This window comes from Arthrobacter woluwensis, assembly GCF_030816155.1.
GTDB lineage: Bacteria > Actinomycetota > Actinomycetes > Actinomycetales > Micrococcaceae > Arthrobacter_E > Arthrobacter_E woluwensis_A.
Window position 1 is genome coordinate 114560 of sequence record NZ_JAUSXR010000001.1, and the last position, 455767, is coordinate 570326.

Consider the following 455767-nt stretch of genomic DNA (forward strand, 5'->3'; position numbering starts at 1 on the left):
AGGAGTGGCTGGAGGAGAACACGGCGCTGACCTCACGCAGCTACCCCGGGCTCGGCCACTACATGGCGGTGCAGGAGATGGTCGACGTGAACGCGTTCCTCAAGTACTACGTGCTCAACGCGACGGCGGCCGCGGAAACCGCTTCCTGATCGTCTGGCCCGCTCCCCGCCGGCCCCTCGCGGACTAGCGCCCAGCCCGGGCCCCGATCTCGTTCCTCGACCGGGGCCCCTCGCGGACTAGCGCCCAGTCCGCTCTCCAATTTCGCAAGCTCAATTGGGGCCCCTCGCGGACTAGGCTTAGGGCCATGGCCAAGCGCAAGAAGAACCCCGCCCTGGGAATTGCTCAGAACGCAGCACAGAATGCCATGTTCGATGAACAGGGCAAGCCCCGTTCCGGAGTCCACAACATGCTGCTGAAGGCGGTGGATGTGCAGCGTCCGCTCGTCGTCGGGCACATCTCGCGTCTGCGCCGTAAGCACCCGAACGCCTCGCTGGCGGAACTCGTGGTGCGCCTGGAGCGTCAGTACCTGGCCACCGTCACGACCACCGGTGCGGGCGCCGGCGCCACCGCGGTGATCCCCGGCGTCGGCACCGGGACCGCCCTGGCCGTGTCCGGCGTCGCGACCGCGGCGTTCCTCGAGGCCACCGCGCTCTTCGCCTCCAGCGTCGCCGAGCTCCACGGTGTCCGGGTGACCGACCCCGAAAAGGCCCGCACCATGGTCATGGCGATCATGCTCGGTGAAGAGGGCACCTCGCTGCTGAGCGCGTTCACCGGCCAGACCATGGGCCGCGGCAAGGGAGCGAGCCAAGTCTGGGGCAGTGTCCTCACGAAGAAGACCTCGGCCGCCACCTTCGAACCCGTGAAGGCCGCCATTCAGAAGGCGTTCCTGAAGTCCCTGGTCAAGAAGCAGGGCGGCGCGTTCTTCGGACGGCTCCTGCCGTTCGGTGTGGGCGCCGTCATGGGCGGGGGCGGCAACCTGCTCATGGGCCGGGCGGTCATCGCGAACACCCGCGAAGCCTTCGGGGCGCTCCCACTCGTGGCCCCCTTCGGCGAGCAGACCGCTCTTCCGGCCGACGACGGCGCCGCGCAGCTCTCTTCCAACGCGCAGCTCCCGCAGCACGCGCCCTTGGAGCTGGACCCGTCAAGCGCCGATCGGCAGCTCCCCGGCGCCTCCGATGTGGACGCCGCCGGAACGGACGTCACTGGACGGCAAGGCCCGAGCGCGGCACCCGGTACCGAATCGCGCTGACCCGCGCAGCGGCGACCCGGACTGCGTGAGGGCTTTCAGCCCAGCAGCAGCGTGGCGACCGTGAAGATGAGCAGCCCGGCCAGCGACCCGACCACGGTGCCGTTGATTCGGATGAACTGCAGGTCCCGGCCCACCTGGAGCTCGATCTTCTGCGAGGTCTCCTCGGCGTCCCAGCGTTCCACGGTGTCGGTGATGAGCCCGGTGATCTGGTCGCGGTAGTTGGACACCACGTAGGCCGCGATGTCGGCCACCCACGTGTTGACCTTGGCTGCCAGCTCGGGGTCGTCCACCAGGCGACGGCCGAAGTCCCGGATCGCGCCCACGAAGCGCTGGTACAGCTCGCTCTGGGGATCGTCCACGGCTTCCAGGAGCGCCTTCTTGATGGTCTCCCAGGTGCGGCCGGCGATGTCGCGGACCTGCGGATCGCCCAGGATCTGCGCCTTGATCCCCTCGGCCCGTTCGATCATCGCCGGGTCGTGCTGGAGGTCCTGGGCCAGTTCCTTGAGGTAGGTGTCGATGGCCTGGCGGACCTGGTGATCCGGGTCCGCCTGGATGCCCTTCACGAACTTCGCCAGCTCGATGTACACCTTGTCCCCGACCAGCGAGTCCACGAACCCGGGCACCCAGAGCGGGGAACGGTCGCTGACCAGGCGGTTCACCGTCTCGTGGTTCCGGCCGACCCAGTCCGCGGCCCGGTCGATCAGCAGGTCCACGAGGTGCCGGTGGTGCCCCTCATCGAACACCCGCTCGGCGAGCTTGCCGACCGGCGGACCCCACGGCGGATCGACGACGTGCTTGCGGACCATCGATTCGACCACGGCCTGGACATCGTCATCCCGCAGGACGGTGAAGAGACCACGGATGGCGGCCGCACCTTCCTTCGCGATGCGGTCGGCGCCGGTCAGGCCGGTGGCGGGTGCGCCGTCGTCGTGCGTGCCGGAGAGCCAGCGGCCCAGCGCGCGGGCCAGATCCGTGGCCGCGAGCTTGGTGCGGATGACGTCCTCGGAGAGGAAGTTGGAGCCCACGAAGTCCCCCAGGGAGGCGCCGATCTGGTCCTTCTTCCGCGGGATGATCGCGGTATGGGGGATCTTGAGGCCCATCGGATGACGGAAGAGCGCGGTGACGGCGAACCAGTCGGCGAGGGCGCCCACCATGCCGCCTTCGGCCGCGGCCCGGACATACGCCAGCCACGGATACTGATGCTGGAGCGCGAAGGAGACCCCGAACACCACGGCCAGGGCGATGAGCAGTGCCAGGGCGATGCCCTTCATCCGGGCCAGCGCGGCGGCCTTGGCGGCGTCACCCGGTGAGGGCAGCATGCCGCTGTCCTGGGAAATTGGCGCAGTGTTCACGTCCATGCCTCCACCCTATGCCCCTGCCCTGACACGAATGTGGGTAGCTTTATCCCATGACTCAGAACAGCCGTCCTCTCGTCTACGCTCACCGGGGCGCCAGCGAGCTCTTCGCCGAGCACACCCGCGCCGCCTACCTGCAGGCGATCGCGGACGGGGCGGACGGCGTCGAGTGCGATGTTCACCTGACCGAGGATGGCCACGTGGTGCTGCTGCACGACGACGACCTCGACCGCACTTCGAACGGCACCGGACCGGTGGCCGAGAAGGCCCTCGAAGAGCTGCGCGAACTGGACTTCCACTCGTGGAAGGGCGTCGTGCTCCCGCAGGCGTTCGGCTCTCCGAGCGAGCAGTTCCTCACCCTCGGGGAGCTCTTGGACATCCTGGCGGGCGCCGGCCGCGAGATCGGGCTGGCGATCGAGTTCAAGCACCCCTCGCCGTTCGGGTTCCGGCTGGAGGAGAAGACGCTGGAGCTGCTGTCGGGGCGGGGGTGGGAGGCGTCGTCGGGGATGCTCGGGAACATCCGGGTCTCCTTCATGAGCTTCGACCCGCAGGCCACGGACCAGCTCCTGGAAACCGTCCCCGCGGAGGCCGTGTGCCAGCTCGTGGACGATGTGGACACCGAGGAGGTCAAGGAAGATCTCCAACTGGGCGGCCTGGCGGCGAGTGCGGTCGCGCTCGTGCTCCGCGCCGCGGTCCAGCGGGCCGAGGGGATGCTGGATGACGGCATCGCCGGGATCGCGGGCCCCGGCATCGACTACCTGAAGGCGCATGCCGACCAGGCGCGGCAATGGCTGGCGGACGGTCGCCGCTTCCGCGTCTGGACGGTGGACGACGACGCCGACGTGGACTACTGCGTGACCTTCGGCATCCAGGAGATCACCACCAACCGCCCGGCCGAGGTGCTGCAGCGGATCTCCGTGGCACTGGGTGAGGTCCCGGCGGTCTAGGGGTCCCACACCCTTCGAGTGAGAGCTGTCAGCCCTCCTGTGAGGGATGTTACAGTTCCTCCAGACCCGCTCTGAGCGGGTCTCTCACTCGCACCTATTCGTGAATACTTTTGGGGGATCCATGGCTCGTGCCATATCCAGGGCGCGAACGCGCCTGGCAGTCCTCGTGCTGCTCATCTCCGGTCTGGCCTTCGCCGGTCTCGCGCCGGCGCAGGCGGCCGGGACCGCCGCTATTTCCGGCACCGTGGTGGGGCCTGCGGGCGTGGACGTCTCGCAGACCACGGTGACGCTGCAGTACGGTTCCGGCGTGCCCACCGTTTCGACCACGGTCAGCGCCGGCGGCGAGTTCAGCTTCACGGGGCTGACCGCGGGTCAGTACAAGCTCCAGTTCGAGAACCCCGGCGCCGTCGCCGTCTGGAACGGTGGTGCTCCGAGCGAAGCCGCAGCACCATGGATCACGCTCGCCGACGGGCAGACCGCCACTCAGGATGCGGCACTCGTGCAGCCCGGTGGCTCCATCGCCGGCACCGTGACCATGCCCGCGGGCACCTCACCGCAAAATGTGAATGTCGAGGCATACTCCGAAGCCTGGGGCGAAGCGGTCGTGGCCTCCGTGGCCCCCGACGCCGACGGTAAGTACACCCTGAGCGGTCTGCTCCCAGGGACGTACAAGGTGAAGTTCACGTTCATCTCTTACCCGGACTCTCCCGTGTGGAACGGTGACGCGGCGACCCGCGCTGAGGCGCCCGGCATCGTGGTGACCAATGGGGACACCGTGACAGGCCAGGACGCGTCCTTCGTGAAGACCGGCAGCATCTCGGGCACGGCGAAGACACCGGAAGGCGCGGCGATCACTAACCGCCGCGTGATCCTGGAGACCGCATCAGGCAGCGTCGTCGACAACGTCGCCCTCGATGCGCAGGGCCGGTACAGCTTCACCGGACTGGACGCCGGCCAGTACAAGGTCGCGCTCGCGTCATCGCTGCCCGGCGGGCCCAGCCTCTGGTACGCGGACGGGGCCGACGAAGCCTCGGCCACGGTGATCACGGTCGCCAGGAACACCGCCGTCACGGGTGTTGATTTCACCGCGCCCATGGAGAGCAACGGCATCGTGATCGGCCGGGTCTCGGGATACACGGGTGGCTCGCCGCTGGCGGTCGCTCTCTATCGGGCCGACGATCCGCACCCCCGCTCCGGGCCTCCGCTGGCCATCGGCTCGGTGAGGCCGGACGGCCGCTATGTGATCTTCGGCCTGCCGACGGGCAAGGTCAAGGCCGTGCTCATGGGAGAGATCGGCGGCTACGCCAACCAGTGGTACGGCGGCGGGACGCTGGGCACCTCGCAGGACATCGCGGTGGTCGACGGCCAGACCACCCGCGGGATCGACTTCACCGCCGTGCCGGAGGTGGTCATCACGGGAACCGCGAAGAAGCCTTTCGACGCTTCGCGAACCTACGTCCAGGTCCTGGATCTGAACGGGGATTACGTCGGGGACGCTTTCACGAACGACGACGGCACCTACTCCGTGCACGGTCTTCCCGCGGGGTCCTACAAGGTCGAGTTCGAGGAGTTCTCCGCCAGGGGGACCATCGCCTGGTACGGCGGCAAGACCTTCGAAACCGCCGCGGTGGTCACCGTCGTGGCCGGTCAGACTGTCACCGGCATCGACAGCGACGTGATCATCGCCGGAGCCAAGCCCACCCCGAAGCCGACCACCGTCAAGCCCAGGCCGGCAGTGCCCGCCGCGGTGGCACAGCCGGTGAGCTCGACGTCGGGCGGCGAGCTGGCGGCGACGGGCACCCCGGCCGCCCTGCAGCCGCTCGGCCTTGCCGGTGGCGCGCTCGCAGGGATCGGTCTGCTCCTGGTTCTGGGAGCGCGGGTTCGTAACCGTCACTGACCAGAGCTGACGTCAGGCCCGGGGACTTCGGTCCCCGGGCCTTCCGCTTCGGCATCGACAGCAGAGCGGCCTCGACAGCAGAGAAGGAACAGGAATGATGCAGGACGAGATCTCGACCGACCCGAATGCTCCACGGCAGGGTGCTGCCCTCGTGGGTCCCCAGGACCTGGTGGCCGCGGCCCGGCGGATGGCGGACGGTGCGGCCGGAGGAGGACGGGGCGGACGCCTCCTGCGGGCCATCTACTATCCGTTGTTGTGGATGTCGCTGCGCGTCGGGCCGGCTCCAGTCTGGATCGATGCGAACCGCCAGCTGGTGGTCGGCCTGCAGAACGAAGCCGAGTATCGCGCCAACATCGCCAGGACCCGTTCAGTCGGCCTGCTGGTGACTTTCGCGGTCATCATCCCACTGGTCATCGGAGAGAACACTGTGCTGGCCATCGATCCGGTGGGAGGAAGTGTGATCGTCTTCGTGGTCCTGTCCGTGCTCATCGGCTTCATGATCTTCCTCCTCGTCCGGCAGACGGCGATTCGAGCGTCAACCCGTGCCATGCGAGCCGTGAAAAAGCTGAAGCCCTTCTTCGTCGTGAGCTGCGTGTCGCTCAGTCCCGACGTGACCCGGGACGAGGCGGTGCGGTTCCTTCATGAGGTCATCTCCGCCAGGACCGTGGGCGGGGAGTATCTCCGCATCTACGCGTTCGGTGAGGAACAGGCGTCCTTCTTCGAGAGCCTCGGTTTCCAGCGCCTGGAAGGAACCTGGGCGCTGATCGGCCAGGCGCCGTCGGTGAGGGAGTGACCCGGCGGCTCACCCCAGCGGCAGCTGCAGGCTCGGCACCGGGGTCTGGGGCGGGAGTTCGCGGGTCGCCGCGGCGGGGCGCAGCGAGTCCTCGATGAGGGCGACCGGGCGGCGCCAAGCGCTCGTGCCACGTTCGATGGTGTCCACGGAGCCGATCAGCATGGCGACGATCCGGATGACATCCTCCTGCGACACATCGCCGCGGATCGTGCCCTGCCGCTGAGCCCGGCCCAGGAGCATCCCGAGTGCCTCGATGATGTTGCCGCTGATGGTCGTCAGCACACCGCGGCGGCCCACGAGCGCATCCAGCAGCATTGACTCTTCGGCCGCCACCTGGACGATCGACTCGATGACCCGCATGAGGGCGTCCCCGGCATCCGGCTCCACCAGGGCCTGCACCACCACGGGGTCCACATGCTCCCGCAGCTGTCGCGAGATGACAGCGAGGACCAGGGCTTCCTTGTCGGCGAAATTCCGGAACAGCGTCGCCGGACCCACCTTGGCGGTCTCCGCGATGAACTGCAGAGGAACCTCCGGACCACGCTCATGGAAACACTCGCGGGCGGCCGCAATGATCTTTTCAACGTTCCGCGCCGCGTCTGCACGCAGCGGTCGGCCCCCCTGACGGTATTCCATCTGATCAGCATAGCCAGCCGTGGCACACTAGGGGCGGAAGCGGTCCAAGGTACCGCTTTCATGACATGACCCCGACGAAAGGCAGCCCCATGATCGTCGCATTCTCCGTCGCACCCTCCGGCGCTCCCGCGGGATCCGAAGCCCCGAGCGACGCCTCCGTCCATGACGCGGTGGCCGCCGCGGTCAAGGTCGTCCGCGAATCCGGTCTCCCGAATCACACGAGTTCCATGTTCACCGAGATCGAGGGCGAATGGGACGAGGTCATGGACGTGGTCAAGCGTGCGACCTTCGCCGTGGCCGAGTACGGTTCGCGCGTCTCGCTGGTACTCAAGGCCGACATCCGTCCGGGGTACACGGGCGAGCTGAGCGGCAAAGTGGAACGGCTGGAAAAGGCTCTCGACGACCTCTCGTGAACCTCCTCACGCCCTCTACCGGCGGGCCCGGCCGCGCGCCTAGCATGGCCTCATGAGCGCATTCGAACACAGATCCCAGCCGGAATGGGTCGCCATGGAGGAATGGATCGCCAATACGGTCGTCCACCCGGATCCGGCCCTTGACCAGGCCATCCGCACCGCCCAGGCCGCAGGGATGCCGCCCATCGAGGTCGCCCCGAACTCCGGCAAGCTCCTGGAGCTCCTGGTTCGCATCCGTGGAGCCCGGCGGGTTCTCGAGATCGGCACACTGGCCGGATTCAGCACGCTCTTCATGGCCCGCGCGCTCCCGGAGGACGGGCGGCTGGTGACCATCGAGTTCAGCGCCGAGCACGCCGCCGTCGCGCGTAAGAATCTCGACGACGCCGGCGTCGGCGCCCGCGTCGACGTCAGGGTGGGCGCCGCACTGGACGTCCTGCCCACCCTGGAGGGCGGGGAACCGTTCGATCTGGTGTTCATCGACGCGGACAAGCAGAACAACTCGAACTACCTCGACTGGGCGGCGCGACTGGGCCGCCCCGGCACCGTGGTGGTCCTCGACAACACCGTCTGGGAGGGCGCGCCGCTGCACCCCGAGATGGATCCCGTGAACGCCCCGGCGATCAGGGCTTCGCTCGAGCTGCTCGGCGAGGATCCGCGCTTCGACGCCACGGTCCTCCAGACGGTCGGGTCCAAGGGCTGGGACGGCTTCGCCTTGGCCGTGCTGCGCTGAGTCCCGGCCGTCTCCGCGTCCCGGCGCCTAGTACGCTGGACGCTATGAAACAGGGGCAGAAGGCGCAGCCGACGGGGCCCGTGGAGGGCGTCTTTCCTGTGGATCAGGGCGAGGCGGAGCTGATCCGGGATCTCGACCTCGCGAACGGCTGGCTCCTGCGGCTCAACGGCGTCCAGAGTTCCCACATCGACCTCGACGACCCGGGCCACCTGAGCTTCGAGTACATGCGGTGGATCGCGGCGCTGGTCGAGGACCGCTGGGCACCCGGGACGAGTGATCGTGTCCGCCTGCTGCACCTCGGCGGGGCCGCCTGCTCGCTCGCCCGCTACTTCCATCATGTCTTCCCGGAGTCCCGTCAGGTGGTGGTGGAGCTCGACGCCGCGCTCGCCACCGCGGTGCGCGACTGGTTCGACCTCCCCAGGGCGCCGTTCCTCCGCATCCGGGTGGGCGAGGCCCGCGCCGTGACGGAGACGCTCAGCCCCGCCAGCCGCGACGTGGTGATCCGCGACGTGTTCGCACAGGGTGTCACACCGTCCTCGCTGACCAGCCGTGAGTTCACCGAGCACGCCGCCCGGGTCCTCGGGCCGGACGGTGTGTATCTGGTGAATTGCGGCTCCGCCCCGGACCTGAAATCGGCGCGCGAAGAGGCCGCGACCATCGCCTCTGTCTTCCCGCACGTGGCGATCGTCGCGGACGCCCCCATGCTCAAGGGCCGGCGGTTCGGCAATGTGATCATCGCGGGAAGCTTCACGGCCTTCCCCGGCTCGGCGTCCATGGTCCGGACCCTGCTGGGTGGTGGCGTTCCCGCTCAGTACCTGGACGACGCGCGGGTGCGCGAGTTCGCACGCGACGCTGCCGTCCGGCACGACGCGCCGTCGTCGTAGTCCGGCTTCCGGGCGACGGCCACCGGGTAGCGGTTCAGAGGGCGGGGGAGCCGGCGCCCTCGCCGGTCCAGACGCCGAACCACTGCTCGGCGCCGTACTCCTCGAACACCTCGACTTCGCGGAAGCCGAGCCTCTTCGCCAGCCGCAGCGAGGGCCCGTTCGCCGTCTGTGTGGGCAGGACGACCGGTTCGCCCGGGAACGCCGCCGCGAACCAGCCGAGTGCGGCCGCGCAGGCCTCGGTGGCGTAGCCCCGGCCCCAGGCGGCGGGCAGGAACAGGTACCCGAGCTGGGCTTCGTTCCCTGCCGGGCGCACGTGGCCGGGATGCTCGGCGTCCCGCCGGTCGAAGGTCACCATTCCGAGGAACTCGCTCTCCCGTTCGACGACGAAGAAACCCTCGCGCTGCCCGGGGACCTCCGACACGGACGCCTCGAGCTCCTCCCGGGGCCTCGCCCCACCCGTGTACGTGCCGACCTCGGGCGACGCGAACAGGTCGATGAGGCCCGCGCGGTCCCGTGCTTCCGAGACGCGTAGCGTCAGGCGGTCGGTGGTGATCGGTGGCGGTGGCCAGGGGGCCGGTCCCAGAGGCTGCATGGGTTCATCGTAGGGCGGGGTGGACCGGGGCTGTCGAGACCCTGTCCTGTCCTGCCTGCCTGGCGTGGTGCGGTCTGGCGCGGTCCAGCTCAGTCCCGGGAGGAGCGGACGGCGTCGTGGATCGCGGGGACTTCCGTGAGACCGTCCTCGGCCAGGAAGTGCCCGGCGCCGTCGACCACCCGTGTCTCGGTGCCGAGGAGGGCGGCCAGCCGGTCCGTGTGCGTTGTCGGCACGAACTCGTCGCGGTCCGAGCGGAGCACCACGAGGTGGTCGACATGATCCGCGAGCCCGTCCACCGCCAGCCCGTCCACTGGGGTGCCGTCGGCGATGAAGCCGTCGAGTCCCGGAAGTGCTGGCAGGGGGTCGAGGAATCCGGCCACCAGGACGAGCGTGCCCAGCCGCCACGGACCCGCGAGCGAGCCCAGAGCGCGCAGCACCGTGAGGCAGCCCAGACTGTGCGCCACGACGATCGTTCCGGCGTCGGGCGTTCCGAGTGCCGTCCGCACGGCGTCGTCCCACACCACGGGATCCGGGTCCAGCGGGTCGGGGAGCGTCGGCACCGTGACCAGAACGCCGTCGTCCTCCAGCCGCCGCGCCAGCCAGCCGAACCAGTGATCCTCGGGGGTGGCGCCGTACCCGTGGAAGATCAGAGCCCTTCGGCCCGTTGTCGTAGATGCCATGACAGGGACGCTAAACCTTCACGCCCGCGTGAAGGTCAAAACGGAAGGGGATCCGGATGCGGATCGGCGAACTGGCGGCGGCCAGCGGAGTGAGCGCGCGGGCGCTGAGGCACTACGAGGAGCAGGGTGTCCTGACTCCCGGCCGCACCCGCGCCGGCTATCGTGATTACGCGGCGCCCGACGTCGTGCGGGTCCAGCAGATCAGGGCGATGATCGCGGCCGGCGTGGGCACCGCGACCATCCGCCGCTACCTGGACTGTCTGCGCGACGGCGGGGACGGCGTCGCGCTGGAGCTGTGCCCGGATCTACGGGCGGAACTCGACGGCCTCGCCGAGCGGCTGACCGCTCAGGAGCGGGAGATCCAGGGGAAGCGGCAGCGGCTGAACGGGCTGCTCGCGGGCGGGTGAATCGCCCTACCGAGTGTGACGATTCATGAACCTGAGGGTTCTCATATCGACTTCTTTTTCAACCGGGCTTCTTATTCGTTCATGACGTGAAACATCACTTTCAGAGATCTCTGAGGCCCTGCTTAGGCTGTGCGGGTATTCGTTCACAGGGACATCACCATTCCGCCTGTGGACTCCTCCTGCCCCCAGAAGGGTCTCAGAATGACGCTCATCAAGAAGCCGGTCGCAGCTATCGCGGGACTGCTCGCAGGTGCTCTTTTCCTCGGCGCCTGCGCCCCGGCCGTCGAGTCTGACCCGGGCACGGAGAAGGCGGACCTGAGCAAGCTGAAGGACGAGTTCTACAAGGCTTCCGACCCGGGGGAAGAGCCCGGCCGCCGCCACACAGCGCAAGGATTCGTTCGTCACCACCATCAGCAAGCCGGGTGGCGTGTTCCTCCCCGGCTTCTATGACAACGGCTGGGACGGGAACGCGGTGCAGCCGATCTTCGCCTCGCTCGTGGTCTTCAACGCCGCGGGCGAACCGGTGCCGGATCTGGCCGAGAAATGGGATGTGTCCTCCGACAATCTCACGTACACCTTCCACCTCCGCAAGGATCTGACCTTCAGCGACGGCTCGCCCCTCACCGCGGATGACGTCGCCTTCACGCTGACCCTGCTCAACGACCCGGCCTACGCCGGGGGCGTGGACTTCTCCGACATCGTCATCGCAGGCACCAAGGAATTCCGCAAGGGTTCCGCAAGCTCGCTGTCCGGCATCACGGTGGTGGACCCCTCGACGATCCGCATCGTCACCCAGAAGCCGAACCCCCTAGCCCTGCGCACTCTCGGCGGGCCCGTGATCTCGAAGGCCTACTACGGCAAGGGGTACGTCAAGGGGAAGCTCGACTACCTCAAGAGCCTGTACGGCAAGCCCCTCGGCGCCGGCCCCTACGCGCTGGAGCAGTACGTGGAGGGCCAGGAGATCCGTTACCGGGCCAATGAGCACTACTACAGCGGCAAGCCGTCCATCGCGCGGCTGATCTTCAAGGTGGTCTCCAGCGACTCCGCTCTGCAGAACTTCCAGAACGGGGACATCGACCACGGCGGCTTCGGCAGCGACCCGGCGAACCTCAAGGAACTCCAAGGGCTCGGCTTCGCCGACATCCGTGCCCGGGTCATCTCCGACTACGGGGCCATCTGGGTCAACAACAAGAAGCCGGCGCTCGCCGACACCAAGGTCCGTCAGGCGCTGTACTACGGCCTGGACCGCCAGCAGATCGTGGACGCCAAGTTCAAGGGTCTGGGACAGGTGGCGGACGTCTTCGCCGCCCCGACCCAGTGGTCCTACACGAACGACGGCGTGACCTCCTATGGCTTCGACGCGAAGAAGGCGGGGCAGCTGCTCGACGAGGCCGGCTGGAAAGCCCAGGCCGGCGGCACGCGCGAGAAGGACGGGAAGAAGCTCACCCTGTCCTACATCACCACCAAGCAGGACGATCCGGTGATCCCGATCGCGAAGAAGGACTACAAGGACCTCGGAATCGATTTCGTGCCGGAGGTACTCGACTCGAACACGGCCTTCGACCGCCTCAACAACGGGGACTACGACCTCGCAGGCTTCCGCAGCAACGGTCTGAGCGACCCCAACGACGCCGTGTCCGAATTCGGCACCACCGATCCCGCGATCAATGTCACCGGCTATTCGAACCCGCAGGTGACCGCCTTGATCAAGAAGGGCATCTCGACCTTCGACCGGGCGGCGCGGCAGAAGATCTACACGGAGCTCTACCAGAAGCTCAGCCAGGACCCGCCGATCATCCTGCTCGACTACCGGAAGTCCCTGTCGGCCTGGAACGCCCGCATCCAGAATGGCGAGCTGTACACGACCGGCAGCGATGACGCGGCCCTCGCGCTGGCGAAGCTGAAGATCGCGGGCTAGCCGCCCGGCGTCGTCCGTCACCCGATACGAACGGTTCCCATGACCCGCTACGTCCTCAAGAGGCTGGGACTGATGGCACTGCTGCTCGTCGGTGTCTCCGTCCTGGTGTTCTTCCTCTTCGCCCTCATGCCGGGCGACTATTTCAGCTCCAACCGCCAGCTCACGCCGCAGCGCAAGGCGGAGCTCCGGGCCCTGAACGGCCTGGATCAGCCCGTGCTCGTGCGGTACTTCATCTGGCTCGGCAACATGCTGCGCGGCCAGTTCGGGTACTCCCTGGTCTACAACCGGCCGGTGACGGAACTCCTCGGACCGCTGATCGGCAACTCCTTCCTCATCGCGTTCGCAGGGTTTCTGCTGACCTGGGCGATCGCGCTGGTGTGTGGCGTGCTCTCCGCGACCCGGCAGTACTCCTGGTTCGATCGGCTCGTCACCGCCGGGCTGTTCGCTTCCCTGTCGGTGCCGTCGTTCTTCATCGGCCTGCTGGCGATCAAGGTCTTCGCGGTCGATCTCCGGTGGCTGCCGACGGGTGGCATGCTCGACACCGCGAGTTCCTCCGACGGCTTCGCGCAGGTCCTGGAGATCGCCCGGCACATGGTGCTTCCGGTGGGCATCCTCACCTTCCTCGGCGCCGGCGCGCTCACCCGTTACTTCCGGAGCGGGATGCTGGAGGCGCTGCACGCGGACTTCATCCGCACGGCCCGGGCGAAGGGGCTGCGGGAGCGCACCGTGGTGTTCTCCCATGCACTGCGAAATGCCCTGCTGCCCGCGATCACACTCCTGGCTTTCGAGCTTCCGGCCCTGTTCTCCGGGGCCATCATCACCGAACAGATCTTCAATTGGCCGGGGGTGGGACGGATCCAGCTCGAGTCGGTGCAGACGCGCGACTACGCGGTGCTCATGACCGTCACCATGCTCCTGGCGTTCCTCACGATCCTGGGCAGCTTCCTGGCCGACGTGCTCTACGCCGTCGCGGATCCCCGGGTGCGGCTTCTCGGGTCGAGGAGGGCGGCATGAGCCACGTCGACACAGCGTCAACGGCCAGAGACACAGCGCCCTCGAGGAGGAGCGCCGTGCCGTCGAGCAGGATCGCCGGGGAGCTCCGCCGCCTGCTGCGGATTCCGGCCGCGAGCATCAGTATCGGCCTGCTCGTCTTCATGCTCCTTTTCAGCTTCCTCGGACCCCTGCTCACCGGCTACACCGGGGAGGAGATCAACCTGCGCATCGCCGAGCACGGCCCGGCGTCGAATCACTGGCTGGGCACGGACGAGTACGGGCGGGACGTCCTGACCCGTCTCATGTTCGCGGGGCGGATCTCGCTCACGATCGGGGTCGCGTCGATGCTGCTGTCCCTGCTCCTCGGCGCCGTGCTCGGCCTCATGGCGGGGTACTACGGCGGGATCGTCGACACCCTCATCATGCGGTTCGCGGACCTCCTCATGTCCATCCCGGGCCTGCCGCTGCTCATCGTGATGGCGGCCGTGCTCTCGGAGCTGAAGGTCGCGCCCGAGTCGCGGATCTACATCGTGATGATCCTGCTCAGCGTGATCGGCTGGCCGTCGCTGGCCCGCCTGATCCGTGGTCAGGTGCTGTCCCTGCGCGAGGCCCCGTACATGCGGGCGGCGGAGGTGCTGGGCCTGAGCGCTGCTTCGCGCCAGTTCCGTCACCTCCTTCCGAACGTGATGCCGCTGCTCATCGTCGTGGCCACCTTGAGCACGGCGTCGGGGATCCTCAGCGAGTCCGCGCTGAGCTTCCTGGGGCTCGGCGTCGTCCCGCCCAATGCCTCCTGGGGGAACATGATCAACGCCGCCAACAACCTGATCGACTTCCAGCAGCACTGGTGGCTGTGGGTGCCGCCCGGCGTCGCGCTCCTGATCACGGTGGCGGCGATCAACGTCCTCGGCGACCGCCTGCGGGACGTCCTCGATCCCAGGATGGGGAGGTGACCGCCGTGGCGACCGAGCCTCTGGTCCAGGTGAAAGATCTCAGCGTTCGCTTCCCGGCTGAAGGCGGTGGGCACCGTGTGGTGGTGGACCGCGTCGGCTTCGAGATCAGCCCGGGAGAGGTGCTCGGCATCGTGGGGGAGTCCGGTTCCGGCAAGAGCCTGACCGCGCTTTCGCTGCTGAAGCTCGTGGACGAGCCGGGGGAGATCTCCGGCGGGCAGGTGCTGTTCGACGGCGCAGACATCCTCACGCTGCGGCGCACCGCCTTGCAGCGTGTCCGGGGAGGCGAGGTCGGGATGATCTTCCAGGAGCCGGCGCGCTCCCTCAACCCGGTCTTCACGATCGGCCGGCAGCTGAGCGAGACGATCCGGGCTCACGAGTCGGTCTCGCGGGCAGAGGCCCGCGACCGCTCGGTGGAATGGCTCCGCCGGGTGGGCCTTCCCGCTGCTGAGCGGATCATGAGCTCCTATCCCCACGAGCTGTCTGGCGGGATGCAGCAACGGGTGATGATCGCCGTTGCTCTCTGCTGCGGACCGCGGCTGCTCATCGCGGATGAGCCGACGACGGCGCTGGACGTCACCGTGCAGGCCCAGATCCTCGACTTGCTGCTGGAGCTTCGCGACGAGACGGGAATGGCCATGCTGTTCATCACGCACGATCTGGGCGTCATCGCCGAGGTCGCCGATTCGGTGCTCGTCATGTACGGCGGACGGACCGTGGAACGAGGGGACGTGTTCAGCATCTTCGAACGGCCCGAACACCCTTATACGGAGGCGCTGCTCAGCGCCCGTCCGCTGCTGGGACAGCGGCTGGATCGCCTGCCCACGATTCCGGAGGACGTGCGCAGGCTGGCCGCGCTCGGTCACGAGGCCGCGGAGGTGCACGCATGACGGGCGGTCCCGCGGCGGCGCTTGTCGAAGCGCGCGACCTCGTGAAGGAGTTCCGCGCGCGAGGCGGCGGCCGACGTGCTCCCCGGGAGGCCGTGCGTGCCGTGGACGGCGTGAGTCTGAGCATCCGTGAGGGGGAGATGTTCGGACTGGTCGGCGAGTCGGGAAGCGGCAAGACGACTCTGGGCCAGGCCATCCTGCGGATGCACCAGCCGGATGCCGGATCCGTGCGTTTCCGCGGACAGGAGATCCTGGACTTGCCGCGCTCTGAACTCCGTGGACTCCGACGGCGGATGCAGTACGTGTTTCAGGACCCCTTCGGGGCGCTGAACCCGCGGCTGCGCATCGTCACGGCTATCGGCGAGCCGATGCGAACCCATGGCCTGGCGTCCCGCGACGATGAACGGCAGCGGGTCATCGAGGTGCTGGAACAGTGCGGGATGGGCGCGGACGCCTTGGACCGCTACCCGCACGAATTCTCCGGCGGGCAGCGCCAGCGGATCGTCATTGCGAGGGCGATGGCCCTGCAACCGGAGTTCGTCGTGGCGGACGAGCCGGTCTCAGCCCTCGACGTCTCCGTGCAAGGGCAGATCGTGAACCTCCTCTGCGATCTGCGCGAGGAACGGCGGACCTCATTCCTGTTCATCTCGCACGATCTGAGCGTGGTGGAACACATGTGCACCTCCGTGGCGATCATGTATCGCGGGGCCATCGTGGAGCAGGGGAGCCGTGAGCAGATCTTCGACGACCCGCGTCACCCGTACACGCGGGAACTGCTGGACGCGGTCCCGATCCTGAGTCCGCGGGATCGCGGGCAGCGGCGTCGGCGCGGAAGTGATCGTTCCTGGGATGCTCCAGGGGAACCGCGCCCTGAACTGCGGGATGTCGGAGGTGGCCACCTGGTGGCGCTGCCTGGGGAGTGAGAGGGTTCTCGACAGGGACATCGTCTGGGACGCCGGTTCGGGATGACGGCCGGAGGGGTGGTGGCGGAGCCGCCGTTCTGCGGGGCGTTGACCTTGACACGGTGTGATGCATTCTGATGGGGGCTGACATGTTGAGTATCGGAGAGATCGCGCACAGCACCGGGGTTTCGCGGCGCATGCTGCGGCACTGGGAGAACGAGGGGCTGCTGGCCCCGGCCGTCGTCGACCCGGCGACGGGCTACCGGCGTTACCAGGACAGCCAGTTGGGCCGGGTGAGAGCCATAGCCGAACTGCGTACGCTCGGGTTCGGTCTCGCGGAGATCGGGCAGCTGCTCGATCCGCGGCTCGGACGGACCACGCTGGAATCACTGCTGACCCATCAAGAGGACGCCCTCCAGCAGCAGATCACCGAAGCCTCGGCACGTCTGGTTCACGTCCGGCGCCGGCTGGACATCATCCGGAGCGAATCACAGGAGATCGCCATGAATCTGACCCTCACCGCGCTGCCCGCAGTGGAATTCTGGGGCCTGAGCACCACCGTCCTCGACGAAACGGAGATCGGCCACGCGGTGCATGACCTGCGACGGCGACTGCCGTGGGCTGGTGACGAGCTGGTTCTGCTGTACGACGGAACGAGCGATGACCGGATCACCGTGTCGGCCGGGACGATCGTCCGTCCCGAGTCTGAAGTGGCCGGGAAGATCGTCGCACAGGAAGCCGCGGCCGGAGTGAGCGTCGATTTCGACGTCCTACCGGAGAACATCGCCGATGCCTGGGTCCTCATCGAAACCGAGCTGGATAAGCGGCGCTTGGCCAGTTTCGGGGTGTACCGGCAGATCCACGGTTCGAACGGAGGAGTCACACTGCAGGCGCCCATCCGAGAGCGCCACTGAAGGGTCTCCGGCAGGCCGGGTCACCCGTGGGCGTCGTCGATCACCCGGTCGATCCACCGGTGACGTGGGAGGTTCTTGATGGCGCCCCGCGGGAACCAGCCGAGTTCCAGCAGTTCCTCCAAGGCGGGCTTCGGCTCGTCCAGCAGCTCGCAATCGTAGGCCGTGGTCACGTATCCGACGCGATCGCCGTTGGGGTAGGTGGTCATCAGGTGTGGTCCTCCATAAGCGCCGACGATTCCGCGGATGCGGATGCGCGCCCCGGTCTCTTCGGACACTTCGCGGGCCAGCGCCTCCGCGGGTTCTTCGGCGGGCTCGACCCCGCCACCGATGAGGCTCCACAGACCCGAGTGGCGGTGCCGGGCGAGCAGGAACCGATCACCATGCCTGATGACGGCCGTGACCCCCGGCAGAAGGAGGAGATCGTTCCCGATTCGTGAGCGTATCGAGGCAACGTAGTCGGACATCGGCATTTTCAGAGTCTACGGACGGGACGCGGTGAGGTTCGACGCGTGTCGCACTCGGCGTCGCTCGTCATCGCGCGGATCCGGTCAGATGGAGGCTCTCGAAACGTCTTCATGCCGGGCCTGGCGCAGGGGTGAGAAGGCGACGATCAGCGCGGCGATCAGGAATACGAGCGCCGCCAATCCGAGACTGACCTGGTACCCCAGCCAGGTCGCCAGTCCACCTGCTGCCAGCGCCCCACAGAAGAAGACGATCCGGTTCGTGGTGCGGATGGTCGCGTTCATGCGTCCCTGAATCCCGTCGGGCGCAGCCGCCTGACGATAGGAGATCTCGTTGGCGTCTTCGATTCCCATCGAAAGACCGTAAAGGAACTGAGCGCCCGCCAAGAGAGCGATCGGCCCGGCAGGGCCGCCGGCCGGGTTGAGCGGTGCGAGCGCCAGGACGGCCCAGGGCACGACGACGAGACAGCGGCCGAAGAGGATGGCTCGCCCTGCGCCGATCCTGGCGCCGATCGACGGGGAGAGCAGCGCTCCGAGGAAGCCGCCCACCCCGCCGAACGCCAGAGCGACCCCCAGCGCCCATGCGGGCATCGCGAGCTCGCGCAGCACGAACACCGCGAAAACCGTGACGACGATGCTGTTCCCGAGGAACCAGGTGTGCACCGAGAGAGCGAGCGGTCGCAGGGTCCTGTGGCCGTACGTGAAACGCATGCCTTCTGCGATGTCGTGGCCGATGTGCCGGCCTTGCGGACGCGGCGGAGGCGCCGTCTCTGCGACTCTGATCTGCGACTGCAGCACGGCGGAGACCGCATGCATCACTGCTTCGAAGGCGAACAGAGCCGGTGCCCCGAGCAGAGTGAAGAGTGCGCCACCGAGGGCCGGCCCGGCAGTGCCCGCGACGGTCTCGCTCTGCCCGAGGCGTGCGTTCGCCGACACCAGCATGGAGCGCGGGACCAGGTGCGGCAAAAACGGCTGCTCCGCGGACTGGGCGAACAGCGTCAAGATGCCCAGCGCGAGGACCACTGCTGCGAGGGTCCAGAAGCTGAGTGCGTTGCACAGGATCAGAACGGGAATGGCTGCGAGAACGATCGCCCGGCCGACGCTGGTCAGGACCAACGTGCGCTGGCGATTCCAGCGGTCCATCAGGGCGCCGATGATCAATCCGAGGAACAGGTACGGGACGACACTGAGCGCGCTCAGGATCCCGATCTGGAACGGTGTCGCGGCGATGACCGTGACGATCAGTATCTGGAAAGCGACGCCGGCGATCGTGCTCCCGACGGCACGGATGGTCGTAGCACTCCAGAACAGCCGGAACGCCCGGAAACTGAGCGCCTCGGGCGGACGTCCGGCGTCGACAGCATCAGTGCGACCGCCGCGATCGTTCATGCAGTCAGCTTACAAAGCGCTGGTTCGCCGAGTCCGGCCGCTTCTGATTGAACCACTCAATCCTCGTCGTGGGCGGCGAGGAATTCCCTGACCTGGAGGTGAGGAGCCGGGTCGCCGATCCAATACGCATGACGGGCGCCCGGAACCAAGAGGGTTGTGGCGTGCGGGATGTGACGGCCCAGGATTTCAGCGTTTTCCGGGTCCGCGAGTCGGTCGTCGGTGCCGTGAACGATCAGCGTGGGCGTCCTGATGCTCTCCAGCCTCGGGCCGTCCCGGCGGTCGGAGGCCGCCCCGTGAATGCGCGCCGCTTCCGGGGAAGCGGGAGCGGGAAGCACGCTGAACACCTTGTCCGGGTTCTTGGCGATCCAGGCATCAGGATAGAAAAGGGCAGCGAGTGCTTGCGGGTCTCCGGACGCCAGAGCACTCAGGGCTCCAGCAGGCCGGGGTAGTCCGCGCTCGTCACCGACCGACGTTCCGCCCAGCACCAGGGCCACTACACGCTCCGCATTCTCGGCCCCCAGCCACTGCGCGATTCGGCCTCCCATGGAATGGCCGTAAACGTGGACTCTGTCGAACCCTGCCGCATCCAGGATCGTCACGATGTCCGCTGCGAAATCTCTGGCTGACCACCCAGGGGTGAACGATGACGTGCTGAGGCCCGTTCCCCGATGGTCGAAGAGGATGGTCGTCCTGTCCTGGAAGTCCTCACGAGCGGAGTCCCACCCGTGATGATCGAGGGCTCTGCCTTGGATCAGCAGGAGGGGAAGCCCGACGTGCGACGCTCCTCGACGCACCTCGAACCAGAGCCGCCCGCCGTCGTATGTCTCCACGAAAGTCATGAACCGAAAGTACTTCCGGGTTCCGACAATAAAGAGGTAAAGGGGCTCGGTCTCGGCCACGAGGGCAAGAACGGGAGATCACCGCAAGTCAGGAACGGCCGTTCGGCGGTCTTCTGGTTCGCAGCGTCATGAAGACGTCGACCTCGTCCTCGTGGTCCGCAACAAACCCGACCCGCTCATAGAGACGGCGAGCCGCGCTTCCTTGCAGCACGTTGAGGCGGGTGACTCCGTGGTGCGGCTCATTCAGCACCGACTGGAGGACGGACGATCCGATTCCCCGTCCCTGCACGTCCGGTGACAAGTAGAAGTGCTCGATCCAGCGGACGTTCCCGTCGGGGCGGGCCGTGATCGACCCCACCTCGGCTCCATCCGAGATGACGATCCTGGACCACTCGGGCACGAAGGCCTTGCGCATTCGTTCGCGCACCAGCACATCGTCATACCGGCCGAGGCGCTCGAGGTCGGCCCGAAGGACGACGGCTCGGAGCTCCACCAACCAGTCGATGTCACCGGGCACGCTGGGACGCAGGGTAAAAGCCATGCCGATGACAGTATCAAGGGCTGCCTGTGGAGTCCCGCCCCGCCTTACACCACGTCGCGTAATCGACTCTTTACACGAACGTGATCTCCAGGAATCCAAGCGTCGCCCCATGAGCCCTACGCTCACTTCAGCGGGTGCGGCACATCACGGCTGGTGTGCCGCATTTCATCGTTCTTCCTCCGCCGGCTGGTGGGAGGAAGAGCCGATGGTCAGGCTCGACGGCGGCCACGCACCTCATCCGCGGAGGCGCCTGCGCGCCTGCGGCCAGGTCCCCACGGGTTGTGGCTGGTGAGGCGACGTATTCGTTATCAAACCCTGACGCCAAAGTGTGGCCTATGTCACATTGCCGGGAGTACGCTCTTGGAAGTGCTCGTGGCAACACCGTCACGGACACATGAATCAGACCCTGATTTGGCGCGGAGGCCACTTATGTACAGGAAGAAAGCCCTCTCAGTCATGGCTACGGCGGTGGCACTCGGCATGGTGATGTCCGGCTGCGCCAACCAGAGCGGCTCGGGCTCCACGGCCACCTCGGGTGGCGATGGAGGCAAGGTGAACATCCCCGCGATCTCCAAGGTGGATGTCCCCTCGGCCGCGGTGCTCCCTGCCGGGGACGGCAAGGCCAAGTGCCCTGACTCCACCACGATCGCCTACGCCGGCGCCGAAACCGGTCCCAATGCCCAATTGGGCATCAACATCTTCAACGGCATCCAGCTGGCCGTCAATCAGCACAACGCCGCCAACCCTGGTTGTAAGGTCCAGTTCAAGAAGTTCGACACGGAAGGCGATCCCAACAAGGCCACCGGTCCTGTCACGCAGATCGTCTCGGAAGCGGACATCATCGGCGTCGTCGGCCTGCCGTTCTCCGGAGAGTCCAAGGCCACGGGCAACATCTTCGAACAGAAGGGCCTGGTGCACATCACGCCTTCCGCCACCAACCCGAATCTGACCAAGAACGGCTGGACCACCTTCTACCGCGCTCTCGGCAATGACGCCGTCCAGGGCCCGGCCGCGGCCAAGTTCCTCACGGACAAGCTGATGGCCAAGAAGGTCTACGTCGTGCAGGACGACTCGGACTACGGCATCGGTCTGGGCACCCAGACCTCTCAGGCCCTCGGTTCCGCCATGGTCGGTTCCGACAAGGTCATCACCGGCCAGAAGGACTTCTCCGCGGTGATCTCCAAGATCATGAACTCCAAGGCTGACACGGTCTACTACGCCGGGTACTACGCCGAAGCCGCACCCTTCGACCAGCAGCTGGTGGCCAAGGGCTTCACCGGTTCCTTCGTGGGCCCGGACGGTGTGAAGGACGGCCAGTTCATCAAGCAGGCCGGCGATGCTTCCACCAACTCCTTCTTCACCTGCCCGTGCATCCCGGGTGAGCTGATCCCGTCCTTCGAGTCCGAGTACAAGAAGCTGACCAACGCCGAACCGGGCACCTACTCGATCGAAGGTTACGACGCCGCCACCGTGCTGCTGTCCGGCATCGATCACGGTAAGCAGACCCGGGCGGACCTTCTCGCGTGGGTCAAGGCCTACGACGCCGATGGCCTCTCCAAGCACTACAAGTGGGATTCCACCGGCGAACTGGCGACTCCTGATGTTTACGGCTACAAGGTCGAAAACGGCAAGATCGCCCCGATCGGCGTGATCGGCAAGTAAGGTCGGCAGTTTCAACAGAATGCTGGGGGTATGCGACATCTGTACCCCCAGCATTTCTCTTGATCACCTCAGGAAGCTCCTATGATCAGTGAAGCAATCCCCAGCCTCATCCACGCCGTGCCACTGGCAGTGCCCACGGACGACACCTGGATCACCTTCGACGTCGACTCCCTGGCCCAGAACTTCTGGAGCTCCACGTTCGACGGCCTCACCTTCGGCGCCATCTACGCTCTTGTAGCCCTGGGCTACACCCTCGTGTATGGCGTCCTCAACCTCATCAACTTCGCCCACTCTGAAGTGTTCATCGTCGGCTGTTACGGCGTGTTCTTCACCCTCAGCGCGCTGAACTTCGGCCCGTCCGCACCTCATCTGCCGTTCTGGGCCATCGTGGGCAATCTGATCCTGGGCGCTCGTGGTGGCCATCATCGCCTCGGCCCTCACCGCCGTCGTCGTGGAGCGCGTGGCATACAAACCGCTGCGCAAGCGCAAAGCCCCCCGGCTGGCGTTCCTCATCACCGCGATCGGTGTCTCCTTCGCCATCCAGTACCTCATCTACTGGTGGCGCGGACCCAGCCCGGAAGCGGCGCTGACCATGTTCCGGCCGCTCCCCATCTTCGAGGTGTTCGGCACCATCATCGATTCCCAGCAGCTGGTGATCATCATCGCCGCCGTCATCCTGATGGTGGCCACGGACCAGTTCATCCGGAAGTCCAAGACGGGCCGCGGCATCCGCGCCGTGGCGCAGGATCCGGACACCGCGACACTCATGGGTGTCAACAAGGAGAAGATCATCCTCACCACCTTCGCGATCGGCGGTGTCCTGGCCGGAGCGGCAGCCCTGTTCTACGTCATGAAGATCCCGTCCGGCGTGCAGTACAACGGCGGGTTCATCCTCGGCGTCAAGGCCTTCGCCGCGGCGGTCCTGGGCGGTATCGGCAATGTGCGCGGCGCCCTGCTGGGCGGCCTGCTGATCGGCCTGATCGGCAACTACGGGCAGGTGCTGCTGGGCAGTTCGCAGTGGACGGACGTCGTGGCGTTCGTGGTCCTGGTCCTCGTCCTCGTGGTCCGTCCCGAAGGCATCCTCGGAAGCTCGCTTGGAAAGAGTAAGGCATGAGCACCACAGACGGCCCGACCCTCATCCCCGACTCCGCCGCAGATCAGGCGATCGCCGACCGCGAAGCCAAGGGGCGCCGTCGTCAAGGCTGGTTCCCCGGCCTCGGCGACAAATGGAACGCCCTGCCGCGTCACATCCAGTGGCTCTGGCTCATGGTGATCGTGGTCATCGCGTACCTGCTGCCCATCCTGAACCCTCCGTTCATCACCACGGAACCCGGCAACAACTGGCAGATCGCCCTGGCGCAGATGGCGGTCTACGCGCTGGTAGCGGTCGGCCTGAACGTGGTGGTCGGTTATGCCGGCCTCCTGGACCTCGGCTACGTGGCGTTCTTCGCCGTCGGCTCCTACACGGCGGCCATGTTCACCAGCCCGGATTCGCCCTACCTCCACATCCCGTACCTGTGGACCCTTCCGCTGGCCATGGCGATCACCATGTTCTTCGGGGTGCTGCTGGGCGTTCCGACGCTGCGTCTGCGCGGTGACTACCTGGCGATCGTCACGCTCGGCTTCGGTGAGATCGTGCGCATTCTGGCCACCATCATCCCGGCCATGAAAGGCCAGGTCGGTTTCCAGAACGTGGGCCATCCTCCGGGGACGGACTCCGACGGCCAGCCGATCTTCCTGAACTCGAACGGCACCCCCTGGTACTGGCTCACACTGACGGTCATCATCATCGTGCTGCTCCTGGCCGGCAACCTGGAGCGCAGTCGCGTGGGCCGCGCCTGGATCGCCATCCGCGAGGACGAGGACGCCGCGGAGATCATGGGCGTCCCCACCTTCAAGTACAAGGTGTGGGCGTTCGCCATCGGCGCGTCCGTGGGCGGTCTGTCCGGCGCCCTGTTCGCAGGGCAGGTGGGCTTCGTGAACAACCAGAAGTTCGACATCGCCACCTCCATCCTGTTCCTGGCCGCCGTGGTGCTGGGCGGCACGGGTAACAAGGTCGGCGCCATCCTGGGCGGCGCCCTGGTGGCGTACATCCCGCTGCGGTTCACCGCGGTCGCGGAGTTCAAGTACCTGATCTTCGGTGTGGCACTCGTGCTCATCATGATCTTCCGTTCCGGCGGGCTGCTTCCGGCACGTCAGCGTCTGCTGGCCTACGGGCGGCTGGCGTACAACAAGCTGAAGGAACCTCAGACGGGCCGACGCGCCCAGGTGATCACCGACGGCGGGAAGGCGGGCGGACATGAGTGAAGCAGTCGAACCGGAAATCGACGTCGAAGCGCTGAAAGAGCAGGGCGTGGACCTTAAAGTGGCCGAGAAGGTCGCTCCGGAACGGGACATTTCGGTCAATGTGGGCGAACCCCTGGTCCAGGTGAAGAACCTGACCATGAAGTTCGGCGGTCTCACGGCCCTGGACGACGTCACGTTCGACATCAACCGCGGCGAGATCCTCGGTCTGATCGGTCCCAACGGCGCGGGGAAGACCACCTGCTTCAACGCGATGACAGGCGTCTACAAGCCGACGTCGGGGACGGTCACCCTGGAAGGCAAGCCTCTCAACGGGCTGCCTCAGCACAAGATCACCCGGCGCGGCCTGGCCCGCACCTTCCAGAACATCCGCCTTTTCGGCGAGATGACCGCCCTGGAGAACGTGGTGGTGGGACTGGACGCCCGTCACAAGACGAGCGTGGGCGGCGCCCTGCTCCGCCTTCCCACCCATGTCCGGGAGGAGAAGTCCGCCATCGAACGCGGCATGGCCCTCCTGGAATTCGTCGGCATCGCGGATCATGCGCAGTTCCTGTCCCGGCATCTGCCGTACGGCTACCAGCGAAGGCTCGAAATCGCCCGCGCTCTGGCCACGGACCCCAAGGTCCTGTGCCTGGACGAGCCGGCCGCCGGCTTCAACCCGGCGGAGAAGGAAGAGCTCATGGCGCTCATCCGGACCATCCGCGACGACGGCTACACGGTCCTGCTGATCGAGCACGACATGAAGCTGGTCATGGGGGTGACGGACCGCATCGTCGTGCTGGAATTCGGCAAGAAGATCGCCGACGCCGCGCCCAAGGAGATCCGCGAAGACCCGAAAGTCATATCCGCCTACCTCGGGGAGCCTGAAGATGAGCTTGCTTGAGCTGAAGAACGTGTCCGTGCACTACGGGCGCATCCAGGCCATTCACAACATGTCCTTCACCGTGGACGAAGGGGAGATCGTCTCCCTGATCGGCGCCAACGGCGCCGGGAAGACCACCACGATGCGGACCGTGTCCGGCCTGCTGAATCCGTCCGCCGGGAGCATCAGCTTCATGGGTCAGGACATCACGTCCATGAAGGCCCACCTCCGGGTGGTCAAGGGCATCTCCCAGGCGCCGGAAGGCCGCGGCATCTTCCCCGGCATGACGGTCATGGAGAACCTGGGTATGGGCTCGTACGGCCGCAAGGACACCTCCGGGATCGCCAAGGACCTCGAGCGGGTCTTCGACCTCTTCCCGAGACTGAAGGAGCGGTCCAAGCAGTTCGGCGGCACCATGAGCGGCGGCGAGCAGCAGATGCTGGCCATCGGCCGGGCGCTCATGTCCAACCCGAAGCTGCTGCTGCTGGACGAGCCGTCCATGGGTCTGGCCCCGCAGTTCATCCGCCAGATCTTCAAGATCGTCACGGAGATCAACAACCAGGGCACCACGGTGCTGCTCGTGGAGCAGAACGCCAATCAGGCCCTGGCCCGCTCGCACCGTGCGTTCGTCCTGGAGACCGGGTCAATCACCCACCAGGGGACCGGCAAGGAACTGATGGCCAACCCGGCGATCAAGGAGGCGTACCTCGGCGTCGCCTGAGGTGTTCCTGAACTGACTCCTACGCGGAGGCCCCCGGGACCGCAACGGTTCCGGGGGCCTCTGTGTATCAGGGGCGACGACGACGGCGAGCCGGTGCGCGCCCCGCCGTCGTCAGCGCTGCTCCAGGATCCTCTTGAGGGTGGCGAGATCCTTCGTCGTCGCGGCCTTCATCGCGAGGCTCATGAACGGCGTGAGAATCGCGCCGAACCCGGACGGAGCGCCCGTGTTCCGCAGCGTCATCACGGTCCCGTCACCCTCGGCCGACCACGCGTAGGCGGTGTGCATCGGGAACGGGCCGTCGGAGGTCCGCATGACGAGCCGCCGTCCGGGTTCGTACTCGGTGATCTCGTAGGTGTAGCTGAGCCGCCGCCCGAGGAAGTGGGCCACGAAGTCCATCTGAGCGCCGACGCCGAGCGGCGTCTCCGGGGTATGGAGCGTGACGGACTTGATGTTTGCATACCACTCCGGCGCGTTCAGCGGGTCGGCGGCGTACTCGGCGACGACGGCGACGGGGCGGTTGATCACTGTTCTGACGGTGATGTCGACGTTCATGGGTCCTCACAGGTGGTGTGCAGTGATCGGGCTGGACTTCGGAACCTGGCGGGGAGTCCGCCGAGGTTATGGGCGGTCGGCCTTCTCGGCTTCCTTGGCCGCCACGATACGGCGCAGGCCGGAGCTGGAGAAGCGGTGGTCGCGGCTGTTGAAGTACAACTCGATCCCACTCTCTTCGCAGTACTCGCGTCCGGTGAAATCCTTCTCCATGTACTCATCGCCCACGATCCGGACGTCGAGCTTGAAGGACCGCAGAATGTCCTCCAGGTCCTGTTCCGTGGAGTACGGCACGATCTCGTCGACGTACTGGCAGCCGCGGAGCTGGATGTAGCGTTCCACGACCGTCTGAGTGGGCGCGTTCTTCTCCGGGCGGTCCAGCGTGGGATCCATCTGCAGCCCGCAGATCAGGTAATCGCACTGGCGCTTCGCCTCGGCGAGCATCATGATGTGCCCGGCGTGGAGCAGATCGAAGGTGGAGAAGGTGATACCGACCCGGGGTCCGGGGTTGTAGTCCTGGGTGCGGCCTTCGGCGGTGTTCGTCATGGGCTGTCCTCTCAGTACGGGTGAAGGAGGGCCGCCGATGGTGGGGCGGCCCTCCTCTCACGCTACCGCGCTGATGCGGGGTGGCGGACCACCCTTGTCAGCCCGCGCTCCGTCTTCAGCCCGCGCTCACCGTCGGTCCGTCATCGGATGGCGGTGGCGTTCGGCGGTGAGCCGACACCGCCGACCAGGTTGAGCGGTTTGATGACGCACAAGGCGTCCCATCGGCCCGTCGCCTGGGAGTCGGCGAGGAGGTCTTCGAGATTCCAGAGTTCACCCAGGGGGATGCCGAGTTTGGCGATGAGCTCCTGATGCATCATCCCGGCGTCCTCGGGCGCCGTGTCGAAGTAGTCGCTGTCGAGGGCGACGGGAAGCACTTCGACGGCGAAGGTGTCCGTGGCGAAGACGGAGACCCTGTGGTCCCAGATCCACTGTGCGAGGGAGCGTTTCTGCCGGAACCCGGTCGCCCGCCGCCCCGATCGCACCTCGTCGCGGACCGCGAGCGGCGCTTCGCGGAACCACCGGGCCCATCCGGTGTGGACGAGGACGATGTCACCCGGCTGGACGCGCACCTGCTGACGGGCGCAAGCCTGGTCCAGCAGTTCGGCGTCCAGCGCGGGTCCTTCGCGGTGGTCCAGCGGACGGTCCTGTGCGGCGAGCAGCCCGGCGATGTCGAGCAGGACCGCGCGGCCGACGATGGGTTTCTCGGCCCACAGCTGCACGCCGAGTTCCGGGGTTCCGGGCCGGATCGCGTCGTCGGGCACGCCGTCGTAGAACCCGTATCCGGAAGCCCGGCGGTGACGCAGCCCGTCGAGCTGGGAGCTGGCCTGAGGGAAGAACTCGTGCAGCATGTCGTCGCGCGCCTCCGCATGAGCGGCGGTGATCTCGTGCAGAGGCGCCCGCCTGGCCCGCGACATGGGCGGGTCGAACGCGTCCAGCGGGTAGTCGAGGTTGAACACGGCCCCTCGGGTCACGGTCGCCGCCGCGGCGGCCACCTCCGAGGGGCCCGCGAAGTTCGCGGCGCCCCGCCCGGGGTCGTGGGTGAACACACCCCACGAAGACCCCGGCGGTGTCCTGCCCAGAAGCTCCGCGTACGGGGGTACCGGGCCGGGACCCGGATCAGTGGCCATCGGAGGGCTCGCCGTCGTGGAAGTAGGTCAGGACGAAGGCGAGCAGGCCGGCCGCCGAAGAGAGCCCGAAGGCGTAGGGGCCGATCGTCTCGGCCAGGTCCATCGCGGCCATGCCCTGGCCGAGCGCGACCAGCACGCTCTGACCGAACACGATGACCGCGCCGCCGAGGAGGAACAGCACGGTGGCTGCGGCGAAAAGGTGTGAGCAGACGGCCTCAACGCCGCTGCGCTTCTTGTGAGCATGACCGGTCATGGGCACGTTCCCTTCTGACGGCGACCGCCGAGTGTGGCGTCGCAGGCGTGGATGTTCATGGTTAGACGGGAAGGATCTGGAGTGCGATCAGGGCGCCGACTCCCAGCAGCGGAATGCAGTAGTACTTCAGCAGCGGGATGAACGTCTTCCCCGGATTCACCTCCGCGATGCCGGAGGCGACATAGATCGGGGCTCCCGACGGCGGGGAGGCGCCTTCGGTGGAGGCGAAGATCAGGGCGGCCGCGGCGGCGACGGGGACCGGGACGCCGACACTGGCCATGGTCATCACCGCGACCGGGCCGATCGCGGCCATGGTCGCGCTCGCGGTGAGGGGGACGGCGATCAGGATGATGATCGCGCCGATGGCGAACACCATGATCCACTTCGGCACGTCCAGGTGGGACAGCAGTGACTCGAGCTCGCCGGCGAGTCCGATCTTGCCGAGGAGGTTCGACGCGGCGAACGCGGCGAAGATCGTGATCCCGATGACGCCGAACGGACGGGCTGCGCCCTGCACGAGCGTCCACCACCCGGAGGGCGACTTCGGCAGCGACGACCGGCCCAGGATCAGGATCACGATGAGCATCAGCACCGGGATCCAGGTGAGCAGGCTCAGCACGTCGCTCATCTGGTACGGAACCGGATCGAGCACGGTGCCGTCGCCGAGCTTCCGGCCCGGCTGCTCATGGGCGCTCAGTCCCGTGGTGCCGGACAGCCAGGTGGCGAGCGGTCCGAACGACAGGGCCAGCGGGACGAAGATCGGCACCAGCAGGAAGGACGTGGTCCAGCCTCGGGCGAGACTCGTGCGCACCGGCAGCCGGTCGGAGGCGGGGACAGCGGGAATGCCGTACTTGCGGACGATCCAGAAGGCGACCACCAGGCGGTAGGCAAGCGCCCAGAGCCCGGCGAAGAACAGCGGCATGACGATCTCGTGCGACTGCATCGCGCCCTGCGCGACGAGACCGCCGACGAGGATGAACATGGTGCCCGAGAACGGGAAGCTGACGCCGAAGCCTGCGAGCCCCGAGGCCACGGTCGCCGCGATCTCGGGTTTGACGCCGGACTTCTTCATCCACGGGATGGTGATCGACCCGACCGCCGCCGTGATCGCCGCCCCGATATGGGCGATGGCGCCGAAGACCGCGCCTGCCACGGTCGTGGTGTAGAGGTGGCCGCCGCGGAACCGCCCCAGGAGGGAGTTGAGGAGGTCGACGAGCTTCATCAGCACCGGGGTGCGCTCGAGGATGTAGGAGACGAACACGAACGCGAGGGCCGCGAACATGATCTCTTCGGTGAGCGCATCCGTCACGGACGTCCAGATCATGGTCGGGACGGAGGCCTTCTTGCTGGGCCCGGCCACGAACGCGACCGCGCAGACGGCGACGAACCCGAGCGCCATCGCCTCTCCGATGTTGCGCTTCAGCACGGCATTCCAGACGAGGATGACGACGATGAAGACGACCAGCGCGATGATGGCGATCATGCGATGCTCCCCTCGAGGAGCGCCCGACGGCGGTTCGCTTCGTCCTCCTGGATGGCCAGCGCCCGCGGCAGGGTCTGCCGGGCTTCCGCGGCAGGCACCACGATCACGCCGTCGTCGTCCGCCACGATGAGGTCGCCAGGGGCGACCACGACTCCGCCGATGGCGACGGGCACGTCGATCTGTCCAGGGCCGTTCTTGTAGGGGCCTGCGGGGTTGACCGCCCGTGCCCACGCCGGGAAGCCCATTTCCTCGAGATCCCGCACATCGCGCAGGGCGCCGTCGGCGACGATCCCGACGGCGCCGCGCTTGCGCGCCTTCTCGGCCATCAGTTCACCGAGCAGCGCCCGGTCGGTGTGACCCTGACCGTTGACGGTGAGGAAGTCGCCCGGCTGGACCTTCTCCAGTGCGGCATGCAGGAGCTTGTTGTCTCCCGGCGGCACCCACACGGTGCGTGCCCAGCCCACGGCCTTCGCTCCGGTCCACAGTGCCCGGATTCCGGCGTCGGTCATGCCCATGCGATCCCGTGCGTCGCCGATGTTCGCCACCGGGATGTGCGCGTACGCCTCCGCGAGCTCCGCCCGGTCCGCGGCCGTCCCGACCGCTGCGAGGAGGTGCGATGCCGCTGCCGCGTGGGACATCACGGACCGCACGCCCAGTTCGTCCAGCATGGCCGCGGCTTCCTCGGCCTCGTGCCCGCGGCGTTCGGCGTGCTTGAGCGTTCCCGCGTAGAGGCGCTCGACCCCCGCCGCACCGCCGGCATGCTCCGCCACCAGCTGCTCCAGTGCCCAGTCGCGGGCGCCCATGGCCTCGCCGGCGTCGAGCGTCTCGACGATCAGGGCGCCGAGCCCCTTCATGAACGAGCTGCGCAGGAGCTTCCGGCGCGCGGCATCCCCCGGGAGTCCGCCGATGTCCTCCACCGGAGCTCCCAGAGCGGCGAACACCTCCGCCGCGGGGGCCGACGCCGCGCCGCTGATCACGACCGGTGTGGCCGCGCCGTGCTCAGGAACCGATCCGGTCACCGCGACGTCGGCGTAGCGCGCTTCGCCGACGACGGCGGCGACAGTGGTCTTGATCTCCGGAGCGGCGGAGTTCATGTCGATGAACAGTGTCCTCTCTCCGAGATACCCGGCCACCGACGTCGCCGCCGGCACGGCCGCGCGGCCGCCCACCAAGCACAGCACGACCTCCGCGTTCTCCACCACCTCCTGGGCGGTCGTCTTGCGCTCCACCCCTTCCGGAGTGGTGACCGGGGCGGGGTCGAAACCCGCCACCGTCCAGCCGAGCCCGAGCAGGCCTTTCGCATACAGGGTCCCGGCTTCGCCGAGACCGATCATTGCTACATGCACCTTTGCATCCATTCTATGAGAGAACATCTCACTGTATGGTAAGTGTGGGTTTTGCCCTCCGCAAGGGTTTTCTGCCGGAAGCGCGGAACGGGACGGTTCGTGACAGGGCTGTCCCGAGCTGTGAAACGGCGCGTGTGGGGCGGATAAGCTGGTGCCGACGAGCCGCACACTCGCGCAGCGGTCACGCGTGAAGCGTCACCGGGCCCGGTGTGGTCATTCGTCGTGGTCCGGAGGTTCCGGATGCGTGCAACGAAGAGGATGAGATGGTGGCTGCGAACTCCCCGATGCGCTCGCTGGAACGGGCTATCGACGTGCTTGAGGTGCTCGACAGTGCCGCAGGTTCCCTCCGGCTCAATGAAGTGGCCCGTCGCGCGGATCTCCCGGTCGCCACCACTCAGAGGATCCTCGCGGTCCTGGAGTCGCGTGACCGGGTGGAGCGTGACGGTTACGGATACCGGCCGGGCATCGCGCTCACCTTCGGAGCGCACGCCTTCTCCACCACGAACCCCCTCATCAGAGCCGCGCGCCCGGTGCTGATCGAACTCGCCAACCTCACCGGCCTCGCGGCGACCCTGTACCGCGAGCACCATGGGCAGCGGGTCGCCTTGTCCCGTGCGGGAGTCTCCAGCCACTTCGGTTACGAACTGGTCGTCGGATCGCGCCTGCCGCTCACGAGCGGAGGCGGCAAGGCCCTCCTGGCGCAGCTCGACGACGCGCAGATCGAGCACGTGCTGGCGACCTCGGGGGACTCCATCGCTGATCCCGACGCGCTCCGCGAGGACCTCGCCCGGATCCGGGAGCGCGGCTATTCGATCTCCCGCGAAGAGCGCGAACCCGGAGTCGCGAGCGTCGCTGCCGCGGTTCCTCGGGAGTCCGGCATCCTCGCCGCCGTGCAGGTCACCGGCACGGTGGACGATTTCCCTGACGAGCACACGGCCGAGATGGGCCGGAAAGTCCGTCAGGCCGCCAACGCGATCGGCAACGGGCTTCTCATCTGAGTGTCCGTCGCCGAATCAGACGCCCCCGAGTGTCGAGACATTGGGCTCGTGAAGGGTGAGTTACTAACTCCGAATTCCTCCGGTAAAAGAAGGGGGCGGAGTGCGAGCGATCCTGAGATTTGCGTAGGCGGCGTTCTGGCTGTATCCGGGGTCTGCGGGGCCCGCATAAATTCCATGATTGAAGGTGGGACCCGGTGGCTTGCCTGGTCTCGAGACGTTGTAGCCCACGGGTCCGGCGTTCTTTGCGATTTGGGTGCCGTCCCGCCAGAGGTCGAGAGATCCGCCGCCCGTGGTGGAGAACCGGGTGCGTAGAACAATGAATGTCCATGTACCTGGCGCATAGGGAACTGGGTCGGTGATGACCCCTGTCTGGATGTCGTCATCGGAGAGAATCGGGATTGGGCCGGAGCCGTCGACGAGTTGTGCGGTAATCGACCGGTAGGTGATGCTGAGCCGCGGGCTCTTGACGAACCCCAAGCTCACCACGGGATAGAGACCTGTCGCACGATGTGCGTCACGCGCTTCAGGGGTCAGGTAGCGCTGGACGTTTCCCCCAGGATGCCACTGCCCGAAGATTTCCCAGAAGTCGGCGGTGCCGCCCGAATCTAGTCTGAGCCAGTATGACACCCAATAGTCGATGTCGTACTGGGTGTAGGAGTTTGGATAGAAGGGGTCCCCGTCGAGGTATCCCTCGCTCCGGATCTTTTCAGCACCGGGAGACGCGGGAGCGCGTGTGACGGAAAAAGAATGGGTGGTGCTGCGATTCCAGGCCACACGCAGCGGCTTGGGATCGTCGCTCTGCTCCACTCGAACGGTGAGCGGCCGGTAGTCGCCACGGCGGACCGCGCCGGTACTGGTGGTCCATCCATCTGCTTGACCACCATAGATGTGCAATGCGCCGATCGAGGCGTGTCCGGCTACCGCGCCGAATGGGACCGCCCCGCCGACGAGGGAATGTCCCGGAGGATCGAGTTTCGGCGGGCAGATGTCCTCGGCGATGTCGTTCTTTTCCCGATCGGTGAGAGGCGCCGCGCAGGCGACGATCGCCGTGACGATCTTCCAGCCGGCAGGGACCATGGAGGTGGAGTCGTCGAGCGGGATGGTCGCTCTTCCCCCTGCCGCCACGACGTCGTACCACTTCGCAAAATACTGCCCGACGACGAAGACGCAGTAGGCGCCGTCGGCAGGTACGCTGATCCGAACTTGCGCCACCCCGGTCGCGTTGAACAAGTCGGTGATGTCGTCGTTTCCGCCGGCATCTTCGATTTGTGGATAGTTGAGCTCCACATCAACCGCGCAATTGCGTGCGCCGGCAAGGAAATTGACTCCGAGGCCCGCTGTGAGAGTAGTGCCGCTCGGAAGATCTGTCCACGTAGTGGAGGTCGAATACTTATTGAGGTCCATTCCGTTGATGACTGGTGCTCGTGGGATGAGAACATCCGTGCCGCCCGGCACCTTGCGGGTGACATCAAAGGAGATATGCCGAAGGAAGGCAGCGGACGACACGGAACGCAGAATGATCTGAACCTTGACCGCGACCCCACCGCGGCTATTCGCTGGAAGCGTGGGCTTTGCGTCTCGAAAGCACATGAGCGATACGCCGGCCCCGGAGGTGAGGGTCGAACTCGGTGACGTCACACGAAGTTTGATGCGGCCAGGGGACGCCGACAGGACCTCGACGGAAAACCCATTGCCATTGCGGATCCACCAACCGTTCGGCAACTTGCCGCTCCCCGCAGTCCCATCCTGTTTCTGGACGATTCCCACGGCGGCGCCGTCGTAGCGCGGGTTGGGGTAGAAGTTCGTGCTGGCCCGTTGATGCAGCAGTCCCATCGGGTTGCCATTCAGAAACCGGGCCGCAATCGGTGAGCCAGACCTGTCGAGGGCGTCGACGGATGACACGAAGGGTATGGCGGGATGCGAGACCCACCCGCTGGAAGCAACTGCACCAGCGGAACGCAACTTAGCGATTGTTGCAGACTGTAATCCTGTTTCCTTCAAAACGGATTGCCCCGCTGCGGATGCAGAAGTCGCTGAGAAACCGGTAACCGCCGCACCAAAACCAACTCCTGTGGCGCGGAGCAAACCGCGCCTCGATATCACAGGAGCTGACGCAGATACCTCAGAAGGATTTAGCGACATGAATACATCATAATGCGCAGGATGTGTTCCGGAAGATGCTTGTTTAACCGAAGGAATTGTGCTAATTCGGACTTCTCTTTCCTTTCTCTGTGCGTAGATGAAGGAAAGGCCCTGTCGATCATGCGGCCCTTCGAAGCAAGTGGAGTCGCCACTGTCCAGGACCTTGTGTGCCGCCCCCCGGCGTCACATCCCGCCCGGCCGAGCGCCGTCGCGCGTCGCCTGTCACAATGGTGTGAGCCTTCGCCCCCTCCTTCACGTCCGGGGCGGCGGCCACGCAGAAAGGACTGCTCCGTGGGTGCACCCAAACCCAAAGTCCCCGCGGCGGACAACACGCTGCGCATCCTCAGGCTCCTCAGCTCGCGGCGCGGTCCGCAGCCGGCCAGCGCCATCGCCACGGCCCTCGACCTGCCCCGCTCCACCGTCTACCAGCTGCTCGCGGTGCTGGAGGAGCATGGCCTGGTCATGCACCTCAAAGAGGAGAAGCGGTACGGCCTGGGGCTGGGCGCCTTCGAACTCAGCAGTGCGTACAGCCGCCAGGAGCCGATCTCACGTCTGGGCCGACCGTTGCTCGCGGGCCTCGTCGACGCTCTGGGGGAGAGCGCGCACCTCGCCGTGCTGCACGGGCGCGACGTCCTCTACATCGTGGAGGAGCGCGCCAAGGGGCGTCCGTCCCTGGTGACCGACGTCGGCGTCCGCCTGCCGTCGCACCTCACCGCCAGCGGGCGCGCGATCCTCGCCGCGCTGCCGAAGCCGCAGGTCAGGGCGCTGTACCCGAACGCGGCCGCCTTCGTCTCCCGGCACGAGACCACGAGCCCGATCTCCGGCTACTCGGCGCTGTCCCGGCACTTGGACGACGTCCGCACGCGCGGTTTCGCCACCGAACATGGCGAGGTGACTCCGGGCTTCGGGTCCGTCGCGGCCGCCGTGACGGACCACCTCGGCTGGCCGACGGCGGCCATCGCCGTGACGTTCATCGAGGACCGGGTGCCGGCGGAGGAATGGCCCGCGCTTGCGGCCCGCATCCAGAAGGTCGCGAATGAACTGACCACCCGCCTCTACGGCCGCGCGAAGGCCTGACGGGCGAGTTGCCTCAGTTGGTGGCCGTCGAGGCTCGTGCCACGAGCCGGCTCGGGACCTCGACGTGCTCCGTCTCCGGTGACCCGCCCTCGATCAGTGCCCGCAGCGTCCTGCCGGCCGCGGCACCGAGCTCGCCGGACGGCAGGCTGACGCTCGTCAGCGGCGGGCTCGTGTGCCGCGAGTACGGCAGATCGTCGAAGCCGGCGACGGCGAGCCGCCCCGGCACCGCGACGCCGGCCTCGGCGGCGGCCCCTAGAACTCCGTAGGCGTGCGTGTCCGTGCACCCGACCACGGCGGTCACCCCGGCGGCGTCCCACTCGGGCCACGCCTCCGTGAAGGCCTCCGCGGCGGCGTCGATGTCGGTCAGGGAGGCGGCGCCGTCGAGCACCTCGAGCCCCAGCTCCGCGGCGGTGTCCCGGAACGCGTCGCGGCGCACGCGGAACGTGGCGGCGTCGATGGTGCTGTCCAGATAGCCCACCCGCCGATGCCCCTGGTCGGCCAGGTGACGCGCCAATTGTGCGGCGCCATCGGCCACGGCGAGGTTGACGCTCGGCAGGCCGCCGCGGAGCCCGGGGGCGTCCAGCAGCACGGCACGGGTGCCGGACGGCAGCGCCTCGACGAGTTCGGCGTTCGGCGCGTCGATGAGGAACCCGGCCGGCCGCAGGGACAGGAGTTTCCGGATGCTGGCGGCGTCGATCTGGCGCCCCGGCCCGCCGACCGAGAGCAGCAGCTCGTAGCGGTCACCGAGCGCCGCGCGGGCCTCCGAGATGAGTTCGGCGTAGAACGGGTTGGCGATGTCCGTCGCCACGAGGACCACCACGGGGCTGAACCCCTTGGAAAGCGTGCTGCCCGCGGTGTCCACCACATAGCCGAGGCGCTCGACGGCGGCCTGCACCTTCTCGCGATTGGCGGCGGAGATGCGGCCCTGGGCCTTGCCGCTGACCACGAGTGACACCGTCGCCGTGGAGACCCCGGCTTCGCGGGCGACCATGGCGGCCGTGACCCGGCCGCCGCCCGCGGCAGGGACTTCCGTGACCCCGGCGGCACCAGCACGGAGGCCGGGCAGGGGGTTCGCGGCGTCGTCGTCCATGCGGTCCATCTTAGGCGAGGCGCTGCCGTCCGGCCCGCACGGGATCAAGCGCTTGACGTTAAGCGTTTGACGGCGCTCCGTGAACGGTGTCACACTCCTTGGTGTACCTTCGCCGCCGCCCCTGGCGGCCCGCCCCCGACGACGTGGAGCAACCATGCCTCTTGTCACCGCAGACAACAGCCCCCGCAAGATCATCCTGGACTGCGACCCGGGCCATGACGACGCCGTCGCCATGCTCCTGGCGCACGGCAATCCGGACATCGACCTCCTGGCGGTGACCACCGTGGTGGGCAACCAGACGCTGGAGAAGGTCACCCGCAACGCCCTGTCCGTCGCGTCGATCGCCGGCATCACGGGCGTCCCGTTCGCCGCCGGCTGTGCCCGCCCGCTGGTCCGCACCATCGAGACCGCGCCGGACATCCACGGGGAGAGCGGCCTGGACGGCCCGGCCCTGCCGGAGCCCGCCTTCGGCCTGGACGAGCGCCACGCGGTGGACCTCATCATCGACACGATCATGGCCCACGAGCCCGGCGCCGTGACCCTGGTGCCGACGGCCGGTCTGACCAACATCGCGCTGGCGGCCCGCAAAGAACCCCGGATCGTGGAGCGCGTCCGCGAGGTCGTCCTCATGGGCGGCGGCTACCACGTGGGCAACTGGAGCGCCGTGGCCGAGTTCAACATCAAGATCGACCCGGAAGCCGCCCACATCGTCTTCAACGAGTCCTGGCCCGTCGTCATGGTCGGCCTCGACCTGACCCACCAGGCCCTGGCCACCCCGGACGTCGTCGAGCGCATCGCCGCGATCGGCACCAAGCCCGCACAGTTCGTCGTCGAGCTCATGGACTTCTTCGCCGCCACCTACAAGGACGCGCAGGGCTTCGACTTCCCGCCCGTCCACGACCCGTGCGCCGTGGCCTATGTCATCGACCCGACCGTCATGACGACGCAGCGCGTCCCCGTGGACATCGAACTCAACGGCACGCTGACCCTAGGCATGACCGTCGCCGATTTCCGCGCCCCCGCGCCGAAGGACTGCACCACGTCCGTGGCCGTGGACCTGGACCGGGAGAAGTTCTGGAACCTCGTCATCGACGCCATTCAGGCGATCGGTGAGCCCGAGCAGGCAGGAGCCGCGGCATGACCACCACCACCGCCACCAAGTCCGGGCCCGGCGTCGGCGTCCTGACCGCCGCGCTGCTGACCGCCTGCATCGCCTTCCAGCTCAACGCCTCCATGCTCAGCCCCGCGCTGGTGTCCATGGAACACGAGCTGCACACGGACCAGGCCACCATCGGCCTCAGCCAGACCTGGTTCTTCACCGCCGCGGCGCTGTTCTCCCTGTTCCTGCCGCGCCTCAGTGACATCGTGGGCCGCAAGCGCGTCCTGGTGGGCATGATGGCGCTCATGGCGATCGGTTCGGTTATCGCCGCCGTCGCCCCGGACGTCAGCTGGGTCTTCGTGGGCCGCATCATCCAGGGCGTCTCCGGCCCCACGGTGCCCCTCTGCCTGCTCATGCTGCGCTCCGCCGTCGACGACCCGCGCCGCTACGGCTCCCTCATGGGTCTCATCACGGCGGTCAATGGCGGCGTGGCCGGCGTCGACTCCTTCGTGGGAGGCTTCTTCACCGAGCACTACGGCTTCCGCAGCCTCTTCTGGATCATGACCGCGCTGGCCGTCGTCGCGGCCGTGCTCGTCCTCGTCCTGGCCCCCGAGTCCAAGCCTCAGGAGGGCACCCGGATGGACTGGGCGGGCGTGTTCTTCATCGTCGTGGCGGTCGGCGCCGTGCTGACGGCGCTCAACAGCGCCGCCGGACTGGTCTCCGCGTTCGACGCCGGCACCCTCACCTTCTCGATCGTCCTCGCCTTGGTGGGCGTGGCCGCGTTCATCGGCTTCTGGACGGTGGAGAAGCGCAGCGCCCAGCCGATGGTGGAGATCGCCCACCTGCGGCAGCGCTCCATGTGGGCCCTGCTGCTCACCACCACCCTGACCATGACCGGTATCTTCGCCGTCATCAACGGCATCGTCCCGGCATTCGTGCAGGCCGCGTCCCCGGGCTTCGCCGTCGGCCCGACCGAGATGTCCCTCATGATCCTCACCCCGTACGCCCTGCTCGGCTGGCTGGTCGGACCCTTCAGCGGCCGTCTCGCCCCGGTGATCGGCTACCGCCGCACGCTGCACCTGGGCATGGGCGGCAGCCTCGTGGCTCTGGCCGTCATCGCGTTCTTCGGACTCGGCAGCCTGCCGGTCATGATCATCGCGACCGCGCTGCTCGGCATCGCCTACGCTGGCACCGTGAACATCATGCTCAACGGCCTCGGAGTCGTGCTCTCCCCGCAGAGCAACCCCGGCTTCCTGCCCGGCATGAACGCCGGAGCCTTCAACCTCGGCGCCGGTCTGAGCTTCCTGGTCCTGCCCGCCGTGCTTCAGGCGACGCAGTCCCTGGCCGACCCGAAGCTGTCCTATCTCACGGTGGTGCTCACGGGCCTGGTCATCACGGTGGCCGCGTTCGCCGTCTCCTTCCTCATCCCCCGTCCCGCAGAAGCAGAGGTGCAGCAGTGAGTCATGTGGTCGTGGTCGGGTCCCTCAACGCGGACCTCACCCTGTACGCCGAGCGGATGCCGCTGCCGGGGGAGACCGTGCTTGGCACGGACTTCGTCATCCAGCCGGGCGGCAAGAGCGCCAATCAGGCCGTCGCCGCGGCACGCCTCGGGGCCGACGTCCGGCTCATCGGGGCCGTGGGCGACGACGCGAACGGCGCCATGCTCCTCGACTCCGCCCGGAACTCCGGAGTGGATGTCGCGGCGGTGCGCCGGATCGTCGGCGTGCCGACCGGCGTCGCGGGGATCACCGTCGACGCGCAGGGCGAGAACAGCATCGTCATCGTGGCCGGTGCCAACGGCGAGCTGTCGCCGCAGGACGTCGAACAGGCCTCCTCGGTGTTCGACGGCGCCGCGGCCGTGTGCCTGTGCCTCGAGGTCTCGCAGGAGACCGTCCTCGCGGCGGCCCGGGCGGGCCGTGCGGCCGGCGCCTCGGTCATCCTGAATCTGTCCCCGTTCGCCTCGATCCCCGCGGACCTCGTGGCCGCCACGGACATCCTCCTCGTCAACGCCCACGAGGCGGGCCAGCTCCTGGGACGTGAGGCTCCCGCAGCCGAAGGGGAGGACTGGGCCGCCGTGGCCGCGGCCTTCGCCGACGCCGGGTTCCGCCGGGTCCTGGTGACGCTGGGCGCGCAGGGTGTCGTGGTGCTGGACGGCGCGGGTTCCGGGGATGGAGTCGCAGGTCAGGGAGTCGCCATCGAGCGGATCGCCGCCACGCGCATCGAGCCCGTGGACACCACCGGTTCGGGCGACGCGTTCACCGGAGGACTCGCCACGCGGCTCGCGGCAGGGGACTCCCTCGTGGAGGCGGCCCGCTACGCTTCGGTGGCCGCGGCTCACGCCGCCACCGGCCGCGGCGCGCAGGCCTCTTACGGCACGGACGCCGACGTCGTCGCGCTCCGGGACCGCTGAACCGCACCGGCTCCTGACCAGCACCTGCTTCTGAACAGCGTCGGCTTTCTGAACAGCACCGAAAGGCTCCTCATGGACACGATCCCCGTCTACCTCGACTGCGACACCGGCATCGACGACGCCCTGGCGATCGCGCATCTGCTCGCCTCGCCGCGGGCGGAGCTGCTGGGCGTCGGGACGGTGAGCGGCAACAGCGACGCCGCGCAGTGCGCCCGGAACACGCTGGATCTGCTTGCGCTGGCGGGTCGTCCGGACATCCCGGTCGCCGTCGGCTGTCACGATTTTCAGACGGTCGCCTACGGCGGGGGATCGCCGCACGTCCACGGTGACAACGGCCTCGGCGGGGTCGTGCTGCCGCGTGCGGAGCGTGAGCCGGAGGCGGAATCCGCGGCGGAGATGCTGATCCGGCTGGCGCGGGAGCAGGAAGGGAAGCTGCACGTCATCGCCGTCGCGCCCCTGACGAACCTCGCGGAGGCGCTCCGCCGGGAGCCGCGTCTGCCGGAGCTGGTGGCGCACGTGACCATCATGGGCGGTGCGGCGCTGGCGCCCGGGAACATCACCGCGGCGGCCGAAGCGAACATCTTCCACGATCCCGAGGCGGCCGCGGAGGTCCTCGCGGCACCGTGGCCCGTGACGCTGGTGCCGCTCGACGTGACGATGACCGAGGTCATGGAGGAGGAGCACCGGCGCCGGCTGCTCGACTCCGGCAAGGCCGTTCCCGAAGCCCTGGCCCGCATGCTCGAGCACTACTTCGAGTTCTACCGCGGGATCTTCGGACGCCCCTCGTCCGCCATGCACGACCCCCTCGCCGCGGCCATCGCCCTGGGCGAGGTGGCGGTGACGCTCGGGCCGGTGGTGCGGGTCGCCGTCGAGACCGGCCAGGGCCCCGCACGCGGCGCCACCGTCTGTGACCTGCGCGGACGCTACCGGGGCGTCGGCGACCAGGACGGCGCCACGTGCCGCGTGGTGCTCGAGGCGGAGCCGGGCTTCCCGGACGCTCTGGTCGACGGGATCCTGCGGGCGTTCTGAGGTTCTGCTTTCCCCGGCTTGACGGTCATTCCCCGGCGCTGCGGCGCCGGGGAATGACCGTTTAACGGGGGATCGCCCGGCTGGTGCCGCATGTCCGGAATCCCGGACAAGACCCCCGGAAAGCCTCTCGTGACAAGGCGCGGAGTGCGGTGTCATTGAAGGGAAGCACAGCACCGCATCCGGAACGGCAACGACGCCCCCGGCGAGGTGCCCCGAACCACTGGCCACACAAGGAGTCACCATGGCACCCGCCGATTTCACCACCGGAACCCGCCCGGTCAAGGCGCCTCGCGGCACCGAGATCTCCGCCAAGAGCTGGCAGACCGAAGCGCCCCTGCGCATGCTCATGAACAACCTGGACCCGGAGGTCGCCGAGCACCCCGAGGACCTCGTGGTCTACGGCGGCACCGGCCGCGCCGCCCGTTCCTGGAAGGCGTTCGACGCCATCACGGAGACCCTCAAGGACATGGAGGAGGACGAGACCCTCCTGGTCCAGTCCGGCAAGCCGGTAGGCGTCTTCCGCACCAACAAGTGGGCCCCGCGCGTGCTCATCGCCAACTCCAACCTCGTGGGCGACTGGGCCACCTGGCCCGAGTTCCGCCGCCTCGAGGCCGAGGGCCTCATGATGTACGGCCAGATGACCGCCGGTTCCTGGATCTACATCGGCACCCAGGGCATCCTCCAGGGCACCTACGAGACCTTCGCCGCCCTCGGCAACAAGCTCATCGCCGCAGGCCGCGCCGACGGCGGCAAGGGCGAGGGCCGCGAGCACGAGGGTCCGCTGGCCGGCACCTTCACCCTGACCGGCGGCTGCGGCGGCATGGGTGGCGCTCAGCCGCTCGCCGTGACGCTGAACGACGGTGCCTGCCTGATCGTCGACGTCGACGAGTCCCGCCTGCGTCGCCGCGTCGGCAAGCGCTACCTCGACGAGGTGGAGACCGATCTGGACACCGCCATCGCCAAGGTCCTCAAGGCCAAGGAGGAGCGCCGCGGCTGGTCCGTGGGTTACGTGGGCAACGCCGCCGAGGTGTTCCCGGAGATCCTGCGCCGTCACCAGGCCGGCGAGTTCGTCGTCGACGTCGTGACCGACCAGACCTCCGCGCACGACCCGCTGTCCTACCTGCCCGAGGGCATCACCGTGGACGAGTGGAAGCGCGAGGCCGAGGGCGACCCCGAGGGCTTCACCAAGAAGGCCCAGGTCTCCATGGCCCGCCACGTCCAGGCCATGGTCGAGTTCCAGGACGCCGGCGCCGAGGTCTTCGACTACGGCAACTCCATCCGTGACGAGGCCCGCAAGGGCGGCTACGAGCGCGCCTTCGAGTTCCCCGGCTTTGTCCCGGCGTACATCCGCCCGCTCTTCTGCGAAGGCCTCGGCCCGTTCCGCTGGGTGGCCCTCTCCGGCGACCCCGAGGACATCCGCGTCACCGATGAGGCCATCAAGGAGCTGTTCCCGGACAACAAGCACCTCCACAAGTGGATCGACGCCGCCCAGGAGCGTGTGGAGTTCGAAGGCCTCCCGGCCCGCATCTGCTGGCTCGGTTACGGCGAGCGTCACCAGGCCGGCCTGCTCTTCAACAAGCTGGTCGCCGAGGGCAAGGTCAAGGCCCCGATCGTCATCGGCCGCGACCACCTCGACTCCGGCTCCGTGGCCTCCCCGTACCGCGAGACCGAAGCCATGAAGGACGGCTCCGACGCGATCGCCGACTGGCCGCTCCTGAACGCCCTGACTGCCGCCTCTTCCGGCGCCACCTGGGTCTCCATCCACCACGGTGGTGGCGTGGGCATCGGCCGCTCCATCCACACGGGCCAGGTCTCCGTGGCCGACGGCACCGAACTGGCCGCCGCCAAGCTGACCGCCCTCCTCACCAACGACCCGGGCATGGGCGTCATCCGCCACGTCGACGCCGGCTACGAGCGCGCCATCGAGGTCGCCGCCGAGCGCGGCGTCCGGATCCCGATGAGCACCCAGGCCTGATTACCTATCGACTGCTCCATAGGATGCCGTTTCCTGGCCGGAATCCCGGATTCCGGCATCCTATGGAGCAGTCGATCCAGACTTTTGAAGAGAGACCTCCCATGACCCTCACCACTTCCGAGACCACCGTCGTCCTCAACTCCAGCGGCGTGACCGCCGAGGACGTGCTCGCCGTCGCGCGTCACGGCGCCCAGATCACCATTTCGCAGGAGGCCCTGGACAGCGTCGCCAAGGTCCGCGCCCACATCGACGAGCTTGCCGTCAGCGAGACCCCCGCCTACGGCATCTCCACCGGCTTCGGCGCCCTGGCCAACCGCCACATCCCGAACGAGCTGCGCACCCAGCTGCAGAAGTCGCTCATCCGCAGCCACGCCGCGGGCATGGGCCCGGCCGTCGAGCGCGAAGTCGTCCGCGCCATCATGTTCCTGCGCGCCAAGACCATGGCGTCCGGCCGCACCGGCGTCCGCGCCGAGGTCCTCGAGACCTTCGTGAAGGTCCTCAACGCCGGCATCACCCCGCTCGTGCGTGAGTTCGGCTCGCTCGGCTGCTCCGGCGACCTCGCCCCGCTCTCGCACTGCGCCCTCGTGGTCATGGGTGAAGGCGAGGCCTTCGGTCCCGACGGCGAGCTCTACGGCGTCGCCGGCCGCCCGACCGTCGCGGAGCTGCTCGCGGAGCACGGCATCGAGCCGGTCACGCTTGCCGAGAAGGAGGGCCTGGCCCTCGTCAACGGCACCGAGGGCATGCTCGGCATGCTGCTCATGGCCATCGCCGATCTGCGCACCTTGATGACGACGGCGGACATCACCGCGGCGCTCAGCGTCGAAGCCCTGCTCGGCACGGACCAGGTGTTCCTGCCGGAGCTGCACGCCGCCCTGCGTCCGCACCCGGGCCAGGCCGCCAGTGCCGACAACATGCTGCGGGTCCTCTCCGATTCGCCGATCGTCGCCTCCCACAAGGTGGGCGATTCCCGCGTGCAGGACGCCTACTCGCTGCGCTGCGCCCCGCAGGTGGCCGGCGCCGTCCGCGACACCGTGACCCACGCCGAGCTCGTCGCCACCCGTGAGCTGGCCGCCGCCATCGACAACCCGGTCGTCCTGCCCGACGGCCGCGTCTCCTCCAACGGCAACTTCCACGGTGCCCCGGTGGCGTACGTGCTGGACTTCCTGTCCATCGCCGTGGCGGACCTGTCCTCCATCGCCGAGCGCCGCACCGACCGCATGCTGGACCCGGCCCGCTCCCACGGCCTGCCCGCCTTCCTCGCCGGCGACCCCGGGGTGGACTCCGGCCTCATGATCGCGCAGTACACCCAGGCCGGCCTGGTCTCGGACAACAAGCGTCTGGCCGTCCCCGCCTCGGTGGACTCCATCCCGAGCTCCGCCATGCAGGAGGACCACGTGTCCATGGGCTGGCACGCCGCCCGCAAGCTGCGCAAGGCCATCGAGAACCTCCGCCGCGTCCTGGCGATCGAACTGGTGACCAGCTGCCGTGCCCTCGACATCCGCACCCAGCTCTCCGACGGCGAGCTGACCCCCGGCCCGGCCGGCGCCGCCGTGCTCGAGGTGCTGCGCGCCGTCGTCGAGGGTCCGGGCACCGACCGCTTCCTCTCGCCGGAGCTGGAGGCCGCCGACAAGCTCGTGGGCGCCGGCGCCGTGCGCGACGCCGCCGAGAAGGCCGTGGGCCCGCTCGCCTGATCCTGGGTCACCCGCTTCGCTTGCTGAGACAGTGGGTTTCCGTCGAAACAGTGTGTTGTGCGCACTGTTTCGACGGAAACCCACTGTTTCGGCGTTTAACGGGCCTTCGGGTGGATCGCGCGGACCCTCGGAACCCCTGGTTGTGGAAAATATATAGACTGGTCTATTATTTTCGTATGCCATCCAAAGGAACCCTCACCAAGGCCCGGCTCGCGGAGTCGATGCTCGAACTCATCCAGACCAGCGGCTACAGCGGCACGGGCCTGAACGCCGTCGCCGAACATGCCGCGGCGCCCAAGGGCTCGGTCTACTTCCACTTCCCCGACGGCAAGGAAGGCCTCGGTATCGCGGCGATCGAACTCGCCACGACGCAGTTCGGAACGCTCATCGCCGAAGCCGCCGCGACCGCGGGTGGCCCCGCCGACGCCGCACGGACCGCGATCGAGGCTCTCGCCGCCATCGTCGGCGAGAGCGACTTCCGGCTGGGGTGCCCCGTCTCCGTGGTGACTCTCGAAATGGGGGCGGACAGTGAACGCCTCCGCGAAGCCTGCGCCACTGCCTTCGAGTCGTGGATCGCCCCGACGGCCGCCCTGCTCGAATCCGGAGGCCTCGACGCCGAGGGGGCCCGCGCGCTCGCGACCGTCATCGTCTCGACCACGGAGGGCGCGGTGATCGTCTCCCGCGCGACCCGGAGCGTTCAGCCCCTCCTCACGGCCGCCGACATCGTGGCCGAGCTCATCAACCAGCGTCTCCAGGCCGCAGGGGGTGCACGATGACCTCGCATGGAGCATCCCGCCAGGCCCTCGTCTTCGGCGCCTCGGGTCTGATCGGCCGCCACCTGGTCCTCACCCTCGCGCGGGCCGGCGCCAACGTCACGGCGGCGGTCCGGAGTGAGGCGTCGGCGGAACGGGTCCAGCGATGGCTCACGGACCACGGCCTGACGCAGCATGTCAGCACCGTGATCGCCGACTTCGACGCCCCGGGCATCATCGCCGGCGGCGCTGCCGCGTTGCCCCACATCACCGAGATCCACAACTGCGCCGGGACCTTCCGCTTCGGCATGTCCGCCGAGGAGGCCCGCAGCGCGAACGTCGGCATCGTCGAGAAGCTCATCGACTTCGCCGCCGGCTTCCCCAAGCTGCAGCGGCTGCTGCACATCTCCGGATACCGCGTCGGGGGCCAGGACCCGGCAGAAGTTCCGTGGTCCGAGGAACGACGTGCGGAGGTGTACCGGGAGCTCGGTGGCTACGAGGCCTCTAAGGTGGAATCCGACGCCATCTTCCAGGCCCTGGCCGCGGAGCGGGGCGTCCCGTGGACGATCATGAACCCGGCCACCGTCATCGGCGACAGCGTCACCGGTGAATCGGACCAGGTCATCGGCCTCGCCAGGAACATCGAACAGCTCTGGGACCGCACCGCGGCGGCGCTCCCCGCCGGGAACACCACCTTCCTGCCCGTCCTGACGGTCGACTACATGGCGGCGTTCATGGCTGCGGCCGCCGTCGACCCTCATGCCGTGAACAAGGCCTTCTGGGTGCTCGACGACGCGACGCCGCCGCTCGCGGAGATGCTCACCCACGTGGGCCGTCACCTCGGTGGGAAGGTTCCTCGGCTGAGGATCCCGGTCAGCGTCATCAAGAAGCTCCCGCAGAGCCTCAGCAAAGTGGACCCGGAAACCCGCGGCTTCCTCTCGGACGACCGCTATCCGACCGAGTCCGCCGTCGAACTCGCCGCACGGAACGGCCTCCGCACCCCCGACGTGTTCCGGTCGCTCGACCTCTGGGCCGACCACCTGGCAGCGCATCGCTTCGGCGCCGCCATGGCGCCCGACCGGCGCTTCGTGGACGTCGCCGGCGTTCGCACCTTCGAGCTCGGCGACCGCGAGGCCTCCCGCGTGATCCTGCCCGGCCTGCCGGTCAACGCCGACACCTGGGCCGGAGTCGCCGCGGGCATCGGCGCCCGGGCCGTGGACTTGCCCGGCCTCGGCCTCAGTGGCGGGACCGGCGCCCAGGACTGGGACGAGTGGCTGCCGGCCCTGCTCCGCGGCGACGACGTCGACCTCGTCGGCCACTCGATCGGCGCGGGCGCCGCCGTGCTCGCCGCAGCGCGGTTCCCCGAGCGGGTCCGGTCCCTCACACTGGTCGCGCCGTTCTTCCTCCAGGCCCCGGGTAGCTTGTCGGCCGTCCTGAAACCGTTCGTCAGCGCGTACCTGCGGCGGACCGACGCGGTGAAGCTGTCCCGCCGCCTGACCGGGTCGGATGCGAGTGCCGTGGCTCTGGAATCCAGTGTCAGCGACCTCAAGAGGGGCGCGGCTCCCCGCGTGGCCTCGCAGCTCGCCCTCGCCGGATCGAAGCGCTGGCGGGCCGAACTCCGGGACGCGCTGGGACGGTACACGGGTCCGGTCCGCATCATCACGGGCAGCGAAGATCCGCTCGCTCCCGAGGCGCTGGAGGAACTCGAGGCGCGGGGCACCGTCGAGCTGATCACGATCCCGGGCGCGGGCCACCACCCGCAGCTGACCCACCCTGATGCCCTGACCGGGCTGGTGCGGGGCGCGGTGGCCCAGGGCACAGTGACCCAGGGCTCGCGGTCCTGACGACCCGGCAAGCCACCTCCTCTCATCGACTGCTCCATACGATGCCTGAAACGCCCGGAATAGGCCCGAAACGGCATCGTATGGAGCAGTCGATGGAGTTTTAAGGGCGAGAGGTGTTGTCAGGGCTGGTCGAGCGGCCGTCATCCCGGGCCCGGTGCAACCGTGGTTTTCCGCCGAGACCGTGCACTGAACACACGGTTTCAGCGGGAACCCACTGTTTCGGCGCGGGGCGGGTCCGGCGGCCTACAGTTGCCCCATGGGATTTCCTGCGTTGTCGCTGGTGGTGCTCGTGGCCCTGCTCGGCCCGCTCCTCGCGCTGCCCCGGAAATGGCATCTGCCGCTCGTGCTCGGGGAACTCGTGGCCGGCCTGGTGATTGGGCGGACCGGGTTCGGGCTGGTCGACGCCTCGGACGAGACCTTCACGTTCCTCGCGGATCTGGGATTCGCGCTCATCATGTTCGTGGCCGGCACGCACGTCCCCGTGCGGGACGCCCGCATCCGCAGCGCCTTGGGCCGGGGTGCGGTCCGTTTCGGCGTGACCGCGGGGGTGTCGGTGCTCCTCGGGCTCGGCATCGCCGCGCTCTTCGGACTGGCCCACGCCCCGCTCTACGCCGTGCTGCTGGCCTCGAGTTCGGCGGCGCTCGTCCTGCCGATCGTGGACGGCCTGCGGCTCGGCGGTCCTCAGGTGCTCCAGACCATCGCGGCCGTCGCCCTCGCGGACACGGCCGCCATCGTGGCGCTGCCGCTGGCCATCGACCCGGCTCACGCGCCCCGCGCAGCCCTGGGCGCGCTCGCCGTGGGGGTGTGCGCCGTCGTGCTCTTCTTCGTCCTGCGGCAGGGGGAACGGAGCGGGATCCGGCGCCGCATCCACACGGTGTCCGAGGACCGGCTGTTCGCGGTGGAGCTGAGGGTGCAGCTGGCGGTGCTCTTCGCCCTCGCCGCGCTCGCCACGCTGACGCACGTCTCGATCATGCTCGCCGGGTTCAGTTTCGGCCTGGTGGTGTCCGCGGTGGGGGAGCCCCGGCGGCTGGCGCGGCAGCTCTTCGCGATCACCGAGGGATTCCTGGGGCCGCTGTTCTTCGTATGGCTCGGGGCGTCGCTCAACATGCGGGAGCTGGCGGTGAACCCGGCCATGATCGGGCTGGGCGTCGCGCTCGGGCTGGGAGCGGTCGTGAGCCACGCGGTCGGACGGTTCCTCGGTGCGCCGCTGCCGCTCGCGGTCCTGGCCTGCGCTCAGCTCGGGGTTCCTGTGGCCGCCGCGACCATCGGCACGCAGAACCATCTGCTCGCGCCCGGAGAGGCGAGCGCTCTGATTCTCGGGGCGCTCCTGACGATCGCCGCCACCACGGTGTCCGGGGCGTTCGCGGCGAGGACTTTCACCGTGGCCGAGGACGACGCGAGCCGCCCCGCCACCACCTCGCCGTCGTCGCCGCCGGCGGGTGACGTCAGCCCTTGAGCGCGGCGCCCAGGATCGTGTCGAGGAGCCGCGCGGCGACCTTCGCGGTGCGGCCGTCGATGTCGAAGCCGGGGTTCAGCTCGGCGACGTCCACGTGCAAGAGCTTCCCGCTGGCCGCGATCTGACGGCAGACGGCGTTGATGATCTCCAGCGGCACCCCGTAGGCGGCGGGGGCGCTGACTCCGGGCGCGACGGCGGCGGGCAGCACGTCCAGGTCGATCGTCAGATAGACGACGTCCAGGCCGTCCACGAAGTCGCGGACGAAAGCCTCCGCCGCCTCGCGTGAGCAGTCCTCGTCGAGCAGGTACGTCACGCCGAGGCTGTCGGCTTCGTCGAAGAGCACGCGGGTGTTGTTCGGCCGGCTGATGCCCAGCACGGCGTAGTGCAGTTCCCGGCCCAGCGCCTTCTCCTCGTGGGCCATCTGCAGGAACGGGGTGCCGGAACTGGGGTTCTCCTCATCCCGGAGGTCGAAGTGCGCGTCCAGGTTCAGCACACCCCAGCGCGCACCCCCGGCGACCTTCGCGCTTCCGGCGACGCCCCGGTAGCTGGCGTATGCGATCTCATGTCCGCCGCCGAGGCCGACCGTCAGCGCGCCGTCGTCGATCAGCTGCGCGACCGCGGCGCCGAACCGCGCCTGGCCGTCCTCCAGCCGGTCGCCCTCCACGCGCACGTCACCGGCGTCGGCGAGCACGCGCCCGTCGTGCACGGCGAGCGGGCCGAGTGCGGCGCGGATCGCGGCGGGCCCCGCGGCGGCTCCGATGCGGCCCTTATTGCGGGCCACTCCGGCATCACTCGCGAACCCGACGACGACGGCGGGCCGCCCGAGGCCCTCGGCCTCACCCCTGCCGGCGCCCGCGTCAGCCGTGGCGGGCAGGGCCTGAACGCGCTGCCAATGGCGGGCGTGCTCAGGGCCGTCGCCATCGTGGCGACCGGTCCAGGGCTGAGGCGGGACGTCGACGGAGGGTGCGCGCAGGGTCATGGTTCCATTCCACCTGTTTCTGCATCGGAAGCCGAGAGGGTCCCGGCGGAGCGTGTCCGGGGTCCCGGACAGGGGGCGTCCTCAGCGGTGCCGCGCCCGCAGCAGGGCGATCAGCTCGTTGAGGCCGAGCCCGGACTTCCGGCCGGCCTGGAGAAACGCATCTGCGGCGCGGTTCAGGCCGTCGTCGACGACCCGGTCCCGCGGCGCGACCCGGGTGCCCTGGCCGCGCATCGTGACGATCATGCCCGCGGCCTCAAGGGCGGCGTAACTGCGGGCGACGGTGCCGGGGGAGAGGGCCAGATCGGAGGCGAGCTGCCGGATCGGAGGCAGGCGCTCGCCGACGGGCAGTGCCCCGAGCATGATCTGGGCCGCGATCTGCTCCCGGACCTGCTCGAAGACGGGGACGGGACTCGTGACGTCGATGGTGATGAGCATCTAAGCCGCCTGAAGCGCGGGTTGGGGCAGGATGGCGGAACGGACCCTGACGGTCTGGTGGGCCACGCGGACCGCAGCGACCGTCCAGAGAATGACCGCTGCACCTTGAAGAGCCATGCCGAACGCACCTGCCGGCGCCCCGAATGCGGTGCCCCCGTCGGCTCCGATGGTCTGGAACAGTGGTCCGAGCATCCAGAGCAGGACGCCGATCTCGGAGAGAAGACCTGCCTCGAGGACCCGCAGGACGAGTTCACCGAGCCGACCACGCCAGACGATGTCCTGCGTCGGGTCGGTGAAGAGTACTGGAAGCAGGTTGACCCGGCGCGCAGCGAGCCAGGAACTGAGATAGAGGAGCGGGAGCAACCCGATCAAGCTGAAGGTGAACAGCCAGCCTGGATAGGGCTGAACGATCACCGGCCCCTGGCTCGACACGTACGTGTAGGCCGTGAAGAGGCCATCCTCGGCAGCGGATGAACCTTGTCCGAGGATGATGGAGCCGACGATGATCACCGTGCCCAGGAGCACGAGCCGGATGAAGCGATCCGGTGTGAGCGCTGCGACCGGAGGCCGGGGCGTGAGGCTGGCCGAACGGACCGCGGGCATCGCGCCTTTATCGCGAGACCGCACGCCCAGGTCCATCAGCATCAGGATCGCTGCCAGCCCCGGCGCGCAGGCGACGGGGAGGCCGTGCCAGGTGGGCATGGTCGTCGTGAAGATCCAGGCCATCGCAGTCATCATGCTGAGATCGCCCGCCGCGGCGAGTGCCATGGAACGAAAGTGTGAACGCGGATGCGGCCGCTTTTCCACCCAATACGCGAACTGCGTCAGTGCTGCCCCGGCGAGTAAGAACACCCAGTACATGACATCCCCCTTGTATCCGCAGACTGGTACAAAGCCATTCTGCTTGTACCAGTCGAGAGATACAAGTGGCGGGCCGACCCCGGCCTCTTCCTTGCGTGCTCACGTGTTGCGTGCTCAGTAGTTGCGGGTTCCGGGCCCGAACACCCGCAACAACTGAGCACGCAACTCAGGCGGACGGCCTCAGCGCTCCGCGACGAACCTCCGGCTCACTGCGATGTCCTGGTCGCCCAGCCCGGATTCCACGATCTCGTCGAAGGCTGCCCGCAGGGTCGGCAGGAGGACCGGGCGGGTCCCGGTCGCGTCGGCGATCTCGGCGGCGGAGGCGAGGTCCTTCACCATGTACTTCGCGACGCCGGACGGGGAGTCGTCGCCGGTGACGAGTTTCTCGCGGCGCGAGTCGAGCAGCCGGGACCCCGCGTACCCTCCGGCGAGCAGCCCCCACATCTTGTCGAGGTCGATGCCCGAGCGGTCCGCCAGGACCGTCGCCTCGCCGAGCGCGAGGATCGTCGCGGAGACGACCATCTGATTGCACGCCTTGGCGACCTGTCCCGCGCCGAGCGGCCCCAGGTGCACCGGGTTGCCGCAGGGGGCCAGCAGCTCCGTCGCCAGGGACGCGTCGTCGTCGGCGCCGCCGAGCATGATCGAGAGCGTGGCGGCCTTCGCGCCGTCCTCGCCGCCGGAGACGGGGCAGTCGACGACGCGGACGCGCCCCTCGGTCTCCGCGCTCAGTCGCTCGGCCAGGGCCCGGACGCCGGTCGCGGAGCTGGTGGAGCCGATCAGGAGCAGCAATCCACTGTCCCGGACGCCGGCCAGGAGTCCGTCCTCTCCGGACAGGACCTCCTCCAGCTGGGGGAGATCTGGGAGCATGACCAGGAGGGCGTCGACCGACGCGGCGAGTTCGCGCGGTGTCTCCGCCCAGCTGGCGCCGGCCTTCACGAGGTCCGGCTGAGGGCGGCGGGCGGTGATCGTCAGGCTTCCATGGCTGTCGAGCAGGTGCCGGGCCATGGGCGCCCCCATGGCGCCGAGCCCGATGATGCCGAGTGTCGTGTGGGTCATGAGGCCAGCTTAAGGCAAATCCAATATTTCGAACAGTGTTCAACTGGTTGAATTCGCGTTACCCTTGGAGAAGTTGTGTGCCCCGTCACGGGGCGACGTCCGGACTGCCGCAAAGAAGGGGACACCATGTCTGAGAAAGCCCGCGCCGTCGTCGCGGTCCCGCTCTCCGAGGAGCACTGCCAGCTGATCGAGCGTCTGGAGCCGCGCCTCGACGTGATCCGGCAGCACGAGCTGTACCACCCCATGCGCGGCGCGGCCGACTGGTCCGGCGACCCCGACCACGTCCGCTCCGACGAGGAACAGCGCGCCTTCGAGCAGCTGGTCGACTCCGCCGAGTTCCTCTTCGGCATCCCCGACGTCGACGCCGCGGCTCTGACGCGCACCGTCGCCGCCAACCCGGCGCTCCGCTGGGTGCACACCACGGCGGCCGGCGGCGGCAGCCAGGTCAAGGCGGCCGACCTCCCCTCCGAGGCGCTCGAGCGGATCACCTTCACGACGTCGGCCGGCGTCCATGGCGGCCCGCTCGCCGAATTCGCGGTGTTCGGCGTCCTCGCGGGCGCCAAGTCGCTGCCCCGCCTCCAGGCACAGCAGCGCGACCGCGAGTGGAGCGACCGCTGGGAGATGAAGCAGCTCGACGAGATGACCGTGCTCGTGGTCGGGCTCGGTGGGATCGGCGCCGAGTGCGCACGCCGCTTCAAAGCCCTGGGCGCGACCGTCTGGGGGACCACCCGCAGCGGCGAGCCCGTCGAAGGTGTGGACCGTCTCATCCCGGTCGAGGAGCTGGCGCAGGCCGCGGCCGAGGCGGACGCCCTGGTCGTCACCCTCCCGGGCACCGAGCAGACGCATCACCTGGTGGGCCACGAGGTCCTGGGGAACATCAAGCCGGGCGCGATCGTCAGCAACGTCGGCCGCGGCACGGTCATCGACGAGGAGGCCCTGCTGGCCGCCCTCGACAGCGGCCGCGTGTCCTTCGCCGCCCTGGATGTCTTCGAAGTGGAGCCCCTGCCGGCCGATTCTCCGCTGTGGGATCGCGACGATGTGCTCGTCAGCCCCCACACCGCGGCGCTGAACTCCAAGGAGGAGGAGCGGATCGCGCGCCTCTTCGCCGAGAACGCCACGCGGCTGCTGGACGGGCGGCCATTGCGTAATGTGGTCAACACCGTGGAGTTCTACTGAGGGTTCCCGCGGCTTCAGCCCCCGACCATCGCGTCCTGACCACCTCTTTAAGGGAGACCTCCATGGCCGAGCCCGCCGCCGTCGACGTTCCGGACCGCGTGACGCGCGATCCTGCGCCGGCCGTCACCCGCAGCCTGAAGATCCTGGGCGTGCTCGCCGAGGCCGACGGTCCGCAGACGCTGACGGAGATCGCGACGGCGCTCGGGCTGGCCAAGTCCTCCACCATGAACCTGTGCCTCGCGCTGGAGGACGGCGGCATGATCCAGCGGGTTCCCGCGGGGTACCAGCTGGGCCGGCGCAATGCGGAGCTGGGCGGGGCCTTCGCTGCGCAGTTCAACCAGATCCGTGAGTTCTACGCGGTCTGTGAGGCCTCCCCGGTGCTGCGTCACGAGGTGGTGCAGGTGGCGATGCTGGACGACCACGACGCCCTCTATCTCGCCCGGCATGAGGGGTCACGGACGGTTCGCTTCGGCACGCCGCTGGGCTCCCGGATCCATGCGGCGTTCAGCGCCACAGGCAATGCCCTGCTGATGGTCATGGAGGACTCGCGGGTGGAGGAGATCATGTCCGATCAGGTCCCGTTCCCGCGAGCCTCCGAGAACAGCGTCCGGGAGATGCCGGAGCTCCTGGAGAAGCTCGCCGCCGCGCGGGCCCGGGGGTACGCCCTGGATCCGGGTGAGGGCATGCAGGGCCTGTATGGCGTCGCAGTGCCACTCGAGGGCTGGGCCCCGGGTGATCCGCCTCTGGCCCTCGGTGTGGCGATCCAGGAGGCCCGGGCGACGCCGGAGCACATCGAACGCGTCGCGGACGCCCTCCGGGACGCCGCCCGACGGCTGACCAACCCCCTGGGCGCCTCGGCCCGGAAGTAGGCTGCGCCGCCGCCCGCGGGTTGCTGCCACCCGCGGGTCGCTCGCCGGGCCCCGCGCCTGCGCACTCCCGCGTCTCTGCGGCCTCCGCGTTTTTGGGGCGTCGGTGTTTTCGCGGCCTCCGTGCCGTTATGGCTCCCGCTGGCCGCTGACCACGCTGTCGAAGGGCCGATCTCGCTACCCGGTGTCGCGAGTTCGGCCGTTTCGTAGCGAGTTCGGCGCATCCGCCGGCGCATCCCCGCATCGACCGGCGCGACGACGGCGGCGCCCCCAGCGCCGTGCCCCTCGCCGCGCTGCCGCTCGCCGTCGTCGTGCTCACCGGCGCTTCGCCGCCGAGCCACGCCACCATCCCCTTTTCGAACGCCCCTGTGGCATCCACCACACAATTTCTGTTCAAAGTATTGAACCGGGTTCAAAGGGTTGGTAATCTCGATCACAGGCCGCAGCGCATCGACGCGCCGGCAACCACGTTTCAGCCAATCAAAGGAGATGGCAGTGACCACTCAGGACTCGGTCCAGCATCCGGGGTCTTCGGACCCGGACTACGCCAAGAACCTCCAGCGCGCCACCCTGGCCTCCAGCGTCGGAAGCGCCCTCGAATATTTCGATTTCGCCCTGTACGGCCTGTCCACGGCCCTGATCTTCAACCTGCTGTTCTTCCCGCAGGGTGATCCGGCCATGGCGACCGTCGCGGCGTTCGCCACCTACGGCGTCGGCTTCCTGGCGCGGCCGTTCGGCGGCCTGTTCTTCGGCCGCCTCGGCGACCGGCTCGGCCGCAAGTGGGTCCTGGTGGTGACGATCCTGCTCATGGGCGGCGCCTCCACGGCCATCGGATTCCTCCCCACCTATGACGCCATCGGCATCTGGGCCCCGATCCTCCTGGTGACGCTCCGCCTGCTCCAGGGCTTCGGCGCCGGCGCCGAGCAGGCCGGGTCCACCGTCCTGATGGCCGAGTACGCCCCGGTCAAGCGCCGCGGCTTCTTCTCCGCCCTGCCGTTCATCGGCATCCAGGCGGGCACCCTGCTCGCCGGTCTGGTCTTCAGCGCCATCTCGCTGCTGCCCAAGGATCAGCTCATGACCTGGGGCTGGCGTGTGCCGTTCCTGATGTCGTTCCTGCTGATCATCGTGGCCATCCTCATCCGCACCAAGCTCCGCGAGACCCCCACCTTCGTCGTGCTGGAGAAGCACGAGCAAGTCCAGGACAAGCCCGTCAAGGAGATCTTCACCAAGGGCCTGCCCGGCGTGATCGTGGGCATCGGCCTGCGCATGGCCGAGAACGGCGGCTCCTACATGTTCCAGACGCTGGCTCTGAGCTTCTTCGTCTCCGTGGTCGGCAAGAACGCGGACAAGGGCTTGCTGGCCTGGGGCGTCACCCTCGGTTCGCTCATCGGCGTGTTCTCCGTGCCGTTCGCAGGCGCCCTCTCGGACCGCTTCGGACGCCGCACCGTCTACCGCTTCGGCGCCGTCTTCATGCTGCTGTACTCGTTCCCGGCCTGGTGGCTGCTGTCCCTCGGCAACCACGCGCTGGCGATCGCCGTCGTCGCCGTCGGCATCGGCGTGGCCGTGAACACCATGCTCGGCCCGCAGTGCGCCATGCTCCCCGAGCTCTTCGGCAACAAGCACCGCTACCTGGGCGTGGCTATGGCCCGCGAGATCTCCGCAGTGCTGGCCGGCGGCCTGGCCGGTGTGCTGGGCGCCTACATCATCGCCGTGAGCAACGGCAACTGGCTCCTGCTGGCCGTGTACATGGCGACCCTTGCCCTCATCACCACCTGCTCGACGTTCCTGGTCCCGGAGACGCTGCGCCGTGACCTCCTCCGCACCGACGACGCCGTCAAGGTCTCCCGCACCGAGGCCGGCGACGGTGTGGAAGCCACCACCCAGCGCCTGGTAAGGGTTGAAGCATGAGCACTCCCACAGGAATCTCCGCTTTCAGCCTTGAGGGCAGGACCGCCCTCGTGACCGGATCCAGCCAGGGCATCGGCCGCACCCTTGCGGAAGGGCTCGCCGCGGCGGGGGCCACCGTGGTCGTCCACGGACGTGACGCGGCGAAGGCCGCCCGAGCCGCGCAGGAGATCGCCGCGGCCACCGGCGCCACGACGCGCAGCGTGACCTTCGACGTGACCGATGCCGCCGCCGTCGACGCCGGCATCGCCGAACTGGAGGCGGATCTCGGCACGCCGGACATCCTCGTGAACAACGCGGGTATCCAGCGCCGGTCCCCGATCGGCGAGTTCAGCGACGAGGACTGGGACGCCCTGCTGGCGACCAACCTCTCCAGCGCCTTCTACCTGTCCCGGCGCGTCAGCCGCGGCATGGTGGAGCGGGGGAGCGGCAAGCTCATCCAGATCGGCAGCGTGCAGAGCCAGCTGGCCCGGCCCGGCATCGCGCCCTACTCGGCCACCAAGGGCGCGATCGTGATGCTGACCAAGGGTCTCTGCGCGGACCTGGCGCCGCTCGGCATCCAGGCCAACGCGATCGCCCCCGGCTACTTCGCCACCGAACTCACGCAGGCCCTCGTGGATGACGAGAAGTTCTCCTCCTGGGTCCGCGGCCGCACCCCCGCGGGCCGCTGGGGCGACACGAAGGACCTCGTGGGCGCGCTCGTCTTCCTGGCAAGCTCCGCCAGCGACTTCGTCAACGGCCAGACGCTGTTCGTCGACGGCGGCATGACGGCGGTCGTCTGATGCGGCTCGCCCGCCTGGCCACCGCGTCTTCGCCGCACGACGCCGCGTCTTCGCCGCACGACGGCGCGGCCCGCTGGGTCCGTGCCGAGGGCGCCGCCTGGGTGCCGGTCGAGGACCCTTTCCTCGCCTTCGCGCGCGGCGAGGATCCCGCGTACCTTCCCGGTGGGACGGTGACCGGGGATCTCCTGCCCCCGTGCGAACCGCTCCTGGTGATCGGCATCGCCCAGAACGGCCCGGAGCACCACAGTCCGGTGCAGGCCTGGCTCAAGAGCCCCCGGACCGTCGTGGCGAGCGGCACCCCGGTGGCACTGCGCCGCGACGCCGGGGTTCCCGCGATCGAGGGCGAGATCGCCGTCGTCATCGGCAAGGACACCGACGGTCTGACGGCGGAGAACGCCCACGAGTACGTGCTCGGTGTGACGGCCGTGAACGATGTGTCGAGCCCGGACCGCGCCGTCCTGGATCCCCGGAACTTCGAGGGCAAGGGCGGCGCGGGATACACCCCGCTGGGTCCGTGGATCGACACCGACGCCGGGATCGATGAGGTGCCGATGACGGTCCGGATCGACGGGGTCGAGCGCGTGTCCACGGGAACGTGGGACCTGCCCGCCTCGATCCGGGAGTGCCTGGTCTATGTGACCCACTGGCTGCGGCTTGGCCCGGGCGACGTGATCATGACGGGCGCCCCGCGTTCCAACTTCAGTGTGGAGCCGGGGGCGTTCGTGGAGATCGAGGTGGCGGGCATGGTCCTGGCCACCCAGACCGGCTGAGTCACTGCCGGCTGAGTCCTTCCGGCGGAGTCACTTCCGCGGACATCCGGCCGAGTTCGTGGGTTTCGGGTGAGTTCGTGGATTTTGCCCGCGAACTCACCCGAAACCCACGAACTCAGCGGACCCCGGACGGCGCCAGAGCACGGGGACGGAGAACATTGCGACCATGAGGAAAGAACATGACTGAGAACCTGGGAGTGGTGGCCCACGCCGCCGAGGACCTGCGCATCGAGGCGCTGCCGGAACCCGTCCCTGCGGCGGACGAGGCCGTGGTCGAGATCGCCTTCGGCGGGGTCTGCGGATCCGATCTGCACTATTGGAAGCACGGTGCTGCCGGTGCGTCGATCCTGCGCGAACCCATGATCCTGGGCCATGAGGTGTCCGGGACCGTGGTGCAGACCGCGGCGGACGGTTCGGGCCCGGCGGTGGGAACCCGCGTGGCCGCTCACCCGCTGACCCCGCTCGGCGACGGCGTCACCCCGTACCCGGAGGACCGCCCGAACCTCGCCCCCGCCTCCACCTACCTCGGCTCGGCCATGCATCTCCCGCACACGCAGGGCGCCTTCGCCCGTCGCGTCGCCCTGCCGGCCCGCATGCTGCACACCGTCCCGGATGGCCTCTCGCTCGAGGTGGCGGCCCTGGCCGAACCGGCGGCCGTCGCCTGGCACGGCCTGGAGCGGGCCGGCGACGTCCGTGGCAAGCGGGTGGCCGTGATCGGAGCAGGGCCCATCGGGCAGCTCGTGATCGCCGCCGCGTTCCACCATGGCGCCTCCGAGGTCATCGCGACAGACCTGTTCGACGTCCCGCGGGCCATCGCGGAACAGCACGGGGCACGGACCCTGGACGCGCGTGACGCCGACGCCATCGCCCAGCTGCACGCCGACGTCGTGATCGAGTCCAGCGGCACGGTGCCCGGCCTCTCCGCGGCGATCTCCGCGGCCGTGCGGGGCGGGACCGTCGTGATGCTCGGCCTGCAGCGCGCGGGGAACATCGAGGTGCCCATGGCGACGGCGATCACGCGGGAACTCACGTTGACCGGTTCGTTCCGCTTCGCCGGCGAGTTCGACGCGGTCCTGGAGGCACTCGGAGACGGCAGCCTCCGCACGGACGGGATCGTGACCCACGTGGTTCCGGCGGCCGACGCGCTGGAGGGCTTCGCCACGGCGGCGGACGCCTCGGTCTCGTCCAAGGTGCTGCTCGCCTTCTGACCCCCCGAACCGCCAGTAGGTGCCCGTATCCGACGTGGATACGGGCACCTACTGGCGGTTCGCGAGCGGCCGAGAGCCGCGCCGAGATCAGCGGTGCGGGCGGTGCGGAATGTAGCGGGGGATGTAGCGGGCGAGGACTCCGGCGCCCACGAGCGCGAGGACGCCGATCACGCCACTCGCCAGGGATAGCGAGATCGTGGCGAGCGCCGCGATCAGCAGGGGCGACGCCGCCTGGCCGGCGTCGCTGGAGAACCGCCAGGCGCCCAGGAACGCGGCCGGATTGTCCTTCGGCGCGAGGTCCGCGCCCAGCGTCATGACGATCCCGCTGCCCATCCCGTTCGCGACGCCCAGCACGAAGGTGACCGCGGTGAACCAGGCTTCGCGGCCGGGGACGTCGTGGAGGAAGGCCAGCGCGAGGAAGCCGATCCCCAGCCCGACCATGCACGGCATGACGCTCCACAGCCTGCCGCGCCGGTCCATGAGCTGCCCGCTCGTGTAGAACAGGGCGAACTCCAGGCCGCCTGCGAGGCCGATCACCAGCGCCGTGTGGGCCTCGCTCATGCCGATGCTGAGCGCCCACAGGGGCAGGAGAGTGATCCGCGCGGCGCGGGTCGCGCCCACGAGCGCCACGCCGGAGCCCATCCGGACCAGGATGGCCCGGTTGGCATGGATCGTGCGGAAGAGCCCCGGACGTGGCGCCGCTTCGGCGACGGACGGCGGCGGGCCGACCTGCTTCTCCGGGTCCGGCAGCACCAGCAGCGCGACGACGGCGGACGCGCACCCGATCGCGAAGATCCAAAACGCAGCCTGCGGGGTGCCGGTGCCCGCGATGACGGCCGCGGCGATCAGCGGGCCGATGAACCACCCGGCCCGGAAGATGCCGCCGAGTGCGGAGAGGGCTCTGGCCCGGTACCGCAGCGGGACACGGGTCGTCATGAACGCGTGACGGGCCAGGGCGAACACCGACGTGGCGAGTCCGATCAGCAGCACGCCGATCATGAGCGTCCACGGCGCCGTCGCCAGCAGACTGAGGGCGATGCCGGTCAGGGCGAGCCCTGCCGCGCCGATCATCGAGGTCCGTTCCCCGAAACGCGCCACGAACCAGCCCGCCGGGATGTCCCCGAGGAGTTCGCCGACCACCACCATCGCGGCGATCACGCCGGCGAACGGAAGGGAGGCACCCAGCGCATGCGCCATGACGGGGATCATGGGCAGCACGGCGCCCTCACCTGTGGAGAACAGGATCGTGGGCAGGTAGACGGAGAGGGCGACGGACCGGAAGTTGAAGGGCTGTTCGGCAACTGTCATGGCTTTTCCACCCTACGCCCGCTGCGAGCCGCACTCTGTCGCGGGACCTCCCGACGCCGCGGGCCCCCACGCCCCGCCGTGAACCACCGCCTCAACGCCGCGAGCCGCCAGCAAGTGCCCGAATCCGTGGCGGATAGGGCCACCTACTGGCGGCTCGCGTGGGGGAGTACGCTCGGGGCTTACTTGACCCCGAGGACCTGCTCGATCACGCCGATGCCGAAGAACAGCACGAAGGCGGCGGCGACCACCCAGAGGAGCGGGTGGACCTCCTTGGCGCGGCCCTGTGCGGAACGCAGCACCACGTAGGCGATGAAGCCGGCGCCCAGGCCGTTCGCGATCGAGTACGTGAAGGGCATGAGGGTGAACGTCAGGAAGGCCGGGATCGCGATGCCCCAGTCGCTCCAGTCGATCCGGGACACCTGGGAGACCATCATGAAGCCGACCACCACGAGCGCGGGGGCCACGGCCTCGAACGGCACCAGGTTGATCAGCGGCGTCAGGAACATCGAGGCCAGCAGCAGCAGGCCGGTGACGATCGAGGCGAAGCCGGTCCGGGCGCCCTCGGCGATGCCGGCGCCGGACTCCACGAAGATCTGGTTCGAGGACACCGAGGAACCGCCACCGGCGATGGCGCCGAAGGCATCCACGATCAGGACGCGGTCCACGTTGGGGATCTCGCCGTTCTCATCGACGTTCCCGGCCTCGTTCGCCAGGCCGACCATGGTGCCCATGGCGTCGAAGAAGATGGACAGGAGGATCACGAAGGCCATCAGCAGCGCGGCGATGGCGCCCATGTGCTGGAAGGCGCCGACGGGGTTGGCCTTGCCGATCAGGGAGAGGTCCGGCAGACCCCACTCGGTGAAGTGCGGGGCCACGAGGGACCAGCCGGCAGGGTTGTGGTTCTTGCCATCGGAGCTCGGCCCGATGTGCAGGGTGTACTCAAGGATCACGGACAGCACGGTGGAGGCGATGATACCGATCAGGATCGCACCCTTGACCTTGCGGACCAGCAGCACGACGGTCAGCAGCAGACCGAAGACGAACACCAGGGTGGGCCAGCCGAGCAGCTTGCCGTCGAAGCCCAGGCCCACCGGCACGGTGGTCCCGGCGACGTCGGGGATACGGCGGACGAACCCGGCGTTGACCAGGCCGATCAGGGCGATGAAGAGGCCGATGCCCACCACGATCGCCGTCTTGAGCCCCTCCGGGACGGCCTTGAACACGGCGGTCCGGAAGCCGGTGAGCACCAGCACCATCATGGTCAGACCGGAGAGCAGCACCAGACCCATGACGTCGGGCCAGGCCAGGCCCGGGGTGGTGGCGATGGTGACCGCCACGAAGGCGTTCACGCCCAGGCCGGTGGCGAGGGCGAAGGGGTGCTTGGCCCAGGCGCCCATGAGGATCGTCAGGACACCGGCTACGAAGGCCGTGACGGCGGCGACGCTGGTGAAGCCCAGGATGTCGCCGTTGGCGTCCTTGCCGGACAGGATGAGGGGGTTGAGGACCACGATGTAACTCATGGCGAAGAAGGTGGCGAAGCCGCCGCGGATCTCGCGGGAGTAGCTGGAGCCACGCTCGGAGATCTTGAAGTAGCGGTCCAGTGCGGAACCGGCTTTGAACATGGGGATGCCTTCCAGGGAATTTGCTGGGGATTTCCGAGAAAATCATATTCCCCTCAGGGCAACACTTGAAAAGCGGCATAGGGTGGTGTAGGAATCTACGGCTCTTCGGCCGCCCGGACCGCACCCCTTCAGGAGACTCTTCATGCCCAGCCAGCCCCAGTTCACGACGGCGACGGCCACCCTGGCGCAGGCACCCTCACCGGCCGCCCGGGGAGGGGTGGTGCGGAGGGCCGGGCTCGCCGTCGTCGCACTGCTCGGGGCGGTGCTGCTGACGCTGGGGTTCGCCGCGCCCGCCTCGGCTCACGACGTCCTGGAAGGGACCACGCCGAAGAACGGGCAGAAGGTGGGCGCTGCGCCGGACAAGGTGACGCTGACGTTCTCGAACAACCCCATCGCGATCGGTTCCGAGATCGTCGTGAAAGACGCCTCCGGGGCCAACTGGGCCGAGGGTGGTGTGGACATCCTGGACAACGTCGTCACTCAGAAGCTCAAGCCGGGTGCTCCGGCCGGGACCTACACCGTGCAGTGGCGCGTGGTCTCCTCGGACTCGCACCCCATTGAGAACACCTTCTCCTACGTCGTGACCACCGGTTCCGCGGCGACCGCCCCGGGCGCCTCCACGGCCGAGCCGCTCCAGACCAAGACCGAGGCTCCTCAGCAGCAGGCCGACGCCGAGCCGTTCCCGGTCATGATCGTGGTGTTCGGCGTCGTGGCCGTCATTCTGCTGGTGATCGTCGGCGTGCTGGCTCGCCGCAAGCTCGGTCGAGGCTCCGAAGAGTCCTGACGGCCCTGCCCTCATGAGGGGCGGCACCCGTCACAGTGCCGGGGGATGCTACTGCTGCTGCTCCGGTCGCGGCGTGGCCTCGGGAGCCTGTTGCTCTGGGCCCTGCTGCTCTGAGCCCTGTTGCGCGGGGCCCTGCTGCTCTGAGCCCTGTTGCGCGGGGCCCTGCTGGGTCGGCGCCGCCGGCTGGCTCTGGTCCGATTGCGGGGGCTGGCCGGGCTGCTCACTCGGAGCGGACGGACGCGGCGCGTCCGGGGCGGCCTGCTGGGCTCCGGAGGGCTGCTGCCAGCCCTGACCTGCCTGCTGGGTCCATTCCTGACCCGGTTGCTGCCCATACTGCTGCTGCCCGTACTGCCCCTGCTGTCCATACTGCCCCGCCTGGGGGTACGCCTGCGGCTGGGCCTGCTGCGGGTAGGCGTCTTGCGGGTAACCCTGCTGCGGGTAGCCCGCCTGCGGGTAAGCATTCTGCGGGTAACCGGTCTGCGGATACTCCTGCTGCCACTGCTGCGGGTAGGCGGTCGGCTGCCCCTGCTGAGGCTGCTGCGCATAGCCGTTCCACTGAGGAGCCTGGGTCCACTGCTGCTGGGCGTACTCCTGCGGAGGAAGCTGGTCCGCGGGCGGCTTCGGCTCGAAGGCCCGGAGCACCAGGGGGATGACCAGACCCACGATGGCGATCAGCGAGGTCGCCCCCGCCGTGCGCCACCACCAGGACGGCCAGTCCATCGCCGGGAAGGCCGCCGGGAGGACGAGTTCCACCACGGTCAGCCACGCGAACACGAGAGTGGCCATCGACGAGATCCGCACGCCGGTCTTGCTCGCACCCGTGATGAACCGAGGGACGTAGAGCTGAGTGAGCAGCAAGGCCACCCGCACGAGCAGGATCATGGAGACGAACCGGGCGATCTGACCCGTCCACACGGTGGCGCTGGCGGTGTCCGCCGGCTGAAGCCAGCCATTCCAGATCTTGAGGAGGCCGATCGCCAGGAGCACCACGTTGAGAATGGTCGAGACGGCCAGGTACCAACGATTGCGGCCTTCGGGCATGCTGCCGTCCAGCACCACCGCGCCGGCGAACAGCCCGACCAGAAGGAGGGTGAGCCAGGCACGCCCGGCGACATTGGCCTGGTCGCCCAGGATGATGAAGATCCCGCCCAGCACGGCCGCGGCCACGAGCATGGTGATCGAGAGGCCGAGTGCGATCGTGGCGGTGCGTGAGCGTTGGCGTGCCGGAGGGGCGGGGTGTGTCATGAGCGTCTCCTGGTGCTAGTCCCCGTCAGCTTATCTAAAGACGATGGCCTTTCGATAGTGGATCCGCACTATGTGTACAGGAACCTGAGAGCCCTGTGGACAGCCGCGGTTCAGGCGGGCAGGCGCTGAGCCCCGACGGCGATCGCGTTGCCGACCAGACGGGCCTGATGGAGCACTTCCCGGTGTCCTGCAGACACCTGCTGACCCACTCCCACCAGGTAGATGCCCACGTGGCGGAGGGCCGTCGCCATGTTGTCGCTCGTCTCCTGCCCGACGGCCTTGAGGAACTGCCGCACACGACGCCGCCCGGAGACCCCCGTGATCACGACCGAATCGCAGATGATCAGGCCGCCCGGGGTCGGAAGTGCCCAGCGGCGGGAAGCCGCTTCGCCCGGCACGGCGGACGACCGGGGCGCCCCATGCGCCGGAGCCGCCGGGTTCAGGGCATCGGCCACCACACCGCGTCGGACGTCCAGCTGATGGCACTTGGCGTAGCCGTGGAGCTGACGCAGGATGTCCCGGCGCTCGCGGTGGGAGGCCGGATCGCCGATGGCGACCCGTTCGAGTTCCTCCGTGGTGGCGTGCCGCAGGGATCCTGCCGCGACGGGGTCCCCCTGATGCAGGCCATCGATCACCACGACCGCCATGCCCTTGCGGTGCAGCTGCGTCGCGACCGCCAGTCCGCCCATCCCGGTGCCGACCACCACCACGTCGGTGACGGTGATGACGCCTTCCGGAGGCCCGCCGGACACTCTGCTGGCACTGCGTGGCATTCGATCCTCCTTCGGTGCGGCATGGGTGCCCGGCGTGACGCACGGGCGGGGGAGTCCCGGTCAGGCCGGAACGGTCAACGCGCAGAAAAGACCCAGGGAATCTTCACGATTCACCATGGGTCCCCTCCCACTGTGCAACTGAGAATACTCCGCTCGGGGTCACCTGAACAGGGTGCCGGAAGGCTGATGTGAAGCATTTCGTGAACGGTACCGGATGACCCGTTTCGGTCCGCGCGGGCGGTCCGCTCCGGCGCCTCGGCTGCGACCCGTGGAACCGCGGTTCAGCGGGCCACCGCGAGCCCTCCGTGGGCGCCCGGCCCGGCCCGTGGACGAGCGCCGGAATGCCCTCCGGCGTCGGCGTTTCTTGAAACGACCAGCACAAACGGCAATAGTGGGACATAAGCCAGCGTGGGTGGTAGGAGAGCTGCAGGGACCGTCTCCGCAGGCCGCCCACAGCGATGAGGAGGCGAGAGTCGTGAGCACGGATACGCCGGAGACAGCACCGCAGGGAATCCACGGCGGGGTGATCGTGGGAGTGGACGGGTCCGAACACGGACAGTGCGCTCTGAGCTGGGCCGCCCGCGAGGCGGAACGGCGCCGGACCACCCTCCATCTGATCACCGCCTATTCAGTGCCCATCTACGCGGCTTCGGGCCTGGACGGCGGGTACGCCGCCGTCGACGACTCCGTCATCCGGCAGGGTGCGGAGAGCGTTCTGAAGGATGCGCTGGAGCGCATCAAGGACTTCGACATCGACGTCGACGCGTCGGTCGAGAACGGCGACGCCTCGGGCGTCCTGCTGGAACTCGGGCGCGAGGCGGATCTGCTCGTGGTCGGCAGCCGGGGCCGGGGAGGGTTCGTCGGACGCCTGCTCGGCTCGGTGAGTTCCGCCCTGCCCGCCCACGCGAGCTGCCCCACGGTCGTGGTGCCCATGATCTGCGCCGGCCGTTTCGGCCAGGACGTGACGGACAAGCATCTGAAGGCCGAGCTCGCCAAGAATCCTCTGGAACCCGTGAAGCCCCGCGTCGTGGTCGGCGCGGACGGTTCCGACCAGGCCCGGGTCGCCGTGCTGGAGGCCGCGGCACAGGCCCAGCGGCTCGGCGTCGAACTGCAGATCCTCTGCGCCGTGCCGCAGTACAGCGGAAGCCTGGCCTGGGTCCCCGCGGCGATGGACCGTGAGGCGATCTTCGCGGACATCCAGGTACAGCTCGACGCCGGCGTGCTCTGGCTCAAGAGCCACTTCCCGGAACTCGAGATCACCACCCGCCTGGTGGACGGCTCACCCGTGGAGGTCCTCGTGGACGCCAGTCGGGATTCCGAGCTCGTGGTGGTGGGCACGCGCGGCCGTGGCGGATTCGCCGGCATGCTGCTGGGCTCGACATCGGATGGCGTCCTGCACCATGCGCAGGGACCGGTCATGGTGGTGCCGGACCGGGATGATCCGCGGCTCGCCGATCGCGCCAGCTTCGGTCCGGTGCTGGGCGGCTGACGGCTCGCGGACTTCGAGAACCGCCGGCATGACGAAGGCCCGGCCTTTCCGTGGAGTTCCACGGAAAGGCCGGGCCTTCGTCATCGCCGCTGAGAGCGGACGCTGGTCAGATCGCGCCGGAGCCGATCACCAGTACCGGGCCGCGGTCGGCCAGAGCTGCATGCCGATCATCCAGTCGATGCGCGACACGGTGATGCCGGAACCCGGGTTCAGGGCGTTGACCACCTGGCCGCCGCCGATGTAGATCCCTACGTGGTAGAACGATCCGCCGTCACCCCAGAAGATGAGGTCGCCGGGCTGCCACTGACCCATGGGGATGTACCGCGGAGCGGAGAAGTACTGATCGGTGGCCGTACGCGGCATGTACACGCCCGCGGCGGCGAAGGCCGCACTCGACAGGCCGGAGCAGTCGTAGCCCACCGGGCCGTTGCCGCCCCAGACGTACGGGCCGCCCACCTTGGACATCGCGAAATTGATGGCCGTCTGGGCCGCGCTGCCACCGGGCGACGGCGGTGGCGGCGTGACGACGGGAGGCTTCGGAGCCGGCGGCTGAGGCGCAGGGGGCTGGGGTGCGGGTGGCTGCGGCGCAGGCGGCTGGACCACCGGCGGACGGGGAGCCGGCGGCTGCGGTGCGGGTGGCTGGGGTGCCGGTGGCTGGACCACGGGAGGCTGCACGACCGGCGGCTGGGGCTGCGACGGCCGGCCGCCGGAATTTCCGCCGGAATTCCCACCAGAGTTACCAGCAGAGTTACCGCCCTGGGCCGGCTGCTGCGGCGTCGGGAGCGGCTGCTGCGCCGCGCGGTCCTGGAGAGCCTTCAGCGCGGCCGCGGCACGCTGCTGCTCCAGCCCCTGGACGCGCTGCGTCTCGAGGGCCACCGTGGTGTTGCGGAGTGACGCGAGCTGGGCGATGACCTTCTCGCGGTCCTTGGACGCGCTCTGGAGAGCCTGGGTGGCGGAGGTCTGAGCCGACTCCGCGGCGGCGCGGGCCTGGTCGGCGTCGCGCGCGGCGTCGTCGGCGGCCTTCTGCGCGGCAGCCGCATCGGCGGACAGGGCGGAGTTCGCCTGACCGGAAGAGATGGCGCGGTTGAACGTCTCGCTCTGCTTCTGGCTGATGGCGTCGAGTGTGGTGGCGCGGCCGAGGAGATCGCCGTCGTCGCCGTTCAGCACGCCTTCCACGGCCGGGTTCACGCCGCCGGTCTTGTAGATGGAACTGGCGAGGGCACCGAGATCCTTGCGGCTCTTGGTCGCCTGGTCCTGGGCCGCTGCGGCCTTGGCCTTGGCGGTTGCGGCGGCGTCCTGCTTGGCCTTGAGGGTCAGCAGAGCGTTGGTGTACGAGTCGTTGGCCCGCATGCTGGCGGTGATGGCGCTGGACTGGCGGTCCGCGAGGGTGCCGATGAGGCCTTCGAGCCGGGCCTGGGTCGCCTTCGCGCTGCTCTCGTTCTTCTTCGCCGCGGCGATCTCCGATTCGCTCGGAATGGAGTCGGACTGGTCGGCCGGGATGGTGACCGGCGACGCCGGGAGGGGCGCGGCCACGGCGCCCGGGATGCCGCCGGAGCCGAGCAGAACGCTCGCACTCAGGGCGGAGGAGTAAAGGATCGCTGCGTACTTCCCACGCTTCGCCACTGCCATGTACACCTGCCTCGATATCGCTGGGAGAACACCCAGCCCTACCGAGAGTACGGCCTCAAAAGTAACATTGGCAACATTGGTCCCACCATCAACATAAACAACATCAGTGTCATTTCACCGCTGGTCACACGGCGTGTCGCGTGAAATCCCGGCGCTGCCGCCACTCCGGCCGACGCTGTTCCAGGGCCCGCGGCCTCAGGCGTGCTGATGGGCCTCGTGAGCCTGGTGGGACGCGGGTTCCAGCTGGAAGGTGCAGTGCTCGGTGTCGAAGTGCGAGCCGAGGCAGCGCTGCATGCGGTCCAGGATGCGGTCGGCCGATTCGGGGCTGAGGGCCTGGTCCTCCACCACCACGTGGGCGGAGAACACCGGGACGCCGGACGTGATGGTCCAGATGTGGATGTCATGGACGGACTGCACGCCGTCCACGGCGAGGATGTGCTCGCGGATCATGCCGACGTCCACACCCTTCGGTGTGGCCTCCAGCAGCACGTCCACCACATCCTTGAGCAGGCTCCAGGCTCTCGGCAGGATCATCGCGGCGATCAGGATCGACGCGATGGGGTCCGCCGCGGTGAATCCTGTGAACATGATGACGAGTGCCGCGGCGATGACGGCCAGGGAGCCGAGCAGATCGCCCAGCACCTCCAGATACGCGCCCCGGAGGTTCAGGCTCTCCTCCTGCCCGCCGCGCAGGATCAGCAGCGAGACGCCGTTGGCCACCGCGCCGATGATCGCGGCGATCAGCATGGTGTCCGTCCGGATCTCCGGTGTCTCACCGAAGCGGCGGAAGGCTTCGAGGGCGATGATGACCGCGATCACGATCAGAATCAGGGCATTGGCCAGAGCGGCCAGGATCTCGGCACGCTGATAGCCGTACGTCCGCTGATCCGTGGCCGGGCGGGTGGCGATCCAGGAGGCTAGCAGGGCGATGAACACCCCGGCCGCGTCCGAGAGCATGTGACCGGCGTCGGCCAGCAGAGCCAGCGAGCCGGAGAGGGCCGCGCCGGCCACCTGGATGACGACGACGCTGAGCGTGATGCAGAGGACGATGACGAGGCGCTTCCGGTGCTTGCCGGTGCCGGTCATTCCCTGAGTGTGATCGTGGTTGTGGCCCATGCTTTTCAGGCTAGCTTCGGAGGGGCCGGAATGCATGTCCGGAATGCGACTCATTCGCAGTGCTGGCGCGGATTTCGGGGGGTCCGGGAGGGCTCTGAAGGGTGCTTGCGGAGGGCTCGCGCAGGGCCTCCGGGCCAGGTGCCCGACGCCGGCCGGATCAGCCCCAGCCGAGCTCGTGAAGGCGGGCGTCATCCACGCCAAAATGGTGGGCGATCTCGTGGATGACCGTCACCTGGATCTCGAACAGGACCTCGGAACGGCTGGCACAGATCTCGAGGATGGGCCGGCGGTAGAGCGAGATGCGGTCGGGGAGGGACCCTGCGGCCCAGCCCTCGCCGCGCTCCGTCAGGGGAGTGCCTTCGTAGAGGCCGAGCAGAGGCTCGCCGGTGGCCGGATCCACGCCGTCGTCCTCGATGAAGAGCATGACGTTGTCCATGTGGCGGGAGATCTCGGGAGGGAGGTCTTCGAGAGCCTGCAGCGCGAGGGCCTGGAACTCGTCCAGGCTGAGGGTTGCGGCCTCCGTGCGCTCGAGGTGTTCGAAGCCGGGCTCGCCACGCAGCGTGCACCGGGGCCCGGGCGGCCAGATGCGGATGGGCAGGCCGCGGGGGAGTGGTCGCGAGGAGTCCGGTTCCGGTCTGCTGTCCATGCCTTCCACGGTAGCCGTCCGCGCCGGGTCCGGGGCGCGGGCCCGCATTTTGGAATTTCCCGGACCATGCTCTAAAGTTTTACTGGTCCACTTCGCGAGGAACGCGGCAGCAGCCGGGAACCGAGCAGGTGTGTCAAGGCCCCCATCGTCTAGCGGCCTAGGACACCGCCCTTTCACGGCGGCGGCACGGGTTCGAATCCCGTTGGGGGTACGCATGAGATGCGATTTGAAAGCGGATCGAAAGATCTGCTAAGATGAAATCTTGTGAGCCGGGAGCGATTCCGGTGAAAACAACGGTAGAAGTACCACCAAGGCCCTGTAGCGCAGTTGGTTAGCGCGCCGCCCTGTCACGGCGGAGGTCGCGGGTTCAAGTCCCGTCAGGGTCGCTTTGATGGCTGGAATTATCCGGCGATCATGGTGACAAGTCACCGAGGCTCTGTAGCTCAGTTGGTAGAGCGTTCGACTGAAAATCGAAAGGTCACCGGATCGACGCCGGTCGGAGCCACTGAAACCCTCGCCTAGCTTCTACATGGTGAGGGTTTCTTCAATTTAACGGCGGTTTCCCTGAGACCGCTTCACGAACCGCCTTCCGGGGCGGTTTCTTTGTTTAACCGCCGGTTGACCCGGGGCCGCCGTGCGCCCGTGACATGACGCGCCGCGGCTAGAGTCGTGCTGACCGCAAGAACAGTTCCAAGCAGCCCTGGGGGACCGCTGATGACCGCGCCCGTGCCGCCCGCCGTCCGGTGGGGCCGTGCCTACTTCGCCGTGCAGTCCGCGGCCGGCCTGCTCTGGTGGGTTCTCGTCCCCTTGTCCCCGCTGGTCCGGCACATCACTCTGGGCTCACTGGACCCGGCGCTCGTGGCGATCTTCGACCTTCCGCTCTTCGTGGCCGCCGCCGGGCTGGCCGCGGCGGGATCGCGAGTGGCGGCCCTGGTGAACACCGTCTGGACGCTTCTGGTGACGGTGCTGATGGCGCTGTATGCCACGCTCACCACCGAAGCCGGGTGGGGCGTGGTCGCGATGGGCGCCGCGGCGCTCGGTTCGCTGCTAGCGCTGAGCCTGGTGTGGCTGGGCAGAATTCCTTTCGAGTGGGTCACCCGTGGACCGCTCGCCTTCCGGACGGCGGATCGGCGGCGCGCGACGGCGGGACACGTGGGCTGGACGTTCACGCAGCTCGTCGTGGTCTGGGGCCTCTTCCTCGGGGTCCTCCCGCTGATCATCCGGGCTCTGGAGGAGCGCTGGAAGGTGGGCCTGGCGCTGCCGGAGGGGGCCGCCGTCGTCGGCTGGACGGTCTTCGGCCTGGCCAGCCTGCTGGGGATCTGCTCGGCGGTCGTCATGTCTTCACGGGGCCGTGGGACGCCGCTGCCGTCGGCGATGCCCAACGAACTGGTGATCGCCGGGCCGTACCGCTGGGTCCGCAATCCCATGGCGGTGGCGGGCGTGGTTCAGGCGGCGTCGGTGGGGCTGATCCTCGGGTCCTGGCTCGTGGTGGTGTACGCCGTGGGCGGGGCGCTGCTCTGGAACGTCGGCATCCGGCCGCTGGAGGAGCAAGACCTCGAGTCCCGGTTCGGCGAACCGTACCGCCGTTACCGCGAGACGGTGCGCTGCTGGATCCCCCGGTGGCCGGTGGCGTCGCGCTGAAGAGTCACAGAAGCGCAGACTTCAGCGGTCGAGGAGTGACATATACTCCGTGAATTACGGCACACTAATTTGACGTAAAGGCAAGCCTAAGTAAGGCTTGGCTTGCCTAACGTTAATCGCTGTCGTTGGGCGTCCCCGATCCCCGACGGAAAGTAGTGTCCTGTGACATCGTCCCGAGTCGAACTCTCCCCAGGCCAGGACTTCGGTTCCGGCGTCGAACTCGCGCTGGCGGCGAGCAATCAGCTCCTCAACGCCAGGAACTCCCCGAATTACGTGGCGCAAGTCCTCCAGGGCGTTAACGCCGTGGCCACCAAGATCCAGCGCACCTCGCAGCCGTTCACCGGCGTCACGCCCGCAGGCCTGGAGCGCCAGGTCGCCGCCGTCGAACTCGATCAGCCGCTCCCTGATCTGACCGCGGCGCTCGAGGAACTCGACGAGCTCTATCTGAAGGACGCCGTCTACTTCCACGATTCCCGGTACGCCGCGCACCTCAACTGCCCGGTCGTGATCCCGGCGCTGGTCGGCGAGGCGATCCTCTCCGCCGTGAACTCCTCCCTGGACACCTGGGATCAGAGCGCGGGCGCGACGCTCATCGAGCGGCGACTGATCGACTGGACCGCGGAACGGATCGGCCTCGGCCGGGACGCCGACGGCGTGTTCACCTCCGGCGGCAGCCAGTCCAACTTCCAGGCCCTGCTCATGGCCCGCAACCACGCCGTCGCGCGCCTCCGCGCCGAGTCCGCCGAGCACCGCGAGATGCGGCTGCCGCTGCTCCTGGACCGCTTGCGGATCTTCACCTCCGCGGACAGCCACTTCAGCATCCAGAAGTCGGCCGCCATGCTGGGCCTCGGCTTCGACGCCGTGATCCCGGTTCCCACGACGCCGGACCACCGCCTGGACCCGGCCGCTCTCGGCGCCGCCCTCGCCGAGTCCCGGGAGGCCGGTCTGATCTCGATGGCCGTGGTGGCGACGGCCGGCACCACCGACTTCGGCGCGGTGGACCCGCTGCACGAGGTCTCCGCGCTGGCGAAGGCGTATGACGCCTGGATGCACGTCGACGCCGCGTACGGTGGCGGGCTGCTCGTCTCGCCGCGCCACGGCGGGCTGCTGAACGGCATCCACCTGGCGGACTCCGTGACGGTCGACTTCCACAAGACCTTCTTCCAGCCCGTCAGCTCCAGCGCCGTCCTGGTCCGGGACCGCGCGATGCTCCGTCACGTGACCTACTACGCGGACTACCTCAACCCGGAGAGCGCCGCCAAGGCCCAGATCCCCAATCAGGTGGACAAGAGCATCCAGACCACCCGCCGCTTCGACGCCCTCAAGCTGTGGCTCACGCTCCGCACCATGGGCGCGGATGCCATCGGGGCGCTCTTCGACGAAGCCATCGACCTCACCGCCCGCGTGGGGACCCTCCTCGATGAGGACCTCGACTTCGAACTCGCGGCCGCGCCGCAGCTCAGCACCCTGGTATTCCGTTACCGTCCCCAGGTGGGCGGCGCTCCCCTGAGTGAGGACCTCGCGGACCGCCTCAACCCCGCCATCCGCGCCGCCGTGTTCGCCTCAGGTGAGGCCGTGGTGGCCGGGACGACCGTACACGGGCGTCACCACCTCAAATTCACGCTCCTGAACGCCGAGACGCGCCTCAGTGACATCCAGGACATCATCGAACTCCTGCGCCGCACTGGCGCGGACCTCCTCGCCGCCCGGATCGCCCCGCGCGACGCCGCCTCTCCTTTCACCTCTTCAGACCAGAAGGACCTCTCCGCATGACCATCACCGAGAACACCGCAGACGGCCGCATCCACGACATGGTGGGCATCGGCCTCGGCCCGTTCAACCTGGGACTCGCCGCGCTGAGCGAGCCGCTGGACGGCCTGGACCACCTTTTCCTGGAACGCCGGGAGAGCTTCGACTGGCACCCCGGGATGATGCTCGAACCGGCCCACCTCCAGGTGCCGTTCATGGCGGACCTCGTCACGCTCGCCGACCCGACCTCGCCCTACTCCTTCCTGAACTTCCTCAAGCAGACCGGCCGCCTCTACCGCTTCTACATCCGGGAGAACTTCTACCCGTTGCGCGCCGAGTTCAACCAGTACTGCCAGTGGGTGGCCGGGCAGCTCGACTCCATCCGTTTCAGCACGGATGTGCTGAATACCAGCTACGACGACGGCGTCTACACCCTCACCGTTCAGGGTCCCCAGGGCACGGAGCAGGTCCGGACGCGGCGCCTCGTGCTGGGCACCGGCACCACCCCGGGCGTCCCGGAAGCAGGCCGCGGGGTGCTCGACGCCGGCGGCCCGGCCCTGCACAACGCGGAGTACCTCCAGCGGAAGGAGGAGCTCCAGGCGCGGCGGAGCATCACCGTCGTCGGGAGCGGACAGAGCGCCGCCGAGGTGTATCTGGACCTTCTACAGGAGATCGACGTGCATGATTACCAGCTCAGCTGGGTGACGCGCAGCGGCCGCTTCTTCCCGCTCGAATACACCAAACTGACCCTGGAGATGACGTCCCCCGAGTACGTCGACTACTTCCACGGACTGCCCGCGGAGCAGCGCGACCACCTGATCGCGCACCAGAAGAACCTCTACAAGGGCATCGACTCGGAGCTCATCAACGAGATCTACGACCTGCTCTATGCGAAGAGCCTGAACGGCATGGTGGACACCCGGCTCTTCACCCACTCCGAGCTGCTGGACGCTGCGTGGGACGCGGACGCCGGCACCCACACGCTCACCTTCCGCCACGCCGAACAGGGCGGGGAGTTCACGCTCGAGTCCGAGGCCGTGGTCTTCGCGACGGGGTACTCCTACCAGGAACCGGCGTTCCTGACGGGCATCGCGGACCGGATCCGGCGCGACGAGCTCGGACGCTTCGACGTGGACCGGCAGTACGGCATCGGCGTCGAGCCGGGGGAGATCTTCGTCCAGAACGCCGAGCTGCACACCCACGGCTTCGTCACCCCGGACCTCGGCATGGCCGCGTACCGCAACTCGTGCATCCTGCGGGAGATCCTCGGCACTGAGGTGTACCCGGTGGAGCGGAGCATCGCCTTCCAGCACTTCGGCGTCCCGGCGGCGGAGCGTGTGGAAGCGGCGGAGCGCGCGGAGTCTGCGGAAGCCAGCGAGCCCACCGAGTCCCTGGCGGTGACGGCATGAACCACGCCTTCCGCCCCGTCGACCCCGCCGCCGACGCGGAGCTGCTGCATGGCTGGGTCACGCAGCCCTACGCCCGGTTCTGGGGGATGCTCGCGGCGTCCGTCGAGGACGTGCGGGAGGAGTACGACGGCCTGGCCGCGACCGGTCATCACGAGGCGTTCCTGGGTCTCCGGGACGGCGTTCCGGAATTCCTGGTCGAGCGGTACCGGCCGGCCGAATCGCCGCTCAACGCGGTCTACCAGGTGCAGCCCGGCGACGTCGGCATGCACCTGCTCGTGGCGCCGCCGTCGTCGTCCGGAACCATCCCCGGCTTCACCCTCGATGTGATGCAGTCCGTCATGGCCTGGCTGTTCGAACACACGGGGGCCGAGCGCGTCGTCGTCGAACCCGATGTGCGCAACCACAAGATCCACGTCCTCAACGAACGGGTCGGCTTCCACGCGCATTCCGTCGTGACGCTGCCCCCGGTCGATCCCGCCGAAAGCACCAAGGAGGCCCTGCTGAGCTTCTGCACGCGGGACGACTTCCTCGCCACCCTCACCCCGCTCGCCACCCCCGCCACCGAAGGAGCCTCCGCATGACCTCCACCGCCCTTGTTCAGGAAAGCAGCGCTCAGGAAAGCCACGCTCAGGAAAGCAGCGCTCAGGAAAGCCGCGAGCCCGCCGCTCCGGGCCAGGAAGCCGGTGGAGTGGCCCACCTGGAACCGGCTCGGTGGGCGGTGGCCAACCGCCACCTGGTCCGGAAGGCACTCGCCGAGTTCTCGCACGAGCGGCTCTTCGTCCCCGAGCGCACCGGTCACGGCACGGACGGCCGCGGCGCCTACCGCCTCCTGAGCGACGACGGCGGCACCGAGTACCGCTTCGAGGCCACCCTCCGCGGGCTGGACCACTGGAGCATCCCGGCCGCGTCGATCTTCCGCCACCGCGCGGGCCAGGACGAGGAACTCCCGCTCGACGCGCTGGACTTCATCGCGGAGTTCCAGACCAGCCTGACGATCCGGCTGGAACAACTGCCGGTCTATCTGGAGGAGATCAGCAGCACCCTGTCCGGCCATGCTTACAAGCAGGGCCACGGCGTCCCGTCCGGTCTGCTGGCGCGAGGGGTGACGGGCGGCTCCGACGTCGCTCAGGACTTCCAGGCCATCGAACGGGGCATGACGGAGGGGCACCCGTGCTTCGTGGCCAACAACGGCCGGCTCGGCTTCGGAATCTCGGATTATCACGCGTTCGCCCCGGAGACCGGAGCCCCGGTGCGGCTGCGCTGGATCGCCGTGCACCGCAGCCGCGCCGTGTTCAGCGCGGAGGAGGGCCTGGACTACCGCCGGCACCTGACCGACGAACTCGGGTACGACGCCGTGGCGTTCTTCGACGCGGAGCTGTCCGCCGCGGGACTGGATCCGGAGGACTACTTCTACATGCCGGTGCATCCGTGGCAGTGGGAGCACAAGATCACGGTGACGTTCGCCGCCGAGATCGCTCAGCAGCGGATTGTGCTGCTGGGCACGGGCACCGACTCGTACCAGGCACAGCAGTCCATCCGTACCTTCTTCAACGTCTCCGCCCCAGGGAAGAGCTACGTGAAGACGGCGATGTCCGTGGTGAACATGGGCTTCATGCGCGGGCTTTCCCCGCAGTACATGAAGGCCACGCCGGCCATCAACGACTGGCTGGAGGAACTGATCGGCCAGGACGCCGAACTCCAGCGCCACGGCCTGGCCCTGATCAAGGAGAAGGCAGCGCTCGGCTATCACAACCACTACTACGAGGCGGCGTCCGCGAAGGGCTCTCCATACCGAAAGATGCTGTCCGCGCTCTGGAGGGAGAGCCCGATCCATCTCCTGCAGGACGGCCAGCAGCTGGCGACCATGGCGTCGCTGCTGCACGTGGACCAGGAGGGCAAGCCGTTCGTCTCGGCACTCATCGAGCGCTCGGGGCTGGCTCCGGAGGTCTGGCTGCGCCGGTACTTCGACGCCTATCTGGTGCCGCTGGCGCACTGCCTCTTCGCCTACGAGCTGGCCTTCATGCCGCACGGCGAGAACGTGATCCTCGTGCTGGAGGACGGTGTGCCCGTCCGAGCGATCATGAAGGACATCGCCGAGGAGATCGTTCTGATGGGCGACCGGGTGGAGGTCCCCGAGGACGTGGCCCGCATCAAGGCGCCCATCCCCGAGGACGAGAAGGCCGCGGCGATCTTCACCGACGTCTTTGACTGCATCTTCCGGTTCCTGGCCGCACAGCTCGCGGAGGACGGAGTGCTGGAGGAGGAGGCCTTCTGGCGGACCGCGGCCGAGGCCCTGCACGAGTACCAGGCCCGGCATCCGGAGCTGGCGGAGCAGTTCGCGGCGCACGACTTGTTCGTGGAGGAGTTCGAACTCTCCTGCCTGAACCGCCTCCAGCTGCGGAACAACCAGCACATGCTGGACCTGGACGACCCGTCCGGTGGCCTGCAGAAGGCCGGGATGCTCAGGAATCCGCTCGCGGCGTTCCGGGACCGCTGACGCCTGGTGGTTGCCGTTCCGCCGCGGGGCGGCAACCCCGCAGGCCCGCCAGGGGATTCCGAGGGTTACCCTGGGGTCATGACGGCACGAGCGGACGCTTACACGGCCCTGGTCACGGGCGCCTCGGCGGGGCTGGGCGCGGAATTCGCGCGTCAGCTCGCCGAGGAGGGCCACCACCTCATCCTCGTGGCGCGCGACGCCGGACGGCTCGCCACGGCGGCCGGCCGCCTCGAGCGGGACTACGGCGTGACCGTGGAGGTGCTGCCCGCGGACCTGACCGACGACGCCGGGGTGGCCGCCGTCGTCGCGCGTCTGCGGGACGCTTCCCGGCCGGTCGATGTGCTCGTGAACAACGCGGGCATCGGACTCCAGAAGCCCTTCGATGAGAACCCGGTCGAGGACGAGCTGAACCACCTGCGGCTCCATGTGCAGACCACGCTGGAGCTCTGTCACGCGGCGCTGCAGGAGATGCTGCCACGCGGCACGGGCCGGATCATCAATGTGGCCAGCGTCGCGGCCTTCGCGACCCGTGGCACGTACGGGGCGGCCAAGGCCTGGGAACTGAGCTTCAGCCGCTGGGCGAACGTGAACTACGGACCGGCCGGAGTGAAGGTCACCGCGCTGTGTCCGGGCTTCACGCATACCGAGTTCCATCAGCGCATGGGCATCGACAAGGCGGCCATGCCCCGCTGGATGTGGCTCGACGCCCGACGGGTGGTGCGGGACGGCCTGGCCGGCAACGCCCGCGGCAAGGCCGTGTCGATTCCGAGTCTCCGGTACAAGGCCGTGGTGGCCGCGACGAGGCTCCTGCCCGCCCGCTTCGCGCGAGGTCCGGCACGGAGGCCGCTGGACCAGCCCTGAAAACACCCTCCAGCCCTTAAAGCACCATCGACTGCTCCATACGATGCCGTTCCGACGCCCATCCGGGCATTTCAGGCATCGTATGGAGCAGTCGATGAGGGGGTGGGCTACTTTCCGGCGCCGGCCAGCGGACGGTCCTCGAAGGGGAGGGAGTCCAGATCCAGCAGCGGGTTCTCCTCCTGGGTGGCCACGAGCTCGCGGGCCTCCTCTTCGGTGGCCACGCTCGGCATGGAGCCGGGCAGGGGGCGACGTGCCGATTCCGGCAGGAAGTAGATCGCGATGCCGCCGATCACCGAGGTGATCATCAGGTAGTACGCGGGCATCATGTCGTTGCCCGTGGCCTCGATCAGAGCCGCCACGATGAACGGCGTGGTGCCGCCGAAGATCGCCATGGAGAAGTTGTAGGCGATGCCCATGCCGCCGTAGCGGCTCGACGTCGGGAATAGGGCCGGGAGCGCCGACGCCAGGTTCGCCACGTAGAACGTCACGGGGAACGCGACCAGCGCGAGGCCCAGCATGGTGGACCAGATCTCACCGACGCCGATCAGCATGAAGGCGGGGATCGAGAGCACGATGGTGCTGCCCGCGCCGACCCACAGGACCGGACGGCGGCCCACCCGGTCGGACAGGCGGCCGGTCAGCGGGATGCAGGCGGCCATGATCACCAGGACCGGGATGGTCAGCAACGTGCCGTGGATGGGGTCGTAGCCCATGGGGCCCGTCAAGTAGGTCGGCATGTAGGACGTCAGGGCGTAGCCGACGGTGTTGGCCGCGGCGGCGAGGATCATCGCGAGGATGATCTGACGCCAGTAGGTCTTCACCAGCGTGATGGGACCGGTGTTCGTGGACGGGTCCTTCTCCGTGGCGCTGCTGACCTTGGCCTCCTGCGCGTCCAGGGTGGCCTGGAACTGAGGGGATTCCTCGATCTTGGACCGGAAATAGATGGCGATAAGACCGAGCGGTCCGGCCAGCAGGAACGGGATACGCCAGCCCCACTCCTCCATCGCCGATTGGCCGAGGGTGAGCTGGAGGACCGAGACCAGGGCGGCGCCGATGGCGAAGCCCAGGTAGGAGCCCATGTCCAGGAAGCTGGCGAAGTAGCCGCGCTTCTTGTCCGGGGCGTACTCGGAGACGAAGGTGGTGGCGCCGGCGTACTCGCCACCAGTGGAGAAGCCCTGGACTAGCTTCAGAACGACCAGCAGGACCGCGGCCCAGATGCCGATCTGGGCGTACGTGGGCAACAGGCCGACGGCGAAGGTGCTGGCGGCCATGATCATCAGAGTTGCGGCCAGGACGCGTTGGCGGCCGACCTTGTCACCGAGCCAGCCACAGACGATCCCGCCCAGCGGACGGGCGATGAAGGTGGCGGCGAAGGTGCCCAGAAGGAAAAGGGTCTGGACCGACGGGTCCGCTTCCGGGAGGAACGCGGGACCCATGGTGGTCACGAGATAGCCGAACACGCCGACGTCGTACCATTCCATGGTGTTGCCGACGATCGTGCCGCCGATGGCCTTCTTCAGCATCGGTTTGTTGACGACGTTGACGTCGGAGACCTTCAGCCGGTAGCTGGGAAGACGGAACTTGCGGGCGGGCCCCCCAGGGCGCCTCGGTGCGGCAGCGGGGACGACGGTGTCGGTGCCGCCGGCAAAGGCCGAGCGGGCGCCGTGGGCGTCCTCGATGGGTCGGTCACCAGGGGCCGTCACGGTCTTCTGTGAGTCTGGGTCTGTGGGCATTTGGGCTTCTCCTTGAGGGAGGTCATTTGCTTGCGACTTGCACTTCTGTGCGGGGTCCAGCCCCGCGATGACGTTCAAGTTTAGTCCCGTTGACGCAATTTGATGGAATCGGGGGCGCTCAAGACGCCTTCTGTGATGCGGTATGACTGCTGTGAAGACCCCGGGATTCCGCGGTTTTTCCACGCTCCTGAAGAAATCCTGGGAGCCTCGTCACACCGTGCCGGAAACACCGGTTCCGGGGCCGCTCCGGCAGGGCGGGCTCCCCACGTCCGCTAGTACGCGTACTAGCGCCTAGTACGCTCCCCGAACTCGCTTCGCTCGTCCGGGGCCCCTCGCGTACTAGGCTTGGGGCCAAGGGAAAGGGAGCACAGTGGACTCTGAATTCGAGCAGCACACAGCAGGCGGACGGACCGTGATCTCTGATTCAGCGGTGGCCAAGGTCGCCGGCCTCGCGGCACGCGCCGTCGCGGGTGTCCATGCCCTCGGCACCGGAAGCACGCCCCGCGCGCTGGGCGCCATCCGTGACGCCGTCGGCAATCCGGATCACGTCCCCGGCGTGCGCGCCGAAGTCGGTGAGACCCAGGTGGCGGTGGATCTCACCCTGGTGGCCGAGTTCGGCTACCGCTTCCACGACATCGCCAACGCCGTCCGCGCCGCCGTCTACCAGGCGGTGGAGGACCTCGTGGGCATGGACGTGATCGAAGTGAACATCGAGATCAACGATGTCCAGCTGCCCGGCACCAAGCAGGAGAACCGCACCGCCCGTGGCTCAGCCGCCCCGACCCCGCAGGAGCTCGAGCAGGGGACCGGGCCGGACGCCGTCGTCGTCGAAGGAAAGCGAGTCCCATGAACCACACCCTGAGCGGTATCGCCATCGGAGCCTTCCTGGCCTTCATGTCCTTCCAGTTCGGCTGGTGGGGCTTCCTGGTCTCCCTCATCTTCATGGCCGTCGGCGCCATCCTGGGCCGCGCGGCCGAAGGCCGGATCGACCTCCGCCGGGTTCTGGACGCCCTGACGGGACGGCGCTCCTCCTCATGACCGACGCCGCCGTGGCACCGGCAGGGACCCCCGCACCGCAGGAGCGCGTCCTGGCCGGTCACAACCGATTCAGCACGCAGGCGCTCACCAGCCTGGCGAAAGCGGCCTGTGCCGAAGCCCTGGACGTCCCGGCGCAGGACGTGCGCGTCGAATGGCGCGACGACGACGGTCTCCTCGCCTTGAGCGTGGTGAGCCCCGTGAGCATCCCCGCGCTGGGTGACGTGGTCCGGGATGCCTCGGTGCTGGCCGGCGGCAGTGTCTGGGACCGCGCCGTCAACGCCAAATCGGCCATCCGGGCACGGGTGATGCAATTGAGCGGCTCCGAGCTGAGCCGCGTGGACGTCCGGATCTCCGGCGTGGTGCTCCGCACCGCGGGAAGGGTCAGGTGAGCGAGCGTGTCCACTGAACCGCTGTCCGCCGAAGAGGAGCGTCGCTTCCTCGACGAGGTCACCCGCCGTGAGCTCACGCCGTCGCGGTCCGTCGCGGCACTCCTGGCCGGAATCCTGGTCATCCTGCTGTGCGTCTACCTCATGCTGGAATCCGTGCTGGCGCTGTTCCGCCTGCCGGGGTGGCTGATCGACCCGGACCTCGCCCTCGACTGGATCGCGACCTTGCCGGCCGGCGGGCCCGCCCCGGTCCTCGCCCTCGGCGGCGCCGTGCTGGCAATGATCGGACTGTTCTTCCTGCTCGTGGCCGTGTTCCCGGGCCGCCGGGCCCGGCACAGCATGCCCCATCCCGCCCTGGCGGTGGTGGTGGACGACGAAGTGGTGGCGTCCGCCCTGGCGCGGCGTGCCCGGCTCGCGGCGAATGTCTCCTCGGCCCAGGTCATGGTCACGGTGGCGCAGTCCCAGGTGGTCGTGAATGTCCGCCCCACCTCGGGACTGCGGGTGACGCCGGAGGCCGTGGAACGGGCGGTCACAGACGAACTCGGAAACATGGGCCTGGAACCGCGGCCCGGTGTCACGGTCAACATCGCGAGCACGGGAGTGGTGGGCGCATGAACGGCACACCGAGAAGGATCAACCGTTTCTTCACCGGGCTGGTGGGACTGCTGGTGCTGGCCGCCGGAGTCTTCCTGATGGTGGTCTCTGCCGTCCCCGCGGTGGCACAGGCGTGGCACGCCGCGGCGAAGCAGTGGGTCGAGTGGTTCCACCGGGGCTATGAATCGACCCCGCTGCTGGCCAGCAGCTGGATCTATCTGGTGGCGGTCGCCGTGCTGCTGGTGGTCGCACTTCTCGCGGTCCGCTGGATCTCGGTCCAGGGCCAGGGCCGGGTCAGTCTCCTGGTGGACCGCGCCGACGATTCCCCGACGCCGGGCGATGTCACCATCAGCGGCAATGTCGCCGAGCAGATGCTCCGCGCCGCGCTCGCGGGCCGCAGCGACCTGCTGGGCCTGTCGGTCGGAACGTATCAGTACCGCGGCGTCACTGGGCTCCGCGTCCGGCTCTACCCGCGCAAGGGCGCCTCGCCGCAGAAGCTGGTCCGGGAGGTCGGCGTGCTCCTGCAGGGCCTCGATGCGGCGATCGGCCAGCACACCCCGGTGCTGCTCCATCTGGGAACCGGTACCCGGGCGTTGTTCACTCGCGAGGAACGGGTGCTCTGAGGTCTCAGCCGCCTGGACTTTTCGGGTGCGGCAGTGTGTCTCAGGAAGACGTCGCCCCCGCCGGTGACCACGTCCGATGCCGTATCGGCCTTGCTCCGGGGCGGTCCGCCGTCTAGCTTGAAGGTGGAGTCAGCCTGACACCGGGCAAGCAGCACACCAGCGCTTGCACACCCACCGAGCATGCAGGAGTCATCATGAGTGAGAACATTCCGGGCGCCGAGGAAGTCAACAACGCGGCGGACAACGCAGGCGAAGCAGTGAAGAACGCGGCCGACACTGCCGCCGAGAACGCACCCGAGGGCACCCGCGAATTCGTGGACGGCGCCGTCGAGAACGTCAAGAACTTCACCGAGGATGCCGTGGGGAACGTCAAGGAGTTCGCCGGGGACGCCACCGAGAACGTGAAGGAGTTCGCGGGCGACGCCGTCGAAAACGTGAAGGAGTTCGCGGGCGACGCCGCCGAGAACGTCAAGGAGTTCGCCGGGGACGCGGTGGAGAACGCCAAGGGTCTCGGCGCCAAGATCGCCGGCTTCTTCAAGGGCGACAAGTAAGAGTCACTGACTGAAGCAACACACCGCGAAGGGCGGGCCCGGAGTGATCCGGCGCCCGCCCTTCGTCATGTGCCCCGCCGTCGTGCGCTGCGGGTGAGCCGCCGTCAGCTCTTGTTCGGCACCAGGTAAACGGTGGTGTCCGACGGCACCTTGTCCTCGACCGGGCCGCTGGCGAGGGCCAGAGAGAAACCGGCGGGCAGCGCGACGGGGGAGTCGCCCATGTTGGTCAGCACCAGCACGCCCTTGTTCAGGAACGCCACGACGCCGTTCGCCGGGTCGTGCAGGGCGGACCAGACGTGGGATCCTCGGCCGAGTTCATGCCGGCGGCGGAAGGCCAGCGCCGCGCGGTAGAGCTCGAGCGTGGAACCGTCGACGCCGTGCTGGACATCCGCGGCGTGCTGCGCGAAGGACTCGGGCTGGGGGAGCCAGGGCTTGGCGCCGTCCTGCGGACCGTTCAGGCTGAAGCCGTACCCGGGGGCGTCAGCGGTCCACGGGAGGGGGACACGGCAGCCGTCACGGCCTCGCTCCTCACCATGGGTACGGAAGAAGGACGGGTCCTGACGTGCCTCGGCCGGGAGCGTGGTGTGCTCCGGAAGACCCAGCTCCTCACCCTGGTAGAGGTAGGCGGAACCCGGCAGGGCCAGTTCCACGAGGGTGGCGGCGCGGGCCCGCGCCAGGCCGAGTGCGGCGTCGGGCTGCTCATCTTCGGCCGCGATGCCTTTGGGGAACGTGGTGGGATCACTCAGACCGAAACGGCTGGGGTGCCGCACGGTGTCGTGGTTGCTCAGCACCCAGGTGACGGGCGCACCGACGGCGGCCACGGCCTCGATCGAGGCGTCGATCGAGGTGGCCAGGCGTTCGGCGTCCCAGCCGGCCAGGAGGAAGTCGAAGTTGAAGGCCTGCTGCATCTCATCGGGCCGGACATAGCGGGCCAGCCGCTCGGCGGGCTCCACCCAGGCCTCGGCCACGAGCATCCGGTCGCCGGGGTATTCAGCGAGGAGCCGGTGCCAGTCGCGGTAGATCTCGTGCACGCCGTCCTGGTCGAAGAAGGGAGCCTTGGAGAGGTCCTGGCCGCTGCCGGTGCCCTTCTCCTGGGTGGCTTCGCCTTCGCTGATGGACCCTTCCACCATGGCGGCGGCGCCTTCCCAGTCCGGGAGTCCCTTGGCCTTGATCATGCCGTGGGCCACGTCCACCCGGAAGCCGTCCACGCCCTTGTCCAGCCAGAAACGGAGGACGGAACGCATCTCCTCCCGCACCTCTTCGTTATCCCAATTGAGATCCGGCTGCTTGGTGTCGAAGAGGTGGAGGTACCACTCGCCGGGGGTTCCATCCGCGTTCGTGGTCCGGGTCCAGGCCGGTCCGCCGAAAATGGAATTCCAGTTGTTGGGCGCGATCTCACCGTTCTCGCCCTTGCCCGGACGGAACATGTAGCGGGCGCGTTCGGGGGAGCCGGGGCCCGCGGCGAGGGCCTCCTGGAACCAGACGTGCTCGTCCGAGGTGTGGTTGGGCACGAGGTCCACGATCACCTTCAGGCCCAGCTCATGGGCCTTTTCGAGCATGGCGTCGAAGTCCTCGTTGCTGCCGAAGAGCGGGTCGACCACGCGGTAATCGGCCACGTCATAGCCCGCGTCCGCCTGGGGCGACTTGTAGAAGGGGCTCAGCCAGACGGCGTCGACCCCCAGCTTGGCCAGGTAGGGAAGCTGCTGCGAGACTCCCGGGATGTCTCCCATGCCGTCGCCATTCCCGTCAGCGAACGAGCGCGGATAGACCTGGTATACCACTGCGTCGGACCACCAGGTGCCGTGGCGTGCCTCGTGGGATTCGGGTGCGGTCTGCGGCACGGGAGAACCTTCCTAACGATTCTATGTAAACGCTTGCATCGGACGATGGAAGCTTACTAATGTGATCTACGCAACATCAACCCGACTGGGAAGACGTGCTTCGCTCACTGAGGAGTCATCTGCAATGAAACCACGTAAATTCCTTGTGCCGGCCGCAGCGGTCGCTGTTCTGGCTGTAACCCTCACCGCCTGTGGCGGCGGGAGTGGGTCTGGCAACGGAGGAGGCGGCAGCGACGCCGCATCACAGGGCCTCGACGGACGCGGCCCCATCACCTTCGTGACCGGCAAGGACAACTCGAACGTCTGGCGTCCCACGATCGACCGCTGGAACTCCGCGCACCCGGACCAGAAGGTCACGCTCAAGGAACAGACCGACAACGCTGACCAGCAGCACGACGACCTGGTCCAGCACTTCCAGGCCAACGACGCCAACTACGACGTCGTGACCGTGGACGTCGTCTGGTCCGCGGAATTCGCTGCCAAGGGCTGGCTCCAGCCGCTCAAGGACAAGATGGCGGTGGACACCGCCAAGCTGCTGCCTGCCACGGTCAAGGCCGCCACCTACAACGGCACCCTCTACGCCGTGCCGAACTCCTCGGACGGCGGCCTCCTGTACTACCGCAAGGACCTGGTCCCCACGCCTCCGAAGACGTGGGACGAGATGATGTCCATGTGCTCGATCGCCAAGCAGCACAACATGAGCTGCTACGCAGGCCAGTACCAGAAGTACGAAGGCCTGACGGTGAACGCGGCCGAGGCCATCAACACCTTCGGCGGCAAGATCGTCGATGACCAGGGCAAGGCCACCGTGAACTCGCCGGAGGCCAAGGCCGGTCTCTCCAAGCTCGTGGACGCCTACAAGAGCGGCAACATCCCGAAGGAAGGCATCACCTACCAGGAGGAACAGGGCCGCCAGGCGTTCGAGGACGGCAAGCTCCTCTTCCTGCGCAACTGGCCGTACGTCTACAACCTCGCCAAGAGCGACGGCGCCTCCAAGGTGAAGGACACCTTCGGCGTCGCGCCGCTCCCGGGCAAGGACGGCCCCGGCGCCTCCTCGCTGGGTGGCCACAGCGCGGCCATCAGCGTGTACTCCAAGAACAAGGCCACCGCGCATGACTTCGCGACCTTCCTGATCCAGGACGAGCAGCAGAAGTTCTTCGCCACCCAGGGCTCCCTGGCTCCGGTGAGCTCCGAGCTGTACAAGGACTCGGCCATCGTGGCCAAGCTCCCGTACATGCCGACGCTGCTGACCTCGATCCAGAACGCGGTCCCGCGTCCGGTGACCCCCTTCTACCCGGCAGTCACCAAGGCGGTTCAGGACAACTCCTACGCCGCCCTGAAGGGTGAGAAGACCGTCGACCAGGCACTGAGCGACATGCAAGCCGCCATCGACGCGGCCAGCGCGTCCAAGTAGCCGACCAGGTGGGGGCCCGTCCACGGGCGGGCCCCCACCATCGCCCCGTGCGCGGGGCCATCGACCAGGGGAACACCACAGAGGAGTCACCATGTCCACAGATGCCCCCTCGCAGACGCGGGGCACCACCACCGGCGGCGGCGCGGGGAAAGGGTCCAAAGGCGGACCCGGCCTGGCCGGCGCGGAAAGCGCCGACCGGCGCGAAGTGACGCAGGGCCGCTGGGCCTACACGCTGCTCACGCCCACCTTGATCCTGCTGGCCGTGGTGATCGTCTACCCGATCATCAACGCCATCATCATGTCCTTCCAGAAGGACGCCGGGCTCGACCCGGCCACCGGCTTCTTCGTCCAGGGCGGCTTCGCCGGAGCCGACAACTACGTCCACTGGCTCCTGCAGCAGTGCAACGGCCAGGCCTGCCCTCCCGGCACCCTCGGTTCCCAGTTCTGGAACGCGATGGGCACCACCTTCTTCTTCACCATCATCACGGTGATCCTGGAGACCATCCTCGGTTTCTGGATGGCCATCATCATGGCGCGCGCCTTCAAGGGCCGCAGCCTCATCCGCGCCGCCGTCCTCGTCCCGTGGGCCATCCCCACCGCCGTCACGGCCAAGCTGTTCTTCTTCATGTTCGCCTTCGACGGCATCATCAATCAGCTCTTCGGCACGCAGATCCTCTGGACCGGTTCCGAGGGGCCCGCCCGCTGGGCCATCATCATCTCGGACGTCTGGAAGACCACCCCGTTCATGGCGCTGCTGATCCTGGCCGGTCTCCAGCTCATCCCGGACGAGGTCTACGAGGCCGCGAAGGTGGACGGCGCCAGTGCCTGGCAGCGCTTCACCCAGATCACCCTTCCCCTGGTCCGGCCGGCCCTGATGGTCGCCATCCTGTTCCGCACCCTCGACGTGCTGCGCATGTACGACCTGCCCGCCATCATGACGGGCGGCGCCAACAACACCACCACGCTCTCCATCCTGGTGGTGCAGCAGGTCCGGCAGGGCCTCAACGGGGCGTCCGCGCTGTCCACCATCACCTTCCTGGTGATCTTCCTGGTGGCATTCATCTTTGTCCGCTTCCTCGGCGCCAACGCCGTGGAGACCGCCGCACCGAAGAAGAAGTGACATGAGCAACGCAGTCAGCACCGCCTCCGCAACCACGCGCCGTCGTGCCTTCAGCTGGGCGCCGGCCCGCACCTACGTCCAGGCCGCCGTCATCCTCGTCTGGTGTCTCGCGCCCTTCTACTGGATGATCGTCACGGCGTTCCGCGATGTGGGCTTCACCTTCGACCCCACGCCGTTCTTCACCCACGTCACCTTCGACAACTTCCGGACCGTGTTCGACGAGAGCCTGGGCAACCACTTCGCCCAGAACCTCCTGAACAGCCTGATCGTCGCGGGCATCACCACCGTGATCTCCCTGGTGGTCGGCGTGTTCGCGGCCTACGCCCTGGCCCGCCTAAAGTTCCGCTTCAAGGAACTGGTCCTCGGTTTCATCCTGGGCGCGTCGATGTTCCCCGCCGTCGCCCTGATCACCCCGCTGTTCCAGTTCTTCACCGGGATCGGCTGGATGGGCACCTACCAGGCGCTGATCATCCCGAGCATCTCCTTCTCCCTGCCGCTCGCGGTCTACACCCTCACGTCCTTCTTCCGTGAGATGCCGTGGGAGCTGGAGGAGGCGGCGCGGATCGACGGCTGCACGCAGGGCCAGGCCTTCCGGAAGGTCATCCTTCCACTGGCCGCGCCCGCGACGTTCACCACCGCGATCCTGACCTTCATCGGCGCCTGGAACGAGTTCCTGATCGCCAGCCAGCTCTCGGTGGACGCCACCAAGACCGTCACCGTGGCCATCGCCTCCTTCGCCGGCGCCCAGCCGCACCAGGAGCCGTACACGGCCGTCATGGCCGCCGGCACGGTGGTCACCATCCCGCTGGTCATCCTCGTGCTGGTGTTCCAGCGCAAGATCGTCGCCGGTCTGACCGCGGGCGCGGTCAAGTGAGCAAGCAGCAGTCCTCCGCGGACGACGACGGCCGCCGGGCCACCGTCGCCCGCGGACGGATCGTGGGTGGCTGGGAAGGTCCGGTGCAGGAGGAGCCGGAGCGGAAGCCCAGCCGTCGCCTCCTCCGAAGCGCCGAGGATCTGGACATCGTCCTGGGGATGGTGGGGTTCTGGACCCTGGTCCTGTTCGGCACCACGGTGTGGATGGAGCTCACGGGACAGCCGGCCCTCGGCTGGGCCCTGGGGCTGCTCGCGGCCGTGCTCGCCGTCTGGGGATTGATCAGGCTCCGCAGGCGTCTGCCGTCCCGGGCCATGGGCCGTCGCAACTGAGCGTCAGGCGTCATCGACTGTGACGTGACATGGCACGCGTGGTTCAATTCATGATCCGGAGAACCTGAGGAGTGTGACTGGCATGGCTGCGCGTGCCGCCCGTGGTGGGCATCATGGCGTGAGCATCGAGGACGTGGCCGCCGCGGCCGGTGTCTCGACGGCGACCGTCTCCCGGGCCGTCCGAGGGCTCCCGCGCGTGTCCGAACAGACCCGTCGGCGCATCCTGGACGTCGCCTCCGAGCTCGGGTACGTCGCGTCGTCCGCGGCCTCCGGCCTGGCGACGGGCCGCACCCGCACCATCGGCGTTCTCGCGCCGTACGTGGACCGCTGGTTCTTCTACAAGGCGCTGGAAGGCGTGGAGCGCGAACTCCACGAACAGGGCTACAACCTGTCCCTGTTCAGCCTCGACAGCCGCTCCGGGGAACGGCAGCGGACCTTCAGCAAGACCATGGTCGCCAAGCACATCGACGCCCTCCTGGTGCTCTGCATGGCCCTGTCCATGGACGAGATCCAGGAACTCCGCCGGCTCGACATCCCGCTGGTCGCGGTGGGCGGGCCGGTGGAGGGCTGTTCCAGCATCGGCATCAACGATGTGGACGCGGCGGCCCTCGCCACCCGCCATCTGCTGGACCTGGGACACCGCGACATCGGGGTCCTGCACGGCCAGGATGATGACGAGGACCTCAATTTCCAGGTCCCCGAACTCCGCGTGAACGGGTTCCACGAGGAACTCGCCCGTGCCGGGGTCGAGTACCACCCGGAGTGGGAGGTGCGGGGGAACTTCACCCTCGCGAGCGGGGCCGAGGCGTTCGAGGAGCTCTGGAACCGGCCCGGCCCCAAGCCCACCGCGCTCATGTGCGCCTCCGACGAGATGGCGATGGGCGTGATCCTGCAGGCGCAGCGGCGGGGACTGCGGGTGCCGGAGGACCTCTCGGTGATCGGGATCGACGACCACGAGTTCTCGCCGGTCATGGGGCTCAGCACGGTGGCTCAGGACCCGGTGGCGCAGGCCCGGCTCGGGACGCGCATGCTGCTCGACGAGCTGGCCGGCAAGGCGGGGTCCGTCCACGATGTGCACGCGGACTTCGAACTGAAGAGCCGGACGTCCACCGCGCCGCTGTCCTAGCTGCCGTCCGGGCCCCGGCGTGGTCCTGGCTCAGCTGGCGCGGCTCGGCTCGGCTCGCGCGGGCCTATCTCAGCTTGCGCGGCCCAGGTGCCGCAAGGGCACCCAGCGCGTGATGAGGCGCTGATACGCGGCCGCAGCGCCCGTCATATCGCCTTCCGCGAGGCATTCGATGCCCATGCGGACGTCGCTGGGGGAATCGTCCGGGTACACCCGGTCCGCCAGGGCGCCGTAGTCCAGTTCCAGGACACTGCTGGTGTGGAAGCGCTCCAGCCAGGCGACCACCCGGGTCATCTCGTCCAGGAAATCCAGCTCCGGGGCGCCGAGGGAAAGGGCGGCCACGAGGGTGCGGGAACGCGAGATCGCCTCCGTCACCGGGGTGTAGAGGCGCAGGGTGGCGATGCTGCCGTCCCGGTTGTTGAGCATCTCCTGGCGGTCCGACTCGTGGAAGAAGATGAACCACGCGAACGGAACACCCCAGGTGGCGGTGCGGGTGAACAGCAGATCCGAATCGATCAGACCGGAATCCACCAAGGTCTTGAGCCGTTCTTGATGCCGTTCGGTGGCGTCCACGGGGACGATCCGCTCCAGGCTCTCCGAGCTCGAACCGTCCGCCAGCTCCTCCGCGGCCAGCGCGGAACGGAGCACCGTCTGGTTCGGGCAGTACAGCAGAGCTCCCCGCTCGCTGGGATCGGCGAGGGCGCGCGACAGCTCGGCGCGGCTGCCCGGGTACGGGTCGTTGGGCTTCCGCAGGAGGCGGTGAAGGGTGCTGCGCAGCTCGCGGCGCTCGACGTCGTCGCGCATCTGCCGCAGCTCCGAGGCACTGAGGATGGCGCGCTCGGTCAGATCGCCGTACTGCGCGACGATGGCCCGCCGCTGCGGGGCGCCGAAGGCGTCGAGCGGCTGGTAGACGCGCAGGGCGGAGATGTAGGGGAACCCCATGGGGGAGTCGTAGAAGGTCATCGGCTTCCCGGCCGCGCGCTGGGCATGGCTCAGTCCGCGAGTTCGACGATCACGGGGGCATGGTCGCTGGCGCCCTTGCCCTTGCGCTCCTCACGGTCGATCACGGCGCCGGTCACGCGGGAGGCCAGGGCCGGGGACGCCATGACGAAGTCGATGCGCATGCCCTCCTTCTTCGGGAAGCGGAGCTGCTTGTAATCCCAGTAGGTGTAGACGCCGGGGCCCGGGTTGAGTGGGCGCACGACGTCCGTGAAGGATGCCTCCTCGAAGGCGTGGAAGGCGGCGCGCTCCGGAGCGGAGACGTGCGTGAGGCCTTCCTCGATGAAGAAGTCGATGTCCCACACGTCGTCATCCTGGGGCGCGATGTTCCAGTCGCCCATGAGCGCGATCTGGGCGGCGGGGTCGGTGTCCAGCCAGGCCTCGGCGTTCGCCTTCAGGGTGTCCAGCCACTCGAGTTTGTACGGCATGTGCTCGTCATCCAGAGCGCGGCCATTGGGCACGTACAGGCTCCACACGCGGACGCCGTTGCAGGTGGCGCCGATGGCACGGGCCTCCTGCTCCGGGTTCACGCCGCCCTTGCCGAACGTCGGCTGGCCGGGGAACGTGCGCTCCACGTCCTCCAGACCCACGCGGGAGGCGATGGCCACCCCGTTCCACTGGCTGAACCCGAAATGCGCCACTTCATAGTCCATGCGCTCGAAGAGCTCCCAGGGGAAGTTCTCGTCCTTGCACTTGGTCTCCTGGATGGCTAGGACATCACAGTCACTGCGTTCCAGCCAGGCCTCCACACGGTCGGCGCGGGCACGGAGGGAATTGACGTTCCAGGTGGCGATCTTCACGCTCCCAAGCTATCAAAGCGGACTGACAGTTTGGTGACCCGCGGCGTCACCATCGGAATACGATCCGGCGACGCGGGGTTGCCCATCATCGTGAGCCAACTTTTCACTGAAGCAGTCCTGTCCGCCCCGTCCGGCCAGCTCACGCTGCGCAACCGGACCTTCCTCGCCCCCATGTGCATGTACTCCGTGGAGGCGCGCGACGGCGTGCCGACCGCCTGGCATCAGGCGCACCTGGGCGCCCGCGCCGCCGGCGGTTTCGGCATGGTGATCACCGAGGCCACCGCCGTGGTGCCGGAGGGACGGATCTCCCCGGAAGACCTCGGCCTGTGGAACGACGAGCAGGTGGAGGCCTTCAAGCCGATCACCGCGTTCATCAAGAGCCAGGGCGCCGCGGCCGGCGTGCAGCTGGCGCACGCCGGCGGCAAGGCCTCCACGTACGGCTGGCTGCCGCGCTGGGTGGACCAGGGCCTGACCGGGTCGGTCCCGGTGGACGACGGCGGCTGGGTCACGGTCGCGCCGTCCGTCACCTCGATCCACGGCCTGGCCGAGTCGCACGAGCTGACCGTCGACGAGATCCAGGAGTCCGTCGCGTCCTGGGCCGCGGCCGCCCGTCGCGCCGATGAGGCCGGCTTCGACTTCATCCAGATCCACGCCGCCCACGGCTACCTGGTGCACCAGTTCCTGTCCCCGCTGAGCAACACGCGCACGGACTCCTACGGCGGCTCGTACGAGGGCCGGACCCGGTACCTGCGGGAGGTCGTGGCCGCGGTGCGTGAGGTCTGGCCGGCCGACAAGCCGCTGGGTGTGCGCTTCTCCGGTTCCGACTGGGTCGAAGGCGGCTGGACCATCGAGGAGACCGCCCGTCTCGCGGTGGAGCTGCGCGCCGAAGGTGTGACGGTGTTCGACCTGTCCAGCGGCGGCATCGGCGCGTACCACGGCCCTACCGGCCCCGGGTATCAGATCGCGCTCGCGGCCGAGGTGAAGAAGGCCCTGGCAGCGGATGCCGAGGAGCGTGGCGTGGCGAACGACGCCTTCGTCAGCGCCGTCGGCATGATCAACGAAGCCCAGCAGGCCGAGCAGGTCCTGGTGAATGGCCAGGCGGACGGCGTCTCAATCGCCCGCGCCGCCCTCAAGGAGCCGAACTGGCCCGCGCTCGCCGCCCGGTCGCTCGGCGAACCCCTGGACAAGACCCCGTTCGCACCGCAGTACTGGCGCGCTCACTGGTGAGGTGAGTCCCGCAGGGCGCACCCGCTGAAACAGTGGATTCCCGTCGAAACAGTGTGTTCAACACGCGGTTTCGACGGGAATCCACTGTTTCGGGGTGGGACGGGGAACGAGAGTGCGGACGTTCAGCCCTGAGGGACCGTGACCTGCGCCGGCGCTGCTTCCCGCGCGTCCCGGACCTGCTGGCCCGACACCAGGCCCGGCAGGCCACGGCCCTTCGCGCTGAACACCAGGGTTCCGAGGGACACGAGGACGAACAGGGAGCCCACCCAGCCGAGTCCCTCCGGAAGGAAGCCGAGCAGCGCGTAGCCGCCGATGCCCCCGAGCAGACGCAGCACCCGCGCGAGCGGGCGGGGGAGGGTGCCGCCGTCGTACTGGAGCTGGACCGCGTGATCGCCGACGGTGCGGCCGCTCACCAGCGTGACCACCAGCCACAGCAGGAAGGCGACGCCGGTCCCGACCAGCGCGGAGTAGTCGTCCCGGTTGAGGGCCTCGCGGTCGTTGAGGACGTACAGCAGGAATGCGCGGATGCCCACCGTGATGGCGACGCTGAGCAGGGTGAACGCGAGCCAGTCGCACAGCATGCCGAGGAAGCGGCGCGGTTTGGTCACAGGGCGCGCGACGGCGGCGGCCGGGGCCACGTGGCGGCGTCGCCCGAAGAACGGGAGGGCGAGGAGCGAGCCGAGCAGAGCGCCGAGAGTGTTCGCCATCAGGTCGTCGACGTCGAACACCCGGTAGGCGCACGGGTAGATGCCCCAGACGCCGGTCAGCTGCGTGAACTCCACGAAAGCGGACACGGCCAGCCCGGTGACGGTGGAGATCAGGAAACCCCGGGAACCGAGCGCCCGGACGAAGAAGCCGAGCGGGGCGAAGAGCAGGACGTTGAACGCGACCTGGAGGACCGCGGTGTCGGTGAGGGCGGCCCGGGGGCCGGCGCCCGAGCGGGCCAGGGATTCCCGGATGTCCGCGATGAAGTGGAACGGTTCGAGATTGACGCCTGCGCACCGCACCGTCTCCGGATCCGGCAGGGGCAGCAGGGTGTACGTCCAGATCGCCCAGAAGTACACGACGGCCGCTGCCCAGAGCAGCCCCCGGCCGAAGGTCAGACTGCCGCGCCGCCGGTAGCTGACCGCCACGAACGGCACGAACAGCAGCACCCCGGTCACCAGTCCGAGCCCGATGGCGACGATCCCCGACATGAGTTGCTGATCTCCCATGCCCCCGAGTATGTCATCGGCCGCGCGGCTCATCGGGGCCAGGGGCCGGGGACGTGGCAAGGCTCACGCGCCGAGCCGCTCAGCGGTCCGCTCAGTCCACCCAGTCGTCCGGCCCGAAGTCCTTGTCGACCCCTCCGCCGGACTCAAGCACCTTTTCGATGACCTCGCGCACGACGTCGAGTGCCTCCCGCAGCGCGCCGGGATCGCTCAGCGTCTCGGCCCACTTCCGGTCGAAGGTGGCAGACGCCGTGCGCACCACTTTCCGGGCCGCCTCCGCCGGGTCAGGGGAGGCGAGGAGCGGCACCGCCCTCGGTGTCGCCGGTTCGAACGGCGTGGAGGGGGCGTCCCGCACGTGAACCGCCTGATCCGTCACGAGGAACCCGACGCTTTCCTGCCGCCGGGCGAACAGGTTCTTGGCGTGGAGCCCCGCGAACAGCAGGGGAGTCTCGCCCAGCAGCACCGCATCGCCGCCCAGGTCCTCGACGGCCGCCGCGAACACGTCGTCCTGATCGTCCAGAGGATGACCGGCCAGCCCGGCGGCGAACAGCAGGAACCGCACGGGCCCTTGCCTGCGGGAGACGAGCTCTGCGATCTCCGCCGCCGGCACCGTCATCGCATCCCCTCACGCCGGAGCGCCTTCGCGATGGCGGCGGCCCGGGAGTCCACCCCGAGCTTCGCGTAGATGTGCGCCAGGTGGGTCTTGACGGTCGCCTCGGAGATGAAGAGCTTCCGCCCGAGTTCCTTGTTGGAGAGGCCCTGGGTGAGCAGCGTCAGCAGTTCGGCTTCCCGGGGTGTCAGCGCCTCGTCGGGGTTGCGCATCTGCTGGAAAAGCCGGCTCGCGACGGGTGCGCTCATGTGGCTCTGCCCTCGTGACGCACCCCGCACCGCCGCGAAGATCTCGTCCGGGGCGGCGTCTTTGAGGAGATACCCCATGGCTCCGGCGTCGACGGCACGCACGATGTCCGCGTCCGAATCGTAGGTGGTGAACACGAGGACGGCCTGTGCAGGTCGTTCGGCGCGGAGCCTCCGGATCGCCTCGATGCCGTCGATGCCCGCGCCCATCGCCAGGTCCATGAGCACCACGTCCGGCGCATGCTCCAGCGCCGCCGCCACACCACCCTCGCCCGAGGAGGCCTCGGCCACCACCCCGATGTCCGGCTGGGTGCTGAGCAGCGCTCGCAGGCCGCTCCGCACCACCAGATGGTCATCCACCAGGAGCACCGTGATCATGCCGTTCCTCCTTCCACTGCGCTGTTTTCCACTGCGCTGTCTTCCAGCACGCCGGAATGCCCGGCCGGGATCTCCACCCCGATCACGGTTCCCTCGCCCGGAGTGGACTCCACCGCGAAGGTGCCGCCGAGCTGCTCGACCCGCTGTCGCATGGCGCGCAGTCCGTACCCTCCGCCAGGCCCCGGCTCTGCGGCGGCCGTGGGCCGGAAGCCCACGCCGTCGTCGTACACATCCAGCGTGACGGACCCCGGCAGAAAGCCGAGGGTGACGCTCGCCGCCTGGGCGGAGGCATGCCGCTCGACGTTGGCCGCGGCACTCTGGGCGATCCGCACGACGGCGTGCCGCACCTCGGGCGGCAGGGCCCGCGGGGTGCCGGTCACGCTGATCCGCATCGCCGGAACATGACGCCGGACCGCGGCGGCCAGGGCTTCTTCGAGCGGCAGATCGGGTTCCGGGGCGGTGGCGAGATTGTGGACCAGCCCCCGCGTCTCCGCAAGGTTCACCCGGAGCTGCTCGGTGGCCTGGCGAACCTCGGGGCTCAGTCCTTCCGTGCGGTCCGCCGCCTCCAGGAGCAGCACGGTGCTGGCGAGGCCCTGCGTCACGGTGTCGTGGATTTCGCGGGCCACGCGCTCCCGCTCCGCGAGCGTCCCGGCGGCCCGTTCCGCGGCCGCCGTCTGGGCCTGCGCGGTGCGCAGTTCCGCATTGAGCTGGGCCTGGCGGGACAAGGCGTCCTCCAGACGGTCGTACACGAGAGTCAGGACGAGTGCCGCGGCCGCCGGGCCCAGGAGGGCCGCCACATCCGTGTACCCACTGAGTTTGAACAGACCCACGGACGTGCTCAGCGCTGTCAGTCCGGTCGCCAGCGCGGCGGCCTTTCCGGACACCGCGGACCGGCCGACGAAGAACACCGCGAACGCACACCAGGCGAAGCTCGGCGCGAGAATGACGAGCGCCGCCCAGACCGCCACGAGGATCCACAGGACCACGGGGCGGGCGGGTCCGCGCAGCCGGACCGCCGCCGCGTACAGCACGCAGAGCGCGGCAGCCAGGACCAGGACGAGGAGGTTCTCCTCCGGTCCATGCCGCAGGACGAATCGGATGAGTGAGGCGGTCAGGAGCACCGCGAAGCCACAGTGCACCGCCACGCCGAGATAGCGCTCGCGGCCTGCCGGGGGTGCGGTGATCATGGGGCCACTCTACGAGACGGCGCCGACAGGATAAGCGCGTCTCATCCTTTTGGCTGAGACGGCCACCCGAAGGCATGAGGAACCCCTGCCGGAACTGCCGATGTGCCCGGAACCGCGTCTCGGAAGGATGGATGTCAGGAGTTCACGGACCCGTCAGGAAGGCCGGTGAGACCCGGTACGCCGGGGTCCGTGGACTCGCACAGTGACCACCGATTCCGATCCATGCACGATCCATTCCCGAAGGGCAGGCACATCATGGCCATCAGCAAGAGCAACATCAAGGTCCTCTCCGCAGCGGCTGCGGCACTCCTCCTGACCGGCGGCGTCACCGCGGCCGCCAATGCCGGGCAGGCGTCCCAGCCTGCAGCCGTGCCTGCCGCGGAGACCGCCAAGCGCCTTCCCACGGCGGGCATCCCGGCCGGCGAGGGCACCACGGTCTCGCAGAACCGGATCTCCGCGACCGCCTCCGCCAAGGCCGTCCAGGCCGCCCTGGCCAAGTGCGTGGGGGACAAGCTCCCGTTCGTCTCCGTCACGGTCGTGGACCGGTTCGGCACCGTCCAGGCGGTCCTCCGTGGCGACAACGCCGCCCAGCACACCCTCGAGGCGTCGAAGCAGAAGGCCTACACCGCGGCGGCCTTCGGCGCCCCCACGAGCGAGCTGGCCGGGCGCATCAGCGGCAACGGCAAGCCCTCCATCGCCGATCTGCCCGGCACCCTGTTCCTCGCCGGTGGCGTCCCGCTCAAGGTCAACGGCGTGTCCGTGGCGGGGATCGGCGTCGGCGGCGCACCCGACGGCGCCCTCGACGAGGCCTGCGCCACGGCCGGCGCCGAGGCGATCCTGGGCCGCTAGGAGGCATGATGGAGGCCATGCCGACGCGTGGCGCAGTGCTGAAGGGGAGCCTGGCGGTCGTTGCCGTCGGGCTCCTCGCCGCCTGCGCACCCGGTTCCGCTGAGCCGAGTTCAGCGCAGCCGTCCGACGACGGCGCCGCGCCCTCCGCGCGCACCTCGCCGCCGGCGTCGTCCCCGGCGCAGGAAGGGTCACCCGCCGCGGACAGCGGCAGCACGCCGTCGCCCACGGGAGTGGACGCCCGGGGCCGAGCCGCCGCCCGAGCCCGCCTGACCGAGGCACAACGGGCCCGGCTGGATCAGGACCTCATCCGCGCCGCGAAGCGGAACGACCCCACCGAGGTGAAGCGCCTCATCGAGCAGGGCGGCGACGTCAACGCCAAGGATTCGATCCAGGATTCCGCCTTCCTCTATGCCGGCGCCGAAGGGTTCAACGACGTCCTGCGGCTCACCCTGGCAGCGGGCGCGGACGTGCGGAGCGTCAACCGGTTCGGCGGGACCGCGCTCATCCCGGCCTGCGAACACGGACACGTCGAGACGATCCGGATCCTGATCGCGGCCGGGGTCCCGGTGAATCACGTGAACCGTCTCGGCTGGACCGGGATGCAGGAGGCGATCCTCCTGAACACCGGTGGACCCCGCCAGCAGGAGGCGGTCCGGTTGCTCCTGGCCGCAGGCGCGGACCCCGGCATCCGAGACCCGCAGGGCCGCACGGCCCTCGACAACGCCCGGCGGATGGGCTTCACGGAGATCGTGCGGATCCTCGAATCGCATCGCCCCTGACTGCACCCCTGGAACCACCCCTGATCGACTGCTCCCCCTGATCGACTGCTCCATACGATGTCGAAATCCCCGGAAATCCGCGGGAAATGGCATCGTATGGAGCAGTCGATCAGAGGGCCGGACCTACTCCTTCCGCGTCGACGCGCGGGGGCGGAGCCTGGCCCGCGTGAGGCGGGGACCCACGGTCTCGCCGGTCTTGAGCAGTTCCTGCAGCATGTCCAGCAGCAGGTCCGCGGTGCCGGCGGGGTTGAGTTCGAAGGCCGTGATGGCGGGTCGGCTCGACCGGGCGTGCTCGGAATCCGACGCCGCGGCGATCATCACCTGACCCGGCACGGTCAGCCCGGCCGCCAGGATCTCCTGCTGCACGCCCGCCGCGTGCCGCCCGGTCATGCAGAACACCGCTTCGGGCACGCCGTCCGCGAGGATGCGCAGCCCGGCGTCTCGGCCGCCGTCGAGCCCGGAGCGCTCCGACTGTTCGTAGACCCGCGGCGTGACCCCGTGGCGCTCACACCACGACAGGTACTCCTGGAGGAAGTCCGCGTTCCAGGCGTTCCGGTCCGTTCCGGAGACCAGCACCACCTCGCGGGCCCCGGCCGCTTCGAAATGTGCCAGGATCTGCCGGGCCGCGAGGGGGTCGTCCTCGGAGGACCAGCGCGTGAAGTCGGGCTTGTCCAGGAGCTTGCCGTAACAGACGTAGGGGATGCCGCGCCGGTCCAGGAGTTCGATGACCGGGTCCTGGGCGTTGGGGCTCATGATGACGTACCCGTCCATCGAGAACGCCAGCGGCGGCACCGGACTGCGGGTCAGATCCGGCACGAGCGTGAGACTGAGCCCGCGGGCAAGCGCCCGAGAGGACAGGATCCCCGCGAAACGCTCGAACACGTCGACGCCGGCCGGGGTGTAATCGCCCAGGGCGTCCAGGGAGCGCATCACCAGGCCGATCGCGCCGATGCTGCCCTGGCGCATGCCGCGGGCGAAGGCGTCCGCCTGGTAACCGAGTTCGTCCGCGGCGGCCTTCACCCGGGCCCGGGTCTCCTCGCTGATGGTCCCCTTGCCGTTCAGGGAATGGGAGACGGCGGTGATGGACACCCCCGCGCGGCGCGCCACGTCCCGGATCGTCACTCCTTTGCCACGTGCCACGGACCCTCCTGAAATCGTCGTACCCACATTTCACCAGGGGCGGGACCGCCTGCACGCGCCTCCGGGTGGCCATGTGGAAAATCATCATTGCATAAAACGTTTTACTTCCCTAATGTGATCTGCACCTCAGAAATCGTCCCCCCGAAGGAACCTCTCATGAAGCTCTTCACCGCCACCTCCACCACGCAGGACCCGGCTGCCCGCGGCCGTGATCTCGGGCTGGAATTCGGCGACCGTTTCGAGCACGTGGCCGGGCTGTATCTCGAGCACTTCGCGGCGCTGACGATCCCTGCGGAGACCGTCCGGCGTATCGCCGAGGCGAGCCACGCGGCACTGGCCGACTGGGCGCCCGGCCTGGCTGCGGAGACGGAGGCCATCGCCTCGGCCGCCGGCCTCGAGCTCTGGCAGCTCGCCGCCGTCGGCGCCCGCACCGAGATCCTCGCGGCCGAGCCGCCGCGCGGTGAGGGTGAATGCTCCACCGCGGTCCTCACCGGTGAGGACCGCGCCCCGGAGACCCTGCAGACCTGGGACTGGCATGAATTCCTGGTGCCGGACGGGCTGCTGCTGGACCTGACCACCCCGGCCGGTCGCCGGGTCAAGCTGTTCACTGAATTCGGCACCGCCGCGAAGATCGGGGTCAACGACGCCGGGCTCGGCCTGCACTTCAACATCCTGTCCCACCGCAGCGACTCCGATCAGGGCGGCGTTCCGGTCCACGCGATCGCCCGCCGCATCCTGGAGGAGGCCACGACCGTCGAGGAGGCGCAGGCCATCGCGGCGAGCGCCACGGTCAGCGCCTCCACCGTCTTCACGGTCTTCGACTTCCACGACGGCGGCTCCCGCGCCGTGAGCCTGGAACTCGCCCCGGCCGGCCTCGGCGTCGTCCGGCCCGGTAAGGACGGCTGGCTCTTCCACACCAACCACTTCCTCGATCCGGACCTCTTCCAGGGCGACACCATGCCCGCTGACTCCTCCACCGCCGAGCGCTATCAGCACCTCGACGCCGTCCGCGGAACCCTCACGGGCCTGGCGCCCGTCGAACGCGCCCGCGCAGCCTGCGGAGGCGAAGGGTCCGCCGCCCCCATCTGCATGTCCCCGGACACGACCAAGCCCGTCATCGATCAGTGGGGCACCCTGCTGACGATCGGCGTCGACGTCGAGCACTTCGCTCTCGACTACTTCGCCGGCCGCCCGGACGAAGCCGCCGTTCACGGCCTTGCGCGCTTCTGACTCCCCTTCCTCCCCGCTTCATCTCCTCAAGGAACCACTCTCATGTCCCACACCCAGTCCCCCGCCGGCCGCCGCCCCGGCGCCGCAGGATGCCCCGACGCTGGGCACCCAGGCCACCACCGCGCTGCGGACCTTCTTCATCTCCGGCTTCGGCACGGCACTGGAGTTCTACGACTTCATCGTCTACGGCCTGGCCGCCGCCCTCGTGTTCCCCACGCTCTTCTTCCCGGCCGCGGACCGGCTGACGGGGACGCTGGTGGCCTTCGCCGCTTTCGGCGCCGGGTTCATCGTGCGGCCCCTGGGTGGCATCGTGGTGGGTCACTTCGGTGACCGCATCGGCCGCAAGTCCATGCTCATCATGACCCTCCTCCTCATGGGCGGCAGCACCTTCCTCATCGGGTGTCTCCCGACCTATCAGAACGTCGGCCTGCTGGCTCCCGTGCTGCTGGTGATCCTGCGACTCGTGCAGGGGTTCGCGGCCGGTGGTGAATGGGGTGGCGCGTCGCTCTTCGGCATCGAGAACTCACCCGAGAACCGCCGCGGCCTCTGGGGCAGCTTCACGAGCACCGGCATCGGCATCGGCAGCCTCTTCGGCACGGGCGTGTTCACGGTGATGACGCTCCTGCCGGAGTCCGAGCTCACCGCCTGGGCCTGGCGTGTGCCGTTCTGGCTGGGTGGTCTCCTGGTCCTCGTGGGCCTGATCGCCCGCACCCGCATGCCGCACGAGACGGTGAACAAGGAGAGCGCCCCGCGAGTGCCCCTCCTGGCGGCCATCCGGAAGCACCCGAAGCAGATGCTCCTGGCCATCGGCGTCGCGTTCGGCTACAACACCATCGCCTACATCGGCTCCCTGTTCACGGTCACCTACACCGAGGAACGCGGTTACACGGACACCCAGTCGCTGCTCTTCCAGGTGGCCGGCTCGTTCGCCTTCATGCTCGCCGCCCCGTTCATGGGTCTCCTCTCGGACAGGATCGGACGCAAGAAGGTGATCGCCGGCGGCGCCGTGATCTACGCGGTGTTCTTCTTCCTCTTATTCGGCATGGTGGACAGCCGGGTCGCATTCCTCGCGACCGTGGCCTTCATCCTCGTGAACATCTTCATGGCCATGCCGCAGGGCTGCATCCCGGCCTTCCTGGGTGAGCAGTTCTCCAAGGAGAGCCGTTACTCGTCCATCTCCGCGACGTACCAGACCGGAGCCGCGCTGGGAGGCGGCACGGCGGCGAGCATCGCCACGGCCCTGTTCATCGCGTTCAACCGCGGCTCTCTCGGCATCGCGCTGTACTCCGGCGCCGCGTGCCTGGTCCTCGCGCTGTGTGTGCTCGGCCTCCGCGAGACGTACAAGGTCCGCACCAAGGATCTCGGCGAGACGCCGGAGGACGTCCTCGCCTGAGGCCTCGGCGCCCGGGTACGGGCCGCGATCCGCGCCCGGCGCAGCCTCCTCCTCCGTCCACCGATGGAGGAGGAGGCTTTTCCACATCGGGAGCCGTTGCAGATGAAACTGGTCCGCCTTTCGGGCAAGCTAGACCCATGGAGCCTTCCAGTACCAGCGCACCGTCCACCCTCTCAGCCTCCGCCCCCACGGCCGGGCAGCCTGACGCGGAGGTGAGGTCAGCGGAGGTCGAGTTCGACCAGCGTGGCCACGCCGGAGTGGTCATCCTCAACAGGCCGCGTGCGGTCAATGCGCTGAACCAGGGGATGGTGGAGGCGGTGGACGCACAGTTGCGGGCCTGGGCGGTCGATCCGACGATCGAACACGTCATCATCACCGGGGCGGGGGAGCGCGGACTGTGCGCCGGCGGCGACGTCGTGGCGATGTACAGGGACATCGTGGCCGGGGAGCGGGCCTCCCATGACTTCTTCCGAGCCGAGTTCCGGATGAACTCGCTCCTCTTCGGCTATCCCAAGCCCGTGATCGCCGTGCAGGACGGCCTGGTCCTGGGTGGGGGTGTGGGCATCTCCGCCCATGCTTCGCACCGGGTGGTCACCGAGAACACCCGGATGGGCATGCCGGAGGTCACCATCGGCTATGTCCCCGACGTCGGCGGGACCTGGCTGCTGGGCCATGCAGGCACCGCCGGGGTCCACGTTGCGATGACGGGTGACCATGTGGGTGCCGGGGACGCGATCCACTTGGGTCTCTCGGATGCCTTCGTGCCGGCCGCGAATCTCCCCGAGTTCCTCGTCTTCCTGGAAACCGACACGGCCGACGACGCCGTGGCCCGCTTCTCCGGCATGGCGCCGGAGGCGGTGCTCGCCGCAGCCGGGGACGCGGATGGCGCGGCCCCCTGGATCGAGGACTGCTACGCGGGAGCCTTGTCCGGAGACGCGTCCGCGGCCGTCATCCTGAGCCGCCTCGAAACCCATCCGGACCCGCAGGCCCAGGCGGCCGCCGCGACCCTCAGGACCAAGAGCCCGCGTTCCGTGGCCGTGGCGCTCGAATCCGTGCGCCGGCACTGTTCCGGAACGCTCGAGGAGGCTTTGCGGGACGAGTTCCGCGTCGCGGTCCGGTGCCTCGCCTCCCCGGACATGCGGGAGGGCATCCGCGCCCAGGTGATCGACAAGGACCGCACCCCGCGCTGGGAGCACCCCGGGCTGACCGAAGTCAGCCCCGAACTCGTCGCCTCGTACTTCGCCCCGTTCGAACCCGGCGAGACGGACGGCGGCGATCTGAAACTCTGATCCTGGAGGCCCTGCCTCCAGCGCCCGACACCGCAGCACTTAGCCCGCATTCCCCATTCCACAGACGTCGATTGCGAAGGAGCAAGCACCCGTGCAGAACATCCTGGTAGAGCGCCGTGGGCGCGTCACGATCGTGACCCTCAACCGGCCGGAGGCGCTCAACGCGCTGAACCTGGCGACCATGACCGAAGTGGTGGACGCCATCCGGGCTGCGGACGTGGATTCCGGCACGGGCGCCGTGGTCCTCACGGGGTCGGCCAAGGCGTTCGCCGCCGGTGCGGACATCAAGGAGATGGCCTCCAAGGATCATCTCGAGATGTACCGGGCCGATTGGTTCCGCGGCTGGGAGGAGCTCTCCCGGGTCCGGATCCCCGTGATCGCGGCGGTCTCCGGATACGCGCTGGGCGGCGGCTGCGAACTGGCCATGATGTGCGATCTGCTGATCGCCGCTGAGAACGCGAAGTTCGGTCAGCCGGAGATCAACCTCGGCGTCATCCCCGGCATGGGCGGCTCGCAGCGGCTCACACGGGCCGTGGGGAAGGCGAAAGCGATGGACCTGGTCCTCACCGGCCGGATGATGGACGCCTCGGAGGCGGAACGGTCCGGGCTGGTCTCCCGCGTGGTGCCCACGGAATCCCTCCTCGAGGAGGCGCTCGCGGTCGCGGAGACGATCGCCGGGAAGTCCAAGCCGGTGGCGATGATGGCCAAGGAGGCCGTCAACGCCGCGTTCGAAACCGGTCTCGCTCAGGGCGTGGTGTTCGAGCGCAGGCTGTTCCACTCCCTGTTCGGCACACCGGACCAGGTGGAAGGCATGGCGGCGTTCCAGGAGAAGCGTCCGGCCGAGTTCAACCGGGACTGACGGCGAGGTGCTGAGGTGTTGCGTGTTCAGTAGTCGCGGGTGTTCGGTGCCACGACCCGCAACTACTGAGCACACAAGCCGGTGGAGGCAGCGCCGCTGACCGTCCGGACAGCCCTCAGGCCTGGGTCAAGAGCCCAGCCCGGAGGTGCGGGTTCAACCCTGGGTCGGGTGGTCAGCCCTGGGCCGCGATGACGGCCTCGCCGTTCGCCCAGGTGGCGACGAGCCGGGATCCACCCTGACCAGGAGCCACTCCCGGAGCGGACCCCACACCCGGAACGGACGGCCTGCGGGCCACGAGGAACCGTTCGCCGTCCGTGCCCACCGCGTCGAAGCCGTCCTCGTCCCCGGCGTCCGCCGGCGTCACGTCCGCCGGAGTTCCGCCGGCCGCGGCGCCGGCCGCGGCGTCGGCCACGACGACCCTGACCCGGACGTCCGGTTCGGGCCGCTGGACGACGGTTCCGGCGTCGTCGTGGAGCTCAAGGAGCGCCTGTTCCTGCTCACCGCGGAGTGCTCGGCGCAGCACCTCCTGGCTCACGGGATCGCCGAGGCCGTCGTACACCCAGCGGGTGCCGAGGACGGAGTGTTCCATGGTGCCGATCAGCCGGTCGTCGGCGCCATTCAGGGGCGCTCCGCGATACGTGAGCACCACGTGGAGGACGTCCGAGCCGCGGCGGAGCAGGAATCCTTCGATCCCGACCTCGCCTGCGGGGTCGTCGAAGCGGTAGCTGCCGATCCGCTCGAGTTCGCCGCCGTTGCCGGACCAGGGCTGACGGTCGAGCCAGGGCGCGAGCAGTTCGAGCTTCGAGGGCTTCAGCGTCGCCCGGTGGATGACGGCCACGAGGTCAGCCCTGCTTCCACCACTCGTCGTGGATCGTGACCGGGGTGGTGCGCTTGTGGCGCGTCCTGAGGTACTTCTCCTCGATCGTCGACGCCACGCCCTCGGGCACTTCGCGGCCCTCCAGGTAGTCGTCGATGTCGTCGTAGCTGATGCCTAGTTCGTCCTCGTCGGTGCGGCCCGGCCTTGCCGTCCAGAAGGTCAGCGGTCGGGACCTTCTCCCACACCTGGCGGGGCGCGCCGAGGTGCTCCAGCAGCTGACGGTTCTGGCGCTTGTTCAGACCGAAGAGCGGCAGCACGTCGGCCCCGCCGTCGCCGAACTTGGTGAAGAACCCGGTCACCGATTCGGCGCCGTGGTCCGTTCCGACCACGAGGTAGTTGTGTTCGCCGGCCAGCGCGTACTGCGCCACCATGCGGATGCGGGCCTTCACGTTGCCCTTGTTGAAATCGGAGATCTCGGAGCCCGTGGTCTTCAGGAACTCCTCCTCGACGCCGTCCACACCTGGGCCCACGTTGAAGGTCCATTCCGTGTGAGGGCTGATGAAGGCGAGCGCCGCCTGGGCGTCGTCCTCATCGTGCTGGACGCGGTACGGCAGGCGGACCGCGACGAAGGCGGCGTCCACCCCTTCGAAGGAGAGTTTCTCGACGGCGAGCTGGCAGAGCTTCCCGGCGAGCGACGAGTCGACACCGCCGGAGATGCCGAGCACGAAGCCGTTGGTACGGGTCGCCCGCAGATAGGACGCCAAGAAGTCCACCCGTGCCGCGACCTCCGCCGCGGGGTCGATCTCGGGCTTGACGCCCAATTCTTCGATGATCTGGGCCTGAAGTGCGCGCATACGCCCAGGGTACTCGCACCACGTTTCGCGAGGGTTACACCGCTTCCGTGCGCGTGCCGTGCAGCCGCGGGCTGACCAGGGATGAGCCGAGTGCGCTGAGCCGGGCGCGCCGGGACAAGCTGAACCGGGACGGGCTGCACCGAACGGACTGAGGGGAGACCTCGAACCCTCCCGGGGGCAGAATGGTACGGTCGGCACCCGCCGTCGTTCCCCGGGTCCATCCCGTCCGGGAGCATCGCGCTGCAGAACCGGAGTCCCTCGGCATGAAGACCGGCCCCGCCGCCCAGCGGCTCATTCTCTGGATCACCATCCTGGCGTCCTTCGTCTCGTTCCTGGACGGCAGTGTCATCAACGTCGCGCTGCCGGCCATCGACCGTGAGTTCGGCGGAGGACTGGCGACGCAGCAGTGGGTCGTGGACGCGTACCTCATCACGCTGGGCGCCCTCATCCTGCTGGCGGGTTCGCTCTCGGACGTGCTCGGCAGGATCCTCATCCTGCGGACCGGACTGATCGGCTTCGGAGTGACCTCGCTCGTGTGCGCCTTCGCCCCGACGGCGGAGGTCCTGATCGTGGGCCGCGGCTTCCAGGGCGCGGCCGCGGCGCTCCTGGTGCCCAGTTCGCTGGCGCTCATCACCGCCAACTTCAGCGGACCTGAACGGGCGAAGGCCATCGGTCACTGGACCGCGGGCACGACGGTGGCCTTCATCGCGGGGCCGATCCTGGGCGGCGTCCTGGTGGACACGGTCGGCTGGCGCTCCGTGTTCTGGATCAACGTCCTGCCCATCGCCGTGACGCTCTACCTGCTGGCCGTGCTCGGGATGAAGGACACCCGCGCGCAGGGTGTCCGGATCGACTATGCAGGGGCCGTCCTCTGCGTGCTCGGCCTCGGCGGCCCGGTGTACGCCCTGATCGAGCAGGGGAACCTGGGCTGGGGGAGTCCCGGCATCTGGATCCCGTTCGTCGTGGGCGTGCTGTGCCTGGCGGGTTTCCTCTGGCGTCAGGCGACGGCGAAGCAGCCCCTCATGCCGCTGAGCCTGTTCACGGTGCGCAACTTCGGCGTCGGAAACATCGCCACCACCTTCATCTACGCGGCGCTCTCGATCGGCGGCCTGATCGTGGTGCTCTTCCTGCAGCAGGTGGCGGGATTCCCGGCCACCTTCGCCGCCCTGGCCACGCTGCCCATCAGCATCCTGAACATCGCGCTCTCCAGCTGGTTCGGATCCCTCGCGGGACGTTACGGACCGCGGTGGTTCATGGCCCTGGGCCCGATCCTGGGTGGCGCGGGGTATCTGCTCATGGTCACGACCCGCATGCCGGTGGACTACTGGACCCAGCTGCTGCCGGGCATCCTGCTGTTCGGCTTCGGCCTCTCCGTGACGGTGGCCCCGCTGACGGCGGCGATCCTCGGCTCGGTGTCGGAGGAGCAATCGGGCATCGGCTCAGCGGTGAACAACGCCGTCGCACGGGTGGCCGGTCTGGTGGGCGTTGCCGTGCTCGGTCTCATCGTGGGGCCGACGCTGGACCTCGACGGCTTCCACCGGGTCCTCCTCGTCACGGCGCTTCTGCTGGTGGTGGGCGGTCTGGTCTCCGCGGTGGGCATCCGCAATCCCACCCGTCCAGGAGCCGGCTGACGGCGCGGCCGCCGCCAGTCGATAAACTTCTCGTATGACTGCCCTCGACGCCGCCGCTGCCCGCGCCCGCCTGCTCGACCTCATCAAGGAACTCGCCGTGGTCCACGGCAAGGTGACCCTCTCCAGTGGCAAGGAGGCCGACTACTACGTCGACCTGCGCCGCATCACCCTGCACCACGAGGCCTCCCGCCTGGTGGGCCAGGTCATGCTCCAGCTGCTGGACGACGCCGGCATCGAGTTCGAGACCGCGGGCGGCCTGACCATGGGCGCCGACCCCGTGGGCACCGCGCTCATGCACGCCGCCGGCGACGCGGGCCGCTCCATCGACGCCTTCGTGGTCCGCAAGGCCCAGAAGTCCTACGGCATGGGCCGCCAGGTGGAAGGCCCGGGCGTCGACGGCCGCGATGTCGTGGTCCTCGAGGACACCTCCACCACCGGCGGCTCCGCGCTGACCGCCATCGAGGGCGTCCGCAACGCGGGCGGCAACGTCAAGGCCGTGGCCGTGATCGTGGACCGCAACACCGGCGCCAAGGAAAAGATCGAAGCCGAGGCGGGCGTCCCCTACCTGTTCGCCTTCTCCAAGGATGAACTCGGACTCGACTGATCTCCCGCCTCCTGTGCCCGGGCCTGACGGTCCGGGCACAGGGCGCGACGACGACGGCGCGGCCCGCCGTCGCGATCTCGCGTCCCTGCTGCGCACCGCCGGCCGCATGCGCCGGTTCTCGCGGCGGAGTTTCCTCTGGCTGGGCGGCGCCTCCGCGTTCCTCGCCGCGGATCTCGCCTACACGAGAGCCATCGCCGAGCAGCGACGGCAGACCACCATCCTCACCCTCGGTGACGACGCGCCCGGGGACGCCCCTCCCGACGCGGGCTGGTACCTCCTCCCCGGTTTCAAGACCAGCTGGGACGAGGCCCTGTTCATCCTGACGACCCTCAAACCGGCGATCGGCCGCTGGGGGCGGATGGCGGCGGTCGGCTATTCGAATCTCGGCCTGTCCGTCCATGACGTGGTGGACGCCATCGCCGCGTCGACGCGGGTCCGGGGGATCCGCCACGTGTTCCTCTACGGGCACAGTTTCGGCGGGATGCTCGCGGTGCAGACGGCGGTGCTCCTGTGGGAGCGGCATCAGATCCAGGTGCGGTTCATCCTGCTCGACTCGAGCCCCGCGAGCCGTTATGACGTGCTGGACCAGGACTCGTTCGGCGGCGTGGTCTACAGCTACGAACAGGGCGTGCCGATCCCCACGATCGTCCGCGGCGGGTACGAGCTGGGGGAGCGGATCGTCAACAAACACGAGCGGACCTGGCGGCAGATCCTGGAACAGACGGCCGAGCAGCTGAGCCCGCTGGCGCCGTCGTCGTTCCTCATCCAGAGCGAGGCGGCCTACGTGTATGACTTCGACGTGCGCTCGCTGGCCGAGCGGCTGTCCTACACGAGCCTGGTGTTCATCGGGAATCCCGGGGACGGCACGGTGGACTACTACACGGCCCGGCAGGGCTGGCGGAACGCGTTCCCGTCCCAGCTGCTCAGTTCCGACATCGAGACCCGGGGTGCGGTCCCGGCCCATGCGAGCCCACAGTGGAGCCCGCAGGTGTACCACCCGATCCTCGAGCAGATCATGAATCGCTACTTCCCGCTGTGACCGCAGGCGGGCGCACTGTGACGGGCACACTGTCGCGTTCGGCCCCGACTACCCGCCGGAGCGGGCGCACCGGTAACTTTGGTACATGGCAAACAACCTTGATGATTCCGGGGTGGACGTCCTCCCCGAGCCCGAACGCGAAGTCCTCACCTGGGACACCTTCGGCGACGCGTCGCGTGAGCTGGCCCAGACCGTGGTGGACAGCGGGTTCCAGCCGGACGTGGTGGTGGCGATCGCCCGCGGCGGCCTGCTCCTGGCCGGGTCCATCGCCTACGCCCTCGGGGCCAAGGCCTGTGGCGCCCTGAACGTGGAGTTCTACACCGGGATCGGCACCGTGCTGCCGGAGCCCGTGGTGCTGCCGCCCATGCTGGACGAGGGCGCGCTGAGCGGCAAGAAGGTGCTCCTGGTGGACGACGTCTCCGACTCCGGCCGCACCCTGGCCAAGGTGGTCGACCTGATCGGTGACTGGGGCGCCGAGGTCAAGACCGTCTGCCTCTACACCAAGCCCCGCACTATCCTGGCGCCGGACTTCGAGTGGCGCCGCACGGACAAGTGGATCACCTTCCCGTGGTCCTCCCTGCCCCCGGTCGAGCCGACGGTCTGACCGCTGGGTTCAAGCCTCTGAGCACCGGGCCTCTGAGCACTGGGCCTCTGAGCACTGGGCCTCAGAGCACGACGGCGGGCCGGCCTCCGGTCCGCCGTCGCGCTCTCACGAGCGCATCTCTCATGAGCACATCCCTGACGAACTCATCCCTGAGGAGGGCGGTATGAGCATTTCCGGGCAGCCCCTGCCGAACGGCGTGATCCCGTACGTCGAGTACCACCAGGGGGAGCGGCGCCTGCTGACCCTTCAGGTGACCACTCAGAACGTGATGGCCTCGGGCCGGTTCCGGCCGGTGGTGAGCATCGACGGGCGCAGTTACGTGGTGTTCTGGGGGTACATGACCTTCGAGATCCCGGCGGACCGGTCCTGCCACGTCAGCGTATATGTCCAGGCCGACTACATGACGCAGACGGCCTCCCTGCTGCTGCCCCCGGGGCGGGACGTCACACTCGCCTATGCGACCGACTTCGCCACGGGCCTGGGCAGGCTGGGGCCCGCGGCCTGAGCCGTCCCGGACAGCCCGGCGCGAGTCGGCCCGGCCGGCTCAGATCCCGCACGGCCCAGATCCGGCCCGGCTCAGATCTGGTCGACAAGCGCCGCGACGCTCGTGAGGACCTGGTTGGGCCGGAACGGGTAGGAGCTGATCTCGTCGCTCCGGGTGATGCCGGAGAGCACGAGCACCGTGTGCAGGCCGGCCTCCATGCCCGCCACGATGTCGGTGTCCATGCGGTCGCCGATCATGGCCGTGGTCTCGGAGTGGGCGTCGATGCGGTTCATGGCCGAGCGGAACATCATCGGATTGGGCTTGCCCACGATGTACGGTTCGCGGCCCGTGGCTTTGGTGATGAGCGCGGCGATGGCGCCCGTGGCCGGCATGGGGCCTTCCTTCGAGGGGCCGGTGGCGTCCGGGTTGGTCGCGATGAACCGCGCGCCCGCCAGGATGAGGCGGATGGCCATGGTGATCGCTTCGAAGGAGTAGGTCCGGGTCTCGCCGAGCACCACGAAGTCCGGGTCCTGATCGGTGAGGATGAAGCCTGCCTCGTGGAGCGCCGTCGTCAGTCCGGCCTCACCGATCGTGTAGGCGCGGTTGCCGCTGTCCGAGCTGTGCACCTGCTCCTTCAGGAACTGGGCGGTGGCCAGCGCGGAGGTCCAGATGTTCTCCTCGGGCACCTCCAGGCCGGAGGACGCCAGGCGGGCGGCCAGGTCACGCGGCGTGAAGATGGAGTTGTTGGTCAGGACGAGGAAGCGCTTGGAGGTGTCCACCCAGCGCTGGATCAGTTCCGCGGCTCCGGGGATGGCGTGATTCTCGTGAACCAGCACGCCGTCCATGTCGGTGAGCCAGCATTCGATCTCCTGACCGCTCCGGTGATTGCGCAAGGGACTGCGTTCGGCGTCGCTCATGATTCCTCCTCAGATGGGCCTGTCTCCACTCTACGTTCCGCCCCCGGTCTGAACAGAACGTGAAATCCGCGTCATGACTGGCGCGACAGCCCGGAATGTGGCGAAATTGGATAGAGTTCCCCAGTGAATCCAACGTCTTGATTTAATAGGTCTCATCACTCCTCCTCCTGAAAAGACTTCCCATGGACCCGAATAACGAATCTGAACAGCCGCCCACCGGCAGCACCCGCCCCCTGGACCCCCGGGATGTCCCCGGCCGGCCCGGCCAGAATCCGCAGCAGTACCCCGGCGGCCAGTACCCGGGTGCCCAGAACCAGGGTGCCCAGAACCAGGGCAACCCGTATCCCGGCCAGCAGAACCCGTACCCGGGAGGCGGACAGCAGCAGAACCCGTACCCGGGAGCCTCCTATCCCGGTCAAGGCCAGCAGCAGCCCTACCCCCAGCAGCCGGGCCAGCAGCAGCCGGGCCAGCAGCAGTCCTTCCAGGTGCACATCCCCGAAGAGGAGGACCACACGGTCCTTCGCAACGGGCTGCCGCCGGTGCCGCCGCCCCCGGCGTCCGGCAACCGCAAGACCCTGGCGATCGTGCTCGGCAGCATCGCCGCGGCACTCGTCGTGGTGCTCGTGGTCGTGTTCGCCTGGCTCGTGCCGGCGCTGTCCGGCAACAAGGAGCCGCGCGCCGTCGACACCGCCTCCCAGCAGAGCACCCCGGAATCCACCCCCGAGGAGACCCCGTCGGAGCAGCCCTCCGAGGAGCCGTCTCCCGAGGACACGGCCGCCCCGGTGGTCACCCCGCCGGCCGGCGCCATCCCGCTCCCGGAGGAGTGGAAGGTCTACAAGAGCCCGGACAACGCTCCGGTGGACGGCGACACGAAGTTCAGCCGTTTCGTCACGGGTGAGTCGAGCTTCGCCCGCCTGAAGGAATGGTCCACGGACGTCAGCCTCGGCATCACCAAGGATCCGGAGAGCGGCCAGGAGATGCAGCGGGCCGCCGCGGGCACCAACCAGCTCGACTCGGACGGGCTGTCAGTCGCGTTCTCCTTCTTCGCGGAATCCGAATCGCAGAAGTACGGCTCCGATCCAGCCAAGATCAAGGGCCTCATCAAGCAGCTGGAGACCAAGCTCGCCGGGATGTCGCAGGATCAGCTGGCCTCCGTGGTGGTCGGCCACAAGTGCGCCTCGGACTTCCGCACCACCAAGCCGGAGATCCGGTCCTTCCTCCGCGGCCTGGCCGTGGTGGTCGGCTTCGAGTGCAAGACCTCCGGCGGCGACGCGATCCAGGGCGTCAACCTCTTCACCATCACCCCCTGGGGCACGCCGCAGCTGCTCGGGGTGAGCGGTCACCAGAGCTACTGGGATCAGCACCCGGGTCTCATGGCGGAGCTGGCCAACTCCTTCCGCATCAACAAGTGGCGGATGCCCTGATCGGCCCACCCGTCACGGCCGGTCCCGTCTGAGACCGGCACTCCGCGCAGAGCCCGGGCCGTCGGTCCGGGCTCTGCGCGTCCCACTACAGTTGAAGAGTGACTGAACAGACCTCCGGCGACCACGGCCTGCCCGCCTCCCCTCAGGACACGGACGACGACGCCGGGGCGCGCGCCGTAGTCGGGCCGGATGCCGAGGGTGCGCCGGAGGCCGTCGCGGCGCCGGAAGTGGGCGTCGGGCCGTGGGAGGGGCCTTGGCCGGAGGGGGACCACTGGGACCTTGAACTCCTGGAGCACGGGGACCGGCGCAATGTGCTGGATCAGTACCGGTACTGGAAGCACGACGCGATCGTGGCCGAGCTCGACACCCGGCGGCATGACTTCCACGTGGCGATCGAGAACTGGCAGCACGATCTGAACATCGGGACCGTGGTCCGCACCGCCAACGCCTTCCTGGCCAAGGAGGTCCACATCATCGGGCGCCGCCGCTGGAACCGCCGCGGGGCGATGGTGACCGACAAGTACCAGCACATCCGGCACCACCCCACGGTCGACGATTTCGTGGCCTGGGCTCAGGGCGAAGGACTCACGATCCTCGGGGTGGACATCTTCCCGGATTCCGTGCCGCTGGAGACCTACGAGCTGCCGAAGAACTGCGTCCTGGTGTTCGGCCAGGAGGGTCCGGGCCTCTCCGAGGAGGTCCACCGGGCGGCGGAGGCCACGCTGTCGATCGAGCAGTTCGGCTCCACCCGGTCCATGAACGCCGCCTCGGCCGCGGCGATCGCCATGCACGCGTGGGTGCGCCGCCATGTGTTCGGGCAGCACGTGTCCTGACCCGGCCCCCGGGCCCGGGCAGTGCCTCGCGTCATGATCCGGGCCACATTCCATGCCCGCGTGCTTGCTGGCTAGGATGGGTTCAGTCACGCGGAAATAGCGCGAATCGGTCGGCACCATCCCTGCTGTCCGGCCCATCCCGTTGCATCACCAGGAGTCAGCATGCCTATCGCAACCCCGGAAATCTACGCCGACATGATCGACCGTGCCAAGGCAGGCGGCTTCGCCTACCCGGCCGTGAACGTCACCTCCTCGCAGACCCTCAACGCGGCCCTCCGTGGTTTCGCCGAGGCCGGCTCTGACGGCATCATCCAGGTCTCCACCGGTGGCGCGGCCTACTGGTCCGGCGCCTCCGTCAAGGACATGGTGGCCGGTTCCCTCGCCTTCGCGGCCTTCGCCCGCGAAGTGGCCAAGAACTACGACATCAACATCGCCCTGCACACGGATCACTGCCCCAAGGACAAGCTGGACGGTTTCGTCCTGCCGCTGCTCGCAGCCTCGGAGGCCGAGGTCAAGGCCGGCCGCGACCCGCTCTTCAACTCCCACATGTGGGACGGCTCCCACGAGGAGCTCGGCGAGAACCTGCGCATCGCCCGTGAGCTCCTGGACCGCACCGCGGCCGCCAAGATGATCCTCGAGGTCGAGATCGGCACCGTCGGCGGCGAAGAGGACGGTGTGGAGAACGAGATCAACGAGAAGCTCTACACCACCACCGAGGACGCCCTGGCGACCATCGAGGCCCTGGGCTCCGGCGAGAACGGCCGCTACATCACGGCCCTCACCTTCGGCAATGTGCACGGCGTGTACAAGCCGGGCGGCGTGAAGCTGCGTCCCGAGCTGCTGAAGAAGATCCAGGAAGAGGTCGGCGCCAAGATCGGCAAGGCCAGCCCGTTCGACCTGGTCTTCCACGGCGGCTCCGGCTCCTCCGAGCAGGAGATAGCGGACGCCGTCTCCTACGGTGTCATCAAGATGAACGTGGACACGGACACCCAGTACGCCTTCACCCGTCCGGTGGCCGGCCACATGTTCAGCAACTACGACGGTGTGCTGAAGGTCGACGGCGAGATCGGCAACAAGAAGGCCTACGACCCGCGCGTCTGGGGCGCCTCCGCCGAGGCCGGCATGGCGGCCCGCATCGTCGAAGCCGCTCAGCAGCTCGGTTCCGCCGGCAAGAGCGGCAAGTAAGCATGTCCGACGAATTCCGTTCGAACCTCCTGGGGCCCGAGCCCACGAAGCTGCCGGCCGAGACCGAGGTGTACCAGCACCTCGCCCTCGGCGCGCACCCTCAGGAGCTCGTGGCGAAGTACCCGGCGTCGTCCCTGCTCTGGGCCCTCGCGGCCGAGCAGGCCTGGACTGAAGGCCGGACCGTCGAGTCCTACGCGTTCGCCCGCGTGGGATACCACCGCGGTCTGGACGCCCTGCGCCGCAACGGCTGGCGCGGCGCCGGTCCCATCCCGTGGGAGCACGAGCCGAACCAGGGCTTCCTCCGGGCGCTCTACGCCCTGGGACGCGCCTCCGCAGCGATCGGTGAGCCCGACGAGCCGGAGCGGATCTCGACGTTCCTGAACGACTCGGACCCCACGGCGAAGGCGGCCATCGAGGCCCTCTGAGCTTCGGTTGGGCTGTACGACGACGGCGGGCGCCTTTCGCACGAAAGGCGCCCGCCGTCGTCGTACCCGCCCTCAGCCCTCCTGCTGAGTCCGCTCAGGCCTTCCGCAGCTCGCGTCGCAGGATCTTCCCGGACGCCGACTTCGGGATCGCGTCCAGGAACTCGACCTGCCGGACCTTCTTGTGCGGCGCGACGTGGGCCGCCACGAACTCCATGACCGCGGCGGCGTCGAGTTCCGAACCGGGCTGCCGCACGACGAACGCCTTGGGCACCTCCTGGTGGTCCTCGTCGAAGGCGCCGACCACCGCGACGTCGGCGACCTCCGGGTGCGTGAGCAGCAGGGCCTCCAGCTCGGCCGGCGGGATCTGATAGCCCTTGTACTTGATGAGCTCCTTGAGCCGGTCGACGATGCTGACCACGCCGGTGGAGGAGACCGTGGCGATGTCCCCGGTGTGCAGGAAGCCGTCGGAGTCGAGGGTCTCCGCCGTCGCTTCAGGGAGGTTCAGGTACCCGACCATGACGTTGGGCCCGCGGCAGAGCAGATGACCCGGTTCGCTCACGCCCTCGGCCGGCGGGTCGATGTCCTCCCCGGTGGCCAGGTCCACGATCCGGATGTCCATGTTCGGCACCGTGTAGCCGCAGCTGCCCAGCGGCACGCCTTCCGCCGAGCGGGGGATCAGGTGGGAGACGGGGCTCATTTCGCTCATGCCGTAGCCCTGCAGCATCGTGCAGCCGAGGCGTTCCGCGACGGCATGGCCCAGTTCCTCATCCAGCGGCGCGGCCCCGGACAGGGCGGTGTGGACGCTGGAGAGGTCGTAGTCCGCCACGAGGGGGTGCTTCGCCAGGGCCACGGCCACGGGAGGGGCGATGAAGAGGTACGTCACGCGGTGCTCCTGGATGATGCGCAGGAACTCCGTGAGGTCGAACTTGGGCATTGTGACGAGCTGCGCCCGTTCGGCGAGGGCCAGGTTCAGCAACACGGTCATCCCGTAGATGTGGAAGAACGGGAGCAGCGCCAGCAGCACGTCGTCGCGGTCGACCTCCAGCAGCGCCCGGCTCTGCTGGACGTTGGCCACCAGGTTGCGGTGCGTGAGCATGACGCCCTTGGGCTTGCCGCTCGTGCCGGAGGAGAAGGGCAGTGCCGCGATGTGGGTGGCGGGGTCGAGGTGCACCTCGGGTGCCGGGTGGCCGGCGGTCAGCACGTCCTTGAGCGACGGGTGTCCCGGAGCACCGTCGAGGACCACGAGGCGTTCCGCGGGGATGCCCTGATGGGCCGCGGCGGCTTCGGCGCGCTCCAGGAACGGCGAGATCGTGAAGAGCCAGCCGGCCCCGGCGTCCTCGAGCTGATGACCCACTTCGTCGGCCGTGTAGAGCGCATTGATGGTGGTGGCGGCGGCGCCGGCGCGGAGGATCCCGTGGAACACGGCGGCGAAGGCCGGGATGTTGGGGGAGAAGAGCCCCACCACATCTCCCGGCCGCACGCCATGGGCGGCCAGATAGCCCGCGACCGCGTCGATCTGTGCCACGAGCGTCCCGTAGTCGGTCTCGGCGCCGGTGGTCCCGTCGACCAGGGCGATCCGCGCCCGGTCCTTGTCATCCAGTGAGCCGAAAAGGTAGTCATAAACGCTCACATCGGGGATGTCGACGTCGGGGAACGGGCTGCTGAACACGGTGCCTCCTGCGTGCCGGTACCAGGCGCCGTCAGGGCCGCGGTGCCTTGGTTACCGGTCAGTATGGGTGATCGCAGCGGAAATGGCGAGAGGTCCAGACCGGCCCGGGCGTGCGACTTGACAGATGTCAGATCGCAATCTGCTACCCGTTGACACGGTGTGCCCCCGATGGTCCACTGAAAAGAGCACTGCATGGCAGCAGTAGGGGGCCGGGTGCTTTTCATCACTCAACTGCTATGACAAGGCATCACCATGGAGAATCAGTCCACCACTCGTCCATTCCGTTCCCGGAAGGCCCGCGCCATCCTGGCCGGAGGTCTCGTTCTGGGAGTAGGCGCGGTCTTCACGCTCGCCGCCTGGACCGACAATGAATGGGTCTTCGGCCAGAACGACGCAGGCACCGGCGGCCCGGGGACCAAGACGTACCACATGGAGCAGAACACCTGGACCGGGACCGCGGGCGCCGCGGCCTGGAGCGACCAGGGCGCCAAGAACGGCGGGGCTCTGACGTTCGCCGTCAACGCGGACAAGCCTCGTCCCGGGCAGTACGGTCTACGCGCCGATGCAGCTTCGCGCGGCAGTGGGCTCCGAAGCGCTGACCGCCACCCTCGCCGAGGGTGTGCAGGCCACTCCCGTGGTGGACCCCACGAACAACTCGGCGCTCTACGCTGCTCTGACCTACTCGGCCAAGTCCGGCGTCACCAAGGCCCAGTGCAACGCCGCCGGCTTCAGCGGCAACGGCGCGGTCCTGGTCGCCGCCGGTCAGCCACTGACCGCCACTTCGGCCACCCCGATCAGCCTGCCGGCCGGCCCGGATGCCGTCACGGCCGGCACCGGAGTGGACGTCTGCCTGGCGATCACGCTGCCGACCACCGCGGATCCGACGCTCCAGGGCAAGAAGACCACCCCGCTCTGGCGCTTCACCAGCACCGTCGGTTCCTGATCGGTGCTGACGCGCAGCATCAGGACGGTCCGCGAAGTTCTTCTGAGCGTCGCGGCCGTCCTGGGCCTGTTGTGTCTGCTGTCCGTCCTGGCGGCCCTGCTGTGCGGTGCGGGATTCGTGGTGTTCCGGACCGGTTCCATGGAACCGGAGTACCCGGTGGGCGCCCTGTCCCTCACGGTCCGGGTTCCCGCTGACCAACTCAAGCCCGGGGAGGTGGCCTCCGTGACGCGTCAGGGCACGAAGACCCTGGTCACGCACCGCGTGGTCTCCGTGACGCCCGAGCCCGGCGCGGGGAAGGGCGCGGCGACCCTGGTGCTCAAGGGAGATGCCAACGGCTCTCAGGACCCGTTGCCGTACCAGGTGATGTCTGCGCAGCGCGTGGTCTTCACGGTCCCTGTCCTGGGATCCTGGGTCATGGCCACCCGTGGCCCGTGGTTCCTGGGCGCCGCCACGCTGGTGATCGCCGCCTTGGTGACCTGGGCCTTCTGGCCGCACCGGGAGCCGCGGCACCGCGGAGGGCAGCAGGCGGGTCCTCAGGAGTCGTCATGAGACGGGCCGGCCGCCGCGCCGCACTGCTCCTCGCGCGTCTCCTGCTCGCGACCCTGGCCCTGGCCTCCGGGGGCGCGGCGGCGAGCGGCGCGGACCAGGGACCGGTCTTCACGCCGGTCCCGGAGACGGGCGCGCAGGGGCATCTCCAGCTCGCGTCCTCGCCGTATCCGTTGCTCTTCCCTTCGTTGCGTCCGGGCCAGCAGTACAGCTGGCAGCTACGGCTACGAGTGGCCGACGGCGACCCTGCGGGAACCGCTCTGCGGCTCAGTGCCACGGGTGCGCTCGCGGCCACCGGGGGATATCTGGTCACGGTGCGCGAGTGCTCGGAGCCCTGGAACGGGGCGAGCGGCGTGGGCGCCGAACTCCGCTGCCCGGCGCCTCCCGTGCTCCGCGTCGACCGCCAGGCGCTGAAGACGGTGGACCCGCAGACCAGCGTGACCCTGGCTGGTCTGCCCCGCGGGCAGGATTCGTACCTGGCGGTCACCTTGGAGGCGCCGCACGGGACTCCGGCGGCTCCGCCGGGCAGCCTGCGGCTCGGTCTCGGGGTCACCGCGCAGTCGGCGGACGACGCCGGGCCCACCTCGCCGACGGACGGTCACCTGGGCGAGACGGGCTTCGAGGGGAGCCGCTTCGCGCTGCTGGGCGGCGGGGCGCTGCTGGCGGGCGCCGCCCTGTGGGCGGCGTTCCGGCGGGTTCCGGCCGCGGTGAGCAGGGGAGAAGGACACGACAAGGAGAAGGACGGAGGAGCATCGTGAGGAGGAAGGGCGGGATCGCCGCAGCGCTGGCCGCGTGCGCCGTCGTCGTCTCCGCCGTGCCCGCCTCCGCCGCGTGGAGTGACCATGAGTGGACCGCGGGCGCCGGGATCGGGACGTACACGGTGCCGCCGGCCACTCTCACCAAGGCGTGCGCCTACAACGCAGGGATCGCGGGGCTCGGCGCCAAGGTCATCATCTACTGGAAGCCGCCGGCCGGGTTCACCCTGACCGATGCGACCGTTTATGCCTCGCAGAGTGGTCTCGGGTCGGCGCTGGCTCCGCTGACGGGGTTTCTCCATGACGTCGAACACCACCGGCACCACTGCGGAATACACCACCAGCGTCCCGGTGAACCTCCTCGGCGGTCTCCTGGGCCTGGGCACCGATCTGGAGCTGGCGATCGTCATCAACAGCGGCACCTGGCCTTCCGTGCCGGTCAAGGTCCGCGCCAATCCGGGCCTCGTGGGAGGCCTGGGCGGGTCCTGCACGAACATCGGCTGACCGTCGTGAAGCGGCCCGATGCGGGCTGTCGGCCCCGGTCGACTAAGCTGGGTAGGTCAACGCCCCTGCCGAATCCTCGGGGAGGATCTAATGCCAGCAATCGTGATCGTCGGAGCCCAGTGGGGCGATGAAGGCAAGGGAAAGGCCACCGACCTCCTGGGCGGGCGCGTGGATTACGTGGTCAAGCCCAACGGCGGCAACAACGCCGGCCACACGGTCGTGGTGAACGGTGAGAAGTACGAGCTCAAGCTCCTTCCCGCCGGCATTCTCAGCCCCAACGCCATCCCGGTGATCGGCAACGGCTGCGTGGTGAACCTCGAGGCCCTCTTCCAGGAGATCGACGGCCTGGAAGCCCGCGGCGCGGACACCTCCCGCCTCCGCGTCTCCGCCAACGCCCACCTCGTGGCCCCCTACCACCAGGTGCTGGACAAGGTCACCGAACGCTTCCTCGGCAAGCGCGCCATCGGCACCACGGGCCGCGGCATCGGCCCCGCCTACATGGACAAGGTGGCCCGTCTCGGCCTCCGTGTCCAGGACGTCTTCGACGAATCGATCCTCCGCCAGAAGGTGGAAGGCTCCCTGCACCAGAAGAACCAGCTCCTGGTGAAGGTCTACAACCGCCGCGCCGTGGAAGTGGAGGAGATCGTGCAGTACTTCCTCTCCTTCGCCGAGCGCCTGCGCCCCCTGATGATCGACTCGACCTATGAGCTGAACAAGGCCCTGGATGAGGGCAAGGTGGTCCTCATGGAGGGCGGCCAGGCCACCTTCCTGGACGTGGACCACGGCACCTACCCGTTCGTGACCTCGTCCAACCCCACCGCGGGCGGCGCGTCCGTCGGCTCCGGCATCGGGCCCACGCGCATCTCCCGGTCGATCGGCATCATCAAGGCGTACACCACGCGTGTGGGCGCCGGCCCGTTCCCCACCGAGCTGTTCGACGACATGGGTCTCTACCTGCAGAAGACCGGCGGCGAATTCGGCGTGAACACCGGCCGTCCGCGTCGCTGTGGCTGGTACGACGCCGTGCTGGCCCGTCATGCCTCCCGCGTCAACGGCTTCACGGACTACTTCCTCACCAAGCTGGACGTCCTCACGGGCATCGAGCAGATCCCGGTCTGCGTGGCTTACGACGTCGACGGTGTCCGTCACGACGAGATGCCGATGACCCAGACGGATTTCCACCACGCGAAGCCCATCTTCGAGTACTTCCCCGGCTGGACCGAGGACATCAGCGGCGCCAAGACCCTGGACGACCTCCCGGAGAACGCCCGCAACTACGTCCTCGCGCTGGAGCGCCTCTCCGGCACCCGTTTCTCCGCCATCGGCGTGGGCCCGGATCGCGAGCAGACCATCGTCGTCCACGACCTGATCGAGGACTGACCTCCTCAGCACCCTTGGAGGGGTGCGCTTTCCCCCGCGGCTTAGACACGCCTCTGCGCTCGTTCCTCGCTGCGAGGCGCGATGCGCCGCTTCCGGGAAAGTGCACCCCTCCAGCCGTCTGCCGAGCCGGCTTCGCGCAAAGGTCTTAGGCTAGGGGCATGGCACACGTCAACGATCCCGCCGTCATCGAGAAGCTCATCACCACGAAGGGCCGCTGGGCCGTGGTCGGGCTGAGCACCAACGAATGGCGCGCCGCCTATGACGTCTCCCTCACCGTCCGCGACCGCATGGGGATGGAGATCATCCCCATCAACCCCAAGGGCGAGGACGTCCACGGCGAGAAGGGTTACACGCTGCTCTCCGAAGTGCCGGGCCAGGTGGACGTGGTGGAATGCTTTGTGAACTCCGAACGCGTCGGCGCGGTCGTCGATCAGGCCATCGAGACCGGTGCCAAGGCGGTCTGGATGCAGCTCGGCGTCGTGGACGAGGCCGCCGCCGAACGCGCGGAGGCCGCCGGGCTGGACGTCATCATGAACGAGTGCCCGGACCGGGTGCTGCACCGCTGGGCCCAGGAGGGCCGGCGTCTGGACACGGACGGCGCCGCGACGGCCTGAGCGCCCCGCACACGCACGCACGACGACGGCGGGCGGCCCCGGCGTCGTCGCACACGGTTGAGAGCCGCACACGGCGGCCTGGCGAGGAGGAGCGGACATGGACGCCCGTGAGCTGCGCGAATTCTGCCTGGGGTTCCCGGGCGCGGTGGAGGACTTCCCGTTCGACCCGGACACGTCGGTCTTCAAGGTCGCGTCCGAGGTGGAGGGCGCCCGGCATCCGGCGAAGATGTTCGCCTTGACGCGGCTGCGCGCCGTCCCGCTCTCCGTGAGCCTGAAGTGTGATCCCGTGCTGGCCCTGCAGTTGCGGGCGGGCTATCCCCAGATCACCGGGGCCTGGCACTTGAACAAGAAGCACTGGAACGGCGTGCTCCTGGACGGGCTGCCGGATGAGCTGCTGCGGAACATGATCGAGGATTCGTATGACCTCGTCGTGTCCGGGCTGAGCCGTCGCCAGCAGGAACAGCTGAGCTGGAAGGGCCTGGTCGAGCGCGGTTGACCGGGCGCTCTTGCGGGCTTTCCGGCCGGGGCGACGGGCCAGACGGTCGGGCAGGGTGGCGGGGCCGGACCGGGCAACAGGGACGCCCTGGGCCGGACCCCACCACTTCTCCCAGGACCAGGTCCCGGGCACCGGGTGACCGCCTCCTAAAACAGTCGCCCTGTCACCCGCGGAGGGAATCCCCCGATTCCCGTCCGCAGGCGCGCAGCACGCGCTCCGGGGGGCTACCCCTGAGACCGCCGTGCCGCGTACTGTGCAGGTTAGCGCCGAGTGGAGAGCCCACCCCCAAGTAGTGACTACTCGATTCTCGACGGCGTCACGGGCCGTACCCGGTCCGTGACCGGCCGCCGATCCGGGCCGGATCGTGGTCCGGGGCGGGGGAATGGGGAGCTGATCTGCGGCGATCCTCGTGAGGGCGCCCAGCCGAGTGGGGCTCCGAAACCTCGCGGACCCCTGGCGGTTATGAAATCGCAATGAAAGAAGTTGATCAAAACTCCCGGGAAATATTGCGTTTCGCTCAAAGATGGTGTTGCATATCACACAGACGCGGGTCTGCTTGGATCCAGGTCACGCTGGTCGAAGTCGCAGATGACCCGCCCAGTTCCTTTGAGTCATCGGAAGGTAACGATATGAAAATGCAGAATCAGCCGTTCGCGCGGCGTGGATTCCTCCGGGGGGCGCTCGCCACGGCCGCGGTCATCCCCATGGGTGGCGCATTGGCTTCCTGCGCATCCGGCGGCGACAGCGCCGCTCCGGCCGCCACGGGCAACGTCTCTGCAACGAACCCCTTCGGCCTGGCGGACAAGGCCACGGTCGACGCGGTGATCTTCAAGGGTGGCTACGGTGTGGACTACGTGGAGTTCGCCGCCAAGACCGCTGAGAAGAAGTTCTCCGGCAGCACCTTCAGGGTCTCGGCCTCCTCCGCGATCTCCGCGGAACTGCAGCCGCGTTTCGCCGGTGGCAACCCGCCGGACCTGATCGACAACTCGGGTGCACAGTCCATCGGCATCTCCACCATCCTGGACCAGCTCGAGGACCTCAAGTCCGTCGTGGACGCCAACAACTACGAGGGCACCAAGATCTCCGACACCCTGTACGAAGGCGTGCTCGCTCCGGGCACCTTCGGTGACAAGGTCGCGGCGATCAACTACGTCCTCACCGTCTACGGTCTCTGGTACTCCGCTTCCCTCTTCAAGGAGAACGGCTGGACTGTTCCGAAGACCTGGGACGAGGCGTTCGAACTCGGCGAGAAGGCCAAGGCCAAGGGCAAGTTCCTGTTCCTGTGGGGCAAGGAAGCCGCCACGTACTACCAGGAACTCGCCTTCGCCTCCGCGATCAAGGAAGGCGGCCAGGACGTCCGCCTGAATATCGAGAACCTGAAGCCGGGCGCCTGGAAGCAGGACGCCATCATGAAGGTGTTCAAGGCTCTCGAGAAGCACGTCAAGGCCGGGCACTTCAAGCCGGGCGGCTCGGGCACGCAGTTCACCGCGGCGCAGGCCCAGTGGTCGAACTCGCAGGAAGCGCTGCTGTACCCGTCCGGTTCCTGGATCGAAAACGAAATGAAGGACCAGACCAAGGCGGACTTCCAGATGACCGGCACCCCGGTGCCCACGGTCACCTCCGGGTCCAAGCTCCCGTTCGAGGCGCTGCACTCCGGCGCCGGTGAGCCCTTCATCGTCCCGTCCCAGGCCAAGAGCGTCGCCGGCGGCAAGGAACTGCTGCGGGCCATGCTCTCCAAGGAGGCCGCCACCAACTTCGCCAAGACGAAGCTCTCGCCCACCGTCGTCAAGGGCACCGTTCCCGCGGACGGCTTCGGTTCCACGGCACTGGTCTCCCAGACGAAGATGCTCGACGCCGCCGGTAAGAACGTCTTCAACTGGCAGGTCTTCGACCTGTACGGCACCAACAAGGACCAGCTGGTCGTGTGGAACGCCTTCCTCGATGGCAAGAGCTCCGCTGACGAGCTGGCCGACGCACTGCAGAAGATCTCGGACAAGGTCGCTGCCGATACCTCCATCAAGAAGGTTGAAATCAAGTGACCCTGCCTGTTCCGGGCACCACCACGGGCGGCGGCCTCCAGGCCGCCGCCCCGCGGCGGCGGAAGGCGCTCACCTGGGACAAGGTCAGCTTCATGCTGGTGTTCCTGGGCGTGCCCCTCGTGATCTACATCCTCTTCGTGGTGTGGCCCTTCATTCAAGCGTTCTACTACAGCCTGACGGACTGGACGGGGTTCTCCCCGAAGGCCAACTTCGTCGGCCTCGCGAACTACGTCAAGATCTTCCAGGACGATCTGTTCCTGAAGGCACTGGGTAACAACATCCTGCTGCTGATCGTGGTCCCTCTCGTGACGATCGTCCTCTCGCTGGCACTCGCCGTCGTCGTGACCGTCGGTGGCAGCAGCAAGGGCCAGGTCAAGGGCCTGAAGGGGTCCAGCTTCTACCGCGTGGTCTCCTTCTTCCCGTACACCATCCCCGCGATCGCCATCGGCATCATGTGGGGGCAGATCTATGACCCGAGCGGTGGCCTGCTGAACGGCCTGCTCCGCGCCATGGGGCTGCAGAACTTCAAAGACTTCGCCTGGCTGGGCAACTCGGACACCGCGATGTTCGCGTCCATGTTCGTGATCATCTGGGGCTTCGTCGGCTTCTACATGGTCCTGTTCATCGCCGGCATCAAGGGCATCCCCGCCGAACTGTTCGAGGCGGCGCGCATCGATGGCGCTGGGCGCTTCCGCACCGCGGTGAGCCTGACCATCCCGATGATCCGGGACAACGTCCAGACCGCGTACGTCTACCTGGGCATCCTCGCCCTCGACGCCTTCGTCTACATGGCTGCCCTTTTCCCGAACGCCGGTGGACCGGAGAACACCACGCTGGTCATGTCCCAGCAGCTGTTCTTCACCGCGTTCCAGCGTGGCCAGTTCGGCACCGCGACCGCCATGGGTGTGGTCATGGCCGTGGCGACGCTCATCTTCTCAGGACTCGTTTTCCTGGTGAACCGGCTCACCGGTGGTAAGGATCAGGAACTCGTATGAGCATTCTCAACAAGACGAGGGCTCCCGAAGGTCATGTGGAGCGCAGGGCCGAGTCGACGGTGAGCGACCGTGTGGTGGCCGGAAGCAGCCATGTGGTGCTGATCCTGTGGTCCGCCATCGTGGTCCTGCCCCTGCTCTGGACCTTCATGTCCTCCTTCAAATCCTCGGCGGAGATCTTCGCCTCTCCGTTCGCCCTGCCGAGCGTGTGGCACTTCGACAACTACACCCGGGCGTGGACCGAGGCGGGCATCGGCCAGGCCTTCGGCAACTCGCTGATCCTGGTGGGCGCGTCCCTGGTCCTCGTGATGCTGCTGGGCGCCATGTCGGCCTACGTCCTGGCCCGCTTCAGGTTCTGGGGCAACCGCTTCATCTACATCCTGCTGCTGGCAGGCAACACCTTCCCGGTCTTCCTGGCCATGGTGCCCCTGTTCAAGATGCTCGAGAACATGCACCTGCTGAACACCCTGTTCGGCCTGATCCTCACGTACGTGGGCTTCGCCCTGGCCTTCACCGTGTTCTTCCTGCACAGCTTCTTCAAGAACCTGCCGGGTGAGATCGCGGAAGCCGCCGCGATCGACGGTGCGGGCGAGTGGCGGACCTTCTTCCAGATCATGCTTCCGATGGCCAAGCCGGGCCTCGCGTCCGTGGCGATCTTCAACTTCCTGGGTCTGTGGAACCAGTTCCTCATCCCGGTGACGATCAACGCCGCCGGTCCGAAGGTGCTCTCGCAGTCCCTGGCGGCCTTCGCGCAGCAGATGGGATACGCCGTCGACTTCGGCGCACTGTTCGCCGCGGTCACCATCACGGTGATCCCGGTCCTGGTGGTCTACATCATCTTCCAGCGTCAGCTGCAGGGCTCGGTGTCGCAGGGCACGTCCCGCTAGACATCGAGCCCTGGCCCTGCACGACGGCCGGACTCTCCAAAGCCCCGAATCAAGGCCCCCGAACCGCACGACGGTCCGGGGGCCTTGCCGTACCCCCCACCCCACCCGTACCCCGCCTCGCCCCTCTCCTCCTTCCATCGACTGCTCCATAGGATGTCGTTTTCGAGGGAAATCGGGGCGGAATGACCTCCTATGGAGCAGTCGATAGGGGCTGTGGATAACCGGACGCATCATCAGCGGATTCGGTGTTTGATGTGGTTCATGACGATCAAGAGACCGCTGCCCGGGGCGGAGCTGACAGGTCCTTTTGGAACGCGGTCCGCCGCGAGTTCGGGCTACTCGACCCGGGTGCTCCGTCGTCTGGAAGCGCAGCGTCTCGGCAAGGGGGTCTGGTCGTGGTCCTTGGCGGAGGTCAATGGTGTTCCAGAAGGCCTGAGCGGCGCCGCCCTCGCGCAGTGGATCGCTCCGTTCCTCGAGACCAACCGCGGCGTGGCGGCCTCGCTCTGGACAGCTGCCAGGATCTGGGAACTGCCCGTGTGGGACCGGGGCGATCGACGGATCCACGTCCTCCGGCCCGACACCGCCGCCGACCTCGCACGGCCTTTCGTCGAAGCCCATCGGGCCAGGCTCCTTCCGGGGGAGGTGTGCTGGTTCGAGGGCGTTCCGGTCACCACCCCGGCCCGGACGTGGCTCGATCTCGCCGCCGTCGTGACGCTGGAGGACCTCGTGGTGGCGGGGGATGCCTGCATCCGGATCCCGCGGCCGGACTTCGAACCCCGGACCGAGCCGCACGCCACGCTCGAGCAGCTCAGCGGCGTCGTGCGGGGCCATCGGGGCAAGCGGGGGATCAGCTCCGCGCGGGCAGCCCTTGATCTGCTCAGGATGGGGGCTGACTCGCCCCAGGAGACGCTGCTGCGGTTGGCGTTCGAGCGGGCCGGGTTCCCGGAGCCGTCGGTGAATCCTCGGGTCACGGTGCCCGGGTCCGGGGACGAGTTCCAGCCGGATCTGGCCTTCACTGAGTACCGGGTCGGAGTGGAATACGACGGCGAGCACCACAGCGCGGTCGCGCAGGTGGGGCGGGACATCCGGAGAGCGGAGAAGTACGCGCGGACGGGATGGCTGGAAGTGAGGCTCTCGAAAGAGCACACGCTGGACGACCATCGGCTCGCGATCCGGAAGGTCCGTGACGCCCTGGTATCCCGTGGCTGGCGAAAGGCCGCTTAAACAACCATCGACTGCTCCATAGGATGCCGGAATCCGCCGGAAAGGGCGGAAAACGACATCCTATGGAGCAGTCGATGAGGGGAAGGGTCAGCCGAAGTACTTCGGCAGGGTCCCCTCGTGGGCTTCGCGGAGGGCGCCGAGCGGGAGGGAATCCACGCCGTTGATCTCCAGAGCGCCGGAGGCGGAGTCCACCACACCGATGCGGGCGTGGGCGAATCCGCGGGCCGTGCACATGTCGTTGAAGCGGACTTCCTCGCTCCGCGGCACGGACACGATGGCCCGGGCCTGGGACTCGGAGAACAGCAGCGTGAACAGGTCCACGCCATCGCGTTCCGCGACCTCATCGAGGCCGATCCGGGCGCCGACGTTGTAGCGCAGTGCCGACTCCACGAGAGCCGCGGCCAGGCCGCCCTCGGAGAGGTCGTGCGCGGCGTCGACCATGCCGTCACGGGAGGCGTTGATCAGGATCTCACCCAGCGTGCGCTCGGCGGCGAGGTCCACGCGAGGCGGCAGGCCGCCCAGGTGACCGCGCAGCTTCGACCACTCGGAGCCGTCCAGTTCGGCCGCCGTCGTGCCCAGGAGGTAGATGGCCTGGCCATCCTCACGCCAGCCGGACGGGGTGCGGCGCGCGACGTCGTCGAGCTTGCCGAGCACCGCGACCACGGGGGAGGGGTGGATCGGCGTGGTGCCGGTCTGGTTGTACAGGGAGACGTTGCCGCCCGTGACCGGGACACCCAGCTCCATGCAGGCGTCCGAGAGGCCCCGGATGGACTCGGCGAGCTGCCACATGACGTCCGGGTCCTCGGGGGAGCCGAAGTTCAGGCAGTCGGAGACCGCCATCGGCACGGCGCCGCCGGTGGCCACGTTGCGGTAGGCCTCGGCCAGCGCCAGCTGCGCGCCCTGGTACGGATCCAGGTAGGTGTAGCGGCCGTTGGCGTCGGTGGAGAGCGCCACGCCCAGACCGGTCTCCTCGTCCACGCGGACCACGCCGGCGTCGTCCGGGAAGGCCAGGGCGGTGTTGCCGCCCACGTAGCGGTCGTACTGCTTGGTGATCCAGGACTTGTCGCACATGTTCGGCGACGCGACCAGCTCGGTCACGGCGGCGGCGAGTTCGCCGGAGGTGGCGGGGCGGCCGGCGTCCTGCACCGAACCGGTGAAGGTGTCCGCCTGCAGGGCGTCCTGCCAGGACGGGCGGGCGTAGGGGCGGTCGTAGACGGGACCGTCGTGCGCGACCGTCTTCGGGTCCACGTCCACGATCACTTCGCCGTCCCAGGTGATGATGAGGCGGCCGGTGTCGGTGACCTCACCGAGCCAGGAGTACTCCACGGCCCACTTGTCCATGACGGCCTCGAACGCCTCGACGTTCTCCGGCGTCACGACGGCCATCATGCGCTCCTGGGACTCGGACATGAGGATCTCGCCCGGGGTCAGGGTGGGGTCGCGCAGCAGGACGCTGGTCAGCTCGACCTGCATGCCGCCGTCTCCATTGGAGGCCAGCTCCGAGGTGGCGCAGGAGATGCCCGCCGCGCCCAGGTCCTGGATGCCCTCCACGAGGGAGTGCTTGAACAGCTCGAGGCAGCACTCGATGAGCACCTTCTCGGCAAAGGGGTCACCCACCTGGACGGCGGGGCGCTTCGAGGGTTTGGTGTCGTCGAAGGACTCGGAGGCCAGCACGGAGGCGCCGCCGATGCCGTCGCCACCGGTGCGGGCGCCGAACAGCACGACCTTGTTGCCCTTGCCGGACGCGTTCGCCAGGCGGATGTCCTCGTGGCGCATGACGCCCACGGCGAGGGCGTTCACGAGCGGGTTGCCCTGGTAGACGGCGTCGAAGACCATCTCGCCGCCGATGTTCGGCAGGCCGAGCGAGTTGCCGTAACCGCCGATGCCGGCCACGGCGCCGTGCATGACGCGTGCGGTGTCCGGGTGGTCGATCTCGCCGAAGCGGAGCGGATCCATGACGGCGACGGGACGGGCGCCCATTGAGATGATGTCACGCACGATGCCGCCGATGCCGGTCGCGGCGCCCTGGTACGGCTCCACGAACGACGGCGAGTTGTGGGACTCGATCTTGAAGGTCACGGCCCAGCCGTCACCCAGGTTGGTGACGCCGGCGTTCTCGCCGATGCCCACCAGCATGTCCTTCTTCATCTCCTCCGTGACCTTCTGGCCGAACTGGCGCAGGTGGTTCTTGGAGGACTTGTAGGAGCAGTGCTCGCTCCACATGACGGAGTACATGGCCAGCTCGGCGCCGGTGGGGCGGCGGCCCAGGAGCTTGACGATCTCTTCGAACTCGTTCTGCTTCAGGCCCAGCTCGGCCCACGGCAGTTCGACCTCGGGGGTGCCCGCCGCGTTGGCGACGGTGTCGATGTTGAACTTGGCGGTGGTTTCCTGGGTCATCACTTTCCTCCCACGATCTGGGTCAGCACGGAGGTGAAGAAGCCGAGGCCGTCCACCGAGTGGCCGCCGTCCTGCTCCGGGCCGAAACCGGCCTCCACGGCGTGCTCCGGGTGCGGCATGAGGCCCACCACGTTGCCGGCGGCGTTGGAGATGCCGGCGATGTCACGGCGCGAGCCGTTCGGGTTGAAGCCGACGTAGCGGAACACCACGCGGCCCTCCGCCTCGAGCGCGTCGAGCGTCTTCTCGTCGGCGATGTACTGGCCGTCCTGGTTCTTCAGCGGGACCGTGATCTCCTGGCCCTGCGTGTAATCCGCGGTCCAGGCGGTGTTCGCGTTCTCCACGCGGAGCACCTGGTCACGGCAGATGAACTTCAGGTGGTCGTTCTTGATCATGGAGCCCGGCAGCAGGTGGGACTCGGTCAGGATCTGGAAGCCGTTGCAGATGCCGAGGACCGGCAGCTTGGCGTCCGAGTTCGCGGCGTCCACGATCTTGCCCATGAGGGGCGCGAAGCGGGCGATGGCGCCGGCGCGCAGGTAGTCGCCGTAGGAGAAGCCGCCGGGGATGACCACGGCGTCCACGTCCGCGAGCTCGGTGTCCGCGTGCCAGAGCGAAACGGCCTCGGCGCCGGCGAGGCGGACGGCACGGGCGGCGTCGCGGTCATCCAGCGTTCCGGGGAAGGTCACGACGCCGATCCGGGCGCCGGCGAGAGGGGCGATGGCCGCGGCCGCGGCCTCGCCGATCAGGGGGATCTCGGTCATGGTCAGGCCTCGACAACCTGGATGTTGACCACGTCTTCGATCACGGGGTTGGAGAGCAGGGTCTCGGCCGCGTCACGGGCCTTGGCCAGGATCTCGTCCGTCACCTCACCCTCGACTTCGAGCTCAAAGCGCTTCCCCTGGCGGACCGACACGAAATCGGTGAAGCCGAGGCGGGGCAGCGCGCCCACGATGGCCTTGCCCTGCGGGTCAAGGATTTCGGGCTTGGGCATGACGTCGACGACGATCCGGGGCATCCGGCAACTCCTGTGTGCGTGCGTGCGTTGAACCTGGGCCGGGTGTCGCCCCAGGCCAGGGCCGTCACGGAAGTGTTGCCGTCTCACGCGCTTCCCGTTTCCACGCAGGGACTCCCGGAAGGAGTGGAGGGGCGGGGAAAACGGTGGCAGCGACGCTCCGCGAGCTTGCACCTCCCATTCTACCGGGTGCGCCCGGGCCTCCGCGCCGTGTTTAGGCTATGTGGATGAACGCCCGGAAGAGCCCCGCACCTGGTCCCTGCCCCTGCCTGAGCGGGGAGTCCTACGGCGCCTGCTGCGGGCGCTTCCATGCGGGTGAGGGCCGGCCCGCCACGGCCGAGGCACTCATGCGGAGCCGGTACAGCGCCTTCGCCGTGCTGGACGAGGACTACCTGCTCGCCACCTGGCATCCGGACACCCGTCCGCGGGACCTGGAGCTGGACGAGGACATCCGCTGGCTCAGGCTCGACATCACCGCCACCACGGCGGGAGGCCCCTTCGACACCGAAGGGACCGTCACCTTCCGTGCGCACTACCGCGCCCCGGCCGACGACGGCGGTGCGGGGGCGCCGTCGTCGCGCACCGTGCGGGGAGTGCAGGAAGAGGTCAGCCGCTTCGTGCGGGAGGGCGGGCGCTGGTACTACGTCGACGCAGCTGGATGAGGGTTGACGCTGCCGAATGAGCGCGCTCTGAGGCTGACCTGGGCGTATTAGCGAAAACACACATACGCATTTCCGCCGGGTCAAACCGCTGCGGACGGTCGTACCGTTGAAGAAGCGGGGACCCCCGCCGCGAGAAACCAGCAGGAGGAATGATGAGCACTCACGTCACCGAAGTGTCCGCTTGCAGTGTGGATGCCTGTTCGTTCAACCACGACGGTTGCACGGCGTACGGCATCACGATCGGCGGCAGCGACCACCACGCCCAGTGCGCCACCTTCATCGACACGAGTTCCCTCGGCGGCCTGCCCAAGGTGCTGGCCCACGTCGGCGCCTGCCAGCGCAGCGAGTGCCGGCACAACGACCACCTCATGTGCGGCGCTCATGATGTGAAGATCGGCCCCGGCGCCGAGCGTGCGGACTGCCTCACGTATGACCCGGCCGGCTGACAGCGCAGCCGATAACGCAACTGATAACAAACTGTGAAATAACCCTGTCACAACTGGGTGCTGCTCCATTAGGGTAAGAGTCAACCTGAGTGTGAGCCGCGTAACAACGCGGCCGATCGGGCATGACCCCTCCGGTCAAGGGACTGGAGGACCTTCGTGAAAGGTTCACGCACCCATGAGAAGAACAGGGAAGGGCCTCCTGCGCGGCAGGGCGCTCACCAAGGCCCTCGCGGCCGGCGTCAGTATCCCCGTGCTCCTGAGCACGGCCGTCATGACGCCCGCCCAGGCCGCACCCACCGTGGTGCCCGGGCAGAGCAGCATCCAGCAGTTCCAGGCAGGACGCTACATCGTGGTCCTCGCCGAGAAGCCCGCCGCGAGCTACGACGGCGGGACCCCGGGTCTCGCTGCCACCAAGCCGGAGGCGGGCCGGAAGCTCGACGCCGGAAACCAGAACGTCCAGCGGTACCGCCAGCACCTCCAGTCGGTCCAGAAGCAGGTGGCCGGTCAGGAGGGCGTGGCCATCAAGCGCAGCTTCTCCACGGCCCTGAACGCGTTCTCCGCCCAGCTCAGCGCCGAGCAGGCGAGCAAGCTCGCGAAGGACCCCAAGGTCCTGGCCGTGGCCCCGGACCGCCAGTACGCTCCGGACTACTCCAGCACGGACTACCTCAAGCTCCCCGGCAAGACCGGCCTCTGGCAGCAGCAGCTCGGCGGCGTGAACAATGCCGGCAAGGGCGTGGTGGTCGGCGTGATCGACTCGGGCTACACCCCGTCGAGCCCGTTCTTCGCCGGTGACGAGGTTAAGCCCCTTCAGGGCGCCCCGAAGGTCGGTGTCCCGTACCGCAATGAGGACGGCAAGATCGCCATGCTCAAGTCGGACGGCGACACCTTCGTGGGTGACTGCCAGGCAGGCGATGGCTTCGAAGGGTCCGAGTGCAACTCCAAGGTGCTCTCCGCCCGGTACTTCGCCGATGACTTCCTGAACACCGTCCCGCCGGAGCACCGCGCGCCGGAGGAGCTGATCTCCCCGGTCGACGTCGGAAGCCACGGCACGCACACCGCGAGCACCGCGGCCGGCAACGCCAACGTCCGCGCCAATCTGGGCGACCGGGACATGGGCATCACGAGCGGCGTCGCCCCGGCGGCCAAGCTCTCCATCTACAAGGTCTGCTGGGAGGACGACGACCCGGACACCGGCGGCTGCTACTCCTCCGCTTCGGTGGCGGCCATCGACCAGGCGATCCTGGACGGCGTGGACGTCCTGAACTACTCCATCTCCGGCAGTGCCACGAGCACCACCGACCCGGTCTCCCTGGCCTTCCTCTCGGCCGTCTCGGCGGGCATCTTCGTCTCGGTCTCGGCCGGCAACAGCGGTCCGACCGCGAGCACCGTCAACCACGGCGCTCCGTGGCTGACCACCGTGGCCGCCAGCTCGTTCACGAGCGAACTGCAGGGCACGGTCGAGTTCGAGGACGGCAGCAAGTTCCGCGGCGCCAGCCTCATGGCCACCGAGGTCCCGTACAGCAACCTGGTCCTTTCCGGGAACGCCGCGTCCGGCACCGGCAACGCGAACCTCTGCGCACCCGACAGCCTCGACCCTGCCAAGGTGAGCGGCAAGATCGTGGTGTGTGACCGTGGCGTGGTGGATCGCGTCGCCAAGAGCGCCGAGGTCAAGCGTGCCGGCGGCGTCGGCATGGTCCTGGTGAACCTGAGCGCCTCCAGCGAGGACGTGGACATGCACGCCGTGCCCACCGTCCACGTCAACCCTCCGGCGACCCAGCAGATCAAGGACAAGGTCACCGCGAACCCGGCCATCAAGGCCCGCCTGGTCAACCATGACACCACCGGCCTCCCGGTGGAGCCCCAGCCTCAGGTCGCAGGGTTCTCCTCCCGCGGTCCTCTGCTGGCCTCCGGTTCCGATCTGCTGAAGCCGGATGTCGCCGCCCCCGGCGTCGCCGTCCTCGCCGGTGTCTCCCCGATCGCGGAGCACGGCGCGCTGTTCGGCATGATGTCCGGCACCTCCATGGCCTCTCCGCACATCGCGGGCTTCGGCGCCCTGGCTCTCTCCAAGAACCCGAAGTGGTCGCCCGCCACCATCAAGTCGGCGCTCATGACCACCGCGACGGATCTGAAGAAGGCCGACGGCAGCAAGGACACGGATCTCTTCGCCACGGGCGCGGGTCAGGTGAACCCCGGTGGGTTCCTGAACCCGGGCCTCGTGTACGACGCCGGTCAGGACGACTACCTGCGCTACATCCAGGGCCTGGGCTTCGATCTGGGCATCCCGGGTCTCGGCGCCACCAAGACCCGTGACATGAACGTCCCGTCCTTCGCCCTCGGCAACCTGACGGGCCGCATCGAGGTCACCCGCACGCTCACCGCGCTGACCCCCGGCCTGTACCGCGCCGTGGTCAACGTCCCGGGCGTGAACGTCAAGGTCACCCCGTCGGTGCTGAACTTCAACGCCGCCGGGCAGAAGAAGACCTTCAAGGTCAGCTTCGAGAACGCTGGGGCCCCGCTGGGCCAGTTCGCCATGGGTCAGCTGAGCTGGCAGGGTCTGGGCAAGAGCGTCACCTCGCCGATCGCGGTCCGTCCGCAGTCGGCCGTGGCGGCCACCAACCTGTCTTTCACCACCGCCAAGGGCACGGACAAGGCCACCTTCCCGGTGACCTCCGGCAGTGACCGTCCCACCAAGCTGACGCTGGACGGCCTCTCCAAGGCGGACGCCACGCAGATCCAGCTGGTGCCCGGCCCGGCAGGCGACACGGCGGACGCCTCCAACGCGTCCAAGACCGTGACGGTTCCGGCCGGCACGCCGTTCGCCCGCTTCGCGGTGGTGTCCTCGCAGGACAACGCCGACTTCGACCTCGTGGTCCTGGGCCCGAACGGCAAGGTCTACACGGCGGCCACGGCTTCCGCGAGCGAGTCGGTCTCCCTGAGCAACCCCGCGCCGGGCCAGTACACGCTGCTGGCCAACCTCTACGCGAGCCCGGGCAACCAGTCCGTCAAGGCGAGCCTGGAGGCCTCGGTGCTCGGAGCCTCTGTGGGCAACGCCACGGTGACGCCGAACCCGCTCGTGCTGAAGAACGGCAAGACGGCGGACGTCACGCTCGCCTGGAAGGGCCTGACCCCGGGCTCCTACATCGGGCGCGTCAGCTACGCCGGGTCCTCGGTGCAGACGTTCGTCAACGTCGTGGTGACCGGCGCCGGAACCTCGGTGGCGGCCCCCGCTGCGGAGAGCCCGGATGCCGGAGTTCGCGCCAAGGCGGAGCAGGAACTGCAGAAGCGTCCCGACCTGAATCAGGAGGACGCTCCGGCGGCCGGTTGATCCGGAACGCTGAGTGACCCGGAAGGGCCGGTGGGACCTGATCCCGCCGGCCCTTCCGGCGTTTCCAGAGGGACTGGCGCGCGAGTCACAGGGACCGTCGCGATGAGCAGGGTCCCCGCCGTCAGGTTCCCGCTGTCAGAGTTCCTTGAAGTAGACGGCGACGGGGATCGCGGTGCAGCCCAGTTCCTCGTACAGCGCGCGGGCCGGTGCGTGGAATCCGTCTCCGCCCGTGGAGATCTCCACGATCCGGGCTCCCGACCGCCGCATCCGATCCAGTGCCTGCTCGCACAGATCTCGCGCGATCCCCCGTCCGCGGTGTTCGGCGTCGACGGCCAGGAGGGTGATCTCGCCGTGGCCGCGCACGGGGTCCGTGTGCCAGGCGATGTATCCGAGCGGGATGCCGTCTTCTTCGGCCACGAGAAAACCCTCGCCCGGTGCCGGGTCGAGGAGGGACTGGAGCTCTTGCCGGTAGTCGCTCCGCCAGGAACCGTGCTGCACGGCGTAGACGGTTTCGCCCAGGAGCGGGCGGAAGGATTGCTCATAAAACGGTTCGAAGACCCTCAGGGTGAGGTCGACCAGGGGACTGAGATCACGAGGGGTGGAGTTGCGGAAATGCACGGGAGGCCTTTCGCCGAGGCCCGGAGGCCGGTGAACACAGGACGCGAACGAACCCCGGGACCGGACGGCGGCGACCGGGGTTCAGACCTCGCGGTTCCTTCCCGCTGCGAAGCACTCCATGGCTCGAATCCTACGCTCCCTGGCGCCGCTCAGACCTCGGAGCCGCCCAGCAGCGGCGCCAGCGCATCCCAGCGGGGCGGTCTCCCGGGAATCGGAGCGGCTGAACCGGCGGTCCACCGATCGGCCATCCAGCATGCCCGTGACGTGCGCTCGCTGTTCCCCGCCGAAGACCGGCCGGGCCTCGGAGACGGCCGCCCCCCTGCGCGGCAGGGCGGGCAGGAGCAGCCGCGCGCCGTGCCGCACGACGGCGTCGTACGCGGCGGCCGGATCCGGCACCGTCGAGGCGGGGCCGGGGCCTTCCGGCCCGCCGACCAGACGGAAGGTCACCTCGGGCGCTCCGGGGGCGGGTGTGAGAGAGACGGTCAGGTCCATGGAGGTCATCGCGTCTCCTGAGGGGTGGGTGGGACGGTGCGGTCCAGCAGTTCCAGGAAGCGGGCGCGCAACTCCTGCGTCTCCTCGGCGAAGCCCCGTTGCCGGGCGACGTACTCGGCTTTGCCGTCGGGGGTTTCGATCCGGATGGGGTCGTAGCCCCAGGCGGCGAGGTCATACGGGGAGGCCTGCATGTCCATGGCGCGGATCCGGTAGGAGAGTTCGAAGCAGTCCATGAGGAACTCGCTCGGCAGCAGGGGCGCGAGTTTGTACGCCCACTTGTAGACGTCCATATTGGCGTGCAGGCAGCCGGGCTGTTCCAGATCGCGCTGGGTCTCCCGGGTGGGCTGGAGTTCGTTCAGAGGGGTGGCATCCGGGGTGTAGAAGCGGAAGGCGTCGAAGTGGCTGCACCGGATGCGATGGCCTTCGACCACCTGATCCGTCGCCTCGCCGCCAAGCCGGAGCGCGAGGTACTCGTGGCGCAGTTCGAACTTCTCTTGCCGGTACACCATGGCCCATTCGTGGAGTCCGAAACAGCCGAATTGCGCCGGACGGGCCAGCGTGCCACCCAGGATGATGCGGGCGAAGTCGACGGCCTCACGCCGGTCCGCCAGGAATCCCTCGACGTCCACGGTGACCGCGGTAGTGTCGGGCGCCAGGCCAAGGGCGACGAGCTCTTCAGAGGTCAGGGCCCGGTAGTGCTTCCAGGCCTGGCGCTCACGGGCTTCCGGGCCGAGCAGGATCGTCCCGGCGCCAGGATGCCAACGGCGCAGCTGCCCCGGCTTATGGGTGTAGTAGGTGAAGAGGAAGTCCTCCACGGGGTGCTTGCGGCCGGTGTGGCGCCGTTCCAGGAAGGGGACCGCGTATCGGTCCACGCGGGCGGCATGAGCCTCGGCGCGGGGGAGCCACTCGTCCTCGGTCAGGACGTGATCGGTGGCAGGGGTGGTGGCGGACACGCCTCCATTATCCCGCGTCGCCGCGCGGGGTGCGGGACAGGGAACGGTCCGTCGTTGTTGGGGCGCCGTGAACCTCAGACGTTCGCCCCGGCTTCGCCCAGCAGGGGCCCGAGGGCGGTCCACTGACTGATCTTGCAACCGTCGGTCCTGGTCAGGGAGAGGTCAACGGTCTTGCCGCGGATGGTGCCCTTGATGGTGGCCGTCGCGGGACCGCCGTACTGCTCGGTGCAGGCCTGGGCCGTGTTCTTCGCCGTGGGGAACAGATATGCCGGATGGGCTTCGACCAGGGCGCACGCTTCGTCCGCGATCGGGACCGTGGCCTCCGGCTTCGCGGTCTTGCCCGTGCACAGCAGTCTGGTCTCGGTGGGCTTGGCTCCGGGCTTGGCCAGGACCGTGATGGTCAGATCGGCCGTGGCGGAGGCGTCGGGTGCCGGGTGGTCGTTGGTGGCCGGAGGTGTGGTGGGAAGCTTGCTCGGCGACGGACTCGACGAGGCGCTCGCGGATCCGGTGGCGCCCGGCGTCGTGGTGTCCGGGGAGGGCGTGGCGGACGGAGTGCACGCGGACAGTGCGATCAGGGAGGCGACGGCGGTCAGGCCCAGCAGTCCGGTCCGCAGGCCGGGAAGAGTCCTGAACGGGATGTGCTGGGCCATGGCGTCTCCTTGCTCCGGATCGATGATCCCAGTGTAGGCGCGCACGGCCCGGCGGGTCAGTCCTCCGCGGTGGCCGCTTCGATGAGGTTGTGCATGGCCTTGTTCAGGACCATGACCTCCTCGCGGCTGAGCTTGAGCCGGCGCATCATGGCGGGTGGGACCGCGCGGGCCTTCTCCTTGAGGGCCAGGCCCTCAGTGGTCAGTTCGACGTCGAGCGCGCGGGCATCCTGGGCGTTCGGCGTGCGCCGGACGTAACCCATGTCCTCCAGCCGCCGCAGCAGAGGTGAGATGGTGGCGGGCTCGTGCAGCAGCTGGGCGCTGACCTCTTTGACGCTCAGGGGATTGTGGTCCCAGAGGGCCAGCATCACCAGGTACTGAGGGTGGGTCAGGCCGAGCGGTTCCAGCACGGGGCGGTACGCCTGGACGACCGTCCGAGAGGCGACCGTGAGTGCGAAACACAGCTGGTTCTCGAGCGAGAGATCTGTGTCTGCATTGGAATCCACGGGTCCATCCTATCGTCCGAGCTGTCAAGACCCTGTCGAGAGAGCCAAGAAGCGAGATTAGTTAGTGTACTAAATAATTTGCTATGCTGAGGGGGTCGAGGATGCCCTGCACCGAGGGAGAGAGATGAGCGACCAGACCTTCACCCAGCGCTTCATGCGGGCCACCGGGAAATTCCGGGCGGTCTTCGGACCGGCGAACCGCAGTGCGCTGGATCATGAGATGACCGAGGAGAACAAGGTCCTCCTCGCTCAGCGCCAGGCTGAGACGCTGCAGTGGGAGACGATGACCCGGCCCGACGGCAGCACGTACGTCGTCTCGCGGAATCCGGACGACCACTCGCTCCGCTGAGCCTCCGGGCTTCCAGGATTTCCTGATCGACCGGCTCTTTTCCCCCGCCGCGGACTTAAACTCGTCTTAAGCGCTCCGGGTGGAGAGGCCGCCCGGCGTGAGCAGGGAGGTGGCACGCATGACCACGATGACCGACAAATTCATGCACCTGACCGAGAACGCCGCGAAGCTCTTCGGACCGGCGGCGCGCGGTGACGCGACGGCCCCGGTGGTCCACCGGCACGACGACCTCGAGAAGGCCTCGGAAGAGGACCTCAGCCACTTCGAGATCGAGACCGACTCGCAGGGCCACCATTACGCCACGCGCACGGCGGGCCCGCAGGAGCCCCACCGCTGAGGTGAGGCGGCAGGCACTTAAACAACACGACGACGGCGGTTCCCCGCCGTCGTCGTCTGCGTTGTGAGGCCGGTGCCTCCGCCGTCAGCGGCCGGTGCCGCCGTACACGGTGGCGGTGGCGTCGCCGTCCAGTTCGAACGCCTTGTGGATCGCGCGCACGGCGTCATCCAGCAGGTCCGCGCGGGTGACCACGGAGATGCGGATCTCCGAGGTGGAGATCATGTCGATGTTGATCCCGGCGTCGGAGAGGGCCTTGAAGAACGTGGCCGAGACGCCCGGGTGGGAGCGCATGCCGGCGCCGATGAGCGACAGCTTGCCGATCTCGGCGTTGTAGTCGATGCTCTCGAAACCGATCTCCGGCTGGGCCGCGCGGAGGGCCTCGAGCGCGTCGGCGCCCTCGACGATCGGCAGGGTGAAGGAGATGTCCGTGTGGCCGGTGCCCTTGGTGGACACGTTCTGCACGATCATGTCGATGTTCGAGTGCGCCTTGGCGATGACCTGGAAGATCGCGGCGGCCTTGCCGGGGATGTCCGGGACGCCCACCACGGTGACCTTGGCTTCGGAACGGTCGTGTGCGACGCCGGAGATGATTGGCTGCTCCAAGGCAACTCCCTCTTTGATGGTGATCTTGTCATCGGGGCTGGGCAGGACCCAGGTGCCCTCGTGCTGGCTGAAGGATGAGCGGACGTGCAGCGGCACGCCGAAGCGCCGGGCGTACTCGACGCAGCGCAGGTGGAGGATCTTCGCGCCGGATGCGGCGAGCTCCAGCATCTCCTCGCTCGAGATCGTGGCGATCTTCTGGGCGGAGCCGACCACGCGGGGGTCCGCCGTGAAAACGCCGTCCACATCTGTGTAGATCTCGCAGACGTCGGCGTCCAGGGCTGCGGCGAGGGCGACGGCCGTGGTGTCCGAGCCGCCGCGGCCGAGCGTCGTGACTTCCTTGGTGTCCTGGCTCATGCCCTGGAACCCGGCGACGATCGCGATGTGGCCCTTGTCCAGGGCGGTGCGGACCCGGTGCGGGTCGACGTCGATGATGCGGGCCTTGCCGTGGATCGCGTCCGTCAGCATGCCGGCCTGGGAGCCGGTGAAGGACTGCGCGACGGCGCCCTGCTTGTTGATGGCCATGGAGAGCAGGGCCATGGAGATGCGTTCGCCGGCGGAGAGGAGCATGTCCATCTCGCGGGCCGGGGCGCCGTCCGTGACCTGCGCGGCGAGATCCAGCAGCTCATCCGTGGTGTCACCCATGGCGGAGACCACCACGACGACGTCGTTGCCTGCGTTCCGGGCGGCCGCCACACGAGCGGCCACGCGCTTGATGCCGTCCGCGTCGGCCACGGAGGAACCACCGAACTTCTGGACGATGAGCTGCTTGGCTTTGCCGGTGGCGGGCGTGGCGGCCCCGGGCTCGGTGGTCAGTTCCGCTGCGGGCAGCTCACTGGTGGGCAGACTCATGCATGGACCCTTACTGGTCGGGCGCCGGGCGGCGCCAGGTTCTGGGGGTGGCGGACCTCTGCGTCCGTGACGTGCGGCCCGGGCAGGGCACAGGCCGCGTGCAGCCATTTTATCGCCGTCGTCTCGCAGTGCGGAAAATGTGACTCACATGCTGGACCGCTGCGACGCCGGGTCCGGGCGGTCGAGGCGGAAGCGGATGGACGGCAGGCCCTTGCCGCTCTGGTCCTGCTCGGCGGTGAACCAGAGGTCCGGGGTGAACCCGAGACCTCGCAACAGTGCCTGCGATGCGACGTTCGGTTCGAAGACGCCGGCGAACGCGGTCCGGATGTCCCGCTGGGTGAAGAGCCACTCGACGAGGGCCCGGGCGGCCTCGCTGCCGTACCCTCGCCGGTGGAACGCCGGATCGAGCACGTACCCGAACGCCGCCTGACCGGGTTCGAGGGGCCCGGGTTCCGGAGGATTCCTGGTGGTCCACGTGCTGGCCTCCCCGATCACCTGACCGGAATCCTGCAACTGGATGGCCCAGGCGTGCCTGAAGACGGTGGCGGTGGACGAGGCCGCACGCGCCTGATCGGAGGCGATCCGCTCGCGCACCTGTGTGGGGTCCAGCGCCTCGTGCGACAGGTACCGTGTGGTCTCCTCGCTGCCGCGGATTCTGTCCAGGGCCGGAGCATCGGTGAGCTCGGTGGGGCGGAGCACGAGCCGGTCGGTGGTGATGGGCGTGATCGGTGGCGGGAGCTGGACGCTTGGAGCGGACCCGGAGATGACCATGAGGCCAATCTAGTACGGACGTCGGCCGACCCTCCGCCGAGGAGCCCGGCCGAGCCGTGGTGGACTCAGCGCGGTGGACTCAGCGCGGTGGACTCAGCGCGGTGGGCTCAGACCGCGAGGCGTCCGGCGAAGGCCCGTCCGAGGGTGGCTTCGTCCGCGTACTCCAGGTCGCCGCCGACCGGGAGGCCCGAGGCCAGCCGGCTGACGTTGACGCCGATGGGCTTCAGGGTGCGGATGAGGTAGGTGGCCGTGGCCTCACCCTCCACATTGGGGTCCGTGGCGATGATGATCTCCTGGACCGTGTCGTCGGAGAGGCGGGTGAGGAGTTCCCGGACGCGCAGCTTCTCCGGTCCGATGCCGTCGATCGGGCTGATCGCGCCGCCGAGCACGTGGTACCGGCCGCGGAAACTCCGGGTCCGCTCCACGGCCATGACGTCCTTGGACTCCTCCACGACGCAGATGATGCTCGCGTCCCGGCGCGGGTCACGGCAGATGCTGCACGTGTCCTGCTCGGAGACGTTGCCGCAGATCGTGCAGAACTTCACCCGCGTCTTCACCGCGGTGATCGCCTCGGACAGCTTGCGCATGTCCTCCGCGTCCGCCTCGAGGATGTGGAAGGCAAGCCGCTGCGCGGACTTGGGGCCGATCCCCGGCAGGCGTCCGAGCTCGTCGATCAGCTCTTGAACAGCGCCCTCGTACACGGCGTCCTCTTTTCCTACAGGTCAATTCTTGCTACGGGTCAGCTCTTGCTACGGGTCGGTTCTTGTGACGGTCCAGCCCTGGCTGCGGGCCGGTCGTTCGTGCGGTTCAGCGTGTGCGACGGCGCCTTCCCGGCGCTCAGCGCCGGATGATCGGGGTGCCGTCCAGGGTGGTCTCCTCGATAAGGGTCCCGTCCAGCAGACGTTCCACGGCCGCACGCCCGAAGGTGCTTGATTCTTCGATGGTCTCATCATCGGCGCTGATTTCGTCCACCGCATACCCCGCCACGCTGCCGTCCGGGTTCAGCTCCTGCGGAGGGGCGGCCCGACGGGCCTCCTCGCGGGCACGCTGCGCCTGCGGGCTGTTGGAGAGCCGCTGGTAGAGACTCTGGCTGCCGTCGCGAGAATCGTTCCCGGCGCCCGGCTCACCGGGGGCGGACGCTTCCGTGGGGCGCGACGCCGGGGCGACGGCGGGGGCGGACGCCGCGGTTGCTGGGCCGGCGGCGTCCATCCGCTCAGGAGTGGTCACCGGTTCGGCGGGGAGACCCCACGGGTCACCGGCGGGAGCCTCAGCGGCTGCCGGAGCCGGGCCGGAGCCGGACAGGTCCTCGTCGGCAAGGTCCTCGTCCTCGAACTCGGGTTCCTGGAATCCTTGGCCGGGGATGGCCGTGGACGCGGCGGAACCGCCGTTGCCGGTGCTCACATTGCTCTCGGTCCCGACCGTCCAGCGGCCGGGGGAGACCTCACGGGCCCGCGACCACGGGTCGTCCTGGAGCACGGCCGAAGGGCCTCCGGATGCGGCCGGCTCAGCCGTGGGTGCAGCTGCGGCGGTTGCGGCCGCCGTCGCTGGCCGCGCCGCCTGACGTGCTGCGGGGGTCGCCGGCGTGGCGGGAGCCGACGGGCGACCCCAGTCGGAGGGACCGTCGTCGTACGGCGGTTCGTCATCCAGCGGCGGCTCGTCCTCGTCGCGCGGCTGATCCAGCGGGTGGAAATCCCCGGAGGGAACGGTCCGCTGAGGCGCTGTCCTGCCGGAGCCGCTAGCCGGGGGGATGTTCTCCTGGCTAGCCGGTGCTTTTGGGCTGTCGCCCCAGCCCGGGGGTTCCTCCGCCGTGGCGGGACCGGCTGCGGGCGACGGCATCGAGGGCTCTTCGGGTGCACTCGGCCGGCTCGTCTGGAACGACGGCGGGGGTGCGGCCGCGTCTCCGGCGACGGCCTCGACGCGGCAGTCCAGGCCCAGGACCTCCTTGACCGCGGTCTGAAGGTGCGTCTTGTGGTCACCGCGGCCGAACGCCCCGGCCAGGCCAGGGGTGGAGAACGACAGGATCACCGCGTCGCCGTCCAGACGGGCCACGGTGGCATTGGGGGCCACGAGCGCCCAGGTGCTGCGCTTGATCTTGCCCAGACGGTCCAGGATCTGCGGCCAGGCGCGGCGCAGCGCCTCGACGTCCCCACCGCCTTGAGGCGCGGGCGCGGCCTGCTGCTGGGGCGCCGGGGGAGGGGTCTGAGCGGGCGCGGACGGCGCTGCAGTGGACTGGGCTGCTGCGACCGACGACGGCGCGGCCTCGCGGGCGCGGGACACCGGTTCCGCAGGGGGAGCCGCAGCCGGGGTCGGCGCGGGAGCGGCGTCGGCAGGGCGTTCACGGGCCGGCGGTGTGGACGCCTGCTGAACCGGGAGGTCCGGGGCGTTCGTGGTCTCCGCAGCACTCGCGGGTTCGACCACGGGGGCGGCAGCAGGGGCAGCTGCGGGCCGCTGGGAGGCCGGTGCGGCGTCGTCGTTCCGGGGGACCGCCGGCGCGCTGGCCGGAGTCGGCGCCGGGGCGGAAACTTGAGCGGGGGCCGGTGCTGGGGTTTGAGTCTGCGCCGGAGCCCCGCCCAGGGCGAGACGGCGTTCCAGGGCATCCAGTCGGGCCGCAGCGCCGCGCTCGGTGCTGTCCGATGCCGGGAGCATCAGACGGGCGCAGAGCAGTTCGAGGTGCAGACGCGGCGAGGTGGCGCCGGTCATCTCGGAGAGCGCGGCGTTCGTGACGTCCGCCGACCGGGACAGTTCCGCGGGGCCGAGCGTGACGGCCTGCTGCCGCATCCGGGCGATCTGGTCCTGGGGCATGCCGCGCAGGATCGTGGCGGCGCTGTCCGGCATGGCCTGCACGATGATCAGATCCCGGAAACGCTCCAGGAGATCCTCGACGAAACGGCGCGGATCGTGACCGGTCTGCAGGACCCGGTCCACGGCGCGGAACACCGTGGCGGAGTCATGGGCGGCGACCGCGTCCACCACGTCATCCAGGAGCGAGGCGTGCGTGTAGCCCAGGAGGGAGACGGCCAGTTCGTAGTCGAGGCCCTGCGGACCGGCGCCGGCCATGAGCTGATCCAGCACGGAGAGCGAGTCACGCACGGAACCGCCGCCCGCGCGGATGACGAGCGACAGCACGCCCGGCGCCACCGGGACGTTCTCCTGCTCGCAGAGCTGCTCCAGGTACGCCAGGAGCGGCTCCGGGGGGACCAGGCGGAAGGGGTAATGATGGGTCCGTGAGCGGATGGTGCCGATCACCTTGTCCGGCTCCGTGGTGGCGAAGATGAACTTGATGTGCTCCGGCGGCTCCTCCACGATCTTCAGCAGGGCGTTGAAGCCCGCCGACGTGACCATGTGGGCCTCATCGATGATGAAGATCTTGTAGCGGTCCCGGGCGGGAGCGAAGGTGGCGCGTTCGCGCAGATCACGTGCGTCGTCGACGCCGCCGTGGCTGGCCGCGTCGATCTCGATGACGTCCAGCGAACCGGCTCCGCCACGGGCGAGCTCCACGCAGCTGGGGCAGACGCCGCACGGGGTGTCGGTGGGGCCCTGCTCGCAGTTCAGGCAACGGGCCAGGATGCGGGCCGAGGTGGTCTTGCCGCAGCCGCGCGGGCCGGAGAAGAGGTAGGCGTGATTGACGCGGTTCTTCTTCAGGGCTGTCATCAGGGGGACCGTGACATGCTCCTGGCCGATCACGTCCGCGAAGGTGTCGGGGCGGTATCTGCGGTAGAGAGCGCTGGCTTGGGTCACAGGGAAACCCTATCAATCGAGGCTGACAGGAGAAGCCGTCGTTCCGCGGCTCCGGACGGGCCGGGCCGTTAACGTAGAAGACCCCTCGCGCACCCGCCAGAGCCCACTTACCCTTGCTACCTTCCGGTCCTGGGGGAGTTCGGCAGGATGACGCCACGCGAGGAGTCGCACACCAGCTTAGCGGCCCGGACGCGGACGGGGAAATCGGGGCGGACTGAGGGGCCGGGCAGGCCTTGATTTGGTGGTCCCGGCGGAGGTCCGCTAAGCTGATACCTGCCCTTAGGGCAATGGAGAATTCGCCTAGCGGCCTATGGCGCACGCCTGGAACGCGTGTTGGGTTAACGCCCTCGGGGGTTCAAATCCCCCATTCTCCGCCAAGACGGCCCCGGAAACTCAGCTGAGTTTCCGGGGCCGTTGACATTAACGATGAAATTGTTGACACGAATGCTCTCGGGGATTTTCCGACGGGGGGTTCAAATCCCCCCGCCGTCTCCCGCAGCACCCCGGGAGACGGAGTCCTTCACCTCACCCGAAGGTGAAGGAGTAGAGCTGGACGCCCGGCGTCGGCCGCAGTTCCAGGGTCCCGGAGCCGGAGGTGCCGCTCTGATGGACCACGTAGGACTTCGGCGGGCCGGAGATCTGGAGGGTCTTCTCGCCGTCGGGACCCTTGACGATGACGGAGCCGGTGCCGCCCAGCACCGCCTGGACCTGTCCGGCGTGGAAGGTCAGCCGCACCCCGGATCCCGGGGCGGGCGCATTCCGCGGGACCGAGATCCGCTGGGATTCGAGGGTCCAGGAACCCGAGAGCGCGAAACTGTCCGGAGCCTGCGACGCCGGGTAGGCGAAGAGGGATGTCCCGGAGCGGTAGGTGGCCGCGCCCGAGTAGTTGACCTGCTTGGACACTCCCAGGAACGTCTCGCGGGTGGTGTTCTGCGGCAGGGCCCCGTCCTGTCCCGCCGGCCCCGTCTCCACGGCGGCCGGCAGGTCCTTGCCCGGCTGGGCGGAACTCAGGAGGGAACGGATGAGCTTCTCGGTCAGCGCATAGCCGCCTTCGCCCTGCTGGATGTGCCGCACGTTGCCCTGGGCGTCGATGAGGTACTGCGCCGGCCAGAAGCGGTTCCGGTAGGCGGTCCAGGTGGCGTAGGAGTTGTCGAGGGCCACCGGGTACTGGATGCCGTGATCCTTGATGCCGGCGCTGACGTTGCGGGTCTCACGTTCGAACGCGTACTCCGGCGTGTGGACGCCGATCACCTGGAGTCCGGCGTCACGATATGCCTTGTCCAGGGCCGTGATGTGGGGCAGGGAGCGCTGGCAGTTGATGCAGGAGTAGGCCCAGAAGTCCAGGAGGACCACCTTCCCCTTGAGCTGACGGAGCGTCAACGGATCCGAGCCGAGCCAGGCGTTGATGCCGCGGAGCTCGGGTGCGGGCCCGCAGTCCTGCAGCTCGGTGGAGCCCTGGGTGCATTTGGAGAGGTCCTTGTTCTCGTCCGTGGCCACGCCGCCCAGGTCCAGAGGACTGCCTTGCGAGGGCGTCAGCTTCTCCTGGAAGGACGCGGTGTAATCCGGGATGAGCCGCTGCACGGCGGCGGGAAGGTCGAAGGCCAGGCCGGCCGCGAGGGCGATCATGAGCACGCCGGCCAGGATGCGGATGCCCTTCTGACGGCGACGGAACGCCTTGAGCCGTTCGGCCAGGCCGCGCCCCGCGAGCGCGAAGAACAGCAGGGGGATCGCGACGCCGACGGCGAACGACAGCGTGAGCGTCAGGGTCCCGGCGCCGATCCGGCCGGTGGCGCCGGAGACGGTGATGGCGGCCAGGACCGGACCGGCGCACGGGACGAAGACGGCCCCGAGCGCGAGGCCCAGGCTGAAGCCGCCCCGTTTCCGGGCGTCCACCTGGCGGCGGGGGATCCAGGAGAAGGGCCGTTCGAGCCACTCCTCGAGGCGCGGAATGAGCATGCCGAGCCCCACCGCCGCCAGCACGGCGATCCCGGCCCAGCGGAAGATATCCTGCGGCAGCCCCAGGAGGCTGAGCAGCAGCGAACCGAGCAGCGTGAAGACACTGAAACTGATCACCAGTCCCGCGATCACCTGATAGGGCCGCCACCGGGAGACGGCCCGGGCGGGCGCGTCGTCTTCACCGGGAGCGGCGCCGGGATCGCGCCGTGCGCTGTCCAGACCTCCCGAGAAGAAGATGACCGGTAAGACGGGCAGGATGCAGGGCGATATTCCGGTCACCAGACCGCCCAGGAAGCCGATGATGATGTTCGTGTCCATGCCGGGTATTCGGTGCGCCGTGCCCCGGCGGATTGGACGGGCGGATCGGACCCATGGATTGACCGGCGGCCCGGACCGCGGGCCGGGAGCCGCCGTCGTCGTGCTCTGGTCGTGTGCGGAGGGGAGCGGCGCAGCCCGACGCCGGGACGGCCACCTCGCAGCGCTCGCTGCACCCCCGGAGAGCAGGAAATGCGCCACCGGAAAGTTTCCTCACATTCCTCCAATCCGTCGGCGGACCCCGCTCCGAAGTACTGGCACCAACAGGTCAGCCCAGCTTCTGGATGCGGACCGCACACCTTTGAAGAGGAGCATCATCATGAAGAAGATCCAGCGTCTGTCCGTCCTGGCCGGTCTCGCAGCCGTCGTGCCCCTCGGGCTCGCGGCGTGCAGCGGCGGGATGAGCGGCGGCGCCGCCACCTCGTCCGCGCCGTCCCCGGCGATGTCGTCCAGCAGCGCAGCCGCCAGCCCCAGCATGGATCCGGCCGCCAACCTGGTGGGCCCCGGCTGCCAGGCATACGCGTCCGCCAATCCGAGCGGCCCCGGATCCGTCCAGGGCATGTCCACCGACCCGGTGGCCGTGGCGGCCTCCCACAACCCGCTGCTGAAGACCCTGGTCCAGGCCGTCTCCGGCAAGCTGAACCCGCAGGTGAACCTGGTCGACACGCTGAACGGCAGCCAGTTCACGGTGTTCGCGCCGGTGGACAGCGCCTTCGCGAAGATCGACGCGGCCACCATCGACAGCCTCAAGAAGGATGCCCCGGCGCTCAAGAAGATCCTGACCTACCACGTGGTGCCGGGCCAGATCGAGCCGGCGTCGATCGTCGGCACGCATGACACGGTCGAGGGCCAGAAGGTCACCGTCTCCGGTTCCGGCGACAACCTGAAGGTCAACGGCGCCAACGTGATCTGCGGTGGCGTCCGGACCGCCAACGCGACCGTCTACCTGGTGGACTCGGTCCTCCTGCCCCCGGCCAAGTAGCCCGGACGGAGCAGGACCCCAGGTGAGACCCGGGTGGCGGGCCGTCAGGCCCGCCACCTTTCCACTTCCGGACAACAGGTGGCGGTTGGACATGAGCGGCTATGAGACAGTGATGTACATGCATCCCCCTGGTTCGGGACCTCCCCCCTCCGCCTCCGCCGACATCGACGAGTTGATGGACCGGGTGGCGCAGGGCGACCAGGGCGCGTTCGGCAGTCTCTACGACGCCCTCGCCCCACAGGTCCACGGTCTGGTGCTCCGGGTTCTGAGGGATCCGGCGCAGAGCGAGGAAGTCACCCAGGAGGTGTTCCTGAAGGTCTGGCAGCAGGCCAAACGCTTCGACGCCGACCGCGGACGGGCCCGTGCTTGGATCACCGTGATGGCCCACCGCCGGGCGGTCGACCGGGTGCGGGCCGCGCAGGCCTCCCAGGAACGGGATCTGCGGGAAGGCATCAAGGAGTTCCGCGAGAGCTACGACGACGTCGAGCACCGCGTGCAGGTGGCCCTGGAGAGCGAACGGGTCCACAAAGCGATGGAGTCGCTGACCGAAGTCCAGCGGCAGGCCATCAAACTCGCCTACTACGGCGGGTACAGCTACGGAGAAGTGGCCCAGGCGCTCGACCTGCCCCTGGGCACCGTGAAAACCAGAATTCGTGACGGCATGATCCGTCTGAGAGACACGTTAGGAGTTGGCCATGGATGATCAATTGCATCTGCTGACCGGCGCCTACGCGCTCAACGCCTTGGACGAGGACGAACGCCGCCACTTCGAGACGTCGCTCACCCCGGGCCACCCGGTCACGGAGGAAGCACGCGAACTGAGTCAGGTAGCCGCGCTGCTGGCCGCCGGGACGACGCCGGTGGCGCCGCCCGCGGACCTGAAGGCACGGCTCATGGCCCAGATCGCCGTCACGCCTCAGGTCGAGGCGGTCGCCGGGCCGGAGGCGCAGCAGGTTCCGGGGCCGCAGGCGCAGCAGACACCTGTGCCGACGACGTCGGCCGACGTGACTCCCGCGCAGGGCTCCGATTCCGCCCAGGTCACCCGGGCTGAGCCGGCCACCGCCGATGTCGTGCCGCTCCCGGTCCGCCGGGCGCCGTCGTCGACGCGCTGGCTGGCCGCGGTCGCGACCGTGCTCGCCGTGGCCGCCGCGGGGACGGCCGGCTGGGCGTTCCAGGCGCAGTCGCAGCGGGACGAGGCGCAGCGGCGGCTGGCCGCGGCGCAGGACTCCCCGGCCGAGGCGATGAACAGGATCATCGCCGCCCCGGACGCCAAGGTGAAGCAGTTCTCGGTCCCCGGCGGCGCGACCATGCTGGTCATGCACTCGGAGAAGGAGGGCCGCGGCGGCGTCATGACGCTCGGGATGTCGGCTCCGCCGCAGGGCAAGAGCTACGAGCTCTGGCTCATCGACCAGGCGGGTGCGGCGAAGCCGGCCGGTCTGCTGGAAAGCGGCGGTGGCGCATCCACCTGGAATGAGCTGCCCGGCGGGATCGGCTCGGCCTCCTTCCTGGGGGTCACGGTCGAACCGGAAGGCGGCTCGGCGCAGCCGACCACCAAACCGATCCTCGTGGAATCCATCACCTGAAGTCCGGAGGGAACACCTGAGAAAAGCCCGGGAGAAATTCTCCCGGGCTTTTCCAATCCGCCGGGCCATCCGCTCCGAATCCATGATGCGGGAAGTCCGCACCGGGGGCTGAAGTCACCGGACGGCGCATCGGGCGCCGTGGAACACGAGGTGAGGAGCACGAAATGTCCAGCAATGTCATCCAGGGCAAGAGCCCGGTACGTCTGACCGCGACCCTGGTGGGAGCAGTCTTCCTGCTCGTCGGAATCCTGGGGTTCGTCCCCGGCATCACGTCGGGGGACATGGAAGCTGCGGGCCACCATTCGCACGCCATGCTCCTCGGGATCTTCCAGGTCTCCGTCCTGCACAACGTGGTCCATCTCCTGTTCGGCGTGGCCGGCCTGATCCTCGGGCGCAGCGCGGCCGGGGCCCGTAACTTCCTGGTCTGGGGCGGCGTGATCTACCTGGTGCTGTTCGTGTACGGACTGTTCTTCGGCGAGGAGTCGGCGGGCAACTTCGTGCCCGTGAACATGGCGGACAACATCCTCCACTTCGCGCTCGGCGCAGCGATGCTCGCCCTGGGCCTGATCCTGGGACGCACTCCGGCCCTGCGGAGGGCATGACGTTTTCTGACGGCCGCAAACGCTCGTGGGGCGCCCCGGAATCAGGGGCGCCCCGCCGCGTCGTCCGAGGCCGTTTCGGGCGGCAGGCGGCGTTTCCGCGCGCGGTTCTGAAACGGGGCGCGGGAACCCCTTGAATTCGCGACGGCGGCGGGCGCACACTGAGAAGTGATTGCCCGGTCGGGCGGTCTTCACAGACGACAACAGGGGATGTTCAGCGCTGTGCAGGTCTTGGGGATGGAAGCACTGTGAGGGGCCACCACGTGCCGCGTCATCGCGGCCGCGGGCCAATAGGAACATCGATGAGGGCGAGCCTGGTGATGGCCAGTGCCGTCCTCGTGTCGCTGGCGCTGGGGACGCCTCCCGTCGTGGCGCAGTTCACCGCGGTGGGGACGCCGCAGGCGCCGCCCGTGGCCACCGACCATGTCAGGGTCCCCACGCTCGGAGCGGCGGTCACCGCGGAAGCCGAAGCCTTCATCGCCTTTGAAGCCACCACCCTGCAGAGCCGTCCCAAGGGGGCGCGGGAACGCCTCAATGTGGCGGAGGCCGGACGCCACCGTCCTGCGGCAGGCCATCTGTCCTCGCCGCTGGAGGTCCTGATCCCGACCTCACCGTTCGGCCCGCGGATCAACCCGCTCACGGGTGAGGTGGGCGAGATCCACTGGGGACAGGATTACGGCGCAGCGTGCGGCACCCTGGTCTACGCCGCCGACGCCGGCCGCGTGCGCAACGTCGGCTGGTCGCCGTATGGCGGGGGGAACAGGATCGAGATCGATCACGGCAACGGCCTGGTCACCACCTACAACCACCTCTCCGGCATCGCCGTGAACAAGGGCGAGAGCATCGAGGTGGGGCAGGTGATCGCGAAGGTGGGCACCACGGGCTCGTCCACGGGCTGCCATCTGCACTTCGAGACCATCAAGAACGGCAAGTACGTCAACCCGCTGCAATGGGTGCTCGACCCCATCAAGCAGGTGGACCGCCTGGACCGCATCGCGTTCACGGACTACTCGAGGTCCGGCGCCAAGTCGGCCTGGACCCTGCCCGGCGGATCCTCCGGAACGGAGGGGATCATCACGCCCGAAGCGGAGAAGGACGGCGGCAAGATCCCTCCGGGCACCAAGGTCCCACCGGCTCGCCCGGAACCCACGCATCCCGAACACCCGACGCCGCAACCCTCGACGCCCGGCCCCACGCCGCCGTCGACGCCGGGCCCGACCGGCACCCCGACACCCTCCCCGACGCCCACGGAACCCTCCCCGACCGGGCCGACGAGCCCGACGCCCACGCCGAGCAGCACGGAAACTCAGGGCCCCACGGCGCCGCCGAGTTCCGGAGCCCCGGCGGGGAGTGGTTCCCCGTCCACGCCCCAGGGCGAGGGAAGCCCGGGCACAGGAAGCCAAGAGACCGGCACGCCGGGACCGACGTCCCTCCTGAGCCCGTCCCTGCTGCCCAGCGTGCTGCGGTCGCTCATCACCCCTTGATCCGGGCCGCTCGCCAGAACTGACCGCGCCAGAACCGTGTGCAACAGAGATGTCAAGGTTGGCGTGGCCCATGTCACTGGGAGAGAATCAGTGACAACGGCCTTCAGGGGAGGGCCGCGCTAGGGGGAACCACACGTGATGACTGAGTTCTGGGCATTCGGCACCGTCGCCGGACAGCCCGGCCGTGCCCGGAAGCGGCTGCTGTGAGCGGCCGCCGCGTCGCGCCGCCGTCGGCCCGGACGGCTCGCGCCAGGACCCGGAGCCGGGGCGCCCGCCGCGCCGACACCGGTGCTCTCGCCGCGTGGGGCGTCGCCACGCCGCGCCATCGGCCGGCGGTGTCACTGGCCACGCTGAGCGCTGTGCTGCTCGTCTCGACCGCTCTGGTGTCCGGCGGAACGTCTCAGCCCGAACTGGCCGCGGAGCACGCCGCCGCGCCGCACGCTCAGGCGAAGGGCTCGACGTCGGGGACCTCCGGCGTCGTCCTGTCACGTCCGGCCGACCACAAGGGCGGTTCCAGAACGGCGGTCGGGAACGGATCCGCGAAGCAGTCCGGCGAGGTGACCGCCCCTCCGGCGAACGGTTCCGGAGCCACCAGCCGCGCAGGGGCCACCGATGAGCAGGCTCACCTCACGTCGCAGTCCTCTGACGGAAACGCGTCGGGCACGGGCACCGTTGCTCCGCAGCCCGGTCCCACGGTGCCGGCACCGGACGCCGGCGGCGGTGCGCCCGGCGACGGCGATGCGGAGCCACCCGCTCCCGGCACGCCGGCAGAGCCCGAGCCGTCCGCTCCGGCGAACCCCTCGGCGCCGCCCGTGGTTCCTCCGGTCGTCCAGCCGCCGGTCACCCAGCCTCCGGCCCCGAAGCCGCCCGCGCCGCAGCCCGGCACTCCGCAGCCTGGAACCCCGCAGCCCGGAACCCCGGCCCCGCAGCCGCCGCAGAATTCCGGGTGCACCATCACCATCCTCGGCATCAGGATCTGCCTGCCGCTCCTCGGCGGCTGACGGCTGCCCGCGCGCATCGCCGGTGCTCATCCCCGGCGTCCGCCGGAGGCTCCCGACCGGCGTAGGCTCGTCAGGTGACCTCTCTTTATGACATCCCTCTGACCATGAACGACGGCACCGGATCCAGCTTCGGACGGTTCCGGGGCAACGCGGTCCTGGTGGTCAACGTGGCGTCCAAATGCGGCTTCACCTCGCAGTACGACGGCCTTCAGCGGCTGTATGAGCGCTTTCAGGACCAGGGTCTGGAGATCCTCGGGGTGCCGTGCAACCAGTTCGCCGGGCAGGAGCCGGGCGACGACGCCGAGATCGCCGAGTTCTGCCGGCTCAACTTCGGGGTGACCTTCCCCCTCACGGCCAAGGCGAAGGTGCGCGGCAAGGACCAGCACCCCCTGTACCACGAGCTGACCCGCTTCAAGCACCCTCTGCTGCCGGGCCTCATCAAGTGGAACTTCGAGAAGTTCCTGATCAGCCGCGACGGCGAGGTGCTGGAACGCTTCGGGTCACGGACCGAGCCGGACGACGCCGAACTGCTCGCCGCCATTGAAGCAGCCCTCGCGGCGCCGGAAGGCGGCTCCGCTCAGCCCGCCGCAAGCTGAGCGAGCGGGCTGCCCCTACCGAGCGGGCTGAGCTGATGGGCTGAGCGGAGCGACTGACAGCAGCCAGGTCCGCTCAGCCGTCCAGACGCTCGTGCCAGGCGCGGAGGAAGGCCAGTCCGGCCTCGTCGTTCACCACGTCCGAGCCGAGACCCACGTGGACCGCGGTCAGGACGTGGTACGGCTTCTCGGGCAGGTCATCGGCCGGCCGGACGTCCACATGGGCCACGGCGTGCCCTTCCGCCTGCAACCAGTCGGCCATGGCGTAATCCGTGCCCGAATCGCCCACCGTGCGCCACTGCTCGGGTTCCAGCCCGCGCTCCTGGAGCCACGTGAGCGCACGCCACGCCCCGAGGTCCTTGCCCAGGCGCGCGTGCTCGATGTCGGTCGAGATGATCGTGGGGTCCACCAGGAAGTGGTCGGCCCGGGAGTCCTTGATGCCGCTCGTCTTCTCCGGCGCCGCGGAGCGGATGAGGCCGCGCATGGCGTGGGCCGGCATGAGGGAGAGCGCGTCGGCGTCGAACCGCGGCTGCTGCGCCAGGTAGTCTTCGCTGGGCGTCTCCACGTGCTGCTCCACGGACACCATGGCGAGCTTGGTCTCGTCGAAGAACATCCACTCCGAGTACTTGCGCCGCACGAGCTCGCGGATCGCCGAGGCGTAGCTGGCCGGGACCATGAACTGCTCGTCCACGTGGACCTCGCCTGCGCCGGCGCGGTCGAAGGTGAACCAGGTGGCGCCCTTCTCGCACACGGCCAGGAACTCGAGGCCTTCCGGGATGCCGGCCGCGAGCATGGGGCGGACCACCTGCTGGTCGATGAAGTCCGCGGAACGGCCGGTGTTGAAGATGACGGGCACTCCGGCGGAGGCCAGCCAGAGCAGCTCTGCGATGACCGCGTCCGGGACCGAGCGGGTGACCGGGCTCGCGATCGGCCCGTCGACGTCGAGCAGCAGCGCCAGCGGGGGACGGGTGCCGTCGCCCGGCTCCACGGGGATGGTCGCCTGACGCGGGGCCCTCGGCTCCGGGCCGGCCGTCCCGTCCGGAGAGTGGGTGTCGGGGGCGGCGGGGGCACTGCTGTCGGTCATGCCCACCATTCAACACCCCGGTTCCGGCCGCCTTCAATCCGGCCCCGTCAAATGGTCACCGTTCCACTACGACTCGGGGCGCGGGCGGCGTGCCGATTCCCCGGAACCTGTTTCTTGCCTAGGCTTGCAGGGTGATCTTCAAAGCTGTCGGTGAAGGACGTCCGTACCCGGAACACGGGCACAACACGCCCAAGGACTGGGCCGCGCTGCCGCCCCGGCCCGTGCGGCTGGACGAACTGGTCACCACCAAGCGCACCCTGGACCTCGAGGCCCTCCTGGCGGAGGACTCCACCTTCTTCGGCGACCTGTTCCCGCACGTCGTCGAGTACAAGGGCGTGAAATACCTGGAGGACGGGCTGCACCGCGCCGTGCGCACGGCCCTGCACCAGCGGACCGCCATCCACGCCCGCGTCCTGGTCATCGAGGAGTGAGGCACGGTGGCGCGGGATCCTGAGCGCCTGCACGGGAGCCATGTGGTCTCCCGCCGGGAACTCGAGGCGGCCTTCTCCCCGGATCCGGACGACGACGGCGACGGGCGCCGCTTCCGCTTGCGCCTGCGTCACGGGGTGGTGCTGGTGGTCCTGCTCGTCCTGGTGGCCGGCGCCATCGCCGCGGCCTTCGCCCTTCAGAAGGGCTATCTGAACATCCCGCAGTCCGAGTCCACGCCTCAGCGGACCTCCGTCTGCCCGGCCGGGACGATCACGCCCCTCAAATACTCGGCCGTGAAGGTCAACGTTTTCAACGCCACGGACCGGCGTGGCCTGGCGGGCAATGTGGCGGCGCAGCTCAGAGACCGGAAGTTCCTGGTGGGCGCCGTGACCAACCGGGATCTCTCCCTGAACACGCCGGTGGCGGTGGTGTCCGGCAAGGACGGCCACGCCGCGGCGCTGTCCGTGCAGCGGCAGTTCGCGGGTTCGGACTACTACCAGGACGGCCGGACCGACGGCACCGTGGATGTCATCCTGTTCCAGGGGTTCATGGCCGTGACGCCCGTCGCGAAGCTGGCGCAGGGTCCGGGGACGCTGCTCTGCCCCCGCGAACGGACGGTGGCGACCACTCCCGCGAAGTGACTGTGGCGGAGTGACGCTGGCCAGGTGATTCTGGCGAGGTGACTCCCGCGGGAGGTGACCCGCCCGCAGAGTGGGGCGGACTCAGGCCAGCGGCGTCAGCAGTGGCGCGACCACCACGGGGCGGCCGGCGTCGTCGAACTCGGCGCCTGCACCGCTGGCGATGAACCGCACGGTGGCCGCGATCTGCAGTTCCAGCTCCGGCGAGCCGGGCTGGTGCGACTTGGCGCGGGAGGCGGTGGAGGAGAGGGTGCCCAGGATCAGGCGGGCGAGAGACTCGACGTCCCCGTGGGGGAGGAAGCCCTGCTCCATGCCGTGCCGGAGGATCTGCTGCAGCAGGCCGTTGAGCTCACCGACGTGATCGGCCAGCCGGGCGAAGGACTTGGGGGAGAGGACCGCCGCCATCGCGGGTCCCGGAGGCAGGTGGCGACGCGTGAGGTCCTCCACCTGGGCCCGGATGTAGAGGGAGAGCTGGTCGACGGGGTTGTCGAGCGATTCCAGACCGGCCTTGAGCTCGGCCACGAACTTCTCGGTCTCGGTCAACGCATAGGAGACCAGCAGTTCTTCCATGTCCGCGTAGTAGTTGTACACCGCGGTGCGGCCGATGCCGGCGTGACGGGCCACGTCCGTCATGGTCAGCCCAGGCAGGCCCTGGGTGAAGAGGAGTTCGCCGAATGCGGTGAGGATCTTCCGCTGGGTCTCGGCGCGCTGGGCCACATTGTTGGCCGCGGAGATTTTGGGCATAGAGACACTTTACCGGATTGTGTCATCAAAAGGGAGATGCCGCGCCTGGGAGAAGGCTGTGTGTTCGCGCACGCCTTCGCCCGGGCCGGCATCGTCAGCCGAAGCAGCCGGTTCAGCAGCCGTCGGGGCCGCAGGCCTGGCCGTTGAGATCGGCGTCGTCGCCGGCGGCCTGGGCGCCCACCGCTGCGGGCGTCCGGAGGGGGTGGCTCTCCTGCCAGACCTCGTTGAGCACCTGGGAGAACGTGTCGCTGGACTGGGCGCCGGAGACGCCGTACTTCCGGTCGAACACGAAGAACGGAACGCCGCTCACGCCGATGGCGCGGGCCTCGGCGATGTCCTCTCGGACCGCGTCGGCGTACTTGTCCGTGGTGAACAGCTCTTCCACGTCCTGGGCCGGGAGGCTGAGCTCGGCGCCGAGGCCGCGCAGGTACTCGTGGTTCCCGATGTCCTTGCCATGCTCGAAGTGGTCGCTGAGCAGGCGTTCCTTGGCCTCGTCGGCCTTGCCGGACTGCGCGGCCAGGTGGATGAGGCGGTGTGCGGTGAAGCTGTTGGCGACCACGACCGTGTCGAAGTCGTACGCGAGACCCTCACCTGCGGCCTGCTCCGTGACATGACCGAACATCGTGCGAACCTGTTCGGGTGCCATGCCCTTGCGCTCACTGAGGTATCCGAGTTCGGTACCGTCGTAGTGTTCGGGGATGCTCGGATCCAGTTGGTAGCTCCGCCACTGGATCTCCACCTCATCGCGATGGGGGAACTTCTCCAGGGCTTTTTCGAAACGGCGCTTGCCGATGAAGCACCAGGGGCAGGCGACGTCGGACCAGATTTCAATCTTCACGTGAGGAATCAACCCGGGGGAGCAGACCGTTATTCCCGGGGCAGGCGCGGTCTGGACGTGGTCCGGACGTGGTCCGGACGTGGTCCGGCCGGAAGCCCGGGCGCCCGGGGCAAGATGGTATACCATAGTGGTTTGTTTGAGACAGGGCGTCGAGGGCGCCCGGAGAGCGTGGCAGCATGACCCGTACCCCCACGACCGTGGCATCCAGGTCGACGCACTCCACCACGCACGGACAGCCGGCCTGGCTCCTCCTGCTCGCGATCATCGGCATCGCGCTCACCATGCGCGGACCGTTCATCGGGCTCGCGCCCCTCGCCCCGGTGTTCCGCAACGAGGTGGGCCTCAGTGAGGTCCAGTTCGGCATCCTCACCGGCATCCCGGTGCTGTGCTTCGCCTTCTTCTCGCCCGCCGCCTCCTGGCTGGGCCGCAAGGTGGGCGCCGAGATGGCGGTGTCCCTCACGGTTGCCGGCGTGGCCGTGGGAGCGGCGATCCGGTCGATCGGGCCGGAGTGGGCGCTGTTCGCGGGAACCGCCGTGATCGGAGCGGCCATCACGATCGGCAACATCGTCATGCCGCTGATCGTCCGGCGGGACTTCCCCGTGGAGCGGCAGAGCCTCACCATGGGCGTCTACTCCGGCACCCTCAACTTCAGTGCGTTCCTCGCCTCGGTGGCCACGGCTCCGCTGGCGCAGTGGCTCGGGTGGCAGGGCGCCCTGGCGCTGTCCGGCGTCGTTGCGCTCGTGGTGCTCGGCTTCTGGATCTGGACCCTGGGGGCGGCCGTGGCGCTCAGACCGGTGGCGATCGCCGGACCCGGATCCGGGCAGGAAGGGCTCAGCGCCGCCGAGGAGAAGGCCGCGGGCAAGGCGGCACGCAAGGCGGCCGCGCGGTTGCAGGGCGCCACGCTCTGGGTGACCATCGCCCTGGTGATCGGCTTCGCGGGCCAGTCCTCGAGCTATTTCGGCATCACGGCCTGGCTGCCCACCTACCTGCACGACACCATCGGGCTCGCCCCCACCGAAGCCGGGGCGGGGTCCTCGATCTTCCAGGTGATGGGCATCCTCGGCGCTCTCGGCACGCCGCTGCTGGTGAGGTGGCTGGGCGGGATCGCGGGGACGCTCGTCATCGGCGCCCTCTGGGTCACGGTCCCGCTCGGGCTGCTTCTGGCGCCGCAACTGTGGTGGCTCTGGGCGTTCACAGGCGGCACCGGCTCAGGGCGGCGGTTTCACGCTGGTGCTCTCGGCGATCATCAAGGCCGGCTCCACCCAGGCTCAGACCGCCCGGATCTCCGCCCTGGTGCAGGGCATCGGGTACATCTTCGCGGGCATCGCGCCGAGCGTGATCGGCTCGGTCCACGTGAGTGCCGGCAGCTGGCAGCTCGCGCTCCTGGTGCCGCTGCTGACCACCATGGCGTTCCTCGTCTGCACCACGTGGGGCGTGTCCCGCGCGAACAAGCTGGCCGCCGCGCGGCAGCTGGGTTAGGGACGGCGAGGACTCAGGAGCGGCGGCCGCTCCGGACCGCGTCGAGGACTTCCGGGTCGGCGCAGCCGGCGGCGAAGCCGTCGAGGCGGGCTCTGATCTCCCGCTGCAGGACCTTGGCGCCGATCCACTCCGCGGCGGGCGCCAGCCACGCCGGCTTGCACGCGAAGCTGTAGCGCCAGCTCACGAGGGTGCCGCCGTCGTCGGCTGCTTTGAACCGCCAGCCCCCGGCGAACCGCTCGAAGAACCACGGTCCCTCGGTCATGTGCATGCCGGTGTGCGACGGCGGGTGGAAGGACACGCACTCGCTCACCATCGGCATCCCCCAGCGGTGCCGCGTCCAGGTCCGGACGCCCTTGCCCTGGGAGGTGGCGCCGTCCAGGAGCCGTTCGGCGCGGATGAACCGGTCCCAGCGGAGCCGCAGCTCGCCGTGGGTCTGGGACACCGCGAACGCAAGTTCCGGGTCGATGGCGACAGTCGTGGTGGCCTCAAGGGTCGGCATGGAGTCAGTCTAGGGGGTGCCTGCCGGGCGGGTCGGGCACAGCACGACGACGGCGGCGCACCTTCCGGTGCGCCGCCGTCGTCGTGGGGCGGATGTTCCCTGTCGGCCGGGCCGCCCCCGGCCTTCGGGGTACGTGTTGCGAGTCCGTCGCGGCGCCGGCGCCGACAGGTGGTCTCAGGCGGCCACCAGCCGCCGTTCCCTCGCATCCTCCGCGGAGGTGGAGAGGAACCGGGCGTAGGCCGGGATGGTCAGGAAGGTCGGGAAGAAGGAGGCCAGGGCCACTTCCTCGAAGAGCTCCCGGGCGTCGCGGAAGCGGTCGCCCTCGAAGCGCTCCAGGCCGCTGTAGACCTCCTCGAAGATCTCCGTCACCCATTCCCGGGTGATGACCTCGCCCTGGTCCGTGATCGCCTGGTTGTGGATCCACTGCCAGAGCTGCGACCGGGAGATCTCCGCCGTGGACGCGTCCTCCATGTTGCGGCGGATCGTCACGGCGCCGTTGCCCCGCAGCCAGGATTCGATGTAGCGGATCCCGATCTCCACGTTGGAGCGGATGCCCGCCTCCGTGATGGTGCCGGTGGTCTGCGAGAGGTCGATCAGGGCGCGGGCGTCCGGGACCACGTCCAGGCGCTGCCGGTCCATCTGGTGCGGACGCTGGCCGAGGGCGGCGTCGAACACCTCGCGGGCGGAGGACACCAGATCCGGATGGGCCACCCAGGTGCCGTCGAAACCGTCCACGGCGAAGCGCGTGGTGTCCGCGCGGACCGCCGCGGTCGCACGGGCGTTCTGTGCGGCGTCGCGCCGGCTGGGAACCTCGGCGGACATGCCGCCGATCGCCATGGCGCCCCGCTTGTGGCAGAGGTGCACCAGCTGTTCTGAGTAGGCCCGGATGAACGGCTGCTCCATGGTGATCTGGGAGCGGTCCGGGAGGACGAAGCGCGGACCGCGGGTCCGGAACGTCTTGATGAGGGAGAAGATGTAGTCCCAGTGCCCGGCGGCCAGGCCGGAGGCGTGATCCCGCAGTTCGTACAGGATCTCCTCCATCTCGAAGGCCGCCGAGATGGTCTCGATGAGGACCGTGGCACGGATGGTGCCCTGGGGCAGTCCCAGCAGGTCCTGGGCCAGGATGAACAGGTCATTCCACCACCGGGCCTCCTGGTGAGTCTCCACCTTCGGCAGGTAGAAGTAGGGGCCGCGGCCCTGGGCCAGCAGGCGACGGGCGTTGTGGAAGAAGTACAGCCCGAAGTCGACGATCGACCCGGAGACCGGCTGTCCGCCGGAGAGGAGGTGCTTCTCCGGCAGGTGCAGACCGCGGGGTCGCATCACGATGGTGGGCAGCGTGCCCTCGGTCAGACGCAGCTCCGTGCCGTCCGGGGCGGTGAAGTCGATGCGCCGTTCCAGGGCGTCCATCAGGTTCAGCTGGCCGGAGATGATGTTGCGCCAGCTCGGGGTCAGGGAGTCCTCGAAGTCCGCCACCCAGACGGAGGCGCCCGAGTTCAGCGCGCTGATGGTGGTGCGGCGGTCGGTGGGTCCGGCCAGTTCGACGCGGCGTTCGTTCAGGCCCGGGGCCGGCGGGGCGACCCGCCAGCTGCGGTCCTCGCGGATGTGTTCGGTGCCGTGCGGGAACTGCGGGTCCTCGCCGCCGGCGATCCGGGCCCGGCGGCCGTGACGGGCGTCGAGCAGTTCGGTGCGGCGCTCGCCGAGCGCACGGTGCAGCCGTTCGATGAATTCCAGGGCCTCCGGGGTCAGGATCTCTCCCTGCCTCCGGATCGGCTGAGCGGTGAGCTCGAAGGTGGTGGTCATGTCACTGTCCTTAGAAAATTTGTGCGGGGAGCCTCAGTGGAACTGGCCTTCTTCGGTGGATCCCACCAGGGCCAGGGTGCTGCCGTTCGGGTTCAGGGCAGTGGAGACCAGATCGAAGTAGCCGGTGCCCACTTCGCGCTGGTGCTTGGTTGCGGTGTATCCGCGGTCTTCGGCGGCGAACTCGCGCTCCTGGAGCTCCACGTAGGCGCTCATGCCGTCACGGGCGTAGCCGTGGGCGAGATCGAACATGGAGTAGTTCAGGGCGTGGAAGCCGGCCAGGGTGATGAACTGGAAGGTGAAGCCCATGGCGCCCAGCTCGCGCTGGAACTTGGCGATCGTGGCGTCGTCCAGGTGCTTCTTCCAGTTGAAGGACGGGGAGCAGTTGTAGGCGAGCATCTGGTCCGGGAACTCGGACTTGACGGCCTCCGCGAACTTCCGGGCCAGCTCGAGGTCCGGGGTGCCGGTCTCCATCCAGATGAGGTCCGAGTACGGCGCGTAGGCCTTGGCACGGGCGATGCAGGGCTCGATCCCGTTGCGGACCTTGTAGAAGCCCTCCGCCGTGCGCTCGCCGGTGATGAACTCCTGGTCCCGCTCGTCCACGTCACTCGTGATGAGCGTGGCGGCTTCGGCGTCCGTCCGGGCGATGATGACACTCGGGACGCCGGAGACGTCGGCGGCCAGGCGGGCCGCGTTGAGGGTTCGGATGTGCTGCTGGGTCGGGATCAGCACCTTGCCGCCCAGGTGGCCGCACTTCTTCTCGCTGGCCAGCTGGTCCTCCCAGTGAACGCCCGAGGCGCCGGAGGCGATCATGGACTTCATGAGCTCGTAGGCGTTCAGCGGACCGCCGAAACCGGCCTCGGCGTCGGCCACGATCGGGACCAGCCAGTCCTCCACGGACTGCTTGCCTTCGGAGAATTCGATCTGGTCCGCGCGGAGCAGGGCGTTGTTGATGCGGCGGACCACCTGCGGCACGGAGTTCGCCGGGTACAGGGACTGGTCCGGGTAAGTCTGCGCGGCGTTGTTGGCGTCCGCTGCGACCTGCCAGCCGGAGAGGTAGATGGCCTTGAGCCCGGCCTTGACCTGCTGCACGGCCTGGTTGCCGGTGAGGGCGCCGAGGGCGTGGGTGTGCTCGCCCTTGCTCTGCTGCTCCTTGAGCTGGGCCCAGAGCTTCTCCGAACCGCGGCGGGCAAGGGTGTGTTCTTCGCTGACACGACCGCGGAGGCGGACGACGTCGGCGGCCGAGTAGTCGCGCTGGATGCCCTCCCAACGCGGGTTGGCAGACCATTCCAGCTCCAGGGCCGCCGCCGACTCTTCGGGGGTGCTCGGGGAAGTGGTGAATTCTGCGGTCATGTCCGTCTCCTCAAGTAGGGCTCTTCACTGAGCTCTTGATGCCGGCTGTTCTTTGCCGTGCTTCAAGATTTCCGCAGTTTCACACCTCTTTCCAGAGGTTTTCCCTGGAAAGAAATGCACTTCTTCCCGTATTCTCAAAAAATGACGCGTTCGGAGCAGCAAGCGGTCCGTGGCAACTGGCATGCCGGCCTCGAGAGGCCCGCGCCCCTGGGCGACAGCGGCGGGGTGGATGTCATCGCGCTCGGCCGCCGGGTCCGGCACCTGCGCAAGAAGGCGGGCCTGACGCTCGAGGCGCTCTCCGGCGTTGTCGGCATGGCGCCGAGCCAGCTCAGCCTGCTGGAGAACGGCAAGCGCGAGCCGCGCCTGGGCGCGTTGCAGCAGCTGGCCGGAGCGCTCGACGTCGGGCTGGACGATCTGCTCGGCACGGAGCCTCCCAGCCGGCGCGCCGCCATGGAGATCGAGCTGGAGCGCTACCAGCGCAGTGCTCTCTACGAGTCCCTCAATCTGCCCGCCATCCGGGTGGGACCGCGGCTGCCCAACGACGTGCTCGAAGCGCAGCTCGGCCTGCTGAAGGAACTGGAACGGCGCCTCAACGAGCAGCTCGCCACCCCCGAGGAGGCGCGCCGGGCGAACAGCGAGCTGCGCGTGATGATGCGCCAGCGGGGCAACTACTTCCCGGAGTACGAGGCTGAGGCCAAGAAGGTCCTGGCCGGCGTCGGGTACAGCGGCGGGCCGCTCAGTCAGTTCGTCATCTCGGACATCGCCGCCCACCTGGGCTTCACCCTGCACCACGTCAGCGACCTCCCGCACTCCACCCGGAGCGTGACGGACCTGAAGAACCGGCGGATCTACCTCACGCAGGGCTCGTCCGGCGATCACGATCCGCGGTCGGTGCTGCTCCAGGCGCTGGGTCACTATGTGCTGGGGCACGAGACGCCGCGGAACTACGGGGACTTCCTGCACCAGCGCGTGGCCACGAACTACTTCGCCGCCGCGCTCATGCTGCCCGAGGACGCGACGGTCGAGTTCCTGCAGCATGCCAAGGCGGCCAAGGAGATCGCCATCGAGGACCTGCGGGACCACTTCGCCGTGTCCTATGAGACGGCCGCCCACCGCTTCACCAACCTCGCCACGCACCACCTGGGCATCACGACGCATTTCCAGAAGACGCATCAGAGCGGCATCATCTACAAGGCCTATGAGAACGACGGCGTGATCTTCCCGAAGGACCACACGGGGTCGATCGAAGGCCAGCCGAGCTGCAAGAACTGGACCAGCCGGGTGGTGTTCGGGGTGGCCGACAAGTTCAGTCCCTACAGCCAGTACACGGACACCAAGGCCGGGACGTTCTGGTGCACGGCCCGCACCGAGCGCTCCGCCGGTGGCCAGTTCTCGCTGTCCGTCGGAGTGCCGTACGCCCATGTGAAGTGGTTCCGCGGGCGCGAGACGACGGTCCGTTCGGTGTCGAACTGCCCCGATCCGAGCTGTTGCCGGCAGCCCCCGGCGCAGCTCTCGGATGCCTGGGCCGGGAACGCCTGGCCATCCGCGCGGGCGCACTCGCACCTCCTGGCGGCCATGCCTCCGGGCGCTTTCCCCGGCGTGGACGAGACCGAGGTCTACAGCTTCCTGGCCGCGCACGAGTAGGCGCGCACTGTTGCGGCACAGGTGCAACCGGGCTCAGTCGGCCGCGGAGGGCGTCCCGGGGTGGGGCATGACGTGAAAAGCCGGTCCCTTGTGGCGTAGGATTCCGGGTGCCCTCGGGCGCATCGCACCACCTTCTGCAGAAATGAGGCTCCATGTCCCAGGACAGCCCGCACCCCGAGGGGAAGAAACTCCGCTCCCGTCACGTCACCATGATCACGCTGGGCGGGATCATCGGTTCCAGCCTGTTCGTCGGGTCGGCCAATGTGATCAAGGCCGTCGGTCCGGCCGCCGTGATCTCCTACCTCATCGGCGGTCTGCTGGTCTTCCTGGCCATGCGGATGCTGGGCGAGATGGCCGCGGCGCGTCCCGCCGTCGGCTCCTTCATGGAGTACGCCCGAGTGGGTCTGGGCGACTGGGCCGCGTACTTCGTGGGGGTGGCTCTACTGGTACTTCTGGGTGGGCGTGATCGCCTACGAGGCCGTGGTGGGCGGCTCCATCCTGAACGGCTGGGTGCCCGGGGTGCCGCAGTGGGTCTTCTCGATCCTCCTGCTCCTCGTGTTCACCGGGGCGAACCTGGTGTCCCTGCGGTCCTTCGGTGAGACCGAGTTCTGGCTGGCCAGCATCAAGGTGGCCGCGATCGTGGTCTTCCTCGTGGTCGGCATCCTGTTCGCCTTCGGTCTGTGGCCGAACGCGCACTTCTCCATCCCGAACCTCTGGGAGCACGGCGGCTTCATGCCCGAGGGCGTCGGCGCCGTGGTCGGCGGCGTGGCCATCGTGATCTTCTCCTACTTCGGCACCGAGATCGCCGTCATGGCGGCTTCCGAGTCGGAGGACCCGGCCAAGGGCGTCCGGCAGGCCACCAGCACCGTCATCTGGCGCATCCTGATCTTCTTCGTCGGAGCGGTCCTGCTGATCGTCACCATCGTGCCGTGGGACCAGCTGCCGAACCCGAAGGAGAAGGCGCCGTTCGCCTACCTCTTCAGCCTGTACGGCCTGCCGGGCGCCGACGTCGTCATGAGCGCCGTGATCCTGACCGCCGTCTGCTCCGTGCTGAACTCCGGTCTGTATTCCGCCGCGCGGATGTTCTCCTCGATCGCAGAGCAGGGCTACGCACCGAAGCTGATCGCACGGAAGTCCTCCTCCGGTGTGCCCGTGGCCGCCGTCATCGCCTCGACTCTGGGTGGCTACGCCGCGGTGATCATCAACTTCACCGCCCCGGATTCCGGCATCTTCGACTTCATCATGAACTCCGCCGGCCTCGTGGCGCTGTTCGTCTACGCGTTCATCGCCCTGACTCAGTTGCGCACCCGTGCGGCGCTGAGCCCGGAGGAGGAGTCGCAGCTCAAGCTCAAGATGTGGCTGCACCCGTGGCTCGGCATCCTGGTGATCGTGGCGGTGCTCGGCATCGTGGTGGTCATGCTGTTCTCCGGCGAGTCCGGTCGGACGCAGGTCTGGACGTCTCTCGTCTCCGTCGCGGTCCTGGCGATCTGCTGGCCGTTCGTGCGCAAGCAGTTGAAGGCGCGCCGAGCCGCCGGGCTCGAGGAGCACGGGGTGCCCGCGGAGATCACGGGACACTAGAAGTCAGGACACTAGGGGCCTCGACCGTAAAAAGCAGGGCCGTCGGATTCGTTCCGGCGGCCCTTGCCGTTGCCGCCCGGAAACAATGTCGGAGGGCGGGCGTAGGCTCCGGTCATGACCGGAGGATCACTTGCCGCTGTTCTCCAGGACCAGGTCGATCAGCTCTTTGGGATCGATCCGGTAGACGCGCGCCAGCTCCAGCAAGGTGGCGATGGTGGGGTTCGACGTCGCGCGGTCGCCGTAGTCACGGTGCCCCAGCTCGAGCGTGCGGTAGTGGCCGCGGGACAACCCGATGAGCCCGGCGACCTCGGCCTGCGTCCAGCCGAAGTCCGCGCGGAGCGCCTGCAAGCGCAGACCGAGGGCCTTGGAGGCCTCCGGAGTGAGCTTGGCATGACTGGACACCCATCAATGACAGAGTAGAAAGCCCCTGTTCGTGACATGTATAACTGTCATAGTGTGCGAAATCGATCACTGTGACTGTTTGCAACGGTCCAGCAGGGAGGAGAACGGGATGCCGGACGGAATCCGGACGGTCGAGGAGCTTGCGGGGGAGCGCCGCCCGGACCGCGTCGCGGACCTGAGGGAGCTCTTCCCGGAAGCCTTCGCGGACGGCGTCGTGGACCTTGCGCGGCTGCGCGTCCTGCTCGGCGACGCCGTCCCCACCCTGGGCGCCGACGAGCCACAGGAACGGTACGGGCTCAGCTGGCCCGGCAAGCGCGAGGCGATCCGGCTGGCGCAGCGACCGTCCACGGGCACCCTGGACCCGCTGCACCACGAGTCCGTCGGCTGGGCGGGCACCCGGAACGCCGTCGTCGAGGGAGAGAATCTCGAAGTCCTCAAGCTCCTGCAGAAGCCGTACTACGGCAGCGTCAAGCTGATCTACCTGGACCCGCCCTACAACACCGGCCACGACTTCATCTATGAGGACGACTTCGCCGAGCCCACCGCGGCCTACCTCCGGCGCTCCGGGCAGGTGGACGGCCAGGGGTTCCGCACCTCGGCCAACCGGGAGACGTCGGGCCGGTTCCACTCGGACTGGCTGAGCATGATGTACCCGCGGCTAGTCCTGGCGCGGAGCCTGCTGGCCGAGGACGGCGCGCTGATCGTCTCCATCGACGACGGCGAGCTGGCCTCCCTGCGCCACCTGGTGGACGAGATCTTCGGCTCGGAGAACTTCGTGGCCACCCTGATCCATCAGCGGGCCAAGGGCGGGGGCAACGCCCGGCACGTGGTGCGCGGCCACGACTACGCGCTCGTCGTGGCCAAGTCCCTGCGGAGCCTGCCGCCGCTGCGCCGCGACAAGGTGGTCCAGGGCCGCGTCGAGGAGATCGACGGCGTGCGGTACCTGGTCGATGACGACGTGATCCGCAAGACCTTCGGCAAGTACGAGCCGGGGGTGGAGCGCCGCTGCCTGTACGAGGAACTGGTCGAGTACAAGGGCGAGGCGAAGAAACGGGAGGTGGACGAGCGGATCGCCCGCGGCGAACTCTTCCTCCTGCCGTGGGGCGACGGCAAGCACGCCGTCGCGAAGCGCACCCCCGTCCGGGAGGCCTCCTCCAAGCTCTACTCGATCGTGAAGGTTCTCTCCGAACTGGGCCGCAAGGACCTGGAACGGCTCGGCCTGGACGGCGCCTTCGACTATCCGAAGCCCGTGGACTTCGTGCAGCAGCTCGTCCGCGCCGCCACCTCGCCGAACGGCGGCGATCTGGTGCTGGACTTCTTCGCCGGCTCCGGCACGACGGCCGAGGCGGTGCTCCGGCAGAACGCCGACGACGGCGGCGACCGCCGCTTCCTGCTCGTCCAGCTTCCCGAGGAGTCCGGTCAGCCCGGGTTGCCCACCCTGGCCGCCGTCACCCGGGAGCGTGTGCGGCGCGCTGGACGCCTGCTGAGATCGGAGGCTGGCGCAGGCCTGGCGGAGGCGGAGGCCGTCCCCGGCGACACCGGTTTCCGGGCCTTCCGGCTGAGCGCGTCCCACTTCCGGGAGTGGTCTCCGGAGGCGAGCACTCTGCTCGGGGAGGACCTGGAGGTGTTCGTGGACAACGTCGAGGCGTCGGCCACGGACGAACAGATCGTGCACGAGATCCTCCTCAAGGCGGGAGTCCGCCTGGACACGTCCCTCGAGGCGCTGCCGCTGGCCGGGGAAACGCTGGTCCTCGCCGAGGGCGGAGCGGTCGCCGTGAGCGCGGCCCGGAGGATCACTCCGGAGTTCATCGAGGCGCTCCTGGACTTCGATCCGGCCCCGCGGCGGATCTTCCTGCTGGACTCGGCGTTCGGTGAGGACGACTCACTCAAGCTCAACGCACGGCTCCGCCTCGCCGCCCGCCATGGGGAGACCGACCCGGACCGGGACCACGCGTTGCGGACGGTGTAGGCGGGGCGGGTCACCAACCGCCCCCACGGTTTCGCCCGGGAACCGCACCAGCCGCCCCGCACTCGCCCCGACCTTTTAGAAAGAGGCCCATGGAACTCACCTTCGACGCCACCCAGCCGCACCAGCTCGCGGCGGTGGACGCCGTCGTCGAGCTGTTCAGCGGGCAGCCGCTCGCCCAGGGGTCCTTCGGCACCGCGCTGGAGGAGGAGGGCGTGCTGTTCTCCGGCGGCGGGGTGGGGAACCGGCTGGCGATCCCGCCGGAGCAGATCCTGGCGAACCTTCGCACCGTGCAGGGCCGGGCGGAGAACTTCGTCCCGGAGGAGGCCCGGGACGAGACGCTGAGGTCGCTCGATTTCAGCGTGGAGATGGAGACCGGCACCGGCAAGACCTACGTCTACCTCCGGACCATCCGTCAGCTCCGGGAGCGGTATGGCTGGCGGAAGTTCATCATCGTGGTGCCGTCCGTGGCGATCCGCGAGGGGGTGCTGCAGAGTCTGCGCGCGATGGAGGGGCATTTCGCGGAGCTCTTCGAGCACCAGAGTCTCGACGCCTGGGTCTACGACTCGAAGGACGTCAGCAGGATCCGCAGCTTCAACCGGGACAGCGACCTCAAGGTGCTGATCATGACCCTGGCGTCCTTCAACAAGGCCGGGAACGTCCTCTTCAAGGATCTCGAAGGACTCGGCCAGGGCATCGGTCTGCTCGCGGACACGCGGCCGATCGTCATCCTGGACGAGCCACAGAAGATGGAGAGCCGCAAGAGCCGGGAAGCGCTGCGCCAGCTCCGTCCGCTCTTCACCCTTCGCTACTCGGCCACTCACAAGGACCGCCACCACCAGCTCTACACGCTGGATCCCGTGCGGGCATACGACCTGGGTCTGGTCAAGCAGATCGTGGTCCGGTCCGTCCTCCAGGAGCACGACCCCAACCAGGCCGGGATACTGCTGTGCGCCGTCGACGCGGAGCGGGGCGGGGTGAGTGCCACGGTCGAGATCGACGTCCGGGCGGGAGATGGGGTGGTGCGGAAGACCGTGCGGCTGGACCGGGCCGGCCAGGATCTCCAGGAACTCTCGGGCGGCCTGGAACGGTACGGCTCCTGGGTGGTGGAGGACATCCGTGCCGACTCCGGGGAGGTGGTCTTCGCCAACGACAGGATCCTCCGCGTCGGCGAACGGATCGGGATCGACCGGGATGCGCTCATGAAAGCCCAGCTCAGAGCCACCGTGGAGAGCCATCTGCAGCATGAGGTGCTGCTGCGCCGGAAGTTCCCGGAGCCGGGCCGCCGGGTCAAGGTCCTCTCCGTGGTGTTCATCGACCGGGTCGCGAACTACACCGGCACCGGCGAGCAGGAACCGAAGATCCGGCGCTGGTTCGAAGAGGCGTACCGCGAGCTCTCCATCCAGCCGCGGTTCGCCGAGCTGGGCCTGCCCGAGGTGGACGCGGTCCACACCGGGTACTTCGCCGCCGACCGTGCCGGGAGGCCCCGGGACACCTCGGGGACCACCGCGGATGACCGGGCGGCGTACGACGAGATCATGCGGGACAAGACGAAGCTCCTGGAGCACGGCAACCCGCGGCGGTTCATCTTCAGCCACTCGGCATTGCGGGAGGGCTGGGACAACCCCAATGTCTTCCAGATCTGCACGCTCAACGAATCGGTCTCTCCGGACCGGAAGCGGCAGGAGATCGGACGCGGCCTCCGCCTCCCGGTGCACGAGAACGGCGACCGCTGCTTCGACCCCGCGGCCAATCGGCTCACGGTCATCGCCAATGAGCACTACGACGACTTCGCCCGCGCCCTGCAGGCGGAGATCGAGGAGGAGACCGGCGTGAGGTTCGACGGCGGCCGCATCCGCGACCAGCGGACCCTGCTGCGCGTCGAGGCGCCGGAGCTCGCCGCGCTCGCGGATGACCCCGCCTTCCGCGCATTGTGGCGGAGCATCAACCCGCGGACCCGGTACGAGGTGAGCCTGGACGCCGGAGCGCTCCGGGCCGACGTCGTCGACCGGCTGCGGCGGGAGCCACCCGTGCAGGCGCCGCGCCTCGTGGTCGGTGACGCGGTGCTCGCCCTGCGCCGTGGGGAGGCCGCGATGGCGGGCGGGGTGGACGCCCGGATGGTTCACGGCTTCCAGGACGCCGGAGCGGTGGATGCGACGCCGAGGATCCCGGACGTCCTGGGGCATCTGCAACGCGAGACCGGCCTCACCCGGGCCACGCTGGCGGGCATCGTCCGGACGTCGGGGCGGACGGAGGAGCTGACGGTCAACCCGCAGGCGGTCCTGGATCTGCTGGTGCGGGTCATCAACGAGTCCCGTCGGGCTCTCATGGTCGAGGGCATCAAGTACCACCGGGTCGAGGACCCGGAGAACGCCGAATGGCCGCTCGAGATTCTCCGTGACCTGGACGGCGAGGTCGACGCGCGGCACCTGGTGGACGTGGACGGGTCGATCGTGAGCCATGTCCGGGTGGATTCCGCGGTGGAGCGGGACTTCGCCCGCGGACTGGACGACCGCTTCGCCGATGGTGATGCGGACGGGGACGTCAAGCTGTTCCTCAAACTCCCGTCGCGGTTCCGGATCCCGACGCCGATGGGCGGGTACAACCCCGACTGGGCTGTTCTGAAGATGGAGCTCAGGGACGGGCGGATGCGGGACGTCACCGTGGTGGCCGAGACCAAATCCACCCACCGTCAGGACGCTTTCCGTCCCGAAGAGCAGCGGAAGATGGCCTGCGGGCGGGCGCACTTCGCGGCCCTCGGGGTGCGGTACCAGGCGCCGGTGGTCGACGCCTCGGAGATCTGAGAGGGGGGAGCGGTGGATCCGTTCAGGAGTGTTCCGTCCGGCAGTGCGAGCTGGCCCGGGCTGCCGGCCGGGGACCGGGCCGGTGGTGGAGGTTCGCCGTGGCCGCCGCCCGTCCCGGAACAGCCGGACGCGGGAATCCCGGCCCTGCTCTGGCCGTTGCGCTGACGCCGCGGCAGGTCTTGGAAGGCAGCTCGTGACAGGCAGCGGCGGCGTTCGACGGCGGCGGGCGCGCCGGCGTCGCGGGTCATCCTGGTCACGGGGAGACAACACCCGTGACGGCGCCCGCGCCGGGGCTTAAGCTGATCGCATGAGCACCTTCGCCGTCACCCGCAGCGCCTTCATCCAGGCCGCACCCCAGGACGTCTTCGCCCACGTCAACAACTTCCACCTCTGGGGTGCCTGGTCGCCCTGGGAGCGCCTGGACCCGGCGATGACCAAGAATTACAGCGGCCCGGAGTCCGGCCGCGGAGCGTCCTACTCCTGGGAGGGGAAGAAGGCCGGATCGGGCGCCATGCTGATCGAGGCCGTGACCGAACCGACCGCCAGCACCGACGGCTCCGGTTCCATCGACATCCGCCTCAACTTCCTCAAGCCCTTCAAGAACGAGAACCACACGCTGTTCACGTTCGTCCCGGAGGGCGACGGCACCAAGGTCACCTGGACGATGAGCGGCGAGAACAAGACCCTGTTCTCCAAGATCTTCGCGAAGCTGTTCAACATGGACAAGATGGTGGGCAAGGACTTCGAATCCGGCCTCGCGAGCCTCAACGAGGTCGTGACCAGCTCCTAGACGGTTCCTCCCCGCGCGAGAGAACAGGTGGCGCCCCTACCCAGGCCGGGTAGGGGCACCACCTGTTCTCTCGCGGAGGGGTGAGCCAGGGTCAGGCGCCGGCGCCGCCCTGCCACAGTGCGGTGAAGGGGGCCCCGGAGGTTACGCGGTTCGCGATGCCACGCGTCACGAACGCCTTGGCGGTGCGCGCGGCCTCCAGCGGGGTGGCGCCCTTGGCCAGCTCGGCCGTCACGGCGGCGGCCAGCGAGCAGCCCGCGCCGGAGACGGCGACCTCGCCCACCTTGGGCTCGGACAGGATCTCCAGGGTCTCGCCGTCGTAGAAGACGTCGACGGCGGCGTCACCGGCCAGGCGCACGCCGCCCTTGGCCAGCACGGCCGCGCCGCTGAGGGCGTGGATCTTCTTCGCGGCCTCCACGAGGTCATCGACGGTGGAGATGGTCATGCCGGAGAGCGATTCGGACTCGAAGTGGTTCGGGGTGACGAATGTGGCCAGGGGCAGGATCTGGGCCTTGAGGGCCTGGTCGGTGTCCAGGGCGTGGCCCGGCTCCTGACCCTTACAGATCAGCACGGGGTCCAGCACGATGTTCCGGAATCCGCCGCCCTGGAGCGCCGTCTCGACCGTGGAGATCGTGGCGGGGCTGCCCAGCATGCCGATCTTGACGGTGTCCAGCACGCTCCCGGCGCCCGACTCCGGACCGTAGGCCGCCGTCGTCGCCTCGAGCTGGTCGGCGATGACCTGCTGGTCCACCGGCACGAAGCGGTGGTTCCAGTTGTCCTTCGGGTCGAAGGAGACGATGCAGGTCAGGTTCACGATGCCGAAGACGCCAAGTTCCTGGAAGGTCTTCAGATCGGCCTGGGCGCCCGCGCCGCCGGTCGCCTCGGAACCGGCGATGGTCAGCGCGATGGCGGGGGATTCGGAATGCAGTTCGGTGGACGTCATGGCACCATCCTCCCACTGCGCGCGGCCCCTGCGCGTTGTGCGGGTGGACAGCGGACGACGACGGCGGTGGGGCAGGCGCGCAGTCCCCGACTACTGCGTGCGGCCGATATTGGAGGTGGTGGACTTCACGCTGTCGCCCTCGTTCGCGAGGAAACGCTGCGTTGACGAGAGGTTTTTGTAGTCGTTCAGTCCTCCCGAGCTTTCGTGCTCACCGACCGAATCCGCGTAACCCGTGTGGCTGTGGTTGGCGCCGAGGTTTCCGAACAGGATCTTGGCGTTGTCGTAGGCGCTGTGGGCCAGATAGGGCTGCTGCAGCGCTGGGGGAAGCAGGACGGTTTTGGCTGAGGGCAACTCCGCGTCCTTGCCGTCAGGGCTGGGCAGGGTCACCACGTGGGCGCCGTTGGCGCTCGATCCCGGCAGGGGAACGCCTCCGGGTGCCAGCTTCGCATTCCCCAGGTCCGTCCGTGGCACCGCGTCCCCGCTGCCCTGGATGGCCAGGGTGTCGATGCTGTTTGGAACCCTGATGGTGTCAACAGGTGAGCCGTAGGTGATCACATTGGTCACGTTGTATTTGTCGGTGAAGTCGCGGTCCGAGGCGAGATTCGCGGCAATGATGCCACCCTGGGAATGGCCGACGAGGAGGACGGGAGCGTCCTGGGGCACGCCTGCCTTCTCCAGTGCGAGTTCGACGGACCCGCCTGCAGTCGACTCGCCATTGGCGATCGAGGTGAGATTGCCCGTCACGTCGTTGGCCGTCGAGCCGGAGAGGGGGTTCCAGGGCTGGGTCCCGGGAATGCTGACGATGTAGGCCGGCCCCTTGCCGTCATGCTTGTCGACCTCTGTGATGCGCACCGCTCCGTCGGGCGTGCCTTCCTTGCCCTTGTCGTCGTAGGCGGCATCGACCCCACGGAGGATGTTGGACAGATCCGTGGGGACCGGGGTGGGCCAGTGGTCCTTCTTGGGCTGGAGCTCCTCCTTCGACGTGGAATCGGTGGTGCTGAGGCCATGTGGGCCGCTTGCGGCCGGATGGCCGTCGTCGAGGATGTGTGGATGATTCACTCCACCGCTCACCAGGACGCTTCCGAGGTTGAGGGTGGAGCCTGCGAGCTTTGCGGTCGCGGCGACGACCCGCGAAATCGATGGTGGTTCGCCGTTCAGCAGGGGATCCAACTGGCTCGCTTTGGCGAGGTTGATGGCATCCGTCGAGAAGTCTCCGAGGGCGTCCGGGATGTTGTTGAGAGGGGAGTGCGCATCGTGGCGGGCGAAATCCCAGGCGTCCCCCACCCGATCCCGGGTGCCGTCTGCGATGTCCTCGGCTTTGTCCTTGGCGCCGTCGAGCAGCCCGCCAGCTTTGTCCTTGGCGCCATGGAGCAGTCCGCCCACGATCCCGCGACTGGATTTCGCCTCGGAGTCACGGGGCTCGGCTGACGCCAGGAGGCGGCCGTACCACTGCCAGGGGCTCTCGCCGGGCAGCGGGCCGTTGGCGGTGCCGGTCAGAGTGCTGGCTGCCCGCTGTTCCTCCACATTTCGCTGCAGGACCTGGGACGCGGCGAGCAGGGCCCGCGACGTGTTCATGAGCACTTGGCGGTGTCCGGTCCATTCACTCTTGAAACGCAGGCCGTCGGGACCGTTCCACGGGCTGGAGGAGATGAGAGGGGTCAGTTCCCGACCCAGATACTCCAGTTTCACAGCCGCGGCCTGAAATCCGCGACTCAGGATTCTTCCTTGTTCAAGGTCCATGCCGAACATGCCCATCACGCCACCCCCCTTGCGTTGTGGGAGGCGGCGTCCACGGCCTGGTACGCGCCGAGCAGATCCCAGACGAACTGCCGTGCGACGGCCCCTGGGGGATGCCGGACCAGGACCGCAGTGGGAGGTTCCCCGCTTTCACCTCGGTGGAGCCGGGCCTCTTCCAGGTGCTCATTGAGAAGCCAGAGATGAAGGGTCTGATAGCCGGGAGCTGTCACCGAGAACTGGACCGTCGCCCGTGCCGTCTCTTCCAGTGCCTTCAGCTCGTCATCGCTGACAATCCGGCGCACCGTTTCCCGGGCGCCCTCAGCATCCGTGGAGGTCAGCTCGGGAAACGCTGGAAGGGTCTGGGCGGCCACTTCCCAAGCGTCCGAGCCTTCGAAGAGATTCACCACCACCGGGACCTGATGACCGGTGGACGGTGCGTCGCTCGGGAGAATGGGGTGCGATGTGTCGACGGAGAGTCCCAGTCCGTCAAACAGTGCCACCTCGCAGCTGGTCCGGATCCCTTCTCCTGTGCTGATGAGCTCCGCCTTGATCGGCGCGTTCCCGGCGGAACGGATGGCGCCGGCCCAGTCAGGATGAAGCCGGCCGTCGGGCGTCAGCAGGCCTGCGGCGAGCAACTCGGCGTCGTATCCGGTGTGGGGATTGTGCGGCGGCACTTCCGGGCTGTCCCCTGGGGGGAGGGAGAAAGAACGGCGTACCGCCACGCTCCAGGCCGGGGCGCTCAAGGTCAGCGTGCGTGCTGCTCGTGTGGTCATCGTGCCTCCACGGTGTGGGACGCCGGATCGGCGCTGGATTCAAGGAAAACGTATCGTCGCCTCGGTGCTTTGACCATGGGGAGAACTCTCCACGGGGATCCAGCGGGATTCGTTGGGGATAATGAGAGAAGGCGTCCCACCGGAGTGGGCGCCGATAGTGCTAATACAGCGGGGCCGGTCGGTCCTGGCGAACCACTAGGAATGAGACCTCCATGAGCGCGAATGTGCAGGCCGCTGCGCCCGCAAACAAAGCCACCTATGCCTCGATCGGCAGCCCGTTCTTCGGGATCCTGCTCGCGATCATGGCGGTGATCGTCATCCTGTCCAACATCGGCGCCTCCAAGGGCGTGGTGATCGGGCCGATCGTGACAGACGGCGGCTTCTTCCTCTTCCCGCTCGCGTATGTCCTGGGTGATGTGATCTCCGAGGTGTACGGCTTCAAGGTGGCACGGAAGGCGATCATCACCACGTTCGCGATATCCGTGTTCGCGTCACTGTCCTACTGGGTGATCATTGCGCTGCCCGGCTTCGATGACGACTACGGCCGTGCCAAACAGGCCGCCCTGGAGGGTGCCCTGGGCCCGGTCCCGCAGATCGTCCTGGCCTCGCTCCTGGCATTCCTGGCCGGGCAGACCATCAACTCGTGGATTCTGGTGAAGATGAAGGCCCGCACGGGGGAGAAGACCCTGTGGGCGCGCCTCATGGGATCGTCCGGTGTCGGTGAGTTCGTGGACACGCTGATCTTCTGCTCCATCGCGGCGCCCGTGATCGGCATCGCCGACGCCCCGACGTTCATCAACTACGTCCTGGTCGGCTTCCTCTACAAGACCCTGGTCGAGTACGCCCTGGTGCCCGTCACCGCTCTGGTGATCCGCGCGATCAAGCGCCGCGAACCGAGCTACGGGGCCTGAGGCGGGGGCGGGACGCGTCGGCGGGCCTCCCCCGGGAGGGCTGCTGTCCCGGTGAAAGACAGGAGGCATCCTCCGAGGCTCCCGAACGGCAGCCGACACGGCGGAGGGAGATCTGCTGACGGAGCGGATGCCCGCTTCAGTTGATTCTCATGATGGGTGCAGCGCGGCAACGCCCTGTCCATGACCGGCCTGCGTAAGGAAGTCCTCCGACATCGGGGACTCACCGTCCCACACGGTGGGGAGCGAGAACTGCCCCACGCCACCATGAATGGGCCGAGGAAGATGGCGCGCGTGCGGGACCTCTAACGTTCCGTCAGCGGGTCGATCGCACTGAGGACGCTGCGGAGGTGCTCCTGCATCGCGTTTCGGGCAGCAGCAGGATCTCGTGACTGGATGGCCGCGAAGATCACTCTGTGAGCTGAAACTGACTGCCTGATTCTTTCAGCAGTCTGAAATGCCGCCTGTCGTGTGGGGACCATCCATTCGTGGGTGTCCTGGACTAACCGCACGAGCAGTGGGTTGTGAGTGACCTGGGCGATCGCAGAGTGGAACTCGACGTCGCACTGCTTCAGAATCAACGACGACGGCGCCGGCTTCAGCAACTCTTGTTCTGCCGCGAACAAGGGTTGTTCCAGCAAGGCGAGCTCTCTGTGCGCGTGGCGAACCGCGGCACGTTCGGAGATCGGAGGCTCGATGACGCTGCGGAGGTCCATCACCTCTCGAATAGACCGTTGCTTCTGTGTCAGGTTCCCGAAAATGCTGCCTTCAAGCGTGCGCTCTTCCGCTGAATTGACGACCCACCCGGACCGCGGACGGCTGGAAAGGTACCCCCGCATTTCAAGGTCTTGAAGCGCCTGTCTCACCGAGATTCTGGACGCGCCCAGCAACTCTGTCAGATGGCGTTCGCTCGGAAGTTTCGAACCCGCGCTGATTCGGCCCCCTTCGATGAGGCGGGCCAAGCGTTCGCTCAGTCGTTCGGGCACCGTGGCGCCCACGGTTTCAAACTCATCCCATACACTCACTGCAACCCCTTCGTTGGTCCTACCAAAATACCAGTTTGAGGCAAAAAACCGGTTAAGAGCGCCAGCACGGGGAGGTGAAGATTGACAGAACTGGTCCTACCAGAAACGCTGGAGCTGTGTTGAAGGTCACATTGCCGTTCAGCACCATCTCGAAAGGCTTACGCGCATGTCAACCAAGGATCTTCCGCTGCGGGCGCCGGGCCGCGGAAACAGTGACGTTTCCGCCTCGCGCTCAGCGTTGTTCTCTCAGCCCAAGGGTCTACTCACACTCTCGGGCACGGAGTTGTGGGAGCGATTCAGCTTCTATGGGCTTCAGGTCATCCTCGCCTATTACCTCTACTATTCCGTGGCTGACGGTGGGCTTGGGTTTGACACCCCGGTGGCCTTAGGGCTCGCTGGGGCATACGGGGGGTTCGTCTACATCTCTCAGATGCTCGGCGGCTGGCTTGCTGACCGCGTCATCTCCCCTCGGACGCTGGTCCTGTACGGCGGAATACTGATCATGGTGGGCCATATCAGTTTGGCGATCGTGCCCGGCGTCCTGGGCTTGGTCATCGGTCTGGGCTGTATTGTCCTCGGGACGGGCGGGTTGAAGGTGAACACCACGTCGATGGTGGGCGGACTTTACTCAAAAGCGGATGCGCGTCGCGATGTGGGCTACTCGATCTACTACACGGGTATCTCTCTCGGCGCCTTTCTCGGACCGCTCATAACGGGATACCTCCAGCCCTCGTTTGGATTCCATGTTGCTTTTTCGGCCGCAGCGGTGGGAATGGGACTGGGCCTGGCGATGTACGTCATCGGCATGAAGCGACTTCCCGAGTCAACTCGGATCGTGGCCAACCCGCTGTCCTCTGGCGGGAACATGCGAGCGTCGGCATTCGCGGTCGCCGCCGTCGCTCTTGTCACCGTGGGGATATCTGCGGGGTTCATCACCTTCGACAACATCGATACCGTCGTCACAGTCATCGTGGTTGTTGCTGCATTGGGCTACTTCGCTGTGCTTTTGAGCGTCTCGAAAAGTCGGTTCCGTGGAACGAGGGATGGTTCGCACCTATATTCCTGTCTTTCTTTCCAGCCTGCTCTTTTGGACCCTTTTGTTCCAGTTGTTCACCACTCTTGCCCTGTACATGGACACCCGGGTGGATCTGAGTATTGGCGATGTCACGCTTCCACCGGCCCTCATCATCACGCTCGAAGGTCTCTTTGCCACGCTCATCGCTCCGGTATTCGCCGGAATCTGGGCGCGAATGGGGGTCCGCCAGCCGGAGGGAGGGAAGAAGATCCTGGCCGGGATCGCGTGCATGTCCCTCTCGTTGGTGCTGTTCAGCTTCATGGCCGGCTCAACGGGGCCGACGAACAATGTGCTGGTGGTTCTTTTCGCCATGGTGATGTTCGCGATTGCTGAAATCGTGGTAGTGCCGACAGCCCTGTCATTGACTGCACGCCTGGCCCCTTCAGCCGCTTCGTCGCAGATGACCTCTTTGTATTTCTTGACGATGGCTGGGGGATCCACATTGTCGGGATTCATCGCCCAAACCTACTCGCCGAGCAACGAGATGCCGTTCTTCCTGACCGTCGGCATGGGCTCTTTCGCAGCCGCCGTCGTACTGTACCTCTTCTACCGGGCCATGAACCGCAAGACGATTGCGCGAGAAGCCGGCTGAATCTAACCCATTCTTTCAACGCAAACCCAACTTTGGAGCCTTTAATGAATAGCGTCTTGTCAAGTCCCGGCCGTGTTGCAATCGCGGCCCCCCACACCGCAGCCGTCGACGCGGCGCGGGAAGTTGTCGCTGCCGGTGGAAACGCGATCGACGCAGCCGTAGCCGCAGCTGCAGTGCTGACGGTTGTCTACCCCCATATGTGCAGCGTCGGTGGAGACGTGATCGCGCTCGTCAGGAAGCCTGACGGCCAGCAAGTATGTGTCAATGCGTCAGGAGCCTACGGGTCTTCTCCTCTCGCAACGTCCGCGTTGGCAGATCTGAATGGAAAGATGCCGATCCTCGGTCCTCTCACGGTCTCAGTGCCGGGCGCGGTTTCCGGGTGGGCTTCTCTGTTGGAGCTGGGCGGGTCCCTCACCGTCGCGCAGGTCCTCGCCCCAGCCATCCGTTTGGCTCAGGAAGGAATGGTTGTCAGCCCCGGCCTTGCCGAGGCTATCGAATTCGATAAGGCCACGTTGGCGCAGGACGCTGGAATGCGTGCGATGTTCTTCGTGAACGGAGAACCGTTGATGGCAGGCGACGTCGTGGTTCAGGAGGCGCTGGCCCGCACGCTGCATCAGCTTGCAACCGAAGGGCTCGATTCCATGTATCGAGGCAACCTTGCTGCCCGCCTTTCCTCCGCTCTCGAGGCTGTGGGTGTCCCCGTGACACAAGAGGACCTCGCTCGGCACCAGCCCAGTATCGAATCGGCCCTGACGCGGTGCTATGGGCCTATCACGGTGTCGACTGCCGCTCCGAACTCGCAGGGATTCACCATGCTCCGAAGCCTAGGAGCGGCGTTCGCCGCAGGAGGCAGTCCCACAACCATTGACCGAGGAATCTTGGCCGAACTCTTCTACAGCGGCGACACCATCCGAGACAGCCGCCTGGCTGACCCCCGATTCGCCCCCGTCGATGTTGACGCTGAGCTTTCCGATGCAGCATTGGAACAAGCCCTCGATGCCGCCAAGAAAAGTTTGCAGGGCCACGGTAGGCCAGAATCCGCATTTACACCCCGCCCGGGCGGAGACACAATCGGTGTGGCCGCCGTTTCAGCGGACGGAACAGCGATTTCCCTCATCCAATCCGTCTTCCACTCTTTCGGATCACAGATTCTCGAACCGGAAACAGGGTTGGTGCTTCATAATCGCGCAGCCTTCTTCAGCTTGGACCCGAAGTCCCCGAATCGGCTGCAGCCCGGCAAACGGCCCGCACATACGCTGGTGCCTGTCATCGTTGAACACGAAAATGGAACGGTGTCGGCACATGGCACGATGGGCGGGAAAGCTCAGTCGCAGATCCACACCCAACTCATCCTTCGCTACCTTGACGGGCTCAACGCCCAACAGGTTGTCACAGCCCCACGGTTCATCGTCGGCGGGCTGGAAGCCGGAACCAGCAATGACCGGATCATGGTCGAATCCTCGATGGATGCGACGACGACGGCCCAGCTGCGTAAAACGACCATGCATCTCACCGAGGGCAAAAACCTCGACAGCGACGCAGGCCACTCGATGGTGGCAAGACTCAATGCCGACGGGTCGCTGGATGCTGGAGCAGACCCCCGGAGCGATGGAGCTTCGTGGACAGGAGAAAAGTGAGGCGCGGAGCGACCCAAATCGTAGGTCGGCACCTATGAATCACGAAGCGAATGAACGGCTGCGGCTCTGGATGATGATGGCCCTGACCTTCGTCACGGGGGCCCTAGACGCTGTCGGGTACCTGGGGATGGATCGAATTTTCACTGGAAACATGACAGGCAATATCGTCATTCTAGGTATGGCCTCGGTGGGTGGGCATGGCCTGCCCACCGTCGGACCAGCGTCGGCCTTGGCTGCGTTCATGGCTGGAGCGGCGATCTCGGGAGCTGTGCTCCGGCGCAGCTCAAAGGCTTGGAACGTCCAGGTGAGCATCCTATTGGCCATCGGCACCGTCATCTTGATTGCATGCGCGGTCGTGCTCCTCACTAGTGGCGCGCACCCGGAATGGCTCAGGGTCACGATAGCCTCAGCCATCGCCCTTCAGATGGGCTCCCAGGCATTGATCGCCCGATTCCTTGCGGTGAAGGACATGACGACAGTCGTCGTCACTTCGACACTCACGTCACTTGCGGGGGAATCGTTGTTCGGACCGGGAAACCGGCTCATGAATCGGAGATTCTGGGCGATCGCCATGCTCTTTGCGGGGGCAGTTTCGGGGGCTGCGCTGATGCGTATCAATCTAAGTGTTCCAGTCTTCGTCGCTGCAGCGGTGACGGGAATCGTGCTGGTCCTCGGGATCTTCACATGGAATCCGTCACCACGGGGGCGAGCGGATCAAACCGTTGGCGGTCGAGCGGTCCGTTCCACGTCCTGGAAGCATGAAGACCGCGCTACGAACTTGACCCGAACGCCTCATGCTCGCGCTGAGAATGAGTAAGAGATTCGATTCATGCCGTCCGAACAGGGTGATGCCGCGGCGCTCGACGTCGGAAATCGGCGACAGGGTCGGTGGCCCACTGCGTAAAGAAGGCGGACGGATGGCCGGTGAGGCGTTCCAAGTGATTGGTTACGCGAATCTGGACACCTTATCGCCTCTGCACGCCGCGGCATCCAGCCGCGCGTAGTGGACCCGGGGCGTCGCTGCGCAGCACGATGGGGTCTAGACCGGAGCGATGGTGACGAAGAAGTCGACAGCGCAGGCGGTCGTGAAAGGGACCCGGACGGCGCCACCTGCGTTCACGGCCGGGGCCGTCCCTCCGGCGGGCTTAGGGCTGTGGGACGAGCCAGAATCGGTCGCTTCTGAAACATGCACAGAGGGGGATGGGCGACGGGGCTAGGGGCAGGTGGGGCAGTTCAGTAAGGGTTTGAGGGCTGCGGTTCCCTCTGCGGTGAGGCGAACAGCCCGCGAACTTCCGTGCTGCGTGAGCCATTGTCGGCGGACGAAAGTGGCCAGCAGTGCCTCCGCGGCAGTGCCTGCGAGGTGGTCCCGTCGTTCGGTCCAGTCCAGACAGGGACGGGTGAACGCACGCGAGGACGTCCTTGGAAGTTCCACTTCGAGTGTCTCGAACCAGGCATGACCTGCCGCGGTCAGGGCCCACGTGGGGTGCAGATAGCCGAGACGGTGCATTCCATCGGTCAGGGCCACGCCCAGTCGTCCCGCCAAGTGGCGGTAACAAGTACGCGCCTCACGCAGGGCGTTGTCCGCCCGCTGCGACCGAAGCGTCGCGGCAGCCGGTTCTGACTTCTGGGAGAAGGCCGCGAGCGACTCCACGAGATCCGCCACGGCGGGGCTCGCAAGGCGCACATACCGGTGCCGGCCCTGCCGGACCTCGGTGAGCATCCCGGCGTCGACCAGGCGGTGGAGCTGTTCAGTGGCTGTGGGGCGGGCGATCGTGAGGGCGCCCGCGAGTTCCGTGGGCGTCCACGCCCGGCCATCCAGCAGGCTCATCATGATCGACGCCCGTGTTTCATTCGCCAGGAGCGCCGCGGTTCCCGCAAGGCCCGGCCTGCTGACGCTGTTCATGACACCGAGTGTAGGCCGACCACGATTCGGACCGCCCCGAAGTGTTCCGGCTCCAGACTTCAGACCATGGATTCCTCAGTCGTGATATCGCCGTCAGTGCACTACTTCGGAACGCCGGTGATGCTCTTGAGCACTCTGATGCCCGACGGACGGACGACGAACATCACGCCGATCTCGTCAGGGTGGGCCCTGGGCTCCACGTACGTTCTCGGCCTGGGCCGCGGCGGGCAGGCGCTGCGCAATCTGGAAGAGCGCCCTGAGCTGGTGATCAACCTGCCTTCACACGATGCGGTCGCCGCCATTGAACGCATCGCCCCGACCACCGGATCCGCCGTCGTGCCTGAGGCCAAACGTGCTGCATACCGCCACGAGCCTGACAAATGGGGGCTCGGCGGCTTCGATCCCCTGCCGAGTGAGTGCGTGACACCTGCCCGCATCGCTCAATGTCCGGTGCAGATCGAGGCGAGAGTCATCCGCACGACACCGCTCGACGACACCGAGGACGCCGTGGTGGTCCACACTCGGATTCTGAGAACCCACGCCCACGAGCCGATCGTCATCCCGGGCACGTCCCATATCGACGTCGAGCGATGGACTCCGCTGTACTACACCTTCCGGCACTATTTCGCTCAAGGCGCCACCGTCGGCGCCAACTTCAGAGCTGAAGCCTGAACCGAACTGCCAGCGGCGGGCGGCCGAACTTTACTGGCGAGTGGGGTGCTGAAGGCCTGGCAAGGGTGGGGGAACATCCCTTAGTCTCCAAGGCCCGCTTGCATGAGGCCGGCACCGCCTGCCCAGATCAGGATGGAGAGGAAGGCCCCTGCAAGGGTGACCCACCAAGCGCTTTGACGACGGACGAGTCGGATGATGGTCCAGATGACCGCTCCAACAAAGACGCCGGGCGGTAAAGCGAGGGCTATCAACCATCCGGCCGACATCAGGCCTGTATTGCATCGGTCCGCGTAGCAGCCGTCAGACAACATCGAGAGGAAAAGAGTCAGGAATCCGAGGTATGCGAATCCGACGACGCCGATGATGATCAACATGATTGAGACGATCAGGTCTGCGATCTGGGCACCTGACCTGGTCGGCTGGGGAGCGCCCGGCCACGACCCTGCCCCCGAGGGGCCGGAGAATTCCGGTGGTGGCTGTACCGTCATGGCGAAAGTATTGCACAGCACAACCCGCCCGTCAGGGAATGTGCCGGCGTAATCCGGCTGCGGCAAATGGTCGTCATCCACATTGCTGGCCGGGGTTTCCTGACGGGTTGTCGGACGCTCTTGTCCACGAAAGCGTGGAGGAGCCGGTGGAGTTGTTTTTGCTTCGTATTAGCCATCGCCTTCTGATCCCAAGAGGACTGATGTGCCGGTGCAAGTGGGCGAACAGTAACGAAGAGTTTCAACCGGGTTCCGTTCCGGCGGATCGAGCGCTGGGGGAAAGGCGACGGGAATGGGGGATGAGTCAGGGATCGGGTGCCTCGGAGAACTGAAGTGCGTTGTAGGCCGTTTCCAGTTGGGCTATGAAGGATCCGGTCGTGTGCACAAAGTCCAGGAGTGTCTCCGCTTCAGGCGAACCACTGAAGATCGCCTTTTCTGCCGTTGTGACATCGGTGACGAGGTGAAACAAGAGGTCCCCGATGTCATCTCGGATCCGCATCCATTCCTGCCAGGGGTGGTCCACGTGCGGCTCCTTTCGGTCAGCGTGGGACGCCGGAGTTGTTCTGCGAACCCGACCAGCGCCGGCGAGGACGCAAAATCGGTGCCACCATCAACGTTCGGACGAGCCTTGTTGCGGAGTTGGCCGGCATGCGACGTCGAGGTCTGGCTCCTCGTCCCCCCATGCACACGAGGAGCCAGCACTCGATGGAGAGGCCCATCATCAGCTCGTTGTCTGTACCCAACTGCTGGTGATGGTCGAGCTTGTCGAGATGTGGGACTGCTCTCATATGACGCTGATGCTCTACCCCGCGACCAGCATATCTAACAATTGTTAGATAGTTGACGGTTGATGTCACTGTTTACAGAACGGCAACACCTCGTTCTCTGTGGGGGTCATCTACGCAGAGCTCCCAGGATCCTCGTGGGCGAGGGCGTTAGCATGGCGGAAAGTAGGCCGCGCTGCCGAATCCGAGGTGAGCGCTTGCTGGGGCGGTGGTTCATCGACGATGTTTCAAGGGGAAGTGATATTTTGGCGCGTAGGTTGACCCCGAAGGCCCGTCGCGCGGAGATTGTGGAGATCGCGAGCTCTGCCATCATGACCGAGGGATTCAGTTCCTTGTCGTTGAGGGAGATAGCGCGGCGTTGCAGGATGTCCACGCCAGGGCTCATGCACTACTTCCCTGACATGGTGTCTCTTCTCGGCGCGGTGCTTGAGTACCGAGCTGAAGTCGAGATAGCGACTGAGTATGCGCAAATTGAGGGCATTACGCTCATCGAGCTGCTGGAGAAGGCTCGGAGTTATCGCAACTCGTTGCCGGCGGAAACCAGGCAATTCGATGTTCTAGAAACCGAGGCCCTGAATCCCTTGCATCCAGCACATCAGTATTTCAACGAGCGAAACCAGCGCATGCTTGAGCGGATCCGACCCATTGTGGAGCGCGAGTACGCCAGTCCGGATGAGGTGATGACCCTACTTGGGCTGATCTTTGACGGGTTCCGTCTCAAATCCGTCCGGGAGGCTGGGAAGCACTGGACCGAAGACATCGAAGCGTGGAAGATCGCGTACAAGGCCCTCGATAGCTTTCCGCGCAAGCAGAGCTCGGAGTCTTAGGACTTTCGTGGGAGCGTGAACCGCGCAGAATAAGCGGGGGTCGCTATGGGGCGCGACGCCCGACCGTTGATGAGTTGGTTCCCACCGTTGATCGCGGGGGGCCGAGTTCGGATCGCTACTTCAGATTCGACGGCTGGATCCCTCACGAGGCTGACGATCGACTCGTACCACTGGAACACGCAGTAAGAACAGTAAGAGCCGAGGCGACCGAAAGCGCTCAGATCCTGATGGTCCAGCTCCTCTCCGCGTAGGAGCTTCCCAAGCGACGTGCCGGCCTCGGCAGCCTGCAACACTAGCTCGCGCACCGTCAGCAGTTCCTGAGTCTCCGCATACAGCCCCGGGATCTCCGGCGGTCGAGCCACGGCGTCGCCGTCGTACGCTGCATTCCCCGGATCCGCCGTATTCCCAGGCGTGATGCCTAGCGGCGCCCGCCGTCCCTCTTCCGGTCGCAGCTGTGACCAATATGACCAATACACCGTGACCCGGGCCACGCGGGGGTAGCGTGGCCCGCGGCTGTGGCGCACCGGCGCGTTGCGGCGGAAAGGTGCAACGGTATGTCAGGAACACGTCTTGCCCCACCGGCGAAGCAGCCCACGATGGGCCGCGCCGTCGCCAACATCCTCAAAGGATCGGCCGGCAACCTCATCGAGTGGTACGACCTCTACGTCTACGCCGCCTTCTCCTCCTATTTCGCGAGCTCCTTCTTCAACGGCAAGGACCCGGCGCAGGCCCAGATCGACGCGTACCTCACGTTCGCCCTGACCTTCCTGATGCGGCCCGTGGGCTCCTGGTTCTTCGGGCGCTTCGCGGACCGCCGGGGACGCCGTGCCGCACTGACCGTGTCCGTCAGCCTCATGGGCGTCGGCTCACTCCTGGTCGCCGTGCTGCCGACCGTCGCGCAGATCGGCGTCTGGGCGACCGTCCTCATGTACGCGTCGCGGCTGCTGCAGGGCTTCTCCGTGGGCGGGGAGTACGGCACGAGCGCCACCTACATGAGTGAAGCGGCGGTGAGCGGCAAGCGCGGCTTCTTCTCGAGCTTCCAGTACGTCACCCTGGTGGGCGGCCAGGTCCTGGCCCTCCTGACCCTCGTGATCCTCCAGCAGACGCTGGGCGAGCAGGCCATCCACGACTGGGGCTGGCGCATCCCGTTCGCCATCGGCGCGGTGGCATCCCTGCTGGTGCTGTGGCTCCGGCGGACCATGGACGAGACCATCTCCACCGAACAGCGCGAAGCGGTCCGCTCGGACGGCGCCCAGCCCGGCACCCTCAAGCTCCTCTTCACGAAGCACTGGAAGCAGTTCCTGGTGGTGGTGTTCTTCACCATGGGCGGCACGTGCGCGTTCTACCTCTACACCACGTACATCCTCAGCTACATGAACAACGTCTCCCACATCCCGAAGGCGCAGACGTCGGTCATCAACTTCTGGGCGCTGCTGCTGTTCATGCTCATTCAGCCGCTGTTCGGGATGCTCTCCGACCGGATCGGCCGCCGGACCCTGCTCATCGTCTTCGGCGTGCTGGGCACCGTGTTCACCTGGCCGATCATGTCGACCCTGGCCACCGTGCATGACCCCCTCCCGGCCTTCCTGCTCATGGTCGCCGCGCTGCTGATCGTGGTGAACTACACCTCGGTCAACGCGATCATGAAGGCCGAGCTGTTCCCGTCCTCGGTGCGCGCCCTCGGCGTGGGCCTGGGCTATGCGGTGGCGAACTCGCTCTTCGGCGGGACGACGCCGCTGATCGGCGAGTGGCTGTCCGCCCAGGGGCACAAGGAATGGCTCTTCACCTACGTGACCATCACGATCGCGCTCTCGCTCGTGGTGTACCTCTTCTTCCTGCCGAAGGACCGGCCGGAAGACCTCGACTGACGCTGCGATCCCCCCACGCGGCGTCTAGCGTACGACGGCGCGCGGCACCCGGCTGAGCGGACCACCCCCCACGGTCCAACGGCGGCCGGGCGGCCGCGCGCCGTCGTCGTCTCCGCGCGCTGTGGGGTGGGGGAGAGGGCGCCGTCAGGCCGAGTAGTACCGGCCCAGGGCCTCCGCCTTGAAGGCGGCGAAGTCGCCGGATTCCATGGCCAGGCGGGCGTCGTCCACGAGCTTCACCACGAAGCGCTCGTTGTGGATCGAGACGAGCGTGGCCGCCACCATCTCCTTGGCCTTGAAGAGGTGGTGGATGTAGGCGCGCGTGTAGTTGGCGCAGGCGTAGCAGTCGCAGCCGTCGTAGAGCGGGCCGAAGTCTGCCTTGTACTTGCGGCCGGACAGGTTGAACCGGCCGTCCGGCGTGTAGAACGCGGAGTTCCTCGCGACGCGCGTGGGGGAGACGCAGTCGAAGGTGTCCGCGCCGTTCTCGATGGCCGTGAAGATGTCATCCGGCTCGGAGATGCCGAGCAGGTGCCGTGGCTTGTCCTCCGGCAGTTCCTCGGCACACCAGCCGACGATCGTCCCGAGATTCTCCTTCTCGAGTGCTCCGCCGATCCCGAAACCGTCGAAGTTCATGGCGCCGAGGTCGCGGCAGGCCTTGCGGCGCAGATCCTCATAGTGGGCGCCCTGGATGACGCCGAACAGCGCCTGGTACGGCTTGCCGATCCGCTCCTCGGTGAGGCGGAAGTGCTCCGTCACGCAGCGTTCCGCCCAGCGGCGCGTGCGCTCGAGGGATTCCTCCTGGTAGGCGCGGGAGTTCTGGAGGGTGGTCAGCTCGTCGAAGGCGAACATGATGTCCGCGCCGATCTGATGCTGCACCTGCATCGAGATCTCCGGGGTGAAGCGGTGCTTGTCGCCGTTGAGGTGGCTCTTGAACCAGACGCCGTCCTCATCCACATGGGCCAGTCGCTCCTTGCCGGGGGCGACCGCGTCGTCCGGACCGGAGTTGTCCACGACGTCCATGTTGATGACCTTCTTGAACCCGGACCCCAGGCTCATGACCTGGAACCCGCCCGAGTCGGTGAACGTGGGTCCCTGCCAGTTCATGAACCGTCCGAGCCCGCCGGCGGCGTCCAGGATCTCCGGACCGGGCTGGAGGTACAGGTGGTACGCGTTGGACAGAAGTGCCTGTGCGCCGAGGTCCTTCATCGACTCGGGCAGCACCGCTTTCACCGTGGCCTTGGTGCCGACGGCGATGAATGCCGGGGTCTGGATCTCGCCGTGGGGCGTCCTGATGGTTCCTGTGCGGCCCTGTCTACCGGGTTCGGACTCCGCCAGGCGGGTCCCGACCGTGAAGCCGAACTCCTCCTGGCGGGCAGGCTCGCGCTCGGGGACGGCGGGATCGATCAGGGATTCAGCGGTGGAAGACACTCTGCCATTCTGCCAAAGGTTGCCTCCGCCAGGGTCCGGGAAAGGTTGGCCAGGGTTCGGCGGGGCATGAGCCGCGTCCCTCAGCCGCGGATGACGTCCAGTTCCAGCCGCACGCGGCGCTCCACCTCGTCCGGCGCGAGGGTCTGGGAGCCGCCGTGGGCCATGAGGTGCAGCAGGGATTCGAGCCGCAGGATACGCCATTCGCGCTCCGCCTCGTGATTCCCGCTGTCCATGGCGCGGAAGACCTCTTTGTCATACAGATTGGGTTCGTTGAGCCGTCGCTGGCGGATCTTCGCTTCGAGGCGGGAGCGGAACGGGTCCAGGCTCTGTCCTTCCGGGGCCTTGAGGAGGAGCCGGTAGCGCTCCGCACGGTCCCGGTCGCCGAGCTGATCGGCGATGTAACTGGACAGTGCGAGGCTCGCCTCGGTGTGAGTCCAGCGGGCGGGATTCCCATCGAAGTGCAGCACGTTCAGCAGATCCGCGACCGCGAGAGCCCCGTCGGCGTCCTGATGCTCCAGGAAGAGGTCCTGGGAGAAGGCGCGCAGATCGGCCAGGCAGCTGCCCGATTTCACGTTGATGCCCTTGGCCAGCCGTTCGGCCAGGTTCTGCAGCCCGGCACGACCGGGGTAATGCTCGGCGAGGTCCTGGATGAGCTGCTCCGGGGTGACCTCCGGCGCCGGGATCTTCTCCCGGGCCTCGCGGACCGCGGCGTCCTCCTCCGGCGCGGGGAGAGGCGCGGGCGGCGGTGGGACCACCAGGCCGGAGGCGGTCTCCGTGACTCCGGGGCCGGGTGCGACGGCGGCAACGACGGCGGAGCCCTCGCCCGGGGAGGCGTCGGCAGCGGCATCCTCCGCGCCGGCGACGGGAAGCGCAGCCCCGGCACCCGCCACCACGCGCACCGTGGCGGTGAGCGCCACGCGGAGGCTGGCGCCGTCGTCGAGCACGAGGCGGTTCAGGAGAGGGTGGCCCAGATCGTCATCCTCGGTGACCACGGCCTCCACCTGGGGGCTCAGCGTGCCATCGGGCAGCACCACGCGGACCCCTTTGGTGATCAGGCCGGCTGCGAGCTCGACGCGCAGCGCTTCGTGATGTTCCATCAGTGGGTTACCTCCCGGTGTCCGGTCCAGTTCGCCGCACAGTCTACAAACTGCGCCTGACAATTCGGCGGGAGGGAGGACACGCCGGAGCGCCGGACCGGCCGGAAAGCCGCCTAGAAGGCCGCGATCCCGGAGAACGCCAGGGCCTGGCGCACCAGCTGTCCGCGGCCGCCGTCGAACTCCTGCTGGACCGTGGGGCTCAGCACCTCATCCGGCGACATCCAGGTCAGTTCCAGGGCGTCCTGGCGGGGGCTGCACTCGCCGGTGACAGGCACCAGGTAAACGAGCGAGACGGCGTGCTGACGGTCGTCCGTGAAGCCGGTGTGGGACGGCGCCGGGAAGTACTCCGCCACGGTGAACGGCACCGGGCTCGGCGGGAGCTGCGGCAGCGCGAGGGCCCCCAGGTCCTTCTCGAGGTGGCGCAGCAGCGCGGCGCGGATGGTCTCGCGGTAGAGGACGCGCCCGGAGACCAGGGAACGCACCATGTTGCCCTCGGCGTCGCCCTGTAGAAGAGAACCGACCTCGATCACGAGTCCCAGCGGATCCAGCCGCACGGGAACCGCCTCCACGTAGACCATCGGAAGGCGGTTCCTGGCCTCGTAAAGGTCCTCATCGGACAGCCAGCCGGGGTAGGGGTCCGGGGTGCGTACGCTCATGAACCCATTATGACCGGCGGGCGGGCCTCAGCCCGCGAAGCCGGCGGCCCACTCGTTCACGCGCCGCTTGCTCTCCTCGGGGGAGAGGTCTTCGACGCGCGTCATCACGGCCCAGCGGACGCCGAACGGATCGAGGATGGACGCGTACCGGTCGCCCGAGACGAAGTTCGCGGGCGCTTCGCGGATCGTGGCCCCGGCGGCCTCGGCCTTCGCGGTGACGGCGTCCACATCGGGGACGTAGATCGCCAAGGACATGCTGATCCCGCCCGGCTGGGGCGCCACGAGGCCGTACTCGGGCAGAGGGTCGCCGATGGTGATGCTCCCGGAGGCGAACCGCAGCTCGGCCTCGCCGATCACGTCGCCCATGCGCGTGTCGGAGACGACGACGGCGCCGAACACGTCGCGGTAGAACTCCAGGGCCGCGGGGGCCGGGGAGACCACGACGTGCGGCGTGATGGAGGTGCGGCCGTGCGGAATGCCGTCGGTGGTGAACTCACCCGTGGCGGGTGCTGTGGGCTGATCCTGTGCTGGTGTTTCGCTCATGACACCACTCTGGCGCGGGGCGCGGGCTGTGTCTTGAAGAAATCGGCCAGGGGAGGGACTCGCCCGCGGAGGCCGGACGGAAACCGGGCCGGCCAGGGCGCCGGCCCCGCGGCTCAGCGGCCCTGCGCCACCTCGGCCAGGACCTTGATCATGGCTTGGAGATCCTCGGCGGACGGCCGGTCCTCGATCCCGGCGTGGCTGCTGTCCGAATGCAGGAAGAGTGCCGCGAACACCAGGGAGGTGGCGGCGCGGGCCCGCAGCGGGGTGGTCTTCTGCTCGGCCAGGGCGATGATCTCCGCCCGCAACCCGGACATCCAGTGGTGCACGGCGGCCATGAGCTCGGGTTCGTTGTCCACGAGCTTCTTCAAGCGCGGAACGCTGTCCGGGCCGCTCGAGAGGCTGCCGATGAGGTGGCAGAGGTCGTCGATGATCGGCCCCTCGCTGTCCAGGAACAGGTGTGCGCGGGCCTCGGAGAGGGGGTTGCTCGGCAGCCCCAGGGACGCGGCCGCCTTGGAGGGGAAGTAGTTGAAGAAGGTCCGTTCCGAGATCCCCGCCCGGGCGCAGATGTCCGCGATCGTCACTTGCGCCAGCCCCTCTTCGAGCACCAGCGCCCGCGCGGCATCATGGATCGCCTGCCGGGTCTGCTGCTTTTTGCGTTCCCGCAGGGAACCGTGGACTGCGTCTGTTGCGGACGTCATGGGGTTCATGGATGCTTCCTCTGGTCTGCCCGTGCTCCGGCCCCGGGAGGTCCCGGGGCCGGAACACGGTTCAGTCCTGGCGCCGCTCAGCTCTCGGCGAGCTGGGCGGCCGTGTTCTTATCGGCCTGTTCCTGCAGAGCCGAACGCTGGCGCAGCGGCGGCACCTTGAAGAACCAGCTGAGGATGAACGCCAGGAGGATCACTCCCAGGCCCACCCAGTAGATGCTGACCGCGGAGGTGTTGAACCCGGTCATGAACTGACGGGTCAGGCGCGGATCGGCACCCTTGAGGTACGAGGTGTCCGAGGTCGACGCGCTGCCGCCGTTCTCCGACTTCTGTTCCTTCAGCTTATCGATCATGGTCGGCGCCAGCTTGTCCACCACGGCCTGCCGCTGGCCGGCGTCGCTGAAGTCGATGGCGAGCTTGCCGTTCACGACGGCGGCGTTCGCCTGGCGTGCCGCGGCCTCCAGAGCCTTCTGCTCGGCGGCCGGCTTCGCGGCGGCGACCTGCTGATCAATGATGCTCTGCGCGGCCTCCGCGGGAACCTGACCCGCCGTGACCTTGGCCTGAACGGCGGCGGTCACCTGCTGGGTCACCGCGTCGTCCGCGGCCTTCTTCGCGGCGGCCGTGCCCTGGTCGAGACCCTTCTGGAGCTCGTCCTTGACCGGGTTCACGATCGGGTTCCACAGCTGATCCATGACGCCCTTGTTCGCCGGGGCGGTCGCCACGGACGGGGTGAGGGCGGCGTCCAGGGAGGACTTCAGATCGTTCTCGTTCTGCATGGCCGTGGTGATGTTGTTCGGCATCACGGCGAACAGCACGGAGAGCAGCACCGCGGTGCCCAAGGTGCCGCCGATCTGGCGGAAGAAGGTGGACGAGCTGGTCGCCACACCCATGTCCCGGGGCTCCACGGAGTTCTGCGATGCGAGCGTCAGGGTCTGCATGAGCTGGCCGAGGCCGAGACCGATCAGGAACATGCCGATCATGAGGAACCAGAGCGGCTTGTCGATGGTCATGAACGTCAGCACCAGGTAGCCGCACGCGGTGGCAAAGGTGCCGGTGATCGGGAAGATCCGGTACTTGCCGGTCTTCGCGATCAGCTGGCCGGACACGATCGAGGCGATCATGAGGCCTGCGACCATGGGCAGCGTGGCGAAGCCGGACTCGGTGGGCGTCAGGCCCGTGACCAGCTGGAGGTACAGCGGGAGGGTCAGCATGGCGCCGAACATCGCGAAGCCCACCAGGAAACCGAGGACCGTGGCCATGGAGAACGTGCCGGAGCGGAAGAGCCGCAGCGGGATGATCGCGTCCGACTTCATGATCGATTCGATGATGATGAAGGCCGCGAGACCCACGGCGCCGATCACGTAGCAGGCGATGGCCGTCGCGGAGCCCCAGCCCCATTCACGGCCCTGTTCGGCCACGAGGAGGAGCGGGACCAAGGTGACGATGACCGCCGTCGCGCCCCACCAGTCGATCCTGACCTTGCCGTGCTCATGGAACTTGGGCAGGTGCAGGAAGGCGAGGACCATGGCGAGTGCCGCGAGGCCGATCGGGACGTTGATGAGGAACACCCAGCGCCAGCCGGTGATCCACAGGATCTGGTCGGCGTCGGCGAACACGCCGCCGATCAGCGGGCCGATCACGGAGGAGACGGCGAAGACGGCCAGGAAGTAGCCCTGGTACTTGGCGCGCTCGCGGGGAGCCAGGATGTCGCCCATGATGGCCAGCGGGATGGACATGAGGGCGCCGGCGCCGATGCCCTGGAAGCCGCGGAAGGCGGCGAGCATGAGCATGGAGTCCGAGAAGGAGGAGAGCAGCGAGCCGACCAGGAAGACGCCCAGACCGAAGAGGTAGAGCGGGCGGCGGCCGAAGATGTCCGAGAGCTTGCCGTAGATCGGCGTCGAGATGGTGGAGGTGATCAGGTAGGCCGTGGTCACCCAGGCCTGCTGGTCCAGTCCGTGGAGGTCATCGCCGATGGTGCGGATGGCCGTGCCGACGATCGTCTGGTCCAGGGAGGAGAGGAACATTCCGGCCATGAGCGCGTAGATGACCAGGAGGATCTGGCGATGCGTCATGACGGGATTGCCTGAGCCGGGTTGCTGAGCCTCGGCAGATGCTGCGTGAGCAGTGCTTGTGGACATGAAAGAGACCAGGACTTTCGGTGAAGGGTTCTGGGGAAGTGTGTGCCGGATTCGGCGACAAGTTTGCAGACTCTGCAACTTTACATACTCTGCAATAATTCCGGCAAGGGTCTGTGATCCCCGACACGGGGAGAATGGGACCGTGATCTCTTCCAAAGGACATCTCAATCCCGGGGCGGCCGGCGTCCGCCTGGACCGCTTCGCCCCGCCGGCCGGCACGGAAGACGTGGTGCGGCACCTCTGGCGCGTCCGGTGGTCCCTTCCGGACGGCGCCGTCCAGCGGCAGCGCGTGCTCAGCTACCCGGCGTCGAACGTGGTCTTCGGCCCGGACGGCGCGATGCTGTCGGGGCTCGGCACGGCCGTCGCGACGCAGGATCTCGAGGGTGAGTCCTGGGCGCTCGGCCTGCTCCTCCGCCCTGCCGCGACACGGCTTTTCAGCGCTGATCTCTCCAGTGCCGAGCCGCCGGCCGCGCTGGTGGGCCGCGTGGTGTCTCTCGCCGGCGCTCCGGTCGCCGCGGTCCGCGCCGCGATGGAGGACGACGACGCCGGCCCCGCCCCGCTCCATGCGGCGCTCGCGGAGTGGCTGGCCCCGTTCGCGGAACGCGTCGACGAGCGGATGCGGCTCTGCAACGAGGTGTGCCGCCTGGCGGAGGAGGACCCGGACATGCTCCGGGTCGACGAGCTCGCCCGGGCCGCAGGCCTCCCCGTCCGGTCGCTGGACCGGCTGGTGAAGGATCACGTGGGCGTGACGCCGAAGTGGCTGATCGACTGCCGCCGCCTGCAGGAGGCGGCCACGGTGCTCTACGCCGACGCCACGGCCTCCCTTCCGGACCTGGCGCACCGCCTCGGGTTCTCCGATCAGGCGCATTTCAGCCGCAGTTACCGCAAGGTGATCGGGGAGACCCCGGCCCAGACGCGGGCGGCGGGGGAGCAGGCGCGGTCCGTGGGGAACGTGCCGCCTCGGCTGCGCTGAGGGAATGGGCCGGGGTGAGGGAGACGCCAGGCTGAGGGCGACGCCGGGTTGCCGGCAGCCAGGCCGTTCCGGGTGTTCCCCAAGGTGGGGTCGCTAGATTGGCCCGATGACCAGTCTTCGCCTGCGCCCCAGCCCGCCCCTGACGGCCCGTCCTGAACGGGTCCGGTGGCTCGCCGCGGCGTTCGCGGTGTTCGGTGCCGCATGGTTCGTCCTGATGATGGTCAGCTACCTGGATCACGTCTTCGTGGGCGCCGCGGATGTGCCCGTGCATGACTGGGCGATCTCGCTCAGGACCCCGGTGGCCACGGCGATACTCGCGTTCATCACCACGCTGACCGGTCCGAGCTGGATGACCGTCATCACGGCGATCACCGGATTCGGCTGGATGATCCTCTTCCGCGAATGGCGCCGGCCGGTCCTGCTGATGGGTGCGATGACCCTCGCGGTCCTGGTGTCGACGCTCATCAAGCACGAACTGAGCCGGGCCCGCCCGGACCCGCTCCAGATGATGCTGACCATCGACCAGTCCTACTCCTTCCCCTCGGGGCACACCCTGGGGACGGCCGTCTTCGCCGGGTCTCTGGCCTATCTCCTGGCCGCACATTCCGCACGCCGGAACGCCTTCGCGCTCGGAGCGGTCCTCGCCGTGGCGTTCACGGCCCTGGTGGCGTTCACCCGCCTGTATCTCGGATACCACTGGCTCACGGATGTGCTGGCTTCGGCCGGGCTCTCCCTGGTGTTCATCGCCGCGGTCATGGTGGGGGATCTGTTCCTCAGCAGGAAGCCGGCGGCGAGGGCCGAAACGGTCGAGGAACCTACGAACGGTCCTGTCGAGCGGGCGTGAGAGTCGCGGCGGCTTCGAGGGTCATCCAGGCCTGAAGCTGGGCGGCGAATTCCACGGTCCCGTCCAGCAGTGAGGGGCGGTCCTGGAGCGAGATCCCGTCCAGCGGTGAGCTGCCGTCCCGTTGCGCGGGGTCGTGCGCGCCCGCGGTCTCCCGCGGGAAGACCCAGCCCTCGCCCGAGTCCTGCCGGCCCGCCCAGAACGCGTCCGCCGTCGTCGTGACGAGTGCCGAGGCGGTGTCACGTGCCGTGGGGGACAAGCGTTCGTCCCGGGCGGCCAGGGCGAGGTAGCGCGCCAGGATCCCGGTGAAGAGCGCACCGTCGCCGGGGCCGTGCGTCTGGAGGGCGCCCCCGGGGTGCGTGAGCCGGTCCGCCACGGCCTGGATCAGCTCCTCGGCATGGCGCAGATCATCCGGGGTCCCGAGCGCCAGGTAGGACCCCAGCACCGGCCCCTGATTGTAGGAGTAGACCTCCCGTGCCACGGTGGTGCTGCCGTCCGGCTGGAGGTGGATGCCGTCGAGGAACAGGCCGGTGTCCGGGTCCAGCAGGCGTCCACGGAGCCAGTCGACCAGGGCCCGGGCGCGGGCCGTGTCGCCGCTGCGGGCGAAGTACAGGGAGACGGGCGCTGTGGCCGGGGTGTTCTTGAAGTCCCGTGCCGAGCTCCAGAAGCTGCCGCCACCCAGCTCGTCCGTGCTGGCCAGCACCAGTCGGCGGTTCAGCGTCCGCTGGAGGGCGTCGAGGCCGCGGGCGTGGCGCGCTCCGGGATCGAGGGCCTGGAGTCGCTGAGCGGCCAGGGCCAGCCAGGCCATGTCATCGGTGTACGAGTTCACGTAGCGGAAGACGTTGTGGAGGCGGATCGAGCGGATGACCCGCCGGGCGAGGGCCGCCTTCCGGCCGTCCGGATCCTGTTCGCGCAGGGCGGCGTCGACCAGCGCGTCCACGTAATGCGCCTGCCACCAGTAGTGCCAGACGCCGAGTTCGCTGAAGGCGCGGCTGGGCGCCTTGATCCGTCCCAGGTGCGTTCCGGGAAGGCCTGCGAGGCGTCGGCCGTGGCGGGCGATCACGGAGCGGGCCGCCTCCGCCGCGCGTTGCTGTGCGTCCATGTCCCGAGCCTAACGGCTGGTCCGGCAAGGAGTCCGTCCAGGCCGTTTCATACCCGGGCGGGAATGTGATGTAGTTAACATGCATTAACGCAATGGCCTCATCCGGCCGGACGTCGATGCGGTTGATCACCAGCATGCCGGGCCCGCATCGGGGTTCCGGCACCGGCACAGGCGCCCGGTTGACCACGGGGCGTCGGGAAGGCTGTCCCATGACCCTGGAACTGCCCACCGCTGATTTCTACGGCGTCGAAGACCTTCTGAGTGACAAGGAGCGGGCCAAGCTCGCCGAGGTGCGTGATTTCCTGGACGCCGAGGTGAAGCCCTACGCCGCGGCCTGGTGGGACGCCGCCGAGTTCCCCTTCGCGCTCCTGCCGAAACTCGCCTCCCTGGAGATCAACACCCCCACGCGCCGCGGGTACAGCCATCTCTTCATGGGGCTGCTCATCGCGGAGCTGAGCCGAGCGGATGTCTCCCTTGGCACCTTCTTCATGGTCCACCACGACCTCTTCGTCGAGTCCCTGCACCGCTTCGGGTCGCGGGACCAGAAGGACCGCCTGCTCGACGACGCCGCCTCCCTCCGCACCACCGGCGCCTTCGCGCTCACGGAGCCGGAGCACGGCTCGGACATCGCCCGCGGCCTGTCCACGACGGCGGTGCGGCACGGTGACGAATGGGTGCTGAACGGCTCGAAGCGCTGGATCGGCAACGGCACTTTCTGCGACCACATGCTGCTCTGGGCGCGGGACCGGACGCCCGGTGCTGACGGGGCGGTCCGGGGATTCATCGTGGCCGGGGACCTCCCAGGGCTGACCCGCACCCGGATCGAGGGCAAGACGGCCCTCCGGACGGTGCAGAATGCGGACATCGAGCTGCGGGACGTCCGGGTGGCCGAAGCGGACCGCTTCGCCGCGATCTCCAGCTTCGCCGACACCAACGAACTCCTCCGTGGCTCCCGCGTGCTGGTCGCCTGGCAGGCCGTGGGCCAGCAGCTCGCCGCCTTCGACGTCGCCCGTTCCTACGCGGTCCGCCGCGAACAGTTCGGCAAACCGATCGCCTCGTTCCAGATGGTGCAGGACCGTCTGGTGAAGATCCTCGGGAACGCCGTGTCCGGCGCGACCATGATGACGCGCATCGCCCAGCTCGACGAGCAGGGCCTCGCGGGCATGCCCCAGGTGGCGCTCGCGAAGGCCCACGTCACCACGGCCATGCGGGAATCCGTCGCCCATGCCCGGGCGGTGCTGGGCGGCAACGGGATCGTCACCGGTTACGGCGCCGCCAAGGTCTTCGCGGACGCGGAGGCCATCTACACCTATGAGGGCAGCTACGAGGTCAACACCCTGATCGTGGGCCGGGAGATCACCGGGGTCTCGGCCATCCACTGAGGACGGCGCTCAGCGCGCCTTCCGCTCCCCGGCTTCCACGGCCGAGGGGATCGCGTTGCCGGGGACCGGGGCCGGGCAGGTGCCGAAGTCGGTGAAGGCGCTCGGGTAGTTGATGGCGCGGTTGAAGTCGATCACCACGGTGCCGTCCGGCCGCGGCCGGACCGTGGAGACCTTGCGCCACTCGTCGGTGGTGTCGCCGTTGCTCGCATCATGGAAGGTGATGGTCAGCGCGCCGAGCTTCTCCTCCTCGGCCTGAAGGCGGTGCTCCACGTCCGAGCCGGGCAGCGTGAAGACGACCTCGCCCACCGAGTGGTGCACGCTCGTCACGTGCGGATTCGCGGTGGCGATCGGCACGGCGCGCGGCTCCGGATACGGTTCGAATCGTGCGGTCACGACGAGTTCCGGGCGGTAGTCGAACACCGGGACGCCCTGGAAGCCGGTGTAGGCGGGGGAGGCGTCATCGCGGGTGCGGATCGCATACCGGCCGCCCCGGACCGCCAGTTCCACGAGCACACGCGTGCCGTCCGACCCTCCGAAGGTCACCCAGTAGAGTGACTCCTCATCGTTCAGCTGCGCGCTCAGCGTGCCGACGACGACGCCGTCCTCCCGCCCGCCGTCAGTGCCCGTGGCACCGGACTCGCCGTCGTCGGGGGAGAGAGCCAGCAGGCCGTCCTCCTCGGTGGCGCGCAGCCAGGCGGTGGTCCCGTCGGTCCACCAGAGCCCGGGGACGCCCTCCAGCGCGGTAGGGGTGTCCGGAAGCCACTGCAGCGAGGTGAGCGTGAGCCAGCCGTGGGAGGTGGCCAGGGCGGCGTTGCGGTTGTCCCGGAAGCGGAGCCAGCGGGCTTCCTGCGGATCGGTGGCGGCCTGCTGTGTGGCGCCGGTGGATGACTGCGTGGCTGAGGGGTTCATGGTTCCTCCTGGTCGAGAACTCACTCCACCTAACCATGGCGTGCCACGGCTCATTCCCTGGCTGGCGGCCTGGGCTGACCACCCAAAACGGGGCGGATCGATTAAAAAGAGGAGGGCGCCGTGGCATGAACCACGGCGCCCGGCCCCGAGACGATGGGGGGCGTGCCTCGGGACCTCCCGAACACTGAGTGGGGTCAGCCCTCGAATCGTGACGCGATGCCGGAGATCTTTTTCAAAGAAATTCCGGGAGCGCCGGCGAAGCCGCTCCGGGAGGCCTCCTCCTCGGTCACGGCGACCGGCATCAGGGCACCGTCGCGCAGTGATTCCAGGGCCTGACGGCATTCCTGGAGGCGGCGCAGCGACTCCTCGTCGTCGCGGCTGGCCACCGTCACGGTGCCGGAGATGTGGGCCGCGCAGAATCCCGGGCCGAGCGCCTGGCTCACCGCATCGCCGAGCTCCGCGAGCAGGGTCCAGCTCAGCGGGGCGGCCGCGCAGTTGTAGCGCAGGGCGAACGAGGTCACCAGCACCGGTCCGGAATCCGCGGCGAGCATCTCGCCGACCGTGTGCCGGAAGTGAGCGGGCGTGTAAAGTCCGGTGGCGACGTCGAGGCACCCGAGTTCGGCGGTGTCGTGACTGGTCTCGGCCCAGGCGTCGATGGCGCAGGCCGTCGCATCCAGATCGAGCTCCTGGCCCATGGAGGTGTAGAGCGCCTTGAGATCCAGGAGGACTTCGCGGGCGCCGACGCCGGCCCAGGCCCGGGCGACGCCCAGGCTGGCGCTGGATTCGGAGGATAGCCTGGCATCCGTCAGCAGCTGCTGGGCGATCGACTCCACGGGAGCCAGGTCCCAGTCCCCGGTATGTCGCCAGCCGGCGCCGAGGCTGGCAGCGCGCCAGGTCTCCACCAACTCGCGCCAGGACAGGTGGTCCTGGTTCTCCATACCCGGCGTCGGGTGCATGATGGCGCCCCCCTTCCCGTCCAGTGCTGATCGTGCATGTCTAACGTAAAATTGAGTGTGCACGGCTGACACATCGTGACGCGACTTACGGCCTTCGTGCGAAGTGTCACAATTAAAAAAAGTCGGAAGATCCGGCGTCACGATCTGCACTCCAAGACTACTTCTCTTCTATGGGGAGCGTTTCGGAGGGGAACGCGGTGCAACGGAGGGGGTATGGCGTGTCAGACGACACCCAGATGAGTGACGGGGACCTGTGTCTCCAGGTCCGCGAAGGGGACCAGGATGCTTTCGGCGTGCTCTATGAGCGTCACGCCCCTCTGGCACTCTCCATCGCCCGCCAGTCCGTCGACAACTACGCCGACGCGGAAGACGTCGTCGCCGATTCCTTCCATGCGGTCCTGGACAAGCTCCGCTCGGGCGATGGCCCGGACACCTTCTTCCGCGCCTACCTGCTGCAGGTGGTGCGCCGGACCGCCTACGCCCGCAATCGCAGTGCCGGGCGCGCCATCCCCACGGCCGATGAACAGCAGCTGGATCGTCTGGAGACCCCTGACGATCCCACGCTGATGGAATTCGAGAGCCAGGCGGCGGCCACCGCGTTCCGCGCTCTCCCGGAGCGCTGGCAGGAAGTCATCTGGTACCTCGACGTCGAGGGCCAGAAGCCTGCCGCCGTCGCGCCGATCATGGGCCTGGCCCCCAACGCCGTCTCCGCCCTGGGTGTCCGCGCCCGGGACGCGCTGCGCCGTGAATATCTGCAGGCCCACGTCACGGGTGACGTCCCAGAGGAGTGCAAGCCGTACCGTGACAAGCTGGGCGGCTACGTCCGGGGCAGCCTGCCGCGTGGCGCCGAACGCAAGGTGCGCGAACACCTGGAGACCTGTGCCAAGTGCACCGCCATCATGGTCGAGCTCGGTGATGTGCGCGCCACCATCAAGGCCGTCCTGCTGCCGCTGATCATCGGTGCGGGCCCCGCCGCCTGGTGGCTCACGTCGGCGGGTCAGACCGCCGTCCTGGCATCCCTCGCCGGCACCACCGGTGGTGTGGGCGCCGGTGTGCTCGGTGGAACCGCTGCCGCGGGCGCCGCCGGCGGAGCCGCGGGTGGCGGTGCGAGCGGAGGTGCTGCCGGCGGTGGAGCCGCGGGTGGCGGTGCCGCGGGCGGTGCGCTGGCCGGCGCGGGCGCGCTCGGCATCGGCGCGGCCGTGGCGGGAATCGCGGTGGTCGCCGTCGGACTCGTGATGGCTCCTTCCGTGCTGGCCGCCTGGCAGTCCCCGGCGACCCAGCAGTCCGCGTCTCAGAGTCAGGCCGCCGGGCCGACCGGGGCGCAGGCACCCGTGGCGCAGCCTCCCGTGAAGCCGCCGGTGGCCAAGAAGTCCACAGCGACGAAGTCCACGGAGGCGAAGCCGGCGGCTCCCGCGCCGGACCCCGAGCCCAGCCCGTCGGATCTGCCGCAGCTCCTCACGCCGCTGTTCCCTGCTCCTCCCGCGCTCACCCCCACCCCGACGCCCTCCGCGACGGGCAGCACGTCGCCGTCGCCGAGCAAGAGCGCGAGTGCGAAGCCGAGTGCCACCGCGACCCCGAGCAGCTCCGTGACGCCGACGGGCACCGCGACGCCGACGGAGACCTCGGGGCCGACGACCGCGTCGACGCCGACGGAAACCACGACGACGCCGGTCCCGACCGATTCTGCGACGATGCCGGTCCCCACGGATTCGACGACCTCGACCGGTCCGGTGTCCCCGGATCCGACGAGTACGACGTCCGTCGGACCGCAGACCCCGGATCCGACGACCACGCCATGTGTCGGCATCCCCTGGTGGCAGTGTCCGATCTTCGGCACGTTGTGAGCCTTTCCGCGCTCTGACCCTCGGTCGGCCCGCGCCGTTCCGCCCTGACGGAGTGGGCGGAACCGGCCCCTGCCGTCGCGCCCTCCGCGGCGTAGAGTGAGCGCATGCGAGCGCGGACGAAGACCCTGATCTGGACGGTCCTCGGCGCGCTCGTGGTCGCGTTCATCGTCTTCGCGCCGGTGGCCGGTGCAGGGATCTGTGTGGACGCGCAGGACACCTCGAAGTCGTATTGCCGCGACTGGCAGGTTTCTCCCCTCGGTCTTGAGACCACCGTCTGGTGGTGGCTCGGGGCGAGTGGCGTCCTCGTCGCGGTCGCGCTCCTGGTCGTCGGGTTCGCCGGCCGCCGCTCCGCGTCGCACGGTCCCCGGTCCGGGGACGGCCGCAGCTCAGTCGACGGTCCCGGCGCCGTCTGAACCGGCGGCCTCCCCGCGCCCCGGCCCTCTCACTGCCGCCATGTTTCCTCCCGTGACGTGGTCGCGTCACGATTCCGTCCGACGGTGCTCTCCATAGGTGTCGGGGACCACGGTCTGGTCGTGGTTCCCGATGCAGGTCTCGTTCTGCTCCTGGACCGAGACTTCCGTGCGCTGAGCTGATGCGGCTCCGTGTACGGGGTGCGGGTGCCGGCGTTCCCTAAGATCGCCGCTGCGGCGGCATAGCCGGCACCCGCATTTTTCGTGTCCGCAGACCGTCCCCGCAGACGCCCATCCCTGCGGCTGCCGGCCGGTGTCCGGCTCACCCTTACCGCTTCCCCGGTCCCTTCCCGGCGGTCCTTTCCTCGCGCTCCCCACCCGCCGTCGTCGTGCTGTCGGCCGCCCGGGGATTCTCCGCCGACCCCTGGAGCGGCACCGGCCGCGGGACCCCTGAATGGCTCCCGGCAATGCCCGTGGCGCCGAGCTTGCAAGCGCTTTAAGTGGGCCGAACCTGCAAATCGTGTCGCGAAATCGGCGATATTTTTCGCCATTCTTTTATGTGACTTGCATGACACGAAAATATGTGCTGAAAGTCCGCATTTTTCTCGTCACGAATCCGTCAGACCCCTCACTAAGACCATGAACAGGCGAAAGGGGCGGCCGCCCTGGGCTCGGTTGAGCGCTGATGCCACAGAGAAGGACGGGCGTGATCTGGATCTTGCGTGGTCTGCGCCGCGCCCTCTTCACGGGGCGTCGTGCTTCGCGTCCGCGCTCCGACGGAGCGGGGACCGCAGCCGGGCTGCCGAAGTACATGACCTTCGACTGCCGGGACGGGATGCATGACGCCTGCCTGGTCTGCCGCTGCGAATGCCATAGGGAACCTCCGACCGAGGAGATCTTCCTGGCTGAAGCTGTGCCGGAAACCCAGCCGGAACCCGTGATCCCTCTGTCGCCCGACGCTGTACCCGCCCTAAGGAGAGTCTGATGTTCGTGCCGTTTCGGCCTGGAAACCCACCAGCCGGGAGAAGACGTCCGCTGATCGTGCACCTCGCACTGCTGTGTGCGCTGATCGCCGGCGCCGTGGTGAGCGGAGCCGCGCCCGCGCAGGCTCTCACCGTCCCGGCGCCTCGTTCCGTGCCCGCAGCACCCAACGCTTCGGTTATCCAGTGCACCGCCGGGGTCGTGTACGGCGTGTCGGCGACCGGGCAGCTCCAGCAGGTCACCGCCGGCACCGTGACCTCGATCGGCTCCCGTGCCAGCGGCGTCTCCAGCTTCAACGGCCTCGGCATCGGCACGGGCGGTTCCCCCGTCCTGGCGTACGAGCGCACGAACGGCGGCCGCACCGCCACCATGTTCTCCTTCGACCCGGTCAGCCTCGCCTGGACCAACACGGGCGACGCCTACAACACCGCGAACGACGGCTACACCGGCCAGCTCGTGGCCGGCGCCGTGGACCTCAAGACCGGCTCGTACTACTTCGGCGGCTTCTCCGGCAACGGCACGCAGTACTACCTCTGGCGGTACAACCCAGGCAGCACGCCCCGCTTCACCTTCATGGGCACGCTGGACACCTCCGTCAACGCGGCCTCCGCCTCCAACGGTGACATGGCGTTCGACGCCGCCGGCAACCTTTTCGTGGTGCGCGGCGTCGGCAGCACCACCACGGTCTTCTCCGTGACCGCGGCCAACCTTGCGACCGGCACAGGCGGCACCATCCCGTCGTCGACGTCGAACTCCTTCACCACGAACGCGAACGTGAACGGCGTGGCCTTCGACGCCTCCGGCAAGGCCTACCTCGGCACCGGCAACACGGTCACCTCCTACGACATGCCGAACTGGACCAACGCCACGGTCGTGGCGTCCTCGACCTCCGGCTACTCCGGCACCGACCTCGCCTCCTGCTCCTCCCCGGCGACCATCACGCTGGAGAAGGACGTGCAGGGCCGCGTGAATGACACCGACCAGTTCGCTTTGAGCCTGACGCAGGGCTCCACCACCCTGGGCACCGCGACCACCACGGGCACGGCCACGGGTGTCCAGTCCCAGCGGGTGGGCCCGCTGCCCGCCGTCCGCGGCACCACCGTGAACTTCTCCGAGACCGGCGCCGGCGGCACGAACCTCTCCGGCTACACCAGCAGCTACCAGTGCACCGTCGACGGCCAGCCGATGACCCCCGCGGTCTCCGGCACCGGGACCTCCGGCTCCGTCACCATCCCGGTCACCGGGCAGGAGATCCTGTGCCGGATCGTCAACTCGCCGCGCTCCGCCGCGGTGACGGTCAACAAGACCTGGGTGGTGGACGGCAAGAGCTACGCCGACGGCCAGCAGCCCGCCGGGATCTCCGCGACGCCGTCGCTCACCCCCGGCGGCACCGGCACCGGCTCCGTCACATGGGGCCAGCGCCGCACCGGCTTCACCGTCGGCCAGAACGTCGGCATCGGTGAGACCACCGTCATCGACCCGAACGCGTTCCCCGGCTGCACGCTCAGTTCCGCCACCATCTCCGGCCCCGGTGTCAACGGCACCCAGGCCATAGGGCAGCCCACCACCGTGAAGCTCCCGGGCACCGAGAACGTCTACCAGGTGACCAACACCGTCACCTGCCAGACGCTGACCGTGATCAAGAACGTCCAGAACACGCACGGCGGAACCCGCACCGCGACCGACTGGAACGGTCACCTCAAGGCGACCCAGGGCCAGAACGTGCTGAGCTACAACACCGGCCAGAAGCGCTACGTGGCCACCGGTTCCTACGTCATCTCCGAGGACCTCCTCGCGGGCTACGCGCAGGCCGGCATCACCTGCCAGGGCGGCACGCTCGCGGCCGACGGCAAGACGGTCTCCGTCGCGGCCGGCGCGAACGTCACCTGCACCATCACCAACCAGGACCAGGCCGGGTCCGTGACCTGGAAGAAGGCCGATGAATCCGGCCGTGCCCTCGCCGGTTCCGTCTGGACCCTGACCGGTCCTGGCGGCGCCACCCAGGAGATCACCGACTGCGTCGCCGCCTCCGCGGCGTCCTGCACCGGCGCCGACAAGGACCCGGCCGCAGGCGCATTCAACCTGGCCGGCCTCAACCTGGGCGACTACACGCTCGTGGAGAAGTCCGCGCCGGCCGGCTACGTCCTGGACACGACCCCGCACCGCTTCACGCTCACCTCCGACCGCAAGGATTTCGCGTTCACCACGGCGTTCAAGAACGTGCAGCGAGCGGCCGTGACGCTGCCGTTCACGGGCGGCACAGGGTCGGACCTCTTCACCCTCGGCGGGCTCGCCGTCCTGCTGGGAGCCGGCGTCACCGCCGTCGTCCTGCACCGTCGCCGGGCAGCCAAGTCATGATCTTCCACCACCTTCGACACCTCATCCCCGCATCTCCGGCGAACGCCGCCGGTGACCTCCGAAAGGACAACAACACCATGGGCCACTCCACGTTTGGTCTGGGACGGCGCTTCGCCGCACTGGCCGGCGCCGTAGCGCTCGCACTGGTCGGCGGCGCCGCCGCAGCCCAGGCGGACACCCCGGCGCCGTCCGCCGGCAACATCAACGAGTCCACGCCGACGTCGCTGACGATCCACAAGTACGACGGCACGCCCGGCGCGGCCGGTGACGGCACCCAGAAGACCGACACCTCGCAGCTCGGCAACGCCCTGGCCGGTGTGACCTTCAAGATCACCCCGGTGACCTCGAAGAACGGCCAGGCCCTGGACCTGCACACGCAGGCCGGCTGGGATCTCCTGCAGGGCGTCAAGGCCTCGGACGTGACCGCGGCGAACGGCTACGCGTTCGGCACCCCGGTCAGCGTGACCACCGGCGCCGACGGCTCCGTGACCCAGTCCCTGCCGCAGGCCGTGTACCTGGTCACCGAAACGGATCCGGGCACCAACAACGTCATCTCCCCGGCCCAGCCGTTCCTGGTGACGCTGCCGCTGCCGCAGAGCAACGGCAACTGGCTCTACGACGTGCACGTGTACCCGAAGAACAAGATCAACACCACCACCCCCACCAAGGAGGTGGCCGATCCGGTCGCTCCGGTGCTGGGCTCCCAGGTCACCTGGACCATCAACGCCCCGGTGCCCGCCCTGGCCACCGGTGACACCTACAAGTCCTTCGTCATCACCGACCAGCTGGACTCCCGCCTGAGCTACACCTCCGCCACCGTGGACGGCTTCACCTCCGGCACCGATTACACCGTCACCGAGTCCAACGGCCTCGTCACCATCACCTTCACCCCGGCCGGCGTGGCCAAGCTCTCCTCGGGCCAGACCGTCGTCGCGAAGGTGACCACCAAGGTCACCTCCCTGGGCGCCGATGGCGTGATCAAGAACAGCGCGACCGTGAACACCAACGGCTCCAAGGTCGACACCAACAAGCCGAGCACCAACTGGGGCCCGCTGCAGATCCTCAAGTACGCCCAGCAGGACGAGAGCAAGACCCTCTCCGGCGCGCACTTCGAGATCTACACCGCCAAGGACGCCGCTCAGCCCGTGGGCACCCTCGTGACCGATGCCAACGGCAAGGCCTCCATCAGCCTGTGGGTCGGCAACAACGAAGTCACCAGCAAGACCTACTGGGTCAAGGAAACCCAGGCTCCGGCCGGTTACACCCTGCCCCAGGATCCGTGGACCCAGGTCACGGTCAAGGCCAACGGTGACACCGCCCCGGTCGTGCTGAAGATCGCCAACACGCAGCAGCCCGCCGTGAGCCTGCCGTTCACCGGCGCCGAGGGCCAGCTTCTGCTGACCGTCACCGGCATCGCCTTGGTCCTGCTCGCCGTCGGCGCAGCGCTGGTCATCAGCCGCCGTCGCGCAGCACAGCGCTGAGACCGGTGACCACCACCAACGGGTGAGTTCATGAACGCTCCCAGCACAGCGCCGGCCCCGGGCACCGCCCGGGGCCGGCGCGCTGCCCGCCCCGTCCGCACCTGGCGTCTCCCGGTGGCCGCCGTGGTGGTCGCCGTCATCGCCCTGGCCGGGATGGCGGTGCTCCTGTACCCCACCGCGGCCTCCTGGTTCTCCCAGCTCGAGCAGTCCCGCGTGATCGCCAACAGCGCGACGTCCGTGGACGCCGACCGTGGCCGCGAGAACGAACAGCTCCGCCTCGCCCACGCCTACAACAAGGCTCTCGCCTCCGGCGCCGTGCTCGACGCCAACCAGCGACTGCCCACGGGCGAGGGCAAGAGCAGCGACAGCTCCCTGAACTACGGCTCGATCCTCAAGGACCCAGCCACCGGCGTCATGGCACGCCTCATGGTCCCGTCCATCGGGGTCGACCTGCCGATCTACCACGGGACCTCGGACGAGACCCTGCTCAAAGGCCTGGGCCACCTGGAGGGCACCTCGCTGCCCGTCGGCGGTTCCGGCACGCACTCCGTCATCACCGGTCACCGCGGCCTGGCGAACGCCACCATGTTCACCGACCTGGACCGGGTCAAGGAGGGCGACATGTTCAGCCTCTCCGTGGCCGGTGAAGTGATCAGCTACCGGGTGATCAACACCCAGGTGGTGGATCCCGATCAGACCAAGCCTCTCCAGGCGGTCCCGGGCCAGGACCTGGTCACGCTGGTGACCTGCACCCCGCTCGGCATCAACTCCCAGCGCATCCTCGTCACCGGTGAACGGGTCACCCCGACCCCTCCCGCGGATCTGGAAGCCGCCGCCGCGCTTCCGACCATTCCGGGCTTCCCCTGGTGGGCCGTGATCCTCGTCGGCGGACTGCTGCTCGCGCTCGTTTACGTCTGGCGCAGCGGTTACGCGCCCCGTGTCAAGGCCGTGCAGACCGCTTCCTGAAGGGTCCGCACGGCGGCCGACGGTTCCCCTGAGGGGTGGCTTGCGGCTAAGATCACATGCTCAGCAGCCAGCCGATCTGGCTCTCAGTATCCAGCGACGTGTACTGGCCATCCCGTGTCCCGAGGAAGCGCCCATGCCGTTGAACAAGACCCTGCCCTCCGCCGTCCCGAACCCGGCCGATCCCAGCGAGGAACTGGCCCCGGAGCTGCGTGCCGACGTGCGCCGGGTCTCCACCCTCCTGGGACAGTCCCTGGTGCGCCAGCATGGGCCCGAGCTCCTCAAGCTGGTCGAGCAGGTGCGCCTGCTGACCAAGGAGTCCAAGGAAGCGGCGCGCGGCGTCGGTGACGCCACCGGGCCGTGGAGCGCCGACGACGTCGCGCAGCAGGTCCGCGAATTGCTCTCCTCCCTGCCGCTCGAGGAGGCCACGCGTCTGGTGCGTGCCTTCGCCTTCTACTTCCACCTGGTGAACGCGGCCGAGCAGGTACACCGCGTCCGCGTCCTGCGCTCCCGGGCCGAGAAGGACGGCTGGCTCGCGCAGGCCGTCACCGAGATCGCCGAACACGCCGGCACCGAGGCCCTCCAGGACCTCGTCAACGAACTCGACGTCCGCCCGGTGTTCACCGCCCACCCCACGGAGGCCTCGCGCCGCTCGGTGCTGGACAAGCTCCGCGCCCTCTCCGACGTCCTGTCCGAACCCACCGAGGACGGCACCGCGGCGCGCAGCCGCCAGGACCGTCGACTGGCCGAGATCATCGATCAGATGTGGCAGACCGACGAGCTGCGCCAGGTCCGCCCCACCCCGATCGACGAGGCCCGCAACGCCATCTACTACCTCGGCAACATCCTCACGGGCGCCATGCCGGAGGTCATGACCGAACTCGGCGACCTCCTGGCCGAGCACGGCGTCACGCTGCCCGCTGAGAAGGCCCCGATCCGCTTCGGGTCCTGGATCGGCGGTGACCGGGACGGCAACCCCAATGTGACCGCCGAGGTGACCCGGGAGATCCTCCAGCTCCAGAACCAGAACGCGGTCCGGATCGCCATCTCGCTGCTGGACGAGCTGATCTCCGTCCTCTCCAACTCCACGGCCCTGGCCGGCTCCAGTGAAGAGCTTCAGGAATCGCTCCGGGAGGACCTGGCGAAGCTGCCCGGCCTCGACAAGCGCGTCCTCGAGCTGAACGCCCAGGAGCCGTACCGCCTCAAGTTGACCTGCATCAAGGCGCGCCTGCTCAACACGGGCCGCAGGATCGCCAACGGCGGCCCCCACGAGCCGGGCCGCGACTACGTCTGCACCGAGGCGGTCCTGGCGGATCTGCGCCTCGTGGAGGACTCCCTGCGCGAACACTCCGCGTCCCTGGCCGCCGACGGCGCCCTGGCCCGGGTGCAGCGAGCGGTCGCCTCGATCGGGCTGCAGCTCGCCACGCTGGACATCCGCGAACACGCCGACCACCACCACGACGCCGTCGGGCAGCTGTTCGACCGCATCGGCGAGCTGGGCGGCCCGTACGCCGAGCTCTCCCGCGAGGAGCGCTGGGAGGTGCTGCGGGCCGAGCTGGCGTCGCACCGCCCGCTCTCGGGCCACCCGATCGTGCTGGACGGCGCCGCGGACAACACGTACAACGTCTTCCGCGTCATCCGTCAGGCGCTCAAGGCGTACGGCCCGGACGTGATCGAGACGTACATCATCTCGATGACGCGTGGCGCGGACGACGTCCTGGCGCCCGCGGTCCTGGCCCGCGAGGCGGGACTGGTCCAGCTGCACGGCGAGACCCGGTATGCCAAGATCGGCTTCGCGCCGCTCCTGGAGACCGTGGACGAGCTGCGGGCCTCGGAGCAGATCGTGGACCAGCTGCTCTCCGACCCGTCCTACCGCGAACTCGTGCGGCTGCGCGGCGACGTGCAGGAGATCATGCTCGGCTACTCGGATTCCAACAAGGAGTCCGGCGTGATGACGAGTCAGTGGGAGATCCACAAGACGCAGCGAAAGCTCCGCGATGTGGCGCTCAAGCACGGGGTGCGCCTGCGCCTCTTCCACGGCCGCGGCGGTTCCGTGGGCCGTGGCGGCGGGCCCACCTATGACGCCATCCTGGCCCAGCCCAACGGTGTCCTGGAAGGCGAGATCAAGTTCACCGAGCAGGGCGAGGTCATCAGCGACAAGTACTCGCTGCCCGAGCTGGCCCGGGAGAACCTGGAGCTCTCGCTGGCCGCCGTCATGCAGGGTTCGGCCCTGCACCGTGCGCCGCGCACCACGGAGGAGGAGCGCGAACGGTACGGCCAGGTCATGGACGTCATCTCCGACGCCGCTTTCGCCCGCTACCGCTCGCTGATCGACGACCCTGATCTGCCCGCGTACTTCCTCGCCTCCACCCCGGTGGAGCAGCTGGGCCAGCTCAACATCGGGTCCCGCCCCTCCAAGCGACCCGATTCCGGGGCCGGTCTGGGTGGTCTGCGGGCCATCCCGTGGGTGTTCGGCTGGACCCAGTCCCGGCAGATCGTGCCCGGCTGGTTCGGCGTGGGCTCGGGCCTGAAGGCGGCCCGGGAAGCCGGTCTCGAGCACGAGCTCCGGGAGATGGCCGAGCGCTGGAATTTCTTCGCCTCGGTGCTGTCCAACGTCGAGATGACCCTGGCCAAGACGGACATGGACATCGCGAGCCACTACGTCGGAACCCTGGTGCCGGAGGACCTGCACCGCCTGTTCGACGCGATCCGTGCCGAGCACGCGCTGACGGTCGAGGAAGTGGAGCGCCTGACGGGGGAGACGGAGCTGCTCGAGGCTCAGCCCACGCTGCAGCGGTCCCTGCGCGTCCGCGATCAGTATCTGGACCCGATCAGCTACCTCCAGGTGGAGCTGCTGCGCCGTGTCAGGGAGGAGGCGGGCTCCGGGGAGTCGGAGATCGCTGAGACCCTGCAGCGCGCCATGCTCATCACCATCAACGGCGTGGCCGCCGGCTTGCGCAACACTGGCTGAGGCTCACGGCGCCGGACGGCGCGGGACGGCGCGGGGACCGGGAGACCGGGCCCCGCGCCGTCGCCGTGTCAGGGCCAGGTCAGGAAGCGCGACGACGGCGGCGGGTCACCACGAGCCCCAGCACCGCACCCACGAGCACGCCCACCGCGAGGCCCAGCAGTGAGCTGACCCAGAACGGCAGGCGGGTGGTCTGCCCGGTCACGAAGCCGAGGCCGATCGTCCACGTCGCCCACAGCACGCTGCCCAGCAGCGAACACGCCACGAAGGTGCGGGTGGGGATGTCGGCGATTCCGGAGCCTGCGGACAGGACCAGTCGGCCGCCCGGCAGGAACCGCAGTCCGATGATCACGCCGTAGGTAGGGGTCCGGCCCGCCCGTTCCAGCGCGCGGCGGATGCCCGCGTGGATCTTCGAGGTGAGGCTCCACCGGTCCATGAGGTGCGCGAGCCGCCGCTTGAACAGCAGGAACACCGCGAGTTCGCCCAGGAACGACCCGAGCGCGGCGAGGGCCAGCGCGAGCGGAAGTGAGCAGTGGCCCTCGGCCGCGAGAGCACCCGCCGCCACCACGACAGCCTCGGACGGCAGAGGCGGGAAGACGGTGTCCGCCATCACCAAAGGGACGATCCACCAGTAGAGCGCGGTGCTCCACGTGGCGGGATCGGAGAAGTCCATGGCAACAAGGTACGTCACCGGGGCCCGGGGTGGGGCGGGAGTGGGCTCGGGACGCCGTGCCGAAGGGCCGGTACAGTGGGCACGTCCGCTGGTGCGGATCACTCGTCCGGAGATCTTTGGGGGTATTTCCATGGGAAGACTGTTCGACGGCCCGGGGCCGGTCCTGCTCATCATCGTCCTGACGCTGGGGGTGGTCGCGGCGCTCGTCACCCTGGCCGTGGTCGTCGGCTCGCGGCCGAGCCAGGACGCCGCGTATCTGAACCGGCTGCGGGACGGGCAGCTGACGGTCGAGAGCCAGACGGCGTATCTGCAGGGCGTCGGGCACCGTTCGCAGGCCACCGTGTTCGGGGTGCTCGGCCTGTTCGTCCTGGGGATCGTGTTCGGACCTTTGGCGATCGTGCAGGCCGGCCGGGCCGAGGCTCTCGGCGTGACGGCGACGGCGGGCAAGGTCCTCGGCTGGATCGGCGTCGGCTTCGGCGTGCTCTGGGTGCTGGGGTTCGGCATGGGCATGGCCGGCCGTTTCGCGAACTACTGAGCTAAGCCTGCGGGCCTGAAGCTGCCGCGCCGGACCGCCGAACTGACCCGCGGGGCGTCAGCCCCGCCGCGCCTCCGACAGCGTCAGCTCGCTCCGGTACTCCACGGGCTTGCCGGACAGCGGATCGACGAAACGGATCCCGCGGGCCAGGAGTTGGAGCGGACGGTCGTAGTCGTCCGGGGCCTTGTCCAGGAGGACCGGGTAGAAGGGGTCGTTCAGGATGCCCAGCCCCAGCGACGCCATGTGCACCCGCAGTTGATGCGTCTTCCCGGTGTGCGGCTCCAGGCGGTAGACGGCGCGCCCGCGGGGGTGGCCGGCGTCGTCGTGCGCTGCCGTCCGGTGCGCCGGCTCGATGACCTCCACCCGTTCGATGCGCGTCTCGGTGTTCGGCTCACCGTCGACGACCTGCGCCAGCAGGTAGTCGCGGGACTTGGTCATGCGGTTGCGGACCAGCGCCGGGAATTCCGGGTCAGCGAAGCCGTCCTCGGGGACGACGGCGGACACGCACTCGTACTCCTTCTGCACCTTCCGCTTCTCGAAGAGGACCTGGTACTTCCCCCGCGTGTCCGGATTGGTGGAGAACAGCAGCACGCCCGCCGTCATGCGGTCGAGGCGGTGCATGGGGATGAGATCGGGGATGTCGAGCAGCTTCCGCAGCCTGACCAGGGCGGACTCCTGGATGTAGGTGCCGCCCGGCGTCGTGGGCAGGAAGTGCGGCTTGTCCACTACGAGCAGGTCGCCGTCCTGATGCAGGATGGAGAGCTCGACCGGCAGCCGCTCCTCGGGGGGCAGCGTGCGGTAGTACCAGATGAAGGTGTGGTCGCGGAGGGGAGTGGTGCGGTCGAGGGGAGCGCCGGTCTCGCCGACGATCTCCCCGGCGTCGAAGCGGTCGAGGATCCCCTGCGGGTCGATGTGACCCCACCGGTGCTGCATGTAGTCCAGCGCGGTCTCCCACGGGCCGTCGTGCGGCAGGCGGAGGCGGGTGGCGTTCACGCCGTCGCGGACCGGCAAGGGGGATTTCATCACCGGGACAGTTTAGTCGGCCCGTTGGTCGGCTCGGCCGGCCCGGCTCTCGTTTCGAGATTGCACTTTCTCGGGCTTCCAGGGTGCGGAACCCCGAGAAAGTGCAATCTCGAGTCTCCGGGGTGGTTCATTCCTGGGGTCCCCGACGCTCGGTCCCGGGCGTAGGCTGGCGCCATGACCACTTTCAGGCTGGACCATGTGGGTGTGACCGTGCGGGATCTGGAAGGCGCCATCGCGTTCTTCGAGGCGCTGGGATTCGAAGTGGAGGGCCGTGCCGAGGTCGGCGGCCCCTGGGCGGACCGGGTCAACGGGCTCGACGGGACTCAGGTGGAGATGGCCATGGTCCGGCCTCCCGGCGGAGGGGAGGGAAAGCTCGAACTCACCCGGTTCATCACGCCGCCCGCCGAAGGCGACTCCGACGGCCGCCCGGTGAACACCTACGGCTTCAGCCACATCTGCTATCAGGTGGATGACGTGCGCGACGTCGTGGCGCGCGCCGAGGCCGCGGGCTACGGCCTGGTGCGCGAACTGGTCAATTGCCAGGACGTCTTCCTGCTGGCCTACCTCCGCGGCCCCGAAGGAATCCTGGTCGAGGTCGCCGAAGCGCTCTAGCCCCGCCCTCCCCGCCCTGCCGCCCTCCCCTCCGATCGACTGCTCCATAGGATGCCGTTTTCCCCCCGATTCAGGCCCGGAAACGCATCCTATGGAGCAGTCGATGGTTGGAGGGAAAAATGTCCTTGACAATATAATTTGTCGGTGAAATCATGGAGCCATGAAGGACATCGAAGTGATCGAGGATCCCCAGGTCGCGGAGGTCTCGCTGGACCCGATGCGCTCGCGGATTCTGGAAGCGCTCTCGGAGCCCGCGTCGGCGGCCACGGTCGCCGGGCGGATCGGAGCGCCTCGTCAGAAGGTGAACTACCACCTGAAGGCGCTCGAATCGGCCGGGCTGGTCGAGCTCGTCGAGGAGCGGCGCAAGGGCAATATGACCGAGCGGGTCATGCAGGCCAGCGCCGGCTCCTACCTGATCTCGCCACTGGCTTTGGCGTCCATGGCGCCGAAACCCGAGAAGTACACCGACCGCTTCTCCGCCTTCTGGATGCTGGCCCTCGCGGGCCGGCTCGTCCAGGAAGTGGGCAAGCTGATCGCGGGAGCCGTCGCCGCGCGGAAGCCTTTGGCGACCTTCGCGATCGACACCGAGCTCAGCTTCGCCAGCGCCCGCGACCGTGCGGAGTTCGCGCAGGAGCTCTCCGCCGTCGTCGACTCCCTGGTGGAGAAGTATCACGACGCCGGCGCCCCCGGCGCGCGCAGGCACCGCCTGGTGCTCGCGCTCCACCCCGAACTGAAGGCCGGCGGGCAGGTCGCCACGCCGGAGCATGACATCACCGCCACCCCGGACAAGGAGCAGGACCATGAGTGAGAACCGCGATTTCCGCATCGAAGCCACCAGCGAAGTCGAAGCCACGCCGGAGCGGGTGTGGGAGGCGATCAACGACGCCACCGCCGCCTGGATGTTCCCCACGGATCAGTGGCCCGCCGAGTACCCCGTCAAGGAGTACCCCACGCATGTGATCTCGAGGATGGACGGCCCGGGCGGGTGGTTCAATCAGCTGGAGAACACCATCGAGGCGCTGCCGGGCGGCAAGTCCCGGATCCGCTATGTGCACAGCGGCGTCTTCACGGACGACTGGGAGCAGCAGTACGACGGCGCGTCCAAGCACACGCTCTTCTACCAGCACACCCTGGGGCAGTACCTCAAGTACTTCGACGGTCAGCCCGTGGTCTTCACCGACGTCCAGGGCCCTGCCGCTTCGGGTGCGCCCGAAGCATTCGACAAGCTCAAGGAGTCCTTCGGGATCGCCGGCGCTCAGGAGGGCGACAAGGTCTCCGTGACGGTCCCGGGCGTCGGTGAGCTGAAGGGTGAGCTCGACTTCGCCAACGAGTGGTTCTTCGGGATCCGCACGGGTGACGCGCTGTACCGCTTCTTCGGCCGGAACCACTTCGGTTCGGTGGTCGGCCTGACGGTCCACGACTTCTCCGGGTCGGGGGACTCCGAAGCCACCGCCGCCGCGTGGGGCCGTTACCTCGAGGGTCTCTACGCCTGACCCTCTCTTTTTACCCCTCACCCCCGTTTTACCCCTCACCCCCTGATCGACTGCTCCATAGGATGTCGTTTTCCGCCGATTCCGGTGTGGAAAAGCATCCTATGGAGCAGTCGATCTGTGTGGGGGGCGTGAGGGAGGGCTCGGGGTGGGGTGGGACGAGTGGACGTCAGCTGGCCCAGGCGCGTTCGATCGCGTCGAGGGCGGCCAGGTACTGGGCGTCCCGGTCGGCGGTCGGTGAGCCCAGGCCGGCCATCTCGAGGCTGACCATTCCGTGGACCTGGGCCCAGATGACCGCGGCCATCTCCTGAGGTGAGCCGTCGCGCAGGGTTTCCCGCTCCTGACCGGCTCGGATAGCGGACAGCAAGGGCTGGAGGGTGATCTCGGATTCCGGCTCCGGCGGATCCTGGCGGCTCTCCTTGAGATTCAGGAGGCCGCCGAACATGAGGCGGTAGAGGGCGGGGTGGTCCAGCGCCCACCGGCGGTAGGCGATGCCCAGGGCGCGGAGCCCGCCGTCGGCGGCCGCTTCCTGCGCGGCGCCGAAGGAGGCGAATCCGTGGTTCACCACCGCCTCCAGAAGCTGCGCCTTGCCGCCGAAGAGTGAGTAGATCGCGGTGGTCGAGGTGCCTGCGGCCGCGGCGAGATCGCGGAGGGTCACCCCGGCCGGGCCGCGTTCGGCGACGAGGGCGGCCGTGGTGTCCAGGAGGGTGAGCCGGAGCTGATCGTTATGAATCACAGGTCTTGCCATGCCTGACATTGTTTCATAACCTTGTTTTGTAACAACGTTACTAAACGGAGGCGTCATGAATTCCACAGTTTTCCCGGGCCGGTACACGGCGGCTCTGAAGGATCCGGCCGGGCAGAGTGATCGAACTGGGCGGGGCGACGTGCACCGCGAGGTGACGGTGTTCCTCATCGGCATGCGGGCGAACCGCTGGTGGAAGCTGGGTCGCATCGCCCAGGTGACGTCCGCCATGCCGAAGATGCTCGCGCATCTGGCGCGCACTCCCGAGGCGGGCATGCTCGGATTCCACACCTGGTTCGGGCGGACCACGATCATCCTCAGCTACTGGGAGAGTCCGGAGCATCTCAATCGCTTCGCGGCGGATCGGGAGGCGCCCCATCTCGAACCGTGGCGCCGCTTCATGAAGGAGCTGGCGGGAAGCGGCGATGTCGGGGTCTGGCATGAGACGTACCGGGTCCGGCCCGGTGATTTCGAGACCGTCTACAGCGACATGCCCCGTTTCGGTCTCGCCGCCGCCACGCAGCACGTTCCGGTCGGGCGGGGGACCGGCACCGCGCGCGAGCGGATCCAGCGCGGCGCCCCCGGATCGACTGCTCCCTAGGAAGTCATTCCGGGCCGGAATCGGCGGGGAAAAGCATCCTATGGAGCAGTCGATCTTTTTTTGGGGGTGGGGTCAGGCGATCGCGACGGCGGGCGGATCCGGCAGCCGACGGCGGAGTCCGGGGGTGCTGAGCAGCTGAGCCTGCGCGTCCTTGAGGGCCAGGACGCCGCGTTCGAGATCGCTTGCCGGCAGCGTGAACGGGAGCCGCAGAAAGTGCTCGAAAGCCCCGCCGACGCCGAATCGCGGCCCCGCGGCCAGGCGCACCCCGCGCTGGGCCGCCAAGAGGGTCAGCGCCGCGCTGCTCACGGCCTCGCCGTGGGCGCCCTGCCGCGGGAGCCTGCACCACACGGACAGCCCGCCGTCGGGGACTTCGGTCCGCCATTCGGGCAGGTGTTCCTCCAGGAGCGCGAGCAGGGTGTCCCGCTGAGTTCGCAGTTCGGTCAACCGGGGTCCGAGGCCCGGCAGGTCGCGCTGGAGGATGTGACGGCCGGCCAGTTGTTCGGCCACGGGTCCGCCGAGGTCCAGAGGAGTCCTGGCCCGGGCCATGCGCTGGATGTTCTCGGCTGAGGATCGGGCCCAGCCGATGCGCAGGCCACCCCAGTGGGTCTTGCTGAGGGAACCGATCGTGACGACGCCGGAAGCATACGCCCCCAGGTGTGGGGGAGCGATACCGTCGAAGTCGATGTCCCGCAGCGTCTCATCGGCGATCAGCACGGTGCCCGACGCTGCGGCGACCCGGGCCACGCGGCGTCGCTGTTCGGCGGGCATGAGCCGACCGGTGGGGTTCTGGAAATCCGGGATGAGGTACGCGGCGGCAGGCCGGTGCCGTGTCAGGGCCGCCTCGAATCCGTCGACGTCCCAGCCGTTCGACAGAGGAAATGCGAGCGGGATGGCTTTGCACTGCCGGGCGCCGATCGCATCCAATGCGTGAGGGTAGCTGGGGTGTTCCACAAGGACGCGGCTGCCCGGGGCGACGAATGCCGCCAGTGCGAGGGCCATGGCCTGCTGCGCCCCGCCGGTGACCATGACCTGGTCCATGGTGGTGGGCAGCCCTTCGGCGGTGAACTTCGCGGCGATCGCCTCCCGGAGCTCGGGCAGACCGTAGGAGTCGTAGCCGAAACCGGGAAGGAGTGCGGGGAGTTCACTGAGCGCCGCGGTGTAGGCCTGGTGCACGGCCGCGCCGTTCGCTGGGAGGCAGGCGTACGCGAAGTCGACGACTCCGTACGGGGCGCGGAGCCCCGGCGCGTAGTCCGTGCGGGCCGCCCAGGGATCCTCTTCGCCGGTCCGGCTGGGGATCGAGGTCCGGGCGCGCGTGCCCTGCCCGGCCGAGAGGAATCCCTCTTCCCGCAGCGCGTTGTAGGCGGCGGTGACGGTGGTCCGGCTGACGCCGAGGGACAGCGCGAGCGTGCGTTCGCTGGGCAGCGGGGAGTCGAGCGGAAGCCGGCCGTCCATGATGAGAAGACGGACGACGTCGGCCAGCTCGCGGTACGCCGGTGCCGAGCCGCGGCGCCACTCGCCGAGCAGCCTGACGAAGACGGTGCTGGATGTGGCCTGATGCATGAAGCCAGTATTCCAAAGTGGCTATGTTTTTCATAGCCAGTTCCTGGGAGAGTGGAGCCATGATGTTCCGAAGGATTTCTCAGCTCATTGCCGGACTGGCCTTGTACGGCTTCTCCATCGCCCTCTTCGTCCGCGCCGGACTGGGCACCGCACCCTGGGATGTCCTGCACCGTGGGGTCTCGCACTTGACTGGCATCAGCACGGGCGTGGTGATCATCGTGCTGAGCTTCCTCATCCTGCTGCTCTGGATCCCCCTGCGGCAGAAGCCTGGCTGGGGGACGCTCGCCAATGCCGTCCTGGTGGGGCTGTTCGTGGATCTGTCGATGCCGTTCATCCCTCAGGCGGACGGGCTGATCTGGCAGCTGGTCTTCCTGCTCGGGGCCCTGGCTCTCAACGCCGTGGCCACGGCGTGCTACATCAGTGCGAACTTCGGCCCCGGCGCCCGGGATGGGCTCATGACCGGCCTGGCGCGGCGCACGGGATGGCCTCTGTGGAGGTGCCGCACGTTGATCGAGGTGACGGTCGTGGCCATCGGCTGGGCTCTGGGCGGCGTCCTCGGTGTCGGAACGGTCGCCTACGCCTTCGGCATCGGTCCCCTGGTGCAGTGGCTGATGCCGGTGTTCGCGATTCCGGGCGTACGCCGAAAGACCGTGGAGGCACCCGCCGTCGAGCGCTTCCCGTCGACTGCTCCGTAGGAGTTCCATTCGAGCCTGGAACGGCATCCTACGGAGCAATCGATGGGAGTGCGGGGGTCAGTGACCCCGGGCGATCCATTCCTGCAAGTGCGGTGCCTCGGCGCCGATACTGGTCGAATCACCGTGGCCGGTGTGGACGACCGTCTCGCCCGGGAGCGACAGGAGGCGCTCCCGGATCGATTCGATGATGGTCGGGAAGTCGCTGTAGGAGCGGCCCGTGGCCCCGGGGCCGCCGGAGAACAGCGTGTCCCCGGTGAAGACCGTGCCGAGCCCGGGTGCGTGGAAGCTCACGGACCCGGGCGAGTGTCCCGGTGTGTGCAGAGCGACGAGCTCGGTGCCGCCGACCTCGAAACGCTGCCCGTCCGCGATCTCCGCGTCCGGGGCGGTACCCGGGTACACGGCTTCCCAGAGCATCTGATCCGCCGGGTTCAGGAGCACCGGCGCGTTCACCAGATCGGCGAACTCGCGGGCATGGCGGATGTGGTCGTCATGGCCGTGAGTGAGCAGCACGGCCTGGACCTTCCGGCCTGCGACGGCGGCGGCGATCCCCGCGGCGTCGTGCGCGGGATCGATGACCACCACCTCGGCGTCGTCACCCACGATCCAGACGTTGTTGTCCACGTCCCAGGTGCCGCCGTCCAGGGAGAAGGTTCCGGACGTGACCAGGTGGTCGATGCGGGCGGTCACAGCTCCACCACCGAACGCAGCACTTCGCCACGGTGCATCTTGTCGAAGGCGGCTTCGACGTCACCCAGGCCGATGCGCTCGGTCACGAAGGCGTCGAGCGGCAGGCGGCCCAGCCGGTACTGATCCACGAGCATGGGGAAGTCGCGGCTGGGCAGGCAGTCGCCGTACCAGGAGGACTTGAGGGAGCCACCGCGGCCGAACACATCGAGCAGCGGGAGGTCGAGGGTCATCTCCGGGGTGGGGACGCCGACCAGGACCACGCGTCCGGCGAGGTCACGGGCGTAGAAGGCCTGCTTGTAGGTTTCAGGACGGCCGACCGCGTCGATCACGACGTCGGCGCCGAAGCCCCCGGTCAGCTCGCGGATGCCTTCCACGGGGTCCGTCTCACCGGAGACGATGCCGTGCGTGGCACCCAGCGTCTTCGCGAGCTCCACCTTGGCGGGATCCAGGTCGACGGCGATGATCGTCGTCGCGCCGGCCAGCTTGGCGCCCGCGATCGCGGCGATGCCCACGCCGCCGCAGCCGATCACGGCCACGGATTCCCCGCGCTTGACCTCGCCGGTGTTCATGGCGGCGCCGATGCCGGCCATGATGCCGCAGCCGAGGAGTCCGACGGCGGCCGGGTCCACGTCGTCATCGATCTTGGTGCACTGACCCGCGGCGACCAGGGTCTTCTCCGCGAACGAGCCGATCCCGAGGGCCGGCGAGAGCGGGGTGCCGTCCTGCAGGGTCATCTTCTGGGTGGCATTGTGCGTGGCGAAACAGTACTGCGGCTGGCCCTTGGCACAGGCGCGGCACGTGCCGCACACGGCACGCCAGTTGAGGATGACACGGTCTCCCGGCTTCAGATCGGTGACGTCCGGGCCGACGGCACTCACGACGGCCGTGGATTCGTGACCCAGGAGGTACGGGTAGTCGTCACCGATGCCGCCGAGTTTGTAGTGCAGATCCGTGTGGCAGACGCCGCAACTCAGGACGTCGACGAGCGCCTCCCCGGGACCCGGGTCCGGCACCAGGATGGTCTCGATGCTCGCGGGAGCACCCTTCTCCCGGACGACGACTGCCTTGACTTCGTGGACGGCTGCGGCCATGAAACACCTCCGGTGCTGTGGGTTGAGCTGTGGGTCGTTCAATGCTGTTCCGAGCCTAGCGAGATCCGAGGTCTCCTGTCGCCACGTGACCGTCCTTGTGGACATCCCGCGGGACGGCCGTGTGGACATCCAGCCCTGTTGTGTCCACGGCGGGACTCAGCTGGTCTGGCGGTCGAGACCGGCCAGGTACTCGGCGTTCCCGCGGAGCGCCGCTTCGTACCGGGTGAGTTCCGGAGAATCGACGTGGTCCGCGAAGAGCGTGAGGGCCGACGACAGCGCCGCATGATGACGGCCCTGGGCATGCAGGGTCAGCAGTTCGAAGACGCCCAGCGAGAGCGAGGACGGGAAGCGCTCGCGCCCCGCACGGAACATTTCGGCGGACCGCTCCAGTTCGCCGAGATTCCGGAGGGTGCTCCCGTACTGCAGGTAGCACTTGCGGAGGCTCTCGCCGTCGAGCCCGGCCTCCATGGCCCGCTGGTAGTACCCCTCCGCGACCGACTCCTGGCCATCGGTGTCGTAGGCGCCGCCCACCTGATAGAGCACCTCGGGGTGGTCCGGATGCTCAGCGAGGATCTCCAGGAACGCGTCGATGGTGGGCTGCATGTTCTCCCGGTCGCGGACCGAGAAGATGGATTCGAGGCGGTCTTCCAGGCTGGTCATGGGGTCCTCCGGGGTGTGGGATCGGTCGGGAGCGGCTGGCACCGCGGGCAGAAGTAGATGACACGGTCCTGCGTCACGCGTGCGGGACCCCGGGACGGGCCGCCTGCCCGGGCGGCGGATGTGCCCCCAGTCCAGGTGCCAGGCTCGCCGAGCGAGCCTTCCCGGATGGGCGTCCGGCACCTCAGACAGGGCTGTCGGGCCCGGCCGTACACGTGATACCGGGGCCAGGAACCCCCGCCCGCGGGCCGGATCCCCTGCGGCATCGACGTCGTCTGCCGGGCGGGGGTTTCACGGTTCATGTCCAGCAGGCGATGGGCCTCCGCCACGACGCCGGTCAGGTCCAGTGTGCCGTCAGGCGCTCCCGTGCGGTCCAGAAGGGCCTGCACGGGTGCCGCGGGGTGGAGGCCGGCCAGGAAGCAGAGCTCGTTCCGGTAGATGTTCCCGACGCCCGCCATCACCCGCTGGTCCAGCAGGGCGAGGCCCAGCGGCCGGGCGGGTTCGGCCCGCAGGTTCGCCTCCGCCGTCGCGGGGTCCCAGTCCGGTCCCAGCAGATCGGGGCCGAGGTGACCCACCACGCTGGATTCGGCGGACGTCTTCAGCACCTCGAGGATGCCGAGGGAGAACCCGACGGCGGAGCCCCGTTCGGTGCGCAGGACCACCCGGGCGGTGTGGCCGGGTTTCCGCCAGCGCTCACCCGGCTCGTAGCACTGCCACGCGCCCTCCATCTTGAGGTGCGAATGGATCGTCAGACCCTCACGGTCGACCCCCTCCGGCGGGGAGAGTCGATGCAGGAGGTGCTTGCCGCGGGCCACGACCTCGTCGGTGCGCCACCCGCTCAGGTCCAGCGTGGCGAAGCGGGGCACGCGGAAATCGCTGGCGAGCAGCGTGGTGCCGCGCAGGAAGGCATCCAGCAGGGACGCGGCGCGCCAGACGGAATCCCCCTCAGGCACGGATCCTCACTCCTCGGGGCGTCGAGTAGGCACCCGCGGCGAGGAAGGCGGCGGCCAGCGGGGTGTCCAGGAGGTCCCGGCCGTTGACCTTCTCCATCGCGAGCCGGTCCACCGCGCCGCGCCGGACCGTCGTGACGAGCGAGGATGCGGCCTCGGTCAGCAGGGCCTCGTCCTCCGTGAAGCTGAGGAGGGTCTTCCCGCCCCGCTCGACGTAGAGGACCAGGCGTCCGTCCACCAGAACCACGAGGGCGCCGGCCTTCCGTCCGGGCCGGTGCCCGCTGGCAGCGCCGTCGAGCGTCGGCCAGGGCAGGGCCGCGCCGTAGGGGTTGGCCGGGTCCGTGGCAGCGAGCGTCACCGCGGTATGCGGGCGGTCCTCCGCGGCCAGGATGGCGCCGTCCTCGGAGAACGACCGCAGCCGGTCCACCGTGGCGGGGACGGAGAACTGAGCGGCCCCGAGCTTCTCGATGAAGTAGCCCCTGCGGGTCCGGCCGCTCTCCTCGAGTTTGCTGAGGATGCGGTAGAGGAGGGCGAATCCGCCGGGCACCTGTTCGGAGACGACGGACCCGCGGGTCAGGACGCCGTAGCGGTCCAGGAGCAGCTCGGCCAGTGCGTGTGCGCGGACCGTGGGGTCGAGTGGTTGCGGCATGACCGCGGACCAGCGCCCCGCGCCGAGGGGAGGAACCGTCGCCATCCCGGGGCCGTCCAGTCCGGCGCCGGGGAATCCACCCGTCCCGCCGAGGCGCGAGCGGCGGAGCGGCCGGGCGCGGGATGGCCTGGGCGCCTGCTTGTGCGCCGTCCCGCCTCCTGCGAGGAGCGCTCGAACCGGGGCGAACGTGTCCCCGGTGACGCGCCCCGCCCAGACCAGCCCCCAGAGTTCAGCGATCATCTCCTCATCCGTGAGCACCGCATCGAGTCCTCCCGCGCTCTCCTTGAGCGGACGGAAGAAGTACGCGCCGCCGCCGGCGAGGTGTTCCAGGAGGCGTTCCTGGGGTGCTGTCGGGTCGAACTCGAGCGCAGGATTCACGGTCAGCGCCGCGGATTCCGCCAGGTGCAGGCTGATCCAGCCGTCGTTGCCGGGCAGCGACGCCGTGCCGGTCCAGAGCACTTCGCCGCTCGCCATGAGTTCGTCCAGGAGAGTGGGGGCGTAGTCGCGGATGCGGGCAGGGAGCACCAGGGTCTCCCAGGCGGAGGCCGGGATGGGGACCCCGGCGAGCTGGTCGACCACGGTCAGGACGCCGTCGAGACCCCGGAGGGCCGCGGGGCTGCGGGACGTGCCGACGTGCTGCCAGGACGGGAGGAATCGGCCGAACGCCTGGGCGTCCACGGGTTCCACCTCCGCGCGCAAGGCGGCGAGCGAACGACGGCGGAGCCTCCGGAGCACCTCGGCGTCACACCACTCCTGCCCACCGACCAGGCGGGCCGTCTCGCCGGTGGACGCGCCGCCGGGAAGGCTCGGGTCCGGGAACGCCTCGCTGTGGCTGATGTCCGTGGCATCGTCCGAGGCTTCTTCCGCGGGTGCCGCATCGGGCCCGGAGACCAGCTCGGGATGCGGCCGGAATTCGCGCTCCACCACCCGGCCGTCGGCGGCGAGCCGCTTGAGGACGGACAGCACCACAGCGGTTCCGAGGCCGAGATGGGTGGCGAGTTCCGCCGTCGTGAAGGGTCCGTGCGTGCGGGCGTAGCGGCCCACCAGGTCACCGAGCGGATCGGCCACCGGTTCGAGGAAGGCGAGGGGGACACCCATCGGGAGCGGCACGCCGAGCCCGTCACGCAGCCGGGCGGAGTCCTCCACCGCGGCCAGATGTTCGCGGCCCCGCAGGCTGAAGCGCAGCGCTCGGCCCGTCGCGACCAGCTGTCGCGCATGCTCCCCGGCGTCCTGAGGATCCTGCAGACGTTCCGCGATCTCCGGCACGGTGAGCGGGCCGAGGAGCCGGAGCAGATCGGCTGTTCCTTCGACCCCCCGCAGCCGGCGGTCGGGCAGGAGCCGCTGCAGTTCGAGCCCGGTCTGTTCGACCACGGCCGGGTCGAGCAGCTCGCGCAGTTCGACGCGCCCCAGGAGCTCATTGAGCAGTCCGGAGTCCAGGGACAGGGCCGCGGCCCGGCGCTCCGCGAGCGGGGAGTCGCCCTCGTACAGGAACTGGGCGACGTAGCCGAAGAGGAGGCTGCGGGCGAACGGGGACGGCTGGGAGGTGGTGGTCTCGGAGATCTGGATCTCGCGGCGTTCGATGCGCCCGGCCACGTCCTGGAGGGCCGGAAGGTCGTAGACGTCCTGGAGACATTCGCGCACGGTTTCCAGGACGATGGGGAACTGCGGGTACTTCTTCGCCACGTCCAGCAATTGCGCGGCGCGCTGGCGCTGCTGCCAGAGGGGCTGGCGCTTGCCGGGCGTCTGCCGCGGGAGCAGGAGCGCCCGTGCGGCGCACTCCCGGAACCGCGAGGCGAAGAGGGCGCTGCCGCCCACCTCCTCCGTGACGATCCGTTCGAGTTCCTCGGGTTCGAAGAGGAACAGTTCCGCGCCCGGCGGTTCGTCCTCCATGAGGGGCACGCGCAGCACGATGCCGTCGTCGGCGGCCATGACCGAGCCGTCCAGCCCGTACCGCTCCTGCAGTCTGCGGCCCACGGCCAGGGCCCACGGCGCGTGCACCGGCATGCCGAACGGGCTGTGCAGGACCACGCGCCAATCGCCCAGCTCGTCATGGAAGCGCTCGACGAGCAGGGCGCGGTCGTTCGGCACGACTGTGGTGGACTGCTGCTGTTCGGTCAGATAGGCCACGAGATTGCCCGCGGCGTAGGGGTCCAGGCCGATGCCTTCGCAGCGCGCGACGGCGGCCGATTCGTCCGCGCCGGACACCTCCCGGATGAATTCGCCGAGCGCCTGTCCCAGTTCCAGGGGGCGGCCCAGGGAGTCGCCTTTCCAGAACGGCAGCTTGCCCGGCTGGCCGAAGGCCGGCGTGACGAGCACGCGGTCGAAGGTGATGTCCTCGATCCGCCAACTCGTGGCGCCAAGTGCGAAGACGTCCCCCACACGGGACTCGTAGACCATCTCCTCGTCCAGCTCACCGACGCGTTTGCTGGACTTCGAATCCTCTTCGCCCACCAGATAGACGCCGAACAGGCCGCGGTCCGGGATGGTCCCGCCGGACACCACGGCCAGACGCTGGGCGCCGGGCCGGCCCTCGATGGTCCCGGCGTTCCGGTCCCAGATGATGCGCGGCCTGAGCTCGGAGAACTCGTCACTCGGGTATCGCCCGGCGAGCAGATCCAGGGTCGCGTTGAAGGCCCCGCGGGGCAGCGCCGAGAAGGGCGCGGAGCGGCGGACCACGGAGAACCACTGTTCGACGTCGATCGGCCCCAGAGCGGTGGCCGCGACCGTCTGCTGGGCCAGGATGTCCAGGGGATTCTGAGGGATGCTGAGCCGCTCGATCTTGCCCGCGGTCATGCGTTCGACGGTCACGGCCGTGTGCAGCAGATCGGCGCGGTGCTTGGGGAACAGGACGCCCTGGCTGACCTCGCCCACCTGGTGCCCGGCGCGGCCCACGCGCTGAAGGGCGCTCGCGACCGACGGCGGCGACTCGACCTGGATGACCAGGTCCACGGCGCCCATGTCGATGCCGAGTTCCAGGCTGGACGTCGCGACGACGCAGCGCAGCCGTCCGGACTTCAGATCGTCCTCGATCTGCGCCCTCTGTTCTTTCGACACGGAGCCGTGGTGCGCGCGGGCCAGGATCGGTTCGGCCCCGGAGGTCTGACCGGCCTGGGCCATCATGTGGGCCGGGGTCGCGGTCGACGCCGGACTGCTATCCCGCAGATTCTCGGCGTCCCGCAGACGTTCGACGGCGGCCGCCACGGCTTCCGCAGCCGAGCGGGGGAGGCCGGCATCGGGGAGCTCACCGTCGGCCAGTCCGTCGTGCGGCTGCCCGCCGTCGAGCCCGTCCACGTTGGCGCCGTCCGCCCAGGCGCTTTCGACCTGGCGCTCCGCATAGATCTCATTGAGCCGTGCGGTGAGCCGTTCGGCCAGGCGTCGGGAGTTCGCGAAGACGATGGTGGAGCGGCGGGCCAGCACGTGGTCCACGATCTTCTCTTCGACATGGGGCCAGATCGAGGCCTGTGGCTGGAGCCCCGAGGCCGGCCCGAGGTCGTGTGCCGAGGCCGCCGCCGGCAGGTCCGACATGTCCTCCACCGGCACGCTCACGGTCAGTTCCCACGTCTTCGACGCCGGAGGGGCCACCACGGACACAGGGGACTCCCCGCCGAGGAACCGCGCGACGAGGTCCCGGGGTTCCACGGTGGCGGACAGCCCGATCCGCTGGGCGGGCCGGTCCAGCAGGGCGTCGAGCCGTTCGAGCGATACCGCCAGATGGGCGCCGCGCTTGGTGCCGGCCACCGCGTGGACCTCGTCCAGGATGACCGTGTCCACGCCTGTGAGCGTCTCCCGCGCGCTGGAGGTCAGCATGAGGAAGAGGGATTCGGGCGTGGTGATGAGGATGTCCGGCGGATGGCTCAGCAGTTTGCGGCGTTCGTTGGCGGGGGTGTCACCGGAGCGGACGCCCACACTCACGTTCGGCGCGGGCAGACCCAGGCCCTTGGCCGTCTGGGTGATGCCGATCAGCGGGGCACGGAGGTTGCGTTCCACGTCCACGCCGAGCGCTTTGAGAGGGGAGATGTAGAGGACTTTGGTGCGGGGCTTGGCTGTCCCTTTCGCGGGAGGCTTCTCCGTCGCTGACAGATCCGGCGCCGGGAGATCCGGGACGTCCAAGGTGCCATCTTGAGGCGGAGCGGCGGAGGCTGCGTCCTCGTCCCCGGCGAGCGGGCCGTGGATCAGCCGGTCCAGGGCCCACAGGAACGCCGCGAGCGTCTTGCCGGAACCGGTGGGCGCGACCACCAGGGCGTGGTGACCCTGGGAAATGGCGTGCCAGGCTTCCTCCTGGACCCGGGTGGGCGCGGCGAACGCCCCCAGGAACCATTGTCGGGTGGCCTTTCCGAAGCGCGACAGGACCTCTGCGGGAGTGCTCCCGGAACCGTCCTTCAGCGCTTCGTATGACATGGGACCATCTTGCCGTAGGGGTCTGACAGGAATTGCACGCGGCCTCCCCGGGCCGCTGGGCGGCGGTCCGGGGAGGCGAAGTCGCGAGAATCGGCCGTGAGGTTCAGGCGGCCTTGAGGGCCTGGACGGTGAGGAGCTTCACCGCGGCGTTCGAGCAGCCGTCCACCGTGACGGGGATGAACAGCGGATCGCTGGAACCCGGCGCATAGACGCGGTACTGGTGTGCCGCCACGTGGACGCAGTCCGGGTGCAGGCCTGCCTGGCTGTACCGCAGCTGAGCGCCCGCGGCCTGGCCGGGCGCGAGGGTGACGGTGGCCGCCGGAACGGACGCGTCCTGCTCGGCCGGAGCGCCGATCGCGGGAGCGGCCGTGCCCGGCACCAGCTCGACCTTGGGGAATCCGGTCACGGTGCACGTGACGCCACCGGTGTTCTTCAGCGTCAGAGTGCCGTAGACGCTGCCCGCCGCTCCGCCGCCTGCCGTGTTCAGGGACGCGGCGAGGGAGCCGCCGGCGCAGGGCTTGGGCGCAGCGACCGGCGGAGTGGTGGTGACGGGCGGCGGGGTGGCCGTGGCCGACGGTGAGCTGGACGGAGTGGTGGCGCTCGGTTCAGGCGTCGTCATGGTGGGCGACGGCGAGTCGCTGGACGGGGAGGGGCTGCTGCCGCTTCCCGGGGTGCTGCAGGCGGCCATCCCCAGTACGAGGACCGTCGCTGCGGCCCCGAGAGGGAAGGTTCGTGACGTCAGGAACTTCCTCGGAGTGCTCATGGAACCCACCCTAGTCCTGTGACGCCTGAGCTGGGGAAACAAAAAGGCCACGACCGGCCCGGGGCGGGTCCACCGGTTGATGCGGTGGACCGGCGCCCGGGCCGGCGTGGCCTCAGGAACCGTTCCGGCGGCGTCTACTTCGTGGCGGCGCGACGGGTGCGGACGAGTGCCACACCGCCCAGCACGAGGCCCGCGACGCCGGCGCCCAGGCCCACCCAGGAGCGGGCGGCGGAAGCGCCGTCGTCACTCGTGGAGGAAGCCGGAGCGGCGGCCTCGGGGGTCGCGGCGCCGTGACCGCCGTGCTCACCGCCCGCGGAAGCGGCGGTGACCTTGAAGGACGGGGCGGGGGACTTGACGGACTCCTCGTCCTGGCCGGCGGCCGGGATCTGGTTCCAGTTCGTCGAGCCAGTGCTGCACTCCTGGAGGGTGGGGAAGTAGAGCGTCGCATCCGGGGTGCTGGGCACCTTCACGGACAGGACGAGGGCATCGCGCTGGTGCGGATCGAGCGGGGTCTTGGCCGTGTAGACGATCGCCTTGGTGCGGGTGGTGATCGAGTTGCCGGTCTCGAGCTTCTTGGGCTCGGGGAGCTTCTCGGTGACCTTCTGGATGGTCCAGTTCGGGTTCACCGTGGGGGTGGCGTCGTCGAGTTCCTTCGGAAGGCTGATGGTGACCTTCGTGGTCGGCTGGGCGTCGCAGCCGTGGGGGATGCCGAAGGTCAGGAGGGCGTAGGAGCCGGCTCCGGTCTTGTCCGGCGTGACCCCGACGTGGGCGCTGGCTGCTGCGGCGGTTCCCAGGAGGAGGGCTGCGGGCGCCGGCGACGGACAGGGTGGACTTCAGGATGCGTGACATGGTGGCCTTTCGCGGCGCGCTCGAAGGCGTGCCAAAAATATGTACTCCGGCGTATATACCGGTAAGGGCATGCTGGCGGTCGTCAGAGGACGACGACGCGCGGCGGCCCGCGGAGCCTGTCACGGCGGAGGGTGCGCCACGGAAGCCGCGGCGGCTCGGGTGCGAAGGGAGCCCGGAGTGCCCGCCCGGCGATCGGAAGGGCCGGGGTCTTCGCAACCCGGAAGAGGGGGCGCAGCCACGCGGCGAGGGCCCAGAGGGCGGCCTCGCCCCGGGCCAGCAGGAGTGCCGTCAGGAGGGTGGCCACGGTGTGGGCCAGGAGCATCCCCGGGTCGTGCGCCAGGGAGTCATGCGCCGCGGAGTGTCCGAGTGCGGGGGAGAGGTGCTGCAGCGCGCCGGTCAGGGCGGCACCGTCGTCGTGCTGATGAACGGCCGGCAGAGTGGCCTGGGGCGTGCCCGGGCCGGCCAGTGCGGTGAACGCCTCGTGGAGCAGCACCTGACCGGCGCCGAGCACAGCGGTCATGGCCGGGAGTCCGAGGCGGATCTTGGTCGCCAGGACCGAGGCCAGGAGGGTCAGCGCGAGCAGGGCGGCGAGGATCGGCGGCGCGGGAAGCGCACCCCCGGCCAGGGTGTGGGCCCCTGCCGCGAGGGCGAGGATGCCGGTGCTCAGGAGTCCGGTCCGCAGCAGGTGGAAGGGCGCAGGACGCCGGAGGAGTCGGCGCGATGAGGGCACGGCTCCTCCTTCTGTGGGCATGGTTCACACTGGGCACGTTTCGCTTCACCGGGCATGGCCCGGGACGCGAAGATCAGGGTGGATGGCGAGTGCCATCCGGGTCATTCTATCGGGCGGCCGGCGCCTCGCCGGGACTGTTGCGGAGCCGGTCGAGCGAGTTGGAGAGTCCGGCGAGGAAGGCGTCCAGGCCCAGGTCGAACGCCTGGTCGGCCACGGCCGTCGCGTAGGAGGCGTCGTCCTCCCGGCCGAGGAACCGCTGCCGGACAGCGAGGGCTTGCGTGAAGACGGGGACCTGCACGGCGAAGTCGCCGGTGTCGAAGATGTCGGCGGGCGCCACGGCGTCCAGGGCCGAGCCGAGGATGAAGCTCTCCAGGGACACGATGGCGCTGACCACGAGTTCCTCGGGCCATCCTTCGTCGAGGAAGCCCCGGGTGACGGCCTCGTACATGCTCAGCGTGGGGTTGGCGCCGGTGACGGGGGTCGTGGCCAGGAGGGCGATCGCGTGCGGATGGGCGGCGAAGGCGGTGCGATAGGAGCGGGCCCAGCGGCGCGTGGCATCGAGCCAGGGGAGGGTCCCGAAGCCGGAGTGGTCGATCCCGGACGTGATGAGTTCGCGCATGGAGCTCAGGACCTCGGTCTTATTGCCCACATGGTGATACAGCGCCGGGGTCTTGACGCCGAGCTCGCCGGCCAGCGCGGCCATGGTGAAGTCTTCGGGCCCGGTGCGTCGAAGCACGTCAAAGGCGGTCCGGACGATCAGGTCCCGGTCCAGCACACTTCTTTTGGGCCGCCCCGCCCGTCGTGGCGCGGTTGACATCATGACTGTCCCCTCTTGCGTGTTGCGCACATCACAGACTACTGTGATCCACAATTATTTAATCCCATTAAATATTTGGAGTTCGAATGGTCCTGACAGTCTTCCACGGCGGCGTGGTCGCGGCCGATCCCCGCATCCCCGGACAGGGCAGCGCCAACGGCCAGGCTGACGCGCCCGGCGAAGCCGCGCCCGGCGAAGCCGCGCCCGGTGAAGCCGCGCCCGGCGACGCCACCGCCCTCGCCGTCCGCGACGGCGTCATCGAAGCCGTCGGCGCGGACGCCGAAGCCATGCTCGATCAGGCGGACCACGTCGTGGACCTGGACGGCGCCTTCCTGGGTCCCGCCTTCGCGGACGGCCACGCGCATCCGCTCTTCGGCGGGATGGAGGACCTCGGGCCCCAGATCCGTTCGTGCGGGTCCGTCGAGGAGATCGTGGCCGCCGTCGCCGCGTATGCGGAGGAGAACCCGGACCAGGACTGGATCATCGGCGCGAGCTATGACGCCACGCTCGCCCCGGGCGGCCTCTTCGACGCCGCCTGGCTCGACGAGGCGGTGCCGGACCGTCCCGTGGTGCTCAAGGCCTGGGATTACCACACGCTGTGGGTCAACTCGGCGGCGCTCCGTGCGGCGGGGATCGACGCCGGGACCCCGGATCCGGACCGCGGCCGGATCGTCCGGCGCGAGGACGGCAGTCCCCTCGGGACCCTTCAGGAGTACGGCGCGCTGGAACTCGTGGAGCGCGTCGCGCCGGGATACTCGCTGAGCCGGCGCGTCTCCGCCCTGGAAAGCGCCACGTGGACGCTCGCTGCCTCCGGGATCACCTGGGTGCAGGACGCCTGGGCCGCCCTGGAGCATCTGGACGTGTACCTCGAGACCGCGCGGCAGGGCCGGCTCAACACCCGGCTCAACCTCGCGTTCCTGGCCGAGCCCGGCCGCTGGCGCGAGAATCTGGACGCCTTCGTCGCGGCGCGCGAGGCCGTCCAGGCGGTCGGGTCCGATCTGCTGACTGCGCAGACCATCAAGTTCTTCGCCGACGGGATCATCGAAAGCCACACCGCCTGCATGCTGAGCCCGTACGCGGACTCCCCGGAGGACACGGGGCTGCCCAACTGGAGCCAGGACGAGCTGAACGACGCGCTCGCCGCCGTCGACCGTCTCGGCTTCCAGGCTCACATCCACGCGATCGGTGACGGCGCCATCCGGATGGCGCTGGACGGCATCGAAGAGACGGCGCGGCGCAACGGCCCCCGCGACCGCCGTCCCGTGCTGGCACATTTGCAGGTCATCGACCCCGAGGACGTCCCGCGCTTCGCGGAGCTGGGGGTCGTGGCCAACTTCGAGCCGCTCTGGGCCCGCGAGGACGACGTCATGAACCTCCTCACCATCCCGCGTCTCGGCAGCCCGCGTTCCGAACGCCAGTACCCCATCGGCAGCCTCGTGGAACGGGGCGTCGCGGTGTCCTTCGGCAGCGACTGGCCCGTCACCTGCCACGAGCCGGTGCCCGGACTCGCGACGGCGGTCACCCGCCAGACCCCCGACCACCTGCCCGCGGGCGGCTGGCTGCCCACCGAACGCGTCGACGTCGACGCCGCCCTCGCCGCGTACACCTCGGGCGTCGCCCATCAGGCGTTCGCCGAAGACCGCTGGGGTTCGCTGCGCCCCGGCCTGAGCGCCGACCTGGTGCTGCTCTCCCACGATCCCCGGGACGTGGCCCAGGAGGAGATCCAGGACATCCAGGTGAAAGGCACCTGGCTGGCCGGACGCCGCACCCACACCGCGCTGCTCCCCGCCGCGCGCTGAGCCGCACGCCGAACAGATCCAGCGAGCCTCCCCGACAGAAAGACCTCCCCATGGCATCCACCCCTCTCGAACCCCCGGCGCAGGCCGGCCTGGTTCCCGGCGACCGCCCCCGGCAGCTCCGCCGTGTCCTCGGCCTGGCCGCCCTGGTCATGTTCGGCCTGAGCTACATGGCCCCCGTGACCGTGTTCACGACGTTCGGCACCGTCACCCAGATCACCGACGGACACCTGGCGGCTGCCTATGTGGTCGCCCTGGCGACCATGTTCTTCACGGCCCTCAGCTACGCCCGAATCTCCGGGGTCATCCCGGCCGCGGGCAGCGCCTACTCCTACACGACCCAGACGTTCGGCGGGCATCTCGGCTTCGTGACCGGCTGGACGCTCATGCTGGACTACCTGTTCCTGCCGATGATCAACTTCCTGCTCGTGGGCCTCTACCTGAACTCGGCGTTCCCGGCCGTGCCGGGCTGGGTGTTCTCGCTGGCGAGCGTGGTCGCCGTGCTGGCGTTCATCGCGCTGGGCGTGAAGTTCGTGGGCAAGTTCAGCGGCGTGATCGTCGCGATGGCCGTGGCGATCATCGTGGTGTTCATCGCCCTGGCCGTCTCGTACCTCTCCGGCAATCCCGCGCCCTCGGTGCTCGCCCCGTTCGAGACCGGTTCCGGCGGTGTGGGCCCGATCTTCGCCGGCGCGGCCGTGCTGGCCCTGTCGTTCCTCGGGTTCGACGCCGTCTCCACCCTCTCCGAAGACGCCCGGGACGCGCAGCGGAACATCCCGCGCGCCATCGTCATCACCACGGTGCTGGGCGGGGTCATCTTCATCGCCGTCGCCTGGGCCGGCGGCCTCGTCTTCCCCGACTGGCACGCTTTCGCCTCCCTGGACACCGCGGGCATCGAGCTGATCGAGAAGGTCGGCGGTCCCGTGCTGAGCGCCATCTTCATCGCGGTGTTCGTGGCGGGCTGCATCGGCTCGGCCATGACCAGCCAGGTGAGCGTCAGCCGCATCATCTACGCCATGGGCCGCGACGGGCTTCTGCCCCGCGCCTTCGGCAAGCTGCACCCGCGCTTCGGCACGCCCGTGCTGGCCGCCGTGTCGGTGTCCGTGGTGTCGCTGCTCTCCCTGGTCCTCTCGCTGGAGATCGCGGCGACCATGATCAGTTTCGGCGCGCTGTTCGCCTTCTCGATGGTCAACCTGTCCGTGGTGAAGTACTTCATCTGGGACCGAAAGGGCCGCACTCCGCGCGATCTGCTGATCCACCTGGCCCTGCCGCTCATCGGCTTCGCCCTGACGATCTGGCTCTGGACCTCCCTCGCACCGACGTCCTTCACGGTGGGCGTGTGCTGGATGGTGGTGGGCGTGATCTTCCTGGCCGTCCGCACGAAGGGATTCCGGCAGGCGCCCCCGAAGCTCACGTTCGAGTAGCGCGGCGGCGGGCACAGCTCCCGCACCACGACGACGGCGGTGGGCCGGGCAGCGCGCCCGGCCCACCGCCGTCGTCGTTCAGGGAGCTCTCCGCGGCCCTGTCACGACGCGAACGCCGCGCGGACCTCCTCGTGGGGGAGCGCATGGCTCCTGTGGCCCTCGCGGCCGACCATGTCCCGGGCCGCGACGAGGGCGTTGAGGACGGCCTCCTCGGTGGCCTCGACCACGGCCTCGTAGAAGGGATCCATGCTGCCCCAGGCCACATGGGAGAGCTGTTCGACCACGACGCCGCCCGCGCCCATGCGCGAGGCGAGGCCGCCCTCGTTGGCAGTGGAGAAGGCGAGGAAGATGTCGCCCGAGAAGTGGCTTCCCGTGGTGCCCGTGCGCGCCAGGCCCAGGCTCACCCGGCGGGCGAGCGCCCGGCACTGGTCCGGGAGCATCGGCGCGTCCGTGGCCACGATCGCGATCACGCTCCCGGCCCCGGCCACCGCGTGGGCGGGGGAGGCGGTGTCGCGCTCGAACCAGTCGGTGGTGGTCATGGGGTCGGGGGCCTGGGAGTCCCGTCCGAGCCTCCGCCCGGCCACCCGCAGTTCCTTCCGGGAGCCGAAGTTGGCCTGCAGGAGCACACCCACGGTCCAGGAGTCGTCGCCCGAACGGACCACCCGGGAGGCCGTGCCCGTCCCGCCCTTGAAGCCGTAGCAGTTCATCCCGGTCCCGCCGCCCACATTGCCTTCGGCGATCGGACCGGTGCGGGCGGCGTCGAGGGCGGCCGCGGCGTGCTCGGGAAGGACGGTGTCCGCGTTGATCGAGTTCAGGTAGCCGTCCCACGTCTCGCCGACCACGGGGAGCATCCACTGCGCCGCGACGGTGGGATGGTGCTCAGCCATCCACCGGTCGACACCGCGGTGCACCGCCCCCACCGCGTGCGAATTGGTCAGCGCGATGGGCGTCTGGAACTGTCCGGACTCCTCGATCCAGGTGCTCCCGGTCAGCTCGCCGTTGCCGTTCAGGACGGCGAGGCCCGCCGCGCAGGGCGACCCTGCCGCGGCCCTGCCTCGCGGCAGGATGGCCGTGATGCCGGTGCGGGCCACCACGGGACCGTCCTCGATCAGCGTCACGTAGCCGACCTCCAGGCCCGGCACATCGGTGATCGCGTTCCACGGTCCGGGCTCGCCGTCGAACGGGACGCCGAGATCCCGGGCCCGCGGCGCGGCGCCGAGCGGAGCGGTCCCGGACGGACGGCTCGTGCTCGGATCGGAAAGGGGTGCGGTCACTGCTGCTCCTCGGAGGTGGGTGAGGTGGATGGTTCGGACGGTACGGATGGTGCGGACGGGCCAGGCGTGATGAGCGTGCAGTCCAGGGCGAGCTCGGCGAAGAGGAGGGTGTTCCGCAGATAGCGGTCACGCTGCCAGTCGTCGGGGTCGATGAGGTAGAGGTCGTAGGCGTCCTCGAGCGCCACCAGGTTCTCCGCGATCGCATGGATCTCCATGCGGGGCCGGAACGCTCCCAGGGCCGTGCCGACTTCGAGCACGATCTCGTACAGGGCGACCTGCCGTTCCACCACGAGCGCCAGATTGCGCCGGAAGTGCGGGTTGTCCTGGGCCGCGGACACCACTTGGTACACGATCCGCAGTTCATCGCTGATGTGTTCGGGGATCCCGGCCTCGATCATGAGGCGGAGCCGTTCGACCGGGTCGGAGACGCCGTCGATCAGCCGGCGTCGTTGTTCGCTGAACTCGTCGATGACGCCCTTCACGGCCTCCATGACCAACTGGTCGAAGCTCTCGAAGTGATACAGGACGCTGCCCGTGCTGACCTCGGCGCGCTCGGCGACCGCGCGCACGCTGGCGTTGGCGATGCCGTGTTCGGCGATCACGCTGCTCGCGGCCGCGATGAGGTCCTGGCGGCGCTGTCTGCTCTTGGCCCTCATGCCACCGGCTCCTCGGCCGGCGCCGGCTCGGCCGCGGGGGTGCGGTCCTCCGGGGCGGAGACCACCACGGAGGAATTGAGGGCGGCGTAACGTTCGGGGGAGCGCCGCTGCATCACGAGGCCGGCGATCACACCGCCCACGAAGACGAGCGGCACGATGCCGATCAGCAGGAGATTCACGGGGCCGGTCATGCCGGACACGATATCGAAGTGCGAGACGATGATGGCGAACGCGGCGATGAGTCCCAGAGCGCCGAGCACCGGTGCGACGACCACGCGCCACATCCCATGGCCCCGCCGGTCCTTCCGGAAGAAGCCGATCACGGAGACCGCGGCCACGCCCTGGGCGAAGACGAGCCCCGCCACGCCCACGGCGTAGGTCCACAGGCTCAGCCCGAGATACGGGTCCGTGCCGGAGAGCGCCCCGGCGATCATGACCACCAGGCTGAGGCCCGTCAGCGCCAGGCTCGCGACATGCGGCGACCGCATCCGGTGGTGCGTGCGGGAGAATACCGTCGGCAGCAGGCGCTCGCGGCCGAGTGAGAACACGTACCGTGCACAGGCGTTGTGGAAGGCGAGGGCGCAGGCGAAGAAGCTGGTGATGACCAGGACCTGAAGCACGACGCCGGCCCACGCTCCCAGCGACTGCTCGCCGGCGAGGAACATCATCTCCTCGAGCTTGTCCGAGTTCGCGAGCGCCAGCACGCCATCCACCCCGAAGGCGACGGTCAGGGCCCAGAAGGTGAAGGCGTAGAAGACGGCGAGAAACGCGATGGCCAGGTAGGTCGCGCGGGGGACCGAGCGGTCGGCCTGCTTCGCCTCCTCCGCGTAGATGACCGTTCCCTCGAAGCCGAGGAACGCCCCGAAACCGAAGACGAACAGGACGCTGGCACCCGGGACGAAGAAGATGTTGACGGGATTGAAGGAGGCGGCCGTGGCGTCGGCGATGTGGCCGCCGTTCTCCACGATCGCCGCGATCGAGACGATGAGGAGGATGAGGACCTCCGCGGTGAGCAGGACCGCCAGGACCTTCGCCCCGACGTCAATGCGCCGGTAGCCGAGCAGCCCGATCAGGAGCACCGAGAGCGCCGACCAGACGCCCCAGTGCAGATGGATGCCGAACAGGTTCCCGAACGTCAGATCCGCGAAGAATCCGAGCAGGGCGTAGAAGCCGATGAGGAGGAACGCGTACGCCATCACGGTGACGAAGGCGACGCCGATGCCCACCGGCTTGCCCAGTCCGGCGGCCGCGTAGGCGTAGAAGGCGCCCGTGTTGCGGACGAACCGCGACATGGCCGTGAAGCCGATGGCGAAGAGGATCAGGACCGCGCCGCTGGCGAGCATGGCGCCCGGCGCCCCGATCCCGCCGAGGAAGAACGACAGTGGCGCCGCGCTCACGGCCACCGTGAGGGGCGCCGCCGCGGACACGACGAAGAAGACGATGTCGACTGTGCCCAGTCTCCCGGGCGCGAGGGAATCCGGGGCCTTGGCCTCGGTGGTCGTGCTCTGCATGGGAACCTCCGGTATGCCTCGATGAGAAAACTGAACATGTGTGAGAAAAGTCTCACCCCGTGTTTGCGGCGTGGTCAAGGCTTTCCGCGCTTAAAGTTGACCAGCTGTTCAGATTTCTGAAACAGCGTGTTCGCTTCACGCCCCCTCGGCGAGGGGAGCCGCCGGGCGCTCCCGGTACTTCGACAGCTCGTAGAAATTCGTGGATAATCGGGGCTGGACGGGCGGTGCGCCCTTCCAGGACGGACGGGGAAGGACGATGACGGCACGCGGAGCGCGTTTCGCACGGGGCTGGATCGCAGCCACCGCCGCGACGTCGATCGCCGCCTTCTCGCATGTCCTCGCGGGCGGAGCCGTGCCCGCGGCGGCCGTCCTGTTGCTCTCCCTGGTCCTGTCCGGGCTGGTGTGCACCCTGCTTGCCGGGAAAGGCCTGCTTGCCGGGACGGCGCTCCACAGCGGAAAACCACTCCACACCGGAAAGCCCCTTTCTCTCTGGCGCCTTTCCGCCGGTGTCCTGTTCAGTCAGGCGCTGTTCCACGGCCTGTTCAGCATGGCGCCCGCGGGGATGACCGCCGGGACGACCACCGGGCCCGCCGCCACGATGGCGCACGACATGGCCCGGATGGGTCACGCCGGCCACATGGCCCGGTCGATGGCCCCGGCCCCGGGCAGCGTCGCCACGGACGGGTCCATGGCGCTCATGGATCATTCCTCACCGCTCATGTGGCTGGGCCACGTGGTCGCCGCGGTCTTCACCATCGCCGTGCTGCGCCATGGCGAGGTGACCCTCCTGAGGCTTCTCGCCGCTCTGCGGATGCGGCTCCTTCCTGTCATTCCCCGGGTGGCGCCGCTCGTCGTCGTGCCCGGATCGCTGACCATGCCGCTGGACCGGCGCGTCACGCCGCTGCGCAATCTCGGCGTGCCCCTGCTGGTCATGCGGCACCGCGGCCCGCCGCTGCTGTCTGAGTCGTTCTAGTCACCCCGGCCACCGGTCCGCGTCGCGCGCCGGTGCCGTGAGACCTGCGCGGGATCTCCGCGCCACACTTCTCAGCCGCCCTGCCGGGCCCCTGTGTCCCGCAGGGCAGGAAGCAGTCATGAGTTCTTTGCCATTCCTTGCATGGCGGAACCCGGGGCGTCGTGCCTCCGTGCTGACGGCCGTTCTGGTGCTGTGCTTCGCCGTTCTCCTGGCGGGCGCACCGAAGGCCTCGGCGCACGACCAACTGGTTTCGTCCACCCCGTCCGACGGCAAACGCCTGTCGGCAGCACCCACCCAGGTGTCCGTCACGTTCAGCGCGGCCCTCATGGACCTGGGCTACGAGATCCGCGTCGTCGACGCGGCCTCGAAGAACTGGGCCCAGGGCAAGCCCGTCCTGTCACGGGAGACCCTGGCCCAGCCCCTTGCACCGGACCTCCCGGAGGGGGAGTACCAGGTCCGTTGGAGGGTCGTCTCCAGCGACGGCCACCCCATCAGCGGCAGCTACTCGTTCCTCGTCGGAGCGAACGCGAAGGCGGGCACCATTCCGGCGCCCGGACTCGCGCCGGGCACCGAACCCGCAGCCGGAGCGACCGCGCCGTCCGCGGAAGCCGGCGCCTCGTCGGAGTCCGGTCAGACGGCCGGGGTCCCCGGCTGGCTGATTGCCGGCGGCATCGGCGCGGCCGTGGGCCTCGGCCTGTTCCTCGCCGTCCGGGCCCTGCAGCGCCTGCGTCGCGACGACGCCGCCTGACGGGCACCCTTTTCATCTCACACTTTCACCCCGTCCCGGCCTCACGCTGCCCGGACGGGCACAGATCAGGAGTCACCATGACCACCAAGAAGACCCTTTCCCTGCTGTCCCTCGCCGCTGCCGCCACTCTCGCCCTCGGCGCCTGCTCCTCGGGGGACGCCCCGGCCCCTGCCGCATCCTCGGCCAGCCCGGCGCCCGCCCTCTCGATCAGCGAGCCCTGGGTGAAGGCGGCGTCCTCCGGCATGACCGCCGCGTTCGGGACCGTCCGCAACGGCAGCGGCAAGGACCTCACCATCACCTCCGTGACCACCCCCGCCTCGCCCATGGCCGAGCTGCACGAGACCGTCATGAACCCCAGCGGCGGCATGCAGATGCGCGCCAAGGAGGGCGGGTTCACCATTCCTGCGGGCGGTGAGCTCAAGCTCGAACCCGGTGCGAACCACATCATGCTCATGAAGCTCGCCAAGGCCTACCGTGCCGGTGACGAGATCCCCTTCGAGCTGAAGGCCAGCGACGGCACGACCCTCAGCTTCACCGCCCAGGTCAAGGACTTCTCCGGCGCCAAGGAGAACTACGCGCCGGGTGGGGACTCGGGCGAGCACTCGGGCCACGGCGGCGAGGACCACTCCGGGCACGCGCAGCCCACGACCTCCCCGGCCAAGTGAGTCCGCGGGACGTGGAGCCGGCGGGCGAACCCGAGGGCCGTCCGGTGGAGCCGGTGGGCGCGGGAGCCGCGGCGGGATCCTCGAAGGGGGTACGACGCCGGAACCTCCTCCTCGGTGGCGCCGCGGCGGGGGTGGGGGCGCTGGCCGCCGCCGGGACGCAGCTGGTGGGCGGCGCGCCGTCGTCGTCGGTGGCTGCGGAGCCGCCCGACAACGGAGCCGGCGCCGTGCCCTTCTTCGGCCCGCGGCAGGCCGGGATCGGCACCGCCGCGCAGGCTCACGGCGCCTTCGTGGCGCTGGACCTGAAACCGGGGATCACGGGGGCGGGGGTGAAGTCCCTGCTGAAGCTGCTCACCTCCGACGCCGCGCGGCTCACTCAGGGGGAGGGCGCTCTCGCCGACACGGAGGCCGAGCTGGCGTTCCGTCCGGCGAACCTGACGGTCACGTTCGGCTTCGGGCCGGGTCTCTTCCGGGTCGCGGCGCCGGGCCGGGCGCCCTCATGGCTCCGGCCGCTGCCGAAGTTCGGCATCGACCGCCTGGTGAAGGAGTACAGCGACGGGGATCTGCTCCTCCAGATCTGCGCCGATGACCCGCTCACGGTCGCGCACGCTCAGCGGATGCTGCTGAAGGACAGCCGGAGTTTCACCACGGTCCGGTGGATCCAGCAGGGTTTCCGGCGGGCGTACGGCACGGAGAAACCGGGCACGACCATGCGGAACCTCTTCGGCCAGGTGGACGGGACCGCCAACCCGTCGCCCGGCAGCGAGAGCTTCGAGCGCGTCGTGTTCGGGGACGGAACCAACCGGCCCTGGGTGGAGAACGGGACGTCCCTTGTGGTCCGGCGGATCAGCATGAACCTCGACAAGTGGGAACGAGCTGGACCGCTCCGGGCGCGAGGAGTCGGTGGGGCGGAAACTCTCCAACGGCGCTCCGCTGACCGGGGTCGACGAGCACGACGAACCGGACTTCAAGGCCCTGAACCCGGTGGGCTTCCCCGTGATCGCGGACTTCTCCCATCTGCGCCGCGCGCGGCCGGAGGACCCGTCTCAGCGGATCTTCCGGAGGGCGTTCAACTACGACGTGCCTCCCGGAGGCCTGGGCGTCTCCGATTCGGGGCTGCTGTTCGCATCGTTCCAGGCGGATGTGGACCGGCAGTTCGTGCCGATCCAGAAGCGCCTGGATGATCTGGACATCCTGAATCAGTGGACGACGCCGGTGGGCTCGGCGGTTTTCGCCATCCCTCCGGGGTGCGGTCCTGACGGCTTCGTGGGAGAGGGCCTGTTCGCCTCCGCATGAGGTGGTGAACCGCGGTTCCAGGGGATGCCCGCGGCCGAGGCCGGCGCCGTTCGTGAGAGCGGCGCCGGCCTCAGCCGTCGGTGCTGCCCGTCGCAGAGCGACGTTCCCGCGTCCCCTCTGTGTTCGCGGCGGAGAGCCGGATATGCTGACTCCGCATCACTCGCATTGCCGGTTGAACCGGACTTTTTCACTGGGGGACTTTCCGTGTCTATGAAATCTTGGGGGCGCGCGGTCATCGCGGCCCTGACGGCGCTGGTTGCCGTCGTCGCCTCGCTGGTCGTGGCGGCTCCTGCTCAGGCGGCTCCGACCGTCGCCACCCGCGTCGCGCCCTACGCGGCCGGACCCGCCACGGTCACCCGTGGCAAGCCGATCACCGTCCAGGGTCAGGCGCAGCGCCTGAACGGACGGACCTGGGCCAACACCGGCACCGTCAAGGCCGTCGTGTACTTCGACCCGGACGGCGCCAAGCCCAACGCAGCGGTCCGCACCGTGAACAGCAACACCCGGGGATTCGTCCGCACCTCGTTCACCGCGAGTGTTTCGGGCAAGTGGTCGCTGCGGATCGTGTCGACCGGCACCCTGAAGGCCAGCTCGAGCGCGCAGAAGTACGTGCGCGTCGTGGCTCCGCGGCCCGCCCGGCCGACGTCCGCCGCTCCCATCAGCAAGTTGAACTGCCCCGCGTGGGCGCCCATTAAGGGGAACCAAGGCCGCCCGGAGTGGATCTATCACCTGCCGGGCCAGCGTTCATACAACGTCACCGCCCCCGAAGCGTGTTTCTCCACCGAAGCCGCAGCGCAGCGTGCTGGTTACCGGAGAGCTCGGAACTAAGTACTCAGCCTGACGGAACTCCCCCGGGGCCGGACCGAGACATCGGTTCGGCGCCGGGGGAGTTTTTCGTGGGGGCCGGACGCCTGGGGATAAGCCGGGTCGGCCGGCCGGCCGTACGGTTCGGGAGGGCCCGGCCGTGTCACTTGGGCAAGGCGCCGGCCTCGCGGGATAGTTGGCCTATGAGAATTGACCTGAGCCGGCTGGACGCCCACGCGGCTGATTCCGTGGGGCGGGAACGGACTGTCGAGCATCCGGCCGACGATCTTCTGTCCGGTCTGCTCGAGGCCGCGGTCGTGCCCTGGCTGGCGTCCGCGCCGTTGGCCTTCTGGACCTGCCGGGCGCAGGTCCGTGGCGAGTGGGTCGACATCGCCGAGTTCCCCTGGGCCCGAGGCCGGGACTCCGGATTCCGTCTCCTCATCGCCGACGAACCGGTCGAGCGCCTTCTCACCCCTGGAGCGACGGCCTTCGAGATCGTAGGGCTGCCCTCGTTCGGTTGATGGACTCACCTCAGGACCCCGGCGCAGCAGCCCGCTCCCATGCGGCACGAACGAAGAAGGACACGGTGCAGCTCACCAAGAATCTGGACATCCCCTCTCACGAGGCGCCGGGCAGCGGCGCCCCGGTGTGGAAATCGGCGTCGGTCCGAAAGGGTCGTCTCAGAGCCGCGATCATCTCCACCGCGGTGTTCGCCGTGGTCGCCGTCGGCGTCGCGGTGCTGCTCGCGTGGACCACGAATCCCTGGTGGGGCGACTACCCTCGGACCCCTGCGACCGTGGTCGGCCTCTCCGAGTACGACACTCACAAGAGCAGCATCATCTGCACCACCACGGTGCGCTTCGTGCTCGACGGGGTCGCCCACGAGGCTCAGGTGAAGGATGAGGGACCGTGCGATGCGGTGGCGGGCTCCAAGGAGCAGGTCACTCTCGCCTACAACCCCTCGGACTTCTCCGGAGTGCTGATCATCGGGCAGGACGCGAGGATCCGGACCGCGGTCTCGATGATCGGCCTGATCTCGCCGATCCCGTTGCTCCTGCTGTTGGGGCTGAGCATCGTCAGCATCCGCTCGTACAGGAATGCCAGACAGGCCGCCACGGGCATGCCGTGGCAGGAGATCACGGTTTTCGTGAAGGACCTGAAATCCAGTCTCGAGCACACGGACCTGCTCGTCCATGCGCGCGACGACGGCGGCGCCGACCGGACCTTCGTGATCGGCTATCCCACGGCCAAGATGCACGGATTCGAGCCGCAGAAGGACAGCGACCTCACGCTCCGGTTGGTGAGCGACGGCGACGGGCACGCAGTGCTGAGCGCGCCCGACGGCTCCGCAACCTGCGATGCCACCCTCTCGACGCCGAACAGCTTCGAGCTCCGGACCCTGGGGTTGTGAGCGGAGCGAATAGCGGGACCGCACCTAGTACGCCACACGAAGCAATTTCGAGCCAGCAGGGCGTTGCGGAGCGGCAAGAAATCTGATTCGCCCGACATCGGCATTGCCCAGCGAACGTCGATGTTCGGCCAGTTAAACCGTACAAGACAATGCCATCTTCCGCTTCTTTGTTTGGCGCCTCAACATTACAAAGAAGCGCCGTAATCCCATATGTGGCCTTGTTTCCAAGGGCCTTCTAGACGGAGGTCAAGGAAAATGTCATTGCGCGGAGCTACGCTTCGTGTGATGGCACTCTGATGGGTTGCGCGCCATGAGACTCCGCGGGCTGGCGCTTCGCCTTGGCGGTCCAGTCTTCGGCGGAGCAGTCAGAACGTAGTGCGCCGTGCGCCTGTCCACGGTGACCCATTCAGGCGCAGGATCATCCATGCCCCAGCGCCCACGAGAGGTGCTGCGATGATGCCGATGAGCCAGGCCCATTTCAGGAACGGTTCATCCCTGAAGTCAGCGTGATAAGCCTGCCACGCAGCGGTCACAATCAAGGCCAGCAGTGCGACGAGCGCCGCTCCGCTGATGATGATGGCCAGGATTTCTGAGGTTCCGAGCATGGCACTCGCCTACCTTTCGTCGGGTCAATCCAGGACACCACCGACCTTGTTAACAGGTCAAGTCGACAAGCAGATCACGGGTGAGGGTTCATGGATTCGACTGTGCCTTAGTCGATCGTTCTGCTTACCGTTCGCCCGATCGGGTGGCGAGCTCGCTTTCTATTCGGTCTGGAATCTCGTAATTTGAGGAGGAAATTTCATGAAAACGTTCGGTAAAGGTGCGACGTGCCTTCTGGCCTCGATCGGACTGCTCGTCGGCGCGGCGGCGATCCCTGCACAGGCCAGTGCATCGCTGGAACCGCAGCCTTCACGCACTACGCATACGGGTTATGTGCAGGATTGCCTGGCTCAAGTGGATGCGTACAACGCGAGCCAGGGACGGAACGTCTCTCACGACGAGTGCAGGACGACCGTGACGACCCAGCTCGACGCGAGCACACCGGCCACGGTCGCAGAAGTGCAGGCTGCGTCAGGCCTGTCCGCATCGGAGAAGCGTTCCTTGGTCGCGGCAGCCGCGGCGGGCACGATCCAATCCCGGCACTGGAGCCAGTTCACCACTGGTGGCGCATACACTCGGACGCAGAACGGCACGATGTTCTTCAATGGCAGTGAAGTGTGGGTGACCGAGGTACGTCATGGGTACCAGGGTTCCCATAACTGCTTCACGAACTACACGGTTGAGGTCAACATCTCAGACCGGGCCTGCAACGAGTCTGGCGCGTTGAACTATCGGGTGATGAACAGTATCTGGAACGTGAACCTCAACGGCACGCCGATCACCTATGACGCCTCCATGCAGGCCACGGTCAGGGCTAACGGGTCCATCGAGGGCTTCGGAGCGACCATCGGCTGACACAGGTTCGCTGGTGATTCCCAGGGTGAATCCGGTTTTGATGGCAGAGCTCAGATTCGGATTCAACCTGGGACACAGCACCTATAGGCAGGCGAGTTTCGTCGCTCCTGAGGTATCGCTTGACCTGTCGCGAACATGACGAAGGCCCTGGAACCTCTGATCTCTCAGGAGTTCCAGGGCCTTCGCTCTGGCGGTGACGGTGGGATTTGAACCCACGTTGGCTGTTACACCAAACAACATTTCGAGTGTTGCACCTTCGGCCGCTCGGACACGTCACCAACGGTTGACCACTTTACCGTAGCCGGACACCCCCGCCCAAACGGAGCACCTGCGGACCCGTTCCCGGGCCTCGGATCCGCGAGTTCCCGGGCTTTTCGCCGAACCGTCGAACCTCCCAGAACCCCCGGAAACGCCCGAGGGGCGCCCACCGCAATCGGTGGACGCCCCTCTCGGCTTCTCCGCAGGAGCCGGCCGCCTCAGCCCGCGCTGTGCCGTCCCCGGGTCGCCAGATACAGCGCGGCTTCCTTCTGGAGCTGCCGCTCGGCGTCGAGCTCGGCCTGGATCCTTGCCAGCTCGCCGGCCGCCTGGCCCTGCCGCTCGGACATCTCCAGCTGCGCCAGCAGCTGGGTGTTGACCTTCTCGCTCAGCTTGGCGAGCTGCTCCTGCTGCTTCGCGAGCAGCAGCTGGGTCTGCTGGAGCGCCGCGAGCGTGGCCGCGGTGTCGCCCTGGGGCGCGACGCCGGGTGCCTCGCGCTCAGCCAGCAGGAGCCGCAGCTCGGAGTCGAGCCCGCCCTCCAGGCCGCCGTCGTGGGTCGCCGGGGCGGTGCGCTGATGTCCTGCGACGTGAGCCGGAACATGCTGCTCCGGGGCGTCGCTCGGGTTCAGGCCGTTGGCCAGGGCCTCACCCGCGGCGCCGGAAGGGGCGGCGACCGCGGCGAGGGTCGCCGTCGTCGTGTCGGGTTCCCCGCTGAAGCCTTCGGAGCCCTCGGACGCCGCCTTGGCCGGCTGCATCTCGACGGTCTTGCGGAGCGGGACCTCCTTGATGAACAGCACGGCGATGATCGCGGCGATGGCCACGAAACCGGCGATCAGGAAGATCTGCGCGGAGGCGTCACCGTAGGCGGCCTTGACGATCGTGGCGATCGGGCCGGGCATGTCCTTGACGTCCAGGCTCGTGCTCGACGCGCCGGACCCCGCGGGGACCTTGATGTGGTGGTCGATGAAGCCCTGCTTGATGAGGTCCGAGGAGCGGTTGCCCAGCACGGCGCCCAGCACGGAGACGCCGATCGCGCCACCGACGGTCCGGAAGAACGCCACCGAGGCACTCGCGGAACCGATGTCACGCGGAGCGACGGTGTTCTGCACGGCCAGGACCAAGTTCTGCATGGTCATGCCGAGACCGAGGCCCAGGACGGCCATGTAGACGCCGGTGATCCAGAAGTCGGTCTCGTGGTCGATCGTGCCGAGGAGGAGCATGCCCGCCGCGGTGAGGATCGTGCCGGCCACCAGGTAGCCCTTCCACTTGCCGTAGCGGGAGATCAGCTGACCGGCGACCGTGGAGCCCACCAGGTTGGTGAAGATCATCGGCAAGGTGAGCAGACCGGCCTCGGTGGGCGTCGCGCCACGGGCCACCTGGAAGTACTGACCGATGAAGGAGGAGGAGCCGAACATGGCCACGCCGATGGCCACCGAGGCCACGATGCTCAGCGCGGTGGTGCGGTTGGAGATGATCTTCAGGGGGATGATCGGCTCGGAGACCTTGGCCTCGACCAGGATGAAGAGCAGCAGGCCGACGACCGAGCCGCCCACCATCGCCGCGGTCTGCCAGGACCACCACTCGTAGTAATCCGGATTGCCGGCGAAGGAGACCCAGATCAGCAGGGTGGAGACGGATGCGCTGAGCAGGATGGTGCCCAGCCAGTCGATCTTCGCCTTGCGGCGGATCTGCGGCAGCTTCAGGGTGATCTGGAGCAGGATCAGGGCGATGATCGCGAGCGGGACGCAGACGTAGAAGGTCCAGCGCCAGCCCCAGTGATCCACGATCAGACCGCCGAGCAGCGGGCCGCCCGCGGTGCCCACGGCGAGAACGGCGCCGAGGTAGCCGGAGTACTTGCCGCGCTCACGCGGGGCGATCATGACGCCCATGATGGCCTGGGACAGGGCGATCAGACCGCCCATGCCGATGCCCTGGATGACGCGTGCGGTCAGCAGCATCGGGATGTCGGGGGAGAGACCCGCCACCACCGAACCCGCCACGAACACGACGATGCTCAGCTGGACCAGGATCTTCTTGTCGTAGAGGTCCGCGAGCTTGCCCCAGATCGGGGTGGTGACGGCGCTGGCCAGCATGGAGGCCGTGATGACCCAGGCGAAGTCCGTCTGGGTGCCTTTGAGATCGGAAATGATGGTGGGCAGCGCGTTCGAGACGATCGTGCTGGACACGATCGCCGTGAAGAACGCGGCAAGGAGGCCGGTGAAGGCCTCCATGATCTGCCGGTGGCTCATGGGCTGAGCCTCGTGGGTGGGGTTCAAGATTCAGTCTCCTGCGGGGGTGGCGGCGGCGTACGGGGAGGGCTTGCGACGGTAGGACTGCAAAGCCACGGTGAGATCGGTCAGGTTGGAGCGGCACGTGAGCGCCTGGTCCTCGTCCCAGTCACCGAGAAGGCTCAGCAGCGCCTGGACGCGGTCCTCCTCGGCCCGGGCGAGCTGTTCCTGCCCGGTCTCGGTGACCTCCAGAAGCTGAGCTCTGCGGTCCGTGGGGTCCTGCGTCCGGGTGATGAAGCCGCGTTCCTCGAGTTCCGCGAGGTGGCGGCTCAGCACGGGGGAGCTCACCCCGAGCCGCTGCGCGATGTCCACTGCACGCCCACCGTGTTCGGTGATCATGTGGAGCACCCCGAGCAGGGCCGTGCTGGTTCCCGGAGCGAGGGAGTCATGCGAGAGGCAGCGCAGTGCGCGCTGCAGATCCACGACCCCGCGGATGAGTGCCCGCGCTGTTGCTGGCTCTACCGGCATCCGATCCTCCTGTAATTGCTTATGGCAACTATATAAGTGGAAAGGTTGCTTAGTCAAACTAATATTCCGGCGAAGGGTTGCGAAGGGCTGCGGGGAGGGCGCGGGCGGGTTGCGCAGGGCACGGCGACGACGACGCCGGCAGCCGGGCCGGGCCGGGCGCCGGAGCGCTGCGAGGGGAGGAGGTTCCGGGGTCAGCCCCGGTGCCGGGCGAAGAAATCCCGGAGGAGGGCGGCGCACTCGTCTTCGCGGATACCGGCGTAGACCTCCACCCAATGGTTGAGGCGGCGCTCGCGGAGGATGTCGAAGACGGAGCCCGCAGCGCCGGCCTTCTCATCCCATGCGCCGAACACCACGCGGGGGATCCTGCTCAGGACGATCGCCCCGGCGCACATCGCGCACGGCTCGAGCGTGACCACCAGAGTGCAGTCCTCCAGGCGCCAGCCGTCGGACTCACCGCCGTCGTCGGTCATCCTGCGGCGGAGGGCCTCGGCACCTGCCCGGATCGCGACCACTTCGGCGTGTGCCGTGGGGTCGCCCAGGGCCTCCCGTTCGTTGCGGCCGGTGGCGAGCACGGCGCCGTCGGGGCCCAGCAGCACCGCGCCGATCGGCACGTCCTCGGTGCGCAGCGCCTCCCGGGCCTCGGCGAGGGCGAGGCCCATCCAGTGCTCGTGGTCGGCGTCGTGCGGGATCATGCCCACCAGCGTATCCGGCCTCCCGCGCTCGCGAACCGCCAGTAGGTGCCCGTACGGCCCACGGATACGGGCACCTACTGGCGGTTCGCGGGGGAAAAGTGGCGCGCTCCGCGAGGGACGGCAAGCGGCCGGCGTCCTGTAAATTTGACCCATGCGCACCATCGTTGTGGACCACCCGCTCGTCGCCCATAAGCTCACCGTGCTGCGGGACAAGACGACGCCTTCGCCCGTCTTCCGTCAGCTGACCGAAGAGCTCGTCACCCTTCTCGCCTACGAGGCCACTCGCGAGGTGCGTACCCAGCCCGTCACCATCGAGACCCCGGTGGCCACCACGATCGGCACGGCTTTCACCAAGCCGACGCCCCTCGTGGTCCCGATCCTCCGCGCCGGTCTCGGCATGCTCGAGGGCATGACCAAGCTGGTCCCCACGGCCGAGGTCGGCTTCCTGGGCATGGCCCGTGACGAGCACACCCTGGACATCATCACCTACGCCGAGCGCCTTCCGGAGGACCTCACGGGCCGCCAGGTCTTCGTGTTGGACCCCATGCTCGCCACCGGTGGCACGCTGCGCGAGGCCATCAAGTTCCTCTTCCGCCGCGGTGCCGACGAGGTCACCTGCATCTGCCTGCTGGCCGCGCCGGAGGGTCTGGCGAAGCTCGAGGAGGAGCTCTCCGACGCGAACGTCACCGTGGTCCTCGCCTCGATCGACGAGCGCCTCGATGAGAAGGCCTACATCGTCCCCGGCCTCGGCGACGCCGGCGACCGCCTCTACGGCGTCGCGAGCGTCCTGGAGGCCTGAGCCTCTTCCGCCGTCGCCCGCTCGCGAGAAGCCAGTTGGGCACCATGTTCACGCCGAACACTGTGCCCAGCTGGCTTCTCGCGTCAGGCCGGGCGCAGCTCTACGGAGAACACGGTCCGGCCCGGCCGGGACTCCAGCGTCACGATGCCGCCGTGCGCCTGGACGATCGCCTGCACGATCGAGAGGCCCAGCCCGGACGAGCCGCCCGTCCGTGCCTTGTCCGCCTGGGTGAAGCGGGAGAACACCTCGGGCTGCAGCTCCTCGGGGATGCCGGGGCCGTCGTCGGTCACGGTGAGCGTCGGCCTGCCGTCGGCCGAGAGCGCGACGCCGACCTCCACCTTGGTGCCTTCCGGCGTGTGCTTCTGGGCATTGGTCAGCAGATTCACCAGAACCTGCCGCAGCCGTGCCGGATCGGCCCAGGCGTCCACGGTTCCCGCGGGGACCGCCAGCCGCCAGTCGTGCCCGGAGTCCTGGGCGCGTTTCTCCATGACCTCCTCGACCGCGAGCTGCACGAGGTCCACCGGGCGGCCCTGGATCGCCTGGCCCTCGTCCAGCCGGGCGAGCGTCAGCAGGTCCTCCACGAGCGCGTTCATCCGGACGGACTGGCTCTGCACCCGGGACAGTGACTCCTTGCCCTGATCGCTGAGGGACTCGGTCAGACCGAGCATCTCGCTGTAGCCGCGGATGGCCGTCAGCGGAGTGCGGAGTTCGTGGGAGGCGTCCGCCACGAACTGCCGGGCCTTCATCTCGGAGGCGTGCCGCACGGCCAGGGCGCCGGAGACGTTGTCGAGCATCCGGTTGAACGCATGCCCCACACTGCCCACCTCGGTGTCGGGGTCCGTGGCGCTCTCCGGGACGCGCACGCCCAGGGCGACCTCGCCGACGTCGAGCCGTGACTCCGCCACCTGCCCGGCCACCTCGCTGAGCTGAGCCAGCGGGCGCAGCGTCCGGCGGATGAGCCACGTGCCCACGACGGCGCAGATCACCAGGGCGCCCGCCGACACCAGGAGGGTGGTCAGGACGAGCGCGCCGAGGGCGTCGTTCTTGCCGGCCAGAGGGAGTCCGGTGACCACCACGGTGCCGCTGGGGGTGGTGGACGCCAGCATCCGGTACTCGCCGACGCTGAGCCGGTTGGTGACGGGGACGGCGCCCGGCCGGTAGGCCTCCGGGGTGGCGGAGAACACCGCGATCTTGCGGAAGTCGCTCGTGGGCAGCGGGGCGAACTGCCCGTCGTCGCGCAGGATCACCGCGGCGCCCTGCGCGCCATCGCTCGTGGACACGGCCGTGATCGTGCCGAGGGCCTGACCGCGGAACTCGGGGGACCCGCCGGGCCCGACCGGCCCGCCCAGGGTCGCCGCCGCACGGTGGTTCGCCAGCCGCAGCTGCGAGTCGACGTCGTTTGGTCAGGACCCGGTCCATGGTCGCGTAGACCACGGAGCCGAGCACCGCGGCGATGACGGTCAGCAGCGCCATGGTGACGAGCACCAGCTTGGTCCGCAGCGGCCACGACTTCAGGCGCCGCCAGCGAGGACCGGTGCCGGAGTGCGTGCCGGAGTGCGGAGCGGACGGCGGGCCGGGCGGCGGTGGCGGCGGGGGAGCGGCGCCCTCAGGCGCGGGGTGAGCGGTCATTCCGCACCCGGCCGGATGACGTAGCCCACGCCCCGGACGGTGTGGATCATGGCGGGACGCCCCACATCGATCTTCTTGCGCAGGTAGGAGATGTAGAGCTCCACGATGTTCGCCTGACCGCCGAAGTCGTAATGCCACACGTGGTCCAGGATCTGATTCTTGCTCAGCACGCGGCGCGGGTTCTCCATGAGGTACTGCAGGAGGTCGAACTGGGTGGCGGTCAGCTGGATCTCCTCGCCGCCACGACGGACCTCACGCGAGTCGATGTTGAGCACCAGATCGCCCACCACCAGTTCCGATGCGTCCTTGGCCGTGGCCCCGGAACGCTGTACCAGGCGGTGCAGGCGGAGCGTCAGCTCCTCGAGGCTGAAGGGTTTGGAGACGTAGTCGTCGCCGCCTGCTGCCAGCCCTTCCACCCGGTTCTCCACGCTGTCCTTGGCGGTCAGGAAGAGCGCCGGGACTTCGGGCATGAAGGTGCGGATCTTCTGCAGGGCTTCGACGCCGTCGAACACCGGCACCATGATGTCCAGGACCAGCACGTCCGGCTGGAACTCGCGGGCCACCCGCACCGCGGACGGGCCGTCCTCCGCGTACTGGACCTCCCAGCCGCTCAGCTTGAGTCCCATGGCGACCAGCTCGCGGAGCATCGGCTCGTCGTCCAGGACCAGGGCGCGGATCGGGGAGCCGTCCGGGCGGGTCAGACGTGGCAGGGACTGGAGTGAGGGTGGCAGCGACATACCTCCACTCTGGACCCTCGCCTTCGCTTCTGCCTAGGCGTTCGCTGTGTGCTCGCTGTGAGCGCACGACGGCGCGTGGCCGGGTAGGGGCGGAAATTGTTCAGGATCGCGTCATCTCCGGCGGGTACCCTGCTTAGGAACGGTGTCGGGGAGAGAACCTACGTGGTCCTCGATGGCCGTGTTCCCATCGGAACCGGCTCCCGCAGGACCGAGAACGAGGCGAGGCGTCCACGATGAGTGCATCCGCAAGGGGGCGAGCGGGCGATCCGCGCCCGCGGCATACGGCGGCGGCATCCTGGCTGCGGCTGCTCCCGCTGCTGGGCGGCGTCGTCGTCCTGTCGCTGTGGGCTGCTGACGTCCTTCCGGTGCTGCCCGCCGTCATCGCCCTCTGCGTGCTCGCACTGGGCCAGCTGGCCGGTGCGATGGCCCGCGCTCGCCGCGACATGGACCGCAGGGTCCAGGACATCGTCGACGCCCGGGAGGCCGGCCTGCCGGCAGCGGTCCCGTCGGAGCCGAGTGCTCCGGGCGGGCAGCCGGGCACGTCAGGAAGCGTCGATCTCGACCCGGCGCAGGCTGACCCGTCCGGCAAGGAACTCCAGCGATTCGGTGAATGAGGTGCCCGCCTCGTCGCGGTAGTCGATCACGAGCATGTTCTCCGCGGTGATCAGACCTTTGAGGTGGACCGCCTCGGCGAGGTCCCACCGAAAATCGGGATCGGCCAGCGCTGTGAGGAGTTCAGCCACGCCTCTCAGTGGTTCCGAGAACTCTTCCGAGGCGCGATGGAATTCGATGTTTTCATGAACGAGAGTGGAAATGGTTTCAGCATCCAGGGCCCGCCAGGCATAAATCCAGCGGGTCGAGAAACCCAGCAGGGAAAGGTTACGCCAGCACTGCTGTGGACCAGTCACGTCGGACATTCAGGTGCTTCCTTGGCGTGAATATGCCCCTAAAAACGGGCATTTTGCGGGATACCAATTGATTGTATCGCACGGCGGAGATATATGACCCGGACTATGGATTGCCCGCTGCGGAATGACTGATCACGGAGGCATTGATCCGGTGGAGAAGCCCGGTGGGATCGAGGCCGTGATTGGCGGTTTGAGACGCCACGATCAGGGTCGCCGAAGTCCAGACCATCAGGTGCGTCATGTAGTCCTTCCAGGGCCATCCCGGGGGCCGGTTCGCATCCTGAACACGGAAGACGCCGCTGTCGAGGAGTTCCGTGATGGCCTTGCGGCACGTCGTGCACGTCTCGAGGTGCCGGTGGAACCAGGTTTTCCTGCGAGCGGTCAGAGTGCCGCTGAGATATGACGGAACATATTCGATAGTGAACTGGCAGTCTTCGGATTCGCGCTTTCCCAGAAGTTCCCTGAGATATGCGACGCGAAGCGCTCTTTTGGCCCGGCGATGCAGCACGACGGCGGCATTAGGTGACAAGTCGAGGGCGGGTGCGACATCCTTGGGCTGCATATCCTCGATATCGAGATACCAGATGATCATGCGCCATCGCTCGGGAAGCGACTCAAAAGCGCGGCGGGCGGAGTCATTCTCAAAAGCGGCGATGACCCGATCGGTGACTTCAGGCGAATCCCCGACCGAATCCAGGTCCTCTGAAGGGACTTCGCGGCGTTTACGGCGGGAATTCCTCCACACGGTCCGTGAAACACTCGAGAGGAGGTAGGGGAGGAACACGCCCTGCGGTCCGCGGCCGGATTTGATGGCCGCGAGCACGGCGGCGAACGTGTCGTTCACGGCGTCTTCCGCGGCCCCGTGGTCCTGGGTCAGGCCGTAGGCGATCCGGTACGCGGAGGCGCGGTGCTTGGCGAAAAGGGTCCCGAAGGCGGCCATGTCTCCGGAACGGGTCAGCGCGAGCAGCTCGACGTCACTGTGCTTAGGCAACAAGATCCCGATCACTCGGATGGTGCGGGATGCCCTGAGTGGAATGTCCGCTCGACGCGCCATGGGCCGATGGCCGTGCGCTGCTGCCCGGAAGGCTCACCGGATAGCGGTCCTTCCGGCCGGATGCCAAGGCGCGCCTCCCTCGGCTGAAATTCAGCTCTTTCATTTCCACCCCTAGATGATGCCCGCGGTGAAACATTCATATCCTGTTGCGCAACTCGATGAGGACGCGGAGAGAGGGCGCAACTTCGGACGAAGGAAGATGCGCACAGTCTCAAGCGGCTGACCTTGAGGGAGCGCGAGCTGGTCCGTCAGGTGGAACCCGGGTTCCTGGACCGCGATGTGAAAAAACATGATGTCTCACCGTTGGCGATGTGCAGTGCAACGAGGAGTAGAGGCACGCCCCCATGCCACTGTCCTCGGGCGGGAATCGACGTCGAACTGGGCGACGCACGAGTCCCACTTGAACAGAGTTAGACGCCTGGCCGCCGCCTGTGACGCGACAAAGTCAAAGAATTGAGGAAAGTCCGTCTCCTGCGGAGGCGATCAACGGCGCCTCGTCAGAGAAGTGCCGGATGTGGCTCAGTACCAGTTGTTGGCGTAGTGGAAGCCGAGGGCGCCGCAGGGGGAACCATAGCGCTCGGAGACGTACTTCAGACCCCAGGTGATCTGGGTCTTGTAGTTGGTCTGCCAATCGTCGGCCACCGAGGCCATCTTGGTGCCCGGCAGCGCCTGGACGATTCCATAGGCGCCCGAGTCCGCGTTCTGAGCGGTGGTCTTCCAGCCGGATTCGCGAGTCCACAGCGTCACGAGGCACGGCATCTCGCCCGCGCCCCAGCCGTACTTGCCGAGCTGGCTCGCGGCGAAGGCCTGTGCTCCTGCAGGGTCGTCCACCGTCTTGGGCGGCGCGGCCTCTTCTTTCAGGGCGTCCACGGCCTGTTTCAGTGCGGAGGCCTGATTAGCGGCCTCCCGTGCGGACTTACTGGCTTCCGCGCCGGCCGAAACGCTTTCGGACGAGAGCGTGGCCAGGACGGAGAAGTCGAACTTCTGGCCGACGTTGTTTACCTTGCGGAATTGGGGTGCGCTGAGCTTGACCTCGGGCGCCGACTGCACGGTGGGCGCGGCCGGCCGGGTGTCCTGAGCGGCCATCGACGCCTGCGTGGCGAGGCCGCCCGCCAGCGCGAGCGTCAGGACGGAGCCGACGACGGCGGCCCGGGCCCCGCGGGTGCGCGGAAGGATGCTGGGAAGCTGGCTGAGGACGGATTGCTTCTGGCGTCCACTGGAAGCAGCGGTGGCCGCTGTGCGGACTCCCGCCGCGTGGTCCTCGCTGCGGGTGCTCCTGGTGGCGCGTACAGCGCGGGACCCTGCCACGGCTCGGCCGTCGGTGGTCCGCGGTCGGTTCGCGGTCATGCTCAACCCTTCATGCTTCTGGAAGGGGCGGGTCCGTGGACTCCGGACGCAGACACCCAGGTGGTGCTCTGCTCTTCCGGTGGACGCTCTGCCCCACGACCAGTCTAGGTGGCGGACGCGCTCATGTCACATTTAGGTAACGACGGCTCGTGACCCTCGCGCCCGCCGATCGGGCCCGTCCGACGCCGAAGCGTCCACGATGCGGTCAAGTGGATCTGGCATGAGTTTCAGTTCACAGTTGAACTTTTGGACGGCAAGGCCTACTTCGAGTGAAGAAAATTCGTCGATGTGCGTCTTATCTGACCGTGAAAGGGTTGATTCGCATCTCAGAACCCCTCTGTTCAGAATGGTGAGATCGGTCACAATGGACACTTTTGTCTCACGATGTGGACGGCCGTGAGCTTTGTTACTTGCAAGTTGGGTTTGTTACGTTGCACACTCGGAGATGTGAATACCAACTCAACAGCATCTGCAGCCGCAGCGACCCTCTCCAGCGCACCCGCTGGCCTGATGGTTGGCTGTTGTCGAATGTGCGCCTGACCTCCACCCCTCAGCTCAGGCAACCGTCCTCACCCCGCCCAATGAAGGGCACTTTCCTGATTCATTGCGGGGACTCAACATTCGAGCCGCGATGACGGCAAATTCACTCTCAGAGGTTTGAACAACATGTCAGTTGCATCCGGATACGTCCACATCTCCCTGCGGAACGCCAACAAGGCTCCTGCCGTCCGCCCCGAATTCGCCAACCGCCCTGCTGCCGCCCCGCAGCAGTACCCGGCGGGCTACAACGGCCAGTTCGCAGCCCCCGCCCCTGCTCAGCAGCCCGGTTACCCCCAGCAGGGTTACGGTCAGCTCCGCGCAGTGCCGCAGCCGGGCACGCCCGCTGCTGAAGGCCACCCCGTGACCGCGCCGACCCAGGTGATCGCCCGCGGCGCCAACGGAGCTCCGGCCCGTGCCGCCGCTGGCACGCCCACGGTCGCCCGTGGGTTCGTCCTCTACGTGGGTATCGATGAGGAGACGGCCGCCGCCTCCGGACAGTCGATCGCCAAGCTCGCCCAGGAGATCCGCGCCTACGCCCAGTCGCTCGTCCAGGGCGCCGAGAGCTACGCCGCCGTCGCCGTCGCGCCGGCCAGCGCGCCCGGCTCCGCCCTCGACGTCGTGCGCAGCACCTTCGGTGATCCCACGGTCGCCAACCGGCAGCGCGTCGAGGCGCCCCGACCGGCCGCCGTGCCGGACCAGCGCCCCAGCGGTGTCCTCATCGACCTGGCCCGCCGCGAAGTTCACCTGGACGGCGACACCCTGAACCTCACGTTCAAGGAGTTCGAACTCCTGAACTACCTGGTGGAGAACGGCACCCGCACCGTGGACCGCGAGGAACTCCTGGAGAACCTGTGGCGCAACGCCGAAGAGGTTCCCAACGAGCGCACCATCGACGTGCACATCCGCCGTCTCCGCTCCAAGCTCGGCCGCCTGGCCAACACGGTCCGCACGGTCCGCGGGCAGGGCTACCGCTTCTACGAGCACCCCGAGGTGGTCGTCTGGGCCGCGCCGGAGTACTCCATCTGACGTTTTTCGGTTGTGTGAGAAGGACGGGGATCCCCTCCGCGCCTGCGCTCCGGCCCCGCTGCACCTCAGGATTCCGGCTTCGGCCGGGCTTGCGGCAGCGGGGCCTTCGCGCAACAACGGCGCTCTCGGGGAACCCCGTCCTTCTCCGCGTTCCGGGTCAGAGGGAGTGCGTCCGGCTTGATGGAGGATTACCCGTGAGTGGGGCCGGTCCTGCGCGAGCGAGTGGGTGACCTGGCCTGCGACCGTGACGGGTGGTCTGTGTGTGGGGTGCCGGGGGCATCCGGAGAGCGCCGTTGTCGCGTGGAAGCCCCGCCTCTGACAGCTTGAGGCGAGCCTGACCGCAAAAGCCGGCGGGGCTGAAGCGCAGGCGCCGAAGGATGCCCGCGGCACCCACCCCACCCCGCACTTCAACCGAGAACCGCCCCCCGCAGGGATAGTGTTTTCCCATGAGCGAGCATCATGTGAAGCGCCTGATCATCATGCGTCATGCCAAGGCGGACTGGCCTCTGGGCGTCCAGGATCACGACCGGCCCCTGGAACCCCGCGGGCATCGTGATGCGGCGGCGGCCGGGGCGTGGCTCCGGGAATCGGGCAACGTCCCGGACTTCATTCTTTGCTCGACCGCGGTCCGGACTCGCCAGACGTGCACCTGGGTGTGCGAAGAGCTGGGGGAGAAGGCCCCGACGCCAAAGCTCGAATCGGGGCTCTACTCGGCGACCGGGCGGCGGATGCTCACGGTCATCAATCACGTCCCGGAGACCGTGACCAGTCTGATGGTCATCAGCCATATGCCGGGCGTGCAGGATCTCGCGCTGCTCCTGGCGGACCGGGATTCGGATCAGGCCGCCTATATGGACATGGCGGAGCATTACCCCACCAGCGGGATCACCGTGCTTGAGAGCGTGAAACCCTGGGCGGAGCTGGACGGTCAGGATGCGCGCCTGGTGTCTTTCGAGGTGCCGCGGGCCTGACCGTCGGCCTCGGCGTCGGGCGGCTCGAGCCACTCCGCGTGGCGGTGCCGCTCCTGCCGCCTGCCGCGCGTGATCCGGACGCGGTGCGGCGTCCTCCCGTCCGGGTGGGGCGCTTGCGTCCGGTGACGCCCGGCTTCTTCACGGGCCACACGCTGCCGAGGAACAACAGGAGCGCGGCCGGCAGTCCCGCGGCGAGGCTGAGGAAGAAGTACAGATCGCTTCCCGCGCCGGGGCCCGTGGTGTGCATCCGGTCGTAGCCTTCGGAGAAGCCCAGCCCCCAGAGCCGCACGTACGCCAGGGCGAACGTGACGGCGACGGTGGTGAGGATTCCTGCGGCGATCAGCACCTTATTACGGCGGAGGATGGCGACGGACGCGATGGCGCAGACGAAACCGATGAACGCGCACACCAGCAGGAGGACCAGGCCCAGGGTCTCCGGGGCCAGGACCGTCTGGATCAGGAGCGCGGCACAGGCCAGAGCCGCGCCGAGCATGATCTTGGTGGTGAGCAACCGCATGACTTCATTCTTTCAGAGGGGTCTGACAGTTTTCCTGGTCCCCGGTAGCCGGAGCAGGAGCCGGGGCCAGGTCAGGCGGGCGTCAGCGCGCCAGGTAGCCCTTCACGAAGGTCATGATGGCCTCCACGCTGGCTTCCTGGGAACGTCCCGGATGGAAGCTCTTGCGATCCAGCCCCACGATGAAGCACGCGCCGAAGATCGCCGCCTCCAGGCCGCTCCGGGAGACGTCCTGGTTCACCGCGTATCGCTGGCCTATGCGGTCCAGGGCCTGGGAGATCACGTCGAGCAGTTCCGAGCGGAGTTCCCGCATCAGGTCACGCCACTCGTTCTCGGCTTTCCAGTTCTCGTTCATCCAGAGCTGCCCGAAGGACGGGTAGTCGTCCAGGAACGCGATCGCCTCGGACACCACGGATTCCATGGCAGCGACAGGGTCCTCCACCGCGGGCACCGCCGCGAAACGGGCCAGGAGGATGTCGACGCCGTGCCGGAGCAGTTGCGCGATCAGCTCGGACTTGCTGCCGAAGTTGTAGTACACGGTTCCCTTGGAGACCCCGGCCTCGGCCGCGATCTCGTCCACCGTCACTTCGGCGGCTCCCCGCTCGCCGATCAGCTGCATGGAAGCGTCGAAGATCTTCTGCCGCGAGGCCGATGTCCGCTGGGGACGACGACGGCGGCCCGCGCCGTCGTCGTCCGCCACGGCAGGCTCCTGGCCGGGTCCGCCGACATCGCCGCCCAGCGACGGCAGGCCCGGGTGCGTGGCCGGCTCGGCGGGTCTCATACCGAGATCTCCGGCTTGAAGCTCTTCAGGGTCCAGAGCTTGTGCTGGTGCACGGCGAGCGTGGACATCGCCATGCCGAGCACCGCGTAGCCCACCAGGCCCAGCATGATGGGGGCCACCATGGACAGGTCGCCACCGTAGATGAGGTGGCGCATGCCGGTCACCACGTAGCCGAGCGGCAGGATGTCGTGGACCACGTGGAACGGCTCCGGGGTGGTCTGCCACGGGAACGTGCCGCCCGAGGAGACCAGCTGGAGCACCAGCAGGATGAGCACCACGAACTTGCCCGGTGTGCCCAGCAGGGCGCAAATGCCCTGGATGAGCGCCGTGAACGCCATCGCCGCGAACAGCAGGAAGACGAACGTCAGCGCCGGGTTGGCCGATTCGAGTTTCAGGCCCAGCGTGACCACCGCCCACAGCAGGGCCGTCTGCACGGCGGAGACCACGAAGAAGGGCAGCCAGCCGGCGATGCCGATCTTCCAGGACGGCGCATTGGACGCCAGAGCTCGCTGAGTGAGCGGGCGCATGGCCTGCACCAGCATGAAGGCGCCGATCCACAGGGAGAGACTGAGGAAGAACGGGGCCAGGCCGGCGCCGTAGGTGGTCGCCTTGGTCTGCGCGAGCTTGTCGACGGCCACGGGATCGGACATCACCTTGGAGACGCTCTCTCGCTGGGTCGCGTTCGGGTTGGGGATCTGGCCCGAGCCCTCCGCGAGCTTGGTGGCCAGTTCCTTGCCGCCGCTCGCGGCGGTCTTGGCGCCGTCCTGCAGCTTGGCCGCGCCGGCGTTGAGCTGCGTGGCGCCCGAGTTGAGCTTGGTGGCGCCCTGGTAAGCGCTCTGCTCGCCGGCCGCGAGGGTCTTCGCGCCGTCCGCCAGCTGGTACGCGCCCGAGTTGGCCTGATTGATGCCGTTGACCAGGGTGGGGGCGGAGTCGGAGAGCTTCTTGGCGCCCGCGGCCACGGCCCCGGCGCCATCGGAGAGCTTCTGGATGTCCGCGGCGGCGCCGTTGATCTTCGCCTTGGCGTCCTTGACCGGGCTCGATCCCTGGACCGCCTTGAGGTCGGCGAGGATCTTGTCCGCCTGCTCCTGAGTGATGACCTCGTCCTTGACGAGCTTGCTGACCGTGGTCTTCACGTCCGCGTCGGCCTGGGTCTCCACGGTCTGGAGGTCCTTCACGGCACCCTGCACCTTGGCGTTGAGCTGCGCGTTGCCGGCGGCCACCTGGGCCGCGCCGTCGGCGAGCTGCTTGGTGCTGGACGGCAGCGGCGCGGCGCCCTGGCTGAGCTGGGACAGCCCGCTGCTCAGCTTGTTCGCGCCGTCGGAGAGCTTGTTCGCGCCGGCTACGAGCTGGCCCTGGCCGTCCACCAGCTGGCTGGCGCCGGAGCTCAGGTCGGTCGTGCCCTTGTGCAGATCGGCGGTTCCGGTCTGGAGCTGGGCGAGGCCGTTGGACAGCGTCTTGGCGCCGTCCGCGGCCTTCACCATGTTCTGGTGGATGACGCCGAAACCGGACAGGAGCTGATCGGCCGTCTGCTCGCCGACCTCCTGGGCGACGCTCGCGTGCACGGCGGTGGTGAGCTTGTCCACGATCGTGCTGAGCAGGTAGTTGTTGGCGTCATTGGTGGTGACGTTGAGCATGGCCTGGTGTGCCGAGTCGAACGTCGACGGGGACACGAGGTTCTTGGAGAAGTCCTTCGGGATCTTCAGGGCGAAGGCGTACTTGCCCGTCCGCACGCCCTCATCCGCTTCCTGGGAGGTGGGCACGCGCTGCCAGTCGAAGAGGTGCGCATCCACCAGGGAGTCGGCCACCTTGGCGCCGGCTTTCAATTCCTCGCCCTTGGTGCCGTCGGGCTTGGACGGGGTGGCGCCGGTGTCCTCGACCACCAGGGCGGCCTTGATGCCGCTCAGGTTGTTGTACGGGTCCCAGTTCGCGTAGAGGTAGATGGCCCCGTACAGCAGGGGTACCAGGGACAGGGCGACGATGGTGAGCTTGGGCAGCACACCACTGGTCATGCGCTTGAGCTCGGAGCGGGCCAGGCGTAGAACGGTCACTTCGCTTCCTCCACGTTCTCATCCGCACTGTTCTCTTCCGCAGGCTGCGTCTCATGCGACGCGGCATCGCCGACCTGCGCGGCCTCGGCGGCCACCGCCTCGTCCGCGTTCTCTTCGGCTCCCGGCGGCAGCTCCGCGTGCGGAACGGAGTTGCCGATCACCGCGCTGGGGCCCTCCCAGTCGTCCGGCAGCGTCGCCACGACCGCGACGACGGCGAGCGGCCGCCCGGCGTCGTACGCCAGCTGTTCGCAGCGCTCCAGCCAGACGGCGGGGTCGGCACTGTGCCGGTCGGGGGAGTCCAGCACGAGCAGATCCACCGCGGGATCCGCGAGGGCCAGCTGGGTCAGGAGGCTCACGCGGCGTTCGGCGGGAAGTTCGTCCACCCAGAGCTTCTCCACGTCCTCGAAGGAGTTGAGCTTGAGCCAGGGTTTGGCCAGCAGGGCGCCACGGTAGCGGCGGGGGATCAGCGCGAGGTCCTCGGTGACCAGATCGCAGACGGAGAGGTGCTGTTCGGGCTCGTTGATGCCGGGGGCGTCCACCAGGGCGGAGGCCTTGCGGATGGTCTTGAGCCTGGTGCTGCCGTCCCAGGAGAGATGTCCCGAGGACGGCTTCATGCGCCCGGTGAGGGTCAAGGCGAGGGCGGTGCGGTCATCCTGGTTCTCGCCGCGGACCAGGAGCAGTTCGCCGGGGGAGACACGCAGTGAGGTGGCGGGCAGGAGGTCGGTCCTGCGGCCGTTCACCTGGAGCGCACGGGCGTCGAGCATGGGGGAGGTGCCTTTCGTGAAGAACGTCTGACACCAGAGTATCTAAACTGACCGGTCAGTTCAAATAGTTCTTCACGCGTCCCGTGCCGCTGTGACGATCAGCGACGGCGGCCGTGCACCAGCTTCACCAGACGCCCCATGAGCCGGACCTGCCAGGCCTCGCGCCGGAAGGAGAGCACCGGCACCGGGAGCGGGAAACGCTGCCGGGCCACACTGTGCGGACGGGCGAACTCCCGCAGTCCGTCGGCCCCGTGGATCCGGCCGAACCCGGAATCGCCGGTCCCGCCGAACGGCAGGGCCGGAACCAGAGCGAAGGACATGACGCTGTTGATGGACGTCATGCCGGCCCGCACCCGGCGCGCGATCGCCTCGGCCTGACCGAGGTCCCTGCTGTAGACCGCGCTGCCCAGGCCGTACACGCCCGCGTTGCTCTTCTCCACGGCCTCGTCCACGGACCCGACCCGGGTCACCGTGAGCGTGGGGCCGAACGTCTCTTCCCGCACGGCCTCGCTGTCCTCCGGAACGTCCAGCAGGATGACCGGTTTCACGAATGGCGGCGCCACGGACTCCTCCCCGCCGGCCACGGCCCGTCCGCCGTCCGCGAGGGCGGCCTGGATGTGCCGCAGCACGGTGCCGGGCTGGCTGGGCATCGTCAGCGGTCCGATGCGGTCCGCGTCGCCGGGCCCCGCCGTGACGGTGTCCGCGATCCGGCGGAGCTCCGCGACGAACTGGTCGTACACGGGGGCCTCCACGTACGCGCGCTCCATGCCGATGCAAGTCTGCCCGGCGTTGCCCCACGCGCCGAAGGCCACATCCTGAGCCGCGGCGCGGACGTCGGCGTCGGCGGCGATGATCGCGGCGTCCTTGCCGCCCGCCTCGATGACCACCGGGGTGAGGGTTTCGGCGCACGTCGCCATGACCTTCTTGCCCGTGGCGGTGGAGCCGGTGAAGGCGAGCTTGGAGACCCCGGACCGGCACAGCGCCGAACCCGTGGCGCCCAGCCCCGTCGCGAGCTGAAGGACCGGCAGCTCCGGCACCGCACGGTGGAAGGCATCGACCAGCCAGGAGCCCACCGCGGTGCTGTATTCGCTGGGCTTGAACACCACGGCGTTGCCCGCGGCGAGGGCGTAGGCGATCGACCCCATGGGAGTGAACACCGGATAGTTCCACGGGCCGATCACACCCACCACGCCCAGCGGCTGGTACTCGACACTCGCCGCCAGGTTCGCACCGAGGACCCCGGGCCGCACCGAGCGCTTCCGGAGCACCCGCTGCGCATTCCTCGCCGCCCAGTCGATGTGCTCGACGGCGGCCATCACCTCCAGCCGGGAATCATCCACCGGCTTCCCGGTCTCCTCCCGCATGAGCCGCGCGAGCTCGTCCAGGCCTGCCACCACGACGTGCTTGAACGCCTGCAGACGGCGGAGCCGGCCGTCGAAGCCCAGCCCGCCCCACCAGTCAGCCGCTTCCCGCGCGCGGTCGACGGCGGCCGCCACCGCGCCGTCGTCGTCCGCAGGAAAGGTGGCCACGACGGCGCCGGTGGCGGGGTTGAGGGAATCGAACGTGCTCATCCGAGGAATGCCTTTCCTTCGCCGCGGTAGCTGGGGACGGATGCCACCAGCCGGTCGCCGTCCACCACGTGCAGGGTGTCGACGTGTTCACAGAGTTCGCCGGCCTTGGCGTGCCGGAACCAGACCAGGTCGCCGAGGGACAAGGTGTCCGCGGCGGGCCCGTGGACGGGGGTCTGGACTTCGCCGGCGCCCTCCGTGCCCAGGAGTTTCAAGCCGGTCGGCCAGACGGGGCGGGGCAGCCGGTCGCGTCCGGACGGGCCGGACGCCACCCAGCCCCCGCCGAGCACCGTGGCGAATCCCGGCGCGGGCTTGCGGACCACGGGCAGGGCGAAGAAGGCGGCGGGTTCCGGGTGGAAAGCGCGGTAGCCGTCGAAGAGCGCGGGGGCGTAGAGCCCGGACCCGGCAGCGAGTTCGGTGACGGCCGCTTCCGCTCCGGTGGTCTCGAAGCTCCCGGTGCCGCCACCGTTGACGAATTCGAGGGGCGAGCCGGAGGGCAGTTCCCGGCGCACGGCGTCCACGGCCTCGGCGCGGCGCGCGGCGAGCTCCCTCCCGGACAGGGCATGCAGTGCGCGGATCTGGGCGCGGTGCAGAGCGGAACCTGAGGCGTCCCCGAGTCCGGCGATCTGCCCTTCGTAGGACATGATCCCCACGAGCCGGAACCCTGGCCGCCGGACGATCTCGGCGGCCACGGCGGCGGCGTCCTCGGGGGTGTGGACGGGCGAACGCCGCATGCCCAGATGCGCACGGCCCCCCGCCAGGCGCAGCGACGCATCCAGGTCCAGGCACAGTCGGAGCGGTGCGTCCGGTCCGGCGAACGGGGCCAGGAGATCCAGCTGCTCCACCGAGTCCACCATCAGCGTGACGCGCTCGCGAGCAGGGGCCGAGTGGGCGAGGGCGGTCAGGGCAGCGCGGTCGGCGGTCGGGTAGGCGACGACGACGTCGTCGAATTCCTCGGCCAGCCACAGCGCCTCCGGGAGGGCGTAGGCCAGGATGCCCTGGAAGCCGGGGAGTTCCAGGACGGCCCGCAGCACGGCGCGGCTGCGGATCGACTTGCTGGCCACCCGGATCGGCTTTCCGTGGGCCCGCCTCAGCAGGTCCGCGGCGTTCCGGCGGAGTGCGGGCAGGCTGAGGACGGCGAAGGGCGCCTCGAGGTGTGCGGTGGCGCGGTTCAGGGCGGCGAAGCCTCCCGCGCCGGTGAAGCCGTTCCGCCCCGCCGCGGAGTCCTCCAGGGCGAGACTGAAGGGAGGAGCGGTGCTGGCGGACATACTTCGACTGTGACACGTCGCACACGGTCCAGGGAAACACCCGGGCGGCTCCGACTCACATCTAGCTGTTGTCAATCGCGGGATCCGCTTCCAGAATGAGGGGGTGATGGACGTCAACACCCGCCGCCTCCGCTACTTCGTGGCCGTGGCCGAGGAACTGCACTTCAGCCGGGCGGCGGCCCGGCTCTTCGTCGCCCAGCAGGCGCTCTCGAAACAGATCCGGGAACTCGAAGCCGAGCTGGGCGTCACCCTTCTGAACCGGACGACCCGGCGCGTCGAGCTGACCGAGGACGGCGAGCATTTCCTCGAAGTGGCCAGGGGAGTGCTGGAGGCCTGGGACGACGGGCTCCGGCGGGTCCGGCTGGCGAGCCGCGCCGGCCAGCGGGTGCTCCGGCTCGGCTTCGTGGTGGGTTCGGCCCTGGAACTGACGCGGCCGATCCTGGCGGAGTTCGCGCGGCGTCATCCGGATGTGGAACTCCGCCTTCAGGAGGCGGCCCTCAGCGACCCGAGCTGCGGTCTGGCCGACGGCAGCAGTGACCTGGCGATCCTCCGTCCGCCGCTCTCCCTGGCCGGGCTGCAGCGCCTGCCCCTCTTCGTGGAACCCGTGGTCGCCTGTCTCGCCTCGAGCCATCGGCTGGCGGACCGGACCATGATCTCGCCGACCGAGCTGCTGGACGAGCCGCTCACCGTCGGCGGAGGGCACGACGCCGCGTGGCGCGGTTTCTGGTCCCTGTCATCCTTCCGGACGGAGGGGCATCCGGCGCGGATCGTGGAGACCTCCTCGCCGACCGAGGAAGCGGAGCTGGTGGCCAGCGGGGTGGCGACGGCGCTCACCGGCGCCGCGATGGCGAGATATCTGGTCCGTCCGGGTCTCGTGTACGTGCCGGTGGAGCCGCACCCGGGTTCGGAGGTCGCGCTGGCTTGGCGCGAGGACGCCCCGAGTGAGGTCGTCTCCCTGTTCGTGCAGGTGGCGCAGGACGTGCGCGACGCCGAACGGGAGCTGGTCCGGACCATTGAGCATCCGGTGGTTGTGAATACTCCCTGATCCAGTGTTTGTGCTCCAGCTCACCTCGGCGTGAGCATGGAGGCCATGTGGAAGAACTGGGCCGGAGATCAGGCCTGCACCCCGGCGAACCTCGTCCAGCCCGCTTCGGTGGAGGCTGTCCAGGAGTCCGTCCGCGATGCGGCCCGGCACGGGCAGGGCATCCGCATGGTCGGCGCCGGACACTCCTTCGGCGACAACGTCCTGACCTCGGGCACCCTGCTGTCCCTCGACCGGCTGAGCGGCCTGCTCGGCGTCGACCGTGAGGCGGGGACGGTCCGTGTCGCCGCCGGGACCAGGCTGCGCGACCTCAACCGGCTGCTGGATGGGCACGGCCTGGCCCTGGCGAACCTGGGGGACATCGACAGCCAGTCGCTCGCGGGGGCGATCTCGACCGCCACGCATGGCACGGGCCGGACTCTCGGCAATCTGGCGACCTGCGTGGAGGACGTCGAACTCGTGACGGCGGAGGGTGAGGTGCTGCAGGCATCCTCCGCCGGGCCGGACGTCCTGTCCGCCGCCCGGGTCTCGGTGGGGGCGCTCGGGGTGATCACGGCGTACACCCTTCGCGTGGTGCCCGCCTTCACCCTGCAGGGTGTCCAGGAGCCTGCCTCGCTGGAGGAGACGCTCGAACGTCTCGATGAGCACGTGGACGGCAACGACCACTTCGAGTTCTTCACCTTCCCCCACAGCGGCACCGTGCTGGCCAAGAGGACCAACCGCGTCGCGGACCCCGTCCCGGGGGACGCCGGTCCCGCTGCTGGCCCCGCCCAGAGCAGGTTGCGCTCCTACCTCGAGGGTGAGCTGCTCGAGAACACGGCACTGGACCTGGTCTGCCGACTGGGCCGCGCCCGCCCCGGGCTGATTCCCCGGCTGAACCGGCTGGCGACGGACCTGGTCACGCCGACCTCCCGGACGGGCGTCAGCCACGAGGTCCTGGTGAGCAAGCGGAGTGTCCGCTTCACGGAGACCGAGTGGTCCCTGCCGCGTGAGGCCTGCGTCGAAGCCCTCACGGAGATGCGGCGGCTGGTGACGGCCCGGGGCCTGGACGTGAACTTCCCCTTCGAGGTCCGCTTCGTCGCGGGGGACCATGAGTCCCTCCTGAGCCCGGCCTACGACCGCGAGAGCTGCTACATCGCCGCCCACATGTACCGCGGCATGCCGTGGCAGGAGTTCTTCACGGCCGTGCAGGATGTCGCCCTCTCCTACGGAGGCCGGCCGCACTGGGGGAAGCGCCACAGCCTCTCCGCCGCGCAGCTCGCGGAGCTGTATCCCCGCTGGGACGACTTCCAGCGGGTCCGCCGGGAACTCGATCCGGCCGGTCTGTTCGCCAATGACCACATCCGCCGCATCTTCGGCGCCTGATCCGGCACCCGACATGCGACCCCTAAACCCGAGTCCCGACATCCCGAGGAGAAGGACATGAGCCAGCCGGCTGCCGTCGTGCGATCCGGCGGGATGACCACGCAGAGGGTGGCGACTGCCGCCGCCTTCTTCCTGCAGGGTTTCCTCTTCATCACGATGACCACCCACCTGCCGCAGATCCAGGGGCTCTTCGGCCTGGATGCGGCCACCCTGTCCTTGGTGCTCCTGGGCATGGTGGTCCTGGCGGGCGCCGGTTCGGTGCTCGCGGGGCAGCTCGCCCGTCGGCTCGACTCCGCCCAGGCTCTGCGGGTGGGGCTCGGGCTGATCGGCGCCGGCGCGATCGGGGTGGGTCTGGCTCCCGACCTGCTCCTCTTCTGTCTGTTCCTGGCCGTCTACGGGATCGGACTCGGCACCGTGGACGCCTCGATGAATATGCAGGGCGTGGCGCTCGAGCACCGCTTGCGCCGCACGTTGCTGCCCGGTTTCCATGCGGCGTGGACCGCCGGCGGGATCGTCGCGACGCTTGCGGCGCTCGCCTTCGGGGAGGCTGCGCTGTCGGCGTCCGTGACCCCTTTCGGGGTAGTCGCGGCGGTGGCGACCGCGCTGCCGTTCCTGCGCCGGGACCGCGGCGCGGAGACAGGGTCCGAAGCCGCTCAGGTGAGCATCCCGTGGAAGCGGCTGATGGTGGTGGGCCTGGTCCTCGTGCTCTTCTACATGGTGGACACCGCCGCTTCCACGTGGGGCCCGGCCTATCTCCATGACCTCTTCGGCACGGGCCTGGGCAATGTGGCCGTCGCGACCCTGCCGTACCTGGTGGCCTCGCTCCTGGCGCGGCTCGCGGGGGACTGGGCCGTCGGACGGTTCGGAGCGGTGCGGCTCCTGCGCGCCGCCGCCGTGCTCTCGGCCGCCGCGCTCGCCGTCGTGGTCCTGGCCCCGGACGCTGCGATCGCGGTGCTGGGCTTCGCGGTCCTGGGGTTCGGTGCAGGCATCATCGCGCCGCTGTCGTTCTCCGTGGCGGGGTCGATCGCCGCGCTGGGCCAGGCCGGGAGCGGTGGCGCCGACGACCCGGTGCGCCGTGCCCGGGTGGACTCCGTGATCGCGCGGTTCAATCAGTTCAACTACGTGGGGGCGCTGCTGGGATCCGTGCTGACGGGACTGGTGGGGGCCGACTCGCTGCGCCTCGGTTTCGCGCTGCCCCTCGTGCTGGTTCTGGCGATCCTGCCGCTCGCCGGTGCTTTCCGGGAATCCGGCGCCGTCCGCGAAAGCAGCGCCTTACGGGAAAAGTGAGGCGGGAACGCGAAAGCCCCGGTCCGTGGACCGGGGCTTTCGCGTATTCATCTTCTCGGTGCGCCCAAAGGGATTCGAACCCCTGACCTTCTGTTCCGTAGACAGACGCTCTATCCAGCTGAGCTATGGGCGCATGTTTCTTCCGGGAGATTTCCCGTTCGAACCTCGAAATACTTTACCCGAAAACTTCTCAGGATGCACGACGGCGTGCGGACGGTCCGGGAAGGGCCGGGTTCCGGGGGAGCGGCGGGTGCGGGCCGAGCAGGTGCGCAGCGGCGGCAGCGCGCGAGGAGCGCGCGCATCCGGGCACGAAAAAGCCCCGGTCCGTGGACCGGGGCTTTCGCGTATTCATCTTCTCGGTGCGCCCAAAGGGATTCGAACCCCTGACCTTCTGTTCCGTAGACAGACGCTCTATCCAGCTGAGCTATGGGCGCTTGGCATCATTCCGGAAGCGACTTCCGGTTGAACCTTCATAAACTTTACGGGAACTTCTGGCGGCTTCCAAATCGACGGCCGGTGACGCCCCGCACATGTACCGGTCTACGTGACCTTAATCACAAAAACGAGCGAAAAGAGTGATTCGACCACGGAAAACGTCCCGGAAGAGGCTCCGTCGTCAAATATTGCTGAAAATCCGTCCAGTGGTCCATACCTACGATTGAGACACCCGCCCAGGAACCCATCGAAAAGGACTCACTATGGGAAATCTGACGACGTCTCGCCTGACAGCTGACGCCCCCACCACCCACCAGAAGCTTCTGGCCTGGGTCGAGGAAGTGGCAGAACTGACGCAGCCGGACTCCATCTACTGGGTGAACGGTTCCGAAGAAGAGTACGCACGCCTGACCACTGAACTGGTCGAGGCCGGCACCCTGGTCCCCCTCAACCCGGAGACCTTCCCGAACTCCTTCGCCGCCTTCTCCGATCCGGCCGACGTGGCCCGCGTGGAAGAGCAGACCTTCATCTGCTCCGAGAAGGAGGCCGATGCCGGCTTCACCAACAACTGGATGGCCCCCGCCGAGATGAAGGGGAAGCTCAACACCCTCTTCGCCGGCTCCATGCGTGGCCGCACCATGTACGTCATCCCGTTCGTCATGGGTCACCTTGACGCCGAGGACCCGAAGTTCGGCGTCGAGATCACCGACTCCGCCTACGTGGTCGCCTCGATGCGCATCATGGCGCGCATCGGCACCGACGTGCTGGACAAGCTGACCGCCACGAACGCGTTCTTCGTCCCCGCGCTGCACTCCGTGGGCGCTCCGCTGGAGCCCGGTCAGAAGGACGTCGCCTGGCCGTGCAACCCGGACAAGTGGATCGTGCACTTCCCGGAGGAGCGCTCGATCGTGTCCTACGGTTCCGGTTACGGCGGCAACGCGCTGCTGGGTAAGAAGTGCTTCTCCCTGCGCATCGCCTCGGTGATGGCCCGGGACGAGGGCTGGCTCGCCGAGCACATGCTGATCCTCAAGCTCACCAGCCCGGAGAACAAGGACTACCACGTGGCGGCGGCCTTCCCGTCCGCGTGTGGCAAGACCAACCTCGCGCTCCTCGACCCCACCATCAAGGGCTGGAAGGTCGAGACCCTCGGCGATGACATCAACTGGATGCGCTTCGGCAAGGACGGCGAACTCCGTGCCGTGAACCCGGAGGCCGGCCTGTTCGGCGTCGCTCCGGGCACCGGCTGGGGCACCAACCCCAACGCCATGCGCGCCATCGCCAAGGGCAACAGCATCTTCACCAACGTCGCCATGACGGACGATGGCGGTGTCTGGTGGGAGGGCATGACCGACGAGACCCCGGCGCACCTGACCGACTGGCAGGGCAACGACTGGACCCCGGAGTCGGGCCGTCCGGCAGCGCACCCGAACTCACGCTTCTGCACCCCGATCGACCAGATCGACATGCTCGCCGAGGAGTACTTCGCTCCCGAGGGCGTCCAGGTCGATGCCATCCTGTTCGGCGGCCGTCGCAAGACCACCATTCCGCTGGTGACCGAGGCCCGTGACTGGACCAACGGCATCTTCATGGGCTCCACGCTCTCCTCCGAGACCACGGCCGCTGCGGCCGGCGCCGTCGGTGTGGTGCGCCGCGATCCCATGGCCATGCTGCCGTTCATCGGCTACAACGCCGGTGACTACCTCAAGCACTGGATCTCCCTGTCCGCCAAGGCGAATCCGGAGAAGCTGCCGAAGATCTTCCTGGTCAACTGGTTCCGCCGCACCCCCGAGGGTGGCTTCGCGTGGCCCGGTTTCGGTGAGAACTCCCGCGTGCTGAAGTGGGCCATCGAGCGCATCGAGGGCAAGGCCGACGCCGTCGAGACCCCGATCGGTTTCGTGCCGACGGCCGGCTCCCTGGACACCGACGGCTTGGACGTCTCCGCCGAGGAACTGGACGCCGCGCTGGCGTTCCGCCCGGAGGAGTGGGAGGTCGAGGCCGCGAGCATCGAGGACTGGTACGCCAACTTCGGTGAGGCCCTTCCCGCGGACCTCCGCGCGGAGCTGGACGGGCTGAAGAGCCGCCTCGCTTCCTGAGTGAACCTCCACGGCCTGTAAGCCGTGCCGACGCCAAGACCCCCGGAACTCCGGGGGTCTTGGCGTTTCCGCGTTGAGGCATCCGGGCCGTGGTGTTTTTTGGTGGTCCTGCTTCTAGGTGGTCCGCTGAAGTCGCTGTTCCCGGGCTGAGTCCGCTACGCGCGGCAGCGAGGTGAGACATCCCGCAGCGAGGTCAGCGGCGACGACGGCGGCCCGCCGCGCCGTGCTGAGCGCCGTCCGCCCGTGCGGCCGCGCGCCGTCGTGCTCACGCCTGCGCGGAGCCTGCCGCTTCGTGCAGGAGCCGGACGAGGAGCTGAACCCCCGGGCTCGCGGACATGGTCTGCCGGTACGCCGCGGAGACCGAGCGGTGGGCCTGTTCTCCGGCGAGAGGCCTGGCCACGACCCCGGCGGGCAGCGCGCCCCGGCCCAGGCGTGGCACGAACGCGAGCGCGAGCCCCTGCGCCACGAACTCCAGATGGGTGGCGAAGTCCGGGTCGATGTACGCGATGTGCGGGGTGACGCCTTCGCTCGCCAGGAGCCGGAGCAGTGCTTCATGGCAGATCGCCCCGCGCGGCTGCGAGCACCAGGTCTCCCGCAGCAAGGCGGCGCGGGGAACGGCGTCGAGCGCGGCCAGTGGATGCGTGGAGGGCAGCATGATGTCCGCGACGTCGTGGCAGAGCGGCTCCAGCAGGACGTTTCCGGGGATCTCCAGGGCCACCGAGTTCCAGTCGTGGACGATGGCGAGGTCCACGTCTCCATGGGCCACTTTGCCGACCGCCTCGGCCGGATCCACGGCGACCACTTCCAGGCGCATCTCCGGCGCCTTCTCGGCCAGACGGGCCGCGACGCTGACCAGCAGCCCGCGGGCCGCGGTGGAGAAGCTGGCGACGGTGAAGGTGCCTTTCGGCTGCTCGCCGGCGGTGAGGATCGACTCCATCTCTTCGAGCTCGGAGAGGATCCGGCCACCGTGCTCGACCAGGGCCCGGCCGCGCTCGGTGAGGAGCACCCCGCGGCCATGACGTTCCAGGAGCACGGCTTTCGAGTGGCGTTCGAGCTTTTTGATCTGCTGGGAGACGGCGGAGGGGGTGAAGCCGAGTTCGACGGCAGCGGAGGCCACGCTGCCCGTCCGATGGACCGCGACGAGGGCCTGGAGCGCCTGGAGATCGATCATGCAGAAATGCTACCGAATCAGCGATAGAAATCAACGCTGGTGCTAAAGACTCCCCCGCGACAGGATGAGGAGGTGAAAACCCGTCATGTCCTGCTGGCCCTGCTCGTCGCACTGATCTGGGGCGTCAACTTCGTCGCCATCGAGGCCGGCCTCCGCGATGTCCCGCCCCTGACCTTCGCCGCGCTCCGCTTCGCCCTGGTGGCGTTCCCTCTGATGCTGTTCGTCCCGCGGCCGCGGGTCCCGTGGTGGACCGTGGTGGGCGTCGGGCTGTTCATGAGCGCGGGGCACCTCGGCTTCATCTACCTGGCGATGCACCTGGGCCTGCCGTCGGGCCTGGCGCCGCTCATCCTGCAGAGCCAGGTCCTGTTCACCGTCCTGCTGGCAGCGGTGTTCCTCGGGGAACGGCCGGGCCGGGTCCAGCTCCTGGGGATCGGCGCGGGGGTGCTCGGCCTGGGGATCGTGGTGCTGGGCCGGGGTGCCTCCGCGGACCTGCTGCCGCTGCTGCTCGGACTCGCGGGCGGTCTGTCCTGGGGCTTGGGCAATGTGGTGTCCCGCTCGGCGCGGGGAGCCAAGCCGTTCTCCCTGGTCGTGTGGTCCGCGGCGGTGGTCCCGGTGCCGTTGCTGGCGCTGTCGATGCTCCTGGACGGACCTGCCGCCCCGGCCCGGGCCCTGGTCGCGATGAGCCCGGTGGCCTGGGCGAGCACGGTGTTCACGGTCCTGATCTCGACCCTCCTGGCGTTCACGGTCTGGAACGGGCTGCTGCAGAAGTACCCCGCCGCGCAGGTGGTGCCGTTCACCTTGGTGGTGCCGCCGGTCGCCATGCTCGCGGGCTGGCTCGCCTTCGGCGAGATCCCCGGCCTCTGGGACCTGGTGGGCGGGGCGGTCCTGCTCGCCGGAGTGGCCGTCTCGCAGTCGGGTGGGACACTTCTGGCGCGGCGGGGCCGGACGAGGATTCGGACGACGACGGCGGCAGGTCCACCGACCACGGCAGCAGTGCCGGAAGCCGCTGCCGCGACGGCGGTCGCCACGGACCCGGTGCGGGCCTCCGCCGCTGCCGGGATCGCGGAAGTCCCGCCTCGCGCAGGCGACCGGACTCCGGAGCCCGCCGGACAGGGGTGACCTGCGAGGCCGGGGCCCCTGCGCTGGTTCACCTGCGCGCCGTGGCCGGGCCGCCGTCGTCGTGCGTCCAGCATCACGGAGTGTGGTGTCCAGCGCGTCACAGGGAACTGTGAGGAACGAGTCGCGTGGCCGGGGTTCCGTGCGACGTTACCGGGCCGTAGGGTCGGAAGCATGGCAACCATCGCAAAGAACATTGTCGACACCCTTGCCGCCAACGGCGTCCACCGCGTCTACGGCATCCCCGGTGACTCCCTGAACGGCTTCACCGACGCGCTCCGTGAGACGCCCTCGATCGAATGGGTGCACGTCCGGCACGAGGAGGCCGCGGCATTCGCGGCGGCGGCCGAGGCTGCGCTCACGGGCGAACTCGCCGTGTGCGCCGGCTCCTGCGGCCCCGGCAATCTGCACCTCATCAACGGTCTCTACGACGCCAACCGGTCCCGCGTCCCGGTCCTGGCGATCGCGGCTCACATTCCGACCAGCGAGATCGGCTCCAACTACTTCCAGGAGACGCACCCGCAGGAGGTCTTCCGGGAGTGCAGCGTCTACGCGGAGCAGGTCACCGATCCTTCGCAGATGCCGCGCATCCTGGATATCGCGATGCGGACCGCCATCGAGAAGCGGGGCGTCGCGGTGGTCGTGATCTCGGGTGACGTCGCGCTGGCGCAGGCGGCGAGCGAGGCCGTCTCGATCATCCGGAAGACCGAGCCGCGGATCGTCCCATCCGAGCCGGAACTGCGGGAGGCCGCGGGAATCCTGAACTCCGCGTCCAAGGTCACCATCCTCGCCGGCGCCGGTGTCCAGGGCGCCCACGAGCAGGTCGTGGCCCTGGCGGACGCGCTCGGCGCGCCGATCGTGCACGCGCTGCGCGGCAAGGAGTTCATCGAGTACGACAACCCCTTCGATGTCGGCATGACCGGTCTTCTCGGCTTCGCCTCCGGCTACCGCGCCATGGAGGACTGCGACGCCCTGCTCATGCTCGGCACCGACTTCCCGTACCAGCAGTTCTACCCGGACCACGCCAAGGTGATCCAGGTCGATGTGCGGGGTGAACAGCTCGGCCGCCGGACCCGTCTGGACCTCGGCCTGGTGGGCACGGTCAAGGACACGGCCCAGGCGCTGCTGCCCCTGCTGGAGCGCAAGAAGGACCGTTCGCACCTGGACTCGGCGCGCAAGCACTACGCCAAGACCCGGGCCAAGCTCGACGAACTCGCGAGCCCCACCCGGAAGGGCCAGCCGCTGCACCCGCAGTACGTGGCGCGGGTCGTGGACCGTCTCGCGGCCGACGACGCCGTGTTCACCGCGGACGTCGGCTCGCCGGTCGTGTGGGCCGCGCGGTATCTGACGATGAACGGGAAGCGGCGCCTGATCGGCTCGTTCAACCACGGCAGCATGGCCAACGCCCTGGTCCACGGGATCGGCGCCGCGGCCCTCGAACCGGAGCGGCAGGTCGTGGCGCTCGCGGGCGACGGCGGCCTGACGATGCTGATGGGCGAGCTCATCACGCTCACGCAGAACAAGCTCCCGGTCAAGCTGGTGGTCTTCAACAACTCCTCGCTGAACTTCGTGGAGCTGGAGATGAAGGCCGCCGGCTTCGTGAACTTCGGCACGGGCCTCTCCAACCCGAACTTCGCGGCCGTGGCCGAGGCGCTGGGCATCAAGGGCATCCGCGTGGAGAACGCCGACGACCTGGAAGGCGCGGTGCAGGAGGCCCTCGCGTACGACGGTCCGGCACTGATCGACGTCGTCACCGCGCGGCAGGAACTGTCCGTGCCGCCCGCCGTCTCGCTGGAACAGGCGAAGGGCTTCGCGCTGTACGCCCTGCGCACGGTCATGTCGGGCCGCGGCGACGAGCTGCTGGATCTGGCCCGGACCAACTGGCGGCAGCTCTTCTAACGGCCGCCGTCCGCCCCCATCCCCATCTCCGCGAGGGAACAGCTCATGCCCGCAAAGAGTCGTTTTGCGGGCACGAACTGTTCCCTCGCGGCGTCTGCGGCCTGAATCAGCGGCGGGCGGCGCGGTGCCGGCGGACCGCCGCGCGATTCGCGCAGCGCACCGAGCAGTACTTCTGGGTGCCGTTGCGCGAGACGTCGACGACGACGTTCCGGCACTCGCCGTCGACGTCCGCCCCCGCGGCGCAGCGGGACAGCCGGTGCATGCCGCGCGTCGTCAGGTGCAGGGCGGTGCCGACCGCGAAGACGGCTCTCAGGGTGCTCGGGAGGCCCTTGTCGTCGTCGCGGTAGTGGAGATGCCAGCCCTCGCCGTCGTGGTCCGTGAGATGGGGGTAAGCCGCTTCGTCCGCCATGATCCGGTTGAGGAGCCGCGCCCGCCCGGAGCCGTCGGCCGCGTCCACCACCTCGAGCCACTCGTCCAGGGCGACCCTGAGCCTGGCGTGGTCCCCGGGCTCCTCGGGGAATTCCATAGTCATCCCGAAGTGGCGTGTGCGGGACACGATGCCGTCGCGGTCGGCCGGCCAGTCGTTGGCGAGGGAAGCGGCCAGGAGGACGGCATACTCTCCGTAAGGGTTGAGATGCATAAGGCCATTACATCAGGCTGGATCCATGGACACCAGAACAGCGCTTCAACCGGCCGTGCAGGCCGGTCTCCACGAACACCTCTGGGCCGTCCGGTCCCGGCACTCCTCGTCCGATGGAGTGGTGCTCTACGAGCGGTGCGAGGACTGCGGCGCGTGGCGGATCGAGCTCCTGGAGGACCGTTTCCTCCTGCCCGAGGTGCTGCATGCCCCGCGAGGGAACAGCTGAGGCCCCTTCCCAGGGCGGGAAAGGGCCTCAAGTGTTCCCTCGCGGAAGCCGCGCAGGGGTGTGGACTCAGTTGGCGGCGTTGAAACGCGCGCGGCGGAACTGCGGGTTCTCGATCTCGTCGAGGGCGGCCACGGCGAAGTCCTGCGTGGAGATGAACGGGCCGGCGATGGAATCGCGCTCCACGTGGTACTTGCCGGTGCGCTCGCCCGGAGCGATCTCGGGGGCGGGGGACTGCATGGTCCAGTCCAGGCCTTCCGGTGCGGCCTCGTACAGGCCGAGGATGGTGGTGAAGCTCTGGGCTTCGGCGCGGTAGGCCTCCGGGAAGCCCATGGCGTCAACCAGGCGGGTGGTCGCGTCGGCCATGAGGGATCCGGCGCCGCCGACCACGTAGACACGGGCGTCCGGCTGGGCGTCGATGAGATCGCGGTGCGCCTGCAGGATGGGCTCGTGGGAGTCGCCATTGCGCGGGGTGGGGATGGAGATGACGACGACGTCGTTCTCCTGGGCGAGGCGCTCCAGGGTCGCGGTGTCGCTGAACTCGGCGGCGACGGCGGTGGCGCCCTCGACGTCGAGGCCCTGGCGGGTCACAGCGGTGACCTCGTGGCCGCGGCTGAGAGCCTCGTTGACGATCTGGCTTCCGACCATTCCGGTGGCACCGTAGACGGCGATCTTCATGATGTCCTCATTTCTGTAGCTGGCGTGCTGCTTGATGAATCAACAGTATCCATTGGAAAGCAAGTACTTCAACGTCATATAGTTACCTCATGGATACTTTGCCCTTCGACGTCATGGACCAGAACTGCCCCTCGCGCCTGGTCCTGCAGCGCATCGGGGACAAGTGGACCCCGCTCATCTTCCAGGCCCTCAAGGGCGGAGCGCGTCGTTTCGGGGAGATCCGGCAGGCCGTGGACGGCGTCAGCCCCAAAGTCCTGACCCAGTCCCTCCGAGCCCTGGAGCGGGACGGCCTGGTGGACCGCGAGGTCTTCGCCGAGGTGCCCGTCCGGGTCGAGTACCGGCTCACGCCCCTCGGCGAAGGCCTGCTGGGACCGCTGGATGCCGTGCGCATCTGGGCCGAAGCCCATGCGGGACAGATCCTCGCCGCCCGGGACGCGTACGACGACGCCGAGGCCGCCACGCTGTAGCGGATCGTCGGGCGGACGCCCGCTAACGCACCACCCGGTACCGGACGTGGGTGGTGAGGGGCGAACCGGCCGTCTCGACGATCTCCAGGCGGTAGCCGGAGGAGTCCTCCGGGAAGATCGACTCACCCGCACCGAGCACCACGGGGGCGATGTCCAGCGTGAGTTCGTCCAGCTCCCCGGCCTCCAGTGCCTGCCGCACGGCTGAAGCGCCACCCGCGATGTCGACGTCGCCGTCGCCGGCTTCCCGTGCGAGTTCCAGGGCGCGGGCGAAGCCTTCCGTGACGAAGTGGAAGGTGGTGCCGCCCTCCATCTCGATCGGGTCGTGCTCGTGGTGGGTCAGGACGAACACGGGCGCGTGATACGGCGGTTCGTCACCCCACCAGCCGCGCCAGTCCGGCATCGTGTCCCAGGAGCCGCGGACCGGGCCGAACATGTTCCGGCCCATGACGTAGGCGCCCCGGGGGCGGAGCAGGCGGGCGGTCCAGTCGGCGTCGACCTCGTGGCGTTCCTCTTCCGGTCCCATGTGCCAGCGATGCAGCAGGGGGCCGCCTTTGCCGAGTGGGTTCTCCAGGCTCTGATCCGGGCCGGCGACGAAGCCGTCCAGGGAGACGGACATGTGGGCTGTGGTGAAGGTCATGGGTCCATGGCATCACGGACGGGGCGTCAGGAGAAGAGGGGCGCGACGCCGAAGCCCTCCCGCGCGGCTCGCGCGGGAGGGCTTCAGGGCTTCAGGGCTTCAGGGCTGGTGGCCGGACGGCTGGGGCGCGTCAGGGCGCGTTGCGCACCGGGACCGGGGTGCTCGTGTCCTCGGCGGGATCGACGACCGGGAGCATGCCGGTCTCATCGACCAGCTCGATCCGGGTGCGGCCGGAGCCCTTGAGGAAGAGGAAGTACACCGCGGTCAGGACGGCGATCCACAGGGCGCCGATCAGGAGCGCCGGCTGGGAGTCCGGCAGGACGCCGATCATGACGATCACGAACACGATGAACCCGATGGCCAGGTAGCTGCCCATCGGCCACAGGGGGACCGGGAACTCGGACGGGAGCTTGCCGTCCCGCGTGATCTCCGCCTTCATCCGGACGTGGGAGAGGAGGATGACGAGCCACACCACCACGGTGGCGAACGTGGCCAGGGCGGCGATCAGGAAGAAGATCTGGTCGTGGAACCAGATGTTCAGCAGCACGCCCAGCAGGAGCGACGCGACCATCGCGAGGACGGTCAGGAACGGCACCCCGCTCTTGCTGGTCTTCATGAAGGCCTTCGGGGCCTGGCCCTGCTGCGCCAGGCCGTGCAGCATGCGGCCCGCGCCGAAGATGTCGGCGTTGATCGCGGAGAGGGCGGAGGTGATGACGACGGCGTTGAGCACGTGTGCGGCGCCGGTCAGTCCCAGCGAGCTGAAGATGGAGACGAAGGGGCTCGCCTCGCCGTTGATGGTGTTCCACGGCTGCAGGGTCATGATGATCCCGAGCGTCAGGATGTAGAAGAAGAGGATGCGCACGGGCACCGAGTTGATGGCCTTGGGGATGACCTTCTTCGGGTCCTGGGCCTCACCGGCCGTGATGCCGATGACCTCGGTGCCGCCGAAGGCGAACATGACGATGGTGAACGAGCTGAGCAGGCCCCAGAGGCCGTTGGGGGTCAAACCGCCGTGGTCCCAGAGATTGTGCAGACCGGCCGCGTTCTCGTGCTGGTTGTTCAGGCCGAAGACGATGATGGCGATGCCGCCCACGATCATCGCGATGATGGCCGTGATCTTGATGATGGAGAACCAGAACTCCAGTTCACCGAACACCTTGACGCTCACCAGGTTGACCGCCGCGATGATGAAGACGGCCGACAGGATCCAGACCCATCGTTCGACGTTCGGGAACCAGAATCCCATGTACACCCCGAAGGCCGTGACGTCGGCCAGGGCGACCACGAACATCTCGAAGACGTAGGTCCACCCCGTCAGGAAGCCGGAGTACGGGCCGAGATACCGGGAGGCGTACTGGCCGAACGAGCCGGCCACGGGGTGCCGGACCGCCATCTCACCGAGGGCGCGCATCACCATGAACACGACGGCGCCGCCCACCAGATAGGCGAAGAGGACGGCCGGGCCGGCGGCCTGGATGGCCGCTGAGGATCCGTAGAAAAGGCCGGTGCCGATCGCGGAACCGAGGGCGATGAAGCGGATGTGGCGGGCGTTGAGGCCTCGCCGCAGTCCGTTACTGGATGAAGTCATGGGCACGATCTCCTTTGAACGTGTGGGCCGTGAAAGCTCTCACACCAGGACATCGCACGCGGGCGACGCGGGAGGCCTTGTGACGGGTGACACTGTCCGGGATATCAGACGTGGGGTTTGTGACGACCGGCTGACATGCGAGTGGGGCCCGTTTCCGGGCCCCACTCGAGAGCTGTCGTCCGGCGGCGCGATGCGGTGCAGCACCGCGCTCCGGGGTCAGCGGCGGACGAGCGCCAGGACGCGGTCCCGGACCTTCGCCATGGTCTCGGCGTCCTTCGCCTCGGCGTTCAGGCGCAGGAAGGGCTCCGTGTTGGACGGGCGCAGGTTGAACCACCAGGAACCATCGGCGGCGCTGAACGTGCTGCCGTCCATGGTGTCCTCGGTGACGCCCTCGCCCTCGAAGTCGGCGCGGACCCGTGCGACGGCACCGGCCTTGTCCTCGATCTCGGAGTTGATCTCGCCGGAGGAGACGTACGGCTCGTACTCACGGGCCAGCTCGGACAGCGGGCCGCCCTGCTCGCCGAGGGCCGCCAGAACATGCATGGCGGCCAGCATGCCGGTGTCCGCGTTGAAGAAGTCGCGGAAGTAGAAGTGGGCGGAGTGCTCGCCGCCGAACACGGCGCCTTCCTCGGCCATGACGGCCTTGATGAAGGAGTGGCCCACGCGCGTGCGGACGGCGCGGCCGCCGTCGTGCTCGATGAGTTCCGGCACCGCGAGGGAGGTGAGCAGGTTGTGGATGATCACCGGGGTCTCCTCGCCGAGTGCCTTGGCGCGGGCGATCTCGCGGCGGGCGACCATGCCCGTGATGGCGGAGGGGGAGACCGGCTCGCCCTTCTCGTCGATGACGAAGCAGCGGTCGGCGTCGCCGTCGAAGGCCAGGCCGATGTCCGCGCCGTGCTCGACCACGGCCTTCTGGAGGTCCACCAGGTTCTCCGGCTCCAGCGGGTTCGCCGGGTGGTTGGGGAAGGTGCCGTCGAGCTCGAAGTACAGAGGGGTGATGTCCAGCGGCAGCGGGCTCAGCAGCTCGGAACCGAGGACGGCGGGGGTGGTCAGGCCGGCCATGCCGTTGCCGGCGTCCACCACGACCTTGAGCGGGCGGATCCCGGAGAGGTCCACCAACTGGCGCAGGTATTCGGAGTAGTCCTTGAGGACGTCACGCTCCGTGATGGCGCCGGTGGTTTCGACCGAGGGGATCACGCCGGCGGCCAGGTACTCCTCGGCGGCGTGCTGGATCTCCTTGAGGCCGGACTCGGACGAGATCGGCACGGCGCCCGCCTTGGCCATCTTGATGCCGTTGTAGGCCGCCGGGTTGTGGCTGGCGGTGAAGGTGGCGCCGGCCGCGTCCAGAGCGCCACAGGCGAAGTAGAGCTCATCCGTGGAGATGAGCCCCAGAAGCTGGGGGTTGGCGCCGCGGGCAGCCGCGCCCTCGGCGAACTTCTGAGCGAACTCGGGGGAGGACGGGCGCATGTCACCGCCCACCAGGATGGTCTGCCCTGCGAGGCCCAGAACATCGACGAAGGCGGCGCCGACGGCCTCCACGATCTCGGCCGTGATGGTCTCGCCCACGAGGCCACGCACGTCGTACGCCTTGAAGGACGGGGAAAGGTCGATGCTCTGCTGCTGTTCAGTCACTCGCTTAGTTTACGTAGACGCCTGAGATTTTTTCTTCTCCTGTGGATAACCACGCGGCACAATGGCCGTATGAAGACCGAGAACGGCCACACCACCAATTACCGGACCACCTTCATCGAAGTCGCCGAAGATTGCCCGGTCGTGTCCGCGGAGGTTCCGGCGGCTCGCGCGACGCCGACCGTGGCTCAACGGCAGTTCGAGCTCCTCGACGCTGCTCCGTACCGGTTGACCTCGGACGACGTGCTCTTCCAGGTCCACGCCGAACGGCAGGGGATTCCTCCGGAGGAGTGGCCCGAGGCGAGGGCGGCGTTCTTCTCCAGGGGCCAGCCCTGCCTGCGGGCCTCGCCATTGGGCAAGCGCTACGGATGGGGCATCCATCACGACGACGACGGCCGCGTCGCCCTCGTGCCGCTCGGCTCCGAGCGCTATGCGGAGCTCGCCGCGGATCCCGCCGTGCAGCACGTCCGTGCCATGCGGAGTTCGCGGGGCTGACAGGGGCCGGGGGTGGCCTGGGTCCGGGCTGATGTGGCGCTGTCGGTCGCTTTGCCGGTGCGCCGGTCTGGGCCGGTGAGTTCCCGGGGACGTGTCCTTGTCCACATACGGGACCGCTCGTGGTGGGGGCCGGGAGCCCGTGCGGAATACTGGGGACCATGGCTGAGACGAACGCGGTGCACACCCAGAGCAGGAGCTATCAGGAGGCCGTCCAGGTTCTGAGGGACCTGGTGAACAATCCGGATGCCGAGTTCCACGAGGGCCAGTTCGAGGCCATCGAGGCGCTGGTCGATCACTCGCGCCGGGCCCTGGTGGTCCAGCGCACCGGCTGGGGTAAATCCGCGGTGTACTTCGTGGCGTCCCTGCTCCTCCGGCGCCGTGGTGCTGGTCCCACACTGATCGTCTCGCCGTTGCTCGCTCTCATGAGGGACCAGGTCGAAGCGGCGGCCCGCGCCGGAGTCAGAGCCGTGGCGATCAACTCCGCCAACCAGCTCGACTGGGAGAACGTCTCGGCCCGGCTCGCGGCGGATGAGGTGGATGTTCTTCTCGTCTCCCCGGAACGGCTCGTCAATCCGGCGTTCCGGGAACGGGAGCTGCCCGAGCTGATCCGCCGAACAGGTCTGCTGGTGGTGGACGAAGCACACTGCATCTCCGATTGGGGCCACGACTTCCGTCCGGACTACCGGCGCATCGCGGACCTGATCCGGCAGCTGCCCGGCAACGTCCCGGTCCTGGCCACCACGGCCACCGCCAACTCCCGCGTGGTTCATGACATCGAGGAACAGCTCGGCACGGACGTGCTCACCATCCGCGGAACCCTGGGGCGTGATTCGCTGCGCCTGGGTGTCCTCAAGCTGCCGGACAACACCGCGCGCCTCGCCTGGCTCGCCGAGCACCTCAAGGACCTGCCCGGCAGCGGGATCATCTACACGCTCACCGTCTCCGCCGCAGAAGAGACGGCGCGGATGCTGTCCGAACGCGGCTACGAGGTGCTGTCCTACAGCGGGAAGACGGACACCGCGGAGCGCGAACTTGCGGAACAGCGGCTGAAGGACAACCAGGTCAAGGCCCTCGTGGCCACCTCGGCGCTGGGGATGGGCTTCGACAAGCCGGATCTTGGCTTCGTGGTCCACCTCGGCGCTCCCAGCTCGCCTGTGGCGTACTACCAGCAAGTCGGCCGTGCGGGCCGTGGCGGCGCCAATGCCGATGTCCTGCTGCTCCCGGGGGCGGAGGACCGCGAGATCTGGAAATACTTCGCCACGGCGTCCATGCCGGAGCAGGAGAAGGCCATGGCGGTGCTGGACGCCCTGGAGACTTCGCCCAAGCCGTTGTCCAGTCCCGCGCTCGAACCCCGGGTGGACCTGGGGCGCTCGCGGCTGGAGCTCCTCTTGAAGGTCCTGGCCGTGGACGGGGCGGTCGAGCGCGTGCAAGGCGGCTGGCAGTCCACCGGCAAGGGCTGGTTCTACGACGCCGAGCGGTACGCCCGTATCGCCGAGGCCCGGGTGCAGGAACAGGACCTCATGGTGATCTACCAGGAGACCGCCGGGTGCCGGATGGAGTTCATCACCTCCGTCCTGGACGATCCCGATGCCCACGCGTGCGGCCGCTGCGACAACTGCGCCGGGCCCTGGTACCCCAGCGGGGTCAGCCGTGAGGCGCTCAATGCCGCCGCGGCCGAACTGGACAAAGTGGGCGCCGTCGTCGAGACCCGCTCGTTGTGGCCCACCGGGATGGACCGGCTGGGCGTCCCGGTGAAGGGCAAGATCCCACCTGCGGAAGCCGTGGCCGAAGGCCGGGCGCTCGCACGATTGAGCGATCTGGGCTGGGGTGGTCCGCTCCGGGAGGTGCTCGCCGAGAGTGCGGAGGACGCGCCCGTGCGGGAGGACATGCTCCGGGCGTGCGTCGCCGTGCTCCGTGACTGGGGCCGCCCGGAGAACCGGGGCGCCGAACCCTGGAGCGGCCAGGATCGACCGCTGGCCGTGGTCGCGGTCCCTTCTCAGCGACGACCGCAGTTGATCGAATCCGTCGCCACCGGACTCGCGGAGATCGGACGCATGCCGTATCTGGGATCGCTGGGTGTGCGCCATTCGATGGGCGGCGCGGGCCGTCGCGGGAACAGCGCCTACCGTCTGGCCGAGGTGTGGGACCGCTTCGGCCCGACGCCTCAGATCGAGGAGTTCCTCGCGCAGAACCCGGGCGCGACGATCCTCCTGGTGGACGATTCGGTCGACACCCGGTGGACGGTCGTCGTGGCCGGGCGCTCGCTCCGCCAGGCCGGGGCCGGCGCAGTGCTGCCGTTCGTGCTCGCGCTCGCCGGCTGAACAGTGTCGGTCGGATCGGGCATCACGGCTGGGCGAGCGCTGCGACGCCGGCCTGGCGGCGGTGCTCCAGCCACCCGGCCGCCGCGGCGGGCTGGCGGGTACCGTGCGGGCCACTCGCATGCCGCACATTCTGGACGGGAACTGAGAATCGGCGACTTATTCTTCCGAAGGGGTGACGGGAGCTGATTCAAGGGGAAGGATAGTGATCGTGACTGAGCACACATCTTCCCCTCTCGACGAGAGCGACCCGTCCCTTCCCACCCTCAAGCCCAGCCTGGCGGCCGGTGCGGTCGTCGATGCGCACGATCCCGGTTACAGCTTCCCGGCGGATCCTCTCAGCCGCGCGCGGCTGGAGGACTGGCAGGACCACAAGTTCGGCATCATCATGCACTGGGGCATCTACACCTCCCAGGGCCTGGGTGACAGCTGGACCCTGTGCCGGTCCCGCGACGAGGAGATGATGCTCCTTCCACCCGGGTTCGAGGGGGACGACGATGCCTGGGAGGAGCAGTACAAAGCCGCCCGCACGGAATTCACCGGAGAGGACTACGATCCGGAGGACTGGGCCGCGCTCGCCCGCGCCGCGGGGGCGAAGTACCTCGTCTTCACGTCCAAGCATCATGACGGCTTCAACATGTTCGACACCGCCCTCTCGGACTTCAAGGTCACCGCGGAGGACGTCCCGCTGGGCCGCGACGTCCTCGCCGAGACTTTTGACGCCTTCCGAGCCCAGGGGCTGGAAACCGGCGTCTACTTCTCGAAGGCCGACTGGAACCACCCGGGCTACTGGTCGCCGGCCGGCACCACCGTGGACCGCTTCCACAACTACGACGCCGAGGCGGATCCCGAGCGCTGGCAGAGCTTCGTGGACTTCACCCAGGCGCAGATCGAGGAACTCCTCAGCGGCTACGGACCCGTCAACGTGCTCTGGCTGGACGCCGGATGGGTCTTCGCTCCATTCGAACCGATCGACATCGACCGGATCGCCGCCCGGGCGAGGGAGCTTCAGCCAGGGATTCTCGTCGTCGACCGGGAGGTCCACGGTCCGAATGAGGACTATCGCACTCCCGAGCAGCGCATCCCGGATCACCGGCCGGCCTACCCGTGGGAATCATGCGTGACCCTCTCGGACAACTGGACGTCTCTCTCCCCGGACGAGCAGGCCAAGGACCCCCGTGAAGTGGTGGACATGCTGGTGAAGGTGGTCGCTCGAGGCGGCAACCTCCTGCTGGGTGTCGGGCCCGATCCCACCGGCGCGATCCCGCCGTCCATCCGCGAGGCCCTCGAGGTCATCGGGGTGTGGCTTGAGGAGTTCGGACCGGCCCTGTACGGGACCCGTGCCGTGACCGAGGGTCTGGTGCCCGGCAATGGCCTCTCCGAGAGCTGGGAGGATGGCGGCACCACGTGGTGGCTGACCGAGACACCCTCGGAGGCCGGCGCACCCGGCCGGCTCCACCTGATCACTCTCGACGGCCCCGCCAACGGCGTCAGGATCCCGCTGGCCCGTGACGTGGCCGAGGTCCGAGGGCTGGGCGGAGCCACGATCACCGACTGGGACCAGGATGCCGACGGCGTCCTCAGCGTGGCCCTGCGCGAGAGCGCCGAGGGGCTGGAAGGCCGTCCGGCGGCGGACGGCGAAGCAGCGGCGGAGGATCCCGCGCTGGGGGCGCGCGGCGTCGTCATTCAGTTCGCGTGACCCGCCTCGCTGAGTTCGGGGGGTCGTTCCGAGAGCGGTGACTGCAGCCGCCGAGTTCGGAACGAACCCCCGAACTCGGCGGCTCCGCCGCGCCCCGGCGGACGCTCGGGCAAACAAGATTGGGCAAACCAAATCGGGCAAACAAAAGAGCCCCGGTTTCCCGGGGCTCGATTGGCGGAGACGGGGGGATTTGAACCCCCGGTCGAGTTTAACCCCGACCCTTCATTAGCAGTGAAGTCCATTCGGCCGCTCTGGCACGTCTCCTCGCTATTTGCTAGCCATGCAAGAGTACCGAAGCGCCCGCCGCAACGCAAAACGACGCGGCCCTCCTCGCGAGATGCCAGTTGGGCACGGTGCGGCTGCGCAACACTGTGCTCAACTGGCCTCTCGCGAGGGGAGCAGGACGCCGCTCAGCCGGGCAGTTGACCCGTCAGTGCCTTCCACAGGAAGTGCTGGTTGCGGGCTTGCAGCGCCGCGGCCTGGCGGTTGTCGGAGGCGCCGGCATGGCCGCCCTCGATGGTCTCGTGGTACCAGACGTTCGGCACGCCCATCGCCTGCATCCGCGCGGCCATCTTCCGGGCCTGGACGGGCCCGACCCGGTCGTCCGACGTGCTCGACCAGATGAACGAATGCGGGTAGTCGACGGCGTCGCGCAGCAGGTGATACGGCGAGAACGTCTTGATGAACTCCCACTGCTCGGGGTCCTCGGGGTCGCCGTACTCGGCGATCCACGAGGCGCCCGCGGACAGCTTCGTGTACCGGCGCATGTCCAGAAGCGGCACGCCGCAGGACACCGCGCCGAACAGCTCGGGGTACTGCGTCAGCATGTTGCCCACCAGGAGGCCGCCGTTGGACCCGCCCGCGCAGCCGAGGAGCCGCGGCGAGGTCACGTCGCGGTTCACCAGATCCTTCGCGACGGCGGCGAAATCCTCATACGCCCGGTGGCGCTTCTCCTGCAGGGCGGCGGTGTGCCAGGACGGTCCGTATTCGCCTCCGCCACGGATGTTGGCCACCACGTAGACGCCGCCGCGCTCCAGCCAGGCCCGGCCCACCACGCCGCTGTACGCCGGGGTCCGGGACACCTCGAATCCCCCGTAGCCGCTCAGCTGGGTGACATTGGTGCCGTCCAGCACGAGGTCCTTCCGGGCCACCTGGAAGTACGGGACGCGCGTGCCGTCCGCGGAGACGGCGAAGTGCTGCTCGACGGCATAGTCGTCCTCCTGGAAGAACGACGGCGCGCGCTTGATCTCCGCGTGCTCGCCGCCGACGGTGCCGCGCGTCAGCGTCGTGGGCGTCAGGAAGCCGGTGGCCACGAGCCAGTAGTCGTCGCCCTCCGTCTCGTCCTCGTCATCCACGGCGTAGGCGTTGACATCGTGCAACGGCGGGCAGGCGTCCAGGAGGTCCGAGGGCCACTCGCCGCCGGCGCCTTCGTCCGTGGCCTCGCCCACGCCGGCGTCAACCGCGCCGCCGGTCGGGGGCGTCAGGACCCTGATCTGCGACGACACGTCCACGAGCAGGTTCAGGAGCAGGTGGTTCCGGGTCCAGCTGTAGGACTGCAGGGAGGTCCGGGAATCAGGTTCGAACAGGACGGTCAGCTCACGGGAGCCGTCCAGCCAGTCGTCGAGGCGCGCCACGAGGAGCGAGCCTGCGGCGTAGTCCGCGCCGCCCACGGTCCAGGGATCGCGTGGCCGGAAGAGGATCCATTCGTGGTGCCAGGCGGTGCTGACGGTGCCCGGCTTGTCGATCCGGACCCAGGCCCCGTCGCGCCACAGTGAGATCTCGTCGTTGAAGAAGTCCACGTAGTCGACTGCGGCCAGTCGTTCGAAGCCGGGCGTCGAATCCCGGGAGACGGAGGCGAGCATGTGGTCGTCCGGCACCTCGAAGAGCTGCTCCGCGTCCGACAGCGGCGTGCCCCGGCGCCAGCGGGCACTCGTCCGCGGGTAGGAGGACTGCGTCGCGGGGCGGCCTTCCGCCGTCGTGCTGACGAGGAGGGTGTCCTCGTCCTCCCAGCTCACGTGGCCCTTGGCGGTGGGCAGCACGAAACCGTCCGGCAGGAAGGCCCGGGTTTCGAGGTCGAACTCGCGGTAGGTGACCGCGTCGCCGCCGTCGGGGGAGAGCCCGATCATGGCGTGACGCCACTCCTCACCGGGCGCCGGGCGGAGGAACGTGGCGCCGTGCCAGACCCACTCCGCGCCTTCCTCGGCCGCCAGCGCGTCGACGTCGAGCAGCACATCCCAGTCCGGCGTGGCGGTCAGGTAGCTCTCCCAGGTGGTCCGCCGCCACAAGCCCTTGGGGTGTTCGCCGTCCCGCCAGAAGTTGTAGTACCAGCGGCCCCGTTTGCCGACCATCGGGATGCGATCCGTCGAGTCCAGGACCTCCAGCAGGCGGTCCTGGAGCTGATGGAACTCGGTATCGTCCAGGACCTCCTCGGTGCGGGCGTTCTGCTCCCGCACCCAGGCGAGCGGCCCCTCCCCATGGATCTCTTCCAGCCAGATGTTCTCGTCCACCACGTCATGTGCCGTCATGGATTCATCCTAGACAGAGGCCCCCGCATTCGGGTCCCCGGTGACACGGGGCGACGTCGGGGGAGCGCCGGGCGAGCGCCCGTCCCTGACCGGGCCGAGCCGGTCGCGGGAGCCCCGGCCCATTAGGCTTATCCCATGTCAGGGGATTCGGTGCGTCGTGTGGTGGTCATCGGTGCTGGGCCGCGCGGCAGCAGCGTCGTGGAGCGTCTGGCCGCCAACTGGAAGGCCCGCCGTGAGGACGGCGCCCTCGACGCCGGCGCCCGCCTCGAAGTGCATCTCGTGGACCCGTATCCGGCCGGTTCGGGCCACGTGTGGCAGCCCGGTCAGTCCCGGCTGTTCCTCATGAACACTCAGAGTTTCTTCCCCACCCTCATCCCCGAGGGCCCCGATCTGGCGGCCCCTCTCGCCGGTGCCAGCTTCAACGCCTGGCGTGCCGCCGTCGCCGCGGGCCAGGAGGACGCACGGGATCCGCTGAGTGACGACGAGCGGGCCGAGCTGGTCGCCCTCGGTTCAGACACCTTTCCCAGCCGCGCGCTGTACGGGCGGTACCTCGAGGAGACGCTTGCCGCCGTCGTCGGGCGGATCGAGAGCGACCCGCTGCTGGAGGGCTTCCACCTGGTGCAGCACCGGACTGAGGCCCACGCCGTCCGGCGGACCGGGGATGCGGGATTCGTGGTCGATCTCCACGAGGGGAGGATCGCCGCGGACCGCGTCGTCCTGGCGCTCGGTCACGTCCCCGCCCAGCTCAACCCGGAGCAGCGGGAGCTGTACCGGGCCGCGCAGGAACTCGGGCTCAGCTACTTCCCGCCCGCGTGCCCGGCGGACGTGGACTGGTCGCTCGTGCCTGGGGGCGAACCCGTGCTCGTGCGCGGCATGGGCCTGAACTTCTTCGACGTCATGGGCCAGCTCACCGAAGGGCGCGGCGGGCGCTTCGAACGGCGCGACGGCGAGCTCCACTACCTGCCGAGCGGCCACGAACCGGTCATCCACGCGGCGAGCCGCCGGGGCGGGCCGTACAAGGCCAAGGCGCAGATCGCGAGCTACTACCCGAAGGAACGCGGTCTCCGGTACCTCACCGAGGCGGCGGTTCAGCGCTTCCGGCGGTCCGGCGTCAAGCCCGGTTTCGGACACGACCTGTGGCCGCTGCTGCAGCGCGATGTGCTGTGGGCCTATTACGACACCCTGGTGACCTCCGATCCCAACGCGATCCGGGACGCGGCCGAGTTCCTGGACCAGCTCACGGAGCTGCTCCGCCCGCATGCGCACAACCCCGAGGACTGGATGGTCCCGGTCACGGCGCTGATCGAGCGATGCGTGCCGGAGCGGTTGCGTCTGAATCTTCGCGCGCTGGCCTCCCCGTTCGCTCTGCAGCGCTTCGAGTCCTCCGCCGACTTCGACGCGGCGGTGGTGCGCACCCTCGACGAGGACGTGCGCCGCTCCGCGGCGGGGGAGAAGGACCCTGTGAAGAGCGCCGTGCTCATCCTGCATGCGGGCCGCTCGCTGCTGAAGGACGCGGTGGCCGACGGCGGGATCACCGAGGAATCCTGGGTGACGGAACTGCGGGGCCGCTTCGAGTCGCTCGTAGAAGGCCTGGCGAGTGGCCCGCCCGCACTGCGCATCGAGCAGCTGGCCGCGCTGGCCCGCGCCGGCGTCGTGCACTTCGTGGGACCGGAACCGCGATTCACCGTGGACCGCGCGGCCGGCTTGTTCCAGGCCTCGTCCCCTTGGGTCGAAGGCAGCGAGGTCCGTGCCCGGACCCTGGTGGAGGCCCTGGCCCCGGCCAACCGCGTCTCCGCCGCGGCGTCGCCTCTGCTCCGCCAGCTGCTGGACGACGGTCTGGTCCGCACGAGACTCATGATGCGTCCCGAAGGCGGCCCGACGGAGGCGTCCGGCCTCGACGTCGTGGCGCACCCCTACCGGGCCGTGGCGGCCAACGGCGAGGTTCAGGAGGATCTGCATGTCCTCAGCCTTCAGCTCTCCTCGGTGCAGTGGGGTGTGGCGATCGCCGCGGAGGCCTTCTCGGCCGGAACGGACGGCGAGCCCACGGAGCTGTTCCGCAGCGGTCAGCGCACCCTGCGCGACGCCGACGAGATCGCCCGGGCGGTCCTCAGCACGTTCTGAGCGCAGCACCTTCTGAACACAAAGCACGTTCTGAACACAAGACAAGGGCCGGTCCCGATCGCGGCGTGCGATCGGAACCGGCCCTTGTCATCACCTCAGGTGACGGGCGGTCAGCCCTTCACGGTGCAGGCGATGTAATTGATCCAGGCCAGGCCGTACTTGATCCAGCCCGCCACGTCCCACCAGTGCTTCGGCGGAACAGGCTTGGTGCAGGTCGGCTGCGGCACGTCGGTCTTGGCGACGGTGACGCTGAGCTTCACCGTGGTGCCCGACTCGGCGGCCTTCAGCTGAAGGACACCCGCACCCGCCGCGGCGCCGGCCGGAACGGCCAGGCTCACGGTGGCCGCGCCAGCGGAGACCGGAACGGCGCCCAGTGCGGTGACCTTGCCGGCGGCGTCGGTGAAGGTGGCCTCGAGCGAGGTGTTCACCGGGCTGCCCAACGAGGTGAGATCCAGCTTCGACACCGCGGCCTGGATCTTCTCCCCGGCCTTCACGTTCGCCGGCGTGGAGTTCACCACGGCCACGCTGCGACGGGCGAAGTCCGGGGACACCGGGGAGTTGGCCTTGAGGAAGGCCATCCAGGCGTCACGGTCCACCAGGCCGGAGTCACGGGTGTTGGCGCCGTCCTTGAAGACCCGGAAGTTGTCGCCACCGGTGGCCAGGAAGCTGAACGTCCCGACCCGGTAGGACTTGGCCGGATCCAGCGGCTGGCCGTTGACCAGGATGGAGGTCACACGGTCACCCGCGGGACGGGCGGCGTCGTAGGTGTAGTTGACGTTCTTGGAGAGGCCCAGCTGCAGGTACGGGCGGCTCGGCACGGTGCCGTCCGGGTTGGTCTGCCACTGCTGCTCCAGGAGCGTCTTGAACTGGGCGCCCGTCAGGGACGTGGTCCAGAGGTTGTTCACGAACGGCAGCACCGCGTTGGCCTGGGCGTAGGTGATGGTGCCGTCCGCGCCGTAGTACAGCTCGTTGCGCAGGCCGCCGGGGTTGACCACGCCGATCTCGGCGCCGCCCACCGTGGGGTCCTTGAGCGAGGCGACCAGCGAGTCGGCCACCAGGTTGCCCAGCGTGGATTCGCTGGAACGGTCGTCACGCACCGGGGCGCCCGTGGTCGGATCCTTGGTGAAGGCGGTGGTGATGTCCTTGGTCACCTTGCCCACCGGCTGATTGCCGACGACGGCGGCGTCCGCGAGTGCCTTCTTCACGATCGTGTCGACCTCCTTCACGCGGGGGTAGGCCGCGATGAGGTCGGCGGCGGCGTCCGTGGTGCGGGCGACGTTACGGGCCGAGTACGCGGAGACCTGCTTCGTGGCGAGGTCCACGGTCAGCTCGATCTGGCCGATGTTCGCGCCGTAGCTGCCGGTCTGGACCACGGGGCGGGTCTTGCCGTCCTGGCCGGGGACGGGACCGTCCCAGGCGTATTCCTTGTGGGTGTGACCCGTGAAGATGGCGCCGACAGCAGGGCTGGTCTCGGTTACGATCTTGGCGAACGCCCCACCGGCGGCGACCTCCTGCTGGAGGGTCGCGCCGTCCGGGGTGCCGGCTCCGGCGCCCTCGTGGTACTCGGCGACGATCACGTCGGCGAGCTTGCCGTCCTTGATCTTCGCGGCCACGCGGTTCACGGCGTCCACCGGATCACCGAAGTCGAGATCGGCGATGCCGGCCGGAGTGACCAGGGAGGGGACCTCCTGGGTCACGGCGCCGATCACGGCCACCTTCACGCCGTTCAGGGTGAGGATCTCGTATTCGGGCAGCGCCGGTTCCTGCGTGCCCTTCTTGTACACGTTCGCGCCCAGGTACGGGAACTTGGCGTTCGACCCGCCCGCGATCACGCGGTCGCGCAGGTCGGCCCAGCCGCCGTCGAACTCGTGGTTGCCCACCGCGGAGGCGGTGAGGCCGAGCGTGTTGAGCACGTCGATGGTGGGCTGGTCCTTCGCCATGGAGGAGGCGAAGAGGGAAGCGCCGATGTTGTCACCTGCGGAGACGAAAGCGGTGCTGCCCGGGGTGGCGGCGGCGCGGAGCTTCTCCAGGGTGCCGGCCACGTTGACGGTGTTGTTGTCGATGCGGCCGTGGAAGTCGTTCACGCCGAGCAGGTTCACCTTCGCGCTGGTGGGCGCGGGGGTGGTGTTCAGGCCCACGATCACCGGATCGTGGTCGCTGGAACGGTACTGGTCCGGGGCGTAGAAGTTGGTGACGTTGTAGTTCCAGCGGCTGTACTCCAGCGCCACGGACTCCACGGAGTTGATGTTCCAGATGTCCGCGCCGTTGACCAGCTTCTCCGCCGCCGGGGAGGCGAAGATGTGGTCGAGTGAGCCGACGAGCCCGCCGAACAGGTAGGAGTGCTTCTGGGATCCGTCGGCGTTCTTGGCCTTGCCGTCCTGGTCGACGTAGCCGGCGTCCGTGAGGACGTTCAGCGGGTCTTCCTTGCTGTAGGCGTTGAAGTCACCGATGAGGAAGACCTTGTCGGTGCCCTTGTCCTTCGTCAGGGTGTCCACGAAGCCGAGCAGCGACTTGGCCTGTGCGACGCGGGCGAGGTTGGACGCGCCCTGTCCCTTGTCCGTGTCGTCCGGAGTGGCCGCGGAGCCTTTGGACTTGAAGTGGTTGGCGACAGCGATGAATTCCTGCGCCGGAGTGCCGCCGAGAGGCTTGAACACCTGGGCCAACGGCTTGCGGGCACTCGCGAAAGCGGTGGTGTCGTTGTGGATGACGGATTCGCCCACCGGTTCGGCCACGGCCTTCTTGTAGATGAAGGCGGTCCGGATGACGTCCTCATCGCTCAGCGGCGGGAGCGCCGAGGGGCTGCGGACGTAGTCCCAGGTGCCCGGCTTCGCCTCGTTGAGCGCGGTGACCAGCTTGGCCAGTGCGTCGTCGCGGGTCTTGCCGAACTTGGCGGAGTTCTCCACCTCCATGAGGGTCACGACGTCGGCGCCGGAACCGTTGATCGCGGCGACGATCTTGTCCTGCTGGCGCTTGAAGTGCTCCGCGGTGGCGGCGCCGCGGGCGTCGCAGCCGCCCTTGACGGTGACGGGCGCGCCGTCGCGGTCGGTGTAGTACTGGCAGCCGCTCAGGCTGTCACCCGTGGTGGGGAAGAAGTTCAGGACGTTGAACGAAGCGAGCTTGAGGTTGCCGCCCACCGCGTTCGGCACATCGGCGCGGGTGTTGCCGAAGGAGACCGGCTGCACGGTGTCGGCGGTCGCCGGGGTGAGGTGCTCGAGGGGCTCGAAGCGCCAGGCGTTGTTGCCGTAGCCGAGGATGACGTTGGTCTTGAACGTCACCGGGGCGCCCACGCGGACCGGGTCCTTGGTGGACAGGTACGGCAGGGGGAGTGCCTTCGTGGTGGCGTTGGACAGGAAGTTGGTGGTGGCGCCGTCGTCCAGCTTGATGGTGCGTGCCTGGTTGTCGTCCGCCACGGCCGTGTTCTCGGCGGTGCCGTACGGCGCCACGGCGTTCGGCTGGACCGCGGGGGTCTTGCCGGCGGCGAGGGTGAGTTCGCCGTACTGGTTCGCGGAGAAGTTGTCGGAGAGCGTGTAATCGCCGGACGGGGCGAGCACCATGCCTTCGAGGGACTCACGGAAGGTCTCGCTGGCCGGGAGCGCGAAGTGCGTGGCCTTGACCTCGGGAGCGGCGTCGGTGAGCTTGGTCAGCGAGGCGGCGTCCGTGACGTTCACCTGGGTCTGGCCGAAGTATTCGCTGACGGTGCCGGAGACCTGCACGTAGTCGCCGATCGCGACCGAGCCGACCGTCGCGGGCGAGTAGACGAACACCGCGTCGGACGCCTTGTGGCTGTCCTCGGTCAGGTCGCCGCCGGTGCCCGGGGTCTGGAGGTAGTAGCCGTTGAGGCCACCGGTCGCGTAGCGGGCGGTGACCTTGCCCTTGGTGGTCACGCTCTGGCCGACCAGCGGGCTCGTGGGGCCGGTGCCTTGGATCTCGGCGATCGTGGCGGTGCCGCCCGGCGTCGGGGTCGGGGTGGGCGTGGGTGTCGGATCCGGACCGCCCGTCCCAGCCGACGGCGTCGGGGTGATCGAGGCGCTCAGGCTGAAGTCCGCCGAGTTGTCGTTGGTGTCCGCGTGGTTGCTGCGGGTGAGCGCCTTGACGTCCGTGTTCGACGACGGCGCGGTGGCCGCCTTGACCTCGTACGTGTTGCTCGTGCCGTAGCCGAGGAGGTCGGCGACGTTGGTGGGCTCCACCTGGCTGCCGGTGCCGAGGCCGCTGAGGGCGGTGGCCTGGCGGGCCAGGATGACGGTGCCCGTGGTGCCGGACGGGTTGAACGACGGCGCGTCCTGGTCCGGGGTGGGCAGCTCCGCCGCCGTGGACGCCGCGTTGTTGCTGCCGCCCTTGATGAGGAACGTCCCCTTGGCGGGGATGCTGCCCCGGAGCGCGGTCACGGAGTTGGGGGCGGCGGTCCCGGAGCCGGAACGGTACTGGAGCGACCAGCCGTCCAGTGACACGGGTGCGTCCGTGGAGTTGTACAGCTCCACGAACTTGTTGCGGTAGGCAGCCCCTGCGCTGCCTCCGCTCAGATAAGCCTCATCGATGATGACGGAGGAGGTGCCCGGTGTGGCGACCGTGTTGACCAGCGCGAAGGCCGGCGCGGTCGCCAGAGGTGCCGCGATCAACGCGGCGGTCAGGGCACTCCCCAAGGTTGCTTTCGCAAGCGAGTGATTCATGGGGTTCTTTCTGTCCAGAGATCGGGTGTGATCCGGTGTCCTGTGGCGGACTGAGGGCTCGGACCGCCAGCAGGAAAGCGAGGGGTCCGTAGCCTAGTCCACCAAGAGAGAGTTAACTCCGGGTTGCGGGGAAAAGAAACTGTTGTTTCAGGATTCGGCGCGAAAAAAATCCTGTGCCGTCGCCGCCCGCGGAGGCGGGGACGGCACAGGACCGGACAGGTCTCAGACGAGCGACTGGTGCAGCATGAAGACCGCGCCGGACGGATCGGTGACCCGTGCGTGACGGCCATGCGGGTCGTCCCGCGGCTCCTCCAGCACCCGGCCGCCGAGCTCGGTGACCTTCCGGGCGGCGTTGTCGGCGTTGTCCACCACGAGGTAGATGAGCCAGTGCGACGGCACTCCCTCGGGGAGGAACTTCGCGGCGTCGAACAGTCCGGCACGCGCCTGATCGCCTTCGCCGAGTGTGCTGTAGCGGAAGTCCTCGGTGTCCTCCATGACGGAGATGTCCCAGCCGAAGGCCTTGCGGTAGAAATCCACCGCGGCGTCGTAATTCCGGCTCGCCAGTTCGTGCCAGCCGACGGCGCCCGGCTCGTTGGCCAGGGAGTAGCCGCCGTGGGCGAGGGGCTCCCACACGCCGACGAAGGCGCCGGACGGATCCTCGGCGATCGCCATGACGCCCATCTCGGGGACGGTCATAGGAGGCACGACGACCTGTCCGCCCGCTGCGGTGATCGCCGCGGCGGTGGCCTCGGCGTCGTCGCTCTTGAGGTAGATGCCCCAGGTGCTCGGCATCTCCTGCTGGTCCGGCTGCTTGGCCATGAGGCCGGCCACGCGGCGGCCGTCCTTGGACGCGGTCACGTAGCCGCCGTACTTCTCCTCATCACCGCTTTCGAAGGTCCAGCCCAGGAGTTCGCCGTAGAACTTCTTGGCTGCTTCCACGTCATCCGTCATCAGATCGGCCCAGCAGGGATCACCGGGAGCGAAAGTAGGGGTGGTCATGATGCGCTCGCTTTCTAGGGAAGTGCCGCCGTGCGCCGGCGGACCAGGGTGGGCCGCGCCCGTGTTCCCTGATAGTGATGACGCTAACGCCGGGGTCCGACATTCTTCAACGGTTCGCTGCCGACCGGTGGATGAACTCCTGGCGGCCCGGGCCGGGAGCCGGGTGTGAGCGGCGGCCGGGCATGAAAAAAGGGCCCCGGAACCTGATGGTTCCGGGGCCCTAGTCCGCGGAAGGTATGGGATTTGAACCCATGAGACGGGGTTACCGCCTACTGGTTTTCAAGACCAGCTCCTTCGGCCGCTCGGACAACCTTCCCTGCGTCAAAGTGTTTCACAGCGCGGACGCGCGCTCCAAACGTGCACGGCGCCGCCGGGGGAGCCGCGCACATGAGGCGCCGTGCACAATAGCCGCCGTGCACAATAGACGGGGGGCCAGAGCGTCCAGAGGAGAGTGGAGACCATGCGAGCCGTCCAGATCACCGAGCCGGGAGGCCCGGAAGTCCTGCGGGTGACCGAGATGCCGGATCCGGTGCCCGGTCCGGGAGAGGTCCTGATCGACGTCGTCGCGGCCGGGCTGAACCGGGCCGACGTGCAGCAGCGCCGTGGGTTCTACCCGCCGCCAGCCGGCGCCTCCGACATCCCCGGCCTCGAGGTCTCCGGCCGCATCGCGGGCTTCGGCCCCGGCGTCTCTCGCCCGTTCGCCGTGGGGGAGAAGGTGGTGGCCCTGCTGTCCGGTGGCGGTTACGCCTCGAAGGTCGCGGTGCCCGCCGGCCAGGTGATCCGGATCCCGGAGGGCGTGGACCTGGTGACCGCGGCGGGCCTTCCCGAGGTCGCGGCGACGGTGTACTCCAATCTCTACATGACGGCCGGGCTGCAGGAGGGCGAGACCGTCCTCATCCACGGGGCGACCGGCGGGATCGGCGCCTTCGCCATCCAGCTCGCGAAGGCCTTGGGCGCGGTCGTCGCCACGACGGCGGGCAGCGCCGAGAAGGTCGCCACCGCCCGGGGCTTCCTCGGCGCGGACGTCGCGATCGACTACACGACGCAGAGCTTCCCGGAGGCCCTGCGGGAAGCGAACGGCGGGCATGGCGCGGACGTGATCCTCGACGTCGTCGGCGCCAAGTATCTCTCCGCCAACCTCGACGCGCTGGAGGTGCACGGCCGTCTCGTGGTGATCGGCCTGCAGGGCGGCGCCCGCGGCGAGCTGGACCTGGGCGCGCTCCTGAGCAAGCGCGCGGCCGTCATCGGCACCACGCTGCGCGCGCGTCCGGTGGAGGAGAAGACGGCCATCATGGACGCCGTGCGGGAGGTGGTCTGGCCGCTGATCGCCGACGGTTCCGTCCGCCCGCTGGTCGCGCGGACGTTCCCGCTGGCCGAGGTGGCCGAAGCACACCGGTACTTCGATTCCGGTCAGCACACAGGGAAAATCCTGTTGACCATGTGACGTGTCTCTGAACTAGGGTGCCTAGTGGGACCGCTGCAGCACTGCACGGTCGCATCCGCTGACGTATGCACCCAGGAGGCCCCCATGAGCGGTACACGCGGCACGGGAGAGCGGGGCGGCACTCTGCCGCCCGCCGCCGTCGCACCGGAGAGACTCGACGCCGAATCCCGGCGCTGGACCCCCGCGCGGATCGCGCTGTGGGCGGCCATCGCCCTGCTCGGCGGGCTGGCGTGGGTCATGCTCGCGCTCGTCCGCGGGGAGACGGTCAACGCGATCTGGTTCGTGTTCGCCGCGGTCTGCACCTATCTGATCGCGTACCGCTTCTACTCGAAGTACCTGGAGAGGAAGCTGATCCGGCCGGATGACCGCCGGGCCACCCCAGCCGAGTACAAGGCCGACGGCAAGGACCACGTCCGCACGGACCGGAACGTCCTGTTCGGCCACCATTTCGCCGCGATCGCCGGCGCCGGCCCGCTGGTCGGTCCCGTCATCGCGGCCCAGATGGGCTACCTCCCGGGCACGATCTGGATCATCGTGGGCGTCGTGCTCGCGGGAGCGGTCCAGGACTACCTGGTGCTGTTCTTCTCCATGCGCCGCGGCGGCCGGTCCCTCGGACAGATGGCCCGCGAGGAACTCGGCGTGGTGGGCGGCACCGCGGCCCTGCTGGCGACACTGCTCATCATGGCGATCATCGTGGCCATCCTCGCGCTTGTGGTGGTCAACGCCCTCGGTGAGAGCCCCTGGGGCGTGTTCAGCGTCGCGATGACCATCCCGATCGCCCTGTTCATGGGCGTCTACCTGCGGTACATCCGGCCCGGCAAGGTCCTGGAGATCTCCATCATCGGATTCGTCCTCCTGATGGCCGCGATCATCGGCGGCGGCTGGGTGGCGCACACCGAGTGGGGCGCGGCGTTCTTCCACCTGGACAAGAGCACCATCGCCTGGGCGATCATCGTGTACGGCTTCGTCGCCGCGATCCTCCCGGTCTGGCTGCTCCTGGCCCCGCGGGACTACCTCTCGACCTTCATGAAGATCGGCGTGATCGGCCTGCTGGCCGTCGCGATCGTGGTGGTCCGACCCGAGATCAACGTCCCCGCCTTCAGCGAATTCGCGGGCCGGGACAACGGGCCGGTGTTCTCCGGCGCGCTGTTCCCGTTCCTCTTCGTCACCATCGCGTGCGGCGCCCTGTCGGGGTTCCACGCGTTGATCGCGTCCGGCACCACGCCGAAGCTGATCGAGAAAGAGCGCCAGACCCGGTACATCGGCTACGGCGGCATGCTCATGGAGTCCTTCGTCGCGATCATGGCGCTGGTGGCGGCGGTCTCGATCGACCGCGGACTCTACTTCGTCATGAACGCCCCGCTCGCCCTCACCGGCGGCACCGTGGAACAGGCCGCGCAGTGGGTGAACTCGCTCGGCCTGGCCGGGGTGAACGTGACCCCGGGTGAGCTCAAGGACGCGGCCGCGGCCGTGGGGGAGCAGACCATCATCTCCCGCTCGGGCGGTGCGCCCACCCTGGCCGTCGGCCTGGCCCACATCATGCAGCAGTTCATCGGTGGTCCGGGGATGGCGGCCTTCTGGTACCACTTCGCCATCATGTTCGAGGCGCTGTTCATCCTCACGGCCGTCGACGCCGGAACGCGCGTGGCCCGCTTCATGCTCCAGGATTCGATCGGGAACTTCGTGCCGAAGTTCAAGGACGCCTCCTGGCGTCCGGGCGCCTGGCTCTGCACGGCCATCATGGTCGCCGCCTGGGGCGCGGTCCTGATCATGGGGGTCACGGACCCGCTGGGCGGGATCAACACCCTGTTCCCGCTCTTCGGCATCGCGAACCAGCTGCTGGCCGCGATCGCCCTGGCCGTCTGCCTGGCGATCGTCGCGAAGAAGGGGAGGTTCGGAGCGCTCTGGATGGTGGCGCTGCCACTGGCCTTCACCGCGGTGGTCACGATCACCGCCAGCTTCCAGAAGATCTTCTCGACCGTCCCGGCCGTCGGGTACTTCGCGAACAATGCCGCCTTCAGCAAGGCGCTCGCGGACGGCAAGACGTCCTTCGGCACCGCGAAAACCGTGCCCGCCATGGAGGCCGTGGTCCGCAACACCATGATCCAGGGCATCCTGTCCGTGGTGTTCGTGGTCCTCGCGATCATCGTCATCATCACCGCGCTGATCGCCACGGTCCGGGCCTTCCAGGCGCACCGGGCCGGGGAAACGGTCACGGATCACGAGGACCCGTTCGTCCCGTCGAAGGTCTTCGCCCCCGCCGGCTTGATCCCCACCGCTGCCGAGCGCGAACTCGCCGCGGAGTGGGCCGAGGTGCCGGCCTCGGAGCGTCTCGCGGACGCGGGGCACCACTGATGCGTCGCAAGAGCCCGACGACGGCGGCCACCCCGCCGTCGTCAGCGGCGCCGGCGCCGTCTGCCCTGCCGGCTTCGGCCGCGCCGCCGGGCGGTGCGGAGATCCTGCCGTCCTCACCGTGGGAGCGGCTGGCACGGGGCGCCCGGTCCTTGCGGCGGGGGATCCGCGGAGTGCTCGGGGCCGACGCGTACGAGAAGTACCTCGAGTTCCACGCGGCCCACCACCCCGGTCACGAGCCGCTGAGCGAAGCGGAGTTCTGGCGGGACCGCACCGACCGGCAGGACCGGAATCCACAGGGCCGGTGCTGCTGAGCCCGTGAGAGTATGGGGCCATGAGTGAGGAGCCGAAGCCACAGGAATCCGCAGCGGCGGCCGGATCGGACGGGCGAGTGGAGGGGCGTCCCGTGGAGGGGACGCCGGTGGACGGCCCGACTGAAGGGCAGGAGTCCCGGACCCGGGAGCCCGGCGTCCAGGACGGTCCCGGCGGTGAAGGTGACCGCCGCCCCCGCAACATGCTCGAACTCGTGGACGAACCGGCCAAGGTGATGCGGATCGGGACCATGATCCGGCAGCTCCTGGAGGAGGTGAAGGCCGCGCCTCTGGACGATGCCGCACGAGGCCGCCTCGCGGAGATCCACGAGCGCTCCATCAAGGAACTCGAGGAAGGGCTGGCCCCCGAACTGGTGGAGGAACTGGAACGGATCTCCTTGCCGTTCCCGGACGATTCCGCGCCGTCGGACGCGGAGCTGAGGATCGCCCAGGCGCAGCTCGTCGGCTGGCTCGAAGGGCTCTTCCACGGCATCCAGACGGCGATAGCCGCCCAGCAGGCTGCCCGCGAGCAGATGGCGGCCCAGCTCCGGCAGCTCCCGCCCGGCACCATGGTCGCACCGGGCGTGGTCATCGGCGCCAACGGGGAGCCGCAGCGTGCCCCGGCCCGCCCACAGCAGAACCCGCGGCATGCCGGACCCGAGGAGCCCGACTCCGGCCTCGGCCAGTACCTCTAGCCCATGGGTCTGTTCAGCGAGCTGAGGCAGGCCCGCCGCGATGACGCGGAGCTGGGCAAGGGCCTCTGGCGGCGTGCCCACGACCGGTTCCGGCGCGGCCTGGACCGCTTCCACCAGGTGCTCGACGGCGTGAGCGACGACGCCCTGTACGCCGAGCTGTTGCCGATCGCCGACGAACTGGCCGCGCTGCTCCCACGGGTCCGGGTCATCTGCGTGGAGGCGCAGCGGAGCACCCCGAGCGACGGACTCGACATCCCGCCGGACCTGGCCCCCTTGCACCGTCTGCTCTCCCGGGCGGGCAATGACCTGGCGACCGCCGCTCAGGCGGCCACGATGGCCCGGCTCGGCACCACCGACGTGGACAGCGTGCGGCGGCGGGCCGCCGTCGTCGGGTCCCTGGTCTCCGAAGCGGAGCAATCCGCGCGGTGACCGGATCTATTCCCGGATTCGCTGACAGAGAACCGGGAGCTTTGTGTCTGGTGGCATGACAGCTTCCTTTGGAAGGATGGCGCCATGAGCGCAAACCCGAATCTCACTTTCAACGATGGCAACACCATCCCCCAGCTCGGCTACGGCGTGTGGCAGGTGGCCGACGACGTCGCGGAGACCGTGGTCGGACAGGCTTTCGAGGCCGGCTACCGCCACATCGACACGGCCAAGATCTACGGCAACGAGGCGGGTGTGGGCCGCGCGATCGCGGCGTCCGGCCTCGACCCCAAGGACCTCTTCATCACCACCAAACTGTGGAACTCCGACCAGGGCTACGAGAAGACCCTCGCAGCCTTCGAGGAGTCTCTGGACCGCCTCGGCCTGGACCACCTCGACCTGTACCTGATCCACTGGCTGCAGCCGCAGCGTGGCACCTACGTGGACACCTGGAAGGCCCTGGTCGAACTGCAGAAGCGCGGTCGCGTGACCTCCATCGGCGTCTGCAACTTCACCGGCGAGGCCATCGATGAACTGATCGAGGCCACGGGCGTCGTGCCGGCCATCCACCAGATCGAGCTGCACCCGTACTTCAACCAGGCCGGTCTGCGCGAGTACAACGCGGGCAAGGGCATTCTCACCCAGGCCTGGTCCCCGCTGGGCCAGGGCGGCGAGCTGCTGAGCGACCCCGAGGTGGTGCGCATCGCCGAGAAGCACGGCGCCACTCCCGCTCAGGTGGTCATCGCCTGGCACCTGGCCATCGGCAACGTGGTCATCCCGAAGTCGGTCACGCAGAGCCGCATCGTGGAGAACCTCGCCGCGCTGGATGTGACGCTGGATGACGAGGACATCACGGCGCTGAGCAGCCTTGACCGTGGCGCCGAGGGCCGTATCGGCCCCGACCCGGCGGTCTCCGACTTCGCCTGATCCCCGGGATCCACCGGTCTCCGGGATCCACCGGACGGGACGCCCCGTTCCGGCAAGGTCTCTCAGAACGCCCGTGGGGTGGCCGCACGCCGGTCGCCCCGCGGGCGTTTTGTTGTTCCGGGAGTGGCGCACGGGTGCGGGTATTGGGACCCGGCGTTGGCCGGGCCCAAGGCGAGGCTCAGGGGCAGCGGAACTCCGCGAAGTGGAGCCGCTGCGCGTCGACGACCCGGACCTGGCGGCAGCCCGCCTGAGCGAAGGCGCCGGCCTGCGACGGCTGCTGACCGCCGTCGCCGACGTACAGCACCGTGCCGTGGAGCTCCGCCGCCGGGACGCGCCGGTTCACGCCCCACAGGGTCCCGGAGTCGGCAGGACTTGACGCGAGGGACAGATCTTTCACCCCCGTGAAGTCGTGCGGGTACGCCATGGACGCCTGACGGTTCTCGGGACGGCCGTAGACCACGCCCGCGACGCCGGGGGTCTGATCGACCAGCACGGCGATGTCCCGGAGGCGGTCGTGAGGGACGTTGACGAAGGACTTGAGCGAGAGCTGGGGCACCGTGGCGGTCACCAGGATCAGGACGGCCGCCAGCAGCGCCGGAACGGCTTTCACCCGGTGGAGGTGTGCCAGCCCGAGGGCGGCGAGCAGCGCGAGCCCCGGAGCGGTGAAGGTGAGGTACCGCGGCTCGTAGATCGGCTTGACCGCGAGGCTCACGAGCCCGAGTCCGAGCGACGGGACCAGGATCCAGCAGAGGCCGAGCAGCGCGAGCGATCGTGTCCCGGCGGCGTTCTCAGCATCGGGCGCCGGCCGGAGCGCGGTCCAGAGGCCCACCACTGCCAGCCCGGCGAGGAGGAGGGCGAGGAGCCCCACGCAGGCCAGGATCCACGCCGGAGGGGTGTTGCCCGTCGGACGGTCGTTCCCATAGAAGTACTGCTTCAGCAGGATGTTCGCCAGGGTGTCGGTAAGCGACCTGCGCCCGATCCAGTCCGCCTGGGCGCTCTGCCGGGACACCGCCCAGAGGAACGGCGCGGTGACGAGACACGAGATGACCACCACGACGCCGACCCGCAGCAGGTGCCGCCGCGCGCACAGGGCGGTGGCCAGCAGATGCGCCGAAAGCAGGAGCGCGAACGGGAAGAAGAGCAGGGTGCCCAGCACGGCCAGGACGCCGTAGGCCACGAGGATCTCGGGGCGCGGGCGCTTCCAGGCGGACGTCAGCAGGAGCGTGGCGAAGACCGCCAGCAGGAGGGACAGGGCTGCGGACCGCGCTTCGCTGCCGGCCCAGGTCACCCGCGGCAGCACCGCCAGGATCAGTCCGGCGGCCACCGCGGCCGGGAGCGCGACGAACCGCCGTGCGAGCGCCACCATGCCGGCACAGGCCGCCGCGGCCGCTACTGCCGACGGGAACCGCAGCGCGGTCTCCGAGATCCCGGCGACCCCGGTCCAGAGGTGGAGGACCAGGTAGTAGAGACCGTGGGACAGGTCGATGGTGGAGAAGAGCGCGGGAAGATCAGCGAAAGGCCGGGTGGACGCGGAGATCGTGGCCACCTCGTCCTCCCAGAACGAAGGCTGCCAGGAGCCGAGGAAGGAGGCGAGGAACCCGAGTGCGGCCACCACCGAGTAGAGCTTCCAGGGTCGGCCGCGGTCCACGGTCTCCGCTGCGGGAAGGGAACTCATGAGGCACTCCGTCTCGTGTCCTGGGGCGGGTACGGCGAAGGCCCGGATCCCTGAGGATCGCGGGCCTTCCACCTTCCGGAGCTTCCTATCAGAATCGAACTGATGACCTTTTCATTACGAGTGAAACGCTCTACCGACTGAGCTAAGGAAGCACATGCCGCGCCTGGCCTGCTGGCCTGACCGCACAGGAAACAAGTTTAGAGGGCACTTCGGCTGTCGGTCAAAACGGGCCTCCCGCAGAGCTTCTTCCCGGTGCTGGCGCCTGTTCATGTCCCGGTTCTGCGCGGTTCAGCTGGCTGTCGCCCACGCACGCGAACCTGTAGCTCACGGCGCCAAGGGGGGCACGTGCTGCCGCGCGGCCGGACCCGCGGGGCGAAGACCAGCAGAGGAGCGCACACGATGACCGTGAACCCGGTTGCGGGACGGACCACCGCCCAGGACATCACCGGCAGGGCGAGCTGCCTGCGGCTCGCCGTCGTCGACATGTCCGGCACCACGGTCACGGACGGAGGCCTCATCGACGAGGCTCTCCGTGACGCCTTCCTTGATGCCGGGGAGGACCCGGAGGGCCAGCGTTTCGGGTCCATGATGGACTACGCGCACAGCGCCATGGGCTTGTCCAAACTCGGAGTCTTCCGGCAGCTGTACGAGGGAGAGCCGGAGCGCGCCCTCCTGGCCAATGCCGTGTTCGAGAAGTCCTATGACCGGCTCGTGGCCCGGGGCGGCGTCCAGGCGATCCCCGGCGCACGGGAGACCATGGAGTGGCTCCGCGAGGCGGGGATGCAATTGTGCCTGGTGACCGGCTTCGGACGGCACACGCAGAACACCATCCTGGAATCCCTCGGGTGGATGGGTCTGGCCGATCTGAGCCTGTGCCCGGAGGACGCCGGACGAGGCCGCCCTCATCCGGACATGATCCTCACCGCGGTCCTCGCCCTCGACCTGGACGACGTCCGCGAGGTCCTCGTCGTGGGGGACACGACGGCGGACATCCAGTCGGGACTGCGGGCCGGCGCCGGGCTCGTCACCGGAGTGCTGAGCGGCGCGCACTCCGAGTTCGCCCTGAGGGCCGCAGGCGCCGACGCCGTGGTCCCGTCGATCCGGGACATCCCCGGTCTCCTGCGGGAGGGGAGCCGGCCACTGCTCGGTGGCCGCCAGCTCTGAGCACCCCCAGGACAGAGAGAGGCCCCGGTGGGAATCGCCGGGGCCTCTTCGCGCGCCCAGGCCGTGCCTGGACTCTTGTCACGCGGACTCTCAGGTGCAGCGCAGGCCGTCGTCCGGCGTCGTGCCCTTCACGAAGTAGTCGTCCACCGCATTGGTGATGCAGTCTCCCGCGCGGCCGTAGGCGGTGTGGCCCTCACCCTCCCAGGTGACGAGGGAGGCGTTGCCCAGCTGCTTGCGCAGATTGCCGGCCCATTCGTAGGGGGTGGCCGGGTCGCCGGTGGTGCCGATGACCACGATCGGCGCCTTGCCGCTGTAGGAGGCCGGGGCCACCTTGCGGATGCCGGTGGTCTTCAGGCCTTCACAGGAGATGCCGCCGTAAGCCATGTACTTGCCGAGGGTGGGGGAGACCTTCTGGAGTTCCTGGGCCTCTTTGCGCATGTCGCTCTCCGAGGAGTCCGGCGTGTAGTCCAGGCAGTTGATCGCATTGAAGGCGAAGGAACTGTTGGACGTGTACTTGCCCTGGGAATCCCGGTCGGCGCCGAAGTCCGCCAGCTGCATCATGGGGGATGGGTCCCCCACGAGCGCCTGGGCGAGGGCCTGACGCAGGGTGGGCCAGCTCGAGCTGCTGTAGAGCGGGACGATCAGGCCCGAGACGAAGCTGTTCACCGTCACGGGGCGACCGTCGTTGGCGGGCTGCGGGTTCTTCTCGTATTCGGTCAGGAGCTTCTGGATACGGGCGATCCCGGCGTCGACCCCGTCACTGAGCGGGCAGCCGGAGTTGCGCTGGCACCATTCGACGAACACCCGGAGGCTCCGTTCGAACGCCTTCGCCTGGCCCACGGTCAGCTGCGACTGCGTCAGGGTCGCGTCCAGGGCGCCGTCCAGGACCATCCGGCCCACCCGGTCCGGGAACAGCGTGGCGTAGGTCGATCCGAGGAACGTCCCGTAGGAGTACCCGAGGTAGTTGAGCTTGTCATTGCGGAGCGCGGCCCGCAGGACGTCGAGATCCTTGGCGGCGCTCGCGGTGTCCACGTGCGCCAGGACCGGTCCGGTCTTCTGCTGGCAGGCCTCGTTCGTGTCGCGCTGCTCCTTGACGGCCAGGGCGAGGCCGTCCGTGGTGCTCGGGTCGAAGTACTCGGCGCGCTGAGCGTCCCGCTCCTGATCGGTGAGGCAGGTGACAGGCGCGGAACGCTTCACGCCGCGCGGATCGAAACCGATCAGATCGAAGTTGGACCGGATCTCATCGCTCAGGATCCACTGGGCGGACTCGTTGACGAAGTCGAAGCCGGACCCGCCCGGACCGCCGGGGTTGATGAAAAGCGAACCCTGGGACTTGCCCGTGGCGGCGATCTTGATCAGGGCGATCTCGATGCTCCCCTTGCCGGGGTTGTCGTAGTCGGTGGGGACCTTGACCGAAGCGCAGCTCGCATCGTGCTCGCACGACGTCCAGCTGACCTTCTGGCCGTAGAAGTCCTTCAGTTCGGCCGGGGCGCCGTCGCTCAGGCCTTCCTGCTGGCTGCTGGACGCGGGGGTCTTGGACGTCGTCCCGGGCGCCGGGATGGTCACGCAGCCGCTCAGGCTCAGTGCCAGCACGGCCACGGAGGCGACGACGGCGGCGAACAGCCCGGCACGCGCCGGCCCCTTCCGGGGGTCCCTCCCCGTGCTCGCCGCAGTGCCCTTCACGCTCTGCCTCATCCTCGTCCACCTTCCGAACTGTCGTGGTTCGCCGTGTCGTTGCCGCGGGCCGGTCCACTCCGGCCGCGGAGTCCTGTCTGTGCATCGTTTCCGGCCCCATGCCGGGTCCTGCATCGGTCCTAGACCAGCCCCGCCGCCATGCCTTCCAGCGCCAGCAGAGGGGCCACATTGCTCGTGACCAGCCGCCGCCGGGTGAGGTTGATGGCATCGATCCTCGCCAGGGTCTGCTCCGGCGTCCCGTCGGCCGCGAAGGCCTCGATGTCCGCGCGGATCTCCTCATTCACGAGTGATCCGGTGGCACCCACCTGCAGGATCAGCACGTCCCGGTAGAAGGAGAGGAGATCGGTCAGGGTCCGGTCCAGCGAATCTGTCACGGACCGCTTCCCGCGGCGCTTCTGGTCCTCTTCGAGGCGCTTGAGCTGGCTGCGCAGGGCGGGAGGCACGGTGGCGCCCTCCTCGAGGCCCAGCGACCCCAGAAGAGCCGCGCGCTCGGTGGCGTCCCGCTCGGCGTTCGAACTGTCCGCCTCGGCGGTCGCGATCGACATGAGCCGCTCGGCCATGAGCACCGCGGAGGTGATGCCCTTCAGGGCAAGGGGGAACCGGACGGTGTCCAGGCGCCGCTGCCGGGCGTCGGCGTCGCGGGCCAGACGGCGGGCGATCCCGACGTGACTCTGCGCCATGCGCGCCGCGCTCGCCGCGAGAGCCGGCTCCACGCCGTCGCGTGTCACGAGCAGGGCGGCGACATCGTCCACCGCGGGCAGGCGCAGCCCGACGCTGCGGCAGCGGGACCGGATCGTGACCAGCACATCAGCGGGGGAGGGCGCGCAGAGCATCCAGACGGTGCGAGCGGTGGGTTCCTCGATGGCTTTGAGCAGGACGTTCGTGGTCCGCTCGGCCATGCGGTCCGCGTCCTCGACGATGATGATGCGCCAGCGTCCGGAGGCCGGGTGGTTGCCGGCCGTCGAGACCAGTTCCCGGGCCTCGTCGATGGTGATGGTGACCTTCTCGGTGCGGACGTGCTGCACATCCGGGTGGGTTTCCCCGAGGATCGTCCGGCAGGCGTGGCACTGGCCGCAGCCGCGCTGGGCGGGGTCGGGCTGCTCGCAGTTCAGCGCGGCGGCGAAGGCCGTGGCCGCGTTGGACCGGCCCGAGCCGGGAGGGCCCGTGAACAGCCAGGCGTGGGTCATCCCGTCACCCGCGGCCGCCCGGCGGAGCTGGGTGACCACGGCGTCCTGCCCGCGGAGTTCGTCGAAGACCGTCACGCGCGTCCCCCCGGGGATCCCGGGACGGAACCTGCCGTGGCTGCCGTGGCCCCATGGGCCGAGAGGACCTGCTCGACGCGGTCCAGGATCTGACCGGCGATCTCCTGCACGTCCTGACGGGCGTCGATCACCAGGTAACGCTCGGGCGCGGCGGCTGCTGCTGCCAGATAGGCATCGCGGACCTGGGCGTGGAAGGCGTCGGGCTCGGATTCGAGGCGGTCCTCGCCACCGGGGGACCGACGGGCACGTCCTTCGACCGGGTCCACGTCCAGGACCACGGTGAAGTCCGGCCACAGGGAACCGGTGGCCCAGGCGTTGAGGTCGCGGACCTCCTGCGTCCCGAGCCCGCGCCCGATGCCCTGATAGGCGACCGAGGAGTCGATGTACCGGTCCGTGATGACGGCCTCGCCGCGTGCCAGGGCGGGGCGGATGAGCTGTTCCACATGGGCCGCGCGCGCCGCGGCGTACATGAGGGCTTCGGTGCGGGGATCGATCTCGCCGTGCCCGTGATCCAGGACCAGGGAGCGGAGTTTCTCGCCGATCTCGGTGCCACCTGGTTCCCGCGTCTGGACGACCACCATGCCGCGTCCCCGCAGTGCCTCGGCCAGCAGCCGGCTCTGGGTGGACTTTCCGGCGCCGTCGCCGCCTTCAAAGGCGATGAACAGGCCGGTTCCGTTTGCGCTGGTAGTCACCTTCACAGCCTAGCGGGCCAAGCTGGGTGCAGGCGGAGAGCCGGTGCTTATGTGGATGACGGGTGACACCGTTGCCCACATGACGGGATTCTCTTGCCGGAGGTGCGGGATCGCGCCGTAACGTGAGGTTCATGCACGAATCCCTGGACCTCAGCCCCGACTCCCTCGTGGTCGCCGCCGGCCGCCCGGACCGGGAACGGGACGCACCCGTTAACCCCTCCGTGGTGCTCTCTTCCACGTTCATCGGCACGGGACCGCTCGGCGCCGGGGACCGCGGCTACGGCCGCTATGCCAATCCCACGTGGGAGGCGTTCGAGGAGGTCCTGGGGCGGCTGGAGGGTTCCGCCGAGCCGGCGCTGCTCTTCTCCTCGGGGCTCGCCGCCGTGAGTGCGGCACTGTCCCTCGTGCCGCTCGGCGGGGCCGTGGTGATGCCGGGGCATTCCTACGCCGGCACCGTGCAGATGGCCTCCGAACTCGCGGAGAAGGGGCTCTTCACCCTGCGGCTCGTGGACATCGCTGACACGGACGCCGTCCTGACGGCACTGGGCGCCGACGGCCGTGCAGCGGACCTGCTCTGGCTCGAAAGTCCCACGAATCCGATGCTCGGAGTCGCCGATCTCCCCGTGCTCATCGCCGCGGGCCGGGACCAGGGGGCGCTCGTGGTCGTGGACAACACCTTCTGCACGCCGCTGGTCCAGCAGCCCTTGCTCCTGGGGGCGGATCTGGTGCTGCACTCGGTCACCAAGTATCTTGCGGGCCATTCAGATGTGGTGCTCGGGGCGCTGGTCGCCCGGGAGTCCGACCTGCGTGACACGCTCCTTCATCACCGCGCGCTCCACGGATCCATCGCAGGGCCCTGGGAGGCCTGGCTCGCGCTGCGGGGCCTGCGGACTCTCGCTCTCCGGGTCGAGCGCTCGCAGGCGAGCGCTCAGGTCCTGGCGGAGCGGCTGGCCGCCCACGACGCGGTGGACCGGGTCCGGTTCCCGGGCCTCCCGGGCGACCCCGGTCATGAACGCGCCGCGGCTCAGCTGAAGGGTTTCGGCTCCATCCTGGCGATCGAGATCGCCGCAGCCGGCGGCCGCAGCGGTGCGGAGAACGCGGACGCCCTCGTGCGGGCCCTGCGCCTCTGGGTGCCGGCCACGTCCCTGGGCGGTGTGGAGTCCCTCATTGAACGACGACGGCGCCACGTCGCCGAGCCTGCCAGCGTCCCGGACAACCTCGTGCGGCTGAGCGTCGGCATCGAAAGCGCGGAGGATCTCTGGGCGGATCTGTCTCAGGCGCTCGACGCGTTGCCGGGCCACGGAGGATAGGGTGGAACCGTGAGCGGACAGTTGTTGATCTCCTATGCCACCATGGCCGTCTACTTCGTGATGGGCCTGGTGGCCTTCGGGCTGGAAGCCTGGGCCTTCATCGACGCCCTGATCCGGAAGCCCGGGGACTTCGAGGCCGCCATGAAGCGCAGCAAGGGATTCTGGCTCGCCGTCACCGGGGCTGCCGCCGCAGTCGGCCTGCTGTCCGTCCTCTCCAGGTCGGGCGGTCTGGGCCTGTTCGCTCTCGTCGCCGTGACCGCGTCCTGCGTCTACCTCGCTGACGTCCGCCCCGCCATCAAGGATCTCCGCAGCGGGGGCTACAACAACTGGTGAGCCCGGCCCGCTGGTGAAGCCGGTCAGCGGGTGAAGCCAGCCCGCTGGTGAGTCCGGCCTGAGGGGCTCCGGGCGTCACGCCCCGCCCGTCACGCCCTGCGCTTCAGGCCCCGGGCGCCACGGCGTCCCACGCGACGGACAGTTCACCCAGCCGGAATCTGTGGGGCCCGTCGAGAAGGGGCCAGCCCGCTTCCCGCAGGGCCTCGCACATCCTCATCCAGCGCTGCCTCTTCCCGAAACTGGCCAGCGGTGCCGCCGCGAGCCAGGCCTGATCCGCGGCATTCAGGAAGGTGTGAATGCGTTCGCCGGGGACGTTCCGGTGGATGAGCGCCTTCGGGAGCCTTTCGGCGGTCTGCGACGGCAGCTCCAGCGAGCCGAAGTGCACCGAAAGATGAAGGCTGAGGGGGCCGTCGCCGTCGAGCGCCACCCAGGAGGCGGTTCTGCCCAGTTCGTCGCAGGTCCCCTCCACCACGAGCCCACCCGGGGCCAGCCGGGAACGCAGGGTGTCCCAGATGGCCGCGACGTCGCCCTCGTCGTACTGCCGCAGGACGTTGAAGGCCCGCACCAGCGCCGGCGGCTCGTTCACCGGGAGTTCGAAACCACCCAGGCGGAAGTCCAGACCCGGCCGTGCCTCTTCCAGAGCCCGGGCCACGCGGCCCGGCTCGATCTCCACCCCGGTGAGCCGGAAACCGGGCGCCACCGTGCGGAGTCGTTCGAACAGTTCGATCGCGGTGCGCGGGCTCGCCCCGTAGCCGAGGTCCACGGCCAAGGGGGCGTCAGCCCCCCGGAACCGCCAGGCCTGCGTGCCGGTGATCCACCGGTCGACGCGGCGCATCCGGTTGGGATTGGTGGTTCCGCGGGTGACATTGCCCAGAGGTCTCCCGGTCCTGCCCACGGCGCGGCCGGGGGCGCGGAGACGTTCGGATTTCTGGACCACCGTCCCATGGTAGGCGTGGTCACGGACGGTGACGTTAAGACGCAAACGACCGGGTGCCTCCGCGGCTGGCTAGGATTGAACCATGACGTACACCTTGATCCTGCTGCGCCATGGTCACAGCGAATGGAATGCCAAGAACCTCTTCACCGGTTGGGTGGATGTGGACCTCAACGATCAGGGCCGGGCCGAGGCCGCCCGCGGCGGTGAGCTGCTCGTGGAGAACGACGTCCTGCCGGACGTCCTCCACACCTCCCGCCTCAAGCGCGCCATCAACACGGCGAACATCGCTCTGGCGGAAGCCGACCGCGGCTGGATCGACGTCAAGCGCGACTGGCGTCTGAACGAGCGCCACTACGGCGCCCTGCAGGGCAAGGACAAGGCCCAGACCCTCGCCGAGTTCGGCGAGGAGCAGTTCATGGAATGGCGCCGCAGCTACGACACCCCGCCGCCGCCCCTGGCCGACGACTCCGAGTTCTCCCAGGTGGGTGACCCGCGGTACGCCGACCTCGGCGACGCCGTGCCGCGCACCGAATGCCTCAAGGACGTGCTGGTCCGTCTGCTGCCGTACTGGGAGTCCGACATCAAGGCGGACCTCAAGGCCGGCAAGACCGTCCTGGTCACGGCCCACGGCAACTCCCTGCGCGCCCTCGTGAAGCACCTCGACGGCATCTCGGATGACGACATCGCCGGCCTGAACATCCCCACCGGCATCCCGCTCGTCTACGAACTGGACGAGAACTTCGCCCCGATCACCCCGGGCGGCCGCTACCTGGATCCCGAGGCCGCCGCGGCCTCGATCCAGGCCGTCGCGAACCAAGGCAAGAAATAAGGCTTCGTCAGGGATCCGCCGGCTGCTCGGTCGTTCCTCCCTTGGACGCAGCCCGGTCGCATCCCTGACTGCGCACAGATGACTCCGCACAGAACGACGGCGGGGTGGTCACCCAAGTGATCACCCCGCCGTCGTCGTGTCCGAGTCAGCGTCAGGCGCCGCCGATCTCCTCCGGCTGCCACTCGCCGTTGACGAGGTAGCTGACCTTGCGGGCGACGGAGACGCCGTGGTCGGCGAAGCGCTCGAAGTAGCGGCTGGCCAGGGCCACGTCCACCGAGGTGGAGGCGTTGCCGGTCCAGTCGGCGGCGGCGACGGCCTGGAAGACGCCGGCGTGCAGCTCGTCCACCTCGAGGTTGAGGCGGACGATCTGGCGGGCCACGTTCAGGTCGTGGGTCTCGAGGAGTTCGGCCACCTTGTTCGCGATCTGGATGTCCAGCTCGGCGAAGGTCCGGAACGTGGTCTGCAGGGACTCCGGGATGACCTGCGCGGGGTACCGGAGACGCGTGAGCTGGGCGATGTGACGGGCGAGATCGCCCATGCGCTCGAGGGAGGCGCTCATGCGCAGGGAGCTGACGATCATGCGCAGGTCGCTCGCGACGGGACCCTGGAGGGCCAGGATGTCGATGGCCTTCTCATCGAGGGCGTTCTGCAGGAAGTCGATGCGGGCGTCCGCAGCGATCACGTCCTGGGCGAGGTCCACGTCAGCGGTTTCGAAGGCCTGCGTGGCGTTCTTGATGGCGATCGCCACCAATTTGGAGATTTCAACGAGCTCATCGCCCACCTGGGCGAGCTCATCCTGGAAAGCCTTGCGCACTGACGGCGTCCTTTCGTATGGCTGCGTGCCGCAGTGACGCCCCGTCCGGGGAGCGCCCCCAACACGCTGGTGGTCCAGCTACTTACAGTGTCAGCAGGCCGTGAATAGTGCACGTCCTGAAAGTGAACGTTAGTTGAACCGGCCTGCTCCTCCCCGCAATCTGGCCTGATGCCGTCATGCCGGACCGTAAGCTGGGGATGTGGATCCTCTGCTCATCGGCGTCGTCGCGGGCCTTGTCGGCTTGTGCCTCGGTGTCTTCGGTGTCCTCGCGTTCCGTGCGAGTGAACATCAGCGCACCCTGGTGGATGACGAGCTGGACGAGGCGCAGCTCCCGGAAGGCGCCGCCGAAGTCCTGAGCGTCCTGGGCCGGGCCTTCGTGATCGTGGACGACATCGACGGAGTGGTCCGCGCCAGCCCGGCGGCCTACGCCTACGGCCTGGTGCGCGGCCACACCGTGGTGCACCATCAGCTGCTGGAGATGACCGCCAAAGTGCGGCGCGACGGCGTCGTCCTGGAAGGCGAATTCGAGCTGCCCCGCGGCCCGCTCGGCGCCGGCTCCATCATCGTGCAGGTGCGCGCCGCCGTCCTCGGGGACGAGTATGTGCTGCTGCTCGCCGATGACCGCACGGAGATCACCCGCACCGAGGAGATCCGCAACGACTTCGTCGCGAACGTCTCCCATGAGCTGAAGACCCCCGTGGGAGCCATCTCGCTCCTGGCCGAGGCGCTCGAGGACTCCTCGGATGACGAGGTGGCCGTGCGCCGCTTCGCCAAGCGGATGCACAAGGAGGCGTCGCGGCTCGCGGACCTGGTGCAGGACATCATCGAACTGTCCCGGCTGCAGGGTGCGAACATCGCGCTGCAGGGCACCGTGGTGGACATCAACCACGTGATCGCCGACGCCGTGGACCGGTCCAAACTTCCTGCGGAGAGCAAGAACATCACCCTCGTGGTCGGCAGCGCGGGCACGGACGCCCGCGTCTTCGGCGATCCGGACCTGCTGACCACGGCTTTCCGCAACCTCATCGACAACGCCATCCGGTACTCGCCGGAGAACACCCGGGTGGGTATCGGCATCCGCTCCCGGGAAGGTCTCATCGCGGTCTCGGTCACCGATCAGGGCGATGGCATCTCCCCGGAGGACCAGGAACGCGTCTTCGAACGGTTCTACCGGGTGGATGCCGCCCGCTCCCGCGCCACCGGCGGCACCGGGCTGGGGCTCAGCATCGTCAAGCACGTCGTGTCCAACCACGGTGGCGAAGTGTCCGTCTGGTCCCAGCCGGGCCAGGGATCCACGTTCACCGTCCGCCTTCCCGAGATGGAGGGCCGCGAGTCCTCCGAGGATCAGGGGAGCCCGGAAGAAGCCCATGAGGCCGGGAGGACCGGCCACCGCAATGCTCATCAAAGCAGCGCTCATCACGAAGGAGTCCAGGCGTGAGCCGCATTCTGATTGTGGAGGACGAAGAGTCCTTCAGCGACCCGTTGTCCTACCTGCTCGGCAAGGAGGGCTTCGAGGTGGAGGTCGTGGACAACGGCCTCGACGCGATCACCGAATTCGACCGGAACGGCGCGGACCTGGTGCTGCTGGACCTCCAGCTGCCCGGCCAGTCCGGCACCGAGGTGTGCCGGCAGCTCCGCCAGCGCTCCTCCGTGCCGGTCATCATGCTGACGGCCAAGGATTCCGAGATCGACAAGGTGGTGGGCCTGGAGCTGGGCGCGGACGACTACGTCACCAAGCCCTACTCCTCGCGTGAGCTGGTGGCCCGCGTACGGGCCGTCCTGCGCCGCCAGGGCGAGCCGGAGGAGCTCATCACCACCACGGTCCAGGCGGGCCCGGTGCGCATGGACATCGAACGGCACGTGGTCAGTGTCGGCGGTGAGCAGGTCTCCCTGCCGCTCAAGGAATTCGAGCTGCTGGAGATGCTCCTGCGGAACTCCGGCCGTGTGCTGACCCGTGGCCAGCTGATCGACCGGGTGTGGGGCTCCGACTACGTGGGCGACACCAAGACCCTCGACGTGCACGTCAAGCGCCTGCGCAGCAAGATCGAGCCGGACCCCTCCGCCCCCCGGTACCTGGTGACCGTCCGAGGGCTGGGCTACAAGTTCGAGCCGTGAGCCGCAAGGTCCTGTTGACCAGGCCTCGGACGACGTGGGGCGGGTGACGGAGAAGCGGTGACGCGACAACGCTGAAGGAGCGGACCCTCAGGGTCCGCTCCTTCAGCGTCAGTGGTGCCTGACGTGCTCCGGTGGTGCCTCAGCGGCCGCGCCGCTGCGAGCTCCAGTAGAGGGGCCCGCCCAGGGCGGCGGCCAGGAAGGCCACCGTCAGAACGAGCTCCGCGAGAAGCAGCATGAAGACGGCGGTGACGCCGAGGTTCAGAGCCACTCCGCCGAGCGCTCCGAGGCCGACCATGAGCGCGGCCAGGATGGCCAGCACCAGAAGGTAGGCGCCGAAGAAGCGGCCGGGGGTGTCGAGGCGTGCCAGCTGGCGGCTGATGGACCGCGGCTGGACCAGGTTCAAAATGGTCATAGTCGTCCTCTGACAGAAAATTCCAGGGAAGGGGCGGCTCGAGCCGCATCTCCATTCTTCCGCACCCCCTGTCCCGTCTTCACCTGTTGGACGGTCGGCAGGGCTGTGTGATTGCTCACAGGCGTCCCCGGGAACGACGACGGCGCGGTCCCCGGAGCGGTGAGCATGTCACCGCGGCGGGGCCGCGCCGTCGTCGTGCGGGCCGAGAATCCGGCTGGAGGTCAGTGTCCGCCCTCGGTGGTGGCGGTGGTCTCCGGAGTGGCGGAGGTGGTGGGCTCGGCCGTGGTGGAGGCGCCCGGGGTGGCCTTCGGAGTCGGCAGGTACTGCTTGTACTCCTTGATGGTGCCGTCCAGGACGGGGACCTTCACGTCGTCCGTCTTGCCCGCGCCGGAGAAGGTCACGCTGACGAGGGAGCCGGGAGCGCCACCCGTGGTGCTGAGGATGGCGGCGTCGCTCTTCTCGTTGAGGGAGACTTCGTCGTTCGCCTTGACGCGGACCTGGGTCTGGGAGCCCTCGGCGCCGTTCACCGTCACCGTGACGTCCTGCTTGCTGCCGTTGAAGATGCTGCCGAGCAGTCGGCCCGGGTTCTTCTCGCCGTCGCTGACGATCATGGCGTTGCGGACCTTGATGTCACCGAACTGGGCGTTCACGCCGTCCGATGCCGCGTACTGGTGGGCGGTCTGCTGGGGCGAGGTGGCGGAGCAGGCGGTGGTGGCTGCGAGGAGTCCGAGGCCCAACGCTGCGGCGGCCAGGGCGCGCTTGCCGGGCTTGACGGTCTGGGGGGCAGTGGAACGCACTTTACGTAACTCCTTGCACGAGTGAATGAGAGCTCTTTGCTGACAGTTTATCGGCAAATGGGACCCGGCCGGGTTCATCGGGGTCCGGGCCCCGTTACATGGTGACTCGGATGCACCTTTTTGCCGGTCCGTCAAGTCACGTGACGAACCTGTGATCGGGCCTGGATCCTTGATATTTCAAGGAAGAGAGGCATCCGGCCCGGGAAGTTGCCGCGCTCACACGTGGTAAACTGGAAGCCGGGAAAGGGGATAATCCACATGGTTTTTGAAGTCGGCGAGACGGTTGTTTACCCTCACCACGGCGCAGCGAAGATTGAAGAGATCAAGATGCGCACCATCAAGGGCGTTGAGAAGATGTACCTCAAGCTCCGCGTAGCCCAGGGCGACCTCACCATTGAGGTTCCCGCCGAGAACGTCGATCTGGTGGGCGTTCGGGATGTCGTGGGCAAGGAAGGCCTGGAGCACGTCTTCGACGTACTCCGTGCCGAGTTCACCGAAGAACCCACCAACTGGTCCCGCCGTTACAAGGCGAATCTGGAGAAGCTGGCTTCCGGTGACGTGATCAAGGTCGCCGAGGTCGTGCGCGATCTCTGGCGTCGTGACCAGGACCGCGGCCTGTCCGCGGGGGAGAAGCGGATGCTGTCGAAGGCGCGTCAGATCCTCATCTCCGAGCTGGCCCTGGCAGAGAAGACGGATGAGGAGCACGCTGCGAACGTTCTGGACGAGGTTCTCGCCTCGGACGTGAAGGCTTCCTAGTACTCCCCGCCGCGGTCTTTCCGAAAGGCCCGGTTTTCCGAAAGGCCCGTTTGGTGCATCCGCACCGGACGGGCCTTTCGCTGTTCAGCGCCTTTCGCTGTTTCCTGCCCCTTGCCGTTCCGGGCCCTGTGATGGTGTCAGGAGCCCGTTCCGCGCCGGGACGTGAACACGATCCCTGGCGCGGGGGTGAACCGCCCGTCCTGGTCCGCCTCGATCGCGACCTCGAGCCGTGACGTTCCGCTGGGCTCGCCGGTCGGGAACCAGGCCCGGCCGGGAGTCACGAGGATGAGCATCCCGTGCACGGTGCCGAGAGGCTGGAACGACGCCGATCCGCTGCCATAGTCGGGGATCCCGAAAGCCGCACGGATCCCGTCCGCGGTGCTCGCCACGTCAGCGACCGGCACCCCGGCCTCGCTGATGTTCTGGATGTCGGCCGCCGTGAAGGGGTGGTCCCGGTCGTCGGGGATGTCGCGCCGGACGATGAGTTCCAGGATGTTCCGGTCAGGATCCGCGAAGTAGAGCGACCGGGCGTTCCACGTCGTCGGCATGTCGAATTCGTCCTGGCCCTCGGCGTTCCGGAGCAGTGTGACCCGCGAACTGAGCCAATGCTTGGCGCTGGCGAGCTGCCCGCGAGGGATGGTCCACGCGAGGTGCTGTCGGCCCGGCCCCGTGGGACCCTCGTGGAGCACCAGCGCTGAGCTGCCGATCTGGACGACCAGCCCGTCGTCCTCGCGGTGGACCGGGAGCCCGAGGAGCTGCCCGTAGAAGGTCTCCGCGCGCCTGAGGTCGGAGGTGTTGAAGGCCACTGAGATGATCCGCATGACGCCAGCCAACCGCCTCAACCATGGTTGAGGTCAAACGCACGCTGGCGCCGGGTGCCGCCGCCGCGACTACGCTGGCTCTATGACTTCTGTTTCACGGCTCGGGGTGGTGGTCCTGGCGGCCGGCTCCGGGCAGCGCCTGGGATTCGGCATCCCCAAGGCCCAGGTACTCCTGGGTGACGAACCGATTCTGCGGCACGCCCTGTCGGGTGTGGTGGCCGCGGGTGTCGCGGACGCGATCGTGGTCGCGCTGCCTTCCGCGGACGCCGGCGACGGCGACGCGCTGCGGGAGGTCGTGGAGACCTTCCGCGCCGAGCACCCGGCGGCGCCGTGGAGCCTCACCGTCGTGGAGGGCGGTGCGACCCGCTCGGATTCTGTGGCGCGGGCACTCACGGCGCTGGACGGCGTCGAGCACGTCCTGGTGCACGACGCGGCCCGTCCGCTCGTCCCGGTCCAGGTGTTCCAGCGGGTGGCCGACGCCCTGCGGGCGGGCGCCCGGGCGGTCATCCCCGCCATCCCCGTGGTGGACACCATCAAGCAGGTGCACGCCGGGCATGGCGCGGATGCGGAGATCGCCCCCGAACTCGTCACCGGCAACATCGCACGGGAGACGCTGCGCGCCGTCCAGACTCCGCAGGGCTTCAGCCTGGCCGCGCTGCGGGCCGCGCACGAGGACGCACAGTATCTCGATGACCGGCAGGCGGCCGCCATCACCGACGACGCCATGCTGCTCGAGTCCCGCGGCATCCCGGTCCACGTGGTGGCCGGTTCCAGCTACTCGCTCAAGATCACCACGGCCGTGGACCTGATCCTCGCCGAAGGCCTGCTCGAAGGACCGCTCGCCGGACGCTGGGTGGGGGAGGCATGATCATCCCGCGCACGGGCGTCGGCGTCGACGCTCACGCCTACGCCCCCGAAGACGCTCCCCGGCCGCTCTGGCTCGCAGGGCTCCACTGGCCGGGCGAGAGGGGCCTGGACGGGCACTCCGACGCGGACGTGGTGGCCCACGCCGCCGCCGACGCGCTCTTCTCCGCGGCCGGTCTCGGCGATCTCGGCACGCATTTCGGCACGGGCCGCCCCGAGTTCGCCGGCGCCTCGGGCGTCCGGCTGCTCACCGAGGCCGCACGGATCGTGCGGGAGGCGGGATTCGGGATCGGCAACATCGCCGTGCAGCTGCTGGGGAACCGCCCCAAGTTCTCGCCCCGGCGGCTCGAAGCGGAAGCGGTGCTGACGGAGGCCGCCGGAGCGCCCGTCAGCGTCTCCGCCACCACCACGGACGGGCTCGGTTTCCTCGGCCGCGGTGAAGGGCTCACCGCGGTGGCGACGGCACTCGTCTACCCGGTCCCGGCGGACGGGGTCTGAGGTCGTCTCTGAGCTCCGTCCCGCGGGAAATGGCGGCGACGGACCCCAGGGCATAGGCTTTGGCAGGTGACACTGCGTTTCTATGACACGGCCTCAGCCCAGGTCCGCGAATTCCAGCCGCTCGAGCCCGGCAAGGCGAGCCTGTATTACTGCGGCGCCACCGTCCAGGGCCTGCCCCACGTGGGCCACGTCCGTTCGGCGATCGCCTTCGACCAGCTCACCCGCTGGCTCCGCTACCGGGGCTTCGTGGTGACCGTCGTCCGCAATGTCACGGACATCGACGACAAGATCCTCGCCAAGTCCGCCGAATCCTTCGAGGACGGTTTCGTCCCGGACGGCGACCGCCCGGCCAAGGAGCCCTGGTGGGCTATCGCCTACCGCTACGAGCAGGCGTTCCGCACCGCGTACGAGACGCTGGGCGTGTCCGCGCCGAGCTACGAGCCGCGCGCCACGGGCCACATCCCGGAGATGCACGCGCTCATCGCCCGGCTGATCGACCGCGGCCACGCCTACGCGGCCCCGGACGGCTCCGGCGACGTCTACTTCGACGTCCGCTCCTGGCCCGAATACGGCTCACTGACGCATCAGCGGATCGATGACATGCAGGCCGCCACCGACGCCGACCCGCGCGGCAAGCGCGACCCCCGCGACTTCGCGCTGTGGAAGGGCCACAAGGCGGGCGACCCCGAGACCGCCGCCTGGGATTCACCCTGGGGCCGCGGACGCCCGGGATGGCACCTGGAATGCTCGGCCATGGTCACCAAGTACCTCGGCCCTCGCTTCGACATCCACGGCGGCGGCCTGGACCTGCGCTTCCCGCACCACGAGAACGAACTGGCCCAGTCCACCGCGGCGGGCGACGGCTTCGCGAACTTCTGGATGCACAACGGCATGGTCACGTACCAGGGCGAGAAGATGTCCAAGTCGATCGGCAACACGGTCAGCCCGGAGGAGATGCTCTCCCAGGCGAGTCCCCGCGTGGTGCGCTACTACCTGGGCCAGGCGCAGTACCGTTCGGTGCTCGACTACAACCCGGGCTCGCTCGCGGAGGCCGCGTCCGCCGTCGAGCGCATCGACGGCTTCATCAGCCGCGCGCTCCGCTCGCAGTCGCAGGGGAACGGGACGTTCGGTCACTTCAGCTACGGCGGGGTGCCGGAGGACTTCGCGAAGGCCATGGATGACGATCTCAATGTGCCGCAGGCTCTCGCCGTGCTGCATGAGACCGTCCGGGCCGGCAATGCCGCCCTCGCCGCGGGGGATGCCGACACGGTCCGGAGCGCGCTGGACTCGGTGCTGAGCATGACGCGGGTCCTGGGACTGGACGACGTCGCGTCCACGGGCAAAGCCGAGGGGCCAGCGCTGGAAGCGCTCGACGCGTTGGTGAGGGCCCAGCTCGAGGCCCGGGCCGCGGCTCGCGCGGCGAAGGACTGGGCCGCTTCGGATGCCATCCGGGACGGTCTGGCGGGGGCCGGGGTGGTCGTGGAAGACGGTCCTCAGGGGGCTTCCTGGAGCCTGCGTCAGGACTGACACGAGTTGAACCGTAAAATGGTGCAGGTCCGCAACACTACTGCAGAGGTGAATCATGGCCAAGATCGGCCGTTCCGGCGCTGTCCGTAAGCACAAGAAGGGCGCCTCCGTGGGTACTGGGGGCCATGGCCGCAAGTCGCTCGAAGGCAAGGGCCCCACGCCCAAGGCGGAGGACCGCACCTATCACAAGGCGCACAAGAACAAGGTCCTCGCCGAGCGCGCGGCGGCCAAGCGCGCCGGGGGAGACAACCGTGCCCCGCGTCGTGCCAGCGGTCCCAAGGGCCGTGCCACCGAAGAATTCGTGACCGGCCGCAACTCCGTGGTCGAGGCGTTGCGCGCGGGCATCCCCGCCAAGACGCTCTACGTGGCCATCCGCATCGACGTCGATGACCGCGTCAAGGAAGTCCTGAAGCTCGCGGCCGAGCGCGGTGTGCCGATTCTCGAAGCCGGCAAGCCGGAACTGGACCGCCTCACCGAAGATGCCGTCCACCAGGGCCTCGCTCTGCAGGTGCCTCCGTACGACTACGCGGATCCCTACGATCTCGCCGAAGAGACCATCGAAGCATGGCGCAAGGGCCACATCGCCAACCCGCCGCTTTTCGTCGCGCTGGACGGCATCACTGATCCCCGCAACCTCGGCGCCATCATCCGCTCCGTCTCCGCCTTCAGCGGTCACGGCGTCGTGGTGCCGGAGCGCCGTGCCGCGGGCATGACGGCGGCCGCCTGGAAGACCAGTGCGGGAGCGGCGACTCGTGTCCCCGTGGCCCGGGCCGGCAACCTGAACAACACCCTGAAGGCGTTCCAGGAGATGGGCATCTTCGTGCTCGGCCTGGACGGCGACGGCGAAGTCTCGTTGCCCGACCTCGAACTGGCCACCGAGCCGATCTGCCTCGTGGTCGGTTCGGAGGGCAAGGGTCTGAGCCGTCTAGTCCGCGAGCACTGCGACCAGATCGTCTCCGTGCCGATCGACTCCGCCATGGAGTCCCTCAACGCAGGCATGGCCGTCGCCATCTCCCTGTACGAAGTCTCCCGGCGCCGATCCCACCCCTGACAGTCCCATGAGCAATCCCATCACCATGCCCCTGGAATTCGTGGTGACGGCCTCCCGGCCGTTCCCCCTGGGCGTGACCCCGGCCCGTCAGGCCGACCAGTACGCCCCTGACACCGTCAACGTGGCGGTGTTCGCCCCCGGGCTGACCGCCGTCGACGTCCACCACCTCGGCCAGGACGGCCAGTGGCACCGGACGCGCCTGACGGAGAAGAGCGGCGGGGTCCACCACGGCCTCGTGCCGCGGTTCCCGCTGGGCACCCGGTACGGGTTCCTCGGGCCGGAGACGGCCGCTCGTCTGACGGGCAGCCTCCTCATGCGACGCGACGACGACGGCGCGCCGCACTCCAGCGTGCCCTCCGGCCTGCTGCTGGACCCCTACGGACGGGGCGTGGACGTCGTCGACGGCTCGCTCGTGTCGATGCGGATGCACCAGGACTTCGACTGGGGCGCCGACCGGCGCCCGAACACCCCGTGGCGGGACACCGTGGTCTACGAGGCCCACGTCCGCGGCCTGACGAAGCTGCACCCGGACATCCCCGAGGAGCTCCGCGGCACGTACGCCGGCCTGGCGAACCCGGTCATGGTGGATTACCTGAAGGAACTCGGCGTGACCGCCGTGGAACTGCTCCCGGTGCACTTCCACCTCGACGAGGCCCATCTGGAGAACGTCGGACTGACGAACTACTGGGGCTACAACACGGCGTCCTTCTTCGCGCCGCACCCGGACTACGCCACGGAGGCGGCCCGTGCCGCGGGCCCCGGCGCGGTCCAGGACGAGTTCAAGGGCATGGTCAAGCTCCTGCACGCGGCCGGCATCGAGGTCATCCTCGACGTCGTGTACAACCACACGGCCGAGGGCGGCAAGGACCTGCCCGCGCAGAGCTTCCGGGGACTCGGCGACGGGACCTACTACCGGCACGACGGCAACGGGAACTACTACGACACCACCGGCTGCGGGAACTCCCTCAACTTCGGCGAACCGCGCGTGGTGCAGCTCGTGCTGGACTCCCTGCGTCACTGGGTGCAGGACTACCACGTGGACGGCTTCCGTTTCGACCTGGCCACCACGCTGTGCCGGGACGAGAACAACCAGTTCGACCCCAAGCACCCCTTCCTTGTGGCGCTGGCCGCGGACCCGGTGTTCCACGAGGTCAAGCTCATCTCCGAGCCGTGGGATGTGGGTCAGGGCGACTCCTGGCAGACGGGGCGCTTCCCCTTCGGCTGGGTGGACTGGAACGACCGGTTCCGGGACACGGTGCGCTCGTTCTGGCTGACGGAACGCGGCGCGATCGACGCCGGTCACCAGGGCCGGAGCGTCTCCGCGCTGGCGGATGTGGTGTCCGGCTCGGCGTCGCTCTTCGCGCCGTCCGGCCGCAACCGGCTCGCATCCCTGAACTTCATCACCGCGCACGACGGCTTCACGATGCGGGACCTGGTGTCCTACGACCGGAAGCACAACGAGGCCAACGGTGAGAACAACCGGGACGGCAACGACAGCAATTTCAGCTACAACCATGGCTACGAAGGCCGCACCGAGGTGGAGTCCCTCCTCGCCGAGCGCGCGCTGACCAGCCGGAACCTCATGACGACACTCATGGTCTCCCTGGGCGTCCCCATGATCGTGGCCGGTGACGAGCTGGGCCGCACCCAGCAGGGCAACAACAACGCGTACAACCAGGACAACGCCATCACCTGGATCGACTGGACGCCCACGCGAGAGAGCCGGCAGATGTTGCGGGCCACGCAGCGGGCCATCCGGATCCGCCGCGAGTTCATGGCGGCGCAGCCGTTCGACTACCCCCAGCGGGACGAGCACTCCTATCTGCACTGGTTCAACCAGGACGGCGAGTTCATGTCCGGCGAGGACTGGAACAACCCCGGCCAGCGCCTGGTGCAGCTGCTGCTCGGGGCCCGCAAGGGCAAGGTCGACGGTCTCGTGGTCATCAACGGCGGCCCGAGCGATGTGGAGATCGTGCTGCCGCGGCTGTCCGAGCTCGGCATCACTGCTGCCGAGGACACCGCCAAGTTCGAACTCCGGCTGTCCACGTCCCTCGTCCATGACGAACGCCGAGGCACCCGTCGCGCGGAAGGGGAGAAGGACCTGGTGGACGCCTTCTCCATGAACATCTACCGACTCTGAACATCTACCGACTCTGAGGTCCCGTGAACCGTAAAACGCTCCTGAGCCTGGCCGGCCTCGTCCTCGCCGCCGTCGTGGCGGGCCTGATCTGGCTCGGCGGCAGCGGATCGGGCAGCAAGCCGCTCGCCGGCGACGGCGGGAACGCCACGCCCGGCAGCTCGGCGACCCAGCGCCCGGGGGTGAAGAACCCGAGCAGTCTGGACACCGTGAAGGAGTCCGCGCTGCCGGCGGAGGCCCGTCGCACGCTGGAGCTGATCGCGAAGGGTGGCCCGTACCCGTACGACCGGGACGGGATCAACTTCAAGAACTTCGAAGGAGTGCTGCCCAAGAAGCGCGGCGGCTACTACCAGGAGTTCACCGTGCCGACCCCGGGTTCGCGGGACCGTGGGGAGCGGCGCATCATCGTGGGGTCGGAGCACGAGAAGTACTACACCCCGGACCACTACAAGAGCTTCCGCTTCATCCTGGAGGGCCAGTGAGGACCTACTCGGCCGCCGGCCACACGCTGAGCGAACTCGCGCACGCGAGTCTCGCCGTCGGGCGTGAGCCGTTCACCGTCCCCGCCGCCGCGGACAAGGCGGGCACCCTGGCAGCCTTCGCCACCGCACTCGGGTTCCCCGACTGGTTCGGGGGCAATCTGGACGCGCTCAACGACTGCCTCGGGGACTGGGCCGACGCGCTCAGCTCGCCGTCCGCTCTCCTGTGGCAGCGCTCCGCGACGCTCGACGCCGGCACCGCGGCCGCCGTCGAGAGCATCCTCGGCGAGGTGGAGGCGGGCAGCCCGCACCTCGCCGTCGTCATCCTCGGCTGAGGGGCCCGGCCTGGGGAGTGGGATCAGCGGAAGCTTGCGTAAAGGGGCCCCCGCAGCCCCTTGCACAGCGAAAGCCGAGTACCTCGCTGCGGGGATAGCAAGCGGAGCTGATCCTGCTCCCCGGGCCACGTCCGCCCCGCGGCTACGCGTTGACGACCAGGCCGAGTTCCGCGCTGCTCGCCAGGCCCTCGTGGTGCGGGAAGATCCGCACCGTGTAGCCGAACGCGCCCGAGCGGTCCACCGGTATCGTGCCACGGAAGAGCCAGCGGCCGCCGCCCAGGTCCTCGGCGGGATCCAGATCCACGCTGCGGGGGTCCTTGATCCGGTCGTCATGGCCGGCCTTGCCGTAGGCGGCCGTCACGCGGACCTCCTCGGGCGTCAGGCCGTCGAGGGCCACGTAGCTGTTCACCGTGAGGGTGTCCCCGATCTGGGGTGATTCGCCCACGCCGCTGCTGTCGACGTGCTCCACGTGCACACTCGGCCACGAGGCCCGGACCCGCTGTGCGTAGGCGGCGAGGTCCTTCGCGAGGGCGTAGCCGTCCTCCGCGGCGTCCCGGCCGGAGACCGCGGCGGGCGTGTAGAGTCCCGAGACGTAGTCCTTGACCATGCGGTCCGCGGAGACCGCCGGGCCGAGGTGGGCCAGGGTGTGCTTGATCATGGAGATCCACGCGGTCGGCAGCCCGTCCTCCTCCGCCGAGGAGGGACCGGCGGCGCCCGCATCGGTGGAGAGCGCGGCGCCGTAGAAGCGCGGAGCCACCTGGGTCTCGAGCAGCTCGTACAGGGCGGCCGCCTCGATGTCGTCCCGTTCCTCGGGGGACGCGCCGTTGTTCGCGGTCGGGATCGCCCAGCCGTTCTCGCCGTCGTACATCTCGTCCCACCAGCCGTCCAGCACCGAGAGGTTGAGCGAGCCGTTGATGGCGGCCTTCATGCCCGACGTCCCGCAGGCCTCCAGGGGCCGCAGCGGGTTGTTGAGCCAGACATCGCAGCCCGGGGAAGAGGGTCCGGGCCATGGCGATGTCGTAGTTGGGGAGGAACACGATCCGGTGCCGGACTTCGGGGTCGTCCGTGAAGTGCACCAGGTCCTGGATCATCTTCTTGCCCGCGTCGTCGGCCGGGTGCGACTTGCCCGCGATCACGAGCTGCACCGGATGCTCCGGGTGCAGGAGGATCCGCCGGAGCCGTTCCGGATCCCGCAGCATGAGGGTCAGACGCTTGTACGTGGGCACGCGACGGGCGAACCCGACGGTCAGGATGTCGGGGTCGAGCACGCCGTCCGTCCACCCGAGTTCGGCATCGGCCGCGCCGCGTTTCTTCCAGGAGGACCGCAGGCGACGCCGCACATCCGCCACCAGCTTGCCGCGCAGCTCCCGGCGCAGGGCCCAGAGCGTCTCATCCGGCACGTTGTACGCCAGATCCCAGCGGCCCAGGGACTCGGCCTCCGGTCCGAAGGCGTCCCGCGCCAAGGTGCCGATGCTGGAGTCCACCCAGGTGGGGACGTGCACGCCGTTCGTGACGGAGCCGATCGGTACTTCGGATTTCTCGAACCCCGGCCAGAGGCCCGCGAACATGCCGCGCGAGACCTCGCCGTGCAGCTTGGCGACGCCGTTGGCGCGCTGGGCCAGTCGGAGACCCATGACGGCCATGTTGAACTTGCCGGGATCGCCGCCGTCGTAGCTCTCCCGTCCGAGGTCCAGGATCCTGTCCACGGGGACTCCGGGGGCCAGGCCCGCCCGGAAGAAGTGCTCGATCTGGGCCAGTTCGAAGCGGTCGATTCCCGCCGCCACCGGGGTGTGGGTGGTGAAGACCGTCGACGCCCGGCCCGCGGCCAGGGCCTCGTCCCAGCTCAGACCCTGGCCCGTCATGAGCTCCTGGATGCGCTCGATGCCGAGGAATCCCGCGTGGCCCTCATTCGTGTGGAAGACCTCCGGCGCGGAGGTGCCCGTCAGGCGGGCGTAGGCGCGCAGGGCCTTCACGCCGCCCATGCCGAGGGAGCAGTTCCTGTTGGAGGCGGTGGTCCCCGCCGCCTCCGTAGAGCCGATCCGTGATGCCGCGCGCGGCGTCGTCGTTCCCCGGCACATTGGAGTCCAGCAGGAGCAGCGGCACGCGGCCCACCTCGGCGCGCCAGATCTGCGCAAGCAGCTGCCGTCCGTGGGGGAGCGGAAGCCGGACGGTCACGGGCGTCCCGTCCTCCTCCCGCAGGAGGGTCAGAGGGAGGTTGTCCGGGTCCAGCACCGGGTAGGTCTCCTGCTGCCAGGCGTCGCGGGAGAGGGACTGCTTGAAATACCCGGCCTGGTAGAGCAGCCCGACACCCACCAGGGGGACGCCGAGGTCGGACGCCGACTTGAGGTGGTCGCCGGCCAGGATGCCCAGGCCGCCCGAGTACTGCGGGAGCACCTCGGTGATGCCGAATTCGGGGGAGAAGTACGCGATGCGCTCGGGGGCGTCGCCGTTCAGGCTCTGGTACCAGCGCGGTTCGGTGAGATAGCGGTCCAGATCCGCAGCGGCCGTCCGGATGCGGGCCACCACGTCCTCATCCCGCGCCATGGCCCGGAACTCCTCGCCCGAGATGGCCCCCAGGAGCGCCACGGGGTCGTGCCGGCTCTTGTCCCACAGCACGGGATGCAGGCTTTCGAAGAGCCGGCGGGTCGGAAGGTGCCAGGACCAGCGGAGATTGTTCGCCAGGCGGGCCAGTGGGGCGATCGGTTCGGGCAGGACGGTTCTGACGGTGAATCTGCGGATGGCCTTCACGTGCGCCACACTAACCGAGTCATCCGACCATCGGAACAGGGGCAAGTTTCTTTTTGGTAAATGACGCGTGACGGCGGTTTCTTTCAAATGACCCTTAGCAATCGGCCCTGGTCCGGACTAACGTCGTGGGTGTGAGCAGCACCAAACGAAGCGCCAGCCGAGCCAAGTCCACCCCCGAGCTCCCCGCGTCCAACGGGATCCCGAGCGGCCTGCGGTTCGGCAGGTTCCCCATCACGAATGTGCAGCCGAGCGTCGAGGGCGGCCGCTTCCCCGCCAAGGCCGTTCCGGGCCAGGGCCTTGTGGTGAGCGCCACCGTCTTCCGTGAGGGGCACGACCAGCTGGGCGTCACCGCGGTCCTGAAGGATCCCAAGGGCAAGGTCCGGGTGACCGTCCGTCTCCACCCCGCCCGCGGCGAGCGCGGCCTCGGCACCGATCTGTGGGAGGGCGTCTTCACTCCGACCGCCACGGGCGCCTGGACCTTCCTCATCGAGGCCTGGCATGACCGGTACGGCACCTGGCACCACAACGCGGAGATCAAGGTCGCCGCGGGCGTGGACGTGGAACTCATGCTCGCCGAGGGCGCCGCGCTGCTCGCCCAGGCCGCCGACGACGACGCCAAGCGCACCGCAGCGGACCGCCGCACCCTCCGCCGTGCCGCCGAGGCGCTCGCGGACTCCCGGCTGACCGTCGAGGAGCGCCTCGGGGCCGGCTTCTCGGACGCCGTGGCCGGCGCCGTCGAGCGCCAGCCGATCCGCGAGCTGGTGACCGAGTCGGAGGAGTTCCCGATTCTCGTGGAACGCACCGCCGCGGGCCAGGGCTCCTGGTACGAATTCTTCCCGCGGTCCGAGGGCGCCAAGCGAGACCCGGTCACGGGGGAGTGGACCTCCGGGAACTTCCGCATCGCCACCGGCCGTCTGCCCGGCGTCGCCGCCATGGGGTTCGACGTGCTGTACCTGCCGCCGATCCATCCGATCGGCCAAGCCCATCGGAAGGGCCCCAACAACACGCTCGTGGCAGGACCGGGTGACCCCGGCTCGCCGTGGGCCATCGGTTCGGCCGAGGGAGGTCATGACGCGATCCACCCGGACCTCGGCACCTTCGAGGACTTCGACGCGTTCGTGGCGGAGGCCGAGGCGCAAGGCCTGGAGGTCGCGCTGGACCTCGCGCTTCAGGCGAGCCCCGACCACCCCTGGGTGCAGAGCAACCCGGAGTGGTTCACCCGGCGCGTGGACGGCAGCATCGCGTATGCCGAGAATCCGCCGAAGAAGTACCAGGACATCTACCCGCTGAACTTCGACAACGACCCGGCGGGCCTCAGCAAGGAGATCCTCCGCATCGTGCAGCTGTGGATCAGCCACGGCGTGAAGATCTTCCGCGTGGACAACCCGCACACCAAGCCCGTGTGGTTCTGGGAGTGGCTGATCGGCCGCGTCAACAAGAAGCACCCCGAGGTGGTCTTCCTGGCCGAGGCCTTCACCCGTCCCGCCATGATGCACGCGCTCGGCCGGGCCGGTTTCCAGCAGTCGTACAGCTACTTCACCTGGCGGAACACCAAGGAGGAGATCGAGGAGTACTTCACGGAGGTCTCCCAGGAGTCCGCGCCGTTCTTCCGCCCGAACTTCTTCGTGAACACCCCGGACATCCTCACGCAGTACCTGCAGTACGGTGGCCCGGCGGCGTTCAAGATCCGTGCCGTGCTGGCTTCGATGGGCAGCCCGCTCTGGGGCGTCTACGCCGGCTATGAGCTCTTCGAGCACGTGGCACGCCCGGGCGCCGAGGAGTACATCGACAGCGAGAAGTACGAGTACAAGGACCGTGACTGGGAGGCCGCCGAGGCGGCCGGGCGTTCGCTGGCGCCGTATCTGACGCGTCTGAACCACATCCGGCGTGGCCACCCGGCGCTGGGGGACCTGCAGAACCTCACGGTCCACCAGTCCTCGGACGACGCGACGGTGGTCTTCTCGAAGCACAAGACGCTGCCGGACGGCTCCAAGGACACCCTGATCGTGGTGGTGAACGTGGATCCGCACGGCACCCGTGAGTGCACCGTCTCCCTGGACCTGGACGCGCTCGAACTCGATCCCCAGGACTGGACCGCCTCCCACGGTTTCCGCGTGGATGACCTGATCAGCGGCCAGAGCTGGGAGTGGGGCGAGCACAACTACGTCCGGCTGGACCCGCACGTCGAACCTGCACACATCCTGCACATCCGCCGAGGAGTCTGATGACTTTCAGCCTGCCGTCCGCCAGCAACGGGATCGCCAGCCGGGACCGTTTCGACACCAACGCCCCGGGCCTCGCCCACGACCCCCAGTGGTTCCGCAAAGCGGTGTTCTACGAGGTCCTGGTCCGCGCCTTCGCGGACTCGAACGGCGACGGCTCAGGTGATCTGAACGGCCTGATCGACCGGCTGGATTACCTGCAGTGGCTCGGCATCGACTGCCTCTGGCTCCCGCCGTTCTTCCAGTCCCCGCTCCGGGACGGCGGCTACGACATCTCGGATTACAAGGCCGTGCTGGACGAGTTCGGCACCATCAACGACTTCCAGCGGCTGGTGGGCGAGGCACACGCCCGGGGCATGCGGGTCATCATCGACCTGCCGCTCAACCACACCTCGGACCAGCATCACTGGTTCCAGGAATCCCGGCGTGACCCGAGCGGTCCGTACGGCGACTTCTACGTGTGGAGTGACACGGACGAGAAATACCAGGATGCCCGGATCATCTTCATCGACACGGAGGAATCGAACTGGACGTTCGATCCCATCCGGAGGCAATTCTTCTGGCACCGTTTCTTCAGCCACCAGCCGGATCTGAATTTCGAGAATCCTGCCGTCGTCGAGGCCATTTACGACGTGGTGCGTTTCTGGCTGGATCACGGGGTGGACGGTTTCCGGGCGGACGCCATTCCGTATCTTTTCGAAGAAGACGGCACCAATTGCGAGAACCTGCCCGGAACCCATGAATTCCTGAGGGATCTGCGCGCCATGGTGGACCGTGAATACCCGGGCCGGATCATCATCGCGGAAGCGAATCAGCCCCCGCAGGAGGTCGTGGAGTATTTCGGCACCGAAGAGGCGCCGGAATGCCACATGTGTTTCCATTTCCCGATCATGCCGCGGCTGTATTTCGCCCTGCGGGACCAGTTGGCCGCGCCGATCGTGGAGTCCATGAAGGACACCCCGGCCATTCCGGCGGGAACCCAATGGGGCACGTTCCTGCGCAACCACGACGAGCTGACGCTGGAGATGGTGACCGCCGAGGAGCGCTCCGCGATGCTCGGCTGGTACGCCCCGGACCCGCGGATGCGCGCCAATGTCGGCATCCGGCGTCGTCTGGCGCCCCTCCTGGACAATTCGCGGTCCGAGATCGAGCTGATCAACGCGCTGCTCCTGAGCCTGCCGGGGTCGCCGTTCCTGTACTACGGCGACGAGATCGGCATGGGGGACAACATCTGGCTCCAGGACCGCGACGCCGTCAGGACGCCCATGCAGTGGACTCCGGACCGCAACGCCGGGTTCTCGATCGCCGACCCGGGCAAGCTCTACCTGCCCGTCATCCAGTCGCTCGTGTACCACTACGGCATGGCGAACGTGGAGGCGGAGGCGGCCCACTCAGGATCGCTGCTGCGCTGGACCCGGCAGATCCTGGCCGTCCGCAAGGCTCATCCGGCCTTCGGCCTCGGCGCCTTCCACCACGTTCCGGCCAATCATGAGTCGGTGCTCGCCTACCGCCGCGAGGTGCTTCCGGACAACGCGGAAGGCGCCCAGCCCGAGACGCTGCTGTGCGTCTTCAACCTGTCCCAGAATCCGGTGGCGGCCGTGCTGGACCTGCCGGAATTCGCGGGACGAGGTCTGCGGGACATCTTCGGCGGCCAGCCGTTCCCCAGCGTGGCCGATGACGGGACGCTCGGACTCACACTGTCCGGCAACGGCTACTTCTGGCTCCGGTTCCGCACGGCGGCGCCGGGGATGCAGACCACCGCCATCCCGATCGTGCCCCAGGGCGTGTGACATGACCGCCCCTGCCGACGAGCTCATGGGACTGCTGGAGCACTGGCTTCCGCAGCAACGGTGGTTCCCCGCCAAGGGGAGCGTGGTCACGATGTCCGTGGCCGCCGTGCTCCCAGGTGTCTCGCGGCCGGACCGGCATTCCGAGGTCAGGGTCCTGCGGCTCGAGTATCCCGATGCGCAGGGGTCGCCCGTGGTGACCCTGCTGCAGGTTCCGCTGCTCTTCCTCCGCGGCCGCCGACCAGGCGCCCGACGACGGCGCCGACGGTGCTGCCGGATTCATCGGCACTGGTTTCATCGGCGCCGTCTCCTCCGCCGGTGGCGAGGACGGCTCGCCCGCGGCGCCGGGGCCGTGGAATGTCTACGACGCCCCTCAGCGCCGCGAGTATCTGGACGAGGTCCTGGCCAGCACCTCGCTGAACGCCCACTCGGAGAACCCGGGCGAGCACGCCGGCATCCAGGCCCGTCGCGGCCCCGATGCCGCCAAGAGCATCGCGCTCTCGGACCCGTTGCTGTCCATGGATCCCATGCGGAGCGAGCAGTCGAACACGTCCATCGTGCTCAACGCGCAGGGACGCGGCATGATCGTGAAGTTCTTCCGGACGCTCTCCAACGGTCAGAATCCCGAGGTCGAGCTGGGCGCCGTCCTGACGCGGCTCGGCACCCAGGACGTCCCCGCCACGCTCGGCTGGCTCGAGGCCCACTGGCAGGACCAGGGCGTGGCCAACCAGGCCGATCTGGCGGTCATCCACGAGTTCCTCCCGGGCGGGTCCGACGCCTGGGGAGCCGCACTGGACGCGGCCGCCCGCGGGGAGTCGTTCGCGCGGCAGGCACACGCCATCGGGCAGGGAACGGCCCGGATTCACCGCCGCCTGGCCGAAGGGCTGCCGGTGTCGACCACGCCGGAGGGCGTGCTGAGCCGGCTGGCCGCCAGGGTGAGGGACAGCTGGGCGCAGGTGCGCGCCGTCGTCGGGCCGTACGACGCCGAGATCGAGGCACTGCTCACCTCGCTGTCCGCGGTGCCGGCGCAGCCGCAGCGGATCCACGGCGACCTTCACCTGGGGCAGATCCTCACCGTGCAGGCGCCCGCCGCCGGCGCCGACCGCTGGATCTTCCTCGACTTCGAGGGCGAGCCGCTCCGGCCCGTCTCCGAGCGGGCGCTGCCGGACCTGCCGTTGCGGGATGTGGTCGGGCTGCTCCGTTCCCTGGACTACGCCGCCGGGGCCGCTCAGCGCCAGGTGGCGGGAGCCGACGTCTCCGACGGGTGGGTGGCCGAGTGTTCGGCGGCCTTCCTGGAGGGTTATTCGAGTGTGGTGCCCGGGAGGATTGACCAGCGTTCTCCCCTTTTCATGGCATTGTGGCTGGACAAGGCCCTGTACGAGGTCCGTTACGAGCAGAGCAACCGCCCCGGCTGGCTGGACATCCCGGTCAGCGCGGCGCGTGCGACGCTGGACGAACTCGCAGGTCCCGACGCGAAAGGGAAACCATGACCCCCACCCCGGAAGCCGCTGCGCCGGCTCCCTTGCCGATCGATCAGGCCACGCTGGGCCAGGTGGCTCATGGTGAACATCACGCACCGCACTCCGTGCTCGGCGCCCACTTGGATGACCGCGGCGTGGTCACCTTCCGCACGGTCAAGCACCTCGCGGAGGCGGTGACGGTCATCCTCGCCGACGACGCGCGGATCCCCCTTCATCACGAAGGTTTCGGCGTCTGGGTGGGCACCTATGTCTCGCCCGACGGCGCGCACGTGCCGGACTACCGGATCGAGGTCGCCTACGAGGACGCCGAGCCCGTCGTGGTCGACGAGCCCTACCGCTACCTGCCCACGCTGGGCGAGCTGGACCTCCACCTCCTGCAGGAGGGCCGTCACGAGACGCTCTGGACCGTGCTCGGCGCCAGGGTGCAGCGCTACAGCTCCGTGATGGGCGAGGTCACCGGCGTCTCCTTCGCCGTCTGGGCCCCGAATGCTCAGGCCGTGCGGGTCATCGGCGACTTCAACTCCTGGGACGGACGTCAGCACTCCATGCGGTCCCTCGGTTCGAGCGGCGTGTGGGAGCTCTTCATTCCGGGGCTCGGTCCCGGCACTCGCTACAAGTTCGCGCTGCGCACGAAGCATGGACACTGGGTGGAGAAGGCGGATCCGCTGGCCTTCGGCACCGAGGTTCCGCCCATGACCGCGTCCGTGGTGGTGGAGCGCTCCTATGAGTTCAAGGACCAGGAGTGGATGACCGCCCGCGCGGCGCGCGATCCGCACAATTCGCCCATGAGCGTCTACGAGGTCCACCTCGGTTCCTGGCGCCTGGGCCTGAGCTACCGCGAGCTGGCGCGAGAGCTGGTCGAGTACGTCCAGTGGCTCGGCTTCACCCACGTGGAGTTCATGCCGGTGGCGGAGCACCCCTTCGGCGGCTCCTGGGGCTACCAGGTCACGTCCTACTACGCGCCGACCTCCCGTTTCGGGCATCCCGACGAATTCCGATTCCTCGTGGACGCGCTGCACCAGGCCGGCATCGGCGTGATCATGGACTGGGTCCCCGCGCATTTCCCCAAGGATGAGTGGGCGCTGGCACGCTTCGACGGCGAGCCGCTGTACGAGCACGCCGATCCCCGTCTGGGTGAGCACCCGGACTGGGGCACGTACATCTTCAACTTCGGCCGCAAGGAGGTCCGGAACTTCCTCGTGGCCAACGCCCTCTACTGGCTGGAGGAGTTCCACGTGGACGCCCTCCGCGTGGACGCCGTGGCCTCGATGCTGTACCTGGATTACTCGCGTGAAGAGGGACAGTGGGTGCCCAACCAGTTCGGCGGCCGCGAGAACCTGGACGCCATCAGCTTCCTGCAGGAGACCAACGCGACGGTCTACAAGCGCAATCCGGGAGCCGTGACGATCGCGGAGGAATCGACGGCGTTCCCCGGTGTCACGGCGCCCACGTCCCAGGGTGGCCTGGGCTTCGGGCTCAAGTGGAACATGGGCTGGATGCACGACTCCCTGGCCTACATCGCCGAGGACCCGGTCAACCGGCGCTGGCACCACAACACCATCACCTTCTCCCTGGTCTACGCGTTCACGGAGAACTTCCTCCTGCCGATCAGCCATGACGAAGTGGTCCACGGCAAGGGGTCCATGCTCCGCAAGATGCCCGGCGACCGCTGGCAGCAGCTCGCCAATCTGCGCGCGTTCCTCGCCTATCAGTGGGCTCATCCGGGCAAGCAGCTGATCTTCATGGGCACCGAGTTCGGCCAGGAAGCCGAGTGGAGCGAACAGCACGGGCTCGACTGGTGGCTCGCCGACGGCCCGGATCACCGCGGCGTCCAGCTTCTCGTCAAGCAGCTCAACGCGATCTACCAGGACACGCCGGCCCTCTGGGAGCAGGACAACACGGGGGAGGGGTACCGCTGGATCAATGGCGGCGACGCCGACCGGAACGTTCTCAGCTTCATCCGCATCAGCGCCGACGGCGAGGAACTGGTCTGCGCGGTCAACTTCGGGGGAGCGCCGCATCACGACTACCCGCTCGGCTTCCCTTCCGAGGGCGAGTGGGTGGAGATCCTCAATACCGACGCCCGCGAATTCGGTGGCTCCGGAGTCACCAACGGGGGAACCGTGGTGGCGGACAACGGCCCATGGGATGGCCAGCCCGCCTCGGCGAAGGTGACCCTCCCGCCGCTGGGTGCGGTGTACTTCACAAAACTCGCCTGAGCTGATCGAGGGCCGGACAGGTCCTCTCAGACGACCGGCACCACGGCGTGAGGCCCGGAATCATCAGGATTCCGGGCCTCACGCCGTGGTGCGAAGAGCCACCGGCGCCGGGAGTTGGCATGGCCGCCGAACGGTGGTAGAGTTGATACCCGCACCGCAGCGAAGGAAACCTTCTGAGGAAGTCAACCGGACACGCTGCGGATCGCACAACATTCACCAAGAAATTGTGAGAAGTTGAGCGATTTGCACCGAGGAATTCGGGGTGCTAAGCTTGAAAAGTTGCTTCGGGAACGGCAAGCAGGGCTAACGAGCCGGCTTGGAGATCCGAAAGCAGTCTGTTGTTTGAGAACTCAATAGTGTGTCATGTTTTTTTGATACCAATGTTTTTTTGGTAATCACTGATTCGCCGCCCCTGTGGTGGATTGGTGTTTGCTGGGTTTTGAATTTCTTTTTGGAGAGTTTGATCCTGGCTCAGGATGAACGCTGGCGGCGTGCTTAACACATGCAAGTCGAACGATGATGCCCAGCTTGCTGGGTGGATTAGTGGCGAACGGGTGAGTAACACGTGAGTAACCTGCCCTTGACTCTGGGATAAGCCTGGGAAACTGGGTCTAATACCGGATACGACCATTGCCCGCATGGGTTGGTGGTGGAAAGCTTTTGTGGTTTTGGATGGACTCGCGGCCTATCAGCTTGTTGGTGAGGTAATGGCTCACCAAGGCGACGACGGGTAGCCGGCCTGAGAGGGTGACCGGCCACACTGGGACTGAGACACGGCCCAGACTCCTACGGGAGGCAGCAGTGGGGAATATTGCACAATGGGCGAAAGCCTGATGCAGCGACGCCGCGTGAGGGATGACGGCCTTCGGGTTGTAAACCTCTTTCAGTAGGGAAGAAGCGAAAGTGACGGTACCTGCAGAAGAAGCGCCGGCTAACTACGTGCCAGCAGCCGCGGTAATACGTAGGGCGCAAGCGTTATCCGGAATTATTGGGCGTAAAGAGCTCGTAGGCGGTTTGTCGCGTCTGCTGTGAAAGGCCAGGGCTCAACCCTGGTTCTGCAGTGGGTACGGGCAGACTTGAGTGATGTAGGGGAGACTGGAATTCCTGGTGTAGCGGTGAAATGCGCAGATATCAGGAGGAACACCGATGGCGAAGGCAGGTCTCTGGGCATTAACTGACGCTGAGGAGCGAAAGCATGGGGAGCGAACAGGATTAGATACCCTGGTAGTCCATGCCGTAAACGTTGGGCACTAGGTGTGGGGGACATTCCACGTTTTCCGCGCCGTAGCTAACGCATTAAGTGCCCCGCCTGGGGAGTACGGCCGCAAGGCTAAAACTCAAAGGAATTGACGGGGGCCCGCACAAGCGGCGGAGCATGCGGATTAATTCGATGCAACGCGAAGAACCTTACCAAGGCTTGACATGGACCGGATCGCATCAGAGATGGTGTTTCCCTTCGGGGCTGGTTCACAGGTGGTGCATGGTTGTCGTCAGCTCGTGTCGTGAGATGTTGGGTTAAGTCCCGCAACGAGCGCAACCCTCGTTCCATGTTGCCAGCGCGTAATGGCGGGGACTCATGGGAGACTGCCGGGGTCAACTCGGAGGAAGGTGGGGACGACGTCAAATCATCATGCCCCTTATGTCTTGGGCTTCACGCATGCTACAATGGCCGGTACAAAGGGTTGCGATACTGTGAGGTGGAGCTAATCCCAAAAAGCCGGTCTCAGTTCGGATTGGGGTCTGCAACTCGACCCCATGAAGTTGGAGTCGCTAGTAATCGCAGATCAGCAACGCTGCGGTGAATACGTTCCCGGGCCTTGTACACACCGCCCGTCAAGTCACGAAAGTTGGTAACACCCGAAGCCGGTGGCCTAACCCCTTGTGGGAGGGAGCTGTCGAAGGTGGGACTGGCGATTGGGACTAAGTCGTAACAAGGTAGCCGTACCGGAAGGTGCGGCTGGATCACCTCCTTTCTAAGGAGCAAACGAGATCGCTGTCGTGGCCTGCATGGGTTGTGGTGGTGGTTGAGTGTAGAACCCGCCTGCCAGGGCGTTCGTTCCTGGGGTGTGGTGCTCATGGGTGGAATATCGAAAAGACACATCCTCGTGATGGTTGGTGGGTTCCTGTGAAACAAGGGGGCTTGCCGGCTGGGGGTGCGGTTCCTGCACGGGTGCTGTGATGCTGGTGGTGAGTACGCCGCTGTGATGCCTTTGGGTGTTGTGGTGGTTGGAAAGTTGTTGGTGTTGTGGTGGTGCTGGGGTTGTTGACACACTGTTGGGTCCTGAAGCAACAGGCCTGTCGCATGTCTCCTTGTGGGGTGTGTGGTGGTTGTTGTTTCGTTTGGTTGCCCTGCTTCTGGAAGGCGTGCCCGGTTGGGTGTGTTGGATGGGGGTGTGGGGTTGTTGTTTGAGAACTGCATAGTGGACGCGAGCATCTTATAAGGCGAGCGTCATGGCCTGGGTGATCCCCTTTGGGGGGTTGTGTGGGTTGTGGTGTTTGTCTTGGTTTTTGTGTGGCCAAGTTTTTAAGGGCGCACGGTGAATGCCTTGGCATTAGGAGCCGATGAAGGACGTGGGAATCTGCGAAAAGCCTGGGGGAGTTGATAACCGAACTTTGATCCCAGGATGTCCGAATGGGGAAACCCGGCTGCCTGTTATGGGTAGTCACCCGCAGCTGAACGCATAGGCTGTGTGGAGGGAACGCGGGGAAGTGAAACATCTCAGTACCCGCAGGAAGAGAAAACAACATGTGATTCCGTGAGTAGTGGCGAGCGAAAGCGGATCAGGCTAAACCGGTCCATGTGTGATAGCCAGTGGGCGTTGCATGGTCGGGGTTGTGGGGTTGTTCCGTACCAGGGTCACTGACCTGGTCGGGTGTGAATGTGCTGACGTAGATGAACGGCTTGGGATGGTCGACCATAGAGGGTGAGAGTCCCGTAATTGTCGCGTTGATGCACCGCTCGAGGGATGATACCCGAGTAGCACGGGGCCCGAGAAATCCCGTGTGAATCTGTCAGGACCACCTGATAAGCCTAAATACTACCTAATGACCGATAGCGGACCAGTACCGTGAGGGAAAGGTGAAAAGTACCCCGGGAGGGGAGTGAAATAGTACCTGAAACCGTGTGCCTACAATCCGTCAGAGCAGGCTTGTACCTGTGATGGCGTGCCTTTTGAAGAATGAGCCTGCGAGTTAGTGTTACGTCGCGAGGTTAACCCGTGTGGGGAAGCCGTAGCGAAAGCGAGTCTGAATAGGGCGTTTGAGTGGCGTGATCTAGACCCGAAGCGAAGTGATCTACCCATGGCCAGGTTGAAGCGACGGTAAGACGTCGTGGAGGACCGAACCCACTTCAGTTGAAAATGGAGGGGATGAGCTGTGGGTAGGGGTGAAAGGCCAATCAAACTTCGTGATAGCTGGTTCTCCCCGAAATGCATTTAGGTGCAGCGTTGCGTGTTTCTTGCCGGAGGTAGAGCTACTGGATGGCCGATGGGCCCTACAAGGTTACTGACGTCAGCCAAACTCCGAATGCCGGTAAGTGAGAGCGCAGCAGTGAGACCGTGGGGGATAAGCTTCATGGTCGAGAGGGAAACAGCCCAGACCACCGACTAAGGCCCCTAAGCGTGTGCTAAGTGGGAAAGGATGTGGAGTTGCTTAGACAACCAGGAGGTTGGCTTAGAAGCAGCCACCCTTGAAAGAGTGCGTAATAGCTCACTGGTCAAGTGATTCCGCGCCGACAATGTAGCGGGGCTCAAGTACACCGCCGAAGTCGTGGATTTCAGATAGTAGACAAGCCTTCGTGGTTCAGTCGTCTGGAGTGGTAGGGGAGCGTCGTGTGGACGGTGAAGCCGCGGTGTAAACCAGTGGTGGAGACCACACGAGTGAGAATGCAGGCATGAGTAGCGAAAGACGGGTGAGAAACCCGTCCGCCGGATGATCAAGGGTTCCAGGGTCAAGCTAATCTGCCCTGGGTGAGTCGGGACCTAAGGCGAGGCCGACAGGCGTAGTCGATGGACAACGGGTTGATATTCCCGTACCGGCGAAGAACCGCCCATACTGAGCCCGGGATACTAACCACCCAATCCACCTCCAGGAGCCTTCGGGCAAGTGGTGTGTGGTGAGGCTGGGAACTGATCGGGGGAGGTAAGCGTATTAACAGGTGTGACGCAGGAAGGTAGCTGAGCCGGGCGATGGTAGTCCCGGTCTAAGCAGGTAGGCCGTTCCCTAGGCAAATCCGGGGAACATTAAGGCTGAGACGTGATGGGACCCCACCTTGTGGGGGATTCAGTGATCCTATGCTGCCGAGAAAAGCATCGACGCGAGGTTCCAGCCGCCCGTACCCTAAACCGACACAGGTGATCAGGTAGAGAATACTAAGGCGATCGAGAGAATCATGGTTAAGGAACTCGGCAAAATGCCCCCGTAACTTCGGGAGAAGGGGGGCCCGGACTGTGAAGAGGACTTGCTCCTCGGAGCGGATAAGGGCCGCAGAGACCAGGGGGAAGCGACTGTTTACTAAAAACACAGGTCCGTGCGAAGTCGCAAGACGATGTATACGGACTGACTCCTGCCCGGTGCTGGAAGGTTAAGAGGACCGGTCAACACTTCGGTGTGAAGCCGGGAATTTAAGCCCCAGTAAACGGCGGTGGTAACTATAACCATCCTAAGGTAGCGAAATTCCTTGTCGGGTAAGTTCCGACCTGCACGAATGGAGTAACGACTTCCCTACTGTCTCAACCATGAACTCGGCGAAATTGCACTACGAGTAAAGATGCTCGTTACGCGCAGCAGGACGGAAAGACCCCGAGACCTTTACTATAGTTTGGTATTGGTGTTCGGAGTGGCTTGTGTAGGATAGGTGGGAGACTGTGAAGCGGACACGCCAGTGTTCGTGGAGTCATCGTTGAAATACCACTCTGGTCACTTTGGACATCTAACTTCGGCCCATAATCTGGGTCAGGGACAGTGCCTGATGGGTAGTTTAACTGGGGCGGTTGCCTCCTAAAAAGTAACGGAGGCGCCCAAAGGTTCCCTCAGCCTGGTTGGCAATCAGGTGTCGAGTGTAAGTGCACAAGGGAGCTTGACTGTGAGAGAGACATCTCGAGCAGGGACGAAAGTCGGGACTAGTGATCCGGCGGTACATTGTGGAATGGCCGTCGCTCAACGGATAAAAGGTACCTCGGGGATAACAGGCTGATCTTGCCCAAGAGTCCATATCGACGGCATGGTTTGGCACCTCGATGTCGGCTCGTCGCATCCTGGGGCTGGAGTAGGTCCCAAGGGTTGGGCTGTTCGCCCATTAAAGCGGTACGCGAGCTGGGTTTAGAACGTCGTGAGACAGTTCGGTCCCTATCCGCTGCGCGCGCAGGAAATTTGAGAAGGGCTGTCCTTAGTACGAGAGGACCGGGACGGACGAACCTCTGGTGTGTCAGTTGTACTGCCAAGTGCACCGCTGATTGGCTACGTTCGGATGGGATAACCGCTGAAAGCATCTAAGCGGGAAGCCCGCTTCAAGATAAGATTTCCATGACCCTTCGGGGTCGAGAGGCTCCCAGCAGACCACTGGGTTGATAGGCCGGACGTGGAAGCAGGGACTAACGACCTGTGAAGCTGACCGGTACTAATAAGCCGACAACCTGACCACACACCACACCCCACCCGGGTGTGGATCAAAAAAACTGTGCTACGCGTCCACCATGCGGTCCCCAAACAACAAACCCACCAGGTTTGACACGAGGGAACCAACACAACTAAATAGAGCAACACCACCACCCCGCCACAACTGGGGAACCAATGGATCGGTGTTGCGTGTCACGGAAACGATCCAGTGACCCTTACAAACCAACCCCCACCCACGGGCGGGGTGTTTGAAAGAGTTACGGCGGTCATAGCGTGGGGGAAACGCCCGGTCCCATTCCGAACCCGGAAGCTAAGACCCACAGCGCCGATGGTACTGCACTCGCGAGGGTGTGGGAGAGTAGGACACCGCCGGACACAACCACACAGGGACGGCCCCGAGCAACGACGCTCGGGGCCGCTCGTCATTTAACCACCAACCACCAACACCAACAGCCCCCACACACAGGGGGCTGTTGGCGTTTAAGGGCACGCGACCGGCAGGAACCAGACCCCCATCACCACGAACTGCCCCCAGCCACAAAAGCACCGGGGGCTGTTCCCGTTTAAGGCACACCACCGCAGCACCCCACACAGAGGGGCTGTTGGCGTTTAGGGCACTCGACCACCGGTGACCACACCGACCGGCCTCCGACAATGTGCGCGCATCACTCATCGCCTTGAGGGGTGCACGCCTGGTCCGGGGTCGGCCGTGCCCCTGTGACAAGACGATCGTTTGGTCGCTGGATAGACTGTGCCGAAGGCCACAGTCTGAGGTGGCTCATCATGAATATTGGGGACAACATGAAATTCTTCCGGCGTGCCGTTCTGCCATCTCTATGGCTGGTGCTCGGGGCTGTGATCGCGGCATCACTCGTCAAGATCGCATTCGTCGATGGGGTACGTGGTGCGGAACAGGTGTCCGCGCCCCAGGTCGGCTTCGAGGCGCCGGTGGTTCCGGCCGGCCGCGCGACGGTGACGAACGTCGTCGAGGTGAAAGGTTCGGTCCAGGCAGACCCTGCCATCCCCGTGCGGAGCACGGAATCCGGCACGGTGGTGTTCCTGTACATCTCCGCCGGGAAGCCCGTGGCTCAGGGAAGCCCCTTGTTCCAGGTGCGCAGGGTTCGTGAGGCACCCGCTGACGCTGCCGACGCTGCCGGCTCTTCCGGCGCCGGCGAGTCGGCCCAGGGCAAGGACCCCGCCGCGGCCCCCGCCAAACCGGCAGCGACGCAGTACGATTACCTGGACGTTCTAGCACCATCCGCAGGGGTGCTCAAGGATTTCACGGCATTGCTGGGCCAGCAGGTCTCCGTGGGTGAGAACTTGGGAGCGGTGGAACCGGGCACCTTCAGTGTCTCCGGCTCCCTTGATGCTCAGCAGCAGTACCGGCTGCTCGACCGGCCTGCGAAGGCCGAGGTCACGGTGACAGGCGGTCCTGCTCCATTCATCTGCTCGGACATCTCCCTGGGGCAGGCCGCGGGCGGCGGTACCTCGAAGCCGGCCGACTCCAATGGCACGGGTGCGGCTGCGCCCGCTCAGCAAGGTGCTGGACCGGGGACGGGGTCATCAGACGGCGGCGCCTCTGCGACGGGAACGGTCTCCTGTCCGGTGCCGTCCGCAGTGAAGGTGTTCCCCGGCCTGGGGGCCACGCTCAAGCTGACTGCCGGTGTGGCGGAGAACGTCCTGACGGTGCCACTCACCGCCGTGAAGGGCACCTTCCAGCGCGGGACCGTCTGGGTGAGGTCGTCAAGTCCCGCGGGCGCGGGAGAGGGCCAGGGAGCCGACCCGGCCAAGGCACCTGACGGCAAGCCGGCGCAGGGGACCGCAGCGCAAGGCGGGACGGCCGGCGGCGGTGCGGCCGGCGACGGTTCTGTGCGGGGCACGACCGTGACGCCCGCAGGATTCGTCGAGCGCACCGTGTCACTCGGTCTGAGTGACGGTGTTCAGGTGCAGATCACCTCGGGTCTGAAGGAAGGGGAGCAGATTCTCGAGTTCCTGCCCGGTGTGCCCTCTCCGCAGGGGCAGGGCGGTCCTGGCGGCTCGGGTCCAGCCGGCTTCAGCCCGATGGGCGGCTGAGATGAGTCTGCTGGTCAGCCTGCGGGAGGTCACCAAGTCCGTGACGCTGCCCGATGACACCGAGCTCCACATTCTCAAGGGCATCTCACTGGACCTCCACGAAGGCGACCGTCTCGCCGTCGTCGGGCGGTCGGGAGGAGGGAAGTCGACCCTGCTCAACCTGCTGGGACTCCTCGATGTCCCGACGAACGGTGAGCTCGAGTTCCTGGGCCTCCCGGCGCAGCGCATGAGCGAAGCCCGCCGGGCCCGGGTCCGAGGGGAGAGCGTGGGATTCGTGTTCCAGCAGTTCAACCTCCTGCCGGAGCGCACGGCCCTGGAGAACGTCATGACGCCGCTGTACTACGCGTCAGGGCGGGCCTTCTGGCGGCGCCGCGAACTGGCTCTGCGGCTCCTGGACCGTGTGGGACTGGCCGCCCGTGCCGACGTGAAGCCCGTGCGGCTGTCGGGCGGTGAGCAGCAGCGCGTGGCGATCGCCAGGGCCCTGGTGCGCCGTCCGCGCCTCATCCTCGCCGATGAACCGACTGGGGCGCTCGACGTCGAGACCGGGCAGGCCGTCATGAGCCTCCTGGAGGAGGTCGCCGAGGAGACCTCGGCCGCGCTCGTGACGATCACGCACGACCGTGCCGTGGCGGACCGTTCGGCCTGGCGACTGCACTTGGACGCCGGGGTTCTCTCCGGCGACGAGAACGTGGCGTCCGAGGAAGGGCTGGTGACGGCATGACCTCGTTGCTGGCAGCCATCCTCGAGGCCTGGCATGAACTCCGTGTCCACAAGGTCAGGGTGCTGCTCTCCTTGATCGGCGTCGCGGCCTCCGTCGCGGCGCTGACCGGAGTCCTCGGGATGGGCGATGTGGTGCGGGAGGGGATGAAGGACCAGGCCGAACGGAACGGCGGGCGGGGCGCGACTCTGAGCGTGAGCTTCTACGCGGAATCCGGCCAGGTCCCGGCGTCGCAGAGTGACCCCCTCATGAAGAAGATGACCGAGCGCTACAAGCTGGACAAGGTCTCCCGGATCTCCCACGGTCGGCTGAGCATCCAGTTCCCGCGGGGTGTCGAGCCGGTCGAGGCGACCGTGGTGGATCCCGCGTACGCCACGATCCTCCGGACCACGGTGGTGCACGGCCGCTGGTTCACGGCCGACGACGCGCAGCGGCTGGCGCCGGCGGTGATCGTCAACGAGAACGCCTGGAGGCAGTTGGGCTCCCCGTCGCTGTCCCGGCAGCCGGGCGTCATGCTCTACCAGAACGGCGCGCAGAGCGCCGTGGTCGTGGGAGTCGCACGGTCCCAATGGCCGGAGGAGCCGCCATCGGCGTATCTCCTCAGCGGTGACGGAAAGAGGCTCGGCATGGGAGACGAGCGTCCGGAGTACCGGGTGTGGGTGGACCCGTCCCAGGCGGATCAGCTCCGGCAGACCCTGGAGGCCGATCTGGGGGCGCAACTGCCCGGGGCCTCCGCCTCAGTGAACCGGATGGATTACCTGGCCTACGGGGACCCCCTGGCGTCTCTGCAATGGGCTGTGATCGGAGTGGCGGCGGTGATCCTGGTGCTGGGCGCCCTGGGCATGCTCACCGTGGCCCTGGTGACGGTGAAGTACCGGGTCCGGGAGATCGGCATCCGGCGGAGTTTCGGGGCCACATCCGGCCGCATCTTCGTGGGGGTCATGATGGAGTCCTTGGTCGCCACGACCGTCGCGGGGCTGCTGGGTGTCATGCTCGCCGTCGCGGTGGTGAAGAATCCCTGGGTGGAGTCGAACCTCGCACCGGGACTCGACGCCTATCCGCCCTTCCCCCTGGGAGCCGCCCTGATCGGCATGGGCGCCGCCATCGTGGTGGGCGCACTCGCCGGGGCGATCCCCGCGCTCATCGCCATCAGGGTGAAAGTCATCGACGCCATCCGGTTCTGAGAGCACGCCGCGCGGCGGACGCCGCCGAAGCCGGGGAGGCAGGCTCTGAACAGCGGAAACGCAGTGGCCCGGCCGTGTTAACACGGCCGGGCCACTTCAGTTTCGGGTCGTTCCCGGGGCGTTCGCCCGGACCCTCTCCGGAGGATCAGTCCTCATAGTCCTCATCGTCATCGTCCGCCTTGATGACACCGGCCTCGAGGACCTTGATCAGGTCGGTGTCCGGGTTCAGGAGCAAGGTAGCCTCGTCCCGGCGGTGTCGCAGCACGTCGTCGATGTAGGACTGCAGAGCCTCCGCCATGGGGACGTGCTGATTGCGCTTCTCCGTCATGTACCAGCGGTGTTCGAGCACTTCGTGGACCACCTCGGCCGGTTCGAGCTTGCCGGAGAGCTCGCGCGGGATCGAGCGGACGATCGGCTCGAACACCTGGGAGACCCAGGCGTGGGCGCTGATCTCCTCGTCCTGGCCGGGGTAGTTGTCCGCCCGGTAGGCGTCCATGTCGTTCAGGAGCCGGCGGGCCTGGTTCTCCTGAGCATCAAGGCCGGTGAGGCGCAGCAGGCGCCGCTGGTGATGACCGGCGTCCACCACCTTGGGCTGCAGCTGGATCGTGGAGCCGTCCGCCGTCGTCTTGATGGCGTACTCCTCCACGTCGAAGCCCAGCTCGTTCAGGCGGCGGATGCGGGCGCCCACGCGCCAGCGTTCGCCCAGCTCGAAGGACTCCTTGGCGGTGAGCTCGTCCCAGAGCCGCCGGTAGGACTCCATGATCCGTTCGCTCGTGGCCACGGGGTCCACGAGCTCGTCGATCAGTTCGCCGTCCAGGAGGTCCATGAGCTCACCGGCGATGTTCACGCGGGCGATCTCGAGGTCGTACTCGCGCTGACCGGTGGACAGATCGGGGTACAGCTCACCGGTCTCCGCATCCACGAGGTAGGCGGCGAAGGCCCCCGCGTCGCGGCGGAACAAGGTGTTCGAGAGGGACACGTCGCCCCAGTAGAACCCCACGAGGTGCAGCCGGACCAGGAGCAGGGCCAGGGCGTCGATGAGACGGGTCAGAGTGTCCTTGCGGAGCATCTGGGAGAAGAGCGCCCGGTATGGCATGGAGAATTTCAGATGCCGGGTCACCAGACAGGGGTTGAGCGGCCGCCCGTCGGGGGTGGTGCGACCGGTGATCACAGCCACCGGTTCCACGGCCGGGACGTCCAGCCGGGCCAGCTTGCGGAGCATGTGGTACTCGTGGCGGGCCACGTGCTCACTGGTCTCCTTGATGGCGATCACGGTGCCGCCCAGGTGGGCGAACCGCACCACGTGGCGGGAGATGCCGCGGGGGAGGGCCGCAAGGTTAGCCTGCGGCCACTCCTCCAGGGCGATGTGCCACGGCAGGTCCAGCAGCTCAGGGTCCGCGCTGGCCGCGGTGATGTTCAGGGAGCCGACGACGGGCCCCGAGGGGGCCTCGTCCACGCTCGCCGCCTCGGCACGGGGCAGCTTTCCCACCTGATCGTAGTCGGTGGGCTCGTCATGCCACTGTGCCCCGTTGGAGGGCGTGTTCTCACTCATGGTTCCATCTTCCCTTAAGCTCACCGGGCCCTGTGATGGCCCGGAGTGGATTACCCCGGCGTGGACTACTCCGTGACAGCGGCGCCGGCAGCACTGGCGACGCCGGCGTTCTCCGGCAGCGCGGTGACCGCGGGGAGGTCGACCCCTTCGAACGGATCGCGAGGGGTGGCGTTCCACTCGATGTCCGGGCTGGGCCGGAAGGTCACGCCGAGCGCCACGAGACGCTCACCCAGCCCGCCCAGACGGGAGGCGAACTCCGTCGCATTCTTCGCCGCGGCGTTGCTCCAGGCCGTTTCCGCGAGAGCGATGGCCCGGGGGTAGATCAGCCAGTGGGCCTCGTCCAGGCTCCGGATGGTCTCGCTCCAGAGCGGTGCCTCGACACCCAGCACCTGGTCCTCCTCGAGCCCGTCGCGGACCGGATCCCAGCCGTAGTAGAGGTCCCAGTCGCCCATGGCCGCCCACTTGAGGCCGATCGGGTCCGATTCCACGTACTTCTGGTCCAGGTAACTGCCCTTGCCCGGGGACATGACCACGCGGGCGGCGTTCTCCCGGACCTGCCGGAGCGTGGGCTCCAGGTCACCGTCCCAGTACTGGATGACGGCGCCGGACGGCAGCTCGGCCTGGGCGTACTCGTTCCAGCCCATCACCGTCTTGCCGGTGGCCGCCACGGACGCCGCGAAGTCGGTCACCATGGCCACGAAGTCCTCCTTGGACGTGACGAGGGCCTCGTCGCCGCCGAGGTGGAGGTACGGACCGGGCGTCAGCTCCGCCAGCTGCCGGAACACCTCGGCCACGAACGGGCGGGTGAGCGGATTGTCGTTGTACAGGGTGGAGAAGCCCACCTCGCCCGTGGCGGTGGGGCTCGTGGCGATCCCATCCGGGTTCAGCTCCGGGATCGCGGCCAGCGCGGAGTTCACGTGACCCGGGACGTCGAATTCCGGCACCACCGTGACGAAGCGCTCGGCCGCGTAGGCCACGATCAGGCGGTAATCGTCCTTGGTGTAGTACCCGGTGCGGCCCGGACCGAGGCCCCAGCCTTCCCGGTTCACGGCCCCGTCCTTGCCGATTCGCGCCAGCTCCGTGAAGTCGATGCCGGTGGGGTTGTCCTCCGGGGTGTCCAGCTCGATGCGCCAGGACTGGTCGTCGGCCAGGTGCAGGTGGAGCACGTTGTACTTGAACCTGGTCATGACGTCGATCAGCCGGCGGATCTCGTCGATCGGGTAGTAGCTGCGGGCCACGTCCAGCATGATGCCGCGGTACGCGAAACGGGGGGCGTCCCGGACCTCGACGTGGCCGAGCGGGATGTCCTCGGCCGGCGTCGCGGTGTAGCCGGACTCCAGGGTGGCGGGCAGCAGCTGCCGCAGCGACGACGACGCGTGGAACAGCCCCGCGGCGTGTGCGGCACTCAGCCGCACGCCGTCGTCGTCGACGGTCAGGGTGTAGGCCTCGTTCCCGTCGGGGTGGGCGGAGTCGATCCCGAAGCTGATGACCGGCCCGCCGGTCGCGGCGGTGAGGACGGGGACGGCCCAGCCGGTGCCGGCACGGAGCCAGCCGGCGAAGGCCCCGGCCACGGCTTCGGCTCCGGGGCCTGCGACCACCTGGGTGCCGGAGGTGAGGACGAGGGTGCCGTCGGCGGTGACGGTCGAACGAGGTGCGGGGGTGATGAGGTGCTGAGATGACACGAGTGCTCCTGACAGGGCCGCTGGAGTGGAGGACTTGCTGGCGGGCGCCACGAAGGGACGCCGAAGAGGGTGTACCAAAGACGGCCCGTTCCGTGAGGAACGGGCCGTCGAGGCTGAGGGTTCAGTGAACCGTCGAGTCAGCGAACGGAGGACTAGTCGCCCAGGCGCTCGCCGGTCTTGGTGTCGAACAGGTGCACGTGGCCCTGCTGCGGGCGGACCCAGATGGTGTCGCCCTTGAGCGGGGGACGGCGGCCGTCGACGCGTGCCGTGATGTCGTGGCGCTTGCCGTCCAGCGTGGTGTGGCCGTACACGTAGGCGTCTGCGCCGAGCTCCTCGACGACGTCGGCCTCGACCTGCAGGCCTTCGCCCTCGGGTGCGGTCTCCAGGTCTTCCGGACGGACACCCAGGGTGACCGTCTTGCCGGTGGCGTCCTCGAGGACGCTGTGCGGGACGGGGTACACGGTGCCGCCGAACTGGACGCCGTCACCGACGACGGGCAGTTCCAGCAGGTTCATGGCCGGGGAGCCGATGAAGCCGGCGACGAAGACGTTGGTCGGGCGGTCGTACAGGTTGCGCGGGGTGTCGATCTGCTGCAGCAGGCCGTCCTTGAGCACTGCCACACGGTCACCCATGGTCATGGCTTCGGTCTGGTCGTGGGTCACGTAGACCGTGGTGACGCCGAGACGACGGGTCAGGGACGCGATCTGGGTACGGGTCTGGACACGGAGCTTGGCATCCAGGTTGGAGAGCGGCTCATCCATGAGGAACACCTGCGGGTTACGCACGATGGCGCGGCCCATGGCGACACGCTGACGCTGACCACCGGAGAGGGCCTTCGGCTTGCGGTCCAGGTACTGCTCAAGGTCGAGGAGCTTGGCGGCCTCGCGAACGCGGGTCATGCGCTCTTCCTTCGGCACACCGGCGATCTTCAGGGCGAAGCCCATGTTGTCCGCCACGGTCATGTGCGGGTACAGCGCGTAGTTCTGGAACACCATCGCGATGTCACGGTCCTTCGGCGGGACGTCGGTGACGTCACGGTCACCGATCAGGATCCGGCCGGAGTTCACATCCTCAAGGCCTGCGAGCATGCGCAGGGAGGTGGACTTGCCACAGCCGGACGGGCCGACCAGAACGAGGAATTCGCCATCTTCGATCTGGATGTTGAGCTTGTCAACGGCGGGCTTGTTGGTCCCCGGGTACAGCCGGGTTGCGTTGTCATAGGTAACTGTAGCCACAGTTATCGTGTCCCTTCATCGGCAGGTACGTGCCGAACGATCCGTAGTGAATGGTGAGTATTCAGTTGTCATGAAAGTGCGGGGTCCTCCGGCCGGGCCGAGCCCTGCCACGTGGATCCCGCACTCAGGCGATGCCGCACGGTAATGTGCGCCACATCACATCCTCAGTATGGCAGATCGTTGTGACCTTTGTCTCCCTGATGACGTGAACGGTGGCTGAACAGGATCTCCAGCAGATCCGCCACCCCGTCAGGGGAGGGCACGCGGAACTGCGCGGCGGTGAAGTCCTCACCGACCTTCACCCCCAGATCGGGGTGGGGCAGTCCCGGGTTGGTGTCGAGGCGGGCGAAGGCGGTCTCGTCCGTGGTGTCATCCCCGGCGTAGAGCACGGCGACCGGGCCGAGCACCGTGCGGAGGAAATCCAGGGCCTCGCCCTTCGAGGAGCGGACCACGGACGCCTCCAGGACGCGCTTGCCCGTCATGAGGTGGACGCCCTGCTCGCGTTCGAGCAGATGCCGGGCCGCCGCTTCCGCATCCACGGCGTCCTCAACCGTGGCCTGACGGGTGTGCAGCACGGCACCGGCCGGCTTCTCCTCCACCCAGCACCCGGGGGCCACCTGGGCGACCTCCTCGAGGACCTGATGGACCTTCTCCAGCAGTGCCTGCTGGGCCGGGTCCAGCACCAGACCCGCGCTGCCGGCGCCCAGCCAGACCTCCGCGCCATGGCTGCCGACCAGCAGGGTGTCCGGAGTGGGCTGAGCCACCGCCCTCAGGCTCGCCAGGGAGCGGCCGGAGACGAGCGCCGTCGTCGTGCTCTCCAGGCCGGAGAGGCGACGGAAGGCCGCCGCCGCGCGGGGGAGAGGGCGTGCCTCGTCGGCGTGGGCGACCAGAGGGGAGAGGGTGCCGTCGAAGTCCAGTGCCACGAGCAGCTGTGGCGCGCCGGCCAGATGCTCGACGGCGCGGCGCAGCTCCGCGTTCAGGCTGCCACGCGTCTGCTCGGGCCAGATGGGCTCACTCATGCCGGTGACCGTCCGCCCGCGTGAGTTCGGACAGCCGGTCCAGGAAAGCCGTGGACCAGCCCTGGACGTCGTGGGTGAAGACCTGCCGGCGCATGGAGCGCATCCTGCGGGCCGCGTCCGGGCGGGACACGGTCGTGGCCGCGAGGATGGCCGACTTGAGTCCGTCGATGTCGTGCGGGTTGACCAGGAAGGCCTGCTTGAGCTGGTCCGCGGCGCCGGTGAACTCTGACAGGACCAGGGCGCCGGTGTTGTCGACGCGGGCGGTCACGTACTCCTTGGCCACCAGGTTCATGCCGTCCCGCAGCGCCGTCACGAGCATGACGTCCGCCGCGAGGTACAGGGCCACCATCTCCTCGACCGGGTAGCTGTGGTGCAGATAGCGGACGGCGGTGCGGCCGAGGGTGTCGAAGCCGCCGTTGATGTGGCCCACGGTGCCTTCGATCTCCTCACGGAGCCGCCGGTACTGGTCCACGCGCTCGCGGCTGGGGCTGGCGACCTGGATGAGGCAGGCCTCCTCCACGGTGAGGTCGCCGTCCTTGAGGAGCTCCTCGAACGCCTTGAGGCGGTGGCGGATGCCCTTGGTGTAGTCCAGGCGGTCCACGCCGAGCAGGATGGTGCGCGGGTTGCCGAGTTCGTGACGGATCTGGCGGGCCCGGTCCACGACGGCGGGATCCTTGGCGAGCGCCTCGATCTGGCCGACGTCGATCGAGATGGGGAACGCCTCGGCCACGCAGAGGTGCGCGGTGGGCAGCCCCGGGTCGACCATGAGCGACTGGGACTTGCCGGTCTGCGGCTTGCCCTCCACCGTCACGCGCGCCGAAGAGGCGCCCGTCAGACGGAGTGCGGCGCGGACGAAGTTCCGGGCGTCGCTCGTGCGCTGGAAGCCGAGCAGATCGGCGCCCAGGAGGCCTTCGAGGACCTCACGGCGCCAAGGCAGTTGGGCGAAGATCTCCGGCGGCGGGAACGGGATGTGGTTGAAGAAGCCGATCGTCACGTCCGGGCGGATCTGCCGGAGCAGCCGCGGGACGAGCTGGAGCTGGTAGTCCTGCACCCAGACCGTGGCGCCGGGAGCGGCCACCTTGGCGGTGGCCTCGGCGAAGCGGCGGTTCACTCGGCGGTAGGAGTCCCACCAGGTGCGGTGGAACTCGGGACGGGCCGTGACGTCGTGGTAGAGCGGCCAGAGGGTCGCGTTGGAGAAGCCCTCGTAGTAGAGCTCCACGTCCTCGGTGCTCAGGGCGACCGGGACGATGTCCGTGTCCCCGTGGGTGAAGGGTTCCACCGTCTCGTCCGGTGCGCCGTGCCACCCGACCCAGGCGCCGTCAGCGCCCTGCATGACCGGGGCGAGGGCCGTCACGAGGCCGCCGGGGGAGCGGCGCCAGTGCGCGCCGCCGTCGTCGTCCACCACACGGTCCACCGGCAGGCGGTTGGCCACCACCACAAAATCGAACTGACGCGAGGATTTCCCCGCGGTACTGCTGTTGTCCTCGGCGTGCACGGCGCCCCCTCAGAGGTTGGCTTCTCGATTCCTGCTTCCAGCCTAGTCGCACGTCGGGCGCGGGGTGGATGTGTGACCGTGCGGGTCAGCAGGGGGCGGACGGCCGGTTCGGAGGCCCGCTCGTGTCGCCGACCAGCGGTTTCCCAGACATCTGGCCTAAAATCGTGCTGAATGAGGTAGCCCAGGGCCCCGAGGCCCACTATCCCCCTGAGGAAGCATGAGCCCTTCTAATGAACCGCGCCCCAGCAAGGCCGAACGTACCGCGCAGGCCCGTGAGCAGGCCCGCATCATCCGTGAACAGCAGGTGAAGAAGGAGAAGCGGAACAAGCTTCTGCTCATCTGGGGTGTGGTGGTGGCCGCCGTGCTGGTGGTCGCCATCGTCATCTGGGCCATCATGGCCAACAACGCGAACAACGCGCCCATCCCGGACTCCGGCAGCACCCCCGCCAACGCCAACCATCCACGGCGGCGTGATCCTGACCAAGGACGGAGTCGCCGCTCAGACGGCGGCTCAGGTCAACACCGCGACCCTGCCTCCTCAGCCGACGGCCGCGCCGAGCCAGGGCGCCGCTGCGAAGGCCCCGGGTGTCGAGGCGGAGGCCGGCAAGCCGGTCAAGGTGGTCGCCTACGTCGACTTCATCTGCCCGGTCTGCAAGAACTTCGAGACCACGTACGGCTCCCTGCTGGATGAGAACGTGAAGAGCGGCAAGATCACGGTGGAGTACCGCCCGATCGGTCTGCTCGACTCGCGCTCGACCACCAACTACTCGTCCCGCGCCGCCGCCGCCGCGGCCTGTGTCCTGAACGTGTCCCCGGACAAGTACCCGGCGTACTTCAAGGCCCTGTTCGACAAGCAGCCCGCCGAGGGCAGCGCCGGTCTGACCAACGATCAGTTGAAGTCGATCGCGCAGGAGGTCGGCGCGAAGGACATCGCCACCTGCGTGGACGAGCGCACGTACCGTCCGTTCGTAAAGGTCGCCACCATGGAGGCCACCGCGGTGGGCGTGAACGGCACCCCGACCATCTTCGTGGACGGCAAGCAGTACGGCGTCGGCGACTCCGCGAACGTCCAGTTCCCGGACATGATCACCCAGGCGATCGCCGCCAAGACCGCCAAGAAGTAGGACCGCCAAGAAGTAAGCGCGGCGCTCGCGTCCCCTGGATGGATCCAGCGCTCGACGACGGCCTGTCACCCTGAGAGGTGGCGGGCCGTCGTGCTGTCCCGGGTGGGTGCGGGGCGGCCTCCGGGCCGCCCGTTTGGGGAGTCCTCCCGCTCTCGGCTACGCTTTAAGCCGCGCCGCCGTGGCTTCACGCGGCGCCTGCCTCCTTAGCTCAGTTGGCCAGAGCACCTGTCTTGTAAACAGGGGGTCGCCGGTTCGAATCCGGCAGGGGGCTCCACGGGAAGGCCCCCGGAATCCGCGTGATTCCGGGGGCCTTCGTCGCACCCTGAGTCCGCTGTCGAGGTGGTGAATCCGTTACATCTGATAGCGGATTCACCACCTCGACAGCGGACTCGGCGGGTGGGGCGGGGCCAGCGCGGTCCGGCGCCTCGTCACTCACGTCACCCCCACCCCGAATTGCCATTCCCGGCGGACCGGCCTAGCCTGAAAAGGCAGCGCTTCGTTAGGCGAGGTTCCTGCACGAATACAGGCCACTGATCTGACGACGTCGAGAGACGCCCAAGGTTAGGACAGGTCCTCCCGGATTAAGGGTTGACCCAAAGTGGCTTCCGGTTGCCGAGGGCAGCGGATACGTCGTGCAGTGCCAAAGCTCTTACGTGGAGGCGACTACGGCACCACCGGATCATCCATGACACACGCCATGCCCTGTCCGGCCACGCCAGTCCACCAGCCCGGGACCACAGCGCCCGGGACCTCCCCGTTCGTGAGGCGCGCACGAGCTTCACAGGAGGTGAGTCCCATGTCAGCGGACAGTTGCAGTCAACCCCGTCATATCCAGGGGACCGCCTCCGCGCGCAGCCTCCGCTCCTGAACTTCTCCTGCCCACGGCAGCCCCGTCCACCGCACCGGTGACGGCGGCGCCTGTCCGTGGTCCGCCGTCGTGCGCTTCAGCACGGACAGGCCAGGAGCGGCCGAGCGCCGAGCCGGATCCCCTTGCCCCGCCGCCCGCCGGTCACCATCCGGCCCTGCGGCAGCCAAGGAGTACCTCATGCTGACCTTCCTCACCCGCGGCGCCGAGCGCACCGCGTTCTCCGAGACCACCCGGCAGGCCACCGCCCGCCGCTCCACCGCACTGCTGGACGTCGCCCGGATGACCCCGGACGCGGCCCTGCGCCACCTGGGCAGCGCCCCCGAAGGCCTCACGGCCCACGACGTCCTCGAACTGACGCAGCGCTTCGGCCCCAACGACATCCGCCATGACCGCCCGGCCCCGGCCTCGGTCCAGTTCGTGAAGGCGTTCGGGAACCCGTTCGTGCTGATCCTGCTGTTCCTGGCGGGGGCGTCCTGTTCATCACCGACGTCGTGATGGCGGATCCGGCCGATGGCCCCGACTACAAGGGCGTCCTGACCGTCTCCGTCATGGCGACCATCAGCGCCGTCCTCCGTTTCTGGCAGGAGTACCGGGCCGGGAACGCCGCCGAGAAGCTCCGCGCCATGGTCACCACCACCGCGGCCGTGACCCGGTGTGTGAGTGGCAAGCCGGTGAGCGGCGAACTCGACATCCAGGAGATCGTCCCCGGGGACATCCTGACCCTGGCCGCGGGGGACATGCTCCCCGCGGACGTGCGCTTCCTCCGGACCAAGGATCTGCAGCTCAACCAGTCCATGCTCACGGGCGAAGCCATGCCCGTCGAGAAGAGCGCGGCGCCTCTGCCGCCTGCCGCGGCCGGCGAAGAGGGTGACGCGTCCGACGACGTCGACCCCCTGAACGCCGACAACCTCGGCTTCATGGGCACGTCGGTGGTGTCCGGGTCGGGTACCGCCGTGGTGGTCGCCACCGGGAACCGCACCGCGTTCGGCTCCCTCGCCGCGTCCCTGTCCGGCACCCGTCCCGAGACCTCGTTCGACGTCGGCATCCGGAAGGTCAGCACCACGCTGATCCGGTTCATGCTGATCATGGTGCCCACCGTGTTCGTCATCAACGGGCTGACCAAGGACTGGACCAGCGCGTTCCTGTTCGGCGTCACGACCGCCGTGGGCCTGACACCGGAGATGCTGCCGCTGGTGGTGACCGCGAACCTCGCCAAGGGCGCGAACCTCATGGCGAAGCACCGGGTGATCGTCCGGCGTCTGAACTCCATCCAGAACCTGGGCGCCATGGACGTGCTGGCCACGGACAAGACCGGCACGCTCACCGAGGACCGGATCGTCCTGGAGCAGCACCTCGACAGCACGGGCCGCCCGAGCGAGCGGACCCTGCTCTCGGCCGCGGTCAACGCCCATTTCCAGACCGGCCTCCGCGGCCTGCTGGACCGTGCCGTCCTCGACGCGGCGGGAGACGAGCTGCCCCGGATCACGGGAGCGTTCACCCTCGTGGACGAGATGCCGTTCGACTTCGCACGCCGCCGCCTCTCCGTGGTGGTGGAGGACCTGGACGGCCACACCGTGGTCACGAAAGGCGCGGTCGAAGAGGTCCTCTCGCTGTGCACGCACGAACTCGTGGGCCGGGTGCCCGGCGGACGTGCGGCGCCACTCGGTGAGGAACGCCGCCGGGAGATCGAGGAGCTGGTGGCCGCCCAGAACGCGCTCGGGCTGCGGGTGCTGGCCGTCGCGGTCCGGGAGATCCCCTTCTCTGCGGACGGGCCGCGGGCGGAGGAGGACCTGCCGCGCACCGAGTACACCGTGGACGACGAGCGGGACATGACGCTGCTCGGATTCCTCACCTTCCTGGATCCGCCGAAGGCGAGCGCCGGGCCTGCGCTGGCGAGCCTGGCCCGCAACGGTGTGGCCGTGAAGGTGATCACCGGTGACGGCGCGCTCGTGGCGCAGAAGGTCTGCGCCGACGTCGGGCTCGACACCGGCCGCGTGGTCCTCGGTCAGGAGACCGAGTCCCTGGACCTGAAGCAGCTGGGTGAGCTGGCGGAGCGCACCACGCTCTTCGCCAAGGTCAACCCCGCCCAGAAGGCCCGCATTCTCGAGGCCATGCGCGAGCACGGCCACACGGTCGGGTACCTGGGCGACGGCGTGAACGATGCCCCGGCGCTCCGCACCGCGGACGTCGGGATCTCTGTGGACACCGCGGTGGACATCGCCAAGGAGTCCGCGGACATCATCCTGCTCGACAAAGATCTGACGGTCCTGGAGGCCGGAGTGATCGAGGGCCGCAGGACGTTCGTGAACACGATGAAGTACATCAAGATGACCGCGTCCAGCAATTTCGGCAACATGTTCAGCGTCCTGGTGGCCTCGGCCATGCTGCCGTTCCTGCCCATGATCCCCGTGGTGGCGCTCATCCAGGGGCTGGCCTACGACGTGTCCATGCTGACGCTCCCGTGGGACCGCGTGGACCGCAAGGAACTGAGCCGCCCCCGGGTCTGGGAGGCCGAGAGCCTGTCCCGGTTCATGATCCGCATCGGGCCGCTGTCCTCGATCTTCGACATCAGCACCTACGCCCTGATGTGGTTCGTGTTCGCGGCCAGCACCCCCGCGCACGCCGCGCTCTTCCAGTCCGGCTGGTTCGTGGAGTCGATCATCTCGCAGACCCTGATCGTGCACTTCCTGCGCACCCGGAAAGTGCCGTTCCTGCGCTCGCGGGCGAGCCTGCCCGTGCTGATCGCGACCCTGGCGGTGTGTGTCTTCGGACTGGTCCTGCCGTTCACCGGCTTCGGCGCGGGCCTCGGCCTGGTGCCGCTGCCGTGGACGTACTTCCCCTGGCTCGTGCTCACCCTGGCCGCGTACTGCGGCGTGGTCCAGCTGGCGAAGCGGCTCTTCATCCGCCGCTTCGGCGCCTGGATCTGAGCCCTCGCCGCCCTCTCCGGAGCGCACGACGACGGCGGGCGGCCGCGCGCCGAGCCGCCGGCCGCCGTCGTGCGTTCCCGTCCCGGATCACTGTTCGGACTCGGCCTTCCCGGTCGTTTAACGATCCGGTGCTCATCGCTGCTCCAGCAGGATCCCGGAGGCCCGAACGGGCGTAGCGTGGGCCTATCAGCGTTCATTCTGCGGAGGAGCGGTCATGAAAAAGATCCGTGCGCTGCTGATGGCACTTCTCCTGCTGGCCGGACTCGGTCTGATCGCCCCCGCGGGCGCGCAGGCCAGCCCGTACTGCGGCATCACCTGGGGGTCGCTGGCGAAGAGCGCCGGCGGCATGTCCACGGCACCCGTGACGAACGTCCGGACAGGCCAGCAGACCTGTTACGACCGCCTCGTGGTGGACCTCCAGGGCAAGGCCAAGGGATACACCGTCAGCTATGTCACTCAGGTGCGGCAGATCGCCAGCGGGCAAGTGGTCCCGCTGCGCGGTGGGGCGTTCCTGAACATCGTGGTCAACGACCCGGCCTACCGGTCGGACGGGACCGCGAGCTACACCCCGGCCAATCCCCGGGAACTGTCCAATGTCTCCGGTTACTCGGCCTTCCGCCAGGTGGCGTTCGCCGGATCCTTCGAGGGCAAGACGTCGATCGGCCTAGGTGTGAGGGCCCGGCTGCCGTTCAGGGCGTTCATCCTGGACGGACCCGGAGGTGGATCCCGCCTGGTGGTGGATGTGGCGCATTACTGGTGAGAGCAGGATGCGAGCGGACGAGGGGACGGCTTCAGGCCGTCCCCTTTTCCGTGAGCGGCAGCCGGGTCACGGAGCGACTTTCTCCGTCACGAACCGCCGCCATCCGGCGGCGCGGGGTGCGGCCGGCGTCGCGCCATCCGCCGTGACGCGGCTTCACACGGCGTGATCGTGAGCCACGGAGCGTCACACCGGGCGCGCCTGCGCGCGTGTACCGGGGGCGGTTCCCAGGTCCGGAACTCACGGAGCGACGCCGGGCGTCATCCGCCGTCGCACGCTCGCCTGATGCGCAATGTTGAGCCGCCTTTCCTCCCGTGAACGGACCCGCGAATTTCCGCCCTGCTTCTGCTCAGATGGTTCCCACACGGCGGGCCACCGGGTCCGCCAGAGCAATCGAGGAGAAGCCCCGTGGGCCAGCGCACCAGCAAGAGAACCGTGAGCAGGACTGTGATCGCAGCCGCGATCATGAGTGCCACCGCACTCGTGCTGAGCGCCTGCGGCGGGGCCGCCACGGCCCAGAGCGCGAAGGATCAGGTCAAGACCCTCCGCTACGAAGGCAGCGCCAACAGCGTGACGCTGCCGGAACTGGCGGCGGACCTCGGCTACCTGGGGGATCTGAAGCTCGACTGGGTGGGCAACACCATCAGCGGACCGGCCAGCATCCAGAACGCGGCCACGGGCAACACGGAGTTCGGCGGCGCGTTCGCCGGGGCCGTCGTGAAGCTCCAGGAGGCCGGCGCCCCGGTCAAGGCCGTGGTCAACTACTACGGCTCCGACGCGAAGTCCTTCTACGGTTTCTATGTGAAGGCGGACAGCCCGATCAAGACCGCGAAGGACCTGATCGGCCGGAAGATCGCCGTCAACACCCTGGGCGCCCATGCCGATGCCGTGATCACCACGTATCTGCAGAAGAACGGCCTCAGCAAGGACGAGATCAAGCAGGTCCAGCTCGTGGTGGTCGCGCCGAACGACACCGAACAGGCGATCCGCCGTGGACAGGTCGACGCCGGGGCACTCAGCGGCGTGCTGCAGGACAACGCGGTGGCCACGGGCGGTCTGCGGTCCCTCTTCAGCGATTACGGATTGTTCGGCGCGTTCGCCGGAGGCCAGTACGTCTTCCGGAACGACTTCATCGCGAAGAACCCGGACACGGTCCGCACCTTCACCACCGGCGTGGCCAAGGCGATCCAGTGGGCGAGCACCACACCGCGCGCCACCGTCATTCAGCGGTTCACGGACATCATCACCAAGCGGCACCGCAACGAGAGCACCGCGACCCTGAAGTACTTCAAGAGCATCGCCATCCCGGCGAACGGCGCGATCCAGGACGAGGACTTCCAGCGCTGGAACAACTGGCTCAAGGACACCGGCATCCTCAGCAAGGACGTGCAGCCGTCCAAGTACTACACGAATGAGTTCAATGCGCTCGCGGGCACCGGGACGGAGGGCAAGAAATGAGCACCCCGAAGATCAGCCTCCGGAACGTCAACAAGACTTTCCGCCTGCGCCCCGGCAAGGGGTCGAAGTCCGGAGAAGGGGTCCGCCTCACCGCGCTCCAGGACGTGAGCCTGGACGTGGCCGCCGGGGAGTTCCTGACCCTCGTGGGGCCGAGCGGATCCGGCAAGACCACCCTGCTGGACATCCTGGCGGGCCTCGCCTCGCCCGACAGCGGGGAGGTCCTCCTGGACGGCCGTCCCGTCACGGGTCCCGGTCCGGACCGGGCCGTGGTGTTCCAGCAGTACGCCCTGTTCCCGTGGCGCACCGCCGCGGAGAATGTGGCGTTCGGTCTGGAGGACCGTCAGCTCGACGGCAAGTCCCTGAACCGGAAGGAACGCCGGGCGCGGGCCCTCGAATACCTCTCGCTCGTCGGCCTGGAAGGGTTCGAGGACCGGTACCCGCACGAGCTCTCGGGCGGCATGCGGCAACGCGTCGCGATCGCCCGGAGCCTGGCGTACGAGCCGGACGTGCTCCTGATGGACGAGCCGTTCGCGGCGCTGGATGCCCAGACCCGCGAACAGCTCCAGGACGAACTCGTCCGGCTCTGGCAGCGGACCGGCAAGACCATCATCTTCATCACCCACGGGATCGAGGAGGCGGTGTACCTGGGGCAGCGGGTCGCCGTGCTGAGCTCGCGTCCCGGGCGGGTCAAGACGATCGTGGACATCGACCTGGGGGACCGGGACGCCGAGGGCGATCTGCGGTCCAGCCCGGCGTTCGTCCGCCAGCGTCATCTGCTCTGGGAACTCCTGCATGACGAGGTCCGGCGGGCTCAGGCCTCCGGCCACGCCAAGATCCGCCCGGACGGCTCGGCCCCGGATGAGGTCCCGGCGGGGGCCTCGTCGGGAGCGGGCGCAGCCGGAGCGGGCGCGGCACGTGAAAGGAGTGCGGCCTGATGAGCACGAGTACGGTGAACGACGAGATCATCACGACGGCGGAGGCCGGGGAGGCGGCCGCGGAACAGGCTGGTCCCGCGGCGTCCGCGCAGCCCGCCACCGCGGCGGCGGACGGCACTCCCGGTGGGGTGACCACGGCTGACGGTCCCACGACGGCCGGTCAGGGAGCGCGGGAGGGGGAGCCGGCGTCGTCCACAGGGGCAAACGTTCGGCGGGTGGCAGGCGCGATCGGCAGGGTCTCCGGCCGCGTGCTGTGGTCCACCGGCGCGATCGCGCTGTTCCTGCTCCTGTGGGAGTTCGGCCCGGGGCTGTTCCTCGACGAGGCCACGCGGGTCTTCCTGCCGCCGCTGCACGAGGTGCTCGCCGCTCTGGGCAAGCTGATCGAGTCCGGGCAGTGGCAGGAACACGTGCTGGCCAGCCTCGGGAGGTCGGTGAGCGGCTTCGCCATCGCGGTGGGTCTGGGTGTGCCGCTCGGGCTCCTCATCGCCTGGTACCGCGGGCTCGACCGCTTCCTCAACCCGCTGCTCGAGGTGTTCCGCAACACCGCGGCGCTCGCACTCCTGCCGGTGTTCACGCTGCTGCTCGGCATCGGAGAGGTCTCGAAGATCAGCATCGTCGCGTATGCGGCGTTCTTCCCGGTCTTGCTCAACACCATCCTGGGCGCCCGGAGCGTGGACCCGCTCCTGATCCGGGCCGCTCGGACCCTGGGCCTCGGGAGCGGGCGGCTGTTCCTCAAGGTCATCCTTCCCTCCGCCGTCCCCACCATCTTCACCGGCGTGCGGATGGCGGGCACCGCGTCCGTGCTCGTCCTGATCGCCGCGGAAATGGTCGGGGCCAAGGCCGGGCTCGGCTACCTGATCACCAATGCCCAGTCGAGCTTCCTGATCCCCGACATGTACGCGGGCATCCTGACCGTCGCGGTGCTGGGGTTCACCGTGAACTACCTCCTGGTGGCCGTGGAACGCCACTTCTCCCGTTGGCGCCTGGCCGAGTCCAGCCGCTGAAAACTCCACCTGTCTGAAGAGGAAGGAACACCATGCCACGCCAACTCATCCTGAACGCGTTCCTCATGAGCAATGGGCACCACGAGGCCTCCTGGCGGCTGCCGGAGAGCGACACCCGGGCCGCCACCGATGTGAAGCACTACCAGCGGCTCGCGCAGACCGCGGAGAAGGCGCACTTCGACGCCGTGTTCTTCGCGGACTCGCCGCTGCTGCACGGGGACGTCACTCAGCGCCCTTACGGCGTGATCGAGCCGACCGTGCTCCTGGCCGCCATCGCCGCGGTGACCGAGCGGATCGGACTCGTGGCCACGGCTTCCACGAGCTACAACGAGCCGTACAACCTGGCCCGCCGGTTCGCCGGGCTGGAGCAGATCAGCGGCGGACGGTCCGGCTGGAACGTGGTCACCACGGCCGGCGACGCCGCGGCCCGCAACTTCTCCCTGGACAGCCAGCCGGCTCACGCCGACCGCTATGCCCGGGCCGAGGAGTTCCTGCAGGTCACGGAGAAGCTCTGGGACAGCTGGGAGGACGAGGTCCACGTGGGGGACAAGGACCGCGGCGTGTGGGGCGATCCTTCCCGGGTCCACCCCGTGCTGCACCGTGGCGAGTTCTTCCAGGTGGAAGGTGCCCTCGACGCGCCGCGCTCGCCGCAGGGCCGCCCGGTCATCATCCAGGCGGGCTCTTCGGAGAGCGGCCGTGACTTCGCCGCCCGCTGGGCCGAGGCGATCTTCACGGCGCACCAGACCGTCGAGAGCGCGCGGGAGTTCTACGCCGACCTCAAGCGTCGGGTGGCGCTCGCGGGCCGCGACGCCGATGCGGTGAAGATCCTGCCCGGGATCGTCCCCGTCATCGGCGCCACCGAGGAGGAGGCGCGGGCCCTCGACGAGGAGCTGAACCGTCTCATCCTGCCCGAACACGCGCTGCGGCACCTCGCCGGCGTCATCGGCGTCGACCCGTCGCGCCTGGCCCTGGACGAGCAGCTTCCGGACGACCTCCCGGAGGAGTCCCAGATCGAGGCGAACAAGAGCCGCCGCACCCTGATCGTGGAGCTGGGCCGCAGTGAGGGCCTGACGGTCCGGCAGATCATCGGCCGGCTCGGTGGCGGCCGGGGACATCAGACCTTCGCGGGGACGGCCGAGCAGGTGGCCGACCGTATCGAGCACTGGTTCACCACCGGCGCCGCCGACGGCTTCAACATCATGCCCCCGGTCCTGCCGTCCGGCCTGGACGTCTTCACCCGGGACGTGGTCCCGATCCTCCAGGAGCGCGGGCTCTTCCGCACCGAGTACACGGGGACCACGCTGCGGGAACACTACGGCCTGCCGCGCCCGGCGAACCTCTTCGCCGCCCGCCACGACTCCGCGGAGCACGACGACGCCGCCTCGCCCGGCAGCCCCGGCGGCGGCGCTGCGGGGGAACAGCCCGTCCTGCTCGGGGGAGGTGCCGCCCGTGCCGCTCGTCAGTGATCCGGACAGCACCCAGCTGCGCCACGCGTTCGCCAAGGTGCCGAGTGGCGTGGCGGCGCTCGCCGCCCTCGTGGACGGCGCCCCGCAGGGACTCGTGGTCTCGACGTTCACGGTCGGGGTGTCGCTGGACCCGCCACTCGTGATGTTCGCGGTGCAGAATTCCAGCCGCACCTGGCCTGTCCTGCGGAGCTCGGCCCGCCTGGGGGTCTCCGTCCTCTCGGCCCATCAGGAGCACGCCGCACGGCAGATCGCGTCCAAGGACGGGGACCGCTTCGCCGGGCTTCCCGTGAGTGTCAGCAGCGAAGGTGCGCTGCTCCTGCCGGGGGCCGCACTCTGGCTCGACTGCTCGGTGGAGCAGGAGGTCCCGGCCGGGGACCACGCCGTCGTGCTGCTGCGCGTGCATGGGCACGAAGTGCGGGAGGGGCACGTGGACCCGCTCGTGTTCCACTCCTCGACCTTCACGGGGCTCCGGCAGCCGGCGCTGGTTTAGGGCCGTTTCAAAGAGTGTGCGCCGAACCCTGCTACCGCGAGGCGGTCTGAGGACGGGCACGTGGGGGAGCCTCTCGGCCGCGTGAGCAAGGGCTATGCCTTTGCACACGCGGCCGCTACTTCATCCGAGCGTCTCTCAGAGCCGGCCTTGACCTGCCGTGCCGGCGGGAATCGGGATCAGCCGGGTGACCACTGGGGCCGCCTCCAGCAATCCTTCCAGCGAAGCATTGAGCCGGGCGACCGCGGTTCCGGCGCCGTGCCGGTCGAGGAGTTCTTCGTCCGACCATTTTTCGATCATGACGATCTGCCCATTCGGTGCCTGATGGATGGCGTAGAGCTCACAGCCCGGCTCTTGGTGTACCTCAGAGATGGCGGGGGCCAAGGCTCCGACCACCTGCTCGTGTGCTCCCGGCAGCGGAGTGAAGATTGCGGTGACGACGACGGACATCAGGGGCCTTTCGGGTGCGGAGGGAAGGTGGCCTTGCCCGCGGGAAGGCCCAGGGCCTCCGCGGACACGACCGGATCAAGGTCTGCGGTGTTCATGCGATGGAAGGCAGCGCGCGGCCGGGCGATTCACGGGGAATCGACTCCAGGTTAACCCCGGACTCTTCGTCGAAATAGCTGGCGGCTCCGGCATCGACGCCGACCGCGCAGGGGTCGCCGACCATGGCTCGGGTCTGACCCGGCTGACGGATCCAGAGGAGTTCGTCCTGGTTGAGATCCCACAATCTGAGACCGAGGGTGGCCTTCGGCTGCACGCCGATCAGGGTGTCGGCGCCGAGGTCCTCGATCCGTCGCACGGTGGCCTCGAGGCCTTGCCCGTCACCAGTGGTGCGGAGGCTGAGATGTTCTGGCCGCAGTCCAACGGTGATCCCCCCGGAAGACGGGGCCCGGGCGGGCAGTGGCAGGTGCAGGTCACCCAGGATCAGGCGGCCGTCCGTGACCGTCCCGTGGAGGAGATTCATGGGAGGACTGCCGATGAACCGGGCGACATAGGTGTTGGCCGGCGTGCTGTAGATCTCTTGCGGGCTTCCCTGCTGTTGTGCCACTCCGTTGTGGAGCACCACGATCGTGGTCGCCATGGTCATGGCTTCCACCTGGTCGTGAGTCACGTAGATGAACGTCTTCCCGGTGTGCCGGTGGAGACGGACGATCTCTCCGCGCAGCTCTGCTCGGAGTTTGGCGTCCAGGTTGGACAGCGGTTCGTCCAGGAGGAACATCGACGGGTTACGGATGAGGGCGCGGGCCAGGGCGACCCGCTGCCGCTGCCCTCCGGAAAGTTCGCCGGGCTTGCGCAGGGCGAACTGATCCAGATCGAGCATCGCCGACACCTCTGCCACCTTCGCTGAGACGTCTTTGCCGGTGCTGAAGACCCGCCGGGCGATGGGGCTGACACCGGGGACGTGGTGCCAGGCCTTGAACTTGTCCAGGGCGAGGGGAAAGGCGATGTTGTCCCGGACGTTGAGGTGTGGATACAGCGCATACGACTGGAAGACGAAGGCGATGTCACGTTCACGGGGGCTCTGCCGGTTCACCCGGAGGTTGTCGAACACGATGTCGCCCGTCGTGGCATCGGTGAGTCCGGCGATGATACGCAGCAGGGTCGACTTCCCCGATCCCGAAGCGCCCAGGAGGACCAGGAACTCGCCGTTGTCCACTTCGGCATTGAAGTCCTGGATGACCTTGGTGTCACCGAATCGTTTGCCGATGTTTCGCAGTGAAAGCTTTGTCATGATCAACCTTTGACTGAGCCGGCAGTGAGTCCGGAGACGATGCGTCGCTGGACCAGGAGGAAGAAGATCAATGCCGGGAGGGTGAAGAGGAGTGCTGCGGCCATCACGGAGTTCAGCGAGGTCAGATACTGGCCGATGAAGGAGGCCAGACCCACTGAGGCCGGCCAGAGATCCCGCTCTGCGATGAAGGTCTTCGCGAGAAGGAACTCGTTCCAGCCGTCGAAGAAATTGATGACCGCTGCCGCCGCAATGCTCGGGAGGATCAGGGGGACCAGAACAAGGGACAGGGTGGTGACCCTCGGACATCCGTCCACGGATGCCGCTTCCTCGATCTCGTAGGGGATCGCGTCCACGGCCCCCTTGATGATCCATGCACTGACAGGCATGGTGAATGCGACATTCGCGAGGACGAGTCCTCCCATGCCATTGAGCAGGCCGAGCGAAGCGAACAGCGAGTAGATCGGCACCACGAGAAGCGCTTCCGGAAGCATCTGGGTGGCGAACAGGAGGAACCCTGCGGCTCCCTTGCCGTGGAACTTGAAACGGGAGAGCGCGTAGCCGGCAAGAACAGCGAAGATCAGGGACAGCAACGTGGTGCCGCCGGCGATGATGAGCGAATTGGTGAGCCACTTGAAAATGGGCACGTTGCCGATGACGGCGCCGAGGTCGCCGAGGCGCTCCCAGTGCGGCCACCACCGCTGCGCTTGACCGTACAGCTCCGAGTCCTCACTGAGTGCCGTGTTGAGCATCCAGTAGAGGGGGAATCCGGAGAACAGCACCAGGGCGGCGAGCATGAGATAACGTGCCGGTTTGCTGAAGTGGCGCTGTCCGGGGGCCTTGGCCCGCCGCCGCGAGGGAGCCTGCTGTGGGGGACTGGTGGTTTGACGGATGGTCATGGTTCTAGGCCTCCTTGGCGGTGTTGCGCCGTTCGATGATGAAGTACACGACGGTGACCAGCAGAGAGAGCACGAGCCCCAGGGCGCCGATGGCGGCGGCGCGGCCCAGCTCTTGATTGCTGAATGCCTGGCGGTAGACGTTCACGACCAGGGTGTTCGTGCTGTCCACCGGACCACCGCCTGTGAGGAGGTAGATGATCTCAAAGCGTCGGATGGACCAGATCGTCATGAGCAGGGTGACGACACGCACCGTGGGTGCGATGTGCGGCCAGGTGACCGCCTTGAAGGTCTCCAGGGCGCCGGCGCCGTCCATCCGGGTGGCTTCGTAGAGCTCCCCGGGGATCGACTGCAGCGAAGCCAGGACGACCAGCATCACCAATGGCATGACTTTCCAGACGGACGTCAGGACGACGGCGGCCATCCCATATTTGGGGTCCACCAGCCATCCCTGCTGGCCGACTCCCATCACACCGACCACTTCGTTGAGAACTCCGTCCGACCGGTTGAAGATCCAGCTGAAAATCAATGCCGTCGCCACGGTGGGAACAGCCCAGGGGAAGGTGATGATCGCTCGGACGATGGTCCGGCCCTTGAAGGCGCGATTCAGAAGCAGCGCGGCCCCGCCTCCGATCGCAACTGCGATGAGGACTGTCGCCGCGGTGTAGAGGAGTGTGGCGCCGAGGGAGTTGTAGAACTGGCTGCTGCTCAGCAGCCGTGTGTAGTTGTCCAGACCGACCTCAGTCCCGCCGTCGGGTTTGACGAGCGGTGTTCTGGTGAAGCTGAGACGCAGTCCCTGGATGACCGGGATGATCATGAAGACGACCAGATAGATCACCGCTGGCCCGATGTAGAGGTAAGGGGAGATCCGCTGCCACAGATGGTGACGTGACGGAGCCTCCTTGAGGTGGTCCTGAGCCGCGAGGGGCGGGGACGTGGAAGTTCGGAGCGACATTGCCCTGATCCTTTGCTTGGTCCGTTCAGCCGATCAGCTGAGTCACTTGGGTCTGCGCTGTCGACAGCGCGGTCGCGGCGTTCCCGCCGTCCACGAGGTAGCGCTCCACCTGGGTCATCACCTCGCGCATGATCGCTTTGGTCTGTGCTTCGAATCCCTTGATCAAGGGGCTTCGTGATTCCTTGGCGAGATTGATGAAGGACTCCGCCCACGGGTTGGCACGGGCGTAGTCGGCATCCAGCGGAATGTCCGTGGCGAGAGTGGAGGGACCCATGGCCTTTCTCAGCGCACTCTGCCCCTCGTCAGATCCCACCCAGCCGACGAAGTCGACGGCGAGATTGCGGTTTTTGCTGTACCCGTTGACCGCGAGCACGATCTCCTGATGGGCCGAGGGCCGTGGAAGCGGGATGCGCTCCGCATAGCCGATGTCGTCGGAGGTGACGACTTTGGAGGACCGCAGAATGCCGGCGACCGTCGATGAGACGTCGATCATCATGGCAAGGCGGCCCTCGCGGAACTTGGTGCGCATCGTGGAGGCGTCATCACCGATGGGCATCGCACCGGAACGGTAGATCTCACCGAACGCCTCGACTCCCGCGAGGTTCTCCGCCGTGTCGATGGTGGGGCGTGACCCGTCGGACCAGGCTCCTCCGTGACCGTAAGTCCAGACGTCGAAGTCCATGAACCAGGAGTCGAACTCCGTCATCTGATGACGCACCCCGAAACCGTCCAGGCCGGTGGCTGAGCGGATCGCAGCTGATGCGGCGATCAGTTCCTTGACATTCGTGGGCGGCGTGACCTTCGCCTTCTCCAGGAGTTTGCGGTTCCAGAAGAAGTTCCAGTTCAGACGCTCCCACGTGATCCCGTATTGCGTCCCGTTCACGATGCCGGACGTGTTGGTGTGGTTCAGCGGCCGTCCGTGATGAGACGCCACCACGGACGTGAGCGGCGCGAGGATGCCGGCATCAGCCAAGGGGTAGAAGTTCACGTCCTGGACGACGAAGACGTCCGGACCCCCTTTGCCGCCGAGTTCAGTGTTGAGCTTGTCGGCGAAGGAGAGGAACGGGGTGGTGCTCTGGGCCAGTGCGGCTGATGGGTTCGCCTTCTGATAGGCCTGGATGGCCTGCCACATCGCCTGCCCGCGACCAGGTTCCAGCCATTGCCAGCTGCCGAATTTCAGGGTGCCGCCGGCGGATGCGGGCCGGTTCGGGTCGAGCGCCGTCCCGGTCCCGCAGCCGGTCAGGAGGAGCCCTGCGGCTGTCGCCCCGGCGGCACTCAGAAAGGAGCGTCGGGCGATCATGGCGCTGTGACCGCTTCGGAGGCCAGTGCCTCGGTTTCGCGGCGCAACTTCAGAGCCACTTCCAGGGAATGATCGATCTCGACGTCGTCCCAGCCGACGATACCGCCCTCGGGGACATCGTGAAGCAGCTTCACATGATGCGCCATGGCCACGGGAAGGGCACGGTCACGGACCGATTTTCCGGCGGAGATCAGTTTGCCCCACACGGTGTAGCCGCCTTCGCCGTCGAGGATCTCGCCTGCTTTCAGATCCTTCTTCGCGCAGGCCACGACGTCGGCGTGGAATCCTTCAGGGGCTCCGGTGGCGATACCGCGCAGCGCCGCGTTCGCGATCGAGACGTTCAGCTCGAGACCCACATAGTGGTACGGCCGGTACAGGGCGGCGTACTGACCCGTGGGGTCCGGGTGCCAGGGGTACTCCTGGAAGCACCCCGACACGTAGTCATTGGTCGCCTTGACCACGACGAAGACGCCTTCCTGAGTGTTGTGGGGGATCCAGTCCCCCTCGCGCGTGACACTCGACATCACATCGACGCTTCCTTCAAGCGCCAGGCACACCGCCGCTGCTCGCCGGCCGGCAGATGGTGGCGATTTCCTCGACGTCCCCAGGCGTGAAGGTGAGTCCGTCATCTGACGGCGTGAGGCCGGCCGCGTTCGCCACCGCTGCCATCTCTATGGCGGCTTTCGTGCCGTCACGGAACGAAGTGTGCATGTAAGGGTTGAGCTGGCCGGAGTCGGTCAGTTCCTTCGAGAATTCCCAGTTCTCCCAGACGTTGTCCGGATTCATCTGGTGGTAGTGGGAGAGGTATTTGGCGCCCTTCCCCGCGCATACGACGTCGAAGCCGGACGTCCGGGCCCAGTCGACCAGTTCCCAGATGAGTGCCGGCTGGTCTCCGTACGCCAGAGAATAGACGACGCCGGCTTCGCGGGCGCGCCGGGCCAGTGCCGGCCCTGCCAGGGCATCAGCCTCGACGGTCACCATGATGATGTGCTTGCCGGTTTCGATGGCCCGCAGCGCATGCTGGATCCCCACGATCGGATTGCCCGTCGCTTCGACGATGACGTCCAGATCCGCGTCGAAGAGAGCGGATGCGTCGGTCAAGACTGTTGTGGCACGGCTGGCGAGTGCGGTCGGAATGTCTTCGACGAACGCCTCTTCCGGCCAGTCCACCAGTTTGAGAGCGCCCTTGGCGCGTTCGGCATTGATGTCGGCGATGGCGACCACGTGGATGCCGGGGATATTGCGAGCCTGCGCAAGATACATGGTGCCGAAACGGCCCGCTCCGATCAGGCCGACGCGGATCGGAGCGCCATCGGCCTCGCGGTCGGTCAGCAGTTTGTGCAGATTCATGACTACCTTTCGGGATACGCGCCTCGGGATGCGCGTGGTTGCACTGTGGTCAGTGTCGGATGGGTGGGTTCCACAGGGGCTGGTCGGCCCGGGCTCTGCGTGATCTGGGACGCCGCCCGGGGTGAGGGCGGATTGAGTAAACAGAGTGGAACCGGTTACACTTTTATGACATGCCGTCCCCGGCGAGGTCAATACCCTAGTCTGAAAAAGTTCCACGAGCCTTGACGAACAGGTTCCGGAAATCCGAGCGCAGAAGTCAGGAGCCCAGTGCAGAAGTCGCCTACGATCCGCGATGTCGCTCATGCGGCCGGAGTCTCCGTCGCCGTCGTTTCCCGCGTCCTGAACCCCGGCTCAGGACCGGTTGCCGATGCCACCCGGGAACGGGTGCGGAACGTCATGCAGTCGATGGGCTACCACCCCCGCACGGCCGCGCGGGAGCTCAAGCATGGCGCGCCCACGACCCTGGGTCTGCTTCTGGCGGATGTCTCCAATCCCTTTTTCGCCCGGCTGGCGGATCAGGTGGTGCAGGAGGCGCATGCCCGCGGGATCCAGGTGCTGCTGATGACCACTCAGGAGGATGACCGGCTCGAGTCCGAGCGCTTGGAAACCCTGATCGAGCGCAGGGTCAGCGGCATCATCGCCACCCCGACGGGCAACAACCTGGAGATCTGGAAGAGGCTGCGGGAACTGGGGACCGACGTGGTGTTCGTCGATCGTTCCATTCCCGCGCTGCCCGACGTCGACGTCGTCAGTATCGACAACGTCGAGTCGGCTCGCTCAGCCACGGCTCTGATGGTGGCACACGGGCATCAGCGCATCGGGATCATTTCCGGACCTGCCCACTCCACCACTGGTCGCGACCGCGTCGGTGGGTACCGTGAGGCTCTGGAGGCCGCGGGACTCGCGGTCGATGAGAATCTCATCAGACACGCCGCGTTCCGTGGAGCTGCCGGCGGAGATGCGGTCACGGCGTTGCTCAACCTGGACGAACCTCCCACGGCGCTCGTGGTGGCCAACACGGCTCAGGTGACGACGGTGCTGAGCCGCCTCTCACACGCGGGTGTGTCCGTCCCGCACCAACTGTCGGTCATCGTCTTCGACGACTCTCCCTGGACCGAGCTCATGTCCCCGCCGCTCACCATCATCCGGCAGCCGGTCGACCTCCTGGCCAAGCATTCGGTGCAGCTCGCCCTGGCCAAGGCGAGCGGGAAGAGCGCGGACAAGCCGACCGCTGTCCGCGTGCTGGCCGAACTGGTCGAACGCTCCAGCGTCTCCCGCCCCTAGGCAGCCCTCCTCGGCTGCTTCTCTCGCGTCAACCGGTCTCCTGTGGCGACCGGAGGAAAGGATGCCGTCATGGCACAAGACACCTCGATCGCCCTCCTGGGGCTCGGGCCCATGGGTGACCCGATGAGCCGCAATCTCCTGGCCGTCCATCCGGAACTCGTCGTGTGGAACCGGACGGCATCGAAGACCCAGCCGCTCGTCGACGCGGGCGCGCGGGCCGCGTCCTCCCCGGCTGAGGCAGCGGCGGCGATCACCCTCACTGTTCTGCCGGATCTCGCTCAGGTGGAAGCACTCCTTTCTGGGTCTGACGGGCTCCTGGCGGGGTGGGCGGACAAGGGCGTCGAGGCTCCGGTCCTCGTCGTCCATGGCACGGTTTCCCCCACTGCGGTGGCTGCGTTCGCGGAACAGATGTTCGTGGAGCATGGCGTGAGCGTGGTCGACGCACCTGTCAGTGGCGGTACCGCCGGCGCCCGCCAGGGGACGCTGAGCATCATGGTGGGTGGCGACGAAGCCGTCGTCCGCGACCTCGACCCGGTGTTCAGGGCCATGGGCTCGACGGTCCGCCACATGGGTCCTTCGGGCGCCGGCGCGCTCGCGAAAGCCTGTAACCAGGTGATCGTCGCGGCCACGGTGACCGCAGTCTCTGAGGCTATGCTGCTGGCCCGCGCCGGCGGCCTCGACCTCGGCGTGTTGCTGGAACTTCTGCGGGGTGGGCTTGCCGATTCCGAAGTCCTCCGGCAGAAGGGTACCCGGTGGATCACCGGTGACTTCGACGGCGGGGGGAACGCCAGGAATCAGCTCAAGGATCTCGGTTTCGTCCACGATGCGGCGACTGCGCGCGGCCTTGATCTGCCCCTCAGCGCCACTGTCACCGAGCTGTTCAGCGCCATGGTGGAGAACGGCGACGGAGCCCTCGACCATACGGGCATCCAGAAAACCCTTGCTTCACGCTCCGCGGCTCTCAAGGGTGGCCCGACTGAGGCGAGGGACGTCTGAGGGGCCGGCGCTGGTCGTGGAGTAACGCATCGGGGACGTGAGCCCTCCGCTCACTTTCCCATGATCATTTCCCGGTGATCGTGTTCAGGGCGAGGACGATGATGAAGCCGTTGAAGAAGAAGCTGAGCACCGAGTGCCACGTGACCAGCCAGCGTCCGCGGGAGTCCAGCACTTCACAGTCCGACGCCGCGAACGTGGTTCCCATGGTGAAAGCGAAATAGACGAAATCCACCATCCGGGGCGTCGTGGTCCCCGGTACCCGCAGGAGCGGCCCGGTCTTCCCGTAGTGCCGCTGGAAGTAGATCTGGGCGAATCCCCACTGCATGAGGGCCCAGGACAGCAGCATGCTCCACACACCCACGGTGTCGGCCAGGAGCCGCAGATCCTCGTCCCCCGCGTTGGGGGCGAGGAGCACCTGCGCCGCTGCGGTGAGCCCGATCAGGCTGGCCAGCGCCGTCCCGACGACGGTGAGGATCCGGACCGCGGGAGCGATCTCGGCCGCGGCCGGGACCGCCTGGGACGCCGGCGGGATGATGCGGGCCTCCCGGCTGAGGCGGAACAGGATGATGACCGCGTAGATCGACCCGAGCAGGCACCACAGGGCCAGCAGTTCCAGGATGCTGGTGTCCTTCTCGGCGACCACCACCGGGAAGAACCCGAGCACGCACAGCCCGAACTGGGCGACCAGATGCACGATGAACCCGACGCTCACCGCCCTGTTCTGCGGACGTCGCTTCGTGGCGCTGCGTGATCTTCTGCTGCTCCGGCCCATAACGGCAATGCTAGAGGCCCCGGCGGCGCTCTGCGGGACGACGTCGGGGCGCCGCCGTCGAGCGTCTGACATCCCCTGCTTGACCTTGACGCAGCGTCAACTTCTACGCTGGTGATCATGGAGGACGACGAGGACTGGAGCATCCAAGAAGTGGCCCGCATGGCCGGGACCACCAGCCGCACCCTGAGGCACTACGAACAGGTGGGGCTGCTGAAGCCGAGCCGAGTGGGGCACAACGGCTATCGCCATTACGACCGCGACGCCCTGGTCACCTTGCAGAGGATCCTCCTGCTCCGCGGACTGGGACTCGGTCTGCCGGCGATCGGTGAAGTGCTGTCCCGGCAGTCCGACCAGGCGGAGGCACTCAGCCGGCACCTGGAGCTGCTGCGGCAGGACCAGGAGCGGCTGGCCCGCCAGATCCAGGCGGTGGAGCACACGATCAGACAAGTGAAAGGAGGTGGTCGGCTCATGGCACAGGACATGTTCGATGGATTCGATCACACGCAGTACAAGGAAGAGGTCGAGCAGCGCTGGGGCGCCAAGGCGTACGCGGATTCGGATGCCTGGTGGCGCGGGCTCGGCGAGGACGGGCGGCGCGTCTGGCAGGAACGCCAGCAGCGGCTGGGCGCCGACTGGACCGCCGCGGCGGGCCGCGGCGTCGACCCGGCGAGCGACGAGGCCCAGGCTCTCGCCGCACGGCACGATGCCTGGCTCTCCGGGATCCCCGGGACGCCTGGACATCCGGACGGCGCTCCGAAGGAGTATCTGCTCGGCCTGGCCGAGATGTACGTGTCGGACCCGAGATTCGCGGCGAACTACGGCGGACAGGGCGGAGCGGAATTCGTGCGTGACGCCCTGCGCGTCTATGTGGAGCACCGGGACGCCTGAGCATCGGCTTCCGCCGCGGGCACTGTCACAGGACGAACGGGCGCCCTCCTGAACCTCAGGAGGGCGCCCGTTCGGCGTTCGGGTAGCGGGGACCGTGAAGGGTTCAGGCCCGGCGGAGGGTGGTGTTGTTGCAGGCCTCGCAGACGCTCTCCGGGATGACACCGGCGTTCTGGAGCTTGCCGAAGATCCAGCAGCCCAGGCAGAACCCGGCGAAGGATTCGAGGGACGCCGCCACGATCAGCAGGCCCAGCAGGACCCACGCCACCGGGGCGAGACCGACGGTCCAGAGGATGGCCGCGGCGGTCGAGAGGACAGCGCCGATGGTCTGGGCGAACCTCTTCGGAGGGCCGGGCACCAGACGCGGTGCGCCCAGGCGCGGGGCGATGACGTGCACCGCGAGGCGTCCGGCGGGCGAGTAGCGTGGGCCGCCGGCCACCCGGAGCCAGAAGCCCAGGGCGATGAGCCAGAGCAGCCATCCCCAGCCGGCCGTCAGGCCGAGGACCAGGGTGACGACGCTCAGCACCACGATGATGCCCGCGGTGGAACGCGCGGCGTACTCGTTCACCGGGTTCGGGAACGCGAACAGCCGCTTCAATCCGGAGCTGGTGGAAGTGGTCACCCTGCCAGACTACGGACGGCCCGCCCGCGCACGGAAGCATTATTGCTCCATGCGACGAGCGGGCCATCTCGAAGGGCGAGCCGTCACTCAGGCCGGTCAGGCCCAGACCACTCAGGCGCAGACCGCTCAGAAGGAGAGCGGGACGTGCAGTTCCTTGATCCACTGCCGGCGTCGGTAGTCCCGGGCCCGGAGCAGCACGGAGTCGTGGGAGACCTCCACCTGCAGGCCGCTGGCCTCCAGGCCGTCCAGGGCGCGCTCGCTGCCGTGGCCGTCGTCCTCCCAGAGGGTCTGGATGGCGCCCGTGTTGACGGTCATGAAGCCCTCCGGGTTGCTGGTGCCGGGCACCACGCGGCGCACGGCCCAGTCGGAGAGGTTCAGGTCCCAGTGGGTGTGCCCGCTGAAGAAGAACACGTTCTTGTACTGGCCCAGAATGTTGAGGAGCCGGTCGGCCTGCAGGTAATCACCCTTGTAGAGCGCGTTCCGGGTGCCGGAGACGGTGTTGGAAAGCGGGTGGTGGCAGAACACCATCACGGGCTTGCGGCGGCGGGCGTAATAGGCCAGGCGCGATTCGAGCCAGGCGAACTGCTCGTCGCTCAGCCACACCTCGTCCCAGAGCTTGCTGTCGTGGTAGTGCATGTACTTCTCGGTGCCCAGCAGGAGCGCCGGGACGCCGCCCAGGTCCACCTCGGTGTAGACCTTCTTGCGGCCCGTGAAGTCGTAGAAGTTGTTGTACAGCTTCTCCTCGGTGCACCCGTTCGGCCAGGTCTCCTGACGGAGTGTGGTGGGGTTCAGCCACTTCGGGACGTAGAACTCGTGGTTTCCGATCACCCAGTGGGCGTTGCGGGGGTGCGGATTGGAATCCAGCACCTTGCGGACGTCGGTGTATTCGAAGTCGTAGCCGCGCGGGGTGATGTCGCCGTTGATCACCAGGCCGGCGCTGCGGGTGCGGGGGTTGGTGGTCTCGATGTCCTGCAGGGCCATGGCGAAATCGTGCAGATCACCCTGGATGTCACTGATGACCGAGAAGACGCTGCGGGCACGGCCCCAGCCGGACGTGGTGGGTGCGGACGTGCTGCCGGCCTGAGCTGCCGATGCGGTGCCCACGGCGGCGAGTCCGGCCAGGGAGGTGGCGATCGCCGTGCGGCGGGTGAGGGGTTTCATGGCGGAGTGGATCCTTCACTGGGGGAGTGGTCGCTTCCACGATAGGAAGGCTAAGTGAAGGGCATTCGCTTCTTGATTGCACTTGTCTATACAGCTGGATGAACGCGGCGTGAACGGTTCTGCGAGTCGCGCCTCGGTTCAGGCGTGAGGGGCTCTCCCTACGCCGGGCGCCGGGAGTCCGTCGAGGGAGTTGAAGGTGTAGAGCTGCACGCTGTCGATGCCCGGCGTCCTCCGGAGCCGGTCGATCATCTCCCCGGGCGCGTACCGGCTGCCGGGCAGGAGATTGCGGGCCAGGGACGTCTTGCCGCTGAGGAAACGAAGGGACGACCCCACCCCGATCTTCGCGGCGAGGGTGACGAGCCGGGCGGTGGGGACCGCCCCGGCCACACCCACCCGGACGGGAAGGTCCACTCCCTCGCGGCGAAGCCCGGTGACGTACTCGCCGATCCTCTCGACCGAGAAGCACATCTGCGTCACGACCCTGCTCGCATGCTCCTGTTTGCGCCGCAGGGATTCCAGCAGCACGCGGTCAGGGATCCCCGGGTGCCCTTCGGGATACCCGGCCACGCCGACGGTGAAGCGCCCGCCACCCAGCTCCGCGACGTCCCGCAGCAGCGCCTCGCCGTCGGCGTACGGCCCGGCGGGAGTGCCGGCGTCGCCGCCCACCGCGAAGAGCTCGGTGATGCCCGCGTCCGCGCATTCCTCCAGGACCCGGCGCAGGCGCTCCCGGCTGCTCAGCCCCTTCGCCGCGAGGTGCGGCACCACCCGGTGACCGTCCTGTGCGAGCTCGGTGGCCACCGCGAGCGTGGCGTCCACGCCGTGCTTGGGCAGGCAGGTGACGCTGATCGAGCCGGACGACGACGGCGGCACGGCCTTCCGCACCGCCTCCACGATGCCGGGGGCCGGGATGACCTCGAGATGTATGGACAGCGTGCGGGCTTCCGGGGTTTCCACGTCAGTCGATCCCGTCAGGCCTGGGTGGTGAGGAGGGTGCGGGCTTCTTGGCGGGTGGTGCCGGAGTCTTGGATGCCTTCGGCGATGTGGGCGAGGTTTTCGGGGATGTCGCGTCCTTTTTTGCGCATGGCGGTGGCCCAGAGGCGTCCGGCGCGGTAGGAGGAGCGGACCAGGGGTCCGGACATGACGCCGAGGAAGCCGATGTCTTCGGCTTCGTCGGCGAGGTCGACGAATTCCTGGGGTTTGACCCAGCGGTCCACGGGCAGGTGGCGTTCGGAGGGTCGGAGGTATTGGGTGATGGTGATCAGGTCACAGCCGGCCTCGTGCAGATCGCGCAGGGCCTCGGAGATCTCCTGGCGGGTTTCGCCCATGCCGAGGATGAGGTTGGATTTGGTGACCATGCCGTGGGTGCGGCCTTGGGTGATGACATCCAGGGAGCGTTCGTAGCGGAAGGCGGGGCGGATGCGTTTGAAGATGCGGGGGACGGTTTCGACGTTGTGGGCGAACACTTCCGGGGCGGAGTCGCAGATGGCTTGGATGTGTTCGGGTTTGCCGGAGAAGTCGGGGATGAGCAGTTCCACTCCGGTGCCGGGGTTGAGTTCGTGGATTTTGCGCACGGTTTCGGCGTAGAGCCAGACGCCTTCGTCTTCGAGGTCGTCGCGGGCGACGCCGGTGACGGTGGCGTAGCGCAGGTTCATGGACTGCACGGAGCGGGCGACTTTGGTGGGTTCGAGCCGGTCCAGGGGGGAGGGTTTGCCGGTGTCGATCTGGCAGAAGTCGCAGCGGCGGGTGCATTCGGAGCCGCCGATGAGGAAGGTTGCTTCTTTGTCTTCCCAGCATTCGAAGATGTTGGGGCAGCCGGCTTCTTCGCAGACGGTGTGCAGGCCTTCTTTTTTGACGAGGTTTTTCAGGCCGACGAACTCGGGTCCCATCTGGACTTTGGCTTTGATCCAGTCGGGTTTGCGTTCCACGGGGGTCGCGGCATTGCGTTGTTCGATCCGCAGGAGTTTACGGCCTTCGGGGACAAGAGTCACAGCACGGGTCCTTCGTCGTCGGGTGAAGCGGGTGAAGCGGGTGAAGCGGTGCGGCAGGTGATGCGGTGGAACGAGTGATGCGGTGGCGCGAGAAAACAAGTTCGGAACAGCGTAGCCGCCGGTGCTGCGCGGACCCCCGTCCACGCAGCACCGGAGACGATCAGCTGAGGCCGTTCACGCCCGGGTACAGCGGGTGGGCCGCGGCGAGCGCACGCACACGGTCCCGCAGGCCGGTGAGGTCGGCGTCGTCGTCGGCGATCAGGGCCTCCGCGATGATGTCCGCGACCTCACGGAAGGCTGCCTCGCCGAAGCCGCGGGTGGCCAGGGCCGGGGTGCCGATCCGCAGGCCCGAGGTGACCATCGGCGGACGCGGGTCGAACGGGACGGCGTTGCGGTTGACCGTGATGTCGATGGCGGCCAGGCGGTCCTCGGCCTGCTGGCCGTTCAGCTCGCAATCGCGCAGATCCACCAGCACCAGGTGAACATCGGTGCCGCCGGAGACCACGGAGATGCCCTTGTCGGCCACGTCGGACCGGGTGAGACGCTCGGCCAGGATCCGCGCACCTGCCAGGACGCGCTCCTGACGCTCACGGAACTCCTCGGACGCCGCGATCTTGAAGGCCACTGCCTTGCCCGCGATGACGTGCTCCAGCGGGCCGCCCTGCTGCCCGGGGAACACGGCCGAGTTGATCTTCTTGGCGATGTCCGCGTTGTTGGACAGGATGATGCCGCCGCGCGGGCCCGCCAGCGTCTTGTGCGTCGTGGAGGTCGTGACGTGGGCATGCGGCACGGGCGAGGGGTGCAGCCCGGCCGCGACCAGCCCGGCGAAGTGCGCCATGTCCACCATGAGGTAGGCGCCCACGGAGTCGGCGATCCGGCGGAACTCGGCGAAGTCGAGCTGACGGGCGTAGGCGGACCAGCCGGCCACGATCAGGGCGGGCCGGTGCTCCTGCGCCAGCCGCTCGACCTCGGCCATGTCCACGGTGTGCGTGTCCTCGCGGACGCCGTACGGGACGACGTTGTAGAGCTTGCCGGAGAAGTTGATCCGCATGCCGTGCGTGAGGTGGCCGCCGTGGGCCAGGTTCAGGCCCATGATGGTGTCGCCGGGCTTGATGAGCGCGTGCATGACGGAGGCGTTGGCCTGGGCGCCGGAGTGCGGCTGGACGTTGGCGAACTCCGCGCCGAAGAGGTCCTTGATCCGGTCGATGGCGAGCTGCTCGATGACGTCCACGTGCTCGCAGCCGCCGTAGTAGCGCTTGCCCGGGTAGCCCTCGGCGTACTTGTTGGTCAGGACGGAGCCCTGGGCCTGCATGACGGCGAACGCGGTGTGGTTCTCCGACGCGATCATCTCGAGGCCCTCGCGCTGGCGGTGCAGTTCGTCGTCGATCTTCGCCGCGACCTCGGGATCCAGCTCCGCGAGGGACGCGTTCAGCGAAGCCGGGACGACCTGCTCGTACTCGGAGACGGCGGCGCTCACAGTTCGCCTCCGTTGGCCGCGGCGTACTCCTCGGCGGACAGCAGCGGGCCCTCAGCGGTGACGGCCACGGTGAAGAGCCAGCCCTCGCCGTACGGGTCGCTGTTGATCAGGGCCGGGTCGTCCGACGCCGCGGCGTTGACCGCGGTGATCTCGCCCGAGACCGGGGCGTACAGATCGGACACGGACTTGGTGGACTCCACCTCGCCGCAGGTCTCCCCGGCGGTGATGACGGCGCCGACCTCGGGCAGGTCCACATAGACGATGTCTCCCAGGGCATCCGCCGCCACGGCGGAGATGCCGACGCGCACGGCGCCGTCCCCGTCCTGCGCGACCCACTCGTGCTCGGCCGAATACCTCAGACCGGCGTCCACTGTGCTCATCTTCATTTCCTCTTTCCGCTGTTGCTCCTGCGCTGGGCGTCACGGCCCGTTCCTTCCAAGGTCCCGGACATCCGAGGCGAGGGAGGTGAGGGCCGTGCTGACTGCATCGTCGAGAAGAGGAGTCCTGATGCCGGAACCCGCTGCGGCGTGGACGCGGCGCGAGCGCGTGCGGCATTCCGCTGCAAGGGTGTGAGGACGGTCGGTCCGGCGGACATGAGGAACCCTTCGGCTCAGGCGCCCGGAAGGCGCCACGATGACAGGCGTTCCTCCCCGCTCTGTGTGGGACCTGAGAGATTCCGCGGGCTGAAGGGGCCCGCTTGCACCGTCGGTGAGCCCGGCGGACCGGGCTGCTTTCCAGAGTTGCCTCGCCGCGGCGGTACGGGTGCCTGAGAGATTCCCGGGGAGGGTTTGCTCCTACGGCGCCTGCCCGGGGTGCCGGGAGGTCTCTCCCGCCGCGGATCAACAGCGTCCGCATCACCTGCCGGTGATGCGGCTCACACGATATCCGTAATCACTGGTCATGCGCAAAACTCCGGGGATTCGACGCAGGTTTTCGACACCTTCGGGCTCTATGATCGGCTCGACATCATCATAGGGGGGCTCCACCAGTCATGCCGGAATCATTCATCAGCCGCCGCGCGGCTCTGCTGGCCTTGGGAGCCGCCACGGCCCCGTTGCTAGGGGCCTGCGCCGACTCGCCGACCGCCGCTCCCGGCGCGAAAACAGGCGGCGGTCAGGGCCCGTCCGCGAGCGGAGGCGCGACGTCGTCGGCCACTCCGACGCCGACCCAGACGCCGAGCGCCACCCCCACACCCCGCAAGACCTTCGTGGGTGACTTCAGGCTTCCGCCCGTCCAGAACGGCCTGGCGCCGGTCATCACCCGGGTGACGACGAAGCAGCCGGTGGTGTTCCTGACGATCGACGACGGCGTGGTCAGGACCCAGGAGTCCCTCGATCTGCTGGACGAGTACGGGTACCCGGCCACGCTGTTCCTGACGAAGAGCGCGATCGCGGGCAACCCGGACTTCTTCAAGAAGTTCCAGGCCCGCGGCGATCGCATCCAGAACCACACCATCAGTCACAATACCTCCATGGTCCAGGCGAGCTACGAGTACCAGCTCGGCGAGGTCGCCGGCATGCAGGACTACATCAAACGTCACTACGGGACCACGCCCTCGCTGTTCCGGCCGCCCGGAGGGGCGTACTCGAACGCCATGCGCACCGCCGTGGCCGCCGCGGGTCTGAAAGCCGTCATCGACTGGGAGTGCAAGGCCAACGCCGGGCGGATGGACTACCAGGTGGGCAACGGCCTGCGCCCGGGTGACATCTGCCTCATGCACTTCCGGCCGGAATTCAAACGGGACCTCGCGGCGTTTCACCAGGCACAGAAGGCCTCCGGACTGACCGTGGTCCGCCTGGAGGAGTTCCTCGGAATCTGAGTTCTCCCGCCACCGCCGAAGTGGGATAGCGTCATAAGTACGGAACAATTCACACCACAGGAGGAAGCATGAAGGCATCACCCACGCTCGCGGCCAATCTCCAGGCCGTGCTGACCGACCTGATCGAATTGCACCTGCAGGGCAAGCAGGCCCACTGGAACATCGTGGGACCGAACTTCCGCGATCTGCACCTCCAGCTGGACGTCCTGATCGACCTGGCCCGCAACCTCAGTGACGACGTCGCCGAGCGCATGCGCGCCCTGGAGGCCGTTCCGGACGGCCGCAGCGTCACCGTCGAGAAGGAGACCAACCTCGCGGCCTTCCCCGAGGGCCTGATCTCCACGCACGACGCCATCGACCGCATCGTCGCGGCCATCAACGCCACCGTGGGCACCACCCGCAAGGTCCACGACCAGGTGGACGAGGAGGACCCCACCTCGGCGGACCTCCTGCACACCGTGCTCGAGGGACTCGAGCAGCAGGCCTGGCTCATCGGCGCGGAGAACATGAAGCCCTGACAGCAGGCTGACGGAACGACGACGGCGCCGCACCCTCCCGGGGTGCGGCGCCGTCATCGTGTCTGAGCTCCACATTACCGCGCGGGTTCGGCTACTGATCCGTGGCAGCTTGCGTAAAGGGGCCCCGCGCCCCGCCAGCGGCGTGAGCATTCAACTCCGCGCGGGGATAGCAAGCAGAACGGATCAGCAGCCGAACCCGGGCTCCGGTCCCAGGCGGCTCAGTCCACCAGGGCCGGGGTGTCCATCTTCAGGGTCTCCCCGCGGAAGAACTCGGGCCGCTTGCGAGCCATCACGAACATCACCACGACGCCGAGGAGCAGGATCCCCACGCCCACCACGAACACCAGGCCGACGCCGAACACGGCCGTGCCGGAACCGAAGGCCGGGTCCCACGAGTCGACCGCGGTCTGGATCATGACGACGAACAGCATGATGCCGCCCACCACCGGCGCCAGGCCGCGCAGGAGGAAGTTCCGCGGGCTGGCCAGCAGGGTCTTCCGGAAGTACCAGACGCAAGCGAACGCCGTGAGGCCGTAGTAGAAGCAGATCATCAGGCCGAGGGCCAGGATGGTGTCATTGAGGACGTTCTGGCTCACGATGTGCATCACCGCGTAGAAGCCCCACGAGATCACGCCCGCCGCGACGGTGGCGTTGGCCGGGGTGAAGTGCACCGGGTCGACCTTGGCCATCGACTTGGGCAGGGCGCCGTAGTGTCCCATGGCGAGCAGGCCGCGGGCCGGCGACATGAAGGTCGACTGCAGGGACGCCGCCGAGCTGGAGAGCACGGCCAGGGACATCAGGATGGCGAGCGGGCCCATGATGGGCGAGGCGAGCGCCGTGAAGATGTTGCCCGAGTTCTCCGGGTTCCGCAGGCCGAAGCCCTGTTCCCCGATGCCGGCGAACATGATGCAGGCGATGGCGACCAGCAGGTAGATGGCTAGCACGGAGAGGGCCGTGATGGTGCCCGCCTTGCCGGCGGTCTTCCGGCCGTCCTTGGCCTCCTCATTCAGGGTCAGGCAGACGTCCCAGCCCCAGTACACGAAGATCGAGAGGGAGATGCCCGCGGTGATCGCGCTGAAGCTGTCCACCTTGGTGATGTCGAACCAGTCCCAGGAGAAGGCCATGCCCTGGCCGGAGTTCTCCCAGTTCACGATCGCCATGACGGCGAAGAGGCCCAGCACCAGGAGCTGGAAGCCCACCAGGACGTACTGGACGTTCTTGGCGGTCTCCAGCCCGCGGTAGCTGATCCACACGGCCGCCACCACGAAGACGAGGCACGTGGCCACGTTGATCCACTGGTTGCCCGCCAGATCGGCCAGCCCCGCCACGCCCGTGACCTGCGCCAGGAAGAGGTAGAAGAAGTCCACTGCCACGCCCGCCAGATTGGACAGCACGATGATGTTCGCGGCGAGCAGGCCCCAGCCGCCCATGAAGCCGATCCAGGGTCCGAAGGCCTTGGTGCTCCAGGTGAAGGTGGTGCCGGAATCCGGGGAGTCGGTGTTGAGCTCGCGGTACGCCAGGGCCACCAGGATCATCGGGATGAAGCCGATGACGAAGATGATGGGAAGCTGCGCGCCCACCTCCTGGACCGTGGGGCCGAGGGCGCCGGTCAGGGTGTACGCGGGGGCGATGGTCGAGAGGCCGATGACGACGATCGCCAGCAGGCCGAGCTGACCGGACTTGAGCCCTTTGCCGTCCACATCCTGGTGGGCGCTGCGGGGGTGATGTTGTTCCATGGGTGGCTTTCTGTGCATGGCCAGGCGGCAGCGTCGCCGCGGTGGGCAGACCGGAGAGGGCCTGCCCGCCGACCCGGAAGGGCGGGTCTGGCCGGGCCGGGCGGGGGCCTGGCGCGACGGGTCAGCGAGCGGCGCGCGGCTGCTGCTGGGTGATGCAGTGGATGCCGCCGCCGCGGGCGAAGAGCTCACGGGCGTCGACGGTGACGATCTCGCGTCCCGGGTAGGCGGCGGAGAGGGCTTCGACGGCGCGGGCGTCGTTGGCGTCGTTGAAGGAGCAGGCGATGACGGCGCCGTTGAGGACCACGTGGTTGATGTAGCTGAAGTCCACGAAGCCCTCCTCATCGGTGAGGGTGGCGGGTGCGGGCACCGGGATGACCGTGAGCGTGCGGCCTGCGGCGTCCGTGCTGTCCTTGAGGAGCGCGATGATCTCCTGGGAGACCTCATAGTCGGGGTGTTCCGGGTTCTCCTGGTGGTGGACCAGGACCGTGCCGGGGGAGGAGAGCGTGGCGACGATGTCCACGTGGCCGCGGGTGCCGAACTCCTCGGAGTCGCGAGTGAGGCCGCGGGGCAGCCAGATGGCCTTGGTGGCGCCGATGGTGCGGGCCAGCTCGGCCTCGATCTGCTCCTTGGTGGCGCCGGGGTTCCGGCCCTGATCCAGCTGCACGGTCTCGGTGAGGAGCACGGTGCCTTCGCCGTCCACGTGGATGCCGCCGCCCTCGTTGACGATCGGGGAGGAGATCAGTTCCGCGGGGGTCTGTCCGGCCACGAACGCGCCGATCTTCGAGTCCTTGTCCCAGGCGGCCCAGTCCTGGGCGCCCCAGCCGTTGAAGACCCAGTCCACGGCGCCGAGGTGGCCCTCGGCGTCCAGGACGAAGCTCGGGCCGATGTCGCGCATCCAGGCGTCGTTGAGCTCGGCGGTGACGACCTCGACGCGCGGGTCCAGGGTACTGGGCGGCGATCTCGGTGTCCGCGGGATCGACGACCATGGTGACCGGCTCGAAGCGGACGGCCGCATTGGCGACGGCGGCCCAGGTGGTGCGGGCGGCGTGGGCGTCCTCCGCCGTCTCGCCCAGGGTGTATCCCTCGTGCGGGAAGGCCATCCAGAGACGTTCCTGCTCGGCGGTCTCAGAAGGCATGACCCAGCGCTGGGCGTTGTCGGCGGGAGTGGTTTCGTCAGCCACGTCAGACTCCAATGTGTGATGGCTAGCTTGTGAGGAGGGCCACAAAAATGAACAATGTTCATTTAGTATGGGTGGTGCGCTTCACATTTGGCAAGCCGTCGACGGCGGGCGGCACGTCCCGGGCGTCTGACCAGCGGATTCACTGGCAGACGCCCGGGGCGCTTCTCCCCAGGGGTCGGAGGTGATTCCGGCCCAGGTCAGCCTCCCCAGACTGACCGGTCGTGCGCAGGAGCCGGTCAGTGACCGGGACGCTCCTGCCGGCTTTCCTTGGTGGCGCGCGGGACCTTCCTCAGGCCGAGCGCCGCGGCGACGGTCACGCTGACCATCAGCAGGGCGCCGATGGTGGCCGTGAGGGTGACGCCCGAGTCGAAGGCGTGCTGCGCCGTCGTCGTGAGCTGATGACCCAGCTCGCCGCCCACGTGGTGTGCGACGTCGATCGCGCCGGCGAGCGTCTCCTTCGCCGCGTGGCCGTCCGCCTCACTCAGTCCGGCCGGCAGCCGCAGGTGCTGCTGGTAGCTGGCCGTCAGGATCGACCCGAGGATCGCGGTGCCCAGCAGGGCTCCGAACTCGTAGCCGGTCTCCGAGATCGCGGAGGCCGAACCGGCCTTCTCCGGCGGCACCGACCCCATGATGAGGTCGTTGGAGATGGTCTCCGCCGCGCCGATGCCGATCGACAGCAGGTAGACGGCCAGGAGGAAGACTGGCATGCCGACGCTGTTGCCGAAGAGTGCCACCAGGACGTAGGCGGTGGTGCTCAAGGCGAGGCCCGCTGTGACCACGGTGCCGGGGCGCAGAGCGCGCACCAGCGGGACCGAGGACAGGCCCGCGATGATCGTCGCCACGGAGGCCGGCAGCAGGGTGATGCCGGCCTGGAACGGGCTCATGTCTTCCACCAGCTGCAAGTGCTGGGAGAAGAAGAAGATGAAGCCCGTCATGGAGACGAAGGACAGGACGTTGGCCGCGATCGACGTGCTGAACACCGGGTTCGTGAACAGCGTGACGTCCAGCATGGGAGCCGGGATCCGGCGCTGGCGGCGGACGAACAGCACGCCCATGCCCACGCCGAAGAACGCCAGGGCCAGCGGGAGCGGCTCGAAGCCGTGCACCGTGAGCTCCTTGATGGCCACCGCGACAGGACCCATCGAGAGGATCGACAGGAAGACGCTCGGGACGTCGATGGGGTGCGGCGAGTTGTCCTTGGACTCCGGGATCATCCGGGTGCCCAGCACCAGGAGCGGCGCCAGCAGGAAGGCGGGCATCATGAGGACCGCGCCCCACCAGAAGTGGTCCACGAGCCAGCCGCCGACGATCGGGCCGAGGGCCGCGCCGCCGGAGAAGAAGGCTGCCCAGATGGCGATCGCCAGCCGGCGCTGGTTGTTGTCCGTGAAGATGTTCCGGATCAGGGACAACGTGCTCGGCATGAGGGTGGCGCCGAACAGGCCGAGGGCCGCACGTCCGGCGATCAGGGCGCCGGCGGTGGGCGAGAAGGCCGCCGCGATGGAGGCCAGGCCGAAGCCGGCGCTGCCGATCATGAGGAGCTTCCGGCGCCCGATGCGGTCGCCCAGATTGCCCATGGCCACGAGGAGCGCGGCCAGGACGAGCGGGTACGCGTCGATGATCCAGAGCAGTTCCACGCCGCTCGCCTGCAAGGAGCTGGCGATGGCGGGGAGTGCGAAAGTGAGGGCGGTGTTGTCCACTGCCACGAGCAGCACGGGCACCATGAGCAGTGCCAGGGCCGCCCACTTCTGCCATGGCGCCGTCCCGTTGCTCGTGTTCGGAGTCAAGGTCTTGGTCGTCATGATCATAACTGTACCGTCTGGACTGTATAGTTTCAATCCGGGCGTCATCCTCCCGCGCCACCACCGAACCATGCAGAATGGAAGCCATGTCACGAAAGCCCGTAGCCAGGAACGCCGTCCTCGACGCCTTCGAATCGATGCTGATCGAAGTGGGGGAGCGGGGCGCCACCCTGGATGCGGTGGCTGCGCGTGCCGGGGTCTCCAAGGGCGGTCTGCTGTACCACTACCCGAATAAGGAGGCGCTGGTCGCCGCCCTTCTGGACCGCTTCGACACCCTGGCCCAGGAGGAGATCGAAGCCATGAAGACGGCTCCGGAAGGCGCCGGCGTCTACTTCATCAAGGAGGCCATCTGGGACGGTGGACCTCTGGACCGGTCGTTCGTCGCGGCGACCCGCCTCGCCGAAGTGGCCCACGCCGAGACCCAGCGCCGTTTCGCCAGAATCCAGAAGCAGTGGCTCGAGGTGCTCACGGAGGAACTCGGCGAGGACCTGGCGCGGGCCGTGCGGTACATGTCCGACGGGCTGTACTTCAATGCGGTCCTGGAGAACGGCGGCGGCCAGGAGATGGACCGCGCCAAGACCGACGCCGAAGTGCAGAGCCTCCTGCGGGTGCTCGAGCTGGTCCGTGGCAAGATGTGAGCCCGCGGGCCCCGGCCCGTTTGCCCTCCCAGGCCGCAGGGGAGACAATTGACGTTGTGACTGCTATCACCGCGGTCGCGCACAAGTGAATAAGCCATCGATCCGCGGCGGGAGAGTCCTGCGAACGGGTAATACGCAGGCGCCGTAGGAGCAAAACCTCCCCAGGAATCTCTCAGGCCCCCGTACCGCCGCGCCGAGGCAACTCTGGAAAGCAGCCGGTCACCCGGCTCACCGACGGTGCAGGTGCCCGCCCTTTGCGGTGGGTACGAAAACTCTCAGGTCCCACACAGAGCGGGGAGGAGCCCAACCCGTTCCGGCGTACCATTCGCCGGCCAAGCACTGGAGTTCCTTCGTGACGAATCCCTCCGCCGTCCTTGATCTGGCGAAGTCCGGCAGCTTCGTGGACCGCCACATCGGCTCACGCCGTCAGACCGAGATCGACGCCATGCTGCAGGCCGTGGGCTACAGCTCGGTCGACGCCCTGGTCAACACCGCGGTCCCGGATGACATCAAGCAGCCCACCCCGCTCACGCTGCGCCCGGCCCTTTCCGAGGTCGAGGTCCTCGCCGAGCTGCGCCGTCTGGCCTCGCTCAACAAGACCGCCGTCCAGCTCATCGGCCAGGGCTACTACGACACCGTCACGCCCGCCGTGATCCGCCGGAACATCCTCGAGGCGCCGGCCTGGTACACCGCGTACACCCCGTACCAGCCCGAGATCTCCCAGGGCCGTCTCGAAGCGCTCCTGAACTTCCAGACCATGGTCCAGGACCTCGTCGGCCTGCCCATCGCGAACGCCTCCCTGCTGGACGAAGGCACCGCCGTCGTCGAAGCCGTCCTGCTCATGCGCCGCGCCAACAAGGCGAAGGAAGCCGCCGACGGCAAGACCGTGCTCGACGCCGACCTCCTTCCGCAGACCATCGCCCTCGTGAAGGGCCGCGCCGAGGCCCTCGGCTTCGAGGTCGAGGTCGCGGACCTCTCCGCAGGCCTCCCGGAGGGCGCCATCAACGGCATCGTCCTGCAGCAGCCCGGCGTCTCCGGCAAGGTCTTCGACCACGCACCGGTCATCGCCGCCGCCAAGGAACGCGGCGCCATGGTCACCGTCGCCGCCGATCTGCTCTCCCTCACCCTCATCACCCCTCCCGGTGAGCAGGGCGCGGACATCGCCGTCGGCAGCGCTCAGCGCCTGGGCGTCCCGCTGTTCTTCGGCGGCCCGCACGCCGCGTACATGGCCGTCCGCAAGGGCCTCGAGCGCTCCCTGCCGGGCCGTCTGGTCGGCGTCTCCAAGGACGACGCCGGCACCCCGGCCTACCGCCTGGCCCTCCAGACCCGCGAGCAGCACATCCGCCGCGAGAAGGCCACCTCCAACATCTGCACCGCGCAGGCGCTTCTGGCGATCGTCGCCTCGATGTACGGCGTCTTCCACGGCCCCGACGGTCTGAAGGCCATCGCCGCCCAGGTCCGCGCCCACGCCGCACGCTTCGACGCCGCCCTGCGCGCCGCCGGTGTGCAGACCGCGAACACCGAATTCTTCGACACCGTGACGGTCATCGTCCCGGGCCGCGCCGCCGAAATCCTCGCGGCCGCAGAAAAAGCCGGCTACAACCTCCGCGCCATCGACGCGGACACCCTGGGCGTCTCCTTCGACGAGACCACGACGCCGGAGACGGTCACCGCCGTCGCGTCCTTCTTCGGCGCGGACGCGTCCGCCGTGGAGGCCTCCGGCGCCGAGTACCCGCTGGCCCTGCGCCGCAACACCGAGTTCATGACCCACCCGGTGTTCAACACGCACCGCTCCGAGACCCAGATGCTGCGCTACATCCGCCGCCTCTCGGACCGCGACCTGGCGCTGGACCGCACCATGATCCCGCTGGGCTCCTGCACCATGAAGCTCAACGCCACCGCCGAGATGGAAGCCATCTCCTGGCCGGAGTTCGCCTCCATCCACCCGTTCGCCCCGGATTCCCAGACCGCCGGCTGGCGTGAGCTGATCGACGGCCTCGAAGCCGATCTCGCCGAGATCACCGGCTACGACCAGGTCTCCATCCAGCCGAACGCCGGTTCGCAGGGTGAGCTGGCCGGTCTGCTGGCCATCCGCGGCTACCACCACTCCCGGGGCGACCAGCAGCGCGACATCTGCCTCATCCCCGCCTCGGCTCACGGCACCAACGCGGCCTCCGCCGTTCTGGCCGGCATGAAGGTCGTCGTCGTGGCCACCGCGCCCGACGGCACGATCGACCACGAGGACCTCAAGGCCAAGATCGAGGCGCACCGCGACGCGATCGCCGCCATCATGATCACCTACCCGTCCACCCATGGTGTCTACGACGCCGATGTGCGCTACATCTGCGACGCCGTGCACGAGGCGGGCGGCCAGGTCTACATCGACGGCGCCAACCTGAACGCCCTCGTCGGTCTCGCCCAGCCGGGCAAGTTCGGCGGCGACGTCTCCCACCTGAACCTCCACAAGACGTTCTGCATCCCGCACGGCGGCGGCGGCCCCGGCGTCGGACCGGTCGCGGCCCGCGCCCACCTGGCGCCGTTCATGCCCGGCAACGCGGCGGACCCGGCCAACGGCGCCGGCGGCGCCCCGATCTCCGCGAGCCGCTTCGGCTCGGCCGGCGTGCTGCCCATCTCCTGGGCCTACATCCGCCTCATGGGCGGCGACGGTCTCACCGAGGCCACCAAGTCCGCCCTCCTGGCGGCCAACTACGTGGCCAAGCGCCTGGACGAGCACTTCCCTGTCCTCTACACCGGCGAAGGCGGCCTCGTGGCCCACGAGTGCATCCTGGACCTCCGTCAGCTGACCGCCGACACCGGCGTCACCGCGGAGGACGTGGCCAAGCGCCTCATCGACTTCGGTTTCCACGCGCCGACCCTGGCGTTCCCGGTGGCCGGCACCCTGATGGTGGAGCCCACCGAGTCCGAGGACCTGGGCGAGCTGGACCGCTTCATCGACGCCATGATCGTCATCCGCGGTGAGATCGAGCAGGTCCGCAACGGTGACTTCAGTGTCGAGGACAGCCCGTTGCGCCACGCGCCGCACACGGCGTCCGCCGTCGTGACGTCTGAGTGGGACCGTTCGTACAGCCGCGAGCAGGCCGCCTTCCCGGCCCGTCCGGACCACTCCGGTCACGCTCACGGCCAGGACAAGTACTTCCCGCCGGTGGGACGCATCGACGGGGCCTCGGGGGACCGCAACCTGGTCTGCTCCTGCCCGCCCATCGAAGCGTTCGAGAACTGAACCCGCCGCACAGGACCGAAGGACATCCACTCCATGACTGAGAACCACACAGCCCTGTACGCCGAGCACGAGAAACTGGGCGCCTCGTTCACCGACTTCGGCGGCTGGCAGATGCCGCTCAAGTACGGTTCTGAGCTGGCGGAGCACCACGCCGTCCGCCAGGCGGCCGGCCTCTTCGACCTCTCCCACATGGGTGAGGTCTGGGTGGAGGGCCCCGGCGCGGGCGCCTTCCTGGACTACGCCCTGGTGGGCAAGCTGTCCGCGATCGCGGAGGGCAAGGCCAAGTACTCGCTGATCTGCCAGGAGGACGGCGGGATCATCGACGACCTCATCGTCTACCGCCGTGGCGAGGAGAAGTTCCTCGTGGTGCCGAACGCGGGCAACGCACCCGTCGTCGCCGAGGAGCTCCAGCAGCGTGCCGAGGGCTTCGACGTCACCGTCACGAACGCCTCGGCCGACATCTCCCTCATCGCGGTTCAGGGTCCGAACGCGGAAGCGATCCTCCTCACCCTGGTGCCGGAGGACGAGCACGAGACCGTCACCGGGCTGAAGTACTACGCCGCCGTCGAGGTCACCATCAACGGCGAGTCCCTCCTGCTGGCCCGCACGGGCTACACGGGCGAGGACGGCTTCGAGATCTTCGTGGGCAACGAGTCCGCTCCGGCCCTGTGGCAGGCGCTCCTGGCCGCCGGCGAGGGCCACGGTCTGGTGCCGGCCGGTCTGGCGTCGCGTGACTCGCTCCGCCTCGAGGCCGGCATGCCGCTCTACGGCAACGAGCTCTCCCGGGAAGGCACCCCCTTCGCCGCGGGTCTCGGCCCCGTGGTCGCGCTCAAGAGCAAGGACGGCGATTTCGTCGGCCGCGCCGCCCTCGAAGCCGCCAAGGAGAACGGCGTGGGGACCACCTCGGGCCGCCGCCTGGTGGGTCTGAAGGGCCTGGGCCGCCGCGCCGGCCGCAGCCACTACGACGTCCTCAAAGACGGCGTCGTGGTGGGTGAGGTCACCTCCGGTCAGCCCAGCCCGACCCTCGGATATCCGGTGGCTCTGGCCTACGTGGATGTGGCTTACACTGAACCGGGCACCGCGCTGGACATCGATCTGCGCGGCAAGGCGGAACCGTTCGAAGTGGTCTCCCTGCCCTTCTACAAGCGTGAGCGTTAGGCGGTAAGAACCGTGGCCGTTGGTGTTTTTGAGCTCTTCAAGATCGGCGTGGGCCCGTCCAGCTCCCATACCGTGGGGCCGATGCTGGCGGCCGCGGTCTTCGCCCAGGAGGTGCGCGACGCCGGCCTGCTGCCCCGCGTGGCAGGCCTCGCCGTCGACCTCTACGGCTCCCTCGCAGCCACCGGCCGCGGGCACGGCACCTTCACCGCCGTGCTCCTCGGCCTGGAGGGCTACTACCCGGACAAGATCCTGCCGGAGGAGGTGGAGGAGCGGCTCGCCGCGATCGAGGAGAGCGGCACCGTCACCTTCGCCGGCGAGGTGCGCCTCGACTACGGCGTGGCGGACATGATCCAGCACCCGCTGACCGTGCTCCCGCGCCACACGAACGGCATGAAGTTCGCCGTGAAGGACGCCGACGGCGAGATCCTCCACGCGGCGACCTTCTTCTCCGTGGGCGGCGGGTTCATCGTCCGCGAGGGCGAGGAGCAGCAGGCGAAGCAGGAGCTGGAAGAGTCCAAGAAGGAGCTTCCGCTGCCGTTCCGCACGGCCGCCGAGCTGCTCGGGCGCTGCCACAGCAAGGGGCTGGGCATCTCCGACATCATGCTCATCAATGAGAAGGCGAGCCGGACGGAGGAGGAGATCCGCGAGGGTCTGCTCAAGATCTGGGCCGTCATGGAGGCGTGCGTCGAGAAAAGCATCCACCGCGAAGGCCTGCTGCCTGGCGGCCTGAATGTCCGCCGTCGCGCTCCCGACTGGCACGACCGCCTCCTCAAGGAGGACAAGGACCGCGACCCCAAGTACTGGCAGGAGTGGGTCAACCTCGTGGCGCTGGCCGTCAACGAGGAGAACGCGAGCGGCGGCCGCGTCGTCACGGCGCCCACCAACGGCGCCGCGGGCATCATCCCGGCCGTGCTGTACTACGCGCTGAACTACGCGCCCGGCATGGAGAACGCCACGCAGCAGGACAAGGACGACGTGGTGGTCAGGTTCCTGCTGGCCGCCGGCGCCGTCGGCGTGCTCTACAAGGAGCAGGCCTCCATCTCCGGCGCCGAGGTCGGCTGCCAGGGCGAGGTCGGTTCGGCCTCCTCCATGGCGGCGGCGGGACTCGCCGAGGTCATGGGCGGCACTCCCGCGCAGGTGGAGAACGCAGCGGAGATCGCGATGGAGCACAATCTGGGCCTGACCTGCGATCCCATCGGCGGCCTGGTTCAGGTGCCGTGCATCGAGCGCAACGCCATCGCCGCGGCGAAGGCCATCAACGCCACCAAGATGGCGCTCTGGGGCGACGGCACGCACCGGGTGTCCCTGGACGAGGTCATCATCACGATGCGGGAGACCGGCAAGGACATGTCCACCAAGTACAAGGAGACGGCGCTGGGCGGACTCGCTGTCAACGTCGTGGAGTGCTGAGGACGCCTTTGCAGGCGTTCCCGGGACACGCCTGGGAGCAAGATCACCTCTGAAAAGCTCAAGGCTCCGGGACTGCCACAGGGCGGCGGATCCCCGCCGCCCTGTGGCGTTCCAGGCGGCGCTCTGAGACCCGTTCCACAGCATCCGGACAGGGGTCGCCGGATAGACTGACGACAGCCGTTCAGCCACCTCAGGATTGGAAGCCGTGACCTTGCGAACCTTCACCGCCCGCTTTGCCACCGACGATGAGATCGCGCGCTGGGACGAGCTGGTCACGGCCAACCCGAACGGCGGCAACCTGCTGCAGTCCGAGGCTTACGCGTCGGTCAAGAAGCACTACGGCTGGGACATCCGGCACGTGGTCCACGAGTGCGCGGAGTACAGCAGCTACAACCTGGTGCTGGAGAAGCGCATCCCGCTCCTGGGCCGCTACTGGTACATGATCAAGGGCCCGGATGTGTCCGGCGTGCAGGACCTTCCCGGCATCTTCACCGCCAACGCCGAGTTCGTGAAGCGTGAGCGCCTCGGGGTCTTCGCGATCAAGATCGAACCGGACCTCGTGGCCACCGACACCTCGCGAGCCGTGCTCAACGGCCTGGGCGCGCTGAAGATGCCGAACCTGCAGCCCAACGACCACACGGTCATCCTGGACATCTCGCCGGAGACCGAGGACATCCTCAAGAGCTTCTCCTCCCGCGGCCGCAACGCGGTCCGCCGCGCCCTCCGCGAGGGCGTCGAGGTCCGTCAGGGCGACGCCACGGAAGACGACTTCCGCACGATGTACTCGCTCATGAACGGCACCCTCGAGACCAAGGCCACCGTCCGGCCCCGCGAGTACGACTACTTCCGCCGGTTCTGGGGCGGTTTCATGGAGCGCGGGCAGGGTCACCTGTACTTCGTCCACGAAAACGGTGTGCCTTCGGTGGGAGCCTTCGTCATCAATTACGGCCACAAGGGCACGTACAAGGACGGCGGGTCGCTGCAGAAGCGCAACCAGTACGGTGACTCGCACTTGGTCCAGTGGCAGGCCATGAACGACATGAAGGCCCTCGGCTGCACCGAATACGACCTCTGCGGCACCCCGCCCGCGGCGAGCATCAAGGACCCGGAGCACCCGCACTACGGGCTCGGCCTGTTCAAGACCAGCTTCTCGAAGACTGTCACGGACTTCGTGGGCTGTTATGACCAAGTGCTCAGCCCCATGAAGTACACAGTGTGGGCAAGGATCGGTGAACGGGTGGTCCGCCAGATCCACACCCGCCGCACCGGTCAGCAGTTCTACTGAGCCGCACCGCGGCACCGAAGCGCAGGGAGTCCTCATGAACGCCAGAGAGCCGCACAGCAGCGATCCGGACGCCAGGACGACGTCCGCCGCCACCAGCCCCCACCGCGGCGACGACGACGGCGCGCAGCCGCCCGCCGCCGACCCGCGCCCCGCCGAGGGTGCGGCGCAGTCCGGGGAGGGCGCGCCGTCGTCGTCCGGTCCGCGCACGGACCGCCCCCTGGACGCCGCGGGCCCGATGCCCCGCGTGCCCGTGCCGAACGCACCTGCCCCGAACGCACCTGCCCCGAACGTGCCCGTCCCGAAAGCGCCCGTTCAGAGCGCCGGCACGGGACGCATTCCCGTCCCCGTCCCGGCACGGCCCGCCGCGGGCGCCTCCACGCCCCGCACGCCCGGCCGCACTCCTGCGCGTATCCCCGGCCGCGGCGCCGGTCCCGCACGGTCCGGAACACGGCCCGGCAAGGGCGCGGCCGCGCAGTCCCGGCCGACCACGGACGGCCTGCCCAAGACCGAACCGCTGACCCCGGCCGAACTGCGCGCCACCACCTCGGCCAAGCGCATGCTGCGGAATCTCGTGCGCGGCGAACAGCCCCCGACGGCCCCGCTGAGCATCGTGGACCGGCTGGCCGGAAGCCCGTACGCCAACCCGACCATCCGGGTGGGCGGCGTCGACGAGTCGGCGCGCAAGACGATCGACTTCGCGCTCCGCCTGGCCGAGACGATGTTCCGGTACGGAGCCGGCGCCCTCGAGGTCGAGACCAGCATCATCGCGGTCACGGCGGCGCTGGGGCTGAAGAACGTCGAGGTGGACATCACCAATCAGTCGGTGTCCATCAACTACGCCCCGAAGGATCAGACCCCCATCACGCTGCTCCGCGTGGTGCGCTCCTGGACCAGCAACTACGCGGGGCTGTCCGAGGTGCATCAGCTCGTTTCGGACATCGCCGCGGGTGGCGTGAGCCGCAAGGAGGCCAATAAGCGGCTCGACGAGATCCTCAAGCGGCCCAAGCCCTTCGCCCGCTGGATGGTCACGCTGGCCTTCGGCGTGTTCGCCGCCGCGTTCGTGGGCGTCCTGGGCGGCGGCCTCCTGGCCTCGTCGATCGCGTTCGTGTCGTCCCTCGTAGTGGATCTGGTGTCCCGGCAACTGGCGCGCTGGCGAGTCCCGGACTTCTATGCCACGGCGGCGTCGTCGTTCTTCGTGACATTCCTGGCCCTGCTGCTCTGGCGGTTCGGGGCGAACATCGCACCCTCGATCGTGGTGGCCGGCGGTATTCTGCTGCTCCTGCCCACAGGGCGTCTGGTCTCCGCGGTGCAGGATGCGATCAACGGCTTCCCCGTGACGGCCGCCGGGCGTCTCCTCTCGGCCATGCTGACATTCGGCGCGATCGTGTCCGGCATCGGTGTGGCGTTCGTGGCGGGGAACCTCACGGGCATGCCGGACATCAACGTCACGGCGACCTTCCCTCCGGCGTACGACTTCTGGTTCCAGGTGGTCCTGGTGGCGGTGTCTCTCGTGGCGATCACCGTGACGGAGCAGTCGCCCGTGCGGCTCGTGCTCCCGACTATGGCGGTGGGGATCGTCGGGTACTTCGTGCTGCTGGGCATCGCCCAGGTGGGCGTGGGGGACCGCATGGGACCAGCGGTCTCGGCCGTAGTGATCGGATTCCTCGCCCGCGTGGTGGCCCTGCGGATGGGCGCCCCTCAGCTGGTGGTCGCCGTCCCGGCGGCGCTCATCCTCTTGCCGGGTCTACGGATCTTCCGGTCCATGTACACCCTGACGATCAACGGGGACGACTTCCTCAACGGCGCGGGCGGCATGCTCAACGCCGTCGCCGTGGTGCTCGGGATCGCCGCGGGCATCGTGCTCGGCGACAGTCTCGCCAGGCCGCTGACGTCCGGGCTGTCCAGCAACGAGCGCCGCAGGACCCGCCGCCGCTGACCCCTCCACGCATCGATCGCTCCATAGGACGCCGAAAACCCCCGGAATCCGGGGGTTTTCGGCGTCCTACGGAGCACTCGATTGACCTTGGGCGTCAGATCTTGCCGATCTCCGTCTTCTTCTCTGCCTGGAACTGATCCTCGACCCGGCCATAGGCCCAGTAGCCGGAGATCGACACGTCCTTGCGGTCCAGGCCGCGCCTCTTGATCAGTTCGTCGCGTAGTGCCTTGACCAGCCCGCGCTCTCCGTGCACGAACGCCTGGACCTTGCCCTCCGGGAACTCGCGCGCGGAGACGGCGTCGACCAGTGCCGTGCTCTCGCCGGCAGGCACGCCACGGCGGAACTGCCAGGAGAGCTCGACGCCGGCGGGCGCCGTGAGCTCCTGGACATCGGCCTCGGTGTCCACTTCGATCAGGGCCAGTCCGCGCGCATCGGCCGGCAGGGCTTCCAGGGCTGCCGAGACGGCGGGCAGCGCCGAATCGTCACCCAGCAGGAGGTGCCAGTCGGCGTCGGGGCTGGGGGAGTAACCGCCGCCCGGTCCGCGGAAGGTGAACCGGTCGCCAGGGACCGCGCGGGCCGCCCACGGTCCCGCGAGCCCCTCGTCACCGTGCACCACGAAGTCGATCGACAGTTCCTGTGCGTCCAGGTCCACGTGCCGGATCGTGTAGGTCCGGGTCACGGGCTGTTCCGCGGGGGAGAGGTGCTCCTGCGCCCAGGCCGGGTCGAACGGATCCGGGTAGGTCACGCCGGGGCGGGGAAAGGCGATCTTCACATAGCGGTCCGTGAAGTCGTTCAGGACGAAACCGGCGAATCCCGGGCCTCCCGCATGCACCCGCACCATGTGTTCACTGACCCGTTCGGTACGGAGCACTTCGAGGGTGCACCAGGGCTTCGACGGGCGGCGCGCGGGGGTTTCAGTCATGAGGTGAGCCTACCCTAAGGGCCTGCTCAGGCCGGTCTCGAGCAGGTGTCAGAGGCTCCAGTCGACAGGGTCCGCCCCTTGCTCCACGAGCAGCGCGTTGACCTTGCTGAAGGGTCGCGAACCGAAGAAACCACGCGACGCCGAAAGCGGGCTGGGATGGGCGCTGCTCACTGTCGGGCAGCCGTCCAGCAAGGGGGTGACGCCCGCGGCGTCGCGGCCCCAGAGGACCGCCACGAGGGGACGGTGCTTCCCGTCGGGAGTCCTGCGCGCGACGACGGCCCGGATCGCCGCCGTCGTGAACTCCTCCCAGCCGCGCCGGCGATGCGAGCCGGCGTTTCCGGCCTCGACGCTGAGCACCCGGTTCAGGAGGAGGACGCCCTGGTCCGCCCACCGGCTCAGATCGCCGTGGGCCGGTGTGGGGAGTCCCAGATCGTCGTGGAGTTCCCGGAAGATGTTGCCCAGGCTGCGTGGCACCGGGCGGCAGTCCGGGGCGACCGAGAAGGACAGCCCCATGGCGTGGCCCGGCGTCGGATAAGGGTCCTGGCCCAGGATGAGGACCTTCACGTCATCAAGCGGTCGCCGGAAGGCCGTGAAGAGCGCAGGGGCCGGCGGGAGGATCCGTGAGCCGCGTTCTTCCTCGACGGCGAGCCGCCGGATCACTTCGCCGACCACGGGTCCCTCCTCCGCGAGAGCCGCGGCCCAGCTCGGGTGCAGGGCGCCGCTCTCCACGAGGCCGTCCCAGCCGCCGTCGGCCAGTCGCCGGAAGGAGTCGCTCCCGCCCGCAACGGCTCCCGGGTCGGTCTCCTCTCCGGGGAAGGCGAAGGCCTCCTGGGAACCGAAGGGGCTGGGGGCAGAGCTGCGCTGGTCCATACCCTTGATTGTGCCAAATGACATCGTTGTGATTTCGGATCTATCATGGAAAGGACGCACGGTGAAGGGAGGAAACATGGCCGAGGCAGCAGTGTCGCCGGATGGTGTTCCGGCCCACCCCGGATCCCCGGACGGTGCGCAGCCGGTTCCCGGGTTGTCGGAGCGTGACCAGCGGATTCTCGAGTTCGAACGGTCCTGGTGGAAGTACTCCGGGGCCAAGGAACAGGCCATTCGTGAGCTGTTCGATCTCTCCGCCACGCATTACTACCAGCAGCTCAATCAGGTCATCGACAGCCAGGCCGCTCTGGCGCATGACCCCATGCTCGTCAAGAGATTGCGTAGACTACGTACGTCGCGCCACCGGGCCAGGACTGCTCGTCGCCTGGGCAACGGCGCGTGAACCTGTAGGACCACCTGCCACTCCGTGAGGACGCGCCTCGATGACCAAATACGCCCGGGACGAATTCGATGATGTGCCGGAAGGCACCGAACGCCGCGGGGTGCACCGTGTCGCCAGGGCCTCCGCCGGCGCCGCGCTGCGTCCCCTGCTGGCGTCCGGCGTCGTCGCCCTGCTGATCGGCCTCGTGGCGTACTTCGCCTTCCCGTCCATGGGAGCGCGCGCCGAGGCCAAGGCGTCGCCGTCCGCCTCCTCGAGCGCTTCGGCGAAGCCGTCCGCCAAGCCGTCGGCGAAGCCTTCTGCTCGGACCACCTCGCCGAGCGCGACCACCCCGTCCGCTCCGCCCACCACCGCGGCCGCCGTCGACAAGTCGCGCCCCGTGTCCATCTACAACGGCACCACGACGGCGGGCCTCGCGGCCGGCTACGGCGCCAAGGCCACCGCGGCGGGCTGGACCCTGGGAACGGTCGGCAACTGGCAGGGTGTGGCCCAGCAGAGCTCGGTGGTCTTCTACAGCGGCGAGACCCTCAAAGCCTCGGCGACCGAGCTGGCCGGCGCCCTGGGAATCGCCCGGGTCGAGCTGGCCCCGAACCTTCAGGACCCGCTCGCCGTGGTCCTGGGCCCCGGCGCCGGCTGATCGACCCCTTTCTGCGGCCATCGTCCTCACTGGTCATCATCGGCCGGGCCTTTCCCGCCGCCGTCGGGTGAACGGCCTCGTTGACCGGCTCCCGACGTACCCGAGCCGCTCTCGGCGCTCCCGGTGTGCGGTTCGTGGACGCCGGAGCAGGTCACACGCTGCTTCCGCAGGACCCGGGGCCCTCGCGCCCTGCCGGATGGTGCGGAGCGACGCGGTCCCGAGGTTTCGCCGCTGGCGTGAACGCCTTGCACTCACCTGGCGAGAGTGCTAATTATGGAGTTAGCACTCCGGAGTGCCGACTGCTAATGAATCCGTTCCGCGGAGGATGGCCGGCCCGCCGGAGAGAAGGCAACCCCGGTCTCAATGAGGCCCGGTGCGCCGGCGTACGGATGCCGGCGGGCCGTGCCGTCCGTCGCGGGCATTGGGCAGCCAGGACCCTTCATCCCTCAACGACAGTCCGGAAACGTACTGACCCGAAAGGACCTTTGCCGTCATGGCCAAGATCATTGCATTTGATGAAGAGGCACGCCGCGGCCTGGAGCGGGGCCTGAACATCCTCGCCGACGCCGTCAAGGTCACCCTGGGCCCGCGTGGTCGCAACGTGGTGCTCGAGAAGAAGTGGGGCGCTCCCACGATCACCAACGATGGTGTGTCCATCGCCAAGGAGATCGAGCTCGAGGATCCCTACGAGAAGATCGGCGCAGAGCTGGTCAAGGAAGTCGCCAAGAAGACTGACGACGTCGCCGGTGACGGCACCACCACCGCCACCGTGCTGGCTCAGGCTCTCGTGAAGGAAGGCCTGCGCAACGTCGCGGCCGGCGCCGACCCGCTGTCCCTGAAGCGTGGCATCGAGAAGGCCGTCGAGGCCGTCACCGAAGAGCTGCTCGCCTCCGCCAAGGAGATCGAGACCAAGGAAGAGATCGCCGCCACCGCGTCCATCTCCGCCGGTGACGCTCAGATCGGTGAACTGATCGCCGAAGCCCTGGACAAGGTGGGCAAGGAAGGCGTCATCACCGTCGAGGAGTCCAACACCTTCGGCCTGGAGCTCGAGCTCACCGAGGGCATGCGCTTCGACAAGGGTTACATCTCCGCGTACTTCGTCACCGACGCAGAGCGCCAGGAGACCGTGCTCGAGGATCCCTACATCCTCATCGTGAACTCCAAGATCAGCTCCGTGAAGGACCTGGTCGCCGTCCTGGAGAAGGTCATGCAGGCCAACAAGCCGCTGCTGATCATCGCCGAGGACGTCGAGGGCGAGGCTCTGGCCACCCTCATCGTCAACAAGCTCAAGGGCACTTTCAAGTCCGTCGCCGTCAAGGCTCCGGGCTTCGGTGACCGCCGCAAGGCTCAGCTGGCCGACATCGCCATCCTCACCGGTGGCAACGTCATCTCCGAGGAGATCGGCCTCAAGCTCGACGCCGCCACCCTGGCCGACCTCGGCCAGGCCCGCAAGGTCGTCGTCACCAATGGACGAGACCACCATCGTCGAGGGTGCAGGCGACGCCGAAGCCATCGCCGGTCGCGTGGCTCAGATCCGTTCCGAGATCGAGAACTCCGATTCGGACTACGACCGCGAGAAGCTCCAGGAGCGCCTGGCGAAGCTGGCCGGCGGCGTGGCCGTCATCAAGGCCGGTGCAGCCACCGAGGTGGAACTCAAGGAGCGCAAGCACCGCATCGAGGACGCCGTCCGCAACGCGAAGGCTGCTGTCGAGGAAGGCATCGTCGCCGGTGGTGGCGTTGCTCTGATCCAGGCCGGCGCCAAGGCGTTCGCCAACCTGCAGCTCGAGGGTGACGAGGCCACTGGCGCCAACATCGTCAAGGTCGCCATCGACGCCCCGCTGAAGCAGATCGCCTTCAACGCAGGCCTCGAGCCGGGCGTCGTGGCCGACAAGGTCCGCAGCCTGCCTGCCGGTCACGGCCTGAACGCCGCCACCGGCGAGTACGTGGACCTGCTGGCTGCCGGCGTCAACGACCCGGTCAAGGTGACCCGTTCCGCTCTGCAGAACGCGGCCTCCATCGCCGGTCTGTTCCTCACCACCGAGGCAGTCGTGGCCGACAAGCCGGAGAAGAACGCTCCGGCCGCCGGCGCCGATGAGATGGGCGGCATGGGCGGGTTCTGATCCCCTGCTCTGCTCGCCGGTGACTCACCGGACAGCGCACGACGGCGGGCCGCACCTTTCGAGGTGCGGCCCGCCGCGGCGTTTAAGGGCTGGGGTGGAGGGCCGTCTATGAGGCGGTGTTGGCGGGCTGCGTTTGAGGGCGGTGTTTGAGGGCCGTGGTCACGCCGGAGGACGGGTGCCGCGTCCGGGCGCGAGGCTGGATGACGGAGGCCTTGTGGCAGGATTGTCGGGTGACGATTACGGCTGCTGCAGATGGTTCCGCGCTGGGCAATCCTGGACCCGCGGGGTGGGCCTGGTACATCGACGATGAGACGTGGCGGGCCGGCGGCTGGCCGCACGGCACGAACAACCAGGGCGAACTCATGGCGGTGCTGGATCTGCTCCGCAGCACGGCTCACCGGTCCGACGAACCGCTGAAGATCCTGTGCGACAGCCAGTACGTCATCAACTGCCTGACCAAGTGGATGCCGGGCTGGAAGCGCAAGGGCTGGCGCAAGGCGGACGGCAAGCCCGTCCTGAACGTTGATCTGCTCAAGGACCTCGACGATGCCCTCAAGGGACGGAACGTCGCCTTCGAGTGGGTGAAAGGCCATGCCGGACACTCTCTGAATGAGGCTGCCGACGACCGCGCCCGTGCCGTCGCCACCGCCTACCAGCGCGGAGGCAAGTCGATCCCCTCCGGCCCCGGCTTTCCGGGCGCACAGCTCTCCGAGTCCCAGAGCGCGGAAGCCCGGGACCTGAGTGGCCGGCGTCCCGACGCTCACGCCGCACCGGCAGGTTCTGCCGTATCCCAGAACCCGCACGCGGCGACGGGCTCTGCGCCGAGTGCGACGGTCCAGCCTCAGCAGTCTGCTTCTGCTTCTGCTTCTGCTTCTGCGGTTTTGTCTGCGTCCGGCGCGGATGAGGCGGAGCCCGATCTGTTCTCGGTCCTGGAAGAGGACTTCCGGGACCCCGCCGGACAGCAGGACGCGGTGGCCATCGTGACCGCCTTGGAGAAGCGCCTCCTGGAGCCGTCTGTTCGCGCCGACCTCGGCGAGGTGGCGCGGATCCTGCATCCCGACTTCGAGGAGATCGGAAGTTCGGGCCGCACCTGGTCCCGCGACGAGATGCTCCTCGCCCTGGCCGATGAGGATCACGAGCCGATCGACATCACCCCTCTGTCAGCCTCCCGCCTGACCGAGAACACCATCCTGCTCCAGTACCGGACGCGGTCTGCCGGCCGCACGGTCCTCCGGAGCTCACTCTGGGTCCTGACCGATCCGGCGTCCTCCCGTGGCGCAGGGTCCCGCAGCGCCGCGGGCGAGAACGTCCGGTCCCAGGACACCGCCACCCAGAGCACGTGGCGACTGCGGTTCCACCAGGGGACGCCGGAGTAACCAGCCCGCCCGGAACAGGCCGGGATCGCCTAGGCGATCAGAGTCCCCGGAACGCCCCGCCTCCGCCGCGGGACAGGACTGGCGGGCCCCGCGCGCGCCGGCCAGGCCCGAGCCCCGGGCAGGGACCAGCCTCTGGCCCCGCCCCGGCGAGCTCCGGGCCACGCGGATCGCGTGGCCCGCGAAACCGCGCTGCGCTCAGTGGGCGAAGCGCTGCGCGTTCGTCAGCTCGACGTCCCGGTACTGTGCCGCGGCCTGCGCGAGCGCGGAGGTGATGGCCGCCATGGACGCTTCCACCCGGTTCTGGGTGGCGGCCCATTCGGTGACGAGGGATTGGAAGCTGGCGGAGGCGTTCCCGCGCCAGCTGCCTTGCAGGGCGGTCAGTCCCTGGTTCATGGCCCTGATGTCCGCGGAGATGCGTTCCATGGTGCTGCGCACCCGGCCGGACTGCAGGTGGAGAAGTTCGGTGTCGACGGAGATGACGCTCATGGTGTTCCTTTCGCTGAGACGGACCCTGGAGGGTCTTTCGTCTCAGCCTAGGAACTCAGGCTGCCGGCGGGGCGGGCGCAGTGGCCTATGTGGACAGAGGCTCAGGCACTCCGTCCACAGGCTCGCCGGGGAGGTTCGCTCCGTCGTCGCGCGTCATGGCCGGCAGGCGCGGGAGGGTCACTCGGTGATGTCGGATGCGAGAGCGTCGTCCGCGGAATGGGGGAGCCGGACCTGGAACGTTGCTCCGCCCCCGGGGGTGTCGAGGATCCGCACCGTCCCGCCGTGGCTGCCCACGATGGCGGCGACGATCGCCAGCCCCAGGCCACTGCCACCGGTTTCCCGGGTGCGTGAGGTGTCCGCACGGTAGAAGCGTTCGAAGATCCGGGCCTGATCCTCCTCGGAGATGCCGGGGCCGTGGTCACGGACCTCGAGCACGGACCAGGATCCGTCCTCGTCCAGCTGCCGGCCCACGGCCAGTTCGAGCGCCGATTCCTCCGGGGTGTACCGGAGCGCGTTGCCGACCAGGTTGCTCACCACCTGGCGGATCTTCGCCTCGTCACCCAGCACGGGGGCCGGGACGGGCTGAGCGGAGTTGAGGCCCACCAGACGGACCTCGCGCTGCGGCGCGCTCGCGCGGGTGTCCACCACGGCGTCGTTGCCCAGCAGCATGAGATCGAAGGGCTTCTCCTGCAGCGGCCGCTGCTCGTCGAGGCGGGCGAGGGTCAGCAGATCCTCGACCATGGACCCCATGCGTTTGGCTTCGCTCTCGATCCGGCCCATGGCGGTGGCCACGTCGGCGTCCGTGCGCAGGGCGCCATGACGGTAGAGCTCCGAGAAACCTCGGATGGTCACCAGCGGGGTGCGGAGTTCGTGGGAGGCGTCGGCCGCGAAACGGCGCATGCGCTGTTCGGAGGCCGTTCGTGCGGCGAACGCCGATTCGATGTTGGCCAGCATGGTGTTCAGCGAGGTCGCCAGTCGCCCGACCTCGGTGTGCGGCGTGCGGATGTCGACTCGCTGGGAGAGATCGCCCGAGGCGATCGCCGCCGCGGTCCGCTCCACCCGCGCCAGAGGGCGGAAGGACCGGGTGACCGTCCAGGTCGCGATGAAGAACGCCAGGATGAGGGTCAGCAACCCGACGCCCACCACCACCAGGATGGCGTGCTCCATGATCTCGTCCACCGGTGCCAGGGGGAGCCCGACCACGACCACATACCCATGGCCGCTCTGGTCGACGAACGGCACCGCGACGGCTCGCCAGTCGTGGCCCGTGGTGCCCGCGATGTCGAAGGGCTTCCGATGCAGCGACGTGGCCTGTGCCAGGCTCATCTGCTCGATGTCCGGGTAGCCCGATTGATTCGCCCCGGTCCGGTACACGGGAGCGCCGGGGCGCAGGACCACCACGGAATAGTCGGTGGGGACACTGCTCAGACCACTGGTCAGCTGGGCGTAGCCGCCGTACTTCTGCATGCTGGTGGTGGCGACGCTCAGCCGGTCATCGATCTGCGATTGAAGATAGCTGTGCAGCAGCGCCATGGTGCCTGCGCCGGTGGTCACGAGGGCCACCAGCAGCAGGCCCATGATGGTTGCGATCAGCTGTGCCCGCAGGGACGCGGACTTCCACCGGCGGAGCAAGTCAGCGCTTCTCGGCAGTCCGCAGGACGTATCCCACGCCTCGCTTGGTCTGGATCAGCGTGGGGGCGTCCGGGACGATGTCGATCTTGCGGCGCAGGTAGGAGATGTAGGACTCCACGATCGAGGCATCCCCGTTGAAGTCGTACTCCCAGACGTGGTCGAGGATCTGCGCCTTGGACAGCACACGATTGGGGTTCAGCATGAGGTAACGGAGCAGCTTGAACTCCGTGGGGGACAGCTCGATGGTGGTCCCGCCGCGGCGCACTTCGTGGGCGTCGTCGTCGAGTTCCAGGTCATCGACGCGGATGATCGCCTCGTCCTCGAGCAGAGGCTGCGTGCGGCGCAGCACGGCGCGCACGCGGGCCACGACCTCATCCAGGCTGAACGGCTTGGTGACGTAGTCGTCGCCGCCCACGGTCAGGCCGGTGACCTTGTCCTCGGTGTCGTCCTTGGCGGTCAGGAAGAGCACCGGGATGTGGCGTCCGGCGGCGCGGAGCTTGCGGGTGACGTTGAAGCCGTCCATGTCCGGGAGCATCACGTCCAGGACGATCAGATCGGGGGTTTCGCTCTCGGCCTTGGCGAGGGCGTCCCGGCCGTTCGCGGCAGCCACCACTTCGAAGCCCGCGAAGCGCAAAGACGTCGAGAGCAGTTCCCGGATGTTGGGTTCGTCGTCAACGACCAGGAGTTTGGCTTCAGGCGTTTCAGTCTTCATGTCCTCCATCTTCCGCTCCGACCCTGAGTGTTGTCTGGAAGATTTCTGTACGCGTGGGAGAAGCGGTCCGCGACATATGCGAGCCGAACGTCCACGCCCGGGTAAAATAGTGTGGATACGCAGACCGCGAGCCGTGCCACCCAGACCGGTTGAACCAGGTGGGGCATGGCCAGACCACAAGCTAAGACAGACAGAGGTAAAGAAGTGCCTACCGGCAGCGTCAAGTGGTACGACAAGGACAAGGGCTTCGGCTTCGCAGCGTCCGAAGACGGGCAGGAGTACTACCTGCCGTCTTCCGCGCTGCCCGCCGGCGTGGGGGAGCTCCGGAAGGGCACCCGGATCGAATTCGGCGTCGCCGAAGGCCGCCGCGGTGCTCAGGCCATGGGCGTCCGGCTCCTGGACAAGCTCCCCTCCGTGTCGAAGGCCAAGCGCACCTCTCCGAAGGAACTGGCCCCCATGGTCCAGGACCTCTCCACCGTCCTGGACAACCTGTCCGGGATGCTCTCCTCGGGTAAGTACCCGGATGGCAAGAAGGGCGCCGCCATCGCGGCTGCCCTGCGCCAGGTCGCAGATCAACTGGAAGCCTGAGACATGACTGCCGAGCGTCAGAACACCCTTCGCACCACCGCCCCGAAGCCGGGCGTCCCGCAGTGGAAGACCGGCAAGCCGGACGCGATGCTCGCTGCGGCAGTGGACCAGGCGCGGCGTGAGCTGGAAACGATCACCCCCGCCGGCACCATCGGCGACCACCTGGGGGCCAAGCGCGAGGAGGACCGGGTGGTCACCCACCTTTTCGCCTCGCGGCTGGCCGGGTACGTCGGCTGGCAGTGGTTCGCCGTACTGACCCGCAACTCCCGGTCCAAGGTGGTGACGGTCAGCGAGATCGGGCTCCTGCCCAGTGATGATTCCGTCCTGGCGCCGCCATGGGTGCCATGGTCCGAGCGGGTGCGTCCCGAGGACGTCGAGGCCATGCAGGCGGGGGAGGCGGAGGCCGCCGGAGAAACGGGCGGCACTGAGAAGTCCGACGACGGCGAGGCGGCGTCCGGTGCGACCGTCGCGGACGCGGATGAGAACTCCGTCGAGGATGCCGCTGCGCCCTCTGATGCTGACGGCGACTCGGCTGAAGAAGACGTTGAGGAAGACGCCGAAGAGGACGACACTGAATAGCACACCCATGCTATGAAGATCCTGAGCCGCCGAACGGCTCGTCAAACGCCTGTGGGCCCGGTTTCCCGGGCCCACAGGCGTTTGCGGCGAGGATTTGCGCGGTGGTTCCTGAGTTACTTGCGCAGCTCTCCGACGATGTAGTCGATGGAGGCGGTCAGGGCGCTCACATCCTCGGGGTCGATCGCCACGAAGGTCGCGATGCGCAGCTGGTTGCGGCCGAGCTTACGGTACGGCTCGGTGTCCACCACGCCGTTGGCGCGCAGGATCTTGGCGACCTGGGCGGCATCCACGGAGTCGTCGAAGTCGATCGTGGCGATGACGTTGGAGCGGTCCTCGGGACGCTGGACGAACGGCGTCGCGTACTCGCTCGCCTCGGCCCACGAGTAGACGCGGTCCGCGGAGTCGGCGGTGCGCTTGCTGGCGAAGTCCAGGCCGCCCTGCGCGTTGAGCCACTCGACCTGCGCGTTCAGCGTGACCAGCGTGGACAGCGACGGCGTGTTGTACGTCTGGTTGAGCACGGAGTTGTCGATCGCCGTCTTCAGGTTCAGGAAGTCCGGGACCCAGCGATCGCTCGCCGCGATCCGCTCGGCGCGCTCCAGCGCCGCGGGGGAGAAGAGCGCGAGCCACAGGCCGCCGTCGGACGCGAAGTTCTTCTGCGGGGCGAAGTAGTAGACGTCCGCCTCGCGGACGTCGACATCCAGGCCGCCGGCCGCCGACGTCGCGTCCACGACCACGAGCGAACCGTCATCGGCGCCGTTCACCCGGCGCACGGGGGCGGCGACGCCCGTGGAGGTCTCGTTCTGCGGCCAGGCGTAGACGTCGACGCCGTCCTCGGCCACGGCTTCCGGCCGGGTGCCGGGCTCGGCCGTGATGATGGAGCTGGTCTCGAGGAACGGGGCCTTCTTGGTGGCGGAGGCGAACTTGGAGCCGAACTCGCCGAAGGAGAGGTGCTGGGCCTTCTTCTCCACGAGCCCAGAACGTCGCGATGTCCCAGAAAGCCGTGGAGCCGCCGACGCCGAGGACCACTTCGTAGTCCTCCGGGGCGTTGAAGAAGGACTTGAGCCCGGACCGCACGGAGCCCACCAGGTTTTTGACCGGGGCCTGCCGGTGCGAGGTGCCCAGCAGAGTGGTGGCGGCGGCGCTCAGGGCCTCGATCTGCTCGGGGCGGACCTTGGAAGGACCGGCGCCGAAGCGGCCGTCCTTGGGAAGGAGATGGGCGGGGATGGTGAGGTGTGCCTGATCGCTCACAGATTGCTCCAGTTCTGGTGTGTGGCAGAGAGGACGGGTCCTTCCGGGGTGCGCCCGTCCTGAGGCCATTTTGCCGCAGGGCGGGCGTCAGGTCCCAAGTGGGTCCGGATTCCGGAGACCGGGAGCGTCATCTGCCGCATCCGTTATTCAGAGAGAGTCCAAATAAGCTAGACTAGGGGGCGGCGTTCTAAGCTTGACGACATGAAGCTTGGGCGCGGACGCCATGGCGCACACGACGCGAGTGAGGGTAGGACGCGATGACTGATCTGATCGACACCACGGAGATGTACCTGCGGACCATCCTGGAGTTGGAAGAGGAGAAGATCGTCCCTCTCCGTGCCCGGATCGCGGAGCGTCTCCACCACTCCGGACCGACCGTCTCCCAGACGATCGGCCGGATGGAGCGCGACGGCCTCGTGGTGGTGACCGGCGACCGCCACCTGGAACTGACGGACCACGGCCGACGCCGCGCGGTCGAGGTCATGCGCAAGCACCGCCTCGCGGAGCGGCTCCTCTCCGATGTGATCGGCCTGGACTGGGCGTTCGTCCACGACGAGGCCTGCCGCTGGGAGCACGTCATGAGTGAGCGCGTGGAGCGTCGCATCTACGAATTGCTGGGCCACCCGACCGATTCCCCGTACGGCAACCCGATCCCCGGGCTCGAGCAGCTCGGCGGCCTGGAAGGCGAGCCGTTCGCCGCCGGCCTGATGACGCTGGTCCAGGCCATGAACGAGTACTCTCCGGGATCGGTCGTGACGGTCCGCCGTCTGGCGGAGCCCGCTCAGGTGGAGCCGGAGCTCCTGCAGCAGCTGGATGAGGGCGGGATCCGCCCGGGTGCGACGATCGGCCTGGAACGTGCCGGAGATTACATCGCGGTAAGAGTGGCCGGCATCGAAGGAGCGCTCGAGCTGCCGCCCGAAGTCGCTGCGCACGTCTTCGTCTCGCTCGGCTGAACACCGCGCTGAACTGCATCTTCACTTCTCAGAACGCGTCCGCGGCCCCGCGGGCGCGTTCTTCGTCTTTCCTCTCGCCTGGCTGGGGTTTATCCACATACTAGATAACGAATTTATTACTCTTGGGTCCGTTCGCGTATAGTGATGTCTCAGCGCTGAAACCTAAGCGTGACCTGTTTCGTACGCCGAGCTCTGCTGGCGAATCAGGGTGTGAAGCATGACAGCAGAGGCGGGGGAACCATTTTCGGCGGCCTGGATCAGGTCGCCTTGGGGTGAAGCCCGCGGCGGTGCAGGGAACTTTTCAGATGCGGTTCACGCCGATTCTCTGGATTCCCGTGTGCCTCCGCAGGCCGGGCAGCTGACTCTCAGGCCCGAATCCGACAGCTAACTTCGAAGGCGCTATGAGAGGGAATGCATACGTGAGCAATGACAAGCTGCGCGGACGTCGTCGCGCGAGTGGACCGGCCGTCCAGGCCGGTGGTCCCGCGCGGACCGTCCTTCCGGCCACGCCTCGTAAGGCGAAGCGGAAGGGTCCTCTGCAGCAGATCGCCGATCTGGCTGTGAAGAGCGGCGCGATCCACAAGGGTGGCCTCGCGCTTGCAGCAGGCGGCCTCGCCCTGACCGTGGCGTTCCCTGCCAGCACCGGCCCTCTGGCCGAAGCGGCAGGCCGTGACGGTGCGCAGACCACTGCCAGCATCACCGCCAGTGGCGCCGTTCAGGCCCCTGTCACCGCCTCCACGGGGGCGAAGATCTCCTTCAGCCGCACCTCGGCCACCAGTCGCCAGGACCCTGATGCCCGCCTCAAGGCGCTCATGAGCGCTCAGTCCGGCAAGGTGACTCCTGCCACCGCGAAGGGTTCCCTCGGATCCCCGCTGGCCTCCCTGACCGAAGCGTCGCCGTTCGGCTGGCGCATCAACCCGCTCGGCGGCCCGTCCGACTTCCACAGCGGCGAGGACTTCGTGGCCCAGTGCGGCACCCAGGTCATGGCTGCCGCAGCCGGCAAGGTCGTGTTCACCGGTTGGGTGGACACAGGTGGCGGAAACCGCGTCGTGGTCGATCACGGCAATGGTCTCGAGACCACCTACAACCACCTGAGCTCCTTCACCGTGCAGCCCGGGCAGACCGTCCAGCGCGGCGACGTGGTGGCGCTCAGCGGCACCACCGGCGCCTCCACCGGCTGCCACCTCCATTTTGAAGTGATGGTCAACGGCCAGGTCGTCGACCCGTCCGGATGGCTCTGAGAGCCATCTCTCGGTCTCGCGGTATGTTCCGTAACCTTAACGTGACATTCTGCCGAGACTCCTGTAATTTATAGATCGCGCCTCCTCGTAAGAGGGGGAGCCCTGGGTTGGATTGCTGAGCTCTGCCACCAACCGAGGTCCGTTCGTAACTACTTTCGTCTGGCAGAGGCGGGGGAACCAATTTTGGCCTTGCGTGCAAGGCCTTGGGGTTAAGTCGTCAGATCGCGCAAGCGGCGGACGGCCGGATGGCTCCCATCCGAATCCGACAGCTCACCTCGTAGGCATCGGGAGAGGCTTTTCCTTGTCTTTTGGCACTACCTCTGCGCGCCATCGCGCTAAGCAGGCATCCACCACTTCGCTTCTTGAAATCTCCAAGGCCGTTTCGTCGAACGCCGGATCCATGGGCCGTCAGGCCGCAGTGATTGCAGCGGCTTCGGGCCTGGTGCTCACCAGCGGCATCGCGGCCAACGCCGCTGAGACCAGCGTGCAGCGCGACTCCTCCGCAGCAACCACCCTCGAGGTCAAGGCTGCTCCGAAGGCCGTCGCCGCATCCTCCACCGCCAAGCTCAGCTTCGTCCGCACCGCGGTCAAGACCGAGCCGGCTCCGGTCGTCGAGGCCCCCGTGGTCGAGGCGCAGTCCAACACCGAGACGCAGACCAACACCGAGCAGGCCGCTCCGGCCACCGAGAACACCAACACCCAGGTGACCGGCTCGAACGTCGCCGCCGCCACCCCGGCTCCGAAGACGATCAACACCGCTGCCGCTTCCGGCAAGGGTGCTGCGATCGCCGCTGCCGCTCTGGCTCAGCTGGGCGTCAACCAGGACTGCACCGCCCTGGTGTCCAACTCCCTGCGCGCCGTGGGAATCAACTTCCACGACTGGCCCGCCGGTTACCTTTCCTTGGGCCGCACGGTGTCCGCCGCTGAGGCTCAGCCCGGCGACGTCATCTACTACGCCGACGGCGGCGTCGGTGTGCCTCACGTGGCCGTCTACATCGGCAACGGCCAGGCCGTGCACGGCGGCTTCCTCGGCTACACCACCAAGGTGTACGACGCGTTCGTCGGCTCCGGCCCCGTCTTCATCCGCGTGGGTGGCTAAGACCACGGTCTGAACCACCAGCCTCTCCCGCTGGAGATTGTCAGAAGGACCCCGCCTGTGGCGGGGTCCTTCTGTCGTTAAGGCGTCAGCTGTCGGACGCCCCAACGAGGGGTGAATTTTTCGCACGACACGTCCGCAATATGGTCCAGGGCATCGCGCACGCGCCCGGGCGTGTTTAGGCTGGTTACGTCGATCCATAGCCCGGACACGCCGGGGGCAGCCGGCCCTCGTGCCCCTGCCGGGTGCGGCCGTGAAGAGGTATGTGCATGCGCACTCTCGTTCTGAATGCTGGATATGAACCGCTCGCGGTGGTCACCTTCCGCCGGGCGCTGGTCCTCGTGCTGGCCGGAAAGGCCAGCGTGGTCTCGGAGGGCGGCGAACCCGTCGTCGGCCCTCGGGACGTCCTGGGCCGGCCCTCGGTGATCCTGCTGAACCGCTACATCAGACCACGGCACAACGTGGTCTCGACGGTCAGCAGGAGAGGAGTCCTGCGCCGCGACGGGCACCGCTGCGGATACTGCGGCAAGGCCGCACACACCATCGACCACATCCTGCCGCGGTCGCGCGGCGGTCGGGACTCCTGGGAGAACCTCGTGGCGTGCTGCCTGAAGTGCAACAACACCAAGGGGGACCACACGCCGTCCGAGATGGGCTGGCACCTGAGGTTCAGTCCGCGTCCTCCCGTGGGAACCGTGTGGCAGATCAAGGAGCTGGAGAAGCCCACTCCCGAGTGGAGCGCGTATCTGCCCGCCGAGGATGCCGCCTGAGCCGTGCGCTCCCGGTCTGCCGGCGGGGGGGTGCCCCGGCACGGGGGCGCCGGCACCGTGATTCCGGCAGCGTGATTCCGGCTCCAGGCGGCTTTCGGCGTGCCCGGTTCTTCGTCATGTTCCAGACTGACGACGGCGACACGACCCTTGCAGGACCGGTGCGCCTCCGCCTCCCGTTCTAGGCTGGAGTGTCCAGTCCCAGGGGCTGGGCGGCGAATGCGACGACGAACAGGGAGGCACGGGCCGATGTCAGGGACACAATGGAGTGCCGCGGCGACGGCCTTCCGCCTTTTCCCGAGCCGGCTGTCCTCCGGGCCCGGTTGCACTCTGGAACAGGCCGGTCATGATGGAGCGTGACGAGGGCCGCGCGGCGCGTCTGAACTGGGACGAGGCGCGGGCCCTGCTGCAGGAGCGGGTGGAGGCCCTGCCCGCCGTGCACGTCCCCTTGGCGCAGGCGGTCGGACTCCTCGCGGCCGAGGATGTCTTCGCGGAGGATGAGCACCCGTCCGGGCCGCGCGCGGCGGTCGACGGCTGGGCCGTCAATGGCGCCCCTCCCTGGGTCATCGCGGAACCGGGTGACCGGCTCGCGGGGCGTCAGGGCAGCCGGGTCGAGAAGGGCCGGCCGCTGCCGCCCGGTGGCAAGGGCGTGCTGGCGCTCCACGATGCCCGGGTGGCGCTCGACGCGGAGGGGCTCGCCGTCGTCGAGCGGGCGCCGGGTGCCCGTCCCGGAGCGCCCCGCAATGGCGAGAACATCACTCCGTCCGGTCAGGCACTCTCCACCGGCGCGCCCCTGCTGACCCGCGGAGCGGTCCTCGACCCCCTGCGTCTGGCCCTGCTGGCCGGGGCAGGGTTCGACACGGTCGCGGCTGTGCCGAAGCCACGGGTCCAGGTGATCCAGTCCGGACACCTCGCGACGCAGGGTCGCCCCGGATGGGGAGAGGACCGCGACGCGCTGGGGCCGGTCCTCGCCCCGCTGCTGGACGCCTGGGGTGTGGTGGTCGAGAACAGAGTCCGGATCAGCGGCACCGTGGCCGAGTGGCGCGCGGCGCTGGAGGAGGACGCCGACGGCGCGGCGGCGCCAGTCGACGTGGTCGTGACGGTCGGTGGGACCGGGGCAGGTGAGGCGGACCATCTGCGCGAGGCGCTGGAGGCGCTGGGTGTGGAGTACGTGGTGGATGGCGTGTCCTGTGATCCACTCCAGACCGCTGTGGCCGGGGTGCTCCCGGACGGGCGCCATGTTCTCGGTCTGCCGGGCACTCCCGGCGAGGCACTGGCCACCCTGGCGTTGCTCGGCGAGCCGCTGTTCGCCGCCCTGGGACGCCGTGAGGTCCAGGCTTTCCGGCCGGTGCCTTCCGGCCGCGCGATGGAGGCTGAGCTTCGCCCCACGCGGCTGCTGCCCGGTCATACGGTCTTCGGGATGGCCTCCCCGTGCGGTCCTCGCCACGGCCTGGCCGAGTGGGCCGATGCCGAGCTGCTGCTCGTGGTGCCGCCCCATGGCGTCCGGATGGGGGATGAGCTGATGGCTCTCCCTCTGCCGTGGAAGGACGGCGATCGCGGTACGGGCGCCCCGAAGCCGACGAGGCTGGGGGCGTCGCCGTCGTCGCGTGCCGAAGCCGCTTCACCCGACGGCAAGCGTGCTCCCAAGGCCGCAAGGAACTCGGAGCCGATCGATTGGGCGGCCCAGGACTGGGACTCGCTCAGAACGCCGCCGGGACCGGAGCGCAGCGGCCCCGACGGGTCCTGACCTGGCGCCCACAGGCGGACGCGCCAGTCGTTACTTCGCTTCGCCCTCGAACAGTGCCTTGTGGGCGTACCCTGCGATCAAGCCGCCTGCGACCGGCGCCACGATCGAAGCCCAGAGCTGCGTCAGTGCGGCCGGCCCGCCGTAGACGGCCGTGGCGATGGAGCGGGCCGGGTTGAAGGACCCGTTGGTGACCGGGATGGCCAGGAGGGCGATGACCACCAGCGTGAGTCCGATGGCCAGAGGCGCCAGTCTGCCCGCGCCCCGCTTGCCAGTGACGGCGAGGATGACCGTGACGAACAGTGCTGTCGCCACGATCTCGACGATGAAGAACGACACGGCGTTGTAACCGCCGGGGGACAGCTCGCCCCAGCCGGTGGACGCGAAGCCGCCCTGCTGGGCTGCGGAGAGGGCGCCGTCCTTGCCGCCGGCGAGGATGGCGACGAGCGCTGTGGCTCCGAGGACGGCCCCGGCTACCTGGGCCACGAGGTATCCGGCGACGTCCTTCCAGGCGAAACGCCCGGCGGCCGCGAGACCGAGCGTCACGGCCGGGTTGAAGTGGCCGCCGGAGATGGGCCCGAAGGCGAACGCCCCGATGATCACGGACAGACCGAGTGCCAGGGCGACGCCCAGGAAGCCCACGTTGAGGCCGCCCACGCCCCCGGCGAATCCTGCGGTGAAGAGAGCAGTGCCGATGACACCGAAGACCAGGAAGAACGTGCCGACGATCTCGGCTCCGAGCTTGGCGGCCACGGAGGGAGCAGCAGTCGTCATTGACTCAGACATGTTTCCTCTTTCGAATAACTCACAATTAAAGGTGGATAACATGCCCATGCTAGAGATCGCCGTGATCTGGACCAATAATCACGGGTGGCCGGCCGTTGCCACCGCTGTAAGCAGGCAGTTGTGACTGTTCGGGAGTGGGTTGTCAGCCCTGACCGGATGTTCCGCGGACAGGGGAGAGGATGTGTCGGAGGCGGGCCTGCGAGGCGGAACACGGCCGGCGGAAACTGACGATCTGACGTCAAACAGGTCACAGAGCCGTGCGCAGCGTGACCGGCGAAGGGTTTCGCAAACGTTCCAGCGGCGTGAAGGCGCCGTTAAAAGGCTGAGCGGTGGCGAACCCCCCGGTTCGCCGCCGCTCATCCCCCCAATGTGTGAGCGCCTCCCCAGACGCCACGATCACACGTTTTCTATTATCCCAGGTTCTGTACAAAACACATCCGTGATCAGATCACCGTTTGGTAAAGGTTCGCGTACTGACTAGTTCGGCTGCGGGACCTCGGTCAGGGAGCGCGGACGAAGCCCGCCGTCCGGGCCGGATCCCGGAGCCCGGCTCGAGGGCTGGACGGAGCTTTGCGCGGTCTCTTGGACCTCTGTTAGAGTTTTTGCCCGGAGCCCGCCGCGCCGGATACCCCCCAAGTTCGGGAGCGGCGGGTTTTTCCCTGTCCCGGAACGGCCTCACCGCGGAACCTGGCCGCCGGATCACGTCCGAGGAGGACAAGCCATGAGTATGGACCGGGCGGCGATGAGCTCCCTCTACAACCTTTCCCGAGCGCAGGAAGGCCGGCGCCCCTTCTCGCGGGAGACCATCCGGCGCGTGCTGGCGTTCGCCGTGCCGCACCGTGGGCGTCTGGTCGGCTTCATCCTGCTCTCCGTCGTGGCGGCGTTCCTGGCCGTGGCCACGCCTTTGCTCGCAGGTCAGGTGGTCGACGCGATCGTGGGCGGCAAGGACGTCGACCTGGTGGTCCGTCTCGCCGTGCTGATCGCCGTGGTCGCCGTGGCCGAAGCCGGGGTCGGGCTGCTGGTCCGGTGGTTCTCCGCCACCATCGGCGAGGACGTCATCCTGGACCTCCGCACCGCCGTCTTCGACCACGTGCAGCGCATGCCGGTAGCGTTCTTCACGAGGACCCGCACGGGAGCCCTCGTCAGTCGCCTGAACAATGACGTGGTCGGCGCGCAGGCGGCCTTCGCCGGGACGCTGTCCTCCGTGGTCAGCAACCTGGTCTCCCTGACGCTGACGCTCGTGGTGATGCTCGACAAATCCTGGCTCGTCACGCTCCTCGCGCTGGTCCTCCTCCCGCTGTTCCTGGTGCCCGCACGGCTCATGGGCGGCCGGCTGGCAGCGCTGCGCCGTGAGGCCGCCGCCCAGAACGCCTCCATGGGCACGCAGATGACGGAGCGCTTCTCGGCGCCCGGCGCCACTCTCATCAAGCTCTTCGGCCGGCCTGCGGACGAATCACGGGAGTTCGAAGCACGTGCGCATCGCGTGCGGGACATCGGCGTCCGGACGGCCATGCTGCAGTTCACGTTCGTCACGAGCCTGACGCTCGTCTCGGCGCTCGCGCTGGCTCTCGTCTACGGGGTCGGCGGCTGGCTGGCGCTGCACGGGACGCTGGGAGCGGGCGACGTCGTCGTGCTGGCGCTGCTGCTCACGCGCCTCTACGTGCCGCTCACCGGCCTCAGCAATGCGCGCGTGGAGATCATGAGCGCGCTGGTGAGCTTCGAGCGCGTCTTCGAGGTGCTGGACCTCCGGCCCATCATCCGCGAGGTCGAGCAGCCGCGGACGTTGCCCACGGGGGCACTCGCCGTCGAGTTCAAGGACGTCCGGTTCTCCTACCCGTCGGCCGAGCAGGTGTCCCTGGCCTCCCTGGAGGACGTCGCGGTGCTGGACTCCCGGGGAGGCGAGGAGGTGCTGCACGGTCTGAGCTTCCGGGCCGAACCGGGGCAGACCGTGGCGCTGGTCGGGTCGTCGGGCGCCGGCAAGTCCACCGTCGCGCAGCTGCTCGCACGGCTGTACGACGTCGACGCGGGAGCGGTGCTGCTGGGCGGCTCCCAGCCGGGTGACGGCGTCGACGTTCGCGAGCTGAGCTTCGACTCGCTGCGCCGGGGTGTCGGCATGGTGACGCAGGACGGACACCTGTTCCACGAGACCATCGGCTCGAACCTCCGGCTCCCGCGTCCGGATGCGAGCGATGACGAGCTCTGGGACGCCCTCCGCCAGGCCCGGCTCGAGGACATGGTGCGGTCGCTGCCCGACGGCCTGGACACGGTGGTGGGGGAGCGCGGCTACCGTCTCTCCGGCGGCGAACGCCAGCGCCTGACGATCGCCCGCCTGCTGGTGGCCGGCCCGCGCGTGGTCATCCTCGACGAAGCGACCGCCGCCCTGGACTCCGCGAACGAAGCAGCCGTGCAGGAAGCGCTCGCGGCAGCGCTGAGTGGGCGGACCGCCGTCGTGATCGCCCACCGTCTCTCGACCATCCGGGACGCCGACCAGATCCTGGTGGTCGAGGGAGGGCGGATCGTCGAGCGCGGCACCCACACCGAACTGCTCAGCGCCGGCCGACGCTACGCGGAGCTGTACACCACGCAGTTCGCCGAGGCCCATGACGCCCTCCAGGACGCCGGCCAGGACCTCGCGGCGGATCCCTCAGAGGGCGGGGAGAGCGGTCAACCCCCTCAGGACTGAGCCGCGGAGGACCCCGGGCATCACTTCGCCGCGGGTTTCCCATTCACCGTGGAGCGTTCCGGGGGTGTCAGCGGGTTCTGGCTGAACGCGTCCCGCGGCTGGAGGGAGAAACCCTGCCAGTGCACGTCCATGGGGCTCTGATCTTCGTCCCGCGGCACATGGTGGTAGGACACCGCCACCCAGGAGACGACGTCGTCGAGCTTCTCCCCGGACACGAACTGAGGAATCCCCGAGGAGGGGCAGCCGGCGGACAGGTTCTGGGTGGCGTAGCGCTCGCAGTCCTTGAACTGGGTGAACGCCACGTCATAACCGAAGGCCGCATCGCCCGCACCGGGTCCGGTCTGGCCGGCGTGGTCGCCATGGTTGTGCGGCGTGTACCCGTCGCTCTGATCGAGCTGGACGCGGTAGGAGATCTGATGGCCGTCCTGGTTCTTGGCGCCACCGAGCACCCGCCACCAGCGGCGGTCATTCCGGAGCCGCTGGGTCTCCGTGGCGAGGGGGGTGAACGTGCCGTTCACGATCGCCGCGTCCTTGCCGCGCTGCCCCGTGAAGTCCGCGTTGTACTCCTGGACGCTCTGAGGTCCCGGGAGCCCCCAGTGGATCCGCCAGACCGCATTGTGGCTGTGGCTCGTGGCGGCTTCGGACGTGCCCGGTCCCACGGGTGAACCGTGCGCCGCGTCGTGGGAGTAGTCCTCGGGGGAGAGATCTCCGGTGGCGCCGAGCCGCGGAGTGATGCTTCCGTCTTCACCGAAGCGGTAGAGGGAGAGGTATTCGTACCAGCCGACCACGGAGAGCGTGCTGATGTCGAAGGAACGGCCACGTTGGGCGACCGGGCTTCCGGTGTACTCGCTGCGGCGGCCCAGACCGGCGTCGACCTCCTCCGTGCAGAGCACCTCGCGCGTCTCCGACCCGCCGACCGCACCCGTGCCGAAGTCGGGCAGCGTCGCGGCGACCCTCGTGCCGGAGCACTCGGCCGGGCCGAGCGTCTTCATGTTGCGTCCCCCGAATCCATGTTCGGTGATGTCCTTGGTGGTCCGGGCGCCGGTGTCGTAGGGGACCTCCAGCTGCGAGAGCGAGATCTCCTGGACGACCGGGAGCGCCTCCTTGCCCGGCGCCGTGTAGGTCACTTTGGTGAGGGTGAGGCCCTGCTGCGGATCGACGCTCCAGCACATGCTCCAGGAGCTGCCGGCCGGGAAACGATGAGTGAGGGCCTTCGCCCCGTCGCCGCACTCCGGGGCGGAGGCCTCGGGCGCCGTGGACGACGACGCCGGCGCGGGCTCCGCGGGAGCCGTGCGGCCGGGTGCCGCGAAGGTTCCCCCGGCCCACCCGCCGAGGAATACGAGAACTGCGGCGGCAAGAGTGAGAAGGAGCTTGTTCCTTCGGGTCACCGTTCCTCCTGGAGGTTTCTGAGGTCCTGACGAGACGTCAGGGAGCGGACGCGCCGAGGGTGTGCCGTCCTGCGACGGCACACCCTCGGGTCAGGCTGGCAGCGGTCAGCAGCCGGCCGGGGTCGCCTTCGCGGAGGACTTGCCCAGGTCCAGACGTGCGCCGTCGGCGGACTTCAGGAAGGACAGGCTCAGGGCCGAGAGCGAATGCGAGCTCGGCACCGGGACGCCGCCCGCGGGGGTGCAGGTTTCGGTGCTCTGGCTGTTGACCTTCACGGAGACCACCTGGGTGGCCGCGGTGAAGACCGGCTGGAGCATGTTCACCACGGTGGAGGTGAACCCGAACTTGATCTGGTTGATCAGCAGATCGAACACGCCGTCGCCGGCATTGGCGATCACCAGGTTGTAGACCGGACGGAAGACCGTGCCGACCCCATTGGCGGACTTGGCCAGGGTGGTCACGAGGGTTCCGACCACTCCGCCGAGCAGCCCGCTGCTGTTGTTGACGGGCGCCGGGAGGGTGCCAGTCGCAGCCTGCTTCAGCGTGAAGCTCCAGGTGATGTTGAGGCCGTTGGGGCTCAGGAGGAGCGGACCGACCCAGCTGAGCTTGATCTTCACGGCGTCGAGGGAGTTCTCCACGGCGCCGACCGCGATGTTGGTGGCGTCATGCATCAGATCGTGGACGGTCTGAGCGATCAGTGGGTAGTCCTTGGAATCGATGAGCTCCTTGTTCGGGGTCTGCGAGTTCAGTCCGCCGGAGGCGAGCTGATCCAGGTGGACCTTGACGGTGCCCGTGGACAGGTCGATGGTGACGAGCTTGTTCTTGGAGGTCAGCGGCTGGGCCAGCAGCTTCGAGAACACCTTGTCGCGGGTGTTGCTCTGCACGGTCATGGTCGGGGTGGGAAGGACGACGCCGAGCAGGCCGTTGAGCTTGTTCAGCGGAACGCCCTGGTTGACGATCTGCTCGATCTTCCGGTCCACGGCTCCCAGACCGTTGTACAGCTGTGCCGCCGCGTTCTTCACGGCGGAGGACTTCACGGTGACGTCGGCCTGGCCCACGCGGTACCGGCCCGGTCCGCCGACGCCGTCCGGATCCTGCAGACGTCCGTTGACGAAGCTGGTCTCCGAGGCGAAGGCGCCGAGGTCGAGCGTCACACTGTCCACGAGGCCCGCCGGGATGGTGGACCCGGCGCCGGCCTTGATCAGGTCGATGTGTGCGGCCTGTGACGGATCACCGGTGGTGGGGAACGTGAAGTTCTGCCCGAGCGCCCCTGATGCGCCACGGGAGTTGAGCGCCGAGCCGGCCTGGCTGATGCTGGTCAGCAGACCGCCGGAGTCCAGCCGGACCAGGCTGGAGAGTGCCACGGACGAACCGCCGATGCTGGTGCTCGCGGAACCGAGCTGCACGTCGTTCGGCACGTAGCCGTAGTTGGGTCCGGGGTTGGAGGGGTAGGCCGCGGAGCTGCCGCCCCAGGTGACGGCGTTCTTCCCTGTGAAGGACACCGAAACGGGGGCGGAGGAGGCCGAGGACGGCGACGGGGTGTCCGCGACGGCGGGGGAGAGGCCGGCGCTTACCGTGGTGAGTGCCACGACGGCGGTGACGGCGCCGAGACGGCGTCCCTGCTGCCATCGCACGGAGGCATGAGAGTGCGGTGATGGGGTCATGACAGATTCCTTAGGAGTGAATGAACCTTGAGATTTCTCTCAAAGGGTGTTGGAACTGACATCACAAACGTTGACATCTTGGTAAATCAGTGTCAATAAGTGTCCACACCCAGGTGTTTTCGAAATATCCCGGACGGCGCGGCCGCAGTAGCCGCTGTCTCAACGGCACCGGCCGGGGACCTGGGACGGAGCACGTCCCGGGAGCGGAATTTCGCATGCCGGAATTCGTTGTGCCGTGAAATTCTTGAGGGTCCGAAGCCCCGGAAACGGTGTGACGCCAGGGGGCCGGGCGACGGAATAGGCCCCGGAAGCCGTCACGGCTTCCGGGACCTATTCCTGACCGTCGGTCGTCAGGCGCGTTTGACGCCTCGGCTCCATCAGGCGACGGATGTGCCGCGCGCCGGTGACTGACGCCTGCTCAGCGTGCTCCGCGGGCCTCCAGGAGCGCGGGAAGGACGTGTTCGGTCAGCAGCGGAGCCAGGTCGCCGGGCCACTCCAGGTCCAGGTCGAGCCAGCGGATCGCCTCGATCTCCGCGGCGGGGGCGGCCTCCCAGACTCCCGGCGCAGTGAACACGCTGGCTTTGATGACGGTGTCCGCCTCGTTGGCCGCTGCCGCGTCCCAGGTTCCCAGATGCTGAAGATCGTCGGCAGGGATCGTGATGCCGACCTCCTCCTCGAGTTCACGGCTTGCCGCCTGCGCCGCGGTTTCGCCGGGCTCGGGCTTCCCTCCGGGGTGCATGAACTTCTCCGTGCCACGCTTACGGACGGTCAGGAGGCGTCCTTCCCGGTCGTAGACACAGACGGCGGACACGGTGAGGAAGTGCGGAGAACTCATGGATCAGTACCCTAGCAAGCCGCGGCGAACGGGAGGTCTCGGCGTGGGCGGTCATGCTCCTGGAAAGCACGGAACCGCGGCACGCTGCTGCGTGCCGCGGTTCCGGCGTCGAACTCTGCGTGCCCTCGATTGGATTCGAACCAACGACACCGGCTTTAGGAGAGCCGTGCTCTATCCCCTGAGCTACGAGGGCGGGCGGACAACGCCTTTAAGCATACAAGCTCGAAGGCCCGAGCTAGGCCTGGGCCTTCTTCCGGCGAGGCAGCAGGACGAGGACCGCACTCACCAGACAGAGCACGAAAAGCACCCACCCGGCGACCACCAGGATCGAGGCCCAGGCGACGGCTCCGTCGGACGGCGCGGCCGTTGCGAACAGCCCGTCGATGGCGAAGTTGCCGACGACCCGGACCACCACGAACAGCCCTGTCAGCGACCAGAGGATGGTGCGGAACCAGGAGCGGGTGGTGTTGACCCCGATCACCAGGGCCCAAGCCAGCCCGAATAGCAGCGGGAACAGCATGCCTGCGGTCTTGTGCACCCAGTTGAGCTGGCCGCGTGCGGCATCGTTCATCGCTGCGCGCAGCTGGTCGATGGCGGCGGCGTCGAAGCCGAAGACTCGCGAATCGGGCATGGTGAGACCGCCGCTGAGCTGCGTCATCTGGGACAGCGCCATGAGGTGCAAGTACCAGAACATGAACAAGGCGGCGACCACGGCCGCGATGACGAGCATCTTCGCGCTGGACTGCGGCTGCTGCGCCGACGGTTGCCCGGGCTGCGGCTGTCCGGACTGCGGCGCCGACTGCCGCGCGGCGGCGCGCTGCCTCAGCGGGTTGATGACCGGCGGGGGAGCGGTGTCCGGGACGTCGGCCCGGGAGCCGTGCTTCTTGATGCGCTGGGCAGGCGTTTTGGACATGTCCTCCATTATCGCGGATACGCTGGAGTCATGAGCATCGGCCGCCACAGCACCGCCAACCCCGACCCTTCTCTGAGCGACGCCGCCCTGGCCGAAGTGCTGGTCCGGGAGGCCGGCTCGCTGGCGCAGCTGATGCGCGCGGCGGGGGTCACCTCGCAGCAGAAGACGAACGTCGCCGATGTGGTGACGGAGGCCGATCGCGCGGCCGAGGCGTACATCGTGGAGCAGCTCCGGCGCTGCCGTCCGGACGACGGGATCCTCGGCGAAGAGGGCTCGGCCCATCCCTCCGCGAGCGGCCGCACCTGGGTGATCGACCCCGTGGACGGCACCTACAACTTTCTGCGCGGCTCCACGTACTGGTGCTCCGCGGTCGCGCTCGTCACGGAGGAGGACGGCGTGCGCCGCCCGCTTCTCGGAGCCGTCCATCAGCCGGAGGAGGACAAACTCTGGCTCGGCGGGGAGGGTCATCCTGCGACGCTCAACGGCAGGCCGCTGAGCGGTCCGGCGGGCAAAGATCTGGCCGAGTCCAGCGCCGCCACCTACATCCACCCCACCTGGCTGCAGGATCCTCTGTGTGCCATGCCCTGGCATGCGGCGGCCGTGGGTGCGGCCTCCTTGAGGATGCTGGGCTCGGGCTCCTGCGATCTCTCCCGGGTGGCGCAGGGCGAGATCGACTGCTGGTTCCAGCACTCTTGCCCCGACTGGGACTGGTTCCCGGGTGCCGCGCTCGTGCTGGCGTCGGGCGGAGCCGTCGACGTCGTGACGGTCAACGGCCTCCGCTGGTTCCTTGCCGGGAGCACGACGGCGGTGGCGCAGCTGCGGGCCGCGATGCTCACCACGCACGTGGGCGGCTGAGCTCTCGGCAGTCCTTCCTGCGCACCCGAACACGGAGTGGGCCCCAGGCTGACGCCTGGGGCCCACTCCGTGTCTCTGACAGCTACTACAGGACGGGCGTTGCGGTGCCCGTGTAGTTGAGGGTGCCGCCGCCGAAGAGAACGGCACCCGTTGCGAAGACGTTGAGATCCCAGGTCAGGGTGACGGGGCAGGTGATCTGCAACAGCGACGGCAGGCCCACGAGGATCACGTTCACGGTGGCGGTGACGCGGGTGGGGCGTACTGGGTTGTTGCCGAGCACGTAAGTGCCGTTCGGGAAGGTGATGTTACTGAACAGCCAGGTGCCCGGGAGTGCCCCGATCTGGCCGAAGGTGCCGGTGGCGGTACCCAGGCCCGTACCCACGTGGGTGCTGCCATCGCTCATCGTGAGGGTGGCCGAGGTGACCACGGAAGTGTAGAGCGGCTGGAACAGGCTCAGATCACAGTTGCTGGAATCCAGCCCGAATACGCCGGCGAAGGCGAGGGCGCCCTTGTTGCCCAGGACGACAGCCTGGCTGGTGGTGGCCCCGCCGAGCAGGACGCCCGGCTGGATGCAGGTGGGGCAGACGGGACCGCCGGAGGCGGCCGCTGCGGGGGTGCCGATGGCCGCAGCCAGCACCGGCGTGGCCCATGCGGCGCCGCGGAGAACCCGGCGGCGCTCGATGGACTTGCTCGTCTCGTTACTCATTATTGGCTCCTGGAAGATGCGGGTGATGAGCCGGATCCCTAATTCCGGCTTCCTATGAGTTGTATCACGATGTCAGAGCTATTTGTCAATGATTTAAAAGTCTGCGACAGATAGTCATACGTATTTGATAGGCGTCTCTCGGGGCGGTCCGGGAACGACGCCGCTTTCCCGATCGACCGGGAAAATCCGCAGGCCCTTTCCGGCCGCTCCGCCGGGACCCTGGAAATGAGGCGACGCCGGCGGACCGGCCGCCGACGTCGTCGTGATGAAATTCGCAGTTCAGGGTGATGCGCGGACGGTCAGCGCTGTTCTGCGGCCTCGCGCAGGACCTCCGCTATTTCCTCGACGAAACTCTCCATTTCGTCGAGTCCTTCCACCGGGCCGCCGGCCAGATAGCCGTCCGCCCCCAGGAGCACCGCGGACGGGGAACTCGTCAGGCCGAGCGCCCTCCAGGCGAGGCTCTCGTGGTCATAGAGGACGCCCTCGGCCGTGGGGATGGAGCGACGGAGCGGCTGGTGCGGCACCGTGCTGAGGATCCTCACGTCGACCTCGGGGAGGCGCTCGCTCCACTCGGCCACCTTGCCGGCCGCCACGTGGCTCGGTTTGCAGACGCAATTGAAAGCCACCAGGAGCTGGGCCTTGGCCGACGCGAGTTCCCGCAGCGTCTGGACCCCGCCGTCCTCCGACTGCAGCAGGGCTGCTGGAATCGGGTCGCGGGCGTAGTCCTCGTCCTCGGGATCCGACACATCGGCACTCGTGTCCCCGCTTGGCGTGTGCGGCACGGGGCCGGACTGGTTCTGCCCCGACCGGGTCACGACCAGGACCGTGAGGGCCACGAGCAGCGCGACGTCGGCGATCCACCAGAGAACCGTGAAGTCGCGGCCGATCACGGAGGGGACGGCGCCGCCACTGAGGGCCAGCCAGAGCGTGAGAACGCCGAGGAGCACCAGAAGGGAATTCCGGACGAGCGTCTTGACCGAAACACTCTGATCACCGATCCGGCCGAAGCATCCGCAATTCGGCCGGGGATCGAAGGTCAGGGCACGGGCGATGACCGCCCAATAGGCGATGAACAGTCCCAGCGAGAGAATCGCAGCGACCGTGAATGTCCCCTGCCACGGGGACAGCAGCAGAACCGCGAGCAGAATTTCGCTCCAGGGCAGCAGCCACGCGAAATAGTCATGGCGCAGAAATCCCGGCAGGCGGAGTTCCGTCACCACGCTGAGCATGGATTCACGGTCCCGCAGTTTGGCAATCCCGCTCAGGACGAGCACGGCCGCGAGACCGATCGGAGCGAGGACGAGCGCATCCGGTGTCAAAGTTCCTCCACTGATTCCTTAGTACGGTTTGCGTGCGTGCGCGATAGCGGTGGAAATGCTCAGTTGCCGTTCTTCAGGTTATTGGCCGCCACGAAATCGGGCATCTTCCCGGCTTTCAGGGCGTCAGCCAGACCGGTCGCCTTGGCGGTGTCCAGGTTCACGATCGACTGCCCGTCAGGGGACCAGCCGGTCCCGAGCGTGGGAAGCGTGAACATGACCGTGGTCGACGGCCGGATGTCCTTGAGGTCCAGCGCGAGCTCCCCGGCCTTCTGCCCGGTGAGGGCAGAGTCGACCGTGATGAACGGGGAGATCTCGTTGACGATCGAGCTGAGGGTTCCCGGGTTGGCGAGGACCTCAGGCTTGGCGATCTTGTTCATCAGGGAGCGCAGGAAGATCCGCTGGTCGCGCACCCGCTGGTAGTCGCCGTCGTTGAACGCATACCGCTCACGGACGAAGGCCAGAGCGGTGGTCCCGTCCATGTGCATGATGCCCTTGGGGTAGTAGACGCCCTTCTTCCCGTACCCGGTCGAAGTGAACGGCACAGGCACGTCCACGTCGACGCCGCCGACCGCGTCGGTGAGCCCCTTGAAGCCCTCGAAGTCGATGAAGGCCACATGGTCGATCCTCTGTTTGAGGAGACCCTCGACCGTCTGGACGAGGAGCGGCACCCCACCGAAGGCCAGGGCCGCATTGATCTTCGCCTCACCGTGCCCGGCGATGGGCACCCAAGTGTCACGCATGATCGAGATGAGGTAGGCGTTCTTCCGGTCAGCGGGCAGCGTGGAACAGCATGAGGCTGTCGGATCGCTGGTCCGAAGCGTTCCCGGCCTCGGCGGTGTCCTTCGTGGCGCCGCGGCTGTCCGAACCTACCAGGAGGATGTTCACAGCCGCCTTGTCGCCCACTTTGGTGACGGCGGGCCGCTCACTCTCCGCCGGGAAGGCGGAGGGGAGTTTGGCCGTCTTGGAGTCGAAAGTGTTCATCAGGCCGGCGATGTAGATGAACGCGGCCATACCGGCCAGCACCACGATCGTGGCGAAGCTGACCAGAGTCCAGAGGGCGACCCGCCTCTTCCGTTTCCGGGGCGTCGCCGGCGGGACCGCGGTCGAGTCCGCGGAGGATTCCGACGGGAGATCTGTGGGGCTCATGGCTTCCTCGGTGTTGCTCGGGCGGGAAGAGGAGATCCTCCCGGCGTGATCAGGTGGTCATGTCCTGTAGCCTGCTGAAGTCGTTCTGTCGGAGAAAGGTGTTCCATGACGCGCGGATGGCTGACCTCAGCCCGTGGGGCGTTCGCCCTGTACATGGTGGCGCTTCTCCTGGTGGTGCTTCTCCCGGCGGATGACGCGCGCCATGTGACCGGATTCGTCTCCGTCATCGCCGATGTCCTCTCCACGGTTGGGATCCCCCATCAGCCGGCCGAAGTGGCGGTCGAGTTCCTGTCCAACGTCGTGCTGTTCATGCCGTGGGGATTCTTCCTCCGGTTATTGAGCCGTCCGGGTTTGCCGAGCTGGGCCGTGGTGCTCAGCGGGGCCGTTCTGTCCACCGCGATCGAGCTCCTGCAGCTGGTGATTCCCGGCCGGGTGACGGCTCTGTCTGACGTCATCGCCAACACCCTGGGCACCGTGGCCGGTGTGCTGGTGTTGAAGGTGTTCCTGGCCATCACGTCCCGCCTCAGTGCGCGAGGCGCCGGCCGAGGCCTGCGGCGATCCGCTGGGTCAACTCACTGATCTGGCGTCCCACCGCACGATGCACGTCTTCCGGCTTGTTGATCGGGTCCTGCACATCGTCCTCCGCTGAGAGCGGTGCCAGATGACGGGACGACGACGCCGTGCGCACCACGCCGCTCAGGACTGAGCCGGCCGCCGCTTCCGTCGGCTGACCCCACAGCGGTACGTCGGTCGCCGTCGCGCCGTCCTCCGCGGGCGGCAACGCCTCAAGGATCCGGCCGAACTCCGCCAGGGTGAACGTCCGCTGCGCGGCGGTGGGGTAGCGCTTGACCAGGTCGTCGCGCTGGCCCCGGGTCATGGTCAGCACCAAGTCCGAGGCCCCCACGATTTCCGCCGAGATCTGACGCCCGACGGCCCCCGAGGGATCACCCCCGTATTCCTGGGACAGGGCGGCGGGCCACGGCTCCATGGGCGCACCCACCACAGCCTGGAGACCGGCGCTGAGCAGTTCGAAATCGCTCAGGCCGGTCTGGGCCAGGCGAGCCCTCAGCAGCTGTTCGGCCAGGGGCGAGCGGCAGATGTTGCCGATGCACACGGTCAGAACGGTCGACGGCGGCTTCCGGGCGGAGGCGGCGGAACGGGACATCAGGCCCTGCTACGGTCCCGACGGCGCATGTGGCGCTGCGGCTCGAGCTCCACCGGCTCGGTCTCGCTCACCGGGGTGGACTCGGTGGCCGGCACGTGGCTCGCGCGGGGCGACTTGTCGCCGGCGTCCTTGCGGTTGTAGTACGTGTAGTACTGGTAGCCGTAGCCGGCGCCCGAGGCGGACTTGCGGGGCACGCCGTTGATGATGATGCCGAGCGGACGGCCCTTGACGCGCTCCAGGTTCTGGAGGGCGCGCTTGAGTTCGTCGTAGGTGCTCTTCCCGGAGCGCGTGACCACGAGGGCGCCGTCCGTCTGGGCCGTCAGGATGGCGGCGTCGGTGACGGGGAGCAGCGGGGGAGCATCGATCAGGACGATCGCGTGCTTGGCGATGTCCTGCAGCATCTTCTGCATGACGTTGGAGCCGAGCAGCTCGCTGGGGTTCGGCGGAACGGAGCCCGCGCCGAGGACGTAGAGGTTGCCGCTCTCGCCCCAGGGCTGCAGAACCTCGTTCAGGTTCGCACGGCCGATCAGCACGTCGGTGAGGCCGATCGTGGTGAGAAGGCCGAACGTCTTGGCCACCGTGGGGCGGCGGAGGTCGCCGTCGACCACGACGACGCGCTGGCCGGAAGCCGCGATGGTCTGGGCGAGGTTCGCCACTACGGTGGTCTTGCCCTCGCCCGGCAGGGCCGAGCTGACCACGATGATGCGCGGCGGGTTGTCCACATCCATGAACTGGAGGTTGGTGCGCAGCTCACGGATGGCTTCCGCGACGGCATGGTCCTGCTGGCTCGTGTTGTCCAGGTCGTTGCCGCCGTGTGAAGCGACGATGCGGTGCGTGCTGTCGAAGTCCTTGTTGAAGGGGACCGTGCCGATCACGGACAGCCCGGTCTCTGCCTCCACCTGCACGGCGGAGCGGACGCGGCGGTCGAAGACGTTTCGCAGGAACGCATACAGGATCGCCACGATGAAACCTGCGGCGAGACCGATGATCAGTGCCAGCTTCGTGTTGGGTGAGGTCGGGGAGGTGGGCAATTGTGCCGAGTCCAGCGACTGAAAGACGACGATCGACTTTTCCTTGGAGGTTCCGCCGGCATTCTCAATCTGGGCGACCTGCTGTCCTACAGCTTTCACCCAGGCTTCGGCAAGATCACGGGCGCCTTCGGGCGTGTTCGCTTCAGCTGTGAACTTCAGCGTCGCCGTATCCAGCGGATTTTGTGCGGAAATTCGACCGATGAGCTGCTCCGGAGCGATGTCCTTGAGCTTCAGATCGGTGATCACTCGCTCGGCGACGGTCCTGGACTTGGCGACATCCAAATAGGACTTCGCGCGGGACTTGGAGTAGCTTTCGCCTGCCATGGCAGTGCCGATGTCTTTGTTCACACCGATCGAAACGATGCCGCTGGCATCGGCGCTGTACACCTTGGGCTGCAGCAGACTCCAGCCGAACGCCACCAGGACGCCCAGAACCGTGATGCCGAGGACGGAAACCCAGTGTGCCCTGAGAATTTTCCAGTAATCGGTCAGCTCCATGTACATATCCCCTTGGTGGTGCGGTGAAGAAAGAGTCCCAGCGCCAGTGCAGAGGCCTGGCATCCTGAACATCCTAGCGCGTGGATCTAAAGTGTTACTCAATAACTTGTGGTTGACATTGGTGTCGCAAGCTAGAGGCGAAAATCGCCCGGAGCTGACGGCAAAGCGATGTGCGGTCGGCGAATGGTTTGTGGTCCGCCTGGTGGGGGGAATTGTGGAACGGCATGATGTTCTGGCGAGCCGGTCAGAGCCGGGTGGGTCGCCGTCGTTTGACAGCGGAAAGCCCGACGCGGGTGATGTCGCGGAGTGTGTGGTGGGGGAAATCGTTCTCAGTCACATCGAGGGCGAGCTTTCGGCTCTGGTTTTCCCCGCAGAGTGGGTGGACCTCTTCTATGTGAACCGAGCAGTCGTCGTGAATCCGGTGGACGGGACGTCGAGGGAGCGGAGTGACGCCTTGCTGGTCGTTCCCGGTGGGGCCGAGGTGAGATCCCCGTTTCGTAACCACGGCGACGTCGACCGGATCCGGCTGTCCCGGAGCACGGCGGAGACGTTCGCTCCGCACGCACTGTCCGGTGTTCAGTTCTTCCCGGCTCTGACCAGGCTCGACAGAGCGACCCACAGTTTCATCCGCGCGATGATGGGACATCCGGTAGAGCATCGGAGATCTTCCATCGAGGACTATGCCTCGGAGCAGATCGTCCTGGAACTGGCCGGAAGCGTGCTGCTGGAACACTGCGGCTCCTCTTGGGCGCCGGGATCGGCGTCCTCCGCGTTGCGCGATGAGGCCATGGCCGTGATCGCTCAGCGGTGCGCTGACAAGCAGCTGAATCCCGAGGCCGTGGCGAAGGCCGTGCAATCGTCTCTGCGCAGGGTTCAGGCATCCTTTGCGGAGGTCGGAAATTCCATTGCTGCAGAGATCCGGCGCCAGCGGGGCCGGTTGGCGAAAAACCTGTTGACGGATTCCCGCTACGACGTGCTGAGCGTGCAGCAGATCGCGGAACAGACCGGCTTTGGCACCACGGCCGCTCTTCGGCGGGCGCTGGATGAACTCTATGGCTGCGGACCGCGCGAAATGCGTGAAGGGCGTGCCCCTCTCTCGGAATAAGTCCGCTTTAATATCCGAGAGGAGGCTCCCGAAAACGTTCTCTTGAAGGTGGCGTATGCCCCTCGACCTCGAACGATGAAGGGTAAAGCAAGGTCGCAGAGATCGCCATAAAGCACGTTTCGCGCAGATCTTGTGTCGTTAAGCGCCAACTTTCCCGGAATGGCGTTCGGGCCCTCAAGCCCGTGGTTAGGCTCTCAATCACCAGGGGGGAACCAGCATTCGCAAGGTTCCGTTGCCCACAGACTTTTGTCGTGATTCGAAACATTGAGGAACCATGAGCGAACTTAAGCTTTCCAACTCCGCCAGCCGTCGCGCCGTCGTCAAGGGCGCCGCGTGGTCCGTGCCCGTCATCGCCGCTGCTGTCGCCGCTCCGGCCGCCAGCGCGTCCACTTCCGAACTGGGCGCCCTGGCGCTGAACGGCACCTGTGGTGTGCTCGGTGTTCTCGGCCCGGGTTTCACTCTGACCGCCTCCGCCACCGCTCCGATTCCGGCCGGTACCGTCATCACCATCTCCGGTTCGGGCGTCGCCAACATCGGCGTCTTCAGCGTCACCGGTGGCGTGGCCACGGTGAACGTCCTGAGCGGCACCAGCCGTCAGATCACGCTGACCGCTCCGCTCGCGGCTGGCACCACGCTCAACCTGCGCACCACCCTGTCACTCACCGTCGCCTTCGGCCTGAACGCCACCGTCGCCCTGCCCAGTGGCTACACCGCCACCGGCGGAAAGCTCACCGGTTCGGTCAACTCCACGCTGGTGCTCTGCAGCGCAGCCTGATCATTCCCCTCATCGGAGGGGCTGGCGGAATGCCCGGGGCCACCACCTCGCCGGCACCGGCTTTCAGGCCGGTCGGACGAGGAACGCGAGGGCAGGAACCTTTCGTCCACCTGCATCGTGAAACGCGTCAGCAATTCTGCTGGCGCGTTTCGCGCTTCCTGGGGAGTGAACTAGGGTATTCGGAGGGGTCGACGACATTGTCGTATGGCATGACTTTTGGTTGAAGAAATCATTGGTGTGGGGGGAAATTGCAGTCCGACGACATTCTCGTGAATGCCTTGGGTGGAGTGGTGCGGGTGCGCCTGGACTATTCGGCCCATTCCCTCGATGAGACGCGCCTCCAGGCCCTGCGGGATCCGTGGGTCGATGCCGGTGCGGATGACCATGACGTGATGTCGGGAGCGACCGATGTCTTCGAGCTCAGCTGGCCCTTTCCTGACGAGGAGAACCTGGGTCGCTCGATCGCGGACCTCTCCACCCATGCGACGCTCGCCGCGATCGAAGGCCGCCGGGGCCGGCTGTTGATGCTCCACGCGGCCGGAGTGGCGGATGAGGACGGGCGGGTTCTCGCCTTCATCGGGCCCTCGGGCCGTGGGAAGACCACTCTCGCCCGCACACTCGGACAGCACTATTCGTATGTCACGGACGAGACCGTGGGCATCGAGCCCGACGGCACGGTCCATTCCTACCGGAAGCCCCTTTCCATCATCCGCGAAGGGGAAGCGCACAAGGAGCAGGTCGCTCCGTCGCTCCTCGGCCTCAAGGAACTGCCCGGGACCGGCTTGCGCCTGGCCGGCCTGGTCCTGGTGTCCCGGGTGCCGGATCTGCAGGGCCCGCCTGAGATCACCACGCTGGAACTGTGCGAGGCTCTTGCGGCGATAGTCCCCGAAGTCAGTTACCTCGCGGACCTCGAGGAACCCCTCCAGATGATGGCGCGGCTGGTGGACCGCTGCGGCGCCATCCGTCAGGTCACCTATCGGGAGGCCTCGGATGTGCCGCCCCTGGTTCCACAGCTTCTCACTGCAAGCCCGTCTGAGACGTGGGAACCCGTCCTTCCGGTCCAGGATCCTCCTGGCGCCCACAGCTCTCTGCACGAGGTGACCTACGTGCCGGAGCCGGTGCTGGACGCGGTCGAAGCCTCCGGGCAGACGGCCATCATCGACACGAGCCGGGTGGTGCACATCCTCGACGGCGTCGGGCCGGTCATCTGGCGCTCACTGTGCGCGGGTGGGGACTTCGAGAAGATCGCCCACGACGTCGAGGCGATGTTCGGCACCCCGCCGGACCGAGGCCTGGAAGAAGCGGTCAGCGGTGTTCTGCGCGCTCTGGCGGATGCGGGGCTCCTTCGCCGGATCCCCGATCGGGCGGCATGAGCACCGGAGCAGCGGGCGCACCTCAGCCCGAGCCGCGCCCGACGACGCCGGACGGCAGCGAAGGCGGGGCGCAGGCGCCGGGGGGTGGACGCCGTCGTCGTCCTCTTCACAAATCCTTGTGGTTCCAGATCCTCCTCGCCGTGGTGGCGGTGGCACTCGTCCAGGGATTCCTGGTCAAGGTGTACCAGGTCCCCTCCGGTTCGATGGAGAACACCCTCAACGTGGGGGACCGGTTGCTCGTCAACCGGGTCGCGTACGCCGGCTCGTCGCCTGAGAGGGGCGACGTGGTGGTCTTCCGCAAGCCCGCCTCCTGGGGTCCCCAGAGTGAGCACGGCGCCCTGCGCACAGCCGTCGGCTGGTTCGGGGATCTGACGGGGATCGGCCCGGGCAACACGGAGTACATGGTCAAGCGCGTGATCGGGGTGCCCGGTGACACCGTCGCCTGCTGCGATGCGCAGGGCAAGGTGACCGTGAACGGCGCCGCGATCGACGAACCGTACATCTATCAGGATTTCCCGTGGATTGACGGGACCTCGACCTGCACAGGCGCGCAACGGACGGCACGGTGTTTCCGGTCTGTCACGCTCGGGCCCGACGAGTACCTGCTGCTGGGCGACCACCGCTCCAATTCGTCGGATTCGGTGATCTCCTGCCGCAACGCCGCGGCCACGCCAGGGTGCGCCCGCACGGCGTCCCGCGAGGAGATCATCGGCCGTGTGGACTGGTTCCTGTTCCCGTTCAGCAAGTGGGGTAAAGGCGTTGGGTGAAAAGACCCGGACCAGCTGCTCGACAGCAAGGCGTTCCGATCCATTCCGGACATCGTGGAAGCAGTCAGAGATCGTTGCGAGTTCTCCGTGGCCCGAAGGATGAATGATGGTTGACTATTTGATCGGCGCAGTCGCCGTAGTGGTACTCCTGCTCGGAATCTTTCTGCCTCGATATAAGTTCGTGTGGGGTGTGTATGCGATCTTTGCTTCGGTGAGCCCCGCGCCCGTTCTGCTGGCAGCCAGCCCGTCAGCTCTGTTCGCAGGCGGCACTCTGCTCCGAACCTTTTCAACGGCCGTCCGGATGCTGAGTCAGCCAGTGATGTTGGCATTGTTCGCGTTGACAGTCACTTATGCACTTTCGGCGGCGTGGTCTCCCAGGCCGTTGGCGGCATTGGGAAGTTCGCTGACCGTGTTATGCATAGTGGGCGCAGTCTGTCTGGCGACGGCCTCAATTGGAGAAGGCGAGCCCAAAGATCTCTTCGCGCTGACTGCCATCGCCACCGCTCCGATCGCTGCGATTCAGTCCATCAGTACGATCGTCTTCAGGCTTGACCTTCCTCTCAAAGATGCGTACCTTCATTCCTCGATTCCGACTCTTCTGTTGGGCGCAGAGGGACGAGACCTGTTCGGAACCATGGGGAACAACGTCCTCGACCCGCTGAAATCAGGCGGAGTGCTCTTCGTGAACGGCAACAAGGCCTCGATGGTCATGGCGGTGTGGGCGCTGATCTACTTGGCGTTGTGCGTCAGGAGGCGGTCGTTCCCGGCGGGTGCCATGGCGGCGCTCTGCCTTGCCGGAGCTATCGCGACGAATTCGAAGACCGCAATGATCTTGGCCTTCTCCATGATCCCGGTATTCTTGATTCTTCCGACTGTCATTCGACGTCAGCGGCACTCCGCCTCCTCCGTTCTCGGCTTTGTATCGCTCCTGGCAGTTGGGCTTGGGCTTGCCCTGATTGCGTCGAAGCTTTCGGAATATCTTGTGGGCCTCGACGAATCCGCGAGCGCGAGGGACAGATTGTGGGCGGCGGCAGCGGGCTATTTCCAAGAGAGCCCATGGCTCGGACTAGGGGCTGGCGGCTGGAGCGAGCGATGGGCCCAGGACGCCTCCGGGTACGGTTTGCCTATGCTTCCGCCGCACAACATGGTCATCGCGGCTTGGGCATCAGCTGGGGCGGGCGCTGCGCTGTTGATCCTGGCGATCATCGGTATGGTGGGCGTCACATACATCCGCAGGATTCGACGGGCTGAGCTAAAGCGCGATGCTTGGGCTCTCTCATTTGAGCTGGCGGCCTTTACTTGGATGATTGCGCACTCGATGTATGACAACACTGACTTCTACGGGACTCCCCAGACAATTCCATTCGCCGCATTGATGATCTGGCGCTGCTACTCGTTCAAGAAAGACGCATCAAGGTCGGCAGACTTTGAAAAGGCGCGCAAAGCTACCGTATTCCAGTAAATTCGAGAAGTTCCAGTCAGCTTCCATCATGTCGCCACCACAGAATTTTGGGTGGCGTGATGGGACTTGCGCATGATTCAGGGGTAGACATGTCGAAGAGAACGGACATTCAAGGCCTCCGTGCGCTTGCGGTTGTCCTGGTTGTCACGGCACACTCATTACTTCACTGCCTGCTTCGGTGCACGATCGAGTCGTAGAGCGTCTCCAAAACCTGAGTGCAGCGCTGGATGTCGAAGCGCTTCTGAACATGTTCGCGACCTTGGCGCCCAAGAAGGTGTGCGAACGTCGAGTCGCCGAGCAGGCGTTCGAGGTTCGCGCTGAGGGCGGCGACATCGCCTTCCTCAGCCAGCAGACCGGTGCGCTCGTGGAGCACCGCCTCGGGCACGCCCCCACAGCGGTAGGCGACGGAAGGGATACCCGCCGCGGCTGCTTCGAGGAAGACCATTCCGAACGCCTCCACGGCTCCGTTGGCCGCTGTCTTCGACGGACCGAGGAAGACCGCAGACGAGGAGAGAAGCCGAGCGGCGTCCGTGGGCGAAATGGCGCCGACAAATCGCGCGCCTGTGCCGAGTTCGAAATCCAGCTTTTCCAGGGAAGCGCGCATGGGACCGTCACCGGCGATCGTCAGAGGGTGCGCATCACGGAGGTCCTGAGGAAGTCTCGCGTAGGCACGGAGCCCGTCGTCGACGCCTTTCACATCGGCCAGACGACCTAAGAAGACGACACCCTGACGTGGTTGTGTGTCAAAAACCGGGGCCGGAAGGGGTATGCCGATCGGCACAGTGTGGATTCGGTCTGGAGGTGCGCCGAGAGATTCCAACCGCGTAGCCAAGAAGGAAGAGTTGGTGACGAGCGCGGAGGCGTAGGAAAACAACTCCTGAAGGCGCGCACGGTAGAGCCGGGAGAGTGGGTCCTTCTGATGTGGAAGTACATTCACGTCAACGCCGTGGAAAGTCACCACGAGCGGCAGCCCGAGCTTGCGAAGGGTGGGGACGAGCAAGACCGCGTCCATCCCGAAGTGAGCATGGACCAGAGACGGGTCGATTTCCATCAACGTCCTGCGCAGAGTTCTGCTCGATCGGGTGATCTTCAGCAGGCGACGTCGGTTTCTGCTTGCCCCCGGCATCACGGGGACATCTGCGCTGGACGCGATCGGCGAATTCACCAGGTCCAGGCCGAAGAGCACGCCTTCCCACGTCGTCAGCGCGTCCACCTGATTGCGGATGAATGTCTCAGAGCCTGCCAGGAGAAGCTCCCGGAAGATGGCAACACGGGGCCGTTCAGTCGACATGACGGGTCACCGTCCCCTCATGTTAAGCACCCGCCGGCTCAGCCTGACGGCCGCGCGGAGGTCATCACCGCGGATCGCGTAGAAGTCGATGAATCGGGTGCCATGCTGACGGTTCAGGAAGTGAATGTTCAGATTGGAGGCGACCAGGCTTCCGGCCAGCGTGGCTATTGCGGCTCCCACGGCACCGAGCGGGGGACACAGCACTAAGAGCACGCTGACATTGAATACGAGCGCGATGAAGAGGGAGAGGCTCCGCAGGCCCGGCCGGCCTCGTGCAGCGAGGCCCGCGCCGGCGATGGATCCGGGCACTCCGAACACCCCGACTGAGATGAGAACCAGCACGCTCGGGATCGCCCCCGTGAATTCGCTTCCGAATGCGGGAACGAACCAGAGCGGAAGCGATGCGGCGAGGGCGATACCGCCGAGCATCGACAGAAGGAAGGAGATTCTGGCTGTCGCTGTCAGACGCGGGGTCGACCGATCTGCGGCGTCCGCTGACATCGTGACGTCCCGGATCGCGTTGTTCAGGAGTAGCGAGGCATCCGAAATATTGACTGCGACTGCGAAGTAACCGAGCGCGACTGGACCGGCGAGCGGCAGCATGATCAGCTGGGCGACGCGGCTGAGCAAGATACCAGAGACGGATCCGAGCCACATTCGAAAGCCGTAGTGTGCCAAATTCGCGGGCCGCGCCTCGCTCATCACGGTCCGCGGCCCCCTGACCAGCTCCCGGATTGAACCGATGTAGGCCAAACCTCCGACGATTGGAGCCAACGCTATGAAAAGTGTGGCAGTCTCGACAGTCAAGGTCCCTGTGAGGAACGCTGCCAATGTTCCTCCGAAGCGGGCGATACCGGTGAGGAGCTTTTCCAGATTCACCAGATTCCAGCGATGCATGCCCGATGCAAGCCCGCGGGGTGCCCCGAGCAGCACTGACGGGATGATTGCAACACAGGTCAGCTGGATGATCTGTCCCACGGCCTGGTTTCCTGCGGAGAGCAATGGTGCTGCAAAAAACGTCGCAATGCCGGCGAAAGCACCGGTGAGAAGCAAGAGCACTCCTCCACTGCGGAGCCCTTGAAGACTCGCGGCAGACGCCTTTGCTGTTGCGAAAGTCAATGCCTCCGGGATGCCGAACATCGCGATGGTGAGGGCAAGCATGAGAGGGGCCGTCGCCGCGGCTAGTTCTCCTCGACCGTCGACCCCCAGCGCCCGGGCGAGCAGGGGAGCCGAAAGGAAGGTGGACAGGGGCAACGAGAGATTGCCGATCGCTGAAAGGAGGGCATTGCGTCCGATGTCACGGGAATCCAGCTTCTTCAACGGTGTAGCCTCCTTGCCTGATTCGCTATGCAATTCCGCGCCTAGTGAGCACCTTCAACGGCAGGATTGCCACGGCGGGGAGTGTCTTAAACCCCGGGCGTCCCCACGTGAAGGCTGTGGCCAGAACCCTCAGCGCGGTCTTGATATCGCGGTGACGCCATGCTTGAAAGTACGTCACGGTGATGAGGAAATCTCCTCGAGTACGTCTGTCCAGGTGCTGCAGGGCGCGCCGGGCCCAGGCCAATGAATCTGAGGGCTTGATACCGCGTGAAACAGAGCCTCCCCCATCGCGCAGCTCGGTCAGCGGCTGAACTACTTGGCGGATATCGAGACCGGGGATTTCCCTGTCGAGCCGTAGCAGCCAGTCGGTGTCCTGATGGAAGCGAAGGGTCACGTCGAAGGGGTGAGCCAGCACCATGGCGCGCGGAAAGACGAGCGTGGACGTGTGCATGGCTCCTTGGCCTCCCTTCACGGCCGTCTTCCGGAATAGGTAGTGCGGCAGCCGCTCGCCGGCATGCCAGAGTCGCTGCGGCCAGACCCGACCACTCGGTTCCTGAACCGTTGTCGTTGACAACCAATGGCGTTGCGAGTCGTCCAGCGACGAAAGTTGAAGTGCAAGCTTCTCCGGGTGCCAGACGTCATCGTCATCGAGTAACGCGATCACATCGCCGCTTGCAGCGGAGATTCCTGCCATTCTCGCCACATTCCCACCGGCGCGGGGACCGGTGCGAACGACCGTCACCCGTGGGTCGGCGGGAAGCATCAGTTCGTCTGAGGTGTCCGCAGCCACGATGACTTCATGCAGCGATTCGGTCTGGGCAAGTGCCGATGCGACGGCGTCATACAACTCCGGGCGCCCGATCGTGGGGATTACCGCACTGACCCGGCGGCCGTTTGTGATTCTCTCGGTCATGACACTGCACCTGTCGCCTTGAGCACGTTGTCGGCGTAATGGGACCAGCTTGTCCATCCTGATTGGATCGCCTCTTGTGAAATGGTCTGTCGTCGTTCCCAGCTCAACCTGGGCGCCTCAGAGAGCACCGTTCGAAGACGGTGCGCGTCCCCGGCGTCGAGCACCGTGTGATGGCCCGAAAGATAGACGTGAGCGCCCACTTCTCTCGTGGTCACGACTGGCAGCCCGGACGCCGCGGCTTCTGAGACGACCAAACCGAAATTGTCCTCGATTGATGGGAGTACGAACAGGTCCGAACGGGCGTAGAGGTCGGCTAGTTCAGTCGCAGTGAGCACCCCGGCCAGCCGGACGTTGTCAGGCGCGTTGCGCAGGATTCGACGGTCGAAGACTTGGCCCACGAGCGTCAAGTCCACAGGAAGTCCCCGCACTGCGTCCAGCAGGAATGGAATTCCCTTGCGAAGACAGATCTGTGCTGTACACACAATCTGCACGCGGCGGCCAATACTCGTGTCCGCGTCACCGGAATGCTCGCGGGGCTGGAAGATGGCCGGGTCCACCCCGTACGGGATCTGGATGATTTTCTCCGCGGATATGCCGTGGGAGAGCATCTGCTCGGCCACTACCCTCCCGGGGACAAGCACTTTGTCAGCGAGGTCGAGTTCGGCTTCGATGCGCTCTACGAACCATTCCGGATACATTTCCGCGTGCGCCCGTCGCGCGCCGAAGAAGCTTTCCAGCATCGTATTTCTCACGCGAGGATGCGCATCGATCTCGTGGAGGACGAGTTCACGGTCGGAGTTGCGTTTGAAGGTCTCCAGCGAAGATCCCGGCATGGAAAAGAGAATCTCGGCGTCTCCGAAATCCACATTTTGCGCGGATTTGTCGTATGCGACTTTCCACGCGGCGTTGCCCAGGGTATGGGTGAGGGGCGATCGCATGCGGCCACCGAGAACTCTGGTGAATTCCGCCATCGGGGCAAGCTGCACATCCTGACGGAGCCGACCACTCTCGACGCGGGCGCTCTGCTTCCTGACGAACTGCTGAAGCAGGGCGAACTGTGGAAGCACGCGAGATGAGGCCCGCGCGATGGACAACAGCGGGGCCTGGTTTCGGATGGCTCGGCGAGTCAAGAGCCCGTGCCGCTCGGCACCAGCTGCGATGGCCCGGATCGCGTTTTCATCGAAGGCGCTCGAGACGGCGACTGCACGGCCTGCCGGGCGGTTCGAGGCAGACCGGGATGTGATCATGCTCGTTCTCCTTCGCTCTGTGTGTCGACCTGCGTGTCGAGGAGCCGATCGAGTGCCGCGGCGGAACGCGCCCAGGAGTATCTTGCGGTGTTCTTCCGCCCGAGATCGATGAGACTCTCACGCAGCGTGAGGTCGGTATCGAGTTCTCTGAGACCCTCCACGAGTGATGCTTCGGACTCCCTCGCGAAGTAGTGCGCTGAGGACCCCAGCACTTCCCGGAGCGCAGGGGCATCGGAGGCAAGGACAGGCACGCCGGACGCCTGGGCCTCAAGCGGGGGGATGCCGAAACCCTCGTAGAGCGAAGGGAAGACGAAAGCGCGGGCAGCGGCGTAGAGGTGCCGCAATTCGTCGTCGTCCACTCTCCCCAGATAGTCCACGGCCTGGGTGGACGTTCTCCCCTTATTCGTGCGGGAAACTGTTTCTGGTGTGCTTCCGACCAGTTTCAGCCGTGTGCTGCTACCTGCCGATTCCGCATAGCGGTGGAACGCCCGGACCAGGAGGTCGATGTTCTTGTGCGGCAAGAGGGAGGAGACCGCGAGGAAATATGGGGTATCAGCTTTGCCGCCGGGCTCCTGGTGGAATCCGTGTGCAGCCGCATTGGGGATCACCGTGATCTTGGCCGGATCAAGGTGGTACACGGAAGCGATCTCCTGGCGGGAGAATTCGCTGACGGTGATGACAGCCGCTGCCGGCCGGAGCGTCAGTGTTGAAAGGAGCCTGTACGCTGCCCGGAACCGCGGTGAATAGGTCTGGGGCTGACGAACGTAGGTGACATCGTGGTGTGTCACCACCTGACGACGTCGCAGGATCGGTCCGGTGTTCGTCAGGGAGAGCAGCAGAGGGTTCCTCTTGGTCCGAGTGAGTGCACGTGGCAAGTCCCACTGTTCCCAGAGGTGGCCCTGGTGTGCGCCCCATTGCTGCACAGAGACTCCCGCAATGGACGTCTCGCGGAGAGGCCCCGGCGGGGCGACCAGCACGAGGTCGTCGCGGAGTGGCGCCAAAGCCGTGACGATCTCCTCTGCAAAGCGTTGTACGCCGGTGACCTTCTGGGTCAGGAAGCGGCAGTTCACGACGATCATGTGACGAACGCCCGCAGCTCATCTTCGAATCGCGCGGTTGCGAAATGTGCGGTCGCCTGCGCTCCGTCGAAGGGGTCCAAGCGCAAGGCCGCGTCGATCGCGCGGGCCAGATCCGAGATCTCAGTTGACGCAGAGATGACACCAGTGATCCCCGGAGTCAGGCTCTCCAGCTGGCCTCCGATCGGGCCGGTGACGACGGGCGTTCCAGCCGCTTGTGCTTCCACTGGAACGATGCCGAAGTCCTCAATGGCTGGGAAGACCAACACCCTCGCCGCTTGGTAGAGGGAGAACAGGAGCGCATCGGACGGTGCGATGACGAAGTGGACCGGAACGGAGGACTGAGCAGCAAGTGCGCGGAGACGATCCTCTTCAGGACCCTTGCCCGCGATCACGACGGGAAGTCCCACGGCCTCGCCCGCGGAGATCACCAGGTCGAGGCGCTTATAAGGAATGAAGCGGGACATACCCAAGACGAAGTCGTCGGGGAGGCCGTCCAGAAGCTTCAGCTCATCGGAGCTGGAGACTTCGGAGCGCCAGTCGTCGACCCGTTGCACCCGCTCCACAGCAACCGGTGGGTAGATGACGGATGCCTCACGCCCCCAGGTCGCCTCAATGCGATCCTTGACGAACTTGCTGTTGGCCGCAATCGCGGTCGGCTCCTGGGCCCGGCGCCGATCGATGGATTTCAGCAGAGGGGCGACCGTGCGCACGGCGGCGTTGGAGCCCCGAAGGTCGAGCTCCGGAGTCCAGATGTAGCGGGCCGGGGTGTGCGCGTAAACGTACTTCGGGGCAGACTCGCGCCGATTCCGGAACTCGACATGGTGGGCGAAGAGGTGCGAACTCACCAGCGTCCAGTCATGAGCCTCGGGGCTCTCAAGCAGGCGCCAGGTGGGGAGCATGAGCGGGAGAGCCAGCGCCTTCCGCCGTCGCAACGGAGTCTTGGCCAGCCAGGTCTCGCGGACTTCGCGCTCGCCGAAGCGTCCCGGTGCGTCATTCCACAAGCACTGGATGGACGCATCGGGAAATGCCGCCGCCATGGATTCGAGGACTTTCTCGGACCCGCCTGACGCGGCAATCCATTCGTGAACAATGAGACCGCTCATGACTCAGGGCCGCCCCATCCCGAGATAAGTCCATCCGGCTGAACGCCAAGCCGCCGGGTCGAGGCAGTTTCTGCCATCCACGATGACGCGGCCGGACGCGAGCTCGTTCACGTGAGAGGGACTCATTTCTCGACGGTACTGGTCCCATTCGGTCACGACCACGACGGCGTCAGCTCCGCGCAGCGCATCATCCCTCTCCGCGACATACGTGAGTTGCGGATGCAGCGCGCTGGCATTGTTGAGGGCTTCAGGATCGGTCACCACGACGTCGGCACCCAGGCCGTGAAGTCTGACGGCCACGTCGAGTGCGGGCGAATCGCGGACATCGTCGCTGTGCGGTTTGAAGGCAGCGCCCAGAACCGCCACACGCTTTCCGAATACGGTGCCGTCGAGTCCTTCGATCACGAGCTGCACAGCTCGTTCGCGCCGGCGCAAGTTGATGGCATCGACCTCATGGAGGAAATTGACCGACTCTCGACGCCCCAATTCCTCGGCTCGAGCGGCAAAGGCACGGATATCCTTGGGCAGGCAACCGCCGCCGAAACCGATGCCGGCGCCCAGGAACCGTCGCCCGATCCGAGGATCGTGACCGATGGCGTCGGCAAGCTGCGTAACATCTGCGCCCGTTGCTTCGGCGATTTCGGCCATGGCATTGATGAACGAGATCTTGGTCGCGAGAAAGGCATTGGCCGCGACTTTCACCAGTTCGGCAGTCGCATAGTCGGTCACGATGAACGGGGTCCCCTTGGCGACCGCAGGGTGGTAGACGTCCCGAAGGACACTGGCGGCGTTTTCACCTTCGGGTCCGGATGGCACTCCGGTCACGAAGCGGTCGGGGTCGATCGTGTCCTGCACGGCCCACCCTTCGCGAAGAAATTCCGGGTTCCAGACAAGGGTTGCCCCCGTGGGCGCCACCAGCTCAGCGAGGCGAGCGGCTGTACCCACTGGAACAGTGGATTTGCCGGCGACGATGTCGCCAGGCCCGAGGAAAGGAAGCAGCTCATTCACGGCAGCGTCGACGAAGCGGAGGTCGGCGGCGTGGCCGCCGGCCTGTTGGGGGGTGCCCACACCGACGAAATGCACTGCGGCGCCTTGAACGTGCGACATATCCGTGCTGAACGACAACCGCCCCGAATCCAGTCCACTACGAAGGATCTCCTGGAGTTGCGGCTCGAAGAACGGGGCTCGTCCCTGAGAAAGCGAGTTGACCTTTTCCTCATTGACGTCGATTCCGATAACTTCATGTCCAATGGATGCCATTGCTGCCGCATGGACGGCGCCAAGGTAGCCACAACCGATCACCGATAGGCGCATAGTTCCCCCACTTTTACTTTCATGTCCGAATCATTCTGTCATAGGGCCGAGCGGCCGCCGTCAGCGAGGAGCGGCGCCGTGACTTCTCCGAGCGTTCACTCAACGGTGGCTCTTGAAGGCTCGGGAAAGTCTTTGCAATCGTGCGGTGAGCACCTTATTTGTTTGCGCTCCCGCTCTGCTGTTCGATGCGATTGCCACGTCTGATTTCGGCCAGATCAATCGGAACAGGACTTTCGCTCTGGAGCCCCGGGGTACCAACCGGAGTGCCAGCAGATAAGCTCTTGCCTGGTTTTTTTCTTCGCGCCACCGCCAGTTCAAGGGCGGTTTGCCGCTGCTTCCGTGGAAATCCTCAGGAAATGCGGAACGAAGGGTGTCCTCCAAGGCGGCATCGGCCTTGAGCCGCACGGTGAATTCGAGTGCGTCCCGCCCGCCGCCTTTGAGGATCATAGCGGCCTGTTTCCTGCGCTCCTGGTTGGGAGGGACACCGATTTCCGGCCGGGTCAGGTTGAGCGCTTCGATGACTGTATGAGCGGGCGTCGACGGAACGGTGACGTCGACCGACGCGAACTCCATGTGCATCGTCCGGGCAGCCAGCTCTGCGAATGCCTCTTCCTCCGGCAAGGAAACGCCCGGGAAGTGGTGGTGGATATCGAGCTCGCAGCCCCAGCTGTCGGGCTTGAGAGTGATGGAGTGGTCGATGGGAATACCACTCCAGACGTCTGGAACCGGAAGCCAGCCCCACGATGTCAGTGAATGGACGAGGTCCTCGGAGCGGTGGGGATCGACCCAGACATCGACATCCCCTGAGTGTTCCCGCTCACGAAGGCCCTGGACATGAAGAATAGGTCCCTTGATGAAGATCAAGGGAATGCCCTGATCACGGGCCACGCTGCCGACCAGGGCATAGACCATCTCATGAAGGGGAGAGGAAAGCCGCGGGGGAGACACGTTCCTGGTCCGCGCCGGATGGTGTTCCACATGTGAGGCGATCCCGAAAGCCTCGAACTCACGCACCAACTCCACGTCGGCCGAATCCAGATCGTCTTCGGAAACGGGTCCGTCAACGAGCCGAAGCCACAACGCAGCCGTCGGGCCAGAGAGTCCAATAGGCTCGGTGGGCTTTGTCGCCAGAACCATGATCTCCGCTTCTGAACTGTTCTGGGGCCATCCACGGAGGTCGAGAACGCCATAGGCGACGGCAACCCAGTCGGTCATTGATTCCTTTCGTGGTGGTATCACGAGACGAAGCGAGTCGGGAATGATGGATGATGCGAGGGAGTTGCTCAGCTTCACCGGTCAGCGTATCCGAAGGCATTTCATCGGATGAAGTTCCCGGTCGCCCGGAGTGTCAGGGCGGCCAGGAAGAATTCGAAGTACTTTCTCCGCATGCCCAGTCCCTGAACATCGACGGACGTGGCTTCCGGACGGACAGGCTGATCAGTAGGCGCCATCCTTGGCGACGACCGCCTTCGCTGTACGGAAGAGGATCAGGATGTCCTGGGCAAGCGACCAGTTCTCGACGTAATAGAGATCGAGGCGGATGGACTCCTCCAGAGAGAGGTCGTTCCGTCCGCTGACCTGCCACAGTCCGGTCATGCCGGGTTTGACGAGAAGCCGCCGGTGGGAAGCACTGTCGTACATCTCCACTTCCCGGGCCACCTGCGGCCTGGGACCGACCAAGCTCATCGTTCCATTGAAGACATTGAGGAGCTGTGGCAGTTCGTCGATCGAGTACCGGCGGATCCATGCTCCAAAACGAGTGACCCGAGGATCCCTCTTCATCTTGAAGAAGATCATGCTGCCTCCCGTCTGTGCTTGGAGCTCATGGAAGAGGTCTTCCGCGTCAGTCCGCATGGAACGGAACTTGATCATCTTGAAGGGCTGGCCGCCTTTGCCGATACGCTCCTGATAGAAGAGGGCAGGGCCCGGGCTATCGAGTTTGACGATTGCCGCGATGATCAACATGGGAAGCGCGAGAACCGCGAGGATGCCCAACGAACCGATGATGTCGAGCGATCGCTTGGCGAGCGCTTTCATCCCGTCAAGTTTCGGTGTCGTGACGTGAATGAGTGGCAGGCCGGCCACCGGTTGCATGTGGATTCGGGGGCCGGAAACGTCGGTCAGGGCCGGGGCCATGATCATGGCTATGTCTCGGGCGGACAATGCCCAGCCGAGGTGGCGGAGGAAGACCGGGTCGAGCTCCGCGCCACTGGTGATGGCAACGGTATCCACCTCGGATCGTCCGATCGCTTCCAGAACGTTTTCGACGGTAGGAGACGTTCTGATCACCGGCAAAGATCCAGCGGTCAGGTCCGTGTCGGTCAGAATGCAGGCAACCGGCTTATATCCGGAAACGATATGCCGGTCCAGTTTTTCGTTGAGATGTTGCACGCTGTGGGCCGCCCCCAGCAGCAAGACCCGATGCAGGTTCAAGCCACGGAGGCGGGTGCGATGAAGTGCCTTACGGAAAGTCCATCGAGCGGTGATGAGGAATGCGACACCCAGAGGCAGTGCGACCGCAACGTAACCACGTGCCGTATCAATTTTCAGGACGTAGGAGAAAACGGCGACCGCGCCGAAGAGCCAGAGAGACGCTGCAGTCACACGCCGGTACTCTTCGAGACCGGTGCCGATGACCTTAGGGTCCCGGGTGCCCGTGTACTCGAGGACGAGCCACCAGGCGGCGATGAGGAACAACGACAGAGTCACGTAGGAAACATCGACTCCGCGGCCGTTGACCGCGATGCTGTCCTCGAATCCGAAGCGAAGCAAGTAGGCGCCCGCGACGGCAAGCACGACACATAACATGTCCGTTACTCGCATACGGAGCGCATGCGAACGCAGCCACGTGGCAGAACTTATAGCGCGGAATTCGCTGGTGGTGGTCACCGAAGCAGTCATCGGGTGTCCGTCACTTCCGCAGACCAGGCGAACACGCGGCAGCGGTCGCAAGGCAGACCGGCCTTGTTCGGATGAGACACCTATTCATGATTTAAGCCCCCACAGCTTCCCCCTGAGTGCCTCACGGCAGACCCAATAATATGACGTATTCGAAGTGCGAGTTCTTGTGACTTGACACGTCCAGAACAATCCTAAATCCAGGTGGCCTGGGGCACAAATTGTTTCCAAAAGTCTCGAGAGGTCTTGCGGATACTATCGGGATCTTGTGCGGAAATTGAGTGGTTAATCGGTTTAGGCCCTCGTTACCCGTCCTCGGCCCGCCTTCGAGTGCCATTTGCCGGTGCGACGGCGACTGTCAGACGGCCCGCCTAAACTGGAGAGACCATGGACATGCTCTTCGATCCCTATGCCAGCACGCCCGCACCAGCTGCCCCTCGTGACGAGAACAGCGCAGGAGGGCGGATGAACGACGCCCCGGGAGGCGGCCTGGCTCCTCAGCAACGCGAGGGGTTCCGCGGCCCCTCCGCTGAGGCCCTGACCGAAGGCCTCAACCCGCAGCAGCACGCCGCCGTCGTGCATGCGGGCAGTCCCTTGCTGATCGTGGCGGGCGCCGGCTCCGGCAAGACGCGCGTGCTGACCCACCGGATCGCCTACCTTCTGGCGACGGGACGGGCCCACCATGGGGAGATCCTGGCCATCACGTTCACCAACAAGGCCGCCGCCGAGATGCGGGAACGCATCGAGAACCTGATCGGCCCGCGGGCCAAGAGCATGTGGATCTCCACGTTCCACTCGTCCTGCGTGCGCATCCTGCGGCGTGAGGCGGCCAATGTGGGGCTGAACTCGAATTTCTCCATTTATGACTCGGCGGATTCCCTGCGCCTGATCACTCTGGTGGCTAAGAATCTCGATCTGGATCCGAAACGATTCGCTCCCAAGGCGATCGCACACAAGATCTCAGCGCTCAAGAATGAGCTGATCGACGCCGAGGAATTCTCTTCCACGGCGAGTGAGAACAACCCGATGGACCGGGCTGTCGCCGAGGTCTATCTCGGGTACACCCAGCGGCTGCGGCAGGCGAACGCGATGGACTTCGACGATCTGATCGCTCAGGTCGTCTACATGTTCCGGGCTTTCCCCGCACTTGCCGAGTCCTACCGGCGGCGTTTCCGCCACGTCCTGGTCGACGAGTACCAGGACACCAACCACGCCCAGTACGCCCTGGTGAAGGAGATCGTCGGCACTGGCGACGGCGGACCCGTCCCCCCGAGCGAACTCACCGTGGTGGGCGACTCGGATCAGTCGATCTACGCCTTCCGAGGCGCCGACATCCGCAACATCGTGGAGTTCGAAAAGGACTACCCGGACGCCGAGGTCATCAAGCTGGAGCAGAATTACCGTTCCACCCAGAACATCCTCACCGCCGCCAATGCGGTGATCTCCCGCAATCCGGACCGTCAGGAGAAGCGTCTCTGGACCGCGTCCGGGGACGGTCCCAAGATCATCGGCTATGTCGGTGAGAACGAGCATGAGGAAGCGGCGTTCATCGCCCGCGAAATCGACCGGCTCCAGGACGCCGAGGGGCTCCGACCCGGCGACGTCGCGGTGTTTTACCGCACGAACGCGCAGTCCCGCTCCCTCGAAGACGTCCTGGTCCGCATGGGCCTGCCGTACAAGGTGGTCGGCGGCACGCGCTTCTACGAGCGCAAGGAGATCAAGGACGCGCTCGCCTACCTGCGTGTCCTGGTGAACCCGGACGACGACGTCAACCTCCGCCGCGTGCTCAACGAGCCGAAGCGCGGCATCGGTGACCGTGCGGAGGCCGCCGTGGCATCTCTCGCCGAAAGGGAGCGCATCTCGTTCATGGCCGCGGCGCGGCGCGCGGACGAGGCCCCCGCCATGGCGACCCGCTCCCTCAACGCCGTGCTCGGCTTCGTGAAGCTGATGGACGACCTGGCGGAGGTCGCATCCGGATCCGGCGCGGTGGCCGCGCTGGAGGCCGTGCTCGAGCAGACCGGATACCTGGCCGCGCTGCGGCTGAGCACGGACCCCCAGGACGAGTCCCGAGTGGAGAACCTGGCGGAACTCGTGGCCGTCATCCGCGAGTTCCAGAATGAGAATCCGGAGGGCACGCTCGGGGACTTCCTGGAGCAGGTGTCACTCGTGGCCGACGCGGACCAGATCCCGGACACGCCCGGTGACGTCGACGAGGCCGTCGCGGAAGCCCGGCGGCTCGGTGTGGTGACGCTCATGACCCTGCACACCGCCAAGGGTCTAGAGTTCCCTGTGGTGTTCCTGACCGGCATGGAGCACGGCATCTTCCCGCATGCCCGCTCCGCGACGGATCCGAAGGAACTCGCTGAGGAGCGGCGTCTGGCATATGTGGGGCTCACGCGCGCCCGGCAGCGCCTGTACGTGACGCGCTCCGAGGTGCGCAGCCTGTGGGGCCAGAGCCAGTACAACCCTGCGAGTCAGTTTCTCGACGAGATCCCCGGCGAGTTGATCCAGTGGGAGCGCGAGGGGACTGCCCGGCCCGTCAACCCGGGGTGGGCGAACGACGGCATCGGCAGCAGCCGCTACGGCGGCTCGTATTGGGGTGCGGGTGCCTCGCGCAACGCCAGGGGCGCAGCGGCCAGCAGCACCGCCGGCTTCGACGCCGATGTCCCCGCATCCGTGGTGCGGGGACGGGTCCAGCCGCAGAAGGAAGTCATCAGCGTCTCGCCCGGGGACCGCGTGAACCACAACGCTTTCGGTGAAGGCGTGGTGCTGAGTGTGGAAGGGGCAGGCGACAAGAGCGTGGCCAAGGTCCGTTTCCCGGTGGGGGAGAAGCGGCTCCTGCTGCGGTATGCGCCGGTGACGAAGGTGGAAGGCTGAGGCCTGGACAACGGGCTCGGCAGGGGCTGCGCAAGGCCTCGTGGCGCCATAACAAAACCGGTGCGAGTTCTACAAATCATAGAAATGTGGCCTTGGTCACGAAACCGGTAGTCTGGGAGCGGCGCAGCCCCGCACAGGGCTAAAGTTCCCAGTGGAGCACCTCCTGCGGAACGGTCGCAATAACCCGTAACGGGGAGGCGCCTGCACACCTACCTCGACGTAGAAGGACACCGAACCGTGGACCTGTTTGAATACCAGGCTCGCGACATGTTTGAGGCGCACGGCGTTCCCGTGCTCGCTGGCATCGTCGCGACCACCCCTGAAGAAGCCAAGGCCGCAGCTGAGAAGATCGGCGGCGTCACCGTCGTCAAGGCACAGGTCAAGATCGGCGGCCGCGGCAAGGCCGGCGGTGTGAAGGTGGCCAAGACCGCAGATGAGGCGTTCGAGTACGCCGACAACATCCTGGGCATGGACATCAAGGGCCACACGGTCAAGAAGGTCATGATCGCCCAGGGCGCCGACATCGCCGAGGAGTTCTACTTCTCCGTGCTGCTGGACCGCGCCAACCGCAACTACCTCGCCATGTGCTCCGTCGAGGGTGGCATGGAGATCGAGCAGCTCGCCGTCGAGCGCCCCGAAGCTCTGGCCAAGGTCGCTGTCGACCCGGCCGTCGGCATCGACCAGGCCAAGGCTGACGAGATCGTCGCCGCCGCAGGTTTCGCCGAGGACCTCCGCGAGAAGGTCGCCGCCGTCCTCATCAAGCTGTGGGACGTCTTCAAGGGTGAGGACGCCACGCTGGTCGAGGTCAACCCGCTCGTCCGCACCGGCGCAGGTGACATCCTCGCCCTGGACGGCAAGGTCTCGCTCGACGAGAACGCCGGCTTCCGCCACCCAGGTCACGAGGACCTCGAGGACAAGGACGCTGCTGATCCCCTTGAAGCCAAGGCCAAGGCCGCTGACCTCAACTACGTCAAGCTCGACGGCGAGGTCGGCGTGATCGGCAACGGCGCCGGTCTGGTCATGTCCACCCTGGACGTCGTAGCCTACGCGGGCGAGAACCACGGTGGCGTCAAGCCCGCCAACTTCCTCGACATCGGAGGCGGCGCCTCCGCCGAGGTCATGGCCGCCGGTCTGGACGTCATCCTGGGTGACGAGCAGGTCAAGAGCGTGTTCGTGAACGTCTTCGGCGGCATCACCGCCTGTGACGCTGTGGCCAAGGGCATCGTCGGCGCACTCGCCGAGCTCGGCTCCTCTGCCAACAAGCCGCTGGTGGTCCGCCTGGACGGCAACAACGTGGAGGAAGGCCGTCGCATCCTCAACGAGGCCAACCACCCGCTGGTGACCCTCGCCGCCACCATGGACGAGGGCGCCGACAAGGCCGCCGAGCTCGCCAACGCCCGCTAAGCCCGGATAACAGAGGTAAAAACATGTCTATCTACCTGAACAAGGACTCCAAGGTCATCGTCCAGGGCATCACCGGCGGCGAAGGCACCAAGCACACCGCCCTGATGCTCAAGGCCGGCACCAACGTTGTCGGTGGCGTGAACGCCCGTAAGGCCGGGACCACCGTGCGTCACAACGCGGCCGACGGTTCCGCCGTCGAGCTCCCCGTCTACGGCACCGTCAAGGAAGCCATCGCCGAGACCGGCGCTGACGTCTCGATCGTCTTCGTGCCGCCGGCATTCACCAAGGCCGCCGTGGTCGAGGCCATCGAGGCCGAGATCGGTCTCGTCGTCGTCATCACCGAAGGCGTGCCCGTGCAGGACTCCGCCGAGTTCTGGGCTCTGGCTCAGTCCAAGGTCGACGCCGACGGCAAGCAGATCACCCGCATCATCGGCCCGAACTGCCCCGGCATCATCACCCCGGGCGAGTCCCTCGTGGGCATCACCCCGGCGAACATCACCGGCAAGGGCCCGATCGGTCTGGTCTCCAAGTCCGGCACCCTGACCTACCAGATGATGTTCGAGCTGCGCGACCTGGGCTTCTCCACCGCCATCGGCATCGGCGGCGACCCGGTCATCGGCACCACGCACATCGACGCCCTGGCCGCGTTCGAGGCCGACCCGGAGACCAAGGCCATCGTCATGATCGGTGAGATCGGTGGCGACGCCGAGGAGCGTGCCGCCGACTTCATCAAGGCCAACGTCACCAAGCCGGTCGTCGGCTACGTGGCAGGCTTCACCGCCCCCGAGGGCAAGACCATGGGCCACGCCGGCGCCATCGTCTCCGGCTCCGCGGGCACCGCTCAGGCCAAGAAGGAGGCCCTCGAGGCCGCCGGCGTGAAGGTCGGCAAGACGCCGTCCGAGACCGCCGCGCTGCTCCGCGAGGTCTACTCGGCTCTCTGAGTCTGAAACGCAGTCATCGACTGCTCCGTACGACGCCGTTTCCCCGGGTTTTCCGGGGATCCCGGCACCGTATGGAGCAGTCGATGGTGTTTAACGAGGGTTCTGCTGCAACCGTGCGGCGTCCTCCAGGGCGAGGTCTCCGTTGATCGCGGCTCCGGCCTGAACACCAGCGGCCGACGACGCCGACACCATCGCCATCAGATTCTGCGCATTGCCCGCGGCCCAGACGCCGGGGATCGGCGTCCTGCCCGTGGGGTCGGCGGGGATGAAGCGGCCCATCGGGTGCTCTTCGGGATCACCGCCGAGCTGCTCGTAGATCTCCGTGCGGGCGACGAACGACGGCGCCACGACCACCGCGTCCAGCTCCACACTGCTGCCGTCGGCCAGGAGGGCGGCCCGTACCTGCGTCCCGTCCAGGCTCAGCGCGGTCACCGGTGCGGACGCCACGGGAACTCCGAGGGCCTCGAACAGCGCCGCGTCCTCTCCGGCCTCCCACGCGGCGTCGGGAGTCCCGTCGGCCGGCGCGGTCCATCCGGGGAGGATGGTCACCTGATCGCTCAGCTGGTGGAACAGGAGGGCCTGGTGGGCCGCGCGGGCATCGCTCGCCAGGATGCCGATGCGCTGGTCCCGCACCTCCCAGCCGTGGCAATAGGGGCAGTGGAGCACGGAATGCCCCCAGCCGTCGCGCACTCCTGGAACCTCGGGCAGCACGTCGACGAGGCCGGTGGCCAGGAGGAGGCGGCGCGCGCGGACGGTGCTGGGCTGGGTGGCACCCGGTTCGCCGGACCCGGCGACGACGGCGTCCCCACCCGGCCGCGCCGGCCCGACGGTCAGGCGGAAGCCGCCGTCGTCGTGGGCGGCGGTGTGGACAGCGCCGTCCAGGAAGGCGACCCCGTACGCGGACGCCTCGGAGCGGCCCCGGGAGAGGAGATCAGTGGGCGCGATGCCCTCGAGCCCGAGCACATTGTGGGCGCCGGCGGCGGGGGCGTTCCGCGGTTCCCCGGCGTCGATCACGAGGACGGAACGGCGGGAGCGTCCGAGGGCGACGGCGGCTCCGAGTCCTGCGGGCCCGCCTCCGATGATGGCGACGTCGTACGGTGTGGTGGTCATGTGGTCCTCCTTGAGTTTCCTGTGAACGATTCTCATCTAGGCGCATCCAACTGGCAATCGACCTTGCTGAAGTGGCAAAATCTATCCATGCCTTCCTCGCAGGACACCCATGATTCCGAGCTGAACTCCCTGCTCTCGGGGGTCGGTCCGCGGCTCCGGGCGATCCGTGAGGCCCGGAACCTCACGCTGGGCGAACTCTCCCGGCTCACCGGAACGTCCATCAGCACCTTGTCGCGCCTCGAATCCGGGGGCCGCAAGCCGACGCTGGAGTTGCTGTATCCGCTCGCCCGCGCCTACCGCGTGCCGCTCGATGAGCTGGTGGGCGCGCCCGCCGTCGGCGATCCACGGGTGCACATCAAACCGATCACCAAGTACGGCCAGACCCTTCTGCCCCTCAGCCGCGGCGACAGCGGGATGCGCGCGTACAAGCACGTCCTCCACGGGAAGTCCACGCCCGAGGACCCACAGCCGAAGGTGCACCCGGGGCATGAGTGGCTGTACGTCCTGGCGGGGGAGCTGCGGCTCGTCCTCGGGGGTCAGGAGTACCGCTTGGGTCCGGGCGAAGCGGCCGAATTCGACACCACCACGCCCCACTGGTTCGGCGCCGCCGGGCCGGTCGCCACGGAGTTCCTGGGGATTTTCAGTCCCGCGGGGGAGAAGGTGCACGTCAGCGAACTCTGAGCCGGGTGCCGGGTGCCGGGTGCCGGGCGCCAGACGCAGAGTGTCAGGTTCAGGCCGATCCGGCCGCCGCGGCTGGACACCTCCGGCGGACCGGTTAGGCTGGCGCTGACATCACACCGCGTCGGCAGGGGGACTCCATGAACCGGTCAGTGAACATCGCGATCCGCGCGGCCCGGGCGGTGACGGCACTGCTGTTCGCCGCCGTCGTGCCGCTTCTGGCCGGGGCGCTGCCCGCACGCGCCGACGACGTGACCAGCCTCGTGATCGAGGATACGGCGGGTGCGCTGTACCTCCCGCAGCTCCGCCCCGCGATCGCGAAGATCTCCTTCTACCAGCCCACGAAGGTCGTGATCTTCACCCGGGCCGGCAGCCGCTCGGACGATCTCAACGAAGAGGTGCTCCGTTTCGCACGGTCCCGGCACCCCGAATGGATCACGGCGGACGGGCAGAAGTGGGCCGACGGCCTCTTCGTCTTCGCCCTCGACACCACCGGCCGCCACGTGGGCACGTACTTCGGCGAGGACCGCAAGATCCCCCTGGACGAGCAGACAGCGATCCAGGAGGACACCAAGTCGCTCTTCCGTGAGGCCCAGTGGACCGACGGCACCATCGAGGGTGTCCGGTCCGCGGCGTCCCGGATCGCACGGCCCTGGTACCTGTCGCCCGCCACGCTGTGGACGGGTGGGATCGTCGGGGGCGGCGCCCTGGTGGGCGGAGGCATCTGGGCGGGAGTCCGCGCTAACAACCGGCGCAAGTTCGCCGAGGCGTTCGACGCCGGCGACCGCGCGTACGCCTCGGTCACCCTTCAGCTCCAGGAGACCGAGCTGAATGCGTCGACCATCCCGGACACCTCCGCGTACGGGTCCCGCGTGCTCGAACGCTGGCACACCCTGGAAGAGCAGCTACGGGACACCACGATGCTCCGGGACAAGCTCGCGGCCATGACTCCCAAGGAGAGGTCCGTCTCCGCGGCCGTCTCCGATGCCTCCCGCTTCCGGGAGCAGGCAGAGACCCTGGACGGGCTCGACGATGCGATCGCCGATTCCAACGCGCTCCTCAACCTCAATTCGAGCTGGCGGGAAGGGTGGCGCCGGCAGTCCGAGGCCCTGGTGGGGGAACTGTCCGAGGTGGAACAGATGCTCAACGGGAACCCGACCGGGGCAGGCCTCGAATCCGCTGCGGCGCTCCGGGCGCATGCGGCGGGCGCGCTGCAACGGCTCTCCGGGCTGGAAGCCGGACTGGATGACCGCAGCGTCACCCCGGACGCGGCCCTGGACGCGATCAAGGCCGAGCGTGAGCAGATGGCGGACCTGCTGCAGCGGCATGCCGACGCGGTGATCGCGGCCACCACACGGTCCGAGCGCGAGGCCGACCTCATGCGGGAAAAGATCGACGCCGCGTCCGCGTCCCGGCCGGACACCCGGCGCTACAACGGGAGCATCGTGGACATCGCCTTCCCACGGGTCCCGATCATCTCCGTGATCAACTTCGGCAGCGGCCTCGACGCCGGTCAGCAGGCCGTGGACTCGGCTCGCAGCGCCGCCTCGTCATCCTCCTCGAGCAGCAGCACGGGCTACGGCTCGAGCGGTGGCAGCTTCTCGGGATCGGGCAGCTCGTCGAGCTTCTGAGGTTGAGGCGCCGCGATTCCCAGTGACGCCCCAGGCAGCGGCAAGGCGCGTCCCATGTTGCTCGGCCACAGTAGTGAGTACGGAACGGAAGCGCCGGACCGTGAACGACGTGAGAGGGGACGGTGACGCCGATCGACGGAGGCCCTTTACTACCCGAAACCCGTTGTCAGCCCCGGAGGCGGCGTGCTGTGGTCACAAGCAGACCGCGCCAGCCCGGGGCCGACGGCGTTAAGGGGCCGACCTGGGTGTTCAGAGCGCGACCGGTCGGTCCAGGTGGGTCGGGGCGAACATCCGCAGCGTGGTGTCCACGACGACGACGTTCGGCCCTTCCGCTTCGAGGGCTTCCCGCAGCGCCTGCTCGACGTCCTCCGCGGCGACACGTCGGGCCGGCACTCCGAACGACTCGGCGAGGGCGACGAAGTCGGGCCGGGACAGCTCGGTGGCCGTGGCCTTGCCGAACGCGCCTTCCATGTATTCGCGCAGGATGCCGTAGCCGCCGTCGTCCACGATCAGCCAGGTCACCGGGGCGTCGTGCTGGCGGGCCGTGGCGAGTTCGGAGATCGAGTACATCGAGGACCCGTCGCCGGAGACCGCGAGGACGCGCTCGCCGAGTCCGACCGAGCCGCCGATCGCGGCCCCATACGCCCACCCGATGCCTCCGGCGCCCTGGGCGGAGTGGAACTGGCCCGCGCGAGCGTCCCAGCAGCTCCAGCCCCAGTAGGCGGAGATGGTCATGTCCCAGAAAGTCTGCATCCCGTCGGGCACCGCCGTGCGGACGGCCGCCATGAAGTCCAGCTCATGCTCCAGGCCCTGGCCGGCGAGCCGGTCGCGGACGATGTCCAGGGCGGTGGCGACCACCTTGCGGGGTGAGCGGCCGTGCCAGTCGCGGGCGGCGCCGTCGTGCTCCAGCGGCTCGCGTTCCCGAAGCAGCCCGACGACGGCGGCCCGCAGCGTCGGCAGCGCCTCGCCGGCGTCGGCGTGGATGCCGAGCGCGGGATGGTTCGACTCGAGCACGCGGGCTTCGGCATCGATCTGGATGAGACGCCCCCGCGGAGCCAGGGTGAAGTAGTTGGAGGTGACCTCGCCGAGCGACGTCCCGACGGCCAGGAGCACGTCGGCGTCCTCGATCAGCTCGCTCATATGGACGTCCTCGATCCAGGACTGCAGCGAGAGGGGGTGCTCCCACGGGAAGGCGCCCTTGCCGCCGGGGGAGCAGATGACCGGGGCGTCGAGGGCTTCTGCCAATTCCAGGAGCGCGGCTTCGGCGTGCCCGCGGCGGACGCCGCCACCGGCGATCACGAGCGGCCGCAGGGCCGACTTCAGAAGCCGGGCGGCCTCCTCGATCAGCTCGGCGCGGGCGAGGACCGGCTGAGCTTCAGCGGTGATGTCCCGGACCGGGGGAGTGGCGACGGGTTCCAGCAGGATGTCCTGCGGCACCTCGACCCAGACCGGACCCTGAGGTGCGGTGACCGCTTCGGTCCAGGCATCGCGGAGGGCGGAGGGAATGGCGGAGGCGTGCTGGATGGTCCGCTGGGATTTCGTCACCTGGGAGGCGGCGAGGGCCTGATCGTCGAGCTGGTGGAGCATGCCGCGGCGCCGTGCCCCGAGACCCGCCGTGGGGATCTGGCTGGCGACGACCACCATCGGAACGCCCGTGGCGTAGGCCTCCTGCAAACCGGCCAGCGAGGTCAGAGCACCGGGGCCGGTCGAGAGGAACAGGATGCCCGGCTGTCCGGTGGCCCGGGAATACCCGTCCGCGGCGAAGGCGGAGTTGTTCTCGATGCGGCTGGACACGAAGTGCAGCCGTCCGCGGCCCATGGCGTCGAAGAGTCCCAGGGCGTGCTGGCCGGGGATGCCGAACACCGTGCGGGCGCCGAGGGCCTGCAGGGTCTCGACCACCAGGTCGCCGCCATTGCGTACTGCCGGGTGCTCTTCGGACATTTCTCCCCCTCGGGTAGCTGATCGTGTGGGCGCGTACCGGGCTTCCCGCCACTTCCGTGGGAGGTGATGCGCGCAACACCATGCTACCCAGGAGTTTTCCAATATGCACCCGTTGTTGCTGATTGGTTGACTTTGGTTGAAGCGGAAACTTACCCTTGTGTCAGTCGTCACGCTCGATCGTGACCCAGCGCACCACCCTTTGAGTAAGGTTCACCATGGACGGAAACATCATCAATTCGGGGATTGTGATCCTCTATCTCGCGGCAATGCTGGCCTTCGGTTTCTGGGGCAAATCCCGGACGAAGAACAACAGCGACTTCCTGGTGGCGGGCCGCCGCCTCGGTCCTCTCCTGTACACCGGCACCATGGCCGCCGTGGTCCTCGGCGGAGCCTCGACGGTCGGCGGCGTCGGCCTCGGCTACAAGTTCGGCATCTCCGGCATGTGGCTCGTGGTGGCGATCGGCGTCGGCGTCCTGCTGCTCAGCCTGCTGTTCGCGGGCATGATCCAGAAGCTGAAGATCTACACGGTGTCCCAGATGCTGACCCTGCGGTACGGCACGCGCGCCACGCAGACCTCCGGCATCGTCATGCTGGCGTACACCCTGATGCTCTGCGCCACCTCCACCAGTGCCTACGCCACCATCTTCGTGGTGCTCTTCGGCTGGGACCGCTGGCTCGCGATCGCCATCGGCGGCGCGATCGTGCTGGTCTACTCGACGATCGGCGGCATGTGGTCCATCACCCTGGCCGACCAGGTGCAGTTCTTCATCAAGACCATCGGGGTCTTCTTCCTCATGCTGCCCTTCGCCCTCGGCGCGGCCGGCGGCTGGGACGGCATCAAGCAGCGTGTGGACGATTCGTTCTTCCAGTGGGACGGCATCGGCGTGCAGACCATCATCACGTACTTCGTGGTCTACACCCTCGGCCTTCTGATCGGTCAGGACATCTGGCAGCGCGTGTTCACTGCCAAGACTCCGGGCGTGGCCCGCTGGGGCGGTGCGACCGCCGGCGTCTACTGCATCCTCTACGGCCTGGCCGGCGCCGTGATCGGCATGGCAGCCCACGTGGCCCTTCCGAACATCGACGTCAAGAACCTCGGCAAGGACGTGGTCTACGCCGAGGTCGCCACGCACATCCTCCCGGTCGCCATCGGTGGCCTGGTCCTCGCCGCCGCCGTCGCGGCCATGATGTCCACCGCCTCCGGCGCGCTGATCGCGGCAGCCACTGTGGCGCGCACCGACGTCGCTCCGTTCGTGGCGAGCTGGTTCGGCCGGAATGTCTCGGTGGAGCACGACAAGAACCCGGAGGAGGACGTGAAGGAGAACCGTCTCTGGGTCCTGGGGCTCGGCGTCGTGGCGATCATCCTCGCCATCCTGGTCAAGGACGTGGTGGCGGCTCTCACCATCGCCTACGACATCCTGGTGGGCGGCCTGCTGGTCGCGATCCTGGGCGGTCTCGTCTGGAAGCGCGGCACCGGAATGGGCGCCGCGGTCTCCATGGCCGTCGGCACCGTCGTCACGCTTGGCACCATGATCATCCTTGAGATCAACGCCAAGGTCCCGCTCGACGGCGTCTACGCCAACGAGCCGATCTACTACGGCCTGATCTCCTCCGCCGTCGTCTACATCGCGGTGTCGTTCATGACCCCGCCCACGGACGCGAAGGTCATCGAGGCGTGGAACGCCCGCCTGGCCGGCGCGAACGCCGAAGAAGAGCCGGTCGTCCCGGCGCACTGACGGCGCTGCTGCGCCGCCGTCCAGAGTCTGGCGTCAGGCGCGACGCCGGCTCCCGGAACGGGTGGCCGCCGCCGCGCTGCGGCGCGGAAATCCACTCCACACGAAAGCCGCCCCGGTCACCGACCGGGGCGGCTTTCGCCGTTCCCGGCATGACGTGGGGCGGGAAGCGGATGCCCGTCGACAGGTTCTCGGCAAGAGTCTCCAGCGGTTAGAAAGTCTAGCTACCTACGAAGCAAGCGCCGAAGAACGCCTGGAATGTCCGAGAATTCTGAGGAATGCGCAGGTAAAAGCAGTGAGAAATTACGACTAGCTAGACAAGCGAGCTATGTGTTAGCGTGATGGACAAGATCTGATCCACCGCCGAGCCGGGGGAGGAAGGATCGAGGTTCTCCCGCCCGCGGGCGGTTGTATTTCTTGAGTTGCACACTTCAGAGAATTCGGGAGAGCGAGATGGAAAGCTATCAGAGCCTGGTCGCCAGGGCCTCTGTGAATGCGGCGAAGGCGCACCCTGCGCTGGCCGATGCGAGCGTCAGAGTCGAGGAGGACTCGGACGGGCTCGTGCTGCATGCCGTGTACACGATGACCGGGACCGCCGATCCTGTGGCCGTGATGGCCCTTGTCGAGGACCGGCTCATTCCGGACATGGAGAAGCTGCTCGATGCGAGCTTCGTCCAGCGTCACGTCCGCTTCGCCGTCGAAGCCACGGCCGACGCGCACCCCGCGGATCACCGGTCGGGTTCCCAGCCCGCCCTGGTCACCGCCTGACAATCTTCACCGACACACTGTTCAGCACTATTTGAGGAGCACATCATGGGATTTCTCGGTTGGATCATTCTGGGCCTGATCGCAGGCGCCATCGCCAAGGCCATCACCCCGGGTGAGCACGGGGGCGGCTGGCTCTCGACGCTCGTCCTGGGCGTCGTCGGCGCGCTGGTCGGTGGCTGGATAGGATCGGCCCTCTTCCACGAGGGCGTCAACAGCTTCTGGTCCCTCGGGTCCTGGCTGCTCGCGATCGGCGGCGCTGTTCTCGTCCTGGTCATCTGGGGGGCTTTGACCCGCAAGAGCCGGGCCTGAGGGTTCAGACCCCTACAGCCGCACAGGGCCGCGGTCTCGCGGCAAACAACGGTTTTTCTGCACCAACGGAAAGGAACAACATCATGAGTTTCACGGACAAGGCCAAGAACGCTGCCGATCAGGCGGTCGGCAAGGCCAAGGAAGTCATCGGCGAGGCGACGGACAACCACAAGCTGGAGGCTGAAGGCAAGCTTCAGCAGGCCAAGGGTGACGTCAAGCAGGCCGGCGAGGACGTCAAGGACGCCTTCAAGGGCAAGTGACCTTGACTGATTGACCCTGCATCGTCGGGGCCGGCATCGACTCACTCCTTCGTGAGCGGGCCGGCCCTTGCGGTTCCCCGGTGGGAGCGGAGTTCCCGCCGGTGGGCGCGGCCGGGTCCGGAAGGTGTTCCGGCCGGCGCGCCATCCCGTTCCACCCATAGCTGTCACACAGCGCCTGTGGGCGGATTCGAAGCAATCCTCGACGTCGATAAGGCTGATCTTTCGATGGCACTCGAACTGATCGAAAAGCACTGGCGGGAAAGCGATCATCACGATCAGGCGCTTTCCGCCCTCCATCTCCTCCGCGAGTTCACCGTCGTCGTGGAGCAGGCCCGCGAGGATCTCCGCGCGGAGCTCAGGGTGAACTCCACCGATCTTGCGGCGCTGCGGTTTCTGCTCGCAGAAACCGGTTCGCGCCCGGTTACCGCCAGCATGATCGAAAAACATCTGGGTCTCTCGTCCGCGTCCAG

The 455767-nt window shown here is 68.0% G+C and carries 396 protein-coding genes, 12 tRNA genes, 3 rRNA genes, 1 other RNA gene, 13 pseudogenes and 5 riboswitches (2 of these 430 cut by a window edge); of the genes and pseudogenes, 241 read left to right on the forward strand and 184 right to left on the reverse strand.

Annotated features, from left to right (window positions below):
- Both QFZ52_RS00490 and QFZ52_RS00495 read left to right on the forward strand, forming a co-directional pair.
- A pseudogene (locus QFZ52_RS00490) lies at window positions 1–149 on the forward strand (alpha/beta hydrolase) (it extends 497 nt beyond the left edge of the window).
- 155 nt (window positions 150–304) lie between these two features.
- Window positions 305–1249 (forward strand): hypothetical protein, encoded by a 945-nt coding sequence (locus QFZ52_RS00495; RefSeq protein WP_307495672.1) that lies wholly within the window; start codon window positions 305–307, stop codon window positions 1247–1249.
- A gap of 35 nt (window positions 1250–1284) precedes the next feature.
- Here QFZ52_RS00495 and QFZ52_RS00500 read toward each other — a convergent pair whose 3' ends face one another.
- Window positions 1285–2607 (reverse strand): DUF445 domain-containing protein, encoded by a 1323-nt coding sequence (locus QFZ52_RS00500; RefSeq protein ID WP_307495673.1) that lies wholly within the window; start codon window positions 2605–2607, stop codon window positions 1285–1287.
- A gap of 50 nt (window positions 2608–2657) precedes the next feature.
- Between QFZ52_RS00500 and QFZ52_RS00505 the strand changes: the two genes are divergently transcribed.
- The 3 genes from QFZ52_RS00505 to QFZ52_RS00515 all read left to right on the forward strand — a co-directional run bounded on the left by QFZ52_RS00505 (window position 2658) and on the right by QFZ52_RS00515 (window position 6241).
- Window positions 2658–3551, forward strand: coding sequence for a glycerophosphodiester phosphodiesterase (locus QFZ52_RS00505; RefSeq protein ID WP_307495674.1), 894 nt, complete (start codon window positions 2658–2660; stop codon window positions 3549–3551).
- Window positions 3552–3672: 121 nt separating this feature from the next.
- Window positions 3673–5448 carry an MSCRAMM family protein gene (locus QFZ52_RS00510; protein WP_307495675.1) on the forward strand — a complete coding sequence of 592 codons (1776 nt, stop codon included), beginning with the start codon at window positions 3673–3675 and terminating at the stop codon, window positions 5446–5448.
- A 94-nt stretch (window positions 5449–5542) separates the two neighbouring features.
- On the forward strand, window positions 5543–6241 hold the full coding sequence (locus QFZ52_RS00515; RefSeq protein WP_307495676.1) for a hypothetical protein: 699 nt from the start codon (window positions 5543–5545) through the stop codon (window positions 6239–6241).
- A gap of 9 nt (window positions 6242–6250) precedes the next feature.
- Here the strand turns inward: QFZ52_RS00515 and QFZ52_RS00520 are convergent, their stop codons facing one another.
- The gene (locus QFZ52_RS00520; protein WP_307495678.1) at window positions 6251–6877 is read right to left on the reverse strand and encodes a TetR/AcrR family transcriptional regulator; all 627 of its coding nucleotides are present in this window, start codon (window positions 6875–6877) and stop codon (window positions 6251–6253) included.
- A gap of 89 nt (window positions 6878–6966) precedes the next feature.
- Here QFZ52_RS00520 and QFZ52_RS00525 point away from each other — a divergent pair, with 89 nt between their 5' ends.
- The 3 genes from QFZ52_RS00525 to QFZ52_RS00535 are packed head-to-tail and all read left to right on the forward strand — an operon-like array spanning window position 6967 to window position 8904.
- A complete protein-coding gene (locus QFZ52_RS00525; protein WP_278267993.1) occupies window positions 6967–7290 on the forward strand; it encodes a thiamine-binding protein in 324 nt (107 codons plus the stop codon).
- Between the two features lie 52 nt (window positions 7291–7342).
- On the forward strand, window positions 7343–8020 hold the full coding sequence (locus QFZ52_RS00530) for an O-methyltransferase (protein WP_307495679.1): 678 nt from the start codon (window positions 7343–7345) through the stop codon (window positions 8018–8020).
- 44 nt (window positions 8021–8064) lie between these two features.
- Window positions 8065–8904: a spermidine synthase gene (locus QFZ52_RS00535; protein WP_307495680.1), complete on the forward strand. Its 840-nt coding sequence runs from the start codon at window positions 8065–8067 to the stop codon at window positions 8902–8904.
- 34 nt (window positions 8905–8938) lie between these two features.
- Here QFZ52_RS00535 and QFZ52_RS00540 read toward each other — a convergent pair whose 3' ends face one another.
- Complete coding sequence (locus tag QFZ52_RS00540) at window positions 8939–9496, reverse strand: GNAT family N-acetyltransferase (RefSeq protein WP_307495681.1); 558 nt, start codon at window positions 9494–9496, stop codon at window positions 8939–8941.
- Between the two features lie 89 nt (window positions 9497–9585).
- Complete coding sequence (locus QFZ52_RS00545; RefSeq protein ID WP_307495682.1) at window positions 9586–10176, reverse strand: RBBP9/YdeN family alpha/beta hydrolase; 591 nt, start codon at window positions 10174–10176, stop codon at window positions 9586–9588.
- Between the two features lie 56 nt (window positions 10177–10232).
- Between QFZ52_RS00545 and QFZ52_RS00550 the strand changes: the two genes are divergently transcribed.
- The 8 genes from QFZ52_RS00550 to QFZ52_RS00585 all read left to right on the forward strand — a co-directional run bounded on the left by QFZ52_RS00550 (window position 10233) and on the right by QFZ52_RS00585 (window position 17144).
- A complete protein-coding gene (locus tag QFZ52_RS00550) occupies window positions 10233–10583 on the forward strand; it encodes a MerR family transcriptional regulator (protein ID WP_307495683.1) in 351 nt (116 codons plus the stop codon).
- 201 nt (window positions 10584–10784) lie between these two features.
- The gene (locus tag QFZ52_RS00555) at window positions 10785–11033 is read left to right on the forward strand and encodes a hypothetical protein (RefSeq protein ID WP_307495684.1); all 249 of its coding nucleotides are present in this window, start codon (window positions 10785–10787) and stop codon (window positions 11031–11033) included.
- Window positions 11011–12501: an ABC transporter substrate-binding protein gene (locus tag QFZ52_RS00560; protein ID WP_307495685.1), complete on the forward strand. Its 1491-nt coding sequence runs from the start codon at window positions 11011–11013 to the stop codon at window positions 12499–12501. Before QFZ52_RS00555 ends, QFZ52_RS00560 begins: the two co-directional genes overlap by 23 nt.
- A 39-nt stretch (window positions 12502–12540) precedes the next feature.
- Window positions 12541–13515 (forward strand): ABC transporter permease, encoded by a 975-nt coding sequence (locus QFZ52_RS00565; RefSeq protein ID WP_307495686.1) that lies wholly within the window; start codon window positions 12541–12543, stop codon window positions 13513–13515.
- Between the two features lie 56 nt (window positions 13516–13571).
- The gene (locus QFZ52_RS00570) at window positions 13572–14444 is read left to right on the forward strand and encodes an ABC transporter permease (RefSeq protein ID WP_307495687.1); all 873 of its coding nucleotides are present in this window, start codon (window positions 13572–13574) and stop codon (window positions 14442–14444) included.
- Window positions 14441–15331 carry an ABC transporter ATP-binding protein gene (locus QFZ52_RS00575; RefSeq protein WP_307495688.1) on the forward strand — a complete coding sequence of 297 codons (891 nt, stop codon included), beginning with the start codon at window positions 14441–14443 and terminating at the stop codon, window positions 15329–15331. The genes QFZ52_RS00570 and QFZ52_RS00575 overlap by 4 nt, the downstream gene beginning before the upstream one ends.
- Window positions 15328–16251, forward strand: coding sequence for an ATP-binding cassette domain-containing protein (locus tag QFZ52_RS00580; protein WP_307495689.1), 924 nt, complete (start codon window positions 15328–15330; stop codon window positions 16249–16251). The genes QFZ52_RS00575 and QFZ52_RS00580 overlap by 4 nt, the downstream gene beginning before the upstream one ends.
- A 128-nt stretch (window positions 16252–16379) precedes the next feature.
- On the forward strand, window positions 16380–17144 hold the full coding sequence (locus tag QFZ52_RS00585) for a MerR family transcriptional regulator (RefSeq protein WP_307495690.1): 765 nt from the start codon (window positions 16380–16382) through the stop codon (window positions 17142–17144).
- Between the two features lie 20 nt (window positions 17145–17164).
- Here the strand turns inward: QFZ52_RS00585 and QFZ52_RS00590 are convergent, their stop codons facing one another.
- From QFZ52_RS00590 to QFZ52_RS00605, 4 genes are all read right to left on the reverse strand, one after another.
- Window positions 17165–17608, reverse strand: coding sequence for an NUDIX domain-containing protein (locus QFZ52_RS00590; RefSeq protein WP_307495691.1), 444 nt, complete (start codon window positions 17606–17608; stop codon window positions 17165–17167).
- 84 nt (window positions 17609–17692) lie between these two features.
- A complete protein-coding gene (locus QFZ52_RS00595) occupies window positions 17693–18994 on the reverse strand; it encodes an MFS transporter (RefSeq protein ID WP_307495692.1) in 1302 nt (433 codons plus the stop codon).
- Window positions 18995–19050: 56 nt separating this feature from the next.
- Complete coding sequence (locus QFZ52_RS00600) at window positions 19051–19893, reverse strand: alpha/beta fold hydrolase (RefSeq protein ID WP_307495693.1); 843 nt, start codon at window positions 19891–19893, stop codon at window positions 19051–19053.
- Window positions 19894–19921: 28 nt separating this feature from the next.
- A complete protein-coding gene (locus QFZ52_RS00605) occupies window positions 19922–20374 on the reverse strand; it encodes a GNAT family N-acetyltransferase (protein ID WP_307495694.1) in 453 nt (150 codons plus the stop codon).
- A gap of 456 nt (window positions 20375–20830) precedes the next feature.
- Here QFZ52_RS00605 and QFZ52_RS00610 point away from each other — a divergent pair, with 456 nt between their 5' ends.
- The 6 genes and pseudogenes from QFZ52_RS00610 to QFZ52_RS00635 all read left to right on the forward strand — a co-directional run bounded on the left by QFZ52_RS00610 (window position 20831) and on the right by QFZ52_RS00635 (window position 25923).
- Window positions 20831–22036: a branched-chain amino acid ABC transporter substrate-binding protein gene (locus QFZ52_RS00610; RefSeq protein ID WP_307495695.1), complete on the forward strand. Its 1206-nt coding sequence runs from the start codon at window positions 20831–20833 to the stop codon at window positions 22034–22036.
- A gap of 81 nt (window positions 22037–22117) precedes the next feature.
- Window positions 22118–22354 (forward strand): annotated as a pseudogene (locus QFZ52_RS00615) (ABC transporter permease subunit); the annotation flags it as partial.
- 97 nt (window positions 22355–22451) lie between these two features.
- A complete protein-coding gene (locus tag QFZ52_RS00620) occupies window positions 22452–23150 on the forward strand; it encodes a branched-chain amino acid ABC transporter permease (protein WP_307495696.1) in 699 nt (232 codons plus the stop codon).
- Window positions 23147–24343: a branched-chain amino acid ABC transporter permease gene (locus QFZ52_RS00625; RefSeq protein WP_307495697.1), complete on the forward strand. Its 1197-nt coding sequence runs from the start codon at window positions 23147–23149 to the stop codon at window positions 24341–24343. Before QFZ52_RS00620 ends, QFZ52_RS00625 begins: the two co-directional genes overlap by 4 nt.
- Window positions 24336–25223 carry an ABC transporter ATP-binding protein gene (locus tag QFZ52_RS00630; protein ID WP_307495698.1) on the forward strand — a complete coding sequence of 296 codons (888 nt, stop codon included), beginning with the start codon at window positions 24336–24338 and terminating at the stop codon, window positions 25221–25223. Before QFZ52_RS00625 ends, QFZ52_RS00630 begins: the two co-directional genes overlap by 8 nt.
- Window positions 25210–25923: an ABC transporter ATP-binding protein gene (locus QFZ52_RS00635; RefSeq protein ID WP_278268010.1), complete on the forward strand. Its 714-nt coding sequence runs from the start codon at window positions 25210–25212 to the stop codon at window positions 25921–25923. The genes QFZ52_RS00630 and QFZ52_RS00635 overlap by 14 nt, the downstream gene beginning before the upstream one ends.
- A 111-nt stretch (window positions 25924–26034) precedes the next feature.
- Here the strand turns inward: QFZ52_RS00635 and QFZ52_RS00640 are convergent, their stop codons facing one another.
- The 6 genes from QFZ52_RS00640 to QFZ52_RS00665 form a co-directional block, all read right to left on the reverse strand.
- Window positions 26035–26475: an SRPBCC family protein gene (locus tag QFZ52_RS00640; protein ID WP_307495699.1), complete on the reverse strand. Its 441-nt coding sequence runs from the start codon at window positions 26473–26475 to the stop codon at window positions 26035–26037.
- Between the two features lie 66 nt (window positions 26476–26541).
- The gene (locus QFZ52_RS00645) at window positions 26542–27018 is read right to left on the reverse strand and encodes an adenylyltransferase/cytidyltransferase family protein (protein WP_307495700.1); all 477 of its coding nucleotides are present in this window, start codon (window positions 27016–27018) and stop codon (window positions 26542–26544) included.
- A gap of 140 nt (window positions 27019–27158) precedes the next feature.
- Entirely contained in the window at window positions 27159–28145 is a 987-nt protein-coding gene (locus QFZ52_RS00650) for a cyclase family protein (RefSeq protein ID WP_307495701.1), read from the reverse strand.
- A complete protein-coding gene (locus tag QFZ52_RS00655; protein WP_307495702.1) occupies window positions 28135–28398 on the reverse strand; it encodes a hypothetical protein in 264 nt (87 codons plus the stop codon). The genes QFZ52_RS00650 and QFZ52_RS00655 overlap by 11 nt, the downstream gene beginning before the upstream one ends.
- 61 nt (window positions 28399–28459) lie before the next feature.
- Window positions 28460–29881 carry a TRAP transporter large permease subunit gene (locus tag QFZ52_RS00660; RefSeq protein WP_307495703.1) on the reverse strand — a complete coding sequence of 474 codons (1422 nt, stop codon included), beginning with the start codon at window positions 29879–29881 and terminating at the stop codon, window positions 28460–28462.
- Complete coding sequence (locus QFZ52_RS00665) at window positions 29878–31227, reverse strand: DUF1932 domain-containing protein (RefSeq protein WP_307495704.1); 1350 nt, start codon at window positions 31225–31227, stop codon at window positions 29878–29880. The genes QFZ52_RS00660 and QFZ52_RS00665 overlap by 4 nt, the downstream gene beginning before the upstream one ends.
- Window positions 31228–31490: 263 nt before the next feature.
- On the opposite strand from QFZ52_RS00665, the gene QFZ52_RS00670 reads away from it, so the two are divergent.
- The gene (locus tag QFZ52_RS00670) at window positions 31491–32225 is read left to right on the forward strand and encodes an IclR family transcriptional regulator (RefSeq protein ID WP_307495705.1); all 735 of its coding nucleotides are present in this window, start codon (window positions 31491–31493) and stop codon (window positions 32223–32225) included.
- Window positions 32226–32288: 63 nt separating this feature from the next.
- Here QFZ52_RS00670 and QFZ52_RS00675 read toward each other — a convergent pair whose 3' ends face one another.
- Entirely contained in the window at window positions 32289–34127 is a 1839-nt protein-coding gene (locus QFZ52_RS00675) for a heparin lyase I family protein (protein WP_307495706.1), read from the reverse strand.
- Between the two features lie 531 nt (window positions 34128–34658).
- Here QFZ52_RS00675 and QFZ52_RS00680 point away from each other — a divergent pair.
- Window positions 34659–35444 carry an IclR family transcriptional regulator gene (locus QFZ52_RS00680; RefSeq protein ID WP_307495707.1) on the forward strand — a complete coding sequence of 262 codons (786 nt, stop codon included), beginning with the start codon at window positions 34659–34661 and terminating at the stop codon, window positions 35442–35444.
- Between the two features lie 13 nt (window positions 35445–35457).
- On the opposite strand, the gene QFZ52_RS00685 is transcribed toward QFZ52_RS00680, so the two are convergent.
- Entirely contained in the window at window positions 35458–36534 is a 1077-nt protein-coding gene (locus tag QFZ52_RS00685) for a LacI family DNA-binding transcriptional regulator (RefSeq protein ID WP_307495709.1), read from the reverse strand.
- A gap of 154 nt (window positions 36535–36688) precedes the next feature.
- Here QFZ52_RS00685 and uriH point away from each other — a divergent pair, with 154 nt between their 5' ends.
- The 9 genes from uriH (at window position 36689) to QFZ52_RS00730 (ending at window position 48790) form a co-directional block, all read left to right on the forward strand.
- Window positions 36689–37675 carry a uridine-preferring nucleoside hydrolase UriH gene (gene uriH / locus QFZ52_RS00690; protein ID WP_307495710.1) on the forward strand — a complete coding sequence of 329 codons (987 nt, stop codon included), beginning with the start codon at window positions 36689–36691 and terminating at the stop codon, window positions 37673–37675.
- On the forward strand, window positions 37672–39093 hold the full coding sequence (gene uriT / locus QFZ52_RS00695; RefSeq protein WP_307495711.1) for a uridine transporter UriT: 1422 nt from the start codon (window positions 37672–37674) through the stop codon (window positions 39091–39093). The genes uriH and uriT overlap by 4 nt, the downstream gene beginning before the upstream one ends.
- Window positions 39090–40043, forward strand: a complete 954-nt coding sequence (locus QFZ52_RS00700; protein ID WP_307495712.1) for a ribokinase — start codon at window positions 39090–39092, stop codon at window positions 40041–40043. Before uriT ends, QFZ52_RS00700 begins: the two co-directional genes overlap by 4 nt.
- A gap of 72 nt (window positions 40044–40115) precedes the next feature.
- The gene (locus QFZ52_RS00705) at window positions 40116–41072 is read left to right on the forward strand and encodes a nucleoside hydrolase (RefSeq protein WP_307495713.1); all 957 of its coding nucleotides are present in this window, start codon (window positions 40116–40118) and stop codon (window positions 41070–41072) included.
- Window positions 41073–41313: 241 nt separating this feature from the next.
- Window positions 41314–43047: a urocanate hydratase gene (locus QFZ52_RS00710; protein WP_307495714.1), complete on the forward strand. Its 1734-nt coding sequence runs from the start codon at window positions 41314–41316 to the stop codon at window positions 43045–43047.
- Between the two features lie 101 nt (window positions 43048–43148).
- On the forward strand, window positions 43149–44738 hold the full coding sequence (hutH, locus tag QFZ52_RS00715) for a histidine ammonia-lyase (protein WP_307495715.1): 1590 nt from the start codon (window positions 43149–43151) through the stop codon (window positions 44736–44738).
- 176 nt (window positions 44739–44914) lie between these two features.
- Window positions 44915–45514, forward strand: coding sequence for a TetR/AcrR family transcriptional regulator (locus QFZ52_RS00720; RefSeq protein ID WP_307495716.1), 600 nt, complete (start codon window positions 44915–44917; stop codon window positions 45512–45514).
- Window positions 45511–47334 carry an alpha/beta fold hydrolase gene (locus QFZ52_RS00725; protein ID WP_307495717.1) on the forward strand — a complete coding sequence of 608 codons (1824 nt, stop codon included), beginning with the start codon at window positions 45511–45513 and terminating at the stop codon, window positions 47332–47334. The genes QFZ52_RS00720 and QFZ52_RS00725 overlap by 4 nt, the downstream gene beginning before the upstream one ends.
- A 256-nt stretch (window positions 47335–47590) precedes the next feature.
- Complete coding sequence (locus tag QFZ52_RS00730; RefSeq protein WP_307495719.1) at window positions 47591–48790, forward strand: cation:proton antiporter; 1200 nt, start codon at window positions 47591–47593, stop codon at window positions 48788–48790.
- Here QFZ52_RS00730 and hutG read toward each other — a convergent pair.
- The 4 genes from hutG to QFZ52_RS00750 all read right to left on the reverse strand — a co-directional run bounded on the left by hutG (window position 48780) and on the right by QFZ52_RS00750 (window position 52121).
- Window positions 48780–49769 (reverse strand): formimidoylglutamase, encoded by a 990-nt coding sequence (hutG, locus tag QFZ52_RS00735; RefSeq protein WP_307495720.1) that lies wholly within the window; start codon window positions 49767–49769, stop codon window positions 48780–48782. The two genes, QFZ52_RS00730 and hutG, sit on opposite strands and share 11 nt — an antisense overlap.
- Before the next feature lie 81 nt (window positions 49770–49850).
- On the reverse strand, window positions 49851–50204 hold the full coding sequence (locus QFZ52_RS00740; RefSeq protein WP_307495721.1) for a GntR family transcriptional regulator: 354 nt from the start codon (window positions 50202–50204) through the stop codon (window positions 49851–49853).
- Window positions 50205–51065 carry a hypothetical protein gene (locus QFZ52_RS00745; protein ID WP_307495723.1) on the reverse strand — a complete coding sequence of 287 codons (861 nt, stop codon included), beginning with the start codon at window positions 51063–51065 and terminating at the stop codon, window positions 50205–50207.
- Window positions 51066–51245: 180 nt separating this feature from the next.
- On the reverse strand, window positions 51246–52121 hold the full coding sequence (locus tag QFZ52_RS00750; protein ID WP_307495724.1) for an NAD(P)-dependent oxidoreductase: 876 nt from the start codon (window positions 52119–52121) through the stop codon (window positions 51246–51248).
- A 126-nt stretch (window positions 52122–52247) separates the two neighbouring features.
- Between QFZ52_RS00750 and QFZ52_RS00755 the strand changes: the two genes are divergently transcribed.
- From QFZ52_RS00755 to QFZ52_RS00780, 6 genes are all read left to right on the forward strand, one after another.
- Window positions 52248–53297 carry a D-2-hydroxyacid dehydrogenase gene (locus tag QFZ52_RS00755; RefSeq protein WP_307495725.1) on the forward strand — a complete coding sequence of 350 codons (1050 nt, stop codon included), beginning with the start codon at window positions 52248–52250 and terminating at the stop codon, window positions 53295–53297.
- 62 nt (window positions 53298–53359) lie between these two features.
- Complete coding sequence (locus QFZ52_RS00760; RefSeq protein WP_307495726.1) at window positions 53360–54166, forward strand: IclR family transcriptional regulator; 807 nt, start codon at window positions 53360–53362, stop codon at window positions 54164–54166.
- A 486-nt stretch (window positions 54167–54652) separates the two neighbouring features.
- Window positions 54653–56071: an MFS transporter gene (locus tag QFZ52_RS00765; protein ID WP_373425604.1), complete on the forward strand. Its 1419-nt coding sequence runs from the start codon at window positions 54653–54655 to the stop codon at window positions 56069–56071.
- The gene (locus QFZ52_RS00770) at window positions 56068–56850 is read left to right on the forward strand and encodes an SDR family oxidoreductase (protein WP_066217055.1); all 783 of its coding nucleotides are present in this window, start codon (window positions 56068–56070) and stop codon (window positions 56848–56850) included. Before QFZ52_RS00765 ends, QFZ52_RS00770 begins: the two co-directional genes overlap by 4 nt.
- Window positions 56850–57620 carry a fumarylacetoacetate hydrolase family protein gene (locus tag QFZ52_RS00775; RefSeq protein ID WP_307495728.1) on the forward strand — a complete coding sequence of 257 codons (771 nt, stop codon included), beginning with the start codon at window positions 56850–56852 and terminating at the stop codon, window positions 57618–57620. Before QFZ52_RS00770 ends, QFZ52_RS00775 begins: the two co-directional genes overlap by 1 nt.
- 179 nt (window positions 57621–57799) lie before the next feature.
- Window positions 57800–58828, forward strand: a complete 1029-nt coding sequence (locus tag QFZ52_RS00780; RefSeq protein WP_307495729.1) for a zinc-binding dehydrogenase — start codon at window positions 57800–57802, stop codon at window positions 58826–58828.
- 87 nt (window positions 58829–58915) lie between these two features.
- On the opposite strand, the gene QFZ52_RS00785 is transcribed toward QFZ52_RS00780, so the two are convergent.
- Window positions 58916–60136, reverse strand: a complete 1221-nt coding sequence (locus QFZ52_RS00785; protein ID WP_307495730.1) for an MFS transporter — start codon at window positions 60134–60136, stop codon at window positions 58916–58918.
- A 179-nt stretch (window positions 60137–60315) separates the two neighbouring features.
- Window positions 60316–61758 carry an NCS2 family permease gene (locus QFZ52_RS00790; protein ID WP_307495731.1) on the reverse strand — a complete coding sequence of 481 codons (1443 nt, stop codon included), beginning with the start codon at window positions 61756–61758 and terminating at the stop codon, window positions 60316–60318.
- Window positions 61759–61900: 142 nt separating this feature from the next.
- Here QFZ52_RS00790 and QFZ52_RS00795 point away from each other — a divergent pair, with 142 nt between their 5' ends.
- Window positions 61901–62542: a copper resistance CopC family protein gene (locus QFZ52_RS00795; protein ID WP_307495732.1), complete on the forward strand. Its 642-nt coding sequence runs from the start codon at window positions 61901–61903 to the stop codon at window positions 62540–62542.
- 48 nt (window positions 62543–62590) lie between these two features.
- On the opposite strand, the gene QFZ52_RS00800 is transcribed toward QFZ52_RS00795, so the two are convergent.
- Both QFZ52_RS00800 and QFZ52_RS00805 read right to left on the reverse strand, forming a co-directional pair.
- Window positions 62591–63787, reverse strand: coding sequence for a hypothetical protein (locus tag QFZ52_RS00800; RefSeq protein ID WP_307495733.1), 1197 nt, complete (start codon window positions 63785–63787; stop codon window positions 62591–62593).
- Between the two features lie 110 nt (window positions 63788–63897).
- Window positions 63898–64560, reverse strand: a complete 663-nt coding sequence (locus QFZ52_RS00805; protein ID WP_307495734.1) for an FAD-binding protein — start codon at window positions 64558–64560, stop codon at window positions 63898–63900.
- A 475-nt stretch (window positions 64561–65035) separates the two neighbouring features.
- Between QFZ52_RS00805 and QFZ52_RS00810 the strand changes: the two genes are divergently transcribed.
- Window positions 65036–66049 carry a universal stress protein gene (locus tag QFZ52_RS00810; protein ID WP_307495735.1) on the forward strand — a complete coding sequence of 338 codons (1014 nt, stop codon included), beginning with the start codon at window positions 65036–65038 and terminating at the stop codon, window positions 66047–66049.
- A 126-nt stretch (window positions 66050–66175) separates the two neighbouring features.
- Here the strand turns inward: QFZ52_RS00810 and QFZ52_RS00815 are convergent, their stop codons facing one another.
- The 3 genes from QFZ52_RS00815 to QFZ52_RS00825 form a co-directional block, all read right to left on the reverse strand.
- Complete coding sequence (locus QFZ52_RS00815; protein ID WP_307495736.1) at window positions 66176–67678, reverse strand: C40 family peptidase; 1503 nt, start codon at window positions 67676–67678, stop codon at window positions 66176–66178.
- Window positions 67679–67873: 195 nt separating this feature from the next.
- The gene (locus QFZ52_RS00820; RefSeq protein WP_307495737.1) at window positions 67874–68794 is read right to left on the reverse strand and encodes a cation diffusion facilitator family transporter; all 921 of its coding nucleotides are present in this window, start codon (window positions 68792–68794) and stop codon (window positions 67874–67876) included.
- 157 nt (window positions 68795–68951) lie between these two features.
- A complete protein-coding gene (locus QFZ52_RS00825; RefSeq protein WP_307495738.1) occupies window positions 68952–69440 on the reverse strand; it encodes a metallopeptidase family protein in 489 nt (162 codons plus the stop codon).
- Between the two features lie 138 nt (window positions 69441–69578).
- On the opposite strand from QFZ52_RS00825, the gene QFZ52_RS00830 reads away from it, so the two are divergent.
- The 9 genes from QFZ52_RS00830 (at window position 69579) to QFZ52_RS00870 (ending at window position 77597) form a co-directional block, all read left to right on the forward strand.
- Window positions 69579–69651: transfer RNA gene (locus QFZ52_RS00830), tRNA-Glu, on the forward strand.
- 101 nt (window positions 69652–69752) lie between these two features.
- A tRNA-Asp gene (locus tag QFZ52_RS00835) sits at window positions 69753–69826 on the forward strand.
- Window positions 69827–69872: 46 nt separating this feature from the next.
- Window positions 69873–69945: transfer RNA gene (locus QFZ52_RS00840), tRNA-Phe, on the forward strand.
- A 209-nt stretch (window positions 69946–70154) separates the two neighbouring features.
- A complete protein-coding gene (locus QFZ52_RS00845) occupies window positions 70155–71081 on the forward strand; it encodes a methyltransferase family protein (RefSeq protein ID WP_307495739.1) in 927 nt (308 codons plus the stop codon).
- Between the two features lie 162 nt (window positions 71082–71243).
- Window positions 71244–72854 carry a pyridoxal phosphate-dependent decarboxylase family protein gene (locus tag QFZ52_RS00850; RefSeq protein ID WP_307495740.1) on the forward strand — a complete coding sequence of 537 codons (1611 nt, stop codon included), beginning with the start codon at window positions 71244–71246 and terminating at the stop codon, window positions 72852–72854.
- The gene (locus QFZ52_RS00855; RefSeq protein WP_307495741.1) at window positions 72851–74239 is read left to right on the forward strand and encodes a lysine N(6)-hydroxylase/L-ornithine N(5)-oxygenase family protein; all 1389 of its coding nucleotides are present in this window, start codon (window positions 72851–72853) and stop codon (window positions 74237–74239) included. Before QFZ52_RS00850 ends, QFZ52_RS00855 begins: the two co-directional genes overlap by 4 nt.
- Window positions 74236–74820, forward strand: a complete 585-nt coding sequence (locus QFZ52_RS00860) for a GNAT family N-acetyltransferase (protein ID WP_307495742.1) — start codon at window positions 74236–74238, stop codon at window positions 74818–74820. Before QFZ52_RS00855 ends, QFZ52_RS00860 begins: the two co-directional genes overlap by 4 nt.
- The gene (locus tag QFZ52_RS00865; RefSeq protein ID WP_307495743.1) at window positions 74817–76736 is read left to right on the forward strand and encodes an IucA/IucC family protein; all 1920 of its coding nucleotides are present in this window, start codon (window positions 74817–74819) and stop codon (window positions 76734–76736) included. Before QFZ52_RS00860 ends, QFZ52_RS00865 begins: the two co-directional genes overlap by 4 nt.
- A gap of 78 nt (window positions 76737–76814) precedes the next feature.
- On the forward strand, window positions 76815–77597 hold the full coding sequence (locus QFZ52_RS00870) for an SDR family NAD(P)-dependent oxidoreductase (protein WP_307495744.1): 783 nt from the start codon (window positions 76815–76817) through the stop codon (window positions 77595–77597).
- A gap of 107 nt (window positions 77598–77704) precedes the next feature.
- Here QFZ52_RS00870 and QFZ52_RS00875 read toward each other — a convergent pair whose 3' ends face one another.
- Window positions 77705–79330 (reverse strand): MFS transporter, encoded by a 1626-nt coding sequence (locus QFZ52_RS00875; RefSeq protein WP_307495745.1) that lies wholly within the window; start codon window positions 79328–79330, stop codon window positions 77705–77707.
- 370 nt (window positions 79331–79700) lie between these two features.
- Between QFZ52_RS00875 and QFZ52_RS00880 the strand changes: the two genes are divergently transcribed.
- The 6 genes from QFZ52_RS00880 (at window position 79701) to QFZ52_RS00905 (ending at window position 82522) form a co-directional block, all read left to right on the forward strand.
- Window positions 79701–80180 (forward strand): Asp23/Gls24 family envelope stress response protein, encoded by a 480-nt coding sequence (locus QFZ52_RS00880; protein WP_307495746.1) that lies wholly within the window; start codon window positions 79701–79703, stop codon window positions 80178–80180.
- Entirely contained in the window at window positions 80177–80368 is a 192-nt protein-coding gene (locus QFZ52_RS00885; protein WP_066217277.1) for a DUF2273 domain-containing protein, read from the forward strand. Before QFZ52_RS00880 ends, QFZ52_RS00885 begins: the two co-directional genes overlap by 4 nt.
- Window positions 80365–80757 carry a hypothetical protein gene (locus QFZ52_RS00890; RefSeq protein ID WP_307495747.1) on the forward strand — a complete coding sequence of 131 codons (393 nt, stop codon included), beginning with the start codon at window positions 80365–80367 and terminating at the stop codon, window positions 80755–80757. Before QFZ52_RS00885 ends, QFZ52_RS00890 begins: the two co-directional genes overlap by 4 nt.
- 6 nt (window positions 80758–80763) lie before the next feature.
- Complete coding sequence (locus QFZ52_RS00895; protein WP_307495749.1) at window positions 80764–81369, forward strand: DUF6286 domain-containing protein; 606 nt, start codon at window positions 80764–80766, stop codon at window positions 81367–81369.
- The gene (locus QFZ52_RS00900) at window positions 81366–81971 is read left to right on the forward strand and encodes a hypothetical protein (RefSeq protein ID WP_307495750.1); all 606 of its coding nucleotides are present in this window, start codon (window positions 81366–81368) and stop codon (window positions 81969–81971) included. Before QFZ52_RS00895 ends, QFZ52_RS00900 begins: the two co-directional genes overlap by 4 nt.
- Window positions 81972–82165: 194 nt before the next feature.
- Window positions 82166–82522 carry a hypothetical protein gene (locus QFZ52_RS00905; protein ID WP_307495751.1) on the forward strand — a complete coding sequence of 119 codons (357 nt, stop codon included), beginning with the start codon at window positions 82166–82168 and terminating at the stop codon, window positions 82520–82522.
- A gap of 104 nt (window positions 82523–82626) precedes the next feature.
- Here the strand turns inward: QFZ52_RS00905 and QFZ52_RS00910 are convergent, their stop codons facing one another.
- A complete protein-coding gene (locus QFZ52_RS00910; protein WP_444861212.1) occupies window positions 82627–84363 on the reverse strand; it encodes a glycoside hydrolase family 13 protein in 1737 nt (578 codons plus the stop codon).
- A 124-nt stretch (window positions 84364–84487) separates the two neighbouring features.
- Here QFZ52_RS00910 and QFZ52_RS00915 point away from each other — a divergent pair, with 124 nt between their 5' ends.
- From QFZ52_RS00915 to QFZ52_RS00935, 5 genes are all read left to right on the forward strand, one after another.
- Window positions 84488–85777: an ABC transporter substrate-binding protein gene (locus tag QFZ52_RS00915; RefSeq protein ID WP_307495752.1), complete on the forward strand. Its 1290-nt coding sequence runs from the start codon at window positions 84488–84490 to the stop codon at window positions 85775–85777.
- A gap of 91 nt (window positions 85778–85868) precedes the next feature.
- Entirely contained in the window at window positions 85869–86897 is a 1029-nt protein-coding gene (locus QFZ52_RS00920; RefSeq protein WP_307495753.1) for a carbohydrate ABC transporter permease, read from the forward strand.
- Between the two features lies 1 nt (window position 86898).
- Window positions 86899–87771, forward strand: a complete 873-nt coding sequence (locus QFZ52_RS00925) for a carbohydrate ABC transporter permease (RefSeq protein WP_307495755.1) — start codon at window positions 86899–86901, stop codon at window positions 87769–87771.
- Window positions 87768–88100, forward strand: a complete 333-nt coding sequence (locus QFZ52_RS00930; RefSeq protein WP_307495757.1) for a hypothetical protein — start codon at window positions 87768–87770, stop codon at window positions 88098–88100. The genes QFZ52_RS00925 and QFZ52_RS00930 overlap by 4 nt, the downstream gene beginning before the upstream one ends.
- A 73-nt stretch (window positions 88101–88173) precedes the next feature.
- A complete protein-coding gene (locus QFZ52_RS00935) occupies window positions 88174–89226 on the forward strand; it encodes a LacI family DNA-binding transcriptional regulator (protein ID WP_373425605.1) in 1053 nt (350 codons plus the stop codon).
- 69 nt (window positions 89227–89295) lie between these two features.
- On the opposite strand, the gene QFZ52_RS00940 is transcribed toward QFZ52_RS00935, so the two are convergent.
- Both QFZ52_RS00940 and QFZ52_RS00945 read right to left on the reverse strand, forming a co-directional pair.
- The gene (locus tag QFZ52_RS00940) at window positions 89296–90186 is read right to left on the reverse strand and encodes a hypothetical protein (protein WP_307495759.1); all 891 of its coding nucleotides are present in this window, start codon (window positions 90184–90186) and stop codon (window positions 89296–89298) included.
- Window positions 90187–90215: 29 nt separating this feature from the next.
- Window positions 90216–91022: an exodeoxyribonuclease III gene (locus QFZ52_RS00945; RefSeq protein WP_066217261.1), complete on the reverse strand. Its 807-nt coding sequence runs from the start codon at window positions 91020–91022 to the stop codon at window positions 90216–90218.
- A 90-nt stretch (window positions 91023–91112) separates the two neighbouring features.
- Here QFZ52_RS00945 and QFZ52_RS00950 point away from each other — a divergent pair, with 90 nt between their 5' ends.
- Window positions 91113–92249 (forward strand): NADH:flavin oxidoreductase/NADH oxidase, encoded by a 1137-nt coding sequence (locus QFZ52_RS00950; protein WP_307495760.1) that lies wholly within the window; start codon window positions 91113–91115, stop codon window positions 92247–92249.
- A 122-nt stretch (window positions 92250–92371) separates the two neighbouring features.
- Here QFZ52_RS00950 and QFZ52_RS00955 read toward each other — a convergent pair whose 3' ends face one another.
- The 4 genes from QFZ52_RS00955 to QFZ52_RS00970 all read right to left on the reverse strand — a co-directional run bounded on the left by QFZ52_RS00955 (window position 92372) and on the right by QFZ52_RS00970 (window position 95880).
- A complete protein-coding gene (locus QFZ52_RS00955) occupies window positions 92372–93463 on the reverse strand; it encodes a VanZ family protein (protein WP_307495762.1) in 1092 nt (363 codons plus the stop codon).
- Between the two features lie 91 nt (window positions 93464–93554).
- Window positions 93555–94076: a hypothetical protein gene (locus QFZ52_RS00960; RefSeq protein ID WP_307495763.1), complete on the reverse strand. Its 522-nt coding sequence runs from the start codon at window positions 94074–94076 to the stop codon at window positions 93555–93557.
- Window positions 94073–94693 (reverse strand): response regulator, encoded by a 621-nt coding sequence (locus QFZ52_RS00965; RefSeq protein ID WP_307495764.1) that lies wholly within the window; start codon window positions 94691–94693, stop codon window positions 94073–94075. Before QFZ52_RS00965 ends, QFZ52_RS00960 begins: the two co-directional genes overlap by 4 nt.
- On the reverse strand, window positions 94690–95880 hold the full coding sequence (locus QFZ52_RS00970; protein WP_307495765.1) for a sensor histidine kinase: 1191 nt from the start codon (window positions 95878–95880) through the stop codon (window positions 94690–94692). The genes QFZ52_RS00965 and QFZ52_RS00970 overlap by 4 nt, the downstream gene beginning before the upstream one ends.
- A gap of 255 nt (window positions 95881–96135) precedes the next feature.
- On the opposite strand from QFZ52_RS00970, the gene QFZ52_RS00975 reads away from it, so the two are divergent.
- Together QFZ52_RS00975 and QFZ52_RS00980 are read left to right on the forward strand one after the other, a co-directional pair.
- A complete protein-coding gene (locus tag QFZ52_RS00975; RefSeq protein WP_373425690.1) occupies window positions 96136–96729 on the forward strand; it encodes a GlcG/HbpS family heme-binding protein in 594 nt (197 codons plus the stop codon).
- A 5-nt stretch (window positions 96730–96734) separates the two neighbouring features.
- Window positions 96735–97508 carry an ankyrin repeat domain-containing protein gene (locus QFZ52_RS00980; RefSeq protein WP_307495767.1) on the forward strand — a complete coding sequence of 258 codons (774 nt, stop codon included), beginning with the start codon at window positions 96735–96737 and terminating at the stop codon, window positions 97506–97508.
- Between the two features lie 123 nt (window positions 97509–97631).
- On the opposite strand, the gene QFZ52_RS00985 is transcribed toward QFZ52_RS00980, so the two are convergent.
- Window positions 97632–98648: a LacI family DNA-binding transcriptional regulator gene (locus tag QFZ52_RS00985; RefSeq protein WP_307495769.1), complete on the reverse strand. Its 1017-nt coding sequence runs from the start codon at window positions 98646–98648 to the stop codon at window positions 97632–97634.
- 156 nt (window positions 98649–98804) lie between these two features.
- Between QFZ52_RS00985 and QFZ52_RS00990 the strand changes: the two genes are divergently transcribed.
- The 4 genes from QFZ52_RS00990 (at window position 98805) to QFZ52_RS01005 (ending at window position 103419) form a co-directional block, all read left to right on the forward strand.
- Entirely contained in the window at window positions 98805–99878 is a 1074-nt protein-coding gene (locus QFZ52_RS00990; RefSeq protein ID WP_307495770.1) for a C45 family autoproteolytic acyltransferase/hydolase, read from the forward strand.
- Window positions 99865–101271 carry an MFS transporter gene (locus QFZ52_RS00995; protein ID WP_307495771.1) on the forward strand — a complete coding sequence of 469 codons (1407 nt, stop codon included), beginning with the start codon at window positions 99865–99867 and terminating at the stop codon, window positions 101269–101271. The genes QFZ52_RS00990 and QFZ52_RS00995 overlap by 14 nt, the downstream gene beginning before the upstream one ends.
- Before the next feature lie 137 nt (window positions 101272–101408).
- Window positions 101409–102560, forward strand: coding sequence for a 3-hydroxyisobutyryl-CoA hydrolase (locus tag QFZ52_RS01000; protein ID WP_307495772.1), 1152 nt, complete (start codon window positions 101409–101411; stop codon window positions 102558–102560).
- Between the two features lie 91 nt (window positions 102561–102651).
- Complete coding sequence (locus tag QFZ52_RS01005) at window positions 102652–103419, forward strand: enoyl-CoA hydratase (RefSeq protein ID WP_307495773.1); 768 nt, start codon at window positions 102652–102654, stop codon at window positions 103417–103419.
- Between the two features lie 172 nt (window positions 103420–103591).
- Here QFZ52_RS01005 and QFZ52_RS01010 read toward each other — a convergent pair whose 3' ends face one another.
- Both QFZ52_RS01010 and nadE read right to left on the reverse strand, forming a co-directional pair.
- Window positions 103592–104257 (reverse strand): CG0192-related protein, encoded by a 666-nt coding sequence (locus QFZ52_RS01010; protein WP_307495774.1) that lies wholly within the window; start codon window positions 104255–104257, stop codon window positions 103592–103594.
- A gap of 4 nt (window positions 104258–104261) precedes the next feature.
- A pseudogene (gene nadE, locus QFZ52_RS01015) lies at window positions 104262–105090 on the reverse strand (ammonia-dependent NAD(+) synthetase).
- Window positions 105091–105353: 263 nt separating this feature from the next.
- Between nadE and QFZ52_RS01020 the strand changes: the two are divergent.
- The 5 genes from QFZ52_RS01020 (at window position 105354) to QFZ52_RS01040 (ending at window position 109473) form a co-directional block, all read left to right on the forward strand.
- Window positions 105354–106721 (forward strand): MFS transporter, encoded by a 1368-nt coding sequence (locus QFZ52_RS01020; protein ID WP_307495775.1) that lies wholly within the window; start codon window positions 105354–105356, stop codon window positions 106719–106721.
- Window positions 106722–106755: 34 nt separating this feature from the next.
- Window positions 106756–107325: an orotate phosphoribosyltransferase gene (gene pyrE / locus QFZ52_RS01025; RefSeq protein ID WP_066214684.1), complete on the forward strand. Its 570-nt coding sequence runs from the start codon at window positions 106756–106758 to the stop codon at window positions 107323–107325.
- Between the two features lie 13 nt (window positions 107326–107338).
- A complete protein-coding gene (locus QFZ52_RS01030) occupies window positions 107339–108364 on the forward strand; it encodes an alpha/beta fold hydrolase (RefSeq protein ID WP_307495777.1) in 1026 nt (341 codons plus the stop codon).
- 85 nt (window positions 108365–108449) lie between these two features.
- On the forward strand, window positions 108450–108968 hold the full coding sequence (locus QFZ52_RS01035) for a phosphoribosyltransferase (RefSeq protein ID WP_066214690.1): 519 nt from the start codon (window positions 108450–108452) through the stop codon (window positions 108966–108968).
- 163 nt (window positions 108969–109131) lie between these two features.
- On the forward strand, window positions 109132–109473 hold the full coding sequence (locus QFZ52_RS01040; RefSeq protein ID WP_307495778.1) for a hypothetical protein: 342 nt from the start codon (window positions 109132–109134) through the stop codon (window positions 109471–109473).
- 71 nt (window positions 109474–109544) lie between these two features.
- Here the strand turns inward: QFZ52_RS01040 and QFZ52_RS01045 are convergent, their stop codons facing one another.
- Window positions 109545–110369, reverse strand: coding sequence for an HAD-IIA family hydrolase (locus tag QFZ52_RS01045; protein WP_066214694.1), 825 nt, complete (start codon window positions 110367–110369; stop codon window positions 109545–109547).
- A gap of 182 nt (window positions 110370–110551) precedes the next feature.
- Here QFZ52_RS01045 and QFZ52_RS01050 point away from each other — a divergent pair, with 182 nt between their 5' ends.
- From QFZ52_RS01050 to QFZ52_RS01065, 4 genes are all read left to right on the forward strand, one after another.
- Window positions 110552–111793: a hypothetical protein gene (locus QFZ52_RS01050; RefSeq protein WP_307495780.1), complete on the forward strand. Its 1242-nt coding sequence runs from the start codon at window positions 110552–110554 to the stop codon at window positions 111791–111793.
- A 227-nt stretch (window positions 111794–112020) separates the two neighbouring features.
- Window positions 112021–112626 (forward strand): TrmH family RNA methyltransferase, encoded by a 606-nt coding sequence (locus tag QFZ52_RS01055; protein WP_307498616.1) that lies wholly within the window; start codon window positions 112021–112023, stop codon window positions 112624–112626.
- 162 nt (window positions 112627–112788) lie between these two features.
- Window positions 112789–113811: a class II fructose-bisphosphate aldolase gene (gene fbaA / locus QFZ52_RS01060; protein ID WP_144630119.1), complete on the forward strand. Its 1023-nt coding sequence runs from the start codon at window positions 112789–112791 to the stop codon at window positions 113809–113811.
- 2 nt (window positions 113812–113813) lie between these two features.
- Window positions 113814–114236 carry a DUF3151 domain-containing protein gene (locus QFZ52_RS01065; RefSeq protein WP_307495781.1) on the forward strand — a complete coding sequence of 141 codons (423 nt, stop codon included), beginning with the start codon at window positions 113814–113816 and terminating at the stop codon, window positions 114234–114236.
- Between the two features lie 94 nt (window positions 114237–114330).
- On the opposite strand, the gene QFZ52_RS01070 is transcribed toward QFZ52_RS01065, so the two are convergent.
- Window positions 114331–115905, reverse strand: coding sequence for an AMP-binding protein (locus tag QFZ52_RS01070; RefSeq protein ID WP_307495782.1), 1575 nt, complete (start codon window positions 115903–115905; stop codon window positions 114331–114333).
- A gap of 252 nt (window positions 115906–116157) precedes the next feature.
- On the opposite strand from QFZ52_RS01070, the pseudogene QFZ52_RS01075 reads away from it, so the two are divergent.
- The 12 genes and pseudogenes from QFZ52_RS01075 to QFZ52_RS01130 form a co-directional block, all read left to right on the forward strand.
- Window positions 116158–116262: pseudogene (locus QFZ52_RS01075) on the forward strand (hypothetical protein); the annotation flags it as partial.
- A gap of 205 nt (window positions 116263–116467) precedes the next feature.
- Window positions 116468–116848 carry a hypothetical protein gene (locus QFZ52_RS01080; RefSeq protein WP_307495783.1) on the forward strand — a complete coding sequence of 127 codons (381 nt, stop codon included), beginning with the start codon at window positions 116468–116470 and terminating at the stop codon, window positions 116846–116848.
- Between the two features lie 3 nt (window positions 116849–116851).
- Complete coding sequence (locus QFZ52_RS01085; RefSeq protein ID WP_307495784.1) at window positions 116852–117397, forward strand: signal peptidase I; 546 nt, start codon at window positions 116852–116854, stop codon at window positions 117395–117397.
- Window positions 117394–118152, forward strand: a complete 759-nt coding sequence (locus QFZ52_RS01090; protein ID WP_307495785.1) for a hypothetical protein — start codon at window positions 117394–117396, stop codon at window positions 118150–118152. Before QFZ52_RS01085 ends, QFZ52_RS01090 begins: the two co-directional genes overlap by 4 nt.
- A 297-nt stretch (window positions 118153–118449) precedes the next feature.
- Window positions 118450–118653 carry a hypothetical protein gene (locus tag QFZ52_RS01095; protein WP_307495786.1) on the forward strand — a complete coding sequence of 68 codons (204 nt, stop codon included), beginning with the start codon at window positions 118450–118452 and terminating at the stop codon, window positions 118651–118653.
- 90 nt (window positions 118654–118743) lie between these two features.
- On the forward strand, window positions 118744–120033 hold the full coding sequence (locus QFZ52_RS01100; protein ID WP_307495787.1) for an adenylosuccinate synthase: 1290 nt from the start codon (window positions 118744–118746) through the stop codon (window positions 120031–120033).
- Between the two features lie 158 nt (window positions 120034–120191).
- Window positions 120192–120647, forward strand: a complete 456-nt coding sequence (locus tag QFZ52_RS01105; RefSeq protein WP_307495789.1) for a CoA-binding protein — start codon at window positions 120192–120194, stop codon at window positions 120645–120647.
- Window positions 120648–120744: 97 nt separating this feature from the next.
- The gene (locus QFZ52_RS01110; RefSeq protein WP_307495790.1) at window positions 120745–121143 is read left to right on the forward strand and encodes an MmcQ/YjbR family DNA-binding protein; all 399 of its coding nucleotides are present in this window, start codon (window positions 120745–120747) and stop codon (window positions 121141–121143) included.
- Between the two features lie 629 nt (window positions 121144–121772).
- On the forward strand, window positions 121773–123182 hold the full coding sequence (ngcE, locus tag QFZ52_RS01115; RefSeq protein ID WP_307495792.1) for an N-acetylglucosamine/diacetylchitobiose ABC transporter substrate-binding protein: 1410 nt from the start codon (window positions 121773–121775) through the stop codon (window positions 123180–123182).
- A 92-nt stretch (window positions 123183–123274) separates the two neighbouring features.
- Complete coding sequence (locus QFZ52_RS01120; protein WP_373425691.1) at window positions 123275–124177, forward strand: carbohydrate ABC transporter permease; 903 nt, start codon at window positions 123275–123277, stop codon at window positions 124175–124177.
- A complete protein-coding gene (locus QFZ52_RS01125; RefSeq protein WP_307495794.1) occupies window positions 124174–125061 on the forward strand; it encodes a carbohydrate ABC transporter permease in 888 nt (295 codons plus the stop codon). The genes QFZ52_RS01120 and QFZ52_RS01125 overlap by 4 nt, the downstream gene beginning before the upstream one ends.
- 261 nt (window positions 125062–125322) lie before the next feature.
- Window positions 125323–126285: a hypothetical protein gene (locus tag QFZ52_RS01130; protein WP_307495795.1), complete on the forward strand. Its 963-nt coding sequence runs from the start codon at window positions 125323–125325 to the stop codon at window positions 126283–126285.
- An 87-nt stretch (window positions 126286–126372) separates the two neighbouring features.
- Here QFZ52_RS01130 and purL read toward each other — a convergent pair whose 3' ends face one another.
- The 3 genes from purL to purS are packed head-to-tail and all read right to left on the reverse strand — an operon-like array spanning window position 126373 to window position 129694.
- Window positions 126373–128682 carry a phosphoribosylformylglycinamidine synthase subunit PurL gene (purL, locus tag QFZ52_RS01135; protein WP_307495796.1) on the reverse strand — a complete coding sequence of 770 codons (2310 nt, stop codon included), beginning with the start codon at window positions 128680–128682 and terminating at the stop codon, window positions 126373–126375.
- The gene (gene purQ / locus QFZ52_RS01140) at window positions 128682–129440 is read right to left on the reverse strand and encodes a phosphoribosylformylglycinamidine synthase subunit PurQ (protein WP_307495797.1); all 759 of its coding nucleotides are present in this window, start codon (window positions 129438–129440) and stop codon (window positions 128682–128684) included. The genes purL and purQ overlap by 1 nt, the downstream gene beginning before the upstream one ends.
- A 2-nt stretch (window positions 129441–129442) precedes the next feature.
- Complete coding sequence (gene purS, locus QFZ52_RS01145; RefSeq protein WP_066214728.1) at window positions 129443–129694, reverse strand: phosphoribosylformylglycinamidine synthase subunit PurS; 252 nt, start codon at window positions 129692–129694, stop codon at window positions 129443–129445.
- 224 nt (window positions 129695–129918) lie between these two features.
- Here purS and QFZ52_RS01150 point away from each other — a divergent pair, with 224 nt between their 5' ends.
- The 3 genes from QFZ52_RS01150 (at window position 129919) to QFZ52_RS01160 (ending at window position 134124) form a co-directional block, all read left to right on the forward strand.
- The gene (locus tag QFZ52_RS01150) at window positions 129919–130353 is read left to right on the forward strand and encodes a YchJ family protein (protein ID WP_307495798.1); all 435 of its coding nucleotides are present in this window, start codon (window positions 129919–129921) and stop codon (window positions 130351–130353) included.
- A gap of 152 nt (window positions 130354–130505) precedes the next feature.
- Window positions 130506–130799 carry a DUF1540 domain-containing protein gene (locus QFZ52_RS01155; RefSeq protein ID WP_066215003.1) on the forward strand — a complete coding sequence of 98 codons (294 nt, stop codon included), beginning with the start codon at window positions 130506–130508 and terminating at the stop codon, window positions 130797–130799.
- A 175-nt stretch (window positions 130800–130974) separates the two neighbouring features.
- The gene (locus QFZ52_RS01160) at window positions 130975–134124 is read left to right on the forward strand and encodes a S8 family serine peptidase (RefSeq protein WP_373425606.1); all 3150 of its coding nucleotides are present in this window, start codon (window positions 130975–130977) and stop codon (window positions 134122–134124) included.
- Window positions 134125–134259: 135 nt separating this feature from the next.
- Here the strand turns inward: QFZ52_RS01160 and QFZ52_RS01165 are convergent, their stop codons facing one another.
- The 5 genes from QFZ52_RS01165 to QFZ52_RS01185 all read right to left on the reverse strand — a co-directional run bounded on the left by QFZ52_RS01165 (window position 134260) and on the right by QFZ52_RS01185 (window position 137340).
- Window positions 134260–134742, reverse strand: a complete 483-nt coding sequence (locus QFZ52_RS01165) for a GNAT family N-acetyltransferase (protein WP_307495801.1) — start codon at window positions 134740–134742, stop codon at window positions 134260–134262.
- 81 nt (window positions 134743–134823) lie between these two features.
- Window positions 134824–135243, reverse strand: coding sequence for a serine protease inhibitor (locus tag QFZ52_RS01170; RefSeq protein ID WP_307495802.1), 420 nt, complete (start codon window positions 135241–135243; stop codon window positions 134824–134826).
- Window positions 135240–136154 carry a 3-methyladenine DNA glycosylase gene (locus QFZ52_RS01175; protein WP_307498618.1) on the reverse strand — a complete coding sequence of 305 codons (915 nt, stop codon included), beginning with the start codon at window positions 136152–136154 and terminating at the stop codon, window positions 135240–135242. Before QFZ52_RS01175 ends, QFZ52_RS01170 begins: the two co-directional genes overlap by 4 nt.
- Before the next feature lie 107 nt (window positions 136155–136261).
- The gene (locus QFZ52_RS01180) at window positions 136262–136837 is read right to left on the reverse strand and encodes a serine protease inhibitor (RefSeq protein ID WP_307495803.1); all 576 of its coding nucleotides are present in this window, start codon (window positions 136835–136837) and stop codon (window positions 136262–136264) included.
- Between the two features lie 56 nt (window positions 136838–136893).
- On the reverse strand, window positions 136894–137340 hold the full coding sequence (locus QFZ52_RS01185; protein ID WP_307495804.1) for a MarR family winged helix-turn-helix transcriptional regulator: 447 nt from the start codon (window positions 137338–137340) through the stop codon (window positions 136894–136896).
- A gap of 124 nt (window positions 137341–137464) precedes the next feature.
- Here QFZ52_RS01185 and QFZ52_RS01190 point away from each other — a divergent pair, with 124 nt between their 5' ends.
- A complete protein-coding gene (locus tag QFZ52_RS01190; protein WP_066214742.1) occupies window positions 137465–137689 on the forward strand; it encodes a hypothetical protein in 225 nt (74 codons plus the stop codon).
- A 118-nt stretch (window positions 137690–137807) separates the two neighbouring features.
- Window positions 137808–138026 carry a hypothetical protein gene (locus QFZ52_RS01195; protein WP_307495805.1) on the forward strand — a complete coding sequence of 73 codons (219 nt, stop codon included), beginning with the start codon at window positions 137808–137810 and terminating at the stop codon, window positions 138024–138026.
- An 84-nt stretch (window positions 138027–138110) separates the two neighbouring features.
- Here the strand turns inward: QFZ52_RS01195 and QFZ52_RS01200 are convergent, their stop codons facing one another.
- From QFZ52_RS01200 to ffs, 5 genes are all read right to left on the reverse strand, one after another.
- Window positions 138111–139478 (reverse strand): aspartate kinase, encoded by a 1368-nt coding sequence (locus tag QFZ52_RS01200; RefSeq protein ID WP_373425607.1) that lies wholly within the window; start codon window positions 139476–139478, stop codon window positions 138111–138113.
- A gap of 144 nt (window positions 139479–139622) precedes the next feature.
- Window positions 139623–140249 carry a GNAT family N-acetyltransferase gene (locus tag QFZ52_RS01205; RefSeq protein ID WP_307495806.1) on the reverse strand — a complete coding sequence of 209 codons (627 nt, stop codon included), beginning with the start codon at window positions 140247–140249 and terminating at the stop codon, window positions 139623–139625.
- A 107-nt stretch (window positions 140250–140356) separates the two neighbouring features.
- On the reverse strand, window positions 140357–140950 hold the full coding sequence (recR, locus tag QFZ52_RS01210; protein ID WP_066214750.1) for a recombination mediator RecR: 594 nt from the start codon (window positions 140948–140950) through the stop codon (window positions 140357–140359).
- A 136-nt stretch (window positions 140951–141086) separates the two neighbouring features.
- Window positions 141087–143987 carry a DNA polymerase III subunit gamma and tau gene (locus tag QFZ52_RS01215; RefSeq protein WP_307495807.1) on the reverse strand — a complete coding sequence of 967 codons (2901 nt, stop codon included), beginning with the start codon at window positions 143985–143987 and terminating at the stop codon, window positions 141087–141089.
- Window positions 143988–144060: 73 nt separating this feature from the next.
- Window positions 144061–144157: signal recognition particle sRNA small type (gene ffs, locus QFZ52_RS01220), an RNA gene on the reverse strand.
- Window positions 144158–144276: 119 nt separating this feature from the next.
- Here ffs and QFZ52_RS01225 point away from each other — a divergent pair.
- Window positions 144277–144364, forward strand: a tRNA-Ser gene (locus tag QFZ52_RS01225).
- Window positions 144365–144512: 148 nt separating this feature from the next.
- Here the strand turns inward: QFZ52_RS01225 and QFZ52_RS01230 are convergent.
- On the reverse strand, window positions 144513–146261 hold the full coding sequence (locus QFZ52_RS01230; protein WP_307495808.1) for a cytochrome c biogenesis protein DipZ: 1749 nt from the start codon (window positions 146259–146261) through the stop codon (window positions 144513–144515).
- A 316-nt stretch (window positions 146262–146577) separates the two neighbouring features.
- Between QFZ52_RS01230 and QFZ52_RS01235 the strand changes: the two genes are divergently transcribed.
- From QFZ52_RS01235 to QFZ52_RS01265, 7 genes are all read left to right on the forward strand, one after another.
- Window positions 146578–147240, forward strand: coding sequence for a fasciclin domain-containing protein (locus tag QFZ52_RS01235; RefSeq protein WP_066214754.1), 663 nt, complete (start codon window positions 146578–146580; stop codon window positions 147238–147240).
- Between the two features lie 112 nt (window positions 147241–147352).
- Complete coding sequence (gene sigK / locus QFZ52_RS01240; protein ID WP_307495809.1) at window positions 147353–147943, forward strand: ECF RNA polymerase sigma factor SigK; 591 nt, start codon at window positions 147353–147355, stop codon at window positions 147941–147943.
- Entirely contained in the window at window positions 147936–148823 is an 888-nt protein-coding gene (locus QFZ52_RS01245) for an anti-sigma factor (protein WP_307495810.1), read from the forward strand. The genes sigK and QFZ52_RS01245 overlap by 8 nt, the downstream gene beginning before the upstream one ends.
- Before the next feature lie 164 nt (window positions 148824–148987).
- Window positions 148988–149425 (forward strand): DUF4383 domain-containing protein, encoded by a 438-nt coding sequence (locus tag QFZ52_RS01250; protein WP_107003726.1) that lies wholly within the window; start codon window positions 148988–148990, stop codon window positions 149423–149425.
- A 299-nt stretch (window positions 149426–149724) separates the two neighbouring features.
- Entirely contained in the window at window positions 149725–150906 is a 1182-nt protein-coding gene (locus QFZ52_RS01255) for a M23 family metallopeptidase (RefSeq protein ID WP_307495811.1), read from the forward strand.
- Between the two features lie 203 nt (window positions 150907–151109).
- On the forward strand, window positions 151110–151907 hold the full coding sequence (locus QFZ52_RS01260) for a hypothetical protein (protein WP_307495812.1): 798 nt from the start codon (window positions 151110–151112) through the stop codon (window positions 151905–151907).
- Window positions 151908–151981: 74 nt separating this feature from the next.
- Window positions 151982–152503 carry a glutathione peroxidase gene (locus tag QFZ52_RS01265; protein WP_307495813.1) on the forward strand — a complete coding sequence of 174 codons (522 nt, stop codon included), beginning with the start codon at window positions 151982–151984 and terminating at the stop codon, window positions 152501–152503.
- 73 nt (window positions 152504–152576) lie between these two features.
- Here the strand turns inward: QFZ52_RS01265 and QFZ52_RS01270 are convergent, their stop codons facing one another.
- Window positions 152577–153584 carry an HAD family hydrolase gene (locus tag QFZ52_RS01270; protein ID WP_307495814.1) on the reverse strand — a complete coding sequence of 336 codons (1008 nt, stop codon included), beginning with the start codon at window positions 153582–153584 and terminating at the stop codon, window positions 152577–152579.
- A gap of 131 nt (window positions 153585–153715) precedes the next feature.
- On the opposite strand from QFZ52_RS01270, the gene QFZ52_RS01275 reads away from it, so the two are divergent.
- Complete coding sequence (locus tag QFZ52_RS01275; RefSeq protein ID WP_066214766.1) at window positions 153716–154015, forward strand: type II toxin-antitoxin system VapB family antitoxin; 300 nt, start codon at window positions 153716–153718, stop codon at window positions 154013–154015.
- Window positions 154016–154021: 6 nt separating this feature from the next.
- On the forward strand, window positions 154022–154654 hold the full coding sequence (locus QFZ52_RS01280) for a LytR C-terminal domain-containing protein (protein WP_307495815.1): 633 nt from the start codon (window positions 154022–154024) through the stop codon (window positions 154652–154654).
- Window positions 154655–154735: 81 nt separating this feature from the next.
- Here the strand turns inward: QFZ52_RS01280 and QFZ52_RS01285 are convergent, their stop codons facing one another.
- Window positions 154736–155395 (reverse strand): TetR/AcrR family transcriptional regulator, encoded by a 660-nt coding sequence (locus QFZ52_RS01285; RefSeq protein ID WP_307495816.1) that lies wholly within the window; start codon window positions 155393–155395, stop codon window positions 154736–154738.
- A 112-nt stretch (window positions 155396–155507) separates the two neighbouring features.
- A complete protein-coding gene (locus tag QFZ52_RS01290) occupies window positions 155508–156233 on the reverse strand; it encodes a DsbA family oxidoreductase (RefSeq protein WP_307495818.1) in 726 nt (241 codons plus the stop codon).
- Between the two features lie 281 nt (window positions 156234–156514).
- Between QFZ52_RS01290 and QFZ52_RS01295 the strand changes: the two are divergent.
- Window positions 156515–157363, forward strand: a pseudogene (locus QFZ52_RS01295) (MFS transporter); the annotation flags it as partial.
- A 362-nt stretch (window positions 157364–157725) separates the two neighbouring features.
- Here the strand turns inward: QFZ52_RS01295 and QFZ52_RS01300 are convergent.
- From QFZ52_RS01300 to aceA, 3 genes are all read right to left on the reverse strand, one after another.
- Window positions 157726–158211 carry an SRPBCC family protein gene (locus tag QFZ52_RS01300; protein ID WP_307495819.1) on the reverse strand — a complete coding sequence of 162 codons (486 nt, stop codon included), beginning with the start codon at window positions 158209–158211 and terminating at the stop codon, window positions 157726–157728.
- Window positions 158212–158385: 174 nt separating this feature from the next.
- Window positions 158386–160011: a malate synthase A gene (aceB, locus tag QFZ52_RS01305; RefSeq protein ID WP_307495820.1), complete on the reverse strand. Its 1626-nt coding sequence runs from the start codon at window positions 160009–160011 to the stop codon at window positions 158386–158388.
- 33 nt (window positions 160012–160044) lie between these two features.
- Window positions 160045–161361: an isocitrate lyase gene (aceA, locus tag QFZ52_RS01310; protein ID WP_066214777.1), complete on the reverse strand. Its 1317-nt coding sequence runs from the start codon at window positions 161359–161361 to the stop codon at window positions 160045–160047.
- 141 nt (window positions 161362–161502) lie between these two features.
- Between aceA and QFZ52_RS01315 the strand changes: the two genes are divergently transcribed.
- From QFZ52_RS01315 to QFZ52_RS01325, 3 genes are all read left to right on the forward strand, one after another.
- On the forward strand, window positions 161503–163005 hold the full coding sequence (locus QFZ52_RS01315) for a helix-turn-helix domain-containing protein (protein ID WP_373425608.1): 1503 nt from the start codon (window positions 161503–161505) through the stop codon (window positions 163003–163005).
- A 152-nt stretch (window positions 163006–163157) separates the two neighbouring features.
- Window positions 163158–163604 (forward strand): hypothetical protein, encoded by a 447-nt coding sequence (locus QFZ52_RS01320; protein ID WP_307495822.1) that lies wholly within the window; start codon window positions 163158–163160, stop codon window positions 163602–163604.
- Window positions 163489–164583 carry an amino acid permease gene (locus QFZ52_RS01325; protein ID WP_307498620.1) on the forward strand — a complete coding sequence of 365 codons (1095 nt, stop codon included), beginning with the start codon at window positions 163489–163491 and terminating at the stop codon, window positions 164581–164583. Before QFZ52_RS01320 ends, QFZ52_RS01325 begins: the two co-directional genes overlap by 116 nt.
- A 126-nt stretch (window positions 164584–164709) precedes the next feature.
- Here the strand turns inward: QFZ52_RS01325 and QFZ52_RS01330 are convergent, their stop codons facing one another.
- Window positions 164710–164985, reverse strand: coding sequence for a helix-turn-helix domain-containing protein (locus QFZ52_RS01330; RefSeq protein WP_307495824.1), 276 nt, complete (start codon window positions 164983–164985; stop codon window positions 164710–164712).
- A 109-nt stretch (window positions 164986–165094) separates the two neighbouring features.
- Between QFZ52_RS01330 and QFZ52_RS01335 the strand changes: the two genes are divergently transcribed.
- The 3 genes from QFZ52_RS01335 (at window position 165095) to QFZ52_RS01345 (ending at window position 170545) form a co-directional block, all read left to right on the forward strand.
- Window positions 165095–166954 (forward strand): site-specific DNA-methyltransferase, encoded by a 1860-nt coding sequence (locus QFZ52_RS01335; RefSeq protein WP_307495825.1) that lies wholly within the window; start codon window positions 165095–165097, stop codon window positions 166952–166954.
- A gap of 89 nt (window positions 166955–167043) precedes the next feature.
- Window positions 167044–169755 carry a restriction endonuclease gene (locus tag QFZ52_RS01340; protein WP_307495826.1) on the forward strand — a complete coding sequence of 904 codons (2712 nt, stop codon included), beginning with the start codon at window positions 167044–167046 and terminating at the stop codon, window positions 169753–169755.
- A 307-nt stretch (window positions 169756–170062) separates the two neighbouring features.
- Entirely contained in the window at window positions 170063–170545 is a 483-nt protein-coding gene (locus QFZ52_RS01345) for an SRPBCC family protein (protein ID WP_307495827.1), read from the forward strand.
- Between the two features lie 91 nt (window positions 170546–170636).
- Here QFZ52_RS01345 and QFZ52_RS01350 read toward each other — a convergent pair whose 3' ends face one another.
- From QFZ52_RS01350 to QFZ52_RS01360, 3 genes are all read right to left on the reverse strand, one after another.
- A complete protein-coding gene (locus QFZ52_RS01350) occupies window positions 170637–171485 on the reverse strand; it encodes a hydroxymethylpyrimidine/phosphomethylpyrimidine kinase (protein WP_307495829.1) in 849 nt (282 codons plus the stop codon).
- Window positions 171486–171575: 90 nt separating this feature from the next.
- The gene (locus tag QFZ52_RS01355; RefSeq protein WP_307495830.1) at window positions 171576–173174 is read right to left on the reverse strand and encodes a PGAP1-like alpha/beta domain-containing protein; all 1599 of its coding nucleotides are present in this window, start codon (window positions 173172–173174) and stop codon (window positions 171576–171578) included.
- Window positions 173175–173239: 65 nt separating this feature from the next.
- The gene (locus tag QFZ52_RS01360) at window positions 173240–173995 is read right to left on the reverse strand and encodes a hypothetical protein (protein WP_307495831.1); all 756 of its coding nucleotides are present in this window, start codon (window positions 173993–173995) and stop codon (window positions 173240–173242) included.
- Between the two features lie 212 nt (window positions 173996–174207).
- On the opposite strand from QFZ52_RS01360, the gene QFZ52_RS01365 reads away from it, so the two are divergent.
- Window positions 174208–174906, forward strand: a complete 699-nt coding sequence (locus QFZ52_RS01365) for a queuosine precursor transporter (protein WP_307495832.1) — start codon at window positions 174208–174210, stop codon at window positions 174904–174906.
- Window positions 174907–175208: 302 nt separating this feature from the next.
- Here QFZ52_RS01365 and QFZ52_RS01370 read toward each other — a convergent pair whose 3' ends face one another.
- Entirely contained in the window at window positions 175209–175928 is a 720-nt protein-coding gene (locus tag QFZ52_RS01370; RefSeq protein WP_307495833.1) for a FadR/GntR family transcriptional regulator, read from the reverse strand.
- Between the two features lie 166 nt (window positions 175929–176094).
- Here QFZ52_RS01370 and QFZ52_RS16115 point away from each other — a divergent pair.
- The 4 genes and pseudogenes from QFZ52_RS16115 to QFZ52_RS01385 form a co-directional block, all read left to right on the forward strand.
- A pseudogene (locus tag QFZ52_RS16115) lies at window positions 176095–176931 on the forward strand (peptide MFS transporter); the annotation flags it as partial.
- A gap of 40 nt (window positions 176932–176971) precedes the next feature.
- A complete protein-coding gene (locus tag QFZ52_RS01375) occupies window positions 176972–177595 on the forward strand; it encodes a POT-type proton-dependent oligopeptide transporter (protein ID WP_307495834.1) in 624 nt (207 codons plus the stop codon).
- A 44-nt stretch (window positions 177596–177639) separates the two neighbouring features.
- On the forward strand, window positions 177640–179232 hold the full coding sequence (locus QFZ52_RS01380; protein ID WP_307495835.1) for a gamma-glutamyltransferase family protein: 1593 nt from the start codon (window positions 177640–177642) through the stop codon (window positions 179230–179232).
- Between the two features lie 34 nt (window positions 179233–179266).
- Window positions 179267–180049: a YoaK family protein gene (locus tag QFZ52_RS01385; protein WP_307495836.1), complete on the forward strand. Its 783-nt coding sequence runs from the start codon at window positions 179267–179269 to the stop codon at window positions 180047–180049.
- Between the two features lie 396 nt (window positions 180050–180445).
- On the opposite strand, the gene QFZ52_RS01390 is transcribed toward QFZ52_RS01385, so the two are convergent.
- A complete protein-coding gene (locus QFZ52_RS01390; RefSeq protein WP_307495837.1) occupies window positions 180446–181135 on the reverse strand; it encodes an ArsR/SmtB family transcription factor in 690 nt (229 codons plus the stop codon).
- A gap of 66 nt (window positions 181136–181201) precedes the next feature.
- On the opposite strand from QFZ52_RS01390, the gene QFZ52_RS01395 reads away from it, so the two are divergent.
- Window positions 181202–181807 (forward strand): flavin reductase family protein, encoded by a 606-nt coding sequence (locus tag QFZ52_RS01395; protein WP_307495839.1) that lies wholly within the window; start codon window positions 181202–181204, stop codon window positions 181805–181807.
- Window positions 181808–181887: 80 nt separating this feature from the next.
- Here the strand turns inward: QFZ52_RS01395 and QFZ52_RS01400 are convergent, their stop codons facing one another.
- A complete protein-coding gene (locus QFZ52_RS01400) occupies window positions 181888–182376 on the reverse strand; it encodes a DUF6264 family protein (RefSeq protein ID WP_307495840.1) in 489 nt (162 codons plus the stop codon).
- 220 nt (window positions 182377–182596) lie between these two features.
- Window positions 182597–182815 carry a hypothetical protein gene (locus tag QFZ52_RS01405; protein ID WP_307495841.1) on the reverse strand — a complete coding sequence of 73 codons (219 nt, stop codon included), beginning with the start codon at window positions 182813–182815 and terminating at the stop codon, window positions 182597–182599.
- A gap of 417 nt (window positions 182816–183232) precedes the next feature.
- On the opposite strand from QFZ52_RS01405, the gene QFZ52_RS01410 reads away from it, so the two are divergent.
- Entirely contained in the window at window positions 183233–183904 is a 672-nt protein-coding gene (locus QFZ52_RS01410) for a TetR/AcrR family transcriptional regulator (RefSeq protein WP_307498621.1), read from the forward strand.
- Between the two features lie 554 nt (window positions 183905–184458).
- Complete coding sequence (locus QFZ52_RS01415) at window positions 184459–185772, forward strand: MFS transporter (protein ID WP_307495842.1); 1314 nt, start codon at window positions 184459–184461, stop codon at window positions 185770–185772.
- A 144-nt stretch (window positions 185773–185916) separates the two neighbouring features.
- Here the strand turns inward: QFZ52_RS01415 and tgt are convergent, their stop codons facing one another.
- From tgt to QFZ52_RS01445, 6 genes are all read right to left on the reverse strand, one after another.
- Complete coding sequence (gene tgt, locus QFZ52_RS01420; protein ID WP_373425692.1) at window positions 185917–187173, reverse strand: tRNA guanosine(34) transglycosylase Tgt; 1257 nt, start codon at window positions 187171–187173, stop codon at window positions 185917–185919.
- A gap of 104 nt (window positions 187174–187277) precedes the next feature.
- The gene (locus QFZ52_RS01425) at window positions 187278–188294 is read right to left on the reverse strand and encodes a DUF6707 family protein (RefSeq protein ID WP_307495845.1); all 1017 of its coding nucleotides are present in this window, start codon (window positions 188292–188294) and stop codon (window positions 187278–187280) included.
- A gap of 113 nt (window positions 188295–188407) precedes the next feature.
- On the reverse strand, window positions 188408–188950 hold the full coding sequence (locus QFZ52_RS01430; protein WP_307495846.1) for an NUDIX hydrolase family protein: 543 nt from the start codon (window positions 188948–188950) through the stop codon (window positions 188408–188410).
- A 27-nt stretch (window positions 188951–188977) separates the two neighbouring features.
- Complete coding sequence (locus QFZ52_RS01435) at window positions 188978–189493, reverse strand: VOC family protein (RefSeq protein WP_307495847.1); 516 nt, start codon at window positions 189491–189493, stop codon at window positions 188978–188980.
- Window positions 189494–189606: 113 nt separating this feature from the next.
- Complete coding sequence (locus tag QFZ52_RS01440; RefSeq protein ID WP_307495849.1) at window positions 189607–190191, reverse strand: TetR/AcrR family transcriptional regulator; 585 nt, start codon at window positions 190189–190191, stop codon at window positions 189607–189609.
- Window positions 190192–190277: 86 nt separating this feature from the next.
- Window positions 190278–192269: an MDR family MFS transporter gene (locus tag QFZ52_RS01445; protein WP_307495851.1), complete on the reverse strand. Its 1992-nt coding sequence runs from the start codon at window positions 192267–192269 to the stop codon at window positions 190278–190280.
- Between the two features lie 208 nt (window positions 192270–192477).
- On the opposite strand from QFZ52_RS01445, the gene QFZ52_RS01450 reads away from it, so the two are divergent.
- The gene (locus QFZ52_RS01450) at window positions 192478–193308 is read left to right on the forward strand and encodes an AraC family transcriptional regulator (RefSeq protein WP_307495852.1); all 831 of its coding nucleotides are present in this window, start codon (window positions 192478–192480) and stop codon (window positions 193306–193308) included.
- Between the two features lie 106 nt (window positions 193309–193414).
- Window positions 193415–194152 (forward strand): phosphatase PAP2 family protein, encoded by a 738-nt coding sequence (locus QFZ52_RS01455; RefSeq protein ID WP_307495853.1) that lies wholly within the window; start codon window positions 193415–193417, stop codon window positions 194150–194152.
- Here QFZ52_RS01455 and QFZ52_RS01460 read toward each other — a convergent pair.
- Complete coding sequence (locus QFZ52_RS01460) at window positions 194124–195251, reverse strand: glycoside hydrolase family 76 protein (RefSeq protein ID WP_307495854.1); 1128 nt, start codon at window positions 195249–195251, stop codon at window positions 194124–194126. The genes QFZ52_RS01455 and QFZ52_RS01460 overlap by 29 nt on opposite strands.
- Window positions 195252–195460: 209 nt before the next feature.
- Here QFZ52_RS01460 and QFZ52_RS01465 point away from each other — a divergent pair, with 209 nt between their 5' ends.
- Entirely contained in the window at window positions 195461–196633 is a 1173-nt protein-coding gene (locus tag QFZ52_RS01465) for an acyl-CoA dehydrogenase family protein (protein ID WP_307495855.1), read from the forward strand.
- A gap of 9 nt (window positions 196634–196642) precedes the next feature.
- Here QFZ52_RS01465 and QFZ52_RS01470 read toward each other — a convergent pair whose 3' ends face one another.
- Window positions 196643–197542: a DUF1684 domain-containing protein gene (locus QFZ52_RS01470; protein ID WP_307495856.1), complete on the reverse strand. Its 900-nt coding sequence runs from the start codon at window positions 197540–197542 to the stop codon at window positions 196643–196645.
- A 194-nt stretch (window positions 197543–197736) separates the two neighbouring features.
- Window positions 197737–198498: a hypothetical protein gene (locus tag QFZ52_RS01475; protein WP_307495857.1), complete on the reverse strand. Its 762-nt coding sequence runs from the start codon at window positions 198496–198498 to the stop codon at window positions 197737–197739.
- A gap of 218 nt (window positions 198499–198716) precedes the next feature.
- Here QFZ52_RS01475 and QFZ52_RS01480 point away from each other — a divergent pair, with 218 nt between their 5' ends.
- The 6 genes from QFZ52_RS01480 (at window position 198717) to ppc (ending at window position 209506) form a co-directional block, all read left to right on the forward strand.
- On the forward strand, window positions 198717–200342 hold the full coding sequence (locus tag QFZ52_RS01480) for a sigma-70 family RNA polymerase sigma factor (protein WP_307495858.1): 1626 nt from the start codon (window positions 198717–198719) through the stop codon (window positions 200340–200342).
- 104 nt (window positions 200343–200446) lie between these two features.
- A complete protein-coding gene (locus QFZ52_RS01485; protein WP_307495859.1) occupies window positions 200447–200755 on the forward strand; it encodes a hypothetical protein in 309 nt (102 codons plus the stop codon).
- A 1038-nt stretch (window positions 200756–201793) separates the two neighbouring features.
- The gene (locus QFZ52_RS01490) at window positions 201794–204091 is read left to right on the forward strand and encodes a SpaA isopeptide-forming pilin-related protein (RefSeq protein WP_307495860.1); all 2298 of its coding nucleotides are present in this window, start codon (window positions 201794–201796) and stop codon (window positions 204089–204091) included.
- Window positions 204092–204168: 77 nt separating this feature from the next.
- Window positions 204169–205572, forward strand: coding sequence for a SpaH/EbpB family LPXTG-anchored major pilin (locus QFZ52_RS01495; RefSeq protein WP_307495861.1), 1404 nt, complete (start codon window positions 204169–204171; stop codon window positions 205570–205572).
- A gap of 30 nt (window positions 205573–205602) precedes the next feature.
- On the forward strand, window positions 205603–206538 hold the full coding sequence (locus QFZ52_RS01500; RefSeq protein ID WP_307495862.1) for a class C sortase: 936 nt from the start codon (window positions 205603–205605) through the stop codon (window positions 206536–206538).
- Between the two features lie 133 nt (window positions 206539–206671).
- Window positions 206672–209506, forward strand: a complete 2835-nt coding sequence (gene ppc, locus QFZ52_RS01505; RefSeq protein ID WP_307495863.1) for a phosphoenolpyruvate carboxylase — start codon at window positions 206672–206674, stop codon at window positions 209504–209506.
- Window positions 209507–209585: 79 nt separating this feature from the next.
- On the opposite strand, the gene QFZ52_RS01510 is transcribed toward ppc, so the two are convergent.
- Window positions 209586–210176 (reverse strand): DedA family protein, encoded by a 591-nt coding sequence (locus tag QFZ52_RS01510; RefSeq protein WP_307495864.1) that lies wholly within the window; start codon window positions 210174–210176, stop codon window positions 209586–209588.
- Window positions 210177–210306: 130 nt separating this feature from the next.
- Between QFZ52_RS01510 and QFZ52_RS01515 the strand changes: the two genes are divergently transcribed.
- Window positions 210307–210711, forward strand: a complete 405-nt coding sequence (locus tag QFZ52_RS01515) for a hypothetical protein (protein ID WP_307495865.1) — start codon at window positions 210307–210309, stop codon at window positions 210709–210711.
- A gap of 57 nt (window positions 210712–210768) precedes the next feature.
- Here QFZ52_RS01515 and QFZ52_RS01520 read toward each other — a convergent pair whose 3' ends face one another.
- Complete coding sequence (locus QFZ52_RS01520) at window positions 210769–211734, reverse strand: pseudouridine synthase (RefSeq protein ID WP_307498622.1); 966 nt, start codon at window positions 211732–211734, stop codon at window positions 210769–210771.
- A 174-nt stretch (window positions 211735–211908) separates the two neighbouring features.
- Between QFZ52_RS01520 and QFZ52_RS01525 the strand changes: the two genes are divergently transcribed.
- The 3 genes from QFZ52_RS01525 to QFZ52_RS01535 all read left to right on the forward strand — a co-directional run bounded on the left by QFZ52_RS01525 (window position 211909) and on the right by QFZ52_RS01535 (window position 213839).
- Entirely contained in the window at window positions 211909–212346 is a 438-nt protein-coding gene (locus QFZ52_RS01525) for a VOC family protein (RefSeq protein WP_307495866.1), read from the forward strand.
- A 160-nt stretch (window positions 212347–212506) separates the two neighbouring features.
- Window positions 212507–213154 carry a winged helix-turn-helix domain-containing protein gene (locus QFZ52_RS01530; RefSeq protein WP_307495867.1) on the forward strand — a complete coding sequence of 216 codons (648 nt, stop codon included), beginning with the start codon at window positions 212507–212509 and terminating at the stop codon, window positions 213152–213154.
- Entirely contained in the window at window positions 213147–213839 is a 693-nt protein-coding gene (locus tag QFZ52_RS01535; protein ID WP_307495868.1) for an SRPBCC family protein, read from the forward strand. Before QFZ52_RS01530 ends, QFZ52_RS01535 begins: the two co-directional genes overlap by 8 nt.
- A gap of 166 nt (window positions 213840–214005) precedes the next feature.
- Here the strand turns inward: QFZ52_RS01535 and QFZ52_RS01540 are convergent, their stop codons facing one another.
- Window positions 214006–214584: a TetR/AcrR family transcriptional regulator gene (locus QFZ52_RS01540; RefSeq protein WP_307495869.1), complete on the reverse strand. Its 579-nt coding sequence runs from the start codon at window positions 214582–214584 to the stop codon at window positions 214006–214008.
- A gap of 55 nt (window positions 214585–214639) precedes the next feature.
- On the opposite strand from QFZ52_RS01540, the gene QFZ52_RS01545 reads away from it, so the two are divergent.
- Window positions 214640–215182, forward strand: a complete 543-nt coding sequence (locus QFZ52_RS01545; RefSeq protein WP_307495870.1) for a DUF4188 domain-containing protein — start codon at window positions 214640–214642, stop codon at window positions 215180–215182.
- 72 nt (window positions 215183–215254) lie between these two features.
- Here QFZ52_RS01545 and yczR read toward each other — a convergent pair whose 3' ends face one another.
- The gene (gene yczR / locus QFZ52_RS01550; protein ID WP_307495871.1) at window positions 215255–216742 is read right to left on the reverse strand and encodes a MocR-like transcription factor YczR; all 1488 of its coding nucleotides are present in this window, start codon (window positions 216740–216742) and stop codon (window positions 215255–215257) included.
- Window positions 216743–216801: 59 nt separating this feature from the next.
- Between yczR and yczE the strand changes: the two genes are divergently transcribed.
- Window positions 216802–217437 (forward strand): membrane protein YczE, encoded by a 636-nt coding sequence (yczE, locus tag QFZ52_RS01555; protein ID WP_307495872.1) that lies wholly within the window; start codon window positions 216802–216804, stop codon window positions 217435–217437.
- Window positions 217438–217494: 57 nt separating this feature from the next.
- Here yczE and QFZ52_RS01560 read toward each other — a convergent pair whose 3' ends face one another.
- The 9 genes from QFZ52_RS01560 to QFZ52_RS01600 all read right to left on the reverse strand — a co-directional run bounded on the left by QFZ52_RS01560 (window position 217495) and on the right by QFZ52_RS01600 (window position 229031).
- The gene (locus QFZ52_RS01560; protein ID WP_307495873.1) at window positions 217495–218124 is read right to left on the reverse strand and encodes an MBL fold metallo-hydrolase; all 630 of its coding nucleotides are present in this window, start codon (window positions 218122–218124) and stop codon (window positions 217495–217497) included.
- A complete protein-coding gene (locus QFZ52_RS01565) occupies window positions 218121–219215 on the reverse strand; it encodes an S-(hydroxymethyl)mycothiol dehydrogenase (RefSeq protein ID WP_307495874.1) in 1095 nt (364 codons plus the stop codon). Before QFZ52_RS01565 ends, QFZ52_RS01560 begins: the two co-directional genes overlap by 4 nt.
- 156 nt (window positions 219216–219371) lie before the next feature.
- The gene (locus QFZ52_RS01570; protein WP_307495875.1) at window positions 219372–219875 is read right to left on the reverse strand and encodes a tetratricopeptide repeat protein; all 504 of its coding nucleotides are present in this window, start codon (window positions 219873–219875) and stop codon (window positions 219372–219374) included.
- A complete protein-coding gene (locus tag QFZ52_RS01575; protein WP_307495876.1) occupies window positions 219872–220825 on the reverse strand; it encodes a DNA-formamidopyrimidine glycosylase family protein in 954 nt (317 codons plus the stop codon). Before QFZ52_RS01575 ends, QFZ52_RS01570 begins: the two co-directional genes overlap by 4 nt.
- The gene (locus QFZ52_RS01580; RefSeq protein WP_307495877.1) at window positions 220818–225869 is read right to left on the reverse strand and encodes a DNA glycosylase AlkZ-like family protein; all 5052 of its coding nucleotides are present in this window, start codon (window positions 225867–225869) and stop codon (window positions 220818–220820) included. The genes QFZ52_RS01575 and QFZ52_RS01580 overlap by 8 nt, the downstream gene beginning before the upstream one ends.
- Window positions 225870–225972: 103 nt before the next feature.
- A complete protein-coding gene (locus QFZ52_RS01585) occupies window positions 225973–226632 on the reverse strand; it encodes a DUF4232 domain-containing protein (RefSeq protein WP_307495878.1) in 660 nt (219 codons plus the stop codon).
- Window positions 226633–226766: 134 nt separating this feature from the next.
- Complete coding sequence (locus tag QFZ52_RS01590; protein ID WP_307498623.1) at window positions 226767–227426, reverse strand: YcnI family copper-binding membrane protein; 660 nt, start codon at window positions 227424–227426, stop codon at window positions 226767–226769.
- Between the two features lie 137 nt (window positions 227427–227563).
- Window positions 227564–228211, reverse strand: a complete 648-nt coding sequence (locus tag QFZ52_RS01595; protein WP_307495879.1) for a hypothetical protein — start codon at window positions 228209–228211, stop codon at window positions 227564–227566.
- Window positions 228212–228317: 106 nt separating this feature from the next.
- A complete protein-coding gene (locus QFZ52_RS01600; protein ID WP_307495880.1) occupies window positions 228318–229031 on the reverse strand; it encodes a TetR/AcrR family transcriptional regulator C-terminal domain-containing protein in 714 nt (237 codons plus the stop codon).
- 83 nt (window positions 229032–229114) lie between these two features.
- On the opposite strand from QFZ52_RS01600, the gene QFZ52_RS01605 reads away from it, so the two are divergent.
- The gene (locus QFZ52_RS01605; protein WP_307495881.1) at window positions 229115–230827 is read left to right on the forward strand and encodes an amidohydrolase; all 1713 of its coding nucleotides are present in this window, start codon (window positions 229115–229117) and stop codon (window positions 230825–230827) included.
- Window positions 230828–230877: 50 nt separating this feature from the next.
- Window positions 230878–232245: an APC family permease gene (locus QFZ52_RS01610; RefSeq protein WP_307495882.1), complete on the forward strand. Its 1368-nt coding sequence runs from the start codon at window positions 230878–230880 to the stop codon at window positions 232243–232245.
- A gap of 101 nt (window positions 232246–232346) precedes the next feature.
- Here the strand turns inward: QFZ52_RS01610 and QFZ52_RS01615 are convergent, their stop codons facing one another.
- From QFZ52_RS01615 to QFZ52_RS01625, 3 genes are read right to left on the reverse strand one after another with little or no spacing between them, the layout of a single operon-like run.
- Window positions 232347–233519, reverse strand: a complete 1173-nt coding sequence (locus QFZ52_RS01615) for a DmpA family aminopeptidase (RefSeq protein WP_307495883.1) — start codon at window positions 233517–233519, stop codon at window positions 232347–232349.
- Entirely contained in the window at window positions 233516–234175 is a 660-nt protein-coding gene (locus tag QFZ52_RS01620; protein ID WP_307495884.1) for a TetR/AcrR family transcriptional regulator, read from the reverse strand. Before QFZ52_RS01620 ends, QFZ52_RS01615 begins: the two co-directional genes overlap by 4 nt.
- Complete coding sequence (locus tag QFZ52_RS01625) at window positions 234172–235686, reverse strand: APC family permease (RefSeq protein ID WP_307495885.1); 1515 nt, start codon at window positions 235684–235686, stop codon at window positions 234172–234174. Before QFZ52_RS01625 ends, QFZ52_RS01620 begins: the two co-directional genes overlap by 4 nt.
- A gap of 256 nt (window positions 235687–235942) precedes the next feature.
- Between QFZ52_RS01625 and QFZ52_RS01630 the strand changes: the two genes are divergently transcribed.
- The 7 genes and pseudogenes from QFZ52_RS01630 to QFZ52_RS01660 all read left to right on the forward strand — a co-directional run bounded on the left by QFZ52_RS01630 (window position 235943) and on the right by QFZ52_RS01660 (window position 241580).
- Window positions 235943–236659 (forward strand): hypothetical protein, encoded by a 717-nt coding sequence (locus QFZ52_RS01630; RefSeq protein WP_307495886.1) that lies wholly within the window; start codon window positions 235943–235945, stop codon window positions 236657–236659.
- A 118-nt stretch (window positions 236660–236777) separates the two neighbouring features.
- Complete coding sequence (locus tag QFZ52_RS01635; RefSeq protein WP_307495887.1) at window positions 236778–237407, forward strand: copper resistance CopC family protein; 630 nt, start codon at window positions 236778–236780, stop codon at window positions 237405–237407.
- 77 nt (window positions 237408–237484) lie between these two features.
- Complete coding sequence (locus QFZ52_RS01640) at window positions 237485–238072, forward strand: copper chaperone PCu(A)C (protein WP_307495889.1); 588 nt, start codon at window positions 237485–237487, stop codon at window positions 238070–238072.
- Between the two features lie 53 nt (window positions 238073–238125).
- Window positions 238126–239365, forward strand: a pseudogene (locus QFZ52_RS01645) (Dyp-type peroxidase).
- Window positions 239366–239575: 210 nt separating this feature from the next.
- On the forward strand, window positions 239576–240193 hold the full coding sequence (locus QFZ52_RS01650; RefSeq protein WP_444861219.1) for a sunset domain-containing protein: 618 nt from the start codon (window positions 239576–239578) through the stop codon (window positions 240191–240193).
- Window positions 240194–240372: 179 nt separating this feature from the next.
- A complete protein-coding gene (locus tag QFZ52_RS01655; protein ID WP_307495891.1) occupies window positions 240373–240690 on the forward strand; it encodes a hypothetical protein in 318 nt (105 codons plus the stop codon).
- A gap of 65 nt (window positions 240691–240755) precedes the next feature.
- Window positions 240756–241580, forward strand: a complete 825-nt coding sequence (locus QFZ52_RS01660) for a hypothetical protein (protein WP_307495892.1) — start codon at window positions 240756–240758, stop codon at window positions 241578–241580.
- A 365-nt stretch (window positions 241581–241945) separates the two neighbouring features.
- Here QFZ52_RS01660 and QFZ52_RS01665 read toward each other — a convergent pair whose 3' ends face one another.
- Window positions 241946–242185, reverse strand: coding sequence for a PLDc N-terminal domain-containing protein (locus QFZ52_RS01665; protein ID WP_307495893.1), 240 nt, complete (start codon window positions 242183–242185; stop codon window positions 241946–241948).
- Between the two features lie 199 nt (window positions 242186–242384).
- On the opposite strand from QFZ52_RS01665, the gene QFZ52_RS01670 reads away from it, so the two are divergent.
- A complete protein-coding gene (locus QFZ52_RS01670; RefSeq protein ID WP_307495894.1) occupies window positions 242385–243038 on the forward strand; it encodes a hypothetical protein in 654 nt (217 codons plus the stop codon).
- 188 nt (window positions 243039–243226) lie between these two features.
- Here QFZ52_RS01670 and QFZ52_RS01675 read toward each other — a convergent pair.
- The 4 genes from QFZ52_RS01675 to tadA form a co-directional block, all read right to left on the reverse strand.
- Window positions 243227–243316, reverse strand: a tRNA-Ser gene (locus QFZ52_RS01675).
- 198 nt (window positions 243317–243514) lie between these two features.
- Window positions 243515–245542, reverse strand: coding sequence for an MDR family MFS transporter (locus QFZ52_RS01680; protein ID WP_307498624.1), 2028 nt, complete (start codon window positions 245540–245542; stop codon window positions 243515–243517).
- Between the two features lie 30 nt (window positions 245543–245572).
- Window positions 245573–246049, reverse strand: coding sequence for a MarR family winged helix-turn-helix transcriptional regulator (locus tag QFZ52_RS01685; RefSeq protein ID WP_307495895.1), 477 nt, complete (start codon window positions 246047–246049; stop codon window positions 245573–245575).
- Between the two features lie 191 nt (window positions 246050–246240).
- On the reverse strand, window positions 246241–246741 hold the full coding sequence (tadA, locus tag QFZ52_RS01690) for a tRNA adenosine(34) deaminase TadA (RefSeq protein WP_243874718.1): 501 nt from the start codon (window positions 246739–246741) through the stop codon (window positions 246241–246243).
- A gap of 151 nt (window positions 246742–246892) precedes the next feature.
- On the opposite strand from tadA, the gene upp reads away from it, so the two are divergent.
- The gene (gene upp / locus QFZ52_RS01695) at window positions 246893–247540 is read left to right on the forward strand and encodes a uracil phosphoribosyltransferase (RefSeq protein ID WP_278268184.1); all 648 of its coding nucleotides are present in this window, start codon (window positions 246893–246895) and stop codon (window positions 247538–247540) included.
- Between the two features lie 83 nt (window positions 247541–247623).
- Here the strand turns inward: upp and QFZ52_RS01700 are convergent, their stop codons facing one another.
- The gene (locus QFZ52_RS01700; RefSeq protein ID WP_307495896.1) at window positions 247624–248820 is read right to left on the reverse strand and encodes a HAMP domain-containing sensor histidine kinase; all 1197 of its coding nucleotides are present in this window, start codon (window positions 248818–248820) and stop codon (window positions 247624–247626) included.
- A gap of 345 nt (window positions 248821–249165) precedes the next feature.
- Window positions 249166–249906: a response regulator transcription factor gene (locus tag QFZ52_RS01705; protein ID WP_307495897.1), complete on the reverse strand. Its 741-nt coding sequence runs from the start codon at window positions 249904–249906 to the stop codon at window positions 249166–249168.
- Window positions 249907–250139: 233 nt separating this feature from the next.
- On the opposite strand from QFZ52_RS01705, the gene QFZ52_RS01710 reads away from it, so the two are divergent.
- Window positions 250140–250520, forward strand: a complete 381-nt coding sequence (locus QFZ52_RS01710) for a hypothetical protein (protein ID WP_307495898.1) — start codon at window positions 250140–250142, stop codon at window positions 250518–250520.
- On the opposite strand, the gene QFZ52_RS01715 is transcribed toward QFZ52_RS01710, so the two are convergent.
- The 3 genes from QFZ52_RS01715 to QFZ52_RS01725 form a co-directional block, all read right to left on the reverse strand.
- On the reverse strand, window positions 250449–250823 hold the full coding sequence (locus QFZ52_RS01715; protein WP_307495899.1) for a hypothetical protein: 375 nt from the start codon (window positions 250821–250823) through the stop codon (window positions 250449–250451). The genes QFZ52_RS01710 and QFZ52_RS01715 overlap by 72 nt on opposite strands.
- Before the next feature lie 94 nt (window positions 250824–250917).
- Entirely contained in the window at window positions 250918–251820 is a 903-nt protein-coding gene (locus QFZ52_RS01720) for a sigma-70 family RNA polymerase sigma factor (RefSeq protein ID WP_307495900.1), read from the reverse strand.
- 567 nt (window positions 251821–252387) lie between these two features.
- Complete coding sequence (locus QFZ52_RS01725) at window positions 252388–253215, reverse strand: hypothetical protein (protein ID WP_307495901.1); 828 nt, start codon at window positions 253213–253215, stop codon at window positions 252388–252390.
- Window positions 253216–253881: 666 nt separating this feature from the next.
- On the opposite strand from QFZ52_RS01725, the gene QFZ52_RS01730 reads away from it, so the two are divergent.
- Both QFZ52_RS01730 and QFZ52_RS01735 read left to right on the forward strand, forming a co-directional pair.
- Window positions 253882–254781 (forward strand): winged helix-turn-helix domain-containing protein, encoded by a 900-nt coding sequence (locus tag QFZ52_RS01730; protein ID WP_307495902.1) that lies wholly within the window; start codon window positions 253882–253884, stop codon window positions 254779–254781.
- A 446-nt stretch (window positions 254782–255227) separates the two neighbouring features.
- Window positions 255228–255752 carry a SixA phosphatase family protein gene (locus QFZ52_RS01735; RefSeq protein WP_307495903.1) on the forward strand — a complete coding sequence of 175 codons (525 nt, stop codon included), beginning with the start codon at window positions 255228–255230 and terminating at the stop codon, window positions 255750–255752.
- Here QFZ52_RS01735 and QFZ52_RS01740 read toward each other — a convergent pair.
- The 6 genes from QFZ52_RS01740 to QFZ52_RS01765 all read right to left on the reverse strand — a co-directional run bounded on the left by QFZ52_RS01740 (window position 255667) and on the right by QFZ52_RS01765 (window position 262695).
- Entirely contained in the window at window positions 255667–256269 is a 603-nt protein-coding gene (locus QFZ52_RS01740) for a hypothetical protein (protein ID WP_307495904.1), read from the reverse strand. The two genes, QFZ52_RS01735 and QFZ52_RS01740, sit on opposite strands and share 86 nt — an antisense overlap.
- An 82-nt stretch (window positions 256270–256351) precedes the next feature.
- Window positions 256352–257047 (reverse strand): TetR/AcrR family transcriptional regulator, encoded by a 696-nt coding sequence (locus QFZ52_RS01745; protein ID WP_307495905.1) that lies wholly within the window; start codon window positions 257045–257047, stop codon window positions 256352–256354.
- The gene (locus tag QFZ52_RS01750) at window positions 257044–259095 is read right to left on the reverse strand and encodes a YhgE/Pip domain-containing protein (RefSeq protein ID WP_307495906.1); all 2052 of its coding nucleotides are present in this window, start codon (window positions 259093–259095) and stop codon (window positions 257044–257046) included. The genes QFZ52_RS01745 and QFZ52_RS01750 overlap by 4 nt, the downstream gene beginning before the upstream one ends.
- Complete coding sequence (locus QFZ52_RS01755; RefSeq protein ID WP_307495907.1) at window positions 259092–259859, reverse strand: ABC transporter ATP-binding protein; 768 nt, start codon at window positions 259857–259859, stop codon at window positions 259092–259094. Before QFZ52_RS01755 ends, QFZ52_RS01750 begins: the two co-directional genes overlap by 4 nt.
- A gap of 98 nt (window positions 259860–259957) precedes the next feature.
- Window positions 259958–261430: an aldehyde dehydrogenase family protein gene (locus QFZ52_RS01760; protein ID WP_307495909.1), complete on the reverse strand. Its 1473-nt coding sequence runs from the start codon at window positions 261428–261430 to the stop codon at window positions 259958–259960.
- Entirely contained in the window at window positions 261427–262695 is a 1269-nt protein-coding gene (locus QFZ52_RS01765) for an amino acid deaminase/aldolase (RefSeq protein WP_307495910.1), read from the reverse strand. Before QFZ52_RS01765 ends, QFZ52_RS01760 begins: the two co-directional genes overlap by 4 nt.
- Window positions 262696–262801: 106 nt before the next feature.
- Here QFZ52_RS01765 and QFZ52_RS01770 point away from each other — a divergent pair, with 106 nt between their 5' ends.
- The 3 genes and pseudogenes from QFZ52_RS01770 to QFZ52_RS01780 form a co-directional block, all read left to right on the forward strand.
- Window positions 262802–263740 (forward strand): LysR family transcriptional regulator, encoded by a 939-nt coding sequence (locus QFZ52_RS01770; RefSeq protein WP_307495911.1) that lies wholly within the window; start codon window positions 262802–262804, stop codon window positions 263738–263740.
- 45 nt (window positions 263741–263785) lie between these two features.
- Window positions 263786–265102 (forward strand): D-arabinono-1,4-lactone oxidase, encoded by a 1317-nt coding sequence (locus QFZ52_RS01775; RefSeq protein WP_307495912.1) that lies wholly within the window; start codon window positions 263786–263788, stop codon window positions 265100–265102.
- Window positions 265103–265144: 42 nt separating this feature from the next.
- A pseudogene (locus QFZ52_RS01780) lies at window positions 265145–266389 on the forward strand (MFS transporter); the annotation flags it as partial.
- Between the two features lie 59 nt (window positions 266390–266448).
- Here the strand turns inward: QFZ52_RS01780 and QFZ52_RS01785 are convergent.
- Window positions 266449–266522: transfer RNA gene (locus QFZ52_RS01785), tRNA-Arg, on the reverse strand.
- A gap of 227 nt (window positions 266523–266749) precedes the next feature.
- Window positions 266750–266823: transfer RNA gene (locus QFZ52_RS01790), tRNA-Arg, on the reverse strand.
- 264 nt (window positions 266824–267087) lie between these two features.
- Between QFZ52_RS01790 and QFZ52_RS01795 the strand changes: the two genes are divergently transcribed.
- Entirely contained in the window at window positions 267088–268917 is a 1830-nt protein-coding gene (locus tag QFZ52_RS01795) for a phosphoenolpyruvate carboxykinase (GTP) (protein WP_307495916.1), read from the forward strand.
- A 265-nt stretch (window positions 268918–269182) separates the two neighbouring features.
- Here QFZ52_RS01795 and QFZ52_RS01800 read toward each other — a convergent pair whose 3' ends face one another.
- The gene (locus tag QFZ52_RS01800) at window positions 269183–270088 is read right to left on the reverse strand and encodes a LysR family transcriptional regulator (RefSeq protein WP_307495917.1); all 906 of its coding nucleotides are present in this window, start codon (window positions 270086–270088) and stop codon (window positions 269183–269185) included.
- Window positions 270089–270160: 72 nt separating this feature from the next.
- Between QFZ52_RS01800 and QFZ52_RS01805 the strand changes: the two genes are divergently transcribed.
- Window positions 270161–271207: an EamA family transporter gene (locus tag QFZ52_RS01805; protein WP_307495918.1), complete on the forward strand. Its 1047-nt coding sequence runs from the start codon at window positions 270161–270163 to the stop codon at window positions 271205–271207.
- A 171-nt stretch (window positions 271208–271378) separates the two neighbouring features.
- Window positions 271379–273103 (forward strand): ubiquinone-dependent pyruvate dehydrogenase, encoded by a 1725-nt coding sequence (poxB, locus tag QFZ52_RS01810; RefSeq protein ID WP_307495919.1) that lies wholly within the window; start codon window positions 271379–271381, stop codon window positions 273101–273103.
- A 106-nt stretch (window positions 273104–273209) separates the two neighbouring features.
- Here poxB and QFZ52_RS01815 read toward each other — a convergent pair whose 3' ends face one another.
- The gene (locus tag QFZ52_RS01815; protein ID WP_307495920.1) at window positions 273210–273743 is read right to left on the reverse strand and encodes a CGNR zinc finger domain-containing protein; all 534 of its coding nucleotides are present in this window, start codon (window positions 273741–273743) and stop codon (window positions 273210–273212) included.
- Window positions 273744–273768: 25 nt separating this feature from the next.
- Here QFZ52_RS01815 and QFZ52_RS01820 point away from each other — a divergent pair, with 25 nt between their 5' ends.
- Window positions 273769–273969 carry a hypothetical protein gene (locus tag QFZ52_RS01820; RefSeq protein ID WP_307495921.1) on the forward strand — a complete coding sequence of 67 codons (201 nt, stop codon included), beginning with the start codon at window positions 273769–273771 and terminating at the stop codon, window positions 273967–273969.
- A gap of 66 nt (window positions 273970–274035) precedes the next feature.
- On the opposite strand, the gene QFZ52_RS01825 is transcribed toward QFZ52_RS01820, so the two are convergent.
- Entirely contained in the window at window positions 274036–274644 is a 609-nt protein-coding gene (locus QFZ52_RS01825; protein ID WP_307495922.1) for an NAD(P)-dependent oxidoreductase, read from the reverse strand.
- An 89-nt stretch (window positions 274645–274733) separates the two neighbouring features.
- On the opposite strand from QFZ52_RS01825, the gene QFZ52_RS01830 reads away from it, so the two are divergent.
- Window positions 274734–275111, forward strand: coding sequence for a winged helix-turn-helix transcriptional regulator (locus tag QFZ52_RS01830; protein WP_307495923.1), 378 nt, complete (start codon window positions 274734–274736; stop codon window positions 275109–275111).
- Between the two features lie 22 nt (window positions 275112–275133).
- Here the strand turns inward: QFZ52_RS01830 and QFZ52_RS01835 are convergent, their stop codons facing one another.
- The 3 genes from QFZ52_RS01835 to QFZ52_RS01845 all read right to left on the reverse strand — a co-directional run bounded on the left by QFZ52_RS01835 (window position 275134) and on the right by QFZ52_RS01845 (window position 278968).
- Window positions 275134–275748 carry a dihydrofolate reductase family protein gene (locus QFZ52_RS01835; RefSeq protein ID WP_307495924.1) on the reverse strand — a complete coding sequence of 205 codons (615 nt, stop codon included), beginning with the start codon at window positions 275746–275748 and terminating at the stop codon, window positions 275134–275136.
- A gap of 130 nt (window positions 275749–275878) precedes the next feature.
- Window positions 275879–277336: an amino acid permease gene (locus tag QFZ52_RS01840; protein WP_307495925.1), complete on the reverse strand. Its 1458-nt coding sequence runs from the start codon at window positions 277334–277336 to the stop codon at window positions 275879–275881.
- Window positions 277337–277552: 216 nt separating this feature from the next.
- Window positions 277553–278968, reverse strand: coding sequence for a phosphomannomutase/phosphoglucomutase (locus tag QFZ52_RS01845; protein ID WP_307495926.1), 1416 nt, complete (start codon window positions 278966–278968; stop codon window positions 277553–277555).
- A 69-nt stretch (window positions 278969–279037) separates the two neighbouring features.
- Between QFZ52_RS01845 and QFZ52_RS01850 the strand changes: the two genes are divergently transcribed.
- The 3 genes from QFZ52_RS01850 (at window position 279038) to QFZ52_RS01860 (ending at window position 283477) form a co-directional block, all read left to right on the forward strand.
- Window positions 279038–279460, forward strand: a complete 423-nt coding sequence (locus QFZ52_RS01850; RefSeq protein WP_307495928.1) for a DUF6157 family protein — start codon at window positions 279038–279040, stop codon at window positions 279458–279460.
- A 158-nt stretch (window positions 279461–279618) separates the two neighbouring features.
- The gene (locus QFZ52_RS01855) at window positions 279619–281781 is read left to right on the forward strand and encodes a RecQ family ATP-dependent DNA helicase (RefSeq protein WP_307495929.1); all 2163 of its coding nucleotides are present in this window, start codon (window positions 279619–279621) and stop codon (window positions 281779–281781) included.
- A 208-nt stretch (window positions 281782–281989) separates the two neighbouring features.
- Window positions 281990–283477, forward strand: coding sequence for an alpha-L-fucosidase (locus tag QFZ52_RS01860; protein WP_307495930.1), 1488 nt, complete (start codon window positions 281990–281992; stop codon window positions 283475–283477).
- 172 nt (window positions 283478–283649) lie between these two features.
- On the opposite strand, the gene QFZ52_RS01865 is transcribed toward QFZ52_RS01860, so the two are convergent.
- A tRNA-Ser gene (locus QFZ52_RS01865) sits at window positions 283650–283741 on the reverse strand.
- A gap of 146 nt (window positions 283742–283887) precedes the next feature.
- The gene (locus tag QFZ52_RS01870; RefSeq protein WP_307495931.1) at window positions 283888–286002 is read right to left on the reverse strand and encodes a prolyl oligopeptidase family serine peptidase; all 2115 of its coding nucleotides are present in this window, start codon (window positions 286000–286002) and stop codon (window positions 283888–283890) included.
- A gap of 135 nt (window positions 286003–286137) precedes the next feature.
- Here QFZ52_RS01870 and QFZ52_RS01875 point away from each other — a divergent pair, with 135 nt between their 5' ends.
- Complete coding sequence (locus tag QFZ52_RS01875; protein WP_307495932.1) at window positions 286138–288123, forward strand: FAD/NAD(P)-binding protein; 1986 nt, start codon at window positions 286138–286140, stop codon at window positions 288121–288123.
- 110 nt (window positions 288124–288233) lie between these two features.
- Here QFZ52_RS01875 and QFZ52_RS01880 read toward each other — a convergent pair whose 3' ends face one another.
- The 3 genes from QFZ52_RS01880 to QFZ52_RS01890 form a co-directional block, all read right to left on the reverse strand.
- Window positions 288234–292790 (reverse strand): ExeM/NucH family extracellular endonuclease, encoded by a 4557-nt coding sequence (locus QFZ52_RS01880; protein WP_307495933.1) that lies wholly within the window; start codon window positions 292788–292790, stop codon window positions 288234–288236.
- Window positions 292791–293012: 222 nt separating this feature from the next.
- A complete protein-coding gene (locus QFZ52_RS01885) occupies window positions 293013–293789 on the reverse strand; it encodes a VOC family protein (RefSeq protein ID WP_307495934.1) in 777 nt (258 codons plus the stop codon).
- A 228-nt stretch (window positions 293790–294017) separates the two neighbouring features.
- Window positions 294018–294105, reverse strand: a tRNA-Ser gene (locus QFZ52_RS01890).
- 144 nt (window positions 294106–294249) lie between these two features.
- Here QFZ52_RS01890 and QFZ52_RS01895 point away from each other — a divergent pair.
- From QFZ52_RS01895 to QFZ52_RS01920, 6 genes are all read left to right on the forward strand, one after another.
- Window positions 294250–295233 carry an NAD(P)H-quinone oxidoreductase gene (locus QFZ52_RS01895; protein WP_307495935.1) on the forward strand — a complete coding sequence of 328 codons (984 nt, stop codon included), beginning with the start codon at window positions 294250–294252 and terminating at the stop codon, window positions 295231–295233.
- An 84-nt stretch (window positions 295234–295317) separates the two neighbouring features.
- Window positions 295318–297588, forward strand: coding sequence for a carbon starvation CstA family protein (locus tag QFZ52_RS01900; RefSeq protein WP_307495936.1), 2271 nt, complete (start codon window positions 295318–295320; stop codon window positions 297586–297588).
- A gap of 128 nt (window positions 297589–297716) precedes the next feature.
- On the forward strand, window positions 297717–297899 hold the full coding sequence (locus QFZ52_RS01905) for a YbdD/YjiX family protein (RefSeq protein WP_307498625.1): 183 nt from the start codon (window positions 297717–297719) through the stop codon (window positions 297897–297899).
- Window positions 297900–297919: 20 nt separating this feature from the next.
- Complete coding sequence (locus QFZ52_RS01910; RefSeq protein ID WP_307495937.1) at window positions 297920–298591, forward strand: bacterial proteasome activator family protein; 672 nt, start codon at window positions 297920–297922, stop codon at window positions 298589–298591.
- A gap of 3 nt (window positions 298592–298594) precedes the next feature.
- The gene (locus QFZ52_RS01915) at window positions 298595–299020 is read left to right on the forward strand and encodes a hypothetical protein (RefSeq protein WP_307495938.1); all 426 of its coding nucleotides are present in this window, start codon (window positions 298595–298597) and stop codon (window positions 299018–299020) included.
- Between the two features lie 84 nt (window positions 299021–299104).
- Entirely contained in the window at window positions 299105–299944 is an 840-nt protein-coding gene (locus tag QFZ52_RS01920) for an aldo/keto reductase (protein ID WP_307495939.1), read from the forward strand.
- 178 nt (window positions 299945–300122) lie between these two features.
- On the opposite strand, the gene QFZ52_RS01925 is transcribed toward QFZ52_RS01920, so the two are convergent.
- On the reverse strand, window positions 300123–301619 hold the full coding sequence (locus QFZ52_RS01925) for a glycosyltransferase family 39 protein (protein WP_307495940.1): 1497 nt from the start codon (window positions 301617–301619) through the stop codon (window positions 300123–300125).
- Between the two features lie 79 nt (window positions 301620–301698).
- Window positions 301699–301771 (reverse strand) — tRNA-Thr (locus QFZ52_RS01930).
- Window positions 301772–302018: 247 nt separating this feature from the next.
- Here QFZ52_RS01930 and QFZ52_RS01935 point away from each other — a divergent pair.
- The gene (locus tag QFZ52_RS01935; RefSeq protein WP_307495941.1) at window positions 302019–302783 is read left to right on the forward strand and encodes an HAD-IA family hydrolase; all 765 of its coding nucleotides are present in this window, start codon (window positions 302019–302021) and stop codon (window positions 302781–302783) included.
- Window positions 302784–302873: 90 nt separating this feature from the next.
- On the opposite strand, the gene QFZ52_RS01940 is transcribed toward QFZ52_RS01935, so the two are convergent.
- The 3 genes from QFZ52_RS01940 to tmk form a co-directional block, all read right to left on the reverse strand.
- Window positions 302874–304478, reverse strand: a complete 1605-nt coding sequence (locus QFZ52_RS01940; RefSeq protein WP_307495942.1) for an alpha/beta hydrolase — start codon at window positions 304476–304478, stop codon at window positions 302874–302876.
- A 119-nt stretch (window positions 304479–304597) separates the two neighbouring features.
- Window positions 304598–305740 carry a DNA polymerase III subunit delta' gene (locus QFZ52_RS01945; protein ID WP_307495943.1) on the reverse strand — a complete coding sequence of 381 codons (1143 nt, stop codon included), beginning with the start codon at window positions 305738–305740 and terminating at the stop codon, window positions 304598–304600.
- Window positions 305737–306432, reverse strand: coding sequence for a dTMP kinase (gene tmk / locus QFZ52_RS01950; RefSeq protein ID WP_307495945.1), 696 nt, complete (start codon window positions 306430–306432; stop codon window positions 305737–305739). Before tmk ends, QFZ52_RS01945 begins: the two co-directional genes overlap by 4 nt.
- A gap of 131 nt (window positions 306433–306563) precedes the next feature.
- Between tmk and QFZ52_RS01955 the strand changes: the two genes are divergently transcribed.
- Window positions 306564–307742 carry a trans-sulfuration enzyme family protein gene (locus QFZ52_RS01955; protein ID WP_307495946.1) on the forward strand — a complete coding sequence of 393 codons (1179 nt, stop codon included), beginning with the start codon at window positions 306564–306566 and terminating at the stop codon, window positions 307740–307742.
- 9 nt (window positions 307743–307751) lie between these two features.
- The gene (locus QFZ52_RS01960; RefSeq protein ID WP_307495947.1) at window positions 307752–308075 is read left to right on the forward strand and encodes a DUF2516 family protein; all 324 of its coding nucleotides are present in this window, start codon (window positions 307752–307754) and stop codon (window positions 308073–308075) included.
- A gap of 103 nt (window positions 308076–308178) precedes the next feature.
- Here the strand turns inward: QFZ52_RS01960 and QFZ52_RS01965 are convergent, their stop codons facing one another.
- Window positions 308179–309012: a class I SAM-dependent methyltransferase gene (locus QFZ52_RS01965; protein WP_307495948.1), complete on the reverse strand. Its 834-nt coding sequence runs from the start codon at window positions 309010–309012 to the stop codon at window positions 308179–308181.
- A gap of 82 nt (window positions 309013–309094) precedes the next feature.
- On the opposite strand from QFZ52_RS01965, the gene QFZ52_RS01970 reads away from it, so the two are divergent.
- Window positions 309095–309841: a phosphoglyceromutase gene (locus tag QFZ52_RS01970; protein WP_307495950.1), complete on the forward strand. Its 747-nt coding sequence runs from the start codon at window positions 309095–309097 to the stop codon at window positions 309839–309841.
- 151 nt (window positions 309842–309992) lie between these two features.
- Here QFZ52_RS01970 and phoU read toward each other — a convergent pair whose 3' ends face one another.
- Window positions 309993–310655 (reverse strand): phosphate signaling complex protein PhoU, encoded by a 663-nt coding sequence (gene phoU, locus QFZ52_RS01975; protein WP_307495951.1) that lies wholly within the window; start codon window positions 310653–310655, stop codon window positions 309993–309995.
- Between the two features lie 208 nt (window positions 310656–310863).
- Between phoU and QFZ52_RS01980 the strand changes: the two genes are divergently transcribed.
- The gene (locus QFZ52_RS01980; protein WP_307498626.1) at window positions 310864–312093 is read left to right on the forward strand and encodes a sensor histidine kinase; all 1230 of its coding nucleotides are present in this window, start codon (window positions 310864–310866) and stop codon (window positions 312091–312093) included.
- Window positions 312090–312770: a response regulator transcription factor gene (locus QFZ52_RS01985; protein WP_066214974.1), complete on the forward strand. Its 681-nt coding sequence runs from the start codon at window positions 312090–312092 to the stop codon at window positions 312768–312770. Before QFZ52_RS01980 ends, QFZ52_RS01985 begins: the two co-directional genes overlap by 4 nt.
- 139 nt (window positions 312771–312909) lie before the next feature.
- Here QFZ52_RS01985 and QFZ52_RS01990 read toward each other — a convergent pair whose 3' ends face one another.
- Together QFZ52_RS01990 and QFZ52_RS01995 are read right to left on the reverse strand one after the other, a co-directional pair.
- Window positions 312910–313182, reverse strand: a complete 273-nt coding sequence (locus QFZ52_RS01990; RefSeq protein ID WP_307495953.1) for a hypothetical protein — start codon at window positions 313180–313182, stop codon at window positions 312910–312912.
- Window positions 313183–313403: 221 nt separating this feature from the next.
- Window positions 313404–313979, reverse strand: coding sequence for a hypothetical protein (locus QFZ52_RS01995; RefSeq protein ID WP_307495954.1), 576 nt, complete (start codon window positions 313977–313979; stop codon window positions 313404–313406).
- 258 nt (window positions 313980–314237) lie between these two features.
- Between QFZ52_RS01995 and QFZ52_RS02000 the strand changes: the two genes are divergently transcribed.
- Window positions 314238–314735 carry a CarD family transcriptional regulator gene (locus QFZ52_RS02000; RefSeq protein WP_066214979.1) on the forward strand — a complete coding sequence of 166 codons (498 nt, stop codon included), beginning with the start codon at window positions 314238–314240 and terminating at the stop codon, window positions 314733–314735.
- A gap of 137 nt (window positions 314736–314872) precedes the next feature.
- On the opposite strand, the gene QFZ52_RS02005 is transcribed toward QFZ52_RS02000, so the two are convergent.
- Window positions 314873–315556: a VOC family protein gene (locus QFZ52_RS02005; RefSeq protein ID WP_307495955.1), complete on the reverse strand. Its 684-nt coding sequence runs from the start codon at window positions 315554–315556 to the stop codon at window positions 314873–314875.
- A gap of 82 nt (window positions 315557–315638) precedes the next feature.
- Here QFZ52_RS02005 and ispD point away from each other — a divergent pair, with 82 nt between their 5' ends.
- The 7 genes from ispD to QFZ52_RS02040 all read left to right on the forward strand — a co-directional run bounded on the left by ispD (window position 315639) and on the right by QFZ52_RS02040 (window position 322447).
- Window positions 315639–316424: a 2-C-methyl-D-erythritol 4-phosphate cytidylyltransferase gene (ispD, locus tag QFZ52_RS02010; RefSeq protein ID WP_307495956.1), complete on the forward strand. Its 786-nt coding sequence runs from the start codon at window positions 315639–315641 to the stop codon at window positions 316422–316424.
- The gene (gene ispF / locus QFZ52_RS02015) at window positions 316421–316918 is read left to right on the forward strand and encodes a 2-C-methyl-D-erythritol 2,4-cyclodiphosphate synthase (protein WP_307495957.1); all 498 of its coding nucleotides are present in this window, start codon (window positions 316421–316423) and stop codon (window positions 316916–316918) included. Before ispD ends, ispF begins: the two co-directional genes overlap by 4 nt.
- A 66-nt stretch (window positions 316919–316984) precedes the next feature.
- Complete coding sequence (gene cysS, locus QFZ52_RS02020) at window positions 316985–318445, forward strand: cysteine--tRNA ligase (RefSeq protein WP_307495958.1); 1461 nt, start codon at window positions 316985–316987, stop codon at window positions 318443–318445.
- A gap of 55 nt (window positions 318446–318500) precedes the next feature.
- Window positions 318501–319496: a 23S rRNA (guanosine(2251)-2'-O)-methyltransferase RlmB gene (gene rlmB / locus QFZ52_RS02025; RefSeq protein ID WP_307495959.1), complete on the forward strand. Its 996-nt coding sequence runs from the start codon at window positions 318501–318503 to the stop codon at window positions 319494–319496.
- 7 nt (window positions 319497–319503) lie between these two features.
- On the forward strand, window positions 319504–321636 hold the full coding sequence (glgX, locus tag QFZ52_RS02030) for a glycogen debranching protein GlgX (RefSeq protein ID WP_307495960.1): 2133 nt from the start codon (window positions 319504–319506) through the stop codon (window positions 321634–321636).
- Window positions 321637–321659: 23 nt separating this feature from the next.
- Window positions 321660–322115: a ribonuclease domain-containing protein gene (locus QFZ52_RS02035; protein ID WP_307495962.1), complete on the forward strand. Its 456-nt coding sequence runs from the start codon at window positions 321660–321662 to the stop codon at window positions 322113–322115.
- Complete coding sequence (locus QFZ52_RS02040) at window positions 322112–322447, forward strand: barstar family protein (protein ID WP_307495963.1); 336 nt, start codon at window positions 322112–322114, stop codon at window positions 322445–322447. The genes QFZ52_RS02035 and QFZ52_RS02040 overlap by 4 nt, the downstream gene beginning before the upstream one ends.
- Window positions 322448–322589: 142 nt before the next feature.
- Here QFZ52_RS02040 and glgP read toward each other — a convergent pair.
- Window positions 322590–325195, reverse strand: a pseudogene (gene glgP, locus QFZ52_RS02045) (alpha-glucan family phosphorylase).
- 197 nt (window positions 325196–325392) lie between these two features.
- Here glgP and QFZ52_RS02050 point away from each other — a divergent pair.
- From QFZ52_RS02050 to QFZ52_RS02095, 11 genes and pseudogenes are all read left to right on the forward strand, one after another.
- Window positions 325393–327420, forward strand: a complete 2028-nt coding sequence (locus QFZ52_RS02050) for an alpha-1,4-glucan--maltose-1-phosphate maltosyltransferase (RefSeq protein ID WP_307498627.1) — start codon at window positions 325393–325395, stop codon at window positions 327418–327420.
- On the forward strand, window positions 327420–329207 hold the full coding sequence (treS, locus tag QFZ52_RS02055; RefSeq protein WP_307495964.1) for a maltose alpha-D-glucosyltransferase: 1788 nt from the start codon (window positions 327420–327422) through the stop codon (window positions 329205–329207). The genes QFZ52_RS02050 and treS overlap by 1 nt, the downstream gene beginning before the upstream one ends.
- A gap of 25 nt (window positions 329208–329232) precedes the next feature.
- Window positions 329233–329442, forward strand: a pseudogene (locus tag QFZ52_RS16120) (maltokinase N-terminal cap-like domain-containing protein); the annotation flags it as partial.
- Between the two features lie 289 nt (window positions 329443–329731).
- Complete coding sequence (locus QFZ52_RS02060) at window positions 329732–330694, forward strand: phosphotransferase (RefSeq protein ID WP_307495966.1); 963 nt, start codon at window positions 329732–329734, stop codon at window positions 330692–330694.
- Window positions 330691–332904, forward strand: a complete 2214-nt coding sequence (gene glgB, locus QFZ52_RS02065) for a 1,4-alpha-glucan branching protein GlgB (RefSeq protein ID WP_307495968.1) — start codon at window positions 330691–330693, stop codon at window positions 332902–332904. The genes QFZ52_RS02060 and glgB overlap by 4 nt, the downstream gene beginning before the upstream one ends.
- Window positions 332905–333352: 448 nt before the next feature.
- A 16S ribosomal RNA gene (locus QFZ52_RS02070) occupies window positions 333353–334877 on the forward strand.
- Between the two features lie 541 nt (window positions 334878–335418).
- Window positions 335419–338545, forward strand: a 23S ribosomal RNA gene (locus QFZ52_RS02075).
- Window positions 338546–338778: 233 nt separating this feature from the next.
- Window positions 338779–338895: ribosomal RNA gene (gene rrf / locus QFZ52_RS02080) — 5S ribosomal RNA — on the forward strand.
- Together the 16S, 23S and 5S rRNA genes form the textbook arrangement of a ribosomal RNA operon.
- Before the next feature lie 408 nt (window positions 338896–339303).
- Entirely contained in the window at window positions 339304–340593 is a 1290-nt protein-coding gene (locus QFZ52_RS02085; protein WP_307495969.1) for a hypothetical protein, read from the forward strand.
- A gap of 1 nt (window position 340594) precedes the next feature.
- A complete protein-coding gene (locus QFZ52_RS02090) occupies window positions 340595–341314 on the forward strand; it encodes an ABC transporter ATP-binding protein (RefSeq protein WP_307495972.1) in 720 nt (239 codons plus the stop codon).
- Window positions 341311–342495, forward strand: coding sequence for an ABC transporter permease (locus QFZ52_RS02095; RefSeq protein WP_307495973.1), 1185 nt, complete (start codon window positions 341311–341313; stop codon window positions 342493–342495). Before QFZ52_RS02090 ends, QFZ52_RS02095 begins: the two co-directional genes overlap by 4 nt.
- 145 nt (window positions 342496–342640) lie before the next feature.
- On the opposite strand, the gene QFZ52_RS02100 is transcribed toward QFZ52_RS02095, so the two are convergent.
- The 5 genes from QFZ52_RS02100 to QFZ52_RS02120 all read right to left on the reverse strand — a co-directional run bounded on the left by QFZ52_RS02100 (window position 342641) and on the right by QFZ52_RS02120 (window position 349478).
- Window positions 342641–344047, reverse strand: a complete 1407-nt coding sequence (locus QFZ52_RS02100) for a DUF4032 domain-containing protein (RefSeq protein ID WP_307495974.1) — start codon at window positions 344045–344047, stop codon at window positions 342641–342643.
- A gap of 65 nt (window positions 344048–344112) precedes the next feature.
- Window positions 344113–345729, reverse strand: a complete 1617-nt coding sequence (locus tag QFZ52_RS02105; RefSeq protein WP_307495975.1) for a beta-N-acetylhexosaminidase — start codon at window positions 345727–345729, stop codon at window positions 344113–344115.
- Between the two features lie 152 nt (window positions 345730–345881).
- The gene (locus tag QFZ52_RS02110; protein WP_307495976.1) at window positions 345882–346964 is read right to left on the reverse strand and encodes an ABC transporter ATP-binding protein; all 1083 of its coding nucleotides are present in this window, start codon (window positions 346962–346964) and stop codon (window positions 345882–345884) included.
- Between the two features lie 164 nt (window positions 346965–347128).
- A complete protein-coding gene (gene otsB / locus QFZ52_RS02115) occupies window positions 347129–347983 on the reverse strand; it encodes a trehalose-phosphatase (protein ID WP_307495978.1) in 855 nt (284 codons plus the stop codon).
- Window positions 347976–349478 carry an alpha,alpha-trehalose-phosphate synthase (UDP-forming) gene (locus QFZ52_RS02120; RefSeq protein ID WP_307495979.1) on the reverse strand — a complete coding sequence of 501 codons (1503 nt, stop codon included), beginning with the start codon at window positions 349476–349478 and terminating at the stop codon, window positions 347976–347978. The genes otsB and QFZ52_RS02120 overlap by 8 nt, the downstream gene beginning before the upstream one ends.
- A 470-nt stretch (window positions 349479–349948) precedes the next feature.
- Between QFZ52_RS02120 and QFZ52_RS02125 the strand changes: the two genes are divergently transcribed.
- The 10 genes from QFZ52_RS02125 (at window position 349949) to QFZ52_RS02170 (ending at window position 360507) form a co-directional block, all read left to right on the forward strand.
- On the forward strand, window positions 349949–350602 hold the full coding sequence (locus QFZ52_RS02125) for a DsbA family protein (protein WP_307495980.1): 654 nt from the start codon (window positions 349949–349951) through the stop codon (window positions 350600–350602).
- Between the two features lie 197 nt (window positions 350603–350799).
- Window positions 350800–350876: transfer RNA gene (locus QFZ52_RS02130), tRNA-Thr, on the forward strand.
- Between the two features lie 214 nt (window positions 350877–351090).
- Window positions 351091–351268, forward strand: a riboswitch (M-box (ykoK) riboswitch).
- A gap of 379 nt (window positions 351269–351647) precedes the next feature.
- On the forward strand, window positions 351648–351965 hold the full coding sequence (locus tag QFZ52_RS02135; protein WP_307495981.1) for a cation-transporting P-type ATPase: 318 nt from the start codon (window positions 351648–351650) through the stop codon (window positions 351963–351965).
- Window positions 351965–354397 (forward strand): magnesium-translocating P-type ATPase, encoded by a 2433-nt coding sequence (gene mgtA, locus QFZ52_RS02140; RefSeq protein WP_307495982.1) that lies wholly within the window; start codon window positions 351965–351967, stop codon window positions 354395–354397. Before QFZ52_RS02135 ends, mgtA begins: the two co-directional genes overlap by 1 nt.
- A gap of 214 nt (window positions 354398–354611) precedes the next feature.
- On the forward strand, window positions 354612–355157 hold the full coding sequence (locus tag QFZ52_RS02145) for an AMIN-like domain-containing (lipo)protein (RefSeq protein WP_307495983.1): 546 nt from the start codon (window positions 354612–354614) through the stop codon (window positions 355155–355157).
- A gap of 432 nt (window positions 355158–355589) precedes the next feature.
- The gene (locus tag QFZ52_RS02150; RefSeq protein WP_307495984.1) at window positions 355590–356612 is read left to right on the forward strand and encodes an ABC transporter substrate-binding protein; all 1023 of its coding nucleotides are present in this window, start codon (window positions 355590–355592) and stop codon (window positions 356610–356612) included.
- Window positions 356609–357547: an ABC transporter ATP-binding protein gene (locus QFZ52_RS02155; RefSeq protein ID WP_307495985.1), complete on the forward strand. Its 939-nt coding sequence runs from the start codon at window positions 356609–356611 to the stop codon at window positions 357545–357547. Before QFZ52_RS02150 ends, QFZ52_RS02155 begins: the two co-directional genes overlap by 4 nt.
- Window positions 357547–358551, forward strand: coding sequence for an ABC transporter permease (locus tag QFZ52_RS02160; RefSeq protein ID WP_307495986.1), 1005 nt, complete (start codon window positions 357547–357549; stop codon window positions 358549–358551). The genes QFZ52_RS02155 and QFZ52_RS02160 overlap by 1 nt, the downstream gene beginning before the upstream one ends.
- A 32-nt stretch (window positions 358552–358583) precedes the next feature.
- Complete coding sequence (locus QFZ52_RS02165) at window positions 358584–360017, forward strand: LLM class flavin-dependent oxidoreductase (protein ID WP_307495987.1); 1434 nt, start codon at window positions 358584–358586, stop codon at window positions 360015–360017.
- Window positions 360001–360507, forward strand: coding sequence for a flavin reductase family protein (locus tag QFZ52_RS02170; RefSeq protein ID WP_278268279.1), 507 nt, complete (start codon window positions 360001–360003; stop codon window positions 360505–360507). Before QFZ52_RS02165 ends, QFZ52_RS02170 begins: the two co-directional genes overlap by 17 nt.
- Before the next feature lie 135 nt (window positions 360508–360642).
- Here the strand turns inward: QFZ52_RS02170 and QFZ52_RS02175 are convergent, their stop codons facing one another.
- The 7 genes from QFZ52_RS02175 to QFZ52_RS02205 form a co-directional block, all read right to left on the reverse strand.
- A complete protein-coding gene (locus QFZ52_RS02175) occupies window positions 360643–360954 on the reverse strand; it encodes a putative quinol monooxygenase (RefSeq protein WP_307495988.1) in 312 nt (103 codons plus the stop codon).
- Between the two features lie 91 nt (window positions 360955–361045).
- Entirely contained in the window at window positions 361046–362239 is a 1194-nt protein-coding gene (locus QFZ52_RS02180) for an ABC transporter ATP-binding protein (protein WP_307495990.1), read from the reverse strand.
- A gap of 2 nt (window positions 362240–362241) precedes the next feature.
- Window positions 362242–363135, reverse strand: a complete 894-nt coding sequence (locus QFZ52_RS02185) for a carbohydrate ABC transporter permease (protein ID WP_307495991.1) — start codon at window positions 363133–363135, stop codon at window positions 362242–362244.
- Window positions 363136–363139: 4 nt separating this feature from the next.
- Window positions 363140–364087 (reverse strand): carbohydrate ABC transporter permease, encoded by a 948-nt coding sequence (locus tag QFZ52_RS02190; protein WP_307495992.1) that lies wholly within the window; start codon window positions 364085–364087, stop codon window positions 363140–363142.
- Window positions 364088–364112: 25 nt separating this feature from the next.
- Window positions 364113–365387, reverse strand: coding sequence for an extracellular solute-binding protein (locus QFZ52_RS02195; RefSeq protein ID WP_307495993.1), 1275 nt, complete (start codon window positions 365385–365387; stop codon window positions 364113–364115).
- Window positions 365384–365911: a hypothetical protein gene (locus tag QFZ52_RS02200; RefSeq protein ID WP_307495994.1), complete on the reverse strand. Its 528-nt coding sequence runs from the start codon at window positions 365909–365911 to the stop codon at window positions 365384–365386. The genes QFZ52_RS02195 and QFZ52_RS02200 overlap by 4 nt, the downstream gene beginning before the upstream one ends.
- Before the next feature lie 16 nt (window positions 365912–365927).
- Window positions 365928–366737 (reverse strand): Gfo/Idh/MocA family oxidoreductase, encoded by an 810-nt coding sequence (locus tag QFZ52_RS02205; protein WP_307495995.1) that lies wholly within the window; start codon window positions 366735–366737, stop codon window positions 365928–365930.
- A 267-nt stretch (window positions 366738–367004) separates the two neighbouring features.
- On the opposite strand from QFZ52_RS02205, the gene QFZ52_RS02210 reads away from it, so the two are divergent.
- Window positions 367005–368021 carry a LacI family DNA-binding transcriptional regulator gene (locus tag QFZ52_RS02210; RefSeq protein ID WP_307495996.1) on the forward strand — a complete coding sequence of 339 codons (1017 nt, stop codon included), beginning with the start codon at window positions 367005–367007 and terminating at the stop codon, window positions 368019–368021.
- 69 nt (window positions 368022–368090) lie between these two features.
- Window positions 368091–369017: an NAD(P)-dependent oxidoreductase gene (locus tag QFZ52_RS02215; protein ID WP_307495997.1), complete on the forward strand. Its 927-nt coding sequence runs from the start codon at window positions 368091–368093 to the stop codon at window positions 369015–369017.
- A 64-nt stretch (window positions 369018–369081) separates the two neighbouring features.
- On the opposite strand, the gene QFZ52_RS02220 is transcribed toward QFZ52_RS02215, so the two are convergent.
- A complete protein-coding gene (locus tag QFZ52_RS02220; RefSeq protein ID WP_307495998.1) occupies window positions 369082–369729 on the reverse strand; it encodes a DUF1345 domain-containing protein in 648 nt (215 codons plus the stop codon).
- Between the two features lie 177 nt (window positions 369730–369906).
- On the opposite strand from QFZ52_RS02220, the gene QFZ52_RS02225 reads away from it, so the two are divergent.
- Window positions 369907–370677: a MerR family transcriptional regulator gene (locus QFZ52_RS02225; protein ID WP_307495999.1), complete on the forward strand. Its 771-nt coding sequence runs from the start codon at window positions 369907–369909 to the stop codon at window positions 370675–370677.
- 103 nt (window positions 370678–370780) lie between these two features.
- On the opposite strand, the gene QFZ52_RS02230 is transcribed toward QFZ52_RS02225, so the two are convergent.
- From QFZ52_RS02230 to gcvH, 6 genes are all read right to left on the reverse strand, one after another.
- Complete coding sequence (locus QFZ52_RS02230; protein WP_307496000.1) at window positions 370781–371296, reverse strand: DUF4395 domain-containing protein; 516 nt, start codon at window positions 371294–371296, stop codon at window positions 370781–370783.
- A 126-nt stretch (window positions 371297–371422) separates the two neighbouring features.
- Window positions 371423–372457, reverse strand: a complete 1035-nt coding sequence (locus QFZ52_RS02235) for a DUF4073 domain-containing protein (RefSeq protein WP_307496001.1) — start codon at window positions 372455–372457, stop codon at window positions 371423–371425.
- Between the two features lie 138 nt (window positions 372458–372595).
- A complete protein-coding gene (locus QFZ52_RS02240; RefSeq protein ID WP_307496002.1) occupies window positions 372596–373411 on the reverse strand; it encodes a methylenetetrahydrofolate reductase in 816 nt (271 codons plus the stop codon).
- A gap of 14 nt (window positions 373412–373425) precedes the next feature.
- Window positions 373426–374445 (reverse strand): lipoyl synthase, encoded by a 1020-nt coding sequence (lipA, locus tag QFZ52_RS02245; RefSeq protein ID WP_307496003.1) that lies wholly within the window; start codon window positions 374443–374445, stop codon window positions 373426–373428.
- A 160-nt stretch (window positions 374446–374605) separates the two neighbouring features.
- Window positions 374606–375922: a serine hydroxymethyltransferase gene (gene glyA, locus QFZ52_RS02250; protein WP_307496004.1), complete on the reverse strand. Its 1317-nt coding sequence runs from the start codon at window positions 375920–375922 to the stop codon at window positions 374606–374608.
- Entirely contained in the window at window positions 375919–376302 is a 384-nt protein-coding gene (gene gcvH, locus QFZ52_RS02255; RefSeq protein WP_278268287.1) for a glycine cleavage system protein GcvH, read from the reverse strand. Before gcvH ends, glyA begins: the two co-directional genes overlap by 4 nt.
- A gap of 364 nt (window positions 376303–376666) precedes the next feature.
- A riboswitch (glycine riboswitch) is annotated at window positions 376667–376764 on the reverse strand.
- A 149-nt stretch (window positions 376765–376913) separates the two neighbouring features.
- On the opposite strand from gcvH, the gene QFZ52_RS02260 reads away from it, so the two are divergent.
- Window positions 376914–377741 carry a polysaccharide deacetylase family protein gene (locus QFZ52_RS02260; protein ID WP_307496005.1) on the forward strand — a complete coding sequence of 276 codons (828 nt, stop codon included), beginning with the start codon at window positions 376914–376916 and terminating at the stop codon, window positions 377739–377741.
- Between the two features lie 68 nt (window positions 377742–377809).
- Window positions 377810–378259, forward strand: coding sequence for a Dps family protein (locus QFZ52_RS02265; RefSeq protein ID WP_307496006.1), 450 nt, complete (start codon window positions 377810–377812; stop codon window positions 378257–378259).
- 218 nt (window positions 378260–378477) lie between these two features.
- On the opposite strand, the gene QFZ52_RS02270 is transcribed toward QFZ52_RS02265, so the two are convergent.
- The 3 genes and pseudogenes from QFZ52_RS02270 to QFZ52_RS02280 form a co-directional block, all read right to left on the reverse strand.
- Window positions 378478–379995, reverse strand: coding sequence for an APC family permease (locus QFZ52_RS02270; RefSeq protein ID WP_307496007.1), 1518 nt, complete (start codon window positions 379993–379995; stop codon window positions 378478–378480).
- Between the two features lie 121 nt (window positions 379996–380116).
- Window positions 380117–381131 (reverse strand): annotated as a pseudogene (locus tag QFZ52_RS02275) (agmatine deiminase family protein).
- A gap of 281 nt (window positions 381132–381412) precedes the next feature.
- Entirely contained in the window at window positions 381413–382975 is a 1563-nt protein-coding gene (locus QFZ52_RS02280) for an MFS transporter (protein WP_307496008.1), read from the reverse strand.
- 86 nt (window positions 382976–383061) lie between these two features.
- Between QFZ52_RS02280 and QFZ52_RS02285 the strand changes: the two genes are divergently transcribed.
- The 6 genes from QFZ52_RS02285 to QFZ52_RS02310 all read left to right on the forward strand — a co-directional run bounded on the left by QFZ52_RS02285 (window position 383062) and on the right by QFZ52_RS02310 (window position 392643).
- Entirely contained in the window at window positions 383062–383613 is a 552-nt protein-coding gene (locus QFZ52_RS02285; RefSeq protein ID WP_307496009.1) for a TetR/AcrR family transcriptional regulator, read from the forward strand.
- A gap of 98 nt (window positions 383614–383711) precedes the next feature.
- A riboswitch (glycine riboswitch) is annotated at window positions 383712–383811 on the forward strand.
- 154 nt (window positions 383812–383965) lie between these two features.
- Window positions 383966–386854 (forward strand): aminomethyl-transferring glycine dehydrogenase, encoded by a 2889-nt coding sequence (gene gcvP, locus QFZ52_RS02290; protein WP_307496010.1) that lies wholly within the window; start codon window positions 383966–383968, stop codon window positions 386852–386854.
- A 33-nt stretch (window positions 386855–386887) separates the two neighbouring features.
- Window positions 386888–388012, forward strand: coding sequence for a glycine cleavage system aminomethyltransferase GcvT (gene gcvT / locus QFZ52_RS02295; RefSeq protein WP_307496011.1), 1125 nt, complete (start codon window positions 386888–386890; stop codon window positions 388010–388012).
- Window positions 388013–388024: 12 nt separating this feature from the next.
- On the forward strand, window positions 388025–389422 hold the full coding sequence (locus QFZ52_RS02300; RefSeq protein WP_307496012.1) for an L-serine ammonia-lyase: 1398 nt from the start codon (window positions 388025–388027) through the stop codon (window positions 389420–389422).
- A gap of 211 nt (window positions 389423–389633) precedes the next feature.
- Complete coding sequence (locus QFZ52_RS02305; protein ID WP_307498628.1) at window positions 389634–390707, forward strand: lipid II:glycine glycyltransferase FemX; 1074 nt, start codon at window positions 389634–389636, stop codon at window positions 390705–390707.
- Between the two features lie 556 nt (window positions 390708–391263).
- A complete protein-coding gene (locus tag QFZ52_RS02310; protein ID WP_373425693.1) occupies window positions 391264–392643 on the forward strand; it encodes a threonine/serine ThrE exporter family protein in 1380 nt (459 codons plus the stop codon).
- 94 nt (window positions 392644–392737) lie between these two features.
- Here the strand turns inward: QFZ52_RS02310 and QFZ52_RS02315 are convergent, their stop codons facing one another.
- Window positions 392738–393565: a siderophore-interacting protein gene (locus QFZ52_RS02315; protein ID WP_307496013.1), complete on the reverse strand. Its 828-nt coding sequence runs from the start codon at window positions 393563–393565 to the stop codon at window positions 392738–392740.
- Window positions 393566–393613: 48 nt separating this feature from the next.
- Window positions 393614–394435, reverse strand: coding sequence for a uracil-DNA glycosylase (locus QFZ52_RS02320; RefSeq protein ID WP_307496014.1), 822 nt, complete (start codon window positions 394433–394435; stop codon window positions 393614–393616).
- Window positions 394436–394511: 76 nt separating this feature from the next.
- Here QFZ52_RS02320 and QFZ52_RS02325 point away from each other — a divergent pair, with 76 nt between their 5' ends.
- From QFZ52_RS02325 to QFZ52_RS02340, 4 genes and pseudogenes are all read left to right on the forward strand, one after another.
- Window positions 394512–394835: a DUF3263 domain-containing protein gene (locus QFZ52_RS02325; protein ID WP_307496015.1), complete on the forward strand. Its 324-nt coding sequence runs from the start codon at window positions 394512–394514 to the stop codon at window positions 394833–394835.
- Between the two features lie 40 nt (window positions 394836–394875).
- Window positions 394876–395469 carry a LytR C-terminal domain-containing protein gene (locus QFZ52_RS02330; protein ID WP_307496016.1) on the forward strand — a complete coding sequence of 198 codons (594 nt, stop codon included), beginning with the start codon at window positions 394876–394878 and terminating at the stop codon, window positions 395467–395469.
- A 493-nt stretch (window positions 395470–395962) separates the two neighbouring features.
- Window positions 395963–397589: pseudogene (gene groL / locus QFZ52_RS02335) on the forward strand (chaperonin GroEL).
- 230 nt (window positions 397590–397819) lie between these two features.
- Window positions 397820–398965 (forward strand): ribonuclease HI family protein, encoded by a 1146-nt coding sequence (locus QFZ52_RS02340; RefSeq protein ID WP_307496017.1) that lies wholly within the window; start codon window positions 397820–397822, stop codon window positions 398963–398965.
- A 195-nt stretch (window positions 398966–399160) separates the two neighbouring features.
- Here QFZ52_RS02340 and QFZ52_RS02345 read toward each other — a convergent pair whose 3' ends face one another.
- From QFZ52_RS02345 to QFZ52_RS02355, 3 genes are all read right to left on the reverse strand, one after another.
- Complete coding sequence (locus QFZ52_RS02345; protein WP_307496018.1) at window positions 399161–399451, reverse strand: WXG100 family type VII secretion target; 291 nt, start codon at window positions 399449–399451, stop codon at window positions 399161–399163.
- Window positions 399452–399628: 177 nt separating this feature from the next.
- A complete protein-coding gene (locus tag QFZ52_RS02350) occupies window positions 399629–401083 on the reverse strand; it encodes a sensor histidine kinase (protein ID WP_307496019.1) in 1455 nt (484 codons plus the stop codon).
- A gap of 1 nt (window position 401084) precedes the next feature.
- Window positions 401085–401795 (reverse strand): response regulator transcription factor, encoded by a 711-nt coding sequence (locus QFZ52_RS02355; protein WP_307496020.1) that lies wholly within the window; start codon window positions 401793–401795, stop codon window positions 401085–401087.
- 204 nt (window positions 401796–401999) lie between these two features.
- On the opposite strand from QFZ52_RS02355, the gene QFZ52_RS02360 reads away from it, so the two are divergent.
- Both QFZ52_RS02360 and QFZ52_RS02365 read left to right on the forward strand, forming a co-directional pair.
- The gene (locus QFZ52_RS02360) at window positions 402000–402383 is read left to right on the forward strand and encodes a cold-shock protein (RefSeq protein WP_307496021.1); all 384 of its coding nucleotides are present in this window, start codon (window positions 402000–402002) and stop codon (window positions 402381–402383) included.
- A gap of 3 nt (window positions 402384–402386) precedes the next feature.
- On the forward strand, window positions 402387–402962 hold the full coding sequence (locus QFZ52_RS02365; protein ID WP_307496023.1) for a DUF3027 domain-containing protein: 576 nt from the start codon (window positions 402387–402389) through the stop codon (window positions 402960–402962).
- A 113-nt stretch (window positions 402963–403075) separates the two neighbouring features.
- Here QFZ52_RS02365 and serC read toward each other — a convergent pair.
- Window positions 403076–404210, reverse strand: a pseudogene (gene serC, locus QFZ52_RS02370) (phosphoserine transaminase).
- A gap of 257 nt (window positions 404211–404467) precedes the next feature.
- On the opposite strand from serC, the gene QFZ52_RS02375 reads away from it, so the two are divergent.
- The 5 genes from QFZ52_RS02375 to QFZ52_RS02395 all read left to right on the forward strand — a co-directional run bounded on the left by QFZ52_RS02375 (window position 404468) and on the right by QFZ52_RS02395 (window position 410014).
- Complete coding sequence (locus QFZ52_RS02375) at window positions 404468–405163, forward strand: metal-dependent transcriptional regulator (protein ID WP_307496024.1); 696 nt, start codon at window positions 404468–404470, stop codon at window positions 405161–405163.
- 173 nt (window positions 405164–405336) lie between these two features.
- Window positions 405337–405576, forward strand: a riboswitch (cyclic di-AMP (ydaO/yuaA leader).
- 6 nt (window positions 405577–405582) lie between these two features.
- Window positions 405583–406404 (forward strand): M23 family metallopeptidase, encoded by an 822-nt coding sequence (locus QFZ52_RS02380; RefSeq protein WP_307496026.1) that lies wholly within the window; start codon window positions 405583–405585, stop codon window positions 406402–406404.
- A 140-nt stretch (window positions 406405–406544) separates the two neighbouring features.
- Window positions 406545–406702: riboswitch (cyclic di-AMP (ydaO/yuaA leader) on the forward strand.
- A gap of 3 nt (window positions 406703–406705) precedes the next feature.
- Window positions 406706–407503, forward strand: coding sequence for an NlpC/P60 family protein (locus QFZ52_RS02385; protein ID WP_373425609.1), 798 nt, complete (start codon window positions 406706–406708; stop codon window positions 407501–407503).
- Between the two features lie 266 nt (window positions 407504–407769).
- Window positions 407770–408270 (forward strand): HNH endonuclease, encoded by a 501-nt coding sequence (locus tag QFZ52_RS02390; protein WP_307496028.1) that lies wholly within the window; start codon window positions 407770–407772, stop codon window positions 408268–408270.
- Window positions 408271–408613: 343 nt separating this feature from the next.
- Entirely contained in the window at window positions 408614–410014 is a 1401-nt protein-coding gene (locus QFZ52_RS02395; protein WP_307496029.1) for a molybdopterin-binding protein, read from the forward strand.
- 30 nt (window positions 410015–410044) lie between these two features.
- On the opposite strand, the gene QFZ52_RS02400 is transcribed toward QFZ52_RS02395, so the two are convergent.
- Window positions 410045–410797, reverse strand: a complete 753-nt coding sequence (locus tag QFZ52_RS02400; RefSeq protein WP_307496031.1) for an aquaporin — start codon at window positions 410795–410797, stop codon at window positions 410045–410047.
- 721 nt (window positions 410798–411518) lie between these two features.
- On the opposite strand from QFZ52_RS02400, the gene QFZ52_RS02405 reads away from it, so the two are divergent.
- Window positions 411519–413480 (forward strand): ABC transporter ATP-binding protein, encoded by a 1962-nt coding sequence (locus QFZ52_RS02405; RefSeq protein WP_307496033.1) that lies wholly within the window; start codon window positions 411519–411521, stop codon window positions 413478–413480.
- 20 nt (window positions 413481–413500) lie between these two features.
- On the opposite strand, the gene QFZ52_RS02410 is transcribed toward QFZ52_RS02405, so the two are convergent.
- The 5 genes from QFZ52_RS02410 to QFZ52_RS02430 all read right to left on the reverse strand — a co-directional run bounded on the left by QFZ52_RS02410 (window position 413501) and on the right by QFZ52_RS02430 (window position 418278).
- Window positions 413501–414868 (reverse strand): copper amine oxidase, encoded by a 1368-nt coding sequence (locus QFZ52_RS02410; RefSeq protein WP_307496034.1) that lies wholly within the window; start codon window positions 414866–414868, stop codon window positions 413501–413503.
- A 105-nt stretch (window positions 414869–414973) separates the two neighbouring features.
- A complete protein-coding gene (locus QFZ52_RS02415) occupies window positions 414974–416530 on the reverse strand; it encodes a choice-of-anchor G family protein (protein WP_307496036.1) in 1557 nt (518 codons plus the stop codon).
- Between the two features lie 418 nt (window positions 416531–416948).
- Complete coding sequence (locus tag QFZ52_RS02420; protein ID WP_307496038.1) at window positions 416949–417365, reverse strand: NUDIX hydrolase; 417 nt, start codon at window positions 417363–417365, stop codon at window positions 416949–416951.
- 120 nt (window positions 417366–417485) lie between these two features.
- Window positions 417486–417558, reverse strand: a tRNA-Arg gene (locus tag QFZ52_RS02425).
- A 42-nt stretch (window positions 417559–417600) separates the two neighbouring features.
- Window positions 417601–418278, reverse strand: a complete 678-nt coding sequence (locus QFZ52_RS02430) for a hypothetical protein (RefSeq protein WP_307496040.1) — start codon at window positions 418276–418278, stop codon at window positions 417601–417603.
- A gap of 30 nt (window positions 418279–418308) precedes the next feature.
- On the opposite strand from QFZ52_RS02430, the gene QFZ52_RS02435 reads away from it, so the two are divergent.
- Window positions 418309–419133, forward strand: coding sequence for an inositol monophosphatase family protein (locus tag QFZ52_RS02435; RefSeq protein ID WP_307496042.1), 825 nt, complete (start codon window positions 418309–418311; stop codon window positions 419131–419133).
- 85 nt (window positions 419134–419218) lie between these two features.
- Here the strand turns inward: QFZ52_RS02435 and QFZ52_RS02440 are convergent, their stop codons facing one another.
- The 4 genes from QFZ52_RS02440 to QFZ52_RS02455 form a co-directional block, all read right to left on the reverse strand.
- Window positions 419219–419839, reverse strand: a complete 621-nt coding sequence (locus tag QFZ52_RS02440; protein WP_307496044.1) for a hypothetical protein — start codon at window positions 419837–419839, stop codon at window positions 419219–419221.
- A 299-nt stretch (window positions 419840–420138) separates the two neighbouring features.
- Complete coding sequence (locus QFZ52_RS02445; RefSeq protein WP_307496045.1) at window positions 420139–421158, reverse strand: MauE/DoxX family redox-associated membrane protein; 1020 nt, start codon at window positions 421156–421158, stop codon at window positions 420139–420141.
- Window positions 421159–421217: 59 nt separating this feature from the next.
- Window positions 421218–421898 carry an LCP family protein gene (locus QFZ52_RS02450; protein WP_307496048.1) on the reverse strand — a complete coding sequence of 227 codons (681 nt, stop codon included), beginning with the start codon at window positions 421896–421898 and terminating at the stop codon, window positions 421218–421220.
- A 28-nt stretch (window positions 421899–421926) separates the two neighbouring features.
- A complete protein-coding gene (locus tag QFZ52_RS02455; protein WP_307496050.1) occupies window positions 421927–422304 on the reverse strand; it encodes a hypothetical protein in 378 nt (125 codons plus the stop codon).
- A 105-nt stretch (window positions 422305–422409) separates the two neighbouring features.
- Between QFZ52_RS02455 and QFZ52_RS02460 the strand changes: the two genes are divergently transcribed.
- Window positions 422410–422883: a VanZ family protein gene (locus QFZ52_RS02460; protein WP_307496051.1), complete on the forward strand. Its 474-nt coding sequence runs from the start codon at window positions 422410–422412 to the stop codon at window positions 422881–422883.
- On the opposite strand, the gene QFZ52_RS02465 is transcribed toward QFZ52_RS02460, so the two are convergent.
- On the reverse strand, window positions 422828–423469 hold the full coding sequence (locus QFZ52_RS02465) for an arsenate reductase/protein-tyrosine-phosphatase family protein (protein WP_307496052.1): 642 nt from the start codon (window positions 423467–423469) through the stop codon (window positions 422828–422830). The two genes, QFZ52_RS02460 and QFZ52_RS02465, sit on opposite strands and share 56 nt — an antisense overlap.
- Complete coding sequence (locus tag QFZ52_RS02470; protein ID WP_307496055.1) at window positions 423469–424998, reverse strand: polysaccharide biosynthesis tyrosine autokinase; 1530 nt, start codon at window positions 424996–424998, stop codon at window positions 423469–423471. The genes QFZ52_RS02465 and QFZ52_RS02470 overlap by 1 nt, the downstream gene beginning before the upstream one ends.
- A gap of 91 nt (window positions 424999–425089) precedes the next feature.
- On the opposite strand from QFZ52_RS02470, the gene QFZ52_RS02475 reads away from it, so the two are divergent.
- The 5 genes from QFZ52_RS02475 to QFZ52_RS02495 all read left to right on the forward strand — a co-directional run bounded on the left by QFZ52_RS02475 (window position 425090) and on the right by QFZ52_RS02495 (window position 430480).
- Window positions 425090–426103, forward strand: coding sequence for a helix-turn-helix domain-containing protein (locus QFZ52_RS02475; RefSeq protein WP_307496056.1), 1014 nt, complete (start codon window positions 425090–425092; stop codon window positions 426101–426103).
- 274 nt (window positions 426104–426377) lie between these two features.
- A complete protein-coding gene (locus QFZ52_RS02480) occupies window positions 426378–426878 on the forward strand; it encodes a hypothetical protein (RefSeq protein WP_307496058.1) in 501 nt (166 codons plus the stop codon).
- 269 nt (window positions 426879–427147) lie between these two features.
- On the forward strand, window positions 427148–428251 hold the full coding sequence (locus QFZ52_RS02485) for an ATP-binding protein (RefSeq protein WP_307496060.1): 1104 nt from the start codon (window positions 427148–427150) through the stop codon (window positions 428249–428251).
- The gene (lepB, locus tag QFZ52_RS02490; protein ID WP_307496061.1) at window positions 428248–429018 is read left to right on the forward strand and encodes a signal peptidase I; all 771 of its coding nucleotides are present in this window, start codon (window positions 428248–428250) and stop codon (window positions 429016–429018) included. The genes QFZ52_RS02485 and lepB overlap by 4 nt, the downstream gene beginning before the upstream one ends.
- A gap of 103 nt (window positions 429019–429121) precedes the next feature.
- Window positions 429122–430480: an O-antigen ligase family protein gene (locus QFZ52_RS02495; protein ID WP_307496062.1), complete on the forward strand. Its 1359-nt coding sequence runs from the start codon at window positions 429122–429124 to the stop codon at window positions 430478–430480.
- Window positions 430481–430643: 163 nt separating this feature from the next.
- Here QFZ52_RS02495 and QFZ52_RS02500 read toward each other — a convergent pair whose 3' ends face one another.
- The 9 genes from QFZ52_RS02500 to QFZ52_RS02540 all read right to left on the reverse strand — a co-directional run bounded on the left by QFZ52_RS02500 (window position 430644) and on the right by QFZ52_RS02540 (window position 441636).
- Window positions 430644–431771 (reverse strand): glycosyltransferase, encoded by a 1128-nt coding sequence (locus tag QFZ52_RS02500; RefSeq protein ID WP_307496063.1) that lies wholly within the window; start codon window positions 431769–431771, stop codon window positions 430644–430646.
- A 6-nt stretch (window positions 431772–431777) separates the two neighbouring features.
- A complete protein-coding gene (locus QFZ52_RS02505; RefSeq protein ID WP_307496064.1) occupies window positions 431778–433091 on the reverse strand; it encodes an oligosaccharide flippase family protein in 1314 nt (437 codons plus the stop codon).
- Window positions 433092–433116: 25 nt separating this feature from the next.
- Window positions 433117–434004, reverse strand: coding sequence for a glycosyltransferase family 2 protein (locus QFZ52_RS02510; protein ID WP_307496065.1), 888 nt, complete (start codon window positions 434002–434004; stop codon window positions 433117–433119).
- The gene (locus tag QFZ52_RS02515) at window positions 434001–435251 is read right to left on the reverse strand and encodes a glycosyltransferase family 4 protein (protein ID WP_307496066.1); all 1251 of its coding nucleotides are present in this window, start codon (window positions 435249–435251) and stop codon (window positions 434001–434003) included. The genes QFZ52_RS02510 and QFZ52_RS02515 overlap by 4 nt, the downstream gene beginning before the upstream one ends.
- Window positions 435248–436330: a glycosyltransferase family 4 protein gene (locus tag QFZ52_RS02520; protein ID WP_307496068.1), complete on the reverse strand. Its 1083-nt coding sequence runs from the start codon at window positions 436328–436330 to the stop codon at window positions 435248–435250. Before QFZ52_RS02520 ends, QFZ52_RS02515 begins: the two co-directional genes overlap by 4 nt.
- Complete coding sequence (locus tag QFZ52_RS02525) at window positions 436327–437433, reverse strand: glycosyltransferase (RefSeq protein ID WP_307496070.1); 1107 nt, start codon at window positions 437431–437433, stop codon at window positions 436327–436329. The genes QFZ52_RS02520 and QFZ52_RS02525 overlap by 4 nt, the downstream gene beginning before the upstream one ends.
- A gap of 3 nt (window positions 437434–437436) precedes the next feature.
- On the reverse strand, window positions 437437–438747 hold the full coding sequence (locus QFZ52_RS02530) for a UDP-glucose dehydrogenase family protein (RefSeq protein WP_307496071.1): 1311 nt from the start codon (window positions 438745–438747) through the stop codon (window positions 437437–437439).
- 99 nt (window positions 438748–438846) lie between these two features.
- A complete protein-coding gene (locus QFZ52_RS02535) occupies window positions 438847–439962 on the reverse strand; it encodes a nucleotidyltransferase family protein (RefSeq protein WP_307496072.1) in 1116 nt (371 codons plus the stop codon).
- Between the two features lie 222 nt (window positions 439963–440184).
- Complete coding sequence (locus tag QFZ52_RS02540; protein WP_307496073.1) at window positions 440185–441636, reverse strand: sugar transferase; 1452 nt, start codon at window positions 441634–441636, stop codon at window positions 440185–440187.
- A 402-nt stretch (window positions 441637–442038) separates the two neighbouring features.
- Here QFZ52_RS02540 and pcrA point away from each other — a divergent pair, with 402 nt between their 5' ends.
- The 3 genes from pcrA (at window position 442039) to sucD (ending at window position 446867) form a co-directional block, all read left to right on the forward strand.
- Window positions 442039–444522: a DNA helicase PcrA gene (gene pcrA, locus QFZ52_RS02545; RefSeq protein WP_307498630.1), complete on the forward strand. Its 2484-nt coding sequence runs from the start codon at window positions 442039–442041 to the stop codon at window positions 444520–444522.
- Window positions 444523–444759: 237 nt separating this feature from the next.
- A complete protein-coding gene (sucC, locus tag QFZ52_RS02550; RefSeq protein ID WP_307496075.1) occupies window positions 444760–445926 on the forward strand; it encodes an ADP-forming succinate--CoA ligase subunit beta in 1167 nt (388 codons plus the stop codon).
- A 23-nt stretch (window positions 445927–445949) separates the two neighbouring features.
- Entirely contained in the window at window positions 445950–446867 is a 918-nt protein-coding gene (gene sucD, locus QFZ52_RS02555) for a succinate--CoA ligase subunit alpha (protein WP_208188095.1), read from the forward strand.
- A gap of 90 nt (window positions 446868–446957) precedes the next feature.
- Here the strand turns inward: sucD and QFZ52_RS02560 are convergent, their stop codons facing one another.
- A complete protein-coding gene (locus tag QFZ52_RS02560) occupies window positions 446958–447977 on the reverse strand; it encodes an NAD(P)/FAD-dependent oxidoreductase (RefSeq protein WP_307496077.1) in 1020 nt (339 codons plus the stop codon).
- Between the two features lie 87 nt (window positions 447978–448064).
- Here QFZ52_RS02560 and QFZ52_RS02565 point away from each other — a divergent pair, with 87 nt between their 5' ends.
- Together QFZ52_RS02565 and QFZ52_RS02570 are read left to right on the forward strand one after the other, a co-directional pair.
- Entirely contained in the window at window positions 448065–448658 is a 594-nt protein-coding gene (locus QFZ52_RS02565) for a helix-turn-helix domain-containing protein (RefSeq protein ID WP_307496078.1), read from the forward strand.
- A gap of 137 nt (window positions 448659–448795) precedes the next feature.
- Window positions 448796–450286 (forward strand): DUF5129 domain-containing protein, encoded by a 1491-nt coding sequence (locus QFZ52_RS02570; RefSeq protein ID WP_307496079.1) that lies wholly within the window; start codon window positions 448796–448798, stop codon window positions 450284–450286.
- A 249-nt stretch (window positions 450287–450535) separates the two neighbouring features.
- Here QFZ52_RS02570 and QFZ52_RS02575 read toward each other — a convergent pair whose 3' ends face one another.
- Complete coding sequence (locus tag QFZ52_RS02575) at window positions 450536–452227, reverse strand: thiamine pyrophosphate-binding protein (RefSeq protein ID WP_307496080.1); 1692 nt, start codon at window positions 452225–452227, stop codon at window positions 450536–450538.
- Between the two features lie 215 nt (window positions 452228–452442).
- On the opposite strand from QFZ52_RS02575, the gene QFZ52_RS02580 reads away from it, so the two are divergent.
- The 5 genes from QFZ52_RS02580 to QFZ52_RS02600 all read left to right on the forward strand — a co-directional run.
- Window positions 452443–453963, forward strand: coding sequence for a sodium:solute symporter (locus tag QFZ52_RS02580; protein WP_307496081.1), 1521 nt, complete (start codon window positions 452443–452445; stop codon window positions 453961–453963).
- Between the two features lie 450 nt (window positions 453964–454413).
- Entirely contained in the window at window positions 454414–454728 is a 315-nt protein-coding gene (locus tag QFZ52_RS02585; protein WP_307496082.1) for a hypothetical protein, read from the forward strand.
- 45 nt (window positions 454729–454773) lie between these two features.
- A complete protein-coding gene (locus QFZ52_RS02590) occupies window positions 454774–455037 on the forward strand; it encodes a GlsB/YeaQ/YmgE family stress response membrane protein (protein WP_307496083.1) in 264 nt (87 codons plus the stop codon).
- A gap of 83 nt (window positions 455038–455120) precedes the next feature.
- Window positions 455121–455297, forward strand: coding sequence for a CsbD family protein (locus QFZ52_RS02595; RefSeq protein ID WP_208188102.1), 177 nt, complete (start codon window positions 455121–455123; stop codon window positions 455295–455297).
- Between the two features lie 225 nt (window positions 455298–455522).
- Window positions 455523–455767 carry the start of a MarR family winged helix-turn-helix transcriptional regulator gene (locus QFZ52_RS02600; protein WP_307496084.1) on the forward strand. Its footprint extends 271 nt past the window's final position, so the window shows 245 of its 516 coding nt (coding positions 1–245); it begins with the start codon at window positions 455523–455525; its stop codon lies off the right edge, out of view.

Coding starts and splice junctions, on each gene's coding strand:
- QFZ52_RS00495 (WP_307495672.1), top strand. CDS start 305: ATGGCCAAGCGCAAGAAGAACCCCGCCCTGGGAATTGCTCAGAACGCA.
- QFZ52_RS00500 (WP_307495673.1), bottom strand. CDS start 2,607: ATGGACGTGAACACTGCGCCAATTTCCCAGGACAGCGGCATGCTGCCC.
- QFZ52_RS00505 (WP_307495674.1), top strand. CDS start 2,658: ATGACTCAGAACAGCCGTCCTCTCGTCTACGCTCACCGGGGCGCCAGC.
- QFZ52_RS00510 (WP_307495675.1), top strand. CDS start 3,673: ATGGCTCGTGCCATATCCAGGGCGCGAACGCGCCTGGCAGTCCTCGTG.
- QFZ52_RS00515 (WP_307495676.1), top strand. CDS start 5,543: ATGATGCAGGACGAGATCTCGACCGACCCGAATGCTCCACGGCAGGGT.
- QFZ52_RS00520 (WP_307495678.1), bottom strand. CDS start 6,877: ATGGAATACCGTCAGGGGGGCCGACCGCTGCGTGCAGACGCGGCGCGG.
- QFZ52_RS00525 (WP_278267993.1), top strand. CDS start 6,967: ATGATCGTCGCATTCTCCGTCGCACCCTCCGGCGCTCCCGCGGGATCC.
- QFZ52_RS00530 (WP_307495679.1), top strand. CDS start 7,343: ATGAGCGCATTCGAACACAGATCCCAGCCGGAATGGGTCGCCATGGAG.
- QFZ52_RS00535 (WP_307495680.1), top strand. CDS start 8,065: ATGAAACAGGGGCAGAAGGCGCAGCCGACGGGGCCCGTGGAGGGCGTC.
- QFZ52_RS00540 (WP_307495681.1), bottom strand. CDS start 9,496: ATGCAGCCTCTGGGACCGGCCCCCTGGCCACCGCCACCGATCACCACC.
- QFZ52_RS00545 (WP_307495682.1), bottom strand. CDS start 10,176: ATGGCATCTACGACAACGGGCCGAAGGGCTCTGATCTTCCACGGGTAC.
- QFZ52_RS00550 (WP_307495683.1), top strand. CDS start 10,233: ATGCGGATCGGCGAACTGGCGGCGGCCAGCGGAGTGAGCGCGCGGGCG.
- QFZ52_RS00555 (WP_307495684.1), top strand. CDS start 10,785: ATGACGCTCATCAAGAAGCCGGTCGCAGCTATCGCGGGACTGCTCGCA.
- QFZ52_RS00565 (WP_307495686.1), top strand. CDS start 12,541: ATGACCCGCTACGTCCTCAAGAGGCTGGGACTGATGGCACTGCTGCTC.
- QFZ52_RS00580 (WP_307495689.1), top strand. CDS start 15,328: ATGACGGGCGGTCCCGCGGCGGCGCTTGTCGAAGCGCGCGACCTCGTG.
- QFZ52_RS00585 (WP_307495690.1), top strand. CDS start 16,380: ATGTTGAGTATCGGAGAGATCGCGCACAGCACCGGGGTTTCGCGGCGC.
- QFZ52_RS00590 (WP_307495691.1), bottom strand. CDS start 17,608: ATGTCCGACTACGTTGCCTCGATACGCTCACGAATCGGGAACGATCTC.
- QFZ52_RS00595 (WP_307495692.1), bottom strand. CDS start 18,994: ATGAACGATCGCGGCGGTCGCACTGATGCTGTCGACGCCGGACGTCCG.
- QFZ52_RS00605 (WP_307495694.1), bottom strand. CDS start 20,374: ATGGCTTTTACCCTGCGTCCCAGCGTGCCCGGTGACATCGACTGGTTG.
- QFZ52_RS00610 (WP_307495695.1), top strand. CDS start 20,831: ATGGCTACGGCGGTGGCACTCGGCATGGTGATGTCCGGCTGCGCCAAC.
- QFZ52_RS00625 (WP_307495697.1), top strand. CDS start 23,147: ATGAGCACCACAGACGGCCCGACCCTCATCCCCGACTCCGCCGCAGAT.
- QFZ52_RS00630 (WP_307495698.1), top strand. CDS start 24,336: ATGAGTGAAGCAGTCGAACCGGAAATCGACGTCGAAGCGCTGAAAGAG.
- QFZ52_RS00635 (WP_278268010.1), top strand. CDS start 25,210: ATGAGCTTGCTTGAGCTGAAGAACGTGTCCGTGCACTACGGGCGCATC.
- QFZ52_RS00640 (WP_307495699.1), bottom strand. CDS start 26,475: ATGAACGTCGACATCACCGTCAGAACAGTGATCAACCGCCCCGTCGCC.
- QFZ52_RS00645 (WP_307495700.1), bottom strand. CDS start 27,018: ATGACGAACACCGCCGAAGGCCGCACCCAGGACTACAACCCCGGACCC.
- QFZ52_RS00650 (WP_307495701.1), bottom strand. CDS start 28,145: ATGGCCACTGATCCGGGTCCCGGCCCGGTACCCCCGTACGCGGAGCTT.
- QFZ52_RS00655 (WP_307495702.1), bottom strand. CDS start 28,398: ATGACCGGTCATGCTCACAAGAAGCGCAGCGGCGTTGAGGCCGTCTGC.
- QFZ52_RS00660 (WP_307495703.1), bottom strand. CDS start 29,881: ATGATCGCCATCATCGCGCTGGTCGTCTTCATCGTCGTCATCCTCGTC.
- QFZ52_RS00670 (WP_307495705.1), top strand. CDS start 31,491: ATGGTGGCTGCGAACTCCCCGATGCGCTCGCTGGAACGGGCTATCGAC.
- QFZ52_RS00685 (WP_307495709.1), bottom strand. CDS start 36,534: ATGGACGACGACGCCGCGAACCCCCTGCCCGGCCTCCGTGCTGGTGCC.
- uriH (WP_307495710.1), top strand. CDS start 36,689: ATGCCTCTTGTCACCGCAGACAACAGCCCCCGCAAGATCATCCTGGAC.
- uriT (WP_307495711.1), top strand. CDS start 37,672: ATGACCACCACCACCGCCACCAAGTCCGGGCCCGGCGTCGGCGTCCTG.
- QFZ52_RS00705 (WP_307495713.1), top strand. CDS start 40,116: ATGGACACGATCCCCGTCTACCTCGACTGCGACACCGGCATCGACGAC.
- QFZ52_RS00710 (WP_307495714.1), top strand. CDS start 41,314: ATGGCACCCGCCGATTTCACCACCGGAACCCGCCCGGTCAAGGCGCCT.
- hutH (WP_307495715.1), top strand. CDS start 43,149: ATGACCCTCACCACTTCCGAGACCACCGTCGTCCTCAACTCCAGCGGC.
- QFZ52_RS00720 (WP_307495716.1), top strand. CDS start 44,915: ATGCCATCCAAAGGAACCCTCACCAAGGCCCGGCTCGCGGAGTCGATG.
- QFZ52_RS00725 (WP_307495717.1), top strand. CDS start 45,511: ATGACCTCGCATGGAGCATCCCGCCAGGCCCTCGTCTTCGGCGCCTCG.
- QFZ52_RS00730 (WP_307495719.1), top strand. CDS start 47,591: ATGGGATTTCCTGCGTTGTCGCTGGTGGTGCTCGTGGCCCTGCTCGGC.
- hutG (WP_307495720.1), bottom strand. CDS start 49,769: ATGACCCTGCGCGCACCCTCCGTCGACGTCCCGCCTCAGCCCTGGACC.
- QFZ52_RS00740 (WP_307495721.1), bottom strand. CDS start 50,204: ATGCTCATCACCATCGACGTCACGAGTCCCGTCCCCGTCTTCGAGCAG.
- QFZ52_RS00745 (WP_307495723.1), bottom strand. CDS start 51,065: ATGTACTGGGTGTTCTTACTCGCCGGGGCAGCACTGACGCAGTTCGCG.
- QFZ52_RS00750 (WP_307495724.1), bottom strand. CDS start 52,121: ATGACCCACACGACACTCGGCATCATCGGGCTCGGCGCCATGGGGGCG.
- QFZ52_RS00755 (WP_307495725.1), top strand. CDS start 52,248: ATGTCTGAGAAAGCCCGCGCCGTCGTCGCGGTCCCGCTCTCCGAGGAG.
- QFZ52_RS00760 (WP_307495726.1), top strand. CDS start 53,360: ATGGCCGAGCCCGCCGCCGTCGACGTTCCGGACCGCGTGACGCGCGAT.
- QFZ52_RS00765 (WP_373425604.1), top strand. CDS start 54,653: ATGGCAGTGACCACTCAGGACTCGGTCCAGCATCCGGGGTCTTCGGAC.
- QFZ52_RS00770 (WP_066217055.1), top strand. CDS start 56,068: ATGAGCACTCCCACAGGAATCTCCGCTTTCAGCCTTGAGGGCAGGACC.
- QFZ52_RS00775 (WP_307495728.1), top strand. CDS start 56,850: ATGCGGCTCGCCCGCCTGGCCACCGCGTCTTCGCCGCACGACGCCGCG.
- QFZ52_RS00780 (WP_307495729.1), top strand. CDS start 57,800: ATGACTGAGAACCTGGGAGTGGTGGCCCACGCCGCCGAGGACCTGCGC.
- QFZ52_RS00785 (WP_307495730.1), bottom strand. CDS start 60,136: ATGACAGTTGCCGAACAGCCCTTCAACTTCCGGTCCGTCGCCCTCTCC.
- QFZ52_RS00790 (WP_307495731.1), bottom strand. CDS start 61,758: ATGTTCAAAGCCGGTTCCGCACTGGACCGCTACTTCAAGATCTCCGAG.
- QFZ52_RS00795 (WP_307495732.1), top strand. CDS start 61,901: ATGCCCAGCCAGCCCCAGTTCACGACGGCGACGGCCACCCTGGCGCAG.
- QFZ52_RS00800 (WP_307495733.1), bottom strand. CDS start 63,787: ATGACACACCCCGCCCCTCCGGCACGCCAACGCTCACGCACCGCCACG.
- QFZ52_RS00805 (WP_307495734.1), bottom strand. CDS start 64,560: ATGCCACGCAGTGCCAGCAGAGTGTCCGGCGGGCCTCCGGAAGGCGTC.
- QFZ52_RS00815 (WP_307495736.1), bottom strand. CDS start 67,678: ATGGCAGTGGCGAAGCGTGGGAAGTACGCAGCGATCCTTTACTCCTCC.
- QFZ52_RS00820 (WP_307495737.1), bottom strand. CDS start 68,794: ATGGGCCACAACCACGATCACACTCAGGGAATGACCGGCACCGGCAAG.
- QFZ52_RS00825 (WP_307495738.1), bottom strand. CDS start 69,440: ATGGACAGCAGACCGGAACCGGACTCCTCGCGACCACTCCCCCGCGGC.
- QFZ52_RS00845 (WP_307495739.1), top strand. CDS start 70,155: ATGACCGCGCCCGTGCCGCCCGCCGTCCGGTGGGGCCGTGCCTACTTC.
- QFZ52_RS00855 (WP_307495741.1), top strand. CDS start 72,851: ATGACCATCACCGAGAACACCGCAGACGGCCGCATCCACGACATGGTG.
- QFZ52_RS00860 (WP_307495742.1), top strand. CDS start 74,236: ATGAACCACGCCTTCCGCCCCGTCGACCCCGCCGCCGACGCGGAGCTG.
- QFZ52_RS00865 (WP_307495743.1), top strand. CDS start 74,817: ATGACCTCCACCGCCCTTGTTCAGGAAAGCAGCGCTCAGGAAAGCCAC.
- QFZ52_RS00870 (WP_307495744.1), top strand. CDS start 76,815: ATGACGGCACGAGCGGACGCTTACACGGCCCTGGTCACGGGCGCCTCG.
- QFZ52_RS00875 (WP_307495745.1), bottom strand. CDS start 79,330: ATGCCCACAGACCCAGACTCACAGAAGACCGTGACGGCCCCTGGTGAC.
- QFZ52_RS00885 (WP_066217277.1), top strand. CDS start 80,177: ATGAACCACACCCTGAGCGGTATCGCCATCGGAGCCTTCCTGGCCTTC.
- QFZ52_RS00890 (WP_307495747.1), top strand. CDS start 80,365: ATGACCGACGCCGCCGTGGCACCGGCAGGGACCCCCGCACCGCAGGAG.
- QFZ52_RS00900 (WP_307495750.1), top strand. CDS start 81,366: ATGAACGGCACACCGAGAAGGATCAACCGTTTCTTCACCGGGCTGGTG.
- QFZ52_RS00905 (WP_307495751.1), top strand. CDS start 82,166: ATGAGTGAGAACATTCCGGGCGCCGAGGAAGTCAACAACGCGGCGGAC.
- QFZ52_RS00915 (WP_307495752.1), top strand. CDS start 84,488: ATGAAACCACGTAAATTCCTTGTGCCGGCCGCAGCGGTCGCTGTTCTG.
- QFZ52_RS00920 (WP_307495753.1), top strand. CDS start 85,869: ATGTCCACAGATGCCCCCTCGCAGACGCGGGGCACCACCACCGGCGGC.
- QFZ52_RS00925 (WP_307495755.1), top strand. CDS start 86,899: ATGAGCAACGCAGTCAGCACCGCCTCCGCAACCACGCGCCGTCGTGCC.
- QFZ52_RS00940 (WP_307495759.1), bottom strand. CDS start 90,186: ATGACCTTCTACGACTCCCCCATGGGGTTCCCCTACATCTCCGCCCTG.
- QFZ52_RS00955 (WP_307495762.1), bottom strand. CDS start 93,463: ATGGGAGATCAGCAACTCATGTCGGGGATCGTCGCCATCGGGCTCGGA.
- QFZ52_RS00960 (WP_307495763.1), bottom strand. CDS start 94,076: ATGACGGTGCCGGCGGCGGAGATCGCAGAGCTCGTCTCCCGCAGGCAA.
- QFZ52_RS00965 (WP_307495764.1), bottom strand. CDS start 94,693: ATGATCACGGTGCTCCTGGTGGATGACCATCTGGTGGTGCGGAGCGGC.
- QFZ52_RS00970 (WP_307495765.1), bottom strand. CDS start 95,880: ATGATCACCGCACCCCCGGCAGGCCGCGAGCGCTATCTCGGCGTGGCG.
- QFZ52_RS00975 (WP_373425690.1), top strand. CDS start 96,136: ATGGCCATCAGCAAGAGCAACATCAAGGTCCTCTCCGCAGCGGCTGCG.
- QFZ52_RS00980 (WP_307495767.1), top strand. CDS start 96,735: ATGATGGAGGCCATGCCGACGCGTGGCGCAGTGCTGAAGGGGAGCCTG.
- QFZ52_RS00990 (WP_307495770.1), top strand. CDS start 98,805: ATGAAGCTCTTCACCGCCACCTCCACCACGCAGGACCCGGCTGCCCGC.
- QFZ52_RS01000 (WP_307495772.1), top strand. CDS start 101,409: ATGGAGCCTTCCAGTACCAGCGCACCGTCCACCCTCTCAGCCTCCGCC.
- QFZ52_RS01020 (WP_307495775.1), top strand. CDS start 105,354: ATGAAGACCGGCCCCGCCGCCCAGCGGCTCATTCTCTGGATCACCATC.
- pyrE (WP_066214684.1), top strand. CDS start 106,756: ATGACTGCCCTCGACGCCGCCGCTGCCCGCGCCCGCCTGCTCGACCTC.
- QFZ52_RS01035 (WP_066214690.1), top strand. CDS start 108,450: ATGGCAAACAACCTTGATGATTCCGGGGTGGACGTCCTCCCCGAGCCC.
- QFZ52_RS01040 (WP_307495778.1), top strand. CDS start 109,132: ATGAGCATTTCCGGGCAGCCCCTGCCGAACGGCGTGATCCCGTACGTC.
- QFZ52_RS01045 (WP_066214694.1), bottom strand. CDS start 110,369: ATGAGCGACGCCGAACGCAGTCCCTTGCGCAATCACCGGAGCGGTCAG.
- QFZ52_RS01050 (WP_307495780.1), top strand. CDS start 110,552: ATGGACCCGAATAACGAATCTGAACAGCCGCCCACCGGCAGCACCCGC.
- fbaA (WP_144630119.1), top strand. CDS start 112,789: ATGCCTATCGCAACCCCGGAAATCTACGCCGACATGATCGACCGTGCC.
- QFZ52_RS01065 (WP_307495781.1), top strand. CDS start 113,814: ATGTCCGACGAATTCCGTTCGAACCTCCTGGGGCCCGAGCCCACGAAG.
- QFZ52_RS01080 (WP_307495783.1), top strand. CDS start 116,468: ATGCAGCTTCGCGCGGCAGTGGGCTCCGAAGCGCTGACCGCCACCCTC.
- QFZ52_RS01090 (WP_307495785.1), top strand. CDS start 117,394: ATGAGACGGGCCGGCCGCCGCGCCGCACTGCTCCTCGCGCGTCTCCTG.
- QFZ52_RS01095 (WP_307495786.1), top strand. CDS start 118,450: ATGACGTCGAACACCACCGGCACCACTGCGGAATACACCACCAGCGTC.
- QFZ52_RS01100 (WP_307495787.1), top strand. CDS start 118,744: ATGCCAGCAATCGTGATCGTCGGAGCCCAGTGGGGCGATGAAGGCAAG.
- QFZ52_RS01105 (WP_307495789.1), top strand. CDS start 120,192: ATGGCACACGTCAACGATCCCGCCGTCATCGAGAAGCTCATCACCACG.
- QFZ52_RS01110 (WP_307495790.1), top strand. CDS start 120,745: ATGGACGCCCGTGAGCTGCGCGAATTCTGCCTGGGGTTCCCGGGCGCG.
- ngcE (WP_307495792.1), top strand. CDS start 121,773: ATGAAAATGCAGAATCAGCCGTTCGCGCGGCGTGGATTCCTCCGGGGG.
- QFZ52_RS01120 (WP_373425691.1), top strand. CDS start 123,275: ATGCTGGTGTTCCTGGGCGTGCCCCTCGTGATCTACATCCTCTTCGTG.
- QFZ52_RS01125 (WP_307495794.1), top strand. CDS start 124,174: ATGAGCATTCTCAACAAGACGAGGGCTCCCGAAGGTCATGTGGAGCGC.
- QFZ52_RS01130 (WP_307495795.1), top strand. CDS start 125,323: ATGACGATCAAGAGACCGCTGCCCGGGGCGGAGCTGACAGGTCCTTTT.
- purL (WP_307495796.1), bottom strand. CDS start 128,682: ATGACCCAGGAAACCACCGCCAAGTTCAACATCGACACCGTCGCCAAC.
- purQ (WP_307495797.1), bottom strand. CDS start 129,440: ATGACCGAGATCCCCCTGATCGGCGAGGCCGCGGCCGCGGCCATCGCC.
- purS (WP_066214728.1), bottom strand. CDS start 129,694: ATGCCCCGGATCGTCGTCGACGTCATGCCCAAGCCCGAAATCCTTGAC.
- QFZ52_RS01150 (WP_307495798.1), top strand. CDS start 129,919: ATGAACGCCCGGAAGAGCCCCGCACCTGGTCCCTGCCCCTGCCTGAGC.
- QFZ52_RS01155 (WP_066215003.1), top strand. CDS start 130,506: ATGAGCACTCACGTCACCGAAGTGTCCGCTTGCAGTGTGGATGCCTGT.
- QFZ52_RS01160 (WP_373425606.1), top strand. CDS start 130,975: ATGAGAAGAACAGGGAAGGGCCTCCTGCGCGGCAGGGCGCTCACCAAG.
- QFZ52_RS01170 (WP_307495802.1), bottom strand. CDS start 135,243: ATGACCTCCATGGACCTGACCGTCTCTCTCACACCCGCCCCCGGAGCG.
- QFZ52_RS01180 (WP_307495803.1), bottom strand. CDS start 136,837: ATGGCCCAGCACATCCCGTTCAGGACTCTTCCCGGCCTGCGGACCGGA.
- QFZ52_RS01190 (WP_066214742.1), top strand. CDS start 137,465: ATGAGCGACCAGACCTTCACCCAGCGCTTCATGCGGGCCACCGGGAAA.
- QFZ52_RS01195 (WP_307495805.1), top strand. CDS start 137,808: ATGACCACGATGACCGACAAATTCATGCACCTGACCGAGAACGCCGCG.
- QFZ52_RS01200 (WP_373425607.1), bottom strand. CDS start 139,478: ATGAGTCTGCCCACCAGTGAGCTGCCCGCAGCGGAACTGACCACCGAG.
- QFZ52_RS01205 (WP_307495806.1), bottom strand. CDS start 140,249: ATGGTCATCTCCGGGTCCGCTCCAAGCGTCCAGCTCCCGCCACCGATC.
- QFZ52_RS01230 (WP_307495808.1), bottom strand. CDS start 146,261: ATGGACACGAACATCATCATCGGCTTCCTGGGCGGTCTGGTGACCGGA.
- QFZ52_RS01235 (WP_066214754.1), top strand. CDS start 146,578: ATGAAGAAGATCCAGCGTCTGTCCGTCCTGGCCGGTCTCGCAGCCGTC.
- sigK (WP_307495809.1), top strand. CDS start 147,353: ATGTACATGCATCCCCCTGGTTCGGGACCTCCCCCCTCCGCCTCCGCC.
- QFZ52_RS01245 (WP_307495810.1), top strand. CDS start 147,936: ATGGATGATCAATTGCATCTGCTGACCGGCGCCTACGCGCTCAACGCC.
- QFZ52_RS01250 (WP_107003726.1), top strand. CDS start 148,988: ATGTCCAGCAATGTCATCCAGGGCAAGAGCCCGGTACGTCTGACCGCG.
- QFZ52_RS01255 (WP_307495811.1), top strand. CDS start 149,725: ATGAGGGCGAGCCTGGTGATGGCCAGTGCCGTCCTCGTGTCGCTGGCG.
- QFZ52_RS01270 (WP_307495814.1), bottom strand. CDS start 153,584: ATGACCGACAGCAGTGCCCCCGCCGCCCCCGACACCCACTCTCCGGAC.
- QFZ52_RS01285 (WP_307495816.1), bottom strand. CDS start 155,395: ATGCCCAAAATCTCCGCGGCCAACAATGTGGCCCAGCGCGCCGAGACC.
- QFZ52_RS01300 (WP_307495819.1), bottom strand. CDS start 158,211: ATGCCGACCCTTGAGGCCACCACGACTGTCGCCATCGACCCGGAACTT.
- aceB (WP_307495820.1), bottom strand. CDS start 160,011: ATGACCACCACCTTCGAGCTCACCGCTCAGCCGATCCGGAGGCAGGGA.
- aceA (WP_066214777.1), bottom strand. CDS start 161,361: ATGACCGCAGAATTCACCACTTCCCCGAGCACCCCCGAAGAGTCGGCG.
- QFZ52_RS01315 (WP_373425608.1), top strand. CDS start 161,503: ATGACGCGTTCGGAGCAGCAAGCGGTCCGTGGCAACTGGCATGCCGGC.
- QFZ52_RS01320 (WP_307495822.1), top strand. CDS start 163,158: ATGTCCCAGGACAGCCCGCACCCCGAGGGGAAGAAACTCCGCTCCCGT.
- QFZ52_RS01335 (WP_307495825.1), top strand. CDS start 165,095: ATGCCGGACGGAATCCGGACGGTCGAGGAGCTTGCGGGGGAGCGCCGC.
- QFZ52_RS01340 (WP_307495826.1), top strand. CDS start 167,044: ATGGAACTCACCTTCGACGCCACCCAGCCGCACCAGCTCGCGGCGGTG.
- QFZ52_RS01345 (WP_307495827.1), top strand. CDS start 170,063: ATGAGCACCTTCGCCGTCACCCGCAGCGCCTTCATCCAGGCCGCACCC.
- QFZ52_RS01350 (WP_307495829.1), bottom strand. CDS start 171,485: ATGACGTCCACCGAACTGCATTCCGAATCCCCCGCCATCGCGCTGACC.
- QFZ52_RS01360 (WP_307495831.1), bottom strand. CDS start 173,995: ATGACCACACGAGCAGCACGCACGCTGACCTTGAGCGCCCCGGCCTGG.
- QFZ52_RS01365 (WP_307495832.1), top strand. CDS start 174,208: ATGAGCGCGAATGTGCAGGCCGCTGCGCCCGCAAACAAAGCCACCTAT.
- QFZ52_RS01375 (WP_307495834.1), top strand. CDS start 176,972: ATGGTTCGCACCTATATTCCTGTCTTTCTTTCCAGCCTGCTCTTTTGG.
- QFZ52_RS01380 (WP_307495835.1), top strand. CDS start 177,640: ATGAATAGCGTCTTGTCAAGTCCCGGCCGTGTTGCAATCGCGGCCCCC.
- QFZ52_RS01385 (WP_307495836.1), top strand. CDS start 179,267: ATGAATCACGAAGCGAATGAACGGCTGCGGCTCTGGATGATGATGGCC.
- QFZ52_RS01390 (WP_307495837.1), bottom strand. CDS start 181,135: ATGAACAGCGTCAGCAGGCCGGGCCTTGCGGGAACCGCGGCGCTCCTG.
- QFZ52_RS01395 (WP_307495839.1), top strand. CDS start 181,202: ATGGATTCCTCAGTCGTGATATCGCCGTCAGTGCACTACTTCGGAACG.
- QFZ52_RS01410 (WP_307498621.1), top strand. CDS start 183,233: ATGGCGGAAAGTAGGCCGCGCTGCCGAATCCGAGGTGAGCGCTTGCTG.
- QFZ52_RS01415 (WP_307495842.1), top strand. CDS start 184,459: ATGTCAGGAACACGTCTTGCCCCACCGGCGAAGCAGCCCACGATGGGC.
- QFZ52_RS01425 (WP_307495845.1), bottom strand. CDS start 188,294: ATGGAACATCACGAAGCGCTGCGCGTCGAGCTCGCAGCCGGCCTGATC.
- QFZ52_RS01430 (WP_307495846.1), bottom strand. CDS start 188,950: ATGAGCGTACGCACCCCGGACCCCTACCCCGGCTGGCTGTCCGATGAG.
- QFZ52_RS01435 (WP_307495847.1), bottom strand. CDS start 189,493: ATGAGCGAAACACCAGCACAGGATCAGCCCACAGCACCCGCCACGGGT.
- QFZ52_RS01440 (WP_307495849.1), bottom strand. CDS start 190,191: ATGACGTCCGCAACAGACGCAGTCCACGGTTCCCTGCGGGAACGCAAA.
- QFZ52_RS01445 (WP_307495851.1), bottom strand. CDS start 192,269: ATGACGCATCGCCAGATCCTCCTGGTCATCTACGCGCTCATGGCCGGA.
- QFZ52_RS01455 (WP_307495853.1), top strand. CDS start 193,415: ATGACCAGTCTTCGCCTGCGCCCCAGCCCGCCCCTGACGGCCCGTCCT.
- QFZ52_RS01460 (WP_307495854.1), bottom strand. CDS start 195,251: ATGGACGCACAGCAACGCGCGGCGGAGGCGGCCCGCTCCGTGATCGCC.
- QFZ52_RS01465 (WP_307495855.1), top strand. CDS start 195,461: ATGACCCTGGAACTGCCCACCGCTGATTTCTACGGCGTCGAAGACCTT.
- QFZ52_RS01470 (WP_307495856.1), bottom strand. CDS start 197,542: ATGAACCCCTCAGCCACGCAGTCATCCACCGGCGCCACACAGCAGGCC.
- QFZ52_RS01475 (WP_307495857.1), bottom strand. CDS start 198,498: ATGCACCCGACGCCGGGTATGGAGAACCAGGACCACCTGTCCTGGCGC.
- QFZ52_RS01485 (WP_307495859.1), top strand. CDS start 200,447: ATGCGAGCGCGGACGAAGACCCTGATCTGGACGGTCCTCGGCGCGCTC.
- QFZ52_RS01495 (WP_307495861.1), top strand. CDS start 204,169: ATGGGCCACTCCACGTTTGGTCTGGGACGGCGCTTCGCCGCACTGGCC.
- QFZ52_RS01500 (WP_307495862.1), top strand. CDS start 205,603: ATGAACGCTCCCAGCACAGCGCCGGCCCCGGGCACCGCCCGGGGCCGG.
- ppc (WP_307495863.1), top strand. CDS start 206,672: ATGCCGTTGAACAAGACCCTGCCCTCCGCCGTCCCGAACCCGGCCGAT.
- QFZ52_RS01510 (WP_307495864.1), bottom strand. CDS start 210,176: ATGGACTTCTCCGATCCCGCCACGTGGAGCACCGCGCTCTACTGGTGG.
- QFZ52_RS01515 (WP_307495865.1), top strand. CDS start 210,307: ATGGGAAGACTGTTCGACGGCCCGGGGCCGGTCCTGCTCATCATCGTC.
- QFZ52_RS01520 (WP_307498622.1), bottom strand. CDS start 211,734: ATGAAATCCCCCTTGCCGGTCCGCGACGGCGTGAACGCCACCCGCCTC.
- QFZ52_RS01525 (WP_307495866.1), top strand. CDS start 211,909: ATGACCACTTTCAGGCTGGACCATGTGGGTGTGACCGTGCGGGATCTG.
- QFZ52_RS01530 (WP_307495867.1), top strand. CDS start 212,507: ATGAAGGACATCGAAGTGATCGAGGATCCCCAGGTCGCGGAGGTCTCG.
- QFZ52_RS01535 (WP_307495868.1), top strand. CDS start 213,147: ATGAGTGAGAACCGCGATTTCCGCATCGAAGCCACCAGCGAAGTCGAA.
- QFZ52_RS01540 (WP_307495869.1), bottom strand. CDS start 214,584: ATGGCAAGACCTGTGATTCATAACGATCAGCTCCGGCTCACCCTCCTG.
- QFZ52_RS01545 (WP_307495870.1), top strand. CDS start 214,640: ATGAATTCCACAGTTTTCCCGGGCCGGTACACGGCGGCTCTGAAGGAT.
- yczR (WP_307495871.1), bottom strand. CDS start 216,742: ATGCATCAGGCCACATCCAGCACCGTCTTCGTCAGGCTGCTCGGCGAG.
- yczE (WP_307495872.1), top strand. CDS start 216,802: ATGATGTTCCGAAGGATTTCTCAGCTCATTGCCGGACTGGCCTTGTAC.
- QFZ52_RS01565 (WP_307495874.1), bottom strand. CDS start 219,215: ATGGCCGCAGCCGTCCACGAAGTCAAGGCAGTCGTCGTCCGGGAGAAG.
- QFZ52_RS01570 (WP_307495875.1), bottom strand. CDS start 219,875: ATGACCAGCCTGGAAGACCGCCTCGAATCCATCTTCTCGGTCCGCGAC.
- QFZ52_RS01580 (WP_307495877.1), bottom strand. CDS start 225,869: ATGTCATACGAAGCGCTGAAGGACGGTTCCGGGAGCACTCCCGCAGAG.
- QFZ52_RS01585 (WP_307495878.1), bottom strand. CDS start 226,632: ATGAGCACTCCGAGGAAGTTCCTGACGTCACGAACCTTCCCTCTCGGG.
- QFZ52_RS01600 (WP_307495880.1), bottom strand. CDS start 229,031: ATGATGTCAACCGCGCCACGACGGGCGGGGCGGCCCAAAAGAAGTGTG.
- QFZ52_RS01605 (WP_307495881.1), top strand. CDS start 229,115: ATGGTCCTGACAGTCTTCCACGGCGGCGTGGTCGCGGCCGATCCCCGC.
- QFZ52_RS01610 (WP_307495882.1), top strand. CDS start 230,878: ATGGCATCCACCCCTCTCGAACCCCCGGCGCAGGCCGGCCTGGTTCCC.
- QFZ52_RS01620 (WP_307495884.1), bottom strand. CDS start 234,175: ATGAGGGCCAAGAGCAGACAGCGCCGCCAGGACCTCATCGCGGCCGCG.
- QFZ52_RS01625 (WP_307495885.1), bottom strand. CDS start 235,686: ATGCAGAGCACGACCACCGAGGCCAAGGCCCCGGATTCCCTCGCGCCC.
- QFZ52_RS01630 (WP_307495886.1), top strand. CDS start 235,943: ATGACGGCACGCGGAGCGCGTTTCGCACGGGGCTGGATCGCAGCCACC.
- QFZ52_RS01635 (WP_307495887.1), top strand. CDS start 236,778: ATGAGTTCTTTGCCATTCCTTGCATGGCGGAACCCGGGGCGTCGTGCC.
- QFZ52_RS01640 (WP_307495889.1), top strand. CDS start 237,485: ATGACCACCAAGAAGACCCTTTCCCTGCTGTCCCTCGCCGCTGCCGCC.
- QFZ52_RS01650 (WP_444861219.1), top strand. CDS start 239,576: ATGAAATCTTGGGGGCGCGCGGTCATCGCGGCCCTGACGGCGCTGGTT.
- QFZ52_RS01655 (WP_307495891.1), top strand. CDS start 240,373: ATGAGAATTGACCTGAGCCGGCTGGACGCCCACGCGGCTGATTCCGTG.
- QFZ52_RS01665 (WP_307495893.1), bottom strand. CDS start 242,185: ATGCTCGGAACCTCAGAAATCCTGGCCATCATCATCAGCGGAGCGGCG.
- QFZ52_RS01670 (WP_307495894.1), top strand. CDS start 242,385: ATGAAAACGTTCGGTAAAGGTGCGACGTGCCTTCTGGCCTCGATCGGA.
- QFZ52_RS01680 (WP_307498624.1), bottom strand. CDS start 245,542: ATGAGCCACCGGCAGATCATGGAGGCCTTCACCGGCCTCCTTGCCGCG.
- QFZ52_RS01685 (WP_307495895.1), bottom strand. CDS start 246,049: ATGCCGGTAGAGCCAGCAACAGCGCGGGCACTCATCCGCGGGGTCGTG.
- tadA (WP_243874718.1), bottom strand. CDS start 246,741: ATGATCCCGCACGACGCCGACCACGAGCACTGGATGGGCCTCGCCCTC.
- upp (WP_278268184.1), top strand. CDS start 246,893: ATGCGCACCATCGTTGTGGACCACCCGCTCGTCGCCCATAAGCTCACC.
- QFZ52_RS01705 (WP_307495897.1), bottom strand. CDS start 249,906: ATGTCGCTGCCACCCTCACTCCAGTCCCTGCCACGTCTGACCCGCCCG.
- QFZ52_RS01710 (WP_307495898.1), top strand. CDS start 250,140: ATGAGTGCATCCGCAAGGGGGCGAGCGGGCGATCCGCGCCCGCGGCAT.
- QFZ52_RS01715 (WP_307495899.1), bottom strand. CDS start 250,823: ATGTCCGACGTGACTGGTCCACAGCAGTGCTGGCGTAACCTTTCCCTG.
- QFZ52_RS01725 (WP_307495901.1), bottom strand. CDS start 253,215: ATGACCGCGAACCGACCGCGGACCACCGACGGCCGAGCCGTGGCAGGG.
- QFZ52_RS01730 (WP_307495902.1), top strand. CDS start 253,882: ATGTCAGTTGCATCCGGATACGTCCACATCTCCCTGCGGAACGCCAAC.
- QFZ52_RS01735 (WP_307495903.1), top strand. CDS start 255,228: ATGAGCGAGCATCATGTGAAGCGCCTGATCATCATGCGTCATGCCAAG.
- QFZ52_RS01740 (WP_307495904.1), bottom strand. CDS start 256,269: ATGCGGTTGCTCACCACCAAGATCATGCTCGGCGCGGCTCTGGCCTGT.
- QFZ52_RS01745 (WP_307495905.1), bottom strand. CDS start 257,047: ATGAGACCCGCCGAGCCGGCCACGCACCCGGGCCTGCCGTCGCTGGGC.
- QFZ52_RS01755 (WP_307495907.1), bottom strand. CDS start 259,859: ATGCTCGACGCCCGTGCGCTCCAGGTGAACGGCCGCAGGACCGACCTC.
- QFZ52_RS01760 (WP_307495909.1), bottom strand. CDS start 261,430: ATGAGCACGTTCGATTCCCTCAACCCCGCCACCGGCGCCGTCGTGGCC.
- QFZ52_RS01765 (WP_307495910.1), bottom strand. CDS start 262,695: ATGTCCGCCAGCACCGCTCCTCCCTTCAGTCTCGCCCTGGAGGACTCC.
- QFZ52_RS01770 (WP_307495911.1), top strand. CDS start 262,802: ATGGACGTCAACACCCGCCGCCTCCGCTACTTCGTGGCCGTGGCCGAG.
- QFZ52_RS01775 (WP_307495912.1), top strand. CDS start 263,786: ATGTGGAAGAACTGGGCCGGAGATCAGGCCTGCACCCCGGCGAACCTC.
- QFZ52_RS01795 (WP_307495916.1), top strand. CDS start 267,088: ATGGGAAATCTGACGACGTCTCGCCTGACAGCTGACGCCCCCACCACC.
- QFZ52_RS01800 (WP_307495917.1), bottom strand. CDS start 270,088: ATGATCGATCTCCAGGCGCTCCAGGCCCTCGTCGCGGTCCATCGGACG.
- poxB (WP_307495919.1), top strand. CDS start 271,379: ATGGCAACCATCGCAAAGAACATTGTCGACACCCTTGCCGCCAACGGC.
- QFZ52_RS01815 (WP_307495920.1), bottom strand. CDS start 273,743: ATGCATCTCAACCCTTACGGAGAGTATGCCGTCCTCCTGGCCGCTTCC.
- QFZ52_RS01820 (WP_307495921.1), top strand. CDS start 273,769: ATGGACACCAGAACAGCGCTTCAACCGGCCGTGCAGGCCGGTCTCCAC.
- QFZ52_RS01825 (WP_307495922.1), bottom strand. CDS start 274,644: ATGAAGATCGCCGTCTACGGTGCCACCGGAATGGTCGGAAGCCAGATC.
- QFZ52_RS01830 (WP_307495923.1), top strand. CDS start 274,734: ATGGATACTTTGCCCTTCGACGTCATGGACCAGAACTGCCCCTCGCGC.
- QFZ52_RS01835 (WP_307495924.1), bottom strand. CDS start 275,748: ATGACCTTCACCACAGCCCACATGTCCGTCTCCCTGGACGGCTTCGTC.
- QFZ52_RS01840 (WP_307495925.1), bottom strand. CDS start 277,336: ATGACTTCATCCAGTAACGGACTGCGGCGAGGCCTCAACGCCCGCCAC.
- QFZ52_RS01850 (WP_307495928.1), top strand. CDS start 279,038: ATGAAGACCGAGAACGGCCACACCACCAATTACCGGACCACCTTCATC.
- QFZ52_RS01855 (WP_307495929.1), top strand. CDS start 279,619: ATGGCTGAGACGAACGCGGTGCACACCCAGAGCAGGAGCTATCAGGAG.
- QFZ52_RS01870 (WP_307495931.1), bottom strand. CDS start 286,002: ATGACGGCACATGACGTGGTGGACGAGAACATCTGGCTGGAAGAGATC.
- QFZ52_RS01875 (WP_307495932.1), top strand. CDS start 286,138: ATGTCAGGGGATTCGGTGCGTCGTGTGGTGGTCATCGGTGCTGGGCCG.
- QFZ52_RS01880 (WP_307495933.1), bottom strand. CDS start 292,790: ATGAATCACTCGCTTGCGAAAGCAACCTTGGGGAGTGCCCTGACCGCC.
- QFZ52_RS01885 (WP_307495934.1), bottom strand. CDS start 293,789: ATGACCACCCCTACTTTCGCTCCCGGTGATCCCTGCTGGGCCGATCTG.
- QFZ52_RS01895 (WP_307495935.1), top strand. CDS start 294,250: ATGCGAGCCGTCCAGATCACCGAGCCGGGAGGCCCGGAAGTCCTGCGG.
- QFZ52_RS01900 (WP_307495936.1), top strand. CDS start 295,318: ATGAGCGGTACACGCGGCACGGGAGAGCGGGGCGGCACTCTGCCGCCC.
- QFZ52_RS01910 (WP_307495937.1), top strand. CDS start 297,920: ATGAGTGAGGAGCCGAAGCCACAGGAATCCGCAGCGGCGGCCGGATCG.
- QFZ52_RS01915 (WP_307495938.1), top strand. CDS start 298,595: ATGGGTCTGTTCAGCGAGCTGAGGCAGGCCCGCCGCGATGACGCGGAG.
- QFZ52_RS01920 (WP_307495939.1), top strand. CDS start 299,105: ATGAGCGCAAACCCGAATCTCACTTTCAACGATGGCAACACCATCCCC.
- QFZ52_RS01925 (WP_307495940.1), bottom strand. CDS start 301,619: ATGAGTTCCCTTCCCGCAGCGGAGACCGTGGACCGCGGCCGACCCTGG.
- QFZ52_RS01935 (WP_307495941.1), top strand. CDS start 302,019: ATGACCGTGAACCCGGTTGCGGGACGGACCACCGCCCAGGACATCACC.
- QFZ52_RS01940 (WP_307495942.1), bottom strand. CDS start 304,478: ATGAGGCAGAGCGTGAAGGGCACTGCGGCGAGCACGGGGAGGGACCCC.
- QFZ52_RS01955 (WP_307495946.1), top strand. CDS start 306,564: ATGCACGAATCCCTGGACCTCAGCCCCGACTCCCTCGTGGTCGCCGCC.
- QFZ52_RS01970 (WP_307495950.1), top strand. CDS start 309,095: ATGACGTACACCTTGATCCTGCTGCGCCATGGTCACAGCGAATGGAAT.
- QFZ52_RS01990 (WP_307495953.1), bottom strand. CDS start 313,182: ATGACCATTTTGAACCTGGTCCAGCCGCGGTCCATCAGCCGCCAGCTG.
- QFZ52_RS02000 (WP_066214979.1), top strand. CDS start 314,238: ATGGTTTTTGAAGTCGGCGAGACGGTTGTTTACCCTCACCACGGCGCA.
- QFZ52_RS02005 (WP_307495955.1), bottom strand. CDS start 315,556: ATGCGGATCATCTCAGTGGCCTTCAACACCTCCGACCTCAGGCGCGCG.
- ispD (WP_307495956.1), top strand. CDS start 315,639: ATGACTTCTGTTTCACGGCTCGGGGTGGTGGTCCTGGCGGCCGGCTCC.
- ispF (WP_307495957.1), top strand. CDS start 316,421: ATGATCATCCCGCGCACGGGCGTCGGCGTCGACGCTCACGCCTACGCC.
- rlmB (WP_307495959.1), top strand. CDS start 318,501: ATGGCCAAGATCGGCCGTTCCGGCGCTGTCCGTAAGCACAAGAAGGGC.
- glgX (WP_307495960.1), top strand. CDS start 319,504: ATGAGCAATCCCATCACCATGCCCCTGGAATTCGTGGTGACGGCCTCC.
- treS (WP_307495964.1), top strand. CDS start 327,420: ATGACTTTCAGCCTGCCGTCCGCCAGCAACGGGATCGCCAGCCGGGAC.
- QFZ52_RS02060 (WP_307495966.1), top strand. CDS start 329,732: ATGCGGAGCGAGCAGTCGAACACGTCCATCGTGCTCAACGCGCAGGGA.
- glgB (WP_307495968.1), top strand. CDS start 330,691: ATGACCCCCACCCCGGAAGCCGCTGCGCCGGCTCCCTTGCCGATCGAT.
- QFZ52_RS02085 (WP_307495969.1), top strand. CDS start 339,304: ATGAATATTGGGGACAACATGAAATTCTTCCGGCGTGCCGTTCTGCCA.
- QFZ52_RS02090 (WP_307495972.1), top strand. CDS start 340,595: ATGAGTCTGCTGGTCAGCCTGCGGGAGGTCACCAAGTCCGTGACGCTG.
- QFZ52_RS02095 (WP_307495973.1), top strand. CDS start 341,311: ATGACCTCGTTGCTGGCAGCCATCCTCGAGGCCTGGCATGAACTCCGT.
- QFZ52_RS02100 (WP_307495974.1), bottom strand. CDS start 344,047: ATGAGTGAGAACACGCCCTCCAACGGGGCACAGTGGCATGACGAGCCC.
- otsB (WP_307495978.1), bottom strand. CDS start 347,983: ATGAGTGAGCCCATCTGGCCCGAGCAGACGCGTGGCAGCCTGAACGCG.
- QFZ52_RS02135 (WP_307495981.1), top strand. CDS start 351,648: ATGCTGACCTTCCTCACCCGCGGCGCCGAGCGCACCGCGTTCTCCGAG.
- mgtA (WP_307495982.1), top strand. CDS start 351,965: ATGGCGGATCCGGCCGATGGCCCCGACTACAAGGGCGTCCTGACCGTC.
- QFZ52_RS02145 (WP_307495983.1), top strand. CDS start 354,612: ATGAAAAAGATCCGTGCGCTGCTGATGGCACTTCTCCTGCTGGCCGGA.
- QFZ52_RS02155 (WP_307495985.1), top strand. CDS start 356,609: ATGAGCACCCCGAAGATCAGCCTCCGGAACGTCAACAAGACTTTCCGC.
- QFZ52_RS02160 (WP_307495986.1), top strand. CDS start 357,547: ATGAGCACGAGTACGGTGAACGACGAGATCATCACGACGGCGGAGGCC.
- QFZ52_RS02165 (WP_307495987.1), top strand. CDS start 358,584: ATGCCACGCCAACTCATCCTGAACGCGTTCCTCATGAGCAATGGGCAC.
- QFZ52_RS02175 (WP_307495988.1), bottom strand. CDS start 360,954: ATGTCCGTCGTCGTCACCGCAATCTTCACTCCGCTGCCGGGAGCACAC.
- QFZ52_RS02180 (WP_307495990.1), bottom strand. CDS start 362,239: ATGACAAAGCTTTCACTGCGAAACATCGGCAAACGATTCGGTGACACC.
- QFZ52_RS02185 (WP_307495991.1), bottom strand. CDS start 363,135: ATGACCATCCGTCAAACCACCAGTCCCCCACAGCAGGCTCCCTCGCGG.
- QFZ52_RS02190 (WP_307495992.1), bottom strand. CDS start 364,087: ATGTCGCTCCGAACTTCCACGTCCCCGCCCCTCGCGGCTCAGGACCAC.
- QFZ52_RS02195 (WP_307495993.1), bottom strand. CDS start 365,387: ATGATCGCCCGACGCTCCTTTCTGAGTGCCGCCGGGGCGACAGCCGCA.
- QFZ52_RS02200 (WP_307495994.1), bottom strand. CDS start 365,911: ATGTCGAGTGTCACGCGCGAGGGGGACTGGATCCCCCACAACACTCAG.
- QFZ52_RS02205 (WP_307495995.1), bottom strand. CDS start 366,737: ATGAATCTGCACAAACTGCTGACCGACCGCGAGGCCGATGGCGCTCCG.
- QFZ52_RS02215 (WP_307495997.1), top strand. CDS start 368,091: ATGGCACAAGACACCTCGATCGCCCTCCTGGGGCTCGGGCCCATGGGT.
- QFZ52_RS02225 (WP_307495999.1), top strand. CDS start 369,907: ATGGAGGACGACGAGGACTGGAGCATCCAAGAAGTGGCCCGCATGGCC.
- QFZ52_RS02235 (WP_307496001.1), bottom strand. CDS start 372,457: ATGAAACCCCTCACCCGCCGCACGGCGATCGCCACCTCCCTGGCCGGA.
- gcvH (WP_278268287.1), bottom strand. CDS start 376,302: ATGAGCACAGTGGACGCCGGTCTGAGGTATTCGGCCGAGCACGAGTGG.
- QFZ52_RS02260 (WP_307496005.1), top strand. CDS start 376,914: ATGCCGGAATCATTCATCAGCCGCCGCGCGGCTCTGCTGGCCTTGGGA.
- QFZ52_RS02265 (WP_307496006.1), top strand. CDS start 377,810: ATGAAGGCATCACCCACGCTCGCGGCCAATCTCCAGGCCGTGCTGACC.
- QFZ52_RS02270 (WP_307496007.1), bottom strand. CDS start 379,995: ATGGAACAACATCACCCCCGCAGCGCCCACCAGGATGTGGACGGCAAA.
- QFZ52_RS02280 (WP_307496008.1), bottom strand. CDS start 382,975: ATGACGACCAAGACCTTGACTCCGAACACGAGCAACGGGACGGCGCCA.
- QFZ52_RS02285 (WP_307496009.1), top strand. CDS start 383,062: ATGTCACGAAAGCCCGTAGCCAGGAACGCCGTCCTCGACGCCTTCGAA.
- gcvT (WP_307496011.1), top strand. CDS start 386,888: ATGACTGAGAACCACACAGCCCTGTACGCCGAGCACGAGAAACTGGGC.
- QFZ52_RS02310 (WP_373425693.1), top strand. CDS start 391,264: ATGCTGCGGAATCTCGTGCGCGGCGAACAGCCCCCGACGGCCCCGCTG.
- QFZ52_RS02315 (WP_307496013.1), bottom strand. CDS start 393,565: ATGACTGAAACCCCCGCGCGCCGCCCGTCGAAGCCCTGGTGCACCCTC.
- QFZ52_RS02320 (WP_307496014.1), bottom strand. CDS start 394,435: ATGGACCAGCGCAGCTCTGCCCCCAGCCCCTTCGGTTCCCAGGAGGCC.
- QFZ52_RS02325 (WP_307496015.1), top strand. CDS start 394,512: ATGGCCGAGGCAGCAGTGTCGCCGGATGGTGTTCCGGCCCACCCCGGA.
- QFZ52_RS02330 (WP_307496016.1), top strand. CDS start 394,876: ATGACCAAATACGCCCGGGACGAATTCGATGATGTGCCGGAAGGCACC.
- QFZ52_RS02345 (WP_307496018.1), bottom strand. CDS start 399,451: ATGAGCGTCATCTCCGTCGACACCGAACTTCTCCACCTGCAGTCCGGC.
- QFZ52_RS02355 (WP_307496020.1), bottom strand. CDS start 401,795: ATGAAGACTGAAACGCCTGAAGCCAAACTCCTGGTCGTTGACGACGAA.
- QFZ52_RS02365 (WP_307496023.1), top strand. CDS start 402,387: ATGACTGCCGAGCGTCAGAACACCCTTCGCACCACCGCCCCGAAGCCG.
- QFZ52_RS02375 (WP_307496024.1), top strand. CDS start 404,468: ATGACTGATCTGATCGACACCACGGAGATGTACCTGCGGACCATCCTG.
- QFZ52_RS02390 (WP_307496028.1), top strand. CDS start 407,770: ATGCGCACTCTCGTTCTGAATGCTGGATATGAACCGCTCGCGGTGGTC.
- QFZ52_RS02395 (WP_307496029.1), top strand. CDS start 408,614: ATGATGGAGCGTGACGAGGGCCGCGCGGCGCGTCTGAACTGGGACGAG.
- QFZ52_RS02400 (WP_307496031.1), bottom strand. CDS start 410,797: ATGTCTGAGTCAATGACGACTGCTGCTCCCTCCGTGGCCGCCAAGCTC.
- QFZ52_RS02405 (WP_307496033.1), top strand. CDS start 411,519: ATGAGTATGGACCGGGCGGCGATGAGCTCCCTCTACAACCTTTCCCGA.
- QFZ52_RS02415 (WP_307496036.1), bottom strand. CDS start 416,530: ATGACCCCATCACCGCACTCTCATGCCTCCGTGCGATGGCAGCAGGGA.
- QFZ52_RS02420 (WP_307496038.1), bottom strand. CDS start 417,365: ATGAGTTCTCCGCACTTCCTCACCGTGTCCGCCGTCTGTGTCTACGAC.
- QFZ52_RS02430 (WP_307496040.1), bottom strand. CDS start 418,278: ATGTCCAAAACGCCTGCCCAGCGCATCAAGAAGCACGGCTCCCGGGCC.
- QFZ52_RS02435 (WP_307496042.1), top strand. CDS start 418,309: ATGAGCATCGGCCGCCACAGCACCGCCAACCCCGACCCTTCTCTGAGC.
- QFZ52_RS02440 (WP_307496044.1), bottom strand. CDS start 419,839: ATGAGTAACGAGACGAGCAAGTCCATCGAGCGCCGCCGGGTTCTCCGC.
- QFZ52_RS02450 (WP_307496048.1), bottom strand. CDS start 421,898: ATGCGTGACACTTGGGTGCCCATCGCCGGGCACGGTGAGGCGAAGATC.
- QFZ52_RS02455 (WP_307496050.1), bottom strand. CDS start 422,304: ATGAGCCCCACAGATCTCCCGTCGGAATCCTCCGCGGACTCGACCGCG.
- QFZ52_RS02460 (WP_307496051.1), top strand. CDS start 422,410: ATGACGCGCGGATGGCTGACCTCAGCCCGTGGGGCGTTCGCCCTGTAC.
- QFZ52_RS02465 (WP_307496052.1), bottom strand. CDS start 423,469: ATGTCCCGTTCCGCCGCCTCCGCCCGGAAGCCGCCGTCGACCGTTCTG.
- QFZ52_RS02470 (WP_307496055.1), bottom strand. CDS start 424,998: ATGGAGCTGACCGATTACTGGAAAATTCTCAGGGCACACTGGGTTTCC.
- QFZ52_RS02480 (WP_307496058.1), top strand. CDS start 426,378: ATGAGCGAACTTAAGCTTTCCAACTCCGCCAGCCGTCGCGCCGTCGTC.
- lepB (WP_307496061.1), top strand. CDS start 428,248: ATGAGCACCGGAGCAGCGGGCGCACCTCAGCCCGAGCCGCGCCCGACG.
- QFZ52_RS02495 (WP_307496062.1), top strand. CDS start 429,122: ATGATGGTTGACTATTTGATCGGCGCAGTCGCCGTAGTGGTACTCCTG.
- QFZ52_RS02500 (WP_307496063.1), bottom strand. CDS start 431,771: ATGTCGACTGAACGGCCCCGTGTTGCCATCTTCCGGGAGCTTCTCCTG.
- QFZ52_RS02510 (WP_307496065.1), bottom strand. CDS start 434,004: ATGACCGAGAGAATCACAAACGGCCGCCGGGTCAGTGCGGTAATCCCC.
- QFZ52_RS02515 (WP_307496066.1), bottom strand. CDS start 435,251: ATGATCACATCCCGGTCTGCCTCGAACCGCCCGGCAGGCCGTGCAGTC.
- QFZ52_RS02520 (WP_307496068.1), bottom strand. CDS start 436,330: ATGATCGTCGTGAACTGCCGCTTCCTGACCCAGAAGGTCACCGGCGTA.
- QFZ52_RS02525 (WP_307496070.1), bottom strand. CDS start 437,433: ATGAGCGGTCTCATTGTTCACGAATGGATTGCCGCGTCAGGCGGGTCC.
- QFZ52_RS02530 (WP_307496071.1), bottom strand. CDS start 438,747: ATGCGCCTATCGGTGATCGGTTGTGGCTACCTTGGCGCCGTCCATGCG.
- QFZ52_RS02535 (WP_307496072.1), bottom strand. CDS start 439,962: ATGACCGACTGGGTTGCCGTCGCCTATGGCGTTCTCGACCTCCGTGGA.
- pcrA (WP_307498630.1), top strand. CDS start 442,039: ATGCTCTTCGATCCCTATGCCAGCACGCCCGCACCAGCTGCCCCTCGT.
- sucD (WP_208188095.1), top strand. CDS start 445,950: ATGTCTATCTACCTGAACAAGGACTCCAAGGTCATCGTCCAGGGCATC.
- QFZ52_RS02560 (WP_307496077.1), bottom strand. CDS start 447,977: ATGACCACCACACCGTACGACGTCGCCATCATCGGAGGCGGGCCCGCA.
- QFZ52_RS02565 (WP_307496078.1), top strand. CDS start 448,065: ATGCCTTCCTCGCAGGACACCCATGATTCCGAGCTGAACTCCCTGCTC.
- QFZ52_RS02570 (WP_307496079.1), top strand. CDS start 448,796: ATGAACCGGTCAGTGAACATCGCGATCCGCGCGGCCCGGGCGGTGACG.
- QFZ52_RS02575 (WP_307496080.1), bottom strand. CDS start 452,227: ATGTCCGAAGAGCACCCGGCAGTACGCAATGGCGGCGACCTGGTGGTC.
- QFZ52_RS02580 (WP_307496081.1), top strand. CDS start 452,443: ATGGACGGAAACATCATCAATTCGGGGATTGTGATCCTCTATCTCGCG.
- QFZ52_RS02585 (WP_307496082.1), top strand. CDS start 454,414: ATGGAAAGCTATCAGAGCCTGGTCGCCAGGGCCTCTGTGAATGCGGCG.
- QFZ52_RS02590 (WP_307496083.1), top strand. CDS start 454,774: ATGGGATTTCTCGGTTGGATCATTCTGGGCCTGATCGCAGGCGCCATC.
- QFZ52_RS02595 (WP_208188102.1), top strand. CDS start 455,121: ATGAGTTTCACGGACAAGGCCAAGAACGCTGCCGATCAGGCGGTCGGC.